This is a genomic window from Ensifer adhaerens (assembly GCF_000697965.2).
Lineage (GTDB): Bacteria > Pseudomonadota > Alphaproteobacteria > Rhizobiales > Rhizobiaceae > Ensifer > Ensifer adhaerens.
In genome coordinates, this window is record NZ_CP015881.1 from 1,338,658 (window position 1) to 1,736,943 (window position 398,286).

Below are 398,286 nucleotides of genomic sequence, written 5' to 3' on the forward strand. Positions count from 1 at the left end.
CTTTTCTTCGGCATGGGTCGGGCTCGCGCTGAAGAGGATCATCCACATGGGTAAAATGGCCAGGCGCATCGACCTTTGTTGAAACGTTGCACGAGCTTTGCGGGGGGTGGGTTGCACCAGCATTGCAGGAGACGGGAAGATGCAATCAGTCGCTTGCGGATGCAACCGCCATTGACGATGAAAAGAGAATCTATCATTCTCTTTTCATCGTCAATGGAATCTGGACAGATGCGCGCGCCGAATCCCGAATTTTCGCAACAGGAAACGGACGACTTTTCCGCGCTGGACGCAACGGAACAGGCGCGCCTCGTCTCGACGGGCCAAGCCTCGCCGCTCGAACTCGTCGATGCCGCCATCCGGCGCATCAAGCGGATCGAGCCGCACGTCAACGCCCTTGCATCCACGGGTTTCGACCAAGCGCGCAAGTGCGCCGGAGCTCTTCGGCCGCACGCGGACATGCCGTTCCCGGGCGTACCGACCCTGCTCAAGGATCTGCTTGCCTATCCCGGCCATCCGGCCGGCTTCGGCTCTCGCCTCTTCAAGGGACAGCTCGCCCAAGGCGGATCGGATTACACGGACGCAATCGACAAGGCCGGTCTGATCGTTCTTGGAAAGACGACCACATCGGAGTTCGGTCTGCTCGGCACCACCGAAACCCTCGCCCATGGCGCGACGCGCAACCCCTGGAATTATGCCCTTTCGACCGGCGGCTCGTCCGGCGGCGCGGTGGCGGCCGTTGCCTCCGGCATGGTGCCGATCGCCCACGCGTCCGACGGCGGCGGCTCGATCCGTGGCCCCTCCTCCTTCTGCGGGCTTTTCGGCTTCAAGCCGAGCCGGGACCGCACGGTGAATGCCGGCCTGCCGCCGGCGATACCGACGGCGCGGCTGATCAGCGACCATTGCGTCAGCCGTTCCGTGCGCGACAGCGCCTTGTGGCTGGCGGCGACCGAGCGGCAGGACCTGACGCGACCAATGCCTGCGATCGACGATATGCGCTGCGGCCCGCAGAAGAGGCTGCGCATCGGCGTCTATCGCCATGATGTTTTCGGGCGCGGCGTGTCTGAAGCGGTCGAGGACGCGCTCAACGCAGCGATCACGTTGTGCACGGTTTTGGGGCACGAGGTCGTCGAATGCGCGGGGCCTGACGTCAACGCGCAGGAAACCAGCCGCGCCTTTTTCAATCTGACCGGGACCGTTCTGTCCGGCCTGTTCGACCAGGTCGCGGCCGCAATGGGCGGCGCCTTCGACGAGACCTTGTTCGAGCCCTACACGGTCGAGCTCGTCCGCCGCGCCAGGCGGCTGCCGGAGGCGGCAATCATGGAGGCGATCGGCGCGACGAAGAGGGCCGAGGCGAGCGCAAATCAGACGATCTCCGGCTATGACGTGCTGCTTTCGCCCACCGTCCCCTTCACGGCCTTTCCGCTGGGGACGCAAGGACCGACCGAGGATGCAGTCCAACTCATCGCGTTTACGGAACGCCTCGCCGGGTTCACCAATGTGGCGTCCTTTGCCGGATGGCCCGCCATGTCGGTGCCGCTTTGCTGGTCGCGCGAGCGGCTGCCGGTCGGCTGCCATTTCGCTGCAGCAACGGGCGAGGACGCGTTGCTCTTCTCGCTCGCCTTCCAGTTGGAAGAAGCTGCCCCCTGGCAACCAAGGCTCACCGAGCTTGCAGAAAGGCTCGCATGCCCCAGCGCCTGAAGCAGGAAGTGCGCGAGCGTCTGCTTACGGCAGCGGCAGCGGTGTTTGCCGAGCAAGGGTTCGAAAAGGCGCGGCTGACCGATGTGGCGGAACGGGCGGGTACGAGTTCGAGCAACATCTACAAGTACGTCGCCGACAAGGAAGCGCTGTTTTATGAGATCGTGACACCGGCGCTCGCCGGGCGATTGTTGCGCCTGCTGCGCGCCCGTGTACGAGAACTGCGATCGATCGGCAATTGGCTGCAGGCCGATGCTTCCGGATCCGAACGTGCCGGGGCGCTGCTGTCCTTCTGGATCGAACAGCGGCTCGTGGTCCTCATCCTGCTTCGCGGCGCTGACGGCACGCGCTACGCCCATGTCCGCAAGCTGATGATCCGGGAGATGGTGCGGCTGGCTTCCGGCTACCTGACCGACAAGGGCGGCGAGCAGGCCCTGACGCCTTTGATGGGTTTCATGCTCGAGCGAACCTTCACTCGAACGCTGGACACCATTGCCGATACGCTCAGCGAATACAGCGACGCCCCATCGATCCAGTCGGCCATTTCGCTCTTCTGGCGCTACCAGCTTGCGGGGCTGCAATCGCTTCTGGACCCGGACGCGTTGGGCGGTGATCGTCAAGCCTTCACAGGCCCCGATCAGTCGTCCGAATAGCGCTCCTCGCGCCACGGGTCGCCACGCATGTGGTAGCCGTTCCGCTCCCAGAAGCCGGGCATGTCGCCTTCGCGAAAATCGATACGCGTCAGCCACTTGGCACTCTTCCACAGATAAAGATGCGGAACGACGAGCCGCATCGGTCCGCCATGGGTGCGGCCGATCGGTTGGCCCTCCCATTCGGTCGCAAGGATCGCGTCTTCGGAGGCGAAATCCGCAAGCGGCATGTTCGTGGTGTAGCCGTCATAACTCGTCAGCATGACATGGCTCGCCTCGGCCTTCGGCATCACCTGGTCGAGCAGATCACGTGTGGTCACGCCTTGCCAGCGGTTGTCGTAGCGCGACCACGTCGTCACGCAATGCATGTCGGAGAGACGGTGGCTCTGCGGCAACGCCTTGAAGGTGGCCCAGTCGAGCGACAGCGGATGCTCGACGTGGCCGGTGATATCGAGCCGCCAGCTTTCCGTCCGGATGATCGGCTGCTGGCCGAGGTCGAGCACCGGCCAGTCCTTGACCAGGTGTTGCCCGGGCGGAAGGCGCTCGTCCTCGGGGCGCACGATCCGCCCCGTCAGGAACTTGCCATCGGCGGCCCAGCGCCGCTTCGTCGTCGTGAGCTTGGTTTCCGGCGGATGCGCGTCGTCGGTCATGATGCTCTCCTCCCCAACCCCCGAATTCACTCGCCAAGCGAGAGTAAGAAGGGCGCGACGGCGGAAGGTCAAGCGCAGCTTCAAAAGTTGTTATCTCAGCACCAGCCGGAGCGCCGCTTGCGTTTCCTTGAGCAGCGGCAGGTAACGCTCAACCATCTCCGCTGCGGCCACGTGGGCTGCCGGCGCGCCGATGTTTAGCGCCGCAACGATCCGGCCGCGGTCGTTTTCGAGCGGCACTGCGATCGAACAGAGACCGAGTTCGAGTTCCTGATCAATCAACGCATAGCCCTGGTCGCGCACACGGCGAAACTCGGCGATCAGGTCCTCCGGATCGGTCTTCGTATAGGGCGTGTTTGCCTTGAGGTTCGATCGGGCAAGGATCTCTCGTGCCTCATGCTCCGGCAGTGCCGCGAGCCATACCCGCCCCATGGAGGCGCAATAGGCCGGCAGGCGCGACCCCGTCGTCAGGTTGATCGACATCACCCGCTTTTGCGAGGCGCGGGCGATGTAGACGATCTCGGTTCCATCCAAGACCGAGGCCGAGGCGCTCTGCCCGGCGCGGTCGGACAATTGGTCGAGATAAGGTTGGATGATCGTCGGCAGCGGCGTTGCCGAGAGATAGGCATGGCCAAGGCGCAGGATCTTCGGCGTCAGCGCGAAGAACTTGCCGTCATAGTCTGCATAGCCGAGCTCGGAGAGGGTCAGCAGCGACCGGCGCACCGTCGCCCGGTCAAGCCCGGTAATCTTTGACGCCTCGGCGATCGACAGTTTCGGCCGGGTTTCATCGAAGGCTTCGATCACTGCCAACCCGCGCGCAAAGCCGCTGACGAAGTCCGTTTCACGCATCCTTGCCTCCCAAATCATCGCCAACGATTTTGTGCGATATACGAACAAAAGTCAAATATCGCACAAAATGTTTGACCGAGCGTTTCGATCGGCGCTTATTGGCATCCGGAAGAGCAAGGCGCCGGCTGCCCGTGGGGCGACGAAGGCCACGAACAGATCACTGAGACCAAGAGAGGAAACATGGCGAAGATCGTTTCGCTCGCCGAGGCTGTCGGCGACAATGTCAGGGATGGTGACACCGTCGCCATGGAAGGCTTCACCCATCTGATCCCCTATGCCGCGGGGCATGAGGTGATCCGCCAGGGTCGCAAGGACCTCTATCTGGTGCGCATGACGCCGGACATTCTCTATGACCAGCTGATCGGCGTGGGTGCGGCGCGTGGCATGAAGTTTTCCTGGGGCGGCAATCCCGGCGTCGGCTCGCTGCATCGCTTCCGCGACGCCGTCGAAAACCAGTGGCCGCGGCCGCTGGAGATCGAAGAGCATTCCCACGCGGCGATGGCCAACGCCTATGAGGCGGGTGCCGCCAACCTGCCGTTTGCGACGCTGCGTGGTTACATCGGCGCCGACCTGCCGAAGGTAAACCCCAACATCAAGTCGGTCACCTGCCCGTTTACCGGCGAAGTGCTTGCGGCCGTACCGGCGATCCGCCCTGACGTCACGATCATCCACGCCCAGCGCGCCGACAGGAAGGGCAACGTGCTGATCGAAGGCATCGTCGGCGTGCAGAAGGAGGCGGTTCTTGCCGCCAAGCGCTCGATCGTCACGGTCGAGGAGATCGTCGACGAGCTCAACCCACCGTCGCCCAATTCCCTCGTACTGCCGAGCTGGGCCGTCACATCGGTTGCCCACGTTCCGGGTGGCGCCTTCCCGTCCTATGCGCACGGTTACTATCCGCGCTCCAACGCCTTCTACATCGGCTGGGACGAGATCGCCCGCGACCGCGATAGCTTCACCGCCTGGATCAAGGAAAACGTGCTCGACGCCGGGCCGGAAGATTTCGCCAAGCATGCCGGCAACAAACCGGCAAAAGCGGCCTGAGGGAGGATAGGATGAGCGATTTTACCCCCACCGAAATGATGACCATCGCCGCTTCCCGGGCGCTCTCCAACGACGACGTCTGCTTCGTTGGCATCGGCGCGCCCTCGGCCGCCTGCAACGTCGCGCGGCTGACGCATGCACCCGATATCACGCTGATCTACGAGAGCGGCACGGTCGGCACCAAGCCGGATGTGCTGCCGCTTTCGATCGGCGATGGCGAACTCTGCGACACGGCCCTTTTCACCGTGTCGGTGCCGGAGATGTTCCGCTACTGGCTGCAGGGCGGGCGTATCACGACAGGCTTCCTCGGTGGCGCCCAGATCGACAAGTTCGCGAACCTCAACACCACGGTCGTCGGCCCCTATGACCACCCGAAGGTGCGTCTGCCCGGTGGTGGCGGCGCTCCGGAGATTGCCTCCAATTGCGGCCGCATCTTCATCACCATGGCGCTCTCCAGGCGCGGCTTCGTCGAGAAGCTGCCCTTCATTACCTCCATGGGCCACGGCGACGGTGGCGACCACCGCGAACGGTTGGGCATGAAGACCAAGGGACCGACGCGCGTCATCACCGACCTCTGCATCCTGGAGCCGCATCCGCAAACCAAGGAACTGACCGTCGTTTCGATCCATCCCGGCGTCACGCGCGAGCAGATCGTCGAGAATTGCGGCTGGGCGATCAGGTTCGCCGAGCACGTGATCGAGACGCCGGCCCCGTCCGAACTCGAACTCAAGACCCTTCGTGACATCAACGCTCGCACCAAGAAGGCGCATCAGGGCGACAAGGAGGCTGCGTGATGGCCGAGGCTTTCATCTGCGACTACATCCGCACCCCGATCGGCCGGTTCGGCGGCTCACTCTCATCGGTCAGGGCCGACGATCTCGGCGCGGTCCCACTTCGCGCCCTGATGGAGCGTAATGCCGATGTCGACTGGGACGCCGTCGACGACGTGATCTTCGGCTGTGCCAACCAGGCGGGCGAGGACAACCGCAACGTCGCCCGCATGTCACTGCTCCTGGCCGGCCTGCCGGTCGGCGTCACCGGCACGACGATCAACCGGCTTTGCGGCTCCGGCATGGATGCGGTCATCACGGCAGCCCGCGCCATCAAATCGGGCGAAGCCGAGCTGATGATCGCCGGTGGCGTCGAGAGCATGTCACGCGCGCCCTTCGTGATGCCGAAGGCCGATGCCGCCTTCTCCCGCAACGCCGAAATCTACGACACGACCATCGGCTGGCGCTTCATCAATCCCCTGATGAAGAAGCAATATGGCGTCGATTCGATGCCAGAGACGGGCGAGAACGTCGCGGCTGACTTTCACGTCAGCCGCGAAGACCAGGATGCGTTTGCTGTGCGCAGCCAGGCAAAGGCAGCGGCTGCGCAGGCCAATGGCCGGCTGGCGAAAGAGATCGTTTCGGTGACGATCCCGCAGCGCAAGGGCGAGCCCGTTATTGTCGATCGCGACGAGCACCCGCGCGCGACGACGATGGAGGTGCTTGCCAAGCTCGGCACGCCCTTCAGACAAGAAGGCGGCACGGTGACCGCCGGCAACGCCTCCGGCGTCAACGATGGCGCAACGGCCCTGATCATCGCCTCGGAAGCGGCAGCGAAGAAATACGGCCTCAGGCCGATCGCCCGCATCCTCGGTGGGGCTACCGCCGGCGTACCGCCGCGCATCATGGGCTTCGGCCCGGCTCCAGCATCGAAGAAGCTGATGGCCCGCCTCGGTCTCACGCAGGCGCAATTCGACGTGATCGAACTCAACGAGGCCTTCGCCTCGCAAGGGCTCGCCACGCTTCGCGACCTCGGCATTGCCGACGACGACCCGCGCGTTAACCGCAACGGCGGCGCGATCGCACTCGGCCACCCCCTCGGCATGTCTGGCGCCCGCGTCACCGGCACGGCGGCACTCGAACTGCACGAGACCGGTGGGCGCTATTCGCTGTCGACCATGTGCATCGGCGTCGGCCAGGGCATCGCCGTAGCGCTGGAACGGGTCTGACCACGGAAAAAGTACCGTATGAAACGCAAAGAGCCCGGCCTGTTTCCAAGGCCGGGCTCTTTGCTTTTGGGTGCTGCGTCGGTCGGCGGGCGATAATCTGCCTTCCGGTCACTCCGACCAGATCGCGACGTCGACCGGGCCGAGCTTGCGGCCACCGACATGGAAGGTTGCGCCCGCAGACGCCGGCACGTCCACGGCCGTCTTGCCGTAGTTGAAGGCAAAGGTGAGCTTGCCGCGGCGGGTGATGCGCAGATCGCCAAGATCGGCGAGCGCCTCGACCGAAGCCCAGCCGAGCGCATCGCCAATCACCTTGTCCAAGAGCTCGCCGCGTGCACCCGTTGCCATGTAGCGTGCCTTGTCGTTGCCGACGAGCGCCGGAGCGCCATTGCGATAGTCGCCCTCGAAGGTCGCAAGCACGGTTTCGTTGGTGCGAACCGTCTCGCGCCAGACGCCGGCCGGATAGGTCTCGTTGCCGTAAAGCACACTCTCGCCGTGGAATTCCGGCAGCGACTCGACACGCGCGACGCTGACGTCGATCAGCGCGGCGAGCGGACCCGGCGGCAGGCCCTCCGGAATATGCATGTCCTCGGTCTTGCTGCCACTGCGCGGTCCGAAAAGCACCTTGGCACCCGACGCCGCAAGCTTTTCGACAAAGGCCTGTTCGGGGATCACGAGGTCGGGTGCCAGCACCAGCTGGTAGCCTTCGAGGTCCGAGTGCTGGCCGATGATGTCGACATCGACGCCGAGGCGGGCGACGGTCGAATACCAGTCGAGCGCGATCTGCGAAGCCAGATAGGTGCGGCCCTGCGGCAGCGCCCGGGTCGCCCAGCGCGAATTGTAGTCGAGCAGGATCGCGACTTTCGCCTTCTCGCGGCGCTCACCCTTCGGCAGACGCTTCATTTCCTCGGCAACCTGCGCGACTTCGAGATAGCCCTGGTCAGCCTCGCTGTTCGGAAGCAGCAGACCCGCATGGAACTGTTCCTGCGCAAACGGCACCTGGCGCCAGCGGAAATAGGAGACCATGTCGACGCCGTGGGCATAGGCGAGCCAGGTCCAGAGCCGCACCATGCCGTCGGCCGGCGACTGATTGTGCGAGGCCCAGTTTACCGGGCCCGGCTGCTGCTCCATCACCCAGACGCGGCCGTTGCCGACGGCGCGGTAGAGATCGTGGTTGAAGGCCGGTTGGTCGGGATCGCCGACGCGCAGATACCGGCCCTTGTCTTCCGACGAGAGACGACCATTGAGCAGGCCACCCATCGGATAGACGTCCCACGACGCGATATCGATGTCCTCGCCGACCTTGTAATGGTCGAAGTCGGTGTTCTGCGACATGAAGTTGTGCGTCACCGGACGGCCCGGCGAGTGCTTGCGGATGATGTCGACCTGCGCCTTGTTGAAGCTCTTCACCTGGTCTGAGGAGAAGCGGATGTAGTCGACGATATGGGTCGGGCTCGGCTCTTCGACGAGGTTGTTCGGAAGCTCGACCTCGTCGAAGCTCAGATAGTTCATCGCCCAGAAGGCCGTACCCCAGGCGCGGTTCAGCTCGTCGACCGTGCCATAGCGGGCCTCAAGCCATTCGCGGAAGGCGCGCAGCGCCTCGTCGGAATAGCTGTAGATCGTGTCGTGGTCGCCGTACTCGTTATCGGTTTGCCAGGCATGGACGAAGGCGTTTTTGCCGTAGCGCTCGGCCATGGCTTCGGAAATCCGCGCCGCCTCGATGCGGTAGCGGCGGCTGGAGAAGCAGTAGTGACGGCGGGCGCCGAACTTGCGCACCACACCCTTGACGTCGACGGGCAGGATGTCCGGGTAGCGGTCGATCAGCCACTTCGGAGGTGCGGCGGTCGGTGTTCCCAGAATGACCTTAAGACCGGCCTTGCCGAGCACCTCGATCGCGTCGTCCAGCCACTCCCAGTGGAATTCGCCCGAGCGGGGCTCGATCTTCGCCCAGGCGAATTCGCCGATGCGCACCCAGGCAAGGCCGAGCTCGACCATGCGGCGGGCATCCTCTTCCCATTTTTCGCGCGGCCACTGCTCCGGATAGTAGCAGACGCCGAGTTCCAGCATGTCCGTCTGCTGTTCTTTGGCGTTGAAGCGGTTCGATCTCGTCAGGGGCATGTGCACGGGTTCCGGTCCTTCGTCATGTCTTACGGCCGGTTGGGTCCGACCTCGGGTTTTGTCTGTGCGCCCTCGAATATAAACGTTTATATTCAAGGGCATGAATGAGCGCCCTGAGCGGGCGTGAAATTCGTCAACGGTTCGGGTTCAAGCGGTCGTCGCAACGCTCGATCAGGTTCGGCATGAGCAGCGTCTGCAGCGCTTCCGGCGGCTCACCCTCCATGCGCCTGAGGATATAGGCGCCGAGCAGGCTGCTCGGTTCACTGATCGGCAGGTAATAGGTGGTGATCGGCGGCGCGAAATACTGGCTGACGTTGAGATCGTCGGTGGCGTTGATCACCGCATCGCGGCCATGCACCAGCCCGCGCTCGTGGAAGCCCGAGAAGGCGCCGAGCGCGGAGGCTTCATTGGCGCAGATATAGGCGGTCGGCGGGTTGCCGAGCTCCGACATGGTCAGCACGTTCTCGCGGCCGAAAGCCGGCGTCAGACGGCCATGGGCGACGAGCGCCGGATCATAGGGAAGCCCCGCGACATCAAGCGCATGCCTGTAGGCTTCGTGCCGGGTGATGCCGTAGCTTAAGTCCGAGAGCGGGTTGAGCAGCGCGATGCGGCGATGACCGCGCTCGGTGAGCCGCGCCATCGACACCCGGATCATCTGCTCGTTGTCGGCATCGACATAGGCATGCGGCGCATTGTGAATGCTGGTGCCATAGGTGACGAAGGGGAAATCGGCCGCCTGCATCGTGCGGATGCGGGGATCGTCGGCGCGGGTGCCCGAGATGATGATGCCGTCGGCCTTCTTCAGCGAAACGATCTGCTTGATGACCGCCTGGCTCTCCTCGAAATTGCGGACCGCATAGAGCGAGACGCGATAGGGACTGTCTTCCAGCGCCCAGGAAATGCCGCTCAGGAGCTGGGCGTATTCGACGCCTTCCCATTCGTTCTGCTTCGGACCCGGCGCGGTCATGATGGCTGCGACCTGATAGGTCTTGCCGGTGCGTAACTGCACGCCATGCATGTTCAGTTCGTAGCCGACGCGTTCCGCCGCTTCGATCACGATCGCGCGCGTCTCCGGACGAACCTGAGGCGAATGCTTCAGGGCCTTGGAAACGGTGGCGATGGAAAGCCCCGTCTCCTGCGCAATGGTCTTGATCGTCGGTCTCTGCATGGCGGTTCTGCTCGTCACGGGTTGTCAGCGCTGAGCGATGCTGCCAGCACAAGATAGACTGCGGATGTCCAGGCGAATGCGCGATCGCGAAGGCCCCTCCCCGAGCGCGCGTCGAAGTTTTCGGCCATACCGCTTTTGCTCGCAAGTGAACAGAACTTTTCCGCGACTTCGCGCGCGAGCTCAATCTTCCCTTGCCGGCGCAGTCCATCCCAGAGAAGCAGTGTGGTCGGCGCCCAAATCGGCCCGCGCCAGTAACCGTCGTCTTCGTAGAAGGAACTCTTCGGGCTTTCCGTCGCCGGGCCCCATTCGGTGATGAAACCGCCGGCGACGAGCCGCGCGACAAGCTTCTCGCGCATGTCGGGCGTCAGCCGCGAACCGAGCAGCAGCGGCATGAACTGGATGAGGTTGTCGCCCGGTAAGATCCGCTCCGGATCCGCAGCGAGCCGGGCGCCAAAGGTCTCGCCGGTCCAGAGGCGCTCGAACAGCAGCGCCTGCAGCTCGTCTGCCTTCTGCCGCCACACCGCCCGGCGTTCTCGATCGTCTTCAAGAAGCTCGGCCAATGCCTCGCAGGCAAGGATCAGGAAAACCGGCAGATCCGGCGAGATCACCGGGCCGCCTTCGGCAAAGAAGGTGGCGTTGTCCCAGCCGCTGTCGTTGCCGTGGAAATAGGACGGCAGGCTCGTGGCATCTTTGCGTCCATGGGTCAGCCAGTAATCGACCTGTCGGCCGATGGCGTCGCGCAGGTAGGACTTGCGCTCCGCTGTCAGGAAGCCCGGATTGGCAGCTGCGATCAGCGACACCGCCCAACCGTGCACCGGCGGCTTGGTGAAGGCAAAGAGCACGTCGCGGTCGTTGATGTAATCCGGCAGAAGGCCGGAGGCGTCCTGGTGGTCGAAGATTGCTGCGAACTGATCGAAGGCGAGATCCTGATCGAAGGCCGCAACGCCCAGCGCCGAAAAGGCGTTGTCCCAGCTCCAGATGTTGATCATGTGGTTCTTGGACATGTAGATCGCCGGCCGCGTCAACGCGCCACCGGCCGGCACGCCGTTCGCCCAGAGCAGATAGCTTGCCAGCCGATGCGCCTCGCCCTGGCCGTCAACACCTCCGGGAACGCGCGCGTGCCACACAGAGAATTCTGCCTTCGCATCCGAAAGCGCCTCGGCGAACCGACCGGGCCGATCAGCCGGCGGCACGGTGCGGAAGAAGTCGACATTGCCCTCGAAGGCACCGGTCCCCGAAAAGGCGAAGGACACGTCTTCGGAATGATCGCGCTGCCAGGCGCCGGTGACCTTCAGGTCGCCGGTGATCGCCCGCGGGATGAACTTGACGTTTTCGACCGCAGCGACGAGGCAATCCTCTCCGTTCGGCGTGCGGTAGACATAATCGTAACGCGAGCCTTCGAGATGAAAGCGTACGCCGGCTTGTCTGCCGGATATGTGCAGCCGCTCCCCTTCGCCGATGACGAAGGTGACTTCGCCGTCACCGACGCGTGCGTCGAGTCGTTCGGGTGAAAGCACGAGCACCGGGGTCACGGCCCTGCCTTCCGCATTGAGAAATTCCACACGGCAGAGACGGCCGAGAGACGGCCGCTCGTCGCCGCCGGCGACGTGCCGAAGATAAAGCGCACGTTCGCCGTCGCGGCCAGGCACGCGCATCATCGAGAGCGTCAGGAACCGGCCCCTGCGGCTGAAGGGCACGGTATCGATGTCGAACAGCATGCCGTTATCCCTTCACCGACGAGCCGACTGCGCCATCCATGATGTAGCGCTGGGCGACGAAGAAGAGGGCGAGCGGCGGCAGGCAGAGGATGACGGTGATCGCCGCGATCGAGGTCACGTCCACCTCGTGCAGGCCCTTGAACATGGAGAGGCCGAGCGTGAGGGTGTATTTCGACTGGTCGTTGAGGAAGATCAACGGGCCGAGATAGTCGTTCCAGGCATTCATGAAGTGGAAGGTGCCGACCAGCACCAGGGCCGGCATCATCAGCGGCAGATGGATGCGCCAGTAGATGTCGAAAGCGTTGGCGCCATCCATGCGGGCCGCCTCGTCGATCTCCATGGGCACAGTCATGATGTACTGGCGCAAAAGGAAGACGAAGAAAGCATCGGCGAAATAGGCGGGCACGATCAAGGGCTTCAGCGTGTTGATCCAGCCGAGCAGGTTGAACTCCATGTAGAGCGGGATCATCTTCACGTCCCACGGGATCATCATGGTGGCGAGCAGCAGGATGAACAGCGGGTCGCGGCCGGGGAAGCGGAAGCGGGCAAAGCCATAGGCAACCAGCGACGACGAGATCAGCTGGCCGATCGTCGACAGCACCACGACGATTACCGAATTGGTGAGGTAGGTGCCGAAGGGCTGCTTGTTCCAGGCGGCGGCAAAGTTCTCCCAGTGCCATTCCGACGGCCAGAAGACTGGCGGGAACTGGTAGAGCTCGGCGGAGCTTTTGATCGCCGTCATGAAGGTCCAGTAGAACGGCGCGATGAACAGCGCCGAGAGCAGGATGAGCGCGGAATAGAGCAGCGTCTTACGCATTGTGCTCTCCATCGTTCTGGCGGACTTCGCCTTCGTAATAGACCCAGGCAGCCGACCAGCGCATGACGCCGAGGCTGAGCAGGAGCACGATGATGAACATCACCCAGGAGCCGGCGGCGGCATAGCCCATGTCGAAATACTTGAAGGCGTTGTCGTAGATGTACATGGCGAAGAAATAGGTGGAGCCGAGCGGTCCGCCCTTGGTCAGAAGCAGCGCGATCGTCAGCTGCTGGAAGGCCGAGATGATCGAGGTGATGAAGGTGAAGAGCAGCATCGGCCCGAGCATCGGCAGGGTGATGAAGACCATCTGCGCCCAGCCGGGAACGCCCGAAACGGTTGCGGCCTCGTAGAGCTCCTTCGGGATGGCTTTCAGGCCCGTCAAGAGGATCAGCATCGTGCCGCCGAGCCCCCAGAGGCTGGCGATGATGATGGCGACGATCGCCAGGTTGGGATCGCCGAGCCAGTTCGGCCCGTCGATGCCGACGAAGGAGAGCATGAAGTTCAAAAGCCCGTATTCCCGGCTGTAGATCCAGCTCCAGATCGTCACCAGCGCGACGCCGGAAATGACGCTCGGCAGGTAGAAGGCGGTGCGGAAGAAGCCGCTGGCGAAGGTAATGTTATGCAACATCAGCGCCAGCAAGAACGACATGACGATGTTGAACGGCACATAGATTGCCGCAAACTTGACCGTAATCCAGAGGCTTTCCCAGAACTGCGGATCCTCGAACAGCATGGAACGATAGTTTTCGAGCCCGACGAACGTGCGTTCACCGACGACGGGCCAGTCGTAGAAGCTCATTGTCAACGAGAAGACGAGCGGGCCAAGCGTGAAGAACAGAAACCCGAGGATCCACGGGGAAATGAACAGATAGGCCGCGATGTGGCGGGCGAAGGCCGAGCGCTTGCGCTTGGCCGCGGCCGGCACTGCGGCTGTTGCATAGGTCATGTCCATCTCCCCGGGCTCCCTTGTCTTACTTGATCAGCCGCTTCGAGCGGGCAACCGCCTCGTCGAGATGCTGCTTGGCATTGCCCTGGTCGATCATCGTCGCCTCGATGGCGCGAGCGAGATTGTCCTGGACCTTGCCCCAGTTGGCGTTCTTCAGGAACGCATGGGTTTCGGTGTTGGAGGTCGCGAGAATGTCGAAGAACGGCTTGTAGATCGGGTCCTTGGTCATGCCCTTTGCTTCCGCAACGCTGGTGCGCACCGGCAGGTCGTTGATGCGCATGGCAACCGCTTCCGGCGAGGAGAAGAACTTGACGAATTCCCAGGCGAGGTCCGGATGGGCCGCATCCTTGGCGATCGAGATCGCCGAAACGCCGAGCGCCGAGTGGGCGGTCTTGTCGCCGAACTTCGGCAGTGGTGCTACGCCATACTTGATGCCGGATGCATCGATGCCGGACTTCGACCACATGGCGCTCTGGAACATCGCGATCTTGCCGCCCTTGAACAGCGTGCTGCCCGACGTGTCGTCGCCGAGGTTCAGCGTGATCGCTTCCTGCTTCTTGGCCATGTCGCCGAACATGTCGAGGACCTGGGCGGCGGCGTCGCTGTTCATGTAGCCGTCGATCTTTTTGCCATCGTCGGAAATGTACTTGGTGCCGTTCGACCAGAGGAACTGCTCGAAATCATAAGGGTCGGGCTTGGCGTCGACGGCAAAGCCATAGACCTTGTTTGGCTCGTCGCGGAACTTGGCAGCCTTGGCGCGCAGGTCGTCCCAGGTCCAGCCGTCCTTCGGTTCCTCGACGCCGGCCTTGGCGAACATGTCCTTGTTGTAGAACACCACCTGGGTGGTGAAGCCCGACGGCATGCCGTAGGTCTTGCCTTCGACACGAACCGTGTTCATCAGGCCCTTCGGGAAATCGTCCGGCTTGATCTCGGCCGCATCCTTGGCGATCAGCTCGTCGAGCGGCTTCAGCGACGTGTAGTATTGCGGGAAGTTCCACATATACATGACATCAGGCGGGTTTCCGGCACCGAAGGCGGCGATCAGCTTCTGATCGTAACCGTCGGCATAGGGTTCGACCTGAACCTTCACGCCCGGATGCTTCTCCTCGAACTTCTTGGCGATTTCCTGCTGGATCGCCAGGCTTTCGTCCGTGTCCCAGGTCGCAAAGCGCAAGGTCTCTTCTGCGCGAGCCGTGGCGGTTCCAGCTATTCCCAGAACCATCAGCGAGCCGATGATCGACTTCCTGTTGAGCATGTTTCTCCTCCTCCTTCGGGTTACGCGACCCGCTTTGCCTTTTCCTGATTGATGAGCGCCTGCGTCTCGCCATCGAGACGTCGGGCAACCGACTGGCCATCGCCGTCGAACAGATGGCAATGCTCGGCCGGCAGACGCAGATGCACGCGCTCGCGGGCGGAAACCGGATGCGTGCCGCGCACGACCGCGGTCATGTCGCCACCATTCTGAAGGCTGATATGGACGTGGCTTTCCGTGCCGAGCCGCTCGACGAGGCGCACGTCGCCGACGAGGTGACCCTCCTCGGCCGAAACCAGCTCGATCTTGTCCGGGCGAATGCCGAGCGTCACCGACTTGGGCTTGGCGACCGGTGCGGCCGAGAGCATTTCGAGCGTGAGCGGATGGGCGAGACCACCGCCGTTGAGCGTCACCGCCGTATCGACCTGCGACGTCACTTCGGTGGTCACGAAGTTCATGCGCGGCGAGCCGATGAAGCCGGCGACGAACAGGTTGGCCGGCTGATAGAAGAGTTCGAGCGGCGTACCGAACTGGCTGACCTTGCCCTTGTCGAGCACAACGACACGATCGGACAGCGTCATCGCTTCCACCTGGTCGTGGGTCACATAGATCATCGTCACGCCGAGACGTTCATGCAGCGCCGCAAGTTCGACGCGCATGGTGACGCGCAGGCCCGCGTCGAGGTTCGACAGCGGCTCGTCGAGCAGGAAGAGCTTTGGCTCACGCACGATCGCGCGGCCGATCGCCACCCGCTGGCGCTGGCCGCCGGAAAGCTGGCGCGGCTTGCGGGCCAGCAGTTCCTTGATGCGCAGGATGTCGGCAGCGCTCTCGACGCGGCGGTCGATCTCGTCGCGTTTCATGCCGTTCAGCGCCAGACCGAAGGACAGGTTCTTGCGCACGTTCATGTGCGGATAAAGCGCGTAGTTCTGGAAGACCATGGCGATGTCGCGCTTGGCCGAAGCGACGTCGGTGATATCGCGATCGCCGAGATGGATCGAGCCGCCGTCGAGATCCTCGAGGCCGGCGATCGAGCGCAGCAGCGTGCTCTTGCCGCAGCCGGACGGACCGAGGAAGCAGACGAACTCGCCGTCGGCGATATCGAGGTTGATACCCTTCAAGACTTCGAGCGAACCAAAGCCTTTGCGCAAATTGTCGATGCGGATCGCTGCCAACGGGCCCTCCCTGCCGGCGGAGCACTGCTGCGGCCAACGGCCGAGTTGCAGCACCAAGTTAAACGTTTATATGCACGATAAAAACGTTTAACTTTCTTGTAAAGCGGAAAATCGCATCGATCCGATTTTGCTGTTGAGAGCAGAGAGCAATGACAAAACGGCCGCCCGGAGGCGGCCGTTTTTGGTCTTTTGTCTCAGACGCTTAGACGCTGAAGCGTATCGTCCAGCGCATCGAGGAAGCGGTCGCAATCCTCGGCGCTGAAGGGCGCCGGCGGCTTCACCTTCAGCACATTGTGGTGCGGTCCCTCGCTGCTCAAGAGAATGCGGTGCTTGCGCTTCATCTCGGCAATGACGAAATCAAGCTCGCGCGCTGCCGGCTCCAGCGTCTCGCGGTTGCGCACCAGTTCGATGCCGTTGAAGAGGCCGTGGCCTCTGACATCACCGATGATCGCGTGTTTGCCGGCGAGCGTCCGCGCCCCGTCCATCAGCCTGTCACCGACGACGCGGCAATGGTTCATTAGCCGCTCGTCGCGGATGACATCGAGCACGGCAAGGCCGATCTCGGCCGAGACCGGATTGCCGCCGAAGGTGTTGAAATACTCCATGCCGTTGGCAAAGGAGGCCGCGATCGCTTCGGTCGTGACGACGGCCGCCATCGGGTGGCCGTTGCCTATCGGCTTGCCCATGGTGACGATGTCAGGCACGACGCCCTGGAGTTCATGCGCCCACATGTGGCTGCCCACGCGGCCGAAGCCCACCTGCACCTCGTCGGCGAGGCAGAGGCCGCCGGCGGCGCGCACATGCGCATAGGCTTCGCGCAGATACCTTTCCGGAAGCGACAATTGCCCACCGGTCCCAAGAATGCCTTCGCTGAAGAAAAGCGCCGGGCGGCGACCATCGGCAGCAAGAACCGCAACCTGGCTGCGCACATCCTCGGCATATTTCCGGCCCGCATCCGCGTCACCATAGCGATAGCGCCCGCGATAGAGGTCCGGCATCTCGGCGACCTTCACATGCAACGCCTGCCCTTCCCCGCCCTTGCCGGCGAACTTGTAGGGGCTGACGTCGATCAGGCTCGACAGGTGGCCGTGATAGGCGTGGTCGACGGTGATGATGTCGCGATTGCCGGTATAGGCGCGCGCCAGCCGGATCGCCAGGTCGTTCGCCTCGCTGCCGGAATTGACGAAGAAGCAGACGTTGAGCGGATCCGGAAACTGCGCGGCGAGCCTGCGGGAATATTCGACCAGCGAATCGTGCAGGTAGCGCGAATTGGTGTTCAGCCGCTGCATCTGCGCCTGTGCGGCCTTGACGACGCGCGGGTGGCAATGGCCGACGTGGCAGACATTGTTGACCATGTCGAGCCAGCGCGTGCCGTCCTCGTCGATCAGATACGCGCCTTCGCCACCGACGATCTTCAAGGGTGTCGCGCTATAGGCGATGCTCAGCGACCGACCAATGCGACGATGGCGTTCACGCACAAGAAAGGCCTTGTCGCGCGGGACGATCACAGAGACCGGCACCGAAAGGCCAAGCACGACGCTCGGGTCCGGGCTCACTTCGCGCCAGACCTGCCATTGATCGCGCACGCCGACGCCATGCATCTGTCCGGCGAGACCGAGATGATCGGTGACGATCTGGAAATGCAGATGCGGCGCCCAGTTGCCGTTTTCGTCAGCGGAACCGAAGGCGGCAAAAACCTCGCCCTTGGCGATCGCCTGCCCCTTGGCGAGCTTGGCAACGCTGTTGCGCGAAAGATGACCGTAGAGCGTCCAGAAGCGCAGACCGCCTTCGACCTCGTGCTCGAGAAGTACGGTCGGACCGAAACCAAAGGCAACCGCGTCGTCGTGTATGTAGGCGACCTTGCCGGCGAAGGGTGCCGAGACCGGCTCGCCCGCCGGCGCGAAGATGTCGACGCCGAGATGCACCGAGCGCCGCGCGCCTTCGATCGCGGTCTCATAGGCGTCGCCCTGGTAGATCCCGCGATCCTCGCCGTAGAGGCCGATGCCGAAGGCGGCGCCTTCGCTGGCGATCTGGGCCATGATGCGGGCTTCAGCTTCCGCCGCATCGAGGCTTGACCATCGCGCGGCCTCCGGGCCGGCGGCGGAGAAATCGCACACCGTCACCTTCGGTTTTTTGACCGAGGGCCGAACGATCGGCGCGAAGTCATGCGCGTTCTTTTCGAGCCAGCGAACCACGGCAGCGGCATGCGGGATCGGCGCGAAGCCGCAGGCATCGCGGATGCGCGCGATGGCGATTGCGCGGTTTTCGCCCTGCAGGCGATTGAGCTCGCGCCAGACATCCTCCTGGCTGACGAGCAGATAGGTATTCTCAGGATTGTCCCGGATCTGCTTTGCCGCCATGCACATGCTGACGGCGTAGCGGGTCTTGACCAGATCGAAGACCAGTTCGACTTCCGCCTCGCTTAGCAGATTGACCTGATGGTAGGCGCCGGCAAGGGCTGCAACCGTGCCGACCGGATCGGGAGACCCGATCAGCGCATAGGCAGAGGCGACGGCGATCTCGATCACGCGCCAGGTCTCGACCATATCACCGAAGTCGAGCAAGCCGCTGACAACGCCATCCTTGTCGAGCAGCACGTTGTAGTCGTTGGCGTCGTTGTGAATGACCTGCTTCGGGCAGGAGGCAAGACGCGGAAGGACCGTCGAAGAAAAGTGCTCGAGGATCGCCTGAACCGCTTCCCGCTTGTCGGCGCCGTCGATCAGTTCCACATGGCAAGCGTGCATGTCGGCGCGGCCGATGTCCCAGGCATAGAGCCGCTTGGCGCCCGCATGGGAGAAATCTTCGAGGCCGCGGTCAAGACCGGCGAGCAGGCGCCCGAGGCTTTCGGCGCTCGCCATGTGGCGAAGCGGCGCCTTCGCCCAGATATCGCCGGGCAGCCAGGCGAGCAGCCGTGCGGTGCGCGGGCCTCGAAGTTCGATCTTGCTGGTGACGCCACCCGAGCGATCGCGAAACGTCCGTGAGATCGGCAGCCCCGAATCCTTGGCGGCGATGTGTTCGAGCACCGCAATCTGCATCTCGAGTTCGTCCGCATCGCCGGCAGCGTGCAGCTTCAACAGATACTCCTGGCCATCGGCAGCCGAGACACGATAGTTGAGATCGTGCTCGCCCTGCAGCGGCGAGAGGCTTGCCTCGATGCCGTAGGTCTCAATGAGCCAGATCCGGATCGTTGCCAATTCCTGCTCGGTTCTCAAATCTCTGTCTGCCATTTCACTGTCCTGTCACCACGAAACCCGGCGCCCGTCATAGGCGCGGAAACTGCCGCTATCGGCCAAACCTGTGCCGTCGATGATCGCCTTCAGCCCGGCAGCACTTGTCGCCACCGAAACGACGGCTTCGCTGCCGCCCATATCCGTCTGCACCCAACCAGGATGCAGCGAGACGACGGAAATCCCGTCGCCCTTCAGATCCTGCGCCAGCTTGACCGTCGCCATGTTCAGGGCCGCCTTGGAGCAGCGATAGGCATAGTCGCCGTCATCATCATCGAGCGTGCCTTCGGCAAGGGAGCCGGCGCGGCTGCTGATATTGGCGACGACGCGATGTTCGCCGGCGCGCAGGTTCGCAAGGAGCGCCCGCGTCACCAGCAGCGGAGCCAGCGCATTGACGCGCATAACGTCGAGAAAATCGCCCGGTTCAAGCGTCGCGAGGCCGCCGGTATCGCCGCGCACGGCCGCATTGTTGATCAGCAGATCGATCGCGACGCCTTGCAGCGACTGACCGAGAGCCTCGATCGATGCGGGATCGGCAACGTCCAGCACCAACCGATCCGCCGAACCTTCGCTCGCGACCGGTCCCCGCTGGCAGGCGATCACCCGCCAGCCGTCTTCGGCGTAAAGCCGCGCGAGTTCTGCGCCGAGCCCGCGGGAGGCGCCCGTGATCAGAACCGTGCGGAGCCTAGCGGTGCTTGATGTCATATTTCCGCTCGATCATGTTGACGAGGCTGGCCGCCGCCAACGTCAGGAAGATGTAGAAGATCGCCGCCGAGTTATAGGGCGCGAACGGCAGGAAGCTTGCCGACTGGAACTCCCGCATGCGCTGGGTGATGTCGCGGATCGACAGGATCGACAGCAGCGACGTGTCCTTGAGGATCGCGATCAGTTCGTTGCCAAGCGGCGGGATGATGATGCGGAAAGCCTGCGGCAGCACGACGAGACGCGCCGTCTGCCAACGGTTGAGGCCGATGCTGCGCGCCGCTTCGACCTGGCCGACCGGGATCGCATTGATGCCCGAGCGGAAGATTTCGGCGAGATAGGCCGAATAGGCGAGTGCCATCGCGACGATGCCGCGCATCAGGTTTGGCGGGTCGAGCACCCCTTGCGTCGCGTCCTTCAACGCCCCGCTCAAGGGCAGGCCGACATAAAGCACGATCACCAGCATCGGAATGCCGCGGATCGTATCGACGATGAACTCCGAGCCGATCGCCAGAGGATGGCGCTGGTGCAGATAGCCGCCGAAAGTGAGAAGGCCAAGGATGATGGCAAGCACGGCGACGGTGACACCGGCGGCACGGTCGCGGTCGTTGAGCGCCTCGGTCTTCCACAGGACCGGCATGTCTGCCGGAGCGGAGGCAGCCGGCAGCAAGGCCCCGGAAACGCCCTCGCCCTTGGCAATCGACGCCAGCGCCTCGGTCGGGCCGACGAAGGTGCGGACCGGCGTTTCCGTCTGCGGCGCGCCTTCATACTGACCGAAACGCACGGCGCTGATGAGCCCCGCCGGCGTATTGGTGATGATGCCGACCTTGCCGTCCAGCGTGCCGGCGAGCACGTAGGTGTCGCGCGGCTGCATGAGGAACCAGCCGGCCGCAACCGCCAGCACCAGGGTGGCGATCGCAAAATAGAGGCTGGTCCTGACGGTTGAGTGCAGTTGCAACAGCCCAACCCAGACAAGGCCCATGAGCGCCGCCAGGATATAAGCTGCGATCGCCGCGCGGATGGTGGTCGCCACACCGGCCGCAAAGGCGATATGGGCGAAGAAGAAGATGAAGACGAGACCCGCACCGTTGACGAGGCCGATGATCCAGCGCGCGATGCGGCGCGACCTTCCGTCAGGAGGAGCATCGGGACGTCTGCTCCAGAAATGAAGACCAAGACCAATCAGCGTGACCCCCAGATAGGCGGGAAACAGCCAGGCCTCGACGCCCTGCACCATGAGATCCGCAGCCTCGGTCAATTGCCGTGGTGTCACGCCCTTTGCGATCAATGTCGACTTGAACGGATCGACGCCATTGGCGACGACGGACGCGATGAAGGGATGGATATTGTGGCCGATGACGAGAACGGCGGCGGCAGCGAGATTGAGGAGCGCCGCCACATTGGCGAGGCGCGGACGCGGCGCCTTGGCGCGCGAGAATACGAGCACCGCGATGCCCGAAGTAAATGCGATCGCCAGCGCCAGAAAGCCAGGCACGAAGGCCGACGAACCGTTTTCGACACCGAGGATCGCCCGCAGCGAGCGCTGATAGTCGCCGGAGGAAATAAACAGGTAGATGATGAAGGGCAGCGCGGTCAGGATGATCAGATTGCTCGGACGCACGCTTCTCAGGAACGACATTCATTCCTCCGGGGGCATAGATTAGACAGACGGAGGACCCGGAGCATGCTCCGGGTCCGATCGGCGTTGAGAACTTACTTCAGGCCCCAATACTTGCTGATCAGCTGGTCGAGCGTGCCGTCGTCCTTGATCATCTTCAGGCCTTCGTTGAAAGCCGCAACATTCTCATCGCCCTTGCGGAAGACGAGGCCGAGCGGGTCAGATTCGAGGTCCTTGATGGCTACGACGAGCTCGCCGGCAAACTCGCGCTCATAGGCAGCGGCATTGGCGCCGTTGATGACGACGCCGTCGACGTCCTTATTCTTGAGCGCGATGATCGCGGCGCTGAACGTGTCGTAAGCAGCGACGTTCTCCTTGCCGACGACGCTTTCGGCGACTTGGGCGTCCGTCGTGTTTGCCTGGGCGGAAAGCTTTCTGCCGGCATTCTTGAACGCGTCGAGCGTGATGCCCTGGTCGTCAGCGCGCATGAGCACAGCCTGGCTGTTGACGATGTAGGGATCGGAAAAATCCATCGCCTTCTTGCGTTCCTCAGTGATCGAGACGCCGGAGGCGACGAGGTCGAAGCTGCCCTGGTCAAGTGCTGCGAAGATGCCATCCCAGCCGGTCGTGATAAATTCGGCCTGGCAGTTGATCTTGGCGCAGACGGCATTGACCACGTCGACATCGAAACCGACCACTTGTCCGGTTGCCGGATCGATGCTCTCCATCGGCGGCGAGGTCGTGTCGGATCCGACCTTCAGCAGTTTGCCGCCGAGGTCGGCGGCATGGGACACGCTCGAAGCAAGGGCTGCTACGGCCAGGGCAATCATCAGTTTCTTCATGGTTCTCCTCCTTGGATGATTAACTTTGGATCAGGCGGCCGCCGAGATTATCGGGCTGGCGCGCGATCAGTGTCGGCCTGAAGACCTGCCGCAACGCGTCAGGGTCCTCCCCCTCCATGCGGCGCAGCAGGAATTGCCCGAGCGTGCGACCGAGCACCTCGATCGGCTGATAGAAAGTCGTGATCGGCGGCGTGAAATAGGCGCTGACGTTGATGTCGTCATAGGCGATGACGTCAACATCGACGCCGACCTGGCGTCCGAGGCTGCCGAGCCCCGAGAGCACGCCGAGCGTGGTGGATTCGTTGATGCAGACGAAGGCGGTCGGAGCGTCGTCGAGCTGCAGGAAATCGATCACCGTCTGCCGGCCGAAATGGGTCGAGAGGTCGCCTTCGGCAATCAGATCCATCGGGGCTTCCAGGCCGGCCTCGCGAAACGCCCGGACGAAACCGTCGATCCTGTCGAGCGCGTAGGAAAGCCGCCGCTCCGGATTGACGAGCGCGATCCGCCGGTGGCCGCCGGCGATCAGCCGCGCGGTCGCCGCATGCGCTGCCCATTCGTTGTCGATGTCGACATGGGCATAGTTGAGATCCCCGCGGCAGCGCCCCATCGAGACGAACGGGAAATCCTCAGCGACGAGCAGATCGATGCGCGGGTCATCGGCGAGAATACCGGAGAAGATCAGGCCATCGGCAAGCCCCTGATCGACGATGCGGCGCGCCGCGTCCGCGCCATCGGCCGCGTCGCGGATCACGTGCACCGACATGCGGTAGTCGGTGCCATCGAGTGCCTGGCTGATGCCGCTGAGGGTCTGGGTGTATTCGACGCCGTCCCATTCATAGTCGCGTGCCGCAGTCACCGGCATCAGCACTGCGGCCTGAAAGCTCTTGCCGGTGCGAAGCGCCATGCCGCGGGCGTTGGCCTGATAGCCGACCTCACGGGCTGCCTTGTAGATGATGTCTCTGGTCGCCGGCGCGACCACCGGGGATTCGCGCAAGGCCTTCGAGATCGTTGCGATGGAATAGCCCGTCATCTCGGCCAGGGTCTTGATCGTCGGCGTCGGCGTGCGCCGCGCCCTGTGCATCTCAGTCGCCATGCACCCTCCCAGGCCTCGACCTCTCCTGAACATAGAGGTAACAGCCAATAAAAACGTTTTCAAGGAAAATAAAAACGTTTTTATTTTCGCGTCGCAACAAGCCGCAGCGCGATACCGGACGCGCGCATCTACGTGCCTAGAACCATAGGGAGGTGATCTAAAGAGTGAATACGCCGCCCGTTAGTGAGCGGTGTAGGCGCCGTCAACGAGATGAACGCTCCCGGTGATGAAACTCGCCTGCTCGGACAACAGGAAACAGATCAGGGCAGCAACCTCATCCGGCGTACCGAGACGACCCATCGGCTGCAGAGACATCATGCGCCTGTTTTTTGCCACGTCAGCATTTTCCGCCGAGAGCGGCGTGTCGATCCAACCAGGCGCCACGGCATTGATACGAATTCCCGTTCGGGCATATTCGATTGCAGCAGCCTTCGTCAGCCCAACCACTGCATGCTTGGCGGCCGTGTAGGCGGCTGCGGCCGGCAGAGCGACAGCGCCCAGAATGGAAGAGGTATTGACGATGGCACCCCCGCCCTGAGCGACCATGGCCGCGATCTCGTACTTCATACAATAGAAGACGCCGTGCAGGTTCACATTCATCAATGCGTGCCAGCCATCAACTGGATAGTCGGCGGTCGCCTTGCGGACCCCATCGACGCCGGCATTGTTGACCGCCAGATGCAGACCGCCGCAGGTCTTAACAGCGAAGGCAACCAGCTTTTCCACGGCGGCAGCGTCAGCAACATCGACGGCAACGTCGTGGGCTGCGCCCCCCTTCGCGCGAAGCTCCGCAACGATGTTGCGCGCGCCCTCAGCGTCGACGTCGGCAGCCACCACTTCTGCCCCCTCGGCAGCGAGTTGCCGACACACGGCTGCGCCAATTCCCGAACCCGCGCCAGTCACGAGCGCTACCTTGCCAGCGAAGCCTAAATTCATGCTGCCATTCCTAATTTACATGTTTCGACCCGTCGAGCGTGCACGACATCGCAAGTCATTTCATGGGCGCACATCAGGCCCCGATCTTCCAACCTGGCTGATGCAACTACACACAAGAATCGCAGCAAATTTTAATCCAATCCATGCATCACACCCATCCTCTCGTTCCAGATATACAATCCTTTTCGTTCATCCCTGGGACGCAGAAAAAATATTAAGCGTCATCTGATTATCTGCTTGCAAGCCTCACTTGATTCATTGGAACTTGGCCAGGCAATATTGTAATGCTAGAAAGATTCGGGGCGTACCATTTTTCTCAGCAGGTAAAGATGGACAATCACCGCATTACACGGAGACTCCTGTTAACCGGCAGCCTTGGCTTGTTGGCGGGATGCAGTTCAACTTGGCAAGGCGTCTCCTTTCCGTCCCTATACGGCGGCACCCCGGGCGTTGATCGTCGCTACCGAAAACGGCACGTCCGATATGACGGCAACGAGCCGGCCGGAACGATCCTTGTCGACACATCGCAACGCTACCTCTACTCGATCGAAAGTGGTGGATGGGCGATGCGCTACGGAATCGGCGTCGGAGAAGAAGGCCTGACCCTCAAGGGGCGGGCAGTTGTCGGTCGAAAGGCGGAATGGCCGACATGGACACCGACGGCAAGCATGATCCGACGCAAGCCGGAATTGGCGCAATACGCCGGTGGCGTTACAGGCGGCCCTCACAACCCGCTAGGGGCGTCGGCTCTATACCTTTATCGCAATGGACAGGACACCAAGTTCCGGCTCCACGGTACAAATGCGCCCTGGACAATAGGGCAAGCCGTTTCCAACGGCTGCATCCGCCTCACCAACGAGGACATCGTCGACCTATACGCACGGACACCGATTGGAACTTCGGTATTGATCATTTGAAGCCGTACTCTATCTGAGTTTGACATTGGAGTAGGGGCCAGCACGCTTTGATGGATTATTTAAACTTCGGTAACGATAAACCGACCAACGAGCGTGTTATTTCTGCACTAGGACGAATCTCGAATTACCGGTAATACTATGAATGTAGCCTTCGAATAACCATTCCGACAACAGAGGAAAGGAAATATTGATGAGCCGAATTCTAATCGTGACAGTTGCGTTGCTTTCCGTGGCCAGCCTCGCCGCTTGCGGGACAATCGGTAAAGGCAAAGGCAAGGCGCCACCACCGGTGGCTGAAGAACCAGCGCCCGTTTACAAATAGTCACTGACCTTAGTTCGGGGAGGACCTCACAGTCCTTCCCGCCCTGTCTGACCGTGGCCGGCTTGGCCACATTTCGCGACGCGGATCGAAAGCCACCAGTGGCGCATTCGCAGCCTGATCAGAATTTGGGAGAGATGGCGCAGAAATGACTCGTTCACGAGGTCGTATTTCGTTCGCCGTCCTAGCCGCAATCGCGGTTACGGCGTGTCAATCGCAGGACAAGGGCCCTCAGCCGCGATTCGTCTCAAGCTATGCGGGCACCACGTCACAACAGCGCGATCAGGGCTATTTCATTGAATTCCGCTCTCGTTATGCGCTCAGTTACGGTCACTCCTACGTAATTTTTGGCCGGCTCAGCAAGTCTGGAGCGATGATCAGTCCAGAAGTTGCGGGGCTTGCACCCGCGACAAGCGACACTGCTCCCTATGTTATTGGCCACCTTTTGCCGGTTCCGGCCGAAACTGGCGTCAGTGACGGTGATCTGGAGGAACAGTACAGGTCCGCGAGCTGGCGCGTCATGTTGACGGAAGCGGAGTATCGCGACGTCGTTGCCAAGATCCGAAAGCTCAAGTCCGAAGCCCGCTTCTGGCAGGCGTCAATCTACAACTGCAACGCTTTCGTCGCCGACATCGCCCGCTCCATGGGCTACAAGACACCAGGCATCTGGCTCAGGCCCCAGCAGTTCATCACGAGACTACGCGAGATGAACGGCGGATAGGCTGAAAGAACACGCGCACCCCTCCGAACGGTCAACAAGGACCGCTTGCGCCATCATCGGCTGCCATCACCACCCTTGGCTGCTGATTATGGGTATCGGCTGGCCGTCGACGTTTCGGTACCTTGTCAGGTCGAGGCGGCGCGTGGCAGTCTCACCTACGCTTGCCGCTTCGGTGATCGAACCCTGCAGCAAAAGAGCTTGAGTGAAACAACGTGAACATGTCTGTCGCTTCCATTGGCGAAATCGTCTGGGTCATAGGCATCATTGCCTGGTACGTTATCCGTTATCCCTTTGAGCGCCGGGCAAAGCGCGTGCGGGTGATGAGCAGTCGTCGCTCGGCGAGCGATACGATCGGTCTGGCCGCTGCGTTGGCGGGCCTTGCGATTTTGCCCGGATTGTATGTTGCAACGGGAATCCCCGCTTTCGCCGACTATACGGGGCGCCCATGGTCGGTGGGTCTTGGCGGCGTCATCTTCGCCTTGGCTCTATGGACGTTCCGCCGCACCCACAAGGAACTCGGCCGAAACTGGTCGATCTCGCTGGAAATTCGCGAAAAACATCAGTTGATCTGCGGGGGCCCTTACGCCCTCGTGCGCCATCCGATGTACACCAGTTTCCTGCTCATGGGCGTTGGCCAGCTGTTTCTGCTGTCGAACTGGGTGGCTGGCCTCGTGGGTGTCCTTGGCTTCGCTGTGCTTTTCTTCCTGCGTGTAAGCAAGGAGGAGCGCCTGATGCTGGAATTCTTCGGGCCCGAATATCGCGCTTACATGGACAGGACGAAGCGAATTATACCCTATATCTATTAGAGGTGGCACTATGCGCGGCCGACCGATCAAGCTTTCCGCCGCACGACGCCTCGTCGGCGATCTGATGCGATTTTCCATCGGCGTGCCGCGGGTCACGGTGCAACGGCAGATGGACATCAGCGCGTTGCACAAAGCCCGGGCAGGCCGACCTGACCGGCCATCGTGGATGGTGTTGTTTCTCAAGGGTTACGGGTTACTCTCGATGGAGACACCCGAGTTTCGCCGGGCTTATGTCAAGCTTCCGAGACCGCAACTCTATGAGTATCCCGGAAGCATCGCGTCCGTGGCGCACGAGCGCGAGCACGAAGGCGAACGGGTCGTCCTTCTCAGCACGATCAAGCAACCCGAGAGGCGGTCCCTTGCCGAATTGAGCGCCCTGCTCCAGGAGGCCCGGTCCCGCCCCGTGCTCGAGATCAGGGAATTCCGGCGGGCGTTGAAGATTGCACGCCTGCCCGCGCCGTTGCGGCGGCTGCTGATGTGGCTCAGCCTGAACATGGGGCGCCAGCGCGGCCACCGCTTCGGCACCTTCCAATTGTCGGTCTATTCCGGCCTGGGTGCGGAGTCGCTCAATCCGCTGACGCCTTTGACGACCATCTTCAACTATGGGCCGATCGGTGACGACGGATCGGTCACGGTCAGGATCCACTATGACCACCGTGTCATGGACGGCGCCAATGTCGCGCGAGCCCTGGCTCGTTTCGAGGAAATATTGAACGGCGAAATCGCCGACGAGGTGGCAGAGCTTTCCGAACTCGACCAGCCGCCAATCGCTACGCCGGAGCCATCGGCATGACATCGCAGCAGTCACCACGACCCGCCATTGTCGTTGTCGGAGCGTCCCGGGGCATAGGCAGGGCAATTGCAGAGCTTGCCGCACGAGACGGCGCGCCGGTCGTTCTGGTCGCGCGATCCATCGAAAGCTTGCACGTCGTGCAAGCCGCGATCGAACAGGCGGGCGGCGAGGCATTCTCCCTGCCGGTCGATCTGGCCTCGCCCGATGCCACGCGCATTCTCGACGAATTTCTTTCGCGCGAAGGCCTCGTCTGCGACGTTCTTGTCAACAGTGCCGGCTATGGCCTGCGCGGCGCGGCGACCGCTTTGCCGATTGCCGACCAGATTGGAATGATCGACGTCAATGTGCGTGCGCTTGCGGCCCTTACTTTGCACCTGTTGCCGGGCATGGTCGCGCGCGGCCGCGGCGGCATCATCAATCTAGCCTCGGTCGCGAGTTTTACGCCCGGCCCGTACATGGCAATGTATTATGCGAGCAAAGCCTTCGTTCGTTCGTTCTCCGAAGCGCTATACCAGGAGACGCGAAGGACCGGCGTAACTGTGACCTGCGTTGCGCCGGGACCGGTATCGACCGAGTTCCTCGAAAAATCCGGCGCCAACAGGGCTGCCTTGTTCAAGGCGCTCCCGAAAGCCACTCCGGAATACGTGGCAAAATGCGCCTGGCGCGGCTTCAAGGCGCGCCGGCGGCTGGTCATTCCCGGCATTTCCGCCAGGCTGGCAATCCTGATGGCGGGCCTCCTTCCCTCCGCAGCGCTCTTGCCGCTTGTTGGTCGTCTGCAACTGCGCGGCAACGACCCCTGCCCCTGCGGATCTGGCAAGCAACTGAAGCACTGCTGCCGCGCAGGCCACGCCAAAGGCGGAACGGCCCCGGCGTGATCCGGCTCCGCAGCCTGCTTCTCGTCACGTCCTTCGCCAAAGGGCGCAGGGAACGGACTTCGATCGATGGCCACGATCAGTGGGCTGCGGCGCCAGCGGAGAGGAAATTTGCCTCCCACTCACTTTCCGGAATTTCGTCACCAACCTGAAACTCAAATGCGGCGACGCTTTTGATATCCGGCGCCACGGCGCAGCCAAACTTGATATTGAACCAGCGCCCCTTGCTGCGAAAGGCGGCGCCTTCCGCACGGAGGTTCCGCCCAGCCAAGACGATATCCGACGTGGCGTAGGCGACGAGCAGGTCGGGGGTAAAGTCGACGCGCCAGCGATGAACCTGCTCCATCGCCTCGAGATTGCAGAGCTGGACGATCTGTTCATCGGCGGCGAGCTGTGACAGCCCTTCCAGCGCCTGTCTGCTGCGTGGATCAGCCAGTATCGCCGCCGAGAAGAACCGCTTCGCTTGCACCATCGGCTGGGCAGCCGGCGGCAGCGTGGCTGTTTCCGCAGCAGGCGCCGTCTCCGGAACGGAATGCGCGACGGGCGGCGCATTTTGCGGTCCGAGCGCGGGCTGCACCACCTCAGGGCGTGGGGGTGGCAATTCCAGTATCTGAACGGCGATCCCCTCGTCCGGGCTCGGAACAGGTGGCCGTGGTGACGGGAGGAGGAAAAGCACCGCCACGGCGAACGCATGGAGGATGAGAGCAAGCGTTAGGCTTGGCCAGATCGGTGTCTCATTGCGACGATGCTTTACTGCTTGCACCGATCAGATCATCCCATGCGCGACATTAGGGCCGGAAGCATCACGACGACGGCTCCTGACGCAGGCGACACTAACAGCAACTCGAAGATAGAAAAGCCGCCGCCAACAACCTGTCAGCGACGGCTCGAAATCCTGGCCTGGGCTACGCCCGGTATCAATCCATGTCGTCGTTGTCGGGCGCGCTCATATGGTCGCGGTTGCCGTAGATGATCTCGCGCTTGCCGACGTGGTTCGCCGACCCGACGAGGCCTTCCTTTTCCATGCGCTCGACCAGCGAGGCAGCACGGTTGTAGCCGACGCCAAGGCGGCGCTGGATGTAGGAGGTCGAGCACTTCTTGTCGCGCAGGACCACCTTGACGGCCTGGTCGTAAAGTTCGTTGCCGTCTTCCGACGCAAGCGCGCTCTTGTCGAAGACCGGGGACTCTTCCTGCGGCTCTTCTTCCTCTTCTTCCGCCGTGACGGTGTCGAGGTATTCCGGGCGTCCCTGCGTCTTCAGATGTGCGACGACGTGTTCAACCTCAAGATCCGAAACGAACGGGCCATGGACACGGGCGATACGTCCGCCGCCCTGCATGTGCAGCATGTCGCCCTGGCCGAGCAGCTGTTCGGCACCCTGCTCGCCAAGGATCGTGCGGCTGTCGATCTTCGAGGTCACCTGAAACGAGATGCGGGTCGGGAAGTTCGCCTTGATCGTGCCGGTGATGACATCGACCGAAGGACGCTGCGTCGCCATGATCAGGTGGATACCGGCAGCACGCGCCATCTGCGCCAGCCGCTGGATCGCGCCTTCGATTTCCTTGCCGGCGACCATCATCAGGTCGGCCATCTCGTCGACGATGACGACGATGTACGGCATCGGCGCCAGGTCCATTTCCTGCTGTTCGAACAGCGGCTCGCCGGTGCCCTTTTCGAAACCGGTCTGCACCGTGCACATCACCGGTTCGCCCTTTTCACGGGCAGCGGCAGCGCGCTGGTTGTAGCCGTCGATATTGCGCACACCGAGCCGCGACATCTTGCGGTAGCGGTCTTCCATCTCGCGCACGGCCCACTTCAGCGCCATGACCGCCTTCTTGGGGTCGGTTACGACGGGGGTGAGCAGATGCGGGATGCCGTCATAGACGGAGAGTTCGAGCATCTTCGGATCGACCATGATCAGGCGGCACTGATCCGGGCTCAACCGATAGAGCAGCGACAGGATCATGGTGTTGATCGCGACCGACTTGCCCGAGCCGGTGGTGCCGGCGACGAGCAGATGCGGCATCTTCGCAAGCTCTGCAATGACAGGCTCGCCGCCGATCGTCTTGCCCAGGCAAAGCGCCAGCTTGTAGCCAGTCTTGCGGAAATCGACAGATTCGATCAGCTCGCGGAAATAGACGGTCTCGCGGGTGGCATTCGGCAGTTCGATACCGATGACGTTGCGGCCGGGCACGACCGCGACGCGGGCCGAAAGCGCCGACATGGAGCGGGCGATATCGTCGGCAAGGTTGATGACGCGCGACGATTTCACACCGGGCGCCGGCTCGAATTCGTAGAGCGTGACGACCGGGCCGGGGCGAACATGGATGATTTCACCCTTGACGCCGAAATCTTCGAGCACGCTTTCAAGCAGGCCGGCATTCTGTTCCAGCTGCTCCTGCGTCATGAAGAAGCCCTGACCGACGGGCGCTTCCTGCAGTAGGTCCTCGGATGGGAACTCGTAGCCGTCGGCGCTCGGCGCGCGGTCGGTCGAGCCGATGGCCGGCATGTTGCTGGGCGCGCGGGTGACCTGCGCCGGCATGGTGATGGCCGCCTTCGTGGCAACCGGCGCCGGCTGTTCGATTTCGACCGGTTCGACGTCAATGATTTCAGCGGCGGCCACAGACACCGGTTCTTCAGCCATGGCAACCGGAGCTGGCGCAACGTCGGCAACGGCCTCAGCGGCGGCGGCGGGCGGTTGCTGTGCTGGCACATCCTCCGGCTTTGCGCCGCGGACATCGACAACGCGGAACAGCGAGGTGATCGCCGTCGGCGGCATACGGCGGATTTCAACCGGGCGCACGGGCGCTGGCGGCGTGACCGCAATAGGCGCAACGGCGACGGGAGCGATGGCGGGCGTCATCGCAACCGGGGCTGGCGTCTCGACAAAGGGCTTCGGATGGGTGGCTTCCGTGCCGGCAACCTCAGCATCGTCGGCCGGGCCGAATTCGAAGAAGGCGAAATCCGACAGGAAGACAGAATGCGCAGCGCCCTGATCGACGGAAGCGTCGCCTGCCTGAGCGGGCGCGGGTTGGACTTCGGCGACCGGCGCGGAAACGGCGATCTGCGTCGTCAGAACGGGCGCAAGGGCTACGCCCTCGTCGGCCGGAGCTTCGACACGCGCGAGCATGGCCGGCTCGATCGTGTTTTGCGCGGCGGTCCAAGTGGGCAACTGGTTGGTCAGCATGCGCAACAGTTCGGACGGGCTGTAGGACGGCAGCGCGACCTCGGCCAGCGGCGCCTCGTCAGCAGCAACGGCCGAAGCTTCCGTCTGTACCGGCTCGACCGTGGCCGTCGCGACGGGCTCAACGGTTTCCACCAAGACCGGAGCAGGCTCCGCCGCCACCGCGACGATCGCCTCTTCGACTTCGGTTGCCGTTTCGCCTTCTTCGACCTGCGGCGCGCGTCGCTTCATGAATTCGCGCTCGGGCGTGCGGGTGAAGCGCACGTTCGGCGCCAGGAAGAAATGGCTCTCCCAGGTGGAATCGCCGTAGTGGCCGGCAATCTCCGAAAGGGTCGGCAAGGGTTCGCTCATCGTCGACGTCACCTGTGCAGGAGCGTAGGCGGAACCCTGCCCATAGAGGCGGGTCGCACGGCTCGTGGTTTCAGCCTGCTGGTTCGCCGGCCGGCGAGGCGCCGCCGGCGCCTCGTACAACTGATAGGGGTCGGCGGGTTCCGCCTCATGGGTGGGCATACCGCTCAACGCATCATCCTGCGGACCATCGAAATAATCCGCCTGGTTTGCATCATGCAAAGCAGCCTGTGAGAAGTTTGTCCTGGGAATACGCATGGGTCCTGGAAGAGCTAGAGACATCGCCGCGGGGCCTTCTAAGCGATAGGAAATGAAGGTTAACAAGTCCCTTCCAACGCCCCGTTTCGAACCGGGATCCGTGGTCGATTGCTGCCTTTCTGTGGGCTCCATGCAACGGCAATGCCCGACGCCCCAAGGCCGCCGCGACATCCCGTCGCCGGCCTCACACGGCCGAAAATATTTCTTGGATGGGGGCGACAGCGGCGATCGCACGGGGATGCTCGCGGCGGCCTACCATCGGCTCCGCCGGGAAAACGAATCGGGCCTGCGTGAGAGCGTCACGCAGGCCCGATTGGAACTTTCAGAAGGGCAGACTTCGTTCAGCCTTCGCGGCCCGCCGCGAACACCGCATGCTGCTTGGCAAGCAGTTCGACGACCTCGTCGATGAAGGCTGGATCGACATCGACTGAGAACTCGATGCGGGCATTCTTGCCGTCGCGCTTGAGCTTGGCAAAGGCGCGTCCGCCGGCGTCGACCAGCGTCTCCGGCTTGGCCGCTGCGTCCGGCTTCGGTTTGCGCGACAGGCGCGCGAAGACGATCTGGAACCGCTGGTCGCTTTCGGCTTCGAGGAAGCGGCGCGAGCGGCACTCCTCCTGCGCCAGTTCGACGGTCACCATGTCCTCAAGCAGCGCGCCGAAGGCCATCCAGCGTTCGCGGCCGACCTTCGGTGCCGGGCCGATCGCGCGGGCAATCGCCGGCGGCACGCCTTCGGCCACCTGCAGGAGGCGCGACAGCTCGCTCTTCTGCACGGCGAGCGCCTCGCCGATCACCTTCCGGTCGAAGCCGCGGTCGGCGAGCGCCGACGCAAACATGGCACGCTCGATGAAGGACAGGTTGCGCCGCTCGGCGTTTTCCTTGCCCTGCGCCAGCACCAGCTCGTCGTCAGTCAGCGGCCGGACGATGGCCTTGACCTTGGTGCCGAGGCTGCGCACGGCATTGAGACGACGATGGCCGTAGGCGGTCTGGTAGCGGCCTTGCTTCTGCGGGTGCGGGCGCACGAGGATCGGCGACTGCTGGCCGCTGTCGCGGATACTGTCGGCGAGCGCCAGGAATTCCGGATCGTCGGTCTCGCCGTCGGTCAGGCGGTCGCCGACGAAAGACGCATCGATCAGCTCCGGATCAAGCTCGACGACGCGCTCGCCCTGATGCAGGGCCTCGCGCAGCGCGCGGGCCTCTTCCGCCTCGCGGGTGATACTCCCAAGCGAAAGCCCCATGGCCTTGATCGCGCCGGAGGCGGCCCGCGGCACGTCGGCCTGGGCGGCGGGGACCACGACTGGCTTTGCCGGCTGCACGCTTGGTGCGGCGGGCGCCTTGTCATCCGCTTCCGCGGCAGGCGCCGCCGGGGCGACATTGCCGGAAAAGAGTGCGCGCAGTTCGTTCTTGCGGTTGCCAGCCATGTCGGTCAGCGCCCCCAGGCCGCGTGAATGAGCGTTTCGATCTCGCCGTTGACGGCGTTCAGCGATTCGATCGCGCGGTCATAGGTGGCGCGGGTAAAATTCTCGCGTCCGACCTCGTAGAGCGTCTGCTTCGTCAGGCCGGCATCGGAAACCGCGGTGGACTTCACCATGGCCGAGGTCAACACCCGGTCGCCGAAGAGCGAACGCATGAAGCCGACAATCTGGGCCTGCGGCCCGTCGTTCGGCTCGAAGCGGGTGACGAGGTAGCGCAGGAAGTCGAAGTTGAGTTCGCCACCGGCCTCGCGCACGACGCTCAGGAGGTCCGACGTCATGTAGAGAAACTGGTTCATCGAGGCGACGTCGAGCATCTGCGGATGCACGGTGACGACGACGGACGTCGAGGCGCAGAGCGCTGACAGCGTCAGATAGCCGAGCTGCGGCGGGCAGTCGATGATGACGACGTCATAGTCGTCGGCGACGCTCGCAAGGGCGGCCTGCACGCGGGCGAAGAACAGCGGGCCAGCGTCCGTGCCATTGTGACGGGCGCTCAGTGCCTGCGGCGTCGTGTGCTCGAACTCCTGCAGTTCGAGATTTCCCGGCACGAGATCGAGGCCGTCGAAATAGGTCTTGCGGATGATGTCCTTCAACGGCCGCGCCTCGGCGTCGTAGCGGATCGCGCCATAGAGCGTGTCGTTGCCGGTAAGGTCGAGTTCCGGCTGGTAACCGAAGAGTGCGGACAGCGAGGCCTGCGGGTCGAGGTCGACGGCGAGCACGCGGTGGCCGGTCAACGCCAGATATTGCGCGATATGCACCGACGATGTGGTCTTGCCGGAGCCGCCCTTGAAGTTGGTGACCGAGATCACCTGCAGGTGTTCGCCTGCTTCCGCATCGCGCCACTTGAGATAGCTGCGCGCCTTGGCGGCGTTGCCCTTGGCAAGCGCCTGTTCGGCCAAGTGCCGGCGAAGCGCATTGATGTCGGAGAGTGAATAGGAGCGGCGGCCGCCAAGCCCGGTATCGGGCTGCGGACCTTCACCCGCAAGCGAGAGCTGGCGCAGATAGCCGTCAGAAACGCCGATCAGCTTGGCCGCCTCGCCCGAGGTGAAGCTGCGCAATGTCTTCATCGCCGTCGGCGCGAACAGGCGCTCGCGCATCGCCTTCAACTGTTCGGAAAGCGCGCGGGCATCGGCCGCGATCGCTTCGTCGGCCGGACGGCGTGCCTGGGAGTGACCCGCGTCCTGTCTTGCCTGGGTTGCCGTCATATTCATTCTGCCATACTCCTTGCGCGTGTCAGCGGCCCAACGGCGCCACATCACGCTAACAGAGATTCAATTCAAATACGGCCAATCGGCACTTATTCGGAAAACTCCGTAACAGAGATGCCGGAGCCTGCGATTCGCGTCAAGAGTCTGGCGCCATTCAAAGGCGCGTGCACTCGCCGGGCAGACGTTCCGGACGCCGACAAAACGAAACGCCCGCGGGGTGGCGCGGGCGTTTGCAGGCATCGAAAAAATGATTTCAGAGTTTCGGACCGATATGATCCGGGATCGGGCATTGGTAGGGCTTGCCCTGGGTCTTTTCACGCCACTCGGCCTTTGCCCGTGCCAAAAGATCGGCATCGAGGATCAGGTCGAGGCCGGTCGTGGCCAGTGATTTTGCCGCGTGGGCGAAAGCCTTGTGGGCGGCCGGGCTCTTGCCCTGCGCCACCACCTGCCAGGTGTGCGGCGCCGTGCCGATCGCCCAGGCGGGCGCCCAGCATTGCGCGGTCGGCGTGATCCAGCTGACGTCGCCGACATCGGTCGAGCCGGCGCGGAAATGCGACTGGCCCTCGAAATCGCGAAGGCCGAGATGCAGACCGGTCGAACCGTCCATGCGGCTGTTCGCAAAAACATCGCCCTTGATTTGGTAAAGCCGGATGCTGCTCGAGATTGCTTCCTGCGTCAGCGTCTTCTGGATGTCCTTGGCAAAGGCGATATCGGCCTCGTCGAAGGGAACCGGCCCGAGCGCCACCATGTTGTCGTGGATCGCCGTTTCCAGCGCGATGTTGGGCAGCAGGTTGGTCGCCGCCCGGTCAAAGACGATCTCGACCTCGGTTTCGGTCATCATCGCCGCCCCCTTGGCGATCTTGTCGATGCGGGCAGCGAGCGCTAAGGCCTCCGGCATCTGCGGCGCCCGCACGAGATAGAGCGCCTCGGCGCGGGCCTGGACGACGTTTGCCGCCTTGCCGCCGGCATCGGTGATCGCATAGTGCACGCGGCAATCCTGCGGCATATGCTCCCTCAGGAAGTTGACGCCGACATTCATCAGTTCCAGCGCGTCGAGCGCGCTGCGGCCGAGATGGGCACCGTTCGATGCGTGCGCGGCGACGCCCTTGAAGCGGTAATAGATTTCAAGAACGGCGAGATTGTTGGTCGAGCGTACGCCGTTGAAGGGTGCCGGGTGCCAGGTCAGCGCCGTATCGACACCCGCGAAGATGCCGGCGCGTGCCATGAAGGTCTTGCCGGAACCGCCCTCCTCGCCGGGGCAGCCGTAATAGCGCACCGTACCCGGCAAGTCGTTTTCCTTGAGGTAGCGGGCAAGCGCGACGGCAGCGAGCAGCGAACCCGTGCCGAGCAGATTGTGACCGCAACCATGGCCCGTACCGCCCTCAGTGAGCGCTTTCGCCTCGGCGACGCCGGCCACCTGGCTCAGACCCGCAAGCGCGTCGAACTCACCAAGAAAGGCGATCACCGGCAGGCCCTGCCCGCTCTCGCCGACGAAGGCGGTATCGATGTCCGCCAGTCCGCGCGACACGCGAAACCCATGCTTCTCCAGCATGGCGATCTGCGTCGCTACCGACTTTTCCTCATGAAAACTCAGTTCCGCATGGTCCCAGATCGCGTCGCTCATTTCGGCGAATTCGGGCTTCAGCGCTTCGATCGTGTCGACAAGGGCGGTCCGGGCGGCTGGATTTGGCATCAATCATCCTTTTGCGACGGCGCGGGGCGCGGTCGCATCAGCAGTTTTGTCTAAGGAGGTGCGGAGGGCGACAAACGGCCGCCATCCGCTGGAGAGAAAGGACTACGCCCGCATCAGTCGTCGAGCGTCACTTCCCAGAGGCGGGTGTTGGACTGCCAGACCGGCTGGCCGTGCAGCTTCTTGGTGGCGCCCCAGATGTCGACCATGTCGTACATGAAGATGCCGGGGACCTCGTCGAGCATCAGCTGGTGGAACTCGTCGAAGATCGCCTGGCGCTTGGCCTGGTCGGCCTCGACATAGGCTGCCTTCATCAGTTCAACCGCCTTCGGGTTGTCCCACATCAGCGAGGCGTTCTTGTCCTTGTTGCCGACATAGAAGCTGTACATCAGCGCCGGATCGAGACGCGGCGACACCGACTGCGAGATCACCTGATAGTTGCCGGAGCGGCGGCGATCGACCTGGGTCGCATAGTCGAGCACTTCGATCTGCACGTTGAGGCCCACCTGCTGCATCATCGCCTGGGCGACGACGGCAGCGGGGAAGCTCGGCACGTTGCCGCGCTTGTTGGCGATGATGGTGATCGGCTCGCCGTTGTAGCCGGCATCAGCCAGGTTCTTCTTCGCTTTTTCGAGATCCATCGGGATCTTCTTCTTCTGGACGTCGGAGTAGAAGATCGAGTCGGCCGAGACCATCGATGCGTTGGCTTCGCCGGTGCCGTTGGAAACAGCGGCGACGAGCTGGTCGAGGTCGAGCGCTTCGGCCATCGCGCGGCGAACCGCAACGTTGCTCAGGATCTTGTCGCGGGTCTGGAAGTAAAGCAGGTTCTTGCCGTTGTTGCGCTTGACGATGAGTTGCATCGTGTCGCTGTCCTTGAACTCGGCAATGAGATCGGCCGAGACTTCGGCGGTGTCGAGCGCGCCCGAAAGCAGGCCGGTCTTCACGGTCGAGGCGTCCGGGATCACCATGAACTTGATGCCGTCGACGAGCGGCCGCTTCGAGCCGACCATGCCATCGGGCTTGCCGTCATTGGCGGGTGAGACGTAGTCGGCGTTCTTTTCGAGCCGGACATATTCGCCCTTCTTCCATTCCGCCCACTTGAACGGGCCGGTGCCGATGGGCGCAGTGTAAGCGCCGTCTGCGCCGACGGAATCTTGGGAGACGATGCCGGTGTAGCCGCATTCCGGCCGGGCCATCAGGCCGAGAAAGACGGCCGAAGGCTTCTCGATACTCATGGTGACGGTGGAGGCGTCGGCTGCGGCGACGCTCGTCACCTTGATCGACTTGCTGCCGTCGAAGTCGCCGGCGCAGGTCCACTTGGTCTCCGGCTTCATGTAGCGGTTCCAGTTCCAGACCACGTCTTCCGCGGTCAGCGCCTTACCGTTGTGGAACTTCACGTCGTCTCGCAGCTTGAACGTATAGATCAGGCCATCGGGCGAAACCTCGAAGCTTTTCGCGAGCAGCGGCTTCACTTCGCCGTTCTCGGCGTAGCCGACCAGACCTTCGACGATGTGGAAGATCACCGAGTCGGTGTTGCCGTCGCGGTTGACGCCGGGCTCGTTGCTGCGGATGTCCGAGCTCTGGGCGACCGTCAGGTCACGCGCATGGCCGAGCGCGATCGCGCTCATCAGCATGGTTCCGGCAAGAAGTATGGTTTTCATGGTTCCTCTCTCTTTTCTGATTGTTGGTGTTGTCGGTTCAAAAGGCGCGCCAGCAGACCTGTGACAGCTTGCCGATGGTTTCGAGCGCGATGGTGTAGCCGGGCGTGCCGTCGGGCATCAGCGCGGGTACGCCGTCGGTGAAGGCGGCGATCGCATAGAGCGGCTTGCCGTCGCGATAGACGACGCCGGCATCCATGCGGCCGCGTTTGCCGCGACCCCCCTTGCAGGCGACGACCGTATCGAAGGGCAGCCGCGAGCGGATGCCATAGCGCAAAACCTGGTTCTTCAGCGTCTGCACAGCGAAGGCGGCGAGCTCGACCGTGATGCCAAGCCTGGCGGCAGCAGCGGCATCGTGCTCGGCGGCGAGGATCAGTTCCAGCAGCATCACCTGGTCGGCAGCCGTCGTCGTCGTGACGTCGGCCAGCGAATGATCGGGTTTGAGCGCCAGCGGCGGAATGAGGAAGCGATGGTGCGTGCCCACCATGCCGAGCGCCTTGCAATAGCCGTCGACCTCTTCAAGCGTCAGCCGCTCGAACACCATCTTGGTGCAGACATTGTCGCTCAGAACCATCATGCCGACGATCGCGTCGCGCAGCGAAATGACGATTCCAGGCGTCAGGTAGCGGAACATGCCGCTCGCCACTTCCTGGGCGAGCCGTGCTTCGTAGGTGATGCGCTCGTCAAGATGAAGCCGGCCTTCTGCCACCGCCTTCAGCGCCGCCATCATGATCGAGGTTTTGCGGGTGCTGGCAGATGGTGTTTCCTCACCCTCGCCACGGCCGATGGTTTCACCGGTCTGGAGATTGCGCACGAGGAAGCGGGTGACGAAGGGCTCCGCGTCGGCGATCGCGTGGAGTTCGGCCGCGATCGCACCGGTCTTGATTTCCGTGCTCATCTCAGGCCTCCAGCCGCCATTTGAGGGTGACGCCACCGGTCTGGTTGAGATCGAGCGCCGGGATCGCCGAAAGCAGCTTGCGGGTATAGGCATCCTTCGGCGCATCGAAGATCCGGTCGCGGTCGCCTTCTTCGATGATGCGCCCGTCCTGCATGACGATGACGCGGTCGGCGACCTGCTCGACGACGCCGAGGTCGTGGCTGATGAACAGGCACGAGAAGCCGTAGCGCTTCTGCAGGTTCGAGAAGAGTTCCAGCACCTGAGAGCGAACGGTTACGTCGAGCGCCGACACCGGCTCGTCGGCGATCAGGAATTTTGGCCGCCGTGCGATGGCGCGGGCGATAGCCACACGCTGGCGCTGGCCGCCCGAGAGCTCATGCGGATAGCGATTGGCGAAATCGGCGCTGAGCCCGACTTCCTCAAGCGTTTCGAGCGCACGGCGACGCTTGGCCGGCGTATCGAGGTCCGGCACCAGCCGCAGCGCTTCCTCGACGAGCGCCTGAATGGTCATGCGCGGATCGAGCGACGAATAGGGATCCTGGAAGACCATCTGGCAGTTCAGCCTATAATCGCGCCAGTCGGCGCTGCGCTCGCGGCCCTGGAACAGGATGTCGCCTTCGGCCTGCTGGACGAGGCCTGCGATGGTGCGGCCGAGCGTCGTCTTGCCAGAGCCGGAACCGCCGACCAGTGCCACGACCTCGCCGACATGGATATCGACGCTGACGCCGTGCAGCGCGCGCTTCGGCTCGTGCCTGCGGAAGAGACCCTTGCGGCCGGGATACTCGACGACAATATTGCGCGCCGAAACCATCGGCGTGCGGGTCATGTCGAGCTCACGCGCAGCACCACGGAACGGCAGCGACGAAAGCAGCTTGCGGGTATAGGGATGCTGCGGTGCTTGCAGGATCTCCTCGGTCAGCCCCTGCTCGACGACGACGCCCTTTTCCATCACCACGAAACGGTTGGTGTAGCGGGCGACCATCGGCAGGTCGTGGCTGATGAGCAGCACTGCAGTGCCCTCGGCCTGGGTCAACTCGACCATCAGCTCCATGACGTCGCGCTGGACGACGGCATCGAGCGCGGTCGTCGGCTCGTCTGCGATCAGCAAGGCTGGCTTCAACAGCATCACCGAGGCGAGCATGATGCGCTGGCGCATGCCGCCGGAGAACTCGTGCGGATAGGCGGTCAACGCCCGCTCCGGCTCGCGTATGCCGACGCGACCAAGCATCGAGAGGATCGCCGTGCGGCGCTCCTCGACCGACATCTTTGTGTGCAGGATCAGCCCTTCCTCGAGCTGCCGGCCGATGGTCATCGACGGGTTGAGCGAGGTCATCGGCTCCTGGAAGACGACGCCGACCTCCCCGCCGCGAAGCTGGCGGAGATCCCGGTCCTTCATGCCGAGCACATCCTTACCCCGGTAGAGGATCGTGCCGCCGATACGGCGGACGGCCGGCGGAATGAGCCCGATGATCGCGCGTGTCGCCAGTGTCTTGCCGGAGCCGCTTTCGCCGACGATGCCGACGATTTCGCCGGGCGCGACGTCAAAGCTGACGTTCTTCACTACCTGGTTGCCGGAGTGAGTGACGGCAAGCGAAAGGCGCTGGACACTGAGAAGAGGATTGCCGGTCATTTCAGGCCTCGCATGCGGGGGTCGAGACGGTCGCGTAGCGCGTCGCCCAGAAGGTTGATGCCGAGCAAAGTGAGAGCGATGCAGAGACCGGGGAAGAAACCGAGCCAGACGGCCTGTTCTATGAAGGGGCGGCCGGCGGCGAGCATGTTTCCCCAGGTGGGTGCCGGTGGCGGCACGCCGAGACCGAGGAAGGAAAGCGCGCTTTCCGAGAGGATCGCCCAGCCGAACATCGAGGTGGCAAGCACCGTGATCGGCGCGACGCAGTTCGGCAGGATATGGCGCAGCATCGTATATATCTCGCCATTGCCCATCACCCGCGACGCCTCGATGAACTCGCGTTCGCGCAGCGACAGCACCGCTCCGCGCACCACGCGGGCCATTGACGGCGTATAGGCGATGCCGAGCGCGAAGATGATGCCGTACTGGTTGGCGCCGAAGACGGCGAGCAGGCCGAGCGCCAGCAGGATGCCGGGGAAGGCCAGGAGCGCGTTGTTGATCGCCATGATCACGCCATCGACCCAGCCGCGCGCATAGCCGCTGACGATGCCGATGAAGGTGCCGAAGACGACGGCGAAGGTGACGGTCAGGAAGCCGATCCAGACGCTGGCACGGGCGCCGACCATCAGGCGGCTGGCGACATCGCGGCCGAACTCGTCGGTGCCGAGCCAGTGCGCTGCACCGGGTGCGGCAAGCCGCGCGGTGAAGCCGAGCGCCATCGGATCATAAGGCGTCCAGAAAAGGCCGATGAGGGCGGTGATGACCAGCAGGCCGATCAGGCCGCCGCCGATGGCGCCGTTGAAAGTGAGCTTTCTCATTCTGCCACCACCCGCGGATCGAAGAGAGGATAGAGGAGGTCGACCACCAGATTGACGACGACATAGGAGAAGGCGACGAGCAGCAGGCAGCCCTGGATCACCGGATAGTCGCGCTGGAAGATCGCATCGACCATTAGACGGCCAAGACCCGGAATGGTGAACACCGTCTCGATGACGGCGATGCCGCCGAGCAGGTTGCCGAGGATCAGGCCAATCATCGTCCAGGTCGGGCCGAAGGCGTTCTTGAAGGCGTGGCGCCAGAGAACGGCACTTTCCGAAAGCCCCTTGGCACGGGCATGGGTGATGTAATCGAGCCGCAGCACTTCGAGCGTAGAGGCGCGGGCCATGCGGATGATCACGCCCATCTCGTGGATGACAAGCGTCATGACCGGCAGCACCAGATAGAGAAGGCCGGCCTTCCAGTTCTCCGAGATCGGCACGTAGCCAAGCACCGGCAGCCAGCCGAGCTTCAGGCCGAAGGCGAGCAGCAAGAGAAGACCGAGCCAGAAGGTTGGGATCGACAGAAGCACGGTCGCCGAACCGACAAGCGCCAGGTCGGTCAGGCTGTTCTGCCGCCAGGCGGCGATGACGCCGGCCGGAACCGCGATCAGGCTCGCGAGAAGCACGGCGATGACGACGATTTCGGCGCTGACGAAGAAGCGGCTGACGACCAGATGCAGCACCGGCTCGCCGGTGACGATCGAGGTGCCGAAATCGCCGGAGAGGATGTTGCCGGCCCAGATGACGAATTGCTCCGGGATGCTGCGGTCGAGACCGAGCTCCGCGCGCAACGCGGCAATCTGCTGCGGTTCGGCCATATCGCCGAGCATCAGCGCTGCCGGATCACCGGGAATGAGGCGGATAAGCGTGAAGACGGCAACCGAGACGATCACGATCGTCGGTATCGCCATCACGAGACGATTGAGAATGAATTTGATCATGGGTTCCCCGTACTGAGGCAGGCCGCACGCGTTACCGCGATTCTCCTGCCCGTCGGCTCTCTTGTTGCAGGGACTATGATCGATTGGAAAAAATCGCGCAATATTATGAGTAAATGTCATACATCTATGAAAAGGGCATGCAACTTCATCGCGACCGGGTGGGCGCTGCCCGGCTGCTCGCTGGCGAGGAAGCCGGCGCGATCGCGCCGGCTTCCTCAGGTCAGATGAAGAAAATCGGCCAGTTCGCGGGCGGCAGCGCCTCCTGCCCGGTTCGCACCGATGGTGGAAGCCGACGGCCCGTAGCCGACGAGATGGATGCGCGGGTCTTTTGCCACCTGAGTCGCCAGCCGACCGGTCATCAGGATACCGCCGTCAGCATTGCGCAGTTGCAGCGGCGCCAGGTGATCGAGCGCGCTTCTGAAGCCGGTGCTCCAGAGGATGACGTCGACGGCCAGTTCGCGCCCGTCGGACCAGCGCACGCCGTTTTCGGTCATTTCGGCAAACATCGGCTGGCGCTCGAGCGCGCCGCGTGCACGTGCGGCCATGATCGCAGGTGTCACCGGAATGCCCGTCACCGAGACGACCGAGCCCGGCGGCAGGCCGCGGCGAACCCGGTCCTCGACCATGGCTACGGCGGCGCGTCCAACCTCTGGCGTAAACGGTTCGTCGCGGAAGGCCGGCTCCTCCCGCGTTACCCACGTGGTCGATGTCACCTGCGATATTTCATCGAGCAGCTGGATGGCGGAGATGCCGCCGCCGACGACCAGCACATGCTGCCCCGCGAATTGCGCTGCCGACTGATAATCCTTCGTGTGCAGCTGGTGCCCCTTGAAGCGCTCCGCTCCCGGATAGGGCGGGATATAGGGGGCCTCCCAGGTGCCGGTCGCGTTGATGATGCCGCGGGCAGCATAAGCCCCGTCGTCCGTCTCGACCCTGAAGCGCTCGCCCCGGTCACACACGACCTTGACGGCCACCGCCCGGCGGACCGGCAGACCGAATGCCTTCTCATAGGCGCCGTAATACTGCGGCACGGCGACGGCCGCGTGAACCTCGCCCTTGCTGGTATCGACCGCTTCGGAAAATCTCATGCCGGGAAGATCGTGAATACCGTTGACCGTATTCAAGGTCAGCGACGGCCAGCGAAACTGCCAGGCCCCGCCCGGCTGCGGCGACCGGTCGATGACGACATATTGCCTGTGAGGCGCCAGCCCGAGCCGGCCCAGGTGATAGGCCGAAGACAATCCCGCCTGCCCGGCGCCGATGACGACGATGTCGATCTTGCGGGCCACGCGCGCATGCGTTTCGACATCGACAGGCTGAGCCGCATCCGTCATGGTGCGGCCCGAAGCAAAAGCCTGTCAGTCCTTGCCAGATCATCCACGGCGGCGGCCCTATGCAATTGCCGCTGCGAAGATCGCCGCAAGTTTTTCGATGCCGATCTGGTCGTCGCGGTCGAAGCGTGCAGGCTCCGGGCTGTCGAGATCGATGACGCCGATCACCCGGCCGTCACGCCGCACCGGAACCACGAGTTCCGAGCGCGAGGCCGCATCGCAGGCGATGTGCCCCGGAAAGGCATGGACGTCTTCCACAAGGATCGAGCGGTCTTCCTTGACGGCCGTTCCGCAGACCCCGCGGCCGACGGCGATGCGCACACAGGCAGGCTTGCCCTGGAACGGTCCCAGCACGAGTTCGTCGTCGGTTTCGAGGAAATAAAACCCCGCCCAATTGAGGCTCGGCATGGTCTGGAACATCAGCGCCGACGTATTGGCCGCGTTGGCGATCAGGTTCGGCTCGCCATGAAGCAGCGATTCGAGCTGCTGGGCCAACTCCGCATAGAAAGCGCGCTTGTCGCCTGTGTCGATGGTGGCTGCCTGAAACATGATCTTATCCGCTCTAATGTTCGTATCGGCCGGCAATGTAGTGTCGCGCCCGTCCCATTGCCAATGGCCGCAACCTTGAGGCCATTGTCTCACGGCTGCTGCGAAGCGGCGACCTGCCTTTTGAGGCAGTCAATCATGGCTTGGGCTGCAAGCGACAGCGGTACGCCAGCCGCCGTCGCGACGCCGAAATCCTGGGTGAGGTGCGGCGAAAACGGACGGATCTCGATCGGTAGGTGCCGGTGCAGATTGGCAAAGAAGCTGCTGATGATCGCGACCCCAAGGCCGTAGGCCGCGTAGGCGCAGGCCGAGCTGTTGCTGTGGGTCTCGATCTTGACCTTTTGCGGCACGCCGGCCTTGCGGAAGATCTCGTCGAGCATGACCCGCGTCGGCCGGCGGCGGCCGATCAGGATCAAGGGCACGCCGCGCAGTTCCTTCGGCGTCACGGTTTCGTGCTGCGAAAGCGTGTGCCCCTTTTCCATGACGCAGACGCTGAGGCCGGTTGCGACCGGCTGCATTTCGAGACCGGCGCTCAGCTGCCCCTCATAACGCAGGAAGCCGAAATCGATGATGCGCTGCTCGACGAGGCGGGCGATCGCAACGGTCGTGTCGAAGAAGGTTTCGACGCGCACGCCGGGAAAATCCTTGGCATAGTCGGCGAGCATCGCCGGGGCGAAGGTCTCGGACATGCTGTTCGGCAGGCCGATGCGCACGACCTCTGGGCCGACTGCGCCGCTGCGCAGGTCCTGCGCCAGATTGGTGAACCGGTCGATGCCGAGCAAGATATGCTCCGCATCCTCGGCGAGCTTCATCGCCTCGGGCGTCGCAATCAGCCGGCCCTTGTCACGGGCAAAAAGCGTCAGCGACAGCTCTTCCTCGAGCTGCTGCAACAGCCGGCTGACGCCGGACTGGCTGAGCCCCATCGTCTTGGCGGCCGCAATCGTCGATCCGGTCGCCAACAGCGTGCGCAGCACTTCCAATTGTCGAAAATTCACGCCGCCCCCGGTCCGCTCGAACATCCGCTTGCTCTCCCCTCGTGTTTACGGGAAGGCGATGCTTCAAGGAAGGGGTCGGCAAGGTGCGGGGAAATCCGTGACGGATACCCGCCGGGAACGAGGAGCGCGCACGCGCGCTCCTCTGAGGTCACCGGTCTCACGCGCTGGCGTGGACCGGATGGTTGAAGCGGTCGGCGAAGATCTCGATCGAGCCGCGACCGAAGCTGCGCAGCTGCCGCCGCGTCAGCACCGACATGACACGCGCGGCCGTCGAGACGGTCATGGCGTCGAGCGGCCCTTCACCGCTCCACGGCTTGTTCAGTCGGTCGGTTACGATGCCGATGAGGTTTGCCGGCATGATGTCGCTGCAAGGTTTCATCCAGTCGAAGACCTCGCTGATGGGAATGCGCTTGCCTTCGAACGCAACGATGGGCTCGGGCATGTTGGCGCCCCAGTCATCATAGGCCTCCAGAGCATCACGAAACAGGTTCTGCAGCGTGATGGAGGCGTGCCCTTCATGGAGAGCAGGCAGGAAATTCGTCATTTGTGTCTCCTTCAGTGGTTAAGGCCGGGAAACGCGAATGGCCAATTCTGTCAGCATATGTTTGTGTTCGTGCCGGGTGGCCGATACTCTGGGGCCACACGACGGGTCAAACTGCAGGCGATGAGGCAAATGCACAAATCGGGCGATGGTTCCCTGAGCCGCAGTCAATTTTGGCGGGAAATCGGTGAGCATACACGCCGCCGAGCATCACCAGGGTCCTCTTCCCTGGCCTTCCCCCGAATCGATCTTACCCATCCCGACCCGAAGGTAAACACCAAGTCGCCATCAAGGCCGAAACGAAATACTCAAATCGATAATTTCTATAGAATATACTATCTTACCCGATCAGGCCAGATAATTCACTGATATGCACCTCAATCGACAGGGAGCAGTCACATGGGAACGATCTCGCGGCTTTCCGAGAAAACTAGAGCCCCGGCGCACCGGATCGAAAGCGAAGAGGAAGCGCTGTCGATCGCGCGTGAGCTGGCGGCGGAATTTGCAGGGAGTGCCAACGAGCGGGACACGGATCGCATTCTGCCCTTCGACGAGCTCGATGCGCTCGCCCAATCCGGCCTGCTGGCGATCACCGTGCCGCCGGAGTATGACGGCATAGACGTCTCCAATGCCGTTCTTGCCGAAGTCACCGCCATCCTTTCGGAAGCGGATTCCTCGATCGGCCAGATCCCGCAGAACCATTTCTACATTCTCGAGGCGCTGCGCACCGATGGCACCGAGGAGCAAAAGGCCTTTTTCTTCGGCCGGGCGCTTGCCGGCGACCGTTTCGGCAACGCCCTTTCGGAGCGTGGCACGAAAACCGTCGGCGACTATGAGACCCGGCTTTCCTCCGACGGCCCCGGCTTCCGTCTGAACGGGCGCAAATATTATTCGACCGGCGTGTTGTTTGCCGAATGGATCGTCATCTTCGCCCTTGATCCGAACGACAAGCTGACCATGGCCTTCGTGCCGCGCGGCGCGGAGGGCTTGCAGATCATCGACGACTGGGACGGCTTCGGCCAGCGCACGACCGGCAGCGGCACGACCGTGCTGCAGAACGTCTATGTGGCCGCCGATGCGGTGGTGCGCCATCACCGCGGCTTCGAAAGGCCGACGACGATCGGTAGCGTCGGCCAGATCATCCATGCCGGCATCGATCTCGGCATTGCCCGGGCAGCCTTTGCCGAAACCCTCGACTTTGTCCGCAATCATGCGCGCCCCTGGATGGACAGTGGCGCCGAACGGGCGGCCGACGATCCGTTGACGATCGCCCGCATCGGCCAGCTTGCCATCCGCCTGGAGGCGGCAACGGCCACGCTGGAGCGTGCCGGCAAAAAGGTCGACGTCGCCCAGATCAACGGTACCGAGGAAAGCGTGATCGAAGCGACGCTTGCCGTTGCCGCGGCAAAGGTCCTGACGACCGAAATCGCCTTGGAAGCGAGCAACACGCTCTTCGAACTCGCCGGCACCGCATCGACGAAGATCGGCCTCAACCTCGACCGCCATTGGCGAAACGCCCGCACCCACACGCTGCACGACCCGGTGCGCTGGAAGCATCACGTTGTCGGCAACTACCACCTGAACGGCATCAAGCCGCCGAAGAACGGCGCACTCTGAGCCCATCGACCGCGCGCGATCGTCCCGAGGCGTGACCGGCGCTTTGGGCAACGCCCAACCTTGCCCGAAGGAGAGCCCCATGAGCCGCGAAATCCGGCTGAATGCCTTTGACATGAACTGCGTCGGCCACCAGTCGCCAGGGCTCTGGACCCATCCGCGCGACCAGTCCTGGCGCTACAAGGATCTCGATTACTGGGTGCATCTGGCAAAAACGCTCGAGCGCGGCAAGTTCGACGGCCTGTTCATCGCCGACGTGCTGGGCGTCTATGACGTGCTGAACGGCAATGCGGATGCAGCCCTTCGGCATTCGGCCCAGGTCCCGGTCAACGACCCGCTGCAACTGGTGCCGACCATGGCCTACGAGACCGAGCATCTCGGCTTCGGGCTGACGGCGTCGCTCTCCTTCGAGCATCCCTATACCTTCGCCCGCCGCATCTCGACGCTCGACCATCTGACCCGGGGGCGTGTCGGCTGGAACATCGTCACCTCCTACCTCAACAGCGGCGCGCTCAACATCGGCCAGGCGCAGCAGGCGCGCCACGACGACCGCTATGATCTCGCCGAGGAATATCTGGAGGTCTGCTACAAGCTCTGGGAAGGAAGCTGGGAGGACGGCGCCGTCGTGCGCGATCGGGCAAGCGGTATCTTCACCCATCCGGAAAAGGTGCATCCGATCAACCATCACGGCCGCCACTTCACGGTTCCCGGCATTCACCTGAGCGAACCGTCGCCGCAGCGCACGCCCGTGCTCTACCAGGCCGGCTCTTCGAGCCGCGGCAAGGACTTTGCCGGGGCGCACGCCGAATGCATCTTCGTCGCCGCGCCATCCAAAACCGTATTGAAGCGCTATGTCGCCAATGTCCGCGAGGCAGCCGCGCGCGCCGGCCGCAACCCACGCGAAATCCTCGCCTTCAATCTGCAGACGGTGATCCTCGGCGAAACCGACGCGGAGGCGAAGAAGAAGTTCGACGAATACCGCAGCCACGTGTCCTACGAGGGTGCCCTGGCGCTGATCTCCGGCTGGACAGGCATCGATTTCGGCCAGTTCGCCCCGGACGAGCCGCTTCGCCACCGTTACACCAACGCGGTGCAATCGGCCGTCGAGACCTTTACGACCATCGACCCGGATCGGGTGTGGACCGTGCGCGAAATGGCCGACTGGGTGGGTATCGGCGGCTTCGGCCCCGTCTTCGTCGGCTCGCCCTCGACGGTCGCCGATCTCCTGCAGGAATGGGTCGAGGACACCGATGTCGACGGCTTCAACCTTGCCTATGCCATCACGCCCGGGACCTTCGAAGACGCCGTCGACCTGCTGGTGCCGGAACTGCAAAGACGCGGCGTCTACAAGACCGGCTACCGCGAAGGCACGCTCCGCGAAAAGCTCTTCGGCGCCGGTCCGAGGCTTGCAGCGCCGCATCCGGGCGCCGGCTATCGCGACCTCGCCGGCCAGCGGCAGACGATCGCGGCCTCCGCTTAAGCGAAGACATCAAAGAAACGCCGCCGGAACCTTTGTTCAGGCGGCGTTTTTCCACGCACAGTCACCCTGTGCGTCAGGTTCAGCTGTAAAGGCTTATCGGCGGGATCCGACCGTTGAGCGCAAAGTCGCCGACCTCGCGCGCCTTGTAGGCGACCGGGTCATGCAGCGTGTGGGTGCGGACATTGCGCCAGTAGCGGTCGAAGCGATAGTGCCCAGCCGTGGCGCGCGCGCCCATCAATTCGAACACCCTTGCCGTCACGTCGAGCGCCACGTGGGTGGAATGCACCTTGGCCGCATAGGCCTCGATCGCCGCCGCGCCCCGCGCCTCGGCCGTTACCGAGCTGCCCTCGGACAAGGCCGCTTCGACCGCTGCCGCAGCCGCATCAGCCAGCGCGACCGACGCCTTCAGGTTCGTCTGGAGCTCGCCGATCGCCTCAAGGATATAGGGGTCGTCGCCGGCACGCTCGACGCCGGACGTCACCCAGGGACGCGTTGTGCTGCGGACGTAGTCGAGCGCTGCTGCCAGCGCCCCCTGCGCCGTGCCGAGATAGAAATTGACGAAGACGAGCTGGATCAGCGGCGTGTTGAAGGTCGCTTGCACCGGTGGCGGATCTAAGGGTTCGGCAAGCGCCTGGATGAAGTCTCGCCCATAAACCGGAAAGTCGCGGAACTCGACGCTGCCGCTGTCCGACAGGCGCTGGCCGATATTGTCCCAGTCGTCGTTCGCGATATAGCCGGGACGGTCGGTGGGCACGACGAAATTGGCGATCTTGCCGTCGAGCGTGGCATTGACGTTGATGCGGTCGGAGACATGCGCGCCGGTCGAAAACGTCTTGCGGCCGTTCAAGACGTAGTGCGCGCCGCGCCGCTCGAGCGTCAGGCCGGGGTCGCGCGGGTTGACGGCTGCACCCCAGTAGAGCTGCCGCTCGACCGTTTCGGCGCCCAGCACCCAGGCTTGCCGGGGATCGGCGGCGGCCCAATAGACGTATTGGCTGTTGACGTAGTGGTAGCCCAGCAATTGCCCGATCGAGCTTTCGCCGCGCGCGACGATGCGCACCAGCCGCAGCCCGTCGATCCAGCTCAAGCCGGCCCCACCGATCTCCGGCGAATGCAACGCCGTCAACAGACCAGCCTGGCGGAGCGCCTCGATCTCCTCGCGCGGCGGCGCGCCCACCCGGTCGAGTTCGGCGCCCCGACGGGCAAGATCGGTTGACAGCGCCTCGGCACGGGCAAAAAGCTCCCGTCGCCTTTCGTCATGTTCGGCGTTCACCGGCGCCGGTTCTCTGAGGAAGTGTACGTTGCTCATCCGCCTCTCCTTGGTTGAGGCGTAATAATGAACTTATTCTATAGACAATGACAGCAAATGGATTTTGACTTGGGCGGAAGCCCGAGAAAGTCTTACCTGTCACCCGGTGCCGCCCACGCGCCGGCGGGAAACGGGGCCATCGCGCTTAGGCACTATTCCGGGAAATGCGATAGACGCTGGCAGGCGGCAGGTTGAGCGGCACCCAGCGCCGAAAGGAGGCCTTGAGCCCAAGCTCGCGCAGAACCTGGAGCGAGATCGGGCATCGCGGTCCATAGGTGAACTGGAACAGGCTTCCATCCTCGGCAAGGTGATGAAAGACCGAGGCGAGGATCGCCCGCACGGTCTGCGCCGGCATGGACAGAAGTGGCAGGCCGCTGATCGCCGCCCCGACGGACTTCACCGCCGGCAGGGCCAGGTGCTGGGCGTCGCCCTCGATCAGCGTCGCGCTCGGGAACCGCTCCCGCAACAGCATGGCGAAAGCCGGATTGCGCTCCACCAGGATGAGATTGTCCTCGTAAACGCCGTTGCGAAGCAGTGCCCGCGTGAAGGCTCCGGTGCCAGGCCCAAGTTCGAGCACATTGCCGGAGAGCGGTCCGATCTCGGTGGTCATGGCGACCGCCAGCCGTCTGCTCGAAGGCGCGATCGCCGCGACCTCCAGCGGTCTCGCCGCCCAGGATCTGAGGAAGAGCAGGAAATCCGATGCCGTTTTCTGTTTGGTCAAGTCGCGCCTCCGTTGTTGCAACGGTGCCTGGTATCGCTCCTTGTCGGATGCCGAGCATTAACCCGGGTTAAGCCTGGTGTCGGCCTCCGCCCGCACTCGCTTGGCGATGCGGCTGAGGCCGACCGGGGTGATGCCGAGATAGCCGGCGAGGTCCTTCTGCGGCACCCGTGCGACCACCTCCGGTTCCTCGACGAGCAGTGCGCGATAGCGCTCCTCGGGATCAAGCGTCAGGAACTGGCGTTCACGGCGCTCCTTGCGCTCGGCAAGCATCATCAGCGCACTTCGGATCATCCGCGACCAGCCAAGGTCGGTGTCGGCCAGCGCCTGCAGCGTCACGAACGGAATTCTCTCGAGGCGGCTCTCCTCGACCGCAATTGCCGAAAAGCTCGCCCGCCCGGCGGGCACCAGCGCCGAGAGGCTCGCAAAGAACCGCCCTTCGATGGCGAAGGACTTGATCCACTCCTCGCCATTGGCACGCAGATAGGTGAGCTTCACCAGGCCGCGCTCGATCACATAGACATAGGGATGCGGCTCATCCTGATGGAAGACCGTTTCGCCAGCCCTCACGCTGCGCACCTGCATCGCCTCGGCCAGGCGCTCCGCCTGCGCCAGCGGATGCCGGGCGATGCGCTCGAACAGCGAAATCGCAGCGCCCTCTGCGCGCTTAACTTCGGTTAATGCCATCCCCGTCCTCCCGTTGCAGATTCGACTGCGCAACAACGGGAAATAGATCACATGGCACGCTACGTCGTCACCGGGGCAAGCTCGGGAATCGGCAGGGAGATCGCACTGCAACTGGCCGCGAGAGGGCACGATGTCTTAGCACTTGGCCGCGACCGGGAGCGACTGGAGGACTTGACGCTGCGAAACCGGAGGATCGAAACGCGGGTGCTCGATCTCTGCGATCGGGCCGCAACCATCGCCTGCGGAGCCAAGATGGCGGGCGATCCGATCGACGGTCTCATCAACAACGCGGCCATCCAGCACAATGTCCGGTTCGACGACCCGCATTACGACGCCGGACAAATCGCGGACGAAGTCGATACCAATCTCGTCGCGCCGATGCTGTTGTCGCGGCTGCTTCTGCCGAAGACGCCCGGGCGCCCCTTCGTCATCGTCAATGTCGGCTCAGCACTCGCCCGTTATTCGAAAACGACGGCGGCGGTCTACAGCGCCACCAAGGCGGGGCTGCGCATGTTTTCGGAAGCACTTTCCGTCCAGCACCAGGCAGGCGCAGTCAAAGTGGTTGATGTGGTGCTGCCGCTCGTCGATACCCCGATGACATCAGGGCGGGGAAAGGACAAGGTCAGCGCGGCCTATGCGGCGAAGGAAATCCTGCGTGCGCTCGAGCCGGGCGCAACCCGCATCCATGTCGGCAAGGCGCGATTGCTGCGCCTGCTCGAAATCATAGCGCCGCCTGCAGCCGCCGCGATCATCAGAAAGCTGTGACGCTGCAGTTCTCAAGCGGCATCTTGCGATCGCAGGCCCCACAGCGGGCCTTTGCGTGAAGGTTAGCCAGCCTCCGCGTCCCTCAAGGCGACGATCTCGGACGCGTTGTCGTTGGCGGCGAACTGCTCCAACGTCATGTTGTCGAGGATCGAGGCGATCGCGTCGCGAACGTTGCTCATCGACTTGCGCACATGACAGTTGACCGGATCGGCACAGTCGTCGCAGGCCTCGAACGCGGTGCGGCTGGCGCAGCGGATCGGTGCCAGGGGACCGTCGAGCGTGCGGATGACCTGGCCGATGCGGATGTCGGAGGCTGGCCGGGAGAGCGAATAGCCGCCGCCCGGGCCCTTCTTCGAGCGCAGGATGCCGGCATTGCGCAGTTCGAGCAGGATCGCGTCCAGGAACTTTTTCGGAATATTGTTCCGCGTGGCGATCTCGGTGATGAAGGCGGTCTCTCCGGGCTCCAGTTGAGCCAGGTCGACAAGGGCCTTGAGCCCGTATTTTCCTTTTTTGGTCAACATGTCACTTCACTTTCCTGAACAAGGAAAGCCGCCACAACGCCCCTTCCCGCGGCATTTACCGGGGGTAACGGGTTGTGACGGCCGCACTCTTTCGCTTAGGATGTCCTACACCCAAACTGCACCATTCTCAATAAAATACGTCAGTTACTGCATAGATTTAGTGATTTTAGAAGGCGCTTTTATGGCAGGGGGGAGAATTTCCGCTCCCTTGAGAAGGTGGCTTTGCCTCAAGAGCCAGCAGTCGCTTGCCTCGGACGCCGCGAAACCCGACGCCGGAGCACCGCAGGTGTAACTGTTCAGGATGCGATCACACCGTCAGATGGCGGCGCGCCTCTGATGTGTCCAGCGTTTCGGCTGCGCCCTCGTGGACCACAGCGCCCCGATCGAGGATGTAGACGTGGTCGGCGAGTTCGCGACAGAAATCGAGATACTGCTCGACCAAGAGGATCGCCATGCCGGTCGAATCCCTGAGATAGCGGATAGCCCGGCCGATATCCTTGATGATCGAGGGCTGGATGCCTTCGGTCGGCTCGTCGAGCACAAGGATCTTCGGTCGCGTCACCAGCGCTCGGCCGATCGCCAGTTGCTGCTGCTGACCGCCGGAGAGGTCGCCGCCACGGCGACCAAGCATCGAGCGCAACACCGGAAAGAGGTTGAAGACGTCCTCGGGTATCGAGCGGTCGCCGCGCTTCAGGGGCGCATAGCCGGTCTCCAGGTTCTCCTTGACCGTCAGCAGCGGGAAGATTTCACGCCCCTGGGGGACGTAGCCGATGCCTTCTTTTGCCCGCCGATAGGGCGCCATGCCGGCGAGTGCTGCGCCGTTGAAGTCGATCGCGCCGGCGCTGACCGGATGCTGACCGGTGATCGCCCGAAGCAGGCTCGACTTGCCGACGCCATTGCGCCCGAGCACGCAGGTGATCTTGCCCATCTCGGCCGTGATCGACACGTTTCGCAGCGCCTGCGCGGCGCCGTAGTGAAGATTGACGTTTTCGACGCTGAGCATGGCGCGCCCTCCTTTTGGATTTTCGGTGTGGGTCATCACCGGCCAAGGTAGTTCTCGATCACCTTCGGATCGCTGCTGACAAAGTCGATCGAGCCTTCCGCCAGCACCGCCCCTTCAGCAAGGCAGGTGACCTTGACGCCGAGTTCACGGATGAAGCCCATGTCGTGCTCGACAACCACGACCGATCGGGTCTTGGCGATCTCCTTCAGCAGGATGGCTGTCTCGGCAGTTTCCGCGTCGGTCATGCCGGCGACCGGTTCGTCGACCAGCAGCAGTTCCGGCTCCTGGGCAAGCAGCATGCCGATCTCCAGCCATTGCTTCTGCCCGTGCGAAAGGTTGGCGGCGAGATCGCTGCTGCGCGACGACATGCGGATGGTCGCAAGGATCTCCTCGATCCGAGCCTTGTCCTCTGCCGTCAGTCGGTAAAAGAGTGTCGGAAACACGCCGCGCTTGCGGTTGAGCGCCAGCTCGAGATTGTCCCAGACCGTGTGGCTTTCAAACACCGTCGGCTTCTGGAATTTGCGGCCGATGCCGAGCGAAGCGATCTCCGCCTCGTCCTTCTTCGTGAGATCGATCTCGCCCTTGAAGAACACCTGCCCCTCGTCCGGCCGCGTCTTGCCGGTGATGATGTCCATCATCGTCGTCTTGCCGGCGCCGTTCGGGCCGATGATCGCTCGTAGCTCGCCGGGTTCGATGACGAAGGAGAGCGCATTCAACGCCTTGAAGCCGTCGAAGGAGACGGAGACGCCGTCGAGATAGAGAAGGCTGGTCGGCTTGGTCTGCCCGATTGTCTGGTTCATGTCGTTACTCCGCCGCCATGGGTTCAACGGCCAGATTGTCCGGTGTTTCAGCCGCCCGCGTCTGACGCTCCGCACGCCGGCGGGCGAAGTACGCGCCAGCCGTTCCGACGACGCCCTTCGGCAGGAACAGGGTGACGAGCACGAAGAGGCCGCCAAGCGCAAAGAGCCAGAATTCCGGGAACGCTGCGGTGAAGATGCTCTTGCCGCCATTGACGAGAATGGCGCCGACGATCGGGCCAATCAGCGTGCCGCGCCCGCCGACCGCCGTCCAGATCACCACTTCGATCGAATTGCCGGGCTCGAACTCGCCGGGATTGATGATGCCGACCTGGGGCACATAGAGCGCGCCGGCAATGCCGGCCATCATCGCCGATAGGGTGAAGGCAAAGAGCTTGATGTGCTCGACGCGGTAGCCGAGGAAGCGCGTCCGGCTTTCCGCGTCGCGGACTGCCACGAGCACCTTGCCGTACTTGGAACGTACGATCGCCGACGTCAGGATCAGGCAGAGCGCCAGCATCAGCGCCGAGGCAGCGAACAAGGCGGCGCGCGTGCCGTTAGCCTGGATGTTGAAGCCGAGGATGTCCTTGAAGTCGGTGAGGCCGTTGTTGCCGCCGAAGCCCATGTCGTTGCGGAAGAACGCAAGCAGCAGTGCGTAGGTCATCGCCTGAGTGATGATCGAGAGATAGACGCCGTTGACCCGCGAGCGGAAGGCGAACCAGCCGAAGACGAAGGCGAGCAGCCCCGGGACAAGGACCACCATGAGCGCGGCAAACCAGAACATGTCGAAGCCATGCCAGAACCACGGCAGCTCCTTCCAGTTGAGGAACACCATGAAATCCGGCAGCAGCGGGTTGCCGTAGGAGCCGCGCGCCCCGATCTGGCGCATCAGGTACATGCCCATGGCGTAACCGCCGAGCGCGAAGAAAGCCGCATGCCCGAGAGAAAGGATGCCGCAGAAACCCCAGACGAGATCGAGCGCCAGCGCCAGCAGCGCATAGGTCAGGTACTTGCCGAACAGCGACACAAGATAGGTCGGCACGTGCAGTGGATGATCGGGCGCGGTCAAAAGGTTGAGCGCCGGGACAAGCATCGCGAGGCCGACAAGGATCGCAACGGCGATCAGAATGCTGCGGTCGAACGACCGCATCAGAAATGACGTGATCATGCTTCCACCGCCCTTCCCTTGAGTGCGAAGAGGCCGCGCGGTTTCTTCTGGATGAAGAGGATGATCAGCACCAGCACGAGGATTTTGCCGAGCACCGCGCCGGCATAGGGTTCCAGGAACTTGTTGAGGATGCCGAGCGAGAAGGCGCCGACGAGCGTCCCCCAGAGATTGCCGACGCCGCCGAAGACGACGACCATGAAGCTGTCGATGATGTAGCCCTGGCCGAGATTGGGCGAGACGTTGTCGATCTGCGAGAGCGCCACGCCCGCCATGCCGGCGATGCCGGAGCCGAGCGCGAAGGTGAGCGCGTCCACCCAGGGGGTGCGGATGCCCATCGACGACGCCATGCGCCGGTTCTGGGTTACGGCCCGCATCTTAAGGCCCATCGACGTCCTCTTGAGCAGGAACAGCAGCGCCGCAAATACCGCCAGCGCGAAAACGATGATCCACAGGCGGTTCCAGGTGATGGTCAGCCCGCCAAACTCGAAGGCGCCGGACATCCACGAGGGATTGCCGACCTCTCGATTGGTCGGCCCGAAGATCGAGCGCACCGCCTGCTGCAGGATCAGCGAGATGCCCCAGGTGGCAAGCAGCGTTTCGAGCGGTCGCCCGTAGAGAAAGCGGATGACGCCGCGCTCGATTGCAAGGCCAACCGCGCCGGTCACGAGAAAGGCGAGCGGCAGCGCGATCGCCAGCGACCAGTCGAAGAGGTCAGGATAGGAATTGCGCACCACCTCCTGCACCAGGAAGGTCGTGTAGGCGCCGAGCATGACCATCTCGCCATGGGCCATGTTGATGATGCCCATGACGCCGAAGGTGATGGCAAGGCCGATCGCCGCCAGCAAGAGGACCGAGCCGAGCGACAGGCCGTACCAAATGTTCTGGCCGGCGCTCCAGAAGGCCTGGGTCTGCTCGATCCGGGCGATCGCCGCCTCGATATCGGGTTTAAGGGAAGCATCGGCTGTGGCCAGAGCGGAGGTCAGAACGGCAAGGCCGTTTCGCCCGTTACCTTCGGCAAGCAGCGCGATCGCCTGACGCTTCTGATCGTCCGGGCGATCCGAGACGAGCAGCGTCACCGCGCGGGCCTCATCGAGAACCTTGCGCACGGTCCCGTCTTTCTCGGCCGCGATCGCCGTTTCGATCGCCTCGAGCGCATCGGCATTCGGCGTCTGCAGCATGGATTGCGCCGCCTTTATGCGCGCACTGGTATCGTCGCTGAAGAGCGTGAGACCTCCGAGCGCGCTGCGAACCGCGCGACGCACCGCATTGTTGACCTTGACCTTCTGCATCGCCGCCTTCGGTGCCGCTCCGGCGTCAGCCCCGGTCACGGGATCGACGAGCAGCAGGTCTGCGCCCTGCGCCTTGACCAGAAAGACCTTGCCGTCGGACTTGCGCTGATAAAGTTCCCCCTCGCCCAGCGCCTCAAGCACCGGAACGACCTTCGCGTCGCCGGTCTCGGCCAGCGCCGTTATGTGGTCGTCCATGTCGGAAAGCTTAGCGCTGCCCAGCTGATCGATCAGCGGGCCGAGGTCTTCGGCTGCGCGAGAACCGACCACATGGGCCGATATCACCAGACACAGCGCAACGAACAGGATCTGCAGAATTCGGTACATGGCCCCCTCATGCGGGTCCTGTCATGCGGCGCATGCACAAACCCGTCATAGCCCAAGCAAGCTCCCTTCGCTCGTGCGCGCCGCCGAACGAAGGGCATGCTTGCCTCAAGTTTTCGTCATGCAATCACTGTCCGGGCGGCACGCCGCCCGGTCTATGACTAGGTGATGAAATCAGGAGCCCTTGCCGCCGCACTTGCCGGTGGCGACGTTGAAGTTGCCGCAGGACATCGGCGCGCGCCAATCGGAGATCAGGTCTTTGGAGTCCGGCAGATAATCGGACCATTCGTCGCCGACGACGAGGCCGGGTGTTTCCCAGACGGTCTCGAACTGGCCGTCGCCCTGGATCTCGCCGATCAGCACCGGCTTGGTAATGTGGTGGTTCGGCATCATCGTCGAGTAGCCGCCCGAAAGATTGGGGACGGAGACGCCGATCATCGCGTCGAGAACGGCGTCCGTATCGGTCGTGCCGGCCTTTTCGACCGCCTTCAGCCACATGTTGAAGCCGATGTAATGCGCTTCCATCGGATCGTTTGTCACGCGCTTGTCGTTCCTGGTATAGGCCTTCCAGGTCTTGATGAACTCGGCATTGGCGGGTGTGTCGACCGACTGGAAATAGTTCCAGGCTGCCAGATGCCCCACGAGCGGCGTGGTATCGAGCCCGGCGAGTTCCTCTTCGCCGACCGAGAAGGCGACGACCGGAATATCCTCCGCCTTGACGCCCTGGTTCGCCAGTTCCTTGTAGAACGGCACGTTGGCGTCGCCATTGATGGTCGAGACCACGGCGGTCTTCTTGCCGGCCGAGCCGAACTTCTTGATGTCAGAAACGATGGTCTGCCAATCGGAATGACCGAAGGGCGTGTAGTTGATCATGATGTCCTCGGGCTTCACGCCCTTGGAGATCAGATAAGCTTCGAGGATCTTGTTGGTCGTGCGCGGATAGACATAGTCGGTGCCCGCGAGCACCCAACGCTCGACGCTCTCGTTTTCCATCAGATAGTCGACGGCCGGGATCGCCTGCTGGTTCGGCGCCGCCCCGGTGTAGAAGACGTTGCGCTGGCTTTCCTCGCCCTCATACTGGACGGGATAGAAAAGGATCGAGTTCAACTCCTCGAACACCGGCAGAACCGACTTGCGCGATACCGAGGTCCAGCAGCCGAAGACCGCCGAGACCTTGTCGACCGAGACCAGTTCGCGCGCCTTTTCAGCAAAGAGCGGCCAGTCGGACGCGGGATCGACGACGACGGCCTCGAGCTTCTTGCCGAGCAGGCCGCCCTTCTTGTTCTGCTCGTCGATCAGCATCAGCATGGCGTCCTTCAGCGTCGTCTCGGAGATCGCCATGGTGCCGGAAAGCGAATGCAGGATGCCGACCTTGATCGTGTCGTCAGCGGCGAAAGCGCTGCTGAAAGCCGTCGTCGACAGGATGGCGGCCAGGAATGCGCCGGTCACGCTTGTCTTGATAGTCATCTGATGGAACCCCTCTCGTTCTGGAGCAACTGGCCCTTCGGTGCTTCTAGCCGCTGCTTAAGGGGATCATCGGACAGCCACGCTGCACTGCACATACGTCATTCTACGTAGGCGCCGGGGGCAAAGAGGAACGCGATTGATAACCTGGTCGCGGGCGGCTGCAGCGCAGCGATGGTATCTTTCTTGACCTTCCCATCGTTGGAAGCCCTAGAACCTAATCTTGACGCAGGTCAGCGGGCTTGCGGCCACGCCACATATTCGACGCGAATCGACTGGTAGCAGAGCGGCTATCGCCGGCCGTCGACGCAGGGGGAATGCCGAAAGACATGACGTCCTCACTTCATCCGCATTGGGATACGGCCCGGGAGAAGCGTTCGCTCACCCTGCGCTTCGTTGCTTTCGCAATCCTGCTGGCAAGTCTGCTGCTCGGCGGCAACGCGGGCGCGGAACGCATGCACGCGGTCGTCGTCGTCAGCTATCTCGCCATCAGCGTGGCGTCGGTGGCAACGGCGCGCTATCTGCCCGGCCGCTCCTGGCTGACGACCCTCTTCGTCGTTCTCGATGCGCTCTTGGTCGCGCTGCTGCTCTACGCCCATATTCTGGCCGGCCCGGTGACAGCGAACCACAATCTGACGACGACCAGCCTCGTCGTCGCCTTCATCCTGCTCGTCCATGTCGGACTCAAGCTGGAGCGACGCCTGGTCCTCCTCTTTTCCGCCATCGTGCTCATAGCCTGGGTGACGATGCTGGCGATGACGGCTGCAAGGCACGATGCCTCCGGACCGCTTTCGCTGCTCGGGGCATTCTTCAACCAGGATCTCGGCCTGACCGTGAGCTTCGGCTTCACCGCCTTTGCCATCTATCTTCTTGCGCGCGACCACGACCGGACGCGCAAGGAAGCCTTGAAGGCCGACCAGCGGCGACAAAATCTCTCGCGCTTCTTCTCGCCGCTAGTCGTTTCCGCCCTGCAGGAGAAAGGCGATGTGCTCGGGCTGGAGCGACGCAGCGCCGCGATCATGTTCGTGGACCTGCGTGATTTCACCCGTTTTGCCGAGGCGGCACCGGCGCCTGAGCTCGCCTTCGTGCTCGCCGAATATCGCCAACTCGTCTCGCAGACGATCTTCGAACACGGCGGCACCGTCGACAAATTCATCGGCGATGGGGTGATGGCGGTCTTCGGCCAGCCGAGACCGAAGGAAGACGACGCCGACAGGGCACTTGCCTGCGCGCTCGATCTCGTCGACATCCTCACGGATTGGAAGAACCACAACGCGTGCAACAACCACCCGGCCCTCGATGCCGGCATCGGCCTGCACTATGGCACGGTCGTCGGCGGCGTTCTCGACAGCGGCTGCCACAGCGAGTTCACCGTCATCGGCGACGCCGTCAACGTGGCCCAGCGCCTGGAATCCATGACCAAGACGCTGCAGGTGCCGCTCGTCGTCTCCGCTTCGTTGATGTGCCGGCTCCAAGCACCAGCACCGGAAGCCGCATGGGTATCGCACGAGGCGGTCGTGCTGCCAGGTCGTCGCCTTCCGGTCGACATCTGGTGTCTTCACCGGGAGACCGGCTCAGCCCACCCGATGAGCCTTCCGTCGCTCCGCAGTCGCTGACGATCACCGACCGCTGAAGCTAAGCTTGAAGCGCGTGGTGAAATCACCGCCCCACCACATGGGGAAGTTGGTGCCCCATTTGTTGTTGTGGATGTTGAAGCGGACACCGGCGGAATAGTCAGGCAGGTCCTTGCAGAAGGCCATGAACGGCCAGGACTGCGGCGCCACCAGCGGCGTGTCGAGGTTTTCGACCATCAGCTCGACGCCCGGTTCCGAGCGCCCCCTCACCGCCGTGACCGCCTGCAGCTGTGCACCGCCCGCGCGGGCGAAATTGTCGGTGGCGTGCCAGTGCCCCATCTTGCACACATCCCAGGCGGAACGTCCCTCGGGCGTGAACGACAGAAAGCTCGCTTCCGGCATACGGTTGGCGTTCTTGCCATAGAGGGACAGCCGGACATCGAGCCCGTCCTTGCCGGCGGAAAATTCGATGGCGATTTCGGCAGGCGCGCCCAATTGCTCCACCGCTTCTGCCGGCATGACTGCAAGGACGGATGTTGCGGTCGTGCCGCAACGCTTGGGCGCGTAGGCCTGCGAGCGCGCTTCCGCAACCTTCGCAAGCCCGGGCTTGTCGTGGTCGAGCACCGCCCAGTCCATCCAATGGGTAAGGTACGTATCCATGTGGCGGCGAACGTCGCCGGCGTCATAGCTTTCGTAGCGATAGGCGATCAGCGAACCGTTGGCGCCACGGACCGTCCGGCCGTCGGGCGCAGTCAGCGCGGAAACGTCGCCGGTTACCGGATCAAGCTCGATGATCCAGCCGCCGACATCGAGCCGCGTAGCAGCCTCGGTCGCCTCGGGCCGTGATGGAACGGCAATCTCGGCAAGGGCCGCCTCGGCGCGGACCGCATCCTCGCCGTCCAGCTCTGCAACCGCCTGGTCGAGATAGGCCCGCTGCTCCGCCCAGGACGCTTCGGTATAGTGGAAGCGAGGATCAGTCTTTCGCGCCGCCTCGAAGGCGGGGCGTGCCCAGGCCTTCTCGTCGCGCAGGAAGGATTTGATGTCGACGCCGCAGGTGTGTTCGGCGACCAGCGCCAGCTTGCGGCCGAAGGCCTGGCGGCTTGTGGTCATCCGCTCGCCGGCAAATTGGTCGTAAAGCCGCTGCAGCGCCAGATAGCGGGCGATCTTTTCCGGATCGGCGCCGCTGCCGTGGATCCAGCTGTCGCCGAGTTCCTTTTCCACCACCGGGAAACGCTCGCGCGCCTCCCAAATAAGCTTGCCGTAGTCCTCCAGTGTCGCCGCGCGCACGGCGGCACCTGGCTCGTGTTTCAGGATCTCGCGATAGGCTTCGGCCGTCTGCGACACGCTCTGCGGGCCGATGTTGTCGCTGGTATGGGCGAAGCTCAAGCCGTCGGAGAGACCCTCGGGGAAATAGGTCTCGCCATAGGAGCGCTGGTACATGACGACGATTTCCTCGCCGCCCGCCGCTCGCCAGCGAAAAATATCCGGGATTTCCGGCGGCGGCGAAGCGGAGTTCACGCCGATATGCAGGAAGCGCACGCCGGCTTCGGCCAGCAGCGGCACCATGCCGAGCGTATGGCCGGGCACATCGGTCATCTTGGCGGCGATCGTCTTCAGACCGAAGCGATGGTCCAGCTCCTGCGCATAGGAAAGCCCCGCCTTGAAAAGATCCGGCGACATCAGCTCCGTATGGGTGGTGAAGGGCAGCGCGTGCCAGCGGATCAGGCCGCGCTCGATCGCCTGCTCAAGGCGGGCGACCTCTTCCTTCGAGCGAGAATTCAGGTGATCCCAGATCAGCCAGGCGCCCGTCGTCCAGACGAACAGCGGCTCGTGCGGGTTCTCGTTGTAGAAGTGCGCGCCGGTCTCGATCGCCTGCGGGATGAAGCGCTCGTGATACTGCTTTCGGATCTTCTCGGCGTGATCGGTAAAGCCGATGTCGAGATGGGTCTTGAAGACGACGTGGATGCGTTTTTCGGTCATGTTCGCTACCTTCAGCCGACGGTGCCCCGCACGATCAGGCGGGTGTTGAGTGTCTCGGTAAACGGCTCGGCATCGGGCGCACGAAGCCGCATCAGGATGAGGCGGACGAGCGCACGCACGCGCTCTTCGAGGTCGATGCGCACGGTGGTGAGGTTGTAGCTCTTCCAGTGCGCCTGCGGGATGTCGTCGAAACCGACGACCTTGACGTCCTCAGGCACGGAAAGCCCGAGCTCGTGGCGCAGCGCGTCGATCGCGCCGAAGGCGCCGACGTCATTGGCCGCAAAGATCGCATCGGCACCTTCGCCGATGCGGAACAGATCGAGCGTCGCCTGGTAGGCGGTGTCGTAGGTGTAATCGCCGGCAAGCACGATCGGCGCATCCATGCCGCGCTCCGCGAGCGTCTCCTTCAGTGTGCGCTCGCGCTCGGCATTGGCGAGCGACTGCGCCTTGCCGCCGAGATAGGCCATGCGGCGCGCGCCATAGCCCTGAAGCAGGGCCACCGCCTGCTCGATGCCGTTTTTCTGCCGGACGAGCAGGCGGTCATAGAGCGTACCGGATGCGGCGCCTGCAAACTGCTTCACGTCGTCGTAGATCACGTAGATCGGCACCGCGCGGTCGAGAAAGCCGCAGAGCACATCGGGCAGGATGTTCTCGGTAAACGCGATCACGGAATCCGGATTGAAGCCGCGCATGTAGGTGAGCAGGCGCGGATCCATGCTGAAATCAGCCTTGGCCTTGAAGAGCAGCGTCGCGAAGCCCTCCGCCTGCAGCGCCGTCGTCAACGCGTCGATCTCCTGGCTCTCCCAGGGGCTGCAGACGTCGGGCACGATCATGCCGACGAGATGCGAGCGACCGGTCACCAGCGAGCGTGCCGCCATGTCGGGCGTGTAGTTCAGCTCCCGCGCCACCTGCAGGATGCGGTCGCGCTTTTCCGGCTTCAGCGACGCATTCGGATTGAAGGCCCGCGAGACCGCCACACGGGAAACATTGGCCTCGCGCGCCACCTGGTCTGCGGTGGCTCGGGCAGCTTTCTTGTCGGCGCGCTCGTTCATCTATCCGTCACAAAATGAAAACGTGTTCATTCACAAAAGAGAGCAACGCGACGATTTCGTCAAGCGGAATAAGTATTCCGCCGATTTTTACCAACGGAACACATGATCCATGTTGACAAAGATGAAAGCGTGTTCATTCTTGACCGTCGTCGGGACGCCGGACCTGGAGGAGGGACGGACTGTCGCAGCCAGACACATAGGTCCTTGAGTGGATCGACCGGGAGGAGAAAACATGCGTACCAGGTTTCATTCCCTATTGCTCGGCGCAGCCGCGGCCATCGCCTTTGCAGCACCAGTGAGCGCCACCGAACTCAACATCACCTGCCGCTGCATCATCGGCGGCGTAAACAGCGGCATGGCCGAGTGGATCGAAAAGAAGGTCATTCCGGCCTTTACCGAGAAGATGAAGGCCGAAGGCAAGGACGTCACCGTCAAGCTCACCCAGTTTGGCGGCGAGGACGAGCAGCTGACGCAGCAGCTCGCGCTCGATTTCTCCACCGGCGCCGGCCCTGATGTCTCCGGCTTCGACGGCTTCCTGATCCCGAGCTTCGTCCAGGGCAATCTCCTGAAGTCGCTCGAGGAAGTGGCCGGCCCAGACGTTCCGAAGTGGGAGGGCTGGCAGCATATCTCCGACGGCACCAAGGCGCTGATGAGCTACCAGGGCAAGCCCTATGGCATCGCGCTCGGCACCGACGCCCGCATGATCTTCGTGCGCAAGGACCTCTTCAAATCGGCTGGGCTCGATGCCGACAGCTGGCAGCCGAAGTCCTGGGATGAGTTGCTCGACGCCGCCCGCAAGATCAAGGCGGCCGCCCCCGACAGCTTCCCGTTGCAGCTCAACGCCGGCGTCTCCATGGGCGAGGCGACCACGATGCAGGGCTACTGGATGGCGCTGCTCGGCACCGGCGAACAGGTCACCGACGACAGCGGCAAATATATCGTTTCGAGCCAGGGCATCCTCGACACGCTGAAGCTCTACAAGACCATCTATGTCGACGACAAGCTCGGCGACCAGCGCGCGCAGCTGCTTGCCGACGGCCGCAACCGCACCTTCGCCAATTTCCGCGATGGCAAGACGGCGATGCTCGTCGAGGGCGACTGGTTCTATCGCTCGGTCACAGCGCCCGGCGCCGAATTCGCCGTCGCCGATCGCGACAACACCATGACCTGGAAGAAGATGCCCGCCGCAGCACCCGGAAAGGGCTTACGCGGCCAGGATTTCGTCACGATGTCCGGCGGCACCGGCTTCGTCATCAATCCGCATACGGACGCGCCTGCCGAATCCTGGGCGCTGCTCTCGTTCATGAACAGCAAGGAGCAGCTCGACGCGTTCCAGGAAATCCAGCCCGCCATCCGCATCCGCGACGACGTGGCGATCCCGAACTCGCCGTTCCTGACGGAAACGGCAACGACGCTGCTGCCGATCACCACGGCCCGTCCGAACGACGCCAATTACAACAAGGTCTCGACCGAGATCCAGCGCATGACCGAAAGCGTCGTTTCCGGCGAGCTCTCGCCTGAGGACGCGATGGCCCAGTACAAGGCGGCCGTCATCGCCATCGTCGGCGAAGAAAACACCGTCAGCACGCTCTAAAGCCAATGCGGGATGTGGCCGCAACGGTGCCCTCATCCCGCTTCGATCCAACGACAGAGCGCCCGGCTGCCATCCGTGGCCGGGCTCCCGATCCAGGATATGGGCATGAAACGCGCATGAAGAAATTCTCCCTGCTTTCGACGCGCGCCGGCGCGCTTTTTCTGGCACCGGCCACGGCCCTCGTCGGGGTCTTCGTCATCGTTCCCTTCTTCTGGGTGATTTTCGTTTCCTTCACCAACCGCACACTGCTCGGCCGCACGGCCGTCGACCCCGATTTCGTCGGCCTGCAGAACTATTTCGCGCTCTTCAATCCGGCGACCTTCTTTACCCGCGGCCAGTTCGGGTTTTCGCTGATCCTGACGATCCAGTTCGTGCTGCTCTCGGCGCTGATCGGCCAGGCGCTGCTCGGGCTGCTGCTCGCCTGGCTCAGCCAGACGGTCACGCCGACGCTCAAATCCTTCCTGCAGACCGCGGTCATCGCCGCCTGGATCCTGCCGGAGGTGGTGATCGGCTTTGCCTGGTTCGCCTTCCTCGACTATGACAACGGCACGCTCAACATGATCCTGCGCGGCCTCGGTCTGCCGCCGGGCGACTGGCTGCTGCAACAACCGTTCTGGGTGATCGTGTCTTTCAACACCTGGCGGGGCGCCGCCTTCTCGATGATGCTGTTCAACTCGGCCTTCCAGTCGATCCCGCCGAGTTACTTCCAGGCAGCCGATGTCGCCGGCGCCACCTCGTGGCAGAAGCTGCGCGACATCGCGCTGCCGCTGATCCGCGGCCATGTCGTCACCGACCTCATCCTCATCACCATGTGGACCTTCAACGTCTTCACGCCGTTCCTGCTCACCCATGGCGGGCCGTCCTATCGCACCGAGATCCTGTCGATTTACACCTACCGCATCGCGTTCAAGGATTTCGAGTTCGGCAAGGGCGCTGCCGTCGGCGTGGTCATCATGCTGATCAATCTCGCCTTCGCGCTCGTCTATCTTCGCCTTGCCCACAAGAAGCCGGTGGAGGCGGAATGATGCAGAAGACTCAGAACATCTTCGTGCGGCGCGCGATCTTTGCCGCCGCCGCCACCTTCCTCGGCACGATCTTCGCACTGCCGCTCGTCTGGTTCATCTTTGCGCCCTTCAATGCCCGTGCCGAACTCGGCCTTGCCATCCCCTCACCCTTCACGCTTTCTAATTTTGCCACCGTCTTCCAGAACACCTTCGCGATGCAGGCGCTGCTGAACAGTCTCATCCAGGCGGCGGGCGGCGTGGTGCTGGTCGGCGCGGCGGCGACGCTTGCGGCCTATGCCCTCTCGCGCTCGCCGATCCCGGGCAAAGGCGCCGTCACCTATATCCTGCTGCTCTTCTCGTCGGTCGTTTCAGGCTCGGCGGCGATGGTGCCGATTTTCCTCATCATCTCCGCGGCAGGCCTGATCGACACCCATCTTGCCGTCATTCTCGTCTTTGCCGGCGGGCTGTTGCCGACGGCGATGTTCATTCTTCGTGATTTCATCGACGCCATCCCGCGCTCCTATGAGGAGAGCGCGATGGTCGCCGGCGCCTCTCCGCTCCAGGCGTTCTTCGATGTGGCGCTGCCGGTCATCCGGCCGGGCATCGTCGTGGTTGTCGTCTGGGCCTTCGTCAACATCTGGGGCAGCTTCCTCATCCCCTTCATCCTGTTGCGCAGCGACAAGCTGATGCCGGCATCCGTCGCCATCTACTCCTTCTACTCGGAAGCCGGCACGCCGATCGTCACGCTGCTGGCCGCCTATTCGCTGATCTATTCGCTGCCGGTCATCGCCCTCTATCTCTTCGTGAATTGGAAATTCGGTTTCCGGTTCTTTGGTGGCATCAAGTCGTAATCGGAAACCCGTCATGGCCTCTGTCGAATTCCAGAACATCTCCAAGACCTTCGGCGCCTTCGTCGCCGTGCCCGACATCAGCTTCCAGATCGCCGACGGCGAGTTCATCTGCCTGCTCGGCCCGTCGGGCTGCGGCAAGACGACGAGCCTGCGCATGATCGCAGGTCTCGAAACGCCAACCTCTGGCCGGGTGATGATCGGCGGCCGCGACGTCACCTACCTGCATCCGAAGGACCGCGGCATCTCCATGGTCTTTCAGGACTATGCGCTCTACCCGCACATGAACATCGCCGACAACATCGCCTATCCCTTGAAGGTGCGCGGCGAGCAGGAGACCAAGCGCCACGCCCGCGCCAAGGAAGTGGCCGACGTCCTCAAGATCGGCGACCTGATGAAGCGGCTGCCGAGCCAGATCTCCGGCGGCCAGCAGCAGCGCACGTCGCTGGCACGTGCGCTCGTCTATCCGAGCGAGGTCTATCTTTTCGACGAACCGCTTTCGAACCTCGATGCCAAGCTGCGGCTCGAAGCGCGCGGCTTCCTCAACCACCTGCAGCGCGACATGGGCATGACCGCCGTCTATGTCACGCACGACCAGGCCGAAGCCATGGCGCTCGCAACCCGCATCGCCGTCATGGACAAGGGCCGGATCGTGCAGTTCGCGCCGCCGATCGAGATTTACCGCCGGCCCGCAACGACCTTCGTCGCCAACTTCGTCGGCAATCCGCCGATGAACCTCGTCCCCGTCGAAGCATCCATCGGCGATGGCGCCCTGCACCTGCGCGCCGATGGCCTGAAGCTCGCACCGATCGCGCTCACCGACGCCATCGCCAAGGCGGCGAAATCAGCCAGGATGACACTCGGTGTCCGCCCCGAACATTTGCGTATCGCGGCCGCAGGCGACCTGAACGTGGTTTCCGGCGAACTCTTCGCCAACGAGAACATGGGGCCGGAGAGCCTCGTCACGTTGGAGCGCGGCGACAACGGTCGCGTCACCGCGCGCATCTTCACCGACGACGAGATCAAGGTCGGAACCTCAGTCCATCTCGCCTTCGACGCCAGGCACATCACCCTCTTCGATGACAGCAGCGCCCGCATTCCCGCGGCAGACGAACGCTGAGGCCGCCATGCAGGAATTTGCCGTGCGCATCACCCGTAAGCATCAGGCGGCCGATCCCTATTTCTATCTGCCCTTCGAGGTGCCCGAAGGTGTAACGCGCATCGACGCGACGCTCAGCTATCCGAAGTCAGAGGCATGCATCATCGATCTCGGCGCGCTTGATCCGCGGGCGACCGAGTATCCGACCGCCCAGGGTTTTCGCGGCTGGAGCGGTGGCGCGCGTGACCGTTTCTTCATCGCTACCGACGACGCCACGCCCGGCTACATTCACGGCGAGATGCCGCCCGGCCAGTGGAAGGTGATGCTCGGCCTCTACAAGATCCCCGAAGAAGGCGCCGAGGTCAGCGTGACGGTCGATTTCGACAGAAGCCCGCGCTCCATCGTGCCGCAGCCGGAAAGAACGTTCCCCGTGCGCAAACAGTCCGGATGGTATCGCGGCGATCTGCACTGCCACACCTTCCACTCGGATGCGGCTGGCTCGCCCGAACTGCTGCACGCCGCCGCCAAACAGGCGGGTCTCGATTTTCTTGCGGTCGCCGACCACAACACCATCACCCAGCGGCGCTACTTCCATCCGCATTCCTCCGCCGACCTCATCTTCATCCGCGCCATGGAAATCACCACCGCCGTCGGCCACGCCAATGTCTTCGGCGTCGACGATTGGGTCGATTTTCGCATGACGAAGCCGGAGCATGCCCGCACGCTCGCGAGCATGGTGCATGAGCGCGGCGGCCTGCTCTCGGTCAACCACGACAAGCCGACCATCCCCTGGGACTACGAACTGCCTGAGATCGACTGCATGGAGGTCTGGCAATCCCATTGGCTCGCCTGGAACTGGGTGTCGCTCGAGCGCTACCAGCAGCGCCTCGCCTCGGGCCTGAAGATCTCCGCCATCGGCGGCAGCGACTTCCACCAACCGGCGCGGCTATTGCCGGAGGGACCGCTGGTGCTCGCCCGCCCGACGACGGTGCTCTGGCTCAATGAACTCTCCGAAGACGCCGTGCTCGCCACGATGAGATCGGGCCACGGCTACGTGACGGAAAGCCCCACCGGCCCGCATCTCGAACTGATCGCCAACGGCCAACCGATGGGATCGACCGTGGTTGGCCCAGTGACCGCAGAGGCCTTGGCTCGCGGCGCCCAGGGCGACCGGCTGCTGTGGCTAGACGCTTCCGGCATCGTCGGTGAAGAGACCATCGAAGCTGACGACTGGACCGCCCACTATGCCGGTTCGCCCGATCGGTTCCTGCGGACCGAAATCGCCGCGGCCGCCAACCGGAGCGCGATCGTCGAGACATTCCGGGAGGCCCTCCACGGCAAAAATTTGCCCTGGGCGCTCTCGGAGGACGATCTCTCGAAACAGACGATCCGCCGGGCCATCAGCAATCCGATCTATTGCCGGCCCAACTGACGGCCGCTGCACTCCGCAACTGATCTCATTCTCAAAGTATGGGGCATCCGATTTTGGCACGCTCATATTTTCCGCTTTACCGACACATTTTACGATTGCAGCAATTTTAAGCAGAAAATTTCCGTGCTAAGAAAAAAGGCAGAGACTACCGCGACAGCACGTTAGGACCCCCATGGCGGCACGCCAGCGCATCATTCCCGTCCGGCGGGAATACAATCGTTGGGTCGCCAACCAGACGCTTGAAGACTATGCGCTGCGCTTCACCGCCAAGAGCGCCCGGCGCTTCTCTTCCGAACGCATTTCCCAGACCGCCATCGGCGCGATCTCCTTTCTGGCGCTGGAAGCGATCGGTGGCGCCATCACCATGTCCTATGGCACCACCAATGCGATCGTTGCGATCGTCGTCGCCAGCCTGATGATCCTGACCGTGGGCCTGCCGATCAGCCGCTATGCGATCCGCCACGGTGTCGACATCGATCTGCTCACCCGCGGCGCCAGCTTCGGCTATATCGGCTCGACGGTGACCTCGCTGATTTATGCCAGCTTCACCTTCATCCTCTTTGCGATCGAGGCCTCGATCATGTCGGGCGCACTCGAACTGGCGCTCGGCATACCGCTCTGGATCGGCTACATCCTGAGCGCCGTCGTCGTGATCCCGCTCGTCACCCATGGCGTGCGGCTGATCAGCAAGTTCCAGTTGATCACGCAGCCGTTCTGGATCGTGCTCAACGTCCTGCCCTTCGTCTTCATCGCCTTTGCCGATTGGGAGAAGGTCGGCGCCTGGCTCGCCTATGCGGGCATGCATCACGCCTCGGGTCCTCCGGGTACCTTCGCGCCTTTTGACCTCGTCGAATTCGGTGCGGCCTCTGCCGTCATCTTCGCGCTGATGGCGCAGATCGGCGAACAGGTCGACTTCCTGCGCTTCCTGCCGCCGGACGGACAGCGCAAGCTGCACCACCGCATCGCCGTCTTTCTCGCCGGTTCCGGCTGGGTGATCGTCGGCGCGCCCAAACTGCTCGCCGGCTCGTTCCTGGTGGTGCTGGCGCTTTCTGCCGGTGTGCCTTCGACCAAAGCCGCCGATCCGGCGCAGATGTACTACACCGCCTTCGGCTACATGATCCCCTCCGATACGGCAGCACTTCTCCTGATGGTCGCCTTCGTCGTCGTGTCGCAGTTGAAGATCAACGTCATGAACGCCTATGCCGGGTCGCTCGCCTGGTCGAACTTCTTTTCACGATTGACCCACAGCCACCCGGGCCGCGTCGTCTGGCTGGTCTTCAACGTAGCGATCGCGCTCCTTTTGATGGAGCTCGGCATCTATCGGCTGCTTGAAGAAACGCTTGGCGTCTTCTCCATTATCGCCATGGCCTGGCTTTGCACGATTTCGGCCGATCTTTTCGTCAACAAGCCGCTCGGCCTGTCGCCTCCCGGCATCGAGTTCAAGCGCGCCCATCTCTACGACATCAACCCTGTGGGTCTAGGCGCGATGGCGATCTCGGCGACCGTGGCGCTGACAGCGCATTTCGGTGCCTTCGGCGAGATTGCCGCCTCGCTCGCGCCATACATCGCGCTGGTCGTCGCCTTCATCGCCTCGCCGCTGATTGCCTGGGGCACCGACGGCAAGTTCTATCTCGCGCGCAAGCCGCGCAGGAGCTGGGCCAACCGGATGGACATCACCTGCTCGATCTGCGAGCATCCGTTCGAGCCGGAGGACATGGCCTGGTGCCCCGCCTATGCAGCGCCGATCTGCTCGCTCTGCTGCTCGCTCGACAGCCGCTGCCACGACATGTGCAAGCCGAAGGCCCGCTTCAACGCCCAGGTCGCGACCGTCGCGACCACGTTGCTTCCACGCACCGTCACGGAAAAGCTCGCGACGCGGCTCGGCCGCTACGCGATCTCTGCGGTGCTGTCGATCGCCGGCATCGGCCTCATCCTCGCGATGATCGCCCACCAGACCGCCGGCACATCTCCCGAGATCGCTGCGGTCGTCGAGCGCACGGTCGCCGTCGTCTTCTTCGTCTTTGCCGTGCTCGCTGGTATCGTCTCCTGGTTCTACGTGCTCGCCCATGACAGCCGCGTCGTCGCCGAAGAAGAATCCTCGCGCCAGAACACCCTGCTTCTGAAGGAAATCGCCGCCCACAAGAAGACCGACGCCGCACTCCAGCAGGCAAAGGAAACAGCGGAAGCAGCCAACCGCGCCAAGAGCCGCTATGTCGTCGGCCTCAGCCATGAGCTTCGCACGCCTCTCAACGCCGTGCTCGGCTACGCCCAGGTTCTGGAGCGCGACGAGACGATCCCCCCGGCGCGTCAGGGCGCGATCAAGGTGATCAAGCGCAGCGCCGACCATCTTTCCGGCCTGATTGACGGCCTCTTGGATATCTCGAAGATCGAGGCCGGCAAGCTGCAGGTCTATTCCAATGAGATCAACATTCACGATTTCCTCGACCAGATCGTCGAAATGTTTCGGCCGCAGGCATTGGCCAAGGGCATCAGCTTCGAGCACGAGCGCGCTAGCGGCCTGCCACGCCATGTGAAGACCGACGAAAAGCGCCTGCGGCAGATCCTCGTCAATCTCCTATCCAACGCATTGAAGTTCACCGAGCGTGGCGGCATCCGCCTGGATGTCGCCTATCGCAGCCAGGTGGCGACCTTCACGATTGCCGACAGCGGCCGCGGCATTGCCGACAAGGATTTGCCGCGCATCTTCGATCCGTTCCAGCGCGGCGAGGCCGAACATCTCGGTAGTATGCCGGGCCTCGGCCTCGGCCTGACGATCACGCGGCTCCTGACGCAGACGCTCGGCGGCGAAATCGCAGTCACCAGCACGCCTGGGCAAGGCACCACCTTCCGCGTCCGGCTGATGCTGTCGGCGGTAGATCGTCCGCTACCTCCCGCAGCCCCGCGCCGTATCACCTCCTATCTCGGCCCGCGCCGCACCATCGTCATCGTCGACGACAATGCCGACCATCGCGACCTCATGCGCGAGATCCTCGTGCCGATGGACTTCACGGTGCTGACGGCCGCGTCCGGAGCCGATTGTCTGGCGCTGCTTCAAGACCTCGGCGCCGACCTCTTCCTGATCGATATCTCGATGCCGGGCATGAGCGGCTGGGAGCTTGTCGAGCGGCTGCGCCAGGGCGGGCAGATCGCGCCGATCATCATGCTTTCGGCCAATATCGGCGATGGCTCGGCGACCGGAGCATTCCGCGGCCACAACGACACGCTCGCCAAGCCCTTCCCCGTCGGGCAACTCGCCGACAAGCTCGCCGTGCACCTTGGCCTCACTTGGGTTCACGAGGGAGAGGAGAAGCAAGCACACCCGTCGCCGGCGGCCGAACCGTTGACGCGCCCCGACGCCTATCACGTGGAAGAGCTGATCCGCCTTGGAGAGATCGGCTATGTCAGGGGCATCGAAGCCAAACTGACGGAGATTGCCCTGCAGCCCGAACACCAGCCCTTCGCTGAGGCCGCCCGCGCCTATGTGCAGGCCTTCGACCTCTCGGGCTACGACGCCTTCCTCAAGAACAACGCAGCCAACGGAGACGATGCCCATGGCTGAGACCAACGACCGCCGCGACATCGTGCTTCTCGTCGACGATTCCCCGGAGGCGCTCGGTTTCTTGACGGAAGCGCTGGAGCAATCCGGCTTTTCCGTGCTGATCGCGACCTCCGGCAGCGCCGCCCTTTCGATCGCCGAGCGCATCACGCCCGACGTCATTCTGCTCGATGCCGTCATGCCCGGGATCGATGGCTTCGAGACCTGCCGACGCCTCAAGGGCAACGCCGCCGTCGGCCAGACGCCGGTGCTGTTCATGACCGGGCTGACCGAGACCGAACATGTGGTGCGTGCGCTCGAGGCCGGCGGCGTCGACTATCTGACCAAGCCGATCAACATCGATGAGCTGAGGGCGCGCATTCGCGTCCATCTCTCGAACGCGCGTTCGGCCCAGAGCGCACGGGTCGCACTTGACGCGGCCGGCCGCCATCTGCTCGCGGTGCGCAGCGACGGAAGCGTCTGCTGGTCGACGCCGCAGGCGACGCGTCTCGTCAACGCCGCAACCGGCCGCGACGATGGCATGGCGATCGTCACCCGGCGCATCGCGGGCTGGATGGCAAACCGCCTGCGCACCGGAGCGCCCGACGACGGCACCTTCACGCTCGACCAGCCCGAGCAGTCGTCCCTGCAGATATCCTTCCTCGGCTCGATCGGCCCGAATGAACATCTCTTCCGCCTCACCGCCGAAAACCGCCGCTCCGACGATGCGGTGTTGCGCCAGCACTTCGCATTGACCCCAAGGGAATCGGAGGTGCTGCTGTGGATCGCCAAGGGCAAGGCGAACCGCGACATCGGCGAGATCCTCGGCTTGAGCGCGCGCACGGTCACCAAGCATCTGGAGCAGATCTATGTGAAGCTCGGCGTCGAGAACCGGGCGTCTGCCGCGGTGAAGGCGACGCAGGTTCTGCACAGTCTGTAGGCAGGCTGCGGTCCGATTTCCGTCCCGCTTCTTGCTGCCGCACGTCCAGCGTCATGGGCGGGTCAGCACCTGCTGAAAGCGACAGCCGACCGGCACGCGTCGCAAGCAGCAATCTGCACGCGCTCAGGCCGCGCCCGCCGTTCACCTTGCCTGCAACGCTGCCCAGGCGAAGGCTTCATCGAGTGCGGCAAACTTGACCGCTTGCCAATGGCGGTAATCGTCGACCAGGTCACGCGAAATCCAGAGCGGACCGCGGCTGCCGGAACTCTCCCAGCCGAGAACGCCGAGATCACCGGCACGCGCGAAAACCCTCTGCGCATGGGTGCGCGAGATGATGTAGCGGCTGGAGATCTCACCTGGCTTCAGGGGCCCGATCCAAATCCGCTGATCGGGCAGGACGCCCGTCGGCAGCCGCGCCACCAGGTCGTGCAGGATGTTGCTGCCTGACTCCGTCGAGACGAAAGCGGCGATGCTTTCGGGTGGCTCGCACCAGGCGCGATCCGCGATGAGCCGCCGCATCGCACGCGGGAGCGCATGATGCATCAAGGTCGGCTCGGTTTGCGACTGCGCCAGCCTTGTCCCCTCGTCGAGCCTGTCGAGCGACGAAAGGTGCCCCTCGAACCACTGCCGGATCAGGCCCTCGGCGACATCGGAAAGGATCAGGGGCCTGATCCGCTTGTCACCGCCCTGTTCCGCATCGAGAAGCAGTCGATAGTTGCGCATCTCGGCCAGGTGCGCCGCTGCCGTGTTCTTGCTGGCTACGTTGTTGCCGGCGATAAAGTCGATCAGCCTTGCCGCCGTCAGTTCGGGGCGGGATGGGTCGGTCAGACGCTCGAAATGCAGCGTCAGGATGGCCTGGGTGAGCAGCCATTTTCTCAGGCTGGCGGTGTAGCGCACGATGCGCGGAGCGGCGTCATGGATCGCAACCATATGAAGGGCCGCCTGACGCAACGCCTCCCCAAAGAGCGGATCGCCGACGAACCGCTCAGGCGTGAACGGCGTTTCGCCGTCCGGAGATCGGACACATTCGGATCGCGCCGTCACGGGCAGTCTCCAGACAGCGTAACCGCTGTTCGTTGCTTGCGACCGCGTGAAATGAACCGGTGGCTGGCGGGTGCCTTTAGGCGGACCCGGGCACCCGGATCGGTTGAAAAAGGCAAAAAGCGCGTAACACCGAACATAAACCAGTCCCCCTCCCGCCCCGGCGGCCAATAGCTAAATCGGACAGACAGCGCAGATCGAGGTCTATACTTACAAGGTAACGAAGTCTTTACCCGTTTTTACGGATGGGGACGACGAGACGCTGTTTCAGAGAACAACGTTAATACGGGAAATTGAAAACAGCACCGCACGTGCAGGCAAATCTGATACAACAGCGCCAGGGATCACATTTTGATGGCTGCCCGGATGCGTGCCCGATTGTTGATCGATCGTAAGATCCGGCCAGATAAAGAAGCCAATGAGGAACTTCGCCGCCACATGTTGCGTTGACGCTCATGTGCGGCAACGGGGTGTTGCAGCATCCACGCAAATGGGAGGTGCAAGGCATGTGGCGATGGCTCCTGATGGCCGCACTCATCTTGCCGTCCACGAGTGCCTCACGGGCAGACGAGGGCGCGTTCTTGAAGACCCTTGGCGGCAACTGGGCAGGCACCGGAACGGTGCGCATCCGTGCTCACATGTCGCCGATGAACATTTCCTGCAACTTCAGTTCCAAGGCGAGCGACGCGGCTCTATCGATGGAGGGCGTCTGCCGCGGCATGCTGCTGATCTCGCGATCCATCGACGCGAAGCTGCGCTTTACCGGGTCCACCTATAGCGGCTCCTATCTCGGCCCCCGCGGCGGCCGCGCCGGGCTCAACGGCACACGACGCGGCGATGCGATCAACCTCACCATTCGATGGGCGAAGGAAGTCAATGGCGACCGCAGTGCCGACCTGACCTTACGCAAGGTCGGCACCAACGGGATGCAGTTGAAGACGATCGACGTCGATCCCGCTTCCGGCAAGCGGATCGTCACGAGCGAGATCAATCTCAAGCGAAAATAGCCTTGGGCCACCATGCCCCCTTCGGACCGGAACCGGGGCGGAGTTGGCGCGTTGCCGGCGCCGTCAGGCTACCGCTGCCACCCGGGCATCGAAATCCGCGGTCCATTGTAGCGACGGCCGCGCGCCACAGCGCTCGACCCAGTCCTTGATGACGGCGCTATCCGGTGTTGCCGCGGGATACCAGGCGAAGGGCGAATGCAAGAGCAGGTCGGCCGCCGAGTAGTGCTCGCCCATCAGATAGGGACTGTCCTTCAACGCGTTTTCCAGGCGTGCCGCCATCTCTGTCGGGCCGCGGAAGGTGGCGTCGAAATAGGGGTGCGAAACCCCCGCGGCTTGCGCGATCAGCACCGGCTCGACCACACCGGCATACCAGGCAAGCCAGCTGAGATAACGGCCACGCTGCGGATCGCCAACATGCGGCGCCATCCTCTTTTCCGGGAAGAGGTCGGTCAGGTATTGGATGATCGCAATGGTTTCCCAGAGCACCACACCGTCATGAACGAGCAGCGGCACCTTACCCTCCGGGTGCGGGTTCGCCGGATCCTTTCGACCGCTGCCGTCACCGCGAGTGATGTCGACGATCTCGACTTCCACCTTGTCGAGAGCATCGAGTTCGCGAAGCAGGGTGATGATGCGCGACGAGCGCGAGCGCGGGGCGTGAAAGAGTGTCAGCATAGTCTGGATCCTCGGTTGCGTTTGGCGATGCGGATCTTATACAGTCGGCCAACTGCCAGTTTTCGTCAGTAGGGTTCGTCTATCTTTCAGCCATGGCCCGTAGTGATCGTCTGTTCCGCCTGCTCCAGGCGCTGCGCACACTCCCCTCCCCGGCAACGGCGGCCCGCCTTGCCGAGGAAACCGGCGTGTCGTTGCGCTCGCTCTATCGGGACATCGACAGCCTGCGCGCCGCCGGCGCCGTCATCGATGGCGAGCGCGGCTTCGGCTACCGGCTGACGGAGGATATCGCCTTGCCGCCGCAAACCTTTACCCGCCTGGAGATCGAGGCGCTGGTGCTCGGCCTTGCCGAGGTGCAGCACATGGGCGAGCCGGATCTTGCCGCGGCGGCACGCGCCGTCCTTTCCAAGATAACGGCGACACTGCCCGATCGGTTGCAACGCCAGGCGCTTCATGCAGTCTCGCAGGTCTATCGCTTCGACAGGAGAGGGCCGCCAACCGTCGATGTCTCCCTGCTGCGCGAAGCCTCCTGGCAGGAATGCGCCGTCATCATCGGCTATGTGGATGCCTTGGGGCAGCGGACCGACCGGCAGGTTTTGCCGCTTGCCATCGTCTATCTGGAACGGGTTCTGGTGCTTCTCGCCTGGTGCTGCCTTCGAGAAGGTTACCGCAAGTTCCGCGTCGACCGCATCGTCGATATCAGCACGACGGAGGAGAGCTTCCGTCCGCGTCGGGTGCCGATGCTCCGGGAGTTCATCGGCTTCTTGAACGCTGGCGCGCCGGACACATCGAAGATGACGCTGAGCGGCCAATAGCCGCAAACGACGACGCGGCCCGTGTTGCCACGGACCGCGTTCGGACTGCTTTTTTGCAGTCATGCCTTGGGAGGCAAACTCATTCCGCCGGCTGCAAGGCCGGCTGCGGCAGCGCCTCCGGCGCACGGCCGCCAAGGACCGCGGCCATCTGCGCTTCATCCAGTTCGCCTTCCCACTTCGCAACGACGATCGTGGCGACCGCATTGCCGACGAAGTTGGTGAGCGCGCGGCATTCCGACATGAAGCGGTCGATGCCGAGGATCAGCGCCATGCCGGCGACCGGCACCGCCGGGACGACCGAAAGCGTCGCAGCCAGCGTGATGAAACCGGCGCCGGTGATGCCGGCAGCACCCTTGGAGCTCAACATCGCGACGAGAAGCAGCAGCACCTGATCGCCGAGCGACAGCGGGATATCCATCGCCTGGGCGATGAAGAGCGCGGCCAGCGTCATGTAGATGTTGGTGCCGTCGAGGTTGAAGGAATAGCCGGTCGGGATGACCAGACCAACGACCGAGCGCTTGCAGCCGGCCTTTTCCATCTTGCTCATCAGACCCGGAAGAGCGGCTTCCGACGAGGACGTGCCGAGCACCAGGAGCAGTTCTTCCTTGATGTAACGGATCAGCGCAACGATCGAGAAGCCATTGTAGCGGGCGACCGCGCCAAGAACGACGAACACGAAGAGGAAGGACGTGATGTAGAAGGTGCCGATCAGCATCGCCAGGTTGGCGATCGAGCCGACGCCGTATTTGCCGATGGTAAACGCCATCGCGCCAAAGGCGCCGATCGGGGCGGCCTTCATCAGGATGCCGACGAGCTTGAAGACCGGCAGCGTCAGCGCGTGCAGGAAGTCGACGACGGGCTCTGCCTTCTTGCCGACCATGGCAAGCGACAGACCGAAGAGCACGGAGATGAACAACACCTGCAGGATGTCGCCATCGGCAAAGGCGCCGACGAGCGTCGTCGGGATGATGCCCATCAGGAAGCCGGTGATCGTCTGCTCATGCGCCTTTTCGGCATAGGTGGTCACCGCCTTGACGTCGAGCGAGGCCGGATCGATGTGCATGCCGGCGCCCGGCTGGACGACATTGGCGACGATCAGGCCGATGATCAGCGCGAGCGTCGAGAAGGTCAGGAAATAGATCATCGCCTTGCCGGCGACGCGGCCGACCTTGGCAAGATCGGTCATGCCGGCGATGCCGGTCGCGACTGTCAGGAAGATGACCGGCGCGATGATCATCTTGACGAGACGGATGAAGGCGTCGCCGAGCGGCTTCAGCTCGGTGCCGAGCGACGGATAGAAATGGCCGAGCAGGATGCCTGCGGCGATCGCCACCAGAACCTGGACATAGAGATGGCGATAGAAAGGTGTCTTGCCGCGCGGTTCCGCGGATTGTTCGATAATCATGAGATCCTCCACTGGACCCAGTCCGGCGTCATGCCGGGCCTCCCGGGTCAATTTCCGATGCGCGACAGCGCGGGCTGTCATGAGGATGTCATTTGCAACGGTCGTGCCAGTTGGCCGCGGCAGGAACCAAGCCTTTGAATTGATGAGGATGTTTTGTGCAGGCGGCTCGGTGCGCACAAAGAGTTGAGCGGATTTCCGCACAAGCCATCTGGAAGACTGAGCGAAAAAATGCACAATTGGGCCATGTTCAACGCCCTGTCCGCCCCCCTCAATCTGGCAGATCTCGACCAGTCGATGCGCCGCACCTGGCTGGTCTTTGCCGGCCTTGCCGTCGCGCTGCTTGTCGCCGCGCTCCTGCTTGCCGGCGAGTACGGCCGAAGCCAGGCGCTCGAAACTGTCGATGCCCAAAGCCGGATCGATGCCAATCTGAAGGCCTCGCTGCTGCGCGCCGTACTCGAACGCCAACGCTCGACGCCGCTGGTGCTGGCCGACGATGTCGAGGTGATGGCAGCCCTTTCGACCCGCGGCACAGAGGCGCTGCAACGGCTGAACGAGAAGCTGCAGGCGCTGGCGACCAACACGGACGCCGCTGTCATCTACGTGATCGGCCCCGATGGCGTCGCCGTCGCTGCCAGCAACTGGCGCGAGCCGACGAGTTTCGTTGGCAACGACTATGCCTTCCGCGAATATTTCCGCATGGCGATGCGCGACGGCAAGGCCGAGCATTTCGCCATGGGCAACGTCAGCAAGCGGCCGGGCCTCTACATTTCGCGTCGGGTCCAGGGTCCTGACGGCCCGATCGGCGTCGTCGTCGCCAAGCTCGAATTCGACGATGTGGAAGCCGAATGGCTCGCCTCCGGCAAGCCGGTCTACGTCACCGACCGGCGCGGCATCGTGCTGATCACCAGCTTCCCCTCCTGGCGCTTCATGACGACCAGAACAATTCCACGCGACCGCGTCGCCGCCATCCGCGACAGCCTGCAATTTGGCGATGCCTCGCTGCTGCCGCTGCCCTTCCGCGACATCGAGCCGACCAGCGATGGCTCCAGCGAGTTGCGCGCACTGTTGCCGGGCGAAAGCGAACGTCGGTTCCTCCGGGTCGAAACCATGGTTCCGACCACCAGCTGGCGGCTGGAGCAGCTAGCACCGCTCGATGGCGCGATCTCGGCGGCAACCCGCGAGGCCCGGCTGATTGCCCTGGCCCTCCTCGCACCGCTGCTCGCTTTTACCGCGGTCCTCCTGCGCCGCCGCCAGACGCTGGCACTGGTGTCTGCGCGCGATCGCGCCGCGCGCGACGAGCTGGAGACCCGCGTGGCGGAGCGCACACATGACCTCAGCCTTGCCCGCGATCATCTCGAAACGGAGATCGCCGACCACCGGCGTACTGGCGAGAAGCTGCAGGCGGTGCAGCAGGAACTGGTTCAGGCGAACCGGCTGGCGATCCTTGGCCAGGTGGCGGCCGGCGTCGCCCACGAGATCAACCAGCCGGTCGCGACCATCCGCGCCTATGCCGACAACGCCCGCACCTTCCTCGAACGCGGCCAGCAGCAGACCGCGGTCGAGAACCTTGTCAGCATCGCCGAACTGACCGATCGGGTCGGCACCATCACCGACGAACTCAGAAGCTTCGCTCGCAAGGGCCGCTTCGTCGCCGAGCCGACGCCCATGCGCGACGTGATCGAGGGGGCGATGATGTTGCTGCGCAGCCGCTTTGCCGGCCGCATGGATGCGATCGTCATCGACCTGCCGGAAAATGGCCTCAGCGTCCTCGGCAGCCGCATCCGGCTCGAGCAGGTGCTGATCAACCTTTTGCAAAATGCCCTGGAAGCGCTCGGCACGCGCAGCGGCGCCGAGATCCGCGTGCGCTGCGAGGACGGTCCCTCCGGGACGGTTTTGCTCGTCGTTGCCGATAACGGCCCAGGCATTCCCCTGCACATCCACGAGGATCTGTTCACGCCGTTCAACACCTCGAAGGATGAAGGGCTCGGCCTCGGCCTTGCCATCTCCAAGGAGATCGTCGCCGACTATGGCGGCGATATCACCGTCGAAACCAGCGACAGGGGCACCGTCTTCACGGTTCGCCTGAAGAGGGCCTGAGCGATGCAGCCGACCGTCTATCTCGTCGACGACGACAACCATCTGCGCAAGGCGATGACGCAGACGCTGGAACTCGCCGGCCTCGCCGTTACCCCTTTTGCCAGCGCTGCCGAAGCGTTGAAGACGCTGGATGCGAATTTCGACGGCGTCGTCGTCAGCGATATCCGCATGCCGGGCATCGACGGCCTCGCCTTCTTCCGCCGCATCGAAGCTTTCGACGCGGATCTGCCGGTGATCCTGGTGACCGGCCATGGCGATATCCCGATGGCAGTGCAGGCGCTGCAGGATGGCGTCTACGACTTCATCCCCAAACCCTTTGCCGCCGACCGGCTGGTGCAGAGCGTGCATCGCGCGCTGGAAAAACGCCGGCTCGTGATGGAAAACCGCGCGCTGAAACGGGCCGCCGAGACGGCCGGCGACAACCTGCCGCTGATCGGCCAGACGCCGGTCATGGAACGTTTGCGCCAGACGATCCGGCACATTGCCGATACCGATGTCGACGTGCTCGTCGCCGGCGAGACGGGCAGCGGCAAGGAGGTGGTGGCGACGCTGCTCCACAATTGGAGCCGACGCCGCAACGGCAACTTCGTGGCGCTGAATTGCGGGGCGCTGCCCGAAACGGTGATCGAAAGCGAACTCTTCGGCCACGAACAGGGCGCCTTCACCGGCGCCTTGAAGAAGCGCATCGGCCGGATCGAGCATGCGAGCGGCGGCACGCTGTTCCTCGACGAGATCGAGGCGATGCCACCGGCGACTCAGGTGAAGATGCTGCGCGTTCTGGAAGCGCGCGAAATCACGCCGCTTGGCACCAACCAGGTTCGTCCGGTCGATATCCGCGTCATCGCGGCTGCCAAAATCGATCTTGGCGACCCGGCGCAGCGCGGCGATTTCCGGGAAGACCTCTACTTTAGATTGAATGTCGTAACGCTGTCGATCCCGCCGCTGCGCGAACGCCGAGACGATATCCCGCTGCTCTTCTCGCACTTCCTGACCCGGGCGGCCGAGCGCTTCAAGCGCGACGCGCCTGTGGTCACATCGGCCGTGCAGAGACATCTGATGACGCATGCCTGGCCGGGCAATGTGCGCGAGCTCTCGCACTTTGCAGAACGCGTGGCGCTTGGTGTCGAAGGTCCGCTGGGACAGCCGATTGCGCCCGCCGAACAGTCTGGATTTGCGCTCCCGGAACGGCTCGAACGCTACGAGGCGGAGATCCTGAAAGAGGTGTTGCGGGCTCAGCGCGGCGACGTCAAGGCGACGATCGAGGCGCTCGGCATTCCGCGCAAGACCTTCTACGATAAGCTCCAGCGCCACGGCATCAACCGTGCCGATTACGCCGAGCGGGCCGCACCGGAAAAGGCCGGCCGCTAGCGTCAAATCCGAATCCGCAAACACATGCAATAGGTGCATCTTTGTCGGCAGGCGAATTCACGCTTGACGACCCGGGCCGATCGATGGCTATGATCTAGGCATTCACCAGGGGGGTCCCGCAAGGGGCTGAGATTCTGCTGGATGGCCGGATTGCCGGCTGTGGCGCAGTGACCCGTTGAACCTGATCCAGTTCATACTGGCGTAGGGACGGTGCAGATATCGAAGCCAGGATTCCGTGCGTCCAGCATCTGGCGGAGCGTCTTTCATCCTTCCGGCATCAGAACTGGGTCTCCAATTGCAAACTTGGAGCCTTGTCATGAATATTGCCACCAAACCCGCAGCCCTCACGGTCACGCAAGGACCGCTTCCCGCCTCCCGCAAGATCCACAAGCCGGGCGTGCTTCATCCGGATATCCGCGTGCCGATGCGCGAGATTGCGCTCCACCCGACGTCGGGCGAGCAACCGGTTACGGTCTATGATTCCTCCGGCGCCTACACCGCCGACGACGCCGAGATCCGCATCGAGGACGGCCTGCCGCGGCTGCGCCGCAACTGGATCGTCGACCGCGGCGATGTCGAAACCTATGAGGGACGCGTGGTCCGCCCCGAGGACAACGGCTTTGTGAGCGGCGACAGGCTGACACCGACCTTCCCGTTCCAGCATGCGCCGCTGAAGGCCACGGGCGGCCGCGCGGTGACCCAGCTTGCCTATGCCCGCGCCGGCATCATCACGCCGGAAATGGAGTTCGTGGCGATCCGCGAAAATCTCGGCCGCGACGCGGCGCGTGCGAAGGTCCGGGACGGCGAAAGCTTCGGCGCCCACATCCCCGATCACGTGACACCCGAATTCGTGCGCCAGGAAATCGCCAGCGGCCGGGCGATCCTGCCTGCCAACATCAACCACCCGGAATCCGAGCCGATGATCATCGGCCGGAACTTTCTGGTGAAGATCAACGCCAATATCGGCAACTCCGCCGTCACCTCGTCGATGGCGGAAGAGGTCGAAAAGATGGTCTGGGCGACGCGCTGGGGCGCCGACACCGTCATGGACCTTTCGACCGGCCGCAACATCCACAACATCCGCGAATGGATCATCCGCAACTCACCGGTTCCGATCGGCACCGTGCCGCTTTACCAGGCGCTGGAAAAGGTCAACGGCATTGCCGAGGACCTCACCTGGGAAGTCTATCGCGACACGCTGATCGAACAGGCTGAACAGGGCGTCGACTATTTCACCATCCATGCCGGCGTCCGGCTGCACTACATCCCGCTCACCGTCGATCGCGTCACCGGCATCGTTTCGCGCGGCGGCTCGATCATGGCCAAGTGGTGTCTGCATCACCATCGCGAGAGCTTCCTTTACGAGCATTTCGAGGAAATCTGCGACATCTGCCGCGCCTATGACGTCTCCTTCTCGCTCGGCGACGGCCTGCGCCCCGGCTCGATCGCCGATGCCAACGACGCGGCACAATTCGCCGAACTCGAAACGCTCGGCGAGCTCACCAAGATCGCCTGGGCCAAGGATTGTCAGGTGATGATCGAAGGCCCCGGCCACGTGCCGATGCACAAGATCAAGGAGAACATGGACAAGCAACTCGCCGTCTGCGGCGAGGCGCCGTTCTACACACTCGGACCGCTGACGACGGACATTGCGCCCGGCTACGACCACATCACGTCGGGCATCGGCGCGGCGATGATCGGCTGGTTCGGCACCGCCATGCTCTGCTACGTCACGCCGAAGGAGCATCTCGGTCTTCCCGATCGCAACGACGTCAAGGTCGGCGTCATCACCTACAAGATCGCCGCCCATGCCGCCGATCTCGCCAAGGGCCATCCGGCCGCCCAGGTGCGCGACGACGCGCTATCGCGCGCGCGCTTCGAATTCCGCTGGGAGGACCAGTTCAACCTCTCGCTCGACCCGGAGACGGCCCGTAACTTCCACGACGAGACACTGCCGAAGGAAGCGCACAAGGTCGCGCATTTCTGCTCCATGTGCGGCCCGAAATTCTGCTCGATGCGGATCTCGCACGACATCCGCGCAGAAGCGCAGAAGGAAGGCCTGGAGGCAATGGCCGCGAAATACCGCGAGGGCGGCGACCTCTATATGCCGGTGGAAGGGGCGGCTGGCGCGGCCGAGTAGACGACAGAGACTCGTTGAAGGGGCCAGTCACGGCCCCTTCAGTTCACTCAGGGCTCCGCCTCCCGCCTCGGAAGCGGAAGCGGCGATCGCCAAGGCTCTCCTCCTCCGTCATGCTTGGGCTTGAGCCGAGCATGACGGAGGGTGGGAGGCGCGCCAACGACCCCGTTCAATCAACAAACATGCAACGTCCTCTGTCCCTCTCGCGACGCCTCAGCGATGAGGGCGATCATCTGTATGTCGTGGCCGCCGCCAGAGGCCCGCACCTTGCGCTCCGTGTCGCCCGTCCCCCCAATTGCTTGTCCCCACATCGATTGAACGATATGCAAGGCGCACGCAAAAGTCGCTGTCGGCGAAATTCATTCGCGGCGGGCAGCCGAACTGTACCCGCGCAAAAGTCCTGCAGGACGACGCAAGAACGCCGTTTGCACAAGGAGAATGACTTGAGGACATGCCTGTTGAGACTGACGGCCTTGTCCATAGGAGCCCTTGCAGCATTCGGCGGAGATCTGCCGCGCCTCAACGGTGACCGGGGCTTTGCCGGGGGCCTTTCCTGGATTTCCGCTGCCCATGCGGACGACGCCGATGCCGGCGGCACGAATGGTGAAGGTGCCGCGGGCGGCAGCGACCAAGGTAGCGAAAACGTCGGGAGCGGCGGAAGCAACGGCACAGAGGGTGGCGGCGATTGGGGCTCCGGCGATGGTAGCGGCGTGGGCGGCGAGCCCGGCGGGACCGGGGCTGGCGGTGGAGGCGGCGTCATCGACGGAAGCGGCCTGAGCGGCGGAGACAGCGAGCGCCACTCATCCTCTTCGCGCGACGGGCGGGATTACGGACCAACCGGCAGCGTATGGTACGGCGGCAGCAGTTTCCTCAATCTTTTTCGCCGGACACCGGAAGAGCCTCCCGAGGGGAGCGGGCCAGAGTCTTCCACCCGGCAGAAGAGCGATGCGGGATCCCGCAAAAGCGCGGGTCACACCAGAACAGAGCCCTGAAGAGATGTCTGCTTCGTCGCGCCGAAGGATGCCGTGTGCTGTTTATCGCGGACATAGAAGCGTCTGCGCCTGGATGCTTGGGCCAAGCCCTGGCATACCGGAGCAGCGGGAGGCGCGCTATCGATCCCGTTCGATCAACGAACGCGCAACGTCCCTATAGCCCTATAGCCCTCTAGCGACCACTCACCATCCGCTCGACCACATCGAGCAGCACGTTGGCGCCGGCGACCAGATCATCCGGCTCCGTGTGTTCGCGCGGATTATGGCTGATGCCGTCGCGGCTCGGAACGAAGATCATCGCCGTCGGCGCGATGCGGGCGATCATCTGGGCGTCATGACCGGCGCCCGAAGTCATGCGCCGGCTCTTGAGGCCTCGCGCCTTCGCCGAAGCCTCGACCGCTGCGACGATGCCCTGATCGAAGGCGACCGGCTGGAAGCGTGCCAGCCGCTCGACCGAGATCGTTACCCCCTCTTCCGCGCCGATGCGCACCAGAAAGTCCGCAAGCGCCGCTTCGAGCGCCTGCAGCCGATCCTCGTCCGGATCGCGCAGATCGACGGTGAAGGCGGCACGCGATGGGATGACGTTGATCGCGTCGGGCTCGAAACGCATGGTGCCAATGGTCGCGACACTCGGCGCGTTCGACCGGGCAATATGCTCGCGCAGGAAGAGGCCGACACGCGCGGCCGCGAGACCGGCGTCGGAACGCATTGCCATCGGCGTGGTGCCGGCATGGTTGGCGACGCCATCGATCGTCACGCGCTGCCAGGAAATGCCCTGCAGGTTCTCGACGGCACCGATCGAAAAGCCCTCGCGCTGCAGCACCGGCCCCTGCTCGATATGAAGCTCGACATAGGCGTGGGGCTTGAGGAACCCCGGCTCGATGTTGCCGGCATAGCCAATCCGCTCGAGTTCCTCGCCCAGCGACGAGCCATCCGTGCCGATGGTCGCGAGCGCTGCGTCCAGCGGCAGGCCGCCGGCATAGACGAGCGAGCCGAGCATGTCGGGCGCAAAACGCACGCCCTCCTCATTGGTAAAGGCGGCAACGACGATCGGTCGGGCCGGCGTCACGCCACGGTCCTTCAGCGTCTCGATTACTTCGAGCGCGGCGAGTACGCCGTAACATCCGTCATAGATGCCGGCATTGATGACCGTATCGATGTGCGAGCCGAGCATGATCGGCGCTTCGCCGCTGTTTTCCTCGCTGCGCCAGATGCCGAAGATGTTACCAATCTGATCCACGGCCACATCGAGGCCCGCCGCCTCGATCCAGGCGACGAGGCGGTTGCGGCCGGCCTTGTCGTTGTCGGAGCCGGCCAGCCGGGTCAGTCGCCCTTCTGCATCGCGACCGATTTCGCCAAGCTCGCGGATGCGCCCGATGAGGCGCGCGGCGTCGATGGAAGGAAATGACATGTTATTCCTGCTTTCATGCGGATTTTGGTTCATGGCCGGCTATCAGCCAACGCCAGTCTCTGCCGGATAATCTCGGCGTGATAACGCGCGCCGAAGATCAGGGCGTCGTCGTTGAAGTCGTAACGCGGATTGTGCAGCGGCGCCGATGTCTCGCCATTGCCGATGAAGACGAAGCAGCCCGGAACGTGCTCAAGGAAGCGTGCGAAATCCTCCGAGCCGGTCATCGGCTCGGCGGCCGTTGCGACATTCCCGGTCCCGAACACCGTTTCTGCTGCGGCAAAGGCGTGGCCGGTCAAGGCCGGGTCATTGATCAGTGGCACGAACTCGCGCGTGTAGTTGACCTCGACCTCGCAGCCATAGGCATCCGCCGTACCCTTGGCGATCACCCGCATCTCCGCTTCGATCCTGGTGCTGACCTCCGGGCGGAAGCTGCGGGCATCGCCGAGGATGCGGGCGAGACCGGGCAGCGCGTTGCGCGTGCCGTCGGTCAAAAGCTCGGTGACCGAAACGACACCGATATCCGTCGGCGAGAGGCGGCGCGACACGATCGTCTGCAGATTGACGACGGTGGCGCAGGCGGCGACCAGCGTCTCGTTACCCCAGTGCGGCCGCGCCGCGTGCCCGCCGACGCCTTTGAGCACGATCTCGAAATTGTCCTCCGCCGACATGATGGCGCCGACGCGGGTTTCGAAACGGCCGACCGGCAGCCCCGGCATGTTGTGCAGGCCGTAGATTTCGTCGAAGGGAAAACGTTCCATCAGTCCGTCGTCGAGCATCGCCAGCGCGCCCTTGCCCCACTCCTCGGCCGGCTGGAAGATAAAGCATGCGGTACCATCGAAGCCGCCGTCTTCGGCGAGCATCTTGGCGGCGCCAAGCAGCATGGCCGTGTGACCGTCATGGCCGCAGGCATGCATGGTGCCGGGCTTCGTCGAGCGATAGGGAAGCTCTCCCTGTTCCGGTATCCGCAGCGCATCCATGTCGGCCCGAAGCGCTATGGCGCGGTTGCCGCTGCCGCGTTTCAGCCGACCGACAACGCCGGTACCACCGACACCTTCCACCACCTCGTCGAGCCCGAATTCCCTGAGCTTTGCCGCAACGAAGGATGAGGTGCGTTGTTCCTCGAAACCGAATTCCGGGTGCGCGTGCACGTCGCGGCGCCAGGCGGTCATGTCCTTCACAAGCCGGTCAAAATCCATTCCCGCCATGGTCATCCTCTTTCGTTCGATGTGTTGGCGACGGTCTCGGGCGACAGGCCGACCAAGGCAGCATAACGCTCTGGGTCCGTCGCACCCTCGGTATTGATGACGAAGACGCGCGACTGCGCGGTCAGTCCGAGCGTTTCCCGCAGCGCTGGATCGCGGGCAACCGAAAGCAGCCCGGCCAGGCCGACGCCGCCGCTTTCGCCGGACACGATCGCCGGGTCAGAGCCTGTCGGCCGCGCAAGCCGGTTCATCACCGAAACGGCATCCTCCTCGTCGACGGTCATGAAGGCATCGGCGACGCGCGACAGGATACGCCAGGCGACAAGCGACGGCTCGTAGCATTCGAGCATCGCCATGATCGTCGGCTCGCCATGCGCCACCTTGACCGGATGTCCGGCTCTGGCGCTTTCGTAGAGGCAGGCGGCGCGCGCCGGATCGACGACGACGAAACGTGGACGCTCTGCGCCATAACGTAGCGCCAGATGCCCCGCGGTCGCCGCCGCAATGCCGCCAACGCCCGCCTGCACGAACACATGCGTCGGAGGCTCTTCCATCTGCCGCAGCGCCTCGCTCAGCAGCGCCGTGTAGCCCTGCATCACCAGGCCGGGAATGTATTCGTAGCCCGGCCAGGTGGTGTCCGAGACGACGGTCCAGCCATTTTCGTCACAGACCCGCGCGGCCTCCCGGACGGAATCGTCGTAGGTCCCGGCAACGCGGACGATCTCCGCGCCATAGGCCGCGATCGCCTCGATGCGCGTTTCGCTGACGCCTCCGTGCACGAAGATCACCGCTTTCGCGCCGACAAGCCGGGCGCCCATGGCAACCGAGCGGCCGTGATTGCCATCGGTGGCGCAGCCGAAGGTCTGGGCGGCGGCAATTGCCCGAACCTCTGGCCGGTCGAGATCGTCGAGATCGATGCTGCGACCGAGACGCCGTTCCGCCTCCTCGACCACCAGCCGGATCACCGCATAGGAACCGCCAAGCGCCTTGAAACTGCCGAGACCCAGGCGTTGGCCTTCGTCCTTGACGAAGACGCCCGCAATACCGAGTTCGTCCGCCAATGCGGGCAAGGCATGAAGCGGCGTCGGCCGATGGTCGGGGCGGCGCGCAAGCTGCTGCTCGACACGGGCGGCGGCGGCAAGCGACAGCATGTCGGCATCCGCGGGCAGTAGCGAGTGGCCGAAATCGGCATGGGAATTGGCGAGAAACATGGTGCAATCTCCGTAGACCACGAAAATCTATTTCATCGTTGCCGAGAAATGCGCTCTAAATGGCCGTCGAGAATGCAAGTTTGTAAAGTTAATGGGGTGCCGTGGCGTGGGGTTCCACCTTCAGGGCCCGGAGAGCAGGAACCGAAAGGCACTGGATGGCACCGTCGAAAAAGCCACAGGTCGAACTGGATCGCTTCGATCTTGCGATTCTCGCCATCCTGCAGAAGGACAATACGACGCCGCAGCGCCAGATCGGCGAGGCGGTCAATCTGTCGGCGCCCGCCGTCCAGCGGCGGATCAAGCGCATGGAAGAAACCGGCGTCATCCGCGCCAATGTCGCGCTGATCGATCCGGTCAGCGTCAATCAGGCGCTGACGATCCTGGTGGAGGTGGAGGTCGAAAGCGAGCAGATCGCCCTGCTCGATGCGGCCAAGGCGGCATTCACGGCGGCACCCGAAGTGCAGCAATGCTACTATGTCACCGGTGACGTCGACTTCATGCTCGTCGTCATCGTGCCGACCATGGCCGACTACGAGGCCTTCACCCGGCGCATGTTCTTCGGCAATGCGAACATCAAGCGCTTCCGCACCTTCGTGACGATGGATCCGGTGAAGGTCGGACTTTCGGTCCCGCTCTAGGACAAGTCCGGAAGCGGCGCAGCGATTGCCCGACGTTGGAATTCACGGTCTATTTCGTGCCGGAGAGCGCCTTCTTCTCGGCGTCCGCATCGAGCGGCTGCCCGGCGCCGATCGACGTCAGAAAAGCATCGACGGTCTCAAGCGAAGAGGCGGGCGCATAGCCGTCTCCGCCTTCCGGCCTAGTGACGGCGAGCCGCGTCTGCCAGGTCGACGCCTTGCGGCAGGCGACCGACACCAGACCGGGCTCACCGGGCTGGGCGAGTTCGTATTCGCGGCAGAGCTGCCCCGAGCCGAGCTCGAAGGCCGATACCAGCCGGACCGTCCCCTGCCCTTCTCCAACGGCGACTTCGTCTCCCGAAGCCGCCTTGTCAAGGATGGCGGAGAGCGCCGGGCCGACAGTGCCGGCCACCTGCATCGCGCCCGGCACCCCGCCTGGATCCGCCAGCCCACCGCCGCGAAGCAGGTAGCCGCCAGCGCCGCCGACGACCACCAGCAGCGACGCTGCCAGCGCCATCAGAAACCGCGAGGGGCTACCGTTCGGCGACGCCGGCTGATCCGCAGGGCGCCGGAAGGCCACGACATTATCGCCGGCTGCAGCCGGTGCGTCCGCCGCGCGCGCTGCGTCGCCCGCGGCCGCCGCCATGGCCCGCACCTTAGCGACCAGTTCGTCCGGCACCGGCTCGTCGAGCACCGGCTTCAGCGCCTCGCTTGCGGCGGCGCGCGTTTCCATGAACATCGCCACGCGCGCCATCAATTCGTCGTCCGTTTCCAGCGCCGCCTCGACACGGCGCATTGTCGCCTCGTCGAGTTCGCCGTCGGCGAACGCCATCAAGATCTCATCGCTGAATTCCGTGTCGCTCATCTTGTCCCGCCTCTCATGTCCTGTGAACGCGCGACCGGCGGTTCTATTCCCGTTGCCTCCGCAAGATTTTTACGCGCCCGGGCGAGCCTGCTCATGACGGTTCCGATCGGAATGCCGAGAACTTCGGCTGCCTCCTTGTAGGAAAGCTCCTCGACGCAGGTGAGGATCAGTACCTCGCGCTGTTCGAGCACCAGGCCGTCGATCGCAGCCGCCACGCTCTTCAGCGCCATGCGCGCCTCGCTCCCGGCCTCGCCCGAAGGAACGGCGAGTTCGGCCTGCGCCTCGATCTCCTCCGTCGGGCCGGCGGTCTTCTGCCGGCGCAGCTGGTCGATCCAGAGGTTGCGCAGGATGCGGAACATCCAGGCGTCAAAGCGCGTGCCTTCCTCGAAGCGGTCCGAACCGGCTAGCGCCTTTTCGCAGGCCGCCTGCACCAGATCGTCGGCCACGTCGCGCGACCGGCAAAGCGAAATGGCAAAGCGGCGCAGGTTCGGCAGAAACGCGACCAGGCGCTCGCCGAAGACGATGGTCGGATCCGTCATCGGGCGTTCCTTTTGGCGCTACCCTTCGTCACCGGTGGAATAATTTGTCCATTCATCCGTTGAGCGTTATGGGAACTACACCCGAAAGTCACCACTTATGGTCCGTCCGTTCACGGTAAGCTTTCGTTTTCGGATGCCGCTACACAAGGAGAAAACCTTGAAAAAACGCCTGTTTCGACTGACCGTCCTGTCGTTGTGCGGCCTGGCAACCGGTGCTGGGGATCTCTCCTTTGGCGGTAGTAACGATGGCAATTCAACCGTTCGCTTTGCCCCAATCAGTCAGGCCCAGGCGGACGACGACGATGACGATGGTGGCGGTGGCGGTTCGTCCCGCGGCTCAGGCGATCGCGACTCAAGCAACACCTGGCGGGGAGGCGGCAATCTGCTCGATCTCTTCCGCGGGACGTCGGAGCGCCGCGTCGTGCGCCAGCGTCCGGCAGCGCGCCGGGCAACGCATGTTCCCGGTGAAATCATCGCGCTCGGTCTCAACGATGCCGCTATCCAGCGCCTTGCGGAAAGCGGCTTCACAGTGCGTGCACGAGAGCCGCTCGGGCTTTCGACGACAGAGATCGTCAAGCTCGGCGCCCCCCGCGGCATGACGCTCGAGGATGCCCGCCGGCAGGTCGCGGATGCGACGCCCGGAGCAATCGCCGATCTCAACCACTATTTCGAGCCGAACGAAGGCACCGCCTCACCGGCTCCCTGTGCCGACGGCGGTTGCGCGCTCGTTCGCACCGCCATCGGCTGGCCCGACGCCGGCGCCGCGTGCCCGGCTGCCGGTCCGATCGGGCTGATCGACACGGCGATCAACCCCGCCCATCCCTCACTGAAAGACGTCAGGCTCGACATCGTCAGGCTGGCGGAGGAAGAGGCACCGGAATCCGGCCGCCAGCACGGAACCGCGGTCGCAGCTCTCATTGCCGGGCGGAAGGACAGTCGCGCGCCGGGCCTGCTCGGCAATGCCCACCTGATCGCCGTCGACGCCTTCCAGCGTAAGGGCGGCGAGAGCGATATCGCCGAGACCTACGATCTGGTACGCGCCATCGATCTCCTGGCCTCGCGCAAGGTCGCGGTCATCAACATGAGCCTCTCCGGGCCACACAATCTGCTGCTCGAAAAGACCGTCGCGCTCGTAGCCGAGCGAAACATCATCCAGGTGGCGGCGGCAGGCAATGACGGCCCGCGGGCTAAACCCGTCTATCCCGCCGCCTATCCGGCGATGATCGCGGTCACCGCGGTCGACCGCAACTTCAAGCCCTATCGCCGCGCCGGGCGCGGCGACCATATCGATGTCGCAGCACTCGGCACGAGTGTCTGGACGGCAGCCTCGATCGAGGGGGCAGCGCCCAAGACCGGCACATCCTTTGCCGCCCCCTTCGTCACGGCTGCCTCCGCCATTCTCAGGGCCTCGCATCCGTCGCTGTCGGCCCAGGAAGTTGCAAAACTCGTCACGGAGACGGCGCAGGACCTCGGCGCGCCGGGCAAGGATCCCGTGTTCGGCTGGGGCGTTCTCAATGCCCGCGAGCTCTGCCGCTCGTAGCAGCGTCGAGCGGGCAGCACTGAACTACGGCTTTTGCCAATCCATGACCAGGAACGAGGGGACCCTTCTAAAGAGGTCCCTTTGTTCCGGTTCGCCGCCACGCGGCAATGGTTCGTCGAAATAGCGCAACTGCAGGCCCGCTCCCAGCAACAGCGACATGTAGGTGCTGAGCGGCCGGTGCCAGTTCATGACCCGAAGATCGCCCCAGCCGATCCAATCGGACCGTTCATCCATGTAGTGGTCGATCATGAAACTGCGCTTGCCATCGCCGCCATCGCGCCAGCCGGTCGGGTTGCTGGCGCTGTAAAAGCTGGTCAGGTTCGCGATCAGCAGATGACCGCCCGGGCGGAGAACCCGGTTCATCTCGCCAACCGCCGCATCCAGATCGGCGATGTCGATGAGGCTGAGATAGGCAACGACCAGATCGAAAGTCTTCTCCGCGAAAGGCAGTCCTTCGGCCTGTGCGATGCGATAGTCACCATCGGGATGCAGACGCCTCGCCTGACTAACGAGCGACCCGGCGGGATCGATGCCGACGGTGCTCAGCCCCTCCGCCGTAAGCAGCCGGCAGAACCGCCCCTCGCCGCACCCGACATCGAGGACAGCCCTTGCCCCGCTTTGCCGCGCCCTTTCGAGCATGGGCGCATCGAGGACGAAGCGCCGCGCAAAATCCCCCTCGGCGCCCAGCCCGGAAATCCAGGCAGCCGCCGACTCCTCCCATCCATTTGACATTTTGCGTTTGGTCCTCGTGATCCGTCCTGCGTTTACGAAGACTGCGAGGACAACCTTGGCGATTGCATGACGTAGCCGCCGCGCGGCTCCGGCGGGAGACGGCAGCGCCGCCGTCCCGCCAGAGTGTGGCCGTTTTGTCAGGCAGCCAGTCCGCGTTCGTTGAGCAGCATTCCGACGCGCACCATGCGCACGGCATCTTCAGCCGCACGAACGAGCAGTTTCGGCGCGGCGTTGATGGCATCGTCGAGGGTGCAGGGCGCCTTCAGGATCGAGGCGAAAGCGTCGATGCCGTGCTCGAAATTGAGGGTCACGCCCTTGCCAATCGTACCGGCGAGAGCGATCACGGGGCGGCCCGCCTCCTTCGCCCTGTGCCCGACCTCGGCCGGCACCTTGCCGAACGGCGTCTGCCCGTCGAGGCTGCCTTCGGCGGTGATCACCAGATCGGCCCTGGCGATCATGCTGTCGAGATCGAGATAGCGCATCACGATGTCGTAGCGCGGATGCAGCGCGCCGCCGAGCAGCCCCATGACCGCCGCCCCGAGACCACCGGACGCGCCCGCTCCCGCTACGTCGCCGACCGCGATACCGGTTGCCGTCTCGATGGCTGCGGCATAGGTCTCCATCGCAGCCGCGAGCAGTTCCACCTGCTCCGGCGTTGCGCCCTTCTGCGGCCCGAAGACACGGGCAACGCCGCGTGCGCCGAGCAGCACATTGTGCCAGTTGACGGCCGCGTCGATGCGAACCTCGGCGAGGCGCGGATCGCGGCCCGAAATGTCGATGCGCGCCAGCGACGCCAGTGCCGCACCGCCGGGCGCAAGCGGTTTGCCCTTCCGGTCGAGCAGCTTCACGCCCAAGGCTGCGGCCATGCCGGCGCCGCCATCGTTGATGCCGCTGTCGCCGCAGCCAAGCAGGATACGGCGGGCGCCGGCGTCGAGGGCCGCCCGGATCAGCTCACCGACGCCGTAGCTGGTGGTGAGGCAGGGGTTGCGCCGATCGCGCGGGACCAGTCGCAAACCGGCGGCCGCGGCCATTTCGATGACGGCCGTGCGTTCGGACTGCCCGCCGAGGAAACCGAAATGCGAGGCGACGGGTTCGCCGAGCGGGCCGGTCACGGTCAGTTCGTGCAGGCTGCCGCCGGTGATAGCGACGAGCGCCTTGGTGAAGCCTTCACCGCCGTCGACCATGGGCACCTTGAGGACCTCGGCGCTCGGGCAGGCGCGCAGCACGCCCTTCTCGATGCAGTTGGCAGCTTCTTCCGCCGACAGGCTTTCCTTGAAACCGGACGGTGCAACCAGAATGGTAAGTGACATGTGACAATCTCCTTGCACTTTTGTGACAATGCGGATGCAGGGGAGAAACGGCAGCTCGCCACGTTTATTCCGGCCGAAATGCAGAATTCTTTCTTTTACGAAAAGAAAAAGAAAAGAGCCGAAGCGACAGACGCTTCGGCTCTTAAAATGACATTATATCAGATGCTTATCGTCATGTTTCCAACCCGACTGCAGGCCAGATCACAAGCGCGAACAGGGCAAGCAACGCGATGAACGGGAGCGCCAGCATCAAGGCCAAGCGCAGGAGATCGGAAGGGCTGAAAGCGGGTGGTTCCATACCTCCGAACAGCGCTACGGGCTTCGCCGAAACCATCAGCGTCTGGCAAAAGCCACTACCTATGGCTGTGACCATGATGAGGCTGGCGGGGCTGACCCCGAAGCCCGCCAGTGGCAGCGCAACGGCCGGAATGAGCACTGTCGCGCGAGCCGTTCGCGAGGCAAGGACGATATGGGCAAAGGTCGCGACCGCAATGGCGAGAAGCACGACCAGCCACGCCGGCGGCTTGCCGATCTGGCCGAAGGCACCGATCAGGCGATCGGCAAGTTCCGTCGCCGTGCCGGTCGACAGCAGCGCTTCGCCGATGACGAGCGTGCCGGCAAGAAACAGAAGCAGGTTCCACTCGACACCCTTCAGCGCCTTGCGAAACGGCATGCCGGAGATCTTTTCCGACGCAAGGACAAGAGCGCCGACGAGTGCCACCACCGGCAGCGCGATGCCGTGCAGGTCCGAGGTCGCGAGTGCTGCGACGATCGCAGCGGTCACGGCAAGGATTGCCTTGTCGCGCGCCGAAAACGGAGGTTTCTCCGTAGGCGCGGCCGGCAGGTCGAAGCGCGAGTTCCGGTCGGCATCGTCGAGGAAGAAGCGCAGGATCAGGCCGCAGGCAAGGAGGCTCGTCAGCAGCGCGAAGGGCGCGGCAAGCAAGGCCCAGCCGAGAAAACCCGGCGCCTCACCGCCGCTGCGGCGAATGAAATCGACGGCAACGAGATGGGCGCCAGCGCCGGTCAGCGAGGCGGCCGCCGAAAGCAGGATCACCGACGGGAACAGGAGGGCCAGCGCGCGGGTGACGCCAGGGCGGCCGATGGTCGAGGCAAGCCCCAGGAAGACCGGCATGAAGATCGCCGCCCGCGCCGAGGTCGAGGGGATGACGAAGGCAGTCACGAAGATCGTCAGCGTCACCACCCAGAACAGCCGGCTGACATCGCGGAAACGGGCAAGCAGCCGGAAGGCGAGCCGCTCAACGAGACCAGATGCCTGCAGCACCGCCGCGATCACCGATGCCGCCATCATCAGCCAGACGATGTCGTTGCCAAGCGCGGCATAAACCGCCTCTTCGCCGACGGCGCCGGTCACGGCCAAAGCCGCCGCCCCGGCAAGCGCCACCGGCGTTTCCGGCAGGTCGAAGATCGTCCAGCAGATCAGCGTCGTCGCAAACACCATCAGCGAAAGGCGCATCGGCAGCACCAGGCCGTCGGCCGCGAGAAAGATCAGGACGGCGGCAAAGGCGACGAGCATTGCGCCGACGAGCAGGCGCACCTGACTCACCGGCATATGGCCGTCAATGCGTTCGGCTACCGCCGCGTTCAGGGTGACGAGGTCTTTTTCCGAAGCGATCACCGGGCTGATGGTCATAGCTACGCTCCCTTTTTGCTGGCCCAGGCTCGCGCGGCAACCGCGCCGCACGAAAGCCACCGGGCTGATTTCGTGGGAGGGCAAACGGGGTGTCGGGCGGTTTATTCCGCTCGTGCCCGACAATTTTCGGCGCTGGAGGCCCGAAAGCCCGAATTGAGCGAGATCAATGCCTGTTCTCCTGACAGGCAGAGACTGGTGCCAGATGACCTCTTTCAAAAGGAGAGTTTCATGTTGATCAGGGAAATGTCGCGGCAGGAATGCATCGACCTCGTCGCCGAGAACCACATCGCCCGCCTCGGGTGCGTCCGGGATGGCCAGCCCTATGTCGTGCCCATCCAATATGCTTTTGCCGCCAACAGGCTCTACGGCTTTTCGATGCCCGGGCAGAAGATCGACTGGATGCGGGCCACTCCCCGCGTCTGCATTCAAATGGACACGGCAACGGACCGGAAGGACTGGCGAAGCGTCGTCATCTACGGCCGCTATCAGGAACTGCCGGATACGAAACAATGGCATCGCGAGCGCATGAACGCCTGGTCGCTTCTCGAACAGCGCGTGAACTGGTGGGAACCGGGCGGTCTGAAGCCCGGCGATCAGGCAATTACCGGCGCCTCGCCGCATCTCTTCTTCGAAATCGAGATCGATGAGGTGACCGGGCGGGCAGCCACTGTGGGTTGATGACCGTCGGCGCGCAGTCAGATGGCTGCGCGCTCGGCCGTGCCTGTCAATGGGCCATCAGCACGGGTACCACTGCGTTTTCGAGCATCGAGCGGGTGACGCCGCCGAAGACGCGTTCACGCATTCTGGAGTGGCCATAGGCGCCCATGACGATCAGATCGGCGGCCACGTCGGAAGCGAAGCGATTGATCACGTCATCGACCCGATGCCCGCCGCTCGGCAGCCGCTCGACGGAAACCGAAACGCCATGCCGGGCAAGGTAGCCGGCGATATCGGCACCGGGTTCCTCGCCGTTCTTGCCGTAGGCGGAACGCGGGTCGACCATCGTCACGTGGACGATCTTGGCGCCCTTCAGCAGGTCGAGCGCTTCGCGTACCGCACGGGCCGCTTCCAGCCGGGAGTTCCAGGCAAGCACCACCGTCCTCGGATCAAGCCGCGCGGGCTTGCCCTTGGGCAGGACGAGGACCGGTCGCGCGGAGTTGAACAGCGTCCCGTCGATGGTGCGCGACCGTAGCTCCGGGTCCAGCATCAGGCCGTCGCCCACGAGCGTCAGGTCGGCATAGCGTGCGCGCTCGCCGATCTCGTCATCGGCCCAGGCAGCCTCGGTGTATTTCGTTTCGACGCTGAACGAGATGCCTTCCCGGGTGAGAACGTCGGTTGCGCTTGCCACGCAGGATTCGAGCTTGTCGACCTCGCGCTGACGTTCGTTCAGCCAGTCAATCGAGATGGCGGCGGCAAAATCGCCGATCGGCGGAGAAGCGGCGAGCTTGACGATCAACAGGGAGAGGTGAGCGTTTGCCGAAGCGCAGACCTGTGCCGCGGCACGCAGATCGTCTGCGGAATGATCGACGCCGACCACGGCGAGAATTGTCTTGTATGTCATCGCGTTTCCTCCTCGCGACCGGACTTAAGAACTGAGTCAGCCTAGGCAAATGCGCACCCGGCGACATTGATCCCCGTCAACCGGGATCATGGAGGAAAGCGTATAATTATGGGGGGCTCTACGCGCAGGCGTCTACGCCGACCGCCCTCGTTGCGGGCGGGCCGGCGAAGACGGTCATTGCCTCCGCCGCCCAATTGCTCCGCAAACTCGGCCTCACGGCCTCGACCGCGCGGGCCTGAACTTCAGTCGTCAGGCACCCCGGCGCGCGACGACCGGCACGTAATGTTCGAGCTCCGGCGCCGGGAAGTTGAGCGTCGCGTTGATTTCTGCCGACCGGTAAAGCCCCATCAGCATCTCGACGACAGCAAGGCCGTCCTCGAAGGTTTCGAGCGGCTTTTCGCCCTTGCGGAAGCACTCGACCATGTGGCGGTTTTCGTCGGTATAGCCGTAGACGCCGGCCTCGTCCTCGAGCACCGGCATCAGGCCCTGCTCGGCATTCTGCTTTTCGACGAGATCCTCGCCCTCCGAGCCCTTGACCTCGCGCGACATGAAGATCTTCAGGCCGGTAGAGAGCGAATTGTATTCGAGCGCATATTCCGGTCCGAGCAATTCGAGCTGGATGCGCAAGCCGGCGCCGACATAGGCCCAGGAGGTGGTCGCCTCGATCATCAGCTCGTTGCCGTCCTGGTCTTCGAGCGTCACCGTGGCGCGGGCAAAATCCTCGGACGGCCGGTTGCGATAATCGACCTCGTTGCCGAAGCGATTGCGCAGTTGTTCGGCATAGTGGGGACGCGTCCATTTGAGGTTGGCGACGGTGCCGTTTACCGCCTTGATCTTCAGCGAATTGCGCGGCGCACCGGGCGCCGTCAGCAGGTAGCGCGCGACCTCGACGCTGTGGCACATCATGTCCGAAAGCACGCCGCCGCCCTGCTTGTCGCCCTGCCAGAACCAGGGTTCGTGCGGGCCGGAATGTTCCTCGGCCGCGCGCGCCAGATAGGGGCGCCCGGTGGTCGTCGCCGCGCGCCGCCAGATGATTTCCTTGCCACGCAGCACCGGCGTGCAGAAAACCTGGTTTTCCAGATAACCGTGGTTGAGGCCGGCATCCTCGGCCAGCGACAGCATCTCGCGGGCTTCGGCAACCGTGCGGGCAAGCGGCTTTTCGCAGGCAACGGCGAAGACCTTGCTGCGGCCGTCTTTGACGGCCTTGTGCAGCGAACGCATGACGTCGATGCGGGTGTAGTTGGGCGAAAGGATCCAGACCGCGTCGACGTCATCGGCGGTCAGCAGCGCTTCCAGGCTTTCATGCGTGCGGCAGCTGCCGAGACCAAGCGCCTCGACCTCATTTGCAAATTTCTCGCGGTTCTCGGCCTTGCGGCTGAAGACGCCGGTGACCTCGACATTACGCACGCCGATCATCGATTTCAGATGGAAATGGGCGATGAAGCCCGATCCGACGAAACCCACGCGCAGCGTCTGCTTCGGTAGCTGTGTCATTCTCTTCTCCCATTGATCGATTTTGGTAACGGCGGGGTGCGGGCGGAAAACCGCACGCGGCTTTCCTCGTCCCACCTCCGGCTATTTACGTGGCGGCGCGGTGCTGCCACGGATGTTGAGCGTGGTCGGCAGGACGATGGCCGGCTCTGCGGCGACGTCACCATCCGAGAGGACGTTGAGAAGCTGCGACATCGCCGTGCGACCGATGTCGGCGCGCGGCTGGCTGACGGTCGTCAGCGGCGGATAGAAGGCCTTGCTGAGATAGAGATCGTCGAAGCCGACGACCGAGACGTCGCCGGGCACCTCGCGGCCAAGCCGCCGTAGCGCATGGATTGCGCCGTAGGCCATCTCGTCGTTGGCGGCGAAAATCGCGGTCGGCGGCTCCGGCAGGGCGAAAAGGTCCGAGGCGCAGGCCTCGCCGCTTTCGAGCAGGTAGTCGCCGCGCACCTCGTACCCCTCGGGGACCGCAAGGCCGGCCGCTTTCATGGCGGCCCGGTAGCCGTCGCGGCGGTGGAGCGCCATGACCTCCGGCAGGGGACCAGCGATATGGGCGATGCGGCGATGGCCGAGCGCGATCAGATGGTCGACCGCAGCCTCAGCGGCGGCGACGTTGTCGATTTGCACATGCGGGAAGCCGGACCCCTCGATCATTTCGAGCGCGATAACGACAGGCAGATGCGAGAGATCGGCGCTTTCGCCCGGCTCAGGCGGCGGCAGCTTGCCGGTCATCAGGATCATGCCGTCGGCATGGCCGTCGCGCAGCATGTTGAAATACTCGACCTCGCGGTCCGGGTCGTTCTCGGTGTTGCCCATGAGGACGGCGTAACCGGCCTCGCGCGCCGTCGCCTCCACGCCCTTCAGGATCTCGAGGTAGAAGGGGTTGCCGACGTCGCGCACGACAAGCAGTACCGACATCGACCGGCGCGTTCGCAAGTTGCGGGCGCTGACATTCGGGCGGTAGTTGAGCTCGCGCGCCAGCGCGTTGATGCGCTGGCGTGTCTCGTCCGTCACCAGCGACGAGCCGCTCAGTGCCCGCGAAACGGTCGCAACCGAGACACCGGCGCGTTCTGCGATATCCTTGATCTTCGGCCGCTCGCTCATGCGCGCATCGCCCTCCCGCGGCCGTAGAACAGCATGAGCAGCAGCAGCGTCGCGCCGAACACCATCTGACGGCCGGACTCGTCGATGTTCACCGTCGTCAGGATGCCCTGGAGGATGACAAGCAGCAGCGCGCCGGCCATGGTCCCGGTGTAACCGCCCTTGCCACCGGCAAGCGACGTGCCGCCAAAGACGACCGCGATGATCGACGACAGCATGTATTGCTCGCCGACATTGGCGAAAGACGATCCGGAATAACCGAGCAGGCAGAGCCCGGCGATCGCGGCGAACATGCCCGAGATCATGAAGAGACCGATGCGCATGAGCCGAACCGGCACGCCGGCCATATAGGCCGCGTGCTCGTTGGAGCCGATCGCGTAGATCCGATGACCGAAGACGGTGCGGTTCAGCATGAAGGCCATGAACAGGCCGATCACGATCCAGAGCCAGATGATGCCGGGAATGCCGAGCGCCAGCGGCTGGGTCACGAAGGCGGAGAGGCCGGGCGCGGCGCGACCCGAGGGAATGCCCTGGCGGATGACCACCAGCAGGCCCTGCAGCACGCCCAGCATGCCGAGTGTCATCACCAGCGGCGGGATGCGCAGAAGCGTGACGCCGAGGCCGTTCAAAAGGCCGAAGAAGGCGCCGGCCGCCAGGCAGGCGAGCACCGCCGGCAGGATGCCGCCATCGGCACCGTTCATGACATTGCCGGCGATGATCGCCGAGAGCGACACGACGCCGCCGACGGAGAGGTCGATGCCCTCGCGGCCGCCGAGAATGACGACGTTCTGGCCGGCGGCGACGATGCCGAGCAGCGAGGCGACGATCAAGAGCCGGAGGATCTGATCGGCCGAGGCAAACCCCGGCGACAGGCTTTGGCCAAGATAGAGCAGCGCGACGATGAGGATGAGCGCCACGACCAGCGGCTGTTTGAAGAACGACGTAACCGAGCTCATGCGCGTGCCCTCCGACCGGCGAGCACGCCGGCCATCAAGACGATCAGAATGGCGAGGCCCTGGACGAAGTTCTGCCATTCCGACGGCGTGCCCATGAAGAAGACCAGGGAATTGACGAGGCCGATCGTCAGGGCGCCGAGCAGAGAGCCGACCACCGTCGTCCAGCCGCCGGCAAGCGCACTGCCGCCAAGCACGACGGCGGCGACGCTGTAGAGCGTCATCTTGCCGCCGACCAGCGGATCGCCGCTCGCTGTATCACCCGTGAGGCAGAAAGCGGCAAGCGCCGAGAACAGTCCGCACAGAAGGTAGCCCTTGATGCGGACGGCGACGACCGGAAGCCCGGTCTGATAGGCGGCCTGCTGGTCGTCACCGACGGCCAGCAGTTCGGTGACGATGCGCGTGCGCGACAGGAAGTAAAGCAGGACAGCCAGCGCCGCGAGCACGTAGAAGACGAAGGGCAGGCCCAAGAGGCGGCCGCCATAGGTGCGCCAGAACAGTGCCGGCGCCGGCGTACCGGCAACGGGCATGACATAGAGCGCCAGCCCGGTGAAGAAGATGCTGGTCGCAAAGGTGGCGACGATCGCCTGCAGCCGAAGTGCTGCGACGACCAGTCCGTTGACCAGCCCGCAGGCAAGTCCGATGAGGACGCCGAGCGCAAGTGCGAGCAGCACGGCACCGGCGCCGCCGCCCCAGCGCTCCATCAGGACGACGATCGCGACATTGACCAGCGACAGCGTCGCGCCGGCGGAAAGATCGATATCGCCGGCGGAGACGACATAGGTCTGCGCGATCGCCAGCATGATCAGCGCCATATAGGTGCTGAGCAGACCCGTCAGCGAGCGGTAGCTCAGGCTGTTGGGCGAAAAGAGGCCGTTCAGCGCCAGCAGCACGATGAGGATGACCAGTGCCGGCAGGAAGGGGTAGCGCTCGAGCCAGGAGCGCAGCCCACCGCTCCTTGGAGAGGAAATGTCTGTCGCGGTCGATGTCATCATGCGGCCTCGTATGCAGCCTGGTAGAGATTGTAGCGGGTGCGATCGTCACCGATCAGCTCGCGTGTCACCGAGCCGCCGTTGAAGACGAGGATACGGTTGGCGTTGCCGAGCAGCTCGGCGTCCTCGGACGAATAGAGCAGGATGCCGAGGCCTTCGGCCGCAAGCTGGCGAATGAGCGCAAAGAGATCGGCCTTGGCCTGGAGGTCGATGCCCTTGGTTGGGTCGTCGAGCAGCAGCACGTCGGGCCGATCGATCAGCCATCGGGCGATGATCACTTTCTGCTGGTTGCCGCCGGAAAGCGAATTGATCGGATGGAAGAGGCTCGCAAACTTGGTGTGCATCGCTTCGAGCGCCGGCATCGCCTTGTTTTTGAGGCTCGAGGGCCGCGCGAGCATCAGCCGGTCGCGAAGATAATGGATCGGCGTGACGTTCTCTATGATCGGACGGCCGCTGATGACGCCGTCGCGACCGCGGTCGCCGGAGACATAGGCGCAGCCACGGCGAATGGCGTCGCGCGGGCTTTTGGCATCATAGCGTTCGCCGCCGATCGTCACCTCGCCGGATGAAACGGTGCTTGCGCCGAAGATGGCCCGCAGCAGCGCCGATTGCCCCTGCCCGTGCAGCCCGCCGAGCCCGAGGATCTCGCCCTTTGCCACCTCGAAGCTGACATCGCGAAAGCCCTTGCCCGAGAGGCTACGTACGGAGATCGCCGTCTGCGCGCCAGTTTCCACCACCGCTGGTGCCGATGACCTTGCAGCCGGCATGTCGCTGGCGCCGCCGACCATCAGCCGGATGACCGTTGCCGGGTCGGTCTCGGAGAGTTTCAACGTCTCGATGGTCTCGCCGTCGCGGATGATCGTCACGCGATCGCCGATCGCGGTGATTTCGTCCATGCGGTGCGAGATGAAGATGATGCCGCGACCCTGGCCTTTGAGATCGCGCAGGATCTCGAAGAAGCGATCGACCTGGGCGCGGTCAAGTGCGGAGGTCGGCTCGTCGAAGATCAGGATCGGCGCTTCGCTGGCGAGCGCCTTCATGATCTCCACCAGTTGCCGCTGGTCCGCCCGGAGATTGCCGACCAGGGCCTCCGCGTGGAAACCTTCGCCGGAGACCTCCGAGAACAAGGCGATGTAGCGCGCCGCGCGCGCCTTCATTGCCGCCCGGTCGATGAAGAGGCCGGCCTTCACCGGCAGGGCGGAAAGGCAGATGTTTTCCTCGACCGACCGGTGGCTGGCGAGGCTGAGTTCCTGGTAGAAAATGCCGATGCCGGCGGCGCGTGCGGCTTGCGGCCCGGAGATCGTCACGCGCTTGTCGTTGATCAGGATCTGGCCGCCATCCGGCCGCACGCTGCCGGCGATGATCTTGCACAGCGTGCTCTTGCCGGAGCCGTTGGAGCCCATCAGCACATGCACTTCGCCGGCAGCGATCTCAAGGTCGCCGCGGCGTAGCGCCAGCGTTGCGCCGTAAGCCTTGCTCACGCCGTTCAGTCTCAGTTTCGACATCGGCTGTCGTCCATTTGGTTGCTTGCCGCATCTTCAGGGATGCTCGCGCTCGGCACCGGCTCCACTGCAGCAATCTTTCACGCCCGATCGGCCTTGGTCGGTGGCCATCGGCGGCATCGGTCGCCGGGCGGCTCAAGACAAGAGTCGCCCGGCGAAACCCGAACTTACTTGAACAACGCCGTGGCGTCGTCGATCGAAAGCGCGTTGGTGTAGGAGTAGTAGCCCGGCTTGCCGTCGAGCTGCTTGGCGGCGTCGCCGAGGTTCTTGCTGTCGATGAACGGGATCGGCAGATACATGGCGTTCTTGTACTGGCCAGCCGTTGCCGGCTCCTTCAGTTCCTTGCCCTGCAGCATCAGCACCGCGACGTTGAGCGCGCTTGCCATGACGCCCGGCGGGTTGACGGTCGCGCCGGAATTCAGCTTGTCCTTGACCCAGAGATCGATGAAATCCTTGCGGATTTCGCCGGTTGCGGCGATCTGGCTGGTCTTGCCCGCATCCATGATCGACTTCCAGGCGCCAGCCGCCATGCCGTCCTGCACGACGACGCCGTTGATATCAGGATAGGTCGCAAGAATGTTCTGCATCGCTTGCTGGCCCTGGGCCTGATCCCAGTTGGCGTTGACCTCGTTGACCACCTGCAGATCTGGATAATCCTTGAAGACGCTCTTGTAGCCGGCAACGCGCATTTCGTTGGCCGGATGGCCGGCGACGCCGTTGATGGCGACCACCTTGCCCTTGCCGCCGAGCGTGTCAGCCAGCCACTTGGCGCCGGCGGCGCCCCAGGCCGTCTGGTCGATGCCGACATAGGTCGCATCCGGCGAGGAAACCTCAGCGTCCGTCGCGATCACCAGGATGCCGGCTTCCTTCGCCTGGGCGAAGATCGGATCGAAGGCCGTCGGGCTGTTGGGGTTGATGATGATGGCGTTAACGCCTTCGGCGATGAAGTTGCGCACATGCGCGATCTGCCCGGGTACGTCGACATTGGCACTCTGGACGGAGACTTCGACGTCGACGCCCTTCTCCTTCCACTTCGCCGCGGCCTCCTTGGCCTCGTCGATCATCTGCGTGCGCCATTCGCTGCCGACCCAGCCGTTGGACAGGCCGATCTTGAAGGTCTCGGCATTGGCGAAAGAAGCGGAAATGGCAATGGTTGCGACAGCGCCAAGCGCTGCGGCGATAAATTTCTTCATCAGATCCTCCCAAATCTTGCGAAAACCATGAAGCCAGAAAATGTAATCGATTTCAATGGGCATTTTCGGGAATTTTGTGCGGTTTCGTTTTCCGCCGCCGGGAGGATCAAGGAGATAACGGAAAGCGTCGGGCGCGGGCAGAATAGACTTCGGAAAGTGTCTCACCGAGAGAAGCCAATAGTGCTTGGTTCCCCCTCCCCGCTGTGCGACATCAAGGGCAGAGGCGGTGACGATTCGTCGTTGCGCCAACTGGAATGAACTGCAGGAATGACGCCATGACATGAAGGCGCTGCGGGATTGATCCCAATGGCCGCCCGAACAGCGGCCCGCCCGTTGCTCAAATCGCAACACTTCGTTGCTTGCCGGCCGGCTAGCCGCAATTTGCCCTCACCGCCTACTCTGAACGCTGGGCAAAGAACAACAACTGGCTCCCAACCAGAGGAGAACATCATGACCGGGAAAACCGGAGCCGCCTCGGGCGCGCTCTATCTGCATATCTTTGTGCTGGCGATCGTCATCGCCTCCGAGCTGATCGGCATTCAGCGTCTGCCGATCGGTATCGGCACCGTCATCTTCCTGCCGATCCTTTACGCCTTCGCGCTTGGCATCGCCTTCAATCCGGCCATTTTCAAGGCGACCGGCAAGTTCCTGTCGCGCGATGCGGTCAAGCTTTCCGGCGCGATGATCACCGTTGCCATCATGCCGTTCATCGCCAAGTTCGGAACGACGGTCGGCCCGCAGATTTCGCAGATCATCGAGGCCGGCCCGGCGCTGGTTCTGCAGGAACTCGGCAATCTCGGAACGATCATCGTCGCCTTCCCGGTCGCAGTGTTCCTTCTCAAGATGGGCCGTGAAGCCGTCGGCGCCACCTATTCGATCGACCGCGAGCCGAACATCGCGCTGATCGCCGACAAATATGGCCTCAACTCGCCGGAAGGTGCCGGCGCCATGGGCGTTTATGCGACCGGCACGCTGATCGGCACCTTCGTCTTCGCCATCATGCCGCCGATCGTTCACGGCCTCGGCATCTTCGACGTGCGTGCGCTCGCCATGTCCTGCGGCGTCGGCTCCGGCTCGATGCTGGCGGCCTGCACCGGCGGTCTCGTCGCGGCGGTGCCGGACCAGAAGGACATCATTCTCGCGCTCGCCGCCGCCAGCAACATCCTGACCTATGCCACCGGCCTCTATGTCGGCATGTTCGTGGCGCTGCCGTTGACGGAGTGGCTCTACAACAAGGCGCGCCCATCCGAGCGTCGCACCGCAGCCTGATCGGGAGAGAGAACCATGACCAACCAGAACACCTCCGCCAACTACGCCGACGATCTCCCGCTGAACCCCGAGGACGAACGCAAGCTCGATGTGATCGGCCATGCCGGCCTGCTGATCATCGCCTGTGCGATCGGCCTTGTCGCCAACTGGGTCGGCACCGGAACGTCGCCGCTCACCGCATTGCCGGGCATGGCGACGCTATATGCCGCCTGTATCGTCGGCCTGGCGCTCGCCCGCTTCGTGCCCTTCTACCTGCCAAGCGTCGCCTGGGTTTCGCTGATCGCGATCCTCATCACCATCCCGGGCGTTCCGGGTGCAGCCTGGGTCAGCGAACAGGTCGAGCACCTCAACTTCCTCGCATTGGCGACCCCGGCGCTTGCCTATGGCGGCCTTGCCTTGACGGCGAACGAGTTCGCGATCGCCCGCCGCTCGGGCTGGAAGATCGTCATCGTCGCGATCTGCGTGATGGTCGGCACCTATATGGGCTCGGTCGTCGTCGCCGATCTCTTCCTGCGTCTCGGCCAGTAACGCGGCACGCAATTCCAGGAAGCGGTTTTCCGTCCGGAATTGTGTAAGAGAAACAGGTCGGCCGCTCTGCGGCCGGCCATCCCCTCAAACGACAGGACGCACGCCATGACACGCCACGACATCAGCCCCGAGCGCATCGAGGAAACGATCCGCTGGCGTCATCACCTGCATGCCCATCCCGAGCTTGCCTTCGAGGAACGCCAGACCGCGGCCTTCATCGCCGGCCGGCTTGCCGAATGGGGCATTGCCGTGAAGGACGGTTATGGCGGCACCGGGCTTGTCGGCACGCTCAGGCGTGGCACATCGAACCGATCGATCGCCATTCGCGCCGACATGGACGCGCTGCCGATCATCGAGACGAGCGGCGCTGCCTACGCCTCGAAGACGACGGGCAAGATGCACGCCTGCGGCCACGACGGCCACGTCGCCATGCTGCTGGCCGCCGCCCGGCAGGCGAGCGAGATGGACTTCGACGGCACCGTGCATTTCATCTTCCAGCCGGCCGAAGAGGCCGAGGGCGGTGCCCGCGTCATGGTCGCCGATGGCCTCTTCCGTGATTTCCCGGCCGATGCCGTCTATGCGCTGCACAACTGGCCGGCGCTCGACGTCGGCTCGGTGGTGGCCCGCGACGACGCGATGATGGCCGCCTTCGGGGTCTTCGAAATCACCATCACCGGTCGCGGCGCCCATGGGGCGATGCCGCATGAGGGTGCTGACCCGCTCGTCGCTAGCGCCCAGATCGTCACGGCCTTGCAGACGATTGCCAGCCGTAACGTCTCGCCACTCGAAGCGGCCGTCGTCTCCGTCACACAGATCCACGGCGGCGACGCCTGGAACGTGATCCCGGAAAAAGCCGTGATCCGCGGCACCACGCGCTGGTTCGACAAGGCGGTCGGTGACACGCTCGAAAACCGGATGCGCACGCTCGTTTCGGCCCTTGCCGAAGGGCTCGGCTGCACGGCCGAGCTCGATTATCAGCGCCGCTATCCGGCGACGATCAACGATCCCGCAGCCGCCGCGCTCGCACGCTCGGTCGCCGCGGCAGACCCGGCCTTGACGGTCATCGACGCGCCACCAAGCATGGCGGCCGAGGACTTCGCCTTCATGCTCGACGAACGTCCCGGCTGCTATCTCTGGCTCGGCGCAAGACGCGAGGGCGTTAACCCCGGCCTGCACTCGCCGCACTACGATTTCAACGACGCGATCATCGGCCAGGGCGTAAACCTCTGGACACGCCTGATCGCGACCTCGCTTGGTCGTTGACCCCAAGGGGATTCCGTCGCATCCATGACCACCATGGACGTACTCGACGCGAAAGCGCTCAGGATCTTTATGGCGGTTGCGCGCATCGGTTCGATCCGGGGCGCTGCGGAGCATATGGGGCTGGCGCCATCGGTCGTCAGCCGCCAGATCGCCGACACTGAACGCGACATCGGCCTGTCCCTCTTCGAGCGCACCGCCCGCGGCACGGTCCTGACCGACGCCGGTGAACTGGTGCTCGAACACGGCAAACGCGTGCTCGAGGACAACGGGCTGCTTGCCGAGCAGCTCGACCAGATCCGCGGCGTGCAGCAGACCCGCATCCGCATTCGCTGCGGCGAAGGTTTCATGGCCGACCTGGTGGAGCACGGGCTCTCGTCGTTCTCAAAGGCACACTCCTATGTGCGCTACATCGTCGAACTCGGCAGCACCGAAGACGTCGTCGACGCCATCGCCAACAGCGACGCCGACATCGGCATCGCCTACAATCCCCTGACCGAACCGCGCATCCGGGCGCTGGCGATTGCGCGCCAGCCGCTCTGCGTCATCGTGCCGGCGGGCCATCCCCTGTCCGAGCGCAGCGACCTGAAACTTGCCGATTGCCTCGCCTTCCCGTGCGCGCTGCTCGGCAAGGGCAATGGCGTGACACAACTGGTGGCGCGGGTGGCGGCCGATGCGGGGCTGGCGCTGGCGCCGTTGCTCGAAACCCATTCGATCGAGGTGCTCCGCCGCTTCGTTGCAGCAAGCCTTGGCGTCACCTTCCTGCCGCGCACGTCCGTAACCGTGGAAATCGCGCGCGGGTCCATGCAGGCGATCGACCTCTCCGATCCGCTGCTGAGCGAGGCGAGCGCGCATTTGATGGTGCGGGCCCACCGCCGCCTGCCGCTGTCGGTCGAAAAACTCGGCCAGCATCTCGCGCGCGAGATGCAATCCTTCCAGACTTAGAAGACCGTCCTAGCTCGATGAAACCCGCGCGGCGCTAACGCTCGCCTTTCCCATCACCGGCGGTCGAGCAGACGTTGCCACGCCAGCAACGCATTGTACCAGGCGCGCCGTCTACCCGCTCGCCAGCCCGCATGCCACCTTCGCCGGATCATTCTGATCATACGAGGGTAAGCGGATCATGACGGCGGAACGAACGACAGTTGGCGTGGTGGGTTTGGGCGCCATGGGTCTCGGCATGGCGACGACGCTCGCCGGCAAAGGTTTTGCCGTCAAGGGCTTCGACCTCTCCGAGGCCCGGCGCACGCTTGCCGCCGAAGGCGGGGTGACCCCGGTCGAGGCTCTGACTGACGTCTTCTTCGACACCAACTTCATCGTCTTCTCGCTGCCGACCGCCAAGGACGTGGCAGCCGTCGTCGAGGCCAATCTCGAAGCGCTGAAGGCGGCCGGCCGCCGCGTCGTCATCATCGACACCTCGACCTCCGAGCCGGATGTCTCGCGTGATCTCGCCGCAGCCCTTGCCGGCCTCGGCCACGGCTTCATCGACGCGCCGGTCTCCGGCGGTCCGGCAGGTGCCGCAAGCGGCAAGCTGACGATGATGATCGGTGGCAGTGATGCGGACGTCGCCCTTGCCGGCCCGGTGATCGACGCGATGTCGGCCAAGGCCCTGCATGTCGGCCCGAGCGGCGCCGGCAACGTTGCCAAGCTCGTCAACAACCTGCTCGCCGCCGCCCATATGGTGACGACGGGCGAAGGGCTGAAGCTGGCGCTTGCCGCCGGGCTCGATGCGGACGAGGCGCTGAAGGTGCTCAACGCCGCGTCCGGCAAATCGATGATCAGCGAAGTGCATTTCCCGACCTGGGTGATGAACGGCCGCTTCGACAGCGGCTTCACCATGGGCCTGATGCGCAAGGACGTGCGGCTTGCCAGCGAGCTTGCGGCCCGCACCGGCGCCGATCTGCCGCTCTCGGGCGCGGTCGCCAAGCTCTGGGCCGAGAGCCCGCTCGAAAACGCCGAGGACTTCACCCGCATGGGCGCCTTCCGCCCGGTGGCCAACGACAACTGAGACTTGAAGGGAACGACGATGAACGACATGACCATGCCCGCCAAGGCCGAGCGCATCCGGGCGCTGTTCCACGGCATCATTCCCGGCACCGAGATCGGCAGCTATGTCGACGGCACGCTGGTGCCCGGTTCCGGCGACGAGCAGGCGCTCACCGATCCGGCGACCGGCGAAGTCTTCGCCACCTTCAAGGACGCCGGCGCTGATATCGTCGACGCCGCCATGCAGGCGGCAGCGCGCGCCCAGCGCGAATGGATCTCGATGACCGCTTCGGCGCGCGGCCGGGTGATGAACGAGATCGCCCGCAAGATCCGCGAGCGCGCCGGCGAGATTGCCGAGCTCGAAAGCCGCTCGGCCGGCCGGCCGATCCGCGACATCCGTGGCGAGGCTGTCCGGGTCGCCGAGATGTTCGAATATTATGCCGGCTGGTGCGACAAGCTGCACGGCGAGGTCATCCCGGTCCCGACCTCGCATCTGAACTATACCCGCAACGAGCCGGTTGGCGTCGTCGCCCAGATCACCCCTTGGAACGCGCCGCTCTTTACCGGCGGATGGCAGATTGCGCCTGCGATCTGCGCCGGCAACGGCGTCGTCATCAAGCCGTCGGAACTGACGCCGCTCAGCACGCTCGTGCTCGGTGCGCTCTGCGAGGCGGGCGGCGCGCCCCGTGGCCTCGTCAACGTCATCGCCGGCCAGGGCGTAACGGCGGGCCAGGCGATGGTCGCCCATCCGAAAACGGCACTCGTCGTCTTCGTCGGCTCGGCGCTTGCCGGTTCGGCCATTGCGGCAGCGGCTGCGAAGAACGTCGTGCCCTGTATCCTCGAACTCGGCGGCAAGTCCGGCAACATCGTCTTTGCCGATGCCGATATCGACCGCGCCATCGTCGGCGCCCAATCGGCGATCTTCTCTGGCGCCGGCCAGAGCTGCGTTGCCGGCTCACGCCTGCTCGTGCATCGCTCGGTGCACCAGCAGTTCGTCGAGCGTTATGCCGAGGCTGCCGCGCGCATCCCCGTCGGCGATCCCTATCTCGACAGCACGCAGATCGGCCCGATCAACAATGCACGACAATGGGCGAAGATCGCGGAAATGGTGCGCCAGGGCGTTGCCGAAGGTGCAACGCTTGCAACCGGCGGCGCCAAGCCGGCTTCTCTTCAAGCCTCCGGCGGCTTCTATTTCGCGCCGACCATTCTCGACAACGTCAAGCCGGACATGACGATCGCCCGCGAAGAGGTCTTCGGCCCGGTCGTCGGCGTCACCGTCTTCGACGACGAGGACGAGGCGGTCACCCTCGCCAACGACAACCCGTACGGCCTGGCAGGCGCCGTTTGGACCCGTGATGTCGGCCGCGCACACCGGGTCGCTTCAAGGGTGCGGGCCGGGACCTTCTGGATTAACGGCTACAAGACGATCAGTGTCATGTCGCCCTTCGGCGGCTTCGGCCGCTCCGGCTATGGCCGCTCCTCCGGCCGTGATGCACTGATGGCCTATACACAGACGAAGAGCGTCTGGGTCGAGACCGCGGAAAACCCGGCCGTCGTCTTCGGTTATTCGCCGGAAGCCTGATCGGCACGCCCCCCGAAACGAGAAACGGCCGGCAGAATGCCGGCCGTTTCTTTTTGTGACTGAAGCTCCTCTGGCTCAGAATTCAAACGCAGTCGACACCATGAAGGTGCGCGGCGCGCCGGCGGCAAGGAAGCCACGGGCGGACGAGGCCCAGTAGTTCTCGTCGAACACGTTCTGGACGGTCGCCCGGATTTCCACCGGCTTAGCGTTTTCACGCTCGAAGGAGTAACGCGCACCGAGATCGACCCGCGTCCAGTCCGAGACCTTCTGCGTGTTCCTCTGGTCGTAGTAGGTGCTGCCGGTATAAACGAGGCGACCGGTGAGCGTCAGGTCCTCGACCCAGGGTGTGTCGTATTCACCATAGAGGCTGATCGCGGTCGTCGGGACGCCGGGCACACGGTTGCCATCGAACCGCTCTCCTGTTCTCGAGTTCTCTGCCTTATCGAGCTTGGCGTCCATGAAGGTGATGCCACCAAGCAAGCGAACGCCGTCAACCGGTTCGCCATAGGCTGAAAGCTCGATGCCACGGTTCACCTGCAGGCCGTCGACGGCGAAGACGCCGCCGGTTGTCAAACCGTTTGGCTGCCTGATCTCGAACAGCGCTGCGCCGAGCATTACTTCGCCGAGGTCGTATTTGAAGCCGATTTCCTTCTGCTTGCTGACAACAGGAGGGAAAATCTGGTCGCTGTTCAGAGCGTTGGACGGCGCTGACGGCCCTTCGGTCAGAGCTTCCACGTAGTTGCCGTAGACAGAGAAGCTGTCGGTGACGTTTACGAGTGCCGCGACGGCAGGGCTGAACCGGCCTTCCTCGTAATAGTAGGTCTGTTGACCGAGCGGCACGGCGCCGGGACGCGTATTGTACCCTCGTACACGCATTTCCTGATAGCGCCCGCCGACCGTCAGCTGGAAACGGTCTTCGGCAAAGGAAAGCGTATCGGAGATCGCGACGCTGGTCGCGAGCAGGTCCGAAAACGCATGCAGGTCGTTCGAGCGCGGAAGCCCGCCCGTATTGACCCAATCGCTCGGCACATAGATCGGATTGTAGATGTTGGTCATGTAGCTTCTGAAGCCGAGCCTGCCCGGATGGAAGTAGCCGCGGTTATTCTCGTTGAGCGCTCGGCTCACAGAAACGCTGAGCTGATGACCGACGGGTCCGGTATCGAACTCCGAGCGGAGACCAACCTCACCCGAGACCCCCTGGATCTCCTGCGGATTGTAGCCGAACTCGGCCAGCGCATCGCCATTGGGATTTTGAATGGTGTAGGACGTGCTCAGGAAGTCCTCGCGGTAGCGGCTGATGCCGCCGGCGGCGTAAACAGTGGTGTTCTCCAGCACGTCGAACTCGACGCGGCCAGCGACCATATTGTGTTCGCTGTCATGGTATTCGAACGGGTTGGACGTGTTGATCCGGCCGTCCGGCGCTTCCGGGATCTTGATGCCCGGCGCTGCCGCGTTGAACAGAGAGGCCGGCGCATTGATGTTCTGCTTGGAATGATTGAGGTCGAGCGAGGCACGCACCCGATCGCCGCGATAGTCGAGCCCGAGCGACAGCACGCCGATCTCGTTTTCGTTGTGGTCAAGCGCCGTGTCGCCGCCACGATAGGAACCGTTGAAACGGACGCCCCATTCGCCCTCGGGCCCGAAACGGCGACCGACATCGAGGTGCGACCACAATTGCGAGTCCGACATATAGGTGGTCGTCAGTCGCGTCAGCGGCTCGTCGGTGGCGCGCTTGGGCACCAGATTGATAGTCCCACCGACGCGGCCGACGCCGCCGTTGACCAGCGCGCTCGGGCCTTTCAGGACCTCGACGCGCTCGATACCCTCAAGGGGGCTGCGGCGCGGGTTGGTGATGTAGAAGAGGCCGTCATAGGCCGTATCCAGATTGGTGACCGAGAAGCCGCGAATGAAGAACGAATCACGCTCGCTGAACGCCGGCGCATCCATGCGTACCGAGGGATCGTTGAGGGTGACATCGGCGACCGTTCGCGCCTGCTGATCGCGGATCAGCTTATCCGTGTAGCTGGTGACGCTGAACGGGGTTTCCTTGACAGGACGGTTGCCGAGCGCGCCAAGCCGCGCACCGGTCGCCATCTGACCGCCCGCATAGGGAGCTGACGGCTGGCCGATGGTGCCGGTCTCAGGCGGCTGACCGCCCGCTTGCCCGACGGCCACGATGGGGGCCAGCTGCGTCGCGCCGCCCGAACTGCGTTCAGCCTGGGCCAGGCTTTCGACCCGGTTGGTCTTGCGTGCCTCCTGGGCCGACGCCGCCACGGCGGACATTGCCAGCAGCGACACGCCCGCCAGCACGACTTTGGCTCGCCGACGCGAAACCGAATTGAACCTGCCCCTTGCCATTCTCTTACCCCTGTAACTTCGATTAAGGTGAATTCCGTATCCGCCACTGTCGCCGGCCGAACCCAGCCGCTCAGAACGCGACGCACGCGCCTTGCCCGTTGAACAACGGTGCAGGGCGAGCCCCGGACATTGCGTTCAGTTGCGGCTATTTCGACCGACAGACGGGTCTCGTGCGCAGCAGCTCGCTTCGGCAAAGCGGGTGCGTAACCGGCCCTTCGGTCACGGCGCGTTCGGTTGCGCCCATGCAGACTGGCTGCCAGACAAAGTGTCGGCGATCGCGGGTCATCCCACGCTTGGGAGCACTCTCAAAACTGGACGAGATTGCGAACATCGACATTGAAACATCAACTATAACAATAGCATAAAACTTGAATTTCTAAGTCAAGTCTGCGCACGTATAGTCGGATTCGGTCGGGCGTCCACGCTTTTTGTGCGTGAATTCAGCGGTTAACGGTAAACCGGGCGTTGTTTGCCAGATGTGGAAAGACAGGCAAATCGGGGCGTAGCGGGCCGTCAGCCCGCGTCCGGCGCAGGACAGCCTCAGCCTGGCGCCTGCGCTACGATCGGTGGGCCGCGTCATGCAAAGATCGGCGGGAAAAGGATGTTTTAATCGAGCGACGCCCGCGTCACCGAAGGGCTTGCCCTGTCGGCCGCAGCGGCTCGTTCGCGTGTCAGGCCCGGAAGCGGTCGAAAGCGGTCAAGCGCTTGATCGGCGGATCGGCTTCCTTCCAGCGATAGATCTCCGAGCGGAGGTAGCCGAGTTCGTCTTCAAGTGCGGTTTCGGCGACTTCGACCCACCAGGATTTCGGACGGCCGTCACTTCCGTCAGACCAGCGGTAGCCGCGAGCTTTCAGATGATCCTTCATGTCGAAGGGGCTGTTTTCCGCAAAAATGCGGACGCGTGATCGCTGGCTCGCCTCGTAGAGTTCGGCAAAGGGCGTGCTGCCGGAGCCGCCATCCTTGGCAAGGACTTCGAGCAAAGCGAAACAGTCGTCGACCGCCCGGTGGCCGTCGTGGAAGTAACCGGCCTGCCCGATCAGGTAACCGAGCTTGGTGCCTTCGAAGCCGCGGGAAGACCAATCGATCTCGGAGACGGAACAGGCCCATGCCTTTCCTGCAAAAACGGGCGAGAAGGCCTCGCAGAAGGGACGGTCGAAGCCGGCATTGTGGGCGATGACAAGGTCGGCCTTTTCCATCAGCGCCCGCACTTCGTCGAGGTCGATCGTCTTTCCCGCGACCATCTCGTTGGTGATGCCGGTAAGACGAGTGATTTCCGCAGGGATCGGATTGGACGGCTGGCGCAAGCCGCCGAAAACGCCAGTCACGTCTCCCAGGTTTCCCTTCTCATCGAAGGTAAAGGCGATCAGGCCGATCTCGATGATCTCATCCTTGCGATGGTTGAGCCCTGTGGTTTCGGTATCGAGAATGACGCCATGCAGGGGGAAGCCGGGACGCGCAACAGGCACCACAGCGCGCGGCACAAGCCGCTGCAACAGGCGATAGCGACCCGTCGCCTGAAGGTGACGGACCATATCGTCCTCGGTCAGCGATGCCCGCTTGACCGCCGGTCCACCGCCCGCCTTTTTGGAAGTTGCCTCGTCCGAAACAAAGAGGTCGAACTGCTGCGTCATTCGGTTGTCCCGCAAATTAACGACTCACACGTCTGCGTTCCAGAATAGCGGCTAACAGGCATGCTTCCCAGCAAATCGGGAAGAAGGCGCAGGAGCGCCTGGATTTTCAGGCGCAAAAGATGGGGAAACGGTCTCGCGCTTCAATATGCTCGGCGGCACTGTTGTCCCCGTCCCCGTCAACACGGGGTGCAGAAACGACAGTGCCGCCGCAGCAAGAACTTCACTTGAAGTCGTGGCGATTACGCCGCTCGATCAGGCGGCGCGGCTCCAGCCTTCGCGGGCTGCAGCACCTTCCAGCTTGAACTTCGCCAGCATCGTGCGCAACTGACGGCTCTCTTCGGCGAGCGTGCCGCTGGCGGCTGTCGTCTCTTCCACCATCGCCGCGTTCTGCTGGGTCATCTGGTCCATGTGGTTGACGGAGGTGTTGATCTCCTGCAGTGCGGTCGCCTGCTCGCGCGCCGCCGTCGCGATCGTGTTGACGTGGCCGCTGACATTGTTGACCAGTGTCTCGATCTCCAGCAGCGCCTCGCCGGTCGAGCGCACCAGCGCCACGCCGTTTTCGACTTCCGACGCCGAGCTGTGGATCAGCGTCTTGATTTCCTTGGCCGCGTTGGCCGAGCGTTGCGCCAGCTCGCGCACTTCCTGGGCGACGACGGCAAAACCGCGGCCGGCTTCGCCCGCGCGTGCCGCTTCGACGCCGGCATTGAGCGCCAGCAGGTTCGTCTGGAAGGCGATTTCGTCGATGACCGAGATGATCTGGTTGATGCGGTTGGACGAACCCTCGATGCGGCCCATGGCATCGACGGCGCTGCGCACGATCGCGCCGGAACGGCCGGCGCTTTCCTTGGTGGCGCGCACCATCTCATGCGCCTCATTCGCCCGCTCCGAGGCGGTGCGCACGGTCGAGGTGATTTCGTCGAGCGCCGCTGCGGTTTCCTCAAGCGCTGCCGCCTGCTGTTCCGTGCGCTTCGACAGATCATTGGCAGCCGAGCTCAGTTCGGCGGAGTTGTCGTTGATGGTGCTGGCCGCGGTGCGCACGTTCTGCATGGTCGACCGCAGCGTCACCATCGTCTGGTTGACGTTCGTCTGCAGCTCGGCGAAGGCACCGTGGAATTCGCCGCGCATGTTCTGCGTCAGGTCGGCGTCGGCAAGCGCCGCAATCACGCGGCGGACTTCAGTGACGGTCTGGTCGACGCTGGAGACGAGCTCGTTGACGCTCGATGCGAAGCGGTTGAGGTCGTCGTTTTCATAGTCCTTGTTGATGCGGCCGGTGAAATCGCCGGCAACGGCAGAGGCGACGACGACGCTGATGTTGGACTGCAGGTCGCTGCTGCGCGCATGGAGGGCCGCTTCCTGCGCCTTCATCGCGCGCATGGCGATGCCGTTCTTGCGGAAGACTTCGACGGCACGGGCCATCTCGCCGATCTCGTCCTGGCGGGAAACGTCCGTCGCATCTCCATCCAGTTTTCCGTCGGCAAGTTCGCTCATGGTCGAGGTCAGGTCACGGACCGGCATGACGATGCCGCGGCGGGCAACGACGAGGCTGACGCCGACGCCGAAGAGCACGCAGGCCGCAGCGGCCGCGGCGAGGATTGTCATGGCGACGGACGAGGAATTCAGCGCCTCTTCACGAGCGGCGGAAAGCGCTTCGCCGGAATAGGTGCTGTAGGTCTTGACTGTTGCCGTCACGGTCTTTTGCGCTTCGAGCGCCTTGTCGAGTGCGGCCTTGACGGCACCGGCATCTCCGCCCTTCTCGGCGGCGACGGCGACCATGGCGCGGATCTCGTCGAAGTAGCTGTTGAGCGTCAGGCGGATGTCATTCAGCAGCTTGTCTTCGGCATCGTCGGCGACCGCCTCGATCTTGGTCAGGCGGCCGAGCATTTCGGTCGCACGCTTTTCGGTTTCCGCGCCGAAGTCGGCGGCGTTCTCCGGGGCGGCGGCGAGCTGATAGGTCATGCGGCTGATGGCGATGATGTCGACGCGCAGGTCCATTGCCTCGCGCGCTGCTTCCTCACGCGCGCCGACATCGACGATCGTCGCACCGAGCGAGGAAAGACCACGCGCACCGGCAAGCGCGATCAGAATGGAGGATATGCCCATGACCACGACCACAAGGCCGACCTTGGTCAAAATCGAAAGGTTCTTGAACGTCACTGCCGTGACTCCTGTGATGTCGCAATCGCGCTGATGGGAGGGGACATGGTCAGCCAAACCGGCGGGAGGAGGACCGGATGTTTGCGGCCCCGCAAGGGGAGGAACTGGGGCGCGCACTGACCAATAAGTACTTAGTAATTTCGAATTTAAATTCGGGTTAAAAAAGCGATCGCGTCTTTTCGCATATGCAGCAATAGTTGTTGTGCATATGCCGGAACGAAAAACGGGCGGACGATCGCTCGCCCGCCCGCAGACCACCGCAGCAGTCTTGGGAGATTCCAGTCTTTCCGGCCTATGACCGGCCGTATCCACCGCCGGTCGGCGTCACGACGGTAAAGGCTTCGCCAGCTTCGAGAACCGTATGGGCGCAGCCCGACAGTTCCTCCGTCCGGCCGTCATTGCGGCGCACGAGGTTGCGGCCGAGTTCACCCGGGCTTCCGCCCTTGATGCCGAAGGGTGCGACGCGGCGATGGCCGGAGAGGATCGCGAAGTCGAGCGTTTCCCGCGCCCGGATCGTGCGCTTCGTGCCGTTTCCGGCGTGCCACTGGCCGCGGCCACCGGAACCGACGCGAATGTGGAAGTCTTCGAGCACCACCGGGAAGCGGGTTTCGAGGATTTCCGGATCGGTGAGCCGCGAGTTGGTCATGTGCGTATGAACCGCATCGGCACCGTTGTAGCCGGGACCCGCCGGCGCGCCGGAGCAGATCGTCTCGTAATACTGATAATTGTCGTTGCCGAAGGTCAGGTTGTTCATCGTCCCTTGCGCGCCGGCCTGGCTCTGGACCGCGCCGAACAGGCAGTTCGTCACGGCCTGGCTGACCTCGACGTTGCCGGCAACGACGGCCGCCGGATAGCGCGGCGTCAGCATCGTACCCTCGGGGATGACGATGTGGATCGGCCGCAGGCAGCCGGCATTCATCGGAATGTCGGCCTCGACCAGCACGCGGAAGACATAGAGTACGGCGGCGCGGGTGACAGGCGCCGGCGCATTGAAGTTGTCGCCGCGCTGCTCCGACGTGCCGGTGAAATCGACGGTCGCCTCGCGCTTGTCGCGGTCGACCGTGATCTTGACGACGATGCTGCAGCCCTGGTCCATCTCGTAGGAGAATTCGCCGTCTGGCAACTGGTCAAGCACACGGCGCACGCTCTCAGCAGCATTGTCCTGGACGTGGCCCATATAGGCCTCGACCACGTCTTCGCCGAACTGGGCGATCATCTTCTTGAGTTCGGCGACGCCCTTTTCGTTGGCCGCCACTTGAGCCTTCAGGTCGTTGACGTTCTGAAGGATGTTGCGCACCGGATAGCGCGCGCCATTCAGAAGCGCTTCAAGCTCGGCCTCGCAGAAGCGACCTGCATCGATGAGCTTGAAGTTGTCGATGTAGACGCCCTCCTCCTCGATGTTGGTGGCAAGCGGTGACATCGAGCCCGGCGAAATGCCGCCGATATCCGCATGGTGGCCGCGGCTGGCGACCCAGAAGCGGATCTCGCGTCCGGCGTCGTCGAAGACGGGCGTGCAGACGGTGAGGTCAGGCAGGTGCGTGCCGCCGTTATAGGGCGCGTTGATCAGGAACACGTCGCCGGGCTTGATCACCGGGTTCTCGCGGATCGCGGTCGCGACCGAAGCGTCCATGGAGCCGAGATGCACCGGCATGTGCGGCGCATTGGCGACGAGGTTGCCGCGGTTGTCGAAGACGGCGCAGGAGAAATCGAGCCGTTCCTTGATGTTGACCGAATAGGCGGTGTTCTGCAGCGTCACGCCCATCTGCTCGGCGATCGACATGAAGAGATTGTTGAAGATCTCCAGCATGACCGGATCTGCATGGGTGCCGATCGCGCTCTGCTGCTGCAGCGCCTTCACGCGGCGCAGCACGATATGGTCTTTCGCCGTCAGTTCCGCCTGCCAGCCGTCCTCGACGACGACGGTCTGGTTCGGTTCGATAATGATCGCCGGACCGTCGAGCCGCTGGCCGGGGCTCAGTTCAGCGCGCAGCAGGACCGGCGCATCGTGGAACTGGCCTTGCGAATAGAACTGAGTGCGGCGTGAAACGTCGGGCGTGCCCATGGTGACGGATGCGCCTTCGCGCTCCATCTGGGCAGCACCGCCGCCGACCGTCTCGACTTCGACGGCGTCGATCACCAGCGCCTTGTTGTCGGCGACGAAGCCGAAGCGGCGCTTGTGCAGCTCTTCGAACTCGGCGCGCAGGCGGGCGATGTCGTCATGCGCGGGGAAGGTCGCGTCGACCGCAAGCACCGTGTCGGTGCCGGCATAGCGGATATGGGCGCGCAGATGGGTGCGAATCTCGTCGCGGGCAATTCCTTGTGCTTCCAGTTCGCCGAGGCAATCGACTTCCAGCTCGGCGCCCAGCGTGCTGAGGGCTGCCGGCGCCTTGTCGTCGAGCGCGACGCCGAGCGCCTTCTGGCGGGTCGATCGGATATCGGCAAGTCCCATGCCATAGGCCGAAAGCAGGCCGGACATCGGATGCACGAGAATGCTCTTCATGCCGAGCTGGTCGGCAACGAGGCACGCGTGCTGGCCGCCGGCGCCGCCGAAGCAGCTCAGCGCATAGCGCGTCACGTCGTAACCGCGCTGCACGGAAATCTTCTTGATCGCCTCGACCATGTTGGCAACGGCGATGCGGATGAAGCCGTCGGCCACATCCTCGGGGCTGCGGCCATCGCCGATCTCGGTCGCCATGGCAGCAAAACGGCCGCGCACGGTCTCGACGTCGAGGCGCTCGTCCTGGTTCGGGCCGAACAGCGCCGGGAAGAAATCGGGCATCAGCTTGCCGAGCATGACATTGGCATCGGTGACAGCAAGCGGGCCGCCATTGCGGTAGCAGGCGGGGCCCGGGTTGGCGCCGGCCGAATCCGGGCCGACGCGGAAACGTTCGCCGTCGAAGTGCAGGATCGAGCCGCCGCCGGCGGCAACCGTGTGGATCAGCATCATCGGTGCGCGCACGCGCACGCCGGCAACTTCGGTCTCGAACGCCCGCTCATATTCACCATCGAAATGGGCGACGTCCGTCGAGGTGCCACCCATGTCAAAGCCGATGACGCGATCGAAGCCCGCGGCTTCGCCGGTCTTGGCAAGGCCGACGACGCCGCCGGCCGGGCCGGAGAGAATCGCGTCCTTGCCCTGGAACATTTCAGCCGCCGTCAGGCCGCCGGAGGACATCATGAACATGACGCGTGCGCCGGTACGGGCAATATCAAGTTCGCCGGAGACCTGGGCGACGTAGCGGCGCAGAACCGGGGAGAGATAGGCGTCGATGACGGTGGTGTCGCCGCGGCCGACATATTTGATCAGCGGCGAGACTTCGTGGCTGACGGAGACCTGCTCGAAGCCGAGTTCGCGGGCGATGCGGGCAACGGCCGCCTCGTGCTCCGGATACTTGTAGGCATGCATGAAGACGATGGCGACGGCCTTGTAGCCCTTGCCCTTCAAGTCTTCGAGGGCAACGCGCGCCTTCGCCTCGTCGAGCGGCTGCTCGACGATACCGTCGGCCAGCACACGCTCGTCGAGCTCGACGATATCCTGGTAGAGCGCTTCCGGCTTGATGATTTCGGTCGCGAAGATCTTCTTGCGCTCCTGGTAGCCGATCTTCAGCGCGTCGCGGAAACCCTTCGTCGTCACGAGCGCCAGGGGCTCGCCCTTGCGCTCGAGCAGCGCGTTGGTGGCAACGGTCGTGCCCATGCGCACTTCGCCGATCAGACCGGTCGGGATCGGCGCACCGGTCGCAAGGCCGAGATGCAGGCGGATGCCCTGGACGGCGGCGTCGCGGTAGGCTTCCGGATTTTCGGACAGCACCTTGCGGGCATGCAGGTTCCCGTGCGGGTCGCGACCGATGACATCGGTGAAGGTGCCGCCACGGTCGACCCAGAAGTCCCAGCTGCCGGTTTCGCGTGCGCTCATTGTCCATCCCTCTCATTCGCGAGCCGCTTCATTGTGCAAGCCCGGAAATTCATCAAAGCAGTTCGTTGACAAAATGTCGATAAAATGATGACATAAAATCGTCAAGATGAGGAAGAGCTGAATGACGAAGAAGTCGGAGGATAGCTTCGAAGGACGGGAATGGGCCGAAAATGCCCTGCCCGAACATCTAAAGCCGGTCGCGGCCATCGGCCCGATCGTTTCCTCCGCGCACCTTGCTGAAGGCGGCTCTCCCGGCCTCTCCGAGGTCGAATACGGGTTGATCCTCGCGTCGCATGCCTTTCATCGCTGGATGATGCGCTGCATGGCGGCCGCCGGCGTATCCGGTCTTTCCCCGATCGAGATCCTGATCCTGCACACGATCCGCCACCGCGATCGCGGCAAGAAGCTCGCCGACATCTGTCTCGTGCTCGACATCGAGGACACCCATGTCGCGACCTATGCCATCCGCAAGCTCGAAGCCGCAGGCCTCGTGACGACGGGCAAGGAAGGCAAGGAAAAGACCATCCTCATCACCGACAAGGGGTCGGACGCCTGCACGCGCTACGCAAAAATTCGCGAGCGGCTGCTGGTCTCCTCCACCGCCAAAGCGCGTCCTTCCGAGGAGACGCTTTCCGAGATCGCCGCCGTCCTGCGTTTCATGTCGGGCGCCTATGAACAGTCCGCGCGCGCCGCGACCACATTGTAACAAGGAAGACCGCGTGACCGTCGATACGCCTGCGCCCCTGCTCGCCGTTGAGAAGCTTTCCGTCGCCTTCAACGGCAATCCTGTCGTCGAAGACCTGAGCTTCACGGTGACGCCCGGCCGGACGCTCGCAATCGTGGGAGAATCCGGCTCCGGCAAATCGGTGACGTCGCTGTCGATCATGCGGCTCTCGGACATGATGGGCGGCCAGTTTCCGACCGGCCGCATCCTGTTTCGCGGCAAGGACGGCGAAATCGATCTGACGAGCGCCCCGCAGAAGACCATGCGCGCGATCCGCGGCAAGGAGATCGCCATGATCTTCCAGGAGCCGATGACGTCCTTGAACCCGGTCTTTACCATCGGCGACCAGGTCGCCGAAGTGTTGATGCTGCACGAGAAGATGACCAAGGCCGAAGCGCTCGTCGAGACGCGCCGCCTGCTCGACATGGTGCGCCTTCCTGATTCTGCAGAACTGATCGGCCGCTATCCGCACCAGCTTTCCGGCGGCATGCGCCAGCGCGTCATGATCGCCATGGCGCTTGCCTGCCGGCCGAAACTGCTGATCGCCGACGAGCCGACGACGGCGCTCGACGTCACCATCCAGGCGCAGATCCTGACGATCATCCGCGACCTCCAGAAAGAACTCGGCATGGCGGTGATCTTCATCACCCATGACATGGGTGTCGTCGCCGAAATGGCCGACGACGTCGTCGTCATGTGGAAGGGCCGCAAGGTCGAGGAAGGTCCGGTCGGCGAGATCTTCGCAAGCCCCAAGCACCCCTATACCCAGACGCTGCTTTCCGCCGTGCCGAAACTCGGCAGCATGACCGGCGAGGAATTCCCGAAGCGCCTGCCTCTGACCATGATGATCGACGGCGAACCGAAGCGCGTCGGCGAAACCCATATCCAGCGCACCGCCCGCTACGACGCGGCACCGATCCTTTCGGTGCGTGATCTCGTCACCCGCTTCGACGTGCGCAAGAACCTTTTCGGCAAGGCGACGCACCGCGTGCACGCCATCGAAAACGTCAGCTTCGACATTTTCCCGGGTGAAACGCTGGCGCTGGTCGGCGAGAGCGGCTCGGGCAAGTCGACGATCGGTCGCACGATCCAGCAACTGCAGAACGCAACCTCGGGCGAGATCCTCTTTGGCGGTCGCCCGGTCTCGGCCATGAGCTATGCCGAGCGGCAGCGGCTGAAGCAGGAAATCCAGTACATCTTCCAGGATCCCTTCGCCTCGCTCGACCCGCGCAAGACCGTGGGCTTCTCGATCGCCGAACCTATCCGCACCCACGGCCTGATCCTCGGTGAAAAGGACATCGAAAAGCGCGTGCATGAATTGCTGGAGCGCGTCGGACTGACGCCAGCGCACGCCAAGCGCTATCCGCACGAATTCTCCGGCGGCCAGCGCCAGCGCGTCTGCATTGCGCGCGCGCTTGCCTCCCGTCCCAAGCTGATCATCGCCGACGAGGCGCTGTCGGCTCTCGACGTCTCGATCCAGGCGCAGATCATCAACCTGTTCATGGAGCTGCAGGAACAGGAGGGCCTCGCCTATCTCTTCATCAGCCATGACATGGCGGTGGTCGAACGCATGAGCCACCGCGTCGCCGTGCTCTATCTCGGCCAGGTCATGGAGTTCGGCAGCCGCCAGCAGGTCTTCGAGACGCCGTCCCATCCCTATACTCGCCGGCTGCTTTCCGCGGTGCCCGTCGCCGAGCCCGGCAAGGGTCGCGAGCGCGCCATGCTGGAGGGCGAGATCCCGAGCCCGATCCGCCGCGTCGGCGACGAACCCGCGGTGCTGCCGCGCAAAGAAATCGCCCCTGGCCATTACGTGGCCAAGGGTGCGTGAGCCGCTTTCTCTTCTCAGGAAGGCTGTCGAAACAGGAGTGAGTAAATGATCAACAAAAAGGGGATCCACGCCGCTTTCATCGCCCTTGCGATGGCGGGCAGTTTCATGACCGCAGCCCCGGCCTTTGCCGCCGGCACGCTGACGGTATCTTCGCCGCAGGATCCGGGAAGCTGGGACCCGGTCGACACCTTCCTCGTCAACTGGGCGTCGGTTGCCACCAATATCTATGACGGCCTGACCTATCGCGGTCCGGATCTGAAGCTCGTGCCCGGCCTTGCTACTGCTTGGGAAGAGCTCGACGGCGGCAAACGCCTGCGCTTCACGCTGCGCGAGGGCGTCAAGTTCCACAACGGTGAGCCCTTCAACGCGGAAGCGGTGAAGTTCACCTTCGACCGCCTGCTCGGCGAAGAAGGCTCCAAGGGTCCGCAGAAGTCCAACTATGCCGTGATCGAAAAGGTCGAGATCGTCGACGAAAAGACGGTCGACCTCGTCCTGAAGACGCCGGATCCGGTGCTTCTCACGAAGCTCGCCGGCTATGGCGCGATGATCGTGCCGCCGAAGTACATCCAGGAAAAAGGTGAGGACTACTTCAACGCCCATCCTGTTGGCACCGGCCCGTTCAAGTTCGTCTCCTACGAGCCGAAGGTCGGCATCAAGCTCGAAGCCTTCGCAGATCATTGGGGCGGCGCGCCGAAGCTTTCCAACCTCAACTACCGCTTCATTTCGGAGCCGGCGACCGCCGTTGCCGAGCTGCAGGCCGGCCGCGTCGATCTCGTCATCCCGCCGACCATTCCGATCGGCATGATCCCGACGATCCAGGGCGACAGCAATCTGGAGATCGTCTCCAGCGCCGGCCCGACGGTCTACGCGCTGCGATTCAACACGCGCGACGGCATCACCAAGGATCCGAAGGTCCGCAAGGCGCTGATCCTCGGCGTCGACCGCGACACCATCATCCAGTCGATCCTCGCCGGCCAGGCGGATCCGATCGCCAGTTTCCAGGGCAAGCTCTCCTTCGGCTTCGACCCGGCGATGAAGCCGCTGCCGTACGATCCGGAACAGGCAAAGGCGCTTCTGAAGGAAGCCGGCGTTGCGCCGGGCGCTTCCGTGCAGATCGACGTTCGCGGTAACGACGCGACCTTCAACGAGGTCGTGCAGGCTATCGCAAGCTACCTGCAGCTGATCGGCATCAACGCGACGATCAAGCCCTATGAAACCAACGTTCTCTTGAACGACATCATCCCGGCCGGCAAGACCGGCGCGCTGTTCCAGCAGTCCTGGGGCGGCTGGACGCTCGACTAGACAACACCGCCTACTCGATGTACCACTCGGGCGAAAAGTGGAACCCGTACGACAAGGACGCGGAACTCGACAAGCTGCTCGAGTCGCAGCGTTCGATCACCGACCAGGCAAAGCGCGAGGAGATCCTCAAGCAGATCGCCAACTACGCCGCAGACCGTTCGCTCGAAATGCCGCTCTATAACCTCAACGCCATCTTCGGCGTGAGCAAGCGCGTCAAGAACTTCACGCCGGTGCCGGATAGCCGCCTGCGGCTGACGGACGTGACGGTCGAGTAATACAGGCCGGTCCGCCGCCTCACGCTTGAGGCGGCGGACCATTTTTCCAAAAGGGCGGGTCACTTGGCCGGATTTCTGATCAAACGTTTTCTGCAGGCGGTCTTCGTCGTGTTCGTCGTGACACTGACCGTCTCCTATGCCATCCGGTTCACCGGTGACCCCGCGCTAATGCTGGCGCAGGGCGCTGGCAGCGTCACCGAGGCCGACCTCGTGCGCATCCGCGAGGGGCTCGGCCTTAACCAGCCGTTCCTGGCGCAATATGCCGATTTCATCACGGGCATGTTCAGGCTCGATTTCGGCCGCTCCTTCATGGGCGGTACGCCTGTTTCGCAGCTGATCGCCTCTGCGCTGCCGGCGACCATGCTGCTCGCCTTCGCCTCGCTGATCGTCTCGATCGCGATTTCCATTCCGCTCGGCATCCGCGCCGCCGTCGCCCGCGGCAAGTGGGCCGACCAGACAATCCGCATTCTGTCGCTCGTCGGGCTTTCCTTCCCGAACTTCTGGCTTGCGATCATGCTGGTCCTGTTGTTCTCGATCGTCCTCAAATGGCTGCCGCCAAGCGGCATGGACGGTTTTGCAAGCTTCATCATGCCGGCGCTGACCATGGGCATCATCCTGACGGCGACCAATGTGCGCCTGGTGCGCACCGCGATGCTGGAAACCTTGCAGTCGCAATACATCATGGTCGCGCGCGCCAAGGGCCTCAGCGAAAGCAAGGTGCTCTACAAGCACGCACTTCGTAACTGCGCGATCCCGCTGATCACCTATTTCGGCCTGCAGTTCGGCGGCCTGCTCGGCGGCATCGTCGTCGTCGAGCTGGTGTTCAACTGGCCGGGCATGGGCACGCTCGCCTTCGACGCGGTCGCCTCGCGCGATTACCCCGTGCTTCAGGCGGTCATAACCGTGCTTTCGCTGATGATCGTGTTCGTCAATCTTCTGGTCGACATCGCCTATGGCCTCGTCGATCCGCGCATCCGGACGGAGTGAGCCGATGTCGTCAAAGGCTTCCAGCACCCGCTTCGCCCGCTTCCGCAACCTCGAATTCATCCTCGGAGCGCTGCTCACCGGCGGCATCTGCCTCGCCGTTCTCTTCTCTGGCGTGCTCTTTCCCGGCGGCGTCGACAAGATCGACCTGATGGCGCGGCTGACGCCGCCCTTCGTCAATTGGGCCCATCCGCTCGGCACCGACCCGCTTGGCCGCGACGTGCTGGCTCGCGTGGTTGCCGGCGGCAAGATCTCGCTGCTCGTCGGCCTGACGTCGGTTGCCGGCGCCGTCGTCGTCGGCGTGGTCATGGGGCTTGTCTCCGGCTACTATCGCGGCTTCTGGGACATGATCGTCATGCGCTTTGCCGATGTGCAGCTGGCGCTCCCCTTCATCCTGCTCGCGATCACCTTCATCGCCATCGTCGGCGGCGGGCTTGGCAACACCATCATCCTGCTGATCGTCTCGCAGTGGGTGCAATATGCGCGCCTCGTGCGCGGCTCGGTCCTGTCGCTGCGCGAGCGCGAGTTCATCCAGTCGGCCCGAGCCATCGGCGTGCGCGATTACAGGATCCTGTTCCAGCACCTGTTGCCGAACCTGATCGGCCCGGTGATCGTGCTGATGACGCTCAACGTCGCCAACAACATCCTGCTCGAAAGCAGCCTCACCTTCCTCGGCCTCGGCGTCGATCCGCTGATCCCGAGCTGGGGCGGCATGCTGGCCGACGGCCGCACCTACCTGCAGAACGCCTGGTGGGTCAGCGTCTTCCCGGGCCTTGCGATCCTGCTCACCGTTCTCGGCCTCAATCTTCTCGGCGACTGGCTGCGTGACAGCCTCGACCCAACCGGTAGAACTTCACGATGACGACGATTTTCGAAGGCGCCTTCGAGCGCACCCTCGACACGCTTCTGACCACCTACGGCAAGGAGGCCGCCCGCGGAACCAAGCTCGAAGCCTGGTTGTTCGACGATGCTGCCAGCCGCAAGGCTGCCGAACAGAAGCTTGCAAGCTTCGGCGTCAAGGCGGCGCTCAGGAGCGCCTACAAGCCGCTGTTGCATTTCTTCCTGGAAGAAGTGGATCGCGCAGCCCTCGCAAGCGTCGTCGTCCGCTATCCCCAGCATGAGGGCGCGCCTCAGAACCGTTTCCTGCTCGAAGCCTATCCGCTCGCAGCCCTCGTCGGCGATGCCGAGATCCGCTTCGAGGCAGGCAGCGCCAAGGCATTCATCTATGACGTCACGCTTACCTTCCGTGACGGGCGCCAGGAAAACCACGCCGTATTCGCACCGAACCGCATCGACACCGATTTCATCGGCGAGACGCTTTTGTCGCCGACCGGCTGGATCCGCCTCGACGAGGGCTGCGACAAGCATCGCGAATGCCACCTCGATACCGACTATGAGCGGCTTTTTGCCGGCACGATGCAGGCGATCTCCGATCATGCCTGGGGTGACAGCGAGCCCTATTTCGAAGAGCTCAACATCCGCGTGACCCTGCCGATCACCGACTTCCGCCTGCCCGTCGGCGAGGAAGTCATCAGCCTTCGCGAAGCGCTGCACGAGGACTTCTATTTCTCGCTGCTCGAAGTCTTCCAGAAGAAGTCCGGTCGCCCGCTCGGCGACCGCGGCCTGAAGCCCGGCCAGATCGTGCCGGAGATCGTCTTCGGCGTCGGGAAGCCCACCGTCGTCGTCAAGGCGCGGCCGCTGCAGGCGACGGATGTCGAAGGCGAAACCCTGCCGCTCGACACCGCCGAGGCACCGCTGGCGGTGGCGCAGATCCATGCCGAACTCGCCGCGATCGACGGCCAGCCCTTCGAGGCCAGGTCGCGTGCCGGCCGGCCGGTGAAGGCCCGCTATCACAAGGGAAGCGATGCGCCGGTCATGATCAGCGGCGGACAGCATCCGAACGAGACGACCGGCATCGTCGGCGTGCTTCGCGCCGCCCAGGCGCTCGCCGCCCGCACCGGTAGCCACTTCACCATCTCGCCGCTCGAAAACCCCGACGGCTATGCCGTGCACCAGCGGCTGCGCATCGACAACCCGCTGCACATGCACCATGCCGCCCGCTACACCGCCCTTGGCGACGATCTCGAATACCGCACCGGTGCAGCACTCAACGAGCGCGAGATCCGTAAGGAGGCGGAGCGGCTGACCGGCGCGCAGCTGCACGTCAACCTGCACGGCTATCCTTCGCATGAGTGGACGCGGCCGCTTTCGGGCTACGTGCCGCGCGGTTTTGCCATGTGGACCCTGCCTAAGGGCTTCTTCCTGATCATGCGCCACCACGCCGAATGGGAAGCGCGCGCCGAACAGCTGATCGCGGAAGTCACCGAGCGACTTGCGGCCGTTCCGGGCCTGCTCGCCTACAACGACGCCCAGATCGCGCTTTACGAGACGCATGCCGGCGAGACCGGTTTCCGCATCATCAACGGCTTCCCCTGCATGATCTCCGTCGACGACCGCCACACGGCACCGCTGACGCTGATCACCGAGTACCCGGATGAGACAATCTACGGCGATGCCTTCATTGCCGGCCATGAGGCTCAGAAGGAAACGGTGCTTGCGGCCTATGATGCGTTCCAGCGGATCATGGCCGTCGCCTGACCTCCGTCATTTGGCCGGCCCATGGCCGGTCCCGTGCCGCTGCGTACCCTTGCGCAGCGACACATCGTTTGACGATCTGCGCCTTGCGCGGCAGCGCCCGCCCCGCGCTGCCGCGCAAGGCAATTTTTGAGGGCTCTTGTCCGATCGCTCGCCCCGCAAATGCGCGGCTATTCTCTCCGTCCCATCCGAATACGGTAAGCCTCGGCCGCTCTGCATTGCCGGGCTCCCGTTCTCGCCGCTAGAAAGGCAGCGAAAGGCCGCAACGTTGTTGCAATCCTCGTCCACCAGACGTGAACGAGACACGCCTATCGGATTCGGAGATATTCAATGCGCCTGCTCCTTGTCGAGGATGAGCTGGAAATGGCGGCAGCACTCAGTGCCGCACTCAGCCGCTATGACATGATCCTCGACCATGCACCGTCGATCGACCATGCGATGGCGGCGCTGGCCAGCCAGGTTCACGACGGCATCATCCTCGACCGGCAACTGCCCGACGGCGATGGCCTGTCTCTGATCCCGCGGGTGCGTGCGCTACGATCGGGAATCCCGGTAATCGTGCTGACGGCGCGCAGCGCCATCGACGAACGGGTCAGGGGCCTCGACATGGGCGCCGACGACTATCTCGCCAAGCCGTTCGCCGTGGAGGAGTTGCTGGCGCGCATCCGTGCCCTGATGCGACGTTCACCTGATATTGCGCCGATCACCGCCCGCATCGGCCAACTGATCTTCGATTTCGAAGGCAGACAGGCTCGTGTCGACGGCCGGGTGCTGGACCTGCCGCGGCGGGAACTGCTGGTGCTGGAGGCTTTGGCGCGCCGGCAGGGGCGCACGGTGCAGCGTTCGACTCTGGAGGAATCCGTCTATGGCTATGACGACGAAATCCAGTCCAATTCTCTCGACGCGCATGTTTCGCGGTTGCGCCGCAAGCTCTCGGAAACCGGTGCCGGCGTTGAAATTCACAGCATCCGCGGCGTTGGCTACCTTCTGAGACCCTCTCCATGACGAACGCTTCCACCAACTCGCTGAAGAAGCGCCTGATCTGGCAGATCCTGACCTTTCAGGTGCTGCTGTTGATGGCGGTCATCGCCGGCTTCATGGCCTTGCTGACGCGCGCCGATCTCGGCGGCAAGTTCCTCGACGCCGACGCCGCGTCGATCGCGGCCGGGGCAATCCGGCCGGATCCCGTCGGTGGGCTGACGCTGGTGGAGACACCGCAACTGCTTGCCATGCGGGCCGAGTCCGCCGATTTCTGGTTCGTCGCACGGAACGAACGCGGCGACATGATCCGCAGCGGACCGGTGCCGGACGCCTATCGCAGCATCGGCGAGCACCTCGACCGCATCGCCTTTGGCGATATGCGTGACAGCATCGAGCCCTATACCCTCTCGTCGATCGTGCGCTCGGTGACCACGGACAACGGCACCTATACGGTGCTTGCCGGTGGAGGGCGGCTCTGGAGCGCGTCCTTCGCGGTGTTCATCCTGGCAAACCTTCTGCTTTTGCCGATCGTCTTGATCGTGGTGCTGATCCCGGCCTTCGCGATCCCGATCATCGTAAGGCGCGCCTTTGCCGGTCTTGCCGAAGTGGTCGACCAGGCAAAGACGATCGATGTCGAGCGCCGCGGTGCCCGGCTGCCCGATCATCGCATCCCCGGCGAAGTGCGACCGCTCGTTGAGGCGTTCAACGGCGCACTGCAGCGGCTCGATGAGGGGTACGAGCGCCGCCAGCGCTTTATCCTCGACGCGGCACACGAGCTTCGAACCCCGGTTGCGATCCTGCACACGCGCCTGGAAAGCATGGAGGCCGGCCCGCTCCGGAACCGCCTGCTGATCGATTCCAACCGCATTGCCGGCCTTGCCGAACAGTTGCTCGATCTCGAACGCATCGATCGCGACGGCACGGATTTCGGGCAGCTCGACCTGGTTTCGCTCTGCCGCGACGTGACGGCCGACCTCGCCCCGCTTGCGCTTTCGGCCGGCTGCGACCTTTCCTTCGCTCCGGGCACGGAGCGCGTCGTCGTGCGCGGCGATACCGGCGCGATCGAGCGGGCGGTCACCAACCTCGTGCGCAACGCCATCGAACACGCCGGCGGCCTGATCACGATCCGGGTGGAGCGCGGCGGCGTGATCGAGGTCACCGACGAAGGTCCCGGCATTCCGGAACGGGAACGGGCCCGGATCTTCGAGCCCTTCCACCGCCTGCAGCCGCGGGACCATGGCGCCGGCCTCGGCTTGCATCTGGTCAGCGAGATCATCGGCCGCCACAAGGGTCACATCTCGGTGGTCGATGATCCCAAGGGTGGCGCCTGCTTCCGCATCACCTTGCCTGCCGGCTAGGATTTTCCTCAGTCGGCGTATGGTTAACAGATAACTAACAACAAAATCAGTAACTTAGACAAGTTGCGCAATGTTGGTGCAATCCGTGGGGCCGACAAAGGCCGTGTACCGTCCAAACATCGCCATCCCACCCCAAGGGTGAAGCGCACATGGGAGGACGCAAGCGCCATCAAGGCGCGTTTCCTATGCACGGAGCAAGAAAATGCGGCAGTCCAGCAAGTTTTCCATCTGGTCGGGTCTTACCCTTCTCGCCCTCTGCGGCGCACAGCCGTCCCAGGCGGCTGATTTCTCCGCCCCCACCTATCAGGACCCGCCGGCCTTCAGCTGGAGCGGCGCCTATGTCGGTGCCCATGGCGGCCTTGGCTTTACCGGCAGCCCCAACCCGTTCGCCGACCGCAATGGCGTCGCGCTCGGCGTCCAGGCCGGCTACAACATGCAGGCCGGCCCCGGCATCGTCGGGGCGGAAATCGAAGGCTCCTATCTCGGCGACACCGAGCACAAGGTCAACGGCGGCAAGCTCAAGGAGAAATGGCGCGGCGCCATCAAGGCGAAGGCGGGTCTCACCTTCGACCAGACGCTCGTCTACGGCACGGCCGGTTACGCCATGACCAGCTACAAGAAGGGCGGCGACGTGCGTAACGACGTCGGCTTCAAGGGCGGCTACCTGCTCGGCGCCGGCGTGGAACAGGCCTTTGCCGGCGGCCTCTCCGCCAAGCTCGAATACAACTACATCACGACGCCAGATGTCCGCACCCACACGAGCTCAGGCTCCAGCGAGAAAGACATCAACAGCCACGTCATCAAGGCCGGCATCAACATGCGTTTCTGACGGGTCAGACGGTTTGCGGCGGCGCTGCAACGTTCCTCCCAGCAGCGCCCCGACAGACCGATGCCCCTGCCCTGATCACTCCGCCGCTTCCCGCGCCGATCGCTCGGGCGTTGCAAGCCGGCGCCAGATCGGCGCCATGGCAGCGGCGATCTCGCCGTAAAGCGCAAAGCGCCTGTCATAATGCGCGGCAAGTGCAGGGTTTGGACGGTAGTGGCGTTCGGTCTTGACCATCGCCGCAGCACCGGCGGAGATATCGGCGAAAAGGCCGATGCCGGCGCCAGCCGTAATCGCGGCGCCGAGCGCGCCGGTCTCGCGTGAACGGGCGACCGTCACCGGCACGTCAAGCACGTCGGCGAAGATCTGCGGCCAGATCAGGCTGCGCGATCCGCCACCCGAAAGCACCGCCTCCTCGAAGCGAGCCCCAGCCGCGCGCAACGCCGCGATATGCTGGCGATGGCCGAAGGCGACGCCTTCAAGCACCGCGCGGACCAGATGACCCTTGCCGTGCCAGCCGGCGACGCCGTAGAAGCCAGCGCGCGCGTTGCCGTCCTGCTGAGCGCCATAGAGAAACGGATGGTAGAGCGGGTCATCAGAGGCCGGCGTGACCTCGGCTGCCAGCTGGCAGCAGAGATCGAAGGGCGACCGGCCATCCTTGCCGTCGTGCGGGAAGAGCTCGCGCACCAGCCATTCCAGATTGGCCGCCGACGTGGCACTCGCCTCGATCGCCATGTAGCGCTTGCGATCGAAGGTCGAGGACATGAAGAGCGGACGTGAGAGATCAGGCTGGTCGATGATCACCTGGTTGATGCTCCAGGTGCCGGCGATGATCGAGGCAGCACCGGTGCGGGTGACGCCCGAGCCGATTGCCGAAGCGACCACGTCGAAGAGCCCACCGACAACGGGTGTGCCGGCAGCCAGACCCGTCTGCGCCGCCGCTTCCTCGGTAACGCGTCCGACGATATCGGCGCTTTCGGCGAGATCGGGCAGCAGGTCCATGTCTTCGCCGAGGCCATAGGCCTTCATTAATGCCGCATCGTAACGCCTTCCGGCGACATCGAGCAGGCCCGCGCCGCTCATGTCCGAGACGTCGCTGACGCGCGCGCCGGTCAGGCGATTGATGACGAAGTCCTTGCAGAGAAACACCGTGCCGATTTTTTCAAACTGGTCAGGCCGATGGCGCTTCAGCCAGGCAAGCAGGGTCGGCGTTTGTGATGGCCAGGGCTTCTGCCCGGCGATCGGATAGGTTCGCTCGCCGACGCCTGCGGCCTGCCACTCCTCGGCGAGGCCGGCGGCGCGAGTGTCGAGCGACTGGATGCCGACAAGCGGTTCTCCGTCTCGATCGAGCGCGTAGAGACCGTTGCCGTGCCCGGCGCAACCGATCGCCGCGATCTCGCTGGCATCGATGCCGGCGCGCTCGATGCAGGCGCGGATCACCACCTTGGCATGGCTCCACAGTTCGCCAAGCCCGCGCTCGACATGGCCGGGCATCGGCACATGGCTGTGCCCTTCTTCCGCGGCCATCGCGATCTCGTTGCCGTCACGATCGAAAAGTACCGTCTTGATCACAGTGTTCCCGGCGTCGATCCCGAGCAGATACTTACCCATTGCCGAACCCCTCCCCAAGGTCCTTAATCCATTTGCCGGAACGCCACCGGTGTCCTCACAGCGGCAGCGTTCCTCTTGCGCCGGAGCATCGCTGGTGAAGCGGTTCCGGCTGAGCGATTTCAACCGCGCTGGTAGAGCGCGTAGGCTTCTTCGCCGCTTACATCCTCATGGATGATCGCCATCAGGCCGCGCACAACGGCGCTCGGATTGGCGTGCTGGTAGATGTTGCGCCCATAGACCATGCCCATTGCGCCCTGACGCATCAAGGCCGCCGACTTGTCGAAGACGTTGCGCAAGTCCTCCTTGCCGCCGCCACGCACGAGAACGGGGCAGCGCGCCGCCTCGACGACCCGGTGGAAATCCTCGGCATTGGTGGTCGGGTCCGCCTTGACGATGTCAGCGCCCATCTCGCGCGCAAGCCGGGTCAGCGTCACGATCTTCTCGGCGTCGCCATCGACCATGTAGCCGCCGTGCTCGGTCACCGGCTGCATCACCAAGGGCTCGATCATCAACGGCATGCCGTACTTGTCGCAATCGGCCCGCACGCGCGAGATGTTGGCGACGCATTGGCGGAAGAGATCGGGCTCGTCCGGCAGCATGAAGAGGTTGACGACGACGCAGGCCGCGTCCATCGCCAGCGCGCCGATCAACGGTTCGGCCTCGTTCTGCAACACGGCCCACATGTGCCGGTGGCGGATGCGGTTATAGGGGTTGCCCATGTCGAGACGCATGACCAGCGCCGGCTTGTCCTTGCCCGGCACCTCCTGCAACAGATCCGCCTGGCCAAAATTCATCTGGATCGCATCCGGTGCGGCCGCGACCAGCGCCTTGACCACGGCTGACATGTCTTCAAGACCATTGAGGAAGGAGGGTTCGTTGCAGACGCCATGATCGATCGCGACGTCGAGGCAACGTCCACCGCCGAACAGACGGTTCATCCGGACCTTGCTGTTGTTTCGCATAATGCACTCCTTTGTTCGTTCCGTACGGATAGGGTTTCCTCGTCGACGCCATGGCGCTCGACGAGAAGGGCAAGAAATCGCTTACGCTCGACCGCGACACGCGGCGGCAACCATTGCTTTTCGATGGCAAGCACGGCGAGCACCGCATCCACCATGTCGAGCGAGAGCTCGCCGGTGATTGCAAGCGTCGTGCGGCGCAGCAGCAGGTCCTCGAGATGTTCGACGGCTTCGCTGCGGATCAGGTATTGCAGCTCGCGCGCGGAGTAATCCCGATGCGGCAAGGCATGGTCAGCGCCGGCGGCGATGAGATCGGCAACGTCTCGCGCGCCCGTTCCATAGCGGACGAAAAGCACTTGCATGCGCTCCCGCGAAAGCCCGGTGGCTGCCGCAACATCATCGACCCATCGGTCGCGATCGGAGGGATAGTCTTGCCCGCCACCGATGGCACGTTCTCCGGTGCTGACATGGCGCTGTTTTGCGAGCCGTTCCAGGGTGAGGTCGGCCGCCATTTCGCCGAAGGAGCGGAACGTCGTCCATTTGCCGCCGATCATGCAGAGCACCGGCGGACCGCCCTCAACACCCTCCACGAAGGTGCAGAAATGGTCGCGCGGGATGCGACCGGTGAAGCTGTCCTGGCTCGCCGGCAGCGGCCGTACGCCCGAGAACTGGAACACCACCTCTTCCGGCCTGATCCGGATGTCTGGCAGGACGAAGGCGAGCGACTGCAGGATGTAGTCGCGCTCGTCGGCTTCGCAGCGCACGGTTTCGGGATCATCGACACGAATGTCCGTCGAGCCCACCAGCACCTTGCCGAGATAGGGAAAGAGGATGCAGATGCGGCCATCCTCGTTCTCGTAATAGATCATGTGGCCGTTAAGCGCTTCCATGAGTTGGGCATTGTCGATGATCAGATGCGAGCCCTTGGTGCCGCCCATCAACGGGGCCGGCTTCGACGTTGCGGGAAACAGTGCGCCGTTGGCGATATCGATCCAGCCGCCGGTGGCGTTGATGATGAGGCCGGGCTCGATCGCAGCGACCGCGCCGGTGACATCGTCCTTCAGTTCGTAGCGTCCGGGTGCGGCCAGCGTCAGTTCGGCGTAGTTCAGCGCCTGCGCGTGAGAACCGGCGGCAAGCCCGTCCTTCAACAGCTCGATGCCGAGACGTTCCGGCTGGCTGACCCAGGCGTCGTAATAGGTCGCGGAACTCTTGATGTCGGGATTGAGCGCCGGCCAGCGTGCAAGCGTCGTGCGCCGCCCTCGGAAGGCATGCTTCGGCATCAGCGCCCGCTTGCGCGTCAGGAAATCATAGATGCCAAGGCCCATCTTGACGGCGACGGCGCCACGGCGGCTTGGCCGCCGCGTCAATCCCAGGAAGCGAACCGCGCCATTGGCAAGGCCCGAGAAGATGTCGAAGATCGGCACGGTCGTGGGCAGCGGCGCCACGTAATGCGGCGCGTTCTTCAGCAGCCGATCGCGTTCGACCAGCGATTCCCTGACCAGGCTGAACTCGCCATTTTCCAGATAGCGAAGACCGCCATGCACCATGCGTGACAGCGCCGCACTCGCGCCCGAACAGTAGTCGTGCTTCTCGACGAGCAGCACGTTCACCCCCTGCAGCGCCAGTTCACGAAAGACGCTGAGGCCGTTGATGCCGCCGCCGAGGACGCACACGTCCACCTTCGGGCTCTTGGGGAGCCCGTTGAAAATCTCTTCCCGGTTCATGATGGCAGTCCGTTAGCTGTCCATGTTGACGAGCGTCGCCGCGATGGCCGCGTCGATCCCCGCGAGATCATCGTGATCGAGCCGGATCGTCCCGGCCCTTGCATTGTCGAGCGCTTGCGCCGGATTGCGTGCGCCGCAGAGCGCGAAAGTCACGCCCTCCTGGCAGAGCGTCCAGGCAATGACGATCTGGGCGATTGTCGCGCCATGCTTTTCTGCGACCGGCTGGATGGCCTTGGCAAAGGCCGCGACCTTTTCGCGGTTGCCGACCGAGAAGCGCGGATTGTCGCGCCGCTGGTCGTCGCCTGAAAACACCCGCTCCGGTCCGATGCCGCCGGAGAGAAGGCCGAGCGCCAACGACGAGTAGCTGAGCGTGGCGACGCCGTTGCGCCGCGTCAGCGGCAAAAGCTCCGCCTCGATCTCGCGATCGATCATGCTGAAGCGTTCCTGGATCGCGTCGAGCCCGCCGATCGCGATGTACTGTTCAAGGTCGCTACGGCCGACATTGCTGGCGCCGATCGCCCGGATCTTGCCCGCCTGGCGCAGCTCTTCGAGCGCGGCCATGGTCTCCTCGATCGGCGTCGTCGGGTCCTGCCAATGGGTGATGTAGAGGTCGATGTAATCGGTGTCGAGCCGCTTCAGGCTCTGCTCGACCTCGTGATGGATCGCATCTCGGCCGAGGTAGCGGTGCACCGGCTTGCCGTCCTGGTCGAAGAAGTGCTTGCCCTTGTCCGTATGCCAGACGAGCCCGCACTTGGTGGCGATGATTGCCTTGTCGCGGCGGCCGGCCAAAGCCTTGCCGACGATCTCTTCCGAGCGGCCGAGGCCATAGGCCGGCGCCGTATCGATCAGCGTCACACCGGCGTCGAGCGAAGCCTGGATCGCCGCGATCGATTCCCGCTCGTCCGTGCCGCCCCACATCCAGCCGCCGATCGCCCAGGTGCCGAGCCCGACGGCCGAAGCCTTCACGCCCGATCGGCCGATCTCCCGCATCAATTGATCCCCGCTCATGCCAGAAGTCCCTTTTCGCTTGCCATGGCGAGCACGCGCTCGCCGGTCGCCTCGTCCGTCACCAGCGTGTCGAGGTGGTGTCCCCGCATGACGCTGAGGATCGGTCCGGCCTTGTTCGGTCCACTTGCCACGCCGATCTTCGTCGGGATCGAGGCGAATTCTTCGAGCGTCAGCGAGACCAGCGACCGGTTGAGGCTGTAGTCACAGACACGTCCCTCATCATCGAGCAGATGGGCGAGAAGTTCGCAGCTTGCGCCAGAGCGCTCGATTGCCGCTCGGTCCGTGCTCGAAGACGGATGCAGGTCGTAGTAGCTCGAATCGTCCGAAAGGATCGAACCGATGCCGACCACCGCCACCTTCGCTTCGCGCGCCCTCCCGAAGACATCCGCCACCGAGCGCATGTTGATCAGCATCGCCCGCTCGGCGGCACTGTCGGCAAAGAGCGGCGCGTGGATCTGGAAAGACCGCCCGCCGAGCCTGTCGGCCATCATCGTCGAGACGTGGTTCACATCCGTATAGTGCTTGCCCTGGACGCAGCCGGTACCGGGGATTACCTCGACATCGAAGCGGCGCGGCGCCTGCAGCCCCGCGACGACGGCACTGACACCCTTGCCGCCGGTGATGCAGATCGTGTCGCCATCGCCGATCTCTTCGAGCAGCAGCCGGGCTGCCGCCTCGCCGACCGCCTGGAGGGCGGTCTGCTGATTGTCGGAAACGGTCGGCACGACGATCGCCCGGCGGATGCCGCCGATCGCAAGCAACTGCTCTTCCATGTCGACCAAGGGCTCGATCGGCGACTTGATCTTGATCTCGACCAGGCCAAGCTGACGGCCGCGCTTGATCAGCCGGTTAACGGTCGGCTGCGAGATGCCGAGCCGATCGGCGATCTGCGACTGGGTCAGTCCTTCGAGGAAATGCAGGACGAGCGCCTGATGCATCTGCCGCGCGACGACGAGTTCTTCTCGCGCACTTGAGGCCTGGGACAAAATGGGTTTGGCAATCGGCATGGTCAGGCTGCCTTCCGCTTGTGCAGCAGGTGGTCGATGGAAACGGCAGCCAAGAGAATGCACCCCTTGATCATGTCCTGCCAATAGACGGAGACGTCGAGCAGGATCAACGAGCTGGTGACAACCGAGAGAAGAGCGATACCGAGGATGGCGCCGAGGATCGTGCCCGAGCCGCCGTTGAGCGAGGCGCCGCCGATGACCGCCGCAGCGATGATGTTGAGCTCCATACCGACCCCGAAGGTGGGCGTCGCGGCGCCGAAGCGCGACATGTAGATGACGCCGGCGACACCTGCGAGCGTCGAGCAAAGCACCGTCACCCAGAACTTCACCTGCTTGGTCTTGATGCCCGAATAGAGCGCTGCCTTCTCGTTGCTGCCGGTATAGAAGACCTTGCGGAAGGCGGTCGCCCGGCGCAGCAGGAAGTCGAAGAGCACGACGACGGCGACGAAGATCAGGATGACATAGGGCACGCCGTGGAAGGTGCCCTGCCCGACCGCCTTGAACGACACCGGCAGCGTGAAGAGCGACAGCGGCGTGCCCTTGGTGATGACGAGGCAGAGGCCGCGCACGATCACCATCGCCGCCAGCGACGTGATGAAATGATTGAGCCCGACGACGGTGACGAAGAAGCCCATGATCATGCCGATCATGCTGCTGGCGAGGATGCCGACCAGCGAGGCCGTCCAGGGATCGACACCGGCGAGAAACAGCGAACCGGCCAGCACCATGGCGAAGCAGACGACCGAGCCGACGGCGAGGTCGATGCCGCCGACGATCAACAGGATCGTCATGCCGACGACGACGATTCCTTCGACCGAGAAGCTCATCAGCATGGCGCGCATGTTGCCGAAGGTGAGAAAATGCGGCGAGGCAAAGCTCATGATGATACCGAGCGCCAGGATGATCGCGATCAGCCCCGCCTCACGCATCGTGCCGATGCGTTTCCAGGCGGGCGCCTGCGCATGCGTTGCAACCATCGTATCAACAGCCATTTCCGCCTCCCCGGCTCTATCAGTTCTTTCAGGCGACATGATCCACCATCCGGCCAGCCTCGGCCGTTTGCGTCACCCCTGAGGCCAGGCGGATCACCGCCTCCTCGCTCATTTCTCTGTCATCAAGCTCGCCGGCGATCGCGCCTTCGCGCACGACCAGAACCCGGTCGCAAAGCCCGAGCAGCTCCGGCAGTTCCGACGAGATCACGACAATGCCGATGCCGGTTTCTGCAAGCTCGCGCAGCAGCCGGTGGATTTCGGATTTGGCGCCTACATCGATGCCGCGCGTCGGCTCGTCCATCAGGATCACTTGCGGGCGAACGGCGAGCTGCTTGGCAATCGCCACCTTCTGCTGGTTGCCGCCCGAGAGCGACGAGACCGGCATATCGATGCCGCCCATGCGCACGCCGAGCCGGCGGACGAAATCGCGGGCGAGATCGGCCTCGGCCCTGGAATTCAGCAATCCGAGCGGCCCGGTCAGCGTCTTCAGATCAAGCACCGAAATATTCTGCGCGATCGACAGGTCGACGAAGACGCCGGACCCCTTGCGATCCTCCGAGAGATAGACGATGCCGGCATCGACCGCGTCGCGGTAGTTGCCGATGCGCTGCGGCTTTCCGCGCAGCGTAATGTCGCCCTTCGACTTGGCCCTCAGACCGCAGATCGCTTCGGCGATCTCGGTACGACCGGAGCCGATCAGACCGCCGATGCCAAGAATTTCGCCCCGCTTCAGATCGAAGGAAACGGTGTCGATGCGGTCGCCATCGCTCAAGCCACGCACAGAGAGAATGGTCTCGTCCGTCCGCGCCTCCGGCGCCTGCTTTTGCGGATAGAGCTGGCTGATCTCGCGGCCGACCATGCGGCGTACGACATCATCAGCAGTCACGTCGGCGATCTTCTCGGTGACCACATGGCGGCCATCACGAAACACGGTGACGCGGTCGCAGAGCGAAAAAATCTCGGCCATGCGGTGGCTGATATAGATGATCGATATGCCCGCGGCCTTCAGGTCGCGGATGATGGCGAACAGCGCCTGCGCTTCGGCTTCCGTCAGCGCCGCGGTCGGCTCATCGAGGATCAGTACGCGGCAGTCGAGCGTCAGCGCCTTGGCAATCTCGACCAGCTGCTGGCTGGAAATGGCGAGGTCGGCGACCTTGCGCCGGACGTCGATCGGCGCCAGCCGGTTCATCACTACCTGGGCTTCGCGTTCGAGCGCGCCGTAATTCATCAGCGGCGAGCGCCGGCGGTTGGTGGCCGCCATGAACATGTTTTCCGCCACCGTCGCATCCGGGCAGAGCGCGATTTCCTGGTGGACGAGGCCGATGCCGAGCGTCTGGGCGGTCGCCGGCGAGGCGATTTTCACGGACGCTCCATCCACCAGCACCTCGCCGTCATTCGGCTGCAGCACACCGGCAATGATGTTCATCAGCGTGGATTTGCCTGCGCCGTTTTCGCCGCAGAGTGCGTGGATCTCTCCCCGCTCGAGGCGAAAATCCACCTCCGTCAGCGCCTTCACCGCACCGAAATGCTTGGTGACGCGCCGGACCTCCAGAACCGGTTGTGCTGTCATGCTGTCCTCCACCCGCAGTCCTGGCTGCCCGGAAACGACCGGGCAGCCAATTCACAATCTTACTCGTCGATGCCCTTGGTGCCACGACGCTTCAGGTACTTGTCCCAGTAGAAGTCATCGGCATTTTCGGCGGTAACGATCGAAAGGCCGTTGTCGACGAAGGGGATGCTCATCGGGTTGAAGCCGGAACGCTTGGCGTCGTTCATCGGATCGATCAGTTCCGGGTGCTTCGCCATCCACAGGAGCATGAAGCCCATATAGCCCTGCATGCCCTGGTTCGGGTTGATCGAACCGAAGACTTCGCCGGCCTTGATCATATCGAGGATGTTGGCGTTGACGTCGGCGCACATGACGAGGACCTTGCCGCCGCTTTCCTTGCTGGCCTGGGCCGCACCGATCGCGGAGTTGGCTTCCGGCATGAACACGGCGCCGAGGTTCGGATTGGCCTGGATGAGGCTCATCAGACCCTGATAGGCCTTGTTCGGATCCTGGTTCGAGGCGGCGCGACCGACGAGTTTCATGTCGGGCCACTTCTCGGCCATGCGATTGACGAAGGCGGTAATGCGCTTGTCGTGGTTGTCCTGGCCGGGGTTTTCAAGAACGGCATATTCGCCCTTGCCGCCCATCTTCTCGGCAATCGCGTCGGCGGCATAGATGCCTTCGCGGGTGTTGTCCGAGGTGATGAAGGAGACGCGCTTCGACAGCGGCGAGTCCGCAGCGAAGGTGACGACTGCCGTGCCCTGATCGATCGCCCGGTTGATCGGCTCGATGAACGGATCGGAGTTCATCGGGTGCACCAGAATGCCGGCCGGGTTCTGGGCAAGCGCCTGGTCGAAAGTGGCGATCTGCTTGTTGACGTCATATTCCGGCGTGCCGGTATATTCGGTCTCGCAGCCGAACTGCTGGCCGGCCTGCTTGAACATTTCATAGACCGGGAACCAGTATTCGACGCCGGATACCATGACGTTCATGACGTATTTTTCGCCGGGCTGGCAGCGAAACGGGTTCGCCGTTTCGGCGCTTGCCGAACCTGCCCAAAACGAAGCTGCAATGACCGCCAGAGCGGTCGTGCTGAGAAATTTGCGCACGCGTCCTCCTCGAGGCCGAAGCCCCTCCCAAAAACCGATAGGGCCGTTTGTTTGCGGCCGCTGAATGTATGAGTTCGCCGGAACTCCTCCTCGACTTCCGACGATTGCGATTTAAGCCGCGGACTCAGCTTCTGTCAATATAATTCACAGCATGAATAATAATTCACGCGCGACGTGGAAAACCTTGGGTCCGGTCCTTCAATCAGCTGTCACGCAGACCCGTTAGAGCGCGATCATGGTTACCCTGCAACAGATCGCCTTTCATGCCGGCTGCTCGCTGGCAACCGTGTCGCGGGTGCTGAAGGGCGAAGGTCCCGTCAGCGACGAGATGGTGCGTCGCGTGCGCCGGGCGGCGGCCGAACTCGGCTACCGGCCGTCGCCGGCCACGGGACGCGCCACCAACCGCAGCCAGCCCGTCGTCGGCGTGCTGGTGCCAAGCGTCACCAACCCGGTGTTTGCCGCCTCGCTCGGCGGCATCCAGCACCGTTTGCAGGCGGCGAACCATGGCGTGCTGATCGCCCAATCCAATTATGATCCCGCACTCGAGGCGCGCGCCGTGCGCTCGCTGCTCGAACAGCGGCCGACCGGTCTGATCCTGACGCTCTGCGACGCCAAGACCAGCGAGGCGCTTTCGGCGGCGCTGCCGCCGACGGTGCTTCTCAACAACCGGCCGGTCGCACGCTTCGCTGCCGCCGTCACCGTCGACAATTACCGGGCCGGTTTCGATCTCACTCGCCACATCCTCGACCACGGTCACCGCCGCATCCTCGTCGTCTCCGGCCACTTCCGTTCATCCGACCGGGCGCGCCTGCGCTATGACGGCTATTTGGCCGCTATGCAGGAAGCCGGCGCCCGGCCGATGGAGGCGGTCGAGATCCCCTTCGTCGACGGCTATGAAAACCTCGACCTCGCGACGGTTCTTGCGCAGCACCGCCCGACCGCAATCATCGCTTCCAACGATCTGCTGGCGCTCGGCGTGATAGCAGCGCTGCGGCGTGAAGGCCTTTCCGTGCCTGACGATGTCTCCGTCGCCGGCTTCGACGGCATCGCGCTTGGCCGGCTGATGACGCCAACACTCACCACCATCTCGATGCCCGACGGCGACATGGGGCTCGCAGCGGCGGCGCTGTTGCTCGATATGGCCGAGAATGCGTCGGGCTGCCGCCATCTCAATCTCGACTGCCGACTCTACGCAGGCGGGACTGTTCGCCACCTCGCGTGAGCAAACACGAAAACACCGCCTCGAAGTTTCCTTCGGGGCGGCGTCGATCGATTTGGTTACAGGATCAGCTGCGCGGCAGCAGGCTTTCGACTTCGGCCGCGGCCTCGTCCAGCGCTTCCTTCGGCGAGGCCTGCTGCTCGACGATGCGCGACAGGTTCTCGACGATCGTCTGCGTCACCTTCACCCCGTTGCTACCGGGGAAGGCATACCAGGGGCGCATCAGCGCCATCTGCTCGAGACCAGCACGGAACAGCGGGTTTTCCTTGTAGAAGTTGGCGAGATACTCAGGCGACTTGGCGGCCAGCTCGTTGTTCGGCACATAGCCGGTGCCGGGAACGACAACCGAGGCGCCATAGGGGCCGGCTGCGAACTTCGCGAACTTCCAGGCGGCTTCCTGCTTTTCGGCGTCGCGCGTCAGGATAACGACGGCGTTGCCGCCGGTCGGCAGCTTGCCCTTTGCCGGGTCGATGAGCGGGATATGGGCAGTGCGCAGGTCGAACTTGTCGCCGACATTCTTGATGGTGTTGCGCAGCGCGCCCGTCGTCTGGAAGGCGAAACCGACCTTGCCGGCAACGAAGGCCTGCTCGCCGGCCTGCTTGGTCAAAACCGGCAGACCGCCTTCCTTGACCATGCGGTCGAGCACTTCGACGGCCTTCTCACCTTCGGGACCGTTGAAGGCAACCTTGCTTTCGTCTTCGCTCAGCATCTCGCCGCCGGCGCCGAAGAGCAGCGCGGAGAACATCCAGTCATCGCCCTGCCAGCGGAAATCGATGCCCTCGTTGCCGTCGCCAAGCGCCTTGATCTTGCCGCCGAGCGCAATGACCTCGTCCCAGGTCTTCGGCGGGTTTCCCGGGTCGCCGCCGGCTTTGCGCACGAGATCGGCGTTGTAATACATGATCGGGTTGGAGGTGGCGAAGGCAAGGCCCACCTGCTTGCCGCCCACCTGGGCGAGCTTCAGGATGTTTTCGGAAAAGCCCTGCTCGGCCATGTTGCCGTCCTTGGCGATGAACGGGCCGAGATCAACGGGGACGTCGCGCTCGTTGACCATGCGCAGGCGGTTGAGGCCGATGAAGGTGAGATCGGGCATCTCGGCCGTTCCGGCCTGACGCATGATCGTCTGGATGCCTTCCTCATAGGTCGCCGACGGATTGGCGAAGGTGATCTTGATATCCGGGTTTTCTTCCATGAACTTCTTCGAGATCGTATCCATCACGTCCTTGAAGAAGCCGGGCATCGGATAATGCACCGTCAGCTGGGTCTCGGCGTCGGCGGGGGCTGCGAGCATCAGCGATGCGGCAGCCGCGGTGAAAAGCTGTCTCAGATGTGTCATGGGTTGCGCTCCAGGTTGGACCGTTCAGCCTTTGAGACCGGTCATGGTAATGCCCTCGACAAAGCGCTTCTGCGCCAGCAGAAACGCGGTCACGAGGGGAAGGGTGATGATGAGGGTCGCGGCCATCAGCGCGCCGTAGTCGTCGCCGGCTTCTGCGGCGCGGAAGTAGAGAAGGCCGAGTGGCGGGGTCGCATAGTCCTGGTTGGTGACGACGATCAGCGGCCAGAAGAGATCGTTCCAGTGGGCGACGACCGAGAAGATTGCAAAGGCGGTGATCGCCGGCCAGCCGTTTGGCACGATGACGCGCGCGACGATGCCGGCTTCAGACATACCGTCGAGGCGTGCCGCATGGATCAGATCGTCGGGCATGGCGCGGAAAAACTGCAGGAAGAGGAAGATCGCGAACACCGAGATCGAGAACGGCGCCACTAGCGCTGCGTAGCTGTTCAGCACCGACAACCTGTCGAAGGCCACGTAAATGGGCAGCGCGGTTGCGTGGATCGGCACCAGGAGGCCGAGCATGACCAGCACCATCATGGTGCGGGCCGCCCGAAACTTCAGCTTCGCCATGGCATAGGCGCAAGGGATGGCGACGACGATCTGGATGACGAAGATCAGCGCGCAGACGACAACGCCGTTGAAGAGCAGGGTCGTCATCGAGACGCGCGACAGCGCCTTGGAAAAGTTCTCGATATAGGACCACTGCTCAGGGATCAGCGACAGCGACGAGGAGAAGATCTCGCTCTGAGCCTTGCCGGCGGTCGAGACCATGAAGATGTAGGGCGCGAGGAAGATGAGCGCGCCAAACGACAGAACGGCGAGGCGAATGAGGCGGGCGACGGAGATGGTGTTGGTCATGCGTAGTGAACCTTCCGGTCGAGCACGCGGTACTGCAGGAACATCAGGACGACGAGGATGGCGAGGAAGACGACGGTCATGGCCGAGGCATAGCCGACGCGCAGATAAACGAAGCCCTCCTGGTAGATGGTGAAGAGCAGCACCTCCGACGCCTTGTTCGGACCGCCCTCGGTCAGCGTCTTCACCGTCTCGAACACCTTCACTGAGTTGATGATGCTGATGGTGGTGACGAACAGCGTCGTCGGCCCGAGCATCGGCCAGGTCACCAGCCGGAAACGATCGAACCAGGTCTTGGCGCCGTCGACTTCGGCTGCGGCATAGAGCTCGCGCGGGATGGCGGTGAGACCGGCGAGGAACAGCACCATGTTGAAGCCGACCGACTGCCAGATGCCGATGATCGACAGGCCATAGAGCACCGTGCCGGAGGCCCCGAGCCAGTTGGGGCCGGCAATGCCGAAAACGGCCAAGAAGGTGTTGATCGGGCCGATGGTCGGGTGAAACAGGAACTGCCAGACCGTCGCCATGGCGACGAGCAGCGAGGCCACCGGCAGGAAATAGACCGTGCGGAAGAACGCCCGGCCCTTGGTTTCCGCCTCGATCAGCATGGCGATTGCCAGCGCCAGCACGATCGAAACCGGTGTGACGATCGCGGTGTAGATGGTGGTGTTCCAGAGCGAGCGCCGGAAGGTGCGGTCGCTGAAGAGTTCGGCATAGTTCTCGAAGCCGACAAAGCGGAAGCTGCCGTAGCCGAGCTCGAAATCGGTGAAACCGAGAACGATCACCGCCGCGGTCGGTAAAAGGATGAAGAGGACGAGCAGCGTGATGGCCGGCAGCGCTAACAGCCAGGCAATGCGGGCCTCGCGGCGATCGGGATCGGTGGTCGCGGCACCGATCGCCGTCTGGGTCCGCAGCCGCTGCGCCGGCTGGACACCGTCTCGCAGAGATGAATGTTGAGGCATTGCCTCCAGCCGATCTCCCCCCTTGTGGGGGAGATGCCCGGCAGGGCAGAGGGCGGTATCCACGAAATCCGCCGCCCCTGCCGCCGTATCCCGATTGGAACCCGCCTTAGCCATGGATCTTCTCCAGCGTCGCGGCGATAGCGACCCGCTCGGCTGGCAGCCGGGTGCCCTCGCCGTCGAACAGCATCGCCCGTTCCGGCATGAACTCGACGTCAACGGGCTGACCGATCGCGAGCACCGCGGCGTCGGCAGGTGCTGACTTGGCAGTGACTAGCTCGCCGATCGCATCGAGGCGGGCGTGAACGATTACCTCAGAGCCGAGGAACTCCATACGCTCGACCCGCGCGCTCAACCGGCCGGCGCTTGCCGCATGGAAGCGCACGAATTCCGGGCGGATTGCGAGCTTCACTGAAGCATCCGGCGCCTGTCCGCGGCTTGCCAGAAGCACCAGATCGCCGAAGCGCACGATGCTCGCCGTATCCGTGCGGGTCTCCAGCACGTTGATCTTCGGCTGGCCGAGGAAGCGTGCGACCTCGATATGGGAGGGGTTGTCGTAGATCTCCTTCGGGGTCGCCAGTTGCAAGAGATTGCCGCCGATCATCACTGCCACTCGATCCGCCATCGACAGGGCTTCCGACTGGTCGTGGGTGACATAGAGCGTCGGCACGCCGGCGCGGCGGTGGAGATCGACGATCTCGCCGCGGGCGTGGACGCGCAGGTTGGCATCGAGATTGGAGAGCGGCTCGTCCATCAGGAAGACGGCCGGGCGGCGCACCATGGCGCGGGCGAGCGCCACGCGCTGGCGCTGGCCGCCGGACATCTGGCCGGGCTTGCGGTCGAGCAGGTGATCAATCTTCAGCGCCAGCGCCATTTCCTTGACCTGGCGCTGGATATCGCTGCGGATCTGCTTCTGCCCCGGCATCAGATTGCCGATCACAGGCAGGCGCTGCGCCGCTGTCAGCCGCCGCATCGCAAGCGGCACGGCGATGTTCTCGCCCGCCGTCAGGTGCGGATAGAGGGCATAGGACTGGAAGACCATCGCGACATTGCGATCGGCCGCCGCCATGCGCGCGACACTGCGGCCGCCGATGACGATCTCGCCGCCGTCGCCATGATCGAGACCGGCGACGATGCGCAACAGCGTGCTCTTGCCGCAGCCGGAAGGACCAACGAGCGCGATGAACTCACCCGCCTCCGCCTGCAGGCTAACCCCCTTAAGGATCGCGTTGCCGCCATAGGACTTGGTGATACCCTCTAGCGAAAGCACGCTCATTGCGCGGCCTCCACACGGACCGTCTTCTTGGCCGCCAGCGGGTAGACCTCTTCGACGATCGGATCGAGCAGGTGGCTGGTCAGTCCCGGCACCGCGATGATCTCGCTTTTGACGTTGACTTCGCTAAACTCGTGTACGACGGCGCCGACCAGCCGCTCGCCCGGCATCGGCCGTTCCAGCGTATCAATGATGAAGGAGGTCGGCGGCGCCCAGACGAGCGACGTCCCGGCGTGCTTGCCCGTCCAGGCCCAGTGCAGGTGGCCGCTTGCATGCAGCGCCACCTCGGCTTCGGCGAAAAGATCAAACAGGCGTTGGCGCTGGCGCGGACGGATGCCCCAGTAGCCGGTGTCGCCTTCGCCCGGATCGTCGACGAAGAGCGGCTTGTGGGCAAAGACGGCCACCCGGCGGCCGTCGCGGCTGAGCAACTGTTCCTCCAGCCAGGTAAACTGCCTGTCTTCTTCTTCGTCCTCGAAGCCGATCAGCAGGCTGTTGAGGCCGAGCAGCCGCCAGTCGCCATGGTCGCGGCCCCAGTAGTCCGGACCGGCGAGCCGGCGCCAGCGGGCAAGCCGAACTGGATCCACCGGCTGGTGCGAACCCGGCAGATGGCCGACATCGTGATTGCCGGGAACGATCAGCACCGGCATCGAGAGCTGGCCGATCAGATCGAGCGAGAAGGTGATGTCGTCCTCGTGGTCGGCGCCATCGATGGTGACGTCGCCGGTGTGGATGACGAGATCGGGTGCCACCGCCTCGATCCAGGCGCGAACCGGTTCCCAATTGCCGTTGAAGTGGCTTTTGGCGGGGCTGAGATGGGTGTCGCTGATCTGGACGATTTTCATGGAAACGGGCCTCCGACGATGGCTTGCGGTATCCGCGTCGAAGGGCTGATACTTCCCTTCTCTGCGGTTGGCCGCAGTCTTTAGGGAGCCGCCATGTCAGTTTGGTAACAGCCGTTCTCAGCTGATTTTCAGTTTCTCCATGAAAGCGTCATCTTCGGGAATGCCAATAGGTCGCGAAATTCGCCCTTGCCCACCCCGGTGGAGCCGCCGCGATCGTTGTGCTCAAAATTTTACGTTATCGTATACAATAATTTGCGCATATTGACGACAAAAAGCCCAAATCATGGGCAGTCGCCCTACGCCGTGAACGACACAATCCGGCACAAAAAACGGCCATTCTCGCTATAAAACATAGCCTTAGGCACGACGATCGAATTTGGCACGATTGATGCTTCTTCTTGTTGCAAGGAGAAAGCCTCATGTCGAAAGCCGCAGAGATCGATATCGTTTCCGTTTCCAAGATGTATGGCGCGACCACGGCCGTGCATTCCATCAGCCTGAAGATCCCTGCCGGCAGCTACTGTTGCTTCCTTGGCCCGTCCGGCTGCGGCAAAACTTCGACGCTGCGTATGATCGCCGGCCATGAGAGCATTTCCTCAGGCGATCTCAGGCTCGGCAATATCGTCGTCACGGATTTTCCGCCGGCCAGGCGCAGCACGGCGATGATGTTTCAGTCCTATGCGCTCTTCCCTCATCTCGACCTCATCGACAACGTCGCCTTCAGCCTGAAGATGAAGGGCGTCACCCGTGACATCAGACGCGCCAAGGCGCTCGACATACTGAAGCTGATGCAGATGGAGGCCTACGGCACCAGGCGCCCGGCCCAGCTTTCCGGAGGCCAGCAGCAGCGCGTGGCGCTTGCCCGCGCGCTGATCACCGAGCCGGAGGCGCTGTTGCTCGACGAGCCACTCTCGGCGCTCGACCCGTTCCTGAAGATCCGCATGCGCGCCGAACTGAAGAAGCTGCAGAAGACACTCGGCATCACCTTCGTACACGTCACCCACAGCCAGGAAGAGGCAATGGCGCTCGCCGATCTGATCGTCGTCATGAACAACGGCCGGATTGAGCAGGCGGCAGCACCCCGCACGGTGTTCGAGCGGCCGGCCACCGCCTTCGTCGCCCGCTTCATGGGCGACCACAACGTTCTCTCCGGAAAAGTCCGGGCGATCAGCGACAACGTCGTCGAAATGGAGACGGCCGGGGGCCAGGTCTTTACGGTGCGCGATATCGCCCAGCAGGTGGGTCGGCCGATAGACATCGGCATCCGCACCGATCGCGTGCGGCTCGCCCCGCCCAGTGAGAAGGGCCTCGGCTTCCAGGCGGTGGTCTCCAACATCGAATATCGCGGCGCCTCGGTGAAGCTCACCGCCACCGGCGCCGGCAGCGACGACTTCACGGTGATCGTCAGCGACGCCGACCATTTCAGGAAGCCGGTCGCGGTCGGCGACGCGGTGTCGCTGAGTTGGACCCTGGAGGACGTCGTCCCCCTCGGCCAACTTTCCGCATGAGCTAATCAACCATCACAAGAAGGGGAACTGCACATGACGACTGAAACCAAGACCGAGAAACCTGCGAGCGGCCTAACACGGCGTTCGCTGCTCAAGACCGGCGTTGCTGCCGTCGGCGCGATCGCCGGATCCGGTGTGATCACCGGCTTCCCAACGATCTGGGCGCAAAATCCAATCACGCTGCGGCAGTTCGGCACCGGCGTTTCAAACATCAACGCGATCGCCGAGAAGTGTAAGCAAGACCTCGGCATCACGCTGGAGATGACGGCGACCGATTCCGACGCCGCCGCGCAGCGGGCGGTAACGCAGCCCGATTCCTACGACATCGCCGACATCGAATACTGGATCGCCAAGAAGGTCTTCCCAGCCGGCGTGATACAGCCGATGGACGTCAAGAAGATCAAGTACTTCGACAAGATTGTGCCGCTGTTCATAGACGGCAAGCTGAAGCCCGAAAGCGTCGTCGCGCAAGGCACCGCGCCGCACACCGTTGGATTTGTTGACGCCCAGGATTCCAAGACCTTCGCCAAGTCGCCGACCGACTGGATGACCCTGATCCCGACGATCTACAACGCCGACACGCTCGGCATTCGCCCCGATCTCGTCGGCCGCGAAATCTCGACCTGGGCCGACATCATGGACCCGGCCTTCAAGGGAAAGACCGCGATCCTCAACATCCCCTCGATCGGCATAATGGATGCGGCAATGATCATGGAGGCGATGGGTAACATCAAATATGCCGATAAAGGCAACATGACCATGGACGAGATCGACAAGACGATCGAGTTCCTGATCAAGGCCAAGCAGGACGGCCAGTTCCGTGCCTTCTGGAAATCCTTCGACGAGAGCGTCAACCTGATGGCCTCTGGCGAAGTCGTCATCCAGTCCATGTGGTCGCCGGCCGTCGCCGCCGTGCGCTCCAAGGGCATTGCCTGCAAGTACCAGCCGCTGAAGGAAGGCTATCGCGCCTGGGGCGGCGGACTCGGCCTTGCCGCCCATCTTCAGGGCGCGCAGCTCGATGCGGCCTACGAATACATCAATTGGTATCTGTCGGGCTGGGTCGGCGCCTATCTCAACCGCCAAGGCTACTATTCCGCCGCGATGGAAACCGCCAAGGGTTTCATGTCCGAGGACGAGTGGGGCTATTGGGTGGAGGGCAAGCCCGCCAAGGGCGACATCCTCTCGCCGGAGGGCAAGGTGATGGAAAAGGCCGGCGCCGTCCGCGACGGCGGATCGTTCGAACAGCGCATGGGTAAAGTTGCCTGCTGGAACTCGGTCATGGACGAGGACCGTTACATGATCAAGCGCTGGAACGAATTCATCGCGGCGTAGTCGCAGGCACGGGTACGACTGCGCCCGCAGCGGTCTTGCCCCTCACCCTAACCCTCTCCCCGCTCGCGCGGAGAGGGGACGTGCCACACCTGCGGTCCAGATGTTTGTGAGGCGGTGCGGCATATCCCTTCTCCCGCCTGCGGGGAGAAGGTGCCGGCAGGCGGACTAGGGGCAATCCCTCACCGCGCGGATAAGGGGCACCCCCTCGTCCAAAAATCGAAGAGAGGACCAACAATGGCGACAATAGCCACTTCGCAGTCAGGGGAGATCGGAACAGAGACGGCGCCCCGTCGCCCCGCCATTCCCCGCGCGCTTGCCTCCTACATCCAGGCGCTGCCGCTGACGCTGATCCTCGGCTTCTTCTTCGTGTTGCCCATCCTGACGATCGTCGTCGTCAGCTTCTGGGATTATGATTTTGCCGGTCTCTACCCGGACTTCCTGACGATGAACTACGCCGACACGCTTGGCTCCTGGGTGACGTGGAAGACCTATCTCAACACGCTGAAATTCACCGTTCTCGTCTGGGCACTGACCCTCGCGATCGGCTTCTGGGTAGCGTATTTCCTCGCATTCCATGTTCGTACCACCACCATGCAGATGGTGCTCTTCCTCGTCTGCACCGTGCCGTTCCTGACGTCGAACATCATCCGCATGATTTCCTGGATCCCGGTGCTCGGCCGCAACGGTCTTGTGAACTCTGCCCTGATCGAGCTCGGCCTCATCCCACAGCCGATCGAGTGGCTGCTCTATTCCGATTTTGCCGTGGTGCTCGCCATGGTCCATCTCAACACGCTGTTCATGGTGACGCCGATCTTCAACACGCTGATGCGCATCGACCGATCGTTGATCGAAGCGGCCCGAGACTGCGGCGCCTCCGGCTTCCAGATCCTCTGGAACGTCATTCTGCCGCTCGCCAAGCCCGGCATCGCCATCGGCTCGATCTTTGTCGTCACCCTCGTCATGGCGGATTTCTCGACCGTGCAGGTCATGTCCGGCGGCCAGAGCGCCTCGGTGGCGCTGATGATGAAGAACCAGATGTCGCTCTTGCAGTATCCGGCCGCCGCCGCCAACGCGGTGGTTCTTCTGATCGTCGTTCTCCTGATGGTCGCCGCCATCCTACGCGTCGTAGACATTCGCAAGGAGCTTTGACATGCCTCACGAGAAACGCGGCAAGGAATTCTACCTGCTTGCAGCCTTCTTCACCCTGTTCGTGCTGTTCCTCTACGGCCCGCTCTCGGCGGTGCTGATCCTCGCCTTCCAGGGGCCGGACGGCGGTCTCACTTTTCCGCTGAACGGCGTCTCCGTGCACTGGTTCTACAATCTGTTCGAAAGGCAGGCGGTCGGTGATTTCGGCGCTTCGTTCCGCCGGTCCTTCACGCTGGGGCTGATGGTCATGGTGGTCAATGTCGTCGTCGCCCTGCTTGCGGGCCTCGCCTTCCGCCGGCGCTTCCGCGGCGCGACCGCGCTGTTCTATCTGACTGTCGCCAGTCTCGTGGTGCCGTCGATCATCATCTCGCTCGGCATCGGCGTCGTCTTCCAGCAGTTCGGCCTGAAACCCGGCTGGTATTCCTCCGGCTTCGGCGCGCATCTGACCTGGACGCTGCCCTTCGGCGTGCTCATCATGTTTGCGGTCTTCAACCGGTTTTCGCCGGCCTATGAAGAGGCCGCTCGCGATCTCGGCGCGACGGCGTGGCAGACCTTTCGCCATGTGCTTTTGCCGATGATCGCCCCGAGCCTGATCGGCGTCGGTCTCTTCGGCTTCACGCTCTCCTATGACGAGTTCGCCCGCACGCTGATGACATCAGGCAGCTACAACACCCTGCCGCTCGAGATCTACGGCATGACGACGAACGTGACGACGCCGGTACTTTATGCGCTCGGCACGGTCACAACCCTCTTCTCCTTCACCATCATCCTAGTCGCGCTGGCTGTCATACTGATGCTGCGGCGCCGCCAGGCAAAGCTGAGCTAGGACCAATGCGCATTCTGATCGTCAATCCCAACACCACCGCCTCGATGACCTCAAAGGCAGCGACTGCTGCGCGGGCGGTCGCCGAACCCCACACGGAAATCCTCGCCCGCACATCGAAATCCGGTCCGGTCTCGATCGAAGGGCATTATGACGGTGCGATTGCGCTTCCGGGCCTGCTCGCGGAGATCCGTGACGGCGAAGCCGCGGGCGCGGACGCCGCCGTCATCGCCTGCTTCGACGATACGGGGCTTGAGGCGGCGCGCGCGCTAGCCCGCATGCCGGTGGTGGGCTTATGCGAATCCGCTGTCGCAACCGCAGCCATGGTGGCGCAGCGCTTCACCGTCGTGACGACGCTGGAACGTTCGCGGGTGCTGATCGAAAACCTGACCCGGCACTACGGCATGGCGGGCCGGGCGAAGGTGCGCGCCGCCGATATTCCCGTGCTTGAACTGGAGGACAAGTCCTCGAACGCCCTTGCCAAGCTGCGGAGCGAGATCGAACTGGCGCTTCATCAGGACGGCGCCGAGGCAATCGTGCTCGGTTGCGCCGGCATGGCGGATCTCGCCCGCATGCTCCAGGCCGACTACGGCGTGCCGGTCATCGACGGCGTGTCGGCCGCGGTCAAGCAGGCGGAAGCACTGGTGTCGCAGGGGCTTTCGACGAGCAAGCGCGGCTCCTACGCAGCCCCGCTCAGCAAATCCTATTCCGGCTTGGTGAGCGCGCTTGCGCTGCCCCCTGGATGAAGCGACCTTGACACCTCCATCACGGTGGCAAGCATCGCATTCGACGCATCGGCTTCGGCAACGACCCAGTCGCGAAAAGCCTGGATCTTCTTCTGCCGCCTGGTGCTTTGCGGATAGACGAGCCAATAGGCGCGGCCGTCGCGCACCACGTGCTCGAACGGCCGGATGAGCCTGCCGCTCTTCAGTTCATCCATCAGGAAGGTTGAGACGGCAATCGCAATGCCGTGATCCGCCAGGATTGTGGCGACATCCATCGCCTGGACGTCGAAGATCAATTCGGTGCCGTTGCTTGCCGGCGGTTCGACGCCGGTTTCGATCATCCATCGCCGCCACCAGCTGGCGTTGCCGAAACGCCGGACCCTCAGAACGTCGGCGGGCTCCTTGAGCTGGTGCTTCTCCAGGAAGGAGGGCGTGCAGACAGGCACGTAATCGAGCGGAAACAAAGGAAAGACATCGTTGCCCGGCCAGTCGCCGGCGCCGCTGCGCACCGCGAGATCGACGGCGTCGCGCTTGAAGTCGACCAGCTCGGTCGACATGTGCACCCTGATGCTGATATTGGGATGCGCGGTCTGAAACGAGGCGAGGCGCTGGCCGAGCCAGCTCGAAACGACGGTCGGGAGCACGGAGATGTGCAGGTGATGCTCGGTCTTGTCGGCGATCTCCGAGAAGGCTGCCCCTAAGAGATCGATCGCTTCGGTCACCTTCGGCGCCAACTGCCGCCCGGCGCCAGTCAATCGCATCTCGCGCGGAAGCCGGACGAACAGCGGCGCGCCGATGCGATCTTCCAACAGCCGGATCTGATAGCTGACGGCCGCCTGCGTCATGCTGAGCTCTTCGGCGGCGCGGGTGAAACTCAGGTGCCTGGCGGCGGCCTCAAAAGCGCGCACCGCACTCATGGGAGGAATCTTGCTCATGGAACTGAGATAAGCATTCTTTATGCCAGCATGCGAGAAATCGCTTTGCGCGAAACGGCAAAAACCCTCACTTTTTTCGCGAACACACGACCTTTTAGAGAAGTGAGGATAGCAATGCTTAGCGCAATGCGATCAACGATTTACTATGTTCTGAACTGGGCCGATAAGACCCTCAGCCCCTCCGTTGCCATCGATACCTTCAACGAGTTCCAGCTCCGGGATATCGGCTTGACGCGGGACCAGGAGCACATTCGCCCGCGCATCGGCGATACAGCCGATCCGTGGCACTGGCCCAAGGAAGAGGCCTCATCCGTGCCGCAAACCTCGGCAGGCTGCAAGGGCGCGAGCAAGCCACGGGCCATGGCAGTCTCGCCGCGTGCGCAACCGGGCAAAAACAAGGACGTCAGCATCCTGCTCTGCGATTGAGCGAGTGCCGAGACGCGACGGGCCTGGATCGCCTAGTGCAGCATCCGGCCCGCGTGATGGCTCCATCGAAATTTCTCCCCAAAACCCTGCGAGCGCTGCGGCGCTTGTTGCCGTTTCGGCGGCGAGACGAAGCCCCCGACGGAGAGCCGGTTCAAAGCGCCGTTTACTCTCCGTTATCCACACTGCAAAAGAAAAGACCCTCCGCACGGGCCGTCCGGCACCTCACACCTATTGACGTAGATTTGCGATGAACTACTATATCTAGTGTTCGAGGTTCTTCCGATTCGCAAGGATTGGGAGCTAAGACGGGAATACGGTGCGCCGGCGGGTTTCCGCTGAGGCTATGCCGTAGCTGCCCCCGCAACTGTAGACGGCGAGCGACTGTCCGGATTTGGACCACTGAGGCATGAGGCCTCGGGAAGGTCGGGATGGAAGCTTTGACCCGTAAGCCAGGAGACCTGCCTCGATCACCAAACGTCCACGGGCGGGGTGTCCGGAGGGGTTGAGTGCGTGGCAGGATGAGCCTGCCCGATCGTCTCGACGTCTCCCCGGCAGCCCGTCGAAATCTTCGGGGTGAAGTCATGCCAGTTTCTTCCAGTTCAGATCCACCTTCTGCGGACGGGTGCGCGTTGTTGCGCGCCTGATTGAAAGGCCGCGCCTTGAAAACCCGCATCCGCGGAATTCCTGAGCGCCCCACCAAAACGAGCCGGCCCGGTTGCGTAACCGACCTTGGGCCAGCTTGACGACGTCAACTCCGGTCGAGTCGACCGGGGAGCGATGTTTCGTGTCCAATCGCCAACACCACGGTTCGCGTTCGCGCGATCCGACGACTTTTTGCGCCCATTTGCCAGACCCTACGAGGAACCCATGTCGATCACCGTCTACAGCAAACCAGCCTGCGTCCAATGCACCGCCACAACCCGTGCGCTCGACCGCCAAGGCATCGATTATCGCATCGTCGATATCTCCGAGGATTCCGATGCATTCGCGCTGGTGCAGGGTCTTGGCTATCGGCAGGTCCCGGTCGTCGTCGCCGGCGAGCGGCATTGGGCGGGTTTCCGCCCGGACATGATCAGCGCGCTTTCCTGAAGGACGCGGGCGATGGGCCTGATCGTCTATTTTTCCAGTCGCTCGGAAAACACCCATCGCTTCGTCGAAAAGCTCGGCCATCGCGCCGCACGCATACCGCTCAGGGAAGGTAAAGACACACTTACGGTCGCAGAGCCCTATGTGCTGATCGTGCCGACCTATTGCGGCGACGATGGCCGCGGGGCGGTGCCGAAGCAGGTCATCCACTTCTTGAACGACGCGGGCAACCGCTCTCACATCCGCGGCGTGATCGCAGCGGGCAACAGCAATTTCGGCGCGACCTACGGGATCGCCGGCGACGTGATTTCGGCCAAGTGCCGGGTACCCTATCTCTACCGGTTCGAGCTGCTCGGGACCGACGAGGACGTCGCCAATGTCAAAAACGGGATGGAACGATTTTGGACGTCACGACACTCGAACGCCCCTTGAAGGCGACGGAAGCAGCGCTCGACTATCATGCGCTGAACGCAATGCTGAACCTCTATGACGAAGAGGGACGGATCCAGCTCGACAAGGATCGGCAGGCGGCGAAACAGTACTTCCTCCAGCACGTCAACCAGAACACGGTGTTCTTCCATAACCTCCGGGAAAAACTCGATTATCTGGTGACCGAGGGCTATTACGAGCAGGAAGTGCTGGACCAGTATTCCTTCAACTTCGTGCGCGATCTCTACGATCATGCCTATTCAAAGAAGTTCCGCTTTCCGACCTTCCTCGGGGCGTTCAAATACTACACGTCCTATACGCTGAAGACCTTCGACGGAAAGCGCTACCTGGAGCGCTACGAAGACCGTGTCTGCATGGTGGCGATGGCCTTGGCGCGCGGCAACGAAGGGCTTGCCCGCGATCTCGTCGACGAGATCATCTCCGGCCGCTTCCAGCCGGCAACGCCGACTTTCCTCAACGCCGGCAAGAAGAGCCGCGGCGAGCTCGTCTCCTGCTTTTTGCTCCGGATCGAGGACAACATGGAGAGTATCGGCCGCGCCATCAATTCGGCGCTGCAGCTTTCCAAGCGCGGTGGCGGCGTGGCGCTGTCGCTCACCAACATCCGCGAGATGGGCGCGCCGATCAAGCAGATCGAGAACCAGTCATCCGGCGTCATCCCGGTCATGAAGCTGCTCGAAGACAGTTTCTCTTACGCCAACCAACTGGGCGCGCGCCAGGGAGCCGGTGCTGTCTACCTGCACGCCCACCACCCCGACATCATGCGCTTCCTCGATACCAAGCGCGAAAACGCCGACGAGAAGATCCGCATCAAGACGCTGTCGCTCGGCGTCGTCATCCCCGACATCACCTTCGAGCTCGCCCGCAACAACGAGGACATGTATCTGTTCTCACCCTATGACGTGGAGCAGGTCTATGGCGTGCCCCTCACCGAGATTTCGGTGACCGAGAAGTACCGCGAGATGGTCGAGGATGCCCGCATCCGCAAGCGCAAGATCAAGGCGCGCGACTTCTTCCAGATCATCGCCGAGATCCAGTTCGAGAGCGGTTATCCCTACATCATGTTCGAGGACACGGTGAACCGGGCAAACCCGATCGCCGGGCGCATCACCATGAGCAATCTCTGCTCGGAAATCCTGCAGGTGAGCGAAGCGAGCGAGTTCAACGACGACCTCTCCTACAAGCACATGGGCAAGGACATCTCCTGCAATCTCGGTTCGCTGAACATTGCCGCTGCCATGGACAGCCCGGATTTTGGCCAGACGATCGAAACCTCGATCCGCGCCCTCACCGCCGTCTCCGAAATGAGCCACATCTCGTCCGTGCCCTCGATCGAAAAGGGCAACGACGACAGCCACGCGATCGGCCTCGGGCAGATGAACCTGCACGGCTATCTCGCCCGCGAGCGCATTTATTATGGCTCCGAGGAAGGCATCGATTTCACCAACATCTATTTCTACACGGTGACCTATCACGCCATCCGCGCGTCGAACCGGCTGGCGGTCGAGAAGGGCAAGAGCTTCGCCGGCTTCGAAAACTCGAAATACGCGTCGGGTGACTATTTCGACAAATACACCGAGACCGAATGGCTGCCGGCGACCGAAAAGGTGAAGGGCCTGTTCGAGGAAGCCGGCATCTCCATCCCGACGCAGGAAGACTGGCTGGAGTTGAAACGGGCGGTGATAGCTGGCGGCCTCTACAACCAGAACCTCCAGGCCGTGCCGCCGACGGGCTCGATCTCCTACATCAACCACTCCACTTCCTCGATCCACCCGATCGTCTCGAAGATCGAGATCCGCAAGGAAGGCAAGATCGGCCGCGTCTACTATCCGGCCGCCTTCATGACCAACGACAATCTCGAATATTACCAGGACGCCTACGAGATCGGGCCGGAGAAGATCATCGACACCTATGCGGCCGCCACCCAGCACGTCGACCAGGGCCTGTCGCTGACCCTGTTCTTCCGCGACACGGCAACGACCCGCGACATCAACCGTGCTCAGATCCATGCCTGGAAGAAGGGCATCAAGACCATCTACTACATCCGCCTTCGGCAGATGGCGCTCGAGGGTACGCAGGTCCAGGGCTGCGTTTCCTGCGCGCTGTAACCTCGCATTCCAGTAACGGCCCCTCACCGCGCGATGAGGCATACACGATCACAAAGGTTCAACGACATGAACATGCACACCAAACCCGCAAGCCGCATCCGCGCCATCAACTGGAACCGCATCGAAGACGACAAGGACCTGGAGGTCTGGAACCGTCTGACCGGCAATTTCTGGCTGCCGGAGAAGGTGCCGCTTTCCAACGACATTCCCTCCTGGGCAACGCTGAAGCCGGAGGAGCAGACACTCACCATCCGCGTCTTCACCGGCCTCACCTTGCTCGACACGATCCAGAACGGCGTCGGCGCCGTCCGACTGATGGAAGATGCGACCACCCCACATGAGGAGGCGGTGCTTTCCAACATCTCCTTCATGGAGGCGGTGCATGCCCGCTCCTATTCCTCGATCTTCTCGACGCTCTGCCTGACACCCGATGTCGATGACGCCTATCGCTGGTCGGAAGAGAACGAGTTCCTGCAGAAGAAGTCCGCGCTGATCATGGCGGAGTATGCCTCCGGCGATCCCCTGAAGAAGAAGGTCGCGAGCGTCTTTCTCGAAAGCTTCCTGTTCTATTCCGGCTTCTATCTGCCGATGTACTGGTCGAGCCGCGCCAAGCTCACCAACACCGCCGACATGATCCGGCTGATCATTCGCGACGAGGCGGTGCACGGCTATTACATCGGCTACAAGTTCCAGCGCGCGCTGGAGCGCTTGAGCGAGGAACGCCGCCAGGAGATCAAGGTTTTCGCCTTCGACTTGCTGCTCGAACTCTACGACAACGAAGCGAAATACACCGAGGCGCTCTATGACGGCGTCGGCCTGACCGAAGACGTGAAGAAGTTCCTGCACTACAACGCCAACAAGGCGCTGATGAACCTCGGCTACGAGGCGCTGTTTCCGGCGGAAGCCTGCAAGGTCAACCCGGCCATTCTCTCGGCGCTTTCGCCGAATGCCGACGAGAACCACGACTTCTTCTCCGGTTCCGGTTCGTCCTACGTTATCGGCAAGGCTGTGGCGACCGAGGACGAGGACTGGAATTTTTAAGGACGGTCCATTCGGTCATACCTGACAACAAAAGGCCGGCGAGGACATCCTCGCCGGCCTTTTGGTTCAGCAATAGCAGCGCCTACTCTGCCGCGACCACCCGGCTGCGGCCGATCGTTGCTTGCGTCAGCAGGAAGGCGGCAAGGGCGCAAGCGGCGATCGCGCCGGCCATCGGCAGGGCCGTTCCGTCGAAGAAGATAGTCGCAACCACCATGGCGACGGCGGCGGTGACGAAGTGCAGCGTACCCATCAGTGCCGAGGCCGTGCCGGCGATCTCGCCGTGGTCTTCAAGCGCCAGCACCGCCGAGGTCGGGATAACCAGGCCGAGCACGCCATAGCCGACGAAGAGGAACGCGGCCATGACAGGCAACTGGTTGAAACCGAGGCTCATGACGATGAACATCGTGACCGTGGTCAGCGCGAACGCGCCGACGGCAAGATGCATGACCCGCACCAGACCGAAGCGCTCGCCGAGCCAGCCGGTCGCCTGCGACACAGCGAAGAACGACACGGCATTGATCGAAAAGGCGATGCTGTACTCAGTCGGCGTCAGCCCATAATGGTCGATCAGCACGAAGGGCGAATTGGCGAGATAGACCAGGAACCCGGAAATGCCGAGGCCGCCGATGAAGGTGAGCGTCAGGAAATTGCGGTCGGAGAGAAGCAGGCGATAGGCGGCAAGCGCACTTGCGATACTGCTGTCGGCACGATCCTTCTTCGGCCGGGTTTCCTGCAATTGCGTCGAGAGCAGGATCAGGCCGATGAAGGCGGCGATGGTCACCGCATAGAACACGCCGCGCCAACCGTAGAAGCCGATGACGGCGCTGCCGGCAAGCGGCGCCAGGATCGGCGAAACGCTGAAGACCAGCATCAGCATCGACATCAGCCGCGCGGCCTGGACGCCCGTGTGCATGTCGCGCACCACGGCGCGCGGAATGACCATGCCGGCGGCACCGCCGATCCCTTGCAGGAAGCGGAAAGCGATCAGGGTTTCGATGTCGGTCGAAAGCGCGCAGCCGATGCTGGCGACGGTGAAGAGGCCGATGCCGAGATAGAGCGGCGCCTTGCGGCCCCAGATATCGGAGAGGGGCCCATAGACAAGCTGCGAGATGGCAAAGGAGATGAAGAACGCCAGCAGGCTGAACTGCACCACGCCGTTTTCGGCCGTCAGGTCCTTGCCGATTGACGGCAAGGCCGGCAGGTACATGTCGATTGCAAAGGGGCCGATCGCCGAGATCAGGCCGAGCACGATCGCCGTGCGGAGGAAGGACGTTGTCATGGCAATGAACTTTCAGAAATCGCGGCGCCGAAATCGCTGCCGCCCGGATTGAAACTCAAAGACATCGTCGTGCCAGGATCGAACGTTGGGGATACGCATCCTGCGCTGACTATTCCGTCCATTAATTTGGACATACGTGTAAAATTAGACAGCATTGTCTAAATCGTCAATGGCGCCTATCTTCGGTCCATGAAGAAATTTGATTTGGCCTCGGCTGACGCTCGCCCCCAGAAAGGGCAATTCGCGAAACGCCTTTCGATCCTGGAGGCCGCGGCCGATGTTTTCTGTCGGGAAGGCTTTTCCGGCGCCAGCATCGACGAGATCGCCGTCGCGGCGGGTGTCTCGCGTCAGACCATCTACAATCACTACCGCGAGAAAGAGACGCTATTCATGGCGGTGATCCAGGACATCATGGATCGCGTGAACGGCGTGCTTTTCTCCATCCTCGCGACCTTTCCCGAAAACGCCGACAACCTCGAGGAAGACCTGGCCGAATTTGCCGTGCGCCTCAACAAGAACTGCAATTGCAACCAGGACGCCAAGTTCATCCAGAAGCTGATCTCGACCGAGGGCAACCGCTATCCGCATCTCTTCCAGTTCTGGCGGGAGCAAGGACCCGGCAAGACCGATCGGGCGCTGGCGGCGCTGTTTGCGCGCCTTGCCCACATCGCACCGCTCGACATCGACGATTTCGACCTCGCGGCGCGCCAGTTCATCGCACTGATCAAGGCCGACCTGCAGATGGGTGGGCTGTTCGGTGAAACGCCGAGCGAAGCAGAGCTGGAGATCAGCGCCCGCAGGGCGGTGAAGACGTTCCTGCGCGCCTATGGCCGGCCGTCAACGGTTTCGGCAGCCTAACGCCAACCGGCGCTAAAAACCAATCCCGGCCTATTTGGTGATGCGAAAGTCACCGACGTGCTCAGGCGGCTCGACAAATTCGGCAACCACCTTTGAAACCCATGCCGCCGGCGGCCCGTCATGCAGGCGCTCGAGCATGAGGGTGACCGCGTCCTCCGGGCCGCTGATCAAGGCGGCTACCGACCCGTCCGCCTCGTTTCGAACCCATCCCACCAGACCGAGCTTGCGCGCCTCGTCACGCGTCCAGACCCTGAAGCTGACGCCTTGCACCCGCCCAAGAATGCGGACCAACGCCGTCTTGCCGGTCTCAGCCATGGCTCGTCTCCTTTGCCGTTTGTCATGAAATCTGGCGCAAGGCTGCGGAAAGACAAGCCACCCGCAAAAGGACTGAAAGGACGACCGCTGCAACCTAAAAATTTCCACACTGCGCTCCCAATATTTTGTTCGTGTATTTTTAAAAGTTGACGCGCGAAAAGTTTTATGATTTTTACGGCCTCACCAAGACGGCGGTGGGAGGGCCTCGCCAGCTTGGCTGAGACACAAGAAGGCCCGCGCCGTTTCCAGGGAGGAAACCATGAACATGTCCCGCATTCTGAAATCTCTCGTCGCCGGCACGGCGCTGTCGCTCCTTGCCTCCTCGGCTTTTGCCGACGGCATCGGCGCGTCGCTTCTGACCCAGCAGCACCCGTTCTACATCGAGCTCGCCGACGCGATGAAAGCCGAGGCTGAAGCCAAGAACGTCAAGCTCGAGGTCTCGATCGCCAACCAGGATCTGAACAAGCAGCTCGCCGATGTCGAAGACTTCATCGTCAAGGGCGTCGACGTCATCGTCATCTCGCCGGTCGACAGCCAGGGCGTGCGCGCTGCGATCGAAAAAGCCGAGAAGGCCGGCATCAAGGTGATCACCGTCGACGTTCCGGCAAATGGCGCGACCGTCACCTCGCATATCGGCACCGACAACTTCACCGGCGGCGTCAAGGCCGGCGAGCTGATGGCCAAGGTTCTCGACAACAAGGGCAAGGTCGCCGTCATCGACTATCCGACGGTCCAGTCGGTGGTAAACCGTGTCAACGGCTTCAAGGAAGCGATCGCCAAGCATCCGGACATGGAAATCGTCGCGATCCAGACCGGCATCACCCGCGCCGAAGCATTGGCCGCCGCCCAGAACATGCTGCAGGCCAATCCTGATATCACCGGCATCTTCGGCTTCGGCGACGATGCCGCCCTTGCCGCTGCCGTTGCGGTCAAGGCTGCGGGTCTCGAATCCCAGGTCAAGGTCATCGGCTTCGACGGCATGAAGGAAGCGCGCGACGCCGTCGACACGAACCCTGTCATGGTCGGCGTCATCCAACAGTTCCCGGACCAGATGGGCAAGCAGGCGGTCGACACCGCCGTCAAGGTTGCCGCCGGCGAGACCGTGCCGGCCGAACAGCCGATCGTCCCCGGCGTCTACACCGCGAAGTAAGTCCTCCCAGGACAGCCGCCGCCTCACCTCAGGGGCGGCGGCAACCCATCAGGGTCCGTTTCCGTCCTCTGGCCGGAGGCGCTGCTCTCGGCTGACCTGAAGGAGGCCGCCATGTTTGGTTCGACCAGCGATACCATTCTCGAAATCGACAACGTCACCAAATCCTTCGGCCAGGTCGCGGCGCTGAAGGGCATGCGCCTCAAGGTTCGCCGCGGCCGGGTGCACACGCTGCTCGGCGAAAACGGCGCCGGCAAATCGACGCTGATGAAGATCCTCGCAGGGGTTCACGAGGCGACCTCGGGGGAAATCGCCCTCGATGGGCGCCCCTACCAGCCGCGCAATCCGCAGGATGCCGCCGCACTCGGTCTTGCCATCGTCTTCCAGGAACTCAGCCTCTGCAGCAATCTGACGGTGGCCGAAAACATTCTCGCCACCCGCGAGCCACGCCGCTTCGGCTTCATCAACGACAAGGAACTGGTCGTCAGGGCCCGCGCGATCGTCGCCGATCTCGGCCTGCCGATCGATGTCAGCGAGAAGGTCGGCAATCTCTCGATCGCCCAGCGCCAGCTGGTCGAGATCGCCAAGGGCTTAAGCCACGAGGCCAAAGTCGTCATTCTCGACGAGCCGACGTCGTCGCTCAGCGACAGCGAAGCCGAGATCCTCTTCGACATCATCGCGCGGCTGAAGAGCCGTGGCGTCGCGGTCATCTACATCTCGCACCGCATGGAAGAGATCATGCGGCTCAGCGACGACATCACGGTCATCCGCGACGGTGAATATGTCTCCACCCATGATCGCGACGACGTCACCATCGAGACGCTGATCGCGCTGATGGTCGGCCGCCGCATGGACGAAATTTATCCGCCAGCGGCACACGAGCAGAAGCCGGATGCCACGCCGGTTCTCTCCGTCGACGACCTCACCCGCGACGGCGAGTTCGAGAACATCTCCTTCGACATCCGGCCCGGTGAAATCCTCGGCTTCTTCGGCCTCGTCGGCTCCGGCCGCTCCGAGGTGATGAACGCGCTCTTCGGCATGAGGGCCGCGACCGGAACTGTGCGCTTCGAGGGGCAACCGGTCCGCTTCCGCTCGCCGGCAGAGGCAATCGCCCGCGGCATCGGCTTCGTCACCGAAAACCGCAAGGAAGAGGGCCTGGTCCTCAGCCACAGCGTCGGCTGGAACATCTCGATGGCGGCGCTCTCCGATTTCACCGGCCCGCTCGGCTTCACCCGCAGCCGCGCCGAACGCACGGCGGCAGCCCAGGAAGTCGGCCGGCTGGCGATCAAGACCCATTCGCTCGACACGCCCTCGGGTTCGCTCAGCGGCGGCAACCAGCAGAAGATCGTGCTCGCCAAGTGGCTGCTGACCCGGCCCAAGGTGCTGATCCTCGACGAGCCCACTCGCGGCGTCGATGTCGGCGCCAAGTTCGAAATCTACAAGATCATCCGCCAGCTGGCGGCCGAGGGGACGGCGATCCTGCTGATCTCCTCCGAGCTGCCGGAAGTGCTGGGAATGAGCGACCGCGTCGTCGTCATGCACGAGGGCGTCATCGGCGCAACGCTTTCCGGCGCCGAACTCAACCCGGAAACGATCATGGCGCACGCAACGGGATTTAAATCATGACGCAGCAATCCGAACTCCAGGCCGCCTTCCTGCGCGCCCTGAAACAGTATGGCGGCATCCTTTTGTCGTTGGTGATGCTCTGCGTCATCTTCTCCTTCCTCAACCCGCGCTTCATGTCGGTCGTCAACTTCATGAACATCCTGCAGCAGGTGGCCGTGGTGGCGATCGCCGCCTTCGGCATGACCTGGGTGATCCTGCTTGGTGAGATCGACCTTTCGGTCGGCTCGATCATTGCGGTTGCGGGCATGGTCGGCGCGCAATGTTTCGCCTTCGGCCTCGGCTTCGCGCCGGCGCTCGCCATCACGCTTCTTGCCGGCGCCCTGATGGGCATGCTGAACGGCGTACTGACGGCAAAGCTGCTGCTGCCATCCTTCATCGTCACCGTCGCGACCATGGGCATCTACCGCGGCATGGTCAGCCTGCCGACCAACGGCGCGCCGGCGATGATCGAGAACTCGACCTGGACCGCCATCGGTACCGAAAGCTTCCTCGGCCTGCCGATCATCATCTGGGTCGTCGCCGTGCTCTTCCTCGTCAACCACATCCTTTTGAGCAAGACGAGCTTCGGCCGCCGCGCCTATCTGACGGGCGGCAATCGCGAGGCAGCGGTCTATTCCGGCATCAAGGTCGACCGGCTGAAGATCACCATCTTCATGATCTCGGGCGTGATGGCGGCGATCAGCGGCGTGCTTCTCTCCTCCCGCCTGTTCTCCGCCCAGACCAATGCCGGCATGAGCTACGAGCTCGACGCGATCGCGGCGGCAGTCCTCGGCGGCACCTCGCTTGCCGGCGGCGTCGGCACCATGGTCGGCACGCTGATCGGCGCGCTCATCATCGGCGTCATGAACAACGGCATGAACATGCTGTCGGTCCCTTACTTCTACCAGCTCATCGTCAAGGGCCTGGTGATCCTGATCGCCGTCTGGCTCGACGTCCGCGCCAAGCAGGCAAAGCGCTGATCTTTCCGAAGAGAACATACCCATGCACAAGATACTGACGATCGGCGAAATTCTCGTGGAGATCATCGCCACCGAAAAGGGCGACGGCTTTCGCCAGGCGACCCCTTTGATCGGCCCCTACCCCTCGGGTGCGCCGGCGATCTTCATTGACCAGGTCGGCAAGCTCGGCCAGGCAGCGGCAATGATCTCGCGCGTCGGCAACGACGATTTCGGCCACGTCAACCTTGATCGGCTCAAGGCCGATGGCGTCGACATCTCGGGTATCGCGGTCGATCCGCTCGGCACCACCGGCAGCGCCTTCGTGCGCTACCGCGCCGACGGCAGCCGCGCCTTCGTCTTCAACATCCGCCACAGTGCCTGCGGCACGATCCGGTTCGACGAGGCGACCCGGGCGCTGGTCGGAACCTGCAGCCACCTGCACGTGATGGGCTCGTCGCTCTACGCTCCAAGCGTGGTCGAGAGCATCATCGCCGCGATCGAGATCATCAAATCAGCCGGCGGCACCGTCTCCTTCGACCCGAACCTGCGGCCGGAAATCCTCGACAGCCCGGGCATGCGCGAGGCGCTGCAGGCGGTGCTCGCCAAGACCGACGTCTTCCTGCCGAGCGGACAGGAACTCTTCCTGTTCACGCAGGCAAAGACCGAAGCGGAAGCCATTGCCGAGCTGCTCGCCGCCGGCATCAAGGTGGTCGTCGTCAAGCGCGGCGCCGATGGCGCCAGCTATTTCGATCGTAAAACGACGCTCTCGCATCCGGGTTTTGCGGTCGAGGAAATCGACCCGACCGGCGCCGGCGACTGCTTCGGCGCGACCTTCGTCACCTTCTGGCTGAACGGAGCCAAGCCCGCTGAAGCATTGGAATTCGCCAATGCCTCGGGCGCGCGCGCCGTCATGATTTCCGGCCCGATGGAAGGCGCATCGACGCGCGCCGATCTCGAAACCTTCATCACCGCGAAAAAGGGCTGACCGCCATGCAACAGAACCTTCTGATCGACATCGCCCGCTGGTCCGAACGCCCCGGCCCGCGCGGCATACCCTCTGTCTGCTCGGCCCACCCGCTGGTGATCGAAGCCGCCATGCTTCGGGCGCTGAAGGAAGATGCCGCGCTTTTGATCGAGGCGACCTGCAACCAGGTCAACCAGGACGGCGGCTATACCGGCATGACGCCCGCCGATTTCACCCGCTTCGTCGCCGGGATCGCCGATCGTGTCGCCTTCCCGAAGGACAAGATCATTCTTGGCGGCGACCATCTCGGCCCCAACCCGTGGAAACACCTTGCGGCCGAAGAGGCCATGGCCAAGGCCGAGACGATGATCGAAGCCTATGCCAAGGCCGGCTTCACCAAGCTGCATCTCGATACCAGCATGGGCTGCGCCGGCGAGCCGGTGGCTCTGCCCGATGCGGTGACGGCGGAGCGCGCCGCGCGGCTGGCGGCTGCCGCCGAAGCCGCTATTCGCGGCGAAAACCACACCGCTCCCGTCTACATCATCGGCACCGAAGTGCCGGTTCCGGGCGGCGCACTGGAAGAACTCGACACGCTGGAAGTCACCGCACCCGAGGCGGCGGTCGAAACTGTCTCCATTCATCGCCAGGCGTTTGAAAAGGCCGGCGCTGCCGACGCCTTCGGACGTGTCGTCGGCGCGGTGGTCCAGCCGGGCGTCGAGTTCGGCAACGAGAACGTGATCGCCTATGACCGGGCGAAAGCGGCGAAGCTCAGCGCCAGCCTGAAACAGCTCGACGGCGTCGTCTTCGAAGCGCATTCGACCGACTACCAGACACCAGAGGCGCTGCGCGATCTCGTTTCCGACGGCTTTGCCATTCTCAAGGTCGGCCCGGGCCTGACCTTCGCTTTGCGCGAGGCACTCTACGGCCTCGACCAGATCGCCGCCTTCCTTTTCCCCGAGGCGCGCAAGCAGACGCTGGCGGCCGTCACCGAGGAAGTGATGCGCGAGGAGCCGGCCAACTGGGGCAAGTATTACCACGGCTCGGCGGAGGCCCAGCGGCTGCAGCGGCACTTCTCCTATAGCGACCGCATCCGCTATTACTGGCCGCATCCGAAGGTCGCGGCAGCCGTCGAAGAACTTCTGGCACTGCTTGACGGCGTCGTCATCGCGGAAACGCTGATCAGCCAGTATCTCCCCGGCAATTACGAGCGCGTGCGCGACGGTGAAGTCGCGGCTCAAGCAAAACCGCTGGCACTTGCTGCCGTCGATCGGGTTCTCGAGGATTACTTCAAGGCCTGCCGCGCTTAGCGCCCGGCCCTCTGTTCGGTGAATATTTGCGAGCCGGTACTGCCTATCCCCTCGAAATGAACCTATAAACGAAATCAAAACAATATGGGGCACAGCGACCGTGGACAGACAGATCAAGACCATGGAGGATTTTTCGGAGTTCGTCGGCCTGTCGCGCCCGACGGTCTCGAAATACTTCAATGATCCAGGCTCGGTCCGCAAGAAGACCCGCGATGCCATAGAGGCTGCGATCAAGCAGTCGGGTTTTCGCCCGAACATCTTCGCCGTCAACCTGAACCGCCGCCGCACCAACATCCTCGGCGTCATCGTCCCGAACTCGACCGACCCTTTCTACATGGCGCTGACGCGCCGGATCGAACACATCGCCAACCAGGCAGGGTTCCTTGCCTTCGTGCTCTCCTCCGACGGGCGGCCGGAAATGGAAGAGCGGGCGATCGAGACCTTCAAGTCGATGAACGTCGCCGGCGCCATCATCGCGCCGCTCGGCGTGCAGTCGCATCACCGGACGCTGACGGCGCTCGGCGCCAGCATTCCGCTGATCTATGTGGACTCGCCACTCGACGACAGCTCGTCCTTCGTCGGCACCGACAACCGCCAGAGCTTCCGTCTGATGGTCGATTATCTTTGCCGCTCCGGCAGCCCGCCCTGCTACTTCGGCATGCCGCCGGTCAACAACAACGCGATGGCCCGGCGCGACGCCTATCTGGAAGCGATGCAGCAGCTGAAGATGGAGCCGGCACTGGTCGAAACCACGCCGAATGCCGCCTGGGATTTCGAAAAATTCGGCTTCGACGAGACGCTGCGCATCCTCGGCTCCGGCGGCTTTCCAACCAGGACGGTGCTTTGCGCCAACGACCGCGTCGCCTTCGGCGTGATTGCCGCCGCCTTCCAGTCGGGCCTCAAGGTCGGGCGCGACGCCGATGCGGATTTGCGTGTTGCCGGCCACGACGACCATCCGCTGTCGCGCTACACCTGCCCGCCGCTGACGACGGTGGCGCAGAACTACAACGAGATCGGTCGTCTGGCGATCGAACTGCTTTTGTTCAAGCTCGGGGAAACCACCGACGACGGCGGCGCCTTCCCCGAGGACGAGCGCATTCTCTTGAGCGCCGAGATCATGCTGCGCGGTTCCGCCTAGCAAGGTCGGGCGACCCGTTCTGTCCGAATGCGACCTCTCAGAAGAGCGCGCTCCAGACAGGCCCGGTTGCGCTGATCAATCAGGACCGGCGCGCCAGCGCCAGCACCTGATCGGTCGTCAGGATATCGCCGAAGGTGTCATCGATCGTCGCCAACGATGCGCGATGCAGCAGCGCATGCGGAACGACGTCACCTTCCCCCGTATCGAGATCGCGTGTGGCGCAGGCATCCGAAGCGACGATGACGTTGAAGCCGAGCGGCACGGCATCACGCGCTGCACCGGCAACGCAGGCATGGGTCATCAGCCCTGACATGACGAGCGTATCGACGCCAGCCTGCCTCAACTGGGTGCCGAGATCGACGGCCTCTGCCTCGGCACCTTCGTGCTCGCCGAAGCCGGCCTGCTCGACGGCCGGGCGGCCTCGACGCACTGGGCCTGGGCGGACGAATTCGAGCGTGCCTACCCGCAGGTCGCGCTGAACCGGAACGCGCTCTATCTCGACGAGGGCGATATCCTGACGTCCGCCGGAACGGCCGCGGCGATCGACTGCTGCCTGCACATCGTGCGCAACGACCACGGCGCCGAGATCGCCAACCGCATCGCCCGCCGGCTGGTCGTCGCACCTCATCGTCACGGCGACCAGGCGCAATATATCGAAGCGCCGCTCCCTGCCCCCGGCAGCGGCGACCCGCTCTCAGCGACGACTACCTGGGCGATCGAACATCTCGACGAGCAACTGTCGCTCGAACGGCTGGCCGATCACGCCGGCACGAGTCTCCGCAGCTTCACCCGGCACTTCCGCAAGAAGACGGGAACGACGTTCACGCAATGGGTTCTGGCGCAGCGGTTGGCGGTGGCGCAGCGCCTGCTGGAGACCGGCTCCTGTTCGGTCGATCACGTAGCGGAGATGGCGGGTTTTGGCTCCACCGTCTCCTTCCGCCAGCATTTCACCCGCGCCCTCTCCATCTCGCCAGCCAGCTATCGCCGACAGTTCCGCAACCGGCCAGCACGTGCATCCGCGCCTTAACCGGTCCCTTGCCCGTGTACAACAGGTAGCGCCGGCGTCAGCGCAAGGCGCGCTGCGCGTCGGCCCGCATCGGCGGCCGCACGAGGAACGCCAGCAACGGCACCGCAACCGTTGAAACCCCTGCCGCGCAAATAAAGAAGGCGGAATAGCCGAACCGTTCGGCGATCCAGCCGGCGCCCAAGCCCCCGGCCATGCTGACAAGGCTGTCCATGCATTGGAACAGAGTGAAATCTACGCCCGCCTGGCGCGGATCGGCCCAGCCCATGAACTGTGCATAGAGCGCGACGAAGCCGATCGCCATGACGCCGGAGGAACTGGCGACCGCAAGCGTCATCACCAGCGGTCGCGAGACATCACCGGAGGCGCCGACATAGGCGAACGCGACCAGCATCGTCACCTGCAGGAGCAGCGCGCCGATCAGCACGGCACCGGTACCGCACAGGCGCACGAGCAGACCGCCGAACAAGGCCCCACCGAAGCCGACGAGCATGCTGCCGACACCATTGAGCATACCGACAGAGGCGAGATCGAACCCGTAGTCGATCAGGAAAGGGCCGAGCATGGCAAGGCCCCATTTCTGCGCGGACACATAGATCGCTGCGAGCAGAAGGCCTTTGCGCACCTCCGGCCGGGCGAGCGCGGCCTTGAGCGACGGAGTGTGGCTGCGCGCCTCGTTCGTCGGGCGCGAACCGGGCCCGAGCAGGAAAGGCAGACCGAGCCCCAGCACGACGGCGGCCATGATCCACACCGCCGGGGCCCAGCCGAGCCGATCGACGAGCACGAGGAACAGGCCGGCACCGATCGCCGAGCCGACATAGGAGCCGCCGACTTGGGCGGCATTGCCCCAACCGTGATGCTCTTCGGCGAGCGTCTCGACCGCAAAACCGTCGCAGGCGATGTCGACGGTCGAGGTGAAGAGCGCGATGAACACGAGGCAGGCGAGAACGGGGAAGAGCCGCTCCGGGCCGATGAACCCGAGAACCGCCAGCATCAGCGCCGACAGCGTGCCGCCGACGACAATGATGACCGCCGAGCGGTTGCGACCGACCACCGGCAGGCGGAAACGCTCCACCTGCGGCGACCAGAGGAACTTCAGCGCCCAGGGCAGCACCGTCAGATAGACGAGGCCGATCTGGTCGAGCGGGAGGCCTTGCGTCCGCAAGACCGCCGGCAGACCGAGCATCGTCAGCCCGCCGATCACGCTCTGCGCGACATAGAGCCCACCGACCGCGAAGAAGATCGCGGCCGGCGACGGCCTTGGCTGGACTGCCTTTTCCGACGCCATCAGAAGCGGTAGCGCAGGCTGGCGACGACCTTGCGGCCTTCGTCGAAGTAGCAGAAGCCCGTTGTGCAAAGCTGCTCGACTTCGTCGAAGAGGTTGGTCGCATTGAGCTGAAGCCGCACGCCCTCGAAGTTCGGATTGGCAGCGCCAAGATCGTAGCGCACCGAAGCATCGACAAATGTGCGCGCCTGGTTGTTGAGGACCGGCGTGTGGACGTTGTCGCCGAAGCTCGAGCCGACATAGCGCACGCCTGCGCCGACGCCGAGCCCTTCGAGCGGTCCGGACTGCACCTCGTAGTCCGCCCACAGCGAGAACATGTGGTAGGGCGAGGAGTTCAGCTGGTTGCCGAGCGTTTCCGACGTCAGCTTGGTGATTTCGACGTCGTTGTAGGAGTAGGACGCGATGAAGTTCCAGCCGTTGTCGAGCGAGGCCGTGCCCTCGAGCTCGAAGCCGCGTGACTTCAGATCGAGCTGGCGCAGGAGGTTGAGACCCGATGACGTCTCGTAGACGGTGGCGTTTTCCTGGTCGATGTTGAAGACCGCGGCCGTAATCGTCGCGTTCTGGCCGGGGATCTCGTACTTGACGCCCGCTTCCCATTGCTTGCCGAGCGTCGGCATCGCCGGCGTATCGGTGCCGCCGAGATTGAGGATCACGCCCGGGTTGGAAACGAAGGCCGTGCCGTAGCTGACATAGGGCATCATGCCGTTCGGCAGCACGTAGCCAAGGGCGGCGCGCGCGGTCGTCTCGCTGTCGTCGCGGTTGAAGCGCCTTCCGTCGATGGAATATTTGTTGTCCACCCAGTCGTGGCGCAGGCCCGCCGTCAGGCGCCAGGCCTCATACTCGATCTGGTCCTGGATGTAGATGCCGATGCCGCTTTGCGACTGCTTCTGGGTCGAAGTCAGCTTCGGCACATAGGTGAAGTCGTCGGTGAAGAGATCCGGCCCGCTGCCCTGCTGCGAGGTGTACTTCATGTAGCTGTAGTCGATGCCGGCGATCAGCTGGTGCGCAGCGGCACCCGTGTCGAAGTCGAACTTCAGATAGGTGTCGCTGGCAAGGCCGCTGTTGTCCTCGACGGTCAGGCCCGGATACTTGGCGAACACCCATTCCTGCCGCGTCGAAATGTCGGAGTAGCGCAGCTTGTGGAAGAGCGTGACGCTGTCTGTGAGCTCATGCTCCAGCTCGTAGCCGATGCGCGCCTGCTTCTGGGTGAAATCGTTGAAGCGGGCGTCGCCGCCATAGGTCGGGATCGCGCCGATCGACTTGCCGTCCGGCCCGTAGCGGTTGAGGTAGCCCCAGGTGCCGCCGGTGGTCGAATCCATGTACTCGCCAAGCAGCGTGAACTTGGTGCCCTCGTCCGGCTGCCAGGTGAAAGCGGGCGCGATGAACAGGCGGTCGTCCTTCACCGCCTCGATCTCGGTGCGGCCGTCGCGCGCAAGACCGGTCATGCGGTAGAGCATGGTGCCTTCGTCGTCGAGCGGTCCGGAAACGTCAAAGGCGCCCTGCACGCGACCGAAGGAACCGTATTGCACCTCAACCTCGCGCAGCGGGTCGCTGGTCGGGCGTTTCGAGACGATATCGACGATACCGCCAGACGAGCTGGCGCCGTAGATGGAGGCGGCCGGGCCGCGCAACGTGGCGATTGCCTCGACGCCATAGGGCTCCAGCCGGAACAGGCCGTTGGGGCTTGCGATCTGGCGCAAGCCGTCTCGGAAGATTCCGGTCAGCGTCAGGTCGATGCCGCGCACCTTGAAGGCGTCGAAGCGCGGCTCGGCGCCGTACTGGCCGACGCGGGCGCCGGGTGTATAATTCAGCGCTTCCATCAGGTTCTGGGGCTTCAGGTCCTGCAACTGTTTCTGGCTGATCACTGACATCGACTGCGGCGTCTGCATGACCGGCGTATCGGTCTTGGTGGCGATCCTTGCGGATTTCGCCACGTAGCCGTCAGTCTCGACGATGCCTTCGGCGCCGGTCCGCTCGCCGGTCGCGGTGATCTTTTCCAGTTGCGTTGCGCCATCCCTGACGACGGCGCCGGTGGTGATCGTCGCGTCCGCCGGATCGAAGATCTGCACGGTCGTTGCGCTGACGATGCGGAAGCGAAGCCCGGTCCCGTCGAGCAGTTGCACAACCGCCGCCTCGGTCGCGAGCCTGCCTTCAACGCCCTTGGTCACCTTGCCGCTGGTGAGCGCGCTCGGATAGAGCAGGCGCAGGTCGGCCTGCCGGCCGAGCTTGAGAATGCCCGTTTCAAGGGAGCCCGCGGGAACGGAGATCGCTTTGGACGCCGTGATCGCGGACGGTGCCGCCGTCGCCTGTGCCTGCACTGCGCTCGCGCAGGCGATGAAAGAAACACTGGCGAGCGCCAAGCATGCAAAAGACCGGCGTCGCGATCCACGACCCTGCAAAATTCTCATCCGAGATCCCCTACTCCAACTCCGGGCGGGCCACCTCGAACCAGGTGCAGCGCCGCCACTGCTGACTAAGAGTGTGGGGAGCGCGTTCTCCTGACGTCACCGGACGATTTTTGTCAGAAAAGATTCTTGTAAGGCGCGAAACCGCCTTGCCGCCGGCGTCAACCTAACGCGACTGGACGAGGACCATCAGGCCCGAGAGCCGCAAGACACGGAGCGGCAGACTGGCTTCGAGAACGCTCAGTGCGTCGTCGGTATCGTGCAGATCGAAGATGCCCGACACTTCGAGCGCGCCAGCCTTCTCGTCGATGAGCAGGATCCGGCCGCGGCGGTAGCGCTCGAGCGTCGAAAGGACCTCACGGAGCGGCAGACGGGAGAAGACAAGCTTTCCGTCGCGCCAGGCCGTCCCGGCGGCAACATCCGTCTTCGTCAGGAACAGGCGACCCTGCCGGTCGATCGTTGCCGCTTCGCCGGCGCCCAGGATGGCTTTCTGCCCGGCCGCCTCGACTTCGACACGGCCCTCCTCCACCTTAACGTCGGCCGCTCGGTCCGCCCCCGTCGCGCCAACCGAGTAGCGGGTTCCGAGCGCCGTCGCGCTGATCGAGCCGTCTTCGACCACGAAGGGCCTCTGCGGATTTTTTGCGACGGCGAAGAACGCCTCGCCGCGCAGCAGCCGCACCTTTCTTTGCCCCTGATCATAGTGAACGACGAGCGCCGTGTCGGTGTTGAGGTCCACCTGCGTCCCGTCCTCCAGCGCGATGCGCCTGACCTCGCCGACACCGGTGTAGTAGTCGGCGCGCCAACGGTCGCCATAGGGCGTCGCCAGCGTCAGGATCGCGACGCCTGCGGCAAGACAGAGCCCGACAAAGCCACCGACGCGGCGGCGGCGCTGTGCGCGCAACTGCCCGAGCCGCCCTTCGGGGATCGGTACCTCGCCGAGATCGCTCCATAATGCCCGCAGTTCTTCGTAGGCCGCCCGATGATCCGGATGCTCGTCGAGCCAGCGCTCGAATGCCTGGCGGTCGATAACGGTCGCATCCTCGGACTGCAGTCGCGCAACCCAGCCGGCAGCCGCTTGCAGAACGCTGTCATCGATTGTCTGGCGATCGCCACTCATTCCTGTCTTCCGGTCGAACTGAAAATGCCTTCGGGCGGTCCCAAAGAATCGCTCCCATCATCTTAGAGTTGAATGGATGGTTTTGCCTGATGTCGGCTCAGAAAATAATCTCGGCGCGCATTTTCCGGCATTCGAGCAGCGCCCGGATGATGTGCTTTTCGACCATGTTTCTCGATATGCCGAGCTGCTCGGCAATCGCGCCGTTGCTGAGGCCGTGCAGGCGGCTGAGGATGAAGACCTGCTGGCAACGGTTCGGAAGCCCCTCGATGGTGCGCGCCATGATCAAAAGGCACTGGCGGGCGTTGACGATGCGATCCTGGATCGGCCTGTCTTCGGCATGCTCGATGCCGTCCTCGTCGGCAACGAACAGCGCCTGCTCGCGCGCGGTGCGCTCGGCAGCGACCCGCGCGACGGAGCGCGCGACCTGGAACAGATAGGCTTGCGGGTTCTCGATCAGCGTCGAGCGCGATGCCTCCAGCATGCGCATGAACGTTTCCTGCGTGGCGTCGACGGCATCCTCGCGACTTCTGAGGCGGCGGCTGAAGAAACGGCGTATCCTGCCCTCTTCCCGTTCGTGGAGCCCCTGCACCATCGCATCGGTCATCAATCTGCCTCTCCATCGCGGGAGCCGCGCGGCCGCCGCCGGAACCAGCGGTGGCGCCGTGCGCCACCGCTTATGTTGAATGTGTTACTCATGTTTTATAAGTGAAGCCGCGCGCGACCGCAATGCGCTGGCATGCCGCATTGGAAAACGGGGGGCGGTACTGTTGCACGACGGCCACGTCGGCAGCGGCCACGGGCGGACGTGTCGCCGGCCCTATGCGTCTCCAATGCGCGTCAGGACAGTCTCGATCGAACCGAGTTCCGAAGCGATCCGCTCGATCAACAGCCGCACCCGGCGTGGCTGGACGTTCGCCGGCGGATAGACGATCTGCAACCCGGTTTCGCCGACCGCAAAATCCTTGAGAAGCTCGACCAGCGCGCCGGAGGCCAGGTCCTCGGCGATGTCCCACACCGACTTCAGGGCGATGCCGCGCCCCGCCCTGCACCACGCCCCCACCAGTCCGCCGTCATTGGCGACGCGACGCCCGCGCACCATGACCTTGTGCGGCTTGCCATCCACCTGAAAGGCCCATTCGCGGTCGAGATTGGCGCCGAAGCGCATGACGATGCAGTCGTGGCGGGAGAGATCGTCGGGATGCTCCGGCCGGGCCTTAGCTTCGAGATAGGAAGGCGCCGCACAGACGACGCGCCGGTTCTCCCCGAGCGACCGAGACCTCAGCGTGCTGTCGGCCAGCACGCCGTGCCGGATCGCGAAATCCATGCCCTGGCCGACCAGGTCGAGGTAACCGTCGGTGAGATTGAGATCCACCGTCACATCGGGGTGCTCCGCGAGAAAGCGATCGAGGATCGGTACGATGTAGCGCCGCCCCATATCCTCAGGCGCGCTCAGCCGGATCGGCCCCGAGATCGTGCACGTGCCCGACCGGATGCCGCTCTCCAGTTCGTCGGCCTCCGCCAGCAGCCGGCGGGCGCCGTCCACCAGCAGGCGGCCCTCCTCCGTCAGGCTGATCGCCCGCGTCGTACGTTTCAGAAGTGCGGCGCCATAGTGGGCCTCGAGTGCTGCCAGCCGCTCGGAGACGGAGGCTGGCGACAACCCCTTCTCGCGGCCGGCGGCGGAAAGCCCGCCCTTTTCGACGATCAGAAGGAACAGAGCCAGATTGTCCAGCAGCATCTTTCGCTTTCCCCGAAATATAATTTTGGAAATAAGCCAATTATCCGGATGCGCCGCAAGCGCTAAATTTGCTGGCGAAAGGAGACGCGTGATGCACATCGACCACGTCACCATCCGCACCACCGATATCGACGCCACACGCGCGTTCTTCGAGACGGTCTTCGACCTGACCGTCGGCGAGCGTCCGGCAGCTATCCGCCGAATCCCCGGCTGCTGGCTCTATGCCGGAGGCAAGCCGATCGTCCACCTCATCGGCAGCCGTGGCGTGGGCTTCGAGCGTGCGGCCGAAGCGATCGATCATGTCGGCTTCCGGTTCGAAGGCTACGCCGCCTTCCGCGCCAAGCTCGACCGGCTCGCCATTCCCTATTCGACCATGGACCTTGCCGACATCGGCGAGCGGCGGCTGTTCCTGCGCGCGCCCGGCGGACCGCTGCTCGAAGCCGTCTTTTGTGAACCCGTCCGCACCCTTCCTCCGGAGAATGACCATGACTTTCACTGACACCACCGTCTCCGTCGTCATCGGCGGCACCAGCGGTATCGGCGCCGCCGTCGCCAAGGCGCTTGCCGAGCGCCCGGGCCGGGTAGAGATCGCCAGCCGCGCCACCGGTCTCGATCTTGCCGATGCTGCGGCAGTGGCCGCCTATTTCCAACAACTCGGTCCGTTCGATCACCTGATCGTCACGGCTGGCTCCTCGGCGCCGGGCGGCACCGTCGTCGATATCGACCTCGAAGCAGCCAAGGCCGCCTTCGACGTCAAGTACTGGGGCTCGATCCTGCTTGCCCGCGAGGCGGGCAAGAGCATTCGGCCCGGCGGTACGATCACCTTCACCTCGGGCTTTCTCGCCCGCCGATCGGTGCCGGGCACCTTCGTCAAGACGGCGATGAACGCGGCACTCGAAGCAACCGCCAAGGTGCTGGCCAAGGAATTGGCACCGCTGCGGGTGAACGTCGTCAGCCCCGGCCTGACGCGAACGGAAGCCTATGCCGGCATGGCCGGCGAGGCGCGCGACGCGATGTTCGATCGCGCCGCTGCAACACTGCCTGCCGGCCGCGCCGGGCAACCGGAAGATATCGCCAACGGCTATCTCTTCGCCATCGACAATCCCTTCGTCACCGGCTCGGTCATCGACATCGAAGGCGGCGCACTGATCAACTGACGTGCTTCCCCGCGCTTGGCCCTGCCGCTATGCGACTGCCCCTCCCAAAGGATCTCACCATGCCATCGCTCTTTTCTCCGATCCCGCTCGGGTCCTTGACCCTACCCAACCGCATCGCGCTTGCGCCGATGACGCGGGCGCGAAGCAGCCAGCCGGGCAATGTGCCCAACGCCCTGATGGCCGAGTACTATGCCCAGCGCGCCTCGGCCGGCCTCATCGTCACCGAGGCCACCCAGATCTCGGCGCAGGGCCAGGGCTACTCGTTTACACCCGGCATCCACTCTCCCGCGCAGATCGCCGGCTGGCGGCTCGTCACCGACGCCGTACACCGGGCCGGAGGCCGCATCATGCTGCAACTCTGGCATGTCGGCCGCATGAGCCATGAGAGTTTCCACGACGGCGGACGCCCGGTCGCACCGTCTGCGATTTCGCCGGACGCAAAGGTCTGGGTGGCCGATCCAGAAACCGGCATCGGCGCGATGGTCGACAGCCCCTTGCCGCGCGCCTTGGAGCTGAGCGAGATCGCCGGCATCGTCGAAGATTTCCGCCAGGCGGCGGCCAACGCCATCGAAGCCGGTTTTGACGGCGTCGAGATCCATGGCGCCAACGGCTACCTGATCGACCAGTTCCTGCGCCGCTCGTCCAACCGGCGCGACGACCGCTATGGCGGCCCGGCCGAAAACCGCATCCGCTTCCTGGTTGAGGTCGCCGAGGCGGTCGCCGGCGAGATCGGCGCCTCCCGGGTCGGCATCCGGCTGTCGCCCTATATCACCCAGCGCAATATGAAGGACGACGAGATCATCCCAACGATCCTGAAGGCCGCGGACGAAATCGACCGCATCGGTCTTGCCTATATCCATCTGGTGGAAGCCGACTGGGACGATGCGCCCGTCATCCCCGACGACTTCCGCCGCGAGCTACGCGCCACCTATTCCGGCCGCATCATCGTCGCCGGCCGCTATGATCGTAAGAAGGCCGAGGCGATCCTTGCCGCCGGTCTTGCCGACATCGTCGCCTTCGGCCGCCCGTTCATCGCCAATCCGGACCTGCCACGCCGACTGAAAGACGGGCTGCCGCTCGCAAGCTTCCACGGGGCCACGCTTTTCGGCGGCAGCGCCGAAGGCTACTCTAGCTATCCGGCACTCGAGCGCGTGGCATGACCGCGGCAATCACACCTCTTCACCCCACAAAGGAGCAACTCATGAAAGCTGTCGCCCTCACCCGCTATCTCCCGGTTTCCGACCCGGAGAGTTTCCTCGATGTCGAGCTCCCGAAGCCGGAGCCCAAAGGGCATGATATCCTGGTCGCGGTCCGCGCCGTCGCGGTCAATCCCGTCGACGTCAAAATGCGCGCGCCGAAGGACAAGGTCGAGGAAACGCCGCGCGTGCTCGGCTGGGACGCAAGCGGCGTGGTCGAGGCCGTCGGTGCTGATGTGACGCTGTTCCAGCCGGGCGACGCCGTCTACTACGCCGGCGACCTGACTCGATCGGGATCCAACCAGCAGTATCAACTGGTCGATGAGCGCATCGTCGGGCGCAAGCCGAAGAGCCTGTCCTTTGCGGAAGCGGCCGCCCTGCCGCTGACGACGATCACCGCCTATGAGGCCTTCTTCGACCGGCTCGGCATCGACCGGGACGGCGCCGACCACGGCCAGTCGATCCTCATCGTCGGTGGCGCCGGCGGCGTCGGCTCGATCGGTATCCAGCTGGCAAAGCGCGCCGGCCTCACCGTCATCGCCACCGCCTCGCGGCCGGAAACCATCGCCTGGGTCAAGGAACTTGGCGCCGACCACGTGGTCAGCCACCGTGAACCGCTGGTCGCGCAGGTCCGCGCGCTCGGCTTTCCCCATGTCGACCACATCGCCATCTTCAACGACATGCGCCACTGGGACGACGCTGTCGAGCTGATCCGGCCGCAAGGCGGCATCGTTTCGATCGACAACACCAACGTGCCCATGCCGATGGCCGGCATGAAGACCAAGGCGGCGAGCCTGCATTGGGAGTTCATGTTCGCCCGCCCGATGCACCAGACGCCCGACATGATCGAACAGCATCGTCTGCTGAGCTTCGTCGCCGACGAGATCGATGCCGGACGGCTGAAGACGACGCTTGCCGAGGTGCTGTCGCCGATCAACGCGGCGAACCTGCGCGAAGCGCATCGCCGCATCGAAACCGGCGCTGCCAAGGGCAAGATCGTCATTGAAGGCTTTGCCGGCTAAGTGCACCAGCTGCCGATTTAAACGAAATCGCTTGCCGCGACATAGATTGCGGCAAGCACCTGTCACCTCTGAAATTTCCGCGGCACCCGCGCCGCGCCAAACGGCCGAGCGACATTGGCGGTCGCCGCGACCCGCGTCGCCCTGTGCACGGCAATCGCATCAACGCTCGCCCCGATGAAATTGCGATCGCGGCGCGATATCGATATATCCACGTAGATATATCGAATCTTCGAGGCTTCCCTTCAAACCAATCCCACAGATCCCCTCGAAAACGCTGAAACAGGCGGGCTTTGCAGGTGCGCCCAATACCGGCGTTAACGCCCACCGAAAATGCAAGGAGAATGCCCGTGCCTTATAAACTCGTCGTCTCCCAGGGACGCATCGCCGACAGAACGTCCGGCGCTATCCCCGGGGCGGCCCTGACGGCCGAAGCGCTGAGCAAGCGCACCGGGCTGCAGCCGACCGTTATCGGCAGCCCGTCACCGGCAAAGGAAGACGACTGGTCGGCAAGCCTGCCTGAGGCCGGGGAGACCCTGGCCGCTTTGCAGGCGGCGATTGCCGCAACACTTGCGCGGGGCAACAAACCACTTTTCATCGCCAATACCTGCTCCGCCAGCCTTGCGACACTGCCGGTCGTCGCGCGGGAACGCGCCGACGCGGTCTTGCTCTGGTTCGATGCCCATGGCGATTTCAACACGCCGCAGACCACCGAAAGCGGCTATCTCGGCGGCATGGTGCTGGCTGCCGCCTGCGGGCTCTGGGAGAGCGGCCACGGCAGCGGGCTGAACCCGGCAAAGGTCGTCATCGTCGGCGCGCGCGACATCGACCCCGCGGAGATGGATTTGCTGCGGCAGGCAGGCGTGTGCATCCTTTCGCCGACAGAAGCGACGCCGGAGGTCATTCTTTCGTTGATCGGCGATGCGCCGGTCTGGATCCATGTCAATTGGGACGTGCTCGAGCCGAAGCATGTGCCGGCCGCCTATGCGATCGGCGGAGGCCTCTATCCGCAGACCTTGCGCGCCATCTTCGCGGCAATCCCGAAAGAGCAGATTGCCGGCATCGAGCTCGCGGAATTCGAGGCGTCTGAGGCGGCGCTGAAGAATGAAGCTGCGATCGAATGCCTGCTTGGCGTCGTGGAACCGTTGCTGGCTTGACGCGGAGCGGCGTCGAGCCGGCGCCCTGTCACCCGTCCGTTTCCGGATCGGCCTTTACGTTCGTGATGATCTCGCCGAGCACCAGATGCAGCGCGTCGCGGTAGCCGTTGCGGGCCGACGGCCCGCTTTCGGCCGATGTCATCACCACCGTCAGATCCAGGTTCGGCACGATGTAGAGCATCTGGCCGCCATAACCCCAGGCGAAATGCACTTCTTCACCGGCGATCTGGCGCTCGAACCAGCCATAACCGTACTCGTCGCCGGAGAAGCGCGAATTGGTTCGATGCTGCCAGGAGGCCGCGACCCACCCTTCCGACACCAGTTGCTGGCCTGACGCCGTGCGGCCGCCATTGCGATAGAGTTCGCCGAAGGCAAGCAGGGAGCGCGGGCTCATCGCCATCTGGTTGCCGCCAAGGTAGATGCCTTGCGGATCGCGATCCCAGGCCCCGATGCGGAAGCCCTCGAGCGGCCCCAGCCACGCGCGCGCGAGCGCCAGGGTCGACTTGCCGCTGACCTTCGTCAGGATCGCCGAAAGCAGATGGGTCGAGGCGGTGGAATAGAGCATCTCACCACCCGGATCGTCGTCGAAGGGCTGGGCAAGCGCCGTGCGCACCCAGTTCCGGCTGGCGACCCATCGCCCATAGTTCGGGCCCGAGAGACGGCCGAGCCCGGCCTGCATCGAAAGCAAATGACCGATGGTGATGTCGTTGATGCGCGGATCAGGCGAGGCCGGCAGGTCCGCCTTCAGGATCGGCGCGATCTTCTGCTCCGGACCTTCGAGCAGCCGCTTGTCGATGGCGATGCCGACCAGCGCCGAGATGATCGATTTCGACGCCGACTTGATGTTGGTCGAGTCCGTCACGCGGTTGCGGCCGTAACCACGCTCAGCGACGATCTTGCCGTCGCGGGCGACGATCACGGTCTTCAGGGGATCAAGCTCTGACCGTGAGGCCAGTTCGTCCAGCAAGGCCGAAATCGGCGATGGCGTCTGAGCCGCGACCGGCAAGGCGACAAGCGTCGAGACGACGAGTGCCAAAGTGGAGATGCGGGCAACGAGGACTGCGACAAATCTGATCATGGATCAGCATCTAAGACCAGCTTGCGCCGCCGTCATCCACCGCACGGCCATCTCACGGCGATTTGACAGACCGGTGAGCACGCCACTGCCGCAGTTGTCAGCCTGCCGGCCGTCTCGCAAAAGCTTCGACGAAGCGCGTCAGGCTCTGCTCGACAAAGACCGTGACCGGCACCTGCGGGTCGAAGCTCCACCAGAGCAAGGATCCCTGCCATTGCGACGCCATCAGCAGACCGAGCCCCGGGCTCGCAGCGGGAAGGCCGGCGAGGCATTCGTCGAGCACGCCTGAGAGCACGTCGCGCCACTTTGCGCCGCGGGCACGGAGCAACGGATCGCGCAGGTCTTCCCGCAGAATCCTGAGGTCGTCGGCATAGCTGTCGATACCGCCATAATCGCCCGAGAGGCCGACGAGCAGTGCGATGGCGCCCTCCGGCGTCCGCGGTACGCTCGCCATCAGCTCCGCCGTCTGCCCGTCCAGCCCGTCCCAGGCCTGGCTGAGCGCCCGCTGGATCAGCTTCGCCTTGTTCTCGAAGCGCTGCACCAGCGTGGCGCCGGAAAGGCCCGTACGTGCAGCCAGCGCCGCGAAGGTCAGGCGATCTGGACCATCGGCCCGCATCAATGCGAAGGCGGCGGCCAGCAGCTCTTCGTCAGGCATGGTTTTTGGGCGAGGCATCTTGACTCTCATTTATAACCGAACAATCATTTATATATCACCCGAGCAAGAAAACGCCAGTCGGCAAGCGGCCGCGAAGGAGAAGAATCATGACACTCGAAGGAAAAGTCGCCCTCGTCGCTGGCGCGACGCGCGGCGGCGGGCGCGGCATCGCGACCGAACTTGGCGCCGCCGGCGCCACTGTTTACGTAACCGGCCGCACCACGCGGCAACAGCAATCCGATTACGGGCGTCCCGAAACGATCGAGGAAACCGCCGAGATCGTCACCAGCCTCGGCGGCAAGGGCATTCCCGCCCAGGTCGACCATCTGCAGCCGGCGCAGGTACAGGCGCTTGTCGAGCGCATCCGCAGCGAACAGGGACGGCTCGACATCCTCGTCAACGACGTCTGGGGCGGCGAGTTGCTGTTCGAGTGGAACAAGCCGGTCTGGGAGCACAATCTCGAAAACGGGTTGAAGCTCCTGCATCTCGGCGTCGATACGCACCTGATCACCGCCCACTATGCCCTGCCGCTGATGATCGAGAAGCCCGGCGGCCTCTTGGTCGAGGTGACCGACGGCACCGCCGAATACAATGCCGAGAACTACCGGCTGTCGCCGTTCTACGACCTTGCCAAGGTTTCAGCGAACCGCATGGCCTGGGCCCACGCCAAGGACCTTTCGCCGCACGGCGCAACCGCGGTTTCGATCACGCCCGGCTGGATGCGGTCGGAGATGATGCTCGAACATTTCGAGGTCGGTGAAGACAACTGGCAGGACGCCACAAAGAACCAGCCGCACTTCGTCATTTCGGAAACACCACGTTTCGTCGGCCGCGCCATCGCGGCGCTCGCGGCCGATCCGGACAAGTCCCGCTGGAACGGCCAGTCGCTGTCGAGCGGCGGGCTGGCGCAGGTCTACGGGTTTTCCGATCTCGACGGCTCGCGGCCCGATTGCTGGCGCTACATGCGCGAGGTGATGGAGGCGAACAAGCCGGCCGACGCAACCGGCTATCGTTAGGCGTTGCCGCCAAAACCCGTCACCGGCAAACTTGAAACGACGGGCGGCCTCCTATAGTTCGGTGTTTCGGGCAACCAAGCGCCGCCGCCCGCCATCCGGATGTGGCAGCGCTATCGAGTGTGATTGAACATGGCATCGCGGGATCGGTATTCGAGAAAGCTGGAATGCGCCAAATGCGGAGCCGCCGGCTTCGCCGAAGCGTCGGAAAACGACAAAGGCAAGGGCAGCAATCGCGGCTTTACCATCGACGTGATGCCCAAGGGCTTCTCGACTGAACGCACCTCTCCCGACCCCGCCAAGCACATGGTGCGCTGCCGCTGCGGCAACGTCTTTGCCTTCAAGCAGAAGACCGTCTATGCGCCCGGCAGTGAGCCGCGGGACTGACGCATCGGGACTTTTCCGGCGCCCGCGTTGAGAAAAAATTCACCATCTTGTCTCAACATCGACCCAATCGGCGGTCAGCTATGGCAGCGCGCGTTCAAGAATTTTTGATCGCGAGCGCCAGGGACAAAGGCTTGCAGCCAGGGCTGTCACCGCTTAATCGCTGAACTTGAGGCTGAACCGAACTGCGTCGAACGCAACCGGCCGGCACACACGCCACACGAAGGACGCTTGGTGGCGGAAGCATTTCCAGGAGCCCGCATGCGGCGCGAGACGATCAAGAGCCCTTCTTCCGAGACACCTCAGGCCGGCAGGATATTCGCGCAGGTGCGACGGATGCGGCATGCCTTGGCGATCGGCGCGATGGCCCTGGCGCTGTCCGGCTGCATGGCGCTCGACGCCGACGACGTGCGCGAGCCACCGCCGATCCCGGCCAAGCTGATCGCCGCCATGGCGAAGAACGGCAGCAAGCCGGAAAGCCCGGTGTTGATCCGCATCTTCAAGCAGGAAAGCGAACTCGAAGTCTGGAAACAGAATAAGCAGGGCCAGTACGCGCTGCTGAAGAGCTATCCCATGTGCCGCTGGTCCGGAAAGCTCGGCCCGAAGATGAAGTCGGGCGACCGCCAGGCGCCGGAGGGCTTCTACCACGTCTCCGCCGGCATGCTGAACCCGAAATCGCAATATTTCCTGTCGTTTAACCTCGGCTACCCGAACCGGCTGGAATCGGCGCTCGGCTACACCGGTGAAGCGCTGATGGTGCACGGCGCCTGCTCGTCGTCCGGCTGCTACGCCATGACCGACCAGGGTGTCGGCGAAATCTATTCCGTGGTGCAACGCGCGCTCGCCGGCGGCCAGGGCACGTTCCAGGTTCAGGCCTATCCCTTCCGCATGACGGCGGAGAACATGGCCAAGCACCGCGGCGACCCGAATTTCGACTTCTGGAAGAACATCAAGCAGGGTTACGACATCTTCGAGGCGACGAAGCGCCAGCCGAAGGTTTCGGCCTGCGGCCGCCGCTACGTCTTCAACACCGATTTCGCCGATGGCGAACCGTCCGACCCGCTTGCCGCCTGCCCGGCGGCGATCTCCACGCCCGATGCCGGACTGGTGGCACGACTGCAATCGGAGGACGCGAAGCTCGCCGGCATGATGACCAACCAGACGTCGGCGCCGCTGAACGCCTATGTCGATGGCGGCATGCATCCGAGCTTCCGGGCGCTTCTTGAGAAAAACGGTGCTGAAAAGCTGGCCGCGAAGATCTCGGGAACTAAGTACCCTATCAGCCGACCCGAAGCGGCGCTGGCGGACCCCTACGCCGGCCTGTGATCGTTCCGTCGGCTGGCGACGCACAATTGACTTAAAAGGTCGGTTGCATCGCCGGTAGCGAATAGAGGACGATCGAGGATTACATGCCCGAAAGAGAGTTCCGCCGCCGCGCCTTCCTGCAGCTTTCCGCCGGGTTGGCGGCCGTTGGTCTCGCCGGCTGCGCCTCGCCGCGGCCTACTGTGACGCGCTCCTATGCGCCGGAACCGGTTCCCGAGACCAACACGTTCCTGGCCGACATGTACGGCGAGAAGCCGAACGAGCCCTACCCGCTGCCGGCCATTCCCTACGAGAAGATCGATCCGCGCTTCTACCGCCAGATGGTCGCCGATCCGACCGGCGAAAAGCCGGGAACGCTGGTCGTCGACGTCGGCAGCCACTTTCTCTATAGGGTCTATGAAGGCGGCCAGGCGATGCGCTACGGCGTCGGCCTCGGGCGTGCCGGTTTCGCCTGGGCCGGGCGCGGCGTCATCCAGTACAAGCGCGAATGGCCCCGCTGGAAGCCGCCGAACGAGATGGTGGCGCGCCAGCCCGAGCTGCAGCAATTCAGCATCGAGGCGGGCGGCATGGATCCCGGCCTCAAGAACCCGCTCGGCGCCCGCGCCATGTACATCTTCCAGAACGGCGAAGACACGCTCTACCGCATTCACGGCTCGCCGGAATGGTGGACGATCGGCAAGTCGGTGTCGTCGGGCTGCGTGCGCATGATCAACCAGGACGTCGTCGATCTCTACAACCGCGTGCCGAACGGCACGCCGATCGTCGTCACCGATCTCTCGGGCGGCGGCATGGTGCAATCGCAGCCGATGCAGGACGCGCAGCCCCTGCCGGATGGGCAACCATTGCCGGACTCCCAGCCGGTGCAGCGGTCGCCCGACTATATGCTGATGGGGCCGGACGGGCTGCCGCTTCCGCAGCCACTTTGAGGCAATCCGTCCGGCAAGGGCGCAGAAATTACGCCAGATTGTCGCCCATCACAGGACGAGCAGCGGCGTCTTGCCTCTGACGCGATCATAGAGATCGATCGCGTCCTGCTGCAGCATCCGCACGCAGCCCGCCGACGCGTTCTTGCCGATCGAGCGCCACTGCGGCGAGCCGTGGATGCGGTAAAGCGTATCCTGGCCGTCCTGGAAGATATACATGGCGCGGGCGCCGAGCGGATTGTCGAGGCCCGGATCCATGCCGCCGGCATCGATGCCGTATTTCTTGAGGTGCGGCTGGCGTGCGACCATGTCGTCGGGCACCGTCCAGCGCGGCCACTTGCGCTTCCACTGCACCACGGCACGCCCCTTCCAGGCGCGGCCGGCCGCACCAAGACCGACGCCGTAACGGATGGCGCGGCCGCCGGGCAGGACGTAGTAGAGGAACATCGTCTGGGTATCGACGACGATCGAATGGGGCGGCTCGGTGGTGGCATAGGCCACTTCCTGGCGCAGGAACTGCGGCTTGATCTCGGTGTGCTGGATGCCCGGGACGTCGTAGCCTTCGTCCTTCACCGGCGCGTAGATCCTGGCATAGTCGAAGGTCTTCGTCGGCACGCCCGCCGCATCCGCCGCCTTTTCCGGCGAGCCGCCATCACCGCCGATCGGCTCGATCAGCTTCGGTTTCGGTTCGGGTTTCGGGATCTGCGTGCAGGCGCTCAAAACAGAGCTGGCGATCACCGCGAGCAGCGACCGGCGGGACAAATTCATCGACACTGTATTCAATTCCAGGGTTGGAGATTTCGGTTGGGAGGTCCGAGGGAAGGCCCAAGCCTGTTGGGCCGAACCGTGACCGAAATGTGGTGAAAATCTTTCTTTGGCGTGGATCGCTTGCGCGAGGCGGTACTCGTTTTCGAAGTGTTGCAGAATTCCCGCGCTCGCTGCCTGCCCTCACCTAACCGATCGCCATGTCGCCCTTGGTCGGATCCGGAATGACGACGATGGTGCTGCCGTCGCGGACCTGATCATGGAGGTAGACGACATCCTGATTGAGCAGGCGAATGCAGCCGGAAGAGACCGCCTTGCCGATCGAAAATGCCTCGGGACTGCCATGGATGCGGTAGAGCGTGTCCTTGCCGTCCTTATGGATATAGAGCGCGCGGGCGCCGAGCGGGTTCTTGATGCCCGGGGGCATGCCGCCATTGGCGATGCTGTAGGGCTGGAGTTTCGGCTGACGCGCGACCATCTCGTCGGGCGGCGTCCAGCGCGGCCATTTGCGCTTGTAGGCGACGATCGCCCGGCCCGACCAGGCAAAGCCCTCGCGCCCGACGCCGATGCCGTAGCGCATCGCCCGCCCGCCCGGCAGCACGTGATAGAGGTATTTCGCGGGCGTATCGACGATCAGCGTGCCGGGCCGCTCACTGGTCGGATAATCCACCTCCTGCCGCCAGAACTTCGGATCGACCTCGGCGATCTTCACCTCAGGGATCGGAAACTGCTCGTCGGGCATCGCATAGTACATCGGCGGCACCGTCCGGCCGGCTGAGGGGCGGACGGGCGTGACGGCTGCCGGCACCACCGCCGGTGTCGGGCGGGCGGTCGCGCAGCCGGTGACGATCAGCGAGGCCGCGCCGATGACAAGGCTGCGGCGGGTCAGCGTGATGCCGGTCTTTTGATCGGCCGTGGAGGAAGAAGGCTCGTGTGCTTCGGTCATATCGGGCATTCAACGGTTCGATTGTTGCAATGCCGCCTCAGAGGGAAGTCCTACCTTAAGGCTGCCTTAAGGGAGCGATTAAAGGATCGCGCTCTCAGAAATGTTAGGAGTAGCGATGCGAGTCCTGATCGTCGAAGACGACGATATCCTTAGAGACGGCCTGAAGGTCGGCCTGGCGCTGGCGGGCTTCACCACCGATGCCGTCGGCACCTGCGATGCGGCCGCGACGGCGCTTGCCGCCAACGGCTTCGACGCGGTCGTGCTCGACCTGATGCTGCCCGACGGCTCCGGTCTCGACATTCTGCGGGACCTGCGCGCCAGGCAGAGCGACATTCCGGTGCTGCTGTTGACCGCACGCGACACCGTGCGCGATCGCGTCGCCGGCCTCGACACTGGCGCCGACGACTATCTCGGCAAACCCTTCGACCTCGACGAGGTCGCCGCCAGGCTTCGGGCGCTGGCGCGACGCTCCAGCGGCCGGGCGAGCGCCGCGCTGGAATGGTCGACGCTCAGGCTCGATCCGGCCAGGCAATCGGTGGAACAGGCGGGCAAGCCGGTGCAACTCTCGCGGCGCGAATATTCCATCCTGCATACGCTGATGTCGCACCCGGGGGTGATCTTCTCCAAGACCAAGCTGGAAGACAAACTCTACGGCTGGCAGGAGGAAATCGAGAGCAACGCCGTGGAGGTGCACATCCACCATCTGCGCAACAAGCTCGGCCCGGGACTGATCGAAACCATCCGGGGCATCGGCTACCGGCTGGGCGGAGCCGGCTGATGCAATCGCTGCGCGCCCGGCTTTTCGCCATCCTCCTGATCACGACGGGGCTCCTGTGGCTATCGGCCACCGTCTGGATCTTCCTCAGCACCCGCGCCGAAGTCGAGCGCGTGCTCGACGCGCGGCTGATGGAGGCGGCGCGCATGGTGAATTCGCTGATCGTCAGCCCAGACATGATGAAGGAAGAAGGCGACACCCATGCCAACCGCCCGGCACAGAGCGCGATCAGGATCCCGCTGCTGGAGCACCCGCATTACGACCGGCAGCTCTCCTGCCAGATCTGGTCGCTGGACGGAACTCTGATCGGCAAGTCGGACAGCGCGCCCGACACAACGCTTGCGCCCCACGCCATGGGCTTTTCCGAAACCGTCATCAACGGCGAGACCTGGCGTGTCTTTGCGGTGGAGAATGCGAGCCTCGGCGTGCGCGTTCTCGTCGGTGACAACCTGCGCATCCGCGACCGGCTGGTCAACGACCTGGTCAAGGGGCTGTTGCTGCCGGCGCTGCTGATCATTCCGCTTCTGGCCGTGCTGATCTGGCTCTGCGTCGGGCGGGGCCTCGCGCCGCTGCGCAAGCTTGCCGGCGACCTTGCCGCGCGTGAAGCCTCCGACCTGCACGCGATCGAGGACACCGGCACGACGCGCGAGATCAGCCCGGTCTTGAAGTCGCTGAACGGCCTTTTTGCCCGTGTCGCCGGCGCCCGCGAGCGCGAGCAGAATTTCATCGCGTTTGCCGCCCACGAGTTGCGTACGCCGCTGGCGGGCCTCAAGACGCAGGCGCAGGTGGCGCTCGCCAGCGACGACGGCGAAATCCGCGAGAAGGCGCTCGGCCAGATCGTCGCCGGTGTCGACCGGACCGGCAAGCTGGTGCGGCAACTGCTCGATATCGCCTCGGTCGAAGCCACCGAGAGCGGCAGGCCGGCGGCCGGTTTTGATGTCGGCGAGATGCTGACAAGTCTTCGCACCGAACTCGCCGGCCAGGCGCGTCTCGTCGATGTTGTCGTCGACGGGGCGATGTCCGGTCTCAGGATCAATATGGATCCGGACCTCTTCCGGCTCGCGGCGCGCAACCTGCTCGAAAACGCCATCAACCATTCGCCACCGGGCGCAACGGTCTCTTGCCACGCCGAGATACGAGGCCAGCATCTGGCAATCGCGATCAACGACGAGGGGCCTGGCATCCCCGAGGAGGAAATGCCGCGCGTGACCGAGCGCTTCTTCCGCGGCCGGTTCAAGGCGGCGGCCGGCAGCGGGCTCGGCCTCAGCATCGTCGAGCGTGCGCTTGACCGAACCGGCGCCGAACTCGAACTGCGCAACCGACCGACCGGCGGCCTCTCGGCTCGCATCGTATTGTCGCAAGGCCTCGCGCCGTGAGCGATCGGGATTGTTTCAAACAGAAGGGGATGCGGGCGGAGACCGCACCCGTGTTGTCGTCTCGCTCTAAGCGCTTTTCCGCATCGGTGGGTCCGGCAGCGGCACCGCGGCCATCAGCGCCCGGGTGTAGGCGTCCTGCGGATCCTCGAACACGGCGCGGCGCGTTCCCATCTCGACGATGCGGCCGCCGCGCATGACGGCGACATGGTGCGACATCCGCTCGATCACAGCCATGTCGTGCGAGACGAAGAGATAGGCAAGACCCATCGTCTCCTGCAGTTCGAGCATCAGATCAAGCACGCGTGCCCGCACTGACACGTCGAGCGCGGCCACGCTTTCATCCGCGACAATAAGCTTCGGATTGACCGCCAGCGCGCGGGCAATGCAGATGCGCTGCCGCTGTCCCCCGGAGAACTCGTGCGGATAGCGGCTGGCAGCATCGGGCCCAAGCCCGACACGGCGCAACAGATCGGCGACGCGATCCGTGCGTTCGCTGCGATTGCCGATGCCATGGATGAGCAGCGGCTCGGCGATCGCCGCCCCGACCGCCATGCGCGGGTCGAGCGAGGCATAGGGATCCTGAAAGATCATCTGCGCGGAGCGGCGCACGGGCCGCATCTGGCGTTGCGACAGCGCGCCGATCTGCTGGCCGTCGATCGCCACATCGCCATCGAATGGAATGAGGCCGAGCACCGCCTTGCCGGTGGTCGACTTGCCCGATCCGCTTTCGCCGACGAGCCCCAGCGTCTCACCGGAGAAGATGTCGAAGGAAACGTCGCTGACGGCGGCGGCCAGCTTCTTTCCGCCCAACAGTCCGCTGGGCTTTTTTCCGTAGTGGACAGCGAGGTCACGCACGGACAGGACCGGGCTCGCCGCCCGCGGGACGGATGCCGCAGCCGTTGCGGCGATGCGCGGCGGGCCGTCGGTGCCGGCATGCGCCCCCAGCCTCGGTACGGCCGCCAACAACTCCTGCGTGTAGCGCTCGCGCGGCGAGCGGAAGATCGGCAGCACGTCGCCCTGCTCGACGATGCGGCCCTGCTGCATGATGACCACGCGATCCGCCATCTGCGCGACCACGCCCATGTCATGGGTGATCAGCACGATCGAAGCGCCGAATTCCCGCTTCAGTTCCTTCATCAGCGTCAGGATCTGCGCCTGCACGGTAACGTCGAGTGCCGTCGTCGGCTCGTCGGCGATCAGCACCTTGGGTCGGCACGAGAGTGCCATCGCGATCATCACGCGCTGCCGCATGCCGCCGGAAAGCTCGTGCGGATATTGCGTCATGCGCCGCGCCGGCTCGGTGATGTGCACCGCATCCAGCATGCGCAGGGCGACGGCACTCGCCGTTCCCCCCTCGGAACCCTGATGTTCGCGAATGGCCTCGGTCAGTTGCTCGCCGATCGACATCACGGGATTGAGCGATGTCATTGGCTCCTGAAAGACCATCGCGACATCGCCGCCGCGCACGCTGCGCATCGCACTGTTGGAGAGCTTCGAGAGTTCGCGCCCTTCGAGCTTGATGCTGCCGGAGGCGATCCGCAGCGAGGCTTTCGGCAGGAGCCCCATGACAGCAAGCGAAGTCACGGATTTGCCCGAGCCGCTCTCGCCGGCAATGCACAGCGTTTCGCCGCTCATGAGGTTGAAGCTGACGGCATCAAGGACCCTTCGCGGCCCTTGCGGCGTCAACGCATCGACGCAGAGGCCATCGATGCCGAGCACAGGTGCTGCCGTTGTCACGAAAAGACGATCCTCGGGAAGTAGAAGGAAACGACCCAGTTCGGAGCGTCGACGATCTCGCTGATGCGGAGGTCGCCGCAGACCGAGCAGAGCAGATAGGCATCGACCGGACTCAAGCCGTGTTCGGCGCCAAGCAGGTCGATCATGCGCATCAGGCTTTCGCGCGCGCCGGTCATCAGATCCGGGCCGATGCCGGTCGTCACCTCGTAACCGGCAGCATCCAGATGACGGGTCACCGGACCCGGCGTAGTGAACCGCGGGCTGGCGAGACGGGCATCCTTGACGAGCTCGATCGTGGCTTCGACCTCCATCTGGCTCTCGATCGCGGTGCCACAGACCTCGCCGTCGCCCTGGGCTGCGTGGGTGTCGCCGATGGAAAACAGCGCGCCCTCCACCTCGACCGGCAGATAGAGGGTGACGCCCGATGTGAGATCGCGAATGTCGAGATTGCCGCCGACCCGGCGCGGCGGCACCACCGAATGCAGGCCCGGTTCGGCCGGCGCGACGCCGATCGTGCCGGCGAAGGGCTTCAACGGCACGCGGCCGCCCGGTCCATAGAGCGCCGGCGCCATGGTATTCGCATCATAGGACCACATGTGCAGCGCCGGATCGGTGAACTGATCGGCGAGCAGGCCGAAGCCCGGAATGTTGGCCGTCCAGCCAACGCCCGAGGGCACGAAGCGGCGGATCGTCACCTTCAGCGCGTCGCCGGGCGCAGCACCTTCGACATAAACAGGCCCCGTCACCGGATTGATCTTCTCGAAATCGAGCGAGGCCAATGTGTCGAGCGTCGAGCCAGCGCCGAGCTGCCCGCCGGAAGAATCCAGGCATTCGAAATGGATGGTCTCACCGGGCTTGGCGATCAGCGTCGGCTCGAAGTCGCGGTTCCAGCCGAAATGATGCTTGGCGCGATGGATGGTGTGTGTGCAGGCAACGCACATGAAATCTCTCCCAAACTCATGAAGAGGCTCCCCGAAGACGACCTCCGGAGAGCCTGACGCTTATTGCTTCACGAAGATCGCGTCGTAGTTGATGACCCGGGTCGGATCGACGTAGATCTCGCCCTCGCCACCCATTCGCGGCGACTTGGCAACGACGCGGCGCTCGTTGGTGACGGGCACCCACGGCGCATCGGCCATAATGTCGGTGAAGATCTTGCCCCATTCCGCCTGCCGCTCGGCCGCCTTTGCCGGATCGGACATGGAATCGGCGGCAACGGCGCGCTTGTCGAGTGCCTCGTTGCAGTACCACGACCAGTTCCAGCCGCCCTGGACCGCACCGGAGCAGCCGAGGATCGGGCCGTAGAAGTTCGACGGGTCCGGGAAGTCGGCGATCCAGGCCATACCACCCGACCAGATCATCGGCGCTTCGCCTTCGGTGCCGCCGGCGGCAATGACGTTGGCCTGGGCCAGCGCCCGCACCTCCGCCTTGATGCCGATGGCGGCCAGATCCTGCTGGATCGCCTGGGCGATGCGCGGCTGCGGGTCGGTGTTGGTCGAATAGAGCACCGTCTCGAAGCCATCGCCATGTCCGGCCTCGGCGAGCAGGGCCTTCGCCTTCTCGACGTCATAGTCATAACCGGTGAACGCCTTGTCGTAACCCGGCATCAGCGGCGGCAGCGGCTGGTTGGCGGGCGTCGCGCGACCATTGAGGATGCGGGTGATACGCTCCTTGTTGATCGCCATATTGACGGCCTGACGAACCTTTACGTCGTCGAAGGGCTTCACCTTGGTGTTGAGCGTGACATAGCCGGTATGGAGCTGCTGTCCATCGACGATAATCTCGGCGCCTTCAGGCGAATTCTTGATTTCGAGGAATTTTGCCGGCGGAATACCGTCCCCGGCAATATCGACCTCCCCCTTCTGCAGTCGCAGCAGCGCCACCAGCGGCTCCTGGCCGACCTCGACCGTGAACTTGTCGATATGCGGCATGTCCTTGACGAAATAGTCGGGGTTGCGCTCGAAGGTCAGGCTCTGACCGACGGTCCAGTCCCTAAGGACGAAGGTGCCGGAGCCGACCGGCTTCTTGCCGAAGTCGCCGGCGGCAGCCTCGACCGCTTCCTTTGGCACGACCGAGGCGAAGTTGACGGCGAGCACGTGCAGGAAGGTTGCGTCCGGGCGCGACAGGTGGAAGACGACAGTCGCATCATCCGGCGCCTCAATGCCTTCAAGCGTCGCCGCCTTGCCGCCCGAGAGATCGTCGAAGCCCTTGATCGCGCCGAAGAAACCGGCGCCCGGCCCCTGCGTCTTCGGGTCGACCGCCCGTTCGATCGAATACTTCACGTCCGAGGCGACGATCTCGCGGCCGTTGGTGAATTTCACGCCCTTGCGCAGCTTGAACGTATAGGTCAGGCCATCCGGCGCGACGTCGAAGGTTTCGGCGAGCGACGGCACCAGCTCGGTGGTACCCGGCTTGTAGTCCATCAGGCGCGAGAACAGGCTCTTGATCATCGACCAGTTGACCCAGTCGTAGCCGATGGCGGGATCGAGCGTGGCGATATCGTCCTTGTAGGTGATGACGATATCTCCGCCCTGTTTCGGCGCATCCTGTGCAAGGGCCGAGAGCGGTGCTGCGAGCAGTGCCGCAGCGACGGTTGAAGTTCGAAGCCAGCTTTTGAACATTGTTGTTCCCCTTTTTGGTTGGTTTCGGATTAGCGGGCGCGGATGCGCGGATCGATGAGCGGCGCGACGAGGTCGGCAAGGAGGTTGCCAAGCACGATCGCGAGCGCCGAGACGAGCGTCACCCCCATGATGATCGGAATGTCGACCTGCTGGATCGCCTGCCAGGCGAGCTGGCCGATGCCTGGCCAGCCATAGACGGCCTCGACGACAACGACCCCACTCATGAATTGGCCGATATCGATGCCGATCATGGCGATGACGGGTAGAAGCGCGTTCGGCAGCGCATGGCGGAAGATGATGCGGAACGAGGACAGGCCCTTGGCACGTGCGGTGCGCACATAATCCTGGTTCAAGACGTCGATCATCGCCGAGCGCACCATGCGCGCGTACCAGCCGGCACCGAGGATGCCGAGCGTCAGCGCCGGCAGGACCACATGGGCGAAGCTGCCGAAGCCGCTCATCGGGAACCAGGCGAGCGTGACCGCGAAGACATAGAGCAGCAAAAGGGCCGCAACGAATTGCGGTGCCGAGACGCCGACGAAGGATGCCATCATCACGAGCCGATCGACGAAACCGCCGCGCCGGATGGCCGCGACGACACCGAGAAACACGCCGAGCAGGACTTCGACGAAAATGCCGGCCGCCATCAGGATCAGCGTTGCCGGCAGGCGCGCCGCGATCAAGGTACCGACATCGGTCTTCTGCGCGTAGGAGCGACCGAGATCGCCCTGCACCAGCCCCTGGAGATAGCTCCAGAACTGAACGAGCAGCGGCTGGTCGAGCCCGAGTTCCCGACGAATGTTGGCGACCGTCTGCGCCGTTGCGCTGCGCCCGGCGATCATGCGCGCCGGGTCGGCGGGAAGCGCATAGAGCAACAGGAAGGTGATGGCGGCAACGCCGAGCAGGATGAGCGCGGTCTGCACGAGACGGCGCAGCAGAAGGAATGCCATCTCAGCCCCTCCCGCGTTGCGTCGGGTCGAGGATATCGCGGAGCGCATCGCCGACCAGATTGAAGGAGAGCGCGGTCAAAAGGATGACGGCGCCGGGGATGAACACCAGCCAGGGCGCGGCCTGGAAATAGCTCTGGCTCTCGAAGATGATGTTACCCCAGGAGGGTGTCGGCGGCTGGACGCCGATGCCGAGGAATGAGAGCGTCGCTTCGAGCAGCACCGTGGTTGCGATGCCGAGCGTGCCCCAGACGATCGCCGTCGGCACCAGATGCGGCAGGATGTGGTGAAACAGGATGCGCCCGTGGCCGGCGCCGAGTGAGCGCTCGGCGAGGATGAAGTCGCGTTCGACCAAGCCACGGGTCTCGGTATAGACGATGCGGGCGACCTGGACCCAGTTGACGAGCGCGATCACCATGGCGACGATCCAGAGGCTTGGGCGCAGCAGTGCGGCAAGCACGATCGCCAGCAGCAGCGCCGGAAAGGCCATCATCAGGTCGGTGAAGCGCATCAGTGCGCTGCCGATAAGGCCCCGCATGTAGCCCGAGAGAATGCCGATCATGAGCCCGATCGAGACGGCAACGCCATTGGCGACGAGGCCGATGACAAGCGAAGTTCGGGCGCCATAGAGCAGGCGCGAAAAGAGGTCGCGGCCGAGCGTATCGGTACCGAGCAGGAACTGAGCACTCGGCGGCAACGGCGCTCCTTCGAGCGTCAGCCCGTCGAACATCTGTTCGTCCGGGCTATAGGGGGCAACCAGCGGAGCGGCCAAAGCGAGCATGACGACCAGTGCAACGACGACGAGACCGAACAGCGCCGCCGGCTGCCTGAACATGGATTTCAAAACCTGCATCAACCGGCCTCCGGCAGGGGCTCGGCACCGCCGAGGATGGAACCGGCGATCTGCTCCATCGACAGGCGCTTTTTCATCGCGCAATTGCGCAGGATTCCATAGGCTTGTTCTTCGTTGACATGGCAGGCCTGACCGATCTTCTGCACGGCGGCATGAACGAGCGGGCGCATGCGCACCCGTTCTTCGAGATGGGCGATCTTGTCGGCGACGGCGCGGCGCTCCTCGTAGATCCCAACCGCCAACACCAGGGCCGGGTAGACCGCCGAGGACGCGACCGGCTTGGCGATGATGGCCGCAACCCCCTGCCCCATCGCCCAGGCGACCCGGCCCGGTGCTTCCGAGCCGAGCAAGGCGATCAGCGGCCGTGGCGCCTGCTCGTCCTTCCAGGGCAAGAGCCCGCTCCAGCCCTGGTCAGCGTCGACGAGGATGATATCGGGCAGGTCGCGCGCATCGAGCGGCTGCCATTGTACGGTGACGTCGAAGCCGAAGAGCTTGAGCTGTCGCACCAGCCGCTCCGTCGTCTGGTCTTCGCGGTGCAGGATTGCCGCACGCCAGCCGGTGAAGTTCGGTGTTTCCCTCATGAGACGATCCGCAATTGGGGCGCCTTGCGCTTGCGCTGGCCGGTCAGATAGGGGTCGGCGGCAATTGACGGCAGCGATGTGACGATGTCGAAGCCTCCGTCGTCGCTGATGCGGCCGAGATGGAACGGCAACGCCGCATGGTGGGTCTGCGGATCGATCCTGAGCGGGCCGAGCACACTCTGATGCGCCGCTGCCGAAACAAGCTGCGTGATCGTCGCGGGATCGTCGACGCCCGCCTCGATGATCGCCTCGGCGCAAAGCTTGACGGAGGCATAGGCGCTGGCAAACAGGCTGGAGATGCGTCGCCCGGGGCCGAAGCGACTGGCAACGCGCAGCTTGAAGGCCGCATTGTCGGGCGAAACCACCGTGTCGAAATAGGAGGCGGCACAGAGCTGGCCGGTCGCGACCCCGAGGCCGATATCCGTCAACTCGCACTCCTGAAGGTCGCAGCTGACGACGGGGCAGTTTTGCGGTCGGAACCCCGGATCGCGCACGGCGAGCGCCCGGATCGCGGCGTGGAAGGCGTAACTGGAAGGACCGACGAGATTATTGAGGATGAAGCTCGGCCGGCGCTGCTCGATTTCGGCGACGATCCGCTCGACCGCGGTTTCCTCGAGCGGCAGGTAACGCTCGCCGAGGATTGCGCCGCCGGCTTCCTCCACCAGCTCGCGCGCCAGGCGGTTCATTTCCCAGCCCCAGACATAGTTTGCACCGATCAGATAGGGCCGGTTGCCGAAACGCGGCAGCAGATAGTCGAGCAAGGGCAGCAAATGCTGGTTCGGGCAGGCGCCCGTATAGATCACGTTGTCGTTGGCCTCGAAGCCCTCATAGGGGCACATGTACCAGAGCAGGCCGTCGTGCTTTTCGACAAGCGGAATGACCTCCTTGCGAGCGAGCGAGGTGATGGTGCCGATGATGTGGCGGCATCCGTGGTCGCGCAGCAGCGATTTGGCGCCTTCGAGATAACGGTCGATATTGGCTTCCGGATCGATGAAAACCGGCTCGATCCGGCCCGGATGGCTTGCCGCAATCTCCTCGATCGCCAGTTCCGCGCCATCGCGACAGTCGCGGCCCATCGTCCCGTAGGGCCCGGTCGTCGAATAGAGGATGCCGATCTTTACCGCGCCGCTCATGTACCCGCCAAAAACCAAAAACCCCACGACGCCGGGCCCATCGAAGATGGGGGCATCATGGGGCGAAACTGCCCGTCGACCATCGAGGTCATGTGAATGGATTGATCATGCTCAATCTGAGAGCATGATTAAGATACGGGCAATCGACGGCTGTCAAGCAAGGATTGGCAAGCTCGCAACCTATTATACGCAACTTTACAGACAGAGGCGGGTGGAGCACCGCAATCAAGCGCCACTGCTGCGCGGAGGCGCGTAGGAGGACATTCGGCCGGCCCGCATTCCGGCCGGCCGGGTCCATGTTCCGCTCAGAACTTGCGGCTGATCGCGATCTTGAAGTTGCGGCCGGGCATCGCCGAGATCCCGTCGCTGAGATAGGGCTCGTAGTATTTGTCGAAGATATTGTCGACGGCGAGATGCACTTCGCCACCCTCCATGAAGCCTGATGTCGGCGTCCAGTCGAGGAAGAGGCCGTGCACCGCATAGCCGGCACTCGGCGGGCGCGCGTAGGTCTGTCCGCCCTGATTGTAGGGCGTGCGGTTCTGGTCGTCGACGAAGGTGCCTGTCCAGCCGAAGGCGAGGTCCTGATCCGGTACCTTGATCCCGGCCGTCGCGATCACGGTCAGGGGCGCCAGATCGTTGATATAGGTGTCCGGTCCCCAGACGTTGTTGACGGCGCCGGTCCGCTCGCCGGTCATCCAGGACACGCCGAGATCGGCGAACATACGCTCGGTCTCGTAGTGCGCCTGCCACTCGATGCCGCGGATATCGTAGGACGGCGTGTTCCAGTAAAATGGCACGTTGCCGGTAACGTCGGCGAGGTTGGCCGTGCCGAACCGGCGCGTTACCGGATTGGAGACGTGGTTGTTGTAGACCGAAATACGCGTCGACAGCATGTCGTCGGTCGTCAGCACGTCGTTGAAGCTCAAGTCGACACCAATGTTGAAGGTGCTGTTACGCTCGACCTCCAGATCACGGCTGGTGCCGGAAGCCTTGGTAAGCACGCTCTGGGTCGAATAGATTTCGTCAATGTTGGGCACCCGCATCGCATAGGCCCAGTCGGCAAAGAGCCGCACCGACGGCGTGGCTTCCCATGACAGGCTGATCGCCGGCGTCACACCCTGGTGCGACACGGCGGAATAGTCGTGCCCGGCCAGCGGATTGTTGAACCGCGGCGCCTCGTTCGGCACGCCCTTCGAGCGCACATGGTCGTAGCGCAGGCCCGGCGTCACGGCAAACGTGTCCGTCAGTTCGATCCGATCGCGAACGAAAGCGGCAAAGGTCTTCTGCGAGCCCTCGGGCATGAACCAGGGGGCGTAGTAGCCGTAGTTGTACTGCGCCTGGGTGCGGTTGGCGATGTCATACATCCAGATGTCCCGGTCATGATCCAGGTACTGAATGCCATAGTTCAGGCTGTGCGACAGTCCGCCGAGCGTGAAGTTGGAGGTATTCTCCGCTTCGAACTTGATGTCAGTGTAGGTGGCATCGTTTTCGTAGCCGCCGACGGATGCGCTGGGGTTGAGCCCCGGAATGTCGGGCCGCTTCGCATGCTGGCCGGTCGACGAGAAGCTCCCCATCATGCGGTAATTCACCAGGTCGCTGTCGCCCGTATAGCTATAGGTAAGCGTCGAGGTGAAATCCTCGATTTCACGCCAGGTGAGAAGCCGGCGCATCGCTTCCTTGTAGCCGTAGCGGGTGATGTTGTAGTCCGACGGCGCCGACTGGCCGCGGATGGCGGCCACGGGTCCCCAATTGTCGTTTTGGCCGTAGGCGACCGTCCCCCTGATCTCGTGGCCGTCATATGCGGCACCGACATTGGCAAGCAGGGTGGTCAGCTTCGAGTTGGAATAGTTGTAGACCTCGCCGCCGCCGACGCGCATGTCGTCGCTTTTGCGCCATGTGCCGGCCAGAAGGCCATCATAGGTGATGGGGCCGCCGAAATCCGACTTTCCGTAGAGCGCGCCGGTTTCGAGAAACTGCTTGTTGGCACTCTGGAAACCGGACTTGGCCCAGACGCCCCATTCTTCGCCGGGCCTGAGCATGTCAGCCGCGTCCTTGGTCTCCATCAGCACCGTGCCGCCGAAGCCGCCATTGCCGTAGCGCACCGATGTCGCGCCCTTTTCGATCTCGACGCGCTTGAGCAGTTCGGGCTCGATGAAGACTGTGCCCTGGTCGTACTTCTCGAAATTCTTCGGCGCGCCGTCCAGGATGATCCGCACGTCAGACTGCCGGGCAAAGCCGCGGATGGCGAGCGTTTGTCCTTCGATGCGCACGCCACCGCCCATCGACACGCCGGGCGTCTTCTGCAGCAATTCCGGAAGGCTCGATGCCTGGGCCTTTTCGATGTCCTCAGCATCAAGGACCGCGATGTTCGGCGCGCGGTCACCGTCCTTGGCGTCGCCGCGGGCGACAATGGGCGCGAGCTTCGTGCCTTCGCCGTCTGCCGGCGTCGCGGCTTCCACCGCACCCATCAGTTTCACCGTCGAGCTGCCGACGAAACGATAGCGGACGCCCGTTCCGCTCAGCAACCGCGCCAGCGCCTCTTCGGCCGTCATCTCGCCGGAAAGGCCTGGCGTGGTGACGCCAGAGGCGACCGAGCTGTCGAACACCACCTGCAGCTTGAGCTGTGAGGCCAGGCGATTGACGGCCGTCGTCAGCTTGCCCGCAGGTACGTCGACGTGATGCCGCACCGCATCTTGCGCAAGAGCGATGGTGGTGGTGAGGGCAAACACGGTGCCTGCCATCAGCAGGTTGAGAATTCCGGATTGGCGGCGGCGGCCGGTCGTATTCGAATATGACATGATGGTTCCAGACAGAGAGATGGCCGAAACGGCCGGGGTCTGGTTTCTGGACGAACGAGGTGCCGGTTCAGGGACACCTCGTCCTCGATTTTTTTAGCGCAGGATCGTGACGTAGCGTCCGATCCGGGTGACCTTGACGTCGAAGGCTTCGGCAAGACCTTGCAATGCGCCGACGGGATCGGAGAGATCGAAGCTGCCGGACACCCGCCTGGCGCCGACGCCGGCATCGGCGATCAGGATCTTGCCGGGAACGTAGCGCCCGATTTCCTCGACGACGGACGCGATCGTGCGTTCCTCGAAAACCAGGCGCCCCTGCCGCCATGCTGCTGCCACGAATGGATCGACCGGCGTGACATCGCCGAGCCGGCCGTCATGGTCGTAGCTGACCTGCTCGTTGACCGCGACGCGGCGCGGCGGCATTGCCGCGTCCGTCGCGACCGATACGGCGTGTTCGAGAACGGTGACGCTGGTGCCGTCGTCGGTGAGGTTGACGTCGACTGCCGTCCCGAGTGCCGTCGTCGTGCCGCCTCCGGCCTTAACGACAAAGGGCCGTTGGCTGTCGGCCGCGACCTGGACGAAGGCCTCGCCACGCAGCAGCACGATCCGCCGCTCGGCGGAAGTGAACTGATAGGCGACGGCCGACTGGGCGTTGAGCTGCAGTGTCGAGCCTTCCTCAAGGGTAAGAATCGGCCTTTCACCCTTGCCGGCGATGACGTCCGCCTGCATCCACAGGGCGCCGTCGAGCGCAACAAAAATGCCGGCGCCGACGCTGACGATGGCCGCCAGCGCTGTTGCGGTTTTTCGCCGCGTCCCTGTCCGCTTCACCGCCCTTTGGGCGAATTCCGGTTCGCGCCGGATCAAGAGCGATGCGTCACCGATCGCCCTTTGAGCGCGCGCAAAAATCTCGGCATGGGCAGGATCCTCCGCGCGCCAGCGTTCGAAGGCGAGCTGCAACGCTTCATCGTCGGGATCACCCGTTAGGCGGACGAGCCAATCCACCGCCTGCTCGCGCATCCTCCTGTCGCGCGCCGTCACAACACCTCCTCCAACCGGTCGAGGCAATGCAGATAGGCCTTTCGCAGATGCCGGTCGACCATGTTGCGACTGATCCCTGTGCGCATGGCGATTTCGTCCGAGGTGAGGTTGCCGATGCGGCTTGCGAGAAAGACGCGCCGCCGCTGCAGCGACATGTCCATGATCGCCCTCTTCAGGATCGCCAGCCGCCGGGGAAGATCGATGTTGGCATCAGGCGCAGTGATATCGCTGGCGACAGCCAGAGCGTCTTCTTCGCTACCGGAGAAAAGCTTGAACTCGAAGCGGTCGCGCCGCAGCCGGTCGATACCGAGATTGGCACAGGCGCGGCGCAGAAACGCCCTGAGCGACGACTTGCCCTCAAGCGGCGTGCGCCGATCGACCAACCGAACATAAAGCTCGTGAACGACCTCGTTCGCGGTTGCCGCCTGGTGACCACGCCGCCGCGTCATCGCGCAAAGCTCGTCGTAGTAGGCGACGATCGCGTCGTCGAGCATCAAATGCGAAGATGATTTCTCTGGCATGATAGGTTTCAGGGCCGATCCGGAGCCGTCGGCAGAGCGAAGATGAGAGACAGGGCGCGGTGCAGACGAGGCAGCGCCGGCGTTCATTAGCGCGCCCGTGCGGTGCGCACAACAAATATGAGTATTGTACTCATCTTTAATTTCCGAGGCCGTCAGCAGTGCAACTAGCTCGAAAGGAGGCGTTGACCTCAGGGCTCAGAGTGAGACCCTCAGGCAGGGTTCACGCCGGTTATCAGCAAGAGCCAGATCTCCGGGCGACAAGAACCGAAAGGAGGTGGCATGAAAGAGACCGCGTCCGCTGAGAGAACGGATCACTGAGATGCAGGTGATGATTGAGGGACAGCCACGCTTCCAGCCTTTCGGCTTATCCTGTTGGGGTTTTGGAGATCTCAACACGGGAGTTGGAAGCATGACTGCGTCCTATGATTACCATATCGGGGTCGACTACCACAAATCCTACAGCCATCTGGTGGTGCAAGATTCAGGCGGCAAGACGCTCAGATCCGGCCGGGTGAAGAACGATCGCCAGTCGCTCGGCAGCTTTCTCGAGCGGTACCGCGAAAACAGCCATGCGGTTGTCGAGGCGACGCGCAACTGGATGGTGATCTACGACTGGCTCGACGACATTTGTGATGATGTCGTTCTCGCCCACCCGTTGAAGGTCAAGGCGATCGCCGACGCCAAGATCAAGACCGACAAGATCGATGCGACCGTGCTGGCGCATTTGCTGCGCGCCGACCTGGTGCCGGAAGCCTGGGCGCCAAGCGAGCGGTCGCGGGACCTGCGTGTCGCCCTGCGGGAGCGGATGTTCTACGTGCGGCTGCGCACGATGACGAAGAACCGCATCGTCACGGTGTTTGATCGCTATCCGGAGCAGACGGCGCAACTGAAGACGCTCGGCGATCTGTTTGGTAAGGCCGGCCGCATTCAGCTTTCGCAGGTCAACGTCTCTGAGATCGACCGCATCCAGATCGACCGTGGCCTCGCTTTCATTGGCGCCATCAATGAGCGGATCAAGCAGTCGGAAGCGACGATCCGGGCGATGACCAAGGCCAATCCCAACGTGAGGCTGTTGAAGACGATCCCCGGCATCGGCGAGTTCTTCGCCCGTCTGATCGACGCGGAGATCGATGACATAGCGCGGTTCCGCAACCCGAAGAAGCTGGCCGCCTATGCCGGGCTGGTGCCCTCGACCTATTCGAGCGGCGGCAAGACCTATCACGGCAAGACCATCAAGCAGGGCAACAAGTGGCTGCGCTGGGCTTTTGTCGAAGCGGTCACCCCGGCGATCGCCAGCGATCCACAGCTTCGCGCCCAATATGAGCACCTGAAGATCAGAGGAACCAACAAGGCGCGTGTGGCGATGGCGCGCAAGCTTTTGACGATCGCCTTCCAGATCCTGCGCGACCAGCGCGCTTACGAGCCGCGCGGCGAAAGCATCATCACGGAAGGCGCGTCAATGAAATCCCGACTGTCCTGATGACTTTCTAGCGAGCCTAGCAGTGCCGGGCTGCGCTCCTCAAGGAGAATGGGAAGCCGGGAGCCGAACGCCACTCTGTGACCGAAGCCAAGGCATCAGGTCACGCATTGGAGAATGGTTCAGAACCGAAGGACGGCCCTGTCCAGCGGAACGAAGACCATTGAGCCGATCGGCAAAAAGGCCGGTCAGAACAAAACCGAACCCAAGGAAAGCCGCCAACTCAAGGCGTTCTGCCCCTTGCGTTCTTTCATTGGAGAAAGTCATGGCAGCGAACGGCAGCCTCAACGGAAAGTGCTTCTGCGGCGCAGTCGAGATCGAAGTGAGCGGCGATCCGGCCGCCATGGGTTATTGCCATTGCAGTTCCTGCCGAAGCTGGTCGGCAGGCCCGGTCAACGCCTTCACGCTCTGGCCACCGGAGAAGGTCAAGATCGTCAAGGGTGCGGACAATCTGGTTGGCTACCAGAAGACGGCAACGAGCGTGCGCAAATGGTGCAAGGCCTGCGGCGGGCATCTCATGACCGAACATCCGCTCTGGGGTGTCACCGACGTCTTTGCAGCGGCAATCCCGTCGCTTGCCTTCAAGCCGATGCTTCACGTCAACTATCAGGAGACGGTGCTGCCGATGAAGGACGGCCTGCCGAAGTATCGGGACTTCCCGCCGGCCTTCGGCGGAACGGGCGAGATGATGGCGGAATAGCTCATTTTCTGAGCACAATTCCGGACGGAAAACCGCTGTGCCCTTTTCCTGGAATTGCTTTACGCCTGCGCGGCGCCGGCCAGATAGTGCTGGAGCGCCGTGCGGGTATTGACGAACAGGCGGTCAGGGCCGAGCTGATCGGCAAAGCCGGATGCGCGCACATAGGCAAGCACGTCCGGGTTCAGCTCGGCCAGCCAGACGGTGACGCCGTGTTCACTGATGCGGCGCTCGCCCTCCATCATCATCTGCAGCGCCGAATATTCGATGTCGAAAACCCGGCTCATGTCGAGCACGACAACTCTGGGCTTCTGCTTTGCGACCAGCATCTGCGCCTGGTCGGCCACCTGCTGGGCATTGCCAAAAAAGAGCCGACCCTCCGGGCGTAGGATCAAAAGCCCCTCGAAGGTCTCGTCATCGGGGTGCGCGGACGAGAGCGGCCGCAGCCGATCGGTGCCGCGCTTGCGGCCGACAACATAGACCTTCGCCGAGGCCGCCTGGCGCGCGAGCCCGATGAACGACAGCACGATTGCAACGATGATCCCCTGCAGCGTGCCGAAAAACAGCACGCCGAGAAAGGCGGCCAACGCCCAGTGAAACTCCATCAGCCGGACCTTGCGGACGGAGAGGAAGTCCGCGGGCTTGATGAGCCCGACCGAGTAGACGATGACGATCGCCGCAAGCACGGCCTGCGGCAGCAGGCCGAGCAGCGGCGCGAGGACCAGCATGGTCGCAGCCGCAGCCGCCGCGGTGACCAGAGACGCCATCTGGCTGTGGCCGCCGACCGCTCGCACCACGGCGGTCTGCGACGTGCCGCCGCCGGCACTCATGGCACCGAAGAAGGCGCCTCCGAAATTCGCGGCACCCGTCGCCAGCAACTCGCGGTTCGCCCGGATCGGCGGGTCGGACGGGGCGGCAAAGGCCCGGCCGGCGGCAATGGTCTCGGTGAAGCTCATCAACGCGATGCCGAGCGCGCCCGGCAAGAGTTCCTGAACAAGACCCAGGCTCGGAAGTGTCAGCGAAGGCAGCGATTGCGGGATGAAGCCGACGGTGGAAACGCCGAGCGCGGCGAGACCCGCGAACCAGGAAAGCGCGATGCCCGCGGCCACCGCCAGAAGCGGCGCCGGCGAATGCGGCCAGAGGCGCTCCATCGCAAGCAAAGCCACCAGAGCCGCAGCCGCAATCGCGAGCGTGAGCATCGATGTCTCGGACAGGTGCCCGGCGATGCTGAGGATATCGCGGAAGAAGCCTTCCTTGGTGATGTGAATGCCGAGCAGCTTCGGCACCTGGTCGAGCACGATGACAAGGCCGATGCCGGCCTTGAAGCCGATCAGCACCGGCGACGATATGAAATTGGCGACAAAGCCGAAACGCAGCAGCGATGCCAGGAACAGTAGCGCGCCGGTGAGCGCCGTCAGCGTCGCGGTCGCCGTCAGCAGCTTGGCCGGATCGCCATCCGGGACGGCAAGGCCGAGCTGCGTGCCGGCGAGGATCGCAAGCGTGGTGGTCGACGAGACGCTGAGAACGCGCGACGTGCCGAGAAGCGCGTAGATGATCATCGGCACGAAGGCGGTGTAGAGGCCGACACTGACGGGCAGGCCGGCGACCGTGGCATAGGCCATCGCCTTGGGCAGGACCACGGCGGCGGCCGTAAGACCTGCGATCACGTCGAGCCGCAGGCCAGCGGAGAGAGAGCGGCCGTCGCCGGCAAGTGAATGCTCATGCGATGCCATCCGGGTTGTCCTTTGGCAGGAGCTTTCATGAGATTATTCTAAAGCGATAGCACTCGGCCAAAGCGGTTGCAAGAAATGCAACTGACGGCATCGCATCCCGTTTGCCGGCCGGAAAACAGGCGCTGGAAGCCGACCCGACTCAGGGCTATCTTCAGAGCGGCGGCGGTGCGTTCGCGAAGGGATTTCGACGGCGGCAAGCGAGCCTTGGGCCGACCGTCCTGGGGGCGTGGCTGGTTCGCCTTCCGGGCCTATCCGCGAGAGGGAGGATTGCGTGGCGGAATCTCAACGCCGGCGGCAGACGAAGAGAATGCGACGCCGGTTCTTCTCCAATCTCTACCAGCAGCTTCAGCTGCTCTGGCCGATCTTCTCAGCAATCCTGATCGTAATGGCAGGAACCGGCGTCGTCATCGGCCGCATCGAAGACTGGCGGCTCGACGAAGCGTTCTATTTCACCTTCGTCACGGGCCTGACCATCGGCTACGGCGACATCACGCCGAAGCATCTGAGCGCTCGGGTGCTGGCGCTGGTGATCGGTTTTTCCGGCATCGTACTGACCGGCCTCGTCGCTGCGGTCACCGTGCAGGCGCTGAATGAGACTAGCCGGGATGAGACCGACGACCACTGAGGGGGCAAGCCGGCAAGCCTTGCCCGCCCCCTCGTTTGACGGGTCAGCCGGCCACGAACCGGCCTTCGGATACGATCTCCGACAGCGCCTTGCGCGGGCTTGGCTGCTCGCGCTGCTGCAGCGCGTGCGGAAGCAGCGTCTTGTCGCCGAGACGCCCGATCGCGACAGCCGCTTCGATCCGATAGTTCTCGGGCACGCCGAGCTCCGTTCGCGCGCGCTCATAGTCGAGACCGGCCATACCATGCGCCTGCCAGCCGGAATGCGCTGCCTGCAGCGCAAGCGCACCCCAGGCGGCACCGGCATCGAAGGAATGGGTGTAGGACGCCACCTCTTCGCTACCGCCGGGCGGCAACAGTGAAGTCTTCGACAGCACGAAGATCAGCGCCGATGCCTCCGCCGCCCAACTCCGGTTGAACTCGTTCAGGAGACCGAGCAGCCTCTCCCAGCCTTCACTGCCGCGGCGCGCATAGACGAAATGCCAAGGCTGGGCATTGTAGGCGGACGGCGCCCAGCGAGCAGCCTCAAGAATCTCGAACAGCTCGGGCTCGGAAATCTCGGCACCCGAATAGGCGCGCGGAGACCAGCGCTCGAGAAAAAGCGGGTTGATCGCATAATCTGCGACGCGGGAATTTACATGCAATGTCATGGGGATTTCCATTCATCGACGGCGTGCCGTCGTCACTTCAGGTAATTGTTGGCGGATTTGGTCACTGACGGCCGAAGCTTTGATAGCGTCCGCAGCGGCTTTTCAAGGTCGAGATCTCATCGGAGAGTTCGGCAATGCGATCCTTAAGCTCATGGACCGTGCCATCCTCGATATCGTCGAAACCAAAACAATCGCGTGCCTCGTGCAGTTCCAGCCGGCCCTGCAGGACCTCGCGGATTGCACTCAAACGCTCGTATTGCCGCAACATGCTCATCATGGACCTCATCTCAGGCGGCCGCCGCAAACTCGCGCCGGCCGACACCACCGAGATTATCCACTTAAACAGTAGATTAAAGGAATTCTGACCCAAAGAGCGGGCGGGACGTGGAAAACTGCTCCGCCGGGCGACGACGCTGCGTCGCGGGCAAGAAAAGACCCGGGCGGTGGGAGGTCCGCGCGGGTCTTTTGAAATCATACGGTTGGGCGAAATCATGCGGTCGGGAGGTCGTGCCCGTCGGGGCGGTTGCCGTCGAGAAAGCCCATATCCCGCTTCAGGTGATCCGACAGATCCCTGACGTCGACGACATCGGTCGTCCGGCTCTTCCTCGCGAACAGGAGCGCCAGCCAGGAACCGACGGAAAAATCGTTTGTCGACGAAAAACTACGTACTTGAATAGTTGTCATAGCCGTCATCCTCTTCATCAATCCGTCTAATGGACGGACCTTGAAAATGGTTGTGGACGGCATCAACTTCCAATCGAATATCGGTCACCATGCATAAGGCCATTTGATGCATAAGACACTTCCGCTTCCCCCATTGACGGCGATACGGGTCTTCGAGGCGGTCGCGCGCCATGGAAGTTTCACCAATGCCGCAAGCGAACTCGGCATGACGCAAGCTGCGGTGAGCTATCAGATCAAGGTGCTGGAAGATCGGATCGGCGCACCCCTGTTCCTCCGCCGCCCACGCCAGATCGCGCTCACCGAGGTCGGCCAGCGGCTTGCACCGGTGGTGACGCAGGTCTTCGAGCAGCTCAGCGAAGCCTATGTGACCGCGCGCGGCGGCGCCCAGGGAACACTGGTCATCAGTACGATCGCGACCTTTGCCTCCAACTGGCTGGCGCGGCGCCTCGGCTCGTTTCAGATCACTCACCCCTCGCTTGCCGTGCGACTTCAAACCGAGCCGCATCTCGTCGACTTCAGTCGCGAGGAGGTCGATATCGGCATTCGCTCAGGCCGCGGCGAGTGGCCGGGACTTGCCGCCCACCGTCTGATCAACGCCGATTTTTCGCCGATGTTGAGCCCAGGCCTTGCGGCCAGCATCGGTGGCGTGAAGGAACCGGCCGACCTCCTGCGCCTGCCGCTTCTCGACCCCGGTGATCCCTGGTGGGCGCAGTGGTTTGCCGCCGCCAACGTGCCGGTGGAAGGGCTTGCGAGCCGGGCCGGCTCCAGCATGGGCGCCCAAGTCTATGAGGGAAATGCGGCCGCGGCCGGACAGGGCGTGGCGATCCTGACGCCGGCCTTCTTTGCCGCGGAACTCGCCGACGGGCGTCTGATCCAGCCCTTCGATCTGCTCTGCGACGAGAGCCAGGCCTTTTGGATGGTCTATCCGGAAAGCCGGCGAAACGCCCCGAAAATCAGCGCCTTCCGCCAGTGGATTCTCGGCGAGATCGGCCAACAAAAACGTTGAGGGCGGCTGTCGAAGCGGGGTGGCCTTGCGTCTCGACCGCCCCGGAAATTTCTCCCGTTCTGGAACCCTTCGGGCCACCGGGGAGTTGCACCCCCGTAGCGACCAGAGCGAGGGAGTGCGGGAGCGAAGATGCAAAGCGAGCCGACGGAACAGTTCCGCTCAGCCAGCGAAACCACCTGGTGGACCGCACACCGCGGCGATGGGCCGATCGTCGGCACGGCGATCCACAACGGGCACGCGATGCGCAGCGACGCCCGCGCGCTCACCGCCCTGACAGACGAGGAACGGCTGCGCGAGGAGGATCCGTTCACCGAGTTCGTCATCCGCGATCTTGCCAACCGCATCGTCGTCCACAGGTCCCGCTTCGAGGTCGACCTCAACCGTGCCCGGACGGGCGCGGTCTATCTTCAGCCGGCGCAAGCCTGGGGCCTTTCCGTCTGGCGGGAACATCCGCCCGTCGAGATGATCGAGGCGTCCCTCGCCGTCCATGACGACTACTATGCCATGCTGCATTCGATGCTGACGGCGATCGAGCGCCGCCACGGTCGCTTCATCGTGCTCGACATGCACAGCTACAACCACCGGCGACAGGGACCGGACGCCGCGCCTGCGGCTCCCGACGAAGCCCCGGAAATCAACATCGGGACCTCCTCGATGGATCGGCTCAGATGGGCCGGCGTCATCGATACGCTGATGTCGGCGCTCGGCACCGCCTCTATCGACGGCCGGCCGGTGGATGTACGCGAGAACGTCGCCTTCCAAGGACGCGGAGAGCAGACGCGCTTCATCCACGAGCATTTTCCCGAGACCGGCTGCGCGATCGCGATCGAGTTCAAGAAGACCTTCATGGACGAATGGACCGGCAAGCCGGATATCCGGGCGCTTCGTTCTCTGCGGGCACTGGTCTCTTCCCTCGTCCCGATCCTGACCGAAACGTTGGCGAGGCAGCGATGACGGAGGAGAAAGCGACGCCCGTAAGTCCGGCCCCGGCCTGGCTCGACGAAGCCATCGGCCGGCTGACGGATGGCCGCGCCGTGCGGCGCGATTTCGGCGAGGGCGGACGGCTGCACATCGACCGCCTCGTTCCCTTCCTCTGCGTGCACATCGCCGCCGAGCACCAACAGCCGGTGGCGCGCGACATCGCCCAGGCGAACGCCGCCTATCTACTGGCGCCCGACATCGATACCGCCGCCGCAATCATCGAACGTGTCGGGCGCGTAATCGAACAGCGACTCGGCCTTTTCATCGTGCTCGAATTCGGTGAGCTCGAAAGCGATGAACCGCCGGCCAAGGACGCGCCCTTCCTGCCGCCCTTTTTGATCGAGGTGGTCGCCGGCGCGCGTGCCGCCGAGCAGGTCGCCGCCAAGGCCCTGATCGAGACGGCGGCAACGATCGAAGGAAAATTCCGCACACCGCATGTGACGCTCGTCGAGCGCCCAGCGGCGACAGCGACAGGCCGAAAGGCGCTTGCGCTCGACACCCCACACCTGACGGTGCGCTTCGCGCCGATCTACTGCGAGCCGGGAACGCGCCGCATCTATCCGCAACTGCGCGAGCGGCTGGTCGCGAGCATCTTCGACGCGGGGCTAAGAGCCGTTGCTGCTTTCGCCCGCGCAAAATCGGACAGTTTTCGGCTGCCGACGCACCGCGCCTTCGGCCGAAAAGCCTTCGTCGATGCCGTCGTGCGCGCCGACCGCGGCATCGACGAGATTGCCTCCAGCTTCGACTTCCTTCTGGCGGTGACGCCAATCAACGCCGAAGCCGCTTGGACGGAGTTCGCTTCGGGCGGCTTCTCCAAGAGTCCGCGTCTCTACTACCGGCCGCTGACGCTGCAGATCGAGACGGCCAAGCGGAAGCTCTTTTCCCTCAACTTCGAACATCTCGAAGATCCGCTGCTCTACGCCCTCTACCGGGAAAAGCAGCAGGAGGTCGATCTGCAGTTGTCGATGATCTCGGCGCGGGAGACGCGCACCTTCGTCGAGTTCGGTCGCGCCCTCTATGGCCCGGTGGAAGCCACGCTTCATGACGCCGCCTCCGAAATCCTGGCGCGCACTGCACCCGACCGCGATGCACGGTCTTCGGCCGCAGACAGGCGCGATTGCGAGTACATAAGGGAGCGCGCCCAGGCGATGATATCGGCCTATCGGCGCCAGTCGGCCGATTTTTCCGCCTCCGTCGACATTCGCGACGACCTGCCGGCTGGCTTGCTCGTTTCGCGCGGCCAGCTTTTGATCGCCAGGAGTTCCGCGCTCGACGCCGATCGCGTCGAGGCGCTGCTCAACCACGAGATTGGTGTGCATCTGCTGACCTATTTCAACGGTTCGGCCCAGGGGCTGCGTATCCTTCGCTCCGGACTGGCCGGTTACGAAGGCATGCAGGAGGGGCTTGCGGTCTTTGCCGAATATCTGAGCGCCGGCATGACGATAGACCGGCTGCGCGTGCTGGCGGCACGGGTCGTCGGCTGCGTCGCCATGCTCGACGGCGCACCCTTTCCGCAGACCTACCGGCTGCTCGTCGACGGTCATGGCTTTGCGGCCACCGAGGCCTTCAACATCACGCTGCGCATCTATCGCGGCGGCGGGCTGGTCAAGGACGCGATCTACCTGCGCGGCCTCTTGCAGCTTCTCGATCACCTCGCCGGCGGCGGCACTCTCGAACCGTTCTGGATGGGCAAGATCGCCGCCTCGCATTTCGGCGCGATCCAGGAACTCAGCCTCCGCGGCCTCCTTGGTACCGCAGCGCTCCGCCCTATCTTTCTCGATGAGGTCAAAGCGCGCGACCGACTTCAGCGAGCCCAAAGGGGACTGTCCCCGCTCGACTTGATCTCAGAGTAGGAAACCGAATGCGCATTGCCTTTCTCGTCAACTCCATCGAGGGCGAAGAGACGTTCTATGCGACGACGTCGCTGGCACTCGCCGCCCTCGCCCGCGGCCATGAGATCGTCTACCTCACGCCAGGCGATTTCGTTCTGACACCCGACGGCCGCCTGATCGTCCATGCGCTTTCTCTCGGAACTGCAAAGCCGCGCAAGGCTGAAACCTTCATTGCGGCACTGCGGGGTGATGCGACGCGGCGCGAGGTCCTGGACATTACGGATATCCAGATCCTCTTTCTGCGCAACGACCCCTCGGAGGATGCCGCAACGCGTCCCTGGGCGACCCAGGCCGGCATCATCTTCGGGCGGCTCGCCGCCGAGCGCGGTGCGATCGTCGTCAACGACCCGGACGGATTGGCGGCAGCACAGAACAAGCTCTATCTGCAGGGTTTTCCCGAGGTCGTCCGTCCAACCACGCTGATCACGAAACACATGGAGGAGGTCCGGTCCTTCCTCGACGCCCATCCCGAAGGCGTCATCCTGAAGCCGCTGCAGGGCTCCGGCGGCAAGAACGTCTTCAAGGTCGGCTCCAGCCATGAGACGAACCTCAACCAGATCTTCGAGGCCGTCAGCGAGATGGGCTATGTGATCGCGCAGGAATACCTGTCGGCGGCGACGGAGGGCGACGTCCGCCTGTTCCTGATGAACGGCCGGCCGCTCAAGCGTGGCGACACCTATGCCGCCGTGCGGCGCGTTCCGGCGGAAGGCGAGTTGCGCTCCAACATGCATGTCAACGGCCGGCCCGCCGCGGCCGTCGTCACCCCGGCGATGCTTGCCGTCGCCGAAGAGATGCGCCCCAAACTGGTGCGCGACGGCATGTTCCTGGTCGGCCTCGACGTCGTCGGCGACAAACTGGTGGAGGTCAATGTCTTCACGCCCGGCGCCCTGCCCGAGATCGCCGAGCTGACCTCGATCGATTTCAGCGAAGACATCGTCGCCGAGCTCGAACGGAAGGTCGAGATAAGGCGGGCCAATGATGGCGTGCTTTCCAATCGGGAGCTTGCGACCCTTTGATGGCGGCCAAGGTGGCTCTCACCCGGCGACGGCCTCGTGCCAGTGGCTGGCCGGCGGCACCACGCCCTTGGTGAAGAGGAAGCTGCCGAAGCGGCGCGCCTCGCCCGTCACGATGATACAATAGGCGCGCTTCGCTTCCTCGTGGAAGGCGAAACGCTCGATCGCATACATCTTCGAAAGAATACCATCCGCACGCACGAGCTCGGCCTGCACCTCGCGCTGGACCGCCGGCAATTCGCCCGCCTCCCCGTCCGGCGTCAGCCGCGCCGCCGAAGGCTGCAGCGGCGTGTCGAGCGGCATGACGGAAAGAATGGCGCGCACGGCACGCGCGGCCGAGACATTCGCGATGTGCAGCGGTAGGCCGAGCCGGGTGTGGCGGGCGATCGTGTCGGCGGGAAAATTCGCGTCAACGATCGCGATCCGGTCTCCATGTCCCATTGAGCGCAGTGCATGCAGCACGTCGGCGTTCAGCGCCGGATCGATGTTCTTGAGCATCGGCCTAACCTTCTCCATTTGCTTCTGCGTGAAAACCAGGCCGCAGAGATCCCCCGGGGCGGGTCTATCGACCCGACCACCTTGTCCTTCACCGCGTTTCGTCGGTTGCGGCGGGCTGCGATCCGTCCGCACGTGGCTCCCGGTCTTAGATACCGGTCAGCCGCTCGCGATACTTGTCGATGATCACCGCGAGGATGATGACGACACCGGTGATCATCTGCCGCATGAAATCGCTGAGCCCGAACAGGATGAGGCCGTTGGCAAGCACCCCAGTGATGCAGGCACCGAGCAGGGTGCCGATCACCGTGCCGCGGCCGCCGTTGAGGCTGGTGCCACCGATGATGACGGCGGCGATCGCGTTCAGCTCGAAGCCCATGCCGATGATCGGGCTCGCGATGTTAAGGCGGGCCATGTAGACCATGGCGGCGATGCCGACGAGCGCACCGGCAATCGTGAAGGCCGCCACTTTGTAGAACATCAGCGAATGGCCGGCGAGACGCACGGCCTCCTCGTTGTTGCCGATGCCATAGAGCAGCCGGCCGAACACCGTCTTTGACAGTACGAACCAGGCGATCGCGACGAGCAGCAGCGCGATCAGGAAGACGACGGGGATGCCGAAGATCATCTGCGAGCCGAAGGCGTTGAAGCTCGGCGGAAACGAATAGATCGTGCGTGCGTCCGTCACCTGCAGCGCGGCACCGCGGGCGATGTTCAGCATGCCAAGCGTGACGATGAAGGAGGGCAGCCCCCAGAAGGCGCTGATCCAGCCATTCAGGAAGCCACAGACGACGCCGGTGCCGACAGCGGCGAGCGTTGCCAGCGCCACGGCCTGGAACACCGAGAGATCGGGAATCGTCAACACCGTGCCGCCGACGACGGCGCAGAAGGCCAGCATCGAGCCGACGGAAAGATCAATGCCGCCGATCAGGATGACGAAGGTCATGCCGACGGCGAGGATCAGGTTGATGGTGATCTGCGTCAGGATGTTGGAGATGTTGTTGGCCGTCAGGAAGTGCTCGGTCGAGACCGAGAAGAAGAGGATCAAAAGCAGGAGCGCCAAGCCGATGCCGGCATCGCGCAGGAGCACCTTTGGCGACCAGCCCGGCAGCTGGCGGGCATGGACGGTTTCGCCGGCTTGTGTCTTTTCGAGTGCTTGCATCTTACTGCCTCGCCTGTTGCTGCTCGCCCTGGTAGGCAAATTGCAGAATACGTTCTTCGGAGAATTCCGGCCGCGACAGCTCGCCGACGACACGGTGCTGCGACATCACGAGGATACGGTCCGACAGGGTCATCAGTTCCGGCAGCTCCGACGAGACGATCAACAGCGCCAAGCCACGTTCGGCGAACTGGCGGATCAGGGCATAAATCTCGGCCTTGGCGCCGACGTCGACGCCGCGTGTCGGCTCGTCGAGCAGCAGTACCTTCGGATTGCGCGCCAGCCATTTGGCGAGCACCACCTTCTGCTGGTTGCCGCCCGAGAGCGTCGCGGCATTCTTGCCGGGTCCGCCATATTTCAGCTTGAGCTCGGCGCCGAGCCGTTCCGTCACTTCGATTTCCGCCTTCCTGTCAAGGATGCCGGCACGCGAGACGTCCGAGAGGGACGCGAGCGTGACATTGGCCGAAATCGGCATGTTGAGGATCAGGCCTTCCTCTTTCCGGTCCTCGGTCACGAAGCCGATACCGGCATTGATCGCCTCGCGCGGCGAGTGGAAGGAGGCGCGCTTCCCCTCAAGGAAGAGCTCACCGGAGAGCGGCCGTTGAGCGGCCGCGATCGCCCGCAGAAGCTCGGTGCGGCCGGAGCCGACAAGCCCGGCGATCCCCAGGATTTCGCCCTTGTGCAGGTGCAGTGAAATGCCCTCGGCATGCGGCGATTGCGGCGGGCGAAACCGGGCAAGCGACAACGCCTGTGCCGGCCGAGCAAACGAGACCACTTCGCTCGCCATCTGCTGCTGCAGCTTGCGGCCCACCATGGCGCGCACAAGTTCGTCCTGATTGGTCTCGACGATCGGCCGCGAGAACACCGTCTCGCCGTTGCGCAGCACCGTCACCCGATCGCAGATGCGGAAGACCTCGTCGAGATGATGCGACACGAAAACGATCGAGACGCCGCGACGGCGAAGGTCGCTGACGATCTTGAACAGCCGCTCGGTTTCGCGCGACGTCAGCGTCGCCGTCGGCTCGTCGAGGATGAGAATACGGCTTTCCGTCATCAGCGCGCGCGCCACCTCGACCAACTGTCGGTGGGCGATGCCGAGGCGCGCGACCGGCCAGCGCACGTCGATGTCGCTGAGGCCGATGGCATCGAGTGCGGCCCGTGCGCCGGCATGCATCTCCTGCCGTCTGACGACGCCGAACGCATTGCGCGGCAGATGCTCGATGAAGATGTTCTCCGCCACCGACAGATGGGGCAGAAGGTTGAATTCCTGGTGCACCACCTGGAGACCGTTGGCCTTGGCCTCCCGGGGCGTGGCCGGCGCATAGGCCCGGCCTGCAAGATTGATTGCGCCCTCGTCCGGACGGACGATACCGCAGAGAACCTTGATCAAAGTCGATTTGCCGGCACCGTTCTCGCCGATGAGGCCGTGCACTTCGCCCGGCTGAATGGAGAGGCTGACGCCGTTCAGTGCCTTGGTACCCCCGAAGGCCTTCTTAACATCGTGCAGTTCCAGAACCGGCGGCATCGAGACGCCAGCCGCTTCCGCCTGCACGGTTTGCGTGTTCATCATGACCTGGCCCTTTTGAAACGCAGCAATTGCGCACGCAAACCCTTGGCCTGCGGCGGATGCTGTCCTTGCCGAAGCGCACCGGGCAGCGCCCGGTGCGCACGCGCGGTCTCAGAGCTATTTCACGTTGTCCTTGGTCACGAGCTCGATGTCGGTCTTCACCCAACCTTCGAGCTTGGGGCCGCCGGCCACGACTTCGAGCGCCTTGTCGATTGCGTTCGCCGCCATCTGCGAACCGAACTGGTCGACCGTCGCCAAAAGCTTGCCGTCCTTCAGCATGGGGGCGACCGCCGGCACATTGTCGAAGCCGACGACCTTGATGTCGTTTCGGCCAGCCGCGTCGAGCGCCTTGACGACACCGATCGCCATGGAATCGTTGGCGGCGAGCACACCCTGGATATCGGGATGCGCCGTCAGCATGGTCGAGAAGACGGAATTGGCCTCTTCCGTTTCCCAATGCGCCGTCCGAGAATCGAGAAGATCGAGCTTGCCTGCCGCGATCGCATCCTCGAAGCCGAGCTTGCGCTGCGCTGCATTGTCGGCGCCCGGATTGCCCTCGAGGATCACGACCTTACCGCCGGCGCCGAGATCCTTGGCGAGCGCATCACCGACCATCTTGGCGCCGCCTCGATTGTCAGGGCCGACGAAGGCCAGATCGACGCCGGCATCCTTCTTTGCCTGCTCGTCGAGCGAAACGTCGAAATTGATGACGACAATACCCGCATCCATCGCCTTCTTCAGCGGCGCGACCATGGCGCGGGAGTCGGCCGGCGCAATCACGATCGCATCGACGCCCTGGGTAATGAAGTTCTCGACGCCATTCAGCTGGCTCTCGAAATCGGTCTCGTTCTGCATGCCGATGGCTTTAAGCTCGTAGTCGCCACGCTTCTGCGCATGTGCTTCGGCGCCTTCCAGCATGTTCTTGAAGAAGTCGTTTGCAAGCGACTTCATGACGAGGCCGACGACGGGTTTATCGGCAGCCATGGCAAGCGTCGGCAACGCGGTGGCAACGGTAAGTGCGACGATAGACGCATACAGGGAAAATTTCATGGGTTCTCCTCCGGTGAAACGATGGTCCTCCAACCATCAATGAAACGTTTCATCACATGAACATGCGTGGCCCGCTTCGACCTTTAGAAGATAGAAAGGCGGTATCGCTGTCAATATGAAACGTTTCATCGCTGAGAAATTTATGCTGGAAGCCGCTACCGGTTCGCGGCATTCTCTGATCTAAGAGGAAGGCCAGCTGCCGTCGGGCGGACCCGCGGTCGCTGGCGTAAGACTTTGATCCGTTGCATGATTTTTCCCTCCTGATCGATGCAGCGAACGTGATAGGGAGCCGACCGTTTGAACCCGACGATCAAGGATGTTGCCCAGCGCGCCGGGGTATCCGTCGGCACGGTTTCGCGTGTGCTTGCCAAGAACAAGACGGTGAGCGAGGACATCAGGGCGAAGGTCGAAGCAACGATCGACGCGATCGGCTACCGGCCGAACATTCTCGGTCGCAGCCTCCGGCTCGCCAAGACCGACATTATCGGCCTCGTCGTGCCTGACATCACCAACCCCTTCTTTGCCGAGCTTGCCAAACAGGTGGAGATGTTGGCTTCCGCCGAGGGCTACTCGGTGCTGCTTGCCAACACCCATGACGACCCGGACGCCGAGAAGCAGCAGATTGAAACCCTGCTCGGACGGTTGCCGGCCGGGCTGATCCTCGTTCCCGTCAGCAACAGCCTCGCCGATGGATTGGCGTCGCGCACGCGCACGGTGACCGTCGACCGGCCCTTGAGCGGCCATGCGCTCGTGTCCGTCGACAATCGTCAGGGCGGTTATCTCGCCGCGGACCACCTGCTTTCGCTTGGCCATCGTCGGCTTGGCTATATCAGCGGTCCCGGCACGACCGAAGTCTCCGGCGAGCGCCGCGGCGGCTTCGTTCAACGGCTCGAGGAACTCCGGAAAAGCCACCCAGGCGACTACGTTCCTCCGCAGATCGTCGAGGGGCACTTCGACTACCGCTCAGGTGAAGAACTTGGTAAGCAGCTGCTGACGCAACCCGTAGCAAGTCGCCCGACGGCGATCGCCACCGCCAGCGACCAGCAGGCAATCGGCTTGCTGCGCGCCGCCGACGACATGGGGCTTCGGGTCCCGAACGACCTTTCGATCGTCGGCTTCGACGACATTCCTCTGGCTTCGCTGGTGCTGCCGCGGCTCACCACCATTCGCCAGCCGATCGACGAGATCGCCCGGCTGGCACTCGAAGGCGTGCTCGGCAGCCATGCGCTGCAGGAGGAATACAAGCTGCAGCCAATGCTGATGAAACGCGGCTCTTGCGCCGCGCCCTCAACACCCTGACATCACGGCGCGCGCCCCAGGTTACGCGGCGTGGCTGCCGTCGACGCGTCATCAGATCGCGAGCACTGCCGCCCCTCCCGCAAGCCCCGCGCCGGCCGCCGTCAGCAACAGCTTTTCGCCGGAGATGAAGGGTTTTTCTCGGTGCGCCAGCGATAGCGACAGCGGGATGGTCGCGGCCGACGAATTGCCGTAGTCCGAGATCGTGCGCACCGTTTTCGACGGCGCGATGCCGAGACGATCGCAGACGGCGTCGAAAATGCGGGCATTGGCCTGATGCGGCACGAAGCGGCTGATGTCCGGGGCCACGCAGCCGGCGGCGCCCATGGCGTTCACGGCACAGGCCGTCATCATCTCCACCGCCTGCGCGAACATCTCGCGCCCGTCACGCATTGTCATCAGCAGATCCTCGGGCCTGGTGTCGGCGGAAAACGGCCTGTTGCTGCCGCCGGCGGCAATCGAGATCAGATCGTAGCGACTGCCGTCGGCGGCGAGGTCAACGCCGACGAGGCCGGTTTGCGGGTCATCGGACGGCGCGACGACGACGGCGCCGGCCGCATCGGCAAAGAGCACGGCGCTCGCCCGCTCGGCCAGATTGATCCTGCGGCTCAAGATGTTGGCCGCCACCACCAGCAACGGCTTTCCCTGAGCCCGCGCGAAGCCGTCGGCAAGCGTCAGCGCGTAGAGGAAACCCGAGCAGGCGCCGGCAAGGTCGATCGCACCAGCGTTGGAAAGGCCGAGACGATGGGCGAGCAGGGGTGCTGAAGGCGGCAGCAGGTGATCGGGCGTCGAGGTCGCAAGCAGGACCAGGGCGATATTGGCGGCCGGGGTGCGGGCATCTTCGAGCGCCAAGCCCCGACAGCGTGTCTTCAGGCGCGGCCCAGCGTCGCTCGCGAATGCCGGTGCGGCGCTCGATCCAGCCGGGCTCAAGCCCAAGCGTCGTCTCGATTTCGCCGTTGGCGACACGCCGCTCCGGCACCGCATGGCCGAAACCGACGATCCGGGATGAGCGAACGAGCCTCATAGCTGCCCTGCCCCGAAGAGCGACGCCGCCTCGTCGATCGCGTCATAGGCCCGCCCGAGATCGGCATCGGTGACGCAATAGGGCGGCATCAGGTAGATGACGTTGCCGAGCGGACGGATCAGCAAACCACGCTTGCGGAAAAACGCCCTGAGCTGCGGGCCGACCTCGGCGAGATAGCCGCCGGACGGCACGGTGAGGTCGAGGGCGGCGATGGTTCCGATTTGGCGAACGTCGCCGAAGCGAGGATCATCGGCGAAACGCGCCAGATGTCGACGCTGGCGCGCGACCAAGGTTTCGATACGCGCGCCCACCGGCTCCTGTCTCCAGACGGCGAGATTGGCAAGTGCCGCGGCACAGGCAATCGGGTTGGCCGTGTAGGAACTCGAATGGAAGAAGGTCTTGCGTCGGTCGACCGAAAGATGCGCCTCGAAGATCTCCGAGGTGCAAAGCGTCGCGGCCAGAGGAAGCGCGCCGCCGGTCAGCCCCTTCGAGGTGCAGAGAATATCGGGCGCGATCCCGGCCTGCTCGCAGGCAAATAGCCTGCCCGTCCGCCCCCAACCGGTCATCACCTCGTCGGCGATCAGCAGGCTGCCATGCCGTTCGGCAATGCGTTTCAGCTCGGACAGCACGGAAGCCGGATAGCTCTTCATGCCACCGGCGCCAAGCAGCAGGGGCTCGATCAACAGGGCGGCAACATCGCCGGAAGCGCAAGCCTGTTCGAAGGCGTCGAGCGTTGCCTGCTCCCGGCCCGGCTCCGGAAAGGGCAGGCGATCGACGGCGAAGAGCAGCGGCGCGTAGGCGGCATTGAAGACGCCTCTTTCGCCGGCCGACATCGTGCCGATCGTGTCGCCGTGATAGCCATGCTCCAGCACACAGATCCGGCTCCGCGGCTGGCCGCTGTTGTGGAAGAACCCGAGCGCCATCTTCAGCGCGACCTCGACCGCAGTCGAACCGCTATCGGAATAAAACACATGGGCGAGCCCGGGCGGTGCGATCTCGATCAGCCCGCGCGCCAGGTCTTCCGCCGGTGCGTGAGTATATTCGGCGAAGATGATCTGGTCGTAGGTCTCCGTAGCCCTGCGGATCGCCTCCATGATCGTGGGGTGACGGTGGCCGTGGGTGATAACCCACCAGGACGAAATCGCATCGAGGATCGACGCGCCATCTTCGTCGACGAGATAGACTCCTTCGGTGCCGACGATGCGGCGCATCGCCGGTTCGAGGGCATGCTGGGTGAAGGGATACCAGACGGCGGAGCTCTTCATGCCGGCATCCCTCGAAAATCGGCGATCTTGAAATTCTCGGCGAAGGCGTGGCGCAGGCGGTCGGGCGTCAGCGGGTCGAGCCGCGGCAGCCGCCCGAGCCGGCGCACCCCGCCAAGGCGCGCGATGATCGCTTCGCTGTCCTCCTGCGCGTCGCCGATGAAGGCGACGCCGAGAACGGGAATGGCGCGGCGGCGCAGCGCTTCGAGCGACAAGAGGGTGTGGTTGATCGTGCCGAGCCCGGTGCGAGCGCAGACAACCACGGGGATCTGCCAGCGCGCAAAGACATCGGCAAAGACCGTGTGCTCCGTCAGCGGCACCAGAAGCCCGCCTGCGCCTTCGATCACCAGCGGTCGTTCCACCGCTTGCGGGGAAAGATGCTCCGGGTCGATGGTGACGCCGTCGATCCGTGCTGCCAGGTGCGGCGATGCCGGTATTGCGAGCCTGTAGGCTTCGGGCAGGACGCGGTCAGACGACAACCGGCCGAGCCGGGCGACGGTCTCGCTGTCGGTTTCTTCGTCGAGCCCTGACTGCACAGGCTTCCAGTAGCAACCGTCGAGCGCATCGGTAAGGGCTGCGGAAAAGATGGTCTTGCCGATGCCGGTATCGGTACCGGTGACAACGATACGGGTTTTCATGGCCGCTCCTTCGCGATCGCGATCTTCAACTGCTGCAGCATCTGCACGATTGCGGCCCGGTCGACGTTGAGGGTGATGGCGATCCGAAGACGCGCGGTGCCTTCCGGCACCGTCGGCGGGCGGATTGCCCTGACATCGTAACCCTCGGCCCGCATGCGGGCGGCGATGCGGACCGCTCGACCGTTATCACCGATCGGGATGGGCAGGATCTGCGAGCCGCTGCCTTCGATGCCGAGCACCTCGGCGAGCGCCCGGTTGGCGAAGGACCTGAGGCCGTCGAATGCGGCGCGGCGTTCCGGCTCGTCGACGAGGGCGGCGAGTGCTTCACGCACCGCGGCCGCGATGAGTGGCGAGGGCGCGGTCGAATAGATGAAATTGCGGGCGCGGTTGACGATATAATCGCAAAGCACGGCGCTTGCTCCGACCAGTGCGCCGGAAACACCGAGCGCCTTGCCGCAAGTATGCAGCATGACGACGTTCTCCCGGTCCTCCAGCTCAGCGGCGAGACCGCGACCTTCCGGCCCGAAGACGCCGGTCGCGTGCGCCTCGTCGATGACGAGAAAGCCGTCATGCTGCGCGGCAAGCGCTAAGAGGTCGGCGAGCGGCGCCCGATCGCCATCCATCGAATAGAGGCTTTCGACGGCAATCCACGGGCGCCCTGTGCCGCCGGCGCGGCGCCATTGGCCGATCGCATCGGCAAAGGCGTCGATATCGTTGTGCGCTGCCGCAACCGAATCGGCCTTGCTCGCAGCGATGCCTTCATGGGCGCTCGCATGGATCAGGGCATCGTGGACGATGAGGTCGTCGCGCTGCGGCAGCGTCGAAAACAGGGCAGCATTGGCGGCATAGCCGCTGCCGAAGAAGAGCATTCGTTCCGCGCCGAAGAAGGTGGCCGCTTGCGCCTCAAGCGCCTCGTGTTCTTCGTGATTGCCGCGCAACAGCCGTGAGCCGCCGGAGCCGACCGGCACGCCGCGCGCGATGGCACTCGTTATCGCCGCCTTCAGCCGCGTCGAAGCGGCGAGCGCCAGGTAGTCGTTCGAGGTAAAATCCAGGCCGCCAGCGGGGGCAAGTGCGCGCCGGCGGCCCTTGCGATCAAGGCCCTCCAGCGTCTTCTCATAGCGCGCAAACAGACCCAGGGTCATTCGGCCGCATCCTGCCTTGCCGCCGGAGCCATCGGCTTCAACCCCAGGCGTCGGAAGAGCGCCGCATCATGGTCCTCGCCGGGATTGTCGGCGGTCAGCAGGGTTTCGCCGACAAAGATCGAATTGGCGCCGGCGAAGAAACAGAGCGCCTGCGTCTCGTCGCTCATGTCGGTCCGGCCGGCCGAAAGCCGGACATGCGATAGCGGCATCAGGATGCGGGCAAGCGCGATGGTGCGGACGAAATCGATCGGATCGACGGGCGCTGCATCGGCCAGCTTCGAGCCCGGGATCGGGATCAGCATGTTGATCGGCACGCTTTCGGGCGGCACCGGCAGATTGGCGAGCGTCACCAGCATGGAGATCCGGTCGTCGGCGGTTTCGCCCATGCCGAGAATGCCACCGGCGCAGACCTTGATGCCGGCGTCGCGGACATTCGCGAGCGTCTCCAGCCGGTCGGCAAAGCTGCGGGTGGTGATGATCTCGCCGTAGAAGCGTTCGGAGGTATCGACATTGTGGTTGTAGTAGTCGAGCCCGGCCTCGGCGAGCCGTGCGGACTGGTCCGGCGTCAGCATCCCGAGCGTCATGCAGGTTTCCATGCCAAGCGCCCGCACACCGCCGATCATGGCGACGATCGCGTCCATGTCGCGGTCCTTCGGGCTGCGCCAGGCGGCCCCCATGCAATAGCGCGTCGCACCGCCCTCGCGCGCCTGTCGCGCCTCGGCAAGCACACGCTCGACCTCCATCAGCTTCGATGCCTTGAGCCCGGTCGGATAGTGGGCGGACTGGCTGCAATAGCCGCAATCCTCGGCGCAGCCTCCGGTCTTGATCGAGAGCAGCCGGCTCATCTGGATGGCGTTGGGATCGAACTGCGCACGATGGACCGTGTGTGCGCGGTAGAGCAAATCGTTGAACGGCAAATTATAGATTTTTTCAGCTTCCGCTTGGGTCCAGCGGGATTCGCCCGCGTCGCCCGGGGTAAAATTAGCGCCAGTTGATAAGGTTCCGTCCAGCATTTCGGCTCGTCCTCCAGGTCATCGCAAACGCGAAATAGATAGAATCTGATATTATCTATAATTTTATCGACGAGCAAAGTTCGCAAGCACCCAGATGGAGACTTTCTGTTAGCGCACACCCTTATGGTTGCATTTTTGACCGTGAACGAATCTGGAAACCGCCGAGACGGGGCAACAATCACCAATCAATCGGTCGCATCTCCCATTTCCGAAATCGGGCGTACCGCACCCGAGAAACGAGGACGAGCCCAGGCTTCTCCGGTGTTTTTCGACCAGCTCCACCCGGTTGCCCCACCTCCTTTCATCACGCCGCCAACGCTTCCGCTTTCTCGTCGCAAAATTATAGATAATTTTTTCGGCAGATGAGATCACATCGCACACGAATGCTGGCTCTTGACAAAAACCGCCCCGAACGGTCAGCTTGGAGCATTCACCAGGGGTGTCCCGCCAAGGGGCTGAGATTCTGCTATGCGGTTTGCGCGGCGCAGTGACCCGTTGAACCTGATCCAGTTCATACTGGCGTAGGGACGGTGCAGACATCGCTGCCGCAAACGTCGCCTCCACGCGACCATTCAACGGCAAGGCGTCCTTCCCCTTCCTTCGCTCGTGAACTGGGTCTCCACAATCGGAGCCTCGGCATGCACACCGCCAACACCATCCCGCTTCCCTCACGACGGCCCGCCCACGCCTCGCGGGAACACTGAGCCATGCGGATCCTCGTCAAAGGTGCCGGCGTCGCAGGGCTCTGTCTGGCGCATGAACTCAGCGCCCGCGGTGTCGCAGTGACGGTTGTCGAGCAAAAACCAGGCTTTGCCGGCGCGGCCTCCTGGTTTGCCGGCGGCATGCTGGCACCCTGGTGCGAACGCGAAAGCGCCGAAGAGGTGGTGCTGACGAAGGGCATCGGCGCCATTGACTGGTGGGACGACGCCCTGCCAGGCGAGGTTTCCCGAAACGGCACGCTCGTCGTCGCCCCGCCACGGGATGCGGGCGAACTCAAGCGCTTTGCCTCACGCACCTCCGGCTTCGAATGGCTCGACGCCGCCGCGATCGAACGGCTGGAACCGGTACTTGCCGGACGTTTCCGCGAGGCGCTGTTTTTTCCCGGTGAGGCGCATCTCGACCCGCGCCGGGCGCTGAGCCGGTTGCGGCAGAAGCTTGTCGATCACGGCGTCACCTTCCTCGATGAGACGAGAGACGATGGCCACCACGATCTCGTCGCCGACTGCGCCGGCGCGGCACGCATCGGCGAAACGCCGGGCCTGCGGGGCGTGCGCGGCGAAATGCTCTACCTGCAGACAAGCGACGTGGAACTGTCGCGGCCGGTCAGGCTCATTCATCCCCGCATCCCGCTCTACATCGTGCCGCGCGGCGGCGGCCTCTTCATGTGCGGGGCTACGATGATCGAGACGGATGACGGCGGACCGATCACAGCCCGCTCCCTCATGGAACTGCTGAACGCCGCCTATGCGCTGCATCCGGCCTTCGGCGAAGCGCGCCTCGTCGAAACCGGCGCCGGCGTCCGCCCCGCCTTCGCCAACAACCTGCCGCGCGCCCTGCGCACCGGGCAGACCATCACGATCAACGGACTTTACCGCCATGGCTTCCTGCTTTCGCCGGCCCTGGCGGCGGAAGCAGCCGACCTCGCGCTTGCGCAGGACCTGAAGGGAGATGCCGCATGAGACTGACCGTCAATGGCGAGGATCACGACCTCGCCGTCACCACCCTCACCGAGCTTCTGGCCGCCCTTGATTTCGAAGGCGACTGGCTCGCCACCGCCGTCAACGGCGAACTGGTGCACCGGGCCGACCGTTCGGGTCATGCGCTCAGCGACAGGGACCGGATCGAAATTCTCTCGCCGATGAAAGGAGGCTGAGACATGCTGACGCTTTATGGACAGGACCTGCGCTCACGGTTGCTGCTCGGCACCGCCCGCTACCCCTCCCCCGCCGTTCTGGAAGATGCGGTGCGATCGTCAGGCACTGAGGTCGTCACGGTCTCGCTCCGGCGCGAAACCGCCGGAGGCCGCCAGGGCGGCGCCTTCTTCGAACTGATCCGGGCGCTCGGCGTGCACGTGCTGCCGAACACCGCCGGCTGCCACTCGGTGTCAGAGGCGGTGCTGACGGCCAAGATGGCGCGCGAGGTCTTCGGCACCAACTGGCTGAAACTCGAAGTGATCGGCCACCACGATACGCTGCAGCCCGATGTCTTCGGCCTGGTCGAGGCGGCGCGCATCCTCTCGGCCGAAGGGTTCGAAGTCTTTCCCTACACCACGGATGATCTCGTGGTTGCCGAACGGCTCGTGGAAGCCGGCTGCAAGGTGCTGATGCCCTGGTGCGCGCCGATCGGCAGCGCCATGGGGCCGCAGAACATCCAGGCGCTCAGGGCAATGCGGGCCAACTTTCCCGATGTGCCGCTGATCGTCGATGCCGGCATCGGCCGGCCCTCGCACGCAACGAGGGTGATGGAGTTCGGCTTCGATGCCGTCCTGCTCAACACCGCTGTAGCCGGCGCCGCCAAGCCCGCACTGATGGCCGCTGCGTTCGCGGGCGCGATCGATGCCGGCCGGCAGGCCTTCGAGGCGGGCATGCTCGAACCGCGCGATTTTGCCGTCCCTTCCACCCCCGTCATCGGAAAGGCGGTGTTTGCGTGAAACTTGACCCCTTCTATCTCATCGTCGACAGCGCGGATTGGATCGAGCGGCTGGTGCCGCTCGGCGTCAAGCTGGTGCAGCTACGCGTCAAGGATCGTACGGAAGCGGAGATCCGCCGCGGGATCCGCGCGGCCAAGGCCGTTTGCGACGAGCAGGGCTGCCAGCTCATCGTCAACGACTACTGGCAACTGGCGATCGCGGAAGGCTGCGACTTCGTCCATCTCGGCCAGGAGGACCTGGCGGAGGCCGACCTTACTGCAATCCGCGCCGCCGGCCTGAAGCTCGGACTCAGCACCCATGACGAGACGGAACTGGAGACAGCACTTGCTGCCAAGCCCGACTATGTCGCGCTCGGACCGGTTTACCCGACCATTCTCAAGGCTATGAAGTGGGCGCCGCAGGGACTGCCGCGCCTTGCCGCCTGGCGGAACCGTGTCGGGTTGCTGCCGCTGGTCGCCATCGGCGGCCTCAACGTCGAGCGGATCGCCGGCGTCTTCGAGCACGGCGCCGACATCGCCGCCGTCGTTACCGACATCACCCGCAACGCCGACCCGGAAGGCCGGACGCGCGAATGGATCGCCAGAACCGCACCGTGGCGATAGGCACGTGCCGGACCGCGGGTAGCAGTTTCGCGGTCAGGCGATCTCCAGCTGCGAGAGCCAGGAGGCGTCCAGGCCACGCTTGCGACAATAGGTGGCGAGCCGCTGGCGGGTCGGCCCCGGCCGGTCGAGGCCGAGGTAACGGGAGGCGTTCTTCCAGAAGATGTTCTGCTGGTCCTCCTCGCTGACATTGGCCTCCTTCAGTTGCTGGGCAATCCGCGGGACGTAGGCGTTGTAGTCCTTCTCCAGCGCCATCATCGACCAGTCGGTGCCGAACATCAGATGGCGCGCATCGGGATCGTAGTCCCGCAGCCATTTGTCGAGCAGCGCGCGGATTTTTTCATGCAGCCCGGGCGTGTTGTCGGTGACGAGCTCGCTCAGGTAGCTCAGGTCGGCAAACAGGTTCGGCCGGCGCCCGTGGCCGATCGTCTTGCCAATGATGTCCTCCCAGGTCGGCGGACCGGAGAATTTGTCCTGGGCGCAGGACACCATGACCCCCGTCGGTGCGCCTGGGCGAATGACTTCATCGAAAGCGCCGAAATGCGCCAGATTGATCCGCAAGTCATTGTAACGGTTGGTGTCGAGCAGCTTCTTCCAGTAGGCGGGGCTCGCCATATTGCCATAGCCGCAGCCGGCGCCGATGCTGTTTTCCGCATGCGCCATGATCGGCACGCTGTTGCCGCGGCACCAGTCGTAGAGCCGCTTCAGCGCCGCATCGATCTTCGGATCCGCATTGCCCCATGCCTTGAAGCCCATCGGCGGGTAGATCTTCACGCCGATGAAACCCTTTTCCATGATCGCGTAGCGGACGTTTTCCAGCGACGAGCCACGCTTCTGCGCCTCCCGGTGCGGATCGAAGCCCACGAAGCTGTGCATGTGGATGCCGTGCCGCTTGATCACCAGCTGCTGGATCTCGTCCATCACGTCGATCTGGTCGTGCTGCGGCGATGCCCTGCCGCCGATCGACTTCTCGAAATCGAGGATGCTCGGCGTGATCATGGAAAACCGGCATTTCGACGCGAAGATCCGGGCATAGGTTTCCGCCAGATTTTCGCGGTAGTCCTGCATGAGGCGCACGAAGGAAAGGTAGTTGCCGATCTGTTCGTGGGCCTTGGCGGCCGACGCCAGGGCATCGACATCCGCCTCCTCCACGCTGCCGGAGCGCCGCTGCAAGCCCTGCGGCAGGCCGGGGGTGCCGCCGATCTGTTCCAGCAGGCCTTGATAATCCGGCGTTTCGGCGCCGCTTCGTGCGGTCAACGATGCGCGCTGCTCGCCGGCTAGCGCGACCAGTTGCTTGACGGCGATACGCAACTGCTCGTCCTTCCGCCGCTCGAACTCGGCGTCGGAGGGGCGCGGCACCCGCTTCTTGAGAATAGCGTCCTCGGCCTTAGCCTTGGGCGCGACGTCGCCAAGGGCCGTCACGAGGAAGACCACCAGGGCATTTTCCAGGCGCTTCGACTGCAGCGGATCGGCGGAGAGCTTTGCTTCCGGCAGTTTCTCCCGCAGCGCCACATAGCGCACCAGCCCTTCCACGGGCACATCGGCCGCGTTGAAGAAATGGCAGTGAACGTCGACGATCGGGTAGGGAAGCTCGCAGGCCGCGGCCGGTGGCCAGTCGTGTCGACACCCGGAAAGCACATTCGCCATCACGCCTGCCGAGAACAGCCGCAAGACATTGCGGCGTGTCACGGCGGCGACCGGACCAGCCCAGTCGACCCCCATCATCCCCTCCTGTTGCGAGACCCCCTCGAACAATCGGGCAAACATTACTCCGTTCGCAAGCGGCGTGGAACAGATATTTACTTGCCGTTACTGGAAACCCATAGGTCAACACGGGCGGCCTTTAAGTGCGAAAGGAGGCATGTTACTCTAAAATCTTGGGGAGAATTTTGCGTGGTAGGTGGCGCCGGCAAGAATGAATTCCAACGTTACCTGTCGGGAGCCCTGGTTCGATGGTCTGCCCCGGCGGCGACGGATTCGGCTGGCCCGACGCGCGAGGACTTTCCCGGCGCCTTGCTGTTCGCCGACATCTCCGGTTTTACCCGCCTGACCGCCAAATGGTCCGAAAGCGACCGCGCCGCCGGCGCCGAACGGGTGAGCCGGCTGCTCAACGGCTACATGGGGCCGCTCGTCCGGCATATCGAGGAACATGGTGGCACCGTGTTGAGCTTTGCCGGGGACAGCCTGCTTGCCGGCTGGCAGGCTGCCTCCGACAGCGAACTGGAGCAGGCCGCCTGGCGCAGCTGCTATTGTGCCGGCCGCATCCGTGAAGAGATCGGCGGCCCGGGCGGGCCGGAGGACGCGCTGCAGCTGCGCATCGCCGTCGGCGTCGGCACCATCACCCTGCTGCACCTCGTTCCCCGCATCGACCAGCGCTGGCTGATCGTCGGCGGCGACTGCCTAGCGCAGGCGGACCATTGCGGCCTTTTGAGCGATGCCGGCGAAATTCTCGTCTCCGACGCCGTGTGGCAGCTGATCGGCAAGCGGGCAACCGGCCGGCCCGGCCGGGAGGGCACCGCCCGCCTCGAACGCATCGATCCCTATTCGACCGCAACCGGGCAGCCCCACCCCCTTTCGGGCTTCGCCAGCAAGCGGCTTGAAGCCTACCTGCCGCTTTCGCTGCGCGGTCGGCTTCTCTCGCCGCTTTCGGAGTGGCTGGCGGACCTGAGAACCATTACGGCCCTGTTCGTGCATATCGTTGGCCCGGACCTCGAGAAAGATCTCGATCGGCTGAACCAGCTCGTTGCACGGTCGATCGCCGTTGTCGGCCGCACCGGCGGGGAAATCCTCCACACAGCCCTTCACGCAAACAGCCTCGAGATCTTCGCGGTCTTCGGTCTGCCCGGCCCCAAACATGCCGACAATGCGCGCCGCGCGATCGTTGCGGCGTTGCGTCTTTCAGGCGAGCTCGACGATCCCGATGTCGGCCTTTCGGCTGGCATCTCCACCGGCGAAAGCTTCTGCGGCGCGCTCGGCGCCAGCCACCGCGCGGACTACACGGTGGTCGGCGCCGCCGTGAACATGGCCGCGCGCCTGGCAAGCGTTGCCGCCGGGCGCATCCTTGTCGACCAGGCGACGGCAAAGGAGACGGCCAGCCAGATCGCCTTCTCCGGACCGTGGTCGCTGGCCATACCGGGCGTGCGCGGCGGCGTGTCTGCCTTCGCGCCGATTGCCGAGACGGTCGCAACGATCGACACCAAGTCACCGGCACTCCTCAACCGTGCGGCCGAAATGACGGCCCTTTCCGCCTATCTCGAAAGCGCGCCCAGGGGGCAGTCCGGCATCATGATCGTCAAGGGCGATTCCGGCGTCGGGAAGTCGGCCCTTCTGCGCGCCTTCGTCGAGCGCTGTCGCGACCGCGGCAACCGCGTGCTCGTCGGCAATGCCGACGACATCGAAAGCGACGTCCCCTATTTCGCCTGGCGTGGGGTTATCCGCGACCTGCTCGGTATCGGCGATCTGCGCGGCGCCGAGGCCACGGACCAGGTGGCGCTCTTCTTTGCGGAAAGACCGGAGCTTGCTTCCCTCGCGCCGCTGCTCAACGATGCCATCAACCTCACCTTGCCGGATACGCCAGAGACCCGGGCCATGTCCGGCGACGGGCGCTCCCATCGGCTGCGCGAGCTGCTGAGCGAGCTCATGGCCGACAGTCTCGCCGGGGGACAGGGCTTCGTCGTGCTCGAAGATGTGCACTGGCTCGACGAGGCGTCCGGCCAGCTGCTCGGGCGGCTGGTTTCAGGGGCGGCACCCGTGCCGGTGGTCGTATCGACCCGGACGACCCGCACACAGGAAGACCTGACCCGGTGGACCGGCCTGCACCACAACGGCGCCCAGACGCTCGATCTTTTGCCGCTCGACTTCGAGGGCACGATCGCGCTCGTTCGCGCATCGATCGGCAGCAACTCCCCCGCCGACGGCTTCGGCGAGGCGGTCTATGCGCAGTCGGCCGGAAACCCGCTGCTGATTTGCGAAATCTGCCGGATGATCGGCGAGCGCCGGCTGCCCAAGGCGGCCGAGCCTGCCGCAGCCGTCTCGCTGCTCTCCGAGCCCCGCTCGAACGATGCGACCCTGCTCAACACCGCCAAGGTTACCGTGATTGCCCGGACCGACCAGCTTCCGGCAGAGCTGCAGGTTCTCCTGAAGATCGCAAGCGCCATGGGCGCGACCTTCTCGCTTGCCGAGCTTGGCGCGCTGCCGCCGATCAGGAAGACGGCACTGGACATCGAGGCGAGCATCGAGCGGCTGCAGGCGGCGCATCTGATCAAGCCCGCCGACGACCGCCCGGGCCGGTTCATGTTCAGCCATGCCGTCATCCGCCAGGCGATCTACGAAAGCCTGTTGTCGGAACAGCGCCATGAAGCGCATCGCGCGATCGCCAAGGCGATGGAGGAAGGCGGGCAGCCGGACAATGCGGAAAACCTGCCGCGCGTGCTCAGCCACTGGGAGCGCGCAGGCGACGCCGCGCAGGCCTTCAACTATCTGGACCGCGTTGCCGAACTGCGGCTACGCCAGTTCGACAACGCCGCGGTTGTCGATCTGATCGAGCGCTTCTTCAAGACAGCGCGCGACCTTTCGATCACCATTCTACCGGCAAGACGGGCGGCCGCCTGCTTCCTGCTCGGCGAAGCCAGCCTCAATCTTGGCCGCGCCGAAGCGGCCCGCCATGCCTATGAGGAAGGACTGCGGCTTTCCGGCCTACCGCTGCCGCGCACCTCTGCCGGCCTCGCGCTGCATCTCGTACTCGATCTCGCCGAACAGGTGTGGCGGCGCACCATCCACCGCGACGCGGACTGGATCCTGAAGCGCGAAATCTCGCGATCGCCGTCCGATCCCTTCCTGCTTGCGGCGAAGGCGCATGAGGACCTGACGCGGATCTATTACTTCACCAGCGAGAAGCTGCGGCTGATCCATGCGACGCTGAGGGCGACGAACCTTGCCGAAAGAAACAAATACGTCTCCCCGACGACCGCCGCCAATTATGCCAGCCTCGGCGCCATATGCGGCGTGATCCCGCTGCACAGCCAGGCCGAACACTACAGTCGGCTGGCGGCAGCACTTTCCGAACGCGTCGACCAGTTGGGAACGCGCGTGCGGGTCGACTTACTGTCGGGCATGTACCAGATCGGCATCGGTCATTGGCACGCGGGCAAGCGGGCGTTCGAGGCCGGCCTGAACAATGCGGCGACGGTCGGCGACCTGAGGCGCTGGTGCGAAGTGGCGGTCGGGCTGGAGACGATTTCCGGCCCTTGGCTTTTGACCTCCGCCTTCGAGGGCATCGCGCCCTGGGAGATCCTCGTGCAGCGGATCTGCGAGGAAGGGCGCCGGCGCGGGGACATGCAGGTGCTCGGCTGCGGCCTGCTCGGCCGTCTCAGGGGCCACGCAGCACTTGGCCGCTGGAACGCGATCGACACCGACCTCGACGAACTCGAACAGATCCTTCGCGAAAAGGGTGACGGGCTGGAACTCGTCCATTCGATCGAAGGCGCATCGCTTCTGAGCGAGGCCGCCCGGCGCCGGGGCAACAGCACGGAGGCCGCAAGCTGGCTCGAGCGCGCGCTTTCCTGGTGCGAGACGCTCAACCCGGCGATGAAGACGCGAACGCTACCGGCGCTCGCCCGTCTCTTCGATGTCGCCAGCGACCCTGACGGAGGCGACCTGCTGGCCGCACAGCTCGTCCTTAGAAAACTCGAGCGCTTTGCGCGGGTTTACCCGATCGGCCGACCGGTGGCAGCGCTCGGCGAAGCGACCCTGCATCTGCGCCGCGGCCAACAACGCCGCGCCGAGCGCGTCACCCAGTATGCCCTCGCGGAGGCGATCCGGCTGGAGATGCCGGCCGTCGCGCTTGCCGCCCTGCAGCATGCCGCCGGACCGAGAGACGCCGAAGCGCGCCAGGCGTTCGAGACGATGTTTTCGCTGCGCCGGGCCACGTGGTGCGAGGTTCTTCCGCTTGGCCAAACCGACCAGACAACGCATGTCCAGTTTGCCAGATCTCAGGGGAGCCGCGCATGAACCGTCCCAGTCCTCCCCGCATCCTGATCGTGCTAGCCCATTTCGACGAAACCCGGAACCCCAGGGGCCGCCCCGACTTCATCCCCCAGGGAACCGGCCACCTGTTCCTGGCGGGCGCCTTTGCCCGCGACCGCGTGGACCTTCGCGCCTACAGCGAATTCCATGACGGACCGCTCGTCGACGAGGCAGCCTTTGCCGACCTCGACATGCTGGTGTTGACGGGCGTGACCGCAGCCTTCGACCGGATGCAGCACCTGACGGCCTATGCCCGCACCAAGTCACCCGGTTGCGTCGTCGTCGCGGGCGGGCCGGTCGTGCGCAATCTACCGGTTTCGAGCGCCGAAACCTTCGACTACGCCTGCGACGGTGACGTCGAGGAGATGCGGGCGGTCATCAGGGAGGTGTTTGGCGAATGGGCCGTCTCCGAGACGATCCTGCCGCGCTTCGACCTTGCCAATTGGCGCGGTCCGGTCAGCTACATCGAGACGAGCCGCTACTGCAATTTCAAGTGCAGCTTCTGTGCGCTGACCGCCGAAGGCAGACGCTATCACAGCTACGACCCCGCCTATATCGAGGCGCAGCTGCGCAACGCCCCGCCGAAGAAATACGTGCTGTTCATCGACAACAACTTCTACGGCAACAGCAAGGACGTCTTCTATGACAAGCTCGACGTGATCCGATCGCTGTGGCGGGAAGGGCTGTTTCAGGGCTGGATTGCGCTCGTCACCGGCGACTTCTTCCGCGATCCCGCCAATCTGGAAGCCGTGCGGGCGGCCGGCTGTCTCGGCCTTTTCAGCGGCGTCGAAACGCTGAACGAAGCGCAACTGAAACGCTACCAGAAAAAGCAGAACCTGGTGGTGCCGCAACTGGAGGCGATCCAGACCTGCCTCAACGCCGGCGTCGCCTTCCAGTATGGCTTGATGTTCGATCCGTCGTCGCAGACGATCGAGGCTATGCAGGAGGAGCTCGCCTTCATCACCGGCGAAACCACGATGCCTCTGCCGGCGTTCCTGAGCCTGACGATCCCGCTGCTCGGCACGCCGCTCTTCGACGAGTGCGTCGCCGACGAACGCTTCCTGCCCTCGGCCAAGCTGCGCGACATGGATGGCTTCACCCTGATGACCCGTCCGCTCGATGGTCTTGAGGACGTGGCCCTCTTTGCCCGCAAGTTGTCGCGCCTCGACGGCAACCGCGCCCGTATCCTGCGCCATTGCCTGGGGTTCTACCGCAACTACCGCCACTCGCTTTCCGGGCGGCAGATGATCCACCTGCTGGCCAACAGCCTGCGCCTCGCGCTTCCTTCGGTCCTGCATCGCCACGGCCTGCCGACGCGCTCGGGAAGCGACGAAAATCTCACCTATGTGACGACGACACAGCCGCTCGGCCCGCTCTACACACCAGCCTTCCGGGTCGGCGAGGGTTTCCGTTCGCATTTTGCGCCGACGATGATCACCGACGCGTCCGGCGCGCTCGACGACACCATCGCCCGCAACCTCGAATTCCGCACCAGCCGCCGGCAACGGACAGGCACCGGCATCGAACATTCGTCCAGCTGACAGCGCCACCACGCCTGCGTCAAAGTGCCCGGCCCGATGCAACCTCCAGTGCGTGAAATTGGGTTCGCTTGGTAAGATTGGATTCAAACTTTTTGGGTAAGCTTCCGTTAGCTATTTCACACCTGTCGGCCGGCGATCGCCGTCGACCTTGTTTTGCGTACGGGTGCCCATGCGTCTTTCAGCTGCGACCGCAATCCTTTTTGCCGGCCTCATTTCGGGCTGCTCCTCCAGTTCGAGCCTGGACACCATCGCGCCGCCCTCCCGCGAAACGACGAGTTCGGTCGCGATGTCGGCCGCACCGGTGCCCGCCGCCAATGTCGGCGCGCGGGTCGCACAGATGACGCCGCCGCAGAACGTTCAATCGGCACCGCCCCAAGAAATGCTCGCCTGGGCCGGACCGGTCCCGGAGCCGGAAGCCTTTGCACCCGCGGCAAACACCACGACGACGCTCGCCGCGCCTGTTCCGGACGCGCGGCCGGTCGCTTTCGTCGCGCCGGAAAATCCGGTGACCCAGGCGATGCCACAGGGCCGCTCGCGCATCTACGGTCATCGTTTCCGTGACGCCAAGCCGATCAACTTCGGCCGCGCCAAAAATCCGCGCAAGATGGCCGTGCATGGCGTCGACGTCTCGCGCTGGCAGGCTGACATCGACTGGGCTCGGCTGCGTACACAAGGGGCGAACTTCGCCTTCATCAAGGCGACCGATGGCGGCGACCACCTCGATCCGATGTTCAAGAAGAACTGGCGCGCTGCCAAGGCGGCCGGCATCCGCCGCGGCGCCTATCACTTCTTCTACTGGTGCCGCACGGCCGGCGAACAGGCCGACTGGTTCATCCGCAACGTTCCGCGTGAACCGGGCGCGCTGCCGCCTGTCATCGACGTCGAATATAATGGCGAATCGAGCTGCAAGCGTCGCCTGTCGCCCGAGCGCGTGCGCGAAAAGATGCAGGTGTTCATGGACAAGCTCGAGGCCCATTACGGCCAGCGTCCTATCATCTACACGGCGCCGGACTTCTACGCCGACAACCTGCAGGGCGCTTTCAAGAACTATCCGTTCTGGCTGCGTGCCGTCGCCCAGCACCCGTCGATCGTCTACCCGAACCGCAAGTGGCTGTTCTGGCAGTATTCCGGTTCTGGCCTTTCTCAAGGCGTCGATGGCAAGATCGACCTCAACGTCTTCCACGGCAGCGAGGACCAGTGGCACGACTGGCTGGAGGCACGGGCGAACTGAGCCGGCAGGCTCTCGCTAACCTGCCTTCTCAGTCTGCAACCTCTCAATCCGCGCGGGCCAGGTTCGGCCCGCCATGGTTGACGCGGTCGAGGAACCGCCGATAGCCGGCATTGTCGCGCAACAGGCGCCGGCCGAGATCCGCAAGAAAATCGACGTCCTTTTCGTTGAGGCTCAGCCGATTGTGCAGCCCGAGGATCCGCCGCGCCAGCACCGGGTCGGATACATCCGACAGCGCCAGCCGGATGATATCGACATCGAGATCGCCGCAGCCCCGCTTGGCGCCGCTGCTGCCGCACCGCCAAGTCACGAAGCTTTCCCGCCAGGCCGGCAGATGATCGCGCAGCGCATCGAAGCTCTGAAGATTGGGAATATTGATCATCGCGTCGATGGCGGCGACGATCGCATCGGGAGCCTTGGGGCTGTCGACCGTCTTCGAGATGTCCCCGCCGATCCGCGTGGAGGCATCGACGACGATGACAACCAGATGCCTGAGACGGAAGGCGCGCTCCGCTGGGATGGGTTCCGGAGCACCCCGGCCCATCAGGTGCAGCAGGCTTTGCGTTCCGATGCCATCGACCAGGCCGCCATCGTAGAGTTTCAGATAGTTGAGATCCCTTGCCGTTTCATAGCGCCTGAGGGAGCCAGCGTATTCGCGCGCAACGAGCGAGCCCGGCGCGCGAACCCCTGTCTTCTGTGTTTTCGCTTCCGGCAACGCCTCGCAACCGCTTCGGAAGTTCTGCAAGGTCAGCGGCGCGAAAACGACCGGGACGGCGGCCGAGGCCGCAACCGCATAGGCGAGCGGATAGTCGTCGTAGCTGCTGCAGATGGCGGTGAACGAGGCACGGTCGAAGATGAACGGTGAGCGGTTATAGAGATCGGTCGCGTGGATCACCAGGCGCGGATGGCCGGAGCGCGAGATGTTGCCGAGCGTTGCGCCGTTAAACAGGTTGGCGTCGAGCCAGGCCGGAAAACCGGAGAGATCGTTCACCCCGCCGCGATAGCCGCGCAGGATATTGGGCGGTGAAAACGACGTCCTGAGCGAGGCCTCGACATCGCGTCCGAGAAACCGCTTGCGGAAATCCTCAAGGCCCGCGCGGCCGTTCAAGGCAAAATAGGAGGCGAGCACAGCACCTCCAGAGACGCCGGCAACAACCGCGACATCGTCGGCAAGCCGGCGCCCTCGCCCGCCCGGGGACGGCGCCTCGGCCAACGCCGACAGGACGCCGTAGCCGAAGGCAGCGGAGCGGGCGCCGCCACCGGAAAAGGCAAGGATAATGCCGGTGTCGCTCACATCAAACGTCGACTGCGCAAGCGGCACGGCACCCGTCGTCAGTTCAAGTCGCCTGTTTGTGGGCGTCACGTCCGGGCCGGCGCAGCCGGCGGTGGCAAGAGCGAGCGCCAAGGTACCGTGACGCAGGAACCGACCTGCGCGCGCAAGTGCAACCGGATGCGCTGCACGCCAGCCAGCCGGCCTTTCCCTGCGTTGTCTGAGTGTAGGCGACGTCCGTTTGCTGAATGTCATGCGCCGTGATCCGGGTTGGCTTTGCCCGCGAACCCCGTTCTTGAAGTTTCACTGCTGCACAGCCTAAGGATCAAGATTGAGACAGCATGTCATGCAGGGCGCCCGCAACGAATGATTGTGCGGCGACAAAGATCGGGATTACCTTGCGGCGGGATGACAGGTTCCCTCAATGAAGCGGCACTAGGATCGCGCGCGTAGGCACGTTGCACGGGGTAAAGCGCATTCATGCGGGTCTTGCTGGTCGAAGATGAGAAGGAGCTCGCGGGGGCGCTGAAGGCCGCGTTGAGCCATCACCGGATGATCGCCGATCATGCGCGCGATCTCGCTGAGGCCGCGCTGATCCTCAACGACGCCGTCTATGACGTGGTCGTGCTCGATCGCAAGCTGCCCGATGGCGACGGGCTCTCGCTCATCCCCGTGATACGGGCGCGCGGCAACACCGTGCCGGTGCTGATGCTGACGGCGCTCGACGACCTCGCCGACCGGGTGGCGGGGCTCGATGGCGGCGCCGACGACTATATCGGCAAGCCCTTCGCCTTCGAGGAACTGCTGGCGCGGCTGCGCGCGCTTGCCCGTCGCCCGGTTCCGGTGCAATCCGATGTCGTCACCGTCGGTCGGCTCTCCTTCGATCTCGCCCATTGCGAGGCGAGTGTGGCCGGCACGCCGCTGAAGATGCCGCGGCGCGAGCTTCTGGTGCTTGAAACGCTGACCCGTCGCATGGGACGCATGGTGCTGCGCGCCGCCCTGATGGAGGCCGTGTTCGGGCTCGACGACGAGATCCAGTCCAATGCGCTCGACACCCATATCTCGCGCGTGCGCCGCAAGCTGGCGGACGCAGACGCGGGCGTGACCATCAACGGCATCCGCGGCGTCGGCTATCTCCTCAGAGAAGACCAATGAGCGGCCGCGCTTCCCATTCCTTCAAATGGCGGCTCGTCGGCTGGCTCGTGCTGTTCGAAACGGTAGCGACCCTTGTCGTTATCGCCATTGCGGTCGGCCTGCTCTGGGTGACCGGCTATCTCATCGACGGCTACGAGAACGGCAATGTTGACGTCTTGAAGGACGCGATCACCCGCAAAGCCGATGGCGGGCTCGAACTTCAGGAAACGCCGGAGCTGCAGCGGCTGCGCCAACAGGCGGGAAAGATCTGGTTCATCGTTCGCGACAGACAAGGGCACAGCCTCTCGGAGGGCACGGTGCCGGAAGAATTCGCCTTTGCGGTCGCCGGGCTCGAGCGCATGAACGACGCCCGCTTCCGGCTTTCGCCCGACAAGAACGCCCGTCCGGAAGCGGTCGTCAAATGGCTCGAGTCGCCGGCCGGCATGGTCCAGATCTTCAGCGGCACAGAGGGACAATTGACGCTCGGCCGCCTGCTGCTCAGCACCACCGGCGCCTTCCTCAGCATCTTCGTGCCGATGCTGCTACTGCTCGCCTTTGCGACCGTGGTCGTCACCCCGATCGTCGTTCGAAGGATGCTCTCGGGCCTGTCGCACGCGGCCTCGCATGCCGCCCACATCGAATATGACCAGCGCGGCATCCAGATGCCGGTGACGGGTGTTCCCAATGAGTTTCTGCCGCTGGTGACGGCCGTCAACGATGCGCTGACAAGGCTCGATGACGGCTATACGAGACACAAGCGCTTCCTGGCCCAGGCGGCGCATGAGTTGCGCACGCCGGTTGCCATTCTCGGCGCTCGCATCGCCTCGCTGCCGCCGGGACCGGACAAGACCCGCCTCAACGAGGACGTGACGCGCCTTTCCATTCTGGCGGGCCAGCTTCTCGATCTCGAACGTCTCGACGCCGAGAACGATGAGTTCAGGCCGGTCGATCTTGCAGCGCTTGCCGAGCGGGTGATCGTCGCGCTCGCGCCACTTGGCTTCGGGGCAGGTTACGAGATGACATTCGAGGCCGATCAACGCCCTGTCATGGTGGCGGGAGACGAGGCGTCGCTGGAGCGAGCGCTCACCAATCTCGTGCAGAACGCCATCGACCACGGCGGAAGGCGCGGCACGATCACGGTCAAGGTCGATCCTCAGGGCGTGATCGATGTCTGCGACGACGGCGACGGCATTCCGCGCAGCGAAACCGACCGGATCTTCGAGCCGTTTCAGCGGCTGCGCAAGGACGGCAAGGGCGCGGGCCTCGGCCTCAACCTCGTGCAGAAGATCGTGCACCTGCATGGCGGCTACGTCGACGTCTCCCGCTCGGCGTCCGGCGGCGCCTGCATGCGGATCGTGCTGCCGCTGGCGGCAGCCGTAACGGCTTGAGAAGAACAAGCCCCGGAACCGGCGCTGTCGGTCTTGCCCCGTAAATCGGCTAGGACATGGGGGAAAGACGACATGCGGTTCCGGGGCTCGACGCGGCCTGACCGGGAGAAAAAGTCAGGCTGCCTGGACCTTTTTCGACACGCGCGCCCATTCCGGGATCCAGTCGCGATGCGCGACGAGCAGGTCGTCGACGAGCGACCAGATCTGGTCGAGATCGAGTTCGGCCGCCGTGTGCGGATCCATCATTGCGGCGTGGTAGAGATGCTCGCGGTTCTCTGTCATAAGCGCCTGAACCGTCAGTTCCTGCACGTTGATGTTGGTGCGGATCAGCGCCGTCAGCTGCGGCGGCAGATCGCCGATGAAGGTCGGCTGGATACCCGAGGCATCGACCAGGCAGGGAACTTCAGCGGCGCAGTTTTCCGGCAGCGAGGTGATGCAGCCGTTGTTCCTGAGGTTGCCGTAGATGACGGAGGGTTCGCCGGTCCAGACCGAGTTCATGATCGAAGACGCGTATTCGTGGCTCTCGGCCACTTCGATCGTCTCGGCTTCCTTGAAGGCCGCCGCCTGCCCCTTCCAGCGTTCGATCTGCTCGACGCAGCGCTTCGGGTACTCGTCGAGCGGGATGCCGAACTTCTCGATCAGGTCGGGACGGCCGTCCTTGATGAAATAGGGCGTGTACTCGGCGAAGTGCTCGGAGCTTTCGGTGACGAAATAGCCGAGCCGCGTCAGCATCTCGTAGCGCACCTTGTTGGGGCAGCGCGGGTTCCAGTGGCTGGGCTTGGGGAAGCGGCCTTCGCGGTAGCCGCGCACCAGATCCGGATAGAGATCGCGGAAGCTGCCGTCGGCCTGTTTGTGTTCGAACTTGAGGAAGAAGGCCATGTGGTTGATGCCGGCGGCGCGGTAGCGGATCTCCGAAACCGGGATGTCGAGATCGCGTGAAAGCTCGTAGGCCGTGCCCTGGACAGAATGGCAAAGGCCGACCTGACGGATCGTCGGATACTTCTCGGAGATCGCCCAGGTGTTGATCGCCATCGGGTTGACGTATTGCAGCAGGATCGCGTTGGGGCAGACCTGCAGCATGTCCTCGCAGATCTTCCAGAGATGCGGCACGGTGCGAAGGCCGCGCATGATGCCGCCGACGCCGAGCGTATCGGCAATGGTCTGGCGCAGGCCGTACTTCTTCGGTACCTCGAAATCCGTGACCGTGCAGGGCTCAAAGCCGCCGATCTGGAAGGCGACGACGACGAAGTCCGCACCCTCCAGCGCCTTTTTCTGGTTGGAATGGGTCTCGATATCAGCCTTGACGCCGAGCGTGCGCACCAGCTTGCCGGCGACGATCTCGCTTTCGCCGAGGCGCTCGGGGTTCACGTCCATCAGCGCGATCGTCGCGGCCGACAGCGCCGGACGCTGCAGTACGTCGCCGATGATGTTCTTCATGAAGACGGTGGAGCCGGCGCCGATGAAGGTGATCTTGGGTTGTCTGGTCATGGATTGCCTCTGCTTTCTAGCGGTCATGCTGCCACATCGAAGGCGGCTCTCACGAGCCTTTCGGTGTAGGCGGTCTTGGGATTGGACAGAATTTCGCTCACCGGCCCCTCCTCGACGATTCTGCCATGCTGCATCACCACCACCCGGTGGCAGAGGGCGCGCACGACCTTGAGGTCATGGGAGATGAAGAGGTAGCTCAGGCCCCGCTCGTCCTGCAGCTTGCGCAGCAGCTCGATGATCTGGGCCTGGACCGAAAGATCGAGCGCCGAGGTCGGCTCGTCGAGCAGGATGAATTCAGGCTCAAGCGCGATGGCCCGGGCGATCGCAATGCGCTGGCGCTGGCCGCCGGAGAACTCATGCGGAAAGCGCGACAGGATGTTGCCCGGCATGCCGGCGGCGTTAAGCGCATCCACCACCCGGTCGAGCCGGTCCTTGCGGTTCTCACCGATGCCGTTGACGACCAGCCCCTCCTCGATGATCTGGCCGATCGACATGCGCGGGTTGAGCGAGGCGAAGGGGTCCTGAAAGACGATCTGGATGCGCGAGCGCAGAGGCCGCATCTGGGTCCGGTCCTTGTCGTGGATCGGAATGCCGTCGAAGTAGATCTCGCCGCCATCGGGGTTGAGCAGGCGGATCAGCGCCTGGCCGAAGGTCGTCTTGCCCGATCCGGATTCGCCGACCAGCCCCAGCGTTTCGTGCTTGCGCAGATTAAGGCTGAGCTTGTCGACCGCGACCAACTCAGAAAACTGCGAGCGGAAAAGACCGCCCTTCTTCAGCATGAAGGAGACCTTCACGTCCCGCCCGTCGAGCATGATCGGGGCGTTGTCCGGTAGCGGTTTAGCCGCACCCGACGGCTCCGACGAGAGCAGCCGTTTGGTATAGGCATGCAACGGGTTGGCGAAGAGCGCGGCCGTGGTGTTGTGCTCCTTCACCTCGCCGTACTGCATGACGTAGACGTAGTCCGAGAACTGCCGAACCACCGTCAGGTCGTGGGTGATCAGGATCACCGCCATGCCGAGCTCGCGCTGCAGGTCTCGGATGAGGTTGAGGATCTGCGCCTGGACGGTGACGTCGAGCGCCGTCGTCGGCTCGTCGGCGATCAGCACATCCGGATCGTTGGCGAGTGCCATCGCGATCATCACCCGCTGGCGCTGGCCGCCGGAGAGCTGGTGTGGATACTGATTGATCCGGAGCTCCGGGTCCGGGATCCGTACGTGGCGCAGGAGCTCCAGCGCCCGCTCGGTCGCGGCGCGTCGGCTCATCCTGCGATGCGCCCGGATCGCCTCGATGATCTGCGTGCCGACCGTGTAGACCGGATTGAGCGAACTCATCGGCTCCTGGAAGATCATCGCAAGGCGATTGCCACGCAACCCACGCCGCTCACGCGGCGAGAATTTCAGCACGTCCTTGCCGTCATAGTCGATGCGCGATTGCGGGGCGATCGTGGCACGCTTGGAGAGCAGCCCCATGACGCAGCGCGCGGTAACCGATTTGCCCGAGCCGGATTCGCCGACGATGGCGATGGTCTCGCCGCGGTAGAGCTGGAAGGAAACATCCTTCACCGCCTCCACCGTGCCATGTTCGACCTTGAATCGAACCGCGACATTGCGGGCGTCGATGACCGGCCGGCCATCGCGTTCGGCAAGGTCCCTGCGCTCAAAGGGCGCGGCAGTGAGGACGTCGATTGTCTCTGTCATGATGCGTCCTCCTCAATAGGGATCGATGGCGTCGCGCAGGCCGTCGCCAAGCGCATTGAAGGCGAAGACTGTGACAAGCACGAAGGCCACGGGCGACAGGATCCAGGGATAGGACCCGATGACGGAATAGGTGGAGGTATCCTGCAGCATCAGCCCCCAGGAAATGAGCGGCGGCTTGACCGCAAAGCCGAGGAACCCGAGGAAGGATTCAAGCAGCACCACCTGCGGGATCGACAGCGTGACGGCGACGATCACATGGCTCATCACGTTCGGCAGGATGTGCTGGAAGATGATGCGCCGGTCGCTGGCGCCGACGGCGATCGCCGCCCGCACATAGTCGATGCGGGCAAGCGCCAGCGTCTTACCGCGCACCTCGCGCGACATCTGCGCCCAGCCGAGCGCCGACATGACGATAATGACGAAGGCGAGGAAGACATTGGTCGGCGCCGTCACCGGGATCAGCGACGTCAGCGCCAGGTAGAGCGGCAATTGCGGGAAGGCGAGTACCAGTTCGACGAAGCGCTGAGTCCAGACGTCGAAGCGGCCGCCGAAATAGCCCGACGCCATGCCGACGGTCGTGCCGACGATGGTGACGATCGAGACGACGATGAGGGCGATCATCAACGAGATGCGCGAGCCGACGAGAATGCGTGACAGCACGTCGCGGCCAAACTTGTCGGTACCGAGCAGATGCACCGGCGAGCCATCGACCGCGCCAAAGAAATGGCGCTCGGCCGGGACCAGGCCGAAGAGACTGTAGGGGGCGCCCTTGACGAAGAAGCCAAGGATCTGCGGATTGTCGTAGTCGGGACCGATGATCGGCTGAAAGGTGATCGGGTCGAGTTCCGTACCTTCGCTGAGCGGATAGCTGCGCGGCGAGAAAACGAGGTTGCCGTCCTTGTCGGTAAAGCTGATCGCCTGCGGCGGCGCAAAGGCGACGCCCGTGGCCTTCGGATCGACCGGCGACAGGAAGTCGGCAAAGACCGCCATGAAGAGCAACAGGCCAACGAGCACGAGGCCGAGCATGCCGGTCCAGGAGCGCTTCAGCCGGCGCCAGACGAGCGCAGGATAGCTTTCGTTGTGCTGCTCGTTCTTGGGTTCGACGACGAGCGGAAGGGTTGTTTGCATCTCGACGGTCATGCTGGGGCTCCTCCGAGACGCACGCGCGGATCGAGTGCGGCCAACAGCATGTCGGCGATGATGTTGCCGAGGATAAGGGTCGCCGACAGAACCAGCATGAAGGTGGCGGTGACATAGACGTCGCCCACCCACATGGAGCCGACGATGGCCGGTCCGACGGTCGGCAGCGCGAAGATGATCGCCGTCTCGATCTCGCCGGTCAGCATGTAGGGCAGCACAACGCCCTGGTACATGATCAGCGGATGCAGGGCATTCGGCACCGCATGGCGCATGACCACCGCGCCTTCGCTCAGGCCCTTCGCCCGGGCGGTTTCGACATATTGCGCGTTCAGCGTGTCGAGCAGATTGCCGCGCATCACCCGCATATTGTAGGCGAGGCCGCCGAAAGTGGCGATCGCCACGACCGGCCAGACATGTTTGACGAGGTCGACGAATTTGTCCCAGGACCAGGGCGCACCGCCATAACGGGCCGAGTGGAAGCTGTTGATTTCGCTCACACTGAAATGGAAGACGAGGATGTAGACGATGATCAGCGCCATCAGGAAGCGCGGCACCGTCATGCCGAGGAAGGCCACCGTCGAAAGCAGGCTGTCGATCCACGAATACTGCCGTGTCGCGGCGATGATACCGAAGGATATGCCGATGATGGACGCCAGGATGTGGCAGACGAGCGCCAATGCCAGCGTGCGCGGCAGGCGTTCGCCGACGACATCGGCAACAGGCTTGTTGTAGTAGAGGCTGTGGCCGAAATCGCCGCGCGTCAGGATGCCGGTCATCCAGTTGACGTATTGAACCGGCAGCGGCTTATCGAGGCCATGCTCCTTGCGATAGGCCTGCGCCTGGGCTTCGGCTTCCTCATAGGATGCGCCACCCTGGTTGATCAGCTGCGAGCGGATGTAATCGCTGTAGTCTCCGGGCGGCGCCTGGATGATGGCGAAGGTCGCCACGCTCAAGACAAGCAGCACCGGAATGGCAGAGGCGATGCGGACAAGCAGAAACCTGAACATGCCGTTTCCTTCTGTCGGTTAAGATGAGGCGCCGCCCCTCCGGCTTGAGGCCGGAGGGGCGGCCTTCGATCAGTTGCTCAGGCTCTTCTCGCCGGGCTTGCCCGGGAGCTGCTCGGCGAAGAGCTCGAAGTCACCCTGCTTGTCGGCGGGGACAAAGAGACGCTCGCGCATGATCGTGTCCTCGGCCCAGTTGAACATGAAGATCGGCGCTCCTGTCGGCACGTTGGCGAAGCGCTTGTTGATGATCAACGCGCCCGGATATTCGGTAAGGCCGACTGTATCGAGGTTCGTCGTCGCGACCTTCTGGTACTGCTTCATCAAGTTCGCGCGCTCGGCATTGTCGTTGGTGGCGATGAACTTGTTGATGATGTCGACGAGTTCCTGTTCGAAGGGCATCAGGTCAAGCTGACCGCCTTCCGGTGCACGGTGGTGCCAGCTGGTGCGCGGACCGGCGGCCGCCAGCTGCGGCGTGTTCTGCACGACGGAGGCATATTCGGCGGCGTTGCGGTGAACCATCCAGTCGAACTTGCCGGCGTAATTGGTCGCGTCCCGCTGCTTGCCGTCCAGCGAGTTCAGAACCACCCGGAGGCCGAGCTTTTCCATCTGGCCGATAAGGCCCTCGGCCAGGTTGCGGTCGGTCGCATAGCTGTTGTCGATCAGAAGCACGATCTCCACGTCCTTGCCGCCGGCCTTGCCGTCCGCGAAGTTGACGAAGCCGTTGCCGTCCGTGTCCTTCAGCCCCGCCTTTTCGAGCAGAGCCTTGGCGCCATCGAGGTCGAAGGGATAGTAGACGGTCGATTCCCGATCGTAGAAGCTGGTGCCGGAGGAAAGCCCGCCGGGATAGATCGCGGTGAAGGGCCCCTTTACGAGCGCCTCGCCGAGCTTCTTGCGGTCGACCGCCATGGTCACCGCCTTGCGGAAATCCTCGTTGCGGTTGAGTTCACGCACGGCCTGGGCGCGTTCGTCCGGCTCACCCCAGCCATTGGCCGAGAAGTTCATGTGCAGATTGTAGCCGATGAGGCGGGGGCCGAAGGCAAGCCGGGCGGGGGCCGTATCCTGGGCCGCGCGCTTCAGCGACTCCACGAAGTTTTCCGGCTGCTCGAGGTTCGAGAGATCGGCGGAACCGGCAATCGCCTGTACGTCGCGGTCGGCCCAGGTCGAGAGCTTGTAGTGCAGCTCGTTGATGTAGGGCAGCTGGTTGCCGGCCTCATCGACCTTCCAATAGTACGGGTTCCGGCGCAGCACGATGATATCGTCGGGGCGATAGGCGACAGGGACCCAGGCACCCATGACCGGGATGTTCATGTACTCGGGCGGGAAGGCGTTCTTGTACTGGTCGTAGGTGGTACCGGCGTATTTCGGATGCTTGGCCTTGAGAATATGCGACGGGCCGGGGCAGAAGGTGCCATAGGCCATGGCATAGAGGTGCTGGCGCGGGAAGGCCTCCTTGAAGGTCCACTCGACCGTATACTGGTCGATCTTCTTCAGCGTCGTGCCAGCGCCGAAGGTCTCCGGCGTCGCGCCGTTCAGCGGCGTCACGCTCGGGTCGAGCACGTTGTCTTCCCAGTAGAACATTACGTCGTCGGCATCGAAGAGGTCGCCATCCGACCACTTGGCGCCCTCGACCAGATGCATCGTCAGCTTGTGGCCGTCAGAAGACCAGTCCCAGCTCTTGGCAAGGTTCGGCAGAGGCTCGACGTCCTTCGCTTCCACCTGGAAGAGCGGCGCCGTACGCGTCAGGCATTCGGACATGCCGATATCGATGCCCCCCCACCCCTGGCTCTGGCCGGCTGAATAGTTCCAGCCCTCGGGACGACCGCCGATGACGTGGCGCAGCGTGTCGCCATAGACACCGACGCCATCAGGCATGTTGCCGGTCTTGAAGACCATCGGCTCCTTCGGCAGCCGTTCGGCGACCGGCGGCAGCTTGCCGGTCTTGACGTATTTCTCGGTAACCCAGGCCGGTTCCTTGTATTCCGGCAGCGCCTTGAACTCGGCGATCGAGTCGCGCGGCACATAGGTGATCTTGCCCTCGGCCGGAAAGGCCGGCTGCTGGGGCACGACGGTCGGCTCGGAAGCGGTCGCCTCCAAGGCAAGGGTCGAGATGCCGACAAGCAGCAGGCTCGCCATTTTCATCAGTCTGTGGCTGGTCATTGGCTTAGATTCTCCCTCTTTGCCGCGCCGGGACGCGGCCTCCTCCTTGAAAAGTCTGCACTTCAGGCAGCGCTGCCCACGTCTCCTCACGGAAGCAGCGCTGCAATCGATCAGCCGGCGGCGCGGACCTGACGCTCGGCGCGCAACTCGTCGAGCGAACGCACTTCACGCCGCGCAGCACCCTTCCATTCGCGCGTCTTGACGGTTGCGCGGCCAAGTCGCTCCTTCGCGCCGTCGATGGCATGGGCGTATTGCGGCAGCCACTGGCTTTGAGCGACCACCATCTCGTCGACCATCTGCCAAACCTCCTCCGGTGTGCAGATGGCGCCGACCAGCGGATCATGCAGCATCGCCAGCTTTAGAAGATCGAGATCGCCGGTCACGGCCGCATGGACCGACATGCGCTGGACGTTGATCGAGGAAAGGCAGGTGGCGGCACAGGCCTCGGGAAGGGTGAGGCCCGAGACCATGTTGATGCCGAAGCGATCGACGAAGCCGGGGGATTCGATGATGGCGTCGGCAGGCAGGTTGGTGATCACGCCATCGTTCTTGACGTTGAAATGGCCGCGATAGACCCGGCCCGTTTCCAGGGCCTCGAGAATATGGCTCGCATGTTCGTTCGAGCGCTTCTGATGGTCGAGCGGCCGGCCGGCTGCTTCGAGGAACTGCGGAAACTCGGTTTCGAACCAGTTGCGCGTCTCGGTCGAATGCCTGAGATAGCCGCCGGTCTCGCCGTGGATCCAGTCGGACATATCGATCCAGCGGGTAATTTCCTCCGGGCGCTTGCGATACCAGGGAAGATATTCGGAGAGATGGCCGTTGCTCTCGGTCGAATAGACGCCGAACCGCTTCAGCACGTCGATGCGGAGCTTCTCCTGCTTGGAGAACACCGGGTGCGCCTCGAAGGCCGCAACCAACTCGTCCTTGCCGATCCTGCGGCCCTTCAGCCTCACGTCGACGAACCAGGTCTGATGGTTGATACCCGAGCAGATGTAGTCGAGTTCGCCCTCGCCGGCTCCCAAGATTTCGGCGATCTGCTCGCCGCCGTGCTGAACACCGTGGCAGAGCCCGACCGTATCGACCTTGCCGTATTCGATCGCCGCCCAGGTGTTCATCGCCATCGGGTTGGCATAGTTCAGGAACTTGGCACCCGGTTCGGCGACCGCGCGGATATCCCGGCAGAAGTCGAGGATGACGGGGATGTTGCGCTGGCCGTAGAGGATGCCACCGGCGCAGATCGTATCGCCGACGCATTGGTCGACGCCATATTTAAGGGGGATGCGGATGTCGTCGGCATAGGCTTCGAGCCCGCCGACACGGACGCAGCTGATGATGTAGCGGGCGCCTTCGAGCGCTTTCAGCCGGTCGGTGGTTGCCGTGACCTTCGTCGGCAGGCGGTTGACTTCGACAATCCGGTCGAGGATCGCCTTGATCATCTCCAGATTGCGGGCGCTGAGATCTGTCAGCGCAACCTCGATGTCGCGCAATTCCGGCACGGCGAGAATGTCGGTGAAGAGCTTCTTGGTGAAGCCTATGCTGCCGGCGCCGATGATGGCGATCTTGAATGTTGCCATGCCCTCACTCCTCATGAACTGCATGCATCTCTGACAAAGGGTAAAATCAATTCACGGTTTTTCACCGTCTCTGCGCGCAACTTCGATGCATCCCCTCATTTCTTACGGGCCAAAAGCACCGCCTGTTGCGCTGTTGGTGGTCATTATGTGTATAATCGCCGACCCCGCCAGAGCGGTATTGTGCTTTCATGGGTAATTTTATGCTGCAAGAATTGATCGACAACGGCCCGGTTATGCGAACCGTTTCACTGCCGCGGGGACGCCAGAGCCTGCACGCGATGCCGACCAGCACCGGCTATGAAATCCGCAACAATGCGACCTATGACTGGGACGGCAGAAAACGCGGAAACACGCCCTTTACCGTGCTCCAGCATACGATCGCGGGTGCCGGAAACCTGCGATACGAAAACCGCAGCTATCGGGTGCGCGAGGGCGAGACGCTGCTCCTGCTCGTGCCGCACAATCATCGCTACTGGCTGGAAGACGGCGGGCGCTGGGAGTTCTTCTGGATCTCGATGAACGGCGACGAGGCGCTGCGCATCCACCGCGCCCTGCTCGCCGTCACCGGTCCGGTATTGAAGCTGCAACCGGAAACGATCGAGCATCTGGCCGACTGCAGCCTGCGGCTGATCCGCGGCGGCGAGACGCCAGGCAGAGCCTCGGCGATTGCCTACGAGGCGGCGATGGCGCTCTACGACGACGTCTTCGGCTCGCACCCGGTGTTCAGCCATGAACACAGGACGATGCACCGGGTCGTCGACCACATCATGAACAACTTGCAGAACCCGCTTCCGGTGGAGGAACTGGCACGCGTGTCGGGCTTGAGCCGGGCGCATTTCTCGCGCGTCTTCGCCGCCAGCGAAGGCATGGCGCCGGCCGAATATGTGCTGCAGAAGCGACTGCAGCGTGCGGTAAAACTGCTGACGAAAACCGCAAGCCTTCCGGTCAAGGAAGTGGCCATTCTCTCGGGCTTCGAAGACCCCAACTATTTCGCCAAGGTGTTCCGCCGCTCCTTCGGTCTGAGCCCGACGGAATTCAGAACCACCGGCATGTATGCCAGCATCGCCGCCGGCTCGGTGGAGCAAGCGGTCGACACGGCGGAGGACGCAACGGTGCTGCTGCCGGGTTGAAGACGCGAACGATCAGCCGGCGAGTTGCTGCCGAAAGGCCGGCACCCTCGGGAAAACCATGCCGAGGTCTGCATGCATGGCCCGCGCGATCACACGGAAGTCACGCTCGCTGATGGCAAGATGACCAAGACGAAGCTTCTGGTCCCAGTTACGGTTGCCTTCGGCAAATTCAAGGCTGTCGAGCCACGGCCGAACCGGCGCCTCCATGCTGTCGGCCCAGTCGATGTCGCCGCGATGCGGGGCGACACCGCCCATGGCAAAGAAGTAGGGCGGGCGCTCCTTGACGACACCGATGGCGGCAAAACATGCAAGCCCCGCCCTGCCGTTAAAGGCGGCGTTGGGCGCATAACCGATGAAGCCATCACCCGCCTTCATGCGCGTCATCGCCTGGACATTGCCGTAGCCGTAGCCAAAGCGAGAGAAGCCGTCTTCGGCGGCATGCTGCAGGTCATCGCCGGAAACAGCGCCGATCCAGAAATTGCGCTCGCCCGACCTGTTTGCTGCACCCATCTGAAACATATCCTGCGCCGACATCTGCAATCCCTCGATCTCTTATCCTGGGACCACTTTACGCGCGACCCCTGCCAGATTCTGTCAGCATCGTTTTGACGGCCCGGCATACCGTCGAGCCGCGTCTCAGCCGTCTTCGGAGGGCGCTTCCCATTGGCCGAAAAGCGTCACGCCTACGGCTCCCGCAAGCGCCACCGACGCGTGGTTGTCGAGTTGGCAGCGATATTGCGGTTGGTAGCCCTTTTCGAGGGCGGCCCTGCTGATTGCGCGCACGACCTTTCGGGCGTGGCCCTTACCCCTATCGGACACAAGCGTCAGCACACCGAGATCGGCGATCTGCCGCTCCTGCAAGGGATACATGCTCGCGGCACAGACCAGCCTGTCACCATCGAAGGCTCCGTAGACCAACCAGTGATCCAGTTCGACATAGGCTGCATCGAGATCCTCTTCCGAGGCGGAGCCCTGGAACCGGGCGAACGCGGCCGCATCCTTCGCCGTGAGCGCGCGCACATGGGCGCCTGAATTCTCCCGCAACAGCACAGCCTTATCCGCTTCGGTGAAGTAGAAGAGGTTGTCAGCACCGTTCAGGACGATGCCGGCATCGCGCAGCCCTTGGCGAAGGGTCGCTTCGGTGAGCACCTGACCCGCCGCTGACGACAGCGCGGCGCCGAGCGCCGGGGACAGGGCCACGATCACGCCGTTTTCAGCAGTGTGCAGCACCATGGCCGGGCTGTCCTCGTCGAGGTCGGGATTGACCACGACGGTAAACCGATCCGCGCTTGCGCGAACATCGCCCGCAAAGGACGCGTTCCAGAAATCGGTAATCTCAGGGGAAAACGGCGGCATGGCACTCAGTCTCTTGAACGAACACCGCGCCTGTCGGCGGCAAGCGGCGCGATTAATGGAGTAGTCGATTAATCAAATCGCAGTGCCAGCGATGTGTGGGACGACAATGGCGCAATGAAGGCGCCAAAAAGCAAAAGCGCCCGCAGGAGATGCAGGCGCTTGGCAATTATTCAGTCTTTAAGATCGCCTTAGCGGGCGAAGGCCGTACGTGCGACGCGGTCGATGTCGGCGCGTTCGATGCCGAGGTCGCGAAGTTCGCGGTTCGACATGCGGCCCAGTTCGGTGACCGTCTGACGGTACTTGCGCCAGTTGTTGATGGAGCGTGCGATGTTCATTTGATCCCCCTTTCAATGGGCTTTCGAAGCCTGGCTGCCAGTCCGTGGCGCCTCGTTTCGCTTCGATGAACACCTTATAGCTCAGGCTTTCCGTAAGTTGCAGCGCTCAAAACTCAGCGCTCCCATGTGGGAAACGCATGGGTCGCCACAACAACCTGTGCACGCAGATGCGGATAACAGCTTCGCGCAATGACGGCAGCGGAAACTGTTGATCCCGGCGACAGAGACAAGTATTTCTTTTGTCGACAAAGGAATCTGACATGACCGATATCGACACCGACAACAGCCCCATCCCGGAGCGCAAGCGCGGCTCCGGCGTAAAGATGGTCTATGACCTCTTGCGCGACGAGATCCTCGACCTGGTGCTGCCGCCGGGCAGCCCGATCGACGAAGTGCAGCTTGCCGAGCGGCTGAAGATGTCGCGCACGCCGATCCGCGAGGCGCTGGTGCGTCTTGCCGGCGAAGGGCTGATCGACACGCTGCCGAACCGCTCGACGATGGTGGCGAACATCGACTTCCTCAATCTCAATCCGTTCTTCGACGCGCTGGTGCTGATGTACCGCGTCACCACGCGGCTTGCGGCGCAGAACCACCGCCCGGAAGACCTGGCGATCATTCGCGGCTTCCACGAAGACTATGCGGCAGCCGTGCAGACGCGCGACCCGCTCACGATGATCGCCACCAACGCCGCCTTCCATGCGGCAATCGCGGAAAGCGGACGCAACCCCTATTTCACCAGCCTGTTCCGCCGGCTGCTGGACGAAGGGCGGCGCATTCTCCGTCTCTATTATCAGTCCTATGACGAGCAGTTCCCCCAGCGCTTCGTCGACGAGCATGCGGCCATGATCGCCGCGATCGCCGCGCGCGACGTCGAGGCTGCGGATCGGCTGGGCAAGGCGCATGCGGAGCAGATCGTCGAGCAGGTGCAGAAGCTTTTTGCCCGCAACAACAAGCTCGATATCGCTTTGTAGCGACCTTTGTATTTTTCTTGTCGACAAATAAAATACAAACGGCTATTGTCTGGATCAAAGGCAAGGGCGCAGGTGCGCCGCTGCCCTGAAGACAAAGCCGAGAGGAGTTTCAGATGAAGGCTCAGATTTTCACCGGCGTCATCCCGGCGCTGATGACCCCCTGCAAGGAAGACCGCACCCCCGATTTCGACGCGCTGGTGCGCAAGGGCAAGGAGCTGATCGCTCAAGGCATGTCCGCCGTCGTCTACTGCGGCTCGATGGGTGACTGGCCGCTCCTGACCGACGAACAGCGCATGGAAGGCGTCGAGCGCCTCGTCAAGGCCGGCATTCCGGTTATCGTCGGCACCGGCGCCGTCAACACTGCTTCGGCCGTCGCTCACGCGGCACATGCCGAGAAGGTCGGCGCCCAGGGCCTGATGGTCATCCCGCGCGTGCTTTCGCGCGGCTCGGTTGTCGCTGCCCAGAAGAACCACTTCAAGGCCATTCTCTCGGCCGCCCCGAGCCTGCCGGCTGTCATCTACAACAGCCCGTACTACGGCTTCGCCACCCGCGCCGACCTGTTCTTCGCGCTGCGCGCCGAACATCCGAACCTCGTCGGCTTCAAGGAGTTCGGCGGCGCTGCCGACATGCGCTATGCGGCCGAGAACATCACCAGCCGTGACGATGGCGTTTCGCTGATGATCGGTGTCGACACGGCCGTTTTCCACGGCTTCGTCAACTGCGGCGCGACCGGTGCCATCACCGGCATCGGCTGCGTTCTGCCGAAGGAAGTCATCCACATGTGCAACCTGTCGCGTGCCGCCGCCGAAGGCGACGTCGACGCACGTCTGCGCGCACTGGAACTGGAACAGGCGCTCGCCGTTCTCTCGTCCTTCGACGAAGGTCCGGACCTCGTTCTCTACTTCAAGCATATGATGGTGCTGAAGGGCGACAAGGAATACACGCTGCACTTCAACGAGAGCGACGTTCTCTCCGACAGCCAGCGCGGCTACGTCGAAGCCCAGTTCAAGCTGTTCAACAGCTGGTACGCCGAGTGGAGCAAGCTCCCGGGCGCGGTGCAGAAGTACAAGGCCTGATCGCTCGATCGGCACTCAAATAGAAAAGGCCCTCCGGTTGGAGGGCCTTTTTCGTTTGGCAGTCTCGACGGGTCGATGACCGACGAAAAGGTTAGCCGTCGCTTACGCGACGGCGTCCAGTCCAAGAGCAAGCAGCCGCTCGAGCTGCTCGATTTCAGCCGTGTTGAGAACGACACCTTCGACTTCCGACTTGGCGCGCGCCACGAAGCGACGCTGCGACGGCAGGCGGGCGCCCTGGCCGACGATCGCCTCAAACAGCACTTCCGCACGGGCGAAGGGATTGCCCGGGCGTCCGGCTGCAAATTTCTCCGGCGAGAAGGCGACGATCAGTTCGCCGTGGAACGGTGCAAGCGTCGTGGTGCCGAGATAGTCGAGCACTTCCGGGCTCGTCAGGTCGCCGATCATGATGCCGGCAAGAAGCTCGACCATGGTGCCGATCGCCGAACCCTTGTGGCCGCCGAAGGGCAGCATGGCGCCGGCAAGCGCTGCTTCCGGATCGGTCGTCGGATTGCCTTCGGCATCGATCGCCCAGCCCTCCGGCAAGGGCTTGCCGGCACGGCGGTGCAGTTCGATCTCACCGCGGGCGGCAACCGAGGTGGCGAAGTCGAAGACGTAAGGCGGCTTGTTTTCGCGCGGCCAGCCGAAGGCGAAGGGGTTGGTGCCGAGCAGCGGCTTGTTGCCGCCGGTCGGCGCAACGGTCGCATAGCTCGGGCACATCACGAGGCCGGCAAGTCCCTCGCCGGTCAGGCCTTCGACCTCAGGCCAGAGCGCCGAAAAATGGGTGCAATCATTGATGACGAGCGCGGCGATGCCCAGCGAGCGAGCGCGTTCGGCGAGAACCGGCAGGCCGAGCTCGAAGGCGGGATTGGCAAAACCGCCCTTGGCGTTGACCTTGACGATAGCGGAACCTTCGCCCGCTTCGAGCTCCGGTGTTGCATCCGGCTTCACCTTGCCCGCCTTGACGGTGCGAAGCGCTCCTTCGATGCGGTAGATGCCATGCGACTTGCAGGCATCCCGCTCGCCGGCGACGATCACGCGGGCCAGTGCACCGGCCTGAATGGCGTTGAGCCCCGCCTTCAGGAAGATCGCCTCAACGCGCTCGAAAAGTGCTGCGATCGTCAGGGTGTTGGTTTCGCTCATCTCTCTCCCTCTCAAATGCTGCGCCTGATCCGGAAGGGCCAGTCAGGCGATTGATGTTCTGCATACATATAGTATACAAAGATCCGACAAGTGCAATTCAGCCATGATCCCCTCTGCCAGAAAAGGCAATCCGGGATCGAACGAAAGGATCGGCAGATGGCCTTCACCCCCAAAGGAAAACACCTTGTCGCCGGCGAATGGCTCGACGGCGCGGGCACCTTCGCATCGGCACCCGCCCACGGTCCGGTCCACCAGTTCGCCACAGGCACCGTGGAACTGGTCAACCGCGCGGCTGAAGCCGCCGAAGAAGCCTTCCTGAGCTATGGCTATTCGACCCGGACCGAGCGCGCCGCCTTCCTGCGCGCCGTCGCCGATGAGATCGAGGCACGCGCGGAGGCCATCACCGAGATCGGCACCCAGGAAACCGGCCTGCCGGAAGCGCGCCTGCAGGGCGAACGCGGCCGCACCACCGGCCAGCTCCGTCTCTTTGCCGACCACATCGAAAAGGGTGAATATCTCGACCGCCGTTTCGATGCGGCCCTGCCCGAGCGTCAGCCGGCGCCGCGCCCGGAAATCCGCCTTATCCAGCGCCCGATCGGCCCGGTCGCCGTCTTCGGCGCCTCGAACTTCCCGCTGGCCTTCTCGACCGCCGGCGGCGACACGGCTGCCGCCCTTGCTGCCGGCTGCCCCGTGGTCGTCAAGGGCCACTCGGCCCATCCGGGCACCGGTGAGATCGTTGCGCAGGCCGTCGAGGCCGCGATCCGCAAGACCGGCGTTCACCCGGGCGTCTTCTCGCTGATCCAGGGCGGCAACCGCCAGGTCGGCGAAGCACTTGTCCAGCATCCGCTGATCAAGGCCGTCGGCTTCACCGGTTCGCTCGCCGGTGGCCGCGCGCTCTTCAATCTCTGCGCCGCACGTCCGGAGCCGATCCCGTTCTTCGGCGAGCTCGGCTCGGTCAACCCGATGTTCCTGCTGCCGGAAGCACTGAAGGCACGCGCCGAGACACTCGGCCAGGGTTGGGCTGGTTCGCTGACCATGGGTGCCGGCCAGTTCTGCACCAACCCCGGCATCGCCGTGGTTGTCGAAGGTGCTGACGCCGATCGCTTCACCACGGCCGCCGTCGAAGCGCTCGGCAAGGTCGCGCCGCAGACGATGCTGACGGACGGCATCGCCAAGGCCTATCACGACGGCCAGGCGCGCTTTGAAAGCCGCAACACGGTGAAGCCGCTGCTGACGACCGAATCGTCCGGCCGTTCGGTCTCGCCGAACCTGTTCGAAACGACCGGCGACCAGTTCCTGGCCGACCATGCGCTCGGCGAAGAGGTGTTCGGTCCGCTCGGCCTCGTCGTTCGCGTCGGTTCGACCTCTGAAATGGAACAGCTTGCCCGCGGCTTCGAGGGACAGCTGACCACCACCATCCACATGGAGGCGGCCGATCTCGAGACCGCCCGTCGTCTGCGCCCGATCGTTGAGCGCAAGGCAGGCCGGGTGCTCGTCAACGGCTTCCCGACCGGCGTCGAGGTGGTGGATTCGATGGTGCATGGCGGGCCCTATCCGGCCTCGACCAACTTCGGCGCAACCAGCGTCGGCACCCTGTCGATCCGCCGTTTCCTGCGCCCGGTCGCCTACCAGAACATGCCGGAAGGCCTGCTGCCCGAGGACTTCCAGGGCTAAGGCATTCGCCGACAGCTGCGGGCGCCTGCCGCCCGCAGCCGCAAGACACGACAGATCGCTGCGCAGGCATCCCATTTGACGAAACAAATGGGATACCTGCGCGCGTTCTGCGTTACGAACTTATACTTTTTGTATACTAATTGTATTTTTCTATTGATTTGTGCTGTCTAAAACGGAATAGTGCCTCAGCCGTCAAACGGCACTCATTTCAGGGAGAGAGAAAATGAAGACTTCGGTGCTCGCGCTCGGCCTCGTTGCGGCCGCTGCTCTGACCAGCCAGGCCCATGCCGACAAGCTGGATGACGTCATCGGCTCGGGTACGCTGCGTTGCGCAGTCGTGCTCGACTTCCCGCCGATGGGTTCTCGCGACGAGAACAACAACCCGATCGGTTTCGACGTCGACTACTGCAACGACCTTGCCAAGGCACTCGGCGTCACCGCCGAAATCGTCGAGACCCCGTTCCCGGAGCGCATTCCCGCCCTGATGTCGGGCCGTGTCGACGTCGGCGTTGCCTCGACCTCGGACACGCTTGAGCGCGCCAAGACCGTCGGCATGACGATCCCCTACTTCGCCTTCGAAATGGCTGTCACCGCCAACGAGAAGTCGGGCGTCAAGTCCTTCGAAGACATGAAGGGCAAGGTTGTCGGCGCGACCGCCGGCACGTTCGAAGCGATCGCTCTCGAAAAGCAGGTCAAGGAATGGGGCGCCGGTGAGTTCCGTCCGTACCAGACCCAGGCGGACGTCTTCCTCGCGCTCAGCCAGGGCCAGATCGACGCCACGGTTTCGACCTCGACCGTCGCCCAGGCCAACGTGAAGGGCGGCAAGTTCGCCGGCATCTCCGTCGTCGGCAAGGCTCCGTTCGACACCGACTACGTCGCGCTCTTCACCAACCGCGAAGAATACGGCTTCATCAACTTCCTCAACCTCTTCATCAACCAGCAGGTCCGCACCGGCCGCTACGCTGAACTTTACGAAAAGTGGGTCGGCGGCGAACTTCCGGACCTTACGGCTAAGGGCGTTTACCGCTAATATGCCGTTTATCTGGCGGCGCGAAGTTTAGCTTCGCGCCGCTATTCGTTTCCGAAGAGGTGAGACGAAACATGTTCAGCTATACCTTTCATTGGAACCAGGCGCTGAAAGCCCTGCCACAGATGCTCGACGGAGCGCTGGTCACCCTGCAGGTGGCTCTGCTCTCGATGGTCATCGGCCTGGCACTGGCGCTCGCGCTGACGGCTTGCCGCCTGTCGGGCAATCGCATCCTCGGTGGTTTTGCCACCGCCTGGGTCGAAATCGCCCGCAACACGCCGGCGCTGTTCCAGATCTACATGGCCCATTTCGGCCTCGGCAATTTCGGTATCCACCTGAGCCCCTATACGGCGCTACTCGCGGGGATCGCCTTCAACAATGCCGGTTATCTCGCGGAAAACTTCCGCGGCGCCCTCAAGGCCATTCCCGATACCCAGGCGCGGGCCGGCCGCTCGCTCGGCATGACCCCGGTGCAGGCCTTCCGCTACATCGTGCTGCCGCAGATGCTGCGCATCGCCTTCCTGCCCGTCACCAACCAGATGGTCTGGGCGATCCTGATGACCTCGCTTGGCGTTACCGTCGGCATGAACACCGACCTTGCCGGCATCACCCAGGAACTGAACGCCCGTTCGTTCCGCACCTTCGAATTCTTCGCGATCGCGGCGATCATCTACTACCTGATCGCCAAGGCCGTGACGCTGGGCGCGCGCCTGCTCGCCGCGCGCATGTTCCGCTACTAAGGAGAGGTGAGAGATGTTCAATACCGCCCTCACCCTCGCTGATCTCGGCTTCCTGCTGCAGGGCGCCTTGATGACGCTCGCGGTCACCGCCGTCTCGGTTACCGCCGGCACCGTGCTCGGCATCATCTTCGGCGTCGTGCGCAACCAGGTCGGCCCCTATTGGGCCGCTCCGCTCACCTTCGTGCTCGACATCTTCCGTTCGGTGCCGCTGCTGATCCAGCTGGTTCTTGCCAATGCCTTCCAGGCGATCGCCAAGCTCGGCTGGGCACCGTTCACGACCTCCTGCGTGGTGCTGTCGCTCTATACGGCCGCCTATTGCACCGAGATCGTTCGTGGCGGCATCTCTTCCGTGCCACCGACGACGCGCCGCGCCGCCCGCTCGCTCGGCATGACCTGGTGGCAGGACATGCGCTACATCGTGGCGCCGCTTGCGACCCGCGTTTCGCTGCCGTCCTGGATCGGCCTGACGCTCGGCGTCATGAAGGACTCCGCACTCGTCCTCTGGCTCGGCCTGATCGAACTCTTGCGCGCCTCGCAGGTGCTCGTCACCCGCCTGCAGGAACCGCTGCTGATCCTTCTGATCTGCGGCGCCATCTACTTCCTCATCAGCTTCCCGATCGCCCGGCTCGGCGGTTACCTTGAAAAACGGTGGTCCAATGATTGAGATCCAGAACGTTCGCAAATCCTTCGGCTCGCTGGAGGTTCTCAAAGGCATCGACCTCACCGTCAACAAGGGCGAGGTGCTGACCATCATTGGCGGCTCCGGTTCCGGCAAGTCGACGCTGCTGACCTGCATCAACGGTCTCGAGCCGATCGATGCCGGCCGCATCCTCGTCGACGGCACCGAGGTCCACGCGAAATCAACAAACCTCAACAAGCTGCGCAGCAAGCTCGGCATCGTCTTCCAGCAGTTCAATGCTTTCCCGCACCTGACCGTGCTTGAAAACGTCATGCTGGCGCCGCGCAAGGTGCTCGGCCTCTCCAAGGAAAAGGCCGAGGAGAACGCCGTCAAGCAGCTCACGCACGTCGGCCTCGGCGAGAAGCTCGGCGTCTATCCAACCCGCATGTCGGGCGGCCAGCAGCAGCGCATGGCGATCGCCCGCGCACTCGCAATGTCGCCGGAATACATGCTGTTTGACGAAGTGACTTCGGCGCTCGATCCGCAGCTCGTCGGCGAAGTGCTCGACACGCTGCGCATGCTGGCCTCCGAGGGCATGACGATGATCTGCGTCACCCATGAAATGAAGTTTGCCCGCGAAGTTTCCGACCGCGTCGCCTTCTTCCACAAGGGCGTGATGGCGGAAATCGCCGCACCGGAAGCGCTCTTCGGCGCGCCGAAGGATCCGGAACTCCAAAAGTTCCTCGCAGCGACGCACTGAGCCGATCATGAAGGATGCAGTTCAGCCTGACGTCATCGTCATCGGCGCCGGCGTTGTCGGCCTTTCTGCGGCGATCGCCGCCCAGGCACGGGGACTTTCCGTCACCGTGCTCGACCGGGAAGGCCCGGCAGCAGGTGCCTCGGCGGGCAACGCCGGGGCCTTCGCCTTCACCGACATCCTGCCGCTCGCGTCACCCGGCATCTTGAAGAAGGCGCCGAAGTGGCTGCTCGACCCGCTTGGGCCCTTGAGCGTGCCACCGGCCTATGCGGCACAGATCGCGCCGTGGATGTTCCGCTTCTGGCGCGCCTGCTCGGCAAGCCGCGTGGCCCATTCGACGACCGCCCAGACGGCGATGATGGACCTCTCCAAGGCCGAGCTCGAACCTTTCCTCGCCGAGACCGGCACCCTGCCGATGCTGCGCAAGGAAGGCAATCTGCAGGTCTATGAAAGCGAAGCCGAGCTGAAGGCCTCTCTTCCCGGCTGGACCGCGCGAGCCGAACACGGCATCGAGTTCCGACACATGGGCGCGGCCGAGATGGCCGAGATCCAGCCTGGTCTCGCATCGCGCTTCACCCATGGCACCTTTACCCCCGGCTGGTATTCCATCGCCGATCCCAAGCTCTACACGCTGGCGCTGGCAGACCATTTCCGCGCCAAGGGAGGTGTGATCGAGCGTGCCGAAGTTACGGCACTGAAGCCGATCGAAGGTGGCGTCGAACTGACGGCCGACGGCAAGACGCGGCGGGCAGAACAGGTCGTGCTTTCAGCCGGCGCGTTCTCGCACCAGGTCGCCCGTACGCTCGGCGAGCGTATCCCGCTCGAAACCGAGCGCGGCTACAACACCACGCTGCCGCAGGATGCCTTCGATCTGCGCACCCAGGTAACCTTCGGCGGACACGGCTTCGTCGTCACCAGGCTTTCGACCGGTATCCGCGTCGGCGGCGCCGTCGAACTCGGCGGGCTGAAGCTGCCGCCGAACTTCCGCCGCTCGGAAGCCATGCTGAAGAAGGCGCAAGCCTTCCTGCCGGGCTTCAAGAGCGAGGGCGGCGTGCAATGGATGGGCTTCCGCCCGTCGCTGCCCGACAGCCTTCCGGCGATCGGCCGCGCCCGCGCCACCGGCCGCGTCGTCTACGCCTTCGGCCACGGCCATCTCGGTCTCACGCAATCGGCCGGCACCGCACGGCTCGTTGCCGACCTGCTCACCGGCCGGCGGCCGGCGATCGATATCAGTTCCTTCTCGCCCCAACGTTTCTGACAGAGTTTAGACCATGGCCAACCACACCTTCTCCTGCATCGACGGCCACACCTGCGGCAATCCGGTCCGCCTCGTTTCCGGCGGCGGGCCACGACTCGAAGGCGCTAACATGCTGGAGAAGCGGGCCCATTTCCTGCGCGAGTTCGACTGGATCCGCACTGGCCTGATGTTCGAGCCGCGCGGCCACGACATGATGTCGGGCTCTATCCTCTATCCGCCGACCCGGCCCGACTGCGATGTCGCCGTGCTCTTCATCGAAACGTCGGGCTGCCTGCCGATGTGCGGCCACGGCACGATTGGCACCATCACCATGGCGATCGAAAACGGCCTGATCACGCCGCGCGAACCGGGCAAGCTTTCAATCGACGCGCCGGCCGGCAAGGTCGACATCACCTATCGCCAGGAAGGCCGCTTCGTCGAAGAAGTGCGCCTCACCAACGTTCCGGGCTTCCTCTACGCCGAGGGGCTGACGGCTGAAGTCGAGGGTCTTGGCGAGATCGTCGTCGACGTCGCCTATGGCGGCAACTTCTACGCCATCGTCGAACCGCAGAAGAATTTTCGCGACATGGCCGACCATACGGCCGGCGAACTTGTCGGCTGGAGCCCGAAGCTCCGCGCGGCGCTCAACGCCAAATACGAGTTCGTGCATCCGGAGCACCCGGAAATCAAGGGCCTCAGCCACATCCAGTGGACCGGCAAGCCAACACAGGCAGAAGCGCATGCGCGCAACGCCGTCTTTTACGGCGAAAAGGCGATCGACCGCTCGCCCTGCGGCACCGGCACGTCGGCGCGCATGGCCCAGCTTGCCGCCAAGGGCAAGCTCAAGGTCGGTGACGAGTTCGTGCATGAATCGATCATCGGTTCGCTGTTCAAGGGCCGTGTCGAGGCGGCGACCAAGGTCGCGGACCGCGACGCCATCATCCCGTCGATTGCCGGCTGGGCCCGCATGACCGGCATCAACACGATCTTCATCGATGACCGCGACCCCTTTGCTCATGGATTTGTCGTAAAATGACCCAATCGATCTCCGCCCGCAGCATTCTTTCCGGCTCCGCCGATGGCCCCATCATCGCCACGGAGGAGGCGCTGAGCTTCTGGGGCGGGGTCGATCCGGCAACGGGTCGGGTGATCGACGTGCACCATCCGCTGCACGGCCTCTGTCTGACCGACGGCATCCTGATGATGCCGTCGAGCCGCGGCTCCTGCACCGGTTCGGGCGTGCTGCTCGACATGGCGCTGACCGGCCGTGCGCCGGCGGCCCTGGTCTTCTCGGAAGCGGAAGACGTGCTGACGCTCGGCGCGCTGATCGCGGCCGAAATGTTCGGAAAATCCCTGCCGGTGCTTCGGCTTTCGCGCGACGCCTTCAAGGCGCTGGCGCAAGCAAAGACCGCGCGCATCAGCGATACGGCAATCGAAGCCGATGGCCTGACAATTCCGGTCGCTCCGCCGGCAATGACGGCGCTTGATCTCACCGACGACGATCGCGCCATGCTCGACGGTCGTGACGGCATCGCCGTGCAACAGGCGATGCGCATCATCGCGGCGATGGCGGCGCAGCAGGGTGCGGAAAAGCTCATCGACGTGGTCCAGGGCCATATCGACGGCTGCATCTATGCGAGCCCGGCAAACCTCACCTTCGCCGAGAAGATGGCGGACATGGGGGCCAAGGTTCGCGTGCCGACGACCATGAACGCGATCTCGGTCGACCGCGCCAACTGGCGGGCGCAGGGCGTGCCGGAGAGCTTCGGCGATCCGGCAGCAAGGCTTGCCGACGCCTATGTGCGCATGGGCTGCCGCCCGACCTTCACCTGCTCGCCCTATCTGCTCGACAGCGCGCCGAAATCCGGCGAAGCCATCGCCTGGGCGGAATCGAACGCCGTCATATTCGCCAACACGGTGCTCGGCGCGCGCACGGCCAAACACCCGGACTTTCTCGATCTCTGCATTGCGCTCACCGGTCGTGCACCGCTCTCGGGCGTCTATCTCGACGCGCCGCGCAAGGCGACGCGCGTCATCGACGTGGAACTGCCGGAGGATATCGACGATGCCTTCTGGCCGCTGATCGGTTATCTCGCCGGCAAGGCAGCACCCGACCGCATCCCGCTTTTGCGCGGTCTTGCATCGGCAAAGCCCTCGCGCGACGACCTCAAGGCGCTTTGCGCCGCCTTCGGCACCACGTCCGCATCCCCGATGCTACATGTGGAGGGCGTGACCCCGGAAGCGGAAGGTGCCGCCGCCAAGGATGCCGACCACACGACGATCACGCGCGCCGACATGGCCGCGGCCTGGTCGCTCCTGAACGACGGTCCGGCGGAGGTCGAGCTTGTCGCCATCGGCAGCCCGCATGCGTCGCTCGAGGAGTGCCGCGCGCTGGCCACAGCCTTCGACGGCCGCAAGCGCGATAGCAACGTCGCCGTGATCGTCACCGCCGGGCGAGACGCGATAGCCGCAGCACGGGACGAAGGTCTGCTTGCCCGCCTTGAAGAGAGCGGCATCCAGGTCCTGCCGGATATTTGCTGGTGCTCGATCTCCGAACCGGTCTTTCCGACCAAGACCCGGGCGCTGATGACCAATTCCGGTAAATACGCCCATTACGGTCCCGGTCTTTCCGGCCGCGCCGTGCGCTTCAGCAACCTCGCCGACTGCGTCGAGGCGGCGCTCACCGGCCGCGTTTCGGTGCGCCTGCCAGCCTGGCTCGCCTAAAGGCGTTCCTTCTCTCCGGCGTCGCCGCGTGGCGGCGCTGTCGAGGCGCCGAGCTCGTCGCCTCCCGACCCCAACTGATCTGCGTGGGGCTCGATGATTCCCTGACGCCGCCTCAAGCGGTGGAGCGCACCTGTGACGAGACGCAGGCTGCCTATCGGGCGGCCGCCGTCGAAGACGACTTATCTTTGGTTGCAGCGCCGGGCATCGGCCATGTCGAGACAGCGACCATGCGAGACGCGGTTCTGGCCCTTCTTTTCCACCACCTCGGCGGACCCGGCGGCGGCTGACGCAACCGAACATGGCGCTCGCACAGAAAACGCCTGGGCGCATGCGGCGCCAATCGCGCACGCCCTGCGTTCAACGCCTTATGACCACCGCTTCGATCAGGTTTTCGTGATGCCACAGTCACGATTTTTCATTCATTGAAACAACCCCTTCGAGAATCACGAGAAAGCGAGTACTCTGAAGGAACATTGCGCATGGGACGCCGTTTATTCGAATGAGCGAGCCGATAAGCAGCGATCCCCGTCTCAGCCAGCGGCCGCGGGAGAGCATGATGCAAAAGAGCGAATGCGACGTCTTTGATCTCTTCTCGGAGATCTATACAAGTGCAGCGCAAGAAGAAATCAGTCTTCAGGAATACCTTCTGGCATGTCGCGACGACAAAAGCATGTATGCCACCGCACAGGAGCGGATGGTTACAGCCATAGGTAATCCAACCCTCATCGATACCAGCGCGGACGAACGTCTCGGCCGCATCTTCTCAAACCGGACCGTCAAGATCTATCCATCCTTCGCCGACTTCTACGGCATGGAAGATACGATCGAGCGCATCGTCGGCTACTTCCGCTATGCCGCGCAGGGGCTGGAGGAGCGCAAGCAGATCCTCTACCTGCTCGGCCCGGTCGGCGGCGGCAAGTCGTCGCTCGCCGAGCGCCTGAAAAAATTGATGGAACTTCAGCCGATCTACACGCTGGCGGTCGGCGGCAAGGTCAGTCCCGTCTTTGAATCACCGCTTGGCCTCTTCCATCCCGACCGCATGGCCGACCTGCTCGAAGACAAATACGGCATCGGCCGACGCCGGCTGACCGGCTTGATCTCACCCTGGGCGACGAAGCGCCTCGACGAAGTCGATGGTGACATCTCCAAATTCAGCGTCGTCAAGCTGATGCCGTCGCGCCTGCGCCAGGTGGCGATCGCCAAGACCGAGCCCGGGGACGAGAACAATCAGGACGTTTCCTCGCTGGTCGGCAAGGTCGACATCCGCCAGCTCGAAAACTACAGCCAGGCCGATCCCGACGCCTATTCCTATAGCGGCGGCCTCAACCGCACGACGCAAGGCTTGCTCGAATTCGTCGAGATGTTCAAGGCGCCGATCAAGGTGCTGCATCCGCTTTTGACCGCAACCCAGGAAGGCAACTACAACGGCACCGAAAGCTTCGGAGGTTTCCCCTATCAGGGCATCGTTGTTGCGCACTCGAACGAGTCCGAATGGCTGCAGTTCAAGAACAACAAGAACAACGAGGCCTTCCTCGACCGCATCCTCGTGGTGAAGGTGCCTTACTGCCTGCGCGTCACCGAAGAGCGGCAGATCTACGAGAAGCTGCTGCGCGAAAGCGAACTGACCAAGAGCCCCTGCGCGCCGGAAGTGCTGGAAAGCCTCAGCCGCTTCACCGTCTCCACCCGCCTTGCCCGTCACGAGAACTCGCCGCTCTACACCAAGATGCGGGTCTATGACGGCGAGAACCTGAAGGACACCGATCCCAAGGCGAAGTCCGTTCAGGAATATCGCGACGCCGCCGGCGTCGACGAGGGTATGACCGGCATCAGCACCCGCTTTGCCTTCAAGGTTCTGTCGGAAACCTTCAACTACGACACCAAGGAGGTCGCGGCCGATCCCGTGCACCTCATGTACATTCTGGAACAGGCGATCCGCCGCGAACAGTTCCCGAAGGAGACGGAAGCGAGCTACCTCGACTTCATCAAGTCCGAGCTGGCATCGCGCTATGCCGAATTCATCGGCCACGAAATCCAGAAGGCCTATCTCGAATCCTACAGCGAATACGGCCAGAACCTGTTCGACCGTTACATCGCCTATGCCGACGCCTGGCTCGAAGATCAGGACTTCAAGGACCCGGATACCGGACAAATCCTCAACCGGGAGATCCTCGACAGCGAACTGTCGCAGATCGAAAAGCCGGCCGGCATCGCCAATCCCAAAGACTTCCGCAACGAGGTCGTCAAGTTCACCCTGCGCGCCCGTGCCAAGAACCATGGGCGCAACCCCTCCTGGACGAGCTACGAAAAGCTTCGCGACGTGATCGAGAAGCGCATGTTCGGCCAGGTCGAAGACCTGCTTCCGGTCATCAGCTTCGGCTCGAAGAAGGACAGCGCATCCGAGAAGCAACACGCCGAGTTCGTCCAACGCATGACGGAACGCGGCTATACGGAGCGTCAGGTCCGGCGGCTGGTCGATTGGTATATGCGGGTCAACAAGGCGGGCTGACGATGCCGAAGCAGGGGATTGGTATATGCCGAATTTCATCGACCGGCGGCTCAATCCGAAGGATAAGAGCCTCGGCAATCGACAACGCTTTCTGAAGCGGGCCCGCGAAGAGCTCAAGCGGGTCATCAAGGATCAGGTCAAGTCGGACAGGATCATCGACGTCGACGCCGCGCATGGCGTGCCGATGCCGACTGATGGTGCCAGCGAGCCCACGTTCCAGCCGTCCCGTGGCTCCGGCGAACGCAACTACGTGCTTCCCGGCAACAAGGAGTTTTCGGCAGGCGACCGCCTGCCGAAACCGGAAGCGGGCGGCGGTGGCGGCGGCAAGGGCAAGCCCGGAACCGGCGAAAGCGACGATGATTTCCAGTTCATCCTGTCGCGCGAGGAAGTACTGGACCTGTTTTTCGAGGATCTGGAGCTCCCCGACATGGTCAAGCTCAGCCTCAAGGAAACGATCACCTTCAAGCCCCGCCGCGCCGGCTTCGCCACGGCGGGAACGCCGACGAACATCAATGTCGGGCGCACGATGCGCAACAGTTTTGGCCGGCGCCTGGCGCTGCACCGGCCGAAGGAGAAGGAACTGACCGCGGTCACCGACGAGATCGCGCAACTGGAAGTGGAGCCGGAGCCGACGGCGAAGAGCCGACAGAGGCTCAAGGAACTGCGGGTCGAGCTGGAAAGGATCGAGAAGAAGCGGCGGCGCATCCCTTACGTCGATCCGGTCGACATCCGCTTCAACCGCTTTGAGCAGCAGCCGCTGCCGAACGCCAACGCCGTGATGTTCTGCCTGATGGACGTCTCGGCCTCCATGGGCGAGCGCGAGAAGGACCTCGCCAAACGCTTCTTCGTGCTTCTGCACCTGTTTTTGAAACGGCGCTACGAACGCATCGACATCGTCTTCATCCGCCATACGGACGAGGCGCGCGAAGTCGACGAGGAGACCTTCTTCTACAGCACCCAGAGCGGCGGCACGATCGTATCGACCGCGCTCGAAGAGATGATCAGGATCGTCGAGGACCGCTACCCCTCGCAGATCTGGAACATCTATGCGGCCCAGGCCTCCGACGGCGACAACATCATTGGCGACAGCGAACATTGTGCGGCACTGCTGCGGGAAAAACTCACGAAGCTCTGCCAGTACTATGCCTATGTCGAGATCATCGACGAGCGCGAGACGGAAATCTTCGGCTCGACGGACAACGGCACCGCGCTCTGGCGCGCCTATCGCACGGTGGACGGCGAGAAGTCGAATTTCCAGATGACCCGGATCGCCAAGCCCGCCGACATCTACCCGGTCTTCCGCAGGCTTTTTGCCCGGCAGCCGGCCGCACGCACCCGGAAGTGAGGGGGAGACCGGATGGCACGACGCACGACCTCAGGTCTCCTGTTCCAGGGGTCCGACTGGAATTTTGCGACGCTGTCGCGTGCTTACGACGCGATCGAGCAGGTCGCGCTCGAAGAAATGGGCCTCAGCGTCTACCCGAACCAGTTGGAGATCATCACCTCCGAACAGATGCTCGACGCCTATTCCTCGGTCGGCATGCCGCTCATGTACCAGCACTGGTCCTTCGGCAAGCGCTTTGCCTATGAGGAGCATCACTACCGTAAGGGCCACCGCGGTCTTGCCTATGAGCTGGTGATCAATTCCAATCCCTGCATCACCTATCTCATGGAAGAAAACACCATGGCGATGCAGGCGCTGGTGACCGCGCATGCCGCTTTCGGCCATAACCACTTCTTCAAGAACAACTATCTCTTTCGCCAGTGGACCGATGCCGGCGCGATCCTGAGCTATATGGATTTCGCCAAGAAATACGTGACCAAATGCGAGGAGCGGCACGGCACTGCCGCCGTCGAAGCCATTCTCGATTCCGCCCATGCGCTGATGGACCAGGGCGTCTTCCGCTACCGCCGCCCGCCACGCCTCTCCTCTGAAAAGGTGCGCGAAAGGGCGCGCGAGCGGCTGGAATATGAGGAGCAGACCTATAGCGACCTCTGGCGGACCCTGCCGCAGGTCGCCGAGAGCCGTGATCCGGCCGAGGCCGAGCGCGACGCTTCGGAGCGCAAGAAGGTGCTCAACCTGCCCGAAGAGAACCTGCTCTATTTTCTCGAAAAACACAGCCTGATCCTGGAGCCCTGGCAGCGCGAGCTGCTCAGGATCGTGCGTGTCATCGCGCAATATTTTTCGCCGCAGCGCCAGACGAAGGTCATGAACGAGGGCTGCGCCACCTTCGTGCACTACACCATCATCAACCGCCTCTACGACCAGGGCAGGATTGGCGAAGGTCACATGCTGGAACTGTTGCAGAGCCATTCCAACGTCGTATTCCAGCCGGATTTCAACGACCGGCGCTACCCGGGCATCAACCCCTACGCGCTCGGCTTTGCGATGATGCAGGATATCCAGCGGATTGCCACCGAACCGACGGAGGAAGACCGCGACTGGTTCCCGTCTTTCGCCGGCAACGGCGACTGGATGGAAACGCTGCGTGACGCCTGGGCGAACCATCGCGACGAGTCCTTCATCCTGCAGTATCTGAGCCCGGCGGTGATGCGCAAGTTCCGGCTGTTCCAGCTCTCCGATCGCTCGTCGGATCGTTTCGTCGAGGTTGCCTCGATCCACAACGAGCGCGGCTATTCCGCGGTCCGTTCGGCGCTCGCCAACAGCTACGACGTTGCTGCCAACCAGCCGGACATCCAGGTGATGGACGTCGATCTGCTCGGTGACCGGCAATTGCGGCTGCAGCACAATGTCAAGCACGGTATCCTGCTCGACGAGGGCAGCCGCGACGCGACGATGCGCCATATCCGCCATCTCTGGGGCTATGAGGTGAGCCTCGCCGGCGTCGATGCCCAAAGCGGGCGCACGGTGTACGAGTGCTCGACGGCAAAATCGTCCGAGTGAACGGATAAAAGCCGTGGGTCGTGGCCATCATTAGAATTGGTGGCAGGCATTAGAATTATTGGGTCATCAAGACGCGCCGCCGCGGGACCCGGTTGAGGCGCAGCTTGCGCTGCACGGCCCTGTGGCGGACGTTCAGCCTGCGATAACGTCGGGCGTGGCCGGCAAGGCCGCTGCCTCCTGCTCGGCCGCCGCAGCGAGCCAATCGTGGAAGGCGGTCATCGCCGGCGTGACGGGACGCGATTTCAGCCGCGTCAGCCAGTAGCTTCCCATCGAGGTGTGAACGTCGAAGGGCTGGCGCATCGTGCCGTTCGACAGCAGCCGCGAGAACATCAGTGGTGGCGCCAGCGCCACGCCGATCCCCTGGGCCGCTGCCTCCATCATCGCCAGCGAACTATCGAAGACGATGCCCTTGAGCAGGGGCGCCGGATAGGCGATGCCGGCTGCATCGAACCAGGTCACCCACTCGTCGGCCCGATAGGACCGGAGCAGCGTTTCGTCGAGCAGATCGGCCGGCGTCTTCAGCCGCTCGGCGATCTCGGGGATGCAAAGCACGGATAGCGGCGCCTCGAAGAGCCGCGTCGCCTCGATATTGTGCCAGGAGCCGCCGCCGAAGCGGATAGCGAAATCCAGCCCCTCGGCCGCCATGTCGACGCGGTTGTTGTTGGTGGAGAGGCGAACGTCGACAAAGGGATACTTCGCCTGGAAATCCGCGAGCCGCGGCAGCAGCCAACCGACCGCAAACGTGCCGACGGCGCCGATCATCAGCACTTCGCGAATATGCCCCGCCTCGAAGCGGTCGAGCATGTCCGCCATCCGGTCGAAGCTATCGCGCAGAACCGGCAGCAACGCCTCGCCCTCCGCCGTGATCATCAGTCCGCGCGGCAGCCGCTTGAACAGGGTCACGTTCAGGCGGTTTTCGAGAAGCTTGACCTGATGGCTGACCGCGGCTTGCGTAACGCAGAGCTCGATTGCCGCGCGCGTAAAGCTCAGATGCCGCGCCGAGGCTTCGAAAGCGCGCAGCGCATTGAGCGGAAGATATGGCCTGACCATGAATGCCCTAACTCACCTAATGGGTCTCGCAAATAAACGTGGTTTGTTGCGTAAGCACAATCCCTTTACGGTGAACTTTATCGGCGGTGCGTGCCGTTGCCCGGAAGTCGCCAACTCAGGAAAGGCGCGGTCAGCCGCACCGCTTTCGGAGACCTGATCCATGCGCCGTTTCATCTGGCCCTAGCGGCCGCAGGCACCGTCACCGAGCCAACGTCCGCGGACGTAGGCGCACCCCAATACTCCGCTCCGCATGCGCTGCCCGCCGCACGAACACCTGTGTCGGCGACGCTGCCTGCTGCCATGAAGGTCCGCTCTGCCCGTTATGAAGCTCCTCGTAAATCTGCTCGGCACATGCCTCAATCTTACTGTCGTCGTCGCGCTGGCCGCCGCCTCGCTCGTCGCAGCCCTGACGCGACACCTGCCCGATCACCGCACGCTCGCCAACTGGGAGCCGGCGGTGACCAGCCGCCTCTATGCCGCCGACGGCACGATGGTCGCGGAACTCGCGCGGGAACGCCGGCTGTTCCTGCCCATCGCCACCATCCCCGCACGCGTGCGCCAGGCGTTCCTCTCCGCCGAGGACAAGAACTTCTACACCCATCCCGGCATCGATGTTGCGAGCATCGGCACGGCGCTGCTCGCCAACCTCGCCAACTACGGCTCCGGTCGCCGCATGATCGGCGGCTCGACGATCACGCAGCAGATCGCCAAGAATTTCCTGCTGACGTCGGACCGGACTGTGGAGCGCAAGCTGCGCGAGGCGATCCTTTCGCTGCGGATCGACCAGACCTATTCCAAGGACCGCATCCTCGAACTCTATCTCAACGACATCTATCTCGGGCGCGGTGCCTATGGCGTGGCGCAGGCAGCGCTCACCTATTTCGACAAGCCGGTCAGCGAGCTCTCGGTCGCGGAGGCAGCCTTCCTCGCAGCCCTGCCGAAGGCGCCCAACAATTACGACCCGGACCGCCAGGCGGAGCGGGCAACCGGCCGCCGCAACTGGGTGATCGACCAGATGCGGCAGAACGGCGTCATCGACACCGCCGCCGCCGCAAAGGCATCCGCTTCCTCGCTCGGCGTCAGGCAACGCCAACAATCGCCCGCGGTCGCCAGTTCCGACTATTTCACCGAGGACGTCCGCCGCCAGCTCAACGCCCGATACGGCGATGCTGCCCTTTATACGGCCGGCTTCTCCGTGCGCACGACGCTCGATCCGCGATTGCAGGTCGCCGCCATGACGGCGTTGCGCAAAGGCCTCGTCGCCTATGACCAGGCAAAGGGCTACCGCGGCCCCGTCGCCAGGCTCCCTTCGACTGGAAACTGGGCGCCGGCGCTTGCCAGGCTCCAGCCGCTCGCCGACGTGCCGGAATGGCGGCTCGGCGTGGTGCTGGCGACCGACAAGGATGGAGCAGAGATCGGGCTAAGGCCGACGGTCGCGGAACGAAGCGGTGCTCTTGGCACCAACGAGACGATCCGCCTTGGCCGGGCGGGCATGGCCTGGGCGCTCTGCCGCTCGGCCAAGGCAAAGCGGGGCTGCGCCGCGGGACCCGACGGGGCTCTGGCGCCCGGCGACGTCGTCTATGTGGAAAAGGCGGGCGACGGCTACTTGCTCCGGCAGCCGCCGCTCGTGCAGGGCGCGCTCGTTTCCATGGATCCGAACACCGGCCGGGTGCTGGCGGTCGCCGGTGGTTTTTCCTATGCCCAGTCGGAATTCAACCGCGCAACCCAGGCCTATCGCCAGCCGGGCTCGTCGTTCAAGCCCTTCGTCTATGCCGCCGCCCTCGACAACGGCTATGCGCCGACGACGCTGGTGATGGATGCGCCGATCGCCCTTGCCGACGGCGCCGGGCGAATGTGGAAACCGAAGAACTACGACGGTCGCTTCAGCGGTCCATCGACGCTGCGCGTCGGGCTCGAAAACAGCCGCAACCTGATGACCGTGCGCCTTGCCCGCCATCTCGGCATGGATCTGGTCGCCGACTACGGCAAGCGTTTCGGCATCTATGACGAGCTGAAGCCTTACCTGCCGATGTCGCTCGGCGCCGGCGAAACGACGCTGCTCAGGCTGGTCTCGGCCTATGCGGTCATCGCCAATGGCGGCAGGGCCGTCACGCCTTCGATGGTCGATCGCGTCCAGGATCGTTACGGCCGCACGATCTTTCGCCACGACCAGCGCAAGTGCGACGCTTGCAACGCCTCCGACTGGACCGGCCAGGAAGAGCCCATGCCCGTGGACGACCGCGACTACGTGCTCGATCCGATGACAGCCTATCAGGTCACTTCGATGCTGCGCGGCGTTGTCGAACGTGGCACCGCTCGAAATGTCGGCTCGCTCGGCGTGCCGATCGCCGGCAAGACCGGCACCACCAATGACGAGAAGGACGTCTGGTTCGTCGGCTACACGCCCGATATCGTCACCGGTGTCTTCCTCGGCTACGACACGCCGAAGCCCATGGGCTACGGCGAAACCGGCGGCGGCCTCGCCGCACCCATTTTCATCGATTTCATGAAGGTGGCTCTTGCGGGGCGGGCCGCGGCCGATTTCCACGCGCCAACAGGCATGATGGTCGAGGCGATCGACCGGAAGAGCGGCCAGCCGGTCCCGGCGGGCACGCCGGGTGCCATTCTCGAATCCTTCAAGCCGGGCACTGCCCCTTGCGCCGGCGGCTGCCCGGTCATCGACGGCTTCGAGACGGCGAGCACATCGGCCACGGCCGATGCGGACCTTACGCCCGAACAGCGGGCGAAGCTTCTTACCAACAGCAACGGACTTTATTGAGATGGCACGCAAGGCTCAGCTCCGGCCGGATCCCCGCGGCCGCCTTCTCCTCGTCATCGGCGCCTTCGCGCTCGTCTTCGGCCTCATGCTCGCGCGTCTCGTCCAGCTCGGCGCCGCCGACTACGAGCGCACCGGCTACATACCGCCGCCGCCGTCGCTCGGCCGTCCCTCGATCCTTGACCGCAACGGCAATCTGCTGGCGATCGACGTGCCGAGTTCCGGGCTTTACGCCGAGCCTCGACTGATCGTCGATGTGGACGAAGCAGTCGAGAAACTGACAGCGATCTTCCCTGATCTCGACGGGCGCGACCTCTATCGTCGGCTGAAGAGCGGTGCGGCGTTTGCCTGGATCAAGCGGCAAGTGACGCCGGCCGAAGAGCAGGCCGTCTGGAACGCCGGCCTTCCAGCGATCGGCTTCCAGCGCGAGAAACAGCGCTTCTATCCCAACGGCACGCTTGCCGCCCACGTGCTCGGCGCGGTCGATATCGACAATATTGGCATCGCCGGCATCGAGCGCTGGATCGAGGGCCAGGGGCTGGAGGTGCTTCGCCAGAGCGGCATGGATCTCTCCCATCGCAACCTCGAGCCGGTGAGCACGACGCTCGATATCCGCATCCAGCATGCGCTCGAGGTCGAGTTGCGCAAGGCGATCGCCAAGTTCAGCGCCAAGGCCGGGGCCGGCTTGGTGCTCGACGTCACCAATGGCGAGATCCTGGCGCTCGTTTCTTACCCGGATTTCGACCCGAACCTGCCCGTGGACGCGCTGAAGCCCGACCGTATCAACCGCATCGCCGCCGCCACCTTCGAGATGGGCTCGACCTTCAAGGCACTGACGACGGCCATGGCGCTCGATTCCGGCCAGTTCACGCTCCGCTCCGTCATCGACGCCAGCAAGCCGCTCGCCTTCGGCCGCTTCCGCATCAACGACTACCGCGGCCAGCATCGACCGCTGACGGTGCCGGAGGCCTTCATCTATTCGTCAAACATCTCGATGGCGAAAATGGCGATATCCGTCGGCCCGGAGAACCTGCAGGCATTCCTGACGCGCTTCGGGCAGATGTCGCGGCTGACGACGGAACTGCCCGAAAGCGCCCATCCACAATTGCCGCGACGCTGGGGCGAGATCGAAACGGCGACCGCCTCCTACGGCCACGGCATCGCCGTGACGCCGCTGCAGGCGAGCATCGCGGTGGCGGCGCTCGTCAACGGTGGGCGCCTTATAAGGCCAACTCTGATCAAGGGTGCGGCGCTCGACGAACGCATCATCGCGCGCAATCTGATCAAGCCGGAGACCGGCGAGGCGCTGCGCTATCTGCTGCGGCTCAACGCCAAGACCGGCTCGGCAAAGAAGGCGGAGGTCAAAGGCTATTTCATAGGCGGCAAGACCGGCACCGCCGAAAAGGTGGTCAGCGGGCGCTACTCGAAGGAGCTGAACATCACATCCTTCATGGGCGTCGTTCCCGTCGACAATCCGCGCTATCTGCTTCTCACTTTGCTCGACGAGCCCAAGGGTCTGAAGGAGACCTATGGCTTCCGCACCTCCGGCTGGAATGCAGCACCGCTGGGCGGCGCGGTTTTCGAACGGATCTTGCCGATGCTTGCGCTCATGCCCGATTTCGAAATCGCAGACGTCAGCTTCCCCGAGATCAGCAGCCAGGGCGCCTTTGGCTCCCAGCTCTTTCCGTCTCCGACGAACACAGGCGAGCGCAACAGCGGCGCGATCGACGGAGCGCTTTGATCCCTGCCGCCGCGGCAGGCAATGACGCGCGAGCCGGCAACCGAACCGTCGGCTATGCTTCAAGGAAAGCGCGGGAGAAACCCGGTTCGGTCACTTCGATCGTTCCATCCGGGAGCTTCAGAAAGCGCTCGATGGCGGTGCCGTAGGTTCGCATCCAGCCGTCGAGCATCGCAGCCGCGCCGTCGAGGTCGCCGGCCTCCTGTCGCTGCAAGGCCTTGTGCATCACTTTGGCGACACTCAGCCGCAGTTGCAGCAACATCAGGGCGGAAGCTTCCGGATCGGGCGCATCGAGCGTTCCGTCCGCGTGCCCACGCCGCAGCATTTCGGCGACCAGCGGCAGGCTGACGGCCATCAGCGCCTCGTCGATACGATGATAGAGCGCGACATTTTCGGGCTTGAAGAGGGCGTTGAAGCTGTTCTTCAGCTGCGGCGCCATGTCGAGCTTCAGCCGCCGCGAGCCGGCGAAAAGCGCATTCAGCTGGCCGACTGCATCGAGCGACGGATCTTCGAAAAGCGGCTGCAATTCCTTCAGGTTCCGCTCAGCCAGGCGGGTCGCGACCGCCTCCAGCAAGGCCTCCTTCGAGACGAAATAGTGGTAGAAGGCGCCCTTGGATAGATTGGCCTCGCGGATGACGTCGTTGACCGTCGTATTCTCGTAGCCGTGCAGAAAGAACAAGCGCTCGGCGCAATCGATCAACTCGTTCGATCGGACTTCCGGCGATTTCTTCGTTCTGACCATGAGCGCTCCCAGGACGGCGGCTTAGCACGGGTTTGCGGCGCGGTCCACGACGCTCCTGAAGGTCGAGGAAATCGGCAGCCTTGAAACAAACCGACCGTCGGTCTATTTATACAGAACGGATTGGAAGCGTTCAAGGAGCGTCTCGTGCGGCTCACTCGTTATGCAATCGGAGCGGCCGTTGTCGTTGCCGTCGGTGCGGCAAGCGCCTGGTATTTTCTTCGCCCGGTTCCCGTCTCCGTCATTTCGCCGAAACGCGGCGATGCGGCGGAGATCATCTATGCGGATGGCGTGGTGGAGCCGCGCACCTGGGCGAAAGTCACCCCGACGGTCGCCGAGCGCATCGTCGAGCAGTGCAATTGCGAGGGACAGCGTGTCGCCAAGGGTGACGTGCTCGCCCGCCTCGACGACACCGAGGCACGGGCGGCGCTTGGCGAACTACAGGCGCGGCTGACGCTGGCGCAGGAGGAATATCGGCGCAAGCTGGCGCTCGCCGAACGCAGCACGATCAGCGAACAGGAAGTCGACCGGGCGCGCAGCGAACTCGGCCAGCTCGAAGCGCTCGTCGCCGGCCGCCAGGCGCGGCTCGCGACCTATGTGCTGCGCGCACCGAGCGCCGGCCAGGTACTCAGGCAGGACGGCGAGATCGGCGAGGTCGCGGATCTCGGCACGGTGCTCTTCTGGGTCGGAGAGCCGAAACCGCTGATCGTCACCGCCGACGTCAACGAAGAGGATATCCCGCGCGTCGAAGTCGGCCAGAAGGCGCTGCTCCGATCGGATGCCTTCCCCGACCGCAAGCTGGAAGCGACGGTCGACAGCATCACGCCCAAGGGTGATCCGGTAACGAAGACCTATCGCGTGCGCTTTCGGCTGCCCGACGACACGCCGCTTCGGATCGGCATGTCGACCGACGTCAACATCATCGTGCGGGTCGCCAATGGCGCCTTGATCATCCCGACCGTGGCGCTGGAAGGAGCGAAGGCCGCCGTGATCGACGGCAATCGCGCACGGATCCGAGAACTGAAAACGGGCATCCGCGGCGCCGACGGCGTCGAAGTCCTCTCCGGCCTCAAAGACGACGCGCGCGTCGTCTCGCCCTTCCCGACCGGTCTTGCCGATGGCACGCGGGTGAAGGCCACCCCTTCGCCGGAGAAATGAGCCCGCCATGCGCCTCATCCTCGACATCGCACTGACGCACATCACCGGCCGAGGCCGACAGACGATCGTCGCGATGCTGGGCGTGGCGGTCGGCGTCGGCTTCTCCATCGCCATGGCAGCGCTGATGCAGGGCGGCCAGGACGACTTCGTTCGCCAGCTCGTCGACACGATGCCCCATGTGCAGGTGACCGACGAGCAACGCACGGCGCGCCGCCAGCCGGCGGAAGACCTGTTTAGTGCCGCGGCCATTTCCGGCCTCAGGCCACGCGACGACCGCCGCGGCATCATCAACCCAACGGCAGCGCTCTCCTGGCTCGACGGCTGGATCCCCGGCCGCTTTGCAGCCACCCTCAGGGCGCAGGGCGTCCTTCGCTATTCCGGTCAGGAGGTCGGCGCCGCCGTCATCGGCATCGATCCGCAGGCGGAGCCGCGGGTCTCGCCGATCATCGGAGATTTCAGGGCGGGCAGCTTCGCCGCCCTTGCCGCCGGCGGCAACAATGTGGTGATCGGCGATACCATGGCCTCCCGGCTCGGTGCCAAGATCGGCGACACGATCACCGCCGTCTCTTCGGAAGGGCTCAGCCGCCGCTTCAAGATCGTCGGCCTCTTCCACACCGGCACGACGGCGCGCGACGAGGGCGAGGCCTATGTGCTGCAGAAAAACGCCCAAATCCTCTCAGCCCGGCCCAACGCGATCAACGTGATCAACATCAAGCTCGACGATCCGAACGCCGCCCCGACCGTCGCCCGGCGTATCGAGGCGGAACTCGGCTACAAGGCGATCGCCTGGCAGGAGGCCAACGAGTCGATCCTCGAGGCGCTCGTCGTGCGCAACGTCATCATGTACACGGTCGTCGCTGCGATCATGCTGGTCGCCGGCTTCGGTATCTTCAACATCATCTCGACGATCACGCACGAGAAGGCGCGCGACATCGCCATCATGAAATCGCTCGGCTTCACCGAGACCGACATGCGCATCCTCTTCGTGCTCGAAGGCGTGGCGATCGCGACAGTCGGCACGCTTGTCGGCTGGGCGTTCGGCTTGGCAATGATCTATGGCCTTTCGCTCGTCCGCTTCGAGCTCGCCGCCACCGGCCAGGAGATGACCCGGCTACCGATCGCCTGGAGCATGTTGCACTATCTGATCGCCGCCGCTTTCGCGCTCGGATCGGCAGCGGTTGCCGGCTACCTGCCGGCGCGGCGCGCGGCCCGGGCAAATCCCGTCGATATCATCCGGGGCGCGACATGAGCACGCTGATCGAAACCAAAGATTTGACGCGGATCCTCAGGGAGACCGTACCTGTCACGCTGGTGAAGGACATATCGCTCACCATCGGCGAGCGGGAATTCGTCGCTGTCACCGGCCCCTCCGGTTCCGGCAAGTCGTCGCTCCTCTATCTGCTCGGCCTGCTCGACCGGCCGACGGGTGGCACGCTTATGATCCGCGGTCGCGACACGGAGCGAATGGACGAGAACGAACGGGCAGCCACGCGGCTCGCCAATATCGGATTCGTCTTCCAGTTCCACTTCCTGTTGCCCGAATTTACCGCCCGCGAGAACGTCGAAATTCCCATGCGCAAGCTCGGCCGCCTCGGCCGGAGCGAGATGCGTGGGAAGGCAAGCGAGCTGCTTGGGGCACTCGGGCTTGCCGATCACCTCGACAAGCGGCCCGATCAGCTCTCGGGCGGCCAGCGCCAGCGCGTGGCGGTCGCCCGTGCACTCGCCAACGACCCGCCGCTGATCCTCGCCGACGAACCGACCGGCAGTCTCGACAGCACGAGCTCCGAGCAGGTCTTCAGGATCCTGGAAACGCTGGTGCGCGAAGAGGGCAAGACCGTGGTCGCGGTCACTCATGACCTGGATATGGCCGCGCGCATGGACCGGCGCCTTCATCTCATCGATGGGCACCTGACCACGGAGACGATCAATGCCGCGCGCCAAGACGAAGGCGCAGCTCCGGAGGCCTGACGAACGAGGCCTCAGCCGAAGACGAGATCGCTTTCGGAGAGAACCGAGAGCGAGCTATCCTCGATCAGAATGCCTTCGGTTTCCGAGCCATTGAAGGAGACGAACACGCCATCGGCCGTGTCGCGCGCTGCGGCAAGGAAATCCGCATAGCTGTGAATACCCGTTGTGTCCTGGGCCTCGTGGGAAAAGGCGATGCGGTCACCCTGCCGGCCATCGAAATCGAGAATGCGATCGAGGCCCACCTCGCCGGAGGTTTCCGACGACCAGTAAAAGGTGTCCGCGCCGCGGCCACCCGTCAGCACATCACTGCCGTTACCGCCGCTCAATCGGTCGTTCTCGGACCCTCCATCGAGGAAATCCGCCCCGTCGCCGCCGAAGAGCTGGTCGTTTTCCGACGCGCCCGTCAGCTTGTCATCCCCGCCGCGCCCCTCGAGGATATCGTTGCCGCTCGAGGCGTAAAAAGTGTCGTTGTCGTCGCCGCCGCGCAGTACGTCGTCGTAGCCCCCGCTCGAAACGTTGAAATATTCGATACCGGTGAACGTCAGGCCGGTATGGGTGACACCCCGTGCCGCGTCGAAGTCCATCGCCTCCGGCAGGCCGCCATAGTTGAGGTTCAGGAGGTCCCGGCCTTCACCGCCATCGACCTCGCCGACGTAGCGGGCATTGATCGTGTCGTTGCCCGCGCCGCCGCGCAGGATCGACGCAACACCGAGGCTGCCACCGCCGGGGAAGGTGTCCTGCAGCCAGTCGTCTCCGGCGCCGCCATCGAGCACGTCGCTGCCGCCGGTATTGGCTAGCGTGTCCATTCCGTCGCCGCCATAGGCCACATCGTCACCGGCGCCCGTGACGATCGAGTCGTTTCCGGCACCCCCGTGAATGTAATCATTGCCGTCTTCGCCATAGAGCGCATCCCCTCCGGCGCCGCCCTCGAGGTGATCGTTTCCAGCGCCGGCCTCGACCACGAGATAGGTCAGATCGCCGGCGATCACCCGATCGTTGCCGCTGCCGAGCATGAGGCTCGCCTCCTCGATGCCGCTAATGACGGTGCCGGTCGAGGCCCCTCCGGCGGAGAAGTCGACCGTCAGGTCGCTCGTGCGCTGCGTTTCCTTGATCCATAACCAGTCCTGGCCCGCCCCACCGTCGATTTCTGCCGAATACAGCGTCGAGGTGATCTGATCGCGGCCGTCACCGCCAAACAGGCGATTGGCGCCGAGCCCGTCGATGATCGTATCGTCGCCGACACCCGCGTCGACGAAGTCGTTGCCGCCGCCGGTCTGGATGACATCGGAAAGCGTACTCCCCAGGATCCGGTCGTTGCCGCTTCCCGTCGTCACTTCGATCTTTTCGATGCCGTCATAGGTGACGAAGATATGGCGCTCGCCCGATGTCTGATGACCGATGATGCCGTGGCCGTTTTGCAGGTTGAAGACGACGGGGGCTTTGGCGGCGACGAGATCGATAGCCAGCGTATCGGTGCCGCTGCCGCCGGAGACGGTGCTGCCGGTACCGATGAGAACGAAGCGGTCGTTGCCGGCGCCGCCATTGAGACGATCGTGACCGCCGCTGTTGGTTATGAGATCGTTTCCGCCACCGGCGTAGACGACATCGTTGCCGGCGCCCGTCGAGATGTTGTCGCCTGAGGCGGTGCCGGCGATCCGGTCGTCGCCGCTGCCGGCAAGCACCCGCAACCACTCGATATCGTGGAAGAAGACGTGGCGCCCGGCGAGCGCAGGATCTCCGACATAACCGTGGCCGGACCCGCCGTTGAACACCATGCGCTCGGAGGTTTGTGAGAAATCGACCACGAGACCATCATAGCCGGCCCCTCCGGTGACCGCACCGCCGGTCCCGTTCAGCACGATCTGGTCGTCGTCGGCACCGCCGTCGAGCCGATCGTAGCCGCTCGAGCTTATCAGGGTATCGCGCCCGCCGCCGCCGCTGACGAAATCATCGCCAGCGCCGCCGTCGATCGTGTCGGCGCCGAAAAGCCCCCAGATGCGGTCGCTTTCCGCGGTACCCTTCAAAACGTCGTTCCCATAGGAACCTACGATCCTCGCCATGCGATCACTCCCCTTCAAACAATTTTCAAGAATACTTTGCCACGGAAATATCGACACTTCTATGCGGACTGTATTTATGTAAACTCGTAAAGCAATACCGAATAAATACTCGAAATACTGGCAATATAATTCGAGATTTATATTAGTTGTTTCGCGCGTATATTTTCATCCTCGGCGCCGTGCGTCCCTCGGCGTGAGAAACACGCGTGCGAGCTTTTCGGGAAAGAAGGCCACGAGCCTCGATAGCCGGTCGCTGCCGGACACGACGGCTTTGCCCGAAGTTCGGGTGGTGGCTTATGGGAGGTGCCGACCTATCCCTGCACCGGCGCGGCTGCCCAGCGCCTGGTCGCTTCCGCTGCATCGTCAAAGCTTGCCTCGAAGGCTGCGGATGCGAGCACAGCGCGAATGTGGAGCGTTTCGCCGCCGACATTTGCAAACCCGTGCCGACGCAATTTCGGCACGATCAGCGATTGATTGCTGGTGAGGATGAAACGTTCGTCGTCGATCCACATTTCCGCCTGCCCCGCCACCACCGTCAGCACCTCTTCGACGGGATGGCTATGGGTGGGCGCGCCGGCGCCGGGCGCGATCCATTGTTCGAACAGGCACAATCCGGAAGCGCCATTGAGCGCGGAGATGAGCATGCGGGTCTCAACCCCCGGGCGCCACATCTCGATCGGCCAGTCTTCATGCGCGACAGCTCCCATGACGTGCTCCCCGCCGATGAAATCCGGCCAGCAGTTTATCAGGTTGAACCAATCGACACGACCGATCCCGCTGAGCGCTCAAGGGCATTTGATGCCTCGCCTTATCGATAGCTGGGCAAAAGGAAGGGGCGGCGCGGAACGCCACCCCTCCCTGAGAGACTACAGTATGAAGACCGCCTACGGTCAGTTGATGACCTGGACCACCGTTCTCGACTGCGGCTCGACGATCACGCGGTGGTCATTTACGACCGCATAGGCGTAGCGCGGATTATCGGGTACGGGCGTCAGGACGACGGCTTGCGGGATGGGTTTACCGATCACGACCTGCTCCTGCACGACGACCGAAGGCGGTGCGGGCTGCTGTTCGACACAGGTGATGACTTCCGGCGGCGGCGGCGTCAGCGCTCCGCCGAGCGCGCCACCGACCACGGCACCCACACCGGCACCGATCGGCCCGCCGACGACGGCACCCGCGGTTGCGCCGCCAACGATGCCTGCGGCCGTGCCGGCTTTCTGGTTGGCATCCTCAGCAAATGCGGATCCTGCCATCAAAGAAACAACAGCCGCGGCGATTATAAGCTTCTTCATGATCTAATCCTTTCGTTTGATCACCACATCAACTAAAAGAATAATAATTTGTTCCGAATCCACGCTAATTTCAGCGCATCACGCTTGATAAATTTCATTAACAATCAATGTATGATCGACATCAACGCCATACAATTCAAAGAGGCACCGACCATTATCAATTCTATAGTACAAATAGCAGAGAATCACCCTCTATGTGACTGAGACGCCTTCGTGCGCTCTCAAGGCAAACCCATCTGCCCCGCCACGCTTTCTGCCCGCACCGCCCATCAGTCACGGGGCAACCGGCCAAGAAGCAGTTTGTTCCCTTCCCTGTTGCCGCAGCGTACGCATTTCAGCGCCGGGCCGATGGAATTGAGAGAGACGCCCCATCCGCGCCTGTTTGCAACAAGCCGGCGATCGATCCGCCCCTGGTGTCGACATTTCCCGCATTGCGCCACGAGCACGTACCATTCCGGCAAGAGTTCCAAGGTCGCCCCGTCAACGGTGGCGTCTTCGCGCGGCATCAGGTCGATGCTTCGACGATGCCTCATGTTCATTCCTCTCGAAGCTTCGGCTCGCTTCGCCCGTCATCCAGCTGCCGGGCCTTGAGCGGCCCGCTCCTTCGTCAGCGTGCGGAACCGTCGAGCCGAAGCGAAAGCTGGACACCGCCACGCTTCAGCCGCGGCAACGGCGGCGCCATGTCGATGCGGCCGAAGGTGCGCTTGCGCCATTCGGCCTCGCGTTCCCGCTTCTTTCGGGCGGCCGCAACGGCGGCCATGGCGCGTTCGATCACTTCTTCCGTGTGGGTCATGGTCTCCATCCGACTCATGGGAACCTCCGCTTTGTTCTTGTTATGTTCTTATTTTAGCGTTCCAATGTCAACTCCCCTCATGAGCCCGGACGAATCGCCCTTGCCGTATCGAGGCTTTCTGCGTCGCTCGGCGCCGGGCGCAGGGTCTGATCGGCCGAAGCCAAGGCGACGATGGGCAAAAGAGCGGCTTTTTCGGCCACCCGATTTTCCTTGTTTTCCAGCGGCCGGCGACCGGTCCTCAGCGCCGCCTCATTAACCTTCGCATTGCCGAATTAACCATTTGTTAACCATTTGATCGATACACCGAAGCAACGGAAAATTTACCAAGATGAATGATGTGTTAACCGAATCCCGGCCGATCCGCCTCAAGGGGCGATCCTTCCTTGCGCTAGCGCTGACCCCCGAGCTTCCGCTCGAGGATTGGCTCACCCGCCTCGACCATCTCGCCTCCCGCTCCGCCGGTTTCTTCCTGCGACGCCCGGTCGTGCTTGATGTCGACGGCCTTGATATCGACCGGTCGCAACTGCGCGAACTCGTCGACCAGCTCGGCAAGCGCAATGTGCGCATCATGGGCATCGAAGGCGCGCGCCAGTCTCTGCTCGGCGCTGACCTTCCTCCCGCGATGACCGACGGTCGCCCGGCGGCGGACTACGAAGCCAAGATGGCGGAACAGGCCGAAAAGAGCGAGACGCCGGAAGCGGAAGCAGCCGCGGAAACCGTGATCACGGCAGAACCGCTTGCCACCAAGGCGACGCCGTCGATCGTCGTCACCCAGCCGGTGCGCTCCGGCCAGTCGCTGTTCTTCCCCGAAGGCGACGTGACGATCATCGGCTCGGTCGCCTCGGGCGCCGAAGTCGTCGCCGGCGGCTCGATCCACATTTACGGCGCGCTGCGCGGCCGGGCGATGGCCGGCACCACGGGCAATGCTTCGGCGCGGATCTTCTGCCGCAAGCTCGAAGCGGAATTGATTGCGATCGACGGCTTCTACAAGACGGCCGACGACATGGAGCAGAATCTGCGTGGCAAGTCCGTGCAGATCTGGCTCGACGGCGAACAGCTGAAGGCCGGAACGCTCGGTTAGGCCGAGGCAAGGAAAGGTGTGGATGCTTGCCATCCGCATCTGGTGATTCAGGTCGATCCGGCCGGGGTCACGAGGACGTAGGCGAAGGCGAATTCTTAGATACTTGGAGAGACGAATGGGCAAGGTAGTCGTAGTTACATCGGGCAAGGGCGGCGTCGGCAAGACGACGTCCAGCGCCGCACTGGGCGCCGCACTCGCTCAGAACGGCGAGAAAGTCGTCGTCGTGGACTTTGACGTCGGTCTGCGCAATCTCGACCTCGTCATGGGCGCGGAACGCCGCGTCGTCTATGACCTGGTCAACGTGATCCAGGGCGAGGCCAAGCTGTCGCAGGCGCTGATCCGCGACAAGCGCTTGGAAACGCTCTATCTGCTGCCGGCCTCCCAGACCCGCGACAAGGACAACCTGACGCCGGAAGGTGTCGAGAAGGTCATCGCCGCCCTTCAGAGCGCCTTCGACTGGGTCATCTGCGACAGCCCCGCCGGTATCGAGCGTGGCGCCACGTTGGCCATGCGCCACGCCGACATCGCGATCGTCGTGACCAATCCGGAAGTCTCGTCGGTGCGCGATTCCGATCGCATCATCGGCCTGCTCGATTCCAAGACGCTCAAGGCGGAAAACGGCGAGCGCATGGAAAAGCACCTGCTGCTTACCCGCTACGACCCGGTACGCGCCGAGCGCGGCGACATGCTGAAGGTCGACGACGTGCTCGAAATCCTGTCGATCCCGCTGATGGGCATCATTCCGGAAAGCGCCGACGTGCTGCGCGCGTCCAACGTCGGTTCGCCGGTCACGCTGGCCGACACCCGCTCGGCCCCGGCGCTCGCCTATTTCGAGGCGGCTCGCCGACTGAAGGGCGAGGCCCTGCCGATCAACATCCCCGGCGAGAAGCGCAGCTTCCTCGGCAAGATCTTCGGAAGGAAAGCGGCATGAACCTTTTCCGTTTCTTCTCCCGCACACAGTCAGCGCCGGCCGCCCGCGAACGGCTGCAGGTGCTGCTCGCCCATGAGCGCGCATCCGCCGGCGATAGCGATCTCGTCACCAAACTGCGCGACGAAATCCTCCAGGCGATCTCCAAACACATGCAGATCGACGACGACAAGGTCCGCGTAACGATGGAACGCGGCCCCCAGGTCTCAACGCTCGCCGTCGATATCGAGATCCCCTTCGACGCAAAGAAGGCGGCCTAAGGGCCGCCAACTTATTTGGGAAGCAACGTTCCTCTCGACCGACTTCCTGTTTTCAGATACGGCAGCATCCAGCGGGTACTGCCGTATTTTTTTTTGTTTGAGACTAGTACTCCGGGGCGACACCGAAGACGAACTCCACCTTGTCGCCCGTCATGTTGAAATATTGGTGATCGAAACCCGCCGGAAGCCGTCGCGCGGGTTGAGCTCGAACCAGACCTGGCTTTCGGCATCGGGCACATGGATGTTCAAGATACCCGACACCAAGTAGAGGCATTCGTCACCCTTGTGGCGCTCCATGCCGGTGCGTTTTCCCGAAAGCAGCGTCGTCTTGCCGACGGTGAGCTGATCGGTCGCGCAATAGAGGCCGGTATAGGCGCCCTGCGTTTGCCGATCGAGGCTTAAGAGCAGATCGGCATCGCGCATCGAATGGATTGTCCTGGCCTTCCGCTGGGCGTCGGCGTCCATCGGCCAGCGACCGATGGACTCGCTCTGGCCATAGCGCGATTGCTCGATCTCGATATACGGCTTGGTGCGCGCATAGGGGCCTGACGTGCCCTTGGCCGGCGGCGGCGCGAAGAATTCCAGCACGCGGACCTGCTCGTTGCCAAGGTTGAAACCGTGGTGCCAGGTTTCCTTGCGGAAGAACAGCGCCTCGCCTTCCTTCGCGATGCAGAATTCACCCGTCTCGGGGTTGGCAAGGCCAAGTGTACCGCTCAGCACGTAGAGAACCTCGTACGCCCCGAAGATCGCGGGAGGCCATCGTATGCTTGAAGCAGCCGCCGGGCTGCATGAAGACGATCTGGTGAATGCTTTCCGTCGAGGCGTAGATCCAGCCGTCAACGAGACCGGCATTTTCCTCGCCCCAGAGATGCCGCGTGACGCCGGCATAGGGGATGTGGCTAGGACGATCAAAGACAGGACGGGGAGACGGCTTGTATCCCATTGGTAAACTCCTTGGTTCTGGGCGCGAAGCGGCGCGCCGATGTGTGTGGGGGGGGGGGGGGGGGGGGGGGGGGGGAGGTCAGTCTGCGCCGTCTCGCCGACGACGGTCGCCCGTTTTGCGACCGTCCTTGGTTTCGATGACTTCCGCGACCTGAAGGCGTTCTTTCAACAACACCTGCGAAATGCGCGGATGGTCTCCGCCTCAGCATAGAACACTCACGCGGCCTGTTGCGGCAGCGGCCCGACATAGAGCGAACGCGGCCGGATAAGGCGGCCTTCCAGCGCCTGCTCGCGGGCATGGGCGATCCAGCCGACGGTGCGACCGATCGCGAACACGCCGGTGAAGGCGTCGCGCGGGAAGCGCAGCGCATCGAGCAGCAGCGCCGTGTAGAACTCGACGTTGACGTCGAGCGGGCGGTCGGGCTTGCGCACCTTCAGGACGGCGAGCGCCGATTGTTCGACCTCTTCTGCCAGTCGAATGCGATCGCGGTTGGCCGGATGCGCAGCGATCAGTCGTTTCAGCGCGCCCTTCAGCGCATCGGCGCGGGGGTCGCGGACACGATAGACACGGTGGCCAAAGCCCATCAGCCGTTCGCCGTGGTCGAGCGCGTCGGAAAGCCAGGCCTCCGCATTCTCAGGCGTTCCAATCGCGTCCAGCATGTCGAGCACCGGACCAGGCGCGCCGCCATGGAGCGGCCCCTTGAGCGCCCCGATGGCGGCAAGCACCGAAGAGGTGAGACCGGCCTTGGTGGAGGCGACCACGCGTGAGGCGAAGGTCGAGGCGTTGAGGCCGTGGTCCGAGATCGTCACCAGATAGGCGTCGAGCGCCGCCACTTCTTGTCTGCTCGGCACCTTGGCACAGAGCATCGCCAGGATATCGGCGGCGTGCGACAGCGCCGGCGTCGGCGCGACCGGAGCTTCACCGCTCTTCATGCGCAGCGCCGCCGGCAGGAAGACGGCCGGCGCGGCGAGCAGACGTAGGGCCGTATCGAGGTCCTCCCCATCCGGGAGCCGGGCGATGAGCGCGCGCATGATGTCGACCGGCGGCAGTTCCAGCAACGCATCGTCGATGGCGCCAACATGGGCGAACACTTCCGCTCGCTTCTCACCCAGCCGCTTCGCGAGTTCAACCCGGTCCGGCATCGGCCCAAGCAGCCCCTCGAACAACAGCGCCACGACATCCTCATAGCTTGCGTGGCCGGCCAGGTGATCGAGCGAGACGCCGCGGATGATCAATTGACCCGCCTCGCCGTCAACATGGGAGAGCTGCGTTTCGGCGGCGACGACGTCTTCAAGTCCGTTCTTCATCATCAAGTTTCTCCTTTACGCCGAGGATGATCCGACCTAGACCTATTGACGTCAATCTTGATGCTATTGATCAACATGAATACACTCTGGATCACCGCCGAAGAGGCGCTCGCCAAGCTCGGCAGCAAACGGCAGACGCTCTATGCCAATGTCAGCCGCGGCCGCATTCGCGCCAAGCCCGACCCCGCCGACCCGCGCCGCAGCCTCTACCAGGCCGACGACGTGCACCGGCTGGCCGAGCGCCACGCCGGCAGGCGGCAGGCGGCGGTCGTGGCGGCCGAGACGATCCGCTGGGGCGAGCCGGTACTGCCAACGACGATCTCCAGCATCGCCGGAGGGCAGCTCTCCTACCGCGGCAGCAACGCGATCGAACTTGCCACCACAGCGACCCTGGAGGAGGTCGCCGCCCTGCTCTGGCTGACACCGGCGGCGGTTGTTGTTCCAGCGCGCGATCCCGGCAGCAGCCAATCGCGGCTAGCAACGACCTTTACGCTTCTCGCCGGGCGCATCGAAGCCGACCTGCCGGCGCTCGGACGCAGGCCCGCCATCCTGAAGGCCGAGGCCGCCGAGGTGCTGGCGACCGTTGCCGCCGGACTTGCGCCGTCGCGGGAAAATGTGCCGCTGCACGAGCGCCTGGCGCAGGGCTGGGAGCGGCCGGAGGCGGCGGAGCCGATCCGCCGATGCCTGGTGCTGACGGCGGAACACGAGCTCAACGTTTCCGCCTTTGCAGCACGGGTCACCGCGTCGTCCGGCGCCGCACTTTCCGCCGCCACACTTTCGGGGCTTGCCACCCTCACCGGCCCCAGGCACGGCGGCGCCTGGCTGAGCGTCACGCGGCTTGCCGAACAGGCGGCCGTGGGCGGGGTGCGCGAGGCGATCCGTACCATGCTGTCTTCGGACGGCGTGGTCCGGGCTTTCGGCCACCGGCTCTATCCGGACGGCGACCCGCGCGCGAAGGCCATCATGTCGAGCTTCGACGTGCCGCCGCTCTATGCCGCGCTGGCCGAGGCCGGCGAGGAACTGCTCGGAGAACCGGCCAATCTCGACTTCTCTCTGGCGGCGCTCGCTGCTGCCTATGATCTACCCGATGACGCGCCGATGGTGATATTCGCCCTTGCACGCACCGTCGGCTGGCTCGCGCACGCAATGGAACAGGTCGTCAGCGGCGATCTGATCCGGCCGCGCGCCCACTATGCCGGATCGTAGCTCCTCCTCCGCGCCCTCAGCCCTAAGCTCGATTGACTAGAAAAGGCGCGGGCGGGCGGCCGCAAAAGGGCCACAATACGCGCCTGGGGAAAGAATATCCGTCAATCTGGAGCGAATTGGCCTTTATTAAATAATGTTAATGAAGCGGATTTCCGGAGATGTTTGCCGAAATATTACGCGTTATTAACATGACGGCGGCGCATGGAAGTAATACCTTCATTTTCGAGACTGAATATTGCCGGCGACCGCTTCGGCCGTGACGCGACAATAGGAGACAGCCTCGAACGGAAGCGCGCGGCGCTTCCTTCAATTCAGGAGATGCAGTCATGCGCTCGCCTTTCAAGACCACCACCATCGCAACCGTCGCCCTCGTTCTCTTAAGCGGTGCCGCCTTTGCTGCCGATCACCACGATTTCGGCCGCGACAACGACAAGGGTGCCTATACCGGCGATTACTACCAGGGCATTTTCGCCCAGGACGACATGGCAACCCCGGCCATGCCGGTCTACCGGACACCGACCCACATGGCATCGACGCGGCTCGATCACGTCGTGCATGAACTCCGGGTCGACAACCACCGCATCAAAGCCGACCGCGAACAGGGCAAGCTGACGGCAGCAAACTACCGGAAGCTTGAACGCGAAGACGGTGCTGTGCGCGCCGACGCCGTCAAGACCGCCGCCGCCCATCACGGCATGCTGCCGGCCCAGTCCTACGCCCGGCTCCAGGGTGACGTTCGCCATCTCGACCGCGACATCGCCCGAATGGCTTGACCGACACGTTGAGGCTCACCCGTCTTCGGGTGAGCCGTAACCGATGGGGCCGGGCCCGCTCAAGGGCCTGGTCCTTCGGCAACCAGACCGCCCCTTAATCCAATGCCGGCCGACGGTGCCCGCAGACCCGACCTGCCTCGGGCTGCGTCCGGCCAAGTTCGTCCGGCAAACAGGCAGCGAAAGGAACAGGATCATGTCAAACATTCTCACGAGGTATCGAGCTGCCGCCCTCCTTGGCGCAGCCGTCATCATTGCGCCCTTGTCCGTAGCAGCCTTCACAGGCCATGACGTGGCCGCTGCGGCGGCCAGTCCGGCCGTTGCAGTCCCGGCCACATCCGGCGGATCCTTCGCGCCGGTCGTGTCGGCAGACAAGCCGGCGGTCGTCACCGTGACGACCGTGATCAAGGCCGACAACGCCGGTGCGAGCGAACCGTCGCAACCGGGCGGAAATTCGCCCTTCGACGAACAATTCCGCCAATTCTTCCACGATCAGGGCATCCCCTTGCCGGACCAGGCGCCTGAGCAGCGTCAGCCTCAACGGGCCGAAGCGCTCGGCTCCGGTTTCATCGTGACCGCGGACGGCTACGTCGTCACCAACAACCACGTCATCGACAAGGCATCGAGCATCATGGTGACGCTCGACGACGGCACGCAAGTGCCGGCCAAGCTTGTCGGCGCTGACCCGAAGAACGACCTCGCAGTCCTGAAGATCACGGCGCCGAAGCCGCTCGCAACAGTTGCCTGGGGCGATTCCGACACCTTGCGGGTTGGCGACCAGGTGCTGGCGATCGGCAACCCGTTCGGCATCGGCACGACGGTCACGTCGGGGATCGTCTCGGCGCGCGGCCGCGACCTGCACAGCGGTCCCTATGACGATTTCATCCAGATTGACGCCCCGATCAACCACGGCAATTCCGGCGGACCGCTGGTCGATGCAAAGGGCCAGGTGGTCGGCATCAACACGGCGATCTATTCGCCGAACGGCGGTAGCGTCGGCGTCGGCTTCGCCATCCCCTCGGACCAGGCGCAAAAGGTCGTCACTGAGTTGATGAAGGATGGTTCGATCCAGCACGGCTTCATCGGCGTGCAGATACAGCCGGTCACGGCTGATATCGCCGACGCCATCGGCCTTGCCCAGCCTGAGGGCGCGCTCGTTGCCGGCGTCAATGGCGGAACGCCCGCCGCCAAGGCCGGCATCAAGGCCGGCGACATCATCATCGCGCTTGGCGGCAACCCGGTGAAGTCGCCGCGTGACCTGTCGCGCATGGTCGCCGACCTCTCGCCCGGCACCTCGAAGAACCTGAGCCTATGGCGGACCGGCAAGACGAAGGATGTTGCGATCACGATCGGCGACAATGCCGCAGACCAGCAGTAACCGTCGCAAGTACGTCACCGCACACCTTGCCTCCAACCAGCCCGGCCGCACCGCGGCCGGGCATCGCCATGGCATCAGTCAGGCGGCAAGCGCTCCGGTCCGGTTCTGCTCGCGCCAGGCGACGGGGCTCAAGTCGGTGACGCGGCGAAACTCGCGATTAAAATTCGATTTCGTCTGAAAGCCGGATTCCAGCATGGCCGCGGTCACCGACATGTCGGTTTCGCGCAACAGCCGGCAGGCCTCAGCAATCCGGATATCGTTGATGTATTGCGAGACGTTCTTGCCCGCCAGCCGATTGACGGCGGTCGATATCTGCCGGGCGGGCAGGCCCGCGCGCCGCGCCAGACGTGACAAGGTGAGGTTTTCGTCGCGGGCCAGTTTCTGACTGACGAGCAGTTGATCGATCCTGTCGAGGATTTCGCGGTCCTGCGGCTTTGCAACAGGATCCTCGTCGGTGACCGCGCCGGCGGCCGGAAGCGCACGCGCACGGTCCGCGACCATGGCTGTCAGCCCGATGAAGAGCAGGCCCAGCAAGTTCGCGTTACTGACGATGAGGCCGATATTCGCGCCCCTCGTCCATTCGAAATCCAGAAGGATCGCAAGATCGAAGAGCGCCGAAAGGCAGAGCGAGAACGCGGCAATGAGCAAGGCGCGGTGCGCCGCGGCCGCACCTTCGAAGCGCGCTTCCTCCAGCGCATCCGTACCGACGCGCGCCAGGTTCAGGAGCGCCAGCGCGTATCCGACATATTCGACGATCAAGGCGAAATCGATGTAGCGCGGCGCGAACAGCACGAGCGCGAACATACCGATCGTCGGCGCCGCATGGACCCACCCCGCCGCAGCAGCACTGCGCTCGTCTCTGCGGATCAGGCTGTGGAAACTCGCAAGCACCAGCGGCGGCACACCGCTCGCAAGCACCGGCAGCGCAAACTTCAACGCAGTGACGTCATAGCCCCAACGCAGCCCGACGATCACCGACTGGAGCGCACAGAGCGCCACCAGAGCGAGGAACGGCCGGTTGCGCCGCCCTGGCTCGTCGCCATGCAGCATGAACGCAAGCAGGATAAGAAGCAGCAAGGCGACGACGAACGGGAGCGGCAGAAAGATCAAGGCATGTCCTTCAGACAAAGGCGGGCAGACAAAGGCGGGCAGACAAACGGCAGGCAGGCGAGCGGCAAGCAGGCATTTCGATGGGCGGATCATTGCCCAGATCGCGATTCGGGACGACCTCAATCGCGATCGAGGACGCGGACAAGCGGGGCGTCGGTGACGATCGGCCGTCTTTTCCAACACAGCGAGATGCCCAATGCCCCTCCTCCAGTTCATTCCCGCCGCTGCCTTCCTTCTGAGCCTGGCCGCCTCGGCGCAAGCCGATGACGTCGGCGTCCGCGAGATCGACGTTGCCGCACCGAAGCGGGAACGCCAACTCGCCGTCACCGTCTGGTATCCCGCCAAAGCCGGCGGTGAGCCGGTGCTTGTCGGCGACAATCGCATCTTCGAGGGATCGCCCGCATCGAAGAACGCCCCCTTGCGCGAGGGCCGGTATCCGCTGGTGGTTCTGTCCCATGGTTCGGGCGGCCGCGTCGAGGCGATGAGCTGGCTTGCGGCCGAGCTCGCGGCGGCCGGCTTCATCGTCGCCGGCCCCAACCATCCCGGCACCACCAGCGGCGACTCGACGCCTGCCAACACGCCGAAGCTTTGGGAAAGGACGGCCGACCTCTCGGCATTGATCGACACGTTCACCCGGGATCCGCAATGGAGCGCTGCAATCGACCCCGGGCGGATCGCCGTCCTCGGATTCTCTCTCGGCGGCTCGACCGCCATGGAGATTTCAGGGGCAAGAGCGAGCCTCGAGGCCTATGCCGGCTACTGCGACAGCTACGGCAAGTGGGATTGCGCCTGGTTCGTCGGCGGCAGGGGCTATGTCGACGACACGCCGGTCGACGTCGACAAGCTCGATCTTCGCACCGTCGACAAGGCGCGTTTCGAGCAGTCGAACCGGGATCCTCGGATCAAAGGCGCCGTACTCGTCGACCCCGGCCTCGCCCAGGCCTATGTGGAAGACAGCCTCAAGGCGATCGCGATCCCGATGCATTTCATCAATCTCGGCAGCAAGGAGACGATCCCGCTTGCGGTCGCTTCCGAGCCGCTGGCGGCGCTGACGCCGAAGGGCTCCTATGCCACGGTCGCCGGAGCAGACCACTTCAGCTTCCTGCCGATATGCAAGGACGGCGCTGCCGAACTGCTTGAATCCTTCGGCGAGGTCGATCCGATTTGCGGCACGACGGAACGGCCGCGCGCCGATATTCATGCCGAGATCAGCAAGCTGACCCGCGAGGCCCTGCAGAAAACACTGGCGAATCGATAGCATCGTCATACTGGCCGCAGGGCGATGACACGCGTCGCCCTGTGCTCGGTCTGTTCGATTTCGGTCTTGCCCGGAGAGATGGCATCGTCCGAGGAGACGAGAAGCTGCCATCGCTCTGGTCCGCTGCTAGCGCTGAAACGTGAGGTGGACGGTCCCACTCTCGGCCGTTTCTGCCTTGACGGTGTAGCCGGCCTCCAACCCGCGCAGATCGTCCCAAAGACGGATACCCCGCCCGAGCAGGATGGGTGCGATCGCCACATGCAAGCTATCGACAAGGCCTGCCTTGAGATAGGCGCGCACGACCGTGGGTCCGCCGCCAATACGGACATCCTTACCGTCAGCGGCGCTCGTCGCCTGCCGGAGTGCATCGGCAAGGGACGTGTTCAGAAAATGAAATGTGGTGCCTCCGGCCATCTCGATCGGAGGCCGCGGCTTGTGCGTGAGCACGAAGACCGGGACGCGAAACGGAGGTTCTTCCCCCCACCAGCCGCGCCAGTCGGGATCGTTTGGGTGAGCGTGAAATCCAAACATGGCGGCGCCCATAATCTCAGCACCGATGTTTGAGAAGTATGACTGCGCATATTGCTCATCGACGCCCGTGGTGCCCGCTCCGGACGTGTCCTTGAACACGCGCTCCCGCATCGTTCGGGTCGCAGCATAGGCCGCAACCAGACGCGGCCAATCAGCGCCAAACGGATTTTCCGGGGTCTGATCTGTGGTTGTCGCGAAACCGTCCAGGGAAATGTTGAGATCGACACGAACTGCCATTGGCCTCTCCTAATGGTAAGGTAGATACCTTATTAATTTCACCCGAATACAAAGGCAAGTACCTTATTATCATTGACGCGTGTGCGCGGTCCGCTTTAGTGTGGCGCATGCCCTATCATTCGACCCCGCTTGACCTTGCCTTCCATGCACTCAGCGACCCGACGCGCCGCGCCGTTGTTTCACGGCTTGCGGACGGGGAGATGCCCGTGAGTGTCCTTGCCGAACCCTTCGACATGGCACTGCCCTCCTTCGCCCAGCACCTCAGGGTGCTTGAAGATTGCGGACTTATCGCAAGCGAGAAACGTGGCCGCAGCCGCTGGTGTCGACTGGAGCGGGGGCGCTTCGAAGAGGCGGCAACCTGGATGGAAGCGGAGCGACGACGTTGGGCCGAACGGCTCGACCGATTGGAAGCCTATCTGGACAAGACGTAGGGAACGGCAATGGAACCGATTTTTGAGACCTGGTCGCCCGACCGCGAAATCGTTTTGGTCAAGGTGCTGAAGCACCCGCGACAAAAGGTTTTCGCCGCCTGGATGGACCCGCAAGCGCTGGCACAATGGTATGGCCCGGCTGGCTTCAGCATCGAGAACCATGAGGCTGACATCCGTGAGGGCGGAGTATGGCGCTTCGACATGGTGGGCGAGTTTGATGGTCGGCAGCAGCGCTTCCCCAGTCTGATGCGCTTCCTGAAGATCGTGCCCAACGAATTGATCGTGGTGGACTATGGCACTGCTGAGCCCGATGACCCCGATCGCTTCTATATGACGATTACTTTCGATGAACAGGCCGACGGCAAGACCGTGCTGACCCTGCGCCAGCTTCACCCAAGTCGCGAGCGCCGCCAAGCGGTCATCGACTTCGGCGCGGTGGAGTACGGGCTGCAGACGCTTGACAGTCTTGCCGCCTGGCTCGATGGCTGACGCGGCCCGCCTGAACGTTGGTCGCCGCCTTCATGATTGACCGCTTTCAGGATTGTTCGGAGCCACGTCTGAGCTTGCGACTGACACCGTCGGCGAAGGCGTCGTCGCTCGTTCCGATCAAGTGACGGATCTGCGCGGCACCTATGGCCGAAGGAAGTCGAGAAGCTCCAAATTGAAGGCCTTTGCCGACTCGATATTGACGATATGCCGACCAGGCAGCGACACGTGCCGGCCTCGCTGCACCCGGGCGGCGATATATTCGAGGTCCGCCGGCGGGCATACCGGATCGCCGTTGCCGGAGATGGCGAGCACGGGGTTGGCAATCGCTACGATCTCCTCCCTCAGGTCCGCGCCGGCGAGCGCGGTGCAGCCGCCGATGTAGCCGTCCGTCGAGGTGGCGGTGAAGGCGCCCAGAATGCGATCGACGACTTCCGGGTAGCTGGCTGCAAACTGCGGGCTGAACCAGCGTTCGGCCGTGGCCGCGGCGAGCCCTGCGAGACCGTCCGCCCGGACGCTGTCGATGCGGGTGGCCCAGCTCTCGGGCGTCCCGATCCGCGCCGCCGTGGCACAGAGCACGATCTTGTCGAGACGTTTGCCGGCATGGATACCTAGCCATTGTCCGGTCAGGCCCCCGATCGACAGGCCGCAGAAATGTGTCCGCTCGATCCCCAGGCCATCCATGAGCGCGAGCACATCCTGGCCGAGGTCGGACAGCGCATAGGGCGGCGGCGGCGCCGAGGACTGGCCATGACCGCGGCGATCGTAGCGCACCACGCGGAAGTGGGGCGACAGATCGGCGATCTGCGCATCCCACATGGAGAGGTCGGTGCCGAGCGAATTGCAGAAGAGCAGCCAGGGCGCGTTGCCGTTCTGGTCGCCTTCGATGCGGTAGTGAAGGCGATGGCTGGACAAGTCGAGATAGGCCATGAAACAGGAACTCCAATCGGGAAAGCCGCCAGCAATGGCGGCTTTGTCGTTCTTGGCGCAACATCGCGCCTCGGGTGGTACGCGGCGCTGCAATAAGTAGATATCGACAGCGCGCGCTCAAGGGGCGGCAACCGATCCTTTCGCGGCCCGGCCGCCTCGCCTCGATCTATGCCGCCGCCAGTCGCGCGATCTCCACGCGGCGGGCGTTGCTGACCGCGAAGACCAGCATGGCGACAGCCGAGATCGCCGCCGGTACGGCGAAGATCGCGAAGTTCTGCTGCAGCGGAAGCTCCTGCGCCAGGAGCACGCCGCCGAGCGTCGGGCCGACGATCGCGCCGATGCGACCGACACCGGAGGCCCAGCCCAAACCGGTGGAGCGAACCGACAGGTTGTAGAGCTGCGCCACGCTGGCATAGAGCAGGATCTGCGTGCCGATCGTGGTGGCGCCGGCAACAAAGACCATCAGAAACAGGACACCCGTCGGCGGATTGAAGCCGATCAGCGCGATCGAGAAGGCGGCGGCAACGAAGAAACCAACCACCACCTTCGGCAGGCCGAAGCGGTCACCGAGCCAACCACCGGCAATCGCGCCGACCATGCCGCCGAAATTCAGCGAGAACAGGCTGAGCAGGCTCGCCTTCTCGGCGTAGCCAGCTTCCTGCAGCACCTTCGGCAGCCAGGACGACAAGAGATAGACGAGCAGTAGGCAGCAGAAGAATGCGACCCAGAGCATGACGGTGCGCAGGGTCCGCTGATGGCGGAAGAGTTCCAGCACCGATGCCGAGGCCCCCTTCGTCTCGGAGAAGACCAGCCTGTCGGTGGTACCGAGACGCGCGTTCGGATCGATCTTGGCATAGATGCGTTTGGCCTCTTCCTGCTTGCCCTGGCGGATAAGGAAGCCAAGCGATTCCGGCAGCCTCCAGAGGATCGCTGGCAAGAGGAGCAGCGGCACGGCGGCGATGAAGAACATCGGCTTCCAGCCATAGGACGGGATGAGGCCGATACCGAGACCGGCAGCGACCATGCCGCCGACGGAATAGCCGGAGAACATCAGCGCCACCAGCGTGCCGCGCAGACGCTTCGGCGCATATTCGTTCATCAGCGCCACCGCATTCGGCATCAAGCCGCCGCAGCCGAGACCGGCGAAGAACCGGAAGATCTTGAAGTGCTCCGGCGAATTGGCAAAGCCGGTCAAAAGGGTTGAGAGCGTAAACAGCAGGAAGCTGATGGCGACCCCCTTCTTGCGGCCGATCCGGTCGGCGAGCGGGCCGAAGATCAGCGCCCCGAACATCATGCCGAACAGCGCCCAGGCCTGCAGCGCCCCGGCCTGCGGCTTGCTCAGGCCCCATTCGGCAATCAGCGTCGGCAGCACCGTGCCGGCGACGAAGACGTCGTAACCGTCGACGATCAACAGCAGCGCCGAGAGCGCTACAACCATCCACTGGAAGCTCCCAAGCGGGCTCCCGTCAATTGCTTCATTCACATCGATCGTGCGCATCATCTCCTCCCCAGGTGTTCGCGCGTTGAAAAAGGTCCGTCAGCCGAGATCGCCGCCGGCGACCGGCAGAACACTGCCGGTGATGTAGGAGGCCTCGTCGGAGGCCAGGAACAGGATCGGCGCCGCTTGCTCTTCGATGCTGCCGTAGCGTTTCATGAAGCTCGACTGCTTCACCTGGGCGACGACGTCGCCCATCCAGGCCTTCTCGGCCTCATTGTCGCCTTCGGCATTGCGCGGGATGCGGCGCGGCGGCGCCTCGGTTCCGCCCGGTGCTGTGGCAACGACGCGGATGTTGCGGTCGGCAAGCTCCATCGCCAGCGACTGGGTGATGGCATTGACGCCGCCCTTGGCCGCCGAATAGGGCACGCGGTGAATGCCGCGTGTGGCATTGGACGACACGTTGACGATGGTGCCGCCACCGCGGGCAAAGAGATGCGGCAGCACCGCATGGCAACAGTAGAGGGTCGGCATCAGCGAGCGGCGGATCTCTGCATCGATCTGCACCGGTTCGAATTCGGCAAAGGGACGCATGCGGATGGCGCCGCCGACATTGTTGATCAGGATGTCGATGCCGCCGAATTTTTCCGCGGCAAAGTGCATTGCTGCGGCTGCCCCCTCGTGCGTTTCAAGATCGGCTACGAAGGCAGCCGCCCATTCACTGCCGGCCTCCGCCGCCACCTCGGACACGAAATCGGCACGGTCGACAAAGAGAACCTTGCCGCCTTCAGCCACGGCACGCAGCGCCACGGCGCGGCCGATCCCTTGCGCGGCACCGGTGACGACGATTGCCTTGCCGGCAAACCGTCCTTCGAAACGAGCGGAGGTCATGCTGCCTCCTTCGCCACCGCATTGGGCGTGAACTTCTCATAGTGGAAACTGTTGGGCCTTACGCCGGTGTCGTCGAGATGCTTGCGCACTGCGTCCACCATAGGCGGCGGGCCGCAGAGATAAACGTCGACATCGCCGCCGTTCAGCACGTCCTCGGGCATGTGCTGGGTCACCCAGCCCTTGCGCGGATGGCTGGAGGCGACATCCGCCACCACCGTGTCAAAGGTGAAGTTGGCAAGCCGCTTGGTATAGGCTTCGATCTCGTCGACAAGCACCAGATCGAGGTCGCGGGTGACGCCGTAGATCAGATGCACTTTCTGCTCCGGGTTGGTGCGGGCCAGAACCTCAAGCATCGACAGGAACGGCGCAAGACCGGTGCCACCGGCGAGGAAGAGCAGGGGGCGCTGAACCTCGCGCAGATAGAAACTGCCGAGCGGCCCGGTCAATTCCAGTTTCGTGCCGACTTCGGCGTGTTCCAGCCACGTGCTCATCAGCCCGCCCGGGATCTTCTTGATCAGGAAGCCGACGCGCGTCTCGCCCGATGCCGAGGAGAAGGAATAGGAACGGCTCTGGCCGCTGCCGGGCACGTCGATGTTGACGTACTGCCCCGGCAGAAAGGCCGGCGCTGCAGCGCCCTCGATATCCAGTTCGAGCACGATCGCCGCATCGTTGTGCGGGACGACGCTTGCCACACTCGCCGTAAACTTCTGCTGTCCGGTCTTACAGGCCGCTGCTGTCGTCGGCACCGCGATGACGCAGTCGCTCGACGGCTTCATCTGGCAGGTCAGCACCAGTCCGCTTGCCGCCTCGTCCGCTGTCAGCGCATCGTCGATGAAGTCGTCGCCGAGGTCGTAGGCGCCGCTTTCGGCGCGGCACTTGCAGGTGCCGCAAACCCCGTCCGAACAGTCCATCGGCAGGTTGATCTTGTTGCGGAAGGCGGCGTCGAGCACCTTCTCATCGTCCCTGCATTCGACGAAGCGGGTGACGCCGTCCTCGAAATTCAAAGCGATCCTGTAGCTGGCCATGGTTGTTCCTCCCATTCCTGTCAGGCGACGGCCGTCAGATGTGGTAGACGTCGATGACCTGGCGGATGTAGTCGTTCTTCAACACGATCTTCTTCCGTGAGATCAGCAGTTCACTGCCGCTCTTGCGGAGCGTGACGAACATGGTCCCGAAGAAGTGGTCGGTGACCTTGTAGCGGTGGTTGAGCGTGTGGAAGTTGTAGCGGAAGTCCGCCTCCTCGCCGCGATCGGCCACAAGCTCGACATTGGTGACGTTGTGGCTTGTGCGCGGCTCCGGCGTGGACGCTCCAGAGCGTTCGGTCTTGATGCGAAAGACGCGATCTTCCAGGCCATCGCGGCTCGGGTAATAGATCAGCGAGATCTGCGACTGCGGATCTTCGGTCAACTGATCGTCGTCGTCCCAGGCCGGCATCCAGTAGCTGACGTCCGGCGCATAGCAGGTCAGCCATTCGTCCCATTGCCGGTCGTCGAGCAGGCGCGCTTCGCGATAGAGGAAGGCGCAGGCGGTGTCATAGGAGATCGTCATGCGACCGCTCCCTGCTTTTCGGAGGCAAGTGCTGTGCGCATCACCTTCGCCCAATATTCGTGCTGGCGGACAAAGAGGCCTTCGTCTTCGCTGCGCTCGCCCGAGAGCAGCGGTGCGATGCCCATGCGCCTGGCGTTCTCATCCGGACCGTCGATCCAGAGCGGCGCACCGCGAGAGAGATCGTTCCAGAGCGCGGTGATGCCGGCGTAACCCTGCTGGCAGGCGCGGAACTCCTCGAGATCGTCGGCCGTGCCCATGCCGGAGACATTGAAGAAATCTTCGTATTGGCGGATGCGCAGCGTGCGATCGGCCGCATTTTCACCCTTCGGCGCGAAGCAGAAGATGCTGATCTCGGTCTTGTCGACGCTGATCGGACGGGTGACGCGGATCTGCGTGCTGAACTGGTCCATCAGGAAGACGTTCGGATAGAGGCAGAGATTGCGGGTCTGGTTGACGATGAAATCCGCCTGCACCTCGCCGACGCGCGCCTTGATCTCCTCGCGGTGGCTGTAGATCGGCCGGACCTCCGGGTTCATGGTGTTGGTCCAGAGCAGGATGTGGCCGTTGTCGAAACCGTAGACGCCGGCTATCGAGCGGCTCCAGCTCGAGGCATCGACCGCCTTTGTGCCCTCCTCGTTGCGCCGGCCCATAGTGGCGGCATAGTTCCAGTGAACGGAGCTGACGTGATAGCCGTCGCAGCCGTTCTCCATCTGCAGCTTCCAGTTTCCGTCGTAGATATAGGAGGAATTGCCGCGCAGTACCTCGAGACCGTCAGGCGCCTGGTCGACGATCTGGTCGATGATGACTTTCGTTTCGCCGAGATAGTCCTCGAGCGAGGTGACATCAGGATTGAGGCTGCCGAACAGGAAGCCGCGATAGCTCTCGAAACGGGCAACGCGCTTCAGGTCGTGCGAACCGTCTTTGGCAAACTGCGGCGGATACTGCGTCGTCTTCTCGTCCTTCACCTTCAGGAGCTTGCCGGTGTTGGAGAAGGTCCAGCCGTGGAAGGAACAGGTGAAGCTGCCCTTGTTGCCGTGCTTGCGCCGGCAGAGCATGGCGCCGCGATGGGCACAGGCATTGATGACGGCGTGCAGTTCGCCCGTCTTGTCACGGGTGACGACAACCGGCTGCCGGCCGATATAGGTGGTGTAATAGTCGTTGTTCTCGGGGATCTGGCTCTCGTGGGCGAGATAGACCCAGTTGCTCTCGAAGATGTGCTTCATCTCCAGCTCGAAGAGGTCTTCGTTGGTGAAGATGTCGCGGCGGCAGCGGAACGTGCCGGCCTCATGATCGTCCTCGACCGCGGTGGCGAGCAGGTCGTCGAGGGCTTGGGCTTTGTCGATAACGGCGGACATGGTTCTTCTCCCGCAAACGGCTGATCCGTGCTCGGCTCTAGCGATTGCAACAATGTCTGATGTCAGGGGGCGGCGGCTCAGTCGGCCGCCGCAGAGGTGATCAGGCGGCGGCGCGCTTACGCTGCTCGTTGATCTGGTTGTCGACGCCGTTCACCAGTGAGGTGAGATGGATGTCGAATTCGATCTCGGCGAAGGGGCCGGAGAGGTTGTTCGCCTTGATGCTCGCCTCGTCGGTCCGCTCGGTGACGTCAGGCACCAAGCCATCCCTCGTCGCATAGGCGAAGTCGTCGTTGACCAGCGGGTCGCCGGCGATGTTGATCTGGGTCGTCAGCTTGCGGTGCCCATCGGCGCTGATGAAGAAATGGATGTGGGCCGGGCGCTGGCCGTGACGGCCAAGGGCGGAAAGCAGCTGCTCTGTCGGGCTTCCCGGAGGCACGCCGTAGCCGTGCGGCACGATGCTTTGAAACTTGTAACAGCCTTTGGCGTCGGTGACGATCGTGCGGCGCATGTTGAACGGCGCCTGCAGGCCGGTCGGGTCGAAGTGCGAATAGAAACCGCGGGTGTCACAGTGCCAGACTTCGACCGTCGCGCCCTTCAGCGGCTGGCCGTCGGCATCATAGACGGTGCCGTGCATGATCAGCGTCTGGCCATTGGTGTCGCGGCCATCGTCGAGACGGGCGAAGCCTTCCGAGGCCGGTGCGCCGGCGACATAGAGCGGACCTTCGATGGTGCGCGGCGTCTGATTCTCGATGCCGAGCGCTTCGTCGATCGCGTCGAGACGTTCATCGAGGAAGTGATCGAGGCCGAGGCCGGGCGAGATCAGGCCGGCCTGGCCGGCAGCGCCGATCTCGTTCAGCCAGGCAATACCGGTCCAGTATTCGTCCGGGGTGATGTCGAGATCGTCGATCGCCTTGAACAGGTCAGACATCAGCCGGTGCACGATCTCTTTGACACGCGGGTTGCCGCCGTCCTTGTCGAGGCCGCTCAGAACCTTCAGGAAAGCTTGAGTCTCCGGCTTGTCGAAAATCTTCACGTTCATATCAATTCCTCCACTTGGATTGTCTTGAAGCTCAAGCCGCTTGCCAAACCTCCCGGCCGCGGCACGCACAAATTCTCAGCTATCGTCCTCGCGGATCGAGGATGGGTGCCGAAGCAGCGGCGTGACCTCGATCTGCATGAACTTGAACAGCGGCAGCCCCGAGAGGATCTCGTGCAGCTCGGCATTGTCCTTCACGTCGAAGACGCTGTAGTTCGCGTACTGCCCGGCGATCCGCCAGATATGCCGCCACTTGCCGCTCTGCTGCAGCTGTTGCGAATAGGCCTTTTCCCGGGCGAGGATCTCCGCCGCCTGCTCGGCAGGCAGATCGTGGGGAATGCGAACATCCATTCTGACGTGAAACAGCATGGCTCAGTCCTTACTTCGCAACGCTGATCGTCTTGCGCAGCCCGTCGCGCGCGAAGAATTTCAGCCGATCTTCATCGAGTTCGATCCCGAGCCCTGGAGCATCCGGCACCGTCAGCTCGAAGTCGCTGTAGTCGAGCGGCGTCGCCAGAATTTCCTCGGTCAAAAGCAGCGGACCGAAGAGCTCCGTGCCCCATTGCAGCTTGGCGAAGGTGGAAAACACGTGGGCTGACGCCACTGTGCCGACACCACCTTCCAGCATCGTGCCGCCATAGAGTTCAATGCCCGCGGCATCGGCGATGACCGCCACGCGCTGCGCATTGAACAGACCTCCGCTCTGTTCGATCTTGACCGCGAAGACGTCGGCCCCCTTGGTCTTGGCGATCTCGAAGGCGCTCTCGGGTCCGGTGAGGGACTCGTCGGCCATCAGCGCCAGCGGGAAACGGCGGACGAGGTGACCGAGCGCTGCGGTCGAAGCCACCGGCTGCTCGACCAGCTCACATCCGGCATCGGCGAGCGCTGCCATGCCGTAGGCGGCCTCAAATTCGCTCCAGGCCATGTTGACGTCGACGCGCACCGCGCCGCGCTCGCCGAGCGCCTTCTTGATCGCCGCCACATGGGCGATATCGTCCTTCAGCGGCCTGGCACCGATCTTCAGCTTGAAGATCCGATGACGGCGTAGCTCGAGCATCTTCTCGGCCTCGGCGATATCCTTGGCCGTGTCACCCGACGCCAGCGTCCAGGCGACCGCCAGGCGCTTGCGCAGTGCCCCGCCGAGCAGTTCGCTGATCGGCAGACCCAGGCGCTTTCCATGGGCGTCGAGCAGCGCCGTTTCCACCGCGCTCTTGGCGAAACGGTTTTCCTTGATCGCCTTGCCGATGCGCGCCATCAGCGCCTTCACGTGGGTCGCGTCCTCACCGACCATGACAGGCGCAAAATAGGTATCGATCGCAAGCTTCATGCTTTCCGGGCTCTCGCCGCCATAGGCAAGCCCGCCGATCGTCGTACCCTCGCCAATGCCGACCGTTCCGTCGCTGCAATGGACCTTCACCAGCATCAGCGTCTGGCCGGTCATGGTCGCGACCGACAGCTTGTGCGGCCGGATGGTCGGCAGGTCGACCAGCATGGTCTCGACCCGTTCGATCACGGGGAAGAGGGCTGCTGTCGGGGCGATGGGTGCAAGGGTCGTGTTCATGACCTGAATGTGCGCCCACGCAGCGGGTGACGTCCAACACCAAATAGGTTACCTATGATACCTTGACGGTATAGTATGGCAAAGATTACGCGCATTCATGCGCTTGCCGCACTGCAACATACCGCAACGGTAGGAAAATGGGGGCTGTAACATTGGATCTGCGCCAGCTTCGCTACTTCGTCGCCGTCGCCCGCGAGCGCAACTTCACCCGCGCTGCCGAGCAGCTGCACATCGCCCAGCCGCCCTTGAGCCGGCAGATCCAGCTTCTTGAGGAAGAACTGGGCGTGCCGCTGATCATCCGCAAGAGCCGGCCGGTGCGGCTGACGGAAGCGGGGCGATTGTTTTACGAACAATCGCTGCAAGTGCTCGGCCGGGTGGAACAGATGGTAGAGGCGACCCGCCGCGTCGGTCTCAACCAGAACCGCGTGCTGTCGATCGGCTTCGTCGCGTCCACGCTCTATGGCGGGCTGCCGACGCTGGTGCGCAAGCTCAGGCAGAACGCGCCGGAACTCGATATCCGGCTGTTGGAGATGGTGTCGGTGCAGCAGATCGCGGCGCTGAAGGAAGGCCGGATCGATGTCGGCTTCGGGCGGCTGCATCACAACGATCCCAATGTCGCCGGCATCCTCATGCGGGAAGAGCGCCTCGCCTTGGCGATACCGCAGGGCACGCCGTTTGCCGATGACACATCTCCGCTTCCGTTGAGTGCGGTTGCCGGGCAAAAACTGATCGTCTACCCGAAGGAACCGCGCCCGAGCTATGCCGATCACGTGTTGAGCCTGCTCCACGCGCAGGATGTGCGCCCGGCCGAGGTGCATGAGGTGCGTGAGATCCAGAGTGCGCTTGGCCTCGTCGCCTCGGATGCCGGACTTTGTATCGTCCCGTCCTCTGCGCGTCAGGTCCGCTCCGATCTGCACTATCGCATGATCGAGGGCGAGCGGGCGACCTCACCCGTCATCCTCAACCATCGGGTCGGCGACAATTCCCGTTACATCGAGCTGATCAAGGCGCTGATCGTGGAAATGTATGCGGAAAACCCGCCCTGGCTCGGCCTCGAGCACAATCTGCCGTTCCGGCCGTCCTTCGTTAAATGACGAGTTCAGGCGTCCTCAGATCCCGTGCTTCACCCGTCGGGGAATTGGCACTTTCCGCCCAGATCTCGCAGGCCATCTCGCGAAGCAAAAGCGCCTCGGCCCAGCGATCAGTCGTATCGTTACCGTCCCTGTCGGTGATGGCATAGGGCCTTGGGCCGAGTTCGCACGTCATGACCAGCTCGGCATCGTTGGCAGCGTGGGAGCGCCAGTGCCGGAAGCCGTAGTCCCACCACTCGCGGAAGAGAGCGACCCAGGGCAGATGGTGGGGAAAGGAAAGCTCGATCTGGATCTGCTGGCAGGAGCCGATACGGCCGTGGAAGGCGCCGGCGTTGCGCAGAATGCGTTGGATCTGGGCGTGGCTTTCGTCTTCCACCGGAAAGGCGAATTCCCGGCCAACGAGATAGTGCGAGAGGTCGGCCAAGAGCGGCAGATCGGGCCGCCGGTCGAGCAGGTCGAGCGTGAAGAGGAGGTCGTTGGTGATCCGGTGACGGTGGGTTTCGATATAGACGGGAACATCCATTTCCTCAGCAAGCCTGGCCCAGCCGTCAAGCAGCGGCAGGCAATCCTCGACCCGGCGCGGGCGAACATCGGCCTGCAGATCGATGTGGCTCACCGGAAACTCCGAGGCCAGTTCCAGCGTCAGGCGCAAATCCTCGACGCTTCGAGGAAAACAGACGCCCTCGATCTTCAAGCCCGTTCCGCGGATCACGGCATTGAGGTGCTCGACATCGCGCCGATTGGTATAATGCGCGCTGATGCCGTCGAACCCGGCCTCGACGATCATTGCGATGTTCTCTTCGAGACTGCGCTCAAAGCCGTCCGCATGCCGGCGCTCCATCGCCCAGAGCGATTGAAAGACAAGCAGCTTCTGCATCAGGCGGCCCTGGCACTTTTGAGCAGCGCCTTGAGGTTCACGCTGGCGTCGGCGAGCGCTCCCGGATCGGGACTGACGCCGGCAGCAATCAGCATTTCCGAGAGCTTGATATCCTTGGCGAGACCATTGCCGAAACCGAGGCCAGCGGCGGCGACGAGACGCCCGCCATCGAGGTAGAATTCGAGTTCGCCACCATCGAGCTGGCGTGTCACGCTTTGATGGTCCGGATGGGGCAGGCCCGCCACCTGCAGGCCGAGATCGTATTGATCGGTCCAGAACCAGGGGATGGCAGAAAAAGCCTCCTTGCCGCCGGCCATGTTGAGGGCCGCGACCTCGGCCTGGGTGCGTGCATTGCGCCAGCTTTCGAAGCGCACATACCCGCCACCCGGCTGGGCCACGGCGGCGCAATCGCCTGATGCATAGATGTTCGGATCGCTGGTGCGCAGATAGCCATCCGTCAGGATACCGTTGCCGACGGCAAGCCCCGCCGCCTCCGCGAGTGCTGTATCCGGCTGGACGCCGATGGCGGCGACGGCGATATCGGCCGGCACCGGAGTGCCGTCGGAAAGAACAACCGCATCACCGGTGATTTCGGCGATCCCCTGCCCCAGATGGAAGGTGACGCCCTCATCCTGATGCCGGGCATGAAGCTTCGCGGCAAAACGCGGCGGCACCGCGCGACCGAGCGGCTTCGGCGCCATTTCGATAACGCTAACCATGATGCCCTTGCCGCGCAGCACCGCCGCAAGCTCCATGCCGATCAGTCCACCGCCGATGATCGCAACGTGTCTGCCGGCTTCGGCACGGGCGAAGATCGCCGCCGCATTGGCGTAGGTGCGGAAATCCAGTGCGCGCTCGGCCCCTATGCAAGCGAGGCGCCTCGGACGGGCGCCGGTGGCGAGCAACAGCTTGTCATAGGTGAGCGTCCGGCCATCGCTCAAGGTGACGGAGCGGTCACCGGCATCCAGTCGGGATGCAGAAACACCTTGCCGGTAGTCGATACCGGCGGCCTCCAGCGCCTCAGCGCCGCAGATCGGCTTCATCTGTACGGCGCCATTGAGCGGCTTCGACAACGGTGGCCGCTCATAGGGCAGATGCGGTTCCGTGCCGATGAGCGTGACGCTGCCGGCAAAGCCAGTTTCACGCAGGGCAAAGGCCGCGCGCGTGCCGGATTCCCCGGCGCCGATTATGACGATGCGATCCATGGCTTGCTCCGTAGATCATGCGTTGACGTGCGGGGCGGTCGCAAAACCGCACGCAAGATTTGTCAGCCCGTTCAAAAAGGTGGCCGGCGCAGGCAGGAGAAGTGCGCCGGCCCACAGCGCCGCGCATCCGTTCAGACGCGCAAAGGTCGCTGTAAAACTCTGAATTCCTGCATGTTTCTGTGCTTCAATCGGCGACGATTAAGGAAACATGCAGGAGGAGGATCAGTTGCGCGCCGCGTAATCGGCCATGTTTTTCGGCGTAACGAGCTCGAAGGGAACCCAGACGTTCTTTTTGACGCTTTCACCGCGCACCAGCGAGACGGCCGTGTCGACGGCGCTAGCCGATTGCCCCTTGGCGTTCTGGAATACGGTTGCGTCGAGGTCGCCGGCGGCCATGGCGGCAAGCCCGTCCTGGGTCGCGTCGATGCCAACGACGATCACGTCGTCCATCGATACACCGGCGGCCTTCAGCGCCTGGATGGCGCCGATCGCCATTTCGTCATTGTTGGCAAAGACCACGTCGATCGGCTGTCCGGCGGTGATCCAGTTGGTGGTGAGATCCATCGCATTGGTGCGCGTCCAGGCGGCCGACTGCTCGTCGGCAATCGTCGCACCCTTGCAGTCGCCGGCAGCGAGCGTTTCCTTGAACGCCGAGGTGCGGTCGCGCGAGGCCTGGTGAGCAAGGTCTCCCATCAGGATATAGACCTGCGCATCACTGGCCTTGCCCTTTTCCTTCAGCAGCGAACAGGCAGCTTCCGCACCCAATCTGCCGGAGTCCGTTTCTTTCGAGCCGACATAGGCCTGCTTTTCCGGCAGCTTGCCGAGGTAATCCGGCTCTAGATTGAGATAGACGAGCGGAATACCGGCCTTCTCAGCGGCTTCGCTGATGCCGGGGGCGGCCGAGGTATCCGTCAGCGTCATGATGATCGCGTCGACGCCGCCCGCGATGAAATTGTTCACCTGGTTGAGCTGCTTGGAGATGTCGGTCTGTGCGTCTTCGATCTGAACGGTGGCGCCGTTGACTTCGGCAGCGCGGGCATTGATGCCCTCACGCAGCAGCGTCTGGAAGTTGTTGTCAAAGCTCTGCATCGAGACGCCGATCGTCTCCGCCGAGGCAGCACTTCCCATCAAGGCGGCAAGCGCAGCCGCCAGGTACATGGATTTCATGATTTCCTCCCGAGGGTGCCGGATCACCCGATCGCATTCCGGAGGCCCGATGGGCCTGATCAATGCTTGCGTGGTGGCCTTAGCCGAGCGCCACACGAACCTCGCCGTCGACGATTTCGGCGGGATAGGTCTTGAGATTCTCGCAGGCCGGAAGCCTGATGGCTTCACCGGTGCGATAATCGAAGGCGCCGGAATGCTTGGGACATTCCACCTCGTAGTCCATGACGAGGCCATCAGCGAGGTGAACGGCCTCGTGGGTGCAGAGCCCGGCGGTGCAATAGACGCTATCGTCGGGACCGCGGTAGACGGCGTAGGTTCGGCCGCCATGGTCGAAGCGGATCGCCCCTTCCTGTTCGATATCGTCCAGCTTGCAGGCTGGTACCCAGGTGATCACGTTGCTCATTCTGCTGCCTCCCCGATGGTGTTGCGTGCCTTGCGGGCTGCGAGTTTTTCCTTGCGTTTGCGGTAGCGCTCCTGCATCCGCGCCTCGCCCTCCTTGGAGCCGTCGTGCCAGGTGCCGAACCAGCGATCGAGCGGGATCAGGGCGTCGCCGTAATTCACCTCGAAATACTTGTGGTGCAGGTAATGCGCATAGGCGTGGCTATCGACGAGCGTCTCTTCACCGACCTCGACCTTGTCGAAGCCGACATGGCCGGGAATGGCACCGAAGCCCGCGTAGTGCAGCTGGTAAAGCATCAGGATCGGGTTGGACGGCAGGATCAGGTGATAGAAGGCGGTGGCGAAGTAGAGCAGGTGCTCGACCGGATGCATCGACAGCGACGACCAGGGCGACGGGTTCACCGAATTGTGGTGGACCGAATGCACCCACTTGTAGAGCAGCGGCGTGTGGATGAGCCGGTGCATGCAGAAGAAATGGAACTCGTGGATAACAGGCACCACCAATGCGACGAGCGCGAGCGTCCAGGGATTGTCCGCGAAGCTCAGCCACGGCGCATAGCCATTGGCGTAGGCCCAGAGCATGGCGACTTCGACGGCGGTCCAGATCGTCACGCCTGAGAGGAACGTGCGCAGGATGTTGTCGAGATTCTGGCTTTCGAACCAGAAGGCTTTGCTCTTCTGCTCGGCCGGAAACTTGCCGTTGTACTTGAACCGGTTTTCCTGCCGTTTCAGCACATAGAGATGCAGCTCGAAAGCGCCGTAGAAGAAGAAGACGCAAACCGCGTTGACCGCATAGAGCCAGGCGATCCAGCCGACGCTCAAGCTCTGCATCGCCTCGACCGGCGGGATCACCCAGGCCCAATAGACGACGGCCGACGCCGCGAAGATCGCATTCCAAGGAAAGAAGTAATGCGGCAGCCACTTGACGAGCGCCAGCAGTTTTGGCGGGAAGGCAAACAGCGGCGCCGTTTCGATCGGCTCGTTCGGCGCCCAGTCGCCACGCTTGTTGCGGGTTCCATATTTCAGATCGTCCATGGCGCTCTCCTCCCGGCGGACCGCATGCGCTCCGCCCTAAATCCTTCGAAGGAGGTTGCTTTCCGGGTCTGTCGGAGCGCCTCCTTCTTGATAAAAATCTAGCAGGAGGCGGTCGGAACGGCGAAAGCTTGTTTGATCAAATCAGATCAAAGGCTTTCGGCTGTGATGGTAATGAAGCGAATGGGGGCGGTGTCCGGCTCCATCTCGGAAAGCCCGATCCGCCGCAGCATCAGGTCAAGCGAGCGACGGGCCTGTGCCTCCGGCGCCTGGTCGAGCACGACGTCCATGATGCCGTCGCTAAGCGCCTTGCGGGTGTAGTCGGTCAGCTCATGGCCGACGAAGAAGATTTCGGTGCCACGCTTATGTCGGCGAAGCACGTCGATCAGGGCCGCATTCGCGCCGCCGGCATTATAGAGCCCGGCCATATCCGGATACATGTCGAGCGCCCATCGCAACGCTTCGGCGCCATAGTGCTCCTCGTCGCGGGTAAAACCCAGCCACTCGAACCGGCGGTCGCCCGGATGCCCCTCAAAATAGTCCGAGAAGCCACTGAGGCGGTCGCGATGGACCTGATAGATCGGGTGGCAGAGCGCGACGACGGGCCCCGCCTTGCGCGCCATGCGCGCGATGAAGAGTGCCGCCGTTCGTCCGGCCGCGTGATTGTCGATGCCGACGAATTCGCCCAAGTCGTGCGAGGCCCTTGTCACGACATGGACCACCGGCACGCCGCGCACGATCACGGCTTCGACAGCGGCGCTGATCAGCGGATGATTGGGCACGGCCAGGATCAATCCGGCGCGGCTAACCTCGGCTGAAAGGATGCGCCTGGCGATCTCCTCCGGCTTCATTTCCTCGGTAAAGCTGCGATGCACGACGACGAGCGGATCCAGCGTCTCGGCGATCCGCTGAAAGGCCTGCGACAGGCGGCGATAGAAGGTCGTCTCCGGCCGCACCATCAGCACATCGATGCGCAAAAGCCCGCGATGGGTCTCGGGAAGGGTTCGCGGATAATTCAGCGCGCGCGCCGCAACGACGACTTTTTCGACGAGGTCCGGGCGAACACCACCGCGGCCGTTCAAGACCCGCTCGACCGTCGCGGTACCGACGCCTGCGAGCTTAGCGATGTCTCGGTAGTTCGGCTTGCTCACGGAGACCTATCCTCGGCATCGACACATATTCAAAGCGCTTTAGCACGAGAGAGCGCTCGCTCGACAGAGCATCGGCTCAAGTTGGGCTCGCCAAGGTCGCAACGTCACCTATATGCATCGGGACATCGAACCGGATCGAGGCTTCCATGACTTATGAATTGTATTATTGGGACGGCATTCAGGGCCGCGGCGAGTTCGTGCGGCTGGCGCTCGAAGATGCCGGCGCCGATTACATCGATGTCACCCGTGAACCGGGCCGCGGCACCGGTGAAATGATGAAGCTGATGGAGAGCGCCACCGAGGCGCACGTGCCATTTGCGCCGCCCTTTCTGAAAGATGGCAACCAGATCATCTCGCATGTGGCCAACATCCTCTTCTACCTCGGCCCCAAGCTCGGCCTTGCACCTAAGGACGAGGCACTGCGCTGGTTTGCCAACGGCCTGCAGCTGACGATCACCGATTTCGTCGCCGAGGTGCACGACACGCACCATCCGATCGCGACCTCGAAATATTACGAAGACCAGAAGCGAGAGGCCAAAGGCCGCGCAACCGAATTCGTTACCAACCGCATCCCGAAGTTTCTCGGTTACTTCGAGCGGGTGCTTACGCAAAACCCCGATGGCGGCAGCCATGCGGTGGGTGGCGGCGTCACCTATGTCGACCTGTCGCTGTTCCAGGTGATCGAAGGGCTGCGTTATGCCTTCCCGAAGGCGATGCGGCACTACGAGGGGCTGTATCCCAACCTGATAAAGCTGCATGTTTCGGTGAAAGCCCGGCCTAACCTTGCCGCCTATCTCGCTTCACCGCGACGCCTGGCCTTCAATGAGGACGGCATCTTCCGTCGCTATCCGGAACTGGACATCGCGCCCTGAGGAGATGCGCCGCCAACGTTACGCAGCGGCGACCCTTTGCTCCCGCAGAAACGCGGAGACGCGCCTCAAGCCTTCGCGTAGAATGCCTTCGTTGTTGGCGTAGCCGATCCTGAGATAGCCTCCCATGTCCATGGCGCTGCCCGGCGTGAACATCACGCCGGTTCGTTGTAGCAGTTGCAGGCAGAATGCCTCTGAAGTCATCGGCAGGTCGTATTTCAAAAGCACCGTCGTGCCCGACTGCGGCTTGATCCAGGCGATCAACGGCTCAGCATCTACCCAGTCCGAGAGAATGGCGAGGTTGGTGCACCGTCCACAGCTCGGCGCAGGCCTATGCCTACATCAATGACGGCGACGGCGTCGTGACCTTCGTCCGCAACGTCATCTCGTAGACAAGGCCTAAGCTGCCACCCGCTACTCGACGTAGTTCCAGGGGACGAAGCGATAGAGCGTCTCGTCGCGCGCCACATGGCCAACACCGGGGAATGGCAGATGCGCACCGGCGATGAGGTATCGCCCATCCGCCGCATCCGCCAATGCAACGGTACGCGTCGCTGCCGCCGCGGTGCCGTCGACGTCGAAGCTGACGAAGACGTCAGGCGTATCGAACTGGATGTAATCCCCGTGAATGACGTCGCCCCAGAAGACGAGACGCTGGCCGTCATCCGCTTTCAGCACGATCGCGGAATGCCCGGGCGTGTGCCCGGCGCGCAAGGTCGATCCGAGGTTCGGCAAGACGTCCGCGTCGTCGGCGAAACGATTCACTTTTCCGGCGGCGATATAGGGGGCCAGGGCATCGTGCGCTCGCTGAAAGTCGGTCTTCTGCGCCTCGGTCAGCGCCGTCACGCCCTCCCGCTCGATCCAGTAGCGGTATTCGCGCTCGGCGAGATGGATCTCGGCATTCGGAAATTGTACTTTGCCGTCGACGGTGAGGCCGCCGGAGTGGTCCGCGTGCACATGCGTCAGGACCACGGCGTCGACCTGGTCGGCGCGATAGCCGGAGGCCGTGAGATGCCTCAAGAGCTTGCCGGCGGCAGTGCCGAGCAGTCTCCCCGACCCGGCATCGATCAGCACCAGCCGTTCGCCGTCGTTGACGAGATAGGCGTTGATCGACAGATGCGGCTCCTTGCCTAGGAAGTTTTCGTCCAGCCTGCGCTGCAGCTCGCCTTCCGGTTCGTTCTGATAGATCTTCGTCATCGGCAACGCCAAGGTGCCGTCCGACAAGGCGGTGACTTCGAACTTTCCGAAGCGGAAGCGGTAGTAACCGGCATTGGCGACGGTCGAGAACGGGGCGGCGGAAAAGGCGAACCGCGGCGCGAGCGGCAACAGGGCCGTGGCGGCAAGAAGGCCCAAAGCTTGTCTGCGGGTGGTCATGATCGGCTCCTTCGATTGGAAGCCGAGACGCTATCAATTCAACCGTCGGACGATTATCCTGCGATCGTGGAAGTAATTGTTCCGGAAACGCATGAAATCCCCCCAATCTGCCGATCTCAACAGCCTCAGGATTTTCCTCGAGGTCGCCCGCTCCGAGAGCTTTTCCTCAGCTGCGCTTCGCCTGCACCTGCCACCGAGCACGGTCAGCCGGCGCCTGGGCGAGCTTGAGGCAGCGCTTGGCGTCGCCCTGCTGCTGCGCTCCACCCGCCGGGTCTCCTTGACCGAGGCCGGAAAGCATCTGCTGGAATCGGTCGGGGGCGCCGTCGAGCTCATCGACCGCGGCATCGCCGGCTTCCAACCGGCCGACGGTACGGCGCGCGGGCGCCTAAGGGTCGCGACGTCAGTCGCCTTTGCCCGTACCTTCCTGCCACCGATCCTGAAGCGCTATGCGGAACTCTGCCCAGAAGTCCAGGTCGACGTGCAGACCACCCACCAAAATGTCGATCTGATCGGCGAAGGCGTCGACGTGGCCTTAAGGATGGGCGAACCCGTCGACAGCGAGATGATCTACCGCAAGATCGGAACGATCGAGCAGCGCCTCTATGCCGCGCCCGCCTATTGCGCAGGATTGGCGCTGTCTTCGCCCGAGGACCTCATGCACGTCGCCCTGGTGGCACACCGGACACGCATGCGACGGGAGCTTGCCCATTGGGTGCTGTCAGACGGCAACAGGCACTTTACGCTCGAGCGCCCGCCATCGATCGTCGTCGACGATCCGGCGATCGGTGAGCGCCTGATCTCCGAAGGTCTCGGCATCGGCATGCTCAGCGACGCGCTCGCCGCTGACGGCGTCGCAGCAGGAAGACTTGTGCCGGTTCTTCCCGAATGGTTCGGGCCGCCTACGCACGTCTACTACCTCTACCACCAGCAACTGGGCGACCTGCCGAAAGTGGCGGAGTTCCTGAAAGCGGTGCGCGAGACGTTTCAGGTTCGGAGCAAGTAACGTCGCACCGCCGCCGCTTCCAGCAACCGTCATGCGGCGACGCGCGGACGGCCGGGCTTTCGCGCCTAGGGCCGAAGCTCTTCGATCGAATCCACCCGGTCCGGATAGAATGCCAACCGATCCCGGATGTCGGCGACCGCCTCATGCGGGTTCTCATAGCTCCAGACTGCGTTTCGCGATCGCTCGCCGCCGGATGGGATGCTGTAGTAGGACGCATCCCCCTTATAGGGGCAGTGGGACGCGTGATCCGTGCGCTCAAGCAAAGACATGTCGACATCCTCACGCGGGATGTACTGCACCGGCGGATAGGACGCCTCGCGCAAGGCGAGCGCATTGCGGGTGTCGGCAACGACGCGCCCGCCAAGCGTGACGACGACCCGCGCCGGGTTTTGCTCGATGGTGATCGGATGATCGGGGCCGGGAATCTTGATCGGTTTGTCTGACATGGGCGACCGCCTCCAGAACGTTACGGATACTAGGTGGTTACCTCGCCGGCCAATTCCAACCGGTCACGCCAAAAACCCTCAGCTGTTTGCCGCCGGAGAACGGACGGCTGTTGAGGGTTCTACCGCGGCCGCCGTCGGATGGCTCTCGTCGAGCAACTTGCGCACCTCCATCACGCCTTGGCCGTATCCGACCAGCTGTGTCTCCAGACGAGAAGCGCGACCGAGCCGACGATGGCGATAATAAAGGCGATCGGCCCCAGGAACCAGAGCGCGGCGGCAACGGTGAAGTAATAGGAGCGGACACCCTGGCTGAAGGATCGAAGGGCCGGATTGATCATCAGCGACAGGGCGTGGGCCCATGCGGCGATGTCGCGGGCTTCTTCGCGCGAAGGGCTCGCTCCGATCGCTGCGAGGCAATAGTTGATCTGCCGCACCGCCCAGATGAATTCGGACAGCCCGCGCAGCAAGGTCGCCATGACGAGCAGCACCTTGCATTGAAACAGCCACAACGGCTCGATCGGCGCGAACATTGCGATGATGCCCGACTGAAGGCCAATCGTCGGCTGGATGAAAAGCGCACTGCTCATGGCGACGATGACGATGAGATTGGCCGAGCCGAAGAACGAGGCCGAATTGATCGTGTGACCGAGAATGGCGGCGTCACCGATGAAGTTGGTATCCCGCGTCAGCACCTCGCGCATCCAAGCCTGCCGGACACGCACCATGTCCAGCATCAGGCTGTCTGTCCGGCGCGGCCAACCAAGCGCCATCATCGGCTCCAGTCCCACCCAGGTCACGAGGAACAGGATAATCGCGATCCAATCAAGCATCTGCACGGCCAGCCTCCCACCATAGCAGTTCCTAATAGAAGCCGCGGCGAGCGGCGCGTCAACGCGGCGGCGCAAGTCGGGACTGCCGAAGCCGACGGCGTCGCCAGTACTTGCTGACAATCCCTGGGACTTATGTGTCATCACCGGATTGACTCGGCCTGTATCCTGGATACAATTTGCCTCGATCTTGGGAGGGATCGATGAACCAATCCTTTGAATGGCGAAGCCAGTCACGCTTGCTCGACGAAGTGGCCCAGGCCCTTCGCGAACGTATTTATGCCGGCGTCTATGCGCCGGGCGCGACGCTGCGCCAGGAAAAGATCGCCGCCGAGTTCGGCATCAGCCGCACGCCGCTGCGCGAGGCGCTGCGCGTGCTCGAGCGCGACGGGCTGGTTGTCAACAAGCCGGGCAGCGGTGTCCGGGTCGCAACCGCCGACCTGCCGAAACTGCTGGACGCCTACGCGGTGCGTGAGGCCATGGATGGCGTGGCGGCCCGCAACGCCGCCGAGCGGGCGACAAATGCCGAGATCAAGGATCTGGCAAAGCAGGTGGAGCGCCAGCGCAAGACCGTCGAAAACTGGGATCCAGGCGCCTACACACAGTCCAACGTCGTCTTTCACGAGGCGATCGTTGCGGCCTCGCGCAATGCGTCGCTGGCGCCGCTCGGGCCGCTTCTGCGCATGACCTCGCAGGTTTTTGCCCCAGCCTTTTCGCTTTCGAGCGAGCGGGCGAGCACTGCGGTCGCCGAACACGGGCTGATCGTCGAGGCGATCGCCGCACGGAACCTTGATGAATCCGAGAAACTGGCCCGCGCCCACATCAACGCGACGGCCATGAGATTGAAGGCGCTGCTTGAAGAGCGCGGGACTGACAAAGAGGCATGACTGTGAAGACCTACGGCAATTTCATCGCGAACAAGTGGCAGGACGCAACGGGCGGCGAGTTCATCGCCGTCAGGGATCCTTCCAACGGCCTGGAATTTGCGCGCATCGCCCGGGGCACTCGGGATGATATCGATCTCGCCGTGCGTTCGGCACGCGCGGCACTCTCAGGTGAGTGGGGACGCCTGACGCCGACCGAGCGCGGCCGGGTGCTGACCCGGATTTCGGCCGGTGTGCTGCGCAACATCGACCTTCTGACGGAGCTCGAAGCACGCGATGTCGGCAAGCCGCTGACCCAGGCGCGGGCCGATGTCGTGGCGCTCGCCCGCTATCTCGAATTCTATGGCGGTGCTGCCGATAAGGTACATGGCGACACCATTCCCTATCAGAACGGCTTCACCGTGCTGACCGTCTATGAGCCACACGGCGTCACGGGCCATATCATCCCCTGGAACTACCCGATGCAGATCCTCGGCCGCAGTCTCGGCGCGGCCCTTGCCATGGGCAATGCCGCCGTGGTCAAGCCCGCAGAAGAAGCCTGCTTGACGATCCTCGAGTTTGCCCGCATCGCCGAAGAAGGGGGCCTGCCGTCGGGTGCGCTCAACATCGTCACCGGCTTCGGCTCGGAGGCGGGCGTCGCCCTCTCAGAACACCCCGATGTCAACCACATCTCCTTTACCGGCTCGGTCCGCACCGGCGAAATGGTGCAGGCAGCCGCGGCGAAGAACGCCGTGCCGGTGACGCTGGAACTCGGCGGCAAGTCGGCGCAGATCGTCTTTGCCGATGCGGATCTCGACCGCGCGGTCCCCTTCCTCGTCAATGCCGGCATCCAGAATGCCGGTCAGACCTGCTCGGCCTCGTCTCGCATTCTGGTCGAGCGTGCCGTCTATGAAGAAGTGGTCGCGCGGATGAGCGAACGGTACCGCGCCCTGAAGGTCGGTCCTGCTGGCAGCGATCTCTCGGTCGGCCCGGTCGTCTCGCACCGGCAGAAGGCGATCGTCGAGGGCTTCCTTGCCGACGCCGCCAAGGATGGCCTGAAGGTCGCGGCGCAGGGCGAGATCGTCGCCGACGCGCCGGCCGAGGGCGCCTATGTCGCGCCGACGTTGCTGCGCGACGTGCCGCACCAACACCGCACGGTGCAGGAAGAGATCTTCGGCCCGGTTCAGGTGATCATGCCCTTCGACGGCGAGGAGGAAGCCATTCGACTTGCCAACGGCACCGCCTATGGCCTCGTCTGCGGCGTCTGGACCAATGACGGCGGCCGGCAGTTGCGCATGGCGCGCGCCGTGCACGCCGGCCAGGTCTTCATCAACAATTACGGCGCCGGCGGCGGCGTCGAGCTGCCCTTCGGCGGCGTCAAGAAATCGGGCCATGGCCGCGAGAAGGGTTTTGAGGCCCTCTACGGCTTTGCCAGCATGAAAACCATCTCTGTCTACCACGGCTAGAGCGCGCAAAACCGCAGGCGGCGTTCCACCCGCATCGCGCTCCAACCCATGATCTAAGTCTCCTTGGGAGGAACAACAAAGTGTCACTGGAAGGTAAAGTCGCTCTCATCACCGGCGCAGGCTCCGGTTTCGGCGAAGGCATTGCCAAGCGCTTCGTCGAAGGCGGCGCCAAGGTCATCGTCGTCGATCGCGATGCCGCAGGCGCAGAGCGCGTCGCCAAGCAACTCGGCAGCAATGCCATCGCCGTGGTTGCCGATATCGCCAAGGAAGCCGACGTTAATGCGGCCGTTGCGGCGGGTCTCAAGCAGTTCGGGCGCGTCGATATCCTGATCAACAATGCCGGCATCGGCCACAAGCCGCAGAACGCCGAACTGGTCGAGCCCGACGAATTCGACCGTATCCTCGGCGTCAATGTGCGCGGCGTCTACCTGATGACGCGGGCGCTGCTGGCGCACATGAAGGAAAACAAGGCGGGCGTTATCGTCAACATCGCTTCGACCGGCGCCAACCGGCCGCGTCCGAACCTTGCCTGGTACAATGCGACCAAGGGCTGGGTCGTTTCTGCCACCAAGGCGCTCGCGATCGAGCTCGCGCCCTTCAACATCCGCGTCGTCGCGCTCAACCCGGTTGCCGGCGAAACGCCGCTGCTGACCACCTTCATGGGCGAGGACTCCGACGAAATCCGCAAGAAGTTCCGCGATTCCATTCCGCTCGGACGCCTGCTGAAGCCGGAAGACCTTGCGGAGGCCGCCTTCTTCGTCGCCTCGCCGCAGGCGTCGATGATCACCGGCGTGGCGCTCGACGTCGACGGCGGACGCTCGATCTGATTATTTCGACCTGATTTCTGGGACCATAAACAACGAAACCGCAAAGCGGGGGAACCATGATGAATTTGACGAAACTGGCGCTTGCCTCGTGCTTCATTGCCGCGTCGCTGACGCCGGCGATGGCCAAGGATACGATCACCGTCGGCCAGGTGCTCGAGCCGCCGGGCCTCGACCCGACCGCGGGCGCCGCCGCACCCATCCGCTACATCACCTACGGCAACCTTTTCGAAGGTCTCGTCCGGGTGGTGGAAGACGGCACGGTGAAGCCGCTGCTCGCCGAGAGCTGGACGATCTCCGACGACCAGAAGACCTACAGCTTCAAGCTCCGCCAGGGCGTCAAGTTCCATGACGGCGCGGCTTTCGACTGTTCGGTGGTGAAATTCTCCTATGAGCGCGCCGTCTCGGCCGATTCCACCAATGCGCAGAAGGGCCTGTTCGAGCCGATCGAAAAGACCGAATGCCCGGATCCGGCAACCGCGGTCGTGACGTTGAAGCGCCCGGCCTCCAACTTCCTCTTCAACATGGCCTGGGGCGACGCGGTCATGATCGCGCCGTCGTCGGCCGCCGACAACAAGACCAAGCCGGTCGGTACCGGCCCGTTCAAGTTCAAGGAATGGGCGAAGGGCGACAAGGTGGTGCTGGAAAAGAACGCCGACTATTGGGGCGAACCGGCCAAGCTCAGCGAAGTGACCTTCAAGTTCATCAGTGACCCCTCGGCTGCAGCGGCCGCCGTTCTTGCCGGCAACGTCGATGCCTTCCCGATGTTCCAGGCCGCAGAACTGGTCAGCCAGTTCCAGAGCGACCCGAACCTGCAGGTTGAGGTCGGCAGCACCTCGGGCAAGGTGGTGCTTGCGCTCAACAATGCGAAGAAGCCCTTCGACGACGTGCGCGTGCGGCAGGCGCTTGCCCATGCGATCGACCGCAAGACGCTGGTCGAAGGCACTTACTCGGGCTTCGGCACGACCATCGGCTCGCATTATTCGCCGGTCGAACCCGGTTATGTCGATCTGAACGAGACCTACCCCTATGACCCCGGCAAGGCGCAGCAACTGCTGCAGGAAGCGGGCGTTCAGAACCTCGAAATCACCATCATGCTGCCGCCGCCGGCCTATGCCCGCCGCGGCGGCGAGATCATCGCGGCCATGCTCAGCGAAGTCGGCATCAAGGTGAACCTCGTTCCGATCGAGTTCGCACAATGGCTGGATCAGGTCTTCAAGAACTCGAACTTCGACGCAACGATCATCGCCCATGCGGAAGCCCGCGACCTCGATATCTATGCGCGCGACAAGTACTACTTCAACTACCAGAACCCGGAATACAAGGCGCTCTACAAGTCCTACACGCTGGCTGCGACCGAGGCCGAGCAGATGGACCTGATCGGCCAGCTCCAGCGCAAGCTCGCAGCGGACGAACCGAACGTCTTCCTCTACGCGCTGCCGAAGATCGGCGTCTGGAACAAGAAGGTGAAGGGTCTCTGGAAGAACATGCCGGTGCCGGCCGACGACCAGACCCAGACCTATTGGGAAAACTGATCGACTTTCATTGAGCGGGATGCGGACGGAAATCCGCACCCCGCTCCAGCATCTGCCCCTCGTTGGGGCGGACGCAGATCTGCCGTTGATTGACGCACCCGGCGCCGGTCAACGCTCGCTCTTTCCGGGAGGTTGATGTGATTTCCTTCATTGGCGGTCGCCTCGTGTCGCTCTTGCTGACGACGCTGGTCGCCTCAGTCATCGTCTTTCTGCTGATGCAGGTGCTGCCCGGCGACCCGGCCGTGCTGATGCTCGGCATGAATGCCGACGCAGATGCGATCGCGGCGCTGCACCGGCAGCTCGGCCTCGATCAGCCGATCTGGATCCGCTACCTCCACTGGATCGGCGGCTTCGTCGTCGGCGATTTCGGCATGAGCCTCACCTATTCGGTTCCGATCCGGGAGCTGCTTGGCCCGCGCATCCTGGTGACGCTGCCGCTGGCGCTGCTCTCCATGGCAATCTCGGTCGCCGTCGCCATCGCCATCGGCGTCTATGCCGCCGCCAACCGCGGCAAGGCCGGCGACACCGTCGTCATGGGCATCGCCCAGGTGGGCGTCGCCATCCCAAACTTCTGGCTGGCGCTTCTCTTCATCCTGCTCTTCGCGCTGAAGCTCGCCTGGTTCCCGGCCTCCGGCTTTGCCGGCTGGGAAGGCGGCATCTGGAACGGCCTGCATTCGCTCATCCTGCCGGCGCTCGCACTCGGGCTGCCACTTGCGGCCATTCTCGGACGCGTCACGCGCTCGGCCGTCATCGAGACGCTCGGCGAGGATTTCATCCGCACCGCGCGCGCCAAGGGGCTTAGCCGTTCGGGCGCTCTCTGGAAGCATGCGGTGCCCAATGCGCTCATTCCGGTCGTCACCATTATCGGCCTGCAATTTTCCTTCCTGCTTGCCGGCACGATCATCATCGAAAATGTCTTCAACCTGCCGGGTATCGGCCGCCTCGTCTTCCAGGCGATCGCGCAGCGCGATCTCGTGACGGTGCAGACGCTGGTGACCCTGCTTGCCGCCTCCGTCATCACCATCAATTTCCTCGTCGATCTGGTCTACGGCTATCTGGATCCGCGCCTGTCGAGGGGAGGCCACTGATGTCCGCTCCTGCAGCCGCCGCGCAACCCAGCCTCATCTCCAAGCTTATCGGCAGCCGAAATCTGACGATCGGCGCCACCGTCACCGTCATCCTCGTGGCGATGGCGCTCGTCTCCTATGTCTGGACGCCCTATTCGCCGACGGCGATGAATTTCCGCGACAAGCTGCAGGGACCGAGCCTTGCCCATTGGTTCGGCACCGACAACTTCGGCCGCGACATCCTGTCGATGATCATGGTCGGCGCCCGCAACTCGATCAGCGTCTCGATCGTCGCGGTTCTCGTCGGTGCCGGCATCGGCGTGCCGCTTGGCGCTTGGGCGGCTGCTCGCGGCGGCTTTGTCGATGGTCTCGTCATGCGCATGAGCGACCTCGCCTTCGCCTTCCCGGCGCTTCTGACCGCCGTCATCATCACCGCGATCTTCGGTCCGGGCGCTACCAACGCGATGATCGCGATCGGCATCTTCAACATACCCGTCTTTGCCCGCGTCACCCGCGGTGCCTCGATGGGCCTCTGGAAACGCGAATATGTGCAGGCCGCGCGCTGCGCTGGCCGCGGCGACGTCGCGATCACGTTTCTGCACATCCTGCCCAACATCAACCACGTGCTGCTCGTTCAGGTGACGATCCAGTTCGCTTTGGCGATCGTCGCCGAAGCCGGCCTTTCCTATGTCGGCCTCGGCACGCAGCCGCCGATGCCGAGCTGGGGCAAGATGCTGAACGACGCCCAGACCTTCATCTATCAGGCGCCCTGGCTCGCGATCTTCCCGGGACTGGCGATCACCTTCGCCGTGCTCGGCCTCAACCTGCTCGGCGATGGCCTGCGCGACATTCTCGACCCGCGCGTGAGGCGGCAACGATGACCAAACCCTTGCTTCACATGGCCGGCATGTCGGTCGAACTCACCGCGGGCAAAAGCACGGTCGATATCGTCTGCGACATCGATCTCGAACTCAACCGCGGCGAACGGCTTGGGATCGTCGGTGAGTCCGGCAGCGGCAAGTCGATGACAGCCCTTGCCGTCATGGGCCTGCTTCCGCAGCGCATGCGGGTGCGCGGCGAACTTTCCTTCGACGGCCGCAATCTCGCGGGCTTGGGCGAAGCCGACTATTGCGGCTATCGCGGCCGGCGCACGGCGATGATCTTCCAGGAGCCGATGACGGCGCTCAATCCCGTCAAATCGATCGGCGCGCAGATCGCCGAGGGACGGCGGCTGCATCTCGGCGAAACGAAAGCCGATGCGGAGAAGAAAGCGCGTGCGCTGCTCGACCGCGTCGGCCTGCCGGCACCGCGCTTCGACCTCGATCTCTACCCGCACCAGCTCTCCGGCGGCCAGCGGCAGCGCGTGATGATCGCGATGGCGATCGCCTGCGAACCGGATCTACTGATTGCGGACGAGCCCACGACGGCGCTCGACGTTACGGTGCAGGCGCAGATCCTCGATCTGCTCGACGAGCTGATCGAAGACACCGGCACAGCGCTGATGCTGATAACCCACGATCTCGGCGTCGTCTCCGAGATGACCGACCGCATCGCGGTCATGTATGCCGGCCGCATCATCGAAACCGGGCGCACGGACGATGTCTTTGCGCGCATGGCGCATCCCTATGCCCGCGGCCTTTTCGCCGCGTCGCCGCATGGCGCAGCCCTTGGCTCCCGCCATCAAGGCGATGGGCGCCCGCGGCTGAATGCCATCCCCGGTATCGTTCCGGATCCTTTTGGCCGTCCATCCCACTGCTCCTTTGCGGACCGCTGTTCCTTCGCTGAGGCCGACTGCCGTCAGGCGATCCCGGCACTCGACCTGATCAATTCCGATGGAAATGTGCAGCATCGCGCCGCCTGCTTTCATCCGCGCGAAAGGATGGTGGCACCGTGAGCGAGGTGATCCTCAAAACCACCGATCTGGTGCGCGAATACGACCTGCCACGCCCGTCGATCTTCTCGAAGCAGAGCCGCCTGCGCGTGCTCCATGGTGTCAGCGTCGCACTCGCCGCTGGCCAGAGCCTCGGCATCGTCGGCGAAAGCGGCTCCGGCAAGTCGACCCTGGCCCGCGCCGTGATGGGGCTGGAGCGACCGCAATCGGGCCAGGTGTCGATCGCCGGCAAGGATATCTACGCGCTCGATCGCGCCGGACTGCGAGAGGCGCGCAAGGGGTTTCAGGCGATCTTCCAGGATCCCTACGGCTCGCTCGATCCGCGCCACACGGTTCGGACGATCATCTCCGAGCCGATCGTTTCGCTGGAGCGTGGAACGGGCACCACGGAGCGCAACCGGCGCATCGCCGAGGTGCTGGAGGCCGTCGGCCTACCCTTGGCGTCGGCCGACAAGTATCCGCACGAATTCTCCGGCGGCCAGCGCCAGCGCATCGCCATCGCCCGCGCGCTGATCACCCGGCCGGCCCTGATCGTCGCTGACGAGCCAGTGTCTGCACTCGACGTCTCGATCCAGGCGCAGGTTTTGAACCTGATGATGGACCTGCAGGAAAGGCTCGGCCTTTCCTATCTGTTCATCAGCCACGATCTCGGCGTCGTGCGCGCCATCACCGACCGGGTTGCCGTCATGCATCTCGGCCGCATCGTCGAGGAAGGACCGACGGCCGAGGTCTTCGACAACCCGCGCCATCCCTATACTCAGGCGCTGGTCGCTGCCGTGCCGAAACCGTTTTCCGGACGGCGCAAGCGGGTGCGCTCCGCTGGGCCGCCGCAAACGCCCGTCCATACCGCAACGACCGCAGCCGGCTGCGCCTATGCTGCCGTCTGTCCCCGCAGGCAGGAGATCTGTCTGACCCGAACGCCTGAGGCCAAGCCGGTGACGCCGGCCTGGTCCGCCCGCTGCCATTTTGCCTAGGAAGTGCCCCATGTCCGAACTCGCCGATCTCTCCGCCGTCGATCTCGTCGACGCCTACCGCTCGAAGAAGCTTTCCCCCGTCGAGGTCACCGAAGCGGTGATTGCCCGCATCGACGCTTCCGAGCCAAAGCTGAACGCGCTTTGGGCCTATGACCCCGCCGAGGCGCGCAAGGCCGCCAAGGCATCGGAAGAGCGCTGGGCAAAGGGTGAACCTCTGGGCGCAATCGACGGTGTGCCGGTGACGATCAAGGAAAACATCGCAACCAAGGGCACCGCCGTGCCGCTCGGCTGTGCTGCCGTGTCGCTGACGCCTGCAACCGCCGACGCGCCGCCGGCAGCCCGCACCCGCGAGGCAGGCGGCATCCTTCTCGCCAAGACCACCATGCCGGACTACGGCATGCTGTCTTCCGGCCTTTCCAGCTTCCACAAGCTGGCCCGCAACCCCTGGGACCTCTCAGCCAATCCGGGCGGCTCGAGCGCCGGCGCGGGTGCGGCAGCCGCGGCCGGTTATGGCCCTCTGCACATCGGCACGGATATCGGCGGCTCGGTCCGGCTGCCGGCCGGCTGGTGCGGCGTCGTCGGTCTGAAGCCCTCTGCGGGGCGCGTGCCGATCAACCCGCCCTTTATCGGCCGCGTTGCCGGCCCGATGACCCGGACGGTCGCCGACACGGCACTCTACATGTCGGTGCTGTCGCAGCCAGACGCCCGGGACACGATGTCCCTGCCCTATGCCGATCTCCCCTGGCTCGATCTTGATCGTGATCTGAAGGGTCTGAAGATCGGCCTCTGGCTCGACGCCGGCTTCGGCCAGTCGGTCACGCAAGAAACGGAACAGGCGGTCAAGAAGGCGGCACAGCTCTTTGCCGATGCCGGCGCGATCATCGAGCCGATCGGCCCCTTCCTGACGCGCGAAATGATCGACGGTCTCGACCGCTTCTGGCGGGCGCGCGGCTGGGAAGACGTGTCGCGCCTTTCGCCGGAAAAGCAGGCGCAGATCCTGCCCTATATCTTCGACTGGATCAAAACGGCCGAGAATTTCTCCGGCCGCGAGGTCTATACCGGCTTCGCCCAGATCGACGCCATGCGCAACGCGCTGCATGCGGCACTTTCCGGCTATGATTTCATCCTGTCGCCGACAGCACCGACGGCCTCCTATCCGGCTGAATGGGCCTCGCCGGTCAACGACCCGCAGAAGCCGTTCGAACACATCGCCTTCACAGTCGCCGTCAACATGGGCGGCCAGCCGGCAATCTCGCTCAACTGCGGCTACACCTCAGGCGGACTGCCGATCGGCCTGCAGATCATCGGCCAACAGTTCGACGACATCGGCGTGCTGCGCCTCGCGCGTGCCTTCGAGACCATGCGCCCTCAGCAGCGCCCATGGCCAAAGGTCGCATGATGAGCGACACCATGCGTTACACCATCGAAAGCGGCGATCTCGAAAACATCGTTTCCCGCCTGCTCGACATCGTTCGCCGGCTCGGCGTCAGCGTCTCGAAACTCGCGATCGAGGTAGACGGCGGCAACGCCAATCTTGAAATCGCCCTCGCTCCGGCCTCGCAGGCTGTCGCCAACACGCTGCGCGAGCGCATCGGACAGATCGAAGGCGCGAAGGCAGCGGTCTAGCCCGCATCATTATCAACGCGGCCGTGCCGCTTTACACCGACTGAAAACCACAGGAGTGCCGACAATGGCCCGCAAACTTTTCATCCTCCCCGGCGACGGCATCGGCCCGGAAGCCATGGCGGAAGTCCGCAAAATCATCGCCTACATGAATGCCGAGCTTGGTGCCGGCTTCGTGACGGACGAGGGCCTGGTTGGCGGTTCGGCCTATGACGCCCACGGTCAGGCGATCTCGGAAGAGGACATGAAGAAGGCGCTTGCCGCCGATGCGGTGCTGTTCGGCGCCGTCGGCGGTCCGAAGTGGGATGCGGTGCCCTACGAGGTGCGCCCGGAAGCCGGTCTGCTGCGTCTGCGCAAGGATCTCGAACTCTTTGCCAACCTGCGCCCGGCGATCTGCTACCCAGCGCTTTCCGCCGCCTCGTCACTCAAGCCGGAACTGGTCGAAGGCCTCGACATCCTGATCGTGCGCGAATTGACCGGTGGCGTCTATTTCGGCGAACCGAAGGAGATCGTCGATCTCGGCAACGGCCAGAAGCGTGGCATCGACACCCAGGTCTATGACACCTACGAGATCGAGCGCATCGCCGGCGTCGCCTTCGAGCTGGCCCGCACCCGCAACAACCGCGTCTGCTCGATGGAAAAGCGCAACGTCATGAAGTCGGGCGTGTTGTGGAACCAGGTGGTGACCGAGACGCACAAGGCGAAGTACTCCGACGTCCAGCTCGAGCACATGCTGGCGGACGCCGGCGGCATGCAGCTGGTGCGCCAGCCCAAGCAGTTCGACGTCATCGTCACCGACAACCTGTTCGGCGACATGCTGTCGGACGTGGCCGCCATGCTCACCGGCTCGCTCGGCATGCTGCCCTCGGCCTCGCTCGGCGCGCCGGATGGTGTCAGCGGCAAGCGCAAGGCGCTCTATGAGCCGGTGCACGGCTCGGCACCCGACATTGCCGGCCAGGGCATCGCCAACCCGATCGCGATGATCGCGTCGTTCGCCATGTGCCTGCGCTACTCCTTCAACCTGGTGAAGGAAGCCGACAATCTGGAGAGGGCGATCGCCAACGTGCTCGACCAGGGCATCCGCACCGGCGACATCATGGCCGAAGGGGCAAAGAAGGTCGGCACCACCGAGATGGGCGACGCCATCCTTGCCGAGTTCAAGGCGCTGTCGGCGTAAGCGACAACCGATCCCGGACGGCGTCACGCTGACGCCAACAGGCCTACGAAAACCAACACCTCCGGAGCGCATCCGGAGGTGTTTTGCGTTTCACGGCCTTGCGAGAATGCGGCGTCTCAGATCGTGATGCCGCCGTCTATGTTGATTGCCTGGCCGGTAATGAAGGCCGCCTCGTCGGAGGCGAGGAAGGCGCAGATGGCGGCGACTTCTTCGACCGTGCCGAACCGGCCGGCCGGCTGGCGGCTGATGAAGGACCGGTAGGCCTCATCCCGGCTTCCAAGCTTTTCGCCAAGTTCGCCGATGCGCTCTTCCAGGGAGGGTGATGCGACAGTGCCGGGGCAGACCGAATTGCAGCGAATGCCCTGAGAAACGTAGTCAGCTGCCACCGCCTTGGTCAGGCCTATGACGCCACCCTTGGCGGCGCCATAGGCGGCACGCCGCGGGAAACCCTTGATCGAGGAGGCAACCGATCCGATGGTGATGATGCTGCCGCCATTGGCCTTCATCTTCGGGATTGCGCCGGCAATGACGTTATAGGCGCTGTCGAGCGTAATGTTCACCGAGCGCCGCCAATCGGCGGGCGAGCATTCCTCGATCGTGCCCTGATGCACGTAGCCGACCGCGTGCACGAGGATATCGACCCGGGCGAAGGCGTCGAAATAGGCACCGACCGCCACATGATCCGTCGCATCGAGCCGCGTCGTTGTAGCCCCTTCGAGCGTGGCGAGCAGCTCGGCATTGATGTCGCTGGCGTGGACCTCGGCGCCTTCAGCCATCAGTCGTTCGGCGACCGCGCGGCCGATGCCTTGGCCGGCAGCCGTGACCACGGCAATGCGCCCGGCCAAACGTCCCGTCTTTTCCTTCATGGTGAAACCCTTCTGCATGTCTAGAGGGATTGAACGACCTGACGCTGGCGGCCGAGTCCATCGATACCGAGTTCGACCACGTCACCGGGCCCAAGATAGCGCGGCGGCTTCTTGCCCATGCCGACGCCGGGGGGCGTGCCGGTGCAGATGAGATCGCCGGGCTCCAGCACGCAGAATTCGCTCATGTAGGAGACGATGGTCGCGACGTCGAAGATCATGCGCGCGGTCGTACCCGCCTGCATGCGCTCGCCGTTGACGTCGAGCCACATCGACAGGGCCTGCGGGTCCGGAACCTCGTCTTTCGTCACAAGCCAGGGGCCCGTCGGGCAGAAATTCGGGAAGCTCTTGCCCTTCACCCACTGCCCGCCGCGCTCCATCTGCCAGGCACGTTCGGAGACGTCGTTGACGATCGTGAAGCCGAGGACATGGTCCATAGCCTCGGCGCGCGATACGTTGAGCGCCCGCTTGCCGATGACGATGCCGAGCTCGACCTCCCAGTCCAGCTTCGACATTTTCTCTGAGTGGAGAAGCGGTGCGTTCGGGCCGCAATAGGTGCCGGCCGCCTTGTTGAAGAGGATCGGTTCGGACGGCACTGGCAGTCCCGCCTCTTCCGCATGGTCGGAGTAGTTGAGGCCGACGCACCAGATTGTACCGGGCCTTGCGACCGGCGGCAGGATGTCCGCATCGACCACCGGCATCACAGGGAGCGCCGCGAAATCGGCGCCGGAGAGCACTGCCAAGACACCAGGCAAAGTCTCCGCCGTGAAGTCCTGGACGAGCGAAGACACCTCCCGCGCGTTGCCCTCGCCGTCGAGGATGCAGGGCACGGCAGAGCCGTCGACGGTGAGACGCAACAATTTCATTCTCTTGGCCTTTCAGTTGGATATGTCTCAGCGAGCGACCATTCAGCCGATCGGAGCGGCTTCGACGGAAAGCCGATAGCGGGTGGTGAAGGTCTGATCGGGTTCGAAGGCAATCGCCGTTGCAACGCCGGAGCCCGCGATGGGGCTGTCGCCCGTGGAGACAGCCGGTCCGAGATCGAAGGCGGATGCGATCGGCTCGACGCCGAGCGCCACGTGCCGCCCATTCCAGGGGTAGGCCTTGCGACCGCGGTTGCTGTACCAAAGCAGCAAGCTTGGGAAATGCTCGTTCTGCCAAGTGAGCCGCGCGCGAAAACCTTCATCGCGATAGTGAAGCGCCAGGCTGCCGTCGATGCCCGAGAGCTGCAGCAGGTCCTCGGTCTCCTCGACAAGCGGCACCTGCGACGCATCGAGCATGACACCTTTGCGCGTCTCGACCTTGCCGAGCGATAACCATTGCCGATCGGGCGAGAACAGAGCCGCGCCCGGTTCGACATCGCCGGGAAAACTCCAGACGCGATCATGGGCGCCGGGTTCGATCGTGACCGAACCGGGACGGCTCGGCAGTCGGAACGTCGGATGCAGGCCGATCGGCAGGCGGCACGGACGCCGGGCCTCGATTTCCAGGGTGATGTCGATGGAGGGCGCATTTGGATCCGGCACGATCTGCCGCCGCAACAGTCGGATCGGATGGTTCTCCGGATAATGGCATTCCATCGCTATCTGGCGGTCGTCGCAGGCACCCCACGCCCAATGGACATTGGAGCTATGGCCATGCGGCACGCCGGCGCCGTCGAAACTCTCACCGTCTACGGACCAGCCTGCAGGAAGCGTGCGGCTGGCGTCGCTGCCGAAAGGCACACACGGCCACTCGCCACGCAATTCCTTCAGGATTTCCGGCAGCGTCTCGCGCTCGGGATCGTTGCCCCAAGGCGCAACTTGCAAGGGGCTGACTTGCCGCCCGTCCGGAAGCAGGAACAGCACCGGGCCGAGCATGCCGCCGAGCGACTGCACCGAGAGGCAGCCATGCGCCCAGGCGAGCGCGCGCCGTGTGGTCTCCGCGCTCACTTTGTAGCCGCCCCGAACCGGTTTTCCGGCATGCCGGCGACCGTGACGCGCATGGCATAGAGGCTGCCGGCGAGACGCTCGGCTGGCCCCGCACCGGCCGTGGTGATGTAAAGCGTCTTCAGGTCGGCGCCACCGAAAGTGCAGGTGGTGATGTTGGTGATCGGCATATCGATCGTCTCGGCAAGGCTGCCATCCGGCGCAACACGGGCGATGCAGCCACCGCCATAACGGCAGTTCCAGAGGAACCCCTCGCTGTCGATCGCCGAGCCGTCGGGCGCGCCGAGATCGAAACCGGTGAAGAAGGGTCGTTCGCCGGAAATCGAGCCGTCCACGGCATGATAGTCGAAGGCGTAAATCTCGTTTGCCAGCGTATCGCCGAAGTAGAAGGTGCTTCGATCCGGGCTCCAGCAGAGCGTGTTGGAAATGCCGAGGCCATGCCGCCATTCGGTGACGGTGCCATCGGGTGCGATCCGGTAGAGGATGCCCTCGCCCGGGGCAACGTCGCCAAGCTGGCCATCCGGAAGCACGTTGTTCTTCATCGAGCCGACCCAGAAGTTTCCGAGGGGATCGGCGCGACCGTCATTCAGCCGAACACGCGGTGAACCGGGCAGGACGAAGCCGTGATCCTGCCGCCGGTCGGTTTCGGGCCACCACCATATGAGCTTCGAGCCGAGAGCGATGAGCAGACGCCCATCTTCACGGGTCAGCGAGATCGCCACCACCGGCTCGTCGAAGAGCCACGTCCTGACCGCGCACGTCGCCTCGTCATAGCGGTGGATCAGAAAGCGGTTGATGTCGGTCCAGTAGAGCGCCGCCTCTTCCGCCGACCAGACGGCGCCCTCGCCGCAGCGGTCGCCGACGGGCGCGACACAGACGAGCTCACGGGCCATCTCCGCCTCCTATTCCGCTGCGATGCTTGTCGGGATCGAACGCGCGGGGCCGAGCGCCTCGGCATTCTGCACAAGCGCCTTCATGTAGCCGAGCGCAAAGGCCTTGCCCGCATGCCAGGAGGCGCCGCAGGTCATGGCCGGCGTATGGTCGGGGATCATCACACCCTGGTAGTTTTCGTCGCGCAGGATGCGGATGATTTCGGCCATGTCGATATCGCCCTCGTCGACGAAGGTCTCGACATAACGCGGCATCTTTCCGCGTACGTTGCGGAAGTGGATGTAGCCGATGCGGCCGGAGCGGGCGAAACGACGAACGTGCTCGTAGATATCCCCTCCCGGCATTTCCTGCAGCGAGCCGAGGCAGAGTTCGAGCCCGTTCGAGGGCGAGTCGACGATCGCCATCAGCCGGTCGTACTTCTCCGGACGGTTGACGAGCCGCGCGGTGCCACGCAGTTCCTCGGCTGGCGGATCGTCCGGGTGAGCGCCGAGCACCACGCCCGCCTCCTCGGCGACCGGCACGACCTCCTTCAGGAAGTGGCTGAGGCGGTCCCAGAGCTCCGCCGAGCTGACGGAAACGGAGGCAGCGCCGGCGACGCCACGACGATAGCGCATGTTCCAGACCATGCCGTCTGGGATCGGCGCATCCGGGCTTGGCGCGATGCTGTTTTCGACGCCGAAGCCGACGGATTCCGCACCGCCGCGGGCATAGGGGCCGCGGGTCCAGCCATAGACGCCGGCAAGCGAGAAATTGTAGCCGATGCAGGGAATGCCGGCGCGACCGGCGTCGCGAATGAGCTGCTTCAGCCCCTCGATCTGCTGCGCCCGCTCTGGCCCGTCGAGCAACACGTCATGCCAGAAGCGCGGCGAGAAGTTCTCGATCGCCGCCACTTCCAGCCCACCGGCCCGCACGTCCTTCACCAGCGCCGACAGCTCTTCGTAAGTCCAGAGCCGGTCACCGGAGCAATCACCCCAGCCGCCCTGGTCGCCACTGTCGATCTTCGGATCCTTGCCGGCGAAATAGTTGGTGAGATGCGCGACGACGTGGGTCGCGCCCGCCTGCAAGGCAAACTGAAAGTTATCCGGGGTGAGTTGCTCCCGGTAGAGCCCAAGGCCGATTTTCATCTTGTCGTTTCCTATCCGATTATTTGACGCCGATGCCGGCGGTGAGGCCGCCGTCGATGCGGAAGTCCGAGCCGGTGACGAAGGCGGCGCGATCCGAGGCGAGATAAGCGACCAGCTCGGCCACCTCCTCCGGCTCGCCGATGCGGCCGATCGGGTGTGCAGCGCCGAAGCGGGCAAAGGCTTCCGCCTCGCTGACGCCCTCGCCGCCATAGGTGCGGGCTGCAAGCGATAGCAGCGGCGTGCGCACCGAGCCTGGGCTGACCGAATTGACCCGGACCTTCGCCGCCGCATGATCGAGCGCCATGGCGCGGGTCAGCGCATGGATCGCGCCCTTGGAAGCGACATAGGCGGCGACGTTCTGCTGGCAGGCATGACCCTGCACCGAGGAGATGTTGACGATCGCGCCGCCGCCGCGCTTCATCATTTCCGGAATGCCGAAGCGGCCGGTGAGATATATCGAGCCGACATTGACCGACAGGCAGCGCGCAAAGGTCTCGGCGCTGGTGTCGAGCACGGTGCCATAGGGGTGAACGGCGGCGGCATTGACGATGATGTCGAGGCCGCCGTGGCGCAGCACCGCCTCGCGCACGGCCGCTTCGACCTCTGCTTCCACGGCAACGTCCGTCAGTCGGGTCGACATCGGCAAGTCGCGCTCTTTGGCTATGCGGTCGAAGATCTCGTTGGTGGCGACGTCGTTGCCACAGGCAAGCACGGTGGCGCCTGACGAGGCGAGCCGGATCGCCGAGGCAAGCCCGATCCCGGACGTGCCGGTGACCAGCGCGATCTTTCCCTTGAATTCAGTCATGATTGTCTCCGCGATGGATCGCGATGATCCGGGCCGGCGTCGACCCGAGATCATAAGCGTGATCGTTGGTCATAAGGGGGAGCGGGATGCGGACACCCCGCGCCGGTCTCAGCGCACCCGTTCCAGAACCTGGTTCAGGAGCACGGCGCCGAGGATGATCCCGCCGCGCACGACGTATTGCCAATATTCGCTGACATTCATCAGCGTCATGCCGTTGGAGATGCATCCAAGGAAGAGCACCCCGATCAGCGTGCCCCAGATCCGGCCCTTGCCGCCGAAGAGCGAGGTACCGCCGATGATGACGGCCGCGATCACGTCGAGTTCCATGCCGGTCGCCGTCGTCCCGGTGCCGGCCCCGATCTGCGAGGCGATCAGCGTGCCGGAGACGGCGGTTAGCGCGCCGGTCAGGCCCAATGTCAGCGCCTTCACCTTCCAGATGTCGATGCCGGAGAGACGTGCCGCCTCCATGTTGCCGCCGACCGCGTAAACCTCACGGCCGAAGCTTGTGTACTTCATCAGGAAGTGCATCGCCGCGAAGGTCAGCGCAAAGATATAGACCGGGAACGGAATGCCGAAGAGATAACCGCCGCCGAGGAAATCGAAACCGAGCGGGAAGGACGACATCGGGAAGCCGCCGGTGATCAAATTGGCGACACCGCGGAGTGCCGCGAAAAGCGCCAGGGTGGTGATGAAGGTCGGCACGTTGAACCACTGCCGGAAACGGCCGGTGAGATAGCCGAGCGAGAAGCCGAGCAGAAGTGCCACCGCAAAACCGACGGTGACCGCGCCCCAGTCACCGAACGTGTCGGTGAAACGGTCGGCGAACCAGGCAACGATGCAGCCGGCGAGCGCGGCACCGGCGCCGACCGAGAGATCGATCTCCCCGCTGATGATAACCGCCGTCATGCCGAAGGCGATGATGCCGAGCATCGAGACGGTGCGCAGCACGTTCAAGACGTTGCTGGTGGAGGCGAAGCCTGGTGCGACGAAGATCAGGAAAATCACCAATGCGGCGAGAATGATCTCCATCGGGTAGGTTTTCAGAAACTTGAGCGGCGTGTTCTGTCCGCCTGTTTCCGTGGTCTGGCTCACGAGTGTCATTGCTTGGCCCCTTCCATGCACAGGCCGTAGAGTTCGGTCAGGTCGGTTTTCGTCGGATCCACTTCGGCGACGACGGCGCCGTGATGCATGACGAGGATGCGGTCGGCGACTTCCAGCACCTCCTCGAGCTCGGTCGAGACAAAGAGGCTGGCAAGGCCATCGGCGGCCTGTTGCCAGATGATGTCGAAGATCTGGCGCTTGGCCTGGACGTCGACGCCGCGGCTCGGCTCATCGAAGAACATCACCGACGGCTGCCGGTTCAACCATTTGCCGATCACCACCTTCTGCTGGTTGCCGCCCGACAGCGACGACACGGGCAGTTCCGGATCGCCGCACTTGATGTGCAGATCGGCGATCTGGCGGCGCACGTGCGGCTGTTCGCGGCGGCGCGAAATGAAGCCTCTGTTGGAGATCGGGCCGAGGCTCGCCATGCAGAGATTGTCGGCGGTCGAAAGCGACTGCACGAGGCCGACCTCCTTGCGATTTTCCGGCGTGTAGCCGAGTCCCGCCTTGCGCATGTCGCGTGGGCTGGCACCGGTCATATCGCGACTGTTGAACGTCACTGAACCGCTGTCGATCCGGTCGGCGCCGAAGATCGCCCTCATCAGTTCGGTGCGCCCGGCGCCGAGCAGGCCGGCGATTCCGAGGATTTCGCCCGGATAGAGATCGAAAGAAACATTCTGAAAATGCCCGGAGCGGCTGAGATCCCGCACCTCGAGCACCGGCCGGGTGCGATCGAGCGTGCGCCGCGGCGGCCGCGTTGCGCGGGCGGCATCGCCGAACATCATGCCGACGATCGCCGAAGGCGTCGTCGCCTTCATCTCGACCGCGCCGATGTAATGGCCGTCGCGGATCACCGTGCAGGTATCGGCAATCTCGAAAAGCTCGCTCATCCGATGGGTGATGTAGATCATCGTCACGCCGCGGGCGCGCAGCCGTTCGATCAGTGCGAAGAGCTGCTTGACCTCGCGCGACGCCAGCGCCGAGGTCGGTTCGTCCAAGAGCAGGATCGACGGGTTGAAGGACATCGCCTTGACGATTTCCACCACCTGCTGCTGGCCGACGCTCAGCGCCGAAACCGGCTGGCGGGAATCGATCGCAAGCCCCATGTCGGCAAGCAATTCGCCGGCGCGCTTGTGCAGGCCCGCCCAGTCGACGACGCTGAAACCGGCGCGACGCCGATGCGGCAGCCGGCCGAGAAAGATGTTCTCGCCGACAGAAAGCTCCGGCACCAGCGAGAGCTCCTGGTGCACGGTGACGATGCCGGCGGCAAAGGCATCATGCGGCGAGGTGAAATGGCGATCCTCGCCATTGACACTGATCGTGCCCGATGTCGGCTCGGTGACGCCGGCAAGCAGCTTGACGAGCGTTGATTTGCCCGAGCCGTTCTTGCCCATCAGGGCATGCACCTGGCCGGGGGCGAAGCTGTGGGTGAATTCGGAGAGGGCGACAGTCGGACCGTAACGCTTGGTCACGGCCCGAAAGTCCAGCCGTCCCTGCACCCCTTGCAACGCGGCTGAACTCGGTTGCGGATAGCTCATGCGGATTTCCTGCTGTGCAAGACGAGGGAGTGGCGGGCGCGATGTCCCGCCGCTCGGCTGACGTCAAAACCCAATCACTTCAGCGCCTTCAGGCCTTCCTTGTAGGCCGCGACCGCCTGCGTATCGGCGCGCGTCAGAGGCAGCACCGGCACGTTGACCTTGGTCTCGATCTTCTTGCCGTCGAGCAGGTTCTGTGCCGCTTCGATCGCCTGCTTGCCGACCTCGAGCGGCTGCTGCGCCGTCGTTGCCTGCAGTACGTTGTCGGAATTCAGCAACATGTTGGCGAGCTGCTCGGAACCGTCGGTGCCGAAGACGAAGACCTTGCCTTCGAGGCCTGCCTTTTTCACGGCCTGGACCGCACCGATCGTGCCGCCCTCGTTGGCAGCGTAGATCACCTGGATATCGGGATTGGCCGTCAGCATGTCGCTTGCGACCGCGAGCGCCTTTTCGGCAAGCCAGGCATCCTGCTGGGCGACGATATCGACCTGGTCCTTGACGACGCTTAAGAACCCGTCGACGCGGGCGTTCGACTGTTCAGGCAGCAGTGCCTTGAAGGCGAGCGTGCCGATCTTGACCTTGCCACCATTGCCGAGGGTCTTCAGGAAGTCGGTTGCGGCGTTGCCTGTGCCGATGCCGATATCGCGGTCCGAGCTCGTCACCGTCGCCTGGGCGACGTCGCCATTGGCCGAAGTGCCGTAGGTGACGACCGTGATGCCAGCATCACGCGCCTTCTTCAGCGCCGGCACCGAGGCATCGGCCGAAAGCGGCGCCACGACGATCGAGTTCACGCCGCGAGCGATGTAGGTGTCGATGAGCTGCGCTTCCTTCTCCAGCTTGCTGTCGCTGTTGCCGGCGAGAAGCTCGTCGCCGGCGGCTTCCGCAGCCTTCTCCATGCCGATCTGGATGCCGCGGAAATACTGGTCCTGCTGGAAGACGATGCCAGCGATCGCCTTGCCGCCAGCAAAGGCTGCGCCCGGCGCAAAGCTGACGGTGGCAAGAAGTGCGGCAAGCGCCAGACGTTTCATGTTGCTCATATTGGTTCTCCTCCCAAGTGCCCTGTTCGTGCCGCCGGACCAACGGGCGAAAATCCGGCAAATGGCTGCCCGCACCGCGTGAAGCGCGGTTCGGACCCAATCTCCAAATGTTTATCGTGGCTGCGAGCTGCCCGGCACGGCATCGACGAAGCGGATGCCGAACTCCAGATGACGGCTCATCAGGTAGACATAGGCGATGCGGTCGCGCGCCCTCAGCGCCCGGATGATCTCGGCATGCGCCTCGAAGGTCGCCGCGTGCACCGGACGTTCGGCCTTGCCGAGCCGCATGACCTCCTCGATCACCGAACGCAGCATGTGATAGGCGGCAAGCGTCGTGCGGTTGCCCGAGAGTTCGACGATCGCCGAATGGAACTCATAGTCGCACTGTGCGGCTGCCTCGACGCTCTCGGCCTCAAGGATCCTGGAATTGATCGCATCGAGCCGGTCGAAATCGGCGTCGCTGGCCGTCAGGATGATGTGTTCGCCGACACCGGTCTCGATGATGCGGCGGAAGCCCTGCAGGTCATGAAACGAGTCCGGTGAGATACCGTTGTGAAAGGCAAAGAGCCGGCGGATCGCCTCGCCGTGGCCACCGCTGATCACGGCGCCCACCTTCGGCCGGGTCTCGACCATGCCATAGGCGCGCAGCACCTGCAGCGCCTCGCGCACGGTGTTGCGGCCGGCCTGGAACTGTTCGCCGAGATCACGCTCGGTCGGCAACGCGTCACCGACACCAAGGCCACGCTCAGAAATCATGTCGCGGATCTGCTCGACCAGCCGATCGACGGCCGAGGTCTTGCCCGGCTCCACGGCCTCGACGCCCGACAACACCTCTTCCCTTACCGAACTGCTCACCGGCTCTCCTCCCTGCGATGCCTTATTTGTTGGTCCAGATTGCAGTTTCCGTCAAGCGAAAATTTTAAGGTCTCAGCTTAATCGGTGATTTTCACGCGAAATCTCCGCTTTCAGACTTGAATTGTTGGACCAATGGGACATTATTGCCGGGCGTGGTCCAACAATAGCCACGGAAGCGGGTAGGAGTTCTGCATGAGACTGATGGAAGAGTGCTTTCGCTGGTACGGGCCCAACGATCCGGTGCCGCTCAGCCACATCCGGCAGGCGGGCGCCACAGGGATCGTGTCGGCGCTGCATCACATTTACGACGGCTCGCCGTGGTCCGATGAGGCTATCCTTAAGCAGAAGGCGCTGATCGAGGCGGCCGGCCTGCGCTGGAGCGTCGTCGAGAGCATTCCGGTGCACAATTCGATCAAGCTCGCGACGCCAGATAGCGATCGCTATATCGGCTGGTACAAGGATACGCTTCGCGCCCTGGCACGTTCGGGCATCAGCATCGTCTGCTACAACTTCATGCCGGTGGTCGACTGGACGCGCACGGAACTGATGCAGCCTTTGGCCAATGGCGGCTTTGCGCTGCGCTTCGATGCTGTCGATTTTGCCGCTTACGACCTCTTCGTCCTGCAGCGTCCGCATGTGGAGGACAGCTACTCAACGCAGCAGATCGCCGCCGCCCGCCAGCGTTTCGACGAGATGGACCAGGCGAAAATCGACCGGATCGAACGCAATCTGATCGCCGGTCTTCCGGCCACCGAGCGCCAGTTCAACCGGGCGAGCTTCCTCGCAGCCCTCTCGGAATATAATGGCGTCACCGCCGACATCTTGCATGAGAACCTCGCGCGCTTCCTCAGGGAGATCGTGCCGGTCGCAGAAGAAGTCGGTATCCGGCTCTGCATCCATCCGGATGACCCAGCCTTCTCTCTCTATGGCCTGCCGCGGATCGTTTCGACGCCGGCCGACGTCCGGCGCATTCTCGCTGCCGTCGACAGTCCGGCCAACGGCATCACCTTCTGCACCGGCTCTTACGGCACACGCGCCGACAACGATTTGCCGGCCATGGTGCGCGAATTCGGCCCGCGCATCCATTTCGCCCATCTGCGCAACGTCCAGCGCGAAGAAGACGGATCCTTCTACGAGGCCGACCATCTTGGCGGATCGAGCGACATGCCCGCGGTGATATTGGCGTTGATGCAGGAGCAGGAGCGCCGCGTCCGCGAGGGTCGCACCGACTGGCAGATCCCGCTTCGGCCCGATCACGGCCATCTGCTCGCAGACGACATCGGCAAGGAGCGGATCAACCCCGGCTATTCGCTGATCGGGCGCTTGAAGGGTCTCGCAGAAATCAGAGGCGTCATGCAGGGCATTGCAACGGCCATGGCGCACAAGGATTGAGGGAAGACATGAAACATTTTGAAGACGATACCGAACTCTTTACCGCCATGCGCAGCCGGCTGTTCACGGCCGTGGTCGGCGACATTCTCGACACGATGGGCCTGCAGCACCAGTTCCTGCCGCCGCAGATCAAGGCGCTGCGCGACGACATGGTCGCTGTGGGCCGCGCGATGCCCGTGCTGGAGGCGGATTTTTTCGCGACCGCTGAGGCCGGCGGCCATTCGGAATTCAGCGCCAAGCCTTTCGGCCTGATGTTCCATGCACTCGATAGCCTGAAGGAAAACGAGATCTACGTCTGTTCCGGCTCGTCGCCGCGCTATGCGGTCTGGGGCGAACTGATGTCGACGCGAGCAATGAAACTCAAGGCGGCCGGTGCGATCTGCGACGGCTATTGCCGCGACAGCGCCGGCATTCTCGCGCTCGATTTCCCGACCTTCTGCTACGGCTCCTACGCCCAGGACCAGGGCCCACGCGGCAAGGTCGTCGACTACGGCATCCCGATCGAGATCGGCGGCATCCGCATCCGGCCGGGCGACATCCTCTTCGGCGACCGCGACGGCGTGCTCGTCATCCCGAAGGAGGCGGAGCGCGAGGCGATCGCGCTGGCGCTGGAAAAGGCCGAGACTGAAAACAAGGTGCGGCTGGCGATCGAGGCCGGCATGAGCACCGTCGAGGCCTTCGAACGCTTCGGCGTCATGTAACGACAGAATGATGAGGTGCCGGGAGACGGCGCCTCACCTCAACCGGCTCAGATCCACGGGGCGACCGTTGATGATCGCCTCCATCGAGAAGAAGCCGGTGACCGTGGCGAGGTCGAAATTGGTGATGAGCTTCTGGTAGAAGGTGTCATAGCCGCGCATGCCGCGGGTCACCACCTTGATCAGATAATCCCAATCCCCGCCGATGCGATAGAAATCGATCACCTCCGGCAACCGCTCGACATGCTGCCGAAAACCGTCGCTCCATTCCTTGGAGTGATGGCGGGTGCGGATCATCACGAACACGGTGAGATCCAGCCCCAAAGCGTCGAGATCGATGTCTGCATGCGAGCCCCGGATCACACCGATTGCCTGCAGGCGCTGGAGGCGCCGCCAGCAGGCGTTTTGCGACAGGCCGACCTTTTCGGCCAGATCCCGCTGCGACAGCGACGAATCTTTTTGCAATGCGGTAAGAATGTTCAGATCGAAAGCATCGATTTTGAGCGACGATTCGATCATTTGACACAATTCCTCGATGAAACCGCAGAAGATAGGTGAGGTTTTCGACCCTGGACGGGATTACAATTGCTGTCAATGTCCGCTCCGAGGAGTAAGCGCGATGATCGTGCCCGCCGTCCACCAACCCTGCGAGGCGCTCTCGCCGCTCGCCCGGTTCCGCCAGTCCCTGAACCGGCCGGGTCTCGTCGCCGAGCTACGCGACGACCTGGTCGGAGCGAAGGCGCGGATCGCCGGTCCCTACGGCACGAAGGCACTGGTCTATGCCGACTACGTCGCCTCCGGCCGCGCGCTGCGCGTGATCGAAGATTTCGTGCTCGAAGAGGTCCTGCCTTACTACGCCAACAGCCACACCGAAGCCTCCTATTGCGGGGGCTTCATGACCCGGATGCGGCGGGAAGCGCGGGCGCTGATCGGGGAATTCTGCGGCGCCACGGCCGACCATGCCGTGATCTTCACCGGCTCCGGTGCGACCTCCGGCATCAACCGTCTGGTCAAGCTCGTCGGCGTTAGCGACGCGGTTGCTGCCGGCCAAACCGTCCGCGTCATCATCGGCCCCTACGAGCACCACTCCAACATCCTGCCCTGGCGCGAAAGCGGCGCTGAGATCGTTGAGATCGCCGAATGCCCGGCGGGTGGACCGGACCTCACGGAACTTCGCAAAGCGCTGAGCGTTGGCTCGTCCGACCTGACAGTCTGTACCCTCTCGGCCGGCTCGAACATCACCGGCATCACCAGCGACGTGGCCGCGATCACCCGCATGGTCAAGGCTGCCGGTGCGAAGATGATCTGGGACTATGCCGGCGCCGGCCCCTATGTTCCAATCGCCATGTCTCCCGTTTCCGGTGCCGAGATCGACGCCATCGTCGTCTCGCCGCACAAGTTCATCGGTGGCCCGGGTGCTTCCGGCATCCTGATCGTTCGCCGCGACAGTGTCACGACCGACAAGCCGACCTGGCCGGGCGGCGGCACGGTGAAGTTCGTTTCGCCGGATACACACGACTACAGCGCCAACATCGAGGCCCGCGAAGAGGCCGGAACGCCGAACGTCGTCGGTGACATCCGTGCAGCCCTTGCCTTCATCGTCAAACACGCGATCGGGCTTGAGAGCATGGAGCGGCGCAACCGCGAACTGGCGGAGCAGGCGTTTGCCGCCTGGAGGGCCATTCCGCAACTGGAACTGCTCGGCTTGCAAGAACCGGACCGGCTGCCGATCTTTTCGTTCCGCATCAGGAACGGCAAGGGCGGCTATGTCCACCAGCAGCTCGTCACCCGCATGCTGAGCGACCGCTTCGGCATCCAGGCGCGCGGCGGCTGCGCCTGCGCCGGACCTTACGTTCACCGGCTGCTGTCGATCGATGCCGAGCACTCCGAACAGATCCGCCAGGCGATCCTTGCCGGCGAGGAAATCGAGAAGCCGGGTTTCACCCGGCTGAACTTCAGCGTGCTGCTTTCGGAAGACAAGGTGAAGTACATTCTTGATTGCGTCACGCAGCTCGCCGCCGACGCCCCGAGCTTCGAAGCCGATTACGATTTTGACCCCGCCCGCGCGATCTTCTTCCCGTGCGCCGCGGCTGAAGAGGCCCTCGCCTATGCATAAGCCCGATGTGACCGGCTTCTACGATCCCCGCACCGGCAGCATCCAATATGTCGTCGCCGACCCGGCGACGGGCAAATGCGCGATCATCGATCCGGTGCTGGACTTCGATGAAAAGTCCGGCTCGACCGCGACGCGGAATGCCGATGCGATCCTCGACCATATCGCCGCCAAGGGTTTGACGGTCGAGTGGATCCTCGACACCCACCCGCACGCCGACCATTTCTCGGCGGCGCGCTACCTCAAAGCGAAGACCGGCGCGCCGACGGCGATCGGCGAACATGTGAAGGGCGTGCAGCGGATCTGGAAGGAGATCTACAACTGGCCGGACTTCGCCTGCGACGGTTCGCAATGGGACGGGCTGTTTGCCGACGGCGAGACGTTTCAGATCGGTGAGCTCAAGGCCCACGTCATGCATTCGCCGGGACATACGCTCGCCTCGATCTCTTACGTGATCGGCGACGCCGCCTTCATTCACGACACGCTGTTCATGCCCGACAGCGGCTCGGCCCGCGCCGACTTTCCGGGCGGAAGCGCTGCCGACCTCTGGCGCTCGATCCAGGCCATTCTGGCACTGCCGGACGAAACACGGCTCTTCACCGGCCACGACTATTGCCCCGGCGGCCGCGAGGCGCGCTGGGAAAGCACGGTCGCCGAACAGAAGGCCACGAACCCGCACGTTGCCGGCAAGTCCGAGGCCGATTTCGTCGGCCTGCGCGAGGCGCGCGACCGCACCCTGCCGATGCCGAAGCTCATCCTGTACGCGCTGCAGGTGAACGTGCGTGGCGGCGAGCTCCCTGTCGCCGAGGACAACGGCCGACGCTACCTGAAGATACCGCTCGACGCGCTGCCCGGTTCGGTCTGGGGGTAGCGGCATCGTGGCGGACCCCTTCCAGCAGATGCTGCTTGCGATCGGCTCCGGTTCGCTCACCGGCTTCACGCTCGGCCTGATCGGCGGTGGCGGCTCGATCCTGGCGACGCCGCTCCTGATCTATGTCGTCGGCATCCGCGACGTGCACACCGCGCTCGGCACCGGAGCGCTTGCGGTTTCCGCCAATGCCTATCTCAACCTGATAAGCCACGCGCTCCGCGGTCATCTCTGGTGGCGCTGCGCGCTGATCTTCACGGTCGCGGGTTCGCTTGGCGCCTTTTTCGGCTCCAGCCTCGGCAAGCTGATCGATGGCCAGCGATTGCTGTTCCTCTTCGGCCTCGTGATGATGTTCGTCAGCTTCGCCATGCGGAAGGTCAGGTGCGACACGGCGGCGACACCGCAGTCGCTTTCGCTCGGCACACACGGCAAGACCGGCTTGACAGCGCTTCTGACCGGCACCTGTTCCGGCTTCTTCGGCATCGGCGGCGGTTTCCTCATCGTTCCCGGACTGCTGCTTGCGACCGGCATGCCGCTCATCAACGCTGTGGGCACGTCGCTGCTTGCTGTCGGCACCTTCGGCCTGACGACCGCGATCAACTATGCCGCCTCTGGATTGGTGGATTGGCGCATCGCCGGCTACTTCATCCTGGGTGGCGTCGCGGGTGGCGTGATCGGCACGATCGTTTCGACGCAGCTTTCGACCCAGCGCGATACGCTGACCAAGATTTTCCGTGCGATCATCTTTTCCGTCAGCCTTTACGTTCTCTGGCGCAGCTACGGAGCCGTGTGACCGGCTTCGCCGTCCGCAATCCATATGACGGCGCGACTGATCGGTCCTTGGCCGGAAACATACGCAGCGAGTCCGGAATCGTACTATCTGGATCATTCAAGACAACGGCGTGGCGTGTTTTAATCCTGTCAGCACTCTTTCGGACAGGAATAATCCAATGACCGTTCAATCCATGGACCTCTCGAACAGCACGCCGTTGACCCGCAGGTCGATCTCGCAGCTTCCGATCAACCTGTTCGCCTCGGTAATGGGCATAACCGGCCTGAGCCTCGCCTGGCGCGAAGCCACCAGGACGATCGGTCTGCCGGCCCTTCCCGGCGAATATGTCGGCTGGCTCGGGACTTCGATCTTTCTAAGCCTTGCGCTCGGCTACGCTTTCAAGTGGCACCGCCATCCGGCCACGGTCGCCGCCGAATTCGCCCATCCGGTTCAAAGCAACTTCTTCGCAACGGTCGCAATCGGCTTGCTTCTGCAGTCAGCTTTTCTGAACCGCTATAGCCCGCTGCTGTCAGAAGTCGTCTGGACGGCTGCGTCGGCGCTGACCTTCGCCCTCGCTTATGTCGTCGCCAGGGGCTTCCTCGGCCGGCAACAGTCGCGCGATACGACGCTGCCGCCGCTGCTCATCCCCGGTGTCGCCACTCTGGATATCGCCGTTACCGGCCACGCCATGCCGTTCGCCTGGGCACATGAGGTCAACATGCTTGCCTTCTCGGTCGGCAGCGTCATCGCCGCAGTCTTCATTGCGCTGATCTTCTCGCGGTTGCGCCATGAAGATCCACTTCCGGCGCTGGCTCGGCCGTCTCTCATGGTTCTGGTCGCCCCCTTTGCCGTCGGCTTCCTCGCCTATACCAATGTCACGGGTTCGGTCGATCTCTTCGCCACGGTCCTGTTCTACTTCGCGCTGTTTCTGATGCTCGTCCTGTCGCCGATGGTATTCCGCTCCCATGTCCCCTTCAGCGTCGGCTGGTGGGCGATCAGCTTTCCGCTTGCTGCGCTCTCGATCGCCTTCTTCCGGTATGCTGCGTCTGCCGAGAGCACCGTCCTCACCGGGCTGGCTGGACTGTTCTTTCTGTTTCTGGCTGGCGCGATTGCGGTTGTCTTCTATCGGACGATCAGCATCATCCTCACCGGCAGATTGTTCGAGGTTCGCTAATGGCCGTTCACAAAGTCGCGATCGTCGCAATGCAGGGCGTCCAGCTCCTCGACGTTATCGGCCCTTCGGACGTGTTCGCGGAGGCCAACCGTCAGAGTGGCACCGACCATTATTCGGTGGAGGTCGTCAGCGCCTCCACCGCCCCGGTGCGTGGGTCTTCCGGGCTGACCCTCCTTCCCGACCGTGCGATGGATGACGGCATTGCCGACATCGATACCCTGCTGGTTGCCGGGGACCCGCTCATTCACGAACGACCGCTTCCGATATCGCTTCTGACTTGGGTGAAGGACGCATCCGCCCGTGCCAGTCGCTTCGGATCGGTATGCTCCGGCGCCTTCGTGCTCGGCGAAGCGGGCCTGTTGAACGGCAGGCGGGCGACGACGCATTGGTCGCAAGCGGCGGAATTCGGCAAGCGCTTTCCGGAGGTGAAGCTCGAGCCCAACCGCATCTTTACCAAGGACGGCAATGTCTGGACCTCGGCGGGCGTGACAGCCGGCATCGACCTCGCACTTGCCATCGTCGAAAAGGATCTCGGCCTGCACATCGCCTTGAAAGTCGCGCGTGAACTTGTTGTCTTCCTCAAGCGACCCGGCGGCCAGACCCAGTTCAGCACGCTCCTTGCCGGCCAGCTTGCGCAGAAGACCCCTATTCGCGCGGCGCAGGACTACATTGCCGACAACCTCTCTGCCGATCTCGGTGTCGGGGCGATCGCCAGGCGCACCGGCATGAGCGAGCGAAACTTCTCCAGGCAATTCAAGCAGGAGGTGGGCATGACGCCGGCTGACTATGTTGAGAGCATGCGGCTTGAGGCGGGGCGCAGATTGGCCGAAGACACAAGCATCCCGCTCAAAAAGATTGCGACCGATATCGGCTTCCATGACGATATCGCCTTCCGTCGTTCCTTCGTTCGTCGATTCGGCACGTCGCCGGCGGCTTATCGAAAGAGCTTCGGCTCCTAAGCCTCGCTCAAGGCCCGCGCCGTTACCGCCACCGGAGAAACCAGCATGTTCGACCTGATCATCCGCAATGCCAATCTTCCGGACGGACGGCTTGGCGTCGATGTCGGCGTCAAGGGCGGCAAGATCGCAGCGATCGAGATGGCTCTTGCCGCGACAGCGGGCGAAGAAATCGACGCCACCGGCCGCCTGCTCAGCCCGCCTTTCTGCGACCCGCATTTCCACATGGACGCGACGCTGTCGCTCGGACTGCCGCGCATGAACGTCTCCGGCACGCTGCTGGAAGGCATCGCGCTCTGGGGCGAGCTGCGCCCGATGTTGACCAAGGAGGCGCTGGTCGCGCGGGCGCTGCGCTATTGCGACCTCGCCGTCAGCCAGGGCCTTCTTGCCATCCGCAGCCACGTCGACACCTCCGATCCACGGCTGGTGACGGCCGAGGCACTGCTGGAGGTAAAGGAGAAGGTCGCGCCCTATATCGACCTGCAGCTCGTCGCCTTCCCGCAGGACGGCTATTTTCGCGCGGCCGACGGCGAGGCTTCACTGAACCGCGCACTCGATATGGGCATCGGCATCGTCGGCGGCATCCCGCATTTCGAGCGCACGATGGAAGATGGCACCCGCTCGGTGGAAGTGCTCTGCCGGATCGCCGCAGACCGCGGCCTGCCGGTCGACATGCATTGCGACGAGACCGACGATCCGATGTCGCGCCACATCGAGACGCTGGCGGCTCAAACGGTCCGTTTCGGACTTCAGGGCCGCGTCGCCGGATCGCACCTGACTTCGATGCACTCGATGGACAACTACTATGTCTCCAAGCTGATCCCGCTGATGGCGGAGGCGGAGATCAACGTGATCCCCAATCCGCTGATCAACATCATGCTGCAGGGACGCCACGACACCTATCCCAAGCGCCGCGGCATGACGCGGGTTCGCGAGTTGATGGCGGCCGGCCTCAACGTTTCCTTCGGGCACGACTGCGTCATGGATCCCTGGTACTCGATGGGTTCGGGCGACATGCTGGAAGTGGCTCACATGGCCATCCACGTGACGCAGATGGGCGGGATCGAGGACAAGCGCAAGATCTTCGACGCCATCACCGTGAATGCAGCGAAAACCATGGGCCTTGAAGGCTATGGCCTCGACGTCGGCTGTAAGGCCGACCTCGTCCTGATGCAGGCGGCCGATGTCAGCGAAGCGCTGCGGCTGAAACCGAACCGGCTCTGCGTGGTCAAGGACGGCAAGGTCATCGCCAGGACGGCGCCGCGCATCAGCGAACTGCTTCTCGACGGCCGGCCGGCCTCCATCGACATCGGGCTGGATTACATCCCGCAGACGTCGGCGCCCTGAGCTTTCGGACTTCGATTTCAATCCTCGAAGTCGCCGAAGACGTTCTGTAGCCGAGTAAGCTGGGCGACGCGCTCGCCGACCTCGTCGCCGAGGACGACGATGATGTTGCTCAGAAGCAGGTCCATGACCGCGACGGTCGTTGCTGCTCCATCCCAGAGCGGACCATGGGACCCGGGCACGACGAGGCAGATGTCGGAGACCTCCGGCGCCCAGGGGCAGAACTCGTCGGTGAAGAGGATGACCTTGACGCCGGCCCGACGCGCCTCCTCCGCCAAGGGCCGCGCCTTGGCGGCGAAGCGGCGTACGTCGTGCAGGAACAGCACGCGTCCCTCGACGGAACCGTCGAGCAGCTCGGCATAGGTGCCGTTGAGGCCATCGACGAACTGCACCCGCGACCGGGTATAGGATAGCTGGCTCGCGAAATACTGCGCGATGCCGCGTACGTTCTGGTAGGCAGCGACATAGACCTCGCTGGCAGCAATCAGAGCGTCGATCGCCTGCTGCCATTCCGGCGCGGTCGTCAACTCATAGATCATGCCGAGATTGTCGATCTGCTGCTGGATCAGGCCGGCAAGCAGCTTGCCTTCGCGGTTGTCGTCGCGCAGACGGCCAACCGATCCCTTCACCTGCCAGGCAGGATTGTTGGAGCCGTCGCGCCGAAGCTCCAGTTTCAGCTCGTCGAGACCGTCGAAGCCCATGCGCCGAAGATAACGCCCGACCGTCATCGGCGAAACTTCAAGCCGGGTCGCGATCGAACGCGCCGTCTCGAAGGGAATGTCGGCCAGATTACGCTCGATGTAGTTGGCGATGAGCTTATCAGATTTCGAGCGTCTGAGCTCGTCGCTGCGCACCAGCTTCAGGATTCGCTGCGCCACGTCCCCTCCCCTTGCATGATCGGAGCGGGACGCCGGCAAGCTAGCGCCGCATATCCCGCTCCGTCGCATCGCCTGTTTATTGCGCCGTCTTCACCTTCGTCCAGACCCGATCGAGCTGGCGCACGCCGGGGCCGAGATCTTCGAAGATCTGCAGCTTCTGCATGGTTTCCGGCGGCGGGTTGATTTCCTTGCTATTCTTGATCTGCTCGGGGGTCAATTGCCGCGCAGGCACGTTGGCCGTGCCGTTCGTCTGCTGCTCGATGTTGAGCGCCGCCACTTCGGGACGCGTGTAGAACTGCATGAACTTTACGGCGTTCTCCTTGTTCGGCGCGGTCTTCAGAACGCAGATATCCTCCTGATACATCGTCGCGCCTTCCTCCGGGATCACGTAGCCGAGATCCTTCGGATTGCCGAAGACGTCGACCATCGAGCCGACGAAGAAATGACCGGCCGCCACATCGCCGGCCGCGACCATCGGGCGGGTGTCATAGGTGAAGGCGGCGACATCCGGCTTCATGGCGATGATCGTATCGGCCGCCTGCTGCAATTCGGCAGGGTCGGTGGAATTGACCTTGTGGCCATTGAGGATGAGGCCGACCGACAGCACCTCGCGCATGTCGTCAAGCAGCGTGAATTTCAGGCCTTTGGCCTTCACGGTTTCGATCAGGTCGCGCCAGCCGGTCACGTCCTTGCCGAGCAGCGTGCGGTTATAAAGGATACCGACCGTACCGAAGGCATAGGGCAGGCAATATTCGCCCTTCGGGTCGCTCTTGGCGCGCAGGAACGTCGGGTCGATATTCTTGAAGCCCTCATAGGTGTTGATGTCGGTCTTTTCGAGCAGGTCGAGCTTGGCCATGATGTCCTGCATGTGCACCGACGGGAAGACGATGTCGTAACCCGTGGCGCCACCCTGGATCTTCGCCAGCATCTCCTCGTTGGAGGAATAGGTCGAGAGGTTGACCTTGATCTGGGTCTCCTCCTCGAACTTCTTGAGGACAGCCGGATTGATGTATTCGCCCCAGTTGTAGATGTTGAGCTCGGCCGCTTGCGCCGTGCCGAAAAGGGCTGTCAGCGTCGCGAGGGACAGTGCCACTGTGCGCGCACGGGTCGCGAAGGCTCTCCTGCCCCCGCGGGTCCTCCCGTTTGTCATCGTCATCGAAATTCTCCTCTGATGGTTCTGGCCGGACGGCCTGACACGATCTTGACCGGCCGCTTCCGGATCACGGCTTCTCGTGGCCGTTGACTCCGATAGGCAAATGGTATCCATATATCGAAAACGCACAAGCGTTATTTGCATAACATTTTGGGGAACAGAAGTATGCAGAATTCCATCGTCCGGCTGGTGGAGGCGAGCAAGGCCTTTACCACTCCGGAAGGCGGCACCGTGACCGCTCTCGACCGTATAAATCTCGATGTCCGCCGCAACGAATTCCTGACCTTGCTCGGTCCCTCCGGTTGCGGCAAGACGACACTGCTGCAGGCGATCAGCGGCTTCGTCGAACTCGACGGCGGCTCGATCCTGATCGACGGCGAGGACATGACCGACCGGCCGCCCTATCGTCGCCCGGTCAACACCGTCTTCCAGAACTACGCCCTGTTTCCACATATGACCGTCGGCGAAAACGTCGCCTACTCGCTGGAGGTGGCGGGCGTTGCCAAGCCGCAGCGCCGGGAAAAGGTCGCGTCCGCCCTGAAGATGGTCGGGCTCGAAGGCATGGAAGCACGCAAGCCGCGCCAGCTCTCCGGCGGCCAGCAGCAGCGGGTGGCGCTCGCCCGCGCCATCATCGCCCGGCCGAAGCTGCTTTTGCTCGACGAACCGCTGTCGGCGCTCGACAAGAACCTGCGCCAGGCCATGCAGATCGAACTCAAGACGCTGCAGAACGAGCTTGGCATCTCCTTCATCTTCGTCACCCATGACCAGCAGGAAGCGCTGACGATGTCGGATCGCGTTGCCGTGCTATCAGGCGGGCGCATCCAGCAGCTCGATACGCCTCGCGCCATCTACGACCATCCGGTCAACACGTTCGTTGCAACGTTCATCGGCGCCAGCAATCTGTTCGAAGGCAGGCTCGACGGCGACCGGTTGATGACGGCTGACGGCATGGCGATCCGCCACCGGCCCTGCGAGCGGAAGATTTCGGCAGAGGCAACGGCGCTGATCCGTCCGGAACAGTTCTTCCTCGCCGAGGACAACGCTCCCTTCCCGACGATCGACGTCGATCTCGACCAGATCGTCTTCGTCGGCTCCACCTTCGAGCTGTTCGGTCGCACCGCCGAGGGCCGCAAGGTCGTCGCCGAGATTCCGGCCAACCGCCGCAGCCTCGTTGGCACGGTCGAGCAGACCCGTAAGGCGCGACTTGCCTATGATCCAGCCGCCGTACACCTGATTGGCGAAAGCGCAGGTGCCTAAGATGACGATCGCCAGTCGCCGCCGCTTCCAGCTTGCACTCCTGCTCGGGCCCGTCTCGGCCTTTCTCGCCGTCTTCTTCCTCGGGCCGCTCGCGATCATGATCGTGACCAGCTTTCTCGCACCCGGCCTTTATGGCGGGGTGGAATGGACCTTCTACCCGCATAATTTCGGCCGCATTCTCGGCTTCGCCGATCCGATGTTCGAGGAGTTCGATCCGATCTACATCGCGATCTTCCTGCGCTCGATCGAGATCGCGGCCCTTACGGTGCTCGCGACCCTCCTCGTCTGCTACCCCGCGGCCTTCTGCATCGCCCGGCTTTCCGACCGCTGGAAGAACTTCTGCCTGTTCCTGATCACACTGCCCTTCTTCACCAGTCTGATCGTGCGGCTGTTCGTCTGGGTGCTGATCCTGCGCCAGACCGGCCTCGTCAACGAAGTGCTTCTATCCACGGGGCTGATCGAACGGCCGCTCGACCTGATCTACACCAAGGGCGCGATCATCCTCGGCATGACCTATGTGTTCATTCCCTTCATGTTCATGCCCGTCTATGCCAGCGTCGAGAAACTCGACTGGACGCTGGTGCGCGCCTCGCTCGATCTCGGCGCCGGCCCCGTGCGCACCTTCTTGCGCATCATCCTGCCCTTGACCGCACCCGGCATCGCCGGCGGCTCCGTCATCGTCTTCATCCCGGCGCTCGGCAACTTCGTCGTGCCGGCGGTGCTTGGTGGCGCCAAGGTGATGATGTTCGGCAACCTCATCGAGCAGCAGTTCCTCGCCGCCCGCAACTGGCCCTTCGGTGCAGCACTGGCGATGATGGTGATGAGCGTCATGCTGATCATGATGATCGCCCATGTCATCCTTTCCGGACGGCGCGGCGCTGCCGCCGCACTGGCACGGTGAGGCGCCCATGAAGATCGCTCGATCCCTTTTTACCGGTGGCCTGCTTGCCTACACCGGCTTGTTCTTCGCCTTCATCTACATCCCGCTCGTGGTCATCGCCGTCTATTCGTTCAACGCCAATCCGGTGAACATGATGACCTGGACCGGGTTCACCACCGAATGGTACGCTCAGGTTCTCGGCTTCAAGACCAAGGTCTCCGAGAGCGCGCTCTACATCGAATCGACGGGGCAGCTGCTGCAGGCGGTGTGGAACAGCCTGGTCATCGCCGCCTCGACAACGGCCATTGCAACCGTCTTCGGCACGGCGATCGCGATTGCGCTCTACCGCTTCGAATTTGTCGGCCAGCGCTTCTACCGGGTGGTGATGTTCATGCCGATGCTGATGCCGGATATCGTGCTCGGCATCGCGCTCCTGATCTTCTTCGTCAATTCCGGCATCCGGCTGGGCCTGACGACGATCATCATCGGCCAGTGCACCTTCCTGATCTCCTACGTCTTCATCGTCGTCTCGGCCCGCCTTGCCGGCATGGATCGCACGTTGGAACACGCGTCGGCCGACCTCGGCGCCAACGAATGGATGACCTTTCGTCGGGTGGTGCTGCCGCAGCTTTTCCCGGCGATCGTCGGCGGCGCGCTGCTCGCCTTCATCATCTCGATGGACGATCTCGTCATCACCTATTTCATCGCCGGCGTCGATGTCACGACGCTGCCGATGTTCATCTTCTCCATGCTTCGGCGCGGCATCAAACCGGAGATCAACGCCATCGCCGTGATGATGCTGACCTTCTCCTTCGTCGTCGCCTCGCTCGGCCTTTACCTTCGCTCCCGGCAGAAATGATCATGAACGACAAAACCTCTACGCCCTCCAGCGCCCGCGCCCGCGATATCGGCCTGCCCTTTGCCGGCCGCACCGGCCGCTTCAACGCCATCACGGATGTCGAAGGCATTGCCGTCGGCTTCCGCACTATCGAGGAGCAAACGCCGCGACCCGGCCGAAAGCGCCCGGTGCGCACCGGCGTCACCGCCATCCTGCCGCATGCCGGATCGGAAACACCGGTCCCGGTTTATGCCGGGGTGCACCGCTTCAACGGCAACGGCGAAATGACCGGCACCCACTGGATCGAGGACGGCGGCTTCTTCCTCGGACCCGTGATGATCACCAACACCCATGCGGTCGGCATGACCCACCACGCCACCATCCAATGGATGCTGGAGCGCTACAGGACGACCTACGACACCGATGATTTCCTCTGGCTGATGCCGGTGGTCGCCGAAACCTATGACGGCGTTTTGAATGACATCAACGGCCAGCCGATCACGGAAGCCGATGTGCACGCCGCACTCGACGCTGCCGCGTCCGGCCCGGTCCAGGAAGGCAATTGTGGTGGCGGCACCGGCATGATCGCCTATGGCTTCAAGGGCGGCACCGGCACCGCCTCGCGCGTCGTTGAATTCGGCGGCCGCGACTACACGATCGGCACGCTGGTCCAAGCCAATCACGGGCAACGCGACTGGCTAACGATCCGCGGCGTTCCGGTCGGCGAACACATGCGCGACGGCACGCCGCAAAGCCAGATGCAGGAGCGCGGCTCGATCATCGTCGTGATCGCGACCGACCTGCCGATGGCACCGCATCAACTCAAGCGCCTGGCGCGACGGGCGGCGATCGGCATCGGCCGCAACGGCACGCCCGGCGGCAACAATTCCGGCGACATCTTCCTCGCCTTCTCCACAGCCAACACCCAGCCGATGGCCCACAGGGCGCCGCCGCGACTGTCGCTGGAAATCGTCAACGACGAGCTGCTTGACCCCGTCTATCTCGCGACCGTCGACAGCGTCGAAGAAGCAGTGGTGAACGCGATGATCGCGGCCGAAGATTCCGGCGGTACAGCCCATGATCGCTTCAAGATCCAGGCGATCCGGCATGAGCCTCTGATGGCGGTTATGCGGGCCTATGGCCGATAACCGACGGACTTGGCGATACCTCTCGGAGCCGGTGACTTAGCCGGCTCCAGGCGAGTTCAACCGCGCACGGCGCCAGTCGCTCGGGGCTTCGCCGACCCTCAGGCGGAAGAAGCGCGAGAAATAGGCGGCGTCGGCAAAGCCGATCTCATAGGCAATGTCTTCGAGTGGCCGGACCGTAAAGAGCAGCAGGCGCTTGGCCTCAAGCAATCGCCGCTCGTTGATCAGTTCCTTCACCTGCATGCCGAAGGCATCCCTGCTCGCCTTGGCAAGCAGGTGCGGCGTCGTGGCGAGCGCATCGGTGTAGTGCCCGACGCTCCAGTTCTCGCGGAAACGCAGATCGATGAGCCGGCGCAGTTCCGTGGCCAGCATCGCCTGTGTCGGCTGGGCGGTGGGCGGTGCTGCGGCTGCCAGGCGGGCGATCTGGGTCAGCACGGCGGCGACCAGAGACGCCAGCATCCGCTGCGCGCCCGTGGCACCGCAGGCGTACTCATCAGCGACGATATCGAGCAGTTCCGCAAGACGGCGCCAATGCCGGTCTTCACCGTCGCCACGGATCATCATCGGCGTATCGAGCCCCAGCGTCGTTTGCTCGCGGATGGAGAGCAGCGCACCATCGGCAATCGAGACGACGATCGCGTCGCTCGTCTCTGGATCGACCGAAAACCCGTGCACGATGCCGCTCGGCACGAAGCTGATGGCGGGTGCGGAAAAGTCCAAAGGCTTGTCGTCGATGAAGTAAGTTCCCCCGCCGCTCAGCCAGTAGGTGATCTGTCCCATCTGGTCGTGCTTGTGCGCCTTGACCTGGCCCTGATGCAGGTTCCGCCGCGCCATCACCGTCTCGACATGGAAGAACCCGGGCTCGACCTTCTGCTCCGGTTCGCCATAGACGAAGAAACTTGGAATGCTGCTGCTCATGCTCCACCCGAAAAAGTCCAAGTCATTTTGCCATTCTGTCCATGGCCGCTGCCGATTTCAACGCCTAGCCTTGACGAAACTCAAGGAGGAGAAAATGAGAGCAGAGGATTTCCGCGCCGACAGGGCGCGGCCCTTCACCGGCGCCGAATATCTGGAAAGCCTGCGCGACGGCCGCGAAGTCTATATCAATGGCGAGCGCGTCCACGACGTCACCAGCCATCCGGCGATGCGCAATTCCGCCCGGTCGCTCGCAAGGCTCTATGACGCGCTGCACGACCCGGCGAAGAAGGATATCCTGACGTCACCGACCGACACGGGCTCGGGCGGCTACACCCACAAATACTTCCGCGTCGCCCGCTCCTCCTCCGATCTTGCGGCACAGCAAGGCGCGATCGCCGAGTGGGCACGCATGTCCTATGGCTGGATGGGCCGCACCGCCGACTACAAGGCGGCGCTGATGAACACGCTGGGCGCCAATGCCAACTGGTACGGGCCGTTCAAGGACAATGCGCTCGCGTGGCACCGACGCGCCCAGGAAGCCGCCCTCTTCATGAACCATGCGATCGTCAATCCGCCGATCGATCGCCACAAGCCGGCGGATGCGGTGAAGGACGTGTTCGTCCACATCACCAAGGAAACGGATGCCGGCATCTACGTCTCCGGCGCCAAGGTGGTCGCAACCTCCTCTGCGCTGACGCACTACAATTTCCTCGCACAGAGCTCGGCGACGGCGACCGAGGATCCCTCGCTCTCCGTCATGTTCATCGTTCCGATGAACGCGCCGGGCATCAAGATGTTCTGCCGGGTCTCCTACGAGCAGACGGCCAACACGGTCGGCCATCCCTTCGACTATCCGCTGTCGTCGCGCTTCGACGAGAATGACGCGATCCTGGTGCTCGACAATGTCTTCGTGCCCTGGGAGGATGTTCTGGTGCTGCGCGACGCCGCCAAGATCCTCTCCTTCCACCCGGCCTCCGGCTTCATGCACGGCTACTGCTTCCAGGGCTGCACCCGCTTCGCGGTGAAACTCGACTTCCTCGCCGGCCTGCTTGCCAAGGCTTTGAGGGCGACCGGCGGCGACGCCTTCCGCGGCAACCAGGCGGCGCTCGGCGAGGTCATTGCCCTTCGACACATGTTCTGGAGCTTCTCCAACGCCATGGCGCATAACCCCATTCCCTGGGCCGACGGCGCGGTGCTGCCCAATCTCGAAGCTGCGCTTTCCTACCGCACCTTCATGTCGGAGGCCTATCCGCGCGTCGTCGAGACGATCCGCAGGGTCGTCGCCTCCGGCCTGATCTACCTGCCCTCCTCGGCGCGCGATTTCGGCAATCCCGAGATCGATCGTTATCTGGCGCAATATGTGCGCGGCTCCAACGATATGGGCCATATCGAGCGCATCAAGATCATGAAGCTGCTCTGGGACGCGACCGGCACCGAGTTTGGCGGGCGGCACGCGCTTTACGAACTCAACTATGCCGGTGCACCCGAAGAGGTGCGGCTGCAGGTGTTAAAGGGCGCCGAGCGCGGCGGGCGTCTGAAGGAGATGGAGGCGCTCGTCGATCAGTGCATGGCCGACTACGACGAGAACGGCTGGACCGGCAATACCTGGCTGCCGCCGCTCGACGACAACGCCACCCTTCGCAGCGCAGCCGAGTGAGGCCGGCCATGGAACCGCTCGTTTCGAAGACCGAGTTTCGCAATGCGATGGCGCGGGTCTGCGCGCCGGTCAACGTCATCACCACCAACGGACCCGCCGGACGCGGCGGGTTCACGGCCACCGCCATGTGCTCGGTAACCGACGAGCCGCCGACGCTGCTTGTCTGCATGAACCGGAACTCCACCCAATGCGGGCTGTTCATCGACAACAGGCGCTTTTGCGTCAACGTGCTCAGCCACGACCATCGGGATCTCGCCGGTCATTTCGCCGGCGCGACGCAGGACATGGCCGCGCGCTATGCCGCCACCGACTGGGTCGAGATGCAATCGGGCAGCTTCGCCGTCAAGGATGCGATCGTTTCGCTCGACTGCGAACTGGCCGAGGCGCGGCTCTTGGGTACGCACCATATCCTCATCGGCCGGGTCGTCGGCATCCGCTCGCGCAGCGATGGCAATGCGCTGCTCTACTTCGACCGCAACTATGTACACGTGCCGACGCAGCTCGGAAGTTTCGGCGGTTAAGCACGGACGCAGCGTCGCTGGTTCGGTACAAACACAGCATCTTTCGCCACAGAGCCGGCGCAATCCACATCCAGTTGCTGTTCAGCGCCTTTTGTTTTTTCCCTAAAACGCGTCTATTGCCGGGCGTGGAATGAGAAAGGAAAACGGAATGGTGGTTGCTGAGCCAGCCGGACGTCCGACGACGGACGCGAAAGGCAGGGAATTCGATCGCTTGGCCGCCCTTGGACATCTCGATATCCTCGACACGCCAAGGGATGAAGGCCTTGAACGGGTCGTACGGCTGATCAAACAGGTCTTCTCCATAGAGATCGGCATCGTCTCTTTGGTCGATGCACATCGCCAATGGTACAAGGCCTGCTCCGGCCTTTCGGCCGACGAGGTCCCGCGCAAAGAGACCTTCTGCCGATATGTCGTCGTCGCCGAGGAGCCTCTCGTCGTCCACGACGCCACGAAGGATGCACGCTTTTCGCAGCACCCGGCCGTGGCCGGTCCCGAACATGTTCGGTTCTACGCAGGCGTCCCGCTGAAGACGCGGGACGGGCATACAGTCGGGACCGTGTGCGCGATCGATCGCGCGCCACGACAGTTCACTGAGACGGATCTTGCGATCCTGATGGAGTTGGCGGGCGTGGCGATGGACCGGATCGATCTGCTCCGCTCGGCCGCGACGGATGGACTGACCGGGACGCTGACGCGGCGCGCCTTCCGCGAGGAAGCGGACAAGCTGATCTCGCTCGCGGTGCGGCACCAGCATGACCTGTCTTGCATCGTCCTCGATGTGGACCATTTCAAGCGGGTCAACGACACACACGGGCATGCGGCAGGAGACGAGGTCTTGAAGGCCGTTGCCTCCATCTGCCAGTCCAATCTGCGAGCAAGCGACCTCTTTGGGCGGCTCGGCGGCGAGGAATTTGCCGTCATGCTGCCGCATGTCGACGCGACAGGCGCGCTGACGGCGGCGGAAAAATTGCGGGCAGCGATCGCCGCCCAGACGATCCACGGTGAATTCGGCCAGCTCGCGGTGACTGCGAGCTTCGGCACCGCCGCCCTTTCGGCCAATAGCAGGAATAACGCGACCTTGCTCGCCCAGGCGGATGCGGCGATGTATCTCGCCAAGGCCGGAGGACGAAACCGCTGCGTCGAATGGAGCAGTCTCGAAGCCGGCTATCCGCTCGGTCCGCGCCAGCGCGTGCTGAAGGCCGGAACCATTCTCTTCGACGACAGGCATTCACGGATCGACTGCACCATCCGGTCGCTGGGCGCCGATGGCGCGGCGGTTACGGTCTCGAATTCCGCCGGCATACCACCGGAACTCGTCCTGGTGGTCGCCGGCGACGGTTTCGAAACTAAGTGCCAGGTCGTGGCACGGGACCGGCAGAACCTCGAACTCGCTTTCGGATAAGCCTGTTCGCCCGTAAGCAGAGATCACGACACATGATGAAGGGGCGCCGGTTGGGCGCCACTTCTCGCATCTTCGCGCGGGGTGCTATTCCGCGGCCGCTTCCAGGCCTTTCGGCGAAGGTGTCGCCTTGCCCTGGAACTTCCTGAACAGAAAGAAGTAGAGCTTGATGTACTGACCGACGAGAATGGCGTTCAGGATCGTGCCTTCGCGGATGAACTTGACCTCTGCGAGGAAGAGCAGACCGATACAGGCCGACAGAACCAGCAGCGTGCAGTCGAAGCCGGTCTTGATGTTGCCCCACTTCCAGCCGGTGCGCTTGAAGATGGTGTTGACGAACATGTCGATCGGCATCAGCACCAGATTGGCGCGGATCATCAGGAACAGGCCGAAGGCGAGCGCCGCATCGGCAAAGACCAGCAGCGCCACCCGCAGCGGATAGGCCTCGAGCTTGATGAACTCGGTGATCCCCAGGTTGAAGTCCAGGAAAACCGCGAGCACGAAAGCCGGGATCAGCGAGGCGAAGTTCTTGAGCTTGAAGTCCTTGGGCAGGACCAGATAGGTCAGGAACAGCATGATCAGTTCGAGCATGAAGTTGTAGGTGCCCTGGCTGAAGGGCGGATAGACCAGCGTCATGGTCCGCGTCAGGCTGCTCTGGGGTGAAATGCCGATGCCGGCGCGGATCGCCAGGCTGACACCGAAGGTCAGCACATAGATGCCGACGACATACATGATCCAGCGCCGCGTCAGGCTGCCGGTATCGACGATTTCGGCTTCCGCCGCATTGTGTGCCATTGTTTCCTCCCTCGAAACGAGGCGGAGCTCCTTACCCCGCCGGCCCATCGCCCCCTCAGCGATGCGCTTTTAAATCTTTCGGCATGTCCGCCCATTGTCGCGGAAGCACGCCACTTTCCAGGCAGACGGACGCCGAAACGCCCGTCTCCTTTTTCTGAATGGCTCTAGGCCATGAAGCGGAACCGGTGCAACGAGATGAACAGGCTGAGCAGCTTGTTGACCACCGGTTCGCCTTCGTTGCGGTTGCCAAGAGCTTCGAGCGCCGCATCGATCGCAGCGGCACTGGCCGTCAGTTGCTCGACGCTCATGTTCGCCATGACCCCGTAGATCTCCAGCGGCATGACGGCCTTTTCCACCCTGTCGTCGGTGACGATGCAGGCGCCGGCATGGGTATCGACCCGCTTGAGGCAATGGCACATCTCGGCGCTGTCCTGACCGACGACGACGAAATAGGGCTTCGGCGCCGGCCAAAAGGTCGCCACTGCGCCACGATCGACATGAACGCCCTTGAAAAGCCCGTTCACCACATGGCGTTTGCCGTCGGCATAGCGCTGGACGACCGACAGCCGGCTCATCTTCTTGCCCTCATGCTCGGCAACGACCTTGCCATCCTTCAGCGGAACCCAGATTTCCTGGTAGAATTTGGCGTGGCCGCGGCCGTAGACATCGAACAAATAGACCTTGGCCTGCGTGCCGTCTTCCGACACTTCCAGGGGCACGATGTCCAGTTGCTCCGGCGAGAGATCGGCGAGGCCGGAAACGCCGTCCTTGCACATGCCGGAATAGTCGATGTCGGCATTCTTCAGCAGCTTGCGGTCTTTTGCGACCAGTTCGCCATCCTTGAACACGTAGAGCGGATTGATCTTCGACAGGCTGTCGGTCAAGACGATATCGGCGAACCGTCCGGGCGTCAGCGAACCGATCTTGTCTTCCATGTGGAAAGAGCGCGCGGTGTTGTAGGTCGCCATCTTGATCGCGTGGATCGGGTTGATGCCCATTTCGGCCGAGAGCGAAATGATCCAGTCCATGTGGCCCATGGTGAGCAGTCGCTCGATCGAGATGTTGTCGGTGCAGAGCATGAAATTGTCGGTCGGCCATTTGCGGTCGACGATCGCGCGCAACAGCACCTTGATCACCTCGCTGCTGCCGACCCCGAACTTGATGTGCGTCGGGAAGCCGTAACGAATGCTCTTCTCGATATCCTTCTCGTTCCAGACGTCGTGATTGTTGGAGACGCCGATCGCCGGCAGGTAGTTGAGGATCATGTCGGAGAGCGCCGTGACGCCCCAGTGGCCGTTCATAAAGCCGCCCTTGGCGCGGACCCAGGCCGCCTTGCGGAAATCGTCGTCGTTGCCGGAACTGTAGGTGAAGTGCTCGAACTCCCCTAGGCCGATCACCGGTTCCAACTTGAGCACCGCTTCCGTCACCGATGCCGCCGTCTTCTTGCCCGGTGCGAAGGCATAGAGCCGATAGGGCAGCTGCTCGTAATCCCGGAAAAGGCTCTCGGCCGCTTCGATGCCTTCCTTGCCGGCGGCGCTGAGCAGATCCAGGCACTCGGCATAGATCGTCGTCGTGCCGCAGGGAACCATCGCCTCGGCGAGCGCCGTCGGGTGCGCGAGCTGGGATTCGAAATGGATATGCGCGTCGATCAGGCCGGGGATCGCATAGAGGCCCTTGCCGTCGAAGACTTGCTTGACCTTCAAGACGGTCTCGTCGGGGTTGAGCGCAACGATGCGCTTGTCGTAGACGAGAATGGACCCCTGGTAGACGGTCTCTCCATGAACATCGAGGATGTTCAGGTTCTTCAAAAGAAGATCCGCCTCCCGCTCGCCGTTCAGGATATCGAAGATGGCGCGCACCTTTTCGTAATGCGCGGCTTCAGTCTGGTTCACGAATAGTCCTCCACTTTCAGAGTCGTCGGCGCCTGCCCATAACCCGCCATATTCAGCGGGTGCAGTGCCGGCAGCGCGCCCCTCGCCAACCATAAGAAGTCATTGCACCGCTTCCGAAAAGCAGTATTTTCTGCTCGTACCGTTCGCTTTTCGAGAACGATTAAATGGGGAAGACCATGCTGCATTCACGCGTGCTGCGCTATATCGACGAGGTGGCGCGCTCAGGCTCGATCCGCGGGGCGAGCGAACGGCTGAACGTCGCTGCCTCGGCCATCAACAAGCATGTGTTGCAGCTTGAGGAGGATATCGGCGAACCGCTGTTCGAGCGGCTGCCGCGCGGCCTCAGGCTGACGCCGGCCGGTGAAATCCTCGTCGCGCATGTGCGCCGGACCATGAAGGAATACAGCCAGGTCGAAGCCGAAATTCGCGATATCAAGACGCTGCAGAGCGGCGAGGTGATCATCGCCACAATGAACGGCCTTGCCGGCGGCATCGTGCCGAAGGTGGCTGCGATCTTCGGCGCACGCCATCCACGCCTCAAGATCACGATCCGGGTAATGTTCGCCCGCGAGATCGTTCAGGCGGTGGCCGGTGGCGAGGCCGACCTCGGCTTTGCCTTCAGTCTCCCGCCGACGCCGCAGGTCGAGACTCTCTGGAAGATGGACACCCGCCTCGGCGCGGTCGTTGCTCCGGAACACCCGCTCGCCGGCATGGAATCATTGCCGCTGGCCTATTGCCAGCTCTACCCGCTGATCTTTGCCGACAAGTCGATGCAGATCCATGGCATCGTCGCCGACGCCTTCGCTGAGGCCGGGCTGACAGTCGAGCCGAGCTATCTCACCAATTCCATCGAGGCGATGAAGTTCCTGGCCGCGGCCGGCGACGGCATCGCTTTCCTCAGCAAGTTCGACATTACCGAGGAACAGCGAAACGGCGTCCTGACATACCTGCAGATCCGTGACCGGACTTTTGCAAAGAACGTGCTTTCGCTGGTGCAGCGGGAAAGACGCGGCCACGGCCTGGCCGCCGCCATGTTTGCCGAAGAGATCATCCGGGCCTTGCGGGCGACGATGGAATAGCCGGCTTACCCGGCCCAACGCCGATACGGTTTGTCGTCCCGGGGGTCAGAGCTGAATCCAGGCGGTCTTCAGATCGATGTATTTGTCGAGCGCGTGCAGCGACTTGTCGTGACCATTGCCGGACTGCCTGACGCCACCGAGCGGCACTGTGTTGTCGGCGCCGCCATAGGTATTGACGTGCACCACGCCGGCGCGGATGCCGCGCACCATGCGGTGCGCGCGTGACAGGTTCGCAGTCCAGACGGCCGACGCCAGACCGTAGTCGGTCGCGTTGGCGATCCGGAGTGCGTCGACCTCGTCATTAAACGGTATGACCGCAAGCACGGGGCCGAAGACCTCCTCCTTCGCCAGCTTCATATCCGGCTGAACGTCGAAGACAGTCGGCTGCATGTAGGAGCCACCGGTTTCTTCGAGGATGCGCTTGCCGCCGGAGCGCAGCCTTGCACCTTCAGCCTCGGCCTCTCTGACGAAATCGAGGTTCTTCTTGAGTTGAACCTCGCTCGAAATCGCACCGGCCTCGGTCGCAAGACGCAGCGGGTCGCCGACCTTCACGGATCCTGCGATCGCTGCCACCTTCTCGGCGAAGGCTTCGTGAATGGAGCGCTCGACAAGCAGCCGCGAACCGGCAACGCAGACCTGGCCGGAGTTGCGGAAGATGCCATAGGCGGAAATGCGCGCGGCCTGGTCGAGGTCGGGTGCGTCGGCAAAGACGACGTTCGGCGACTTGCCGCCGAGTTCGAGATAGACGCGCTTCAGGTTCGAGCGCGCGGAATATTCGAGCAGCCGACGACCGACGCCGCCGGATCCGGTAAAGGCGAGAACGTCGATATCGCCATGAAGGCCGATCGCCTCGCCCGTGGTCGCGCCGCGACCGGTCACGACATTCAAGACACCCTCTGGCAGACCGGCCTCGGCGCAGATCTCAGCGAGCCTGAGCAGGCTGAGCGAGGCGCCCTCGGCCGGTTTCAGCACCACGGAATTGCCGGCGGCAAGCGCCGGCGCGATCTTCCAGGCGCCGATCATCAGCGGAAAATTCCAGGGAACGATCGCGGCGACCACGCCAATCGGTTCGCGGTGCACGAGACCGAGAATATTGTCGGCCGTCGGAGCGATCTCGCCATAGACCTTGTCGAGCGCCTCAGCATAGTAGCGGAAGGTGCCGGCGGCACTGCCGGGTTCGGCCTTCAGCGCCATAGAGATTTCCGTGCCATTGTCGCGTACGCCGAGAACGGCCAGCTCGAGTGCCTGCGCCTCGATGATCTCGGCAATGCGCGTGAGAACCTTTTTGCGCTGGGCCGGGGCAGCCTTCGACCAGCTTCCCTTCTCGAAAGCGGCGCGGGCGGCCTGGACCGCGGCATCGACATCACCGGCTGCCGCGTCGGCGATCGTCGTCAGATGCCTGCCGTCGATCGGCGAGACGACATCGAGGCTTTGACCGGAGAGGCTCTCCTGCCAACGCCCCCCGATGAACAGTTTTTGGGCCGCAACGGGCAGGTTGCGCAATTGATCGATCTTGTCCTGCATCGTGTCCTGTCCCGTTTGGTTTGCAGGGATGGCGGCGGGCCGCCATCCCCAAAAGCGATATTCCCGAGAGATCAGATCTCCTGGCCGGCACCCAGGCGGGCGAACTCAATCGGATTGCCCGATTTCAGCGAGGCCGCCAGGAACAGCCCGATGACCCCAAAGATCACGACGAGCCCCGGCAAGAACACCGCGAGCATGCCGGTAGCGCCGGCGAGATCGCCGAAATTGGCCGCGATCGCGATGATGACGGCAACGAGGATCAGACCGGTGACGACGGGAATGACCTTGGTGACCAGCGGGTTCGTTTCAAGCCCAGGATTGCGGTTGAAGAAGGCGACGATCGCAAAGGCGGTAAAGGCCATCAGCGTCATGACCGCAAGCGTGCCGACGTTGGTCAGCCAGGAGAACAGCGCCAGCACCGGTTCCTGGCCCGTTGCCGCAAAGAGCGCGACGATTAGCACGGCAATAACCGTCTGGATCAGCGAGCCGACATGCGGGCTGTGGTAGACAGGATGTGTGACGCCGATCGAGGCGGGCAGCAGGCGCTCGCGGCCGGCGACGTAGAGATAGCGGGCGACACCGTTGTGGAACGCCAGCACGCCGGCAAAGAGGCTCGTGACGAAGAGCACGTTCATCAACGGCGGCAGCCAGCCGCCGGCATAGCGTTCGGCGAGGCCGAAGAGAAAAGTGGTCGGATCGGCAAGGCCCTGCAGTTCGGGCACCAGCTTGTCCGCGCCGGCGGCGTTCACCATCAGCCACGAGGTGAACATGTAGAAGATGCCGATGATCAGCACCGAGATATAGGTCGCACGCGGCACGGTCTTCTCCGGATCGCGGGCTTCCTCGCTGTAGATCGTCGTCGCTTCGAAACCGATGAAGGCGGCGAAGCAGAAGAGAATGCCGATCGACGGCGAACCGGAGAGGATCGCCGAGGGCGTGAACGAAACCGTCGTCAATCCGCCGTCGCCGCCCTTGGCGAGGATCGCGACGTCGATGACGAGCACGACCAGATATTCAAGGATGACGAGGACAGTCAGCACCTTGGCGGAGAGATCGACGCGGCGATAACCGAGAATGCCGACCGCAGCGATGCCGATAAAGGTCCAGACCCACCAGGGCAGATCGATCCCCAAGCCGGCGAAAAGCCCCGCCGTTGCCGCGCCGAAGAGGCCGAAGACGCCGATCTGCATCGCGTTATAGGCAAGGATCGCGATCATCGCTGCGGCACCGCCCATCAGCCCGCCGAGGCCCTGTGCCGTATAGGCATAGAAGGCGCCGGCATTGCGGATATGCCTCGCCATGGCGACATAGCCGACCGAGAACAGAAGCAGGATCGCGGTGACGATCAGAAAGGTGCCGGGAATGCCCGCACCGTTTCCGAGCATCATCGACAATGGAACGCCGCCGGCAACCGCGGTTAGCGGTGCAGCGGCGGAAACGACGAGAAAGGTGACGGCGCCGACGCCGAGGGCGTTCTTGCGCAATTGGTTCGCCCCGGTCACGGGCGCAGGCGAATTGGTCATGGTCTTGGCTCCCCTTGCTGGCGCGAACGCCTTTTCGCCTCCGGTCCTTCTCTCCGGCGGCTGCTCCCTGAAGCGGACTTGAGGCGCGGGGCTTGCTTTTTGTCTTCGCCGCGCAAGTCTTTCGGTTCATTATTTGAACCTTAGCTTCAAATATAGACTTGCAAATTGCATCTGGCCCTGTCAAGTTATTTCGCATGTTAAGTATCTCGACCCAGAACGACCGGGAGAGCGGGTCTACCGCTCCTTAGGAGGGAACAGGCAAGAGGACTGACGGGGCGCTCGACAACGGAGGAATGGATGAGCACCATCGGTAAGGCCTTGACTTTGCTCGACGCGATCTCGCGCCTTGAGAAAGAGGCGGGGTTGAGCGACATCGCCCGCCACTGCGGGCTCGACAAGGCGACGGCCAGGCGCTTTCTCGTCGAACTGGAAAAACACGGCTTCGTCGAGCAGGACGTGGAAACGCGCCGTTATCGGCTGGGCGGTGCACCGGTGCGGCTCGCCCGTATCCGCGAGGCGCGCTTTCCCTATCTGAGCGTGGCGACACCTTTTGCGCGGGAACTCGCAAGCCTTGCGGGCGAGACCGTCCACCTCTCCGAATATGCCGCCGGCCGCCTGTCGACCATTCATGTGGAGGACTCGCAACGGGCGCATCGTGTCATCGTCGACGTCGGCAGCATCCTGCCCTTCCACGCGACTGCATCCGGGCTCGGCTTTCTCTCCTTCTGCCCGCAGAAGGAGATCGACGCGGCCCTGTCGGCACCGCTCCAGGCCTTCACCGACCACACGCTGACGGATCCGGCCGCACTCCGCCAGACGCTCGGCGAGACGCTCCGGCGCGGCTACTCGATCTGCCATCACGGGCTTGAGACCGGCGTCGTCAGCGTCGCCGCCCCGATCCGTGCGCCCGGCACAACGCCGGTCGGCGCCATCGCTATCGCCGCACCTGCAACGCGTGCCGACAAGGAGACGGTGGAACAGATGGGGCGCGCCGCTATGGCTGCGGCAAGACGCATTTCCGAAAGACTTTTCGGGTTGGAGCAGGTTGCTGCCGATCCGCTGGCAAGGAGGGCCGGCTGATGAATGCAATGAACCGTCTCCCCAATATCCTGGTCGTGGGTACGGGAGACACCAAATGCGACGAACTCCAGTTCATGGCGTCCGTCATCCGCGAAGCCGGCGGACTGCCTGTGATGATGGATGTCAGCATTCTCGGCGACCCGCCCTATCAGCCTGAATACTCGCGCCACGACATTGCCGAAGCGGCCGGCGTCTCGATCGCGGCCATCGCATCCAGCGGCGACGAACACAGCGCCATGGCGCTGATGGCAACAGGTGCCGCCGCCCTTACCCGTTCGCTCTACGAGGCCGGCCAGGCCGATGGCGTAATCATTCTCGGCGGCTCGATGGGCACCGACCTGGCGCTGGACGTCGCCGCGGCGCTACCACTCGGCGTGCCGAAATTCATCGTCTCGACGATTGCCTATTCGCACCTCTTGCCGCCCGAGCGCATCGCGCCTGATCTGATGATGATCCTCTGGGCTGGCGGGCTCTATGGTCTCAACGGCATCTGCCGCTCGGTGCTCTCCCAGGCCTGCGGCGCGGTCGTCGGTGCTGCGCGGTTCGGTACAAAGCCGGATGGATCGCGGCCGCTGATCGGCATGACCTCGCTGGGATCGAGCTGCCTCAAATACATGAAATACCTGAAACCCGAACTCGAGCGCCGCGGCTACGACGTCGCCGTCTTCCATTCGACCGGCATGGGCGGGCGCGCTTTCGAGGCGATCGCGGCCGAGAAGGGTTTCACGGCCGTCTTCGACTTCTGCATCCAGGAGGTCAGCAACCACCATCACGGAACGGTCGTCACCTCAGGGCCGGACCGGCTTGAAAATGCCGGGCGAGCCGGCATCCCCCAGATCGTCGCGCCCGGCGCCGTCGACATGGTCGACCTGCCCGCCTGGCAGCCCGTTCCGCAAGCCTTCGCCGACCGCCCCTATCACGCCCACAACCGGCTGCTCGGCTCGGTCACCACGTCAGCCCATGGGCGGCGCGAGATCGCTCGCGTCATCGGCGGCAAACTGGCCGGCACCGGCGCCGAAGTCGCCTTCATCCTGCCGCTCAAGGGGATTCAGGAGTGGGATCAGCCCGACGAGCCGCTCTTCGAACCGGAGGCGCTCGACGCCTTCATCGACGAGATGCGCCGGTCGATCCCGTCAGGCGTCGCGCTGCTTGAGGTCGACAGCCACATCAACGCCCCGGAATTCTCGAAAGCAGCACTTGCGATCTTCGATGACTGGGTGTCGCGCGGCATCGTGCCCGAGGGTCGGCCATGACGAAGAACATGACCGACAAGGCATTGATCCTCGACTTCGGCGGCGTCGTCACCCGAACGCTATTCGAGACCCACGACGTCACCGAGCGCGCACTTGGCCTTGCGCCGGGCACGCTCACGTGGCGCGGCCCCTTCGATCCGGCGACCGACCCGCTCTGGGCCGCCATGCAGCGGCGCGAGATCACCGAACGGGACTACTGGACGACACGCACGCGCGAGGTTGGACAGTTGCTCGACGAAGACTGGAGCGACATGAAGACCTTCGTGCAGCGGGCGCGCGGGGCCGAACCGGAGCTGGTGCTCAGGCCCGAGGCACGCGACGCGATCCTTGCCGCTCACAGGGCCGGCATCCGCCTCGCGATCCTCTCCAACGAACTCGACCTCTTCTATGGCGTCGCGTTCCGCGAGCGTTTCCCGCTGATCGAGCTCTTCGAGATTATCGTCGACGCCACCTACACCAACATCCTGAAGCCCGATCCGCGCGCTTACGAACTGGTGCTGAGCCAGCTCAGTTTGTCGCGCGAAGCCTGCGTCTTCGTGGATGACCAGTTGAAGAACATCGAGGGTGCGCGGGCCGTCGGCCTGCCTCACGTCCATTTCGACGTCACCCGCCCCGCAGAAAGCTATGCCAGAGCGCTTCAGATGCTCGGCCTCGAACTGACAGGAGCATGAGCATGCGCGAAACCAACTTCCTCATCGAGAACAACGCCCGCCACCTCTGGCATCCGATGGCGCATCCGGCCGAGATGCAGGCGACGCCGCCGCGCATCATCAATGCCGGCGAAGGCGTCGAGATCGTCGACATTCACGGCAAGAAGGTGCTCGACGCGGTCGGCGGTCTCTGGAACGTCAATCTCGGCTATTCCTGTGAACCGGTGAAGGAGGCGATCCGCCGCCAGCTCGACGACCTGCCCTATTATTCGACCTTTCGCGGCACCACCAATTCGCCGCTGATCGAGCTGTCCTACGAGCTCGCTGAATGGTTCCGCGAGGACGGGCTGACGCGCTCGTTCTTCACCTCGGGGGGCTCGGATTCGGTCGAGACCTGCCTGCGTCTCGCCCGCCAATACCACAAGCTCAACGGCCAGCCGGAGCGCACCAAGTTCGTCGCCTTGAAGAAGGGCTATCACGGCACCCATTTCGGCGGCGCCTCGGTCAACGGCAATGCCAATTTCCGTCGCAACTACGAGCCGCTGCTGCCCGGCGTCTATCATCTGCCGGCGCCCTATACCTATCGCAACCCGTTCGACACGACCGACGGCGCTGTCATCGCCAAGTCGATCGCGCGACTCTTCGAGGACGAGATCGCCTTTCAGGGCGCCGACACCATCGCGGCGCTGATCATGGAGCCGGTGCTTGGCGCCGGCGGCGTGATCGTGCCGCACGAGACCTTCATGCCGCTGATGCGCGAGATCTGCGACCGCCACGGCATTCTGCTGATTGCCGACGAGGTGATCACCGCCTTCGGCCGCACCGGCGCCTGGACCGGCTCACGTCTCTGGGGCGTGAAGCCAGACTTCATGTCGACCGCGAAGGCGATCACCAATGGCTACTATCCCTTCGGCGCAGTGATGATCGCCGACAAGGTGGCCGAGGCTTTCGAAAGCAACAAGACGGCTGCCGGATCCATCGGCCATGGTTACACCTACTCCGGCCATCCGGTCGGTGCTGCGGCAGCGCTCGCAACGCTGAAGGAGACGCGCAAGCAGAACGTGGCGGCGAATGCCGGTGCCCGCGGCGAGGAACTCATCGCCGGTCTCGAAGCGCTGAAGGAGCGGCACGAACTGATCGGCGACGTGCGTGGCAAGGGTCTGATGTGCGCGCTCGAACTGGTCTCGGATCGCGAGAAGAAGACCGCTGCGGCGAAGGATGTGGTGCAGAAGGTCCAGGACGTGACCTATGACGCCGGCGTCATGGTGCGAACCTCGGGCGCCAATGTCATCCTCTCGCCGCCACTCGTCATCACCGCCGGCGATGTCGCCCGTATTCTGACGGCGCTGGACGCCGGCCTCACCGCCGCACGGGGATAAACCATGACAGGCAACGCGGATCTGATCGCGCGCCGCGAGCGGCTGCTCGGGCGCAACATGTCGCTGTTCTACGAGGAGCCGGTGCATCTGGTGCGGGGCGAAGGCGTCTGGCTCTTCGACGCCGATGGCCGCCGCTATCTCGACTGCTACAACAACGTGCCGCATGTCGGCCATTGCCATCCGCGGGTGACCGAGGCGATCGCCCGGCAGGCCTCAACCCTCAACACCCACACCCGCTATCTGCACGAAGGCATTCTCGACTATGTCGAGCGGCTGACCGCGACCTTCGACAAGAGCCTCGACGCGGCGATCCTCACCTGCACCGGCAGCGAGGCGAATGACGTGGCGCTGCGCATGGCTCAAGCCGTGACCGGCAAAACCGGGGTGATTGCCACCGACCACACCTATCACGGCAACACCGCGGCCGTGTCGCAGCTTTCGACCCGAATGCCGCCGGTCGGCGGCTTCGGCGGCCACGTGCGCCACGTGCCAGCACCCGACAGCTACCGACCGCTCGGCGGCGAGCCGGGTGACGCATTCGCTGCCGCCTTCACCGCCAAGGTCGAAGAAGCGATCGCCTCGCTTGAGCAGAGCCCGCACGGCTTCTCGGCGCTGATCATCGACCCCTTCTTCGCCAACGAAGGCTTTCCGGAATTGCCATCCGGCTTTCTCGACGGCGCCGTCGCCGCCGTCCGAAAGGCGGGCGGCCTTGTGATTGCCGATGAGGTCCAACCGGGCTTCGGTCGCACCGGCAGGCACATGTGGGGGCACCAGAAAGCCGGCATCCTTGCGGATATCGTCACGCTTGGAAAGCCCATGGGCAACGGTCACCCGATCGGCGGCGTGGTCGCGGGAAGCGAAACACTCAATGCCTTCCGCAAGGCGTTTCGTTACTTCAACACCTTCGGCGGCAACCCCGTATCCTGCGCTGCCGCCATGGCGGTGCTCGATGTGATCGAAAGTGAGAAGCTCATCGAGAACGCCGCCACCGTGGGCGCCTATGCCAAGGCGGGTCTCGCGCGGCTTGCGGACAAACATGACGTGATCGGCGACATCAGGGGCAGTGGCCTGTTCTTCGGTGCGGAACTCGTCACCGATCGCAGCGAGAAAACACCGGCGAGCGATCTCGCGACAAAGGTGATCAACGGCATGCGCGAGCGAGGCGTGCTGATGGGCAAGCTTGGTATCCACCAATGCACGACGAAAATCCGGCCGCCGATGCCGTTTACCCGCGAGAATGCCGACGTCATGCTGTCGACGCTCGACGACGTGCTTTCGGGCCTGTGAGCGGCTGATGGTCGCCGCCCTACCTCCGCATTTTCGCGCCGCGCTCGACGCGCGCGCCCGTCAGGCGCTCGCCCATTGGGGCGTCGCCGACCAACGGCCGGAACTGTTGAAGTATCGGGAAAACGCGGTGTTTCGCGTATGCCTCGCCGATGGTCGGTCGGCGGCGCTGCGGCTGCACCGCGCCGGCTATCACGGCGAAGCGGCCCTTCGCTCGGAACTGCAATGGATGGCAGCACTCGTCGATAGCGGTCTCGCGCTGCCGCGGCCGATCGCAACGGCGGACGGATGCCTGCTTGTTGCCCTGCCGGAAGATGAAGCGTTTGCCGCGCAGCACGCCGATATCATCGGCTGGATGGACGGACAGACGCTCGGCGAAAGCGGAAAGCCGCTGTCCCACACACCCGAAAAGCTCGGCGCGATCTTCTCGGCACTCGGCGCCACCATGGCCGAGATGCACAATCTCGCCGACCGCTGGACGTCGCCGGAGGGATTCTGGCGCCCCGCCTGGGATGCGGAAGGACTGCTCGGCGAGCGGCCGCTCTGGGGACGGTTCTGGGACTGCGACGGCTTGTCTTCGGCGCAGACAAGAGCACTTTCGGCGTTGCGCCATGATCTCCGGCGGCGCCTGGCAACGATGCCGACTCCGGCGCAGGATTTTGGGCTGATCCATGCCGATCTCGTTCGGGAGAACGTGCTCGTTGCCGAGAACGGCGTGACCGTCATCGATTTCGACGATGCCGGCTACGGCTTTCGCCTCTTCGACATCGCGACCGCACTCCTGAAAAACCGGCGCGAGCCGGCATATGAGACGATCGAGGCTGTGCTGATCTCAGGCTATCGAAGCCGCCGCGCCCTGCCGGACGAAGCGTTTTCCTGCCTGCCGCTGTTCCTCGTGCTTCGCAGCCTCACCTATATCGGCTGGTTTGCCTCGCGGCCGGAGTTGCCCGCGGCGCGCGACCGCGTCCTGCGATATGCCGACGAGACGCTGGCGCTTGCGGAAGAACTGGGGGTTCGATGATCAGGGCGCCGTCGAAGCACTCAGTCGTTGAGACTGGCGAGTTCGTCCAGCATATCGAGCAGGACTTCGACGCGCTCGTGGCCGTAGCGAGCTTCGAGCTCCTCGTAGATCGCGCGGCTTTCCGGGCTGACGTCGGCGATCACCCGCATGCCCTCGGGCGCGATCTCGAGCAGAACGCGCCGGCCGTCGTCGGCGTCCTTATGCTTGGTGATCAGGCCGCGCTCCTCGAGCGAGCGGATGATGCGCGTCAGGCTTGGCGCCAGGATGAAGGCCTTGTCGGCCATCTCGGACGCATCGACCCGGCCGGCTTCGGCGAGAATGCGGATCACCCGCCATTGTTGCTCGGTAATATCGTGACGCGCCAGCATCGGTCGAAAATGCGCCATGACGGCTTCGCGTGCGCGCAGAAGCGCGATCGGCAGCGAACGGCGCGTGTTGTGCGGCAAAAGGGCGTCGTGGCCCAGGTCGGTGGGAGGCTTTTCGCGGCTCATAGGCGTTCTATCGGACATTTTCTTTCGTTCTGCAATCGGCAGTCGCAGCTGCGGGAAACGGGCTGCTTGACACCGTCGGCAATTTCGTTAACGTGTTAAATATATGAGAGCGCATCGGGAGGAAAGATGCCGCATCTGACAATCGAATATTCCGGTAACCTCGACACTCGCGTCGACTTTGCCAAGCTGTGCCGCACGGTGCACGCGACCATCCTCGGCACCGGCCTCTTCGAGCTTGGCGCCATCAGGGTGCGCACGATCCAGAGCCGCGACTATGCGATCGCCGACCTCCTGCCGGAAAACGGCTTCATCGACCTGTCCTTCCGCATCGGCCGCGGCCGCACGGAAGCGGAGAAGAAGGCGACCGGCGACGCGATTTTCAAGGCCGTCAGCGAAGAACTCTCGACGCTCTTCTCGACGCCGCATTTCGCCCTCAGCCTGGAGATCCGCGAGATCGATCCGGAGCTGAGCTGGAAGAAGAACGCCATTCACCCCAGGCTGCGCGCCTCCAACGGCTGAGCGCGGCCCTCCCACAAAAACACAGCAGTGCGCGGCGAAGTCTGCGCCAGCATCGGAGACCATCATGTCCAAGCTCGCCGAAAACCTCGCCAAGGCGGAACGCTATCTTGCCCGCTTCAGACGCGAAGGCGTGCTCAACTACATCAACGGTGAAGCCCTTCCCTCGCTTGATGGCGAGACTTTCGAGACCATCTCGCCCATCGACCTGAAACCGCTGGCGAAGATCGCGCGCGGCAAGGCAGCCGATATCGACCGCGCCGCCAAGGCCGCGAAAGCAGCCTTCGCCGAATGGGCGTCCATGCCCGGCGATACGCGCAAGAAGCTCCTGCATAAAATTGCCGATGCGATCGTCGCGCGCTCCGAGGAGATCGCCTTCGTCGAGTGCGTGGATACCGGACAATCGCTGAAGTTCATGGCCAAGGCGGCGCTGCGCGGTGCGGAAAACTTCCGCTTCTTTGCCGACCGGGCGCCGGAGGCACGCGACGGCAAGATGCTGCGCGGCGGCAACCAGATCAACATGACGACGCGCGTGCCGATCGGCCCAGTAGGCATCATCACGCCCTGGAACACGCCCTTCATGCTGTCGACCTGGAAGATCGCCCCGGCGCTCGCCGCCGGCTGCACGGTCGTCCACAAGCCGGCGGAGTTTTCGCCGCTGACCGCACGGCTGCTGGTGGAGATCGCCGAGGAGGCCGGGCTGCCGAAAGGTGTCTGGAACCTGGTCAACGGTTTCGGCGAAGACGCCGGCCGGGCGCTGACCGAGCACCCCGATATCAAGGCGATCGGCTTCGTCGGTGAAAGCCGCACCGGCTCGATGATCATGAAGCAGGGTGCCGAGACACTGAAGCGCGTCCATTTCGAACTCGGCGGCAAGAACCCGGTGATCGTCTTTGCCGATGCCGATCTCGAACGCGCGGCCGACGCCGCCGTCTTCATGATCTATTCGCTGAACGGCGAACGCTGCACCTCGTCCTCGCGCCTTTTGGTCGAAGACAGCATCTATGAACGGTTCACCGCGCTCGTCGCCGAGAAGGCCAAGCGCATCAAGGTCGGTCATCCGCTTGACCCCGAGACCGTCGTCGGCCCGCTCATTCACCCCGTGCATGAGAAGAAGGTGCTCGACTATATCCGAATCGGCCGCGAGGAGGGTGCAACCATTGCTGCCGGCGGCGAGAAATTCGACGGTCCGGGCGGTGGCTGCTATGTGACCCCGACGCTCTTTACCGGCGCCAATAACGGCATGCGCATTGCCCAGGAAGAAATCTTCGGGCCGGTGCTGACGGCGATCCCGTTCAAGGACGAGGCGGAGGCGCTGGCGCTTGCCAACGACACGCAATACGGCCTGACCGGCTATCTCTGGACCTCCGACGTCACCCGCGCGTTCCGCTTCACCGATCATCTGGAGGCCGGGATGATCTGGGTGAACTCGGAGAATGTGCGCCACCTGCCGACGCCGTTCGGCGGCGTCAAGAGCTCGGGCATTGGCCGCGACGGCGGCGACTGGTCGTTCGATTTTTACATGGAAACCAAGAACATCGCCTTTGCCAGCTCGGCGCATGCGATCGCCAAGCTCGGCGGCTGAGCGCGCTGGCAAAAAAATCTGGAGGAGACATCAATGCCCTTGCCGAAACCGAACCTCTACCCGCCCTTCAACATCGTGCGGCTGAGCCATGTGGAGCTCGCCGTCACCGATCTTGCCAAATCGCGCGCCTTCTATGTCGACGTGCTGGGCCTGCAGGTCACCGACGAGACGGCGGACACGATCTATCTGAGGGCCATGGAGGAACGCGGCCACCACTGCATCATTCTGAAGAAGGCGGCGAGCGCTGAGGCTCGCGACCTCGGCTTCAAGGTCTTTGGCGACGAGGATCTCGAAAAGGCCGCGCATTTCTTCAAAGCGAAAGAATTGCCTGTCGAGTGGATCGAACGCCCCTACCAGTCACGCACCTTTCGCACCCGTGACCCGCAGGGCATCCCGCTCGAATTCTATTCGAAGATGGACCGCCTGCCGCCAATCCACCAGAAATACGCGCTCTACCGCGGCGTCAAACCGCTGCGCATCGACCACTTCAACTGCTTCTCGCCCAATGTCGACGAAGCGGTCGCCTTCTACAACGAGATCGGCTTCCGGGTAACGGAATACACGGCCGATGAGGAGACGGGACGTCTCTGGGCCGCCTGGACCCATCGCAAGGGCGGCGTGCACGACATCGCCTTTACCAACGGCCGCGGCCCGCGCCTGCACCACACCGCCTTCTGGGTGCCGACGCCGCTCAACATCATCGACCTGCTCGACCTGATGTCGACCTCCGGTTGGCTCGCCAATATCGAACGTGGCCCCGGCCGCCACGGCATTTCCAACGCCTTCTTCCTCTATGTCCGCGACCCTGATGGACACCGCATCGAGATCTACTGCTCCGACTACCAGACCGTCGATCCGGATCTGGAACCGATCAAGTGGGACCTGAAGGACCCGCAGCGCCAGACGCTCTGGGGCGCGCCGGCACCGAAATCCTGGTTCGAGGAAGGCAGCGCCTTTGCCGGTGCCGAGGCGAGGGACTCGATCCTGAAAGCCCAACCGATCGTCGCGCCGTGACGTTTGGCGAGTGGATCGGCTAAGGGCCTGGGATCGAACGGGAGTAGAAAATGGACGAGAAGAGTTTCACCGAATGGTCGCTGAAGGCGGCGAAATGGGGTGCGGACTATCGCGCCTCGCTGCGTGACCGCCCCGTGCGGGCGCAGACGGCACCGGGGGCAATTGCCGCCCAGATCCCGGCGCAGCCGCCGCGGACCGGCGAGGACATGCAGGCGATCTTCGAGGATTTCGAGAAGATCATCCTGCCGGGCATGACCCATTGGCAGCATCCGCGTTTCTTTGCCTATTTCCCGGCGAACGCGGCACCCGTCTCCGTCGTCGCCGAATACCTCGTCACCGCCATGGCGGCGCAGTGCATGCTCTGGCAGACCTCGCCGGCGGCGACCGAGCTCGAGACCAAGGTCCTCGACTGGCTGCGCCAGGCGATCGGTCTGCCCGAGGGCTTCTCCGGTGTGATCCAGGATTCGGCGTCCTCGGCGACACTCTCGGCCGTGCTTGTCATGCGCGAGAAGGCGCTCGGGTGGAACGGCAACAAGAAGGGCCTCGCCAGCCAGCAGCAACTTCGCATCTATTCCTCCGATCAGGTTCACACCTCGATCGACCGGGCGATCTGGGTCTCGGGGATCGGCGAGGAGAACCTCGTGCGAATCCCGGCGAACGGGCCGCGGCGGGCGATGGACTGCCAGGCGCTCGAAGCGGCGATCCTCCGCGACAAGGCAGCAGGCCTCGTGCCGGCGGGCGTGATCGCCTGCACCGGAGGGACAAGCACGGGTGCCTGCGACGACATCGCCGAGGTTATACGGGTCGCCCATGCGCACGGTCTCTATGTCCATGTCGATGCTGCCTGGGCCGGTGCCGCGATGATCTGCGAGGAGTTTCGCGAACTCTGGGCCGGCGTCGAAAACGCTGACTCCGTCGTCTTCAATCCGCACAAGTGGCTGGGCGCGCAGTTCGACTGCTCGGCGCATTTCATCCGCAGTCCCGATGATCTGGTGAAGACGTTGGCGATCCAGCCGGAATATCTGAAGACGCACGGGCGCGACGGTATCATAAACTATTCCGAATGGACGATCCCGCTCGGCCGGCGTTTCCGGGCTCTGAAACTTTGGTTCCTGCTGCGCTTCCATGGTCTCGAAGGCCTGCAGACGATGATCCGCAACCACGTGCGCTGGTCCCGGCAACTGGCGGAGCGGCTGGCCGAGCACCGGGATTTCGAGATCGTGACCGCACCGATGCTGTCGCTGTTTTCGTTCCGCCATCTGAGCGAAGGGGATCCGGACGCCCACACCATCGCTTTGGTCAACGCGATCAACGATGACGGCCGCATCTACCTGACCCAGACGCGCGTCGATGGTCGCGTGGCGATCCGTTTCCAGGCGGGCCAGTTCGACATGACGCAAGAGGATGCCGAGACGGCGTTCGAGGTCATTGTCGAGGTCGCCGCCGCGCTCGACGGACAACACGAAAAAACGAAGGCTTCCCGATGACACCTCCCCGTTTCGTCACCTTTTCGGCCGGAAACAGGCGGGGCTACGGCCTCGTTTCCGGCAATGGATTGATCGTCCTTAGCACACGATATGGATCGACCTTTCCGACGCTGCGCGAGGTGATCGAAGCCGGTGCCCTTACCCGGCTTGCCGACGAAGCGGCCGGACTGCCGGCGGACATTTCGCTCGACGATATCCGCTACGAGATCCCTATACCGGCACCGGAAAAGATCATTTGCGTCGGCGTCAATTTTCCGGACCGCAATGAGGAATACAAGGACGGGCAGGTGGCACCCTCCAACCCGTCGCTGTTCATACGTTTCCCGCGCTCCTTCACCGGACACGGGCAGCCGCTGATCCGCCCGCCGGAAAGCGCACAACTCGATTATGAAGGCGAGATCGTCATCGTCATCGGCAAGGGCGGTCGTCGTATCCCCGAGGCGACGGCGCTCGACCACGTCGCCTCGCTTTCGCTCTCAAACGAAGGCACGATCCGCGACTGGGTGCGCCATGCCAAGTTCAACGTCACCCAGGGCAAGAACTTCGACCGCACCGGCTCGATCGGTCCTTGGCTGGTGCCATTCACCGACGAGGCCCAGCTTGCCGACATCAAGCTGGAAACCCGCGTGAACGGCGAGGTTCGCCAGCAAGACCGCACCAGCCGGATGATCTTCTCCTTCCGCAAGATCATCAATTACGTCTCTACCTTCACGACGCTGGTGCCCGGCGACGTCATCGTCACCGGCACGCCGACTGGCGCCGGTGCCCGTTTCGATCCGCCAATCTGGCTGAAGCCTGGCGACATCGTCGAGGTCGAGGCCCAAGGCATCGGCACGCTCATCAACCCAGTTGCCGACGAGGCCTGACCCATGCTCGACAAGAACCAGATCGAGTCAGCCGCGACGGCACTCGACATCGCCGAACGCGAGCGCGTCCAGACCGGACTGCTGTCGCTCCAGCATCCCGACATGACCATGGACGACGCCTATGCGGTGCAGGCCGCCTGGGTGAAGAAGAAGATCGCCGCTGGACGCCGGGTGATCGGCTGGAAGATCGGCTTGACCTCGAAGGCGATGCAATATGCGCTCAACATCGACATCCCCGATTCCGGCGTGCTCTTCGATGACATGCTGTTTGAGGACGGCGCGCGCATTCCGGGCAATCGTTTCATTCAGCCGCGCATCGAGGCCGAGATCGCCTTCGTGATGAAGGCGCCGCTTTCCGGCCCCAATGTCACCGTCTTCGACGTGTTGAACGCCACCGATTACGTGACGCCGGCGCTCGAAATCCTCGATACGCGGATCCTGCGCGTCGATCCGGAAACGAAGAAGGCGCGCACGATCGTCGATACCATCTCCGACAACGCCGCCAATGCCGGCATCGTGCTTGGCGGAAGACAGATGCGGCCCGATGCGATCGACATGCGCTGGATGGGCGCGATCGTCTCGCGCAATGCCGAGGTCGAAGAGACAGGACTGGGCGCCGGCGTGCTCAACCACCCGGCCCGCGGCATCGCCTGGCTCGCCAATCGCCTGGCGCTCTACGGCGACCGTATCGAGGCCGGCCAGATCGTGCTTGCCGGCTCCTTCATCCGCCCGGTCGAGGCCCGCCATGGCGACACCATCGTCGCCGACTTCGGCCCGTCCGGCACCGTCAGCTGCTTCTTCGAATAGGAACGCCCATGCCCGCTCCGCGCAATCCGTTCAAACAGGCCCTCACTGACAAGCGTCCGCAGATCGGCCTCTGGCTGGCGCTCGCCAATCCCTATACGGCCGAGATCTGCGGCGGCGCCGGGTTCGACTGGCTGCTGCTTGACGCCGAGCATGCGCCGAACGACGTGCCGCTTCTGGCGGCACAGCTCCAGGCGCTCGCCGCATCGCCAAGCCACGCCATCGTCCGGCCGCCGATCGGCGAGACCTGGATGATCAAGCAGATCCTCGACATCGGCGCGCAGACGCTGCTGGTGCCGATGGTCGAAAGCGCCGAACAGGCCTGCGCCCTGGTGCGCGCCGTGCGTTATCCGCCCCATGGCGTGCGTGGAGTCGGTGCCGCCCTTGCCCGGGCATCGGCCTTCAACCGTATTCCCGACTATCTGCAGACCGCCAATGACGAGATCTGCCTGCTCGTGCAGATCGAAAGCCGGGCCGGCCTTGCCGCGCTCGACGAGATCGCCACGACCGAAGGCGTCGACGGTGTCTTCATCGGCCCGGCGGATCTTGCCGCCGACATGGGCTTCCTCGGCAAGCCCGGTGCGCCGGAGGTACAACAAGCAGTCGAGGCGGCGCTCTTTCGCATCCAGTCGCACGGCAAGGCGGCCGGTATCCTGACCTCCGATCAGGCCCTTACCCGCCGCTACCTAGAACTAGGCGCGACCTTTGTGGCGGTCGGCAACGATGTCGGCCTGCTGGTCGGCGCCACGTCGAAGCTGGCAGCGGAGTTCAAGGGTACCAGAGGCGAGACCGAGACGACGGCTGGAAAAATCTACTGATCGGCATCGTCTGCGCCGCGACCGGAGGAGCCAGTCAGGCCACGACCAACCGCATGCGTTGGGCGGTCACGACTTTCCCTCGTCTCGGTCTGGGGGTATAGCGGTCTGACGCCCACCAGCATTGGATTCCCGCCATGACCGATACCGTTCTCGACCGCTTCCTTCGTTATGTCGTCATCGACACCCAGTCCGACGCGAGGTCGAAGACGCAGCCGTCGACGGAAAAGCAGAAGAACCTCGGTCGCGTGCTCGTCGAGGAACTGCTGACGATCGGCCTTGCCGACGCCCATCTCGATGAAAACGGCTACGTCTATGCCACCATTCCTTCGAACGTGGACAAGCCGGTGCCGGTCATCTGCTGGTGCTCGCACATGGACACGGCGCCGGATTTCACCGGCACGAACGTCAAGCCGCAGATCGTCAGCAACTACCAGGGCGGCGATATCAGGCTCACGGGAGATCCGCAGCAGGTAATCCGCGTCGCCGACCACCCGGTTCTCAACGACCAGATCGGCAATGACATCGTCACGACCGACGGCACGACGCTGCTCGGCGCCGACGACAAGGCCGGGCTTGCCGAGATCGTCGCGGCCGCTCAAGTTCTCGTCGACAATCCCGAAATCAAGCACGGCACGATCAAGCTGCTCTTCACCACCGACGAAGAGATCGGCCGCGGCGTCGACAAGGTCGACTTGAAGAAGCTTGGGGCCCAATTCTGCTATACGGTCGATGGCGAAACCGCCGGCCATATCGAGGACGAGACCTTTTCCGCCGATGGCGTCGAGATCGTCATTCAGGGCGTCGCCATCCACCCGGGCTTTGCCAAGGACAAGATGGAGAACGCCATCAAGATCGCCGGCAACATCATTAGCCGGCTGCCGCGGGAGGTTTCGCCCGAGGGCACCGAGGGCCGCGACGGCTTCGTGCATCCGACCGGCGTGACCGGCTCGATGGACAGGGCGCAGCTCGGCCTCATCGTGCGCGACTTCGACGAGGCGGGCCTTGCCTCGAAGGAAGCCATGCTCGAAGGCATCGTCAAGGACGTGATGAAGGCCTATCCGGGCTCCACCTACAGTTTCGAGGTCCAGCAGTACCGCAACATGAAGGCCATCCTCGACCGCCATCCGGAGATCGTCGAAAACGCCATCGAGGCGATCCGCCGGGCCGGCATGCAGCCGGTGCGCGGCAGCATCCGCGGCGGCACCGACGGTTCGCGGCTCTCCTTCATGGGTCTGCCTTCGGCCAACCTCTTCGCCGGCGGCCACGCCTTCCATTCGCCGCTCGAATGGGTCAGCCGCCAGGACATGGAGCGCAGCGTAAAGACGCTGGTCGAGCTCGCCAAGATCTGGGCCGAACGCGCCTGACATAGTCCGGAAAACGGGGCGGCTTGGGTGCAATAGGCAGCCGCTCCTTCTCCAAAGGAGACGACCGATCGACACGGCGCGAAGGAGGGTCAGGCGATGAGTACGGCGCGAGGCTCAAAACGCGCGCCGGCAAAGCCCGCTTCGCTCGCAACCAACCCGCCGACCTTCGAGCACATCGTCACCGGCGTCAACGAGACGTTCCTATGGCGTCTCGACAACTATCCCTGGGAACGGAACGTCTGGAACTTCCATCCGGAGATCGAAATCCATCTCATCCGCAAGGCCTCGGGCCTTGCCTTCGTCGGTGATCATATCGGCCAGTTCGGTCCGGGTTATCTCACCGTCATCGGCAGCAACCTGCCGCATGACTGGGTAACGGTTACCGAACCCGATGAGATTATCGAAGGCCGTGACATCGTCATGCAGTTCCACCCGGATCGCATGCGCGAGATCACCGACGCCCTACCGGAATTTGCCGAGCTCGAGGCCTTCTTCGCCCGCGCCGAGCGCGGCCTGGTGTTTCATGGCGAAGCCCGCGCCAAGGGCGCCGATCTGATCGAACGTATGGGCAGCCTGAAAGGGCTCTCGCGCTTCTCGCTGTTCATCCAGCTGCTCGATCTGCTGGTCAACACCGAAGAATACGAGTTGCTCTCCTCGCCGGAATTCGCGCCAGAACTCGACCAACAATCGCTTGACGTGCTGCGCGGCGCTCTGGCCTTCATCTACGAGAACATCGCCACCGACATTCATCTTGCCGATCTTGCCCGGCAGGCCGGCATGAGCGAAACGGCCTTTTCCCGTTTCTTCAAGAAGAATACCGGCAACACCTTTACCGACCACGTCAACAAGCTGCGCATCTGGCAGGCGTGCAAGCTGCTTGCCGAAACCGACGTGCCGATCACCGACATCTGCTTCGAGGTCGGCTACCTCAACATCTCCAATTTCAATCGCACCTTTCTGCGCCAGCACAAGATGACGCCTTCGGCCTACAGGCGGCTGACGGGCCAGCGTCGTACTTCCCGTTCTTAGGCGCGTTTCACCCACCCAGGCAATGAATCCTTGCGTTTGCTGCGCTGCAAACGCCTGGCATCTGGCAATTTTCTGCAAGAAAGTACAGAATTGCCGCATCGCGCACGCTAGTTCGGCAGAGCGTAAGGCCTATCATCGAACCCAGCGAAACGGTTCGCTATGAGGAAAACGCACTGGATCTGAGGAGTATCCGGCGCGCATCGCAGACCTGGGGAGGTCTTTTCACAATGAAAAAAGCCAAAACGCTCGTTTCGAGCATCGCCTTCGCATGCCTTCTTTCCACCGGCCTGACGACTGTTGCGGTCGCTGCCGAATGCTCCGGCACGATCAAGGTGCTCGCCCAGCCGCGCGACGGCCTGACGCTGCTCGAAGACTACAAGTCCCAATTCGAGAAGCTCTCGGGCGGCGCATCCTTTGAGATCGACTATCTCAACGAAAACGACCGCCGCGCCAAGACCAAGGCGGACGCCTCGACCATCGGCAAGTACAACGTCTATTACATCGACGAGGCAAATGTGGCGCTATTTGCGTCGGCCGGCTGGGTCGCGCCGCTGATGGACTATTATCCTGCCGACTACGACTACGCCGATTTCGATCCGGGCCGCCAGAAGGTCGCGACCTATGACGGCAAGGTCTGGTTTGCGCCGGTCACTGGCGGCGGGGACCTCATGGTCTACCGCAAGGACCTGCTTGAGGCGGCCGGCATTACGCCGCCGAAGACGCTCGACGAATATGTTGCCGCAGTGAAGAAGCTCAATCAGCCCGACCAGGGTATCTACGGCACAGCCCTTCGCGGCCAGCGCGGCTCGGGCGCCAATGTCTGGCGCTGGATGCCATTCTTCAAGGGCTTCGGCGGCAACTGGTTCGACGGCAAGACGCCGGTCTTTGACGGCGAACAGGCGGTCAAGGCGACCGAGACCTATCTCGAACTCTTCAAGTACTCGGCACCGGGCAGCCAGACCGGCGGCTGGGACGAGGCGGTTGGTGCTTTTACCTCCGGCCAGGTGGCGATGCTGATCGAATCCACCCCGCTCGTCGGCATGGCGATCGATCCGAAGTCCTCGAAGGTGGCCGGCAAGGTCGGCTACCTGCCGCCTCCGGCACCGTTGACGGGCGGCGGCTACGGCCATGGTCTGGCAATCGGCATGAAGGCCAACAAGGATGAGGCCTCCAAGGCCTGCGCCGGTCTGTTCGTAGCTTGGGCGACCTCGAAGGAAAACGAGGCCCGGCGGCTCGAAGCCGGACAGTTCAGCGAACTCAATCGCACCAGCATCATGACCAGCCCGAAATTCGCCGAGCTCTACGGCCCCGATCTCGGCCAGGCGCTTGCTGATACCGGCAAGGTCACCGCCGTCAACTTCTGGCAGAACCCGCAATGGCCTGATCTTGGCGACCGCTGGGGCATCATCCTCGAGGAGCTGATCACCGGAACGCGCACCGACATCAAGGAAGGCCTCGACGAACTCGACGGCTTCGCCCAAGACCTGGTTGCCCGCAGCCAGTAAGCCGGTTCCTCCCAAGGGCCATCGGCCGGCAAAGCCGCCGGTGGCCCGCACCATCGGGGGCGTTCAAAGCCCAGCCGTAGGACTGATCACATGAAGCAGAAAAACAGCCTGCCGGCGGTGTTCCTCACCCCGGCCATGGGCATCCTTGCCGTTCTCGCCCTCGTGCCGACGGCCTATGCGATCTACATATCGTTCCAAAACCGGGAACTCAGCCGTCCGGACGGCAGCTTCGTCGGTTTCGCCAATTATATCGACCTTTTCTCGGACCGCCGCTTCATCAATGCGATCGGCGTCTCCCTGACCTGGGAAGCCGTGACCGTCGGCATGACGCTCGCCATCGCCGTCGGCCTTGGCATTCTGCTGTTCGAATGCGTCTCGCCGCGAACGCGCAACCTGCTGGCGCTCCTGTTTCTGGTACCGGTGATCCTGCCACGCGTTTCGGCCGCCTTCGTCTGGAAGTTCGCCTTCCATCCGCTCTATGGCATCGCCACCTATCCCTACAAGGCAATCATCGGTCAGCCACTCGATCTCCTGTCCAATCCGGCGACTGCACTTGCGACAGTCGCATTGGTCGATGTCTGGCAATGGGGCCTGTTCTTCGCCGTCATCGTGCTGAAGCTCCTGGAAACGCTGCCACCGCAACCCTTCGAGGCAGCAAAGCTCGACCATGCCCGCACATGGGAGATCTATGCCTTCATCGCGCTGCCGATGCTGAAGGCGCCGCTGATCTCGCTTGCCTTCGTCAAGATGATCGAGTCGCTGCGCGCCTTCGACCTGATCTACGTCATGACCCGCGGCGGCCCCGGCATCGCGACCGAAACGCTCGACATGTACGCCTTCTCGCAAGGCTTCATCGAGTCCGGCCGGATTTCCTACGCCTCCAGCATGGCGGTTCTGATGATGATCGCCACCTCGATCGCCTTCACCTTCATCTGGAAGAGGGTTCAGTGATGACCGCCCACGCCCTTGGCCGCTTCATTGGCCGGCTCATCCTTGCCGCCGCCGCCTTCTCTGCCGTGTTTCCAATGTTCTGGACCGCGCTCAATGCCTTCAAGAACCGGGTCGACATCGTGACACCGACCCCGCTCTTCTTCTTCGAGCCGACGCTCGACAACTTCGCCTATGTGCTCGGCCGCGAAAGCGTCTTTGCCGGCCTCGTCAATTCGCTGCTGATATCGGGCGCTGCGGTGCTGATCGGTGCCACTCTCGGCCTGCCCGCCGCCTATGCGATCGCGCGCTATCCCAACCGCTGGTCCCGCGACATTCAGTTCTTCGTTCTGTCGCTGCGCTTCCTGCCGCCGGTCGCGATCGCCATTCCGCTGATGGTGATCTGGCTCGATTTCGGCCTCTATGACACCCGCCTGTCGATGATCGTCACCTATTCGCTGCTGACGCTCGCGACCATCATCTGGCTGAGCGTCCCGGCCTTTGCGCGAGTGCCGAAGGAAGTCGAGGAGGCTGCCCGCGTCGATGGCTACGGTCCTTATGCGATCTTCTTCCTTATCGCGCTGCCGATTGCCCTTCGGTCGCTGATCGGAGCGGTCGCCTTTGCCTTCGTGCTCGTCTGGAACGAATTCCTGATTGCGCTGATGCTGACGACGTCCGACGCCAAGACGTTGCCGATCGTCGCCTCGGAGCTGACGCAACTCGGTCGCGACGTGCCCTGGGGCATCCTCAACGCCTCCGTCGTGCTGCTCTCCATCCCGCCGCTGCTCTTCATCGGGGTTCTAAGTGGCATGCTCAACAGCGCCTTCAAGCGCAAGACCCAATGAATCCCAAGACTGGAAAAACAAGGAAATCCTTCATGCAAGCGTTGGTCCTCGAGCAAAAAGGCAAGCTCGCAATCCGGGAGATCGATCTCCCGCTGGAACTTGGTCCCGATGATGTCAAGATCGCCATCGACACGGTCGGCGTCTGCGGCAGCGACGTGCACTACTACACCCACGGCGCCATCGGCCCCTATGTGGTGCGCGAACCGATGGTGCTCGGTCATGAGGCGGCCGGCACCGTCGTCGCGGTCGGAAGCAATGTCGAAACGCTCGACGTCGGCGACCGGGTCTGCATGGAGCCGGGTGTTCCAGAACTGACCTCCCGGGCTTCCAAACTCGGCATCTACAATGTCGATCCCAAGGTGCGGTTCTGGGCAACGCCGCCGGTTCATGGCGTGCTCGCTCCCTTCGCAGTCCATCCCGCCGCCTTCACCTACAAGCTTCCCGACAACATCTCCTTTGCCGAAGGCGCGATGGTCGAACCGTTCGCCATCGGCATGCAGGCAGCCGCCCGCGCGCGGATTGCACCGGGCGATGTCGCCGCGGTGATCGGCTGCGGGCCGATCGGCATCATGGTGGCGCTCGCAGCCCTTGCCAGTGGCTGCAGCCGTGTCTTCATCTCCGATTTCAGCGCGGAGAAGCTGGCGATCGCCGCTCAGTATCCAGGCATCATCCCGGTCAACATCGCCGAGCGGCCTTTTGCCGATGTCATCGCCGCGGAAACCGGCGGCTGGGGCGCCGATCTCGTCTTCGAGGCGAGCGGCAGCGCCAAGGCCTTTTCCGGGATATTCGATCTGGTCCGCCCGGGCGGTGCCGTGGTTCTGGTGGGCCTGCCGGTCGAACCGGTACAATTCGACGTTCCGGGCGCAATCTCCAAGGAAGTCCGGATCGAAACGGTGTTTCGTTACGCCAACATCTTCGACCGCGCCCTGCAATTGATCGCGTCCGGCAAGGTCGATCTGAAGCCGCTGATCACTGAAACCTTCCGCTTCGAAGACAGCATCAGGGCATTCGAGCGGGCCGCATCCGCCCGACCGACTGATATCAAACTACAGATCCGCATGGACAGTGGGAAGGATTGAGCCATGGCGAACATCGTCTGCTCCAATGTCGACAAGCAATACGGCGCCGTTGATGTCATCAAGGATTTCAACCTCGATGTCGCCGATCATGAATTCATCGTGTTTCTCGGTCCATCCGGCTGCGGCAAGTCCACGCTGCTGCGCATGATTGCCGGTCTCGAAGACATATCCGGCGGCATTGTCTCGATCGGCGGGCGGGCGGTCAACGACCTGCCGCCTCGCGACCGCGGCGTCGCCATGGTCTTCCAGAACTATGCGCTCTACCCACACATGACGATCTACGACAACATCGCTTTCGGACTGAAGCGCATGAAGGTGCCGAAGGCGGAGATCGATACGCGGATTCGCGCTGTTTCGGCAACGCTCGGCCTCGAGCCCTATCTCGCCCGCAAGCCGACCGAGCTGTCCGGCGGGCAGCAACAGCGCGTCGCTATCGCCCGCGCGATGATCAAGACGCCGCGGGTCTTCCTCTTCGACGAGCCGCTCTCCAATCTCGACGCGAAGCTGCGCAATCACATGCGGGTCGAGATCGCCCGGCTGCACCAGAAGCTAAAGACCACGACGATCTATGTGACCCACGACCAGTTGGAGGCGATGACACTTGCCGACCGGATCGTCCTGATGAAGGGTGGCGCGATCGAGCAGGTCGGAACGCCCGCCGAGATATACGAACGCCCGCGCACGCTCTTCGTCGCCGGCTTTATCGGCACACCCAACATGAATTTCATCGACGTGACGGCCGAAAAGACCGAAGGCAGCTGGCTGTTGCGCAGTGCGGGCGGCAGCTTCGCGATCTCGGACGACAGGTTCACGCTTCGCCATGGCCAGACGCTGGTGCTGGGCATACGTCCCGCCGACCTGGCGCCGGCGGAAAGCGGGCTCAATCGTGTCGAGGGCATCGCCGACCTGGTCGAGTTTCATGGTAACGACGCGCTCGTGACCTTTCTGTTTGCCGGCAAGGAAATTGGCGCACTGGTCAAGGCCAGCGGCTGCCCCAGGCCGGGGGAAGCCGTATCCTTCACAATCGAGCCAAACGGCTTGCACCTGTTCGACCGGGAGAGCGGTCTCTCGGTGCTGAGTACGTGAGCGGCAAGCAACAGCCCTGCCCCGACAGGACTGTTTGCCTTCAGGCCGCGTTGGCGAATGAGGCGGCCGGGAGCGGCCCGGCCGTCATCATCGTAAAATCGAAGGGCGCGCGAACGTCGGCATCGAGCACGTATTGGCGGTGCACACGCAGGAAGTCGCGCTTGATCCGGCCATAGCGCTCCGGTGACAGCATATGCTTGAGCCGGATGAAAACGATGGGCGGCTGGGGCGCATCGCCGTGTCCGGCAAGCGCCACCACCTGGCATCTGTAGAAATTGATCGCGTCGGTCAGGCACTGGACGTCGAACCAGAAGATATCCTTCACCCGGGCGATGGCGCCGACGCGCGCGCGCAACACTTCGGCTGAGCGCAGCAGCGCACATTGCAGGATCGCGCCGCCGAGCGTGACGAAGACGATGCGTTTTCCGGCAAAGAGGCCTGGCTCCCGCTCCACCAGGGCGCCGATCACTTGGGTGGCGATGCTGGAGCCCATGCTGTGAGAGCTGATGACGTACTCGTCGGCCGGTTCGTTGAGCGCGGCCCGCACGGATGCCAGGCTGTCTTCAACCCATTGCTTTAAATATGGTTTTTCCAGACGCGCAACGGCAACCGCCAGCTCCCAGTCGGAAAAGAGATGCAGGGTATGCCACCGCTCCGACCAGGGGAGAAACAGCTTGAAAAAGACCAGGTAGGCGACGATCGCGCTCAGGACGAGAAGCGATGATTCAAGCGCAAGCCAGTAGGGGGCGGTGCCGATCAACACGCTCCCCGCGACGCCAATTGCCACCAGCAGGAACGGAAAGAGAAAGAACAGGCCGAACCGCCAGGCATGCCGGAAGTAGCCGAATGCGCCGCCTTCCCAGACGACGCGCAGGGCGCTCAGGTAGCCCGCGACCATTCGATGCAGCGTGCCCCGGCCATTCAGGCGTCGGACGATCTCGTCGTGATCGAAGATGTAGACGCGGCTGGCCGTCTGCCAGTCGGCGCCCTGGCTATCCACGTCGAAATAGCGGCCGGGTCCCTCGCTCTCCACCTGCCCGACCTGAACATCGAAATCCTGAAGTCTCGCCGTCTTGACCGCCGATCGCTTGTAGCGCGCCTGATGCTTGACGGCATCCAGCGGCTCGAAGCCCGGAAAATGCAGCACGATGCGTTTCTTGACGTGCCCGGTCGATTTGTCGTGTGACAAGTGTTGATCTTTCAAAAGGCGCAAAACGCCCGCCCCCGGGCCTCCGAAGAGGCGCAGGAGCGGGCGCTCGATGAGCGCCGGGTGGTCCCAGCCTGCCGGAGACGTCAACGATCTCGGTGTCGAGAATATGGCCAAATGAAACGATGCAACGGCGTGCATGACAATTTCAATCGCGCCATCGCCTGACTACCCGTCACGCCACGGTCGCTGCTCGGCAAGAGCGCAGGCCACAGCCGCCAAACGACGACGCATTGAACCCGACTTTGGTCCTAAGGGAATCCGACGATTGTCCGGCCGTCGCCGGGGAAAGGTCTGGGAAAGCGTAACCAGCGCAGACGCGCGTTGACTGGCCATGCCGGCCATGAGCAAAGTCGAGCTTGCCGGTATCCGCCGGAGCGTGCCCACCCTGTGCCGCGACATCGCCAGAGGACTGAAATGCCCAATCGCCGGATTTTTCTTGCTGCATTCTTCTGGCCCGCAGTCCTGTTGGTGACGACCCTTCCCTACAAGCTCGATCTGACCCGCGCAGGTCTGTCGATGACCGAGACGGTCGCCCTCGCCAAGAACGGCAATAGTGGCGGCGGCAACGGCGGTGGAAATAGTGGTGGTAATGGCGGAGGGAACGGGAACGGCGGCGGCAATAACGGCAATGGCGGTGGCAACGGCAATGGAAACGGGAATTCCAACGAAAACCGTTCCGGCGGAAACTCCAAGGCCTCCCGTGCAAATGAAGACGCCACCGACGATGGCGAAACCGGTATCCGTCACAAGGGCGGCATAACCGAGCAAGTCAGGAAGGGGCGCTACATCATGAAGGATGCCCGCGGACGGACGATCATCAACCGGCGCGCGACATCAGCCGACAAGCAGCGCATGGAGACCCTGGCGCATTAGCACGCGCCGCCGATCAGCGTCGGCGGTGCGACGGTATCGGTCGGTCTCAGAGACTAAAGCTCGCGCGCGTCGCGCAGAACCATTGCCGCTTCGGTGCGGTTTGCGACCCCCAGCTTCGTCATGATCTGCGTCATGTGATGCTTCACGGTCTTTTCCTGCAGGTCCAGCTCGATGGCGACATGCTTGTTGCTCATGCCGGCGGCCACCAGGTGCAGAACCTCTTTCTCGCGGGGCGTCAGGGTTGCGACCAGACCGGATTTTCCAGGCTGGGCCGGGCCCTTCGTCGACAAAAGCTTGGCCGAAAGGGTCGGCGCCACGTAACGCTCGCCCGAAGCGACAGTGCGAATGACCTCGGCGAGCGCCGAGGCGCCGACCCCCTTCAGCACATAGCCGGTGGCACCCCGGTCGAGCGCCGTGGTCACGTCATCTCCGTCTTCGGAAACCGTGAGCATGATGATCTTCTGCGACGGAGCGACCTCCAGGATCGCCGGTATCGCCTCCAGCCCGCCGCCCGGCATGGAGATATCCATGAGCATCACATCCGGTCCGAGGCTTTGCGCGATCCCGGTCGCGTCGTCCTTCGAACTGCCCTCGGCGACGATCTCAAACCCCTCGATCTCCGACAGGCTCCGGGTCACGCCTTCGCGAAACAGAGGGTGGTCGTCGACCACGGCAACGCGTATCCTTGACGTCATGATTGTCAGATCTCCTTGACGCTGGTCGTCATGCGAACGGTGGTGCCGGTCGGCTCGATGATGAGCTCAAACGTTCCGCCGAGACTTTCGATCCGTTCGCGCAGGCCGGCAAGACCAAGACTTGTGGGCGGAACTTTGTCCGGATCAAATCCGGGTCCGCCATCGGCGACCTCGATGGTGACACGGTCGCCGACTGTTCGTTGCGATACCTGCTGCCTCACGCCGCCGGCATGCCGGTAGCCGTTGTTGAGGGTTTCCTGCACGAAGCGGTAGATGCAGATCTTTGCCGCCTGCGACAGACGGTCCGGCGGATCGGCCAGGGCGAGCTCGACCGCCGCCCCTGTGCGCTGCTGATGGGCCTTCACGCAACGCTGCAGGATCTCTGCCAATCCGGCCGTCTCGATCTGCGGCAGGACCAGGCCGCCGCAGATTGTGCGGATCTCCTGCATCGCCTCGTCGAGGCTCGCCTTGATCGCGCCGATCTCGCGCGCACGGGTGGCCGCCGGCGTCGCGTCGCGCTTCAAGGTCTCGCTGCCCAGTCTTAGCGAAGCATAGGCGACGAGTTGGGCGGGGCCATCATGCAGGTCCGCGCCGATGCGCCTCAGATAGCTTTCGTTCAACGCGGTGGCGCGCTGCGATGCGCGCTGCAGCCGGCCGCGCAACGTTTCGTTCTGCGCCAGCGATGCCGAAAGCTCGTCGACGCGCTGGGCGAGCGCATGCCGCTGGCTCTCGATCGTCTTGCTGCCCCGAAGCACGATCGCCGACAGCACGACGAAGAAGGCAAGCGTGAAGGCTGCGACCGCCAACCAGGTGTGTGCGCGCGCCTGATTGAGGCTTTGTTCGAAATCATTGGCCACCTCATGAAATTCCGACACGGCCACCACCTGGCCGGACCAGGGCTGGAGCACCGGATTGTAGATGGCAAGCGCCGGCTCGGCCGTAGCCCTGTCCGCCGTCCCATCCCCGGCCTGGTCGAAGCGGGCGACCATTTTGCCTGAAAATGCCGTCTGAAGTTCCTCGCTTGGCTCCACCTTGGTGCCGACGGCCGCCTGGTCACTCGAATAGAGAAGCGTGCCATCCGCACGCCAAAGGCGGAACGAGAGGAGGCGTTCGCCGAGCGCGCCCTGGCCAAGGGTCTCGTCCAGCGCACGGGCAACCGTTTCATCGAGCACTTCATTCGTCTGCATATCGGGCAGCAACGGCGCGATCACGCTGTCGACGTAAAGCGCCGTCGTTGCGGCGGAATTCCGGGTGACTGCGTCTTCGATCCTGTTCGATACGAAGGCGCCGACCAGAACCATCGCACAAGCGGCGACCGCTCCTCCGATCAGCAGGAACTGGGTGGCTAGAGATTGAGAATTCCAGCGGGTGATAAGCTGTTGGACGCGCACCAGGTCTCTCGGATCGGGCCGCCGGCTCGTGCGGCGCGACGATTGTAGCAAGGCCGCGCCAACCTAACCACTCTCATGACAGGGTCAATGGCGCAGCCATCGCGACCGAACTGTTCGGACCTTTGATGCTGCGGAATAGGACCTAGGTCCTAGGCGAAAAGGCAATGGTCGGGGGCCGATGGCGCCGTCTCGGAGGCGCAGATATCGTCTTCACATCGAACGTCGTGTCTCGATCCGTAAGCAAATGAGAACGACCAGTTGGAAATGAGGAGATATCTATGCCTGTGACGAAGCTGATCGCCCGGAGCATCATGGCGCTGACGCTGGCAGTCGCGCCAATGGCTGCCGGTTCCCTGAGCCTGATCGATTCCGCCTACGCCAAAGGCGGCAATGGCGGCGGTGGTGGCAATGGTGGCGGCGGCGGTAACGGCGGGGGCAACGGTGGTGGCAATGGCGGGAGCCACGGTGGCGGTTCTGGCCACAGCAAATCCGACACTTCCCGCGGAAGCAAGGAAACGAGCACTGGCAAGTCCAGTGGAAAATCGCAGCACAAATCCGGGACCTCCGGCAGCAAGACCAAGGCGACCAAGGCAGCCAAATCGGCAAAAGCCGAGAAACCCGCCAAATCGGTCGTGGTTGCATCGGACCCGGTGGTCGATCCGGTAGTCGATCCCGTTGTGGCGCCCGAGTCTAAGCGAGGGTTCAACTCGCTCAACCGCAACTACCACGCCTATCTCAATTCAAACGATCCGAAGATGGCGGCCGTTTCCGCTTACGCAATCGCCTATGCGCAGTTCGAGGCGGAAAATGGCGTCGACGCCATCCCAGCCGATCCTGCGCTGAGCGACGAAGCGCTGCGCGAGGCGCTAGCGGGCTTCACCAAGGATGGCGTGGTGACCGACGACATGGTCGACGAAGCCAAGGGGATTCTCGGGGTCGGCCCCGCCGTTGGCAAGATCGACGAAATCCGCGGCACGCTGCCGCCGCAGACGGTGGTTGTTGTCGAACCGGAGCCGGAGACCGCCCAATAACGAGGAACTGGCCACCGGCTCACTTGGTGAGCCGGTGGCTGCATCCGGACCCGCGTCCAAGCCAATGGAGTTTAAATGTTTGACCGTGTTGTGGAAATCTTCGACCACGCAGCAAAAGAAGGGCGCGTCGGGTTTTCACTTCAACACGTCAATGCCGTCGCCGATGTCGGCACCGTGCTCTATTCGGAGTGTCTGGGAAGGATCATCCGACCCGACGGCGAGGTCATGACCGCCAGCGAGTTCATACGCTATCTGGAGGCGGCCGGCCGCATTGCTGCGCTGGACAGGCACATGCTCACGCTCGCCTTCGACTGGTTGGCGCATCATCCAACCGGCGACCTCGGCTGCAACATCTCGGTCGAAAGCATCTGCGATGAACGTAACCGGACGCTGCTCCTGGATCTGCTGTCGACCCATCGGGGGCTGGCACCGCGCCTCGTGCTCGAACTCGCCGAAAGCCTACCGATCTCAGCGCTCCCGACGGCCGGGTGTTTCGTTCGAAGCGTACGCGAGCTTGGATATCGGGTCGCCGTCGATGACTTCGGAACGGGATTTTCGACGCCGGAGGCACTTTTGTCCTTGCCCGTCGACATCGTGAAGATCGACGGCTTCTTCCTGCGGCTCGGACGTCCCGACGCGGAGCGGTTCCTTCTGCACATGGTGGGTCTGGCGTCCTGCGTCGCTCCCGTCGTTGTGGTCGAAGGTGTTGAAACTTATGCACAATTTGAGGCCGCGCAAGGCGCCGGCGCAACGCACGTGCAAGGGTTCCTGCTCTCCGAACCGACCCTCAGCCCACTATTTGGCGGCGAGTTGCGTCCAGCTCAAACCGCGATGCTCTGCTAGCGTCGCGCGCAATCATTCAAGCGCACTGCACTCCCTCCCCTTATGCTTTCCTGATCTTTCCATCCCATCTTCCCAGGCGAAATCCTATGCCGATCTGCGCGATAGAAGGAGCGGGCGGCAATGTGCCTGTAGGTCGTTTTGCCTCAGGCATGCTGCCATGCTGGTGCCGCTTTTGGATGGCTTGAGACGTGCCGCGCCGCAACACCCGGTGCCGCAGCATTCACCTTTCCTGTGATCGGCCGGATTTGCGTTGGCGGCAACCCACCCGGCTTCGGACGCGAAAGCAACAGAACAGCGCAGACGCTTGCCAGTACCGGCATGTCCGGTTCCGAAGGCGTCACAGACGAGCAAGACTATGAAATTCACAAACGGGTTCAAACTCTCCTCCAGAGCCAGCCGCCGTCTGCCGACGGAATATTTCATGCTGGTGGATGTCGCGTTCGAGGGCGACGTTATCGGCTCTCTGGGCAGTTGTCCGATACGGGAATCCGTGCGCGACGGAGAGGGCCTTGTCTATCGTTTCGTCGGCGTGGCACCGCGCCTGGTGAGCGGCGGCTTTGATGTACTGGCACTTCGCACGGGCGAGTGGATCGTCAAGCCGGGCCTGGTTTACGCGGCTGATCCCAAGGTAGCGCAAACACGTGACACAGACCGCGCTGCCTAGGAAGTATGCAGCGCTTCTTCGGCAGTAACGACATCCGTTGCCCCCGCCACCGGCTTCGTCGGCGCAGCTTTCGCCAGCTTCGCGCCGGCCCTGCAATGCCCCTGTAATCTTGGCCCTTTAGCTCCCGGTCAGCCGTCGCATCGCTCCGGATCGCAGTCGTTCCGGACGGGCGGCACGTCAACGACAACTGCTGGCTTCGCGCGTCCCGTGGACGACTGGCGCTGCAGGAAAACCGGGATCCGTCATGCTCTCCATTAAGGGGTTTTGCACCCTCGCCTGGTTCGCCGCCACCGCCGCCCTGCTGGCCGGCTGTGCATCCGATACGATGAAGACCTATATCGGCCAGCCGGTCGAATCCGTCATCATCGACTATGGTCCGCCCACCAATGTTCTCGATCTCGGCTGGAACGAGCGCGCCTATCAATGGCGCAAGATCTCAACGAATGTCGTCTCCGGCACATCCAGCGGCGAAATCAGGGACACCCGGCGCGGAATGCGCTACGAGGAGTATTCGACGCCGGGCTATGTCGAGGAACAGGAGTGCTTCTATAGCTTCTACGCCCGGATGCAGCACGGCCGCTGGTACATCACCAACTTCCGCCAGCCGAAGCTGGAATGCGAGTGACGCCTCGGGCAGTCGACGTGACGGATCAGCGACCCGCATAGATGCGGGCACAGAAGGGAAAGTGGCATGCGCATCTTGCTGCTGGAAGACGAGCCGGAGATGGCCTCGGCCCTCAAGGCTGCCCTGGCGCGGCGCCAGGTGATCGTCGATCATGTCTCGACGCTCGCCGACGCCGAGGCCGTTGCCGAACTCTGGCCCTATGACGTGGTCGTGCTTGACCGCCGGGTGCCGGATGGCGAGGGGCTGGATCTTATCCCGAAGCTCAGAAGCCTTGGCGTCGAGGCGCCGATCCTGATGCTGACGGCATTGGGATCGATCAACGACCGGGTCAGCGGGCTCGATGCCGGTGCCGACGATTATCTTTCCAAGCCTTTTGCCGTCGAGGAACTGATGGCGCGGCTGCGCGCGCTTGCCCGCCGTCCGGTCACGCTCAAATCGGAGCAGACCAAGGTCGGGCGGCTCATCTACGACTTCCGCCACCGGGAGGCCGCCGTGGACGACAAGCCTCTCGACCTTCTGCGCCGGGAACGGCTTGCGCTCGAAGCGCTGATGCGGCGGCCCGGCCGAACCGTGCTCAGGGCGACGTTGGAAGAATCGGTCTACGCCATGGAAGACGAGATCGAATCCAACGCGCTCGACTCCCATCTTTCGCGCCTGCGCCGCAAGCTCGACGACGTCGGCGCCGGCGTCGAAATCCGGGCGATCCGCAATCTCGGCTATCTCCTGCGCGCGACGACATGATCAAGGTTCGTCCGCGCTCGCTGCAATGGGTCCTCGTCCGTCGGCTGATCCTCCTGCAGGCGGCCACGTTGTTCGTCTTCATCGGCCTGCTTTTCCTGGGCGTGTTCATCGCCCAGCCACGGTTGCTCGTCGACAACGAAGCCGCCTTGGATGTGCTCGACCGCGCCGTCGGGCGCGACGCGAACGGCGTGCTGGCCGTGCACGAGACCGAGGACCTGCGCGAGCTTCGCCAGTCCTATCCCAATCTCTGGTACATCGTCCGCGACGCCGCCGGCCAGGTCGTGCGCTACGGAAACGTCCCTGCCCCCTATGAAGAAGCCGGTGGCGACCTGCTGCAACGGGTGGAGGGGGCGAAATTGCTTTTCGAAGAAGGCGGTACGCTTCCGGACGCTGTCCTCCACAATGTCGAGACCGAAGCCGGCCGGGTCCAGATCCTCGCGGCGACAGTTTCCTCCCGCCGCGACAATGAGCCGTTGGACGTGCAGATCAGCATCAATGTCGATATGGCGCGCGACCTCGACGGCAGGACGGCGTGGATGGAGGTCATGCCGACGCTCGTGCTTGTTGTCCTTTGCTTCCTTTTGCCGATCGTCTTGGTCATGGGCGTCTCCACTCTGCTGACGACGCCGGCCGTCGTGCGCCGTTCGCTCGCGAGCCTCGTCTCGACCGCCGACCAGGCGGGGCGCATCGACATCGACAACCGCGCGGTGCAGCTCGAAACCGAGGAAGTGCCGACCGAAATCGCCCCTTTGGTGCGGGCCTTCAACCGGGCCCTGGCGCGACTGGGAGAGGGATACGACCAGCGCAACCGCTTCCTGACCGATGCGGCCCATGAATTGCGTACCCCGATCGCGATCCTGCGGACCCGCGCCGAGCTTCTGCAGGAAGACCCCGAAACCACCCGCCTGAGGCTCGATATCGAGCGCCTGTCGCATCTCGCCCAGCAGCTTCTCGACCGGCAAGTCCTCGAACATGCCGGCGGTCCGCTCGAGGTGGTCGACCTCGTTTCTCTCGGGAGGGTCATGGCAGCGGACTTCGCACCGCTTGCGTTCGAAGCCGGCTACGAGCTGGCATTCGAAGCCGAAGCGCCGGGCGCCCTGGTCAGCGCGCGGCCGCGGCAGATCGAGCAGGCTGTCGCCAACCTTCTGCGCAACGCCATCGAACATGGCGGCGGTGCCGGCACGATCACCGTTCTGGTCGATGCCGCCGGCGGGCTCGAAATCCACGACGAAGGCCCCGGCATTCCGGTAGAGGAGCGCGATCGCGTCTTCGAACCTTTCTATCGCTTGCGTCCGCGCTCCACCGGCGCCGGGCTGGGGCTCAATCTCGCGCGCGAGATCGCCCGGCTCCACGACGGCCGTATCGACATTCTCACCGGTCCATGGCGTGGCACGCGGGTGCGCCTGCACTTGCCGCTGATCGACGGAAGCCGACCTGCGGCCGCGCCGGCACGCCCGATCGTCTGACAGAAGCGGCGGCATGCCGCCCCAGATTTCTCAAAAGCTTTTCAGGTTGCCCCTTATCAAGGCGGTGCCGATGCTCCACATTTGCTGCGATACATCGTTCGGCTTAAGCGGCTTCACCCGCTTGAGCGCCATGGAGAACAGCAATGCAGACCCCATCTGAGGCCCCCTCGCCTTCACCCGAGGATGGCAGCTTTCCGGCTCGACGCCAAGGCGTGCTCGACTGGCTGATCATCGAAACGCGCAACGAGCGCTTCATTGACAATATCCTTGTCGAGTTGGGCGAACGGCTGCAGGCCGCCGGTATTCCGGTTGCGCGCGCCACGTTGCACTTCCGCATCAACCATCCGCAATGGCTCGGCGCTCGCATCCTGTGGCGCAAGGGGCTGGCCGAGGGCGAAATCGATCTCTACGACTATGGCACCCAGAACACCGCTCTCTACCTCAACAGCCCGCTCTACGTGATCAATAACGGTGGCACCGAGGTTCGAACCAACCTCGAGGACTTGACGGAAGAGCAGGAACAGAGCTCGCTCTATGTTGACCTCAGGGCCGAGGGCCTGACCGAATACATCGCCTGGCCGCTTGAGCACACGCTCGGCAAACGCCACATCGTCACCTTTGCCAGCGACCGGAAGGGCGGCTTCGAAGACGAACATCTGGCCTTTCTCGCGAAGATCGTGCCGGCGCTGGCGCTGGTCAGTGAAATCAGGCTGAAGAACCGTTTCGTCCGAACGCTGCTCGAAACCTATGTCGGCCCGCACGCGAGCGAACAGATCCTTGCCGGCGCCACCACACGGGGCAGCGGCGTCACCGTCGGTGCCGCCATCCTGATCTGCGACCTGCGCAATTTCACAAAGCTTTCCGATCTCTGGCCGCGCGACGACGTGATCGAACTGCTGAACGCCTATTTCGACGCCATGTCGGAACCGATCGAGCGCCATGGAGGCGAGATCCTCAAATTCATGGGTGACGGGCTGCTGGCGATCTTTCCGCTAAGCAACCCCGACGCCGCGGAGAATCTGCTCCAGGCGATCCGGGAGGCGGAGGCAGCCATCGCCGTCCTGAACCAGGACAACCTCTCGAAAGGTCGCGAGCCGCTCGGCTACGGCATCGGCGTGCATGTCGGCGACGTGATGTATGGCAATATCGGCTCGCGCCGCCGGCTCGACTTCACCGTCATCGGCCCCGCCGTCAACATCGCCTCAAGGCTTGAGAGCCTGACCAAGGAAACCAAACGCCCGGTGCTGTTGTCGCGCGCCTTCGTCGAGCTGGCCGGCTGCGCCTCGAGCATGGAGCATCTCGGCGCCTACCCGGTCAGGGGCATCGGTGAACCCATCGAGGTCTTCGCTTTTTCCGGCAACGAACCGGCACCGAAGCTGCGCCTCGCCGCAGGATAA

The 398,286-nt window shown here is 63.6% G+C and carries 348 protein-coding genes, 7 pseudogenes and 3 riboswitches; of the genes and pseudogenes, 180 read left to right on the forward strand and 175 right to left on the reverse strand.

Translation table 11 applies throughout. The annotated features are described in order from the left end of the window. Positions 1–228 precede the first annotated feature (228 nt). On the forward strand, positions 229–1,698 hold the full coding sequence (locus tag FA04_RS25785) for an amidase (protein ID WP_051659721.1): 1,470 nt from the start codon (positions 229–231) through the stop codon (positions 1,696–1,698). Next, positions 1,683–2,348: a TetR/AcrR family transcriptional regulator gene (locus FA04_RS25790; protein ID WP_051659713.1), complete on the forward strand. Its 666-nt coding sequence runs from the start codon at positions 1,683–1,685 to the stop codon at positions 2,346–2,348. Before FA04_RS25785 ends, FA04_RS25790 begins: the two co-directional genes overlap by 16 nt. Here the strand turns inward: FA04_RS25790 and FA04_RS25795 are convergent. Beyond that, the gene (locus tag FA04_RS25795; protein ID WP_034805855.1) at positions 2,333–2,995 is read right to left on the reverse strand and encodes a sulfite oxidase-like oxidoreductase; all 663 of its coding nucleotides are present in this window, start codon (positions 2,993–2,995) and stop codon (positions 2,333–2,335) included. The two genes, FA04_RS25790 and FA04_RS25795, sit on opposite strands and share 16 nt — an antisense overlap. Before the next feature lie 90 nt (positions 2,996–3,085). Beyond that, the gene (locus FA04_RS25800; protein ID WP_034805852.1) at positions 3,086–3,841 is read right to left on the reverse strand and encodes an IclR family transcriptional regulator; all 756 of its coding nucleotides are present in this window, start codon (positions 3,839–3,841) and stop codon (positions 3,086–3,088) included. 180 nt (positions 3,842–4,021) lie between these two features. Here FA04_RS25800 and FA04_RS25805 point away from each other — a divergent pair, with 180 nt between their 5' ends. Genes FA04_RS25805 through pcaF form a run of 3 tightly spaced genes read left to right on the forward strand, consistent with a single transcriptional unit; the run spans position 4,022 to position 6,881 of the window. Further along, positions 4,022–4,882 carry a CoA transferase subunit A gene (locus FA04_RS25805; RefSeq protein ID WP_034805849.1) on the forward strand — a complete coding sequence of 287 codons (861 nt, stop codon included), beginning with the start codon at positions 4,022–4,024 and terminating at the stop codon, positions 4,880–4,882. 11 nt (positions 4,883–4,893) lie between these two features. Beyond that, positions 4,894–5,676, forward strand: coding sequence for a CoA-transferase subunit beta (locus FA04_RS25810; RefSeq protein ID WP_034805846.1), 783 nt, complete (start codon positions 4,894–4,896; stop codon positions 5,674–5,676). After that, complete coding sequence (pcaF, locus tag FA04_RS25815; RefSeq protein WP_034805843.1) at positions 5,676–6,881, forward strand: 3-oxoadipyl-CoA thiolase; 1,206 nt, start codon at positions 5,676–5,678, stop codon at positions 6,879–6,881. Before FA04_RS25810 ends, pcaF begins: the two co-directional genes overlap by 1 nt. A gap of 108 nt (positions 6,882–6,989) precedes the next feature. Here the strand turns inward: pcaF and FA04_RS25820 are convergent, their stop codons facing one another. The 13 genes from FA04_RS25820 to FA04_RS25880 all read right to left on the reverse strand — a co-directional run bounded on the left by FA04_RS25820 (position 6,990) and on the right by FA04_RS25880 (position 24,487). Beyond that, positions 6,990–9,002, reverse strand: coding sequence for a beta-galactosidase (locus FA04_RS25820; RefSeq protein ID WP_034805840.1), 2,013 nt, complete (start codon positions 9,000–9,002; stop codon positions 6,990–6,992). A gap of 127 nt (positions 9,003–9,129) precedes the next feature. Next, positions 9,130–10,164 carry a LacI family DNA-binding transcriptional regulator gene (locus tag FA04_RS25825; protein WP_034805837.1) on the reverse strand — a complete coding sequence of 345 codons (1,035 nt, stop codon included), beginning with the start codon at positions 10,162–10,164 and terminating at the stop codon, positions 9,130–9,132. A 14-nt stretch (positions 10,165–10,178) separates the two neighbouring features. Further along, positions 10,179–11,882: an amylo-alpha-1,6-glucosidase gene (locus tag FA04_RS25830; protein ID WP_034805835.1), complete on the reverse strand. Its 1,704-nt coding sequence runs from the start codon at positions 11,880–11,882 to the stop codon at positions 10,179–10,181. A 4-nt stretch (positions 11,883–11,886) separates the two neighbouring features. Continuing rightward, positions 11,887–12,699 carry a carbohydrate ABC transporter permease gene (locus FA04_RS25835; protein ID WP_034805833.1) on the reverse strand — a complete coding sequence of 271 codons (813 nt, stop codon included), beginning with the start codon at positions 12,697–12,699 and terminating at the stop codon, positions 11,887–11,889. Further along, positions 12,692–13,645 (reverse strand): carbohydrate ABC transporter permease, encoded by a 954-nt coding sequence (locus FA04_RS25840; RefSeq protein ID WP_234798784.1) that lies wholly within the window; start codon positions 13,643–13,645, stop codon positions 12,692–12,694. Before FA04_RS25840 ends, FA04_RS25835 begins: the two co-directional genes overlap by 8 nt. A gap of 25 nt (positions 13,646–13,670) precedes the next feature. Continuing rightward, the gene (locus FA04_RS25845) at positions 13,671–14,900 is read right to left on the reverse strand and encodes an ABC transporter substrate-binding protein (RefSeq protein ID WP_034805831.1); all 1,230 of its coding nucleotides are present in this window, start codon (positions 14,898–14,900) and stop codon (positions 13,671–13,673) included. Positions 14,901–14,920: 20 nt separating this feature from the next. Beyond that, positions 14,921–16,069 (reverse strand): ABC transporter ATP-binding protein, encoded by a 1,149-nt coding sequence (locus FA04_RS25850; protein ID WP_034805828.1) that lies wholly within the window; start codon positions 16,067–16,069, stop codon positions 14,921–14,923. A gap of 194 nt (positions 16,070–16,263) precedes the next feature. After that, complete coding sequence (locus FA04_RS25855) at positions 16,264–19,296, reverse strand: aminotransferase class III-fold pyridoxal phosphate-dependent enzyme (protein WP_034805825.1); 3,033 nt, start codon at positions 19,294–19,296, stop codon at positions 16,264–16,266. Positions 19,297–19,308: 12 nt separating this feature from the next. Next, complete coding sequence (locus FA04_RS25860) at positions 19,309–20,001, reverse strand: SDR family oxidoreductase (RefSeq protein ID WP_034805822.1); 693 nt, start codon at positions 19,999–20,001, stop codon at positions 19,309–19,311. After that, entirely contained in the window at positions 19,982–21,637 is a 1,656-nt protein-coding gene (locus FA04_RS25865) for an amino acid ABC transporter permease (RefSeq protein WP_034805819.1), read from the reverse strand. Before FA04_RS25865 ends, FA04_RS25860 begins: the two co-directional genes overlap by 20 nt. A 74-nt stretch (positions 21,638–21,711) precedes the next feature. Next, a complete protein-coding gene (locus FA04_RS25870) occupies positions 21,712–22,458 on the reverse strand; it encodes a transporter substrate-binding domain-containing protein (RefSeq protein WP_034805816.1) in 747 nt (248 codons plus the stop codon). A 19-nt stretch (positions 22,459–22,477) separates the two neighbouring features. Continuing rightward, on the reverse strand, positions 22,478–23,551 hold the full coding sequence (locus FA04_RS25875; protein WP_034805813.1) for a LacI family DNA-binding transcriptional regulator: 1,074 nt from the start codon (positions 23,549–23,551) through the stop codon (positions 22,478–22,480). 180 nt (positions 23,552–23,731) lie between these two features. Continuing rightward, positions 23,732–24,487, reverse strand: a complete 756-nt coding sequence (locus tag FA04_RS25880; protein ID WP_034805810.1) for an SDR family NAD(P)-dependent oxidoreductase — start codon at positions 24,485–24,487, stop codon at positions 23,732–23,734. Positions 24,488–24,816: 329 nt separating this feature from the next. Between FA04_RS25880 and FA04_RS25885 the strand changes: the two genes are divergently transcribed. The 6 genes from FA04_RS25885 to FA04_RS25905 all read left to right on the forward strand — a co-directional run bounded on the left by FA04_RS25885 (position 24,817) and on the right by FA04_RS25905 (position 28,918). Further along, on the forward strand, positions 24,817–25,404 hold the full coding sequence (locus FA04_RS25885; protein ID WP_034805983.1) for a L,D-transpeptidase: 588 nt from the start codon (positions 24,817–24,819) through the stop codon (positions 25,402–25,404). A 190-nt stretch (positions 25,405–25,594) separates the two neighbouring features. Continuing rightward, a complete protein-coding gene (locus FA04_RS35965; RefSeq protein WP_077963089.1) occupies positions 25,595–25,726 on the forward strand; it encodes an ABC transporter in 132 nt (43 codons plus the stop codon). Positions 25,727–25,871: 145 nt separating this feature from the next. Then, positions 25,872–26,444, forward strand: a complete 573-nt coding sequence (locus tag FA04_RS25890; protein WP_034805807.1) for a hypothetical protein — start codon at positions 25,872–25,874, stop codon at positions 26,442–26,444. Between the two features lie 218 nt (positions 26,445–26,662). Continuing rightward, the gene (locus tag FA04_RS25895) at positions 26,663–27,250 is read left to right on the forward strand and encodes a protein-S-isoprenylcysteine O-methyltransferase (protein ID WP_034805804.1); all 588 of its coding nucleotides are present in this window, start codon (positions 26,663–26,665) and stop codon (positions 27,248–27,250) included. Between the two features lie 10 nt (positions 27,251–27,260). Continuing rightward, positions 27,261–28,043: a hypothetical protein gene (locus FA04_RS25900; protein ID WP_051659711.1), complete on the forward strand. Its 783-nt coding sequence runs from the start codon at positions 27,261–27,263 to the stop codon at positions 28,041–28,043. Then, positions 28,040–28,918: an SDR family NAD(P)-dependent oxidoreductase gene (locus FA04_RS25905; RefSeq protein ID WP_034805802.1), complete on the forward strand. Its 879-nt coding sequence runs from the start codon at positions 28,040–28,042 to the stop codon at positions 28,916–28,918. Before FA04_RS25900 ends, FA04_RS25905 begins: the two co-directional genes overlap by 4 nt. 76 nt (positions 28,919–28,994) lie before the next feature. Here FA04_RS25905 and FA04_RS35970 read toward each other — a convergent pair whose 3' ends face one another. From FA04_RS35970 to FA04_RS25975, 14 genes are all read right to left on the reverse strand, one after another. Then, positions 28,995–29,678, reverse strand: a complete 684-nt coding sequence (locus FA04_RS35970; protein WP_234798785.1) for a DUF930 domain-containing protein — start codon at positions 29,676–29,678, stop codon at positions 28,995–28,997. Between the two features lie 154 nt (positions 29,679–29,832). Beyond that, positions 29,833–32,703: a DNA translocase FtsK gene (locus tag FA04_RS25915; RefSeq protein WP_034805800.1), complete on the reverse strand. Its 2,871-nt coding sequence runs from the start codon at positions 32,701–32,703 to the stop codon at positions 29,833–29,835. A gap of 341 nt (positions 32,704–33,044) precedes the next feature. Further along, the gene (gene repB / locus FA04_RS25920; protein ID WP_034805797.1) at positions 33,045–34,121 is read right to left on the reverse strand and encodes a plasmid partitioning protein RepB; all 1,077 of its coding nucleotides are present in this window, start codon (positions 34,119–34,121) and stop codon (positions 33,045–33,047) included. A gap of 5 nt (positions 34,122–34,126) precedes the next feature. Continuing rightward, positions 34,127–35,386, reverse strand: coding sequence for a plasmid partitioning protein RepA (repA, locus tag FA04_RS25925; protein ID WP_034805794.1), 1,260 nt, complete (start codon positions 35,384–35,386; stop codon positions 34,127–34,129). A 250-nt stretch (positions 35,387–35,636) separates the two neighbouring features. Beyond that, positions 35,637–37,076 (reverse strand): M20 family metallopeptidase, encoded by a 1,440-nt coding sequence (locus FA04_RS25930; protein ID WP_034805790.1) that lies wholly within the window; start codon positions 37,074–37,076, stop codon positions 35,637–35,639. Positions 37,077–37,189: 113 nt separating this feature from the next. Then, entirely contained in the window at positions 37,190–38,734 is a 1,545-nt protein-coding gene (locus FA04_RS25935; RefSeq protein ID WP_034805786.1) for an ABC transporter substrate-binding protein, read from the reverse strand. Positions 38,735–38,771: 37 nt separating this feature from the next. Beyond that, positions 38,772–39,629 (reverse strand): serine hydrolase, encoded by an 858-nt coding sequence (locus tag FA04_RS25940; protein ID WP_034805783.1) that lies wholly within the window; start codon positions 39,627–39,629, stop codon positions 38,772–38,774. Position 39,630: 1 nt separating this feature from the next. Beyond that, positions 39,631–41,259 carry an ABC transporter ATP-binding protein gene (locus FA04_RS25945; RefSeq protein ID WP_034805780.1) on the reverse strand — a complete coding sequence of 543 codons (1,629 nt, stop codon included), beginning with the start codon at positions 41,257–41,259 and terminating at the stop codon, positions 39,631–39,633. Next, positions 41,256–42,074, reverse strand: a complete 819-nt coding sequence (locus FA04_RS25950; protein WP_034805777.1) for an ABC transporter permease — start codon at positions 42,072–42,074, stop codon at positions 41,256–41,258. Before FA04_RS25950 ends, FA04_RS25945 begins: the two co-directional genes overlap by 4 nt. Beyond that, the gene (locus tag FA04_RS25955; RefSeq protein ID WP_034805773.1) at positions 42,071–43,015 is read right to left on the reverse strand and encodes an ABC transporter permease; all 945 of its coding nucleotides are present in this window, start codon (positions 43,013–43,015) and stop codon (positions 42,071–42,073) included. The genes FA04_RS25950 and FA04_RS25955 overlap by 4 nt, the downstream gene beginning before the upstream one ends. A 215-nt stretch (positions 43,016–43,230) precedes the next feature. Further along, the gene (locus tag FA04_RS25960) at positions 43,231–44,349 is read right to left on the reverse strand and encodes an NAD(P)-binding domain-containing protein (RefSeq protein ID WP_051659710.1); all 1,119 of its coding nucleotides are present in this window, start codon (positions 44,347–44,349) and stop codon (positions 43,231–43,233) included. 57 nt (positions 44,350–44,406) lie between these two features. Continuing rightward, positions 44,407–44,895 carry a GAF domain-containing protein gene (locus FA04_RS25965; protein ID WP_034805770.1) on the reverse strand — a complete coding sequence of 163 codons (489 nt, stop codon included), beginning with the start codon at positions 44,893–44,895 and terminating at the stop codon, positions 44,407–44,409. 89 nt (positions 44,896–44,984) lie between these two features. Then, a complete protein-coding gene (locus FA04_RS25970) occupies positions 44,985–45,887 on the reverse strand; it encodes a LysR family transcriptional regulator (protein WP_034805970.1) in 903 nt (300 codons plus the stop codon). 157 nt (positions 45,888–46,044) lie between these two features. Then, on the reverse strand, positions 46,045–46,431 hold the full coding sequence (locus tag FA04_RS25975; RefSeq protein ID WP_034805768.1) for a BRA0787 family protein: 387 nt from the start codon (positions 46,429–46,431) through the stop codon (positions 46,045–46,047). Positions 46,432–46,827: 396 nt separating this feature from the next. On the opposite strand from FA04_RS25975, the gene FA04_RS25980 reads away from it, so the two are divergent. Together FA04_RS25980 and FA04_RS25985 are read left to right on the forward strand one after the other, a co-directional pair. Beyond that, positions 46,828–48,045 (forward strand): SfnB family sulfur acquisition oxidoreductase, encoded by a 1,218-nt coding sequence (locus tag FA04_RS25980; RefSeq protein WP_034805765.1) that lies wholly within the window; start codon positions 46,828–46,830, stop codon positions 48,043–48,045. Between the two features lie 79 nt (positions 48,046–48,124). After that, positions 48,125–49,522 (forward strand): LLM class flavin-dependent oxidoreductase, encoded by a 1,398-nt coding sequence (locus FA04_RS25985; RefSeq protein WP_034805763.1) that lies wholly within the window; start codon positions 48,125–48,127, stop codon positions 49,520–49,522. A 79-nt stretch (positions 49,523–49,601) separates the two neighbouring features. Here FA04_RS25985 and FA04_RS25990 read toward each other — a convergent pair whose 3' ends face one another. The 3 genes from FA04_RS25990 to FA04_RS26000 form a co-directional block, all read right to left on the reverse strand. Continuing rightward, the gene (locus FA04_RS25990; RefSeq protein WP_051659709.1) at positions 49,602–50,828 is read right to left on the reverse strand and encodes an acyl-CoA dehydrogenase family protein; all 1,227 of its coding nucleotides are present in this window, start codon (positions 50,826–50,828) and stop codon (positions 49,602–49,604) included. Positions 50,829–50,973: 145 nt separating this feature from the next. After that, entirely contained in the window at positions 50,974–51,549 is a 576-nt protein-coding gene (locus FA04_RS25995; RefSeq protein WP_034805750.1) for a class I SAM-dependent methyltransferase, read from the reverse strand. Positions 51,550–51,606: 57 nt separating this feature from the next. Beyond that, on the reverse strand, positions 51,607–52,233 hold the full coding sequence (locus FA04_RS26000; RefSeq protein WP_051659708.1) for a Crp/Fnr family transcriptional regulator: 627 nt from the start codon (positions 52,231–52,233) through the stop codon (positions 51,607–51,609). Positions 52,234–52,284: 51 nt separating this feature from the next. On the opposite strand from FA04_RS26000, the gene FA04_RS26005 reads away from it, so the two are divergent. After that, positions 52,285–52,998 carry an SDR family NAD(P)-dependent oxidoreductase gene (locus tag FA04_RS26005; RefSeq protein ID WP_034805747.1) on the forward strand — a complete coding sequence of 238 codons (714 nt, stop codon included), beginning with the start codon at positions 52,285–52,287 and terminating at the stop codon, positions 52,996–52,998. Positions 52,999–53,060: 62 nt separating this feature from the next. On the opposite strand, the gene FA04_RS26010 is transcribed toward FA04_RS26005, so the two are convergent. From FA04_RS26010 to urtA, 6 genes are all read right to left on the reverse strand, one after another. Further along, positions 53,061–53,519: an RrF2 family transcriptional regulator gene (locus tag FA04_RS26010; protein WP_029742909.1), complete on the reverse strand. Its 459-nt coding sequence runs from the start codon at positions 53,517–53,519 to the stop codon at positions 53,061–53,063. 307 nt (positions 53,520–53,826) lie between these two features. Then, positions 53,827–54,522 carry an urea ABC transporter ATP-binding subunit UrtE gene (gene urtE, locus FA04_RS26015; protein ID WP_029742910.1) on the reverse strand — a complete coding sequence of 232 codons (696 nt, stop codon included), beginning with the start codon at positions 54,520–54,522 and terminating at the stop codon, positions 53,827–53,829. A gap of 35 nt (positions 54,523–54,557) precedes the next feature. Next, a complete protein-coding gene (gene urtD / locus FA04_RS26020) occupies positions 54,558–55,322 on the reverse strand; it encodes an urea ABC transporter ATP-binding protein UrtD (protein ID WP_029742911.1) in 765 nt (254 codons plus the stop codon). Between the two features lie 4 nt (positions 55,323–55,326). Further along, complete coding sequence (gene urtC / locus FA04_RS26025) at positions 55,327–56,487, reverse strand: urea ABC transporter permease subunit UrtC (RefSeq protein WP_034805744.1); 1,161 nt, start codon at positions 56,485–56,487, stop codon at positions 55,327–55,329. Further along, a complete protein-coding gene (gene urtB / locus FA04_RS26030; RefSeq protein WP_034805739.1) occupies positions 56,484–58,100 on the reverse strand; it encodes an urea ABC transporter permease subunit UrtB in 1,617 nt (538 codons plus the stop codon). The genes urtC and urtB overlap by 4 nt, the downstream gene beginning before the upstream one ends. A 171-nt stretch (positions 58,101–58,271) precedes the next feature. Further along, positions 58,272–59,564 carry an urea ABC transporter substrate-binding protein gene (gene urtA, locus FA04_RS26035; protein ID WP_034805737.1) on the reverse strand — a complete coding sequence of 431 codons (1,293 nt, stop codon included), beginning with the start codon at positions 59,562–59,564 and terminating at the stop codon, positions 58,272–58,274. A 326-nt stretch (positions 59,565–59,890) separates the two neighbouring features. Here urtA and FA04_RS26040 point away from each other — a divergent pair, with 326 nt between their 5' ends. Next, positions 59,891–61,177 (forward strand): adenylate/guanylate cyclase domain-containing protein, encoded by a 1,287-nt coding sequence (locus FA04_RS26040; protein ID WP_051659707.1) that lies wholly within the window; start codon positions 59,891–59,893, stop codon positions 61,175–61,177. A 3-nt stretch (positions 61,178–61,180) separates the two neighbouring features. Here the strand turns inward: FA04_RS26040 and FA04_RS26045 are convergent, their stop codons facing one another. Next, a complete protein-coding gene (locus tag FA04_RS26045; protein WP_034805735.1) occupies positions 61,181–63,115 on the reverse strand; it encodes a DUF5054 domain-containing protein in 1,935 nt (644 codons plus the stop codon). A gap of 11 nt (positions 63,116–63,126) precedes the next feature. Continuing rightward, positions 63,127–64,167: a LacI family DNA-binding transcriptional regulator gene (locus tag FA04_RS26050; RefSeq protein WP_034805733.1), complete on the reverse strand. Its 1,041-nt coding sequence runs from the start codon at positions 64,165–64,167 to the stop codon at positions 63,127–63,129. Positions 64,168–64,399: 232 nt separating this feature from the next. On the opposite strand from FA04_RS26050, the gene FA04_RS26055 reads away from it, so the two are divergent. From FA04_RS26055 to FA04_RS26085, 7 genes are all read left to right on the forward strand, one after another. Continuing rightward, positions 64,400–65,761, forward strand: a complete 1,362-nt coding sequence (locus FA04_RS26055) for an extracellular solute-binding protein (RefSeq protein WP_029742799.1) — start codon at positions 64,400–64,402, stop codon at positions 65,759–65,761. A gap of 116 nt (positions 65,762–65,877) precedes the next feature. After that, positions 65,878–66,786 (forward strand): carbohydrate ABC transporter permease, encoded by a 909-nt coding sequence (locus FA04_RS26060; RefSeq protein ID WP_029742800.1) that lies wholly within the window; start codon positions 65,878–65,880, stop codon positions 66,784–66,786. Next, on the forward strand, positions 66,786–67,616 hold the full coding sequence (locus FA04_RS26065) for a carbohydrate ABC transporter permease (RefSeq protein WP_029742802.1): 831 nt from the start codon (positions 66,786–66,788) through the stop codon (positions 67,614–67,616). The genes FA04_RS26060 and FA04_RS26065 overlap by 1 nt, the downstream gene beginning before the upstream one ends. Before the next feature lie 13 nt (positions 67,617–67,629). Then, complete coding sequence (locus tag FA04_RS26070; RefSeq protein WP_029742803.1) at positions 67,630–68,733, forward strand: ABC transporter ATP-binding protein; 1,104 nt, start codon at positions 67,630–67,632, stop codon at positions 68,731–68,733. A 7-nt stretch (positions 68,734–68,740) separates the two neighbouring features. Continuing rightward, positions 68,741–70,144, forward strand: coding sequence for a CehA/McbA family metallohydrolase (locus FA04_RS26075; protein ID WP_029742804.1), 1,404 nt, complete (start codon positions 68,741–68,743; stop codon positions 70,142–70,144). 172 nt (positions 70,145–70,316) lie between these two features. Then, positions 70,317–73,703: a hybrid sensor histidine kinase/response regulator gene (locus FA04_RS26080; RefSeq protein ID WP_034805730.1), complete on the forward strand. Its 3,387-nt coding sequence runs from the start codon at positions 70,317–70,319 to the stop codon at positions 73,701–73,703. Further along, a complete protein-coding gene (locus FA04_RS26085; protein ID WP_034805728.1) occupies positions 73,696–74,619 on the forward strand; it encodes a response regulator transcription factor in 924 nt (307 codons plus the stop codon). The genes FA04_RS26080 and FA04_RS26085 overlap by 8 nt, the downstream gene beginning before the upstream one ends. Before the next feature lie 141 nt (positions 74,620–74,760). Here the strand turns inward: FA04_RS26085 and FA04_RS26090 are convergent, their stop codons facing one another. Then, positions 74,761–75,663, reverse strand: coding sequence for a hypothetical protein (locus tag FA04_RS26090; protein ID WP_034805726.1), 903 nt, complete (start codon positions 75,661–75,663; stop codon positions 74,761–74,763). A 521-nt stretch (positions 75,664–76,184) separates the two neighbouring features. Here FA04_RS26090 and FA04_RS26095 point away from each other — a divergent pair. Further along, positions 76,185–76,667: a hypothetical protein gene (locus tag FA04_RS26095; protein WP_234798786.1), complete on the forward strand. Its 483-nt coding sequence runs from the start codon at positions 76,185–76,187 to the stop codon at positions 76,665–76,667. 63 nt (positions 76,668–76,730) lie between these two features. Here FA04_RS26095 and FA04_RS26100 read toward each other — a convergent pair whose 3' ends face one another. Then, positions 76,731–77,342, reverse strand: coding sequence for a glutathione S-transferase family protein (locus FA04_RS26100; RefSeq protein ID WP_034805722.1), 612 nt, complete (start codon positions 77,340–77,342; stop codon positions 76,731–76,733). Positions 77,343–77,434: 92 nt separating this feature from the next. Between FA04_RS26100 and FA04_RS26105 the strand changes: the two genes are divergently transcribed. Continuing rightward, positions 77,435–78,154 carry a helix-turn-helix transcriptional regulator gene (locus FA04_RS26105; RefSeq protein ID WP_034805707.1) on the forward strand — a complete coding sequence of 240 codons (720 nt, stop codon included), beginning with the start codon at positions 77,435–77,437 and terminating at the stop codon, positions 78,152–78,154. Between the two features lie 79 nt (positions 78,155–78,233). Here the strand turns inward: FA04_RS26105 and FA04_RS26110 are convergent, their stop codons facing one another. Further along, complete coding sequence (locus FA04_RS26110; RefSeq protein ID WP_034805703.1) at positions 78,234–79,559, reverse strand: dicarboxylate/amino acid:cation symporter; 1,326 nt, start codon at positions 79,557–79,559, stop codon at positions 78,234–78,236. 228 nt (positions 79,560–79,787) lie between these two features. On the opposite strand from FA04_RS26110, the gene FA04_RS26115 reads away from it, so the two are divergent. The 4 genes from FA04_RS26115 to FA04_RS36425 all read left to right on the forward strand — a co-directional run bounded on the left by FA04_RS26115 (position 79,788) and on the right by FA04_RS36425 (position 86,153). Then, complete coding sequence (locus tag FA04_RS26115; protein ID WP_034805700.1) at positions 79,788–81,656, forward strand: sensor histidine kinase; 1,869 nt, start codon at positions 79,788–79,790, stop codon at positions 81,654–81,656. Between the two features lie 3 nt (positions 81,657–81,659). Further along, a complete protein-coding gene (locus tag FA04_RS26120) occupies positions 81,660–83,024 on the forward strand; it encodes a sigma-54-dependent transcriptional regulator (RefSeq protein ID WP_034805697.1) in 1,365 nt (454 codons plus the stop codon). A gap of 97 nt (positions 83,025–83,121) precedes the next feature. Further along, positions 83,122–83,250: riboswitch (TPP riboswitch) on the forward strand. A gap of 90 nt (positions 83,251–83,340) precedes the next feature. Next, the gene (gene thiC / locus FA04_RS26125) at positions 83,341–85,164 is read left to right on the forward strand and encodes a phosphomethylpyrimidine synthase ThiC (protein WP_034805694.1); all 1,824 of its coding nucleotides are present in this window, start codon (positions 83,341–83,343) and stop codon (positions 85,162–85,164) included. A 470-nt stretch (positions 85,165–85,634) separates the two neighbouring features. Further along, entirely contained in the window at positions 85,635–86,153 is a 519-nt protein-coding gene (locus FA04_RS36425; RefSeq protein WP_156553071.1) for a hypothetical protein, read from the forward strand. A gap of 172 nt (positions 86,154–86,325) precedes the next feature. Here FA04_RS36425 and FA04_RS26135 read toward each other — a convergent pair whose 3' ends face one another. Genes FA04_RS26135 through FA04_RS26145 form a run of 3 tightly spaced genes read right to left on the reverse strand, consistent with a single transcriptional unit; the run spans position 86,326 to position 89,977 of the window. Continuing rightward, positions 86,326–87,564: a Zn-dependent hydrolase gene (locus tag FA04_RS26135; RefSeq protein WP_034805688.1), complete on the reverse strand. Its 1,239-nt coding sequence runs from the start codon at positions 87,562–87,564 to the stop codon at positions 86,326–86,328. 29 nt (positions 87,565–87,593) lie between these two features. Then, positions 87,594–88,769: a M20 aminoacylase family protein gene (locus FA04_RS26140; RefSeq protein WP_034805685.1), complete on the reverse strand. Its 1,176-nt coding sequence runs from the start codon at positions 88,767–88,769 to the stop codon at positions 87,594–87,596. 2 nt (positions 88,770–88,771) lie between these two features. Next, positions 88,772–89,977: a diaminopropionate ammonia-lyase gene (locus tag FA04_RS26145; RefSeq protein ID WP_034805682.1), complete on the reverse strand. Its 1,206-nt coding sequence runs from the start codon at positions 89,975–89,977 to the stop codon at positions 88,772–88,774. A 155-nt stretch (positions 89,978–90,132) separates the two neighbouring features. Between FA04_RS26145 and FA04_RS26150 the strand changes: the two genes are divergently transcribed. Continuing rightward, positions 90,133–90,615, forward strand: a complete 483-nt coding sequence (locus FA04_RS26150) for an Lrp/AsnC family transcriptional regulator (RefSeq protein ID WP_034805679.1) — start codon at positions 90,133–90,135, stop codon at positions 90,613–90,615. A gap of 49 nt (positions 90,616–90,664) precedes the next feature. Here the strand turns inward: FA04_RS26150 and FA04_RS26155 are convergent, their stop codons facing one another. Together FA04_RS26155 and FA04_RS26160 are read right to left on the reverse strand one after the other, a co-directional pair. Continuing rightward, positions 90,665–91,477, reverse strand: coding sequence for an anti-sigma factor family protein (locus tag FA04_RS26155; protein WP_034805676.1), 813 nt, complete (start codon positions 91,475–91,477; stop codon positions 90,665–90,667). Further along, positions 91,474–92,016, reverse strand: coding sequence for an RNA polymerase sigma factor (locus FA04_RS26160; RefSeq protein ID WP_034805673.1), 543 nt, complete (start codon positions 92,014–92,016; stop codon positions 91,474–91,476). Before FA04_RS26160 ends, FA04_RS26155 begins: the two co-directional genes overlap by 4 nt. A gap of 157 nt (positions 92,017–92,173) precedes the next feature. Here FA04_RS26160 and FA04_RS26165 point away from each other — a divergent pair, with 157 nt between their 5' ends. Further along, a complete protein-coding gene (locus tag FA04_RS26165) occupies positions 92,174–93,556 on the forward strand; it encodes a S8 family serine peptidase (RefSeq protein ID WP_234798787.1) in 1,383 nt (460 codons plus the stop codon). A gap of 24 nt (positions 93,557–93,580) precedes the next feature. Here FA04_RS26165 and FA04_RS26170 read toward each other — a convergent pair whose 3' ends face one another. The 3 genes from FA04_RS26170 to FA04_RS26180 all read right to left on the reverse strand — a co-directional run bounded on the left by FA04_RS26170 (position 93,581) and on the right by FA04_RS26180 (position 97,249). Further along, positions 93,581–94,288, reverse strand: coding sequence for a class I SAM-dependent methyltransferase (locus tag FA04_RS26170; protein WP_034805671.1), 708 nt, complete (start codon positions 94,286–94,288; stop codon positions 93,581–93,583). A gap of 137 nt (positions 94,289–94,425) precedes the next feature. Beyond that, the gene (locus tag FA04_RS26175; protein ID WP_034805670.1) at positions 94,426–95,598 is read right to left on the reverse strand and encodes a glycerate kinase family protein; all 1,173 of its coding nucleotides are present in this window, start codon (positions 95,596–95,598) and stop codon (positions 94,426–94,428) included. 172 nt (positions 95,599–95,770) lie between these two features. After that, complete coding sequence (locus FA04_RS26180; protein ID WP_234798788.1) at positions 95,771–97,249, reverse strand: SLC13 family permease; 1,479 nt, start codon at positions 97,247–97,249, stop codon at positions 95,771–95,773. Between the two features lie 228 nt (positions 97,250–97,477). Here FA04_RS26180 and FA04_RS26185 point away from each other — a divergent pair, with 228 nt between their 5' ends. Then, a complete protein-coding gene (locus FA04_RS26185; protein WP_034805669.1) occupies positions 97,478–97,927 on the forward strand; it encodes a pyridoxamine 5'-phosphate oxidase family protein in 450 nt (149 codons plus the stop codon). 46 nt (positions 97,928–97,973) lie between these two features. Here FA04_RS26185 and FA04_RS26190 read toward each other — a convergent pair whose 3' ends face one another. The 7 genes from FA04_RS26190 to FA04_RS26220 form a co-directional block, all read right to left on the reverse strand. Then, positions 97,974–98,810: a universal stress protein gene (locus FA04_RS26190; RefSeq protein WP_034805667.1), complete on the reverse strand. Its 837-nt coding sequence runs from the start codon at positions 98,808–98,810 to the stop codon at positions 97,974–97,976. Between the two features lie 249 nt (positions 98,811–99,059). Then, entirely contained in the window at positions 99,060–100,304 is a 1,245-nt protein-coding gene (locus FA04_RS26195; RefSeq protein ID WP_034805665.1) for a Gfo/Idh/MocA family protein, read from the reverse strand. A gap of 81 nt (positions 100,305–100,385) precedes the next feature. After that, positions 100,386–101,405 carry a LacI family DNA-binding transcriptional regulator gene (locus tag FA04_RS26200; RefSeq protein WP_034805663.1) on the reverse strand — a complete coding sequence of 340 codons (1,020 nt, stop codon included), beginning with the start codon at positions 101,403–101,405 and terminating at the stop codon, positions 100,386–100,388. Continuing rightward, the gene (locus FA04_RS26205; RefSeq protein ID WP_034805661.1) at positions 101,402–102,358 is read right to left on the reverse strand and encodes an ABC transporter permease; all 957 of its coding nucleotides are present in this window, start codon (positions 102,356–102,358) and stop codon (positions 101,402–101,404) included. Before FA04_RS26205 ends, FA04_RS26200 begins: the two co-directional genes overlap by 4 nt. Continuing rightward, positions 102,355–103,347 carry an ABC transporter permease gene (locus tag FA04_RS26210; protein WP_034805955.1) on the reverse strand — a complete coding sequence of 331 codons (993 nt, stop codon included), beginning with the start codon at positions 103,345–103,347 and terminating at the stop codon, positions 102,355–102,357. The genes FA04_RS26205 and FA04_RS26210 overlap by 4 nt, the downstream gene beginning before the upstream one ends. Beyond that, a complete protein-coding gene (locus tag FA04_RS26215) occupies positions 103,347–104,852 on the reverse strand; it encodes a sugar ABC transporter ATP-binding protein (RefSeq protein ID WP_034805659.1) in 1,506 nt (501 codons plus the stop codon). The genes FA04_RS26210 and FA04_RS26215 overlap by 1 nt, the downstream gene beginning before the upstream one ends. A 164-nt stretch (positions 104,853–105,016) precedes the next feature. Next, complete coding sequence (locus FA04_RS26220) at positions 105,017–106,042, reverse strand: ABC transporter substrate-binding protein (RefSeq protein ID WP_034805952.1); 1,026 nt, start codon at positions 106,040–106,042, stop codon at positions 105,017–105,019. A gap of 450 nt (positions 106,043–106,492) precedes the next feature. On the opposite strand from FA04_RS26220, the gene FA04_RS26225 reads away from it, so the two are divergent. From FA04_RS26225 to FA04_RS26250, 6 genes are all read left to right on the forward strand, one after another. After that, the gene (locus FA04_RS26225) at positions 106,493–107,311 is read left to right on the forward strand and encodes a DUF3100 domain-containing protein (RefSeq protein WP_034805657.1); all 819 of its coding nucleotides are present in this window, start codon (positions 106,493–106,495) and stop codon (positions 107,309–107,311) included. A gap of 15 nt (positions 107,312–107,326) precedes the next feature. Then, entirely contained in the window at positions 107,327–107,839 is a 513-nt protein-coding gene (locus FA04_RS26230; RefSeq protein WP_034805654.1) for a hypothetical protein, read from the forward strand. A gap of 105 nt (positions 107,840–107,944) precedes the next feature. Then, positions 107,945–109,102 carry a M20 aminoacylase family protein gene (locus FA04_RS26235; RefSeq protein ID WP_034805651.1) on the forward strand — a complete coding sequence of 386 codons (1,158 nt, stop codon included), beginning with the start codon at positions 107,945–107,947 and terminating at the stop codon, positions 109,100–109,102. Between the two features lie 24 nt (positions 109,103–109,126). Next, positions 109,127–110,044, forward strand: coding sequence for a LysR family transcriptional regulator (locus tag FA04_RS26240; RefSeq protein WP_234798789.1), 918 nt, complete (start codon positions 109,127–109,129; stop codon positions 110,042–110,044). Positions 110,045–110,222: 178 nt separating this feature from the next. Beyond that, entirely contained in the window at positions 110,223–111,107 is an 885-nt protein-coding gene (locus FA04_RS26245) for an NAD(P)-dependent oxidoreductase (protein WP_034805645.1), read from the forward strand. A gap of 18 nt (positions 111,108–111,125) precedes the next feature. After that, positions 111,126–112,667 carry an aldehyde dehydrogenase family protein gene (locus tag FA04_RS26250; RefSeq protein WP_034805642.1) on the forward strand — a complete coding sequence of 514 codons (1,542 nt, stop codon included), beginning with the start codon at positions 111,126–111,128 and terminating at the stop codon, positions 112,665–112,667. Positions 112,668–112,742: 75 nt separating this feature from the next. Here FA04_RS26250 and FA04_RS26255 read toward each other — a convergent pair whose 3' ends face one another. From FA04_RS26255 to FA04_RS26270, 4 genes are all read right to left on the reverse strand, one after another. Then, positions 112,743–115,025, reverse strand: a complete 2,283-nt coding sequence (locus FA04_RS26255; RefSeq protein ID WP_371814115.1) for a TonB-dependent receptor — start codon at positions 115,023–115,025, stop codon at positions 112,743–112,745. 671 nt (positions 115,026–115,696) lie between these two features. After that, positions 115,697–116,656, reverse strand: a complete 960-nt coding sequence (locus tag FA04_RS26260; RefSeq protein WP_034805639.1) for a 3'-5' exonuclease — start codon at positions 116,654–116,656, stop codon at positions 115,697–115,699. Positions 116,657–116,908: 252 nt separating this feature from the next. Continuing rightward, positions 116,909–118,810, reverse strand: a complete 1,902-nt coding sequence (locus FA04_RS26265; RefSeq protein ID WP_034805636.1) for a methyl-accepting chemotaxis protein — start codon at positions 118,808–118,810, stop codon at positions 116,909–116,911. 292 nt (positions 118,811–119,102) lie between these two features. Beyond that, positions 119,103–122,723, reverse strand: coding sequence for a hydantoinase B/oxoprolinase family protein (locus FA04_RS26270; RefSeq protein WP_034805633.1), 3,621 nt, complete (start codon positions 122,721–122,723; stop codon positions 119,103–119,105). 121 nt (positions 122,724–122,844) lie between these two features. Between FA04_RS26270 and FA04_RS26275 the strand changes: the two genes are divergently transcribed. The 9 genes and pseudogenes from FA04_RS26275 to FA04_RS26315 all read left to right on the forward strand — a co-directional run bounded on the left by FA04_RS26275 (position 122,845) and on the right by FA04_RS26315 (position 133,599). Beyond that, on the forward strand, positions 122,845–123,429 hold the full coding sequence (locus tag FA04_RS26275) for a winged helix DNA-binding protein (RefSeq protein ID WP_034805630.1): 585 nt from the start codon (positions 122,845–122,847) through the stop codon (positions 123,427–123,429). Beyond that, positions 123,395–125,275, forward strand: coding sequence for an ABC transporter ATP-binding protein (locus FA04_RS26280; protein WP_082566583.1), 1,881 nt, complete (start codon positions 123,395–123,397; stop codon positions 125,273–125,275). The genes FA04_RS26275 and FA04_RS26280 overlap by 35 nt, the downstream gene beginning before the upstream one ends. A gap of 90 nt (positions 125,276–125,365) precedes the next feature. After that, positions 125,366–126,852, forward strand: a pseudogene (locus FA04_RS26285) (ABC transporter substrate-binding protein). 63 nt (positions 126,853–126,915) lie between these two features. Continuing rightward, a complete protein-coding gene (locus tag FA04_RS26290) occupies positions 126,916–127,839 on the forward strand; it encodes an ABC transporter permease (protein ID WP_034805623.1) in 924 nt (307 codons plus the stop codon). Between the two features lie 4 nt (positions 127,840–127,843). Next, positions 127,844–128,698: an ABC transporter permease gene (locus tag FA04_RS26295; protein ID WP_034805620.1), complete on the forward strand. Its 855-nt coding sequence runs from the start codon at positions 127,844–127,846 to the stop codon at positions 128,696–128,698. Then, positions 128,695–130,434 (forward strand): M14 family metallopeptidase, encoded by a 1,740-nt coding sequence (locus FA04_RS26300; RefSeq protein WP_034805617.1) that lies wholly within the window; start codon positions 128,695–128,697, stop codon positions 130,432–130,434. Before FA04_RS26295 ends, FA04_RS26300 begins: the two co-directional genes overlap by 4 nt. A 327-nt stretch (positions 130,435–130,761) precedes the next feature. Then, positions 130,762–131,436: a response regulator transcription factor gene (locus tag FA04_RS26305; protein ID WP_034805614.1), complete on the forward strand. Its 675-nt coding sequence runs from the start codon at positions 130,762–130,764 to the stop codon at positions 131,434–131,436. Then, positions 131,433–132,770 (forward strand): sensor histidine kinase, encoded by a 1,338-nt coding sequence (locus FA04_RS26310; protein WP_034805611.1) that lies wholly within the window; start codon positions 131,433–131,435, stop codon positions 132,768–132,770. The genes FA04_RS26305 and FA04_RS26310 overlap by 4 nt, the downstream gene beginning before the upstream one ends. Before the next feature lie 202 nt (positions 132,771–132,972). Then, positions 132,973–133,599: an outer membrane protein gene (locus tag FA04_RS26315; protein ID WP_051659706.1), complete on the forward strand. Its 627-nt coding sequence runs from the start codon at positions 132,973–132,975 to the stop codon at positions 133,597–133,599. Positions 133,600–133,674: 75 nt separating this feature from the next. Here FA04_RS26315 and FA04_RS26320 read toward each other — a convergent pair whose 3' ends face one another. From FA04_RS26320 to FA04_RS26355, 8 genes are all read right to left on the reverse strand, one after another. Next, a complete protein-coding gene (locus tag FA04_RS26320; RefSeq protein ID WP_034805608.1) occupies positions 133,675–135,204 on the reverse strand; it encodes an FGGY-family carbohydrate kinase in 1,530 nt (509 codons plus the stop codon). Between the two features lie 119 nt (positions 135,205–135,323). Continuing rightward, positions 135,324–136,166, reverse strand: coding sequence for a class I fructose-bisphosphate aldolase (locus tag FA04_RS26325; protein WP_034805605.1), 843 nt, complete (start codon positions 136,164–136,166; stop codon positions 135,324–135,326). Further along, the gene (locus tag FA04_RS26330; RefSeq protein ID WP_034805602.1) at positions 136,139–137,887 is read right to left on the reverse strand and encodes a glycerol-3-phosphate dehydrogenase/oxidase; all 1,749 of its coding nucleotides are present in this window, start codon (positions 137,885–137,887) and stop codon (positions 136,139–136,141) included. The genes FA04_RS26325 and FA04_RS26330 overlap by 28 nt, the downstream gene beginning before the upstream one ends. Before the next feature lie 12 nt (positions 137,888–137,899). Further along, positions 137,900–138,895: an aldo/keto reductase gene (locus FA04_RS26335; protein WP_034805599.1), complete on the reverse strand. Its 996-nt coding sequence runs from the start codon at positions 138,893–138,895 to the stop codon at positions 137,900–137,902. Next, positions 138,892–139,902 (reverse strand): sugar-binding transcriptional regulator, encoded by a 1,011-nt coding sequence (locus tag FA04_RS26340; RefSeq protein WP_034805596.1) that lies wholly within the window; start codon positions 139,900–139,902, stop codon positions 138,892–138,894. Before FA04_RS26340 ends, FA04_RS26335 begins: the two co-directional genes overlap by 4 nt. A 2-nt stretch (positions 139,903–139,904) precedes the next feature. Continuing rightward, positions 139,905–140,894, reverse strand: a complete 990-nt coding sequence (locus FA04_RS26345) for an ABC transporter permease (RefSeq protein ID WP_034805593.1) — start codon at positions 140,892–140,894, stop codon at positions 139,905–139,907. Positions 140,895–140,922: 28 nt separating this feature from the next. Beyond that, complete coding sequence (locus FA04_RS26350) at positions 140,923–142,464, reverse strand: sugar ABC transporter ATP-binding protein (protein WP_034805590.1); 1,542 nt, start codon at positions 142,462–142,464, stop codon at positions 140,923–140,925. Between the two features lie 59 nt (positions 142,465–142,523). Beyond that, positions 142,524–143,552, reverse strand: a complete 1,029-nt coding sequence (locus FA04_RS26355) for a substrate-binding domain-containing protein (RefSeq protein WP_034805587.1) — start codon at positions 143,550–143,552, stop codon at positions 142,524–142,526. A 235-nt stretch (positions 143,553–143,787) separates the two neighbouring features. Between FA04_RS26355 and FA04_RS26360 the strand changes: the two genes are divergently transcribed. Then, on the forward strand, positions 143,788–144,774 hold the full coding sequence (locus FA04_RS26360; protein WP_034805584.1) for a LacI family DNA-binding transcriptional regulator: 987 nt from the start codon (positions 143,788–143,790) through the stop codon (positions 144,772–144,774). A gap of 64 nt (positions 144,775–144,838) precedes the next feature. On the opposite strand, the gene FA04_RS26365 is transcribed toward FA04_RS26360, so the two are convergent. The 5 genes from FA04_RS26365 to FA04_RS26385 all read right to left on the reverse strand — a co-directional run bounded on the left by FA04_RS26365 (position 144,839) and on the right by FA04_RS26385 (position 150,033). Then, positions 144,839–146,104, reverse strand: a complete 1,266-nt coding sequence (locus tag FA04_RS26365) for an ABC transporter substrate-binding protein (protein WP_034805581.1) — start codon at positions 146,102–146,104, stop codon at positions 144,839–144,841. 24 nt (positions 146,105–146,128) lie between these two features. Further along, on the reverse strand, positions 146,129–146,962 hold the full coding sequence (locus tag FA04_RS26370) for a carbohydrate ABC transporter permease (protein WP_034805578.1): 834 nt from the start codon (positions 146,960–146,962) through the stop codon (positions 146,129–146,131). After that, the gene (locus FA04_RS26375; RefSeq protein ID WP_082936569.1) at positions 146,959–147,921 is read right to left on the reverse strand and encodes a carbohydrate ABC transporter permease; all 963 of its coding nucleotides are present in this window, start codon (positions 147,919–147,921) and stop codon (positions 146,959–146,961) included. Before FA04_RS26375 ends, FA04_RS26370 begins: the two co-directional genes overlap by 4 nt. Before the next feature lie 106 nt (positions 147,922–148,027). Further along, positions 148,028–149,194 carry an ABC transporter ATP-binding protein gene (locus FA04_RS26380; RefSeq protein ID WP_034805575.1) on the reverse strand — a complete coding sequence of 389 codons (1,167 nt, stop codon included), beginning with the start codon at positions 149,192–149,194 and terminating at the stop codon, positions 148,028–148,030. Beyond that, entirely contained in the window at positions 149,191–150,033 is an 843-nt protein-coding gene (locus FA04_RS26385) for a metallophosphoesterase family protein (RefSeq protein WP_034805572.1), read from the reverse strand. Before FA04_RS26385 ends, FA04_RS26380 begins: the two co-directional genes overlap by 4 nt. Positions 150,034–150,452: 419 nt before the next feature. On the opposite strand from FA04_RS26385, the gene FA04_RS26390 reads away from it, so the two are divergent. The 5 genes from FA04_RS26390 (at position 150,453) to FA04_RS26410 (ending at position 155,588) form a co-directional block, all read left to right on the forward strand. Then, on the forward strand, positions 150,453–151,541 hold the full coding sequence (locus tag FA04_RS26390) for an ABC transporter ATP-binding protein (RefSeq protein WP_034805571.1): 1,089 nt from the start codon (positions 150,453–150,455) through the stop codon (positions 151,539–151,541). A 33-nt stretch (positions 151,542–151,574) separates the two neighbouring features. After that, positions 151,575–152,873 carry an ABC transporter substrate-binding protein gene (locus tag FA04_RS26395; protein ID WP_034805570.1) on the forward strand — a complete coding sequence of 433 codons (1,299 nt, stop codon included), beginning with the start codon at positions 151,575–151,577 and terminating at the stop codon, positions 152,871–152,873. A gap of 234 nt (positions 152,874–153,107) precedes the next feature. Beyond that, complete coding sequence (locus tag FA04_RS26400; RefSeq protein ID WP_034805568.1) at positions 153,108–154,022, forward strand: ABC transporter permease; 915 nt, start codon at positions 153,108–153,110, stop codon at positions 154,020–154,022. A 1-nt stretch (position 154,023) separates the two neighbouring features. Continuing rightward, complete coding sequence (locus FA04_RS26405; protein WP_034805566.1) at positions 154,024–154,845, forward strand: ABC transporter permease; 822 nt, start codon at positions 154,024–154,026, stop codon at positions 154,843–154,845. Positions 154,846–154,850: 5 nt separating this feature from the next. Beyond that, the gene (locus FA04_RS26410; RefSeq protein WP_034805563.1) at positions 154,851–155,588 is read left to right on the forward strand and encodes an aspartate/glutamate racemase family protein; all 738 of its coding nucleotides are present in this window, start codon (positions 154,851–154,853) and stop codon (positions 155,586–155,588) included. Here the strand turns inward: FA04_RS26410 and FA04_RS26415 are convergent. After that, on the reverse strand, positions 155,546–156,484 hold the full coding sequence (locus FA04_RS26415) for a LysR substrate-binding domain-containing protein (protein ID WP_051659705.1): 939 nt from the start codon (positions 156,482–156,484) through the stop codon (positions 155,546–155,548). The genes FA04_RS26410 and FA04_RS26415 overlap by 43 nt on opposite strands. A 63-nt stretch (positions 156,485–156,547) precedes the next feature. Here FA04_RS26415 and FA04_RS26420 point away from each other — a divergent pair, with 63 nt between their 5' ends. The 5 genes from FA04_RS26420 to nrdF all read left to right on the forward strand — a co-directional run bounded on the left by FA04_RS26420 (position 156,548) and on the right by nrdF (position 161,610). Further along, positions 156,548–156,928 carry a hypothetical protein gene (locus FA04_RS26420; protein WP_159415772.1) on the forward strand — a complete coding sequence of 127 codons (381 nt, stop codon included), beginning with the start codon at positions 156,548–156,550 and terminating at the stop codon, positions 156,926–156,928. Between the two features lie 254 nt (positions 156,929–157,182). Beyond that, positions 157,183–157,408: riboswitch (cobalamin riboswitch) on the forward strand. A gap of 387 nt (positions 157,409–157,795) precedes the next feature. Next, positions 157,796–158,017, forward strand: a complete 222-nt coding sequence (gene nrdH, locus FA04_RS26425) for a glutaredoxin-like protein NrdH (RefSeq protein WP_034805557.1) — start codon at positions 157,796–157,798, stop codon at positions 158,015–158,017. Positions 158,018–158,029: 12 nt separating this feature from the next. After that, positions 158,030–158,446, forward strand: coding sequence for a class Ib ribonucleoside-diphosphate reductase assembly flavoprotein NrdI (nrdI, locus tag FA04_RS26430; RefSeq protein ID WP_034805554.1), 417 nt, complete (start codon positions 158,030–158,032; stop codon positions 158,444–158,446). Then, positions 158,416–160,569: a class 1b ribonucleoside-diphosphate reductase subunit alpha gene (gene nrdE, locus FA04_RS26435; protein WP_034805552.1), complete on the forward strand. Its 2,154-nt coding sequence runs from the start codon at positions 158,416–158,418 to the stop codon at positions 160,567–160,569. The genes nrdI and nrdE overlap by 31 nt, the downstream gene beginning before the upstream one ends. Before the next feature lie 66 nt (positions 160,570–160,635). After that, the gene (gene nrdF, locus FA04_RS26440) at positions 160,636–161,610 is read left to right on the forward strand and encodes a class 1b ribonucleoside-diphosphate reductase subunit beta (protein ID WP_034805549.1); all 975 of its coding nucleotides are present in this window, start codon (positions 160,636–160,638) and stop codon (positions 161,608–161,610) included. Between the two features lie 82 nt (positions 161,611–161,692). Here the strand turns inward: nrdF and FA04_RS26445 are convergent, their stop codons facing one another. After that, positions 161,693–162,889, reverse strand: coding sequence for a multidrug effflux MFS transporter (locus FA04_RS26445; RefSeq protein ID WP_034805538.1), 1,197 nt, complete (start codon positions 162,887–162,889; stop codon positions 161,693–161,695). Positions 162,890–163,078: 189 nt separating this feature from the next. Between FA04_RS26445 and FA04_RS26450 the strand changes: the two genes are divergently transcribed. Further along, positions 163,079–163,747 (forward strand): TetR/AcrR family transcriptional regulator, encoded by a 669-nt coding sequence (locus tag FA04_RS26450; RefSeq protein WP_051659704.1) that lies wholly within the window; start codon positions 163,079–163,081, stop codon positions 163,745–163,747. 30 nt (positions 163,748–163,777) lie between these two features. Here FA04_RS26450 and FA04_RS26455 read toward each other — a convergent pair whose 3' ends face one another. Continuing rightward, on the reverse strand, positions 163,778–164,062 hold the full coding sequence (locus tag FA04_RS26455; protein ID WP_034805532.1) for an acylphosphatase: 285 nt from the start codon (positions 164,060–164,062) through the stop codon (positions 163,778–163,780). Between the two features lie 259 nt (positions 164,063–164,321). Between FA04_RS26455 and FA04_RS26460 the strand changes: the two genes are divergently transcribed. From FA04_RS26460 to FA04_RS26485, 6 genes are all read left to right on the forward strand, one after another. Further along, the gene (locus FA04_RS26460) at positions 164,322–165,212 is read left to right on the forward strand and encodes a substrate-binding domain-containing protein (protein WP_034805529.1); all 891 of its coding nucleotides are present in this window, start codon (positions 164,322–164,324) and stop codon (positions 165,210–165,212) included. Positions 165,213–165,323: 111 nt separating this feature from the next. After that, positions 165,324–166,835: a sugar ABC transporter ATP-binding protein gene (locus FA04_RS26465; RefSeq protein ID WP_034805526.1), complete on the forward strand. Its 1,512-nt coding sequence runs from the start codon at positions 165,324–165,326 to the stop codon at positions 166,833–166,835. After that, complete coding sequence (locus FA04_RS26470) at positions 166,832–167,794, forward strand: ABC transporter permease (protein WP_034805523.1); 963 nt, start codon at positions 166,832–166,834, stop codon at positions 167,792–167,794. Before FA04_RS26465 ends, FA04_RS26470 begins: the two co-directional genes overlap by 4 nt. Positions 167,795–167,816: 22 nt before the next feature. Beyond that, positions 167,817–168,758: a tagatose kinase gene (locus tag FA04_RS26475; protein ID WP_034805520.1), complete on the forward strand. Its 942-nt coding sequence runs from the start codon at positions 167,817–167,819 to the stop codon at positions 168,756–168,758. 5 nt (positions 168,759–168,763) lie between these two features. Continuing rightward, positions 168,764–170,044 (forward strand): D-tagatose-bisphosphate aldolase, class II, non-catalytic subunit, encoded by a 1,281-nt coding sequence (locus FA04_RS26480; protein WP_051659703.1) that lies wholly within the window; start codon positions 168,764–168,766, stop codon positions 170,042–170,044. A gap of 121 nt (positions 170,045–170,165) precedes the next feature. Further along, complete coding sequence (locus tag FA04_RS26485; RefSeq protein WP_034805926.1) at positions 170,166–171,182, forward strand: LacI family DNA-binding transcriptional regulator; 1,017 nt, start codon at positions 170,166–170,168, stop codon at positions 171,180–171,182. A gap of 79 nt (positions 171,183–171,261) precedes the next feature. On the opposite strand, the pseudogene FA04_RS35980 reads toward FA04_RS26485, so the two are convergent. After that, a pseudogene (locus tag FA04_RS35980) lies at positions 171,262–171,540 on the reverse strand (cysteine hydrolase family protein); the annotation flags it as partial. Here FA04_RS35980 and FA04_RS26495 point away from each other — a divergent pair. Then, positions 171,529–172,209: pseudogene (locus FA04_RS26495) on the forward strand (GlxA family transcriptional regulator); the annotation flags it as partial. The pseudogenes FA04_RS35980 and FA04_RS26495 sit on opposite strands and share 12 nt — an antisense overlap. Before the next feature lie 37 nt (positions 172,210–172,246). On the opposite strand, the gene FA04_RS26500 reads toward FA04_RS26495, so the two are convergent. The 5 genes from FA04_RS26500 to FA04_RS26520 form a co-directional block, all read right to left on the reverse strand. Beyond that, positions 172,247–173,494: an MFS transporter gene (locus FA04_RS26500; RefSeq protein ID WP_034805508.1), complete on the reverse strand. Its 1,248-nt coding sequence runs from the start codon at positions 173,492–173,494 to the stop codon at positions 172,247–172,249. Continuing rightward, positions 173,494–175,809, reverse strand: coding sequence for a TonB-dependent siderophore receptor (locus FA04_RS26505; protein WP_234798790.1), 2,316 nt, complete (start codon positions 175,807–175,809; stop codon positions 173,494–173,496). Before FA04_RS26505 ends, FA04_RS26500 begins: the two co-directional genes overlap by 1 nt. Before the next feature lie 253 nt (positions 175,810–176,062). Beyond that, entirely contained in the window at positions 176,063–177,013 is a 951-nt protein-coding gene (locus tag FA04_RS26510) for a FecR family protein (protein WP_034805505.1), read from the reverse strand. 97 nt (positions 177,014–177,110) lie between these two features. Then, positions 177,111–177,617 carry a sigma-70 family RNA polymerase sigma factor gene (locus tag FA04_RS26515; RefSeq protein ID WP_034805502.1) on the reverse strand — a complete coding sequence of 169 codons (507 nt, stop codon included), beginning with the start codon at positions 177,615–177,617 and terminating at the stop codon, positions 177,111–177,113. 213 nt (positions 177,618–177,830) lie between these two features. Further along, a complete protein-coding gene (locus FA04_RS26520; protein WP_034805499.1) occupies positions 177,831–178,748 on the reverse strand; it encodes a LysR family transcriptional regulator in 918 nt (305 codons plus the stop codon). A gap of 91 nt (positions 178,749–178,839) precedes the next feature. Between FA04_RS26520 and FA04_RS26525 the strand changes: the two genes are divergently transcribed. The 5 genes from FA04_RS26525 to FA04_RS26545 all read left to right on the forward strand — a co-directional run bounded on the left by FA04_RS26525 (position 178,840) and on the right by FA04_RS26545 (position 183,277). Further along, positions 178,840–179,247, forward strand: coding sequence for a VOC family protein (locus FA04_RS26525; RefSeq protein WP_034805495.1), 408 nt, complete (start codon positions 178,840–178,842; stop codon positions 179,245–179,247). Further along, positions 179,234–179,905, forward strand: coding sequence for an SDR family oxidoreductase (locus FA04_RS26530; protein ID WP_034805492.1), 672 nt, complete (start codon positions 179,234–179,236; stop codon positions 179,903–179,905). The genes FA04_RS26525 and FA04_RS26530 overlap by 14 nt, the downstream gene beginning before the upstream one ends. 59 nt (positions 179,906–179,964) lie before the next feature. Then, positions 179,965–181,065: an alkene reductase gene (locus FA04_RS26535; protein ID WP_034805489.1), complete on the forward strand. Its 1,101-nt coding sequence runs from the start codon at positions 179,965–179,967 to the stop codon at positions 181,063–181,065. A gap of 41 nt (positions 181,066–181,106) precedes the next feature. Beyond that, positions 181,107–182,123, forward strand: coding sequence for a zinc-binding alcohol dehydrogenase family protein (locus tag FA04_RS26540; protein ID WP_034805487.1), 1,017 nt, complete (start codon positions 181,107–181,109; stop codon positions 182,121–182,123). Positions 182,124–182,464: 341 nt separating this feature from the next. Beyond that, complete coding sequence (locus FA04_RS26545; RefSeq protein ID WP_034805484.1) at positions 182,465–183,277, forward strand: arginase family protein; 813 nt, start codon at positions 182,465–182,467, stop codon at positions 183,275–183,277. A gap of 28 nt (positions 183,278–183,305) precedes the next feature. On the opposite strand, the gene FA04_RS26550 is transcribed toward FA04_RS26545, so the two are convergent. Both FA04_RS26550 and FA04_RS26555 read right to left on the reverse strand, forming a co-directional pair. Beyond that, positions 183,306–184,355 carry a serine hydrolase domain-containing protein gene (locus tag FA04_RS26550; RefSeq protein WP_034805481.1) on the reverse strand — a complete coding sequence of 350 codons (1,050 nt, stop codon included), beginning with the start codon at positions 184,353–184,355 and terminating at the stop codon, positions 183,306–183,308. A 97-nt stretch (positions 184,356–184,452) separates the two neighbouring features. Next, complete coding sequence (locus FA04_RS26555) at positions 184,453–185,025, reverse strand: TetR/AcrR family transcriptional regulator (RefSeq protein WP_034805479.1); 573 nt, start codon at positions 185,023–185,025, stop codon at positions 184,453–184,455. Positions 185,026–185,114: 89 nt separating this feature from the next. Between FA04_RS26555 and FA04_RS26560 the strand changes: the two genes are divergently transcribed. The 4 genes from FA04_RS26560 (at position 185,115) to FA04_RS26575 (ending at position 188,653) form a co-directional block, all read left to right on the forward strand. Further along, complete coding sequence (locus FA04_RS26560; protein ID WP_034805465.1) at positions 185,115–186,023, forward strand: SDR family oxidoreductase; 909 nt, start codon at positions 185,115–185,117, stop codon at positions 186,021–186,023. Positions 186,024–186,152: 129 nt separating this feature from the next. Further along, complete coding sequence (locus FA04_RS26565) at positions 186,153–186,407, forward strand: hypothetical protein (protein ID WP_034805462.1); 255 nt, start codon at positions 186,153–186,155, stop codon at positions 186,405–186,407. 333 nt (positions 186,408–186,740) lie between these two features. Continuing rightward, a complete protein-coding gene (locus tag FA04_RS26570) occupies positions 186,741–187,730 on the forward strand; it encodes a L,D-transpeptidase family protein (RefSeq protein ID WP_034805914.1) in 990 nt (329 codons plus the stop codon). Positions 187,731–187,813: 83 nt separating this feature from the next. Then, positions 187,814–188,653 carry a L,D-transpeptidase gene (locus FA04_RS26575; protein ID WP_082566580.1) on the forward strand — a complete coding sequence of 280 codons (840 nt, stop codon included), beginning with the start codon at positions 187,814–187,816 and terminating at the stop codon, positions 188,651–188,653. A 48-nt stretch (positions 188,654–188,701) separates the two neighbouring features. On the opposite strand, the gene FA04_RS26580 is transcribed toward FA04_RS26575, so the two are convergent. After that, positions 188,702–189,418: a L,D-transpeptidase gene (locus tag FA04_RS26580; protein ID WP_034805459.1), complete on the reverse strand. Its 717-nt coding sequence runs from the start codon at positions 189,416–189,418 to the stop codon at positions 188,702–188,704. A gap of 184 nt (positions 189,419–189,602) precedes the next feature. Then, positions 189,603–190,361 carry a L,D-transpeptidase gene (locus tag FA04_RS26585; RefSeq protein ID WP_051659717.1) on the reverse strand — a complete coding sequence of 253 codons (759 nt, stop codon included), beginning with the start codon at positions 190,359–190,361 and terminating at the stop codon, positions 189,603–189,605. A gap of 115 nt (positions 190,362–190,476) precedes the next feature. On the opposite strand from FA04_RS26585, the gene FA04_RS26590 reads away from it, so the two are divergent. Continuing rightward, positions 190,477–191,139 carry a response regulator gene (locus FA04_RS26590; RefSeq protein ID WP_034805456.1) on the forward strand — a complete coding sequence of 221 codons (663 nt, stop codon included), beginning with the start codon at positions 190,477–190,479 and terminating at the stop codon, positions 191,137–191,139. Beyond that, positions 191,139–192,512 carry an ATP-binding protein gene (locus tag FA04_RS26595; protein WP_034805453.1) on the forward strand — a complete coding sequence of 458 codons (1,374 nt, stop codon included), beginning with the start codon at positions 191,139–191,141 and terminating at the stop codon, positions 192,510–192,512. The genes FA04_RS26590 and FA04_RS26595 overlap by 1 nt, the downstream gene beginning before the upstream one ends. A gap of 66 nt (positions 192,513–192,578) precedes the next feature. Here FA04_RS26595 and FA04_RS26600 read toward each other — a convergent pair whose 3' ends face one another. The 10 genes from FA04_RS26600 to FA04_RS26645 all read right to left on the reverse strand — a co-directional run bounded on the left by FA04_RS26600 (position 192,579) and on the right by FA04_RS26645 (position 204,738). Next, entirely contained in the window at positions 192,579–194,249 is a 1,671-nt protein-coding gene (locus FA04_RS26600) for an ABC transporter ATP-binding protein (protein ID WP_034805450.1), read from the reverse strand. After that, on the reverse strand, positions 194,246–195,190 hold the full coding sequence (locus FA04_RS26605; protein WP_034805446.1) for an acetamidase/formamidase family protein: 945 nt from the start codon (positions 195,188–195,190) through the stop codon (positions 194,246–194,248). The genes FA04_RS26600 and FA04_RS26605 overlap by 4 nt, the downstream gene beginning before the upstream one ends. Before the next feature lie 60 nt (positions 195,191–195,250). Further along, complete coding sequence (locus tag FA04_RS26610) at positions 195,251–196,870, reverse strand: ABC transporter substrate-binding protein (protein WP_034805443.1); 1,620 nt, start codon at positions 196,868–196,870, stop codon at positions 195,251–195,253. Between the two features lie 29 nt (positions 196,871–196,899). Then, on the reverse strand, positions 196,900–197,820 hold the full coding sequence (locus tag FA04_RS26615; protein ID WP_034805440.1) for an ABC transporter permease: 921 nt from the start codon (positions 197,818–197,820) through the stop codon (positions 196,900–196,902). Position 197,821: 1 nt separating this feature from the next. Then, a complete protein-coding gene (locus tag FA04_RS26620) occupies positions 197,822–198,670 on the reverse strand; it encodes an ABC transporter permease (RefSeq protein ID WP_034805438.1) in 849 nt (282 codons plus the stop codon). Further along, positions 198,670–199,251, reverse strand: a complete 582-nt coding sequence (locus FA04_RS26625; RefSeq protein WP_034805434.1) for an ANTAR domain-containing response regulator — start codon at positions 199,249–199,251, stop codon at positions 198,670–198,672. The genes FA04_RS26620 and FA04_RS26625 overlap by 1 nt, the downstream gene beginning before the upstream one ends. Beyond that, on the reverse strand, positions 199,248–200,384 hold the full coding sequence (locus FA04_RS26630) for a transporter substrate-binding protein (RefSeq protein WP_034805431.1): 1,137 nt from the start codon (positions 200,382–200,384) through the stop codon (positions 199,248–199,250). The genes FA04_RS26625 and FA04_RS26630 overlap by 4 nt, the downstream gene beginning before the upstream one ends. A gap of 305 nt (positions 200,385–200,689) precedes the next feature. After that, positions 200,690–203,182, reverse strand: a complete 2,493-nt coding sequence (locus tag FA04_RS26635; RefSeq protein ID WP_167550720.1) for a TonB-dependent receptor — start codon at positions 203,180–203,182, stop codon at positions 200,690–200,692. Positions 203,183–203,275: 93 nt separating this feature from the next. Beyond that, on the reverse strand, positions 203,276–204,217 hold the full coding sequence (locus tag FA04_RS26640; protein ID WP_034805429.1) for a FecR family protein: 942 nt from the start codon (positions 204,215–204,217) through the stop codon (positions 203,276–203,278). Next, positions 204,214–204,738: an RNA polymerase sigma factor gene (locus FA04_RS26645; RefSeq protein WP_034805426.1), complete on the reverse strand. Its 525-nt coding sequence runs from the start codon at positions 204,736–204,738 to the stop codon at positions 204,214–204,216. The genes FA04_RS26640 and FA04_RS26645 overlap by 4 nt, the downstream gene beginning before the upstream one ends. A 409-nt stretch (positions 204,739–205,147) precedes the next feature. Between FA04_RS26645 and FA04_RS26650 the strand changes: the two genes are divergently transcribed. Both FA04_RS26650 and FA04_RS26655 read left to right on the forward strand, forming a co-directional pair. Beyond that, on the forward strand, positions 205,148–206,218 hold the full coding sequence (locus FA04_RS26650) for an IS110 family RNA-guided transposase (protein ID WP_034805419.1): 1,071 nt from the start codon (positions 205,148–205,150) through the stop codon (positions 206,216–206,218). 262 nt (positions 206,219–206,480) lie between these two features. Then, a complete protein-coding gene (locus FA04_RS26655; RefSeq protein ID WP_034798487.1) occupies positions 206,481–206,915 on the forward strand; it encodes a GFA family protein in 435 nt (144 codons plus the stop codon). 59 nt (positions 206,916–206,974) lie between these two features. Here FA04_RS26655 and FA04_RS26660 read toward each other — a convergent pair whose 3' ends face one another. Then, positions 206,975–208,645: a SulP family inorganic anion transporter gene (locus FA04_RS26660; protein ID WP_034798485.1), complete on the reverse strand. Its 1,671-nt coding sequence runs from the start codon at positions 208,643–208,645 to the stop codon at positions 206,975–206,977. 307 nt (positions 208,646–208,952) lie between these two features. Here FA04_RS26660 and FA04_RS26665 point away from each other — a divergent pair, with 307 nt between their 5' ends. Then, a complete protein-coding gene (locus FA04_RS26665; protein WP_034798484.1) occupies positions 208,953–209,270 on the forward strand; it encodes a potassium channel family protein in 318 nt (105 codons plus the stop codon). Between the two features lie 43 nt (positions 209,271–209,313). On the opposite strand, the gene FA04_RS26670 is transcribed toward FA04_RS26665, so the two are convergent. The 3 genes from FA04_RS26670 to FA04_RS26680 all read right to left on the reverse strand — a co-directional run bounded on the left by FA04_RS26670 (position 209,314) and on the right by FA04_RS26680 (position 210,600). Beyond that, complete coding sequence (locus FA04_RS26670; RefSeq protein ID WP_090426219.1) at positions 209,314–209,910, reverse strand: nitroreductase family protein; 597 nt, start codon at positions 209,908–209,910, stop codon at positions 209,314–209,316. A gap of 67 nt (positions 209,911–209,977) precedes the next feature. Continuing rightward, on the reverse strand, positions 209,978–210,241 hold the full coding sequence (locus tag FA04_RS26675) for a hypothetical protein (RefSeq protein WP_309142281.1): 264 nt from the start codon (positions 210,239–210,241) through the stop codon (positions 209,978–209,980). 164 nt (positions 210,242–210,405) lie between these two features. After that, a complete protein-coding gene (locus tag FA04_RS26680; RefSeq protein ID WP_034798505.1) occupies positions 210,406–210,600 on the reverse strand; it encodes a hypothetical protein in 195 nt (64 codons plus the stop codon). Positions 210,601–210,706: 106 nt separating this feature from the next. Between FA04_RS26680 and FA04_RS26685 the strand changes: the two genes are divergently transcribed. The 4 genes from FA04_RS26685 (at position 210,707) to FA04_RS26700 (ending at position 215,495) form a co-directional block, all read left to right on the forward strand. Beyond that, positions 210,707–211,606, forward strand: a complete 900-nt coding sequence (locus FA04_RS26685; RefSeq protein WP_034798479.1) for a LysR substrate-binding domain-containing protein — start codon at positions 210,707–210,709, stop codon at positions 211,604–211,606. A gap of 129 nt (positions 211,607–211,735) precedes the next feature. Continuing rightward, positions 211,736–212,560: an N-formylglutamate amidohydrolase gene (locus FA04_RS26690; protein ID WP_034798477.1), complete on the forward strand. Its 825-nt coding sequence runs from the start codon at positions 211,736–211,738 to the stop codon at positions 212,558–212,560. Then, on the forward strand, positions 212,557–214,440 hold the full coding sequence (locus FA04_RS26695; RefSeq protein ID WP_034798476.1) for a flavohemoglobin expression-modulating QEGLA motif protein: 1,884 nt from the start codon (positions 212,557–212,559) through the stop codon (positions 214,438–214,440). Before FA04_RS26690 ends, FA04_RS26695 begins: the two co-directional genes overlap by 4 nt. An 8-nt stretch (positions 214,441–214,448) precedes the next feature. Then, the gene (locus tag FA04_RS26700; protein ID WP_034798474.1) at positions 214,449–215,495 is read left to right on the forward strand and encodes a glutathione synthetase; all 1,047 of its coding nucleotides are present in this window, start codon (positions 214,449–214,451) and stop codon (positions 215,493–215,495) included. A gap of 18 nt (positions 215,496–215,513) precedes the next feature. Here FA04_RS26700 and FA04_RS26705 read toward each other — a convergent pair whose 3' ends face one another. The 4 genes from FA04_RS26705 to FA04_RS26720 all read right to left on the reverse strand — a co-directional run bounded on the left by FA04_RS26705 (position 215,514) and on the right by FA04_RS26720 (position 219,763). Beyond that, positions 215,514–215,990: an RbsD/FucU family protein gene (locus tag FA04_RS26705; protein ID WP_034798473.1), complete on the reverse strand. Its 477-nt coding sequence runs from the start codon at positions 215,988–215,990 to the stop codon at positions 215,514–215,516. A gap of 145 nt (positions 215,991–216,135) precedes the next feature. Then, positions 216,136–217,149 carry an ABC transporter permease gene (locus tag FA04_RS26710; protein ID WP_034798472.1) on the reverse strand — a complete coding sequence of 338 codons (1,014 nt, stop codon included), beginning with the start codon at positions 217,147–217,149 and terminating at the stop codon, positions 216,136–216,138. Position 217,150: 1 nt separating this feature from the next. Next, on the reverse strand, positions 217,151–218,713 hold the full coding sequence (locus FA04_RS26715; RefSeq protein ID WP_034798504.1) for a sugar ABC transporter ATP-binding protein: 1,563 nt from the start codon (positions 218,711–218,713) through the stop codon (positions 217,151–217,153). 117 nt (positions 218,714–218,830) lie between these two features. Then, a complete protein-coding gene (locus FA04_RS26720; RefSeq protein ID WP_034798471.1) occupies positions 218,831–219,763 on the reverse strand; it encodes a sugar ABC transporter substrate-binding protein in 933 nt (310 codons plus the stop codon). A 297-nt stretch (positions 219,764–220,060) separates the two neighbouring features. Here FA04_RS26720 and FA04_RS26725 point away from each other — a divergent pair, with 297 nt between their 5' ends. Continuing rightward, entirely contained in the window at positions 220,061–221,062 is a 1,002-nt protein-coding gene (locus FA04_RS26725; protein ID WP_034798470.1) for a LacI family DNA-binding transcriptional regulator, read from the forward strand. A 51-nt stretch (positions 221,063–221,113) separates the two neighbouring features. Here FA04_RS26725 and FA04_RS26730 read toward each other — a convergent pair. The 5 genes and pseudogenes from FA04_RS26730 to bioB form a co-directional block, all read right to left on the reverse strand. Then, positions 221,114–222,083: pseudogene (locus FA04_RS26730) on the reverse strand (beta-ketoacyl-ACP synthase III). Continuing rightward, positions 222,080–223,348: an adenosylmethionine--8-amino-7-oxononanoate transaminase gene (locus FA04_RS26735; protein ID WP_034798469.1), complete on the reverse strand. Its 1,269-nt coding sequence runs from the start codon at positions 223,346–223,348 to the stop codon at positions 222,080–222,082. Before FA04_RS26735 ends, FA04_RS26730 begins: the two are co-directional and overlap by 4 nt. Next, positions 223,345–223,983: a dethiobiotin synthase gene (bioD, locus tag FA04_RS26740; protein ID WP_034798468.1), complete on the reverse strand. Its 639-nt coding sequence runs from the start codon at positions 223,981–223,983 to the stop codon at positions 223,345–223,347. Before bioD ends, FA04_RS26735 begins: the two co-directional genes overlap by 4 nt. Further along, a complete protein-coding gene (locus tag FA04_RS26745) occupies positions 223,980–225,125 on the reverse strand; it encodes an 8-amino-7-oxononanoate synthase (RefSeq protein ID WP_034798467.1) in 1,146 nt (381 codons plus the stop codon). The genes bioD and FA04_RS26745 overlap by 4 nt, the downstream gene beginning before the upstream one ends. Continuing rightward, positions 225,122–226,138 carry a biotin synthase BioB gene (gene bioB / locus FA04_RS26750; protein ID WP_034798465.1) on the reverse strand — a complete coding sequence of 339 codons (1,017 nt, stop codon included), beginning with the start codon at positions 226,136–226,138 and terminating at the stop codon, positions 225,122–225,124. The genes FA04_RS26745 and bioB overlap by 4 nt, the downstream gene beginning before the upstream one ends. A gap of 425 nt (positions 226,139–226,563) precedes the next feature. After that, positions 226,564–226,684, forward strand: a riboswitch (TPP riboswitch). A 161-nt stretch (positions 226,685–226,845) separates the two neighbouring features. Here bioB and thiO point away from each other — a divergent pair. From thiO to FA04_RS26770, 4 genes are read left to right on the forward strand one after another with little or no spacing between them, the layout of a single operon-like run. Continuing rightward, the gene (thiO, locus tag FA04_RS26755) at positions 226,846–227,817 is read left to right on the forward strand and encodes a glycine oxidase ThiO (protein WP_034798463.1); all 972 of its coding nucleotides are present in this window, start codon (positions 226,846–226,848) and stop codon (positions 227,815–227,817) included. Further along, complete coding sequence (gene thiS / locus FA04_RS26760; RefSeq protein ID WP_034798454.1) at positions 227,814–228,011, forward strand: sulfur carrier protein ThiS; 198 nt, start codon at positions 227,814–227,816, stop codon at positions 228,009–228,011. The genes thiO and thiS overlap by 4 nt, the downstream gene beginning before the upstream one ends. A 3-nt stretch (positions 228,012–228,014) precedes the next feature. After that, the gene (locus tag FA04_RS26765) at positions 228,015–228,788 is read left to right on the forward strand and encodes a thiazole synthase (protein WP_034798452.1); all 774 of its coding nucleotides are present in this window, start codon (positions 228,015–228,017) and stop codon (positions 228,786–228,788) included. Next, entirely contained in the window at positions 228,785–229,390 is a 606-nt protein-coding gene (locus tag FA04_RS26770; RefSeq protein WP_034798450.1) for a thiamine phosphate synthase, read from the forward strand. Before FA04_RS26765 ends, FA04_RS26770 begins: the two co-directional genes overlap by 4 nt. 33 nt (positions 229,391–229,423) lie before the next feature. Here the strand turns inward: FA04_RS26770 and FA04_RS26775 are convergent, their stop codons facing one another. Continuing rightward, on the reverse strand, positions 229,424–231,154 hold the full coding sequence (locus FA04_RS26775; RefSeq protein ID WP_082936587.1) for an amidohydrolase family protein: 1,731 nt from the start codon (positions 231,152–231,154) through the stop codon (positions 229,424–229,426). Between the two features lie 126 nt (positions 231,155–231,280). On the opposite strand from FA04_RS26775, the gene FA04_RS26780 reads away from it, so the two are divergent. The 3 genes from FA04_RS26780 (at position 231,281) to FA04_RS26790 (ending at position 238,183) form a co-directional block, all read left to right on the forward strand. Beyond that, a complete protein-coding gene (locus tag FA04_RS26780; protein ID WP_034798448.1) occupies positions 231,281–235,396 on the forward strand; it encodes an AAA family ATPase in 4,116 nt (1,371 codons plus the stop codon). Continuing rightward, complete coding sequence (locus FA04_RS26785) at positions 235,393–236,952, forward strand: B12-binding domain-containing radical SAM protein (protein WP_034798447.1); 1,560 nt, start codon at positions 235,393–235,395, stop codon at positions 236,950–236,952. The genes FA04_RS26780 and FA04_RS26785 overlap by 4 nt, the downstream gene beginning before the upstream one ends. Before the next feature lie 169 nt (positions 236,953–237,121). Next, on the forward strand, positions 237,122–238,183 hold the full coding sequence (locus FA04_RS26790) for a glycoside hydrolase family 25 protein (RefSeq protein WP_034798446.1): 1,062 nt from the start codon (positions 237,122–237,124) through the stop codon (positions 238,181–238,183). 43 nt (positions 238,184–238,226) lie between these two features. On the opposite strand, the gene FA04_RS26795 is transcribed toward FA04_RS26790, so the two are convergent. Then, positions 238,227–239,705 (reverse strand): patatin-like phospholipase family protein, encoded by a 1,479-nt coding sequence (locus FA04_RS26795; RefSeq protein WP_082936571.1) that lies wholly within the window; start codon positions 239,703–239,705, stop codon positions 238,227–238,229. Between the two features lie 225 nt (positions 239,706–239,930). On the opposite strand from FA04_RS26795, the gene FA04_RS26800 reads away from it, so the two are divergent. Both FA04_RS26800 and FA04_RS26805 read left to right on the forward strand, forming a co-directional pair. Beyond that, complete coding sequence (locus FA04_RS26800) at positions 239,931–240,605, forward strand: response regulator transcription factor (RefSeq protein WP_034798445.1); 675 nt, start codon at positions 239,931–239,933, stop codon at positions 240,603–240,605. Next, on the forward strand, positions 240,602–241,972 hold the full coding sequence (locus FA04_RS26805) for a sensor histidine kinase (RefSeq protein ID WP_034798444.1): 1,371 nt from the start codon (positions 240,602–240,604) through the stop codon (positions 241,970–241,972). The genes FA04_RS26800 and FA04_RS26805 overlap by 4 nt, the downstream gene beginning before the upstream one ends. A 114-nt stretch (positions 241,973–242,086) precedes the next feature. Here the strand turns inward: FA04_RS26805 and melA (FA04_RS26810) are convergent, their stop codons facing one another. The 6 genes from melA (FA04_RS26810) to melA (FA04_RS26835) form a co-directional block, all read right to left on the reverse strand. Beyond that, complete coding sequence (gene melA / locus FA04_RS26810) at positions 242,087–243,460, reverse strand: alpha-glucosidase/alpha-galactosidase (RefSeq protein ID WP_034798443.1); 1,374 nt, start codon at positions 243,458–243,460, stop codon at positions 242,087–242,089. A gap of 23 nt (positions 243,461–243,483) precedes the next feature. Then, positions 243,484–245,157, reverse strand: a complete 1,674-nt coding sequence (locus FA04_RS26815) for an ABC transporter ATP-binding protein (RefSeq protein WP_034798441.1) — start codon at positions 245,155–245,157, stop codon at positions 243,484–243,486. A gap of 12 nt (positions 245,158–245,169) precedes the next feature. Continuing rightward, the gene (locus FA04_RS26820; RefSeq protein WP_034798439.1) at positions 245,170–246,297 is read right to left on the reverse strand and encodes an ABC transporter permease; all 1,128 of its coding nucleotides are present in this window, start codon (positions 246,295–246,297) and stop codon (positions 245,170–245,172) included. Continuing rightward, the gene (locus tag FA04_RS26825; protein ID WP_034798437.1) at positions 246,294–247,304 is read right to left on the reverse strand and encodes an ABC transporter permease; all 1,011 of its coding nucleotides are present in this window, start codon (positions 247,302–247,304) and stop codon (positions 246,294–246,296) included. Before FA04_RS26825 ends, FA04_RS26820 begins: the two co-directional genes overlap by 4 nt. 69 nt (positions 247,305–247,373) lie before the next feature. Next, positions 247,374–249,458 (reverse strand): ABC transporter substrate-binding protein, encoded by a 2,085-nt coding sequence (locus FA04_RS26830; RefSeq protein ID WP_034798435.1) that lies wholly within the window; start codon positions 249,456–249,458, stop codon positions 247,374–247,376. 110 nt (positions 249,459–249,568) lie between these two features. After that, on the reverse strand, positions 249,569–251,032 hold the full coding sequence (gene melA, locus FA04_RS26835) for an alpha-glucosidase/alpha-galactosidase (RefSeq protein ID WP_034798433.1): 1,464 nt from the start codon (positions 251,030–251,032) through the stop codon (positions 249,569–249,571). 188 nt (positions 251,033–251,220) lie between these two features. Between melA (FA04_RS26835) and FA04_RS26840 the strand changes: the two genes are divergently transcribed. Next, on the forward strand, positions 251,221–252,162 hold the full coding sequence (locus FA04_RS26840; RefSeq protein ID WP_034798432.1) for an AraC family transcriptional regulator: 942 nt from the start codon (positions 251,221–251,223) through the stop codon (positions 252,160–252,162). Positions 252,163–252,174: 12 nt separating this feature from the next. Here the strand turns inward: FA04_RS26840 and FA04_RS26845 are convergent, their stop codons facing one another. The 3 genes from FA04_RS26845 to FA04_RS26855 form a co-directional block, all read right to left on the reverse strand. Then, complete coding sequence (locus FA04_RS26845) at positions 252,175–252,672, reverse strand: EVE domain-containing protein (RefSeq protein ID WP_159415747.1); 498 nt, start codon at positions 252,670–252,672, stop codon at positions 252,175–252,177. Positions 252,673–252,798: 126 nt separating this feature from the next. Next, positions 252,799–253,518, reverse strand: coding sequence for a GNAT family N-acetyltransferase (locus FA04_RS26850; RefSeq protein ID WP_034798430.1), 720 nt, complete (start codon positions 253,516–253,518; stop codon positions 252,799–252,801). 188 nt (positions 253,519–253,706) lie between these two features. Next, positions 253,707–253,853, reverse strand: a complete 147-nt coding sequence (locus FA04_RS26855) for a DUF1127 domain-containing protein (protein WP_064817045.1) — start codon at positions 253,851–253,853, stop codon at positions 253,707–253,709. Positions 253,854–254,113: 260 nt separating this feature from the next. Here FA04_RS26855 and FA04_RS26860 point away from each other — a divergent pair, with 260 nt between their 5' ends. Then, the gene (locus FA04_RS26860) at positions 254,114–254,824 is read left to right on the forward strand and encodes a GntR family transcriptional regulator (RefSeq protein WP_034798498.1); all 711 of its coding nucleotides are present in this window, start codon (positions 254,114–254,116) and stop codon (positions 254,822–254,824) included. A 113-nt stretch (positions 254,825–254,937) separates the two neighbouring features. After that, the gene (locus tag FA04_RS26865; RefSeq protein ID WP_034798428.1) at positions 254,938–255,900 is read left to right on the forward strand and encodes a dihydrodipicolinate synthase family protein; all 963 of its coding nucleotides are present in this window, start codon (positions 254,938–254,940) and stop codon (positions 255,898–255,900) included. A gap of 102 nt (positions 255,901–256,002) precedes the next feature. Here the strand turns inward: FA04_RS26865 and FA04_RS26870 are convergent, their stop codons facing one another. Then, entirely contained in the window at positions 256,003–257,040 is a 1,038-nt protein-coding gene (locus tag FA04_RS26870) for an Ldh family oxidoreductase (protein ID WP_034798426.1), read from the reverse strand. A 156-nt stretch (positions 257,041–257,196) separates the two neighbouring features. On the opposite strand from FA04_RS26870, the gene FA04_RS26875 reads away from it, so the two are divergent. The 12 genes from FA04_RS26875 (at position 257,197) to FA04_RS26925 (ending at position 271,229) form a co-directional block, all read left to right on the forward strand. Further along, entirely contained in the window at positions 257,197–258,714 is a 1,518-nt protein-coding gene (locus FA04_RS26875; RefSeq protein ID WP_034798423.1) for an aldehyde dehydrogenase (NADP(+)), read from the forward strand. Between the two features lie 223 nt (positions 258,715–258,937). Beyond that, the gene (locus FA04_RS26880; protein ID WP_034798420.1) at positions 258,938–259,744 is read left to right on the forward strand and encodes an ABC transporter substrate-binding protein; all 807 of its coding nucleotides are present in this window, start codon (positions 258,938–258,940) and stop codon (positions 259,742–259,744) included. Between the two features lie 71 nt (positions 259,745–259,815). Then, positions 259,816–260,481, forward strand: coding sequence for an amino acid ABC transporter permease (locus tag FA04_RS26885; protein ID WP_034798417.1), 666 nt, complete (start codon positions 259,816–259,818; stop codon positions 260,479–260,481). 13 nt (positions 260,482–260,494) lie between these two features. Next, positions 260,495–261,145 carry an amino acid ABC transporter permease gene (locus FA04_RS26890; RefSeq protein WP_034798414.1) on the forward strand — a complete coding sequence of 217 codons (651 nt, stop codon included), beginning with the start codon at positions 260,495–260,497 and terminating at the stop codon, positions 261,143–261,145. Then, positions 261,138–261,860 carry an amino acid ABC transporter ATP-binding protein gene (locus tag FA04_RS26895; protein WP_034798411.1) on the forward strand — a complete coding sequence of 241 codons (723 nt, stop codon included), beginning with the start codon at positions 261,138–261,140 and terminating at the stop codon, positions 261,858–261,860. The genes FA04_RS26890 and FA04_RS26895 overlap by 8 nt, the downstream gene beginning before the upstream one ends. A gap of 7 nt (positions 261,861–261,867) precedes the next feature. Further along, on the forward strand, positions 261,868–263,115 hold the full coding sequence (locus FA04_RS26900; protein WP_034798409.1) for an NAD(P)/FAD-dependent oxidoreductase: 1,248 nt from the start codon (positions 261,868–261,870) through the stop codon (positions 263,113–263,115). A gap of 13 nt (positions 263,116–263,128) precedes the next feature. After that, positions 263,129–264,130: a 4-hydroxyproline epimerase gene (locus FA04_RS26905; protein WP_034798407.1), complete on the forward strand. Its 1,002-nt coding sequence runs from the start codon at positions 263,129–263,131 to the stop codon at positions 264,128–264,130. Beyond that, positions 264,127–265,818: a cis-3-hydroxy-L-proline dehydratase gene (gene lhpI / locus FA04_RS26910; protein ID WP_034798405.1), complete on the forward strand. Its 1,692-nt coding sequence runs from the start codon at positions 264,127–264,129 to the stop codon at positions 265,816–265,818. The genes FA04_RS26905 and lhpI overlap by 4 nt, the downstream gene beginning before the upstream one ends. A gap of 83 nt (positions 265,819–265,901) precedes the next feature. Beyond that, positions 265,902–266,105, forward strand: a complete 204-nt coding sequence (locus FA04_RS35335; protein ID WP_034798404.1) for a hypothetical protein — start codon at positions 265,902–265,904, stop codon at positions 266,103–266,105. A 269-nt stretch (positions 266,106–266,374) separates the two neighbouring features. After that, entirely contained in the window at positions 266,375–268,324 is a 1,950-nt protein-coding gene (locus FA04_RS26915; protein WP_034798403.1) for a PrkA family serine protein kinase, read from the forward strand. Positions 268,325–268,349: 25 nt separating this feature from the next. After that, a complete protein-coding gene (locus FA04_RS26920) occupies positions 268,350–269,669 on the forward strand; it encodes a YeaH/YhbH family protein (RefSeq protein ID WP_034798402.1) in 1,320 nt (439 codons plus the stop codon). A 12-nt stretch (positions 269,670–269,681) separates the two neighbouring features. Then, positions 269,682–271,229, forward strand: a complete 1,548-nt coding sequence (locus tag FA04_RS26925; protein WP_034798401.1) for a SpoVR family protein — start codon at positions 269,682–269,684, stop codon at positions 271,227–271,229. Positions 271,230–271,361: 132 nt separating this feature from the next. On the opposite strand, the gene FA04_RS26930 is transcribed toward FA04_RS26925, so the two are convergent. Further along, complete coding sequence (locus FA04_RS26930; RefSeq protein WP_051659435.1) at positions 271,362–272,279, reverse strand: LysR family transcriptional regulator; 918 nt, start codon at positions 272,277–272,279, stop codon at positions 271,362–271,364. A 322-nt stretch (positions 272,280–272,601) separates the two neighbouring features. Between FA04_RS26930 and FA04_RS26935 the strand changes: the two genes are divergently transcribed. Further along, on the forward strand, positions 272,602–275,058 hold the full coding sequence (locus tag FA04_RS26935) for a penicillin-binding protein 1A (RefSeq protein ID WP_034798400.1): 2,457 nt from the start codon (positions 272,602–272,604) through the stop codon (positions 275,056–275,058). Between the two features lies 1 nt (position 275,059). After that, positions 275,060–276,796, forward strand: coding sequence for a peptidoglycan D,D-transpeptidase FtsI family protein (locus FA04_RS26940; protein ID WP_051659434.1), 1,737 nt, complete (start codon positions 275,060–275,062; stop codon positions 276,794–276,796). A 52-nt stretch (positions 276,797–276,848) separates the two neighbouring features. Here FA04_RS26940 and FA04_RS26945 read toward each other — a convergent pair whose 3' ends face one another. Next, entirely contained in the window at positions 276,849–277,535 is a 687-nt protein-coding gene (locus FA04_RS26945; RefSeq protein WP_034798399.1) for a TetR/AcrR family transcriptional regulator, read from the reverse strand. A 144-nt stretch (positions 277,536–277,679) separates the two neighbouring features. Between FA04_RS26945 and FA04_RS26950 the strand changes: the two genes are divergently transcribed. From FA04_RS26950 to FA04_RS26960, 3 genes are read left to right on the forward strand one after another with little or no spacing between them, the layout of a single operon-like run. Further along, on the forward strand, positions 277,680–278,690 hold the full coding sequence (locus FA04_RS26950; protein WP_034798492.1) for an efflux RND transporter periplasmic adaptor subunit: 1,011 nt from the start codon (positions 277,680–277,682) through the stop codon (positions 278,688–278,690). A 7-nt stretch (positions 278,691–278,697) separates the two neighbouring features. Continuing rightward, positions 278,698–279,939 (forward strand): ABC transporter permease, encoded by a 1,242-nt coding sequence (locus tag FA04_RS26955; RefSeq protein ID WP_034798398.1) that lies wholly within the window; start codon positions 278,698–278,700, stop codon positions 279,937–279,939. Beyond that, entirely contained in the window at positions 279,936–280,658 is a 723-nt protein-coding gene (locus FA04_RS26960; RefSeq protein WP_034798396.1) for an ABC transporter ATP-binding protein, read from the forward strand. The genes FA04_RS26955 and FA04_RS26960 overlap by 4 nt, the downstream gene beginning before the upstream one ends. A gap of 11 nt (positions 280,659–280,669) precedes the next feature. On the opposite strand, the gene FA04_RS26965 is transcribed toward FA04_RS26960, so the two are convergent. The 5 genes from FA04_RS26965 to FA04_RS36430 all read right to left on the reverse strand — a co-directional run bounded on the left by FA04_RS26965 (position 280,670) and on the right by FA04_RS36430 (position 285,006). After that, positions 280,670–282,718, reverse strand: coding sequence for a calcium-binding protein (locus tag FA04_RS26965; protein ID WP_051659433.1), 2,049 nt, complete (start codon positions 282,716–282,718; stop codon positions 280,670–280,672). Between the two features lie 311 nt (positions 282,719–283,029). Continuing rightward, positions 283,030–283,425 (reverse strand): cupin domain-containing protein, encoded by a 396-nt coding sequence (locus tag FA04_RS26970; protein WP_034798394.1) that lies wholly within the window; start codon positions 283,423–283,425, stop codon positions 283,030–283,032. Between the two features lie 183 nt (positions 283,426–283,608). After that, positions 283,609–284,013 carry a DUF1236 domain-containing protein gene (locus FA04_RS26975; RefSeq protein WP_034798392.1) on the reverse strand — a complete coding sequence of 135 codons (405 nt, stop codon included), beginning with the start codon at positions 284,011–284,013 and terminating at the stop codon, positions 283,609–283,611. A 607-nt stretch (positions 284,014–284,620) separates the two neighbouring features. Then, a complete protein-coding gene (locus FA04_RS26980) occupies positions 284,621–284,806 on the reverse strand; it encodes a hypothetical protein (RefSeq protein ID WP_034798488.1) in 186 nt (61 codons plus the stop codon). Between the two features lie 77 nt (positions 284,807–284,883). Next, positions 284,884–285,006, reverse strand: coding sequence for a hypothetical protein (locus tag FA04_RS36430; RefSeq protein ID WP_255381169.1), 123 nt, complete (start codon positions 285,004–285,006; stop codon positions 284,884–284,886). 128 nt (positions 285,007–285,134) lie between these two features. On the opposite strand from FA04_RS36430, the gene minC reads away from it, so the two are divergent. The 3 genes from minC to minE all read left to right on the forward strand — a co-directional run bounded on the left by minC (position 285,135) and on the right by minE (position 287,075). Then, positions 285,135–285,887: a septum site-determining protein MinC gene (gene minC, locus FA04_RS26985; protein ID WP_034798390.1), complete on the forward strand. Its 753-nt coding sequence runs from the start codon at positions 285,135–285,137 to the stop codon at positions 285,885–285,887. 115 nt (positions 285,888–286,002) lie between these two features. Next, positions 286,003–286,818, forward strand: coding sequence for a septum site-determining protein MinD (gene minD / locus FA04_RS26990; protein WP_034798389.1), 816 nt, complete (start codon positions 286,003–286,005; stop codon positions 286,816–286,818). Then, positions 286,815–287,075, forward strand: coding sequence for a cell division topological specificity factor MinE (gene minE / locus FA04_RS26995; RefSeq protein ID WP_034798387.1), 261 nt, complete (start codon positions 286,815–286,817; stop codon positions 287,073–287,075). The genes minD and minE overlap by 4 nt, the downstream gene beginning before the upstream one ends. A 150-nt stretch (positions 287,076–287,225) precedes the next feature. Here minE and FA04_RS27000 read toward each other — a convergent pair whose 3' ends face one another. Together FA04_RS27000 and FA04_RS27010 are read right to left on the reverse strand one after the other, a co-directional pair. Continuing rightward, positions 287,226–287,963 carry a cupin domain-containing protein gene (locus tag FA04_RS27000; RefSeq protein WP_156553077.1) on the reverse strand — a complete coding sequence of 246 codons (738 nt, stop codon included), beginning with the start codon at positions 287,961–287,963 and terminating at the stop codon, positions 287,226–287,228. 270 nt (positions 287,964–288,233) lie between these two features. Next, positions 288,234–289,325, reverse strand: coding sequence for a citrate synthase/methylcitrate synthase (locus FA04_RS27010; RefSeq protein ID WP_034801767.1), 1,092 nt, complete (start codon positions 289,323–289,325; stop codon positions 288,234–288,236). A gap of 75 nt (positions 289,326–289,400) precedes the next feature. On the opposite strand from FA04_RS27010, the gene FA04_RS27015 reads away from it, so the two are divergent. The 3 genes and pseudogenes from FA04_RS27015 to FA04_RS27025 form a co-directional block, all read left to right on the forward strand. Next, the gene (locus tag FA04_RS27015; RefSeq protein ID WP_034801768.1) at positions 289,401–290,531 is read left to right on the forward strand and encodes a citrate synthase; all 1,131 of its coding nucleotides are present in this window, start codon (positions 289,401–289,403) and stop codon (positions 290,529–290,531) included. 326 nt (positions 290,532–290,857) lie between these two features. Beyond that, positions 290,858–291,304, forward strand: coding sequence for a hypothetical protein (locus tag FA04_RS27020; protein ID WP_034801705.1), 447 nt, complete (start codon positions 290,858–290,860; stop codon positions 291,302–291,304). 193 nt (positions 291,305–291,497) lie between these two features. Next, a pseudogene (locus FA04_RS27025) lies at positions 291,498–292,676 on the forward strand (Do family serine endopeptidase); the annotation flags it as partial. Positions 292,677–292,757: 81 nt separating this feature from the next. Here the strand turns inward: FA04_RS27025 and FA04_RS27030 are convergent. Continuing rightward, positions 292,758–293,789, reverse strand: coding sequence for a helix-turn-helix domain-containing protein (locus FA04_RS27030; RefSeq protein WP_034801707.1), 1,032 nt, complete (start codon positions 293,787–293,789; stop codon positions 292,758–292,760). A gap of 196 nt (positions 293,790–293,985) precedes the next feature. On the opposite strand from FA04_RS27030, the gene FA04_RS27035 reads away from it, so the two are divergent. Then, positions 293,986–295,047: an alpha/beta hydrolase family protein gene (locus FA04_RS27035; protein ID WP_034801709.1), complete on the forward strand. Its 1,062-nt coding sequence runs from the start codon at positions 293,986–293,988 to the stop codon at positions 295,045–295,047. 126 nt (positions 295,048–295,173) lie between these two features. On the opposite strand, the gene FA04_RS27040 is transcribed toward FA04_RS27035, so the two are convergent. Then, the gene (locus FA04_RS27040; RefSeq protein ID WP_034801711.1) at positions 295,174–295,815 is read right to left on the reverse strand and encodes a dihydrofolate reductase family protein; all 642 of its coding nucleotides are present in this window, start codon (positions 295,813–295,815) and stop codon (positions 295,174–295,176) included. Positions 295,816–295,922: 107 nt separating this feature from the next. Here FA04_RS27040 and FA04_RS27045 point away from each other — a divergent pair, with 107 nt between their 5' ends. Together FA04_RS27045 and FA04_RS27050 are read left to right on the forward strand one after the other, a co-directional pair. Next, positions 295,923–296,246 carry an ArsR/SmtB family transcription factor gene (locus tag FA04_RS27045; RefSeq protein ID WP_034801714.1) on the forward strand — a complete coding sequence of 108 codons (324 nt, stop codon included), beginning with the start codon at positions 295,923–295,925 and terminating at the stop codon, positions 296,244–296,246. A 9-nt stretch (positions 296,247–296,255) separates the two neighbouring features. Beyond that, positions 296,256–296,735 carry an SRPBCC family protein gene (locus tag FA04_RS27050; protein WP_034801716.1) on the forward strand — a complete coding sequence of 160 codons (480 nt, stop codon included), beginning with the start codon at positions 296,256–296,258 and terminating at the stop codon, positions 296,733–296,735. A gap of 141 nt (positions 296,736–296,876) precedes the next feature. Here FA04_RS27050 and pcaD read toward each other — a convergent pair whose 3' ends face one another. The 9 genes from pcaD to FA04_RS27095 form a co-directional block, all read right to left on the reverse strand. Beyond that, complete coding sequence (pcaD, locus tag FA04_RS27055; RefSeq protein ID WP_034801717.1) at positions 296,877–297,662, reverse strand: 3-oxoadipate enol-lactonase; 786 nt, start codon at positions 297,660–297,662, stop codon at positions 296,877–296,879. 166 nt (positions 297,663–297,828) lie between these two features. Beyond that, positions 297,829–299,160: an MFS transporter gene (locus FA04_RS27060; protein WP_034801718.1), complete on the reverse strand. Its 1,332-nt coding sequence runs from the start codon at positions 299,158–299,160 to the stop codon at positions 297,829–297,831. A 39-nt stretch (positions 299,161–299,199) separates the two neighbouring features. After that, on the reverse strand, positions 299,200–299,988 hold the full coding sequence (gene benD, locus FA04_RS27065; protein ID WP_034801719.1) for a benzoate diol dehydrogenase BenD: 789 nt from the start codon (positions 299,986–299,988) through the stop codon (positions 299,200–299,202). Beyond that, positions 299,985–301,013, reverse strand: a complete 1,029-nt coding sequence (benC, locus tag FA04_RS27070) for a benzoate 1,2-dioxygenase electron transfer component BenC (RefSeq protein WP_034801720.1) — start codon at positions 301,011–301,013, stop codon at positions 299,985–299,987. Before benC ends, benD begins: the two co-directional genes overlap by 4 nt. A 34-nt stretch (positions 301,014–301,047) precedes the next feature. After that, on the reverse strand, positions 301,048–301,536 hold the full coding sequence (benB, locus tag FA04_RS27075; RefSeq protein ID WP_034801721.1) for a benzoate 1,2-dioxygenase small subunit: 489 nt from the start codon (positions 301,534–301,536) through the stop codon (positions 301,048–301,050). Continuing rightward, complete coding sequence (locus FA04_RS27080) at positions 301,533–302,891, reverse strand: Rieske 2Fe-2S domain-containing protein (protein ID WP_034801722.1); 1,359 nt, start codon at positions 302,889–302,891, stop codon at positions 301,533–301,535. The genes benB and FA04_RS27080 overlap by 4 nt, the downstream gene beginning before the upstream one ends. Positions 302,892–302,991: 100 nt before the next feature. Continuing rightward, the gene (gene catA, locus FA04_RS27085) at positions 302,992–303,930 is read right to left on the reverse strand and encodes a catechol 1,2-dioxygenase (RefSeq protein WP_034801723.1); all 939 of its coding nucleotides are present in this window, start codon (positions 303,928–303,930) and stop codon (positions 302,992–302,994) included. A gap of 75 nt (positions 303,931–304,005) precedes the next feature. After that, complete coding sequence (gene catC / locus FA04_RS27090) at positions 304,006–304,296, reverse strand: muconolactone Delta-isomerase (protein WP_034801725.1); 291 nt, start codon at positions 304,294–304,296, stop codon at positions 304,006–304,008. A gap of 10 nt (positions 304,297–304,306) precedes the next feature. Then, positions 304,307–305,488: a muconate/chloromuconate family cycloisomerase gene (locus tag FA04_RS27095; RefSeq protein WP_051659590.1), complete on the reverse strand. Its 1,182-nt coding sequence runs from the start codon at positions 305,486–305,488 to the stop codon at positions 304,307–304,309. A 152-nt stretch (positions 305,489–305,640) separates the two neighbouring features. Between FA04_RS27095 and FA04_RS27100 the strand changes: the two genes are divergently transcribed. Then, positions 305,641–306,582 carry a LysR family transcriptional regulator gene (locus tag FA04_RS27100; protein ID WP_034801727.1) on the forward strand — a complete coding sequence of 314 codons (942 nt, stop codon included), beginning with the start codon at positions 305,641–305,643 and terminating at the stop codon, positions 306,580–306,582. Here the strand turns inward: FA04_RS27100 and FA04_RS27105 are convergent. From FA04_RS27105 to FA04_RS27130, 6 genes are all read right to left on the reverse strand, one after another. After that, entirely contained in the window at positions 306,575–307,456 is an 882-nt protein-coding gene (locus FA04_RS27105; protein WP_089042900.1) for a xylose isomerase, read from the reverse strand. The genes FA04_RS27100 and FA04_RS27105 overlap by 8 nt on opposite strands. Further along, positions 307,456–308,661 (reverse strand): NAD(P)/FAD-dependent oxidoreductase, encoded by a 1,206-nt coding sequence (locus FA04_RS27110; protein ID WP_034801729.1) that lies wholly within the window; start codon positions 308,659–308,661, stop codon positions 307,456–307,458. The genes FA04_RS27105 and FA04_RS27110 overlap by 1 nt, the downstream gene beginning before the upstream one ends. A 222-nt stretch (positions 308,662–308,883) precedes the next feature. After that, entirely contained in the window at positions 308,884–309,828 is a 945-nt protein-coding gene (locus tag FA04_RS27115; protein ID WP_034801731.1) for a substrate-binding domain-containing protein, read from the reverse strand. 79 nt (positions 309,829–309,907) lie between these two features. Then, complete coding sequence (locus FA04_RS27120) at positions 309,908–310,219, reverse strand: MocE family 2Fe-2S type ferredoxin (protein WP_034801776.1); 312 nt, start codon at positions 310,217–310,219, stop codon at positions 309,908–309,910. Between the two features lie 8 nt (positions 310,220–310,227). Beyond that, the gene (locus tag FA04_RS27125) at positions 310,228–311,262 is read right to left on the reverse strand and encodes a sterol desaturase family protein (protein ID WP_034801733.1); all 1,035 of its coding nucleotides are present in this window, start codon (positions 311,260–311,262) and stop codon (positions 310,228–310,230) included. A gap of 146 nt (positions 311,263–311,408) precedes the next feature. Beyond that, entirely contained in the window at positions 311,409–312,410 is a 1,002-nt protein-coding gene (locus tag FA04_RS27130) for a LacI family DNA-binding transcriptional regulator (protein WP_034801735.1), read from the reverse strand. Between the two features lie 146 nt (positions 312,411–312,556). Here FA04_RS27130 and FA04_RS27135 point away from each other — a divergent pair, with 146 nt between their 5' ends. Continuing rightward, the gene (locus tag FA04_RS27135; protein WP_034801737.1) at positions 312,557–313,282 is read left to right on the forward strand and encodes a glutathione S-transferase; all 726 of its coding nucleotides are present in this window, start codon (positions 312,557–312,559) and stop codon (positions 313,280–313,282) included. Between the two features lie 18 nt (positions 313,283–313,300). On the opposite strand, the pseudogene FA04_RS27140 reads toward FA04_RS27135, so the two are convergent. Next, positions 313,301–313,585, reverse strand: a pseudogene (locus FA04_RS27140) (aminotransferase); the annotation flags it as partial. Between the two features lie 108 nt (positions 313,586–313,693). Continuing rightward, entirely contained in the window at positions 313,694–314,653 is a 960-nt protein-coding gene (locus FA04_RS27145) for an MBL fold metallo-hydrolase (protein WP_034801741.1), read from the reverse strand. A 91-nt stretch (positions 314,654–314,744) separates the two neighbouring features. Between FA04_RS27145 and FA04_RS27150 the strand changes: the two genes are divergently transcribed. Continuing rightward, entirely contained in the window at positions 314,745–315,656 is a 912-nt protein-coding gene (locus tag FA04_RS27150; RefSeq protein WP_034801743.1) for a LysR family transcriptional regulator, read from the forward strand. A gap of 65 nt (positions 315,657–315,721) precedes the next feature. Here FA04_RS27150 and FA04_RS27155 read toward each other — a convergent pair whose 3' ends face one another. Then, the gene (locus FA04_RS27155; protein ID WP_034801745.1) at positions 315,722–316,102 is read right to left on the reverse strand and encodes a DUF427 domain-containing protein; all 381 of its coding nucleotides are present in this window, start codon (positions 316,100–316,102) and stop codon (positions 315,722–315,724) included. Between the two features lie 147 nt (positions 316,103–316,249). Beyond that, a pseudogene (locus tag FA04_RS27160) lies at positions 316,250–316,932 on the reverse strand (DUF599 domain-containing protein); the annotation flags it as partial. 200 nt (positions 316,933–317,132) lie between these two features. Here FA04_RS27160 and FA04_RS27165 point away from each other — a divergent pair. The 11 genes from FA04_RS27165 to leuB all read left to right on the forward strand — a co-directional run bounded on the left by FA04_RS27165 (position 317,133) and on the right by leuB (position 328,349). Then, positions 317,133–317,816 (forward strand): GntR family transcriptional regulator, encoded by a 684-nt coding sequence (locus FA04_RS27165; protein ID WP_034801749.1) that lies wholly within the window; start codon positions 317,133–317,135, stop codon positions 317,814–317,816. Further along, positions 317,813–319,258: an aldehyde dehydrogenase family protein gene (locus FA04_RS27170; RefSeq protein ID WP_034801751.1), complete on the forward strand. Its 1,446-nt coding sequence runs from the start codon at positions 317,813–317,815 to the stop codon at positions 319,256–319,258. The genes FA04_RS27165 and FA04_RS27170 overlap by 4 nt, the downstream gene beginning before the upstream one ends. An 80-nt stretch (positions 319,259–319,338) precedes the next feature. Next, positions 319,339–320,085, forward strand: a complete 747-nt coding sequence (locus FA04_RS27175; protein ID WP_034801753.1) for a glucose 1-dehydrogenase — start codon at positions 319,339–319,341, stop codon at positions 320,083–320,085. Positions 320,086–320,141: 56 nt separating this feature from the next. Then, positions 320,142–321,617 carry an ABC transporter substrate-binding protein gene (locus FA04_RS27180; protein WP_034801755.1) on the forward strand — a complete coding sequence of 492 codons (1,476 nt, stop codon included), beginning with the start codon at positions 320,142–320,144 and terminating at the stop codon, positions 321,615–321,617. A gap of 137 nt (positions 321,618–321,754) precedes the next feature. Further along, a complete protein-coding gene (locus tag FA04_RS27185; protein ID WP_034801757.1) occupies positions 321,755–322,705 on the forward strand; it encodes an ABC transporter permease in 951 nt (316 codons plus the stop codon). Continuing rightward, positions 322,705–323,565 carry an ABC transporter permease gene (locus tag FA04_RS27190; protein WP_034801759.1) on the forward strand — a complete coding sequence of 287 codons (861 nt, stop codon included), beginning with the start codon at positions 322,705–322,707 and terminating at the stop codon, positions 323,563–323,565. Before FA04_RS27185 ends, FA04_RS27190 begins: the two co-directional genes overlap by 1 nt. Next, complete coding sequence (locus tag FA04_RS27195) at positions 323,562–324,578, forward strand: ABC transporter ATP-binding protein (RefSeq protein WP_034801761.1); 1,017 nt, start codon at positions 323,562–323,564, stop codon at positions 324,576–324,578. The genes FA04_RS27190 and FA04_RS27195 overlap by 4 nt, the downstream gene beginning before the upstream one ends. Continuing rightward, positions 324,575–325,549 carry an ABC transporter ATP-binding protein gene (locus FA04_RS27200; RefSeq protein ID WP_082566572.1) on the forward strand — a complete coding sequence of 325 codons (975 nt, stop codon included), beginning with the start codon at positions 324,575–324,577 and terminating at the stop codon, positions 325,547–325,549. Before FA04_RS27195 ends, FA04_RS27200 begins: the two co-directional genes overlap by 4 nt. Positions 325,550–325,559: 10 nt before the next feature. Then, positions 325,560–326,948, forward strand: a complete 1,389-nt coding sequence (locus FA04_RS27205; RefSeq protein WP_034801763.1) for an amidase — start codon at positions 325,560–325,562, stop codon at positions 326,946–326,948. Beyond that, positions 326,930–327,175 (forward strand): hypothetical protein, encoded by a 246-nt coding sequence (locus FA04_RS27210; RefSeq protein ID WP_034801765.1) that lies wholly within the window; start codon positions 326,930–326,932, stop codon positions 327,173–327,175. The genes FA04_RS27205 and FA04_RS27210 overlap by 19 nt, the downstream gene beginning before the upstream one ends. 64 nt (positions 327,176–327,239) lie before the next feature. Continuing rightward, a complete protein-coding gene (gene leuB, locus FA04_RS27215) occupies positions 327,240–328,349 on the forward strand; it encodes a 3-isopropylmalate dehydrogenase (protein ID WP_064817046.1) in 1,110 nt (369 codons plus the stop codon). 116 nt (positions 328,350–328,465) lie between these two features. Here the strand turns inward: leuB and FA04_RS27220 are convergent, their stop codons facing one another. From FA04_RS27220 to FA04_RS27265, 10 genes are all read right to left on the reverse strand, one after another. Beyond that, positions 328,466–329,215, reverse strand: a complete 750-nt coding sequence (locus FA04_RS27220) for an SDR family oxidoreductase (RefSeq protein ID WP_034787996.1) — start codon at positions 329,213–329,215, stop codon at positions 328,466–328,468. A gap of 20 nt (positions 329,216–329,235) precedes the next feature. Further along, a complete protein-coding gene (locus tag FA04_RS27225) occupies positions 329,236–330,078 on the reverse strand; it encodes a fumarylacetoacetate hydrolase family protein (RefSeq protein WP_034787913.1) in 843 nt (280 codons plus the stop codon). Positions 330,079–330,120: 42 nt separating this feature from the next. After that, positions 330,121–331,143: a hypothetical protein gene (locus FA04_RS27230; RefSeq protein ID WP_034787909.1), complete on the reverse strand. Its 1,023-nt coding sequence runs from the start codon at positions 331,141–331,143 to the stop codon at positions 330,121–330,123. Then, the gene (locus tag FA04_RS27235) at positions 331,140–332,033 is read right to left on the reverse strand and encodes an SMP-30/gluconolactonase/LRE family protein (protein ID WP_034787905.1); all 894 of its coding nucleotides are present in this window, start codon (positions 332,031–332,033) and stop codon (positions 331,140–331,142) included. The genes FA04_RS27230 and FA04_RS27235 overlap by 4 nt, the downstream gene beginning before the upstream one ends. Before the next feature lie 9 nt (positions 332,034–332,042). After that, positions 332,043–333,155: a mannonate dehydratase gene (locus FA04_RS27240; protein WP_034787903.1), complete on the reverse strand. Its 1,113-nt coding sequence runs from the start codon at positions 333,153–333,155 to the stop codon at positions 332,043–332,045. 19 nt (positions 333,156–333,174) lie between these two features. After that, a complete protein-coding gene (locus FA04_RS27245) occupies positions 333,175–333,960 on the reverse strand; it encodes an SDR family NAD(P)-dependent oxidoreductase (RefSeq protein WP_034787900.1) in 786 nt (261 codons plus the stop codon). 108 nt (positions 333,961–334,068) lie between these two features. Then, on the reverse strand, positions 334,069–335,061 hold the full coding sequence (locus FA04_RS27250; protein WP_034787896.1) for an ABC transporter permease: 993 nt from the start codon (positions 335,059–335,061) through the stop codon (positions 334,069–334,071). Next, positions 335,058–336,602, reverse strand: a complete 1,545-nt coding sequence (locus tag FA04_RS27255) for a sugar ABC transporter ATP-binding protein (protein ID WP_082566297.1) — start codon at positions 336,600–336,602, stop codon at positions 335,058–335,060. The genes FA04_RS27250 and FA04_RS27255 overlap by 4 nt, the downstream gene beginning before the upstream one ends. Positions 336,603–336,676: 74 nt before the next feature. Further along, on the reverse strand, positions 336,677–337,636 hold the full coding sequence (locus FA04_RS27260) for a substrate-binding domain-containing protein (RefSeq protein ID WP_051659114.1): 960 nt from the start codon (positions 337,634–337,636) through the stop codon (positions 336,677–336,679). A gap of 111 nt (positions 337,637–337,747) precedes the next feature. After that, entirely contained in the window at positions 337,748–338,491 is a 744-nt protein-coding gene (locus tag FA04_RS27265; RefSeq protein ID WP_051659113.1) for a FadR/GntR family transcriptional regulator, read from the reverse strand. Between the two features lie 201 nt (positions 338,492–338,692). Between FA04_RS27265 and uxuA the strand changes: the two genes are divergently transcribed. Beyond that, positions 338,693–339,883, forward strand: coding sequence for a mannonate dehydratase (gene uxuA, locus FA04_RS27270; protein WP_034787871.1), 1,191 nt, complete (start codon positions 338,693–338,695; stop codon positions 339,881–339,883). Between the two features lie 8 nt (positions 339,884–339,891). Continuing rightward, a complete protein-coding gene (locus FA04_RS27275; protein WP_034787868.1) occupies positions 339,892–340,584 on the forward strand; it encodes an RraA family protein in 693 nt (230 codons plus the stop codon). Positions 340,585–340,617: 33 nt separating this feature from the next. Here the strand turns inward: FA04_RS27275 and FA04_RS27280 are convergent, their stop codons facing one another. Beyond that, positions 340,618–341,100, reverse strand: a complete 483-nt coding sequence (locus FA04_RS27280; protein ID WP_034787865.1) for an Lrp/AsnC family transcriptional regulator — start codon at positions 341,098–341,100, stop codon at positions 340,618–340,620. A 100-nt stretch (positions 341,101–341,200) separates the two neighbouring features. Here FA04_RS27280 and FA04_RS27285 point away from each other — a divergent pair, with 100 nt between their 5' ends. The 6 genes from FA04_RS27285 to FA04_RS27310 all read left to right on the forward strand — a co-directional run bounded on the left by FA04_RS27285 (position 341,201) and on the right by FA04_RS27310 (position 347,811). Continuing rightward, positions 341,201–342,697, forward strand: coding sequence for an aminotransferase class V-fold PLP-dependent enzyme (locus tag FA04_RS27285; protein WP_082566296.1), 1,497 nt, complete (start codon positions 341,201–341,203; stop codon positions 342,695–342,697). Next, on the forward strand, positions 342,690–343,565 hold the full coding sequence (locus FA04_RS27290; protein ID WP_034787862.1) for an MBL fold metallo-hydrolase: 876 nt from the start codon (positions 342,690–342,692) through the stop codon (positions 343,563–343,565). The genes FA04_RS27285 and FA04_RS27290 overlap by 8 nt, the downstream gene beginning before the upstream one ends. Before the next feature lie 28 nt (positions 343,566–343,593). Further along, positions 343,594–344,355: a sulfite exporter TauE/SafE family protein gene (locus FA04_RS27295; protein WP_034787855.1), complete on the forward strand. Its 762-nt coding sequence runs from the start codon at positions 343,594–343,596 to the stop codon at positions 344,353–344,355. 157 nt (positions 344,356–344,512) lie between these two features. Continuing rightward, positions 344,513–345,508 (forward strand): SLAC1 anion channel family protein, encoded by a 996-nt coding sequence (locus tag FA04_RS27300; protein WP_034787853.1) that lies wholly within the window; start codon positions 344,513–344,515, stop codon positions 345,506–345,508. Continuing rightward, positions 345,508–346,467, forward strand: coding sequence for a GlxA family transcriptional regulator (locus FA04_RS27305; RefSeq protein WP_034787850.1), 960 nt, complete (start codon positions 345,508–345,510; stop codon positions 346,465–346,467). The genes FA04_RS27300 and FA04_RS27305 overlap by 1 nt, the downstream gene beginning before the upstream one ends. Positions 346,468–346,512: 45 nt before the next feature. Next, positions 346,513–347,811 (forward strand): amidohydrolase family protein, encoded by a 1,299-nt coding sequence (locus FA04_RS27310; protein ID WP_034787847.1) that lies wholly within the window; start codon positions 346,513–346,515, stop codon positions 347,809–347,811. Between the two features lie 17 nt (positions 347,812–347,828). On the opposite strand, the gene FA04_RS27315 is transcribed toward FA04_RS27310, so the two are convergent. Then, positions 347,829–348,686, reverse strand: a complete 858-nt coding sequence (locus FA04_RS27315; protein WP_034787843.1) for a MurR/RpiR family transcriptional regulator — start codon at positions 348,684–348,686, stop codon at positions 347,829–347,831. A gap of 76 nt (positions 348,687–348,762) precedes the next feature. Continuing rightward, positions 348,763–349,842, reverse strand: a complete 1,080-nt coding sequence (locus FA04_RS27320) for a polyamine ABC transporter substrate-binding protein (protein ID WP_244497234.1) — start codon at positions 349,840–349,842, stop codon at positions 348,763–348,765. A 162-nt stretch (positions 349,843–350,004) separates the two neighbouring features. Between FA04_RS27320 and FA04_RS27325 the strand changes: the two genes are divergently transcribed. The 4 genes from FA04_RS27325 to FA04_RS27340 are packed head-to-tail and all read left to right on the forward strand — an operon-like array spanning position 350,005 to position 353,962. Further along, positions 350,005–351,096, forward strand: a complete 1,092-nt coding sequence (locus FA04_RS27325; RefSeq protein ID WP_034787836.1) for an ABC transporter ATP-binding protein — start codon at positions 350,005–350,007, stop codon at positions 351,094–351,096. 1 nt (position 351,097) lies between these two features. Beyond that, complete coding sequence (locus tag FA04_RS27330) at positions 351,098–351,997, forward strand: ABC transporter permease (RefSeq protein ID WP_034787833.1); 900 nt, start codon at positions 351,098–351,100, stop codon at positions 351,995–351,997. A gap of 7 nt (positions 351,998–352,004) precedes the next feature. Next, entirely contained in the window at positions 352,005–352,835 is an 831-nt protein-coding gene (locus FA04_RS27335; RefSeq protein ID WP_034787988.1) for an ABC transporter permease, read from the forward strand. Between the two features lie 2 nt (positions 352,836–352,837). Beyond that, positions 352,838–353,962, forward strand: coding sequence for a DmpA family aminopeptidase (locus FA04_RS27340; protein ID WP_034787986.1), 1,125 nt, complete (start codon positions 352,838–352,840; stop codon positions 353,960–353,962). A 36-nt stretch (positions 353,963–353,998) separates the two neighbouring features. Here the strand turns inward: FA04_RS27340 and FA04_RS27345 are convergent, their stop codons facing one another. Next, positions 353,999–354,877, reverse strand: coding sequence for a helix-turn-helix domain-containing protein (locus FA04_RS27345; protein ID WP_034787830.1), 879 nt, complete (start codon positions 354,875–354,877; stop codon positions 353,999–354,001). 94 nt (positions 354,878–354,971) lie between these two features. On the opposite strand from FA04_RS27345, the gene FA04_RS27350 reads away from it, so the two are divergent. The 3 genes from FA04_RS27350 (at position 354,972) to FA04_RS27360 (ending at position 358,457) form a co-directional block, all read left to right on the forward strand. Further along, complete coding sequence (locus FA04_RS27350; protein ID WP_034787827.1) at positions 354,972–356,534, forward strand: 4-hydroxyphenylacetate 3-hydroxylase N-terminal domain-containing protein; 1,563 nt, start codon at positions 354,972–354,974, stop codon at positions 356,532–356,534. A gap of 8 nt (positions 356,535–356,542) precedes the next feature. Further along, positions 356,543–357,055, forward strand: coding sequence for a flavin reductase (locus tag FA04_RS27355; protein ID WP_034787824.1), 513 nt, complete (start codon positions 356,543–356,545; stop codon positions 357,053–357,055). Positions 357,056–357,203: 148 nt separating this feature from the next. Beyond that, positions 357,204–358,457, forward strand: coding sequence for a sensor domain-containing diguanylate cyclase (locus FA04_RS27360; RefSeq protein WP_034787822.1), 1,254 nt, complete (start codon positions 357,204–357,206; stop codon positions 358,455–358,457). Positions 358,458–358,541: 84 nt separating this feature from the next. Here the strand turns inward: FA04_RS27360 and FA04_RS27365 are convergent, their stop codons facing one another. Together FA04_RS27365 and FA04_RS27370 are read right to left on the reverse strand one after the other, a co-directional pair. After that, positions 358,542–359,249, reverse strand: coding sequence for a YczE/YyaS/YitT family protein (locus tag FA04_RS27365; protein WP_034787819.1), 708 nt, complete (start codon positions 359,247–359,249; stop codon positions 358,542–358,544). A 164-nt stretch (positions 359,250–359,413) separates the two neighbouring features. Next, positions 359,414–361,141 (reverse strand): amidohydrolase family protein, encoded by a 1,728-nt coding sequence (locus FA04_RS27370; RefSeq protein ID WP_034787816.1) that lies wholly within the window; start codon positions 361,139–361,141, stop codon positions 359,414–359,416. A gap of 176 nt (positions 361,142–361,317) precedes the next feature. On the opposite strand from FA04_RS27370, the gene FA04_RS27375 reads away from it, so the two are divergent. Then, positions 361,318–362,220, forward strand: a complete 903-nt coding sequence (locus tag FA04_RS27375) for a LysR family transcriptional regulator (protein WP_034787984.1) — start codon at positions 361,318–361,320, stop codon at positions 362,218–362,220. Between the two features lie 45 nt (positions 362,221–362,265). Here the strand turns inward: FA04_RS27375 and FA04_RS27380 are convergent, their stop codons facing one another. Together FA04_RS27380 and FA04_RS27385 are read right to left on the reverse strand one after the other, a co-directional pair. Then, complete coding sequence (locus FA04_RS27380) at positions 362,266–363,744, reverse strand: aldehyde dehydrogenase (RefSeq protein WP_034787814.1); 1,479 nt, start codon at positions 363,742–363,744, stop codon at positions 362,266–362,268. Positions 363,745–363,815: 71 nt separating this feature from the next. Continuing rightward, positions 363,816–365,267, reverse strand: a complete 1,452-nt coding sequence (locus tag FA04_RS27385; protein ID WP_034787812.1) for an APC family permease — start codon at positions 365,265–365,267, stop codon at positions 363,816–363,818. Between the two features lie 297 nt (positions 365,268–365,564). Here FA04_RS27385 and FA04_RS27390 point away from each other — a divergent pair, with 297 nt between their 5' ends. The 6 genes from FA04_RS27390 to FA04_RS27415 are packed head-to-tail and all read left to right on the forward strand — an operon-like array spanning position 365,565 to position 371,934. Next, positions 365,565–366,347: an IclR family transcriptional regulator gene (locus tag FA04_RS27390; protein ID WP_034787810.1), complete on the forward strand. Its 783-nt coding sequence runs from the start codon at positions 365,565–365,567 to the stop codon at positions 366,345–366,347. After that, positions 366,347–367,600 carry a Tm-1-like ATP-binding domain-containing protein gene (locus tag FA04_RS27395; protein ID WP_034787808.1) on the forward strand — a complete coding sequence of 418 codons (1,254 nt, stop codon included), beginning with the start codon at positions 366,347–366,349 and terminating at the stop codon, positions 367,598–367,600. Before FA04_RS27390 ends, FA04_RS27395 begins: the two co-directional genes overlap by 1 nt. Positions 367,601–367,608: 8 nt before the next feature. Continuing rightward, complete coding sequence (locus tag FA04_RS27400; RefSeq protein WP_034787982.1) at positions 367,609–368,271, forward strand: HAD family hydrolase; 663 nt, start codon at positions 367,609–367,611, stop codon at positions 368,269–368,271. A 2-nt stretch (positions 368,272–368,273) separates the two neighbouring features. After that, a complete protein-coding gene (locus FA04_RS27405; protein ID WP_034787806.1) occupies positions 368,274–369,629 on the forward strand; it encodes an aspartate aminotransferase family protein in 1,356 nt (451 codons plus the stop codon). Between the two features lie 3 nt (positions 369,630–369,632). Beyond that, positions 369,633–370,916, forward strand: coding sequence for an aspartate aminotransferase family protein (locus FA04_RS27410; protein WP_034787805.1), 1,284 nt, complete (start codon positions 369,633–369,635; stop codon positions 370,914–370,916). 7 nt (positions 370,917–370,923) lie between these two features. Continuing rightward, positions 370,924–371,934, forward strand: a complete 1,011-nt coding sequence (locus tag FA04_RS27415; protein ID WP_034787804.1) for a phosphotransferase enzyme family protein — start codon at positions 370,924–370,926, stop codon at positions 371,932–371,934. A gap of 20 nt (positions 371,935–371,954) precedes the next feature. On the opposite strand, the gene hpaR is transcribed toward FA04_RS27415, so the two are convergent. Further along, positions 371,955–372,443 carry a homoprotocatechuate degradation operon regulator HpaR gene (hpaR, locus tag FA04_RS27420; protein ID WP_034787802.1) on the reverse strand — a complete coding sequence of 163 codons (489 nt, stop codon included), beginning with the start codon at positions 372,441–372,443 and terminating at the stop codon, positions 371,955–371,957. Positions 372,444–372,551: 108 nt separating this feature from the next. Here hpaR and FA04_RS27425 point away from each other — a divergent pair, with 108 nt between their 5' ends. From FA04_RS27425 to FA04_RS27490, 14 genes are all read left to right on the forward strand, one after another. Then, positions 372,552–372,944 carry a 5-carboxymethyl-2-hydroxymuconate Delta-isomerase gene (locus tag FA04_RS27425; protein WP_034787798.1) on the forward strand — a complete coding sequence of 131 codons (393 nt, stop codon included), beginning with the start codon at positions 372,552–372,554 and terminating at the stop codon, positions 372,942–372,944. A 64-nt stretch (positions 372,945–373,008) separates the two neighbouring features. Further along, a complete protein-coding gene (hpaE, locus tag FA04_RS27430; protein ID WP_034787795.1) occupies positions 373,009–374,526 on the forward strand; it encodes a 5-carboxymethyl-2-hydroxymuconate semialdehyde dehydrogenase in 1,518 nt (505 codons plus the stop codon). Between the two features lie 33 nt (positions 374,527–374,559). Further along, on the forward strand, positions 374,560–375,540 hold the full coding sequence (gene hpaD / locus FA04_RS27435; protein WP_034787793.1) for a 3,4-dihydroxyphenylacetate 2,3-dioxygenase: 981 nt from the start codon (positions 374,560–374,562) through the stop codon (positions 375,538–375,540). 50 nt (positions 375,541–375,590) lie between these two features. Continuing rightward, on the forward strand, positions 375,591–377,027 hold the full coding sequence (locus FA04_RS27440; protein WP_051659112.1) for a pyridoxal phosphate-dependent decarboxylase family protein: 1,437 nt from the start codon (positions 375,591–375,593) through the stop codon (positions 377,025–377,027). Beyond that, positions 377,024–377,893: a fumarylacetoacetate hydrolase family protein gene (locus tag FA04_RS27445; protein ID WP_034787790.1), complete on the forward strand. Its 870-nt coding sequence runs from the start codon at positions 377,024–377,026 to the stop codon at positions 377,891–377,893. The genes FA04_RS27440 and FA04_RS27445 overlap by 4 nt, the downstream gene beginning before the upstream one ends. 3 nt (positions 377,894–377,896) lie before the next feature. Beyond that, positions 377,897–378,700: a 2-oxo-hept-4-ene-1,7-dioate hydratase gene (gene hpaH / locus FA04_RS27450; RefSeq protein WP_034787788.1), complete on the forward strand. Its 804-nt coding sequence runs from the start codon at positions 377,897–377,899 to the stop codon at positions 378,698–378,700. An 8-nt stretch (positions 378,701–378,708) separates the two neighbouring features. Next, positions 378,709–379,515 carry a 4-hydroxy-2-oxoheptanedioate aldolase gene (gene hpaI / locus FA04_RS27455; RefSeq protein WP_034787785.1) on the forward strand — a complete coding sequence of 269 codons (807 nt, stop codon included), beginning with the start codon at positions 378,709–378,711 and terminating at the stop codon, positions 379,513–379,515. A gap of 134 nt (positions 379,516–379,649) precedes the next feature. Further along, positions 379,650–380,879: a peptidase T gene (gene pepT / locus FA04_RS27460; protein WP_034787782.1), complete on the forward strand. Its 1,230-nt coding sequence runs from the start codon at positions 379,650–379,652 to the stop codon at positions 380,877–380,879. Between the two features lie 96 nt (positions 380,880–380,975). Beyond that, positions 380,976–381,908: a helix-turn-helix domain-containing protein gene (locus FA04_RS27465; protein WP_051659111.1), complete on the forward strand. Its 933-nt coding sequence runs from the start codon at positions 380,976–380,978 to the stop codon at positions 381,906–381,908. Positions 381,909–382,135: 227 nt separating this feature from the next. Next, positions 382,136–383,413 (forward strand): ABC transporter substrate-binding protein, encoded by a 1,278-nt coding sequence (locus FA04_RS27470; RefSeq protein WP_082936573.1) that lies wholly within the window; start codon positions 382,136–382,138, stop codon positions 383,411–383,413. A 90-nt stretch (positions 383,414–383,503) separates the two neighbouring features. Continuing rightward, positions 383,504–384,364 carry a carbohydrate ABC transporter permease gene (locus FA04_RS27475; protein WP_034787778.1) on the forward strand — a complete coding sequence of 287 codons (861 nt, stop codon included), beginning with the start codon at positions 383,504–383,506 and terminating at the stop codon, positions 384,362–384,364. Beyond that, positions 384,364–385,185: a carbohydrate ABC transporter permease gene (locus FA04_RS27480; protein WP_034787776.1), complete on the forward strand. Its 822-nt coding sequence runs from the start codon at positions 384,364–384,366 to the stop codon at positions 385,183–385,185. Before FA04_RS27475 ends, FA04_RS27480 begins: the two co-directional genes overlap by 1 nt. A gap of 32 nt (positions 385,186–385,217) precedes the next feature. Further along, positions 385,218–386,264 (forward strand): NAD(P)-dependent alcohol dehydrogenase, encoded by a 1,047-nt coding sequence (locus FA04_RS27485; protein WP_034787774.1) that lies wholly within the window; start codon positions 385,218–385,220, stop codon positions 386,262–386,264. 3 nt (positions 386,265–386,267) lie between these two features. Continuing rightward, positions 386,268–387,350 carry an ABC transporter ATP-binding protein gene (locus tag FA04_RS27490; RefSeq protein WP_034787772.1) on the forward strand — a complete coding sequence of 361 codons (1,083 nt, stop codon included), beginning with the start codon at positions 386,268–386,270 and terminating at the stop codon, positions 387,348–387,350. Between the two features lie 40 nt (positions 387,351–387,390). Here FA04_RS27490 and FA04_RS27495 read toward each other — a convergent pair whose 3' ends face one another. Next, a complete protein-coding gene (locus tag FA04_RS27495; protein ID WP_226020780.1) occupies positions 387,391–388,698 on the reverse strand; it encodes a hypothetical protein in 1,308 nt (435 codons plus the stop codon). Between the two features lie 276 nt (positions 388,699–388,974). On the opposite strand from FA04_RS27495, the gene FA04_RS27500 reads away from it, so the two are divergent. Continuing rightward, positions 388,975–389,433 carry a hypothetical protein gene (locus tag FA04_RS27500; protein WP_034787769.1) on the forward strand — a complete coding sequence of 153 codons (459 nt, stop codon included), beginning with the start codon at positions 388,975–388,977 and terminating at the stop codon, positions 389,431–389,433. Between the two features lie 53 nt (positions 389,434–389,486). Here FA04_RS27500 and FA04_RS27505 read toward each other — a convergent pair whose 3' ends face one another. Both FA04_RS27505 and FA04_RS27510 read right to left on the reverse strand, forming a co-directional pair. After that, positions 389,487–390,128 carry a response regulator gene (locus tag FA04_RS27505; protein WP_034787767.1) on the reverse strand — a complete coding sequence of 214 codons (642 nt, stop codon included), beginning with the start codon at positions 390,126–390,128 and terminating at the stop codon, positions 389,487–389,489. Positions 390,129–390,133: 5 nt separating this feature from the next. Continuing rightward, the gene (locus tag FA04_RS27510; RefSeq protein ID WP_034787765.1) at positions 390,134–391,519 is read right to left on the reverse strand and encodes a sensor histidine kinase; all 1,386 of its coding nucleotides are present in this window, start codon (positions 391,517–391,519) and stop codon (positions 390,134–390,136) included. A gap of 311 nt (positions 391,520–391,830) precedes the next feature. Between FA04_RS27510 and FA04_RS35705 the strand changes: the two genes are divergently transcribed. The 7 genes from FA04_RS35705 (at position 391,831) to FA04_RS27545 (ending at position 398,286) form a co-directional block, all read left to right on the forward strand. Next, the gene (locus FA04_RS35705) at positions 391,831–392,550 is read left to right on the forward strand and encodes a hypothetical protein (protein ID WP_234798791.1); all 720 of its coding nucleotides are present in this window, start codon (positions 391,831–391,833) and stop codon (positions 392,548–392,550) included. 90 nt (positions 392,551–392,640) lie between these two features. Further along, positions 392,641–393,393: an EAL domain-containing protein gene (locus tag FA04_RS27520; protein ID WP_234798792.1), complete on the forward strand. Its 753-nt coding sequence runs from the start codon at positions 392,641–392,643 to the stop codon at positions 393,391–393,393. A gap of 355 nt (positions 393,394–393,748) precedes the next feature. Further along, positions 393,749–394,057 carry a hypothetical protein gene (locus FA04_RS27525; RefSeq protein ID WP_051659110.1) on the forward strand — a complete coding sequence of 103 codons (309 nt, stop codon included), beginning with the start codon at positions 393,749–393,751 and terminating at the stop codon, positions 394,055–394,057. Between the two features lie 244 nt (positions 394,058–394,301). Further along, entirely contained in the window at positions 394,302–394,682 is a 381-nt protein-coding gene (locus FA04_RS27530; protein ID WP_034787758.1) for a hypothetical protein, read from the forward strand. A gap of 66 nt (positions 394,683–394,748) precedes the next feature. Then, positions 394,749–395,423 carry a response regulator transcription factor gene (locus tag FA04_RS27535; protein WP_034787757.1) on the forward strand — a complete coding sequence of 225 codons (675 nt, stop codon included), beginning with the start codon at positions 394,749–394,751 and terminating at the stop codon, positions 395,421–395,423. Further along, on the forward strand, positions 395,420–396,889 hold the full coding sequence (locus FA04_RS27540) for a sensor histidine kinase (RefSeq protein WP_034787754.1): 1,470 nt from the start codon (positions 395,420–395,422) through the stop codon (positions 396,887–396,889). The genes FA04_RS27535 and FA04_RS27540 overlap by 4 nt, the downstream gene beginning before the upstream one ends. 143 nt (positions 396,890–397,032) lie before the next feature. Then, entirely contained in the window at positions 397,033–398,286 is a 1,254-nt protein-coding gene (locus FA04_RS27545) for an adenylate/guanylate cyclase domain-containing protein (RefSeq protein ID WP_034787751.1), read from the forward strand.

Coding starts and splice junctions, on each gene's coding strand:
- FA04_RS25785 (WP_051659721.1), top strand. CDS start 229: ATGCGCGCGCCGAATCCCGAATTTTCGCAACAGGAAACGGACGACTTT.
- FA04_RS25790 (WP_051659713.1), top strand. CDS start 1,683: ATGCCCCAGCGCCTGAAGCAGGAAGTGCGCGAGCGTCTGCTTACGGCA.
- FA04_RS25795 (WP_034805855.1), bottom strand. CDS start 2,995: ATGACCGACGACGCGCATCCGCCGGAAACCAAGCTCACGACGACGAAG.
- FA04_RS25800 (WP_034805852.1), bottom strand. CDS start 3,841: ATGCGTGAAACGGACTTCGTCAGCGGCTTTGCGCGCGGGTTGGCAGTG.
- FA04_RS25805 (WP_034805849.1), top strand. CDS start 4,022: ATGGCGAAGATCGTTTCGCTCGCCGAGGCTGTCGGCGACAATGTCAGG.
- FA04_RS25810 (WP_034805846.1), top strand. CDS start 4,894: ATGAGCGATTTTACCCCCACCGAAATGATGACCATCGCCGCTTCCCGG.
- pcaF (WP_034805843.1), top strand. CDS start 5,676: ATGGCCGAGGCTTTCATCTGCGACTACATCCGCACCCCGATCGGCCGG.
- FA04_RS25825 (WP_034805837.1), bottom strand. CDS start 10,164: ATGCAGAGACCGACGATCAAGACCATTGCGCAGGAGACGGGGCTTTCC.
- FA04_RS25830 (WP_034805835.1), bottom strand. CDS start 11,882: ATGCTGTTCGACATCGATACCGTGCCCTTCAGCCGCAGGGGCCGGTTC.
- FA04_RS25835 (WP_034805833.1), bottom strand. CDS start 12,699: ATGCGTAAGACGCTGCTCTATTCCGCGCTCATCCTGCTCTCGGCGCTG.
- FA04_RS25840 (WP_234798784.1), bottom strand. CDS start 13,645: ATGACCTATGCAACAGCCGCAGTGCCGGCCGCGGCCAAGCGCAAGCGC.
- FA04_RS25845 (WP_034805831.1), bottom strand. CDS start 14,900: ATGCTCAACAGGAAGTCGATCATCGGCTCGCTGATGGTTCTGGGAATA.
- FA04_RS25855 (WP_034805825.1), bottom strand. CDS start 19,296: ATGGCAGACAGAGATTTGAGAACCGAGCAGGAATTGGCAACGATCCGG.
- FA04_RS25860 (WP_034805822.1), bottom strand. CDS start 20,001: ATGACATCAAGCACCGCTAGGCTCCGCACGGTTCTGATCACGGGCGCC.
- FA04_RS25865 (WP_034805819.1), bottom strand. CDS start 21,637: ATGTCGTTCCTGAGAAGCGTGCGTCCGAGCAATCTGATCATCCTGACC.
- FA04_RS25870 (WP_034805816.1), bottom strand. CDS start 22,458: ATGAAGAAACTGATGATTGCCCTGGCCGTAGCAGCCCTTGCTTCGAGC.
- FA04_RS25875 (WP_034805813.1), bottom strand. CDS start 23,551: ATGGCGACTGAGATGCACAGGGCGCGGCGCACGCCGACGCCGACGATC.
- FA04_RS25880 (WP_034805810.1), bottom strand. CDS start 24,487: ATGAATTTAGGCTTCGCTGGCAAGGTAGCGCTCGTGACTGGCGCGGGT.
- FA04_RS25885 (WP_034805983.1), top strand. CDS start 24,817: ATGGACAATCACCGCATTACACGGAGACTCCTGTTAACCGGCAGCCTT.
- FA04_RS35965 (WP_077963089.1), top strand. CDS start 25,595: ATGAGCCGAATTCTAATCGTGACAGTTGCGTTGCTTTCCGTGGCCAGC.
- FA04_RS25890 (WP_034805807.1), top strand. CDS start 25,872: ATGACTCGTTCACGAGGTCGTATTTCGTTCGCCGTCCTAGCCGCAATC.
- FA04_RS25895 (WP_034805804.1), top strand. CDS start 26,663: ATGTCTGTCGCTTCCATTGGCGAAATCGTCTGGGTCATAGGCATCATT.
- FA04_RS25900 (WP_051659711.1), top strand. CDS start 27,261: ATGCGCGGCCGACCGATCAAGCTTTCCGCCGCACGACGCCTCGTCGGC.
- FA04_RS25905 (WP_034805802.1), top strand. CDS start 28,040: ATGACATCGCAGCAGTCACCACGACCCGCCATTGTCGTTGTCGGAGCG.
- FA04_RS25915 (WP_034805800.1), bottom strand. CDS start 32,703: ATGCGTATTCCCAGGACAAACTTCTCACAGGCTGCTTTGCATGATGCA.
- repB (WP_034805797.1), bottom strand. CDS start 34,121: ATGGCTGGCAACCGCAAGAACGAACTGCGCGCACTCTTTTCCGGCAAT.
- repA (WP_034805794.1), bottom strand. CDS start 35,386: ATGAATATGACGGCAACCCAGGCAAGACAGGACGCGGGTCACTCCCAG.
- FA04_RS25930 (WP_034805790.1), bottom strand. CDS start 37,076: ATGCCAAATCCAGCCGCCCGGACCGCCCTTGTCGACACGATCGAAGCG.
- FA04_RS25935 (WP_034805786.1), bottom strand. CDS start 38,734: ATGAAAACCATACTTCTTGCCGGAACCATGCTGATGAGCGCGATCGCG.
- FA04_RS25940 (WP_034805783.1), bottom strand. CDS start 39,629: ATGAGCACGGAAATCAAGACCGGTGCGATCGCGGCCGAACTCCACGCG.
- FA04_RS25945 (WP_034805780.1), bottom strand. CDS start 41,259: ATGACCGGCAATCCTCTTCTCAGTGTCCAGCGCCTTTCGCTTGCCGTC.
- FA04_RS25950 (WP_034805777.1), bottom strand. CDS start 42,074: ATGAGAAAGCTCACTTTCAACGGCGCCATCGGCGGCGGCCTGATCGGC.
- FA04_RS25955 (WP_034805773.1), bottom strand. CDS start 43,015: ATGATCAAATTCATTCTCAATCGTCTCGTGATGGCGATACCGACGATC.
- FA04_RS25960 (WP_051659710.1), bottom strand. CDS start 44,349: ATGACGGATGCGGCTCAGCCTGTCGATGTCGAAACGCATGCGCGCGTG.
- FA04_RS25965 (WP_034805770.1), bottom strand. CDS start 44,895: ATGTTTCAGGCAGCCACCATCGACACAGGCGACAAGCGCGCTTTCTAT.
- FA04_RS25975 (WP_034805768.1), bottom strand. CDS start 46,431: ATGACGAATTTCCTGCCTGCTCTCCATGAAGGGCACGCCTCCATCACG.
- FA04_RS25980 (WP_034805765.1), top strand. CDS start 46,828: ATGGGAACGATCTCGCGGCTTTCCGAGAAAACTAGAGCCCCGGCGCAC.
- FA04_RS25985 (WP_034805763.1), top strand. CDS start 48,125: ATGAGCCGCGAAATCCGGCTGAATGCCTTTGACATGAACTGCGTCGGC.
- FA04_RS25990 (WP_051659709.1), bottom strand. CDS start 50,828: ATGAGCAACGTACACTTCCTCAGAGAACCGGCGCCGGTGAACGCCGAA.
- FA04_RS26000 (WP_051659708.1), bottom strand. CDS start 52,233: ATGGCATTAACCGAAGTTAAGCGCGCAGAGGGCGCTGCGATTTCGCTG.
- FA04_RS26005 (WP_034805747.1), top strand. CDS start 52,285: ATGGCACGCTACGTCGTCACCGGGGCAAGCTCGGGAATCGGCAGGGAG.
- FA04_RS26010 (WP_029742909.1), bottom strand. CDS start 53,519: ATGTTGACCAAAAAAGGAAAATACGGGCTCAAGGCCCTTGTCGACCTG.
- urtE (WP_029742910.1), bottom strand. CDS start 54,522: ATGCTCAGCGTCGAAAACGTCAATCTTCACTACGGCGCCGCGCAGGCG.
- urtD (WP_029742911.1), bottom strand. CDS start 55,322: ATGAACCAGACAATCGGGCAGACCAAGCCGACCAGCCTTCTCTATCTC.
- urtC (WP_034805744.1), bottom strand. CDS start 56,487: ATGATCACGTCATTTCTGATGCGGTCGTTCGACCGCAGCATTCTGATC.
- urtB (WP_034805739.1), bottom strand. CDS start 58,100: ATGTACCGAATTCTGCAGATCCTGTTCGTTGCGCTGTGTCTGGTGATA.
- urtA (WP_034805737.1), bottom strand. CDS start 59,564: ATGACTATCAAGACAAGCGTGACCGGCGCATTCCTGGCCGCCATCCTG.
- FA04_RS26040 (WP_051659707.1), top strand. CDS start 59,891: ATGACGTCCTCACTTCATCCGCATTGGGATACGGCCCGGGAGAAGCGT.
- FA04_RS26045 (WP_034805735.1), bottom strand. CDS start 63,115: ATGACCGAAAAACGCATCCACGTCGTCTTCAAGACCCATCTCGACATC.
- FA04_RS26050 (WP_034805733.1), bottom strand. CDS start 64,167: ATGAACGAGCGCGCCGACAAGAAAGCTGCCCGAGCCACCGCAGACCAG.
- FA04_RS26055 (WP_029742799.1), top strand. CDS start 64,400: ATGCGTACCAGGTTTCATTCCCTATTGCTCGGCGCAGCCGCGGCCATC.
- FA04_RS26060 (WP_029742800.1), top strand. CDS start 65,878: ATGAAGAAATTCTCCCTGCTTTCGACGCGCGCCGGCGCGCTTTTTCTG.
- FA04_RS26065 (WP_029742802.1), top strand. CDS start 66,786: ATGCAGAAGACTCAGAACATCTTCGTGCGGCGCGCGATCTTTGCCGCC.
- FA04_RS26070 (WP_029742803.1), top strand. CDS start 67,630: ATGGCCTCTGTCGAATTCCAGAACATCTCCAAGACCTTCGGCGCCTTC.
- FA04_RS26075 (WP_029742804.1), top strand. CDS start 68,741: ATGCAGGAATTTGCCGTGCGCATCACCCGTAAGCATCAGGCGGCCGAT.
- FA04_RS26080 (WP_034805730.1), top strand. CDS start 70,317: ATGGCGGCACGCCAGCGCATCATTCCCGTCCGGCGGGAATACAATCGT.
- FA04_RS26085 (WP_034805728.1), top strand. CDS start 73,696: ATGGCTGAGACCAACGACCGCCGCGACATCGTGCTTCTCGTCGACGAT.
- FA04_RS26095 (WP_234798786.1), top strand. CDS start 76,185: ATGGCCGCACTCATCTTGCCGTCCACGAGTGCCTCACGGGCAGACGAG.
- FA04_RS26100 (WP_034805722.1), bottom strand. CDS start 77,342: ATGCTGACACTCTTTCACGCCCCGCGCTCGCGCTCGTCGCGCATCATC.
- FA04_RS26105 (WP_034805707.1), top strand. CDS start 77,435: ATGGCCCGTAGTGATCGTCTGTTCCGCCTGCTCCAGGCGCTGCGCACA.
- FA04_RS26110 (WP_034805703.1), bottom strand. CDS start 79,559: ATGATTATCGAACAATCCGCGGAACCGCGCGGCAAGACACCTTTCTAT.
- FA04_RS26115 (WP_034805700.1), top strand. CDS start 79,788: ATGCACAATTGGGCCATGTTCAACGCCCTGTCCGCCCCCCTCAATCTG.
- FA04_RS26120 (WP_034805697.1), top strand. CDS start 81,660: ATGCAGCCGACCGTCTATCTCGTCGACGACGACAACCATCTGCGCAAG.
- thiC (WP_034805694.1), top strand. CDS start 83,341: ATGAATATTGCCACCAAACCCGCAGCCCTCACGGTCACGCAAGGACCG.
- FA04_RS26135 (WP_034805688.1), bottom strand. CDS start 87,564: ATGTCATTTCCTTCCATCGACGCCGCGCGCCTCATCGGGCGCATCCGC.
- FA04_RS26140 (WP_034805685.1), bottom strand. CDS start 88,769: ATGGCGGGAATGGATTTTGACCGGCTTGTGAAGGACATGACCGCCTGG.
- FA04_RS26145 (WP_034805682.1), bottom strand. CDS start 89,977: ATGTTTCTCGCCAATTCCCATGCCGATTTCGGCCACTCGCTACTGCCC.
- FA04_RS26150 (WP_034805679.1), top strand. CDS start 90,133: ATGGCACCGTCGAAAAAGCCACAGGTCGAACTGGATCGCTTCGATCTT.
- FA04_RS26155 (WP_034805676.1), bottom strand. CDS start 91,477: ATGAGCGACACGGAATTCAGCGATGAGATCTTGATGGCGTTCGCCGAC.
- FA04_RS26160 (WP_034805673.1), bottom strand. CDS start 92,016: ATGACGGATCCGACCATCGTCTTCGGCGAGCGCCTGGTCGCGTTTCTG.
- FA04_RS26170 (WP_034805671.1), bottom strand. CDS start 94,288: ATGTCAAATGGATGGGAGGAGTCGGCGGCTGCCTGGATTTCCGGGCTG.
- FA04_RS26175 (WP_034805670.1), bottom strand. CDS start 95,598: ATGTCACTTACCATTCTGGTTGCACCGTCCGGTTTCAAGGAAAGCCTG.
- FA04_RS26180 (WP_234798788.1), bottom strand. CDS start 97,249: ATGACCATCAGCCCGGTGATCGCTTCGGAAAAAGACCTCGTCACCCTG.
- FA04_RS26185 (WP_034805669.1), top strand. CDS start 97,478: ATGTTGATCAGGGAAATGTCGCGGCAGGAATGCATCGACCTCGTCGCC.
- FA04_RS26190 (WP_034805667.1), bottom strand. CDS start 98,810: ATGACATACAAGACAATTCTCGCCGTGGTCGGCGTCGATCATTCCGCA.
- FA04_RS26195 (WP_034805665.1), bottom strand. CDS start 100,304: ATGACACAGCTACCGAAGCAGACGCTGCGCGTGGGTTTCGTCGGATCG.
- FA04_RS26200 (WP_034805663.1), bottom strand. CDS start 101,405: ATGAGCGAGCGGCCGAAGATCAAGGATATCGCAGAACGCGCCGGTGTC.
- FA04_RS26205 (WP_034805661.1), bottom strand. CDS start 102,358: ATGAGCTCGGTTACGTCGTTCTTCAAACAGCCGCTGGTCGTGGCGCTC.
- FA04_RS26210 (WP_034805955.1), bottom strand. CDS start 103,347: ATGACATCGACCGCGACAGACATTTCCTCTCCAAGGAGCGGTGGGCTG.
- FA04_RS26215 (WP_034805659.1), bottom strand. CDS start 104,852: ATGTCGAAACTGAGACTGAACGGCGTGAGCAAGGCTTACGGCGCAACG.
- FA04_RS26220 (WP_034805952.1), bottom strand. CDS start 106,042: ATGAAGAAATTTATCGCCGCAGCGCTTGGCGCTGTCGCAACCATTGCC.
- FA04_RS26225 (WP_034805657.1), top strand. CDS start 106,493: ATGACCGGGAAAACCGGAGCCGCCTCGGGCGCGCTCTATCTGCATATC.
- FA04_RS26230 (WP_034805654.1), top strand. CDS start 107,327: ATGACCAACCAGAACACCTCCGCCAACTACGCCGACGATCTCCCGCTG.
- FA04_RS26235 (WP_034805651.1), top strand. CDS start 107,945: ATGACACGCCACGACATCAGCCCCGAGCGCATCGAGGAAACGATCCGC.
- FA04_RS26240 (WP_234798789.1), top strand. CDS start 109,127: ATGACCACCATGGACGTACTCGACGCGAAAGCGCTCAGGATCTTTATG.
- FA04_RS26245 (WP_034805645.1), top strand. CDS start 110,223: ATGACGGCGGAACGAACGACAGTTGGCGTGGTGGGTTTGGGCGCCATG.
- FA04_RS26250 (WP_034805642.1), top strand. CDS start 111,126: ATGAACGACATGACCATGCCCGCCAAGGCCGAGCGCATCCGGGCGCTG.
- FA04_RS26255 (WP_371814115.1), bottom strand. CDS start 115,025: ATGGCAAGGGGCAGGTTCAATTCGGTTTCGCGTCGGCGAGCCAAAGTC.
- FA04_RS26260 (WP_034805639.1), bottom strand. CDS start 116,656: ATGACGCAGCAGTTCGACCTCTTTGTTTCGGACGAGGCAACTTCCAAA.
- FA04_RS26270 (WP_034805633.1), bottom strand. CDS start 122,723: ATGAGCGCACGCGAAACCGGCAGCTGGGACTTCTGGGTCGACCGTGGC.
- FA04_RS26275 (WP_034805630.1), top strand. CDS start 122,845: ATGACGAAGAAGTCGGAGGATAGCTTCGAAGGACGGGAATGGGCCGAA.
- FA04_RS26280 (WP_082566583.1), top strand. CDS start 123,395: ATGAACAGTCCGCGCGCGCCGCGACCACATTGTAACAAGGAAGACCGC.
- FA04_RS26295 (WP_034805620.1), top strand. CDS start 127,844: ATGTCGTCAAAGGCTTCCAGCACCCGCTTCGCCCGCTTCCGCAACCTC.
- FA04_RS26300 (WP_034805617.1), top strand. CDS start 128,695: ATGACGACGATTTTCGAAGGCGCCTTCGAGCGCACCCTCGACACGCTT.
- FA04_RS26305 (WP_034805614.1), top strand. CDS start 130,762: ATGCGCCTGCTCCTTGTCGAGGATGAGCTGGAAATGGCGGCAGCACTC.
- FA04_RS26310 (WP_034805611.1), top strand. CDS start 131,433: ATGACGAACGCTTCCACCAACTCGCTGAAGAAGCGCCTGATCTGGCAG.
- FA04_RS26315 (WP_051659706.1), top strand. CDS start 132,973: ATGCGGCAGTCCAGCAAGTTTTCCATCTGGTCGGGTCTTACCCTTCTC.
- FA04_RS26320 (WP_034805608.1), bottom strand. CDS start 135,204: ATGGGTAAGTATCTGCTCGGGATCGACGCCGGGAACACTGTGATCAAG.
- FA04_RS26325 (WP_034805605.1), bottom strand. CDS start 136,166: ATGCGAAACAACAGCAAGGTCCGGATGAACCGTCTGTTCGGCGGTGGA.
- FA04_RS26330 (WP_034805602.1), bottom strand. CDS start 137,887: ATGAACCGGGAAGAGATTTTCAACGGGCTCCCCAAGAGCCCGAAGGTG.
- FA04_RS26335 (WP_034805599.1), bottom strand. CDS start 138,895: ATGAGCGGGGATCAATTGATGCGGGAGATCGGCCGATCGGGCGTGAAG.
- FA04_RS26340 (WP_034805596.1), bottom strand. CDS start 139,902: ATGCCGATTGCCAAACCCATTTTGTCCCAGGCCTCAAGTGCGCGAGAA.
- FA04_RS26345 (WP_034805593.1), bottom strand. CDS start 140,894: ATGGCTGTTGATACGATGGTTGCAACGCATGCGCAGGCGCCCGCCTGG.
- FA04_RS26350 (WP_034805590.1), bottom strand. CDS start 142,464: ATGACAGCACAACCGGTTCTGGAGGTCCGGCGCGTCACCAAGCATTTC.
- FA04_RS26360 (WP_034805584.1), top strand. CDS start 143,788: ATGGTTACCCTGCAACAGATCGCCTTTCATGCCGGCTGCTCGCTGGCA.
- FA04_RS26365 (WP_034805581.1), bottom strand. CDS start 146,104: ATGACACATCTGAGACAGCTTTTCACCGCGGCTGCCGCATCGCTGATG.
- FA04_RS26370 (WP_034805578.1), bottom strand. CDS start 146,962: ATGACCAACACCATCTCCGTCGCCCGCCTCATTCGCCTCGCCGTTCTG.
- FA04_RS26375 (WP_082936569.1), bottom strand. CDS start 147,921: ATGCCTCAACATTCATCTCTGCGAGACGGTGTCCAGCCGGCGCAGCGG.
- FA04_RS26380 (WP_034805575.1), bottom strand. CDS start 149,194: ATGAGCGTGCTTTCGCTAGAGGGTATCACCAAGTCCTATGGCGGCAAC.
- FA04_RS26385 (WP_034805572.1), bottom strand. CDS start 150,033: ATGAAAATCGTCCAGATCAGCGACACCCATCTCAGCCCCGCCAAAAGC.
- FA04_RS26390 (WP_034805571.1), top strand. CDS start 150,453: ATGTCGAAAGCCGCAGAGATCGATATCGTTTCCGTTTCCAAGATGTAT.
- FA04_RS26395 (WP_034805570.1), top strand. CDS start 151,575: ATGACGACTGAAACCAAGACCGAGAAACCTGCGAGCGGCCTAACACGG.
- FA04_RS26400 (WP_034805568.1), top strand. CDS start 153,108: ATGGCGACAATAGCCACTTCGCAGTCAGGGGAGATCGGAACAGAGACG.
- FA04_RS26405 (WP_034805566.1), top strand. CDS start 154,024: ATGCCTCACGAGAAACGCGGCAAGGAATTCTACCTGCTTGCAGCCTTC.
- FA04_RS26410 (WP_034805563.1), top strand. CDS start 154,851: ATGCGCATTCTGATCGTCAATCCCAACACCACCGCCTCGATGACCTCA.
- FA04_RS26415 (WP_051659705.1), bottom strand. CDS start 156,484: ATGAGTGCGGTGCGCGCTTTTGAGGCCGCCGCCAGGCACCTGAGTTTC.
- nrdH (WP_034805557.1), top strand. CDS start 157,796: ATGTCGATCACCGTCTACAGCAAACCAGCCTGCGTCCAATGCACCGCC.
- nrdI (WP_034805554.1), top strand. CDS start 158,030: ATGGGCCTGATCGTCTATTTTTCCAGTCGCTCGGAAAACACCCATCGC.
- nrdF (WP_034805549.1), top strand. CDS start 160,636: ATGAACATGCACACCAAACCCGCAAGCCGCATCCGCGCCATCAACTGG.
- FA04_RS26445 (WP_034805538.1), bottom strand. CDS start 162,889: ATGACAACGTCCTTCCTCCGCACGGCGATCGTGCTCGGCCTGATCTCG.
- FA04_RS26450 (WP_051659704.1), top strand. CDS start 163,079: ATGAAGAAATTTGATTTGGCCTCGGCTGACGCTCGCCCCCAGAAAGGG.
- FA04_RS26455 (WP_034805532.1), bottom strand. CDS start 164,062: ATGGCTGAGACCGGCAAGACGGCGTTGGTCCGCATTCTTGGGCGGGTG.
- FA04_RS26460 (WP_034805529.1), top strand. CDS start 164,322: ATGAACATGTCCCGCATTCTGAAATCTCTCGTCGCCGGCACGGCGCTG.
- FA04_RS26465 (WP_034805526.1), top strand. CDS start 165,324: ATGTTTGGTTCGACCAGCGATACCATTCTCGAAATCGACAACGTCACC.
- FA04_RS26470 (WP_034805523.1), top strand. CDS start 166,832: ATGACGCAGCAATCCGAACTCCAGGCCGCCTTCCTGCGCGCCCTGAAA.
- FA04_RS26475 (WP_034805520.1), top strand. CDS start 167,817: ATGCACAAGATACTGACGATCGGCGAAATTCTCGTGGAGATCATCGCC.
- FA04_RS26480 (WP_051659703.1), top strand. CDS start 168,764: ATGCAACAGAACCTTCTGATCGACATCGCCCGCTGGTCCGAACGCCCC.
- FA04_RS26485 (WP_034805926.1), top strand. CDS start 170,166: ATGGAGGATTTTTCGGAGTTCGTCGGCCTGTCGCGCCCGACGGTCTCG.
- FA04_RS26500 (WP_034805508.1), bottom strand. CDS start 173,494: ATGGCGTCGGAAAAGGCAGTCCAGCCAAGGCCGTCGCCGGCCGCGATC.
- FA04_RS26510 (WP_034805505.1), bottom strand. CDS start 177,013: ATGAGTGGCGATCGCCAGACAATCGATGACAGCGTTCTGCAAGCGGCT.
- FA04_RS26515 (WP_034805502.1), bottom strand. CDS start 177,617: ATGACCGATGCGATGGTGCAGGGGCTCCACGAACGGGAAGAGGGCAGG.
- FA04_RS26520 (WP_034805499.1), bottom strand. CDS start 178,748: ATGCTGCTGGACAATCTGGCTCTGTTCCTTCTGATCGTCGAAAAGGGC.
- FA04_RS26525 (WP_034805495.1), top strand. CDS start 178,840: ATGCACATCGACCACGTCACCATCCGCACCACCGATATCGACGCCACA.
- FA04_RS26530 (WP_034805492.1), top strand. CDS start 179,234: ATGACTTTCACTGACACCACCGTCTCCGTCGTCATCGGCGGCACCAGC.
- FA04_RS26535 (WP_034805489.1), top strand. CDS start 179,965: ATGCCATCGCTCTTTTCTCCGATCCCGCTCGGGTCCTTGACCCTACCC.
- FA04_RS26540 (WP_034805487.1), top strand. CDS start 181,107: ATGAAAGCTGTCGCCCTCACCCGCTATCTCCCGGTTTCCGACCCGGAG.
- FA04_RS26545 (WP_034805484.1), top strand. CDS start 182,465: ATGCCCGTGCCTTATAAACTCGTCGTCTCCCAGGGACGCATCGCCGAC.
- FA04_RS26550 (WP_034805481.1), bottom strand. CDS start 184,355: ATGATCAGATTTGTCGCAGTCCTCGTTGCCCGCATCTCCACTTTGGCA.
- FA04_RS26555 (WP_034805479.1), bottom strand. CDS start 185,025: ATGCCTCGCCCAAAAACCATGCCTGACGAAGAGCTGCTGGCCGCCGCC.
- FA04_RS26560 (WP_034805465.1), top strand. CDS start 185,115: ATGACACTCGAAGGAAAAGTCGCCCTCGTCGCTGGCGCGACGCGCGGC.
- FA04_RS26565 (WP_034805462.1), top strand. CDS start 186,153: ATGGCATCGCGGGATCGGTATTCGAGAAAGCTGGAATGCGCCAAATGC.
- FA04_RS26570 (WP_034805914.1), top strand. CDS start 186,741: ATGCGGCATGCCTTGGCGATCGGCGCGATGGCCCTGGCGCTGTCCGGC.
- FA04_RS26575 (WP_082566580.1), top strand. CDS start 187,814: ATGCCCGAAAGAGAGTTCCGCCGCCGCGCCTTCCTGCAGCTTTCCGCC.
- FA04_RS26580 (WP_034805459.1), bottom strand. CDS start 189,418: ATGAATTTGTCCCGCCGGTCGCTGCTCGCGGTGATCGCCAGCTCTGTT.
- FA04_RS26585 (WP_051659717.1), bottom strand. CDS start 190,361: ATGACCGAAGCACACGAGCCTTCTTCCTCCACGGCCGATCAAAAGACC.
- FA04_RS26590 (WP_034805456.1), top strand. CDS start 190,477: ATGCGAGTCCTGATCGTCGAAGACGACGATATCCTTAGAGACGGCCTG.
- FA04_RS26595 (WP_034805453.1), top strand. CDS start 191,139: ATGCAATCGCTGCGCGCCCGGCTTTTCGCCATCCTCCTGATCACGACG.
- FA04_RS26605 (WP_034805446.1), bottom strand. CDS start 195,190: ATGTGCGTTGCCTGCACACACACCATCCATCGCGCCAAGCATCATTTC.
- FA04_RS26610 (WP_034805443.1), bottom strand. CDS start 196,870: ATGTTCAAAAGCTGGCTTCGAACTTCAACCGTCGCTGCGGCACTGCTC.
- FA04_RS26615 (WP_034805440.1), bottom strand. CDS start 197,820: ATGGCATTCCTTCTGCTGCGCCGTCTCGTGCAGACCGCGCTCATCCTG.
- FA04_RS26620 (WP_034805438.1), bottom strand. CDS start 198,670: ATGCAGGTTTTGAAATCCATGTTCAGGCAGCCGGCGGCGCTGTTCGGT.
- FA04_RS26625 (WP_034805434.1), bottom strand. CDS start 199,251: ATGAGGGAAACACCGAACTTCACCGGCTGGCGTGCGGCAATCCTGCAC.
- FA04_RS26630 (WP_034805431.1), bottom strand. CDS start 200,384: ATGAGCGGCGCGGTAAAGATCGGCATCCTCTATTCGACGACCGGGCCC.
- FA04_RS26635 (WP_167550720.1), bottom strand. CDS start 203,182: ATGTCATATTCGAATACGACCGGCCGCCGCCGCCAATCCGGAATTCTC.
- FA04_RS26645 (WP_034805426.1), bottom strand. CDS start 204,738: ATGCCAGAGAAATCATCTTCGCATTTGATGCTCGACGACGCGATCGTC.
- FA04_RS26650 (WP_034805419.1), top strand. CDS start 205,148: ATGACTGCGTCCTATGATTACCATATCGGGGTCGACTACCACAAATCC.
- FA04_RS26655 (WP_034798487.1), top strand. CDS start 206,481: ATGGCAGCGAACGGCAGCCTCAACGGAAAGTGCTTCTGCGGCGCAGTC.
- FA04_RS26660 (WP_034798485.1), bottom strand. CDS start 208,645: ATGGCATCGCATGAGCATTCACTTGCCGGCGACGGCCGCTCTCTCTCC.
- FA04_RS26665 (WP_034798484.1), top strand. CDS start 208,953: ATGCGACGCCGGTTCTTCTCCAATCTCTACCAGCAGCTTCAGCTGCTC.
- FA04_RS26680 (WP_034798505.1), bottom strand. CDS start 210,600: ATGACAACTATTCAAGTACGTAGTTTTTCGTCGACAAACGATTTTTCC.
- FA04_RS26685 (WP_034798479.1), top strand. CDS start 210,707: ATGCATAAGACACTTCCGCTTCCCCCATTGACGGCGATACGGGTCTTC.
- FA04_RS26690 (WP_034798477.1), top strand. CDS start 211,736: ATGCAAAGCGAGCCGACGGAACAGTTCCGCTCAGCCAGCGAAACCACC.
- FA04_RS26695 (WP_034798476.1), top strand. CDS start 212,557: ATGACGGAGGAGAAAGCGACGCCCGTAAGTCCGGCCCCGGCCTGGCTC.
- FA04_RS26700 (WP_034798474.1), top strand. CDS start 214,449: ATGCGCATTGCCTTTCTCGTCAACTCCATCGAGGGCGAAGAGACGTTC.
- FA04_RS26705 (WP_034798473.1), bottom strand. CDS start 215,990: ATGCTCAAGAACATCGATCCGGCGCTGAACGCCGACGTGCTGCATGCA.
- FA04_RS26710 (WP_034798472.1), bottom strand. CDS start 217,149: ATGCAAGCACTCGAAAAGACACAAGCCGGCGAAACCGTCCATGCCCGC.
- FA04_RS26715 (WP_034798504.1), bottom strand. CDS start 218,713: ATGAACACGCAAACCGTGCAGGCGGAAGCGGCTGGCGTCTCGATGCCG.
- FA04_RS26720 (WP_034798471.1), bottom strand. CDS start 219,763: ATGAAATTTTCCCTGTATGCGTCTATCGTCGCACTTACCGTTGCCACC.
- FA04_RS26735 (WP_034798469.1), bottom strand. CDS start 223,348: ATGAAGAGCTCCGCCGTCTGGTATCCCTTCACCCAGCATGCCCTCGAA.
- bioD (WP_034798468.1), bottom strand. CDS start 223,983: ATGAAAACCCGTATCGTTGTCACCGGTACCGATACCGGCATCGGCAAG.
- FA04_RS26745 (WP_034798467.1), bottom strand. CDS start 225,125: ATGACCCTGGGTCTGTTTGCGCGCTATGAGAAGACGCTGGAGGGCCTT.
- bioB (WP_034798465.1), bottom strand. CDS start 226,138: ATGCTGGACGGAACCTTATCAACTGGCGCTAATTTTACCCCGGGCGAC.
- thiO (WP_034798463.1), top strand. CDS start 226,846: ATGCGGATCCTCGTCAAAGGTGCCGGCGTCGCAGGGCTCTGTCTGGCG.
- thiS (WP_034798454.1), top strand. CDS start 227,814: ATGAGACTGACCGTCAATGGCGAGGATCACGACCTCGCCGTCACCACC.
- FA04_RS26765 (WP_034798452.1), top strand. CDS start 228,015: ATGCTGACGCTTTATGGACAGGACCTGCGCTCACGGTTGCTGCTCGGC.
- FA04_RS26775 (WP_082936587.1), bottom strand. CDS start 231,154: ATGTTTGCCCGATTGTTCGAGGGGGTCTCGCAACAGGAGGGGATGATG.
- FA04_RS26785 (WP_034798447.1), top strand. CDS start 235,393: ATGAACCGTCCCAGTCCTCCCCGCATCCTGATCGTGCTAGCCCATTTC.
- FA04_RS26790 (WP_034798446.1), top strand. CDS start 237,122: ATGCGTCTTTCAGCTGCGACCGCAATCCTTTTTGCCGGCCTCATTTCG.
- FA04_RS26795 (WP_082936571.1), bottom strand. CDS start 239,705: ATGACATTCAGCAAACGGACGTCGCCTACACTCAGACAACGCAGGGAA.
- FA04_RS26800 (WP_034798445.1), top strand. CDS start 239,931: ATGCGGGTCTTGCTGGTCGAAGATGAGAAGGAGCTCGCGGGGGCGCTG.
- FA04_RS26805 (WP_034798444.1), top strand. CDS start 240,602: ATGAGCGGCCGCGCTTCCCATTCCTTCAAATGGCGGCTCGTCGGCTGG.
- melA (WP_034798443.1), bottom strand. CDS start 243,460: ATGACCAGACAACCCAAGATCACCTTCATCGGCGCCGGCTCCACCGTC.
- FA04_RS26815 (WP_034798441.1), bottom strand. CDS start 245,157: ATGACAGAGACAATCGACGTCCTCACTGCCGCGCCCTTTGAGCGCAGG.
- FA04_RS26820 (WP_034798439.1), bottom strand. CDS start 246,297: ATGACCGTCGAGATGCAAACAACCCTTCCGCTCGTCGTCGAACCCAAG.
- FA04_RS26825 (WP_034798437.1), bottom strand. CDS start 247,304: ATGTTCAGGTTTCTGCTTGTCCGCATCGCCTCTGCCATTCCGGTGCTG.
- FA04_RS26830 (WP_034798435.1), bottom strand. CDS start 249,458: ATGACCAGCCACAGACTGATGAAAATGGCGAGCCTGCTGCTTGTCGGC.
- melA (WP_034798433.1), bottom strand. CDS start 251,032: ATGGCAACATTCAAGATCGCCATCATCGGCGCCGGCAGCATAGGCTTC.
- FA04_RS26840 (WP_034798432.1), top strand. CDS start 251,221: ATGGGTAATTTTATGCTGCAAGAATTGATCGACAACGGCCCGGTTATG.
- FA04_RS26845 (WP_159415747.1), bottom strand. CDS start 252,672: ATGGGTGCAGCAAACAGGTCGGGCGAGCGCAATTTCTGGATCGGCGCT.
- FA04_RS26850 (WP_034798430.1), bottom strand. CDS start 253,518: ATGCCGCCGTTTTCCCCTGAGATTACCGATTTCTGGAACGCGTCCTTT.
- FA04_RS26855 (WP_064817045.1), bottom strand. CDS start 253,853: ATGAACATCGCACGCTCCATCAACAACTGGCGCAAGTACCGTCAGACG.
- FA04_RS26860 (WP_034798498.1), top strand. CDS start 254,114: ATGACCGATATCGACACCGACAACAGCCCCATCCCGGAGCGCAAGCGC.
- FA04_RS26865 (WP_034798428.1), top strand. CDS start 254,938: ATGAAGGCTCAGATTTTCACCGGCGTCATCCCGGCGCTGATGACCCCC.
- FA04_RS26870 (WP_034798426.1), bottom strand. CDS start 257,040: ATGAGCGAAACCAACACCCTGACGATCGCAGCACTTTTCGAGCGCGTT.
- FA04_RS26875 (WP_034798423.1), top strand. CDS start 257,197: ATGGCCTTCACCCCCAAAGGAAAACACCTTGTCGCCGGCGAATGGCTC.
- FA04_RS26880 (WP_034798420.1), top strand. CDS start 258,938: ATGAAGACTTCGGTGCTCGCGCTCGGCCTCGTTGCGGCCGCTGCTCTG.
- FA04_RS26885 (WP_034798417.1), top strand. CDS start 259,816: ATGTTCAGCTATACCTTTCATTGGAACCAGGCGCTGAAAGCCCTGCCA.
- FA04_RS26890 (WP_034798414.1), top strand. CDS start 260,495: ATGTTCAATACCGCCCTCACCCTCGCTGATCTCGGCTTCCTGCTGCAG.
- FA04_RS26895 (WP_034798411.1), top strand. CDS start 261,138: ATGATTGAGATCCAGAACGTTCGCAAATCCTTCGGCTCGCTGGAGGTT.
- FA04_RS26900 (WP_034798409.1), top strand. CDS start 261,868: ATGAAGGATGCAGTTCAGCCTGACGTCATCGTCATCGGCGCCGGCGTT.
- FA04_RS26905 (WP_034798407.1), top strand. CDS start 263,129: ATGGCCAACCACACCTTCTCCTGCATCGACGGCCACACCTGCGGCAAT.
- lhpI (WP_034798405.1), top strand. CDS start 264,127: ATGACCCAATCGATCTCCGCCCGCAGCATTCTTTCCGGCTCCGCCGAT.
- FA04_RS26915 (WP_034798403.1), top strand. CDS start 266,375: ATGCAAAAGAGCGAATGCGACGTCTTTGATCTCTTCTCGGAGATCTAT.
- FA04_RS26920 (WP_034798402.1), top strand. CDS start 268,350: ATGCCGAATTTCATCGACCGGCGGCTCAATCCGAAGGATAAGAGCCTC.
- FA04_RS26925 (WP_034798401.1), top strand. CDS start 269,682: ATGGCACGACGCACGACCTCAGGTCTCCTGTTCCAGGGGTCCGACTGG.
- FA04_RS26930 (WP_051659435.1), bottom strand. CDS start 272,279: ATGGTCAGGCCATATCTTCCGCTCAATGCGCTGCGCGCTTTCGAAGCC.
- FA04_RS26935 (WP_034798400.1), top strand. CDS start 272,602: ATGAAGCTCCTCGTAAATCTGCTCGGCACATGCCTCAATCTTACTGTC.
- FA04_RS26940 (WP_051659434.1), top strand. CDS start 275,060: ATGGCACGCAAGGCTCAGCTCCGGCCGGATCCCCGCGGCCGCCTTCTC.
- FA04_RS26945 (WP_034798399.1), bottom strand. CDS start 277,535: ATGGTCAGAACGAAGAAATCGCCGGAAGTCCGATCGAACGAGTTGATC.
- FA04_RS26955 (WP_034798398.1), top strand. CDS start 278,698: ATGCGCCTCATCCTCGACATCGCACTGACGCACATCACCGGCCGAGGC.
- FA04_RS26960 (WP_034798396.1), top strand. CDS start 279,936: ATGAGCACGCTGATCGAAACCAAAGATTTGACGCGGATCCTCAGGGAG.
- FA04_RS26965 (WP_051659433.1), bottom strand. CDS start 282,718: ATGGCGAGGATCGTAGGTTCCTATGGGAACGACGTTTTGAAGGGTACC.
- FA04_RS26970 (WP_034798394.1), bottom strand. CDS start 283,425: ATGGGAGCTGTCGCGCATGAAGACTGGCCGATCGAGATGTGGCGCCCG.
- FA04_RS26975 (WP_034798392.1), bottom strand. CDS start 284,013: ATGAAGAAGCTTATAATCGCCGCGGCTGTTGTTTCTTTGATGGCAGGA.
- FA04_RS26980 (WP_034798488.1), bottom strand. CDS start 284,806: ATGACCCACACGGAAGAAGTGATCGAACGCGCCATGGCCGCCGTTGCG.
- minC (WP_034798390.1), top strand. CDS start 285,135: ATGAATGATGTGTTAACCGAATCCCGGCCGATCCGCCTCAAGGGGCGA.
- minD (WP_034798389.1), top strand. CDS start 286,003: ATGGGCAAGGTAGTCGTAGTTACATCGGGCAAGGGCGGCGTCGGCAAG.
- minE (WP_034798387.1), top strand. CDS start 286,815: ATGAACCTTTTCCGTTTCTTCTCCCGCACACAGTCAGCGCCGGCCGCC.
- FA04_RS27000 (WP_156553077.1), bottom strand. CDS start 287,963: ATGCCGGCGTCACGCGGCATCTCTGGGGCGAGGAAAATGCCGGTCTCG.
- FA04_RS27010 (WP_034801767.1), bottom strand. CDS start 289,325: ATGAAGAACGGACTTGAAGACGTCGTCGCCGCCGAAACGCAGCTCTCC.
- FA04_RS27015 (WP_034801768.1), top strand. CDS start 289,401: ATGAATACACTCTGGATCACCGCCGAAGAGGCGCTCGCCAAGCTCGGC.
- FA04_RS27020 (WP_034801705.1), top strand. CDS start 290,858: ATGCGCTCGCCTTTCAAGACCACCACCATCGCAACCGTCGCCCTCGTT.
- FA04_RS27035 (WP_034801709.1), top strand. CDS start 293,986: ATGCCCCTCCTCCAGTTCATTCCCGCCGCTGCCTTCCTTCTGAGCCTG.
- FA04_RS27040 (WP_034801711.1), bottom strand. CDS start 295,815: ATGGCAGTTCGTGTCGATCTCAACATTTCCCTGGACGGTTTCGCGACA.
- FA04_RS27045 (WP_034801714.1), top strand. CDS start 295,923: ATGCCCTATCATTCGACCCCGCTTGACCTTGCCTTCCATGCACTCAGC.
- FA04_RS27050 (WP_034801716.1), top strand. CDS start 296,256: ATGGAACCGATTTTTGAGACCTGGTCGCCCGACCGCGAAATCGTTTTG.
- pcaD (WP_034801717.1), bottom strand. CDS start 297,662: ATGGCCTATCTCGACTTGTCCAGCCATCGCCTTCACTACCGCATCGAA.
- FA04_RS27060 (WP_034801718.1), bottom strand. CDS start 299,160: ATGCGCACGATCGATGTGAATGAAGCAATTGACGGGAGCCCGCTTGGG.
- benD (WP_034801719.1), bottom strand. CDS start 299,988: ATGACCTCCGCTCGTTTCGAAGGACGGTTTGCCGGCAAGGCAATCGTC.
- benC (WP_034801720.1), bottom strand. CDS start 301,013: ATGGCCAGCTACAGGATCGCTTTGAATTTCGAGGACGGCGTCACCCGC.
- benB (WP_034801721.1), bottom strand. CDS start 301,536: ATGACGATCTCCTATGACACCGCCTGCGCCTTCCTCTATCGCGAAGCG.
- FA04_RS27080 (WP_034801722.1), bottom strand. CDS start 302,891: ATGTCCGCCGTTATCGACAAAGCCCAAGCCCTCGACGACCTGCTCGCC.
- catA (WP_034801723.1), bottom strand. CDS start 303,930: ATGAACGTGAAGATTTTCGACAAGCCGGAGACTCAAGCTTTCCTGAAG.
- catC (WP_034801725.1), bottom strand. CDS start 304,296: ATGCTGTTTCACGTCAGAATGGATGTTCGCATTCCCCACGATCTGCCT.
- FA04_RS27095 (WP_051659590.1), bottom strand. CDS start 305,488: ATGAACACGACCCTTGCACCCATCGCCCCGACAGCAGCCCTCTTCCCC.
- FA04_RS27105 (WP_089042900.1), bottom strand. CDS start 307,456: ATGCAGAAGCTGCTTGTCTTTCAATCGCTCTGGGCGATGGAGCGCCGG.
- FA04_RS27110 (WP_034801729.1), bottom strand. CDS start 308,661: ATGGATCGCATCGTCATAATCGGCGCCGGGGAATCCGGCACGCGCGCG.
- FA04_RS27115 (WP_034801731.1), bottom strand. CDS start 309,828: ATGAAATCCATGTACCTGGCGGCTGCGCTTGCCGCCTTGATGGGAAGT.
- FA04_RS27125 (WP_034801733.1), bottom strand. CDS start 311,262: ATGGACGATCTGAAATATGGAACCCGCAACAAGCGTGGCGACTGGGCG.
- FA04_RS27135 (WP_034801737.1), top strand. CDS start 312,557: ATGACTTATGAATTGTATTATTGGGACGGCATTCAGGGCCGCGGCGAG.
- FA04_RS27145 (WP_034801741.1), bottom strand. CDS start 314,653: ATGACCACCCGCAGACAAGCTTTGGGCCTTCTTGCCGCCACGGCCCTG.
- FA04_RS27150 (WP_034801743.1), top strand. CDS start 314,745: ATGAAATCCCCCCAATCTGCCGATCTCAACAGCCTCAGGATTTTCCTC.
- FA04_RS27155 (WP_034801745.1), bottom strand. CDS start 316,102: ATGTCAGACAAACCGATCAAGATTCCCGGCCCCGATCATCCGATCACC.
- FA04_RS27165 (WP_034801749.1), top strand. CDS start 317,133: ATGAACCAATCCTTTGAATGGCGAAGCCAGTCACGCTTGCTCGACGAA.
- FA04_RS27170 (WP_034801751.1), top strand. CDS start 317,813: ATGACTGTGAAGACCTACGGCAATTTCATCGCGAACAAGTGGCAGGAC.
- FA04_RS27180 (WP_034801755.1), top strand. CDS start 320,142: ATGATGAATTTGACGAAACTGGCGCTTGCCTCGTGCTTCATTGCCGCG.
- FA04_RS27190 (WP_034801759.1), top strand. CDS start 322,705: ATGTCCGCTCCTGCAGCCGCCGCGCAACCCAGCCTCATCTCCAAGCTT.
- FA04_RS27195 (WP_034801761.1), top strand. CDS start 323,562: ATGACCAAACCCTTGCTTCACATGGCCGGCATGTCGGTCGAACTCACC.
- FA04_RS27205 (WP_034801763.1), top strand. CDS start 325,560: ATGTCCGAACTCGCCGATCTCTCCGCCGTCGATCTCGTCGACGCCTAC.
- FA04_RS27210 (WP_034801765.1), top strand. CDS start 326,930: ATGGCCAAAGGTCGCATGATGAGCGACACCATGCGTTACACCATCGAA.
- leuB (WP_064817046.1), top strand. CDS start 327,240: ATGGCCCGCAAACTTTTCATCCTCCCCGGCGACGGCATCGGCCCGGAA.
- FA04_RS27220 (WP_034787996.1), bottom strand. CDS start 329,215: ATGAAGGAAAAGACGGGACGTTTGGCCGGGCGCATTGCCGTGGTCACG.
- FA04_RS27225 (WP_034787913.1), bottom strand. CDS start 330,078: ATGAAATTGTTGCGTCTCACCGTCGACGGCTCTGCCGTGCCCTGCATC.
- FA04_RS27235 (WP_034787905.1), bottom strand. CDS start 332,033: ATGGCCCGTGAGCTCGTCTGTGTCGCGCCCGTCGGCGACCGCTGCGGC.
- FA04_RS27240 (WP_034787903.1), bottom strand. CDS start 333,155: ATGAAAATCGGCCTTGGGCTCTACCGGGAGCAACTCACCCCGGATAAC.
- FA04_RS27245 (WP_034787900.1), bottom strand. CDS start 333,960: ATGACTGAATTCAAGGGAAAGATCGCGCTGGTCACCGGCACGTCCGGG.
- FA04_RS27250 (WP_034787896.1), bottom strand. CDS start 335,061: ATGACACTCGTGAGCCAGACCACGGAAACAGGCGGACAGAACACGCCG.
- FA04_RS27255 (WP_082566297.1), bottom strand. CDS start 336,602: ATGAGCTATCCGCAACCGAGTTCAGCCGCGTTGCAAGGGGTGCAGGGA.
- FA04_RS27260 (WP_051659114.1), bottom strand. CDS start 337,636: ATGAGCAACATGAAACGTCTGGCGCTTGCCGCACTTCTTGCCACCGTC.
- uxuA (WP_034787871.1), top strand. CDS start 338,693: ATGGAAGAGTGCTTTCGCTGGTACGGGCCCAACGATCCGGTGCCGCTC.
- FA04_RS27275 (WP_034787868.1), top strand. CDS start 339,892: ATGAAACATTTTGAAGACGATACCGAACTCTTTACCGCCATGCGCAGC.
- FA04_RS27280 (WP_034787865.1), bottom strand. CDS start 341,100: ATGATCGAATCGTCGCTCAAAATCGATGCTTTCGATCTGAACATTCTT.
- FA04_RS27285 (WP_082566296.1), top strand. CDS start 341,201: ATGATCGTGCCCGCCGTCCACCAACCCTGCGAGGCGCTCTCGCCGCTC.
- FA04_RS27290 (WP_034787862.1), top strand. CDS start 342,690: ATGCATAAGCCCGATGTGACCGGCTTCTACGATCCCCGCACCGGCAGC.
- FA04_RS27295 (WP_034787855.1), top strand. CDS start 343,594: ATGCTGCTTGCGATCGGCTCCGGTTCGCTCACCGGCTTCACGCTCGGC.
- FA04_RS27300 (WP_034787853.1), top strand. CDS start 344,513: ATGACCGTTCAATCCATGGACCTCTCGAACAGCACGCCGTTGACCCGC.
- FA04_RS27305 (WP_034787850.1), top strand. CDS start 345,508: ATGGCCGTTCACAAAGTCGCGATCGTCGCAATGCAGGGCGTCCAGCTC.
- FA04_RS27310 (WP_034787847.1), top strand. CDS start 346,513: ATGTTCGACCTGATCATCCGCAATGCCAATCTTCCGGACGGACGGCTT.
- FA04_RS27320 (WP_244497234.1), bottom strand. CDS start 349,842: ATGACGATGACAAACGGGAGGACCCGCGGGGGCAGGAGAGCCTTCGCG.
- FA04_RS27325 (WP_034787836.1), top strand. CDS start 350,005: ATGCAGAATTCCATCGTCCGGCTGGTGGAGGCGAGCAAGGCCTTTACC.
- FA04_RS27330 (WP_034787833.1), top strand. CDS start 351,098: ATGACGATCGCCAGTCGCCGCCGCTTCCAGCTTGCACTCCTGCTCGGG.
- FA04_RS27335 (WP_034787988.1), top strand. CDS start 352,005: ATGAAGATCGCTCGATCCCTTTTTACCGGTGGCCTGCTTGCCTACACC.
- FA04_RS27340 (WP_034787986.1), top strand. CDS start 352,838: ATGAACGACAAAACCTCTACGCCCTCCAGCGCCCGCGCCCGCGATATC.
- FA04_RS27345 (WP_034787830.1), bottom strand. CDS start 354,877: ATGAGCAGCAGCATTCCAAGTTTCTTCGTCTATGGCGAACCGGAGCAG.
- FA04_RS27350 (WP_034787827.1), top strand. CDS start 354,972: ATGAGAGCAGAGGATTTCCGCGCCGACAGGGCGCGGCCCTTCACCGGC.
- FA04_RS27355 (WP_034787824.1), top strand. CDS start 356,543: ATGGAACCGCTCGTTTCGAAGACCGAGTTTCGCAATGCGATGGCGCGG.
- FA04_RS27360 (WP_034787822.1), top strand. CDS start 357,204: ATGGTGGTTGCTGAGCCAGCCGGACGTCCGACGACGGACGCGAAAGGC.
- FA04_RS27365 (WP_034787819.1), bottom strand. CDS start 359,249: ATGGCACACAATGCGGCGGAAGCCGAAATCGTCGATACCGGCAGCCTG.
- FA04_RS27375 (WP_034787984.1), top strand. CDS start 361,318: ATGCTGCATTCACGCGTGCTGCGCTATATCGACGAGGTGGCGCGCTCA.
- FA04_RS27380 (WP_034787814.1), bottom strand. CDS start 363,744: ATGCAGGACAAGATCGATCAATTGCGCAACCTGCCCGTTGCGGCCCAA.
- FA04_RS27385 (WP_034787812.1), bottom strand. CDS start 365,267: ATGACCAATTCGCCTGCGCCCGTGACCGGGGCGAACCAATTGCGCAAG.
- FA04_RS27390 (WP_034787810.1), top strand. CDS start 365,565: ATGAGCACCATCGGTAAGGCCTTGACTTTGCTCGACGCGATCTCGCGC.
- FA04_RS27395 (WP_034787808.1), top strand. CDS start 366,347: ATGAATGCAATGAACCGTCTCCCCAATATCCTGGTCGTGGGTACGGGA.
- FA04_RS27400 (WP_034787982.1), top strand. CDS start 367,609: ATGACCGACAAGGCATTGATCCTCGACTTCGGCGGCGTCGTCACCCGA.
- FA04_RS27405 (WP_034787806.1), top strand. CDS start 368,274: ATGCGCGAAACCAACTTCCTCATCGAGAACAACGCCCGCCACCTCTGG.
- FA04_RS27410 (WP_034787805.1), top strand. CDS start 369,633: ATGACAGGCAACGCGGATCTGATCGCGCGCCGCGAGCGGCTGCTCGGG.
- FA04_RS27415 (WP_034787804.1), top strand. CDS start 370,924: ATGGTCGCCGCCCTACCTCCGCATTTTCGCGCCGCGCTCGACGCGCGC.
- hpaR (WP_034787802.1), bottom strand. CDS start 372,443: ATGTCCGATAGAACGCCTATGAGCCGCGAAAAGCCTCCCACCGACCTG.
- FA04_RS27425 (WP_034787798.1), top strand. CDS start 372,552: ATGCCGCATCTGACAATCGAATATTCCGGTAACCTCGACACTCGCGTC.
- hpaE (WP_034787795.1), top strand. CDS start 373,009: ATGTCCAAGCTCGCCGAAAACCTCGCCAAGGCGGAACGCTATCTTGCC.
- hpaD (WP_034787793.1), top strand. CDS start 374,560: ATGCCCTTGCCGAAACCGAACCTCTACCCGCCCTTCAACATCGTGCGG.
- FA04_RS27440 (WP_051659112.1), top strand. CDS start 375,591: ATGGACGAGAAGAGTTTCACCGAATGGTCGCTGAAGGCGGCGAAATGG.
- FA04_RS27445 (WP_034787790.1), top strand. CDS start 377,024: ATGACACCTCCCCGTTTCGTCACCTTTTCGGCCGGAAACAGGCGGGGC.
- hpaH (WP_034787788.1), top strand. CDS start 377,897: ATGCTCGACAAGAACCAGATCGAGTCAGCCGCGACGGCACTCGACATC.
- hpaI (WP_034787785.1), top strand. CDS start 378,709: ATGCCCGCTCCGCGCAATCCGTTCAAACAGGCCCTCACTGACAAGCGT.
- pepT (WP_034787782.1), top strand. CDS start 379,650: ATGACCGATACCGTTCTCGACCGCTTCCTTCGTTATGTCGTCATCGAC.
- FA04_RS27465 (WP_051659111.1), top strand. CDS start 380,976: ATGAGTACGGCGCGAGGCTCAAAACGCGCGCCGGCAAAGCCCGCTTCG.
- FA04_RS27470 (WP_082936573.1), top strand. CDS start 382,136: ATGAAAAAAGCCAAAACGCTCGTTTCGAGCATCGCCTTCGCATGCCTT.
- FA04_RS27475 (WP_034787778.1), top strand. CDS start 383,504: ATGAAGCAGAAAAACAGCCTGCCGGCGGTGTTCCTCACCCCGGCCATG.
- FA04_RS27480 (WP_034787776.1), top strand. CDS start 384,364: ATGACCGCCCACGCCCTTGGCCGCTTCATTGGCCGGCTCATCCTTGCC.
- FA04_RS27485 (WP_034787774.1), top strand. CDS start 385,218: ATGCAAGCGTTGGTCCTCGAGCAAAAAGGCAAGCTCGCAATCCGGGAG.
- FA04_RS27490 (WP_034787772.1), top strand. CDS start 386,268: ATGGCGAACATCGTCTGCTCCAATGTCGACAAGCAATACGGCGCCGTT.
- FA04_RS27495 (WP_226020780.1), bottom strand. CDS start 388,698: ATGCACGCCGTTGCATCGTTTCATTTGGCCATATTCTCGACACCGAGA.
- FA04_RS27500 (WP_034787769.1), top strand. CDS start 388,975: ATGCCCAATCGCCGGATTTTTCTTGCTGCATTCTTCTGGCCCGCAGTC.
- FA04_RS27505 (WP_034787767.1), bottom strand. CDS start 390,128: ATGACGTCAAGGATACGCGTTGCCGTGGTCGACGACCACCCTCTGTTT.
- FA04_RS35705 (WP_234798791.1), top strand. CDS start 391,831: ATGGCGCTGACGCTGGCAGTCGCGCCAATGGCTGCCGGTTCCCTGAGC.
- FA04_RS27525 (WP_051659110.1), top strand. CDS start 393,749: ATGAAATTCACAAACGGGTTCAAACTCTCCTCCAGAGCCAGCCGCCGT.
- FA04_RS27530 (WP_034787758.1), top strand. CDS start 394,302: ATGCTCTCCATTAAGGGGTTTTGCACCCTCGCCTGGTTCGCCGCCACC.
- FA04_RS27535 (WP_034787757.1), top strand. CDS start 394,749: ATGCGCATCTTGCTGCTGGAAGACGAGCCGGAGATGGCCTCGGCCCTC.
- FA04_RS27540 (WP_034787754.1), top strand. CDS start 395,420: ATGATCAAGGTTCGTCCGCGCTCGCTGCAATGGGTCCTCGTCCGTCGG.
- FA04_RS27545 (WP_034787751.1), top strand. CDS start 397,033: ATGCAGACCCCATCTGAGGCCCCCTCGCCTTCACCCGAGGATGGCAGC.